This is a genomic window from Actinomyces sp. HMT897 (assembly GCF_016626125.1).
In the GTDB taxonomy this organism is placed as follows: domain Bacteria; phylum Actinomycetota; class Actinomycetes; order Actinomycetales; family Actinomycetaceae; genus Actinomyces.
Map to the genome: position 1 here is coordinate 1,494,250 of NZ_CP067336.1, position 461,373 is coordinate 1,955,622.

The 461,373-nt window shown below is 70.9% G+C and carries 310 protein-coding genes, 8 tRNA genes, 3 rRNA genes, 5 pseudogenes and 3 CRISPR repeat arrays (2 of these 329 cut by a window edge); of the genes and pseudogenes, 177 read left to right on the forward strand and 149 right to left on the reverse strand.

The features are described 5' to 3' along the window. Positions 1-130: the beginning of a purine-nucleoside phosphorylase gene (locus JJJ15_RS06005; protein ID WP_200511781.1), read on the reverse strand. 740 nt of this gene lie to the left of the window's left edge; the window shows 130 of its 870 coding nt (coding positions 1-130); its start codon is at positions 128-130; its stop codon lies off the left edge, out of view. Positions 131-609: 479 nt separating this feature from the next. Between JJJ15_RS06005 and JJJ15_RS06010 the strand changes: the two genes are divergently transcribed. Further along, complete coding sequence (locus tag JJJ15_RS06010) at positions 610-975, forward strand: hypothetical protein (RefSeq protein ID WP_106109893.1); 366 nt, start codon at positions 610-612, stop codon at positions 973-975. Positions 976-1,239: 264 nt separating this feature from the next. Here JJJ15_RS06010 and JJJ15_RS06015 read toward each other — a convergent pair whose 3' ends face one another. Continuing rightward, positions 1,240-1,791, reverse strand: coding sequence for a hypothetical protein (locus tag JJJ15_RS06015; RefSeq protein ID WP_200511782.1), 552 nt, complete (start codon positions 1,789-1,791; stop codon positions 1,240-1,242). A 194-nt stretch (positions 1,792-1,985) separates the two neighbouring features. On the opposite strand from JJJ15_RS06015, the gene JJJ15_RS06020 reads away from it, so the two are divergent. From JJJ15_RS06020 to JJJ15_RS06030, 3 genes are all read left to right on the forward strand, one after another. Next, entirely contained in the window at positions 1,986-2,738 is a 753-nt protein-coding gene (locus JJJ15_RS06020) for an FHA domain-containing protein (protein ID WP_200511783.1), read from the forward strand. Positions 2,739-2,986: 248 nt separating this feature from the next. Next, the gene (locus JJJ15_RS06025; RefSeq protein WP_246742187.1) at positions 2,987-4,225 is read left to right on the forward strand and encodes an FHA domain-containing protein; all 1,239 of its coding nucleotides are present in this window, start codon (positions 2,987-2,989) and stop codon (positions 4,223-4,225) included. After that, positions 4,222-5,676: a serine/threonine-protein kinase gene (locus JJJ15_RS06030; RefSeq protein ID WP_106109895.1), complete on the forward strand. Its 1,455-nt coding sequence runs from the start codon at positions 4,222-4,224 to the stop codon at positions 5,674-5,676. Before JJJ15_RS06025 ends, JJJ15_RS06030 begins: the two co-directional genes overlap by 4 nt. Here JJJ15_RS06030 and JJJ15_RS13435 read toward each other — a convergent pair. From JJJ15_RS13435 to JJJ15_RS06065, 7 genes are all read right to left on the reverse strand, one after another. After that, on the reverse strand, positions 5,641-7,536 hold the full coding sequence (locus tag JJJ15_RS13435; RefSeq protein ID WP_200511784.1) for an RDD family protein: 1,896 nt from the start codon (positions 7,534-7,536) through the stop codon (positions 5,641-5,643). The genes JJJ15_RS06030 and JJJ15_RS13435 overlap by 36 nt on opposite strands. 14 nt (positions 7,537-7,550) lie before the next feature. After that, positions 7,551-9,815 (reverse strand): transglutaminase-like domain-containing protein, encoded by a 2,265-nt coding sequence (locus JJJ15_RS13440; RefSeq protein ID WP_200511785.1) that lies wholly within the window; start codon positions 9,813-9,815, stop codon positions 7,551-7,553. Continuing rightward, positions 9,812-11,071, reverse strand: a complete 1,260-nt coding sequence (locus JJJ15_RS06045; RefSeq protein WP_246742188.1) for a DUF58 domain-containing protein — start codon at positions 11,069-11,071, stop codon at positions 9,812-9,814. The genes JJJ15_RS13440 and JJJ15_RS06045 overlap by 4 nt, the downstream gene beginning before the upstream one ends. Before the next feature lie 81 nt (positions 11,072-11,152). Further along, the gene (locus tag JJJ15_RS06050; protein WP_106109649.1) at positions 11,153-12,115 is read right to left on the reverse strand and encodes a MoxR family ATPase; all 963 of its coding nucleotides are present in this window, start codon (positions 12,113-12,115) and stop codon (positions 11,153-11,155) included. A gap of 82 nt (positions 12,116-12,197) precedes the next feature. Beyond that, complete coding sequence (locus JJJ15_RS06055) at positions 12,198-18,209, reverse strand: Ig-like domain-containing protein (RefSeq protein WP_200511786.1); 6,012 nt, start codon at positions 18,207-18,209, stop codon at positions 12,198-12,200. Continuing rightward, a complete protein-coding gene (locus JJJ15_RS06060; RefSeq protein ID WP_106109900.1) occupies positions 18,206-18,661 on the reverse strand; it encodes an adenylyltransferase/cytidyltransferase family protein in 456 nt (151 codons plus the stop codon). The genes JJJ15_RS06055 and JJJ15_RS06060 overlap by 4 nt, the downstream gene beginning before the upstream one ends. After that, positions 18,661-20,151 (reverse strand): sugar transferase, encoded by a 1,491-nt coding sequence (locus JJJ15_RS06065; protein ID WP_281433036.1) that lies wholly within the window; start codon positions 20,149-20,151, stop codon positions 18,661-18,663. Before JJJ15_RS06065 ends, JJJ15_RS06060 begins: the two co-directional genes overlap by 1 nt. A gap of 467 nt (positions 20,152-20,618) precedes the next feature. On the opposite strand from JJJ15_RS06065, the gene JJJ15_RS06070 reads away from it, so the two are divergent. The 3 genes from JJJ15_RS06070 to JJJ15_RS06080 are packed head-to-tail and all read left to right on the forward strand — an operon-like array spanning position 20,619 to position 23,629. After that, the gene (locus JJJ15_RS06070; RefSeq protein ID WP_246742189.1) at positions 20,619-21,974 is read left to right on the forward strand and encodes an oligosaccharide flippase family protein; all 1,356 of its coding nucleotides are present in this window, start codon (positions 20,619-20,621) and stop codon (positions 21,972-21,974) included. Further along, the gene (locus tag JJJ15_RS06075) at positions 21,971-22,690 is read left to right on the forward strand and encodes a CDP-alcohol phosphatidyltransferase family protein (protein ID WP_106109902.1); all 720 of its coding nucleotides are present in this window, start codon (positions 21,971-21,973) and stop codon (positions 22,688-22,690) included. Before JJJ15_RS06070 ends, JJJ15_RS06075 begins: the two co-directional genes overlap by 4 nt. A gap of 54 nt (positions 22,691-22,744) precedes the next feature. After that, on the forward strand, positions 22,745-23,629 hold the full coding sequence (locus JJJ15_RS06080) for a hypothetical protein (RefSeq protein WP_200511788.1): 885 nt from the start codon (positions 22,745-22,747) through the stop codon (positions 23,627-23,629). 127 nt (positions 23,630-23,756) lie between these two features. Here the strand turns inward: JJJ15_RS06080 and JJJ15_RS06085 are convergent, their stop codons facing one another. After that, positions 23,757-24,884: a glycosyltransferase family 4 protein gene (locus tag JJJ15_RS06085; RefSeq protein WP_246742244.1), complete on the reverse strand. Its 1,128-nt coding sequence runs from the start codon at positions 24,882-24,884 to the stop codon at positions 23,757-23,759. 179 nt (positions 24,885-25,063) lie between these two features. Further along, positions 25,064-26,236, reverse strand: coding sequence for a glycosyltransferase (locus tag JJJ15_RS06090; protein ID WP_246742190.1), 1,173 nt, complete (start codon positions 26,234-26,236; stop codon positions 25,064-25,066). A gap of 169 nt (positions 26,237-26,405) precedes the next feature. On the opposite strand from JJJ15_RS06090, the gene JJJ15_RS06095 reads away from it, so the two are divergent. Then, a complete protein-coding gene (locus tag JJJ15_RS06095) occupies positions 26,406-27,050 on the forward strand; it encodes a hypothetical protein (protein ID WP_200511790.1) in 645 nt (214 codons plus the stop codon). Between the two features lie 536 nt (positions 27,051-27,586). Beyond that, positions 27,587-30,511, forward strand: a complete 2,925-nt coding sequence (locus tag JJJ15_RS06100) for a LamG domain-containing protein (protein WP_348641497.1) — start codon at positions 27,587-27,589, stop codon at positions 30,509-30,511. Here the strand turns inward: JJJ15_RS06100 and JJJ15_RS06105 are convergent. Then, positions 30,495-31,505: a glycosyltransferase family 2 protein gene (locus tag JJJ15_RS06105; RefSeq protein ID WP_106109907.1), complete on the reverse strand. Its 1,011-nt coding sequence runs from the start codon at positions 31,503-31,505 to the stop codon at positions 30,495-30,497. The genes JJJ15_RS06100 and JJJ15_RS06105 overlap by 17 nt on opposite strands. Before the next feature lie 104 nt (positions 31,506-31,609). Between JJJ15_RS06105 and JJJ15_RS13590 the strand changes: the two genes are divergently transcribed. Next, entirely contained in the window at positions 31,610-33,739 is a 2,130-nt protein-coding gene (locus JJJ15_RS13590) for a glycosyltransferase (protein WP_348641498.1), read from the forward strand. A 1,253-nt stretch (positions 33,740-34,992) separates the two neighbouring features. On the opposite strand, the gene JJJ15_RS06120 is transcribed toward JJJ15_RS13590, so the two are convergent. From JJJ15_RS06120 to JJJ15_RS06130, 3 genes are read right to left on the reverse strand one after another with little or no spacing between them, the layout of a single operon-like run. Next, positions 34,993-35,628, reverse strand: coding sequence for a Wzz/FepE/Etk N-terminal domain-containing protein (locus JJJ15_RS06120; protein WP_200511792.1), 636 nt, complete (start codon positions 35,626-35,628; stop codon positions 34,993-34,995). 20 nt (positions 35,629-35,648) lie between these two features. Further along, on the reverse strand, positions 35,649-36,137 hold the full coding sequence (locus JJJ15_RS06125; protein WP_106109910.1) for a hypothetical protein: 489 nt from the start codon (positions 36,135-36,137) through the stop codon (positions 35,649-35,651). Between the two features lie 30 nt (positions 36,138-36,167). Next, positions 36,168-37,559, reverse strand: a complete 1,392-nt coding sequence (locus JJJ15_RS06130; RefSeq protein ID WP_106109911.1) for a glycerophosphodiester phosphodiesterase family protein — start codon at positions 37,557-37,559, stop codon at positions 36,168-36,170. A 108-nt stretch (positions 37,560-37,667) separates the two neighbouring features. Between JJJ15_RS06130 and JJJ15_RS06135 the strand changes: the two genes are divergently transcribed. Next, positions 37,668-38,825 (forward strand): glycosyltransferase, encoded by a 1,158-nt coding sequence (locus tag JJJ15_RS06135; protein WP_200511793.1) that lies wholly within the window; start codon positions 37,668-37,670, stop codon positions 38,823-38,825. Positions 38,826-38,832: 7 nt separating this feature from the next. Here JJJ15_RS06135 and JJJ15_RS06140 read toward each other — a convergent pair whose 3' ends face one another. Beyond that, positions 38,833-39,552 (reverse strand): TetR/AcrR family transcriptional regulator, encoded by a 720-nt coding sequence (locus tag JJJ15_RS06140; protein WP_106109913.1) that lies wholly within the window; start codon positions 39,550-39,552, stop codon positions 38,833-38,835. Between the two features lie 561 nt (positions 39,553-40,113). On the opposite strand from JJJ15_RS06140, the gene JJJ15_RS06145 reads away from it, so the two are divergent. From JJJ15_RS06145 to JJJ15_RS06170, 6 genes are all read left to right on the forward strand, one after another. Beyond that, on the forward strand, positions 40,114-41,598 hold the full coding sequence (locus JJJ15_RS06145) for a MalY/PatB family protein (RefSeq protein ID WP_200511794.1): 1,485 nt from the start codon (positions 40,114-40,116) through the stop codon (positions 41,596-41,598). 479 nt (positions 41,599-42,077) lie between these two features. Beyond that, the gene (locus JJJ15_RS06150; RefSeq protein WP_200511795.1) at positions 42,078-43,331 is read left to right on the forward strand and encodes a PLP-dependent transferase; all 1,254 of its coding nucleotides are present in this window, start codon (positions 42,078-42,080) and stop codon (positions 43,329-43,331) included. Between the two features lie 586 nt (positions 43,332-43,917). Next, positions 43,918-44,325 carry a hypothetical protein gene (locus tag JJJ15_RS06155; protein ID WP_106109915.1) on the forward strand — a complete coding sequence of 136 codons (408 nt, stop codon included), beginning with the start codon at positions 43,918-43,920 and terminating at the stop codon, positions 44,323-44,325. 396 nt (positions 44,326-44,721) lie between these two features. Next, the gene (locus JJJ15_RS06160; RefSeq protein ID WP_200511796.1) at positions 44,722-46,194 is read left to right on the forward strand and encodes an Eco57I restriction-modification methylase domain-containing protein; all 1,473 of its coding nucleotides are present in this window, start codon (positions 44,722-44,724) and stop codon (positions 46,192-46,194) included. Between the two features lie 492 nt (positions 46,195-46,686). Beyond that, positions 46,687-47,466 carry a GAD-like domain-containing protein gene (locus tag JJJ15_RS06165; protein WP_200511797.1) on the forward strand — a complete coding sequence of 260 codons (780 nt, stop codon included), beginning with the start codon at positions 46,687-46,689 and terminating at the stop codon, positions 47,464-47,466. An 873-nt stretch (positions 47,467-48,339) separates the two neighbouring features. Beyond that, positions 48,340-48,513 carry a hypothetical protein gene (locus JJJ15_RS06170; RefSeq protein ID WP_200511798.1) on the forward strand — a complete coding sequence of 58 codons (174 nt, stop codon included), beginning with the start codon at positions 48,340-48,342 and terminating at the stop codon, positions 48,511-48,513. Between the two features lie 370 nt (positions 48,514-48,883). Here JJJ15_RS06170 and JJJ15_RS06175 read toward each other — a convergent pair whose 3' ends face one another. From JJJ15_RS06175 to JJJ15_RS06205, 7 genes are all read right to left on the reverse strand, one after another. Then, positions 48,884-49,867, reverse strand: a complete 984-nt coding sequence (locus JJJ15_RS06175) for a ribose-phosphate diphosphokinase (RefSeq protein ID WP_200511799.1) — start codon at positions 49,865-49,867, stop codon at positions 48,884-48,886. Positions 49,868-49,930: 63 nt separating this feature from the next. Then, entirely contained in the window at positions 49,931-50,914 is a 984-nt protein-coding gene (locus JJJ15_RS06180; RefSeq protein ID WP_246742192.1) for an NTP transferase domain-containing protein, read from the reverse strand. A 90-nt stretch (positions 50,915-51,004) separates the two neighbouring features. After that, a tRNA-Gln gene (locus JJJ15_RS06185) sits at positions 51,005-51,076 on the reverse strand. A gap of 223 nt (positions 51,077-51,299) precedes the next feature. Beyond that, positions 51,300-51,980, reverse strand: a complete 681-nt coding sequence (locus JJJ15_RS06190; RefSeq protein ID WP_200511801.1) for an HAD family phosphatase — start codon at positions 51,978-51,980, stop codon at positions 51,300-51,302. 3 nt (positions 51,981-51,983) lie between these two features. Then, positions 51,984-52,754, reverse strand: coding sequence for an HAD family hydrolase (locus JJJ15_RS06195; protein WP_200511802.1), 771 nt, complete (start codon positions 52,752-52,754; stop codon positions 51,984-51,986). Positions 52,755-53,004: 250 nt separating this feature from the next. Beyond that, positions 53,005-53,823 (reverse strand): HAD family hydrolase, encoded by an 819-nt coding sequence (locus JJJ15_RS06200; protein ID WP_200511803.1) that lies wholly within the window; start codon positions 53,821-53,823, stop codon positions 53,005-53,007. Between the two features lie 31 nt (positions 53,824-53,854). After that, a complete protein-coding gene (locus JJJ15_RS06205; RefSeq protein WP_246742193.1) occupies positions 53,855-56,317 on the reverse strand; it encodes an NAD(+) synthase in 2,463 nt (820 codons plus the stop codon). Between the two features lie 909 nt (positions 56,318-57,226). Between JJJ15_RS06205 and JJJ15_RS06210 the strand changes: the two genes are divergently transcribed. Further along, on the forward strand, positions 57,227-58,090 hold the full coding sequence (locus tag JJJ15_RS06210; protein ID WP_246742245.1) for a glycerophosphodiester phosphodiesterase family protein: 864 nt from the start codon (positions 57,227-57,229) through the stop codon (positions 58,088-58,090). Between the two features lie 62 nt (positions 58,091-58,152). On the opposite strand, the gene JJJ15_RS06215 is transcribed toward JJJ15_RS06210, so the two are convergent. From JJJ15_RS06215 to serS, 8 genes are all read right to left on the reverse strand, one after another. After that, positions 58,153-58,225: transfer RNA gene (locus JJJ15_RS06215), tRNA-Arg, on the reverse strand. A gap of 223 nt (positions 58,226-58,448) precedes the next feature. Beyond that, on the reverse strand, positions 58,449-61,934 hold the full coding sequence (locus JJJ15_RS06220) for a S8 family serine peptidase (protein WP_246742194.1): 3,486 nt from the start codon (positions 61,932-61,934) through the stop codon (positions 58,449-58,451). A gap of 337 nt (positions 61,935-62,271) precedes the next feature. Continuing rightward, positions 62,272-62,362 (reverse strand) — tRNA-Ser (locus JJJ15_RS06225). 66 nt (positions 62,363-62,428) lie between these two features. Beyond that, positions 62,429-62,514, reverse strand: a tRNA-Ser gene (locus JJJ15_RS06230). Positions 62,515-62,603: 89 nt separating this feature from the next. After that, entirely contained in the window at positions 62,604-63,947 is a 1,344-nt protein-coding gene (locus tag JJJ15_RS06235; protein ID WP_200511806.1) for an AGE family epimerase/isomerase, read from the reverse strand. A gap of 275 nt (positions 63,948-64,222) precedes the next feature. Next, positions 64,223-65,794: an ABC transporter substrate-binding protein gene (locus JJJ15_RS06240; protein ID WP_200511807.1), complete on the reverse strand. Its 1,572-nt coding sequence runs from the start codon at positions 65,792-65,794 to the stop codon at positions 64,223-64,225. After that, a complete protein-coding gene (locus tag JJJ15_RS06245) occupies positions 65,794-67,059 on the reverse strand; it encodes an HAD family hydrolase (protein WP_200511808.1) in 1,266 nt (421 codons plus the stop codon). Before JJJ15_RS06245 ends, JJJ15_RS06240 begins: the two co-directional genes overlap by 1 nt. Positions 67,060-67,064: 5 nt before the next feature. Next, positions 67,065-68,330, reverse strand: a complete 1,266-nt coding sequence (gene serS / locus JJJ15_RS06250; protein WP_200511809.1) for a serine--tRNA ligase — start codon at positions 68,328-68,330, stop codon at positions 67,065-67,067. 114 nt (positions 68,331-68,444) lie between these two features. Here serS and JJJ15_RS06255 point away from each other — a divergent pair, with 114 nt between their 5' ends. Together JJJ15_RS06255 and JJJ15_RS06260 are read left to right on the forward strand one after the other, a co-directional pair. Further along, positions 68,445-68,639, forward strand: coding sequence for a hypothetical protein (locus tag JJJ15_RS06255; RefSeq protein WP_200511810.1), 195 nt, complete (start codon positions 68,445-68,447; stop codon positions 68,637-68,639). 613 nt (positions 68,640-69,252) lie between these two features. After that, complete coding sequence (locus tag JJJ15_RS06260) at positions 69,253-70,239, forward strand: hydrogen peroxide-inducible genes activator (RefSeq protein WP_200511811.1); 987 nt, start codon at positions 69,253-69,255, stop codon at positions 70,237-70,239. Between the two features lie 110 nt (positions 70,240-70,349). Here the strand turns inward: JJJ15_RS06260 and JJJ15_RS06265 are convergent, their stop codons facing one another. After that, on the reverse strand, positions 70,350-71,684 hold the full coding sequence (locus JJJ15_RS06265; protein WP_200511812.1) for an AAA family ATPase: 1,335 nt from the start codon (positions 71,682-71,684) through the stop codon (positions 70,350-70,352). 320 nt (positions 71,685-72,004) lie between these two features. On the opposite strand from JJJ15_RS06265, the gene cas3u reads away from it, so the two are divergent. From cas3u to JJJ15_RS06290, 5 genes are all read left to right on the forward strand, one after another. Beyond that, on the forward strand, positions 72,005-74,725 hold the full coding sequence (gene cas3u / locus JJJ15_RS06270) for a type I-U CRISPR-associated helicase/endonuclease Cas3 (RefSeq protein ID WP_246742195.1): 2,721 nt from the start codon (positions 72,005-72,007) through the stop codon (positions 74,723-74,725). Continuing rightward, entirely contained in the window at positions 74,715-75,668 is a 954-nt protein-coding gene (locus JJJ15_RS06275; protein ID WP_200511814.1) for a hypothetical protein, read from the forward strand. The genes cas3u and JJJ15_RS06275 overlap by 11 nt, the downstream gene beginning before the upstream one ends. Continuing rightward, positions 75,665-76,867, forward strand: coding sequence for a type I-U CRISPR-associated RAMP protein Csb1/Cas7u (gene cas7u, locus JJJ15_RS06280; protein ID WP_200511815.1), 1,203 nt, complete (start codon positions 75,665-75,667; stop codon positions 76,865-76,867). The genes JJJ15_RS06275 and cas7u overlap by 4 nt, the downstream gene beginning before the upstream one ends. After that, positions 76,867-78,354: a type I-U CRISPR-associated protein Csb2 gene (csb2, locus tag JJJ15_RS06285; protein ID WP_200511816.1), complete on the forward strand. Its 1,488-nt coding sequence runs from the start codon at positions 76,867-76,869 to the stop codon at positions 78,352-78,354. Before cas7u ends, csb2 begins: the two co-directional genes overlap by 1 nt. A gap of 189 nt (positions 78,355-78,543) precedes the next feature. After that, the gene (locus JJJ15_RS06290; RefSeq protein WP_200511817.1) at positions 78,544-79,119 is read left to right on the forward strand and encodes a type I-E CRISPR-associated protein Cas6/Cse3/CasE; all 576 of its coding nucleotides are present in this window, start codon (positions 78,544-78,546) and stop codon (positions 79,117-79,119) included. A 146-nt stretch (positions 79,120-79,265) separates the two neighbouring features. Continuing rightward, positions 79,266-80,940: a CRISPR direct-repeat array (repeat unit 28 nt; unit sequence GACAGCTCCGCGCATACGGAGATTAAGG). Positions 80,941-81,543: 603 nt separating this feature from the next. On the opposite strand, the gene pheA is transcribed toward JJJ15_RS06290, so the two are convergent. Then, on the reverse strand, positions 81,544-82,497 hold the full coding sequence (gene pheA, locus JJJ15_RS06295) for a prephenate dehydratase (RefSeq protein WP_200511818.1): 954 nt from the start codon (positions 82,495-82,497) through the stop codon (positions 81,544-81,546). A 403-nt stretch (positions 82,498-82,900) separates the two neighbouring features. On the opposite strand from pheA, the gene JJJ15_RS06300 reads away from it, so the two are divergent. Then, positions 82,901-85,603, forward strand: coding sequence for a hypothetical protein (locus JJJ15_RS06300; protein WP_200511819.1), 2,703 nt, complete (start codon positions 82,901-82,903; stop codon positions 85,601-85,603). Positions 85,604-85,859: 256 nt separating this feature from the next. Here JJJ15_RS06300 and JJJ15_RS06305 read toward each other — a convergent pair whose 3' ends face one another. Further along, a complete protein-coding gene (locus JJJ15_RS06305; RefSeq protein ID WP_200511968.1) occupies positions 85,860-86,633 on the reverse strand; it encodes a glycosyltransferase in 774 nt (257 codons plus the stop codon). Between the two features lie 488 nt (positions 86,634-87,121). Next, positions 87,122-88,489 (reverse strand): heparan-alpha-glucosaminide N-acetyltransferase domain-containing protein, encoded by a 1,368-nt coding sequence (locus JJJ15_RS06310; protein WP_200511820.1) that lies wholly within the window; start codon positions 88,487-88,489, stop codon positions 87,122-87,124. Positions 88,490-88,595: 106 nt separating this feature from the next. Between JJJ15_RS06310 and nrdF the strand changes: the two genes are divergently transcribed. Further along, a complete protein-coding gene (nrdF, locus tag JJJ15_RS06315; protein WP_200511821.1) occupies positions 88,596-89,570 on the forward strand; it encodes a class 1b ribonucleoside-diphosphate reductase subunit beta in 975 nt (324 codons plus the stop codon). Positions 89,571-89,652: 82 nt separating this feature from the next. On the opposite strand, the gene JJJ15_RS06320 is transcribed toward nrdF, so the two are convergent. From JJJ15_RS06320 to murQ, 3 genes are read right to left on the reverse strand one after another with little or no spacing between them, the layout of a single operon-like run. After that, complete coding sequence (locus tag JJJ15_RS06320) at positions 89,653-90,678, reverse strand: MupG family TIM beta-alpha barrel fold protein (protein ID WP_200511822.1); 1,026 nt, start codon at positions 90,676-90,678, stop codon at positions 89,653-89,655. Positions 90,679-90,683: 5 nt separating this feature from the next. Beyond that, complete coding sequence (locus JJJ15_RS06325) at positions 90,684-92,171, reverse strand: PTS transporter subunit EIIC (RefSeq protein WP_200511823.1); 1,488 nt, start codon at positions 92,169-92,171, stop codon at positions 90,684-90,686. Positions 92,172-92,175: 4 nt separating this feature from the next. Next, positions 92,176-93,108, reverse strand: a complete 933-nt coding sequence (gene murQ / locus JJJ15_RS06330) for an N-acetylmuramic acid 6-phosphate etherase (RefSeq protein ID WP_200511824.1) — start codon at positions 93,106-93,108, stop codon at positions 92,176-92,178. A 72-nt stretch (positions 93,109-93,180) separates the two neighbouring features. On the opposite strand from murQ, the gene JJJ15_RS06335 reads away from it, so the two are divergent. Then, complete coding sequence (locus JJJ15_RS06335; protein ID WP_200511825.1) at positions 93,181-94,209, forward strand: MurR/RpiR family transcriptional regulator; 1,029 nt, start codon at positions 93,181-93,183, stop codon at positions 94,207-94,209. Between the two features lie 89 nt (positions 94,210-94,298). On the opposite strand, the gene JJJ15_RS06340 is transcribed toward JJJ15_RS06335, so the two are convergent. Further along, entirely contained in the window at positions 94,299-95,324 is a 1,026-nt protein-coding gene (locus JJJ15_RS06340) for a LacI family DNA-binding transcriptional regulator (protein WP_165271616.1), read from the reverse strand. A 222-nt stretch (positions 95,325-95,546) separates the two neighbouring features. Here JJJ15_RS06340 and JJJ15_RS06345 point away from each other — a divergent pair, with 222 nt between their 5' ends. The 5 genes from JJJ15_RS06345 (at position 95,547) to JJJ15_RS06365 (ending at position 103,735) form a co-directional block, all read left to right on the forward strand. Further along, positions 95,547-98,735: a glycoside hydrolase family 2 TIM barrel-domain containing protein gene (locus tag JJJ15_RS06345; RefSeq protein ID WP_200511826.1), complete on the forward strand. Its 3,189-nt coding sequence runs from the start codon at positions 95,547-95,549 to the stop codon at positions 98,733-98,735. Next, the gene (locus JJJ15_RS06350; RefSeq protein WP_200511827.1) at positions 98,732-100,351 is read left to right on the forward strand and encodes an MFS transporter; all 1,620 of its coding nucleotides are present in this window, start codon (positions 98,732-98,734) and stop codon (positions 100,349-100,351) included. The genes JJJ15_RS06345 and JJJ15_RS06350 overlap by 4 nt, the downstream gene beginning before the upstream one ends. Positions 100,352-100,556: 205 nt before the next feature. Then, a complete protein-coding gene (locus JJJ15_RS06355) occupies positions 100,557-100,751 on the forward strand; it encodes a hypothetical protein (RefSeq protein ID WP_174714768.1) in 195 nt (64 codons plus the stop codon). A 108-nt stretch (positions 100,752-100,859) separates the two neighbouring features. Then, positions 100,860-102,245, forward strand: coding sequence for an LssY C-terminal domain-containing protein (locus JJJ15_RS06360; RefSeq protein ID WP_106109946.1), 1,386 nt, complete (start codon positions 100,860-100,862; stop codon positions 102,243-102,245). A 299-nt stretch (positions 102,246-102,544) separates the two neighbouring features. Beyond that, a complete protein-coding gene (locus JJJ15_RS06365) occupies positions 102,545-103,735 on the forward strand; it encodes a Fic/DOC family N-terminal domain-containing protein (RefSeq protein WP_246742246.1) in 1,191 nt (396 codons plus the stop codon). 181 nt (positions 103,736-103,916) lie between these two features. On the opposite strand, the gene JJJ15_RS06370 is transcribed toward JJJ15_RS06365, so the two are convergent. From JJJ15_RS06370 to JJJ15_RS06380, 3 genes are all read right to left on the reverse strand, one after another. Then, positions 103,917-104,975, reverse strand: a complete 1,059-nt coding sequence (locus JJJ15_RS06370; RefSeq protein ID WP_246742196.1) for a bile acid:sodium symporter family protein — start codon at positions 104,973-104,975, stop codon at positions 103,917-103,919. Between the two features lie 705 nt (positions 104,976-105,680). Beyond that, entirely contained in the window at positions 105,681-106,271 is a 591-nt protein-coding gene (locus JJJ15_RS06375) for a PIN domain-containing protein (protein ID WP_200511828.1), read from the reverse strand. Positions 106,272-106,276: 5 nt separating this feature from the next. After that, positions 106,277-106,765 (reverse strand): helix-turn-helix domain-containing protein, encoded by a 489-nt coding sequence (locus JJJ15_RS06380; protein ID WP_106109949.1) that lies wholly within the window; start codon positions 106,763-106,765, stop codon positions 106,277-106,279. 320 nt (positions 106,766-107,085) lie between these two features. Between JJJ15_RS06380 and JJJ15_RS06385 the strand changes: the two genes are divergently transcribed. Then, positions 107,086-107,811 carry a hypothetical protein gene (locus JJJ15_RS06385; protein ID WP_246742197.1) on the forward strand — a complete coding sequence of 242 codons (726 nt, stop codon included), beginning with the start codon at positions 107,086-107,088 and terminating at the stop codon, positions 107,809-107,811. Positions 107,812-108,031: 220 nt separating this feature from the next. Here the strand turns inward: JJJ15_RS06385 and JJJ15_RS06390 are convergent, their stop codons facing one another. The 3 genes from JJJ15_RS06390 to JJJ15_RS06400 form a co-directional block, all read right to left on the reverse strand. Continuing rightward, positions 108,032-108,901: a DUF5926 family protein gene (locus JJJ15_RS06390; protein ID WP_200511829.1), complete on the reverse strand. Its 870-nt coding sequence runs from the start codon at positions 108,899-108,901 to the stop codon at positions 108,032-108,034. Positions 108,902-109,217: 316 nt separating this feature from the next. After that, positions 109,218-109,688: a response regulator gene (locus JJJ15_RS06395; RefSeq protein ID WP_106109954.1), complete on the reverse strand. Its 471-nt coding sequence runs from the start codon at positions 109,686-109,688 to the stop codon at positions 109,218-109,220. After that, positions 109,685-111,619 carry an ATP-binding protein gene (locus tag JJJ15_RS06400; protein ID WP_200511830.1) on the reverse strand — a complete coding sequence of 645 codons (1,935 nt, stop codon included), beginning with the start codon at positions 111,617-111,619 and terminating at the stop codon, positions 109,685-109,687. The genes JJJ15_RS06395 and JJJ15_RS06400 overlap by 4 nt, the downstream gene beginning before the upstream one ends. On the opposite strand from JJJ15_RS06400, the gene JJJ15_RS06405 reads away from it, so the two are divergent. Further along, positions 111,605-111,952, forward strand: a complete 348-nt coding sequence (locus tag JJJ15_RS06405; RefSeq protein ID WP_200511831.1) for a hypothetical protein — start codon at positions 111,605-111,607, stop codon at positions 111,950-111,952. The two genes, JJJ15_RS06400 and JJJ15_RS06405, sit on opposite strands and share 15 nt — an antisense overlap. Positions 111,953-111,999: 47 nt before the next feature. Here the strand turns inward: JJJ15_RS06405 and JJJ15_RS06410 are convergent, their stop codons facing one another. The 3 genes from JJJ15_RS06410 to JJJ15_RS06425 form a co-directional block, all read right to left on the reverse strand. Continuing rightward, entirely contained in the window at positions 112,000-113,442 is a 1,443-nt protein-coding gene (locus JJJ15_RS06410) for a DASS family sodium-coupled anion symporter (protein ID WP_200511832.1), read from the reverse strand. Positions 113,443-113,733: 291 nt separating this feature from the next. After that, positions 113,734-114,966, reverse strand: a complete 1,233-nt coding sequence (locus JJJ15_RS13445; protein ID WP_281433037.1) for an alpha/beta fold hydrolase — start codon at positions 114,964-114,966, stop codon at positions 113,734-113,736. Positions 114,967-116,254: 1,288 nt separating this feature from the next. Next, positions 116,255-116,428 carry a hypothetical protein gene (locus JJJ15_RS06425; protein WP_200511833.1) on the reverse strand — a complete coding sequence of 58 codons (174 nt, stop codon included), beginning with the start codon at positions 116,426-116,428 and terminating at the stop codon, positions 116,255-116,257. A 560-nt stretch (positions 116,429-116,988) separates the two neighbouring features. Here JJJ15_RS06425 and JJJ15_RS06430 point away from each other — a divergent pair. The 13 genes from JJJ15_RS06430 to mtnN all read left to right on the forward strand — a co-directional run bounded on the left by JJJ15_RS06430 (position 116,989) and on the right by mtnN (position 129,170). Beyond that, positions 116,989-117,894 (forward strand): ATP-binding protein, encoded by a 906-nt coding sequence (locus JJJ15_RS06430; protein ID WP_200511834.1) that lies wholly within the window; start codon positions 116,989-116,991, stop codon positions 117,892-117,894. A 65-nt stretch (positions 117,895-117,959) separates the two neighbouring features. After that, positions 117,960-118,181, forward strand: a complete 222-nt coding sequence (locus JJJ15_RS06435) for an antitoxin MazE-like protein (RefSeq protein ID WP_200511835.1) — start codon at positions 117,960-117,962, stop codon at positions 118,179-118,181. 212 nt (positions 118,182-118,393) lie between these two features. Further along, positions 118,394-119,434 (forward strand): iron-siderophore ABC transporter substrate-binding protein, encoded by a 1,041-nt coding sequence (locus JJJ15_RS06440; RefSeq protein ID WP_200511836.1) that lies wholly within the window; start codon positions 118,394-118,396, stop codon positions 119,432-119,434. 7 nt (positions 119,435-119,441) lie between these two features. Next, positions 119,442-120,665 carry an iron ABC transporter permease gene (locus JJJ15_RS06445; RefSeq protein WP_246742198.1) on the forward strand — a complete coding sequence of 408 codons (1,224 nt, stop codon included), beginning with the start codon at positions 119,442-119,444 and terminating at the stop codon, positions 120,663-120,665. Further along, a complete protein-coding gene (locus JJJ15_RS06450) occupies positions 120,662-121,816 on the forward strand; it encodes an iron ABC transporter permease (protein WP_165271619.1) in 1,155 nt (384 codons plus the stop codon). Before JJJ15_RS06445 ends, JJJ15_RS06450 begins: the two co-directional genes overlap by 4 nt. Further along, positions 121,813-122,628: an ABC transporter ATP-binding protein gene (locus JJJ15_RS06455; protein WP_200511837.1), complete on the forward strand. Its 816-nt coding sequence runs from the start codon at positions 121,813-121,815 to the stop codon at positions 122,626-122,628. The genes JJJ15_RS06450 and JJJ15_RS06455 overlap by 4 nt, the downstream gene beginning before the upstream one ends. Positions 122,629-122,667: 39 nt before the next feature. Beyond that, positions 122,668-123,591 carry a siderophore-interacting protein gene (locus JJJ15_RS06460; RefSeq protein WP_106109961.1) on the forward strand — a complete coding sequence of 308 codons (924 nt, stop codon included), beginning with the start codon at positions 122,668-122,670 and terminating at the stop codon, positions 123,589-123,591. Between the two features lie 110 nt (positions 123,592-123,701). After that, a complete protein-coding gene (locus tag JJJ15_RS06465) occupies positions 123,702-124,196 on the forward strand; it encodes an S-ribosylhomocysteine lyase (protein WP_246742199.1) in 495 nt (164 codons plus the stop codon). A gap of 291 nt (positions 124,197-124,487) precedes the next feature. Continuing rightward, entirely contained in the window at positions 124,488-125,090 is a 603-nt protein-coding gene (locus JJJ15_RS06470) for a hypothetical protein (RefSeq protein ID WP_200511838.1), read from the forward strand. Positions 125,091-125,104: 14 nt separating this feature from the next. Continuing rightward, positions 125,105-125,839, forward strand: a complete 735-nt coding sequence (locus tag JJJ15_RS06475; protein WP_200511839.1) for a response regulator transcription factor — start codon at positions 125,105-125,107, stop codon at positions 125,837-125,839. Further along, a complete protein-coding gene (locus JJJ15_RS06480) occupies positions 125,836-126,798 on the forward strand; it encodes a HAMP domain-containing sensor histidine kinase (protein WP_246742200.1) in 963 nt (320 codons plus the stop codon). The genes JJJ15_RS06475 and JJJ15_RS06480 overlap by 4 nt, the downstream gene beginning before the upstream one ends. Before the next feature lie 37 nt (positions 126,799-126,835). Beyond that, positions 126,836-128,044, forward strand: a complete 1,209-nt coding sequence (locus JJJ15_RS06485; protein WP_200511840.1) for an OmpA family protein — start codon at positions 126,836-126,838, stop codon at positions 128,042-128,044. A gap of 361 nt (positions 128,045-128,405) precedes the next feature. Beyond that, positions 128,406-129,170, forward strand: a complete 765-nt coding sequence (gene mtnN, locus JJJ15_RS06490; protein ID WP_246742201.1) for a 5'-methylthioadenosine/S-adenosylhomocysteine nucleosidase — start codon at positions 128,406-128,408, stop codon at positions 129,168-129,170. An 811-nt stretch (positions 129,171-129,981) separates the two neighbouring features. Here mtnN and JJJ15_RS06495 read toward each other — a convergent pair. From JJJ15_RS06495 to JJJ15_RS06505, 3 genes are all read right to left on the reverse strand, one after another. Beyond that, positions 129,982-130,401 carry a dihydroxyacetone kinase gene (locus JJJ15_RS06495; protein ID WP_106109966.1) on the reverse strand — a complete coding sequence of 140 codons (420 nt, stop codon included), beginning with the start codon at positions 130,399-130,401 and terminating at the stop codon, positions 129,982-129,984. After that, complete coding sequence (dhaL, locus tag JJJ15_RS06500) at positions 130,398-131,090, reverse strand: dihydroxyacetone kinase subunit DhaL (RefSeq protein ID WP_200511841.1); 693 nt, start codon at positions 131,088-131,090, stop codon at positions 130,398-130,400. The genes JJJ15_RS06495 and dhaL overlap by 4 nt, the downstream gene beginning before the upstream one ends. 76 nt (positions 131,091-131,166) lie before the next feature. Further along, positions 131,167-136,878 carry an acyl-CoA dehydratase activase-related protein gene (locus JJJ15_RS06505; RefSeq protein WP_246742202.1) on the reverse strand — a complete coding sequence of 1,904 codons (5,712 nt, stop codon included), beginning with the start codon at positions 136,876-136,878 and terminating at the stop codon, positions 131,167-131,169. Between the two features lie 231 nt (positions 136,879-137,109). Here JJJ15_RS06505 and JJJ15_RS06515 point away from each other — a divergent pair, with 231 nt between their 5' ends. The 5 genes and pseudogenes from JJJ15_RS06515 to JJJ15_RS06535 all read left to right on the forward strand — a co-directional run. Continuing rightward, positions 137,110-137,862, forward strand: a complete 753-nt coding sequence (locus JJJ15_RS06515) for a TetR family transcriptional regulator (RefSeq protein WP_106109967.1) — start codon at positions 137,110-137,112, stop codon at positions 137,860-137,862. A gap of 827 nt (positions 137,863-138,689) precedes the next feature. Continuing rightward, positions 138,690-139,490: a hypothetical protein gene (locus JJJ15_RS06520; RefSeq protein ID WP_200511842.1), complete on the forward strand. Its 801-nt coding sequence runs from the start codon at positions 138,690-138,692 to the stop codon at positions 139,488-139,490. 80 nt (positions 139,491-139,570) lie between these two features. After that, positions 139,571-140,428, forward strand: coding sequence for a hypothetical protein (locus tag JJJ15_RS06525; protein WP_200511843.1), 858 nt, complete (start codon positions 139,571-139,573; stop codon positions 140,426-140,428). A gap of 14 nt (positions 140,429-140,442) precedes the next feature. Further along, positions 140,443-141,099 carry a hypothetical protein gene (locus JJJ15_RS06530; protein WP_200511844.1) on the forward strand — a complete coding sequence of 219 codons (657 nt, stop codon included), beginning with the start codon at positions 140,443-140,445 and terminating at the stop codon, positions 141,097-141,099. A 165-nt stretch (positions 141,100-141,264) separates the two neighbouring features. Beyond that, a pseudogene (locus JJJ15_RS06535) lies at positions 141,265-141,558 on the forward strand (type II toxin-antitoxin system VapB family antitoxin); the annotation flags it as partial. A gap of 195 nt (positions 141,559-141,753) precedes the next feature. Here JJJ15_RS06535 and JJJ15_RS06540 read toward each other — a convergent pair. Further along, positions 141,754-142,713: a hypothetical protein gene (locus tag JJJ15_RS06540; protein ID WP_200511845.1), complete on the reverse strand. Its 960-nt coding sequence runs from the start codon at positions 142,711-142,713 to the stop codon at positions 141,754-141,756. Next, entirely contained in the window at positions 142,710-143,102 is a 393-nt protein-coding gene (locus tag JJJ15_RS06545) for a hypothetical protein (RefSeq protein ID WP_106110776.1), read from the reverse strand. Before JJJ15_RS06545 ends, JJJ15_RS06540 begins: the two co-directional genes overlap by 4 nt. A gap of 842 nt (positions 143,103-143,944) precedes the next feature. Here JJJ15_RS06545 and JJJ15_RS13450 point away from each other — a divergent pair. From JJJ15_RS13450 to JJJ15_RS06575, 7 genes are all read left to right on the forward strand, one after another. Further along, a complete protein-coding gene (locus JJJ15_RS13450; protein ID WP_200511846.1) occupies positions 143,945-146,098 on the forward strand; it encodes a hypothetical protein in 2,154 nt (717 codons plus the stop codon). A 3-nt stretch (positions 146,099-146,101) separates the two neighbouring features. Next, positions 146,102-146,230, forward strand: a complete 129-nt coding sequence (locus tag JJJ15_RS13455) for a hypothetical protein (protein ID WP_281433038.1) — start codon at positions 146,102-146,104, stop codon at positions 146,228-146,230. Further along, positions 146,220-146,627 (forward strand): hypothetical protein, encoded by a 408-nt coding sequence (locus JJJ15_RS06555; protein WP_165271620.1) that lies wholly within the window; start codon positions 146,220-146,222, stop codon positions 146,625-146,627. The genes JJJ15_RS13455 and JJJ15_RS06555 overlap by 11 nt, the downstream gene beginning before the upstream one ends. Next, the gene (locus JJJ15_RS06560) at positions 146,624-147,937 is read left to right on the forward strand and encodes an EsaB/YukD family protein (RefSeq protein WP_200510214.1); all 1,314 of its coding nucleotides are present in this window, start codon (positions 146,624-146,626) and stop codon (positions 147,935-147,937) included. The genes JJJ15_RS06555 and JJJ15_RS06560 overlap by 4 nt, the downstream gene beginning before the upstream one ends. Further along, the gene (locus JJJ15_RS06565) at positions 147,934-148,917 is read left to right on the forward strand and encodes a hypothetical protein (protein WP_200510215.1); all 984 of its coding nucleotides are present in this window, start codon (positions 147,934-147,936) and stop codon (positions 148,915-148,917) included. Before JJJ15_RS06560 ends, JJJ15_RS06565 begins: the two co-directional genes overlap by 4 nt. Next, positions 148,914-153,026, forward strand: coding sequence for a type VII secretion protein EccCa (gene eccCa / locus JJJ15_RS06570; protein ID WP_246741941.1), 4,113 nt, complete (start codon positions 148,914-148,916; stop codon positions 153,024-153,026). Before JJJ15_RS06565 ends, eccCa begins: the two co-directional genes overlap by 4 nt. A 236-nt stretch (positions 153,027-153,262) precedes the next feature. Then, a complete protein-coding gene (locus JJJ15_RS06575; RefSeq protein WP_246741942.1) occupies positions 153,263-153,871 on the forward strand; it encodes a LytR C-terminal domain-containing protein in 609 nt (202 codons plus the stop codon). A gap of 923 nt (positions 153,872-154,794) precedes the next feature. Here the strand turns inward: JJJ15_RS06575 and JJJ15_RS06580 are convergent. Then, on the reverse strand, positions 154,795-155,466 hold the full coding sequence (locus tag JJJ15_RS06580) for a hypothetical protein (RefSeq protein WP_106109976.1): 672 nt from the start codon (positions 155,464-155,466) through the stop codon (positions 154,795-154,797). 549 nt (positions 155,467-156,015) lie between these two features. Between JJJ15_RS06580 and JJJ15_RS06585 the strand changes: the two genes are divergently transcribed. Continuing rightward, positions 156,016-157,263, forward strand: coding sequence for an ATP-binding protein (locus JJJ15_RS06585; RefSeq protein ID WP_106109977.1), 1,248 nt, complete (start codon positions 156,016-156,018; stop codon positions 157,261-157,263). Between the two features lie 70 nt (positions 157,264-157,333). On the opposite strand, the gene nrdE is transcribed toward JJJ15_RS06585, so the two are convergent. Genes nrdE through nrdH form a run of 3 tightly spaced genes read right to left on the reverse strand, consistent with a single transcriptional unit; the run spans position 157,334 to position 160,155 of the window. Continuing rightward, the gene (gene nrdE / locus JJJ15_RS06590; RefSeq protein WP_200510216.1) at positions 157,334-159,490 is read right to left on the reverse strand and encodes a class 1b ribonucleoside-diphosphate reductase subunit alpha; all 2,157 of its coding nucleotides are present in this window, start codon (positions 159,488-159,490) and stop codon (positions 157,334-157,336) included. Continuing rightward, a complete protein-coding gene (nrdI, locus tag JJJ15_RS06595) occupies positions 159,475-159,894 on the reverse strand; it encodes a class Ib ribonucleoside-diphosphate reductase assembly flavoprotein NrdI (RefSeq protein WP_200510217.1) in 420 nt (139 codons plus the stop codon). Before nrdI ends, nrdE begins: the two co-directional genes overlap by 16 nt. Before the next feature lie 9 nt (positions 159,895-159,903). After that, complete coding sequence (gene nrdH, locus JJJ15_RS06600; RefSeq protein WP_106109979.1) at positions 159,904-160,155, reverse strand: glutaredoxin-like protein NrdH; 252 nt, start codon at positions 160,153-160,155, stop codon at positions 159,904-159,906. A 560-nt stretch (positions 160,156-160,715) separates the two neighbouring features. Here nrdH and JJJ15_RS06605 point away from each other — a divergent pair. Beyond that, positions 160,716-161,225, forward strand: coding sequence for a transcription repressor NadR (locus JJJ15_RS06605; RefSeq protein ID WP_106109980.1), 510 nt, complete (start codon positions 160,716-160,718; stop codon positions 161,223-161,225). A gap of 186 nt (positions 161,226-161,411) precedes the next feature. Next, complete coding sequence (locus tag JJJ15_RS06610; RefSeq protein WP_200510218.1) at positions 161,412-162,629, forward strand: PTS sugar transporter subunit IIC; 1,218 nt, start codon at positions 161,412-161,414, stop codon at positions 162,627-162,629. Positions 162,630-163,002: 373 nt separating this feature from the next. Here the strand turns inward: JJJ15_RS06610 and JJJ15_RS06615 are convergent, their stop codons facing one another. Further along, on the reverse strand, positions 163,003-164,577 hold the full coding sequence (locus JJJ15_RS06615) for a DUF5129 domain-containing protein (RefSeq protein ID WP_200510219.1): 1,575 nt from the start codon (positions 164,575-164,577) through the stop codon (positions 163,003-163,005). Between the two features lie 160 nt (positions 164,578-164,737). Next, positions 164,738-165,157: a RidA family protein gene (locus JJJ15_RS06620; protein WP_246741943.1), complete on the reverse strand. Its 420-nt coding sequence runs from the start codon at positions 165,155-165,157 to the stop codon at positions 164,738-164,740. A 110-nt stretch (positions 165,158-165,267) separates the two neighbouring features. Between JJJ15_RS06620 and JJJ15_RS06625 the strand changes: the two genes are divergently transcribed. The 3 genes from JJJ15_RS06625 to pgm all read left to right on the forward strand — a co-directional run bounded on the left by JJJ15_RS06625 (position 165,268) and on the right by pgm (position 169,510). Beyond that, a complete protein-coding gene (locus JJJ15_RS06625) occupies positions 165,268-166,287 on the forward strand; it encodes a hypothetical protein (RefSeq protein ID WP_246741944.1) in 1,020 nt (339 codons plus the stop codon). Between the two features lie 239 nt (positions 166,288-166,526). After that, positions 166,527-167,657 carry a hypothetical protein gene (locus JJJ15_RS06630; protein ID WP_200510220.1) on the forward strand — a complete coding sequence of 377 codons (1,131 nt, stop codon included), beginning with the start codon at positions 166,527-166,529 and terminating at the stop codon, positions 167,655-167,657. Positions 167,658-167,827: 170 nt separating this feature from the next. Next, positions 167,828-169,510 carry a phosphoglucomutase (alpha-D-glucose-1,6-bisphosphate-dependent) gene (gene pgm / locus JJJ15_RS06635; RefSeq protein WP_200510221.1) on the forward strand — a complete coding sequence of 561 codons (1,683 nt, stop codon included), beginning with the start codon at positions 167,828-167,830 and terminating at the stop codon, positions 169,508-169,510. Between the two features lie 206 nt (positions 169,511-169,716). Here pgm and JJJ15_RS06640 read toward each other — a convergent pair whose 3' ends face one another. After that, positions 169,717-170,460 (reverse strand): ABC transporter permease, encoded by a 744-nt coding sequence (locus JJJ15_RS06640; RefSeq protein WP_200510222.1) that lies wholly within the window; start codon positions 170,458-170,460, stop codon positions 169,717-169,719. Next, the gene (locus tag JJJ15_RS06645; protein ID WP_200510223.1) at positions 170,457-171,455 is read right to left on the reverse strand and encodes an ABC transporter ATP-binding protein; all 999 of its coding nucleotides are present in this window, start codon (positions 171,453-171,455) and stop codon (positions 170,457-170,459) included. Before JJJ15_RS06645 ends, JJJ15_RS06640 begins: the two co-directional genes overlap by 4 nt. Positions 171,456-172,021: 566 nt before the next feature. Here JJJ15_RS06645 and JJJ15_RS06650 point away from each other — a divergent pair. The 3 genes from JJJ15_RS06650 (at position 172,022) to JJJ15_RS06660 (ending at position 174,710) form a co-directional block, all read left to right on the forward strand. Continuing rightward, on the forward strand, positions 172,022-172,912 hold the full coding sequence (locus JJJ15_RS06650; RefSeq protein WP_200510224.1) for a hypothetical protein: 891 nt from the start codon (positions 172,022-172,024) through the stop codon (positions 172,910-172,912). Continuing rightward, positions 172,912-173,589, forward strand: coding sequence for a response regulator transcription factor (locus JJJ15_RS06655; RefSeq protein WP_200510225.1), 678 nt, complete (start codon positions 172,912-172,914; stop codon positions 173,587-173,589). The genes JJJ15_RS06650 and JJJ15_RS06655 overlap by 1 nt, the downstream gene beginning before the upstream one ends. 413 nt (positions 173,590-174,002) lie before the next feature. After that, positions 174,003-174,710, forward strand: a complete 708-nt coding sequence (locus tag JJJ15_RS06660) for a histidine kinase (RefSeq protein WP_210338788.1) — start codon at positions 174,003-174,005, stop codon at positions 174,708-174,710. Positions 174,711-175,008: 298 nt separating this feature from the next. Here JJJ15_RS06660 and JJJ15_RS12775 read toward each other — a convergent pair whose 3' ends face one another. The 9 genes from JJJ15_RS12775 to JJJ15_RS06700 all read right to left on the reverse strand — a co-directional run bounded on the left by JJJ15_RS12775 (position 175,009) and on the right by JJJ15_RS06700 (position 188,047). Next, positions 175,009-175,356 (reverse strand): hypothetical protein, encoded by a 348-nt coding sequence (locus JJJ15_RS12775; protein ID WP_210338789.1) that lies wholly within the window; start codon positions 175,354-175,356, stop codon positions 175,009-175,011. A gap of 304 nt (positions 175,357-175,660) precedes the next feature. Continuing rightward, positions 175,661-176,938, reverse strand: a complete 1,278-nt coding sequence (locus tag JJJ15_RS06665) for a YcaO-like family protein (protein ID WP_200510227.1) — start codon at positions 176,936-176,938, stop codon at positions 175,661-175,663. A 579-nt stretch (positions 176,939-177,517) separates the two neighbouring features. After that, positions 177,518-177,730: a thiazolylpeptide-type bacteriocin gene (locus tag JJJ15_RS06670; protein ID WP_106109993.1), complete on the reverse strand. Its 213-nt coding sequence runs from the start codon at positions 177,728-177,730 to the stop codon at positions 177,518-177,520. A 109-nt stretch (positions 177,731-177,839) separates the two neighbouring features. Then, positions 177,840-178,955 carry a hypothetical protein gene (locus JJJ15_RS06675; protein ID WP_106109994.1) on the reverse strand — a complete coding sequence of 372 codons (1,116 nt, stop codon included), beginning with the start codon at positions 178,953-178,955 and terminating at the stop codon, positions 177,840-177,842. Continuing rightward, positions 178,952-180,010 (reverse strand): lantibiotic dehydratase C-terminal domain-containing protein, encoded by a 1,059-nt coding sequence (locus JJJ15_RS06680; RefSeq protein WP_200510228.1) that lies wholly within the window; start codon positions 180,008-180,010, stop codon positions 178,952-178,954. The genes JJJ15_RS06675 and JJJ15_RS06680 overlap by 4 nt, the downstream gene beginning before the upstream one ends. Beyond that, complete coding sequence (locus JJJ15_RS06685) at positions 180,007-182,625, reverse strand: lantibiotic dehydratase (RefSeq protein ID WP_106109996.1); 2,619 nt, start codon at positions 182,623-182,625, stop codon at positions 180,007-180,009. Before JJJ15_RS06685 ends, JJJ15_RS06680 begins: the two co-directional genes overlap by 4 nt. Next, positions 182,622-184,217, reverse strand: coding sequence for a nitroreductase family protein (locus JJJ15_RS06690; RefSeq protein WP_106109997.1), 1,596 nt, complete (start codon positions 184,215-184,217; stop codon positions 182,622-182,624). The genes JJJ15_RS06685 and JJJ15_RS06690 overlap by 4 nt, the downstream gene beginning before the upstream one ends. A gap of 12 nt (positions 184,218-184,229) precedes the next feature. Then, entirely contained in the window at positions 184,230-185,984 is a 1,755-nt protein-coding gene (locus JJJ15_RS06695; RefSeq protein WP_106109998.1) for a YcaO-like family protein, read from the reverse strand. Further along, on the reverse strand, positions 185,984-188,047 hold the full coding sequence (locus JJJ15_RS06700; RefSeq protein ID WP_200510229.1) for a hypothetical protein: 2,064 nt from the start codon (positions 188,045-188,047) through the stop codon (positions 185,984-185,986). Before JJJ15_RS06700 ends, JJJ15_RS06695 begins: the two co-directional genes overlap by 1 nt. Positions 188,048-188,602: 555 nt before the next feature. Here JJJ15_RS06700 and JJJ15_RS06705 point away from each other — a divergent pair. Then, positions 188,603-189,721, forward strand: coding sequence for a YwiC-like family protein (locus JJJ15_RS06705; protein ID WP_200510230.1), 1,119 nt, complete (start codon positions 188,603-188,605; stop codon positions 189,719-189,721). 142 nt (positions 189,722-189,863) lie between these two features. On the opposite strand, the gene hisC is transcribed toward JJJ15_RS06705, so the two are convergent. From hisC to JJJ15_RS06725, 4 genes are all read right to left on the reverse strand, one after another. After that, positions 189,864-191,009, reverse strand: coding sequence for a histidinol-phosphate transaminase (gene hisC / locus JJJ15_RS06710; RefSeq protein ID WP_200510231.1), 1,146 nt, complete (start codon positions 191,007-191,009; stop codon positions 189,864-189,866). A gap of 342 nt (positions 191,010-191,351) precedes the next feature. Continuing rightward, on the reverse strand, positions 191,352-193,457 hold the full coding sequence (locus JJJ15_RS06715; RefSeq protein ID WP_200510232.1) for a hypothetical protein: 2,106 nt from the start codon (positions 193,455-193,457) through the stop codon (positions 191,352-191,354). Further along, complete coding sequence (locus JJJ15_RS06720; protein WP_106110003.1) at positions 193,454-193,660, reverse strand: hypothetical protein; 207 nt, start codon at positions 193,658-193,660, stop codon at positions 193,454-193,456. The genes JJJ15_RS06715 and JJJ15_RS06720 overlap by 4 nt, the downstream gene beginning before the upstream one ends. 155 nt (positions 193,661-193,815) lie before the next feature. After that, positions 193,816-195,141 carry a hypothetical protein gene (locus JJJ15_RS06725; RefSeq protein ID WP_200510233.1) on the reverse strand — a complete coding sequence of 442 codons (1,326 nt, stop codon included), beginning with the start codon at positions 195,139-195,141 and terminating at the stop codon, positions 193,816-193,818. Between the two features lie 53 nt (positions 195,142-195,194). Here JJJ15_RS06725 and JJJ15_RS06730 point away from each other — a divergent pair, with 53 nt between their 5' ends. Continuing rightward, the gene (locus JJJ15_RS06730; protein WP_200510234.1) at positions 195,195-196,559 is read left to right on the forward strand and encodes a C1 family peptidase; all 1,365 of its coding nucleotides are present in this window, start codon (positions 195,195-195,197) and stop codon (positions 196,557-196,559) included. Between the two features lie 452 nt (positions 196,560-197,011). Here JJJ15_RS06730 and JJJ15_RS06735 read toward each other — a convergent pair whose 3' ends face one another. From JJJ15_RS06735 to JJJ15_RS06760, 6 genes are all read right to left on the reverse strand, one after another. Further along, on the reverse strand, positions 197,012-197,293 hold the full coding sequence (locus JJJ15_RS06735) for a transcriptional regulator (RefSeq protein ID WP_200510235.1): 282 nt from the start codon (positions 197,291-197,293) through the stop codon (positions 197,012-197,014). After that, a complete protein-coding gene (locus tag JJJ15_RS06740; protein ID WP_106110007.1) occupies positions 197,293-197,934 on the reverse strand; it encodes a hypothetical protein in 642 nt (213 codons plus the stop codon). Before JJJ15_RS06740 ends, JJJ15_RS06735 begins: the two co-directional genes overlap by 1 nt. Before the next feature lie 294 nt (positions 197,935-198,228). Next, entirely contained in the window at positions 198,229-199,050 is an 822-nt protein-coding gene (locus JJJ15_RS06745; protein WP_200510236.1) for a carbohydrate ABC transporter permease, read from the reverse strand. After that, positions 199,047-199,949, reverse strand: coding sequence for a sugar ABC transporter permease (locus JJJ15_RS06750; protein ID WP_200510237.1), 903 nt, complete (start codon positions 199,947-199,949; stop codon positions 199,047-199,049). Before JJJ15_RS06750 ends, JJJ15_RS06745 begins: the two co-directional genes overlap by 4 nt. A 2-nt stretch (positions 199,950-199,951) precedes the next feature. After that, a complete protein-coding gene (locus JJJ15_RS06755) occupies positions 199,952-201,301 on the reverse strand; it encodes an ABC transporter substrate-binding protein (protein WP_200510238.1) in 1,350 nt (449 codons plus the stop codon). A gap of 116 nt (positions 201,302-201,417) precedes the next feature. Continuing rightward, positions 201,418-202,704 carry a glycoside hydrolase family 36 protein gene (locus JJJ15_RS06760; protein WP_200510239.1) on the reverse strand — a complete coding sequence of 429 codons (1,287 nt, stop codon included), beginning with the start codon at positions 202,702-202,704 and terminating at the stop codon, positions 201,418-201,420. A 444-nt stretch (positions 202,705-203,148) separates the two neighbouring features. Between JJJ15_RS06760 and JJJ15_RS06765 the strand changes: the two genes are divergently transcribed. The 3 genes from JJJ15_RS06765 (at position 203,149) to JJJ15_RS06775 (ending at position 205,878) form a co-directional block, all read left to right on the forward strand. Then, on the forward strand, positions 203,149-204,708 hold the full coding sequence (locus JJJ15_RS06765; RefSeq protein ID WP_200510240.1) for a hypothetical protein: 1,560 nt from the start codon (positions 203,149-203,151) through the stop codon (positions 204,706-204,708). A gap of 190 nt (positions 204,709-204,898) precedes the next feature. Beyond that, positions 204,899-205,402: a LacI family DNA-binding transcriptional regulator gene (locus JJJ15_RS06770; RefSeq protein WP_200510241.1), complete on the forward strand. Its 504-nt coding sequence runs from the start codon at positions 204,899-204,901 to the stop codon at positions 205,400-205,402. Further along, entirely contained in the window at positions 205,399-205,878 is a 480-nt protein-coding gene (locus JJJ15_RS06775) for a substrate-binding domain-containing protein (RefSeq protein WP_200510242.1), read from the forward strand. Before JJJ15_RS06770 ends, JJJ15_RS06775 begins: the two co-directional genes overlap by 4 nt. 117 nt (positions 205,879-205,995) lie before the next feature. Here the strand turns inward: JJJ15_RS06775 and purB are convergent, their stop codons facing one another. The 3 genes from purB to JJJ15_RS06795 form a co-directional block, all read right to left on the reverse strand. Then, positions 205,996-207,594: an adenylosuccinate lyase gene (gene purB / locus JJJ15_RS06780; protein ID WP_246741945.1), complete on the reverse strand. Its 1,599-nt coding sequence runs from the start codon at positions 207,592-207,594 to the stop codon at positions 205,996-205,998. 212 nt (positions 207,595-207,806) lie between these two features. Further along, a complete protein-coding gene (locus tag JJJ15_RS06790) occupies positions 207,807-208,214 on the reverse strand; it encodes a phage holin family protein (RefSeq protein ID WP_200510243.1) in 408 nt (135 codons plus the stop codon). 294 nt (positions 208,215-208,508) lie between these two features. Next, on the reverse strand, positions 208,509-209,384 hold the full coding sequence (locus JJJ15_RS06795; protein ID WP_200510244.1) for a hypothetical protein: 876 nt from the start codon (positions 209,382-209,384) through the stop codon (positions 208,509-208,511). A 438-nt stretch (positions 209,385-209,822) separates the two neighbouring features. Between JJJ15_RS06795 and JJJ15_RS06800 the strand changes: the two genes are divergently transcribed. The 4 genes from JJJ15_RS06800 to JJJ15_RS06815 all read left to right on the forward strand — a co-directional run bounded on the left by JJJ15_RS06800 (position 209,823) and on the right by JJJ15_RS06815 (position 217,825). Further along, positions 209,823-210,104 carry a metal-sensitive transcriptional regulator gene (locus JJJ15_RS06800; protein WP_200510245.1) on the forward strand — a complete coding sequence of 94 codons (282 nt, stop codon included), beginning with the start codon at positions 209,823-209,825 and terminating at the stop codon, positions 210,102-210,104. 116 nt (positions 210,105-210,220) lie between these two features. Beyond that, a complete protein-coding gene (locus tag JJJ15_RS06805) occupies positions 210,221-210,490 on the forward strand; it encodes a heavy-metal-associated domain-containing protein (protein ID WP_200510246.1) in 270 nt (89 codons plus the stop codon). Between the two features lie 1,186 nt (positions 210,491-211,676). Then, complete coding sequence (locus JJJ15_RS06810; RefSeq protein WP_200510247.1) at positions 211,677-214,934, forward strand: heavy metal translocating P-type ATPase; 3,258 nt, start codon at positions 211,677-211,679, stop codon at positions 214,932-214,934. A 431-nt stretch (positions 214,935-215,365) separates the two neighbouring features. Next, a complete protein-coding gene (locus tag JJJ15_RS06815) occupies positions 215,366-217,825 on the forward strand; it encodes a DUF4143 domain-containing protein (protein ID WP_200510248.1) in 2,460 nt (819 codons plus the stop codon). A 109-nt stretch (positions 217,826-217,934) separates the two neighbouring features. Here JJJ15_RS06815 and JJJ15_RS06820 read toward each other — a convergent pair whose 3' ends face one another. The 4 genes from JJJ15_RS06820 to serC all read right to left on the reverse strand — a co-directional run bounded on the left by JJJ15_RS06820 (position 217,935) and on the right by serC (position 223,320). After that, the gene (locus JJJ15_RS06820) at positions 217,935-219,170 is read right to left on the reverse strand and encodes an ATP-binding protein (protein ID WP_246741946.1); all 1,236 of its coding nucleotides are present in this window, start codon (positions 219,168-219,170) and stop codon (positions 217,935-217,937) included. A gap of 16 nt (positions 219,171-219,186) precedes the next feature. After that, complete coding sequence (locus tag JJJ15_RS06825) at positions 219,187-220,668, reverse strand: MFS transporter (protein WP_246741947.1); 1,482 nt, start codon at positions 220,666-220,668, stop codon at positions 219,187-219,189. A 169-nt stretch (positions 220,669-220,837) separates the two neighbouring features. Next, positions 220,838-222,016: a phosphoglycerate dehydrogenase gene (locus JJJ15_RS06830; RefSeq protein WP_200510249.1), complete on the reverse strand. Its 1,179-nt coding sequence runs from the start codon at positions 222,014-222,016 to the stop codon at positions 220,838-220,840. A 221-nt stretch (positions 222,017-222,237) separates the two neighbouring features. Continuing rightward, positions 222,238-223,320, reverse strand: a complete 1,083-nt coding sequence (gene serC / locus JJJ15_RS06835) for a 3-phosphoserine/phosphohydroxythreonine transaminase (protein ID WP_200510250.1) — start codon at positions 223,318-223,320, stop codon at positions 222,238-222,240. Positions 223,321-223,858: 538 nt separating this feature from the next. On the opposite strand from serC, the gene JJJ15_RS06840 reads away from it, so the two are divergent. Both JJJ15_RS06840 and JJJ15_RS06845 read left to right on the forward strand, forming a co-directional pair. Beyond that, positions 223,859-224,512, forward strand: a complete 654-nt coding sequence (locus JJJ15_RS06840) for a DUF6318 family protein (RefSeq protein ID WP_200510251.1) — start codon at positions 223,859-223,861, stop codon at positions 224,510-224,512. Between the two features lie 299 nt (positions 224,513-224,811). Next, entirely contained in the window at positions 224,812-225,363 is a 552-nt protein-coding gene (locus JJJ15_RS06845) for a zinc transporter (RefSeq protein WP_200510252.1), read from the forward strand. 202 nt (positions 225,364-225,565) lie between these two features. On the opposite strand, the gene JJJ15_RS06850 is transcribed toward JJJ15_RS06845, so the two are convergent. Further along, entirely contained in the window at positions 225,566-227,065 is a 1,500-nt protein-coding gene (locus JJJ15_RS06850) for a CCA tRNA nucleotidyltransferase (protein ID WP_200510253.1), read from the reverse strand. 367 nt (positions 227,066-227,432) lie between these two features. On the opposite strand from JJJ15_RS06850, the gene JJJ15_RS06855 reads away from it, so the two are divergent. From JJJ15_RS06855 to JJJ15_RS06915, 12 genes are all read left to right on the forward strand, one after another. Continuing rightward, on the forward strand, positions 227,433-227,954 hold the full coding sequence (locus tag JJJ15_RS06855) for an NUDIX hydrolase (protein ID WP_106110024.1): 522 nt from the start codon (positions 227,433-227,435) through the stop codon (positions 227,952-227,954). Continuing rightward, positions 227,951-230,326 (forward strand): DUF6049 family protein, encoded by a 2,376-nt coding sequence (locus tag JJJ15_RS06860; RefSeq protein WP_200510254.1) that lies wholly within the window; start codon positions 227,951-227,953, stop codon positions 230,324-230,326. The genes JJJ15_RS06855 and JJJ15_RS06860 overlap by 4 nt, the downstream gene beginning before the upstream one ends. 9 nt (positions 230,327-230,335) lie before the next feature. Beyond that, a complete protein-coding gene (locus tag JJJ15_RS06865; protein WP_348641468.1) occupies positions 230,336-234,436 on the forward strand; it encodes a lipid II flippase MurJ in 4,101 nt (1,366 codons plus the stop codon). A 105-nt stretch (positions 234,437-234,541) separates the two neighbouring features. Then, entirely contained in the window at positions 234,542-235,465 is a 924-nt protein-coding gene (trxB, locus tag JJJ15_RS06870) for a thioredoxin-disulfide reductase (RefSeq protein WP_106110025.1), read from the forward strand. Between the two features lie 97 nt (positions 235,466-235,562). Further along, complete coding sequence (locus tag JJJ15_RS06875) at positions 235,563-236,795, forward strand: carboxylate--amine ligase (RefSeq protein ID WP_200510255.1); 1,233 nt, start codon at positions 235,563-235,565, stop codon at positions 236,793-236,795. Between the two features lie 136 nt (positions 236,796-236,931). Next, entirely contained in the window at positions 236,932-237,900 is a 969-nt protein-coding gene (locus tag JJJ15_RS06880; RefSeq protein ID WP_315133217.1) for a GNAT family N-acetyltransferase, read from the forward strand. Positions 237,901-238,294: 394 nt separating this feature from the next. Next, positions 238,295-238,630 (forward strand): thioredoxin, encoded by a 336-nt coding sequence (gene trxA / locus JJJ15_RS06885; RefSeq protein ID WP_200510257.1) that lies wholly within the window; start codon positions 238,295-238,297, stop codon positions 238,628-238,630. A 158-nt stretch (positions 238,631-238,788) separates the two neighbouring features. After that, the gene (locus tag JJJ15_RS06890; protein WP_200510258.1) at positions 238,789-239,256 is read left to right on the forward strand and encodes a hypothetical protein; all 468 of its coding nucleotides are present in this window, start codon (positions 238,789-238,791) and stop codon (positions 239,254-239,256) included. Between the two features lie 300 nt (positions 239,257-239,556). Beyond that, positions 239,557-241,056: a threonine synthase gene (thrC, locus tag JJJ15_RS06895; RefSeq protein ID WP_200510259.1), complete on the forward strand. Its 1,500-nt coding sequence runs from the start codon at positions 239,557-239,559 to the stop codon at positions 241,054-241,056. 1,925 nt (positions 241,057-242,981) lie between these two features. Further along, positions 242,982-243,926, forward strand: coding sequence for an NADP-dependent oxidoreductase (locus JJJ15_RS06905; protein WP_200510261.1), 945 nt, complete (start codon positions 242,982-242,984; stop codon positions 243,924-243,926). A 779-nt stretch (positions 243,927-244,705) separates the two neighbouring features. After that, on the forward strand, positions 244,706-245,872 hold the full coding sequence (locus tag JJJ15_RS06910; protein ID WP_246742248.1) for a PLP-dependent aminotransferase family protein: 1,167 nt from the start codon (positions 244,706-244,708) through the stop codon (positions 245,870-245,872). Between the two features lie 14 nt (positions 245,873-245,886). Next, a complete protein-coding gene (locus JJJ15_RS06915; RefSeq protein ID WP_200510263.1) occupies positions 245,887-246,825 on the forward strand; it encodes an ATP-grasp domain-containing protein in 939 nt (312 codons plus the stop codon). Positions 246,826-250,670: 3,845 nt separating this feature from the next. Here the strand turns inward: JJJ15_RS06915 and JJJ15_RS13055 are convergent. The 8 genes from JJJ15_RS13055 to rpmH all read right to left on the reverse strand — a co-directional run bounded on the left by JJJ15_RS13055 (position 250,671) and on the right by rpmH (position 257,069). Next, positions 250,671-252,125, reverse strand: a complete 1,455-nt coding sequence (locus JJJ15_RS13055; protein WP_348641501.1) for a ParB/RepB/Spo0J family partition protein — start codon at positions 252,123-252,125, stop codon at positions 250,671-250,673. 224 nt (positions 252,126-252,349) lie between these two features. Further along, positions 252,350-253,249 (reverse strand): ParA family protein, encoded by a 900-nt coding sequence (locus tag JJJ15_RS06925; RefSeq protein ID WP_106110035.1) that lies wholly within the window; start codon positions 253,247-253,249, stop codon positions 252,350-252,352. A gap of 145 nt (positions 253,250-253,394) precedes the next feature. After that, on the reverse strand, positions 253,395-254,030 hold the full coding sequence (rsmG, locus tag JJJ15_RS06930) for a 16S rRNA (guanine(527)-N(7))-methyltransferase RsmG (protein WP_106110786.1): 636 nt from the start codon (positions 254,028-254,030) through the stop codon (positions 253,395-253,397). Between the two features lie 440 nt (positions 254,031-254,470). Continuing rightward, entirely contained in the window at positions 254,471-255,049 is a 579-nt protein-coding gene (locus JJJ15_RS06935) for a R3H domain-containing nucleic acid-binding protein (RefSeq protein WP_200510264.1), read from the reverse strand. Positions 255,050-255,087: 38 nt separating this feature from the next. After that, a complete protein-coding gene (yidC, locus tag JJJ15_RS06940; RefSeq protein WP_106110037.1) occupies positions 255,088-256,224 on the reverse strand; it encodes a membrane protein insertase YidC in 1,137 nt (378 codons plus the stop codon). After that, positions 256,224-256,565 (reverse strand): membrane protein insertion efficiency factor YidD, encoded by a 342-nt coding sequence (gene yidD, locus JJJ15_RS06945; RefSeq protein WP_106110038.1) that lies wholly within the window; start codon positions 256,563-256,565, stop codon positions 256,224-256,226. The genes yidC and yidD overlap by 1 nt, the downstream gene beginning before the upstream one ends. Continuing rightward, the gene (gene rnpA, locus JJJ15_RS06950) at positions 256,562-256,909 is read right to left on the reverse strand and encodes a ribonuclease P protein component (protein ID WP_106110039.1); all 348 of its coding nucleotides are present in this window, start codon (positions 256,907-256,909) and stop codon (positions 256,562-256,564) included. The genes yidD and rnpA overlap by 4 nt, the downstream gene beginning before the upstream one ends. A gap of 22 nt (positions 256,910-256,931) precedes the next feature. Continuing rightward, the gene (gene rpmH, locus JJJ15_RS06955; RefSeq protein WP_106110040.1) at positions 256,932-257,069 is read right to left on the reverse strand and encodes a 50S ribosomal protein L34; all 138 of its coding nucleotides are present in this window, start codon (positions 257,067-257,069) and stop codon (positions 256,932-256,934) included. Between the two features lie 989 nt (positions 257,070-258,058). On the opposite strand from rpmH, the gene dnaA reads away from it, so the two are divergent. The 13 genes from dnaA (at position 258,059) to JJJ15_RS07020 (ending at position 272,197) form a co-directional block, all read left to right on the forward strand. Then, positions 258,059-259,726, forward strand: coding sequence for a chromosomal replication initiator protein DnaA (gene dnaA / locus JJJ15_RS06960; RefSeq protein WP_200510265.1), 1,668 nt, complete (start codon positions 258,059-258,061; stop codon positions 259,724-259,726). A 769-nt stretch (positions 259,727-260,495) separates the two neighbouring features. Continuing rightward, positions 260,496-261,629 (forward strand): DNA polymerase III subunit beta, encoded by a 1,134-nt coding sequence (gene dnaN / locus JJJ15_RS06965; RefSeq protein WP_200510266.1) that lies wholly within the window; start codon positions 260,496-260,498, stop codon positions 261,627-261,629. Between the two features lie 18 nt (positions 261,630-261,647). Then, positions 261,648-262,874: a DNA replication/repair protein RecF gene (recF, locus tag JJJ15_RS06970; RefSeq protein WP_200510267.1), complete on the forward strand. Its 1,227-nt coding sequence runs from the start codon at positions 261,648-261,650 to the stop codon at positions 262,872-262,874. A gap of 88 nt (positions 262,875-262,962) precedes the next feature. After that, positions 262,963-263,712: a DciA family protein gene (locus JJJ15_RS06975; protein ID WP_246741949.1), complete on the forward strand. Its 750-nt coding sequence runs from the start codon at positions 262,963-262,965 to the stop codon at positions 263,710-263,712. A gap of 102 nt (positions 263,713-263,814) precedes the next feature. After that, a complete protein-coding gene (locus tag JJJ15_RS06980) occupies positions 263,815-264,798 on the forward strand; it encodes an ABC transporter ATP-binding protein (RefSeq protein ID WP_200510268.1) in 984 nt (327 codons plus the stop codon). Next, a complete protein-coding gene (locus JJJ15_RS06985; RefSeq protein ID WP_246741950.1) occupies positions 264,795-265,547 on the forward strand; it encodes an ABC transporter permease in 753 nt (250 codons plus the stop codon). The genes JJJ15_RS06980 and JJJ15_RS06985 overlap by 4 nt, the downstream gene beginning before the upstream one ends. Beyond that, on the forward strand, positions 265,548-266,306 hold the full coding sequence (locus JJJ15_RS06990; protein ID WP_200510269.1) for an ABC transporter permease: 759 nt from the start codon (positions 265,548-265,550) through the stop codon (positions 266,304-266,306). Positions 266,307-266,540: 234 nt separating this feature from the next. Beyond that, a complete protein-coding gene (gene gyrB, locus JJJ15_RS06995; RefSeq protein ID WP_246741951.1) occupies positions 266,541-268,571 on the forward strand; it encodes a DNA topoisomerase (ATP-hydrolyzing) subunit B in 2,031 nt (676 codons plus the stop codon). Between the two features lie 53 nt (positions 268,572-268,624). Then, complete coding sequence (gyrA, locus tag JJJ15_RS07000) at positions 268,625-271,369, forward strand: DNA gyrase subunit A (RefSeq protein WP_246741952.1); 2,745 nt, start codon at positions 268,625-268,627, stop codon at positions 271,367-271,369. 40 nt (positions 271,370-271,409) lie between these two features. Beyond that, positions 271,410-271,814: a DUF3566 domain-containing protein gene (locus tag JJJ15_RS07005; RefSeq protein ID WP_106110050.1), complete on the forward strand. Its 405-nt coding sequence runs from the start codon at positions 271,410-271,412 to the stop codon at positions 271,812-271,814. A gap of 49 nt (positions 271,815-271,863) precedes the next feature. Then, a tRNA-Ile gene (locus JJJ15_RS07010) sits at positions 271,864-271,937 on the forward strand. 31 nt (positions 271,938-271,968) lie between these two features. After that, a complete protein-coding gene (locus JJJ15_RS07015; RefSeq protein WP_165271629.1) occupies positions 271,969-272,112 on the forward strand; it encodes a DLW-39 family protein in 144 nt (47 codons plus the stop codon). A gap of 12 nt (positions 272,113-272,124) precedes the next feature. Next, positions 272,125-272,197: transfer RNA gene (locus JJJ15_RS07020), tRNA-Ala, on the forward strand. 84 nt (positions 272,198-272,281) lie between these two features. Here the strand turns inward: JJJ15_RS07020 and JJJ15_RS07025 are convergent. From JJJ15_RS07025 to JJJ15_RS07040, 4 genes are all read right to left on the reverse strand, one after another. Beyond that, a complete protein-coding gene (locus tag JJJ15_RS07025) occupies positions 272,282-273,547 on the reverse strand; it encodes a hypothetical protein (RefSeq protein ID WP_200510270.1) in 1,266 nt (421 codons plus the stop codon). An 813-nt stretch (positions 273,548-274,360) separates the two neighbouring features. Further along, complete coding sequence (locus JJJ15_RS07030) at positions 274,361-276,250, reverse strand: hypothetical protein (protein ID WP_200510271.1); 1,890 nt, start codon at positions 276,248-276,250, stop codon at positions 274,361-274,363. Positions 276,251-278,078: 1,828 nt separating this feature from the next. Beyond that, a CRISPR array of direct repeats spans positions 278,079-278,335; the repeat unit is 37 nt; unit sequence GTCTCAATGCACCTAGCGGTGCGGGGTGCTCCCTGAC. A gap of 675 nt (positions 278,336-279,010) precedes the next feature. Continuing rightward, positions 279,011-280,267 carry a hypothetical protein gene (locus JJJ15_RS07035; protein WP_200510272.1) on the reverse strand — a complete coding sequence of 419 codons (1,257 nt, stop codon included), beginning with the start codon at positions 280,265-280,267 and terminating at the stop codon, positions 279,011-279,013. A 960-nt stretch (positions 280,268-281,227) separates the two neighbouring features. Beyond that, positions 281,228-281,596 carry a hypothetical protein gene (locus JJJ15_RS07040; protein ID WP_200510273.1) on the reverse strand — a complete coding sequence of 123 codons (369 nt, stop codon included), beginning with the start codon at positions 281,594-281,596 and terminating at the stop codon, positions 281,228-281,230. Between the two features lie 1,344 nt (positions 281,597-282,940). Between JJJ15_RS07040 and JJJ15_RS07045 the strand changes: the two are divergent. The 4 genes and pseudogenes from JJJ15_RS07045 to JJJ15_RS07060 form a co-directional block, all read left to right on the forward strand. After that, positions 282,941-283,501, forward strand: a pseudogene (locus JJJ15_RS07045) (DUF4956 domain-containing protein); the annotation flags it as partial. Positions 283,502-283,808: 307 nt separating this feature from the next. Further along, positions 283,809-284,804, forward strand: a complete 996-nt coding sequence (locus tag JJJ15_RS07050; protein WP_200510275.1) for a polyphosphate polymerase domain-containing protein — start codon at positions 283,809-283,811, stop codon at positions 284,802-284,804. 28 nt (positions 284,805-284,832) lie between these two features. Next, positions 284,833-286,677: a carbohydrate-binding domain-containing protein gene (locus JJJ15_RS07055; protein ID WP_200510276.1), complete on the forward strand. Its 1,845-nt coding sequence runs from the start codon at positions 284,833-284,835 to the stop codon at positions 286,675-286,677. A 268-nt stretch (positions 286,678-286,945) separates the two neighbouring features. Further along, positions 286,946-287,407 (forward strand): hypothetical protein, encoded by a 462-nt coding sequence (locus tag JJJ15_RS07060; protein WP_129591549.1) that lies wholly within the window; start codon positions 286,946-286,948, stop codon positions 287,405-287,407. On the opposite strand, the gene JJJ15_RS07065 is transcribed toward JJJ15_RS07060, so the two are convergent. The 3 genes from JJJ15_RS07065 to JJJ15_RS07075 all read right to left on the reverse strand — a co-directional run bounded on the left by JJJ15_RS07065 (position 287,404) and on the right by JJJ15_RS07075 (position 291,931). Then, positions 287,404-288,639, reverse strand: coding sequence for a HipA domain-containing protein (locus tag JJJ15_RS07065; RefSeq protein ID WP_200510277.1), 1,236 nt, complete (start codon positions 288,637-288,639; stop codon positions 287,404-287,406). The genes JJJ15_RS07060 and JJJ15_RS07065 overlap by 4 nt on opposite strands. Then, a complete protein-coding gene (locus JJJ15_RS07070) occupies positions 288,636-290,285 on the reverse strand; it encodes a DUF262 domain-containing protein (protein ID WP_200510278.1) in 1,650 nt (549 codons plus the stop codon). Before JJJ15_RS07070 ends, JJJ15_RS07065 begins: the two co-directional genes overlap by 4 nt. A 107-nt stretch (positions 290,286-290,392) precedes the next feature. Next, on the reverse strand, positions 290,393-291,931 hold the full coding sequence (locus JJJ15_RS07075) for an L-serine ammonia-lyase (RefSeq protein WP_200510279.1): 1,539 nt from the start codon (positions 291,929-291,931) through the stop codon (positions 290,393-290,395). Positions 291,932-292,332: 401 nt separating this feature from the next. On the opposite strand from JJJ15_RS07075, the gene JJJ15_RS07080 reads away from it, so the two are divergent. Further along, entirely contained in the window at positions 292,333-293,154 is an 822-nt protein-coding gene (locus JJJ15_RS07080) for a PfkB family carbohydrate kinase (protein WP_200510280.1), read from the forward strand. Between the two features lie 153 nt (positions 293,155-293,307). On the opposite strand, the gene JJJ15_RS07085 is transcribed toward JJJ15_RS07080, so the two are convergent. Continuing rightward, a tRNA-Leu gene (locus JJJ15_RS07085) sits at positions 293,308-293,391 on the reverse strand. A 214-nt stretch (positions 293,392-293,605) separates the two neighbouring features. On the opposite strand from JJJ15_RS07085, the gene JJJ15_RS07090 reads away from it, so the two are divergent. From JJJ15_RS07090 to pknB, 7 genes are read left to right on the forward strand one after another with little or no spacing between them, the layout of a single operon-like run. Continuing rightward, positions 293,606-294,316: a DUF3662 and FHA domain-containing protein gene (locus JJJ15_RS07090; RefSeq protein WP_106110063.1), complete on the forward strand. Its 711-nt coding sequence runs from the start codon at positions 293,606-293,608 to the stop codon at positions 294,314-294,316. Further along, positions 294,313-294,789, forward strand: a complete 477-nt coding sequence (locus JJJ15_RS07095; RefSeq protein ID WP_200510281.1) for an FHA domain-containing protein — start codon at positions 294,313-294,315, stop codon at positions 294,787-294,789. Before JJJ15_RS07090 ends, JJJ15_RS07095 begins: the two co-directional genes overlap by 4 nt. Beyond that, a complete protein-coding gene (locus JJJ15_RS07100) occupies positions 294,786-296,219 on the forward strand; it encodes a PP2C family serine/threonine-protein phosphatase (protein ID WP_200510282.1) in 1,434 nt (477 codons plus the stop codon). Before JJJ15_RS07095 ends, JJJ15_RS07100 begins: the two co-directional genes overlap by 4 nt. Positions 296,220-296,221: 2 nt before the next feature. Next, on the forward strand, positions 296,222-297,703 hold the full coding sequence (locus tag JJJ15_RS07105; RefSeq protein WP_106110066.1) for an FtsW/RodA/SpoVE family cell cycle protein: 1,482 nt from the start codon (positions 296,222-296,224) through the stop codon (positions 297,701-297,703). Further along, complete coding sequence (locus JJJ15_RS07110) at positions 297,700-299,190, forward strand: penicillin-binding protein 2 (protein ID WP_200510283.1); 1,491 nt, start codon at positions 297,700-297,702, stop codon at positions 299,188-299,190. Before JJJ15_RS07105 ends, JJJ15_RS07110 begins: the two co-directional genes overlap by 4 nt. Next, positions 299,187-300,404, forward strand: a complete 1,218-nt coding sequence (locus JJJ15_RS07115; RefSeq protein ID WP_246741953.1) for a serine/threonine-protein kinase — start codon at positions 299,187-299,189, stop codon at positions 300,402-300,404. The genes JJJ15_RS07110 and JJJ15_RS07115 overlap by 4 nt, the downstream gene beginning before the upstream one ends. Beyond that, positions 300,401-302,260, forward strand: a complete 1,860-nt coding sequence (pknB, locus tag JJJ15_RS07120) for a Stk1 family PASTA domain-containing Ser/Thr kinase (RefSeq protein ID WP_200510284.1) — start codon at positions 300,401-300,403, stop codon at positions 302,258-302,260. The genes JJJ15_RS07115 and pknB overlap by 4 nt, the downstream gene beginning before the upstream one ends. Positions 302,261-302,507: 247 nt before the next feature. Here the strand turns inward: pknB and JJJ15_RS07125 are convergent, their stop codons facing one another. From JJJ15_RS07125 to JJJ15_RS07135, 3 genes are all read right to left on the reverse strand, one after another. Continuing rightward, the gene (locus tag JJJ15_RS07125) at positions 302,508-302,897 is read right to left on the reverse strand and encodes a CrcB family protein (RefSeq protein WP_200510285.1); all 390 of its coding nucleotides are present in this window, start codon (positions 302,895-302,897) and stop codon (positions 302,508-302,510) included. Beyond that, positions 302,894-303,226, reverse strand: a complete 333-nt coding sequence (locus tag JJJ15_RS13065; protein WP_281433041.1) for a CrcB family protein — start codon at positions 303,224-303,226, stop codon at positions 302,894-302,896. The genes JJJ15_RS07125 and JJJ15_RS13065 overlap by 4 nt, the downstream gene beginning before the upstream one ends. Before the next feature lie 100 nt (positions 303,227-303,326). Next, positions 303,327-304,898, reverse strand: a complete 1,572-nt coding sequence (locus JJJ15_RS07135) for a DUF2079 domain-containing protein (RefSeq protein ID WP_200510287.1) — start codon at positions 304,896-304,898, stop codon at positions 303,327-303,329. A gap of 1,158 nt (positions 304,899-306,056) precedes the next feature. On the opposite strand from JJJ15_RS07135, the gene JJJ15_RS07140 reads away from it, so the two are divergent. Next, entirely contained in the window at positions 306,057-306,635 is a 579-nt protein-coding gene (locus JJJ15_RS07140; RefSeq protein ID WP_348641469.1) for a thioredoxin domain-containing protein, read from the forward strand. A 437-nt stretch (positions 306,636-307,072) separates the two neighbouring features. Continuing rightward, positions 307,073-308,017, forward strand: a complete 945-nt coding sequence (locus JJJ15_RS07145) for an ROK family protein (protein ID WP_106110073.1) — start codon at positions 307,073-307,075, stop codon at positions 308,015-308,017. A gap of 1,369 nt (positions 308,018-309,386) precedes the next feature. On the opposite strand, the gene JJJ15_RS07150 is transcribed toward JJJ15_RS07145, so the two are convergent. Beyond that, the gene (locus tag JJJ15_RS07150) at positions 309,387-310,106 is read right to left on the reverse strand and encodes a hypothetical protein (RefSeq protein WP_200510288.1); all 720 of its coding nucleotides are present in this window, start codon (positions 310,104-310,106) and stop codon (positions 309,387-309,389) included. Between the two features lie 333 nt (positions 310,107-310,439). Beyond that, complete coding sequence (locus tag JJJ15_RS07155; protein ID WP_106110075.1) at positions 310,440-310,784, reverse strand: hypothetical protein; 345 nt, start codon at positions 310,782-310,784, stop codon at positions 310,440-310,442. 330 nt (positions 310,785-311,114) lie between these two features. Here JJJ15_RS07155 and JJJ15_RS07160 point away from each other — a divergent pair, with 330 nt between their 5' ends. The 3 genes from JJJ15_RS07160 (at position 311,115) to JJJ15_RS07175 (ending at position 315,204) form a co-directional block, all read left to right on the forward strand. Continuing rightward, positions 311,115-312,296, forward strand: a complete 1,182-nt coding sequence (locus JJJ15_RS07160; protein WP_106110076.1) for a histidine kinase — start codon at positions 311,115-311,117, stop codon at positions 312,294-312,296. Beyond that, complete coding sequence (locus JJJ15_RS13070; protein WP_246741955.1) at positions 312,293-313,126, forward strand: response regulator; 834 nt, start codon at positions 312,293-312,295, stop codon at positions 313,124-313,126. The genes JJJ15_RS07160 and JJJ15_RS13070 overlap by 4 nt, the downstream gene beginning before the upstream one ends. A 554-nt stretch (positions 313,127-313,680) precedes the next feature. Continuing rightward, positions 313,681-315,204: a class I SAM-dependent methyltransferase gene (locus JJJ15_RS07175; RefSeq protein WP_200510289.1), complete on the forward strand. Its 1,524-nt coding sequence runs from the start codon at positions 313,681-313,683 to the stop codon at positions 315,202-315,204. Positions 315,205-317,500: 2,296 nt separating this feature from the next. Here JJJ15_RS07175 and JJJ15_RS07180 read toward each other — a convergent pair. Together JJJ15_RS07180 and JJJ15_RS07185 are read right to left on the reverse strand one after the other, a co-directional pair. Continuing rightward, positions 317,501-318,373: a rhomboid family intramembrane serine protease gene (locus JJJ15_RS07180; protein ID WP_200510290.1), complete on the reverse strand. Its 873-nt coding sequence runs from the start codon at positions 318,371-318,373 to the stop codon at positions 317,501-317,503. Positions 318,374-318,785: 412 nt separating this feature from the next. Beyond that, a complete protein-coding gene (locus JJJ15_RS07185) occupies positions 318,786-319,307 on the reverse strand; it encodes a peptidylprolyl isomerase (protein WP_106110080.1) in 522 nt (173 codons plus the stop codon). A 216-nt stretch (positions 319,308-319,523) separates the two neighbouring features. Here JJJ15_RS07185 and JJJ15_RS07190 point away from each other — a divergent pair, with 216 nt between their 5' ends. Continuing rightward, the gene (locus JJJ15_RS07190; RefSeq protein WP_165271552.1) at positions 319,524-319,700 is read left to right on the forward strand and encodes a hypothetical protein; all 177 of its coding nucleotides are present in this window, start codon (positions 319,524-319,526) and stop codon (positions 319,698-319,700) included. A 127-nt stretch (positions 319,701-319,827) separates the two neighbouring features. Here JJJ15_RS07190 and JJJ15_RS07195 read toward each other — a convergent pair whose 3' ends face one another. Then, a complete protein-coding gene (locus tag JJJ15_RS07195) occupies positions 319,828-320,523 on the reverse strand; it encodes a cell division protein CrgA (protein WP_200510291.1) in 696 nt (231 codons plus the stop codon). Between the two features lie 143 nt (positions 320,524-320,666). Between JJJ15_RS07195 and JJJ15_RS07200 the strand changes: the two genes are divergently transcribed. Beyond that, the gene (locus JJJ15_RS07200; protein WP_200510292.1) at positions 320,667-321,425 is read left to right on the forward strand and encodes a class E sortase; all 759 of its coding nucleotides are present in this window, start codon (positions 320,667-320,669) and stop codon (positions 321,423-321,425) included. 1 nt (position 321,426) lies between these two features. Beyond that, entirely contained in the window at positions 321,427-321,585 is a 159-nt protein-coding gene (locus JJJ15_RS07205) for a hypothetical protein (protein WP_165271630.1), read from the forward strand. A 138-nt stretch (positions 321,586-321,723) separates the two neighbouring features. Here JJJ15_RS07205 and JJJ15_RS07210 read toward each other — a convergent pair whose 3' ends face one another. From JJJ15_RS07210 to JJJ15_RS07225, 4 genes are all read right to left on the reverse strand, one after another. After that, positions 321,724-322,917 (reverse strand): glycine C-acetyltransferase, encoded by a 1,194-nt coding sequence (locus JJJ15_RS07210; RefSeq protein WP_200510293.1) that lies wholly within the window; start codon positions 322,915-322,917, stop codon positions 321,724-321,726. A gap of 14 nt (positions 322,918-322,931) precedes the next feature. After that, a complete protein-coding gene (gene tdh, locus JJJ15_RS07215) occupies positions 322,932-324,005 on the reverse strand; it encodes an L-threonine 3-dehydrogenase (RefSeq protein ID WP_200510294.1) in 1,074 nt (357 codons plus the stop codon). A 193-nt stretch (positions 324,006-324,198) separates the two neighbouring features. Further along, entirely contained in the window at positions 324,199-326,001 is a 1,803-nt protein-coding gene (locus JJJ15_RS07220) for an RNA-binding domain-containing protein (RefSeq protein WP_200510295.1), read from the reverse strand. A gap of 195 nt (positions 326,002-326,196) precedes the next feature. After that, on the reverse strand, positions 326,197-328,944 hold the full coding sequence (locus tag JJJ15_RS07225; protein WP_200510296.1) for a lysylphosphatidylglycerol synthase transmembrane domain-containing protein: 2,748 nt from the start codon (positions 328,942-328,944) through the stop codon (positions 326,197-326,199). 566 nt (positions 328,945-329,510) lie between these two features. Here JJJ15_RS07225 and JJJ15_RS07230 point away from each other — a divergent pair. After that, the gene (locus JJJ15_RS07230; RefSeq protein WP_200510297.1) at positions 329,511-331,319 is read left to right on the forward strand and encodes a sialate O-acetylesterase; all 1,809 of its coding nucleotides are present in this window, start codon (positions 329,511-329,513) and stop codon (positions 331,317-331,319) included. 767 nt (positions 331,320-332,086) lie between these two features. Here JJJ15_RS07230 and JJJ15_RS07235 read toward each other — a convergent pair. From JJJ15_RS07235 to JJJ15_RS07245, 3 genes are all read right to left on the reverse strand, one after another. Beyond that, entirely contained in the window at positions 332,087-334,972 is a 2,886-nt protein-coding gene (locus JJJ15_RS07235; protein ID WP_200510298.1) for a cation-translocating P-type ATPase, read from the reverse strand. Between the two features lie 212 nt (positions 334,973-335,184). Then, positions 335,185-338,766, reverse strand: coding sequence for a hypothetical protein (locus JJJ15_RS07240; RefSeq protein ID WP_246741956.1), 3,582 nt, complete (start codon positions 338,764-338,766; stop codon positions 335,185-335,187). Positions 338,767-339,033: 267 nt separating this feature from the next. Then, entirely contained in the window at positions 339,034-340,113 is a 1,080-nt protein-coding gene (locus JJJ15_RS07245) for an inositol-3-phosphate synthase (RefSeq protein ID WP_106110089.1), read from the reverse strand. A gap of 481 nt (positions 340,114-340,594) precedes the next feature. Here JJJ15_RS07245 and JJJ15_RS07250 point away from each other — a divergent pair, with 481 nt between their 5' ends. The 5 genes from JJJ15_RS07250 to rplI all read left to right on the forward strand — a co-directional run bounded on the left by JJJ15_RS07250 (position 340,595) and on the right by rplI (position 345,081). Further along, on the forward strand, positions 340,595-342,835 hold the full coding sequence (locus tag JJJ15_RS07250; protein WP_246742252.1) for a transglycosylase domain-containing protein: 2,241 nt from the start codon (positions 340,595-340,597) through the stop codon (positions 342,833-342,835). Positions 342,836-343,230: 395 nt separating this feature from the next. After that, complete coding sequence (gene rpsF / locus JJJ15_RS07255) at positions 343,231-343,518, forward strand: 30S ribosomal protein S6 (protein ID WP_106110091.1); 288 nt, start codon at positions 343,231-343,233, stop codon at positions 343,516-343,518. Between the two features lie 24 nt (positions 343,519-343,542). Continuing rightward, a complete protein-coding gene (locus JJJ15_RS07260) occupies positions 343,543-344,169 on the forward strand; it encodes a single-stranded DNA-binding protein (RefSeq protein ID WP_106110092.1) in 627 nt (208 codons plus the stop codon). A 207-nt stretch (positions 344,170-344,376) separates the two neighbouring features. Further along, positions 344,377-344,613 (forward strand): 30S ribosomal protein S18, encoded by a 237-nt coding sequence (rpsR, locus tag JJJ15_RS07265; protein ID WP_106110093.1) that lies wholly within the window; start codon positions 344,377-344,379, stop codon positions 344,611-344,613. A 12-nt stretch (positions 344,614-344,625) separates the two neighbouring features. Beyond that, positions 344,626-345,081, forward strand: a complete 456-nt coding sequence (gene rplI, locus JJJ15_RS07270; RefSeq protein ID WP_200510299.1) for a 50S ribosomal protein L9 — start codon at positions 344,626-344,628, stop codon at positions 345,079-345,081. Positions 345,082-345,584: 503 nt separating this feature from the next. Here the strand turns inward: rplI and JJJ15_RS07275 are convergent. From JJJ15_RS07275 to JJJ15_RS07285, 3 genes are all read right to left on the reverse strand, one after another. After that, positions 345,585-346,232, reverse strand: coding sequence for an NAD(P)-binding oxidoreductase (locus JJJ15_RS07275; protein ID WP_200510300.1), 648 nt, complete (start codon positions 346,230-346,232; stop codon positions 345,585-345,587). 363 nt (positions 346,233-346,595) lie between these two features. Further along, complete coding sequence (locus tag JJJ15_RS07280) at positions 346,596-347,168, reverse strand: TetR/AcrR family transcriptional regulator (protein ID WP_106110097.1); 573 nt, start codon at positions 347,166-347,168, stop codon at positions 346,596-346,598. Between the two features lie 156 nt (positions 347,169-347,324). Next, complete coding sequence (locus tag JJJ15_RS07285; RefSeq protein ID WP_246742253.1) at positions 347,325-348,734, reverse strand: MATE family efflux transporter; 1,410 nt, start codon at positions 348,732-348,734, stop codon at positions 347,325-347,327. Positions 348,735-349,620: 886 nt separating this feature from the next. On the opposite strand from JJJ15_RS07285, the gene dnaB reads away from it, so the two are divergent. After that, positions 349,621-351,054: a replicative DNA helicase gene (gene dnaB / locus JJJ15_RS07290; protein WP_106110099.1), complete on the forward strand. Its 1,434-nt coding sequence runs from the start codon at positions 349,621-349,623 to the stop codon at positions 351,052-351,054. Positions 351,055-352,851: 1,797 nt separating this feature from the next. Here the strand turns inward: dnaB and JJJ15_RS07295 are convergent. Both JJJ15_RS07295 and JJJ15_RS07300 read right to left on the reverse strand, forming a co-directional pair. Next, positions 352,852-354,177, reverse strand: coding sequence for a bifunctional glycosyltransferase family 2/GtrA family protein (locus JJJ15_RS07295; RefSeq protein ID WP_246741957.1), 1,326 nt, complete (start codon positions 354,175-354,177; stop codon positions 352,852-352,854). A 1-nt stretch (position 354,178) separates the two neighbouring features. After that, on the reverse strand, positions 354,179-355,396 hold the full coding sequence (locus tag JJJ15_RS07300; RefSeq protein ID WP_200510301.1) for a phosphodiester glycosidase family protein: 1,218 nt from the start codon (positions 355,394-355,396) through the stop codon (positions 354,179-354,181). 831 nt (positions 355,397-356,227) lie between these two features. Between JJJ15_RS07300 and JJJ15_RS07305 the strand changes: the two genes are divergently transcribed. From JJJ15_RS07305 to JJJ15_RS07310, 3 genes are all read left to right on the forward strand, one after another. Then, on the forward strand, positions 356,228-358,516 hold the full coding sequence (locus JJJ15_RS07305) for a hypothetical protein (protein ID WP_200510302.1): 2,289 nt from the start codon (positions 356,228-356,230) through the stop codon (positions 358,514-358,516). A 303-nt stretch (positions 358,517-358,819) separates the two neighbouring features. Continuing rightward, on the forward strand, positions 358,820-358,954 hold the full coding sequence (locus JJJ15_RS13460) for a hypothetical protein (RefSeq protein ID WP_281433013.1): 135 nt from the start codon (positions 358,820-358,822) through the stop codon (positions 358,952-358,954). After that, complete coding sequence (locus JJJ15_RS07310) at positions 358,948-361,050, forward strand: DUF6571 family protein (RefSeq protein ID WP_200510303.1); 2,103 nt, start codon at positions 358,948-358,950, stop codon at positions 361,048-361,050. Before JJJ15_RS13460 ends, JJJ15_RS07310 begins: the two co-directional genes overlap by 7 nt. Positions 361,051-361,148: 98 nt before the next feature. Here the strand turns inward: JJJ15_RS07310 and JJJ15_RS07315 are convergent, their stop codons facing one another. Further along, a complete protein-coding gene (locus JJJ15_RS07315) occupies positions 361,149-364,844 on the reverse strand; it encodes a DEAD/DEAH box helicase (RefSeq protein ID WP_200510304.1) in 3,696 nt (1,231 codons plus the stop codon). A gap of 94 nt (positions 364,845-364,938) precedes the next feature. Next, positions 364,939-366,519 (reverse strand): cation:proton antiporter, encoded by a 1,581-nt coding sequence (locus JJJ15_RS07320; protein ID WP_200510305.1) that lies wholly within the window; start codon positions 366,517-366,519, stop codon positions 364,939-364,941. A gap of 686 nt (positions 366,520-367,205) precedes the next feature. On the opposite strand from JJJ15_RS07320, the gene JJJ15_RS07325 reads away from it, so the two are divergent. From JJJ15_RS07325 to JJJ15_RS07385, 12 genes are all read left to right on the forward strand, one after another. Then, on the forward strand, positions 367,206-367,400 hold the full coding sequence (locus JJJ15_RS07325) for a DUF4244 domain-containing protein (RefSeq protein WP_200511983.1): 195 nt from the start codon (positions 367,206-367,208) through the stop codon (positions 367,398-367,400). A gap of 241 nt (positions 367,401-367,641) precedes the next feature. After that, positions 367,642-367,959 carry a TadE family type IV pilus minor pilin gene (locus tag JJJ15_RS07330; protein WP_106110105.1) on the forward strand — a complete coding sequence of 106 codons (318 nt, stop codon included), beginning with the start codon at positions 367,642-367,644 and terminating at the stop codon, positions 367,957-367,959. Beyond that, positions 367,956-368,375 (forward strand): Rv3654c family TadE-like protein, encoded by a 420-nt coding sequence (locus JJJ15_RS07335; RefSeq protein WP_246741958.1) that lies wholly within the window; start codon positions 367,956-367,958, stop codon positions 368,373-368,375. Before JJJ15_RS07330 ends, JJJ15_RS07335 begins: the two co-directional genes overlap by 4 nt. A gap of 582 nt (positions 368,376-368,957) precedes the next feature. Then, positions 368,958-371,003 (forward strand): ribonucleoside triphosphate reductase, encoded by a 2,046-nt coding sequence (locus JJJ15_RS07340; protein WP_200510306.1) that lies wholly within the window; start codon positions 368,958-368,960, stop codon positions 371,001-371,003. 6 nt (positions 371,004-371,009) lie between these two features. Continuing rightward, positions 371,010-371,945, forward strand: a complete 936-nt coding sequence (locus JJJ15_RS13075; protein ID WP_246741959.1) for an anaerobic ribonucleoside-triphosphate reductase activating protein — start codon at positions 371,010-371,012, stop codon at positions 371,943-371,945. Between the two features lie 323 nt (positions 371,946-372,268). Next, entirely contained in the window at positions 372,269-372,616 is a 348-nt protein-coding gene (locus JJJ15_RS07355; RefSeq protein WP_200510307.1) for a type II toxin-antitoxin system prevent-host-death family antitoxin, read from the forward strand. Continuing rightward, on the forward strand, positions 372,603-373,004 hold the full coding sequence (locus JJJ15_RS07360) for a type II toxin-antitoxin system VapC family toxin (RefSeq protein ID WP_200510308.1): 402 nt from the start codon (positions 372,603-372,605) through the stop codon (positions 373,002-373,004). The genes JJJ15_RS07355 and JJJ15_RS07360 overlap by 14 nt, the downstream gene beginning before the upstream one ends. Before the next feature lie 26 nt (positions 373,005-373,030). Next, complete coding sequence (locus JJJ15_RS07365) at positions 373,031-375,004, forward strand: methyltransferase (RefSeq protein ID WP_200510309.1); 1,974 nt, start codon at positions 373,031-373,033, stop codon at positions 375,002-375,004. Positions 375,005-375,596: 592 nt separating this feature from the next. Next, positions 375,597-377,141, forward strand: a 16S ribosomal RNA gene (locus JJJ15_RS07370). A 460-nt stretch (positions 377,142-377,601) separates the two neighbouring features. Further along, positions 377,602-380,784 (forward strand): 23S ribosomal RNA (locus JJJ15_RS07375). 244 nt (positions 380,785-381,028) lie between these two features. Then, positions 381,029-381,145: ribosomal RNA gene (gene rrf / locus JJJ15_RS07380) — 5S ribosomal RNA — on the forward strand. The 16S, 23S and 5S rRNA genes sit together here, the layout of an rRNA operon. Before the next feature lie 209 nt (positions 381,146-381,354). Next, positions 381,355-382,215, forward strand: coding sequence for a glutathione transferase (locus tag JJJ15_RS07385; protein WP_106110110.1), 861 nt, complete (start codon positions 381,355-381,357; stop codon positions 382,213-382,215). A gap of 256 nt (positions 382,216-382,471) precedes the next feature. Here the strand turns inward: JJJ15_RS07385 and JJJ15_RS07390 are convergent, their stop codons facing one another. Next, positions 382,472-384,205, reverse strand: coding sequence for a DUF885 domain-containing protein (locus JJJ15_RS07390; RefSeq protein WP_106110111.1), 1,734 nt, complete (start codon positions 384,203-384,205; stop codon positions 382,472-382,474). Positions 384,206-384,808: 603 nt separating this feature from the next. On the opposite strand from JJJ15_RS07390, the gene JJJ15_RS07395 reads away from it, so the two are divergent. After that, entirely contained in the window at positions 384,809-385,420 is a 612-nt protein-coding gene (locus tag JJJ15_RS07395; RefSeq protein WP_246741960.1) for a low molecular weight protein-tyrosine-phosphatase, read from the forward strand. A gap of 45 nt (positions 385,421-385,465) precedes the next feature. Here the strand turns inward: JJJ15_RS07395 and JJJ15_RS07400 are convergent, their stop codons facing one another. Next, the gene (locus JJJ15_RS07400; RefSeq protein WP_200510310.1) at positions 385,466-386,701 is read right to left on the reverse strand and encodes an alpha/beta hydrolase; all 1,236 of its coding nucleotides are present in this window, start codon (positions 386,699-386,701) and stop codon (positions 385,466-385,468) included. 810 nt (positions 386,702-387,511) lie between these two features. Here JJJ15_RS07400 and JJJ15_RS07405 point away from each other — a divergent pair. The 6 genes from JJJ15_RS07405 to JJJ15_RS07430 all read left to right on the forward strand — a co-directional run bounded on the left by JJJ15_RS07405 (position 387,512) and on the right by JJJ15_RS07430 (position 392,594). Beyond that, entirely contained in the window at positions 387,512-388,780 is a 1,269-nt protein-coding gene (locus tag JJJ15_RS07405; protein WP_200510311.1) for a site-specific integrase, read from the forward strand. Further along, positions 388,777-389,730, forward strand: a complete 954-nt coding sequence (locus JJJ15_RS07410) for a hypothetical protein (RefSeq protein WP_200510312.1) — start codon at positions 388,777-388,779, stop codon at positions 389,728-389,730. Before JJJ15_RS07405 ends, JJJ15_RS07410 begins: the two co-directional genes overlap by 4 nt. Before the next feature lie 167 nt (positions 389,731-389,897). Beyond that, positions 389,898-390,116, forward strand: coding sequence for a helix-turn-helix domain-containing protein (locus JJJ15_RS07415; protein WP_200510313.1), 219 nt, complete (start codon positions 389,898-389,900; stop codon positions 390,114-390,116). Beyond that, positions 390,113-390,769 (forward strand): hypothetical protein, encoded by a 657-nt coding sequence (locus JJJ15_RS07420; protein ID WP_200510314.1) that lies wholly within the window; start codon positions 390,113-390,115, stop codon positions 390,767-390,769. Before JJJ15_RS07415 ends, JJJ15_RS07420 begins: the two co-directional genes overlap by 4 nt. Next, positions 390,766-392,370 carry a DUF3631 domain-containing protein gene (locus tag JJJ15_RS07425; RefSeq protein WP_200510315.1) on the forward strand — a complete coding sequence of 535 codons (1,605 nt, stop codon included), beginning with the start codon at positions 390,766-390,768 and terminating at the stop codon, positions 392,368-392,370. Before JJJ15_RS07420 ends, JJJ15_RS07425 begins: the two co-directional genes overlap by 4 nt. Further along, on the forward strand, positions 392,367-392,594 hold the full coding sequence (locus JJJ15_RS07430; protein ID WP_200510316.1) for a hypothetical protein: 228 nt from the start codon (positions 392,367-392,369) through the stop codon (positions 392,592-392,594). Before JJJ15_RS07425 ends, JJJ15_RS07430 begins: the two co-directional genes overlap by 4 nt. A 2,434-nt stretch (positions 392,595-395,028) precedes the next feature. On the opposite strand, the gene JJJ15_RS07435 is transcribed toward JJJ15_RS07430, so the two are convergent. The 4 genes from JJJ15_RS07435 to JJJ15_RS13465 all read right to left on the reverse strand — a co-directional run bounded on the left by JJJ15_RS07435 (position 395,029) and on the right by JJJ15_RS13465 (position 398,371). Continuing rightward, a tRNA-Ser gene (locus JJJ15_RS07435) sits at positions 395,029-395,117 on the reverse strand. A gap of 62 nt (positions 395,118-395,179) precedes the next feature. Further along, positions 395,180-395,635 carry a tRNA adenosine(34) deaminase TadA gene (gene tadA, locus JJJ15_RS07440; protein ID WP_200511986.1) on the reverse strand — a complete coding sequence of 152 codons (456 nt, stop codon included), beginning with the start codon at positions 395,633-395,635 and terminating at the stop codon, positions 395,180-395,182. Between the two features lie 85 nt (positions 395,636-395,720). Beyond that, on the reverse strand, positions 395,721-397,127 hold the full coding sequence (locus JJJ15_RS07445) for an FtsX-like permease family protein (protein ID WP_200510317.1): 1,407 nt from the start codon (positions 397,125-397,127) through the stop codon (positions 395,721-395,723). Continuing rightward, entirely contained in the window at positions 397,124-398,371 is a 1,248-nt protein-coding gene (locus JJJ15_RS13465) for an ABC transporter ATP-binding protein (protein WP_281433014.1), read from the reverse strand. Before JJJ15_RS13465 ends, JJJ15_RS07445 begins: the two co-directional genes overlap by 4 nt. A 529-nt stretch (positions 398,372-398,900) precedes the next feature. Between JJJ15_RS13465 and JJJ15_RS07455 the strand changes: the two genes are divergently transcribed. The 3 genes and pseudogenes from JJJ15_RS07455 to JJJ15_RS13600 form a co-directional block, all read left to right on the forward strand. Continuing rightward, on the forward strand, positions 398,901-400,343 hold the full coding sequence (locus tag JJJ15_RS07455; protein WP_246741961.1) for a histidine kinase: 1,443 nt from the start codon (positions 398,901-398,903) through the stop codon (positions 400,341-400,343). A 303-nt stretch (positions 400,344-400,646) separates the two neighbouring features. Further along, positions 400,647-400,973, forward strand: a pseudogene (locus tag JJJ15_RS13595) (response regulator transcription factor); the annotation flags it as partial. A gap of 513 nt (positions 400,974-401,486) precedes the next feature. Next, a pseudogene (locus tag JJJ15_RS13600) lies at positions 401,487-401,684 on the forward strand (helix-turn-helix transcriptional regulator); the annotation flags it as partial. Between the two features lie 93 nt (positions 401,685-401,777). On the opposite strand, the gene JJJ15_RS07470 reads toward JJJ15_RS13600, so the two are convergent. Both JJJ15_RS07470 and JJJ15_RS07475 read right to left on the reverse strand, forming a co-directional pair. Then, positions 401,778-403,190 carry an ABC transporter permease gene (locus JJJ15_RS07470; protein ID WP_200510318.1) on the reverse strand — a complete coding sequence of 471 codons (1,413 nt, stop codon included), beginning with the start codon at positions 403,188-403,190 and terminating at the stop codon, positions 401,778-401,780. A gap of 21 nt (positions 403,191-403,211) precedes the next feature. After that, complete coding sequence (locus JJJ15_RS07475) at positions 403,212-403,973, reverse strand: ABC transporter ATP-binding protein (RefSeq protein WP_246741963.1); 762 nt, start codon at positions 403,971-403,973, stop codon at positions 403,212-403,214. A 462-nt stretch (positions 403,974-404,435) separates the two neighbouring features. Between JJJ15_RS07475 and upp the strand changes: the two genes are divergently transcribed. Further along, entirely contained in the window at positions 404,436-405,074 is a 639-nt protein-coding gene (gene upp, locus JJJ15_RS07480; RefSeq protein ID WP_106110114.1) for a uracil phosphoribosyltransferase, read from the forward strand. Positions 405,075-405,303: 229 nt separating this feature from the next. Here upp and JJJ15_RS13090 read toward each other — a convergent pair whose 3' ends face one another. Beyond that, entirely contained in the window at positions 405,304-408,684 is a 3,381-nt protein-coding gene (locus tag JJJ15_RS13090) for an ATP-dependent helicase C-terminal domain-containing protein (RefSeq protein ID WP_281433015.1), read from the reverse strand. A 309-nt stretch (positions 408,685-408,993) separates the two neighbouring features. Between JJJ15_RS13090 and JJJ15_RS07495 the strand changes: the two genes are divergently transcribed. Both JJJ15_RS07495 and pulA read left to right on the forward strand, forming a co-directional pair. Then, the gene (locus JJJ15_RS07495) at positions 408,994-409,743 is read left to right on the forward strand and encodes a TetR/AcrR family transcriptional regulator (protein ID WP_200510319.1); all 750 of its coding nucleotides are present in this window, start codon (positions 408,994-408,996) and stop codon (positions 409,741-409,743) included. Between the two features lie 279 nt (positions 409,744-410,022). Next, positions 410,023-413,220 carry a pullulanase-type alpha-1,6-glucosidase gene (pulA, locus tag JJJ15_RS07500; protein WP_200510320.1) on the forward strand — a complete coding sequence of 1,066 codons (3,198 nt, stop codon included), beginning with the start codon at positions 410,023-410,025 and terminating at the stop codon, positions 413,218-413,220. A 955-nt stretch (positions 413,221-414,175) separates the two neighbouring features. Here pulA and JJJ15_RS07505 read toward each other — a convergent pair. Beyond that, a complete protein-coding gene (locus JJJ15_RS07505) occupies positions 414,176-414,637 on the reverse strand; it encodes a very short patch repair endonuclease (protein ID WP_200510321.1) in 462 nt (153 codons plus the stop codon). Between the two features lie 441 nt (positions 414,638-415,078). Between JJJ15_RS07505 and JJJ15_RS07510 the strand changes: the two genes are divergently transcribed. Then, a complete protein-coding gene (locus tag JJJ15_RS07510; protein ID WP_200510322.1) occupies positions 415,079-415,810 on the forward strand; it encodes a glutamine amidotransferase in 732 nt (243 codons plus the stop codon). Positions 415,811-416,146: 336 nt separating this feature from the next. On the opposite strand, the gene JJJ15_RS07515 is transcribed toward JJJ15_RS07510, so the two are convergent. The 4 genes from JJJ15_RS07515 to JJJ15_RS07530 form a co-directional block, all read right to left on the reverse strand. Beyond that, entirely contained in the window at positions 416,147-416,437 is a 291-nt protein-coding gene (locus tag JJJ15_RS07515; protein WP_200510323.1) for a hypothetical protein, read from the reverse strand. Between the two features lie 174 nt (positions 416,438-416,611). Next, positions 416,612-417,403, reverse strand: coding sequence for an ATP-binding protein (locus tag JJJ15_RS07520; RefSeq protein WP_200510324.1), 792 nt, complete (start codon positions 417,401-417,403; stop codon positions 416,612-416,614). A 302-nt stretch (positions 417,404-417,705) separates the two neighbouring features. Next, on the reverse strand, positions 417,706-418,989 hold the full coding sequence (locus JJJ15_RS07525; protein ID WP_200510325.1) for an FRG domain-containing protein: 1,284 nt from the start codon (positions 418,987-418,989) through the stop codon (positions 417,706-417,708). A 76-nt stretch (positions 418,990-419,065) separates the two neighbouring features. Beyond that, a complete protein-coding gene (locus JJJ15_RS07530; protein ID WP_200510326.1) occupies positions 419,066-420,160 on the reverse strand; it encodes a DNA cytosine methyltransferase in 1,095 nt (364 codons plus the stop codon). Positions 420,161-420,599: 439 nt separating this feature from the next. Here JJJ15_RS07530 and JJJ15_RS07535 point away from each other — a divergent pair, with 439 nt between their 5' ends. From JJJ15_RS07535 to JJJ15_RS07585, 9 genes and pseudogenes are all read left to right on the forward strand, one after another. After that, positions 420,600-423,425: a DUF1156 domain-containing protein gene (locus JJJ15_RS07535; RefSeq protein WP_200510327.1), complete on the forward strand. Its 2,826-nt coding sequence runs from the start codon at positions 420,600-420,602 to the stop codon at positions 423,423-423,425. A 1-nt stretch (position 423,426) separates the two neighbouring features. After that, positions 423,427-426,816, forward strand: coding sequence for a DUF499 domain-containing protein (locus tag JJJ15_RS13470; protein WP_200510328.1), 3,390 nt, complete (start codon positions 423,427-423,429; stop codon positions 426,814-426,816). A gap of 29 nt (positions 426,817-426,845) precedes the next feature. Further along, entirely contained in the window at positions 426,846-427,073 is a 228-nt protein-coding gene (locus JJJ15_RS07545) for a hypothetical protein (RefSeq protein ID WP_200510329.1), read from the forward strand. Further along, positions 427,070-427,435, forward strand: a complete 366-nt coding sequence (locus JJJ15_RS07550; protein ID WP_200510330.1) for a hypothetical protein — start codon at positions 427,070-427,072, stop codon at positions 427,433-427,435. Before JJJ15_RS07545 ends, JJJ15_RS07550 begins: the two co-directional genes overlap by 4 nt. 283 nt (positions 427,436-427,718) lie before the next feature. After that, a complete protein-coding gene (locus tag JJJ15_RS07555) occupies positions 427,719-428,471 on the forward strand; it encodes a M50 family metallopeptidase (RefSeq protein WP_246741965.1) in 753 nt (250 codons plus the stop codon). Between the two features lie 761 nt (positions 428,472-429,232). Next, a complete protein-coding gene (locus JJJ15_RS07560) occupies positions 429,233-430,225 on the forward strand; it encodes an SPFH domain-containing protein (RefSeq protein ID WP_200510331.1) in 993 nt (330 codons plus the stop codon). 9 nt (positions 430,226-430,234) lie between these two features. Next, positions 430,235-430,429: pseudogene (locus JJJ15_RS13605) on the forward strand (hypothetical protein); the annotation flags it as partial. A 380-nt stretch (positions 430,430-430,809) separates the two neighbouring features. Further along, the gene (locus JJJ15_RS13105) at positions 430,810-437,487 is read left to right on the forward strand and encodes a DEAD/DEAH box helicase (protein WP_246741967.1); all 6,678 of its coding nucleotides are present in this window, start codon (positions 430,810-430,812) and stop codon (positions 437,485-437,487) included. A gap of 753 nt (positions 437,488-438,240) precedes the next feature. Next, positions 438,241-438,563: a CRISPR direct-repeat array (repeat unit 37 nt; unit sequence GTCAGGGAGCACCCCGCACCGCTAGGTGCATTAAGAC). A gap of 465 nt (positions 438,564-439,028) precedes the next feature. Beyond that, positions 439,029-439,793: an SUMF1/EgtB/PvdO family nonheme iron enzyme gene (locus JJJ15_RS07585; protein ID WP_246741968.1), complete on the forward strand. Its 765-nt coding sequence runs from the start codon at positions 439,029-439,031 to the stop codon at positions 439,791-439,793. A gap of 157 nt (positions 439,794-439,950) precedes the next feature. On the opposite strand, the gene JJJ15_RS07590 is transcribed toward JJJ15_RS07585, so the two are convergent. Both JJJ15_RS07590 and JJJ15_RS07595 read right to left on the reverse strand, forming a co-directional pair. Then, complete coding sequence (locus JJJ15_RS07590; RefSeq protein WP_200510332.1) at positions 439,951-440,466, reverse strand: hypothetical protein; 516 nt, start codon at positions 440,464-440,466, stop codon at positions 439,951-439,953. Between the two features lie 276 nt (positions 440,467-440,742). Further along, entirely contained in the window at positions 440,743-441,303 is a 561-nt protein-coding gene (locus JJJ15_RS07595; RefSeq protein WP_200510333.1) for a TetR/AcrR family transcriptional regulator, read from the reverse strand. A gap of 54 nt (positions 441,304-441,357) precedes the next feature. Here JJJ15_RS07595 and JJJ15_RS07600 point away from each other — a divergent pair, with 54 nt between their 5' ends. Continuing rightward, positions 441,358-442,803 carry an MFS transporter gene (locus JJJ15_RS07600; protein ID WP_200510334.1) on the forward strand — a complete coding sequence of 482 codons (1,446 nt, stop codon included), beginning with the start codon at positions 441,358-441,360 and terminating at the stop codon, positions 442,801-442,803. Positions 442,804-443,113: 310 nt separating this feature from the next. On the opposite strand, the gene JJJ15_RS07605 is transcribed toward JJJ15_RS07600, so the two are convergent. From JJJ15_RS07605 to JJJ15_RS07630, 6 genes are all read right to left on the reverse strand, one after another. Next, the gene (locus tag JJJ15_RS07605; RefSeq protein WP_200510335.1) at positions 443,114-446,149 is read right to left on the reverse strand and encodes an alpha-1,6-glucosidase domain-containing protein; all 3,036 of its coding nucleotides are present in this window, start codon (positions 446,147-446,149) and stop codon (positions 443,114-443,116) included. A gap of 271 nt (positions 446,150-446,420) precedes the next feature. After that, positions 446,421-447,107, reverse strand: a complete 687-nt coding sequence (locus JJJ15_RS07610) for an SDR family oxidoreductase (RefSeq protein ID WP_200510336.1) — start codon at positions 447,105-447,107, stop codon at positions 446,421-446,423. Positions 447,108-447,177: 70 nt separating this feature from the next. Next, positions 447,178-448,614, reverse strand: a complete 1,437-nt coding sequence (locus JJJ15_RS07615) for a DUF4921 family protein (protein ID WP_200510337.1) — start codon at positions 448,612-448,614, stop codon at positions 447,178-447,180. Positions 448,615-448,896: 282 nt separating this feature from the next. Next, entirely contained in the window at positions 448,897-452,436 is a 3,540-nt protein-coding gene (locus JJJ15_RS07620; protein ID WP_200510338.1) for an AAA family ATPase, read from the reverse strand. Positions 452,437-452,807: 371 nt separating this feature from the next. Beyond that, on the reverse strand, positions 452,808-453,281 hold the full coding sequence (locus JJJ15_RS07625; protein ID WP_106110128.1) for a VanZ family protein: 474 nt from the start codon (positions 453,279-453,281) through the stop codon (positions 452,808-452,810). 67 nt (positions 453,282-453,348) lie between these two features. Further along, a complete protein-coding gene (locus tag JJJ15_RS07630) occupies positions 453,349-453,927 on the reverse strand; it encodes a phosphoribosyltransferase (RefSeq protein ID WP_106110129.1) in 579 nt (192 codons plus the stop codon). Positions 453,928-454,079: 152 nt separating this feature from the next. Here JJJ15_RS07630 and JJJ15_RS07635 point away from each other — a divergent pair, with 152 nt between their 5' ends. Further along, the gene (locus JJJ15_RS07635) at positions 454,080-455,222 is read left to right on the forward strand and encodes an AAA family ATPase (RefSeq protein ID WP_200510339.1); all 1,143 of its coding nucleotides are present in this window, start codon (positions 454,080-454,082) and stop codon (positions 455,220-455,222) included. Beyond that, on the forward strand, positions 455,219-455,863 hold the full coding sequence (locus JJJ15_RS07640; protein WP_200510340.1) for a DUF4276 family protein: 645 nt from the start codon (positions 455,219-455,221) through the stop codon (positions 455,861-455,863). Before JJJ15_RS07635 ends, JJJ15_RS07640 begins: the two co-directional genes overlap by 4 nt. A 637-nt stretch (positions 455,864-456,500) precedes the next feature. Here the strand turns inward: JJJ15_RS07640 and JJJ15_RS07645 are convergent. Continuing rightward, positions 456,501-458,087 carry a TrkA C-terminal domain-containing protein gene (locus tag JJJ15_RS07645; RefSeq protein WP_246742256.1) on the reverse strand — a complete coding sequence of 529 codons (1,587 nt, stop codon included), beginning with the start codon at positions 458,085-458,087 and terminating at the stop codon, positions 456,501-456,503. A gap of 319 nt (positions 458,088-458,406) precedes the next feature. Here JJJ15_RS07645 and JJJ15_RS07650 point away from each other — a divergent pair, with 319 nt between their 5' ends. The 4 genes from JJJ15_RS07650 to JJJ15_RS07665 all read left to right on the forward strand — a co-directional run. Then, positions 458,407-458,967, forward strand: a complete 561-nt coding sequence (locus JJJ15_RS07650; RefSeq protein WP_200511992.1) for a sigma-70 family RNA polymerase sigma factor — start codon at positions 458,407-458,409, stop codon at positions 458,965-458,967. Then, positions 458,960-459,763: a hypothetical protein gene (locus JJJ15_RS07655; RefSeq protein ID WP_200510342.1), complete on the forward strand. Its 804-nt coding sequence runs from the start codon at positions 458,960-458,962 to the stop codon at positions 459,761-459,763. The genes JJJ15_RS07650 and JJJ15_RS07655 overlap by 8 nt, the downstream gene beginning before the upstream one ends. A gap of 275 nt (positions 459,764-460,038) precedes the next feature. Beyond that, positions 460,039-460,662, forward strand: a complete 624-nt coding sequence (locus JJJ15_RS07660) for a hypothetical protein (protein WP_200510343.1) — start codon at positions 460,039-460,041, stop codon at positions 460,660-460,662. Continuing rightward, positions 460,659-461,373: the 5' portion of a murein hydrolase transporter LrgB gene (locus JJJ15_RS07665; protein ID WP_129591556.1), read on the forward strand. 65 nt of this gene lie beyond the right edge of the window; 715 of the gene's 780 nt are visible here — the first part of the coding sequence; it begins with the start codon at positions 460,659-460,661; its stop codon lies off the right edge, out of view. The genes JJJ15_RS07660 and JJJ15_RS07665 overlap by 4 nt, the downstream gene beginning before the upstream one ends.

Sequence of the window (461,373 nt, forward strand, 5' to 3'; positions counted from 1 at the left end):
CGAGCTCGGTGAGGAGGCCGGGGTCGGCGACCACCAGGAGGTCGTGCCGGGGGCGGCCGGTAGCCACCAGGATCGAGGCCGCCGCAGGGTCCTCCTCCCAGGTTCCTGGTGCAGGGGGCTGCTGGGCCACGGCTCCTCCTTCGTCTGCCGGCGTCTGTGACCGAGGGTACCGGCCCGGGCAGAACCCTTCCAGTGCCGCGAAAACCCGGTTTCCTACGTAGAGGGGCCCGTCTCGACGGCGACGGGGTGGTGGGGCCGTCGGGGCCTGGAGGCGTCGTGGAACTGTTCCACGTGAAACTCAATCGGCAGGACTCGCACGTACAGGGCCTGGGGGCGCCGAGCTGCGCCGGGGCAGGCGGAAGAGCGGCAGGACTCGCGCGCAGCGGGTGGACGGTGAGGCCGGGGCCCGTGACAGCGCGCCTGCGGCAGGACTCGCGCACGGTGGGCCTAGACTATTCGCCTCCCGTCACCAGGCCCGTAGCCAATCCGCTCGGCGCTGGCAGCGGGTGGGCATATGAGACCGTCGGCGCGCGTGGTGAAACCCAAGCCCCCTGGCGCCGGTGGCAGGGGGGCGCAGCCACGCACCGGGAGTCGCGTAGGATGCGCCCCATGGCTGAGAAGACCTTTATTATCGCTGCGCCCGTGGACCAGGCCCGTTCCCTCGTCGGCTCCGTCTTCACCCAGGGCGGGTGGACGGTCGAGCTCTCCCCCACCGGAGGCCTCGTCCTGACCCGCGGCAAGAAGGGGCTGACCATCGCCTTCGGCGCCTTTATGGGCAGCAGCTTCTACCTGGTCCAGAGCGTGGAGTTCGGCACCGGCCCCCAGGGGACCGCCGCGACCTACCGCTCCTCCTCCACGTCCGCCCTGATCGGCGGCGCCCTGGGCGTACGCAAGTCCAATAAGACCCACGCCGAGTACGTGGAGAAGCTCACCCAGGCCCTCCAGGCAGCAGGCGTGCTCGTCGGCGTCCAGTAGGGCCGCCAGCCCCTTCGGCCCTCAACCGCTGGCCCCCTCGGCGGCCAGCTCCCCCGGCCCGCGGCCCCCGGCGCTCGGCCCGCGGCCGCCAACCCCTGGCCCGCAGCCGCCAGCGAGGGCCCGACCAACGACGTCCTCAAGGAACAGCTGGCCCCCTCAGCTCTTGGCCGCCAGCCCCCGCAACCGCCAGCCCCTGCGGCTCCCCCGGCCCGCGGCCGCAGCTTCCTCGGCGGCCAGCTCCCCCGACGCTCGGCCCGCGGCCCCTCAGCCCTCGGCAGGCACCACCCGGGCGGCCAGCCCCACAATGACGGTGAGGTAGGGGCGTATGGCCTTGGCCGAGGCCCCCCACAACCGCATGACCAGGTCGACCGGCACCGTGGGCAGACCCGCCAGGCGGAGCACCACGACCCCCTGGACCGCCTCCTCGGGATCGGTCGCGAACCCGCAGAACCCCGCCATGGTGGGGCCGGGCCGCTGGCGCTCGGGCACGGCACCGGGGACGAACCTCTCCACCAGGGCCTTCTGGGTGGCGTGGCGCCCCGCCTTGGTGCCGTCGTCACCGGCCCGCACCAGACTGAGATCCACCACAAAGGGGGTGCCGGAGGCGTCGTCGATGTGGAGCAGGCGGGCCAGGCTCTCGCGCCGCTCCACCACCAGCAGGTCGGCCAGGAGGGCCTCGAGCTCCGCCCGCCAGCGGGGCCCCGTGACGCCCAGGGCGATACTGCGGCGCCGCGCCTCGTCACGGATCCAGCCGGGCGGGGGGAAGGCGGGGACAATGACCCACTGGGAGGGGTCGGGGTTCACGGCGATCTTCATGCGCACTGGCTCCTCGGGACGGGTTGCTCCCACCATCCTCCCACCACTCCGGCACCCGCCGCCGGGGCCGCCGCCCAGAGGGCGCCGGCGCGCGGCCCGAGAGACGCCGGCGCGCGGCCCGGCCACCACCCACCCGGGTCCCGCGAGCGCCCGCGAACGCACCCACCGGCCCGCCCCTTGGCTATCGTGACCCTGTGACCACCAACGAGCACGCCTCCGCCCCCCTCCCCGTCACCTCGGCACGGCGAGTGCTCATGAGTATGACCAACGTCACCATTATGGTGCTTATCGCTGTAACAGCCTACGTGGTCTGCGACGTCCGGGCCCCGGGGGCCGTCGCCCTGGTCGTCCTGGCGACCTACCTGGTGGACACGGTCGTCCTGGCCGCCACCGGGGCAACGCCGGGCCTGCTGGTCTTCTCCGCGCGGCTGCGGCGCGCCACGTCCCCCTACGCCCCCCCGGGGTGGGCCGGGGCACACCGCAACCTCCTGGTCCTAATCTCGGCGCTGGCGACCGCCGGCGTCGGCCCCCTGGTTATCTACCTTACGGCCCTGGTCCGGCACGAGAAACGCAACTGGTTCGACCGGCTGTCGGGCACGGTCCTGCTGCGCAGCAGCCCCACCACCCACGGCACGGCCAGCATCCTGTGCGACGGCGACCTCATCGCCGTCTTCGGGCCCACCGTCGTGGGCCGCCAGCCCGCTCCCCCCTCCCGCGTCCCCCACGCCCGCCTGGTGGCGGTGACCACCCCCGACCCCTCGATCTCCAAGACCCACGTCTTGATCCTGCCCGACCCGGCCGGCGTTATGCTCACGGACCTGGACTCCACCAACGGCACCCACGTGGAGACCGAGACCGGGACGCACCGCCTGCGCCCGGGCCGCACCGAGCTGGTCCGCCGGGGCTACCGCTTCTACCTGGGGGACACCATCTGCACTGTGCAGTGAGCCACGTCGGACTGCCCGGGGACGCCGTCGGGCCCCGCCGGGCAGGAGGCCGGGGAAACCGCGTCATGCCGGGCACACCCGCACCTGGCGCCACCCGCGCCCCACCCGCGTGCGCCGCGCCACGTCCACCGTCGCCGGCCGGGCCCGTGGTACCCCGACCATGTCACCACCGGTTCATCTGTGAGAGAATCAGGCGCAGCGAGGTGGCACGACACCACACCCCCAACACCCCTCTCAAAGGAGATCCCATGGCCATCGATGAGATCACAATGTCCTCAGCTCGGTGGTCCGAGGGCACCTGGTCCGCCGCCATCACCCCCCGGGGGGTGATGTTCCTGCCCGACCGCGTCCCCTCCGAGCTGGTCGAGCGGATCTGGGAGTGCCTGCGCTCCCCGGAGGGCTCCCTGACCACCGTCCTGGACGAGTTCGTCATGGGCATGGGCGGGCGCCTGGGCGGGATCCCGGAGTTCGTGCTGGTCATGCCGGTCTCCTCCCAGGAGATCCGGATCGCGGTACGCGGGCGCGTGGTCCTGGAGGTCAACGGCACCCCGGTGCGCGCCCAGGAGGTCGCCACCTGGTTCGAGACGGCCGCCCCCGCCAGCAGCCACATCGTCCTGTCCCCGCCGTCGCAGGCCGACGACACCCCGGTGCTGCGCCCCGCCGCTGACGCCGTCGTGCCCGCGGGCAGGGTCGTCATCGGCGAGGGGCCCTCCCGCCCCGCCCCGGTGCCCGCGCCCCGCCACGAGACCGCCTCCACCCCCGAGGTGTCCGCGCCCTTCGACCTCGAGGAGCCTACCACCTACCCGGTGGTCCCCTTCCACGGCGACGAGTCCTCCCCGACGGCGGAGATCACGGCCATTGACGACGAGTACCTGGCGAGCCTGGAGGGTGAGGACGAGGACGAGGAGCGTCCCGGGGACCACGACGGGCGGACCGTGGCCGAGCTGCCCGAGGACCTGGTCGCCGAGCTGCTCCCGGCGGTCTCGGCCTCCTCCCCGGCCCGTCACGCCGAGACCGCGCCCGAGCAGCGCGTCCTGTCCTCGGTCTGCGCCAACGGGCACGCCAACCCGACCAGCTACACCACCTGCCGCCAGTGCGGCCTGCCGCTCAACACGCCTGCCCGCTACCGTCCGCGCCCCTCCCTGGGGTGGGCGGTCTCCTCCTCCGGGCAGCGCGTGGAGCTGGTGCGCCCGGTCCTCATCGGGCGCCTGCCCTCCCCGGAGAACGTCACGACCATGACCGGCCTGACCGCCCAGCCCCTGACCGTGGACAGCCCCGAGCTGCTCATCTCACGCAACCACCTGCTCCTGGACGTGGACGAGTGGAGCGTGCTCGCCCAGGACCTGTCCCACTCCAACGGCACGATCCTGCACCGTGAGGGCTCCTCCCCCCTGCGCCTGTCGGCCGGCCAGTCCGTGGTGCTGCGCAGCAACGACCTGCTGGACCTCGGTGACGGGCAGACCGTCCGGCTCCAGGACCTGCCGTGACGCAGGGGCGTCAGGGGGAACCCAACACGCCACCGACCATCCCCGGATTCACCTACCTGCGCTTCCTGGGCAGGGGCGGGTACTCCACCGTCTACCTCTACGAGCAGCACATGCCGCGGCGCGAGGTCGCGGTCAAGGTCATGAACTCGGACATGGGCGACGACGTCGCCGCACGCTTCGAGTCCGAGGCCAACCTCATGGCCAAGGTCTCCACCCACCCGGCGATCCTGTCGGTCTACGGGGCGGGGGTCTCCGACGAGGGCAGCCCCTTCATCGTCATGGAGTACTGCCCCCCGCCCTCCCTGGGGACGATCCTCCAGCGCGAGCCCCTGGGGGTGTCCCAGGCGCTGAGCACCGCGGTCCAGATCGCCGGGGCCGTGGAGACCGCCCACCGCGCCGGGATCATCCACCGCGACATCAAGCCGGCGAACATCCTGTTCACCCACTACCGCCGCCCGGTGCTCTCCGACTTCGGGATCTCGGCCATGAGCGGGCCCAAGCAGGACGGGGAGCTGCGGGGCATGAGCGTGCCCTGGGCGCCCCCCGAGCAGCTCGTGGGCACCGACGAGGCCCGTCCCCTGTCCGACATCTACTCCCTGGGCGCCACCACCTACGCGATGCTCAGCGGGCGCAGCCCCTTCGACCCCGACGGCACCTGCAAGGACGTCTACTCCCTGTCACGCCGGATCATTACCGACCCGGTGCCCCGCCTGCCCCGCAAGGACGCCCCGCCGTCCCTGTACAACGTCCTGGCCACGGCCATGGAGAAGCGCCCCGAGAACCGCTACCCCACCGCCCTGGCCTTCGCCCGCGCCCTCCAGCAGGTCGAGAGCGAGCTGGGGCTGCCGTGCACCACCGTGGACCTCCTCCAGGAGCCCGGGGAGAGCCTGGGGCGCCCCGTCGCGGCCGAGGGCGAGGCCACCCGGCTGGGGGTGTTCAGCAAGGTCCCCGACGCCGTCGTGCTGCCTGAGGCCAAGGACGCCACCGAGCAGCAGGCCACCCAGGAGCCGGACCGGCAGGCGCCGGGACGCTCCCCCCTGCTGCGCCGCGCCCTGGTCCTGGTGCTGACCACGGTGGTGGCCGCGGGGGCGGTGCTGGGCACCATCCTGCTGTCCCGGCAGACCGACGGGCCCCGGCCCCACGCCACCTTCGCCACCATCGCCCCGGGCAAGGAGAAGTCCCTGGAGGAGCTGCCGCCGCCGCGCAACCTCACCGGGGTCCTCACCGAGGACGGGAAGGTGACCTTTACCTGGGAGCCGCCCACACAGGACTGGGCCGACCAGTACCTCTACCAGGAGGGCAGCAGCCCGGGCGCGTCGGCGACGACCAGCTCCACCTCCAGGACCACGGTGACCGTGTCCGCGCGCACCGGACGCACCTGCCTGCAGGTCTCCAGCCTGCGCAAGGGGCGTACCTCAAGCCCGACGACGGCCTGCGTCGAGACGCCCTGAGCGGGAGTCGGAGCGGATCCTGTAGCCCGCTATCCCGAAGTACACCGTGGCCCCCAGGGGGGCGGGCACGGCGTCGCCCGCCACCAGGCGGGTGGTCCGCCCCTCGCTCTTGACCCGGGTGCCGTTGGTGGAGTGCAGGTCGGTGACCCACAGGCCGTCCACCATGGGGACCAGGGCCGCGTGGGTCTTGGAGATGGAGCGCCCGGAGTCGGTGACCCGGATCTTACGGGCCTCGGGGTAGGGGGAGATATTGTCCGGGTCCCGTCCCAGCACGGCGGGCTCCGTCAGGTGGATGGGCTCCCCGCCGTCCAGGGGGATCAGCCTGACCCGCGGGCGGGAGGCCGCACGCCCTGAGCGGGTGGCGGCCGGGGCCGAGGGGGCCAGGACGGGGGTGGAGACCTTCGGGGCGTCCGGCGGCAGCGCCACCTCCTCGCGGCGCGCACTGGCACGGGCCCGGCGGCTGCCCGGGGCCGGGTCGTGGGCGGTGGGGGCGCTGGTGGCGCTCTGGGGGGTCATGGGGATGGCCCGGGTGGTGGGGCTCTGGGGGGTGCTGGCGTGGGCGGCCCTCCTGGTAGGGGGGGCGCTGAGTATCTCGGCGCTAATGGGGCGCATGCCCACCCGGGTCTCCTCCCCGGGCCTGGTACCGGCGGGCCTGGGCGCGCCCGCGGCGCCCTGGGCGGCAGCGCGGGCAGCGGCCCGGGCGGCCGCCCTCGTTCCCGGGGCAGGGGTAGCAGCAGTGCCTGGACCAGTTCTCATACCCTCAGTACCACTCGACAGTATCGTGGTACCCACGGCGGACGCACGGACCTGGGGGTCCGACCCGGGCTCGGCACCGACGGGCACCCGGGTGGGTGCCGAGGCGGGACTCGGGGCATGACCGTGAGTACCTGAAGCGGAAGGCATCATACCATAAGCACCATTGAGAGCGCTGGCACCGGGGGGGGACGGCGCGGAGCCAGCACCGGCCTCGGGCAGGTCCCCGTACGCGCCCGCCCCGGCTGGGCGAGGCGGCGCAGGTGCCTCCCCGGCCGGGGCGTTCTGGCCGGGGAGCCCGACGGCGTCCGGCCCCTCCTGGTCCTCCTGCGGTTCCGAGGGCCCCGTCTCCTGGCCCTCCCGCTCCTCGCCCTCCCGGGACCCGCCGGCCGCCTGGGCCCGGAGCTCAGCGGCCTCCTGCTGGGACAGGACGGCGTGGGAGTCCTCCGTGGCCTCGTCCAGGACCATGGGGACGCTGGCCCAGGGGACCGAGTCGATAATCGCCTGGCTGGCCTCGGGGCTGTCCAGGGGCACCTGGGCCACGTCCAGGGTGTTACGGCCCTGGCCGCTGAAGGAGAAGGCGTCCGTGGGGAAGACGTCGTCCCCGCCCTGCGCCTGCGCGCCCTCGGGGTCCGCGGCAGGCTCCGCCCCGGCTGTGGCGTCCACCACCTTGATCCCGGAGAAGTGGTCGTGCCAGGCCCGCCCCTGGGGGTCGGAGGAGGCTGAGCGCATGAGGGCGACCGCCCCCAGCCCCAGGGTGGGGACCACGGAGACCAGGGTGAGGTCGGCGTGCAGGAACACCCCCAGGGCCGAGGGCCGCCCGGTACGCGCGTCCACCAGGCGTATCCGGGCCACCCCCGCGCCCGGGGTCCAGCCCGTGAGGGCGAGCACCAGCTGACGCAGCAGGCCCAGGCCCAGGCCCGCACCGACCGTCCCCACCAGGACAGGCCGCCCGACCGCCATGAGACCCAGGGCCGTCCCCCCCACCAGGACGGCGGCCAGGACGGTGTCCAGGACGGCGGCCAGCACACGGGAGCGCACGGAGGCAGGACGGAGCACCGCGGGGGCGCCGGGACGACGTCGCGAGTGGCGAGTGCCGGATGACATGGGCAAGAGCCTCCCTAGTGGGGACGCCGCGGCCGGTGGGGCCGTGACGCAGGGCGTAGCAGCGAGCGGACGGAGAAGCGCGCGAGGAGACGACGTCCTCGAGAATACCCCGCGCCCATGGCGGCGATCACGGCGTCCGCCGAGTCCCACAGGGCGGCACGCACCTTGGCAGAGGGCTCCCCCCCGGCGAAGACCTGGGCGTCCACGGCCCGGGCCAGGCGCGACAGGTCGGCGGAGGGGAAGCGCCCGCCCAGCCGGGCTGCCGTCTCCCGCCGGGTCGCCCCGGGCACGACGGCCACCGCCAGGTCGCGGGCGCGGTCCAGGATCTCGTCCCAGGCCCCGGTGACGGCGTCCAGGCCCGGTGACCGCCGCCGTCGCAGCCGACGCCGGGACTTCAGGAGCGCAATGAGCACCAGGACCAGCACCACCGCCCCCAGGGCGCCCCCCGCGACCAGGAGGGACACCGGCAGGGAGCGGGGCGGGGCCTGGTCGTCCTGGTGCGGGTCGTCCTGGTAGGCCGGGGGGAGCTCAGCCGGGTCCTGACGGGGCAGCGGGGGCTGAAGCACCTGCGGCTCGGGGTTGGAGACCTTCTGGGCGCTCTGCTGCTGGGGGATCTGGTCGCGGTCAGGGGTGACGTCAAAGGGGACCCACCCCCGTCCCTCGAAGGGGATCTCCACCCAGGCGGCCACGTCCTCGCCGGTGACGACCCCGGTATTGCCGTCGGTCTCGGAGCGGAAGCCCAGGGCCACGCGCGCGGGGATACCCAGCGAGCGGCACATGAGCATCATGAGCACCGAGTACTGCTCGTCGTCGCCCACCATTGTCTGGGCGCGCACCATGGAGGCCAGGCGCGCGGCCCCGTGCCCCGGCTCCGAGGGCGTCCTGGTGCCGTCGGAGTAGTAGGAGGCGCGCAGCGCCTGCTGGAGGGCGCGGACCTGGTCCAGGGGGGCGGACTGCGACCCCACGATCTGGGCCGCCCGGGCGGCCACGGAGGCGGGGACCCCCGAGACCGGCCCCAGGGCGACCTGCGCCACGCTCAGGGAGCGCAGCGTGGTGTCGCTGGGGACCGAGACCACCGCCGCCTGCTGGTCCAGGACGTCGCCCTCCTCCAGGCCGGCGGTGACCACCGCCGTGGCCGAGGCCGGGTCGTTGTACAGGTTCTCACCCAGCGCCGTGGCCCGGTCCCCCCGCATCTGCATGGTCACCGTGTCCGCCACCATGGGGACCCAGGGGTAGGAGTAGCCGGTCACCGTCAGGGTCACCGGGCCCGCCCCGTCGGCCTCGGCCTGCGACAGGCGGGTGGTGGTACCCACGTGCTGGAAGCGCGCCTCCCCGGTGGTGCGCTCCCCGATACTGGCCCGCACGCCGTCGTAGGAGTCCAGGGTGGCCAGGCGGATCCGGGCCTCAGCGGGCAGGCCGGAGGCGGTCAGCAGGGACTCGTGGGACAGGTCGGTCTCCAGGGTCCGCACCAGGGACAGGGGCGTGGCGTACTGGGTCAGGTCCAGGGGCGGCTCCAGGTGGTCACGCAGCACCACCCGCGCCCCGGGCGGGGTGGGGGCCACCACGACGGCCAGCGCGACACCGGCCGCCACGAGGGCCACCGCCTGAGTACCGCTGCGCCAGCTGGCCCGGCGCAGCCCGGAGTCCTCCTCCCCCATGGCCGCGGCCACCCGGTCCTGGCGACCGCGCAGGGAGGCCACCGCCCACAGCACCAGGACCAGGGCCACCAGGCCCGGGCCCAGCACGGTGGGGGCCACCACGGTGCGCCCGCCCCAGGTAATGGCCACCACCGGCACCAGCAGGGCCGCCAGCCCCCCGAGACGCTCACGCCCGGCCAGCACCAGGCGGGTGGACAGCGTGCCCACGGCCAGGCCCGTCACCCAGGGCAGGACCGTCATGGCCCTGAAGGCGCTCAGGGGCAGGGGCAGGGTCAGGGCGTCACGCCACACCGTGACCAGGCTGGACCACACCGTCAGCACCGCCTGCCAGCCCGAGCCGACGTCGGGCAGGACCCAGGGGGCCACCGCCATGTGCACCACCGCCGCCAGGGCCAGGGTGGTCAGCGCCGTCAGCCGCGTCCGGGCGCAGACCACACCCAGGACAAGGCCCAGGGCACCGGCCCCGGCGGCGGCCAGCGCGCCCGCCGCCACGTCGAACAGGGGCAGGAAGGCCGCCGACCCCAGGACCAGGATCCCCAGGAGCAGGACCACCTCACCGACCGCCACGGCCCCGGTGGGCGGGGTGGGGGGCACCCGCCCCCACAGACGCACGACCCTCATACCAGCCTCCTCATGGCCCGGGGCAGGTCCTCGAGCCGGTCCAGGTCCAGCACGTCCATGGCGCCCACCCGACGGCGCCTGAACGGCTCCTGCCCGCAGCGCACCGCCAGGGCCATCATGGACACCGGGACCACCCCGCGCAGCCGGGCCAGGTCGCCCACGGGCAGGCACTGGCCGGTGACCAGGACCAGCACCGAGGCGTCAGGGTGGTCGGCGCAGGCCCGGCGGGCCAGGGACACGTCATCGCGCGCGGCCTCCAGGACCAGGGAGCAGGAGGCGTCCAGCAGACGCAGGGGCGTGGTGGTGGGCAGGGACGCCCCGGGGGTGAGCAGGCGGACCTGCCTGCCCTGGAGCATGGCGTCCAGGGCCAGGGAGCAGGCCACGCTCACCGCCGTCTCGAAGTGCTCCGGGTCGTCGTAGTCCTCCTCCGCCGTGGACAGGACCACCATGAGGCTGGAGCGGCGGGTCTCCTCGAACTGGCGGACCATGAGGCGCCCGACGCGGGCGGTGGTGCGCCAGTGCACATTGCGTCGGTCGTCCCCGGGCACGTAGTCGCGCAGGGCGTGGAAGGACACGTCCGAGCTGGACAGGTCCTGGGTGACCGCGCCCTCGACGTCCCGCAGCACGCCCTGGAGGACCGCCCCCATGAGGACCGTGCGCGGGTGGACGTGGATCCTCTGGGCGCGGGTGCGCTCGCGCTCGCGGCGCAGCAGGCCGACGGGGTCGCGGGCCACGCACAGCACCGGTCCCACGGTGACCACGCCCCGGTGGTCGGTGGGCAGCACGAAGCCCCGCTCGAAGCTGGCCCGCGGGGCCAGGGTGGGGACCGCGAACACGGCGGTGCCCCCGCCGATGGGCAGCTCCATGCGGGTGGGCAGCAGGGAGCGGGTCAGGGGGTTGGTGACCTCCACGTGCACCAGGGCGTGGTCCCCGACCGTCACCTTGCTGTTCAGCGGGGAGTGGCTGACCTGGTGCCCGCCGGAGGGCAGCAGCCACAGCCAGGCGGTGCACACCACGACGGCGAGGACCACCGCCGCGCTCCAGGCCTCCTGCCAGCCCAGGACCCAGCCGGCCGCCACGCAGGCCGCCAGCAGCACCCCGGCGGCGACGCCGGTGGGGGTGACCACCCGCCACGGCGCCGTGAGCACCGAGGCGGCCCGGGCGTGCGGGAGGAGGCGAGCGAGGCGGCCCAGGGGGCGCAGGACGGGTGCGGCGAGGCGGCCCAGGGGGCGCAGGGCCCGGACGAGCCCGCGCACGGGGGCCAGGAGCCGACGACGGCCAGCTGACTGGGACCGGGAGGGTCGCGGGGAGGAAGGGACCGGGGCGGGAGACACGTCTTACCTGTGGGTGGGTGCGGGTACGGTGGTCAGGGCGTGGTCGATGACCTGCTCGGGACTGGCCCCGGCGAACTCCGCGTCAGGATCCATCACCACACGGTGCGCCCACACACTACGAGCCAGATCCTTGACGTCATCAGGCACCACGTACGCCCGACCCTGGGCAGCCGCCCACACCCGCGCCACCCGCACCATCGCGATCGCCCCACGAGTCGACACCCCCAACCTCACCGAGGCATCCCCCCGCGTCGCCTCCACCAGAGCCCCCACATAGTCCAGCACCGAGTCCTCCACATGGTTACCCGCCGCCAGATCCGCCATCGAGGCCACCGCCGAGGACGCGATCACCGCCCCCAGCGACCGAGACCGGTCCGGACGAGCCGACCCCGCCAGCACCCGACGCAGAGCCACCCGGTCCGGGTACCCCACCGACGTCTTGACCAGGAACCGGTCCAACTGAGCCTCAGGCAGACGATACGTCCCCGCCTGCTCAATCGGGTTCTGCGTCGCGATCACCATGAACGGACGACCCGCCGCATGAGCCACCCCGTCCACCGTCACCTGCGACTCCTCCATCACCTCCAACAGGGCCGACTGCGTCTTCGGACTCGCCCGGTTGATCTCGTCCGCCAGCACCACCGACGCGAACACCGGACCCGCGTGGAACTCCCACTCCCCACTCCCCTGATCAAACACCGTCACCCCCGTGATATCACTAGGCAGCAGATCCGGCGTGAACTGGATCCGCGAGTGCGTCCCCTGCACCGTCGCCGCCACCGCCCGAGCCAGAGCCGTCTTCCCCGTCCCCGGCGCGTCCTCCAGCAACAAGTGCCCCTCAGCCAGCATCGTCACCAGAGCCAACCTCACCACCTCCTCCTTACCCAACAGAGCCAGACCCACATTACCCACCATCCGCGCAAACGTCTCCGCAAACCAAGCCGCATTCTCCTGAGTCATAGCCATAGGGCAATGATCCTATACACGGCACGGTGCCACAGTGTGAGACCGAGCGTGCCAGGTCTCAATATGGTCACTGCCCGGGGGCCTACTTCTGGGTGCAGGTCACCTCGGCGTCGCGTGTGTTGGCACGGTGGGGGAAGACCTGGTGGGCCTCCCCGTTGGGATCCAGGCTGACGGCCCCGTGGTAGGTGAAGAAGCCGTTCTGCCCCCTCTCCCGGTAGGGGTAGGAGCACTCCACGACGCTGCTGGGCCTCATGCCGCGGATGTCCACGACGATCTTCCAGCAGCTGTCCTGGGAGAACCCGCTCTCCTTGAGGTCCTGGGCGCTGCACTTAGCGTCGGGGGAGTCCGGTGAGATGGCAAAGGTGCGCTTCTCCCCCGGGCTGGGCGGGTTCGGGGCCACCGAGCCCCGAATGAAGCAGCCCCAGTCGGAGGTCCCGGCGTCGCTGGTAGCGCGCACGCACCAGGTGAAGGCGGAGCCGGAGCTGTAGGGGAAGGTCTTGGTCTCGCCCACGGTCAGGGGGGTGCCGTCGGTGGCGGAGCCCGAGTGGGACCACTGGTAGGTGTTGGCCCTGCCCCCGGTGGCCCCCGGGGTCCAGGTGCACGACCACTGGCTGCCGCTGACCGTGCAGGAGGCGGTGGGGCTGGACGGTGGCCCGTAGGGGGTGACCGAGGCGGCCTGGACCGGCTCGGAGTACAGGGTGCTGCCGTCGCTGGTGGTGCCCGAGGCCCGGGCCCGCAGGATCACCGGGGCGCCGTCGGTCAGGCCGTCGAAGGTGGTGCCGGACTGCCAGGTGGAGCCGTCCAGGGAGTACTGGATACTCAACTCGCCCTGGCTCCAGCCGTTGCCCGCCCGGGGGTAGGCCGGGGTGGCCACGCTGACCTGGCCGTTGACCCCGGTGGCCTGCGCGACCGGGGCGCTGGGGGCCAGCGGGGCGGTCTGCAGGACGTAGCTGGTGGGGTCGGAGGTGGCCGACCCGGCGCGGTTGGTGGCGGTCACGGTGAAGGTGTAGGAGCCCGGGTCCAGGGGGATGCTGAGCCTGGTGGCCCCGCCCGCGCTGGGTGAGGTGGTGGTGGCCCCGGTGACGTTGACGGTGTAGGTCACGGGCGCGCCGTTGGCGGGGGCGGCCCCCCAGCTGACGGTCACCCCCTCGGAGGAGGGGGTCACGGTGGGCGCGGAGGGCTTGCCCGGGGCCCCGTAGGGGGCGGCCGGGGCGGAGGGCGCGGAGTAGGCCGAGGGGGTGCCGGCGCTGGGCACGGCCCGCACCGACATGGTGTAGGTGGTGCCCACGCTCACCTCGGGGGCCTGGACCTCCACGGAGGTGCCCGAGACGGTCTTGGTCACCGTGCTGCCCCCGCCCCTGGGCTGGAGGCGCACCTCGTAGGTGATGGTCACGCCCTCAATGTCGGGCACCGCGTTCCACCGGGCGCTCAGGGCGCCCTCGCCGCCGGTCAGCTGGACGCCGGTGGGCACCTGGGGGGTGACCGACAGGACCACCGGGGTGGAGGTGGCCGACGCCGGGGAGTCCCCGGCGGAGTTGTGGGCCACCACGTAGAAGGAGTAGGTGCCGCCCACCGGCAGGCCGGTGGCCACGCAGGGCGGGGCGGTGCACGACCACTGCCCGGCACCACCGGCCTCCGTGACGGTGTAGCCGGTGATGGGCGCGCCGTGGTCCGGTCCCGGGGTCCAGGTCACGGTCATGCCGGTGGCCCCCCGGGGGGTGGCGCGCACACCGGTGGGGGCCCCGGGGGCGGAGACCACCGTGACCGTCACGGAGCCGGTCACCGAGCGCGACTCCAGGCCCGAGGCGTCCATGACCCGGTACTGCACGAGCACCCGGCCGTAGAAGCCAGCCTCGGGGGAGATGGTGATGACGGTCCCGGAGGTGGTCACCGCGGCCCGGCCCGCGGTGACCACCGGGGTGCTGGGCAGGGTGATGGGCTTGTCGGGGAAGGGGTTGGTGACCAGGGTGGCCACGTCCACGCTCACCGGGGACCCGTCGGAGGTGCGGGTCGCCGGGACCGTGGTCATCATGGGGCGGGTGGAGGCGGCCACCTTGACCGGGACACTGGCCGCCACGGGGTCGTTGACGCCGTCGCTGAGCGTGACCGGCACGGAGAGGCTGGTGCCCGGCTGGGCGTCGAGGGTGGCCGAGACGCTCAGGGTGGAGTCGGACAGGGTGGCGCTCAGGCCCGCGGGCACGGTCCCCAGGGAGAAGGTCAGGGCGTCGCCGTCCGTGTCGCGGGCCATGGCGCCCAGGCTGACGCCCACCGGCGGCTCACCGGGGGCCACCGTGACCTCGGTGGGGGTGAAGGTCGGGGGCGTGTTGGTGGTGGAGGTCACCAGGACGGGCAGGGTCACGGTGGCCGCCAGGGCGTCCGACCCGGTGCCGTCGCGCACCTCGAAGGTCACCGAGGTCTGCCCGGCGAAGCCCTTCTGGGGCGTCAGGCGCAGGGTGCCCGGCCCCTGCAGGGTGGCCGACTCCACGCCGGTGCCCCCGTGGATGGTGCTCTCGTCGGTAATGACCGGGCTGGTGCCGGCACGGGTCTGGATGTGGGCGGACAGGGGGATGTCGGTGCTGGTGTCCGCCGGGACGCTCACCGGGACGGTGCTGGCGTCCACGCGCGGGCGCAGCTCGCGCAGCGCAGGGACCACCACGACGGCGTGGCCGGTCAGCCCGTCGGCGTCGGTGACGGTGTACAGGACCGTACGCGGCTCCTGGGACACCGACAGGCGCAGGCTCTTGTCCACCACCTGCACGTCGGGCTCCTCGGTGCTCAGCGTCAGGCTCCAGGGGGACCCGTCCTTGTCCCGGTCGTTGTCCAGGACGGGGACGGTGACCTGGCCGGAGGCGTCCACCTGGTCCACGGTGACGTAGTCGTCCACCCCCACCGGGTGGGCCCGGGGGGCGTCGGAGCTGACCTGGAGGGTGACGGTGCCCACGGCGGTGCCCCCGCGGGAGTCGGAGACCGTGTAGCGCAGGGAGTAGACGCCCTCGGAGGAGGGCAGGGTCACCAGGACCTGGTTGGCCCTGGAGGAGACCTCCAGGGCGGGGTCCTCCGCCACGGGGGCGCCCTGGAGGGACAGGCGGTCGCCGTCGGCGTCCAGGTCGTTGGCCAGGACGTCCACGGCCACGGTCCGCCCCGGCTGGGCCACCACCAGGTCGTCCACGGCCACCGGCGGGGTGTTGACGGCCGAGGAGCTGGCCACGCCCACCCGCACCGTGCCCGTGGCCTGGGCCCCCAGGCGGTCCTCCACCACGTAGGTGAAGGTGTCGGTGCCGCTGGCGCCGCTGGAGGGCGTGTAGGTCAGCCAGGTGGAGCTGACGGTGACGGTGCCCATAGTGGGGGCCTGGCCCAGGCCCACCAGGCTCACGGAGTCCCCGTCGGCGTCAATGCCCTCCAGGGGCACGGTGACGTTGACCGGGGATCCCCCCACGGTGCGCGCCTCCAGGCCCCGGGGCACGGGGGCGGAGTTGTTGGCGTCGTCGCGCGCCCACACGTCCACGGTCAGGGTGCCCGAGGCGGTCTGCTGGCTGGTGTCCAGGGCCGAGTAGGTCAGGGTGGTGCGCCCGGGGACCTGGCCAGCCTTGAAGCGCACGGTGTTCTCGCTGACCCAGGCCGTCCCCAGGGGCTGGTCGAGGAACTCCAGGTCGGGGGCCACTGACAGGCTCAGCCCGGAGGGGGAGGAGTCGTTGGCCAGCACCGAGACCGTCACCACGTCCCCGGCGCGCACCACGGCGGTGTCGTTGCCCACCACCGGGACCTGGAGCTCGGTGGTGGCCACCGGGACCACCGAGACGGTGCCGGTGGCCGAGGCGGTGCCGTTGGACACCACGTAGCGGATCTCCGTGCCCTCGGGGACGGGGCCCGCGGCGGAGACCTGGAGCAGGGAGTGGTCCACCAAGGTCACGCTCACGCCGACGTCCTGGGGGGCCTGGACGGACTGGAGCACCAGGATGCCGCCAGCGGGGTCGAAGTCGTTGCTCAGGGGGGCGACGGTGGTGCTCCCGCCGTCGCGCAGCAGCACCGTGTCCTGCTCCACCTGGGGCGGGACGGAGGGGGCGGAGGGGGCTACCACGTCAATACGCACAATGCCCTTGGCGGTGCCCGAGCCGGCGGCCACGTCGTAGGTCAGGTAGAGGGTCTGGGGGCTGTCGGCGGTCAGGGAGAAGACCCCGGCCTGCTGGTCCACGGTGACCGTGACCCCCACCGGCGGGTCGCTGACGGCGGCCAGGCGCAGGGGGTCGCCCGTGGGCGAGACGTCGTTGTCCAGGGGCGCCACCACGGCGGTGGTCCCGGCCACCACCCGCACGTGGTCGGCGTTGGCCTGGGGCAGGGCCGACTCGGCGCCGACCACCTTGACCTTGACGGTGCCGGTGGCCGACTCCCGCCCGTCGGAGACCGTCACGCTCAGCTCGTGCTCCCCCACGCCGGCGCCGGTGTCGCGCACCACCACGGTGCCCTCGTTGGAGGTCATGACGTCCATCCCCTGGCCCTGGGCCGAGGACAGGTAGACGCTGTCGCCGTCGGGGTCGCGCCAGTAGCCCAGGACGCCCAGGGAGCCCGAGGCGCCCTCCACGATCGTCAGGGAGGGCACGGAGGTCTCCGTGGGCGCCTCGTTGCGGGCCCACTCGTGGATCTCCACCTCGGCGACGGCGGAGTCGCTCAGGCCGCGCCCGTCGTCGGCGGTGTAGGGCACGGTCACGCTGCCGGTGGCGTCTGCGGGCACGTCCAGGCGCAGGGCCAGGCCGCCCTGGGCCTGGGTGACGGTGGCCGAGCTGCCCGCGTCACCGGGCACGGCGGTGAGCACGTCGCCGTCGGGGTCGGAGTCGTTGGCCAGGACCGGCAGGACCGTGGAGCGTCCCGGGCGCGCCCCGAAGTGGTCGTCCACGGCGACCGGGGGGTGGTTCTCCTCGGTGCGCTCGGGCTGGGACTGGTTCTCCGAGGCGTCGGCGGAGTCGTCCTGCTGGTCGGCGTCCCGGTCGTTCTGGGCGGTGGTCTCGGTCCAGTCGTCCAGGAGGACGAGGTCCTCGTCGGGCAGCCACACCCGGCCCGCCGCAATGTCGTTGAGCACGATGGCGTCGCGGTTGACCCGGAACACGGGGCTGGTGGAGGCCGCCAGGGTGTCGTCGTGCCGGATCTCGGGGGTGGTGCCGCAGCCGCGCAGGAACTGCCCCGAGCCGGACCAGGCGGCGTAGACGCAGTCCTTGAGGCGTACCGGTGCGGCGGGCACGCCGGGGGCCTCGGCGTCCTTGCCCCCGTTGGTACTGGCCTGCCGGGTGGGGGCCGAGCCGTCCAGGGGCACGGTGTACAGGGCGGTGCGGGAGGCCACCAGGACCGAGCCGGCGGCCGGCCCGGGCTGCTGGAGGACCAGCCCGCCCTCCCCCAGGTCGGTGGTGCCTCCCCCGGGCAGGTGGAGGACCCCGGTGGTGCGCTCCAGGACGACGGCGTCGGTGCCCACGGCGGTGACGGCCACCTCCCCGCCCTGGGGCAGGGTCATGGAGGTGGTCCGCGGCTCGCCCCAGCCGGTGCCCGAGACGGGGACGGTGGTCAGGGTGCCCGCGGAGACCGAGACCGCGTGCAGGGAGCCGTCCGTACCCGCGGCCGCCACCAGGCCCGGCTGGCCCTCCACCAGCGGCCGGGCGGAGGTCAGGGAGGACAGGGCGCTGACGGTGGTGCCCCGCACGGTGCCCTCGGTGCGGTCCACGCCCAGGACCCGGTTGGCCCCCTGGAGCACGGTGACGTCCTGGGAGACGCTGGTGGAGCCGGAGAGCTCGACCAGGGAGGGGTCCACCAGGGACACGCTGCCCTGCCCCTGGTCGGGCACGAGCACGTCGGTGCCGTCCTGGGTGACGTCGAAGGACGCCGAGGCGGTGCGGATGGAGCCGTCCACCTGGCGGGAGGGGTAGTTGAGGCGGGCCACCAGGTGGGAGGAGGTGCTGGTCACCCACACCCCGCCGTCGTTGAGATCCAGGTCGGCCTGGGGGACGCCGTCGTGGAGCCAGGCCGCACCGGCCAGGACCAGGGCCGTGAGAGCAGCGGTCGCGGCGGACAGACGCCGACGACGTGTGGCGCGCGCGACTGTTGTGCTCATAGCTGGGTAGGACCTCCGGGACGAGGGCTGGTGCGCGACGAGATCTGCTGGGACAGGGCCCGGCGCAGCATGGTTGAGGACGTGGTGGGAGTATAGGGGAGGTAGACCACCCGGGCCCCCACCTCGGCCATCTGGGCCTCCAGGCGCTCGCCCTTGGGGGTGTCCTTCCAGTCGGTGCCCTTGAAGAGCAGGTCGAAGGGGTGGGCCCGCCAGGCCAGGCGCTTGTCCTGGTCGTGGTCGGGGACCACCTCGTCAACCACCCGCAGGGCCGCCACCAGCGCCATGCGCTCGACCAGGGGGACGACGGGAGGGGCCCCCTTCATGCGCACCAGGGACTCGTCGGTGGCCACCCCCACCACCAGGTGGTCGCAGTGCCGGGAGGCGGTGGTCAGGATATTGAGGTGGCCCACGTGGAGCATGTCGAAGCCGCCGGGGACGTAGCCTACCTGCATCAGTAGGCCCCCCGGCCGCCCAGGACGGCCTGGACGGTGCGCGCCAGGATCCTCACGTCCATGCCCCCGCCCTGGTTCTCCACGTAGTGGCGGTCCAGGGCCACGGTGGACTCCCAGGACAGGTCCGAGCGCCCCGAGACCTGCCACAGGCCGGTCAGGCCGGGCTTGACCAGGAGGCGCCGGCGGGCCTCGGTCTCGTAGGCGGCGACCTCCTCGGGCAGGGCCGGACGGGGCCCCACCAGGCTCATCTCACCGGTGACCACGTTGATCAGCTGGGGCAGCTCGTCAATGGACAGACGCCGGATCCAGTGCCCCACGCGGGTGATGCGGGGGTCGGCGCGGTCCTTGAAGAGGACCTCGTTGCCGGCGTCGCCCCCCACGCTGACCAGGGCGGCCCGGCGCGCGTCGGCGTCCACGTACATGGAGCGCAGCTTCCACAGGGTGAAGGGCTCGCCCCCGCGTCCGACACGCACCTGGCGGTAGAAGGCCGGGCCCGGGGAGTCCAGGCGCACGGCCAGGGCGGCCAGGCCGATGACCGGGGCGGCCAGGACGGTCAGGAGCGTGCCGGCGACCCGGTCGAACACGGCCTTGCCCAGGGCGCGGGTGCGCCGGGTGCGCACCGCGACCACCCCGGTCCAGCCGTGGGTGACGGGCACGCTCTCCATGCGCTCGGGCTCGACGTCCTGCAGGCCCGGGGCCACCAGGAGGCGTACCGGGGTGCCCTCCAGGCCGCGCATAATGTTGAGCAGGTCACCGGGGGTGACGCTGCCCACCGTCATGACGACGTCAATGCGCTCGTCGGCCACCAGGGAGGCCACGTGCTGGGCGCTGCGCACCGGGTCGGCGGGGCGGTCGTAGGAGTCGCCCACCCCGGAGGACAGGTAGCCCACCACCAGCAGGCCGTCCCCGGGGAAGCGGCGCAGCTGGTACATCATGGGCTCCGCCCCCGGGCCCATGACCACCAGGGTGCGGCGCAGGGCGTGCCCCTCCAGACGACGCCGGTAGAGCCAGGACCCCTCCAGGACGCGCCCGGCGAGCACCAGGAGGGCCTGGAGCGCCAGCAGGAGCAGGCAGGCCCGGCGGGGGGCCCCGAGCGTCTGCGCCGCCAGGAGGGACACCGGGCAGGTCAGGAGGGCGCACAGGGCCAGGCGCCCGGAGGGCACGCGCCCGTGGTCCACCGCCCCCGGCCCCAGCCCGCCCATGGACCACACCAGGACGACCTGGCCCCCGCCCGCCACGCCGACGGCCAGCGCCGTGTCCGCCCGGCCCAGGAGCAGGAGCGCCCACACGGGGACCAGGACGGCGGCCAGGTCGCCCAGGACGATCCACAGGCGCAGGTCGGCGCGCACCTGCGGCCAGGGCGCGGGGACGTTGAGGTGCGGGTGGGGCCTGGAGGAGGGCGCACGGCGCACGAGGGTGTCACCGCTGGGCTCGCCGGAGGGAAGCTGGCTGGGCTGAGCGGGAGGGAGGACGAGCGGCTTAAGGGACAAGGCAACTCCAGGGGGCACTGCGCGCCCATGGAGGCGCGCCTGAGCGGCATCGACATCATGAGGCCCTATGAGCATAGCGCCCGAAACCGATATATGGCCTGCACGTGAGTGGGCTCACTGTGCGTCTACTGTGAGGTCGCAGGTAGGCGGCGGGGTGCACCGGTGTCACGGCGTGTCGGGTCGGGTGCGTCAGGACGTCACGGGGACGGTTGGCACCCGTCCGGGAGGGCGGGTGACGGAACGGTAGAATAATATCCTGCCCGGTTCGCCGGGGCACCCGGGGCGCGTCGGCGCTCCCTGCCGCAGCCGCCCCTTTCCGCGGCGCCGCGCCCCGGACGCGCCCCCCACCTGCACGCTTGCCGCCCCGACGCCGGGGCGCCACCGGACGACGGACCGTCCCGGATGCTACGGTGGCGCCCACCCGCCCCACCCAGGCGGCAGGCAGGGGACCTACGAGGAGCAGCCGGATGCCACGAGCCAGTACGACCACCGGGGCGTGGGGCTCAGTGGGCCGCACCGCCCTGGCCAAGGTCCTGGTCATGGGGGTCACGGGGGCGTTCGGCCTGGTCAACACCCGTCTCATTATTAGCCACTTCGGCACCGACGCCTACGCGCAGTACGGGCTGCTGGCCACCTTCCCCACCCTCATGCCCTTCACCGACCTGGGGATCGGCGCCGTCATCCTCAACGCCGTGGCCGGCTCGGCCGACCCCGCCCACGACTCCACGGTGCGCCGCACCGTCACCACGGCCATCCGGGTCCTGCTGGCCTCGGCACTGGTCATCTGCACCGTCGGCGTGGTCATCGGCCTGCTGGGGCTGTGGCCGGCCCTGCTGGGGGCCAAGCTCATGGACGGGGGCGGGACCACGGCCACGCTCTGCCTGGTCATCTACGGCCTGGCCCTGCCCCTGTCCATCGGCCAGCGCATTGTCATCGGCCTGGGGCGCTCAGCCACCCAGGTCATTAGCCAGGGCATTGTCTCCCCGGCCATGAGCTGCCTGCTGCTGGCGGTCATCGCGGCCCGCCTCCAGGCCGGCAACGCGGTGTCGGTGCTGTCCTACCTGGCCAACACCCTGGTCTCGGTCGTCTGCGTGGTCATGGCCTGGTACACCACCCGCCCGCTGCTGCGCCAGGCGGTGCGTGACGTCCCCCGCCTGCGCAGCGCGCGCGGGGTGCGCATCCGGGGCACCGCCGGCCCCCAGCTGGTCCAGTCCCTGGTCATCCCCATCGCCTTCCAGACCGACCGCCTGCTCCTGTCCCACCTGGGGGCCTCGGACGCGCTGGCGCAGTACAACCTGGCCTCCACCCTGTTCAACCTGCTCACCCAGACCGTCATGGTGGCCGGGGTGGCCATGTGGCCGCTGTTCGCCCGGGCGCGGGCCCGCGGCAGGGTGGAGAGCCCCCTGGGCCCGGCCCTCTTCTTCGGCGCCGGGGGGCTGGTCTCCGGCCTGGGACTGGCCGCGCTCACCCCCTGGGCGGCGTCGGTCATCTCCGACGGCCGCATCCACCTGCCCGTGACCCTTATCGCCGCCTACCTGGTCTACGTGGTCATTGAGGCCGCCAAGCAGCCCCTGGGCATGTACATGACCGACCCGCGGGGCCTGAGGTTCCAGGTGGTGCCGGTCCTGGTGCTGGTGCCGGTGAACTTCGCCCTGTCGTGGTGGCTCACCGCGCCCCTGGGCGCCGCCGGGCCCATCCTGGGCTCGGCGGTCTCGGTGCTGGCCTGCCAGCTCGTCCCCTACACCTGGTGGGTGCGCCGTGACGTGGCCCGACGCCGGGCCCTCGACCACCCGTCCCCAAGCCATCTCGAGGAGAGTCTGTGACGACGACCGTTTCCGAGAACATCCGGGCACTGTCCCGGGCCCAGAAGTCCAGGGCGGGAGCGCCCCTGTACTCCCGGGTCGTCAACCGCCCCGTCGGCCGCGTGCTGGCCGCCGTCGCCCACCGCCTGGGGGCCAGCCCGGACCAGGTCACCGTGCTGTCGGCCCTGTGCACCTACACCGGTATCGCCCTGATCGCCCTGGTGCGGCCCACGCCGGTGGGCGCCGTGGCCACCGCGCTCCTCCTCATGCTCGGCTACGCCCTGGACGCCGCCGACGGCCAGCTGGCCCGGCTGCGCGGCGGCGGCTCGAAGGCCGGGGAGTGGCTGGACCACGTGGCCGACGTCATTAAGCTCTCCACCATCCACGGCGCTATCGCTATCTCCCTGTTCCGCTTCACCGACCTGCCCCCGGCCGCCCTCCTGGTCCCCCTGGCCTTCGGGGCGGTGCAGAACATCCACTTCTTCAGCTACATCCTCACCTACCAGCTGCGCTACCAGGGCGGCACCCCCCTGGCCAGGGACGAGTCCCGCCCCGGGATCCTCAAGTCGGTCCTGTCGGTCCCCACTGACTACGGGCTCATGTGCCTGGTGCTCATGACCCGCTTCGCGCCCACCGTCTTCCTGTGGGTCTACGGGCTCATGCTCGTGGGCTACGCGGGCTACGTGGTCCTGGCCCTGCCCAAGTGGTACCGCGACCTGCGCCGCGACGCCCGCTGACCCCCGCCCCGCAGGGACCCGCCCTGGGCGACCCCCCAGACTCCTAGGAGCACCATGGCACTGCTGACCGGCCGCAAGGCCCTCCTGATCCACACCGGCCGCCGCGACGGCCTGGGCAACCGGGTACGGGCCCTGCTGTCCGCCCAGGCCCTGGCCGAGGTGGAGGACCGGGACCTGTACTACGTGTGGAGCACCGACCGGTACTTCGGCCCGCGCATGGACCAGCTGTGGCACTTCGAGGCCGGCCGCCGGGTGGAGCGCCTGACCTCCCGGCTGCTGGTACCCGTGGCCCGCTACCGGCGCCCGGACGGGGTGCGGGTCACCGACTCCCTGCGCCGGACCCACCTGTGGCAGATCCACTCCCACGGCCTGTACCTCACCTGGAGCGACCCCGCCTGGGGCGAGGACGAGCGGCCCCGGCCCTGGGACGCTATGCTGCGCGACCTGGTCCCCGTGGACGAGGTCGCCCAGCGCGTGCGCCGGGTCTACGACACCCACCTGCGGGGGCGCCCCTACGTGGGGGTGCAGGTGCGCACCCACGCCGTCTCCCACGCCAAGACCATCGAGTCCTCCCCGGTGGAGTGGTTCGCGACCCGGATGCGCCAGATCCGCGCCGAGCACCCCGGGGTCCCCTTCTTCCTGTCCTGCGACACCCAGGCGGCCCAGGCCCGTCTCACGGAGGAGTTCGACGGCTGCGTGGCCCTGGAGGACAAGGGCGGCTACAACACCGTCCAGGGGGTGCGCTCGGCCCTGACCGACCTCTACCTGCTGGCCAGCGCCCAGCACCTCATTGGCGCCTCCTACTCCAGCTTCGTGGAGATGGCGGTCTTCCTGTGCGACGCCCGCGTCCCCTTCGAGCGGCCCGACCAGCCCCTTGAGGGCGATCTGGACCTCTCCCTGGGCCTGGCCGACGACCCCCTGCGCCCCGCCCGGCGCTAGCACCCGGGGCCGGGGCGTGGGGGCACGGTCCCACGCCCCACAGGGACTGGGCCAGCCCACGCCCTGAGGATACGGGCTCAGGGGCCCGGCGCAGGGGCGCCCCGGACCCGCGCCGGGACCTGAGGGGCTAGGGGCCCAGGAGCCCGGTGACGACGTCGACCATGGTGGCGCGGTAGCCGGCCACGCTGAAGCGCTCGGCCGCCCGCTCGGCCGCGTTGGCGGCCAGGTCGGCGGCCCAGGCGGGACGGTCGGCCAGCTCGGCCAGGGCCCCGGCCAGCGCCACCGGGTCCTCGGGGGCCACCAGCAGCCCGGTGGCCCGGTCGGTGACCACCTCCTCCAGGCCCTGGACCCGGGAGGCCACCAGGGGGCGCGCGGCGTGCATGGCCTCCACGGCCGTGTTCCCGAAGGGCTCGACGCGCGAGGGGACCATGACGACGTCGGCCTCCTCCAGCACCGGCCAGGTAGGGTGGACGTATCCCAGGAAGGTGACCGCGCCGGCCAGGTCGGGGCGCGCGGCGCGCTGGCGCAGCTCGGCCTCGTACCACTCGTAGCCGGGGAAGACCGAGCCCGCCACCGCCAGCGTCGCCTGGTAGCCGAGCCCCCGCAGCCGGGCCAGGGCCTCCAGGGCCACGTCGGTGCCCTTGCGCGGGGAGAGCCGCCCCACCAGCGCCAGGCGCAGCGGGTCGCCCGGCGCCCGGCGCCGCAGCGGCGCCAGGGGGGCGTCGGGGGCGGGGACGCCGTTGTGGACCACCTGGGTCCGCCCGGCCAGGAGCGGCTGGGCGGCCAGGAGCGCCCGACGCGAGGCGTAGGAGTTGGTCACCACCCGCGTGGCCGCCAGGAGCGGGGCGTTCAGGCCCGCCCGCAGGACCAGGGCCTGGGTGTCCTCCGCCTCGTGGACGTGGACCAGGACCGGCACCCGGCCGGCCCGGCCCGCCAGCGGCCACCACGGCATGGTCACCGTGTTGACCAGGACCAGGTCGGCGCCGCTGGCACCCACCACGGCGTGGAGCCGACGCAGCTCACCGGCCGCCCCGCCGGCCAGGCGGGTCAGGCCGGAGGGGGAGAGCAGGACCTTGCGCAGCACCGTGAAGGGCAGGACCGCCACCCGCGCCCCCGTCTCCTCCAGCAGAGGGCGCAGGAGCCCGTCCTGGGGCAGGGCCACCCTGACGTCCAGGCCGGTGGTGCGCAGGGCCACAATGGTCTCCACCAGCTGGCGGTCCGAGCCGTAGAGGTCCGGGTAGGGGTGGGCCACCAGGACCGTGCGGCCCCTCCCGCGGGTGACCGGGTCCCGGTGGGGGGCCCGACCCTGGTCGGCCGTGGCGCCCTGGCCGCACCCTGCCTGTCCGGTCACGTCCTGACCGGGCATGTCCTGTCCGGGCCCAGCCTGACCGGGCCCGGGGCGCCCGCGCCGTCCGGGCCGGCGGCCGCCGGGCCTCACTCCTCGCTCCCTTCCGCCCGCCGCCCGCTGGGGCGGTGCTGGAGAGGGCCCTGGGCGGCCAGGCGCAGGCACAGCGCCTCGTAGCGCCTGGCCACGTCGTCCCAGTCGTAGAGCCGGGCGCGCTCGCGCGACAGCAGGCCCCGGGCCCGGCAGGCCGCGGGGTAGGCCTCGGCGGACTCGACCAGGTCGCGCACGGCGTCGCTGGTGGTCCAGTAGCGCCCCGCCTTGCCCACGACCTCCCGGTTGAAGGTGACGTCGTAGGCGTCCACGGGCGCACCGGCCCCGATGGCGCGCAGGAGGGAGGGGTTGGTGCCCCCCACCGAGTGGCCGTGGTAGTAGGTGCGGGTCCCGGCGTAGAGCTGGTCGAGCAGCTCCTGGTCCCACAGGCCCCCCAGGAAGCGCACCCGCCCGTCGGCCAGGGCGTGGATCCTCTGGGTGTAGGCGGTGGCGTAGGGGGCCGAGCCGACCACCACCAGGGGCAGGCGCGCGTTGGAGCGGGCGTAGCCCTCCACCACCACGTCCACGTGGTTCTCCACCTCGAAGCGGGCCACGAGCAGGTAGTACCCGTCGGGACGCAGGTCCAGCTCGCCCAGGCGCCCCGAGCCGGGCGCCACCAGGGGCGCGCCGTAGGCGATGAGCTCGGTGGGGGCCCCGAAGACCCGGTCGTAGTACTCGGCGATCCCCTCGGCGTCGGCGATGAGGGCGTCCGAGCCGCGCACCGCCAGGGACTCCGCGAGCCGGTAGTAGCGCCGCCCGGCCGGGCCCCACTTGCCGCGCCTCCACTCCAGGCCGTCCACGTGGGTGGCCACCGGGATGCGCGCCGCCCGCAGTACGGGCAGGTAGGGGGCGTTGGCCGCGTTGAAGACCAGGGCCACGTCCGGGTGGGTGCGCCGCACCAGGTGCTGCACGCTCAGTCCCGTGTGGGACAGGGTCTCCAGGCTCCGACGCCGCAGCGCCGGGAGCTCGATCAGGCGCATACCCAGGTAGTTGGCGGGCAGCGGGGTGGCCGGGTCGGGGTTGCGGCAGTAGACCAGGACACGGTGGCCCATGTCGACCAGGCGCCTGCCGACCTCCTCGATGGCGGTCTCGAAACCACCGTAGTGGGCTGGCACGCCGCGCGTACCGATCATTGCGATGCGGAGGGACTTGAGATGCTTGATATCAACCATATGAGTAACCGCCATTGGACGTCAGCGGGCCCCCAGGATAACGTCTAGATCACGGCGCGGTGACCTCAGGCCCTTTCCGGGGTGTCGTAGCGGTGGTCTCGGGCCCTTTCCGGGGTCTCGTACCAGCACGGCCGTCGCCTCGGACGATCCCGTGACGTACAGTTCGCTCATGACCCTCTCCCGTCCCTGCCTGGCTGGCCTCGGTGTGCTCAGTGCCCTGGCGCTCGTCCTGAGCGCCTGCGGCTCCTCCGACTCCCCCACCTCCTCGTCGTCTGACGAGCCGACACTGCCTGTCGGCACTGCCGACCCCACGACGGTCCCCACCGAGGTGGTCACCCCCGCCGCACCCGAGCCTACCAGCGCATCCCCCACCCCGGAGGGCGAGGACGAGGAGGACCAGGACGGCCCCGTCGAGCCCCAGGCCCCCGCGGAGCTGGAGGCGGTGTCCATGGGCCAGGCGGTGCAGACGACCCAGGCGGTCCTGTCCGTGGGCGCCCCCCGCGTCAGCGACCTCGTGCCCCTGCCCGGGGAGAGGGGCGGGGAGGGGCTGATCATCCCCGTCACGGTGGCCAACAGCTCGGCCGAGGACCTCTCCCTGGAGGGCCTGGTGGTCTCCGTCTCCTGGGGCGCCGACCGCACCCCGGCCCCCCAGGTCACCGGGTCCTCCGACGAGGTCCCCGCCTCCGTGGCCCCCGGCCAGGCCGTGGTCATTGAGTTCGCCTTCCTGGTGCCCTCCGAGGGCCGCTCCGACCTGCGGGTCAATGTGGGCCTGGGCAACGAGAGCGCGGCCGCGGTCTTCACCGGCTCGTCCTGAGCCGACCCCCGGCGCCTCCCGGGCTGAGCCGGTCCCCGGCGCCTCCCGGGAGCGGCCTGCCACCGATCACCGGGCCCGCGAGCGCGGAGGCACACCTGGGCGCCGTAATAGAATGCGCACAGACTTACCTGACAGGCACCTGGTACTTACCTGGCGCCCATCTGGAACTCGCCTGACAGGCGCTCGGCACTCGCCCGGCAGGCACCCAGGTCCTGCCCGGGCCCTGCCTAAGGATCCGCTCAGGCCCTGCTTACAGGCGGCTCTGCCCCGCTGGGTGCGCAGCCGCCGTACTCCCTCGTCATCTGGCGCTGACCACCTGTTATATAGGGAGTACACTTGAACGCATTGTGCGAAGAGCACCGCCCTCTCCGCCACTCCCACCTGTCCCTCATCCACCCATGAGCACCGGAGCGACCGTGAGCCCTCATCCCCGCCGCCGACTTTCCTTGACCGCCCTGTGCGCAGGGCTGGTGTCCCTTCTCACGCTGACGGGGGTCCTGGCCGTGTCTCCCCCGCCGGCGCGGGCGGAGACGGAGGTGGCCGGCCAGGCAGCCGACCAGACCGTCTCCGCCGACTCCCTGCCGACCCCGCAGATCAACGGCGTCGTGTGGGACCAGGAGGTCGTGGGCAACACGGTCTACGCCGTCGGGGACTTCTCCAAGGCCCGTCCCGCCGGTGCCGCCCCCGGCACCAGCGAGGTGCCCCGCGCGGGCGCCCTGGCCTACGACATCACCACCGGCAAGCTCCTGGACTGGGCCCCTAAGGCCAACGGCACCGTCAGCGCCATCAAGGCGTCCAAGGACGGCTCCGTGCTGTACATCGGGGGCACCTTCACCAAGGTCAACGGCGCCAACGCCTACCGTCTGGCCGCCATCCGGGCCTCCGACGGCACCCGCACCCCCCTGCGGGCGGGCACCAACGCCGCGGTCATGGACCTGGACCTGTCCCCTGACGGCTCCACCCTCTACCTGGCGGGCTCCTTCACCGAGGTCAACGGCACCCGGCGCCAGCGCGTGGCCGCCGTCAACCTGGCCACCCACAAGGTGACCTCCTTCTCGGCCCGTATCCCCGACCACTTCGTACGGGCCCTGGCGGTGGACCAGGCCTCGGGGGCGGTGGCCATCGGCGGCAACTTCACCTCGGTCAACGGCTCGACCAACCCCGGCTTCGGCCTGGCCATCCTGGAGCCCAACGGCTCCCTGCGCAAGAACAACGTCAACAAGTACGTCCGCAACGCCGGGCGCCAGGCGGGCATTATGTCGCTGGTGGCCGACTCCAAGGGCCTGTACGGGGGCGCCTACTGGTACAAGGAGAACCAGGGGACCTACGAGGGCGTGTTCCGGGCCAGCTGGACCTCCGGCGACGCGGACTACCTGGCCGACTGCCACGGCGACTCCTACGACATGTTCCCCACCGCCGACGTCGTCTACATCTCCAGCCACGCCCACGACTGCTCCAACATCGGGGGCTTCCCGGACAAGACCGGCCTGCGCCACGGCACCGCCATCACCAACGCCGCCACCGGCAAGGTCAAGACCAACACGGCCAAGACCTACGTGGACTTCGGCGGGCACCCGGCCCCCACGGTGCTCAACTTCTACCCCGAGTTCACCGTGGGCACCTACACCTCCGCCGCACAGGCCACCTGGACGGTGGAGGGCAACCAGGACTACGTGGTCTACGGCGGGGAGTTCGTGGCCGTCAACCGCAAGCCCCAGCAGGGCCTGGCCCGCTTCGCCCGACGTGACATCGCCCCCAACCAGGAGGGCCCCATGGACAAGGGCGGGGCCTACAAGGTCTCGGCCTCCTCCCCGCGCGCCGGCGTGGTGACCCTGTCCTTCTCCACCAACTGGGACCGCGACGACGAGTACCTGACCTACGAGGTCTACCGCGACTCCCTGGACGGCACCCCGGTGTCCTCCCAGACCGTCTCCTCCCTGCCCTGGGCCCGCACCCAGCTCTCCGCGATCGACACGGTCGACCCCGGCTCCACCCACCGCTACGTGGTGGTGGTCAAGGACCAGTGGGGGGCCAGTACCCGCTCGGACTGGGTCAAGGTGACCGCCACCAACGGCCAGGCCCTGTCGGAGTACGGCGCCCAGGTGGTACGGGACGGGGCGGTGAACTACTGGCCCCTGGACGACTCCAAGGCCGCCTCCGAGGACCTGGTGGGCAGCAGCCCCATGAACCTGTCCTCCAAGGGCGTCCAGCGCGGCGCCGCCTCCCTGCTGCCCTCGGGCAAGGCCGTGTCCTTCCGCTCGACGTGGTTCTCCGACGGCCACGCCAGCACCTCCAAGGCGGCACCGGCGCCCACCACCTTCTCCACCGAGCTGTGGTTCAAGACGGAGACCACCTCCGGGGGACCCCTCCTGGGCTACGGCTCCTCCGCCTCCGGCGCCTCCAAGAACAGGGACCGCGTCATCTACATGCGTAACAACGGCACCCTGAGCTTTATGACCTACCCCGGCAAGGTCACCACCCTGACCACGGACAAGTCCTACAACGACGGGCGCTGGCACCACGTGGTGGCCACGCTGAGCCCCACGGCGGGCAGCGTGCTCTACGTGGACGGCAAGGTCGCGGCCCAGGACGCCACCATGACCACCGCGCAGTCCTTCAGCGGCTACTGGCGCCTGGCCGGGGACAGCGCCTCGGGCCTGGCGGGCAAGCCCTCCAACGACTACTTCACCGGCACCGTGGACGAGGTGGCCGTGTACGGCTCCGCCCTGAGCGCCGACGCCGTGGCCGCCCACTACGCCCTGGGCACCGGCGCCGAGGCGCCCAAGCCGGACAAGCCCGGTAAGCCCAACCCCGAGCCGCCCGAGCCGGGCGTGCTGCTCAAGGACACCTTCTCCCGCACCACCGAGCGCGGCTGGGGCAGCACCGAGTACGGCGGGGACTGGACGGTGGACTGGTCCGCCACCAGCTTCTCGACGGACTCCTCCCACGGCGTCATCAATATGCCCGCCCCCAAGGCCTCCACCTCCATCCACAGCCCTGTGGTGGACTCCACCTCGACCGACGCCACCGTGGACCTGTCCCTGGACGCCGTCCCCGGCGGTAACGGCGCCTACGTCACCTACGCGGGACGCCAGACCGCCGCCGGGCGCTACCAGGCCTCCGTCCGGTTCTCCAAGGACGGCACCCAGCTGACGGTCTCCAAGGTGATCAAGGGCAAGGAGACGGTCCTGGGGACGGCGTCCCTGGAGGGCGCCTACACCCCCGGTGACACCCTCCACCTGCGCCTGGTCCTGGACGGGGCCGAGACCACCACGGTGCGGGCCAAGCTGTGGACCGGCGCCACCGAGCCCGAGGCCTGGGGCGTGGACACCACGGACGGCGAGGCCAGCCTGAACAAGCCCGGGACGGTCGGCCTGAGCACCTACCTGTCGGCCTCGGCGGGGGCCGCCGAGAAGGCCAAGGTCCTGGTGGACTCGATCGTGGTCAGGAAGGGCTCTTGACCACCTGAGCCCCCTTGCGCGGCAGGGGCGCGTCGGGATCCGGAAGGGTCCCGGCGCGCCCCTTGCGCAGCAGGCGGTAGCCGTCCCAGGTGGCCTTGAGGGCCGTCAGCAGGGGGCGGGGGGTAATGAGGAGCTGGCGGGCGCCCCCGCGCATGACGATCTCCCAGCCGGCACCCAGTGCGGTGCGCAGCCACCGGTTCTGGGTCTGGCGGTCCAGGTTCAGGGCGGCGTAGAGCAGGCGGTTGCGCACGTTGTAGTAGTAGTAGGTGTCCGACTTGGCCCGCATACCCTGGTCGGGGGTGGCGTGGGTGGCGCCCTCGTCGTGGGTGGCCAGGGAGTCGCGCACCACCCTCAGCTCCCCGCCGACCTCCAGGACGCGGGTGCACAGGTCCACGTCCTCCCAGTACAGGAAGTAGCGCTCGTCAAAGCCGCCCACCAGGTCCAGCAGCTCGGTGCTCAGGACCAGGCAGGCGCCCGAGATCCAGTAGGAGGTCCCGCCCGGGGGGATCGGCCGCTTGGAGCGGCGCGAGCGCATGGTGCCGTCGCCCAGGCACAGGGTCGTGCCGTCGGCGACCACCGTGCCGTAGGTGTTGGTCATGAGCGGGGAGACCATGGTCATGGGGGACTCCGCCACCACAATGAGCAGGTTGCCCAGATCCTGGCGCGAGATGGTGGCGTCGGGGTTGAGCAGCACCAGGATCGTGGCCCCCTTGGCGCGGGCGTACTCCATGCCCCGGTTCATCCCGCCGCCGAAGCCGACGTTGCTGAGCGGCGCCACCAGGTCCCAGCCGCGGGAGCGGGTCAGGTTGCGCATACGCCTCTGCTCCAGCTCGTCGGTAGAGTTGTCCACCACGACCACCAGCGACTCAGGGGCCTGGGTGGAGACGGCACCCAGGTTGCGTGACAGGAGATCGGAGGAGTTGTAGGCCACCACGATAATGGCAGAGCGCCTCAGTGCAGCGCGCTGCCGGGCGCGAACCTCCATCTCGTCCATGTGCGGGCGCTCCTTCTATCCTTGGTTGCTATAGACGTGGGCCCTCCCGCCGTGGCACTTGACACCGTGTGGTGCCGTGGGGCCGGGCCCGGGAGGGAGGGACCGTGGAGACCCAGCATGCCACCATCGCGATGCTCACCTACCAGCGCAACACCCTACTAGCGGCGGTGCTGCCGGCGCTCCTGGACCAGGCGGGCCGCTCACCGGTCCCCACGCGGGTCCTGGTGGTGGACAACGACCCCTCGGGCCAGGCGGCCCCGGTGGTGCGGGCCGCGCAGGAACGGGCCCGGGAGCAGGGCGTCGTGCTGCGCTACGTCCACGAGCCCGTCCCCGGGATCGTGGCCGGACGCAACCGCGCCCTGGAGGAGTCCGAGGACTGTGACCTGCTGGTCTTTATCGACGACGACGAGGAGCCCGGGCCCGGCTGGCTGGAGGCCCTGCTGGACGCCCACGAGCGCCTGGGCTGCGAGGCGGTGACCGGCCCGACGCCACCGCGCTTCACCCGCCCGGCCAGCGCGTGGGTGAGGCACAGCGGCGCCTTCGACTCCTGGCAGGCGCCCGACGGCGGCGTCGTGACCAGCGCGGACACCGGCAACCTGCTGCTGGACCTGGGCGCGGTACGCCGGATGGGCCTGCGTTTCGACCCCCGGTACGGGCTCAGCGGCGGGGAGGACTCCCTGTTCACCCGCCAGCTGAGTCAGGCCGGCGGCACCATCCGCTTCGCCGCCGACGCCGTGGTGACCAAGATCGTGCCCGAGGGGCGGGCCCGGCGCCCCTGGGTGCTGCGACGCTCGCTGCGCTCGGGCTCGTCCTGGGTGAGCGTGCGGCTGGACACGGCCTCGGGCTCGCGTGCGCGGCTGCGCGCCCTCTACGCCCTCAAGGGGGTGGGCCGGGTGGGGCGGGACTGGCCTCGCGCCCTGGTGGGGCGGGCCCGCGGGGACGTGGCGGCCTGGGCCCGCCACGAGGTCTCCGCCTGGGGCGGGGTCGGCATGGTGGTGGGGGCCCTGGGCGGGCGCGTGCACGAGTACGGGCGATCCCCCCACGCCTTTCGCGTGAGGGATCTCATGAGCGGCAAGGCCCGTCGGCGCCCCGCGGGCACCGGCTCCGGACCCCGCACCCAGTCCCCTGCCCGGCCCGCTTCCTCGGCCCCGCACGCCGGTCCCGACACCCCGGCCCCGCACGCCGCCGCTGGCCCGACCCGGCCTGGCACCCGGCCCGGCCCGGCCGCCAGCCCGGCTCCTCCCGGCTCCTTCCGGCCCGGTCACGCCCCGCTCCCCCCTGGCGGCACCCCGTCCCCGCGCGCCGCCGCCGGCCCCTCCGCCCACGGCCCCGTACGGGTCCTGGTGGCCGTGCCCACCTACCGGCGTCCGACGGACCTGGCGCGGGCCCTGCGCGGCGTGCTCGGCCAGATCCCCGACCTGCGGGGCGTGGCCGACGTCGAGGTCCTGGTGGTGGACAACGACCCCGCCGCCAGCGCCCGCACCCAGGCCACCGGTGGACCGGTGCGCTACGTGGTGGAGCAGGTCCCGGGGGTGGCGGCGGTGCGCAACCGGGCGCTGGACGAGGCCCGCGCCCACGACCTGCTGGTCTTTATCGACGACGACGAGGAGCCCGAGCCCGGCTGGCTGGCGGCCCTGGTGGGGCTGCGTGCGCGCACGGGCTGCCAGGCGGTGGCGGGCCTGGTGGTGCCGGACTACGAGGTCGAGCCCGATAAGTGGGTGCGCCAGGGGGGGTTCTTCGTGCGCCGGACCTGGCCCACGGGCACCCGCCGGCCGGTGGCCGCCTCCAACTGCCTGCTGCTGGACCTGGGCTTCGTGCGCGAGCACGGGCTGCGCTTTGACGCGGACTTCGGTACCACCGGCGGGGAGGACACCCTCTTCACCCGCCAGCTCACGGCGGCAGGGGGCACCATCCTGTGGTGCGACGAGGCGCGGGTGCGCGACCACGTCCCGGCCTCACGCCTGGACCACGCCTGGATCCTGCGTCGGCAGCGCTCCCACGCGGCCACCGCGGTGCGCGTGGAGCTGGCCCTGGGCGGCTCTCCGGCACGGGTCCGGGTCCGGGCCGCCCTAGGCGGCGGGGCCCGGATCCTGGTGGGCGGCGCGGCGGCGGCGGGCGGGCTCGGGGGCGGGCTGCGTCGTCGGGCCCGGGGCGCCCGCCTCCTGGCCCGGGGACGGGGCATGCTCGACGCGGCGCTCGACCGCCCGGGACACCGCGAGTATGGACAGCGCTGAGGTGAGCAGGTAGCGCGGGCGCAGCGGCGGTATGGCGGGCACGAAGGCCGCCCCCAGGGTCAGGGCCAGGTAGGGGCCCAGGACCACCCAGGGGCCGACGGCGGCGTTCATAATCACCATGAGCACGGCGTAGACCAGCCAGGGGTGGACCCGGGCCGAGCCCAGGTCACGCAGGAGGACCCCCAGGGACATGATGACGAGCACGACAACCAGCAGCGCCCCGGGCAGGGAGCAGGCGGTCCACATGTCCGCGATGCCCGAGTGCAGCTCGAAGCCGTGCCCGAACATGTAGTGCAGGACGTAGTTGTTCTCCGGGTCGTACCCCAGGGAGGCCATGCCCTCCATGGCCACCCGCACGTCCTTGTAGCGGGGCCCCACCCCGGCGCCGTAGCCCCAGGGACGGTGCAGGAACAGGTTCCAGGAGGCGCCCAGCTCGGGGCGGGCGGCCAGCAGGACGCCGGTGGTCTCCGAGGACTGGGCCACGGTCCGCTTCTGGGCCTCCTCCCCCAGGACCCCGGCGGAGGAGGCCAGGATGACCCCGTAGGCGGCCAGGGCCAGGGTGACGACCACCGCGACCAGGCGCAGGGCCATCTGCCGGTGGGGGTGCCTGCTGGGGGCCTGGACCCGCTCGGGGCCCCCGTGCCACAGGACCACCAGCAGCACAATGAGCAGGAACCCGGAGGCCGCCCGGGCGTCGTTGAGCACGAAGAGCAGCCCCAGCACCACCGGTGCCACGGCCTGGACGGCACGCCCCCGGTTGGCCACCAGCGCCAGGACCAGGGCCGTGACGGCGGGCACCACCCCCACCTTCCAGGCACCGGGGTTGCCGAGCTGCGGCAGGACGTCCAGGAGCATGCTGGTGCCAATGGCCACGGCGACGGCGTTCAGGCCGATCCGGCGCGCCCCCCAGGCCACCGCGGCGGCCACGCAGGGCAGGGCGATGACCCCCAGGAGCACCGAGCGCCGCTGGGCGGGGAAGACCCGGAAGCTGGTGTCGACGAGCACGGACATGACCATGCCGGTGGCCGCGGCCGTGACGCACAGGAGGGTCAGGCGGGTGAAGACCCGCGAGTGCCTGATCGCCGACCAGGTCAGGGGCAGGATCGCGATGGCCAGGCAGTCTCCCAGGCGCAGGCCCCCGGGCAGGCCGACCAGGGAGCGTGTCCCGACCACGACCATGAGGACGAAGACCGCGACCTTCTGCTCGCGGCTGGTGACCCGCTCCGAGCTGGCGACCGCTACAGCGGCTGAGGTCATGACCGCCCTGGGGCGGACAGGGAGGCGACGGCCCGCCGGGTGGCGCGCGCGTCCAGCCCGACGGCGAACCCGGCACCAATGAGCAGCCCCGCGGCCAGTCCCAGGAAGGCGGTGGTCAGGCGGGAGGTGCCTCCCGAGCGGGTGGGCACGGTGGGGTCGTCCACCGAGGTCAGGGCCAGGGGGGAGTTGTCCTCCCCCGCCTTGAGGGACATCTTGCCCACGCGCTTGCCGAGCGCGTCGACCTCCGCGGCCGCCAGGTCGTGGGCCAGGTCGGCGGCGGTGGCGGTGGCCCGTATCTCAATGAGGAGGGTGCCGACCGGGTTGGTCAGGGAGATGGCCCCTGCCACCCGGCCCGGGTCCGCCCCGGTGCTGCGGGCCACCTCCGCGACGACGCTGCGGGAGTTACCCAGCTCAATGAGGGTCGGCATAATCGTGCTGGTCAGCGCCGCGGAGCCGGTCAGGCCCTGGGAGCCGTCGTTCTGCGAGGTGTAGACCAGGACACTGGTGGTGGAGGTGTACTGCCTGGGCAGGAAGGAGCCCAGGCCGAACCCCAGCAGGGCTCCCATGAGCGCGTGGGCGGTGACGAGGATAATGTGCTTACGGAGAGCCGCAAGAATGCGGTCTGGTTCCATGGGTGGTGGTTTTCCGGGGATCAGCTGACGGTGACGGACAGGCCGGCGTCCTGCTCACTGAGCAGGGGGACGTCGGGGATGAGGCCCCAGCCAGGTAGCAGCACCTGGACGGGGTCGTTTCCCTCCAGGGCGGCGAAGACGACGAAGGCCTCCGTCATGTCCTGGGGGGCCGAGCCCTGCGCCCGGGTCGCGGTGCGGTCCTGGGGGGCCAGGGCGGCCCCGCGGCTGACCGACACCAGGCGGACGCCGTCGGCCTTGAGGGAGGAGCCGTCGGTCTTGAAGGCGCCGCCGCTGGTCAGCAGGGAGGCCTGCGCGGTGGGGGCGGCCACCCGCACCACGATGAGGTCCTCGTGGCGCACGACCGGCCCCACCTCGACGGGTACCGTGTCCGGGGAGTCGGCACCGACCGCTGCGGGCAGTGCGGCGGGCTCCTGCGCCGCCGCGGTCCCGGCCAGGGCCAGGGCGGGCAGGCTCGCGCTGACGGCGAGGAAGGTGCGTCTACTCAGCATGGGGGATCCTTCTGTGTGGGTGCGGGGACGTCATGGCCGGACCAGGCCGTCCACGGCCGAGCACATGGCGCCCACGGCGCCGTGCCCGATGCAGGCGTCCAGGGCCGCCTGGCTGGGGCAGATGTGGCCCAGGATCGGCTTGCCGTAGGTCGCGGCCTTGGCCCAGGTGCTCTCGGGAGCGTCCCAGGGTACCCCAATCAGGTCCCAGTGTCGTGCCCAGGCCTCGGCCCGGCCGTCGTCGATGGAGTCGGCGTACATGTAGCCCCAGGTGGTGAAGCCCTGGCGCCTCCAGATGTCGGCCAGCCAGGCGGCGTCCCCGGAGAACTTCAGGATCGTGCGCTCGGGGTCCAGCCACGGAAGGTAGGTGGCGTGCTGGGCGGCGCTGTACTTGGGGTCGATGAACAGCACGTGGTCCTGGCCGAAGGCGGCCTGGAGGTCCTGGAGGCAGATAATGGGCTCGCCCACGGTGTGGTACTGGCGCACCTGCTCCCAGGTCATGGAGCCCACCGGGGTGTCGGGGGCGGTGGGGTCCACCCGCTGCAGGGTCTGGTCGTGCAGGGCGGCGGCGACGCCGTCGGAGGTCAGGGTGAAGGAGAGCTCCAGGGCCTCCACGCCGCGCGACACGCTCTCGGTGTAGGCCTTCAGGCTCATCTCGGGCCAGTTGGCGCTGCCGCCCCGGTGGGCCACCAGCCAGGGGGTGGAGCGGGTCAGCAGGCCCGAGACGGTGGCCGGGGCGGAGGGGGAGACGTTCTGGGGGGTGGCGGGGGTGCGCTGGCCGTCGGAGCCGACGACGACCACCGAGGTGGTCTTCTGCTGCCCGGCGGCCTGGGTCTCCGGGGCGGGCTGGAGGGCGATGGAGGTCCAGGCGCAGGTGGAGCCCTCGGTGCCGGGGGTGAGCGTGCCGCCCTTGGTGGTCAGCAGGGCGCGCAGCGTGGACCAGGATGACAGGTTGCTGGCCACCCCGGGGTGGACCACCTTGGCCCCGTCAATGGTGAAGGCGTTGACGGGGGCCCACTGGGTGCCGTGCTCCTGGGCGACCACCAGGCCCGTGGTGGGCGGTGTGTCGGGGTCCGCCTGCCAGCCCGCGCACTGGGGGGTGCTGTCGGGCAGGACGCCGGAGACGGCCAGCAGCAGGGCCCGCTGGCGGGAGGTGTTGTCGGGGCTGGTGCTCCACCACTGCAGGTTGGTGGCGTCGTCAGGGCCGGTGGCCCAGCTCCAGGCGACCAGGCCGGAGCGGTTGCGGCTGGTGGAGCCGTCGGAGTAGACCGAGGTCCAGCCTGAGGGGACGCCGTCGCGTCCGACGTGGCCGAACTGGGAGCAGGTAATCAGGACGAGGAGGTCACCGGTCCGGGCCGACACACTCAACGGCGTGCCCTGTCCGGTGGTGGCCTCACCGTAGGCGGCCTGGCGGATAGTGATCACGAGACAATCTCCTTGAGTGGTTTCAAGCCATCTCATCCTAGCAACCAGGCAGTCCTCACGACAGGGTTACGGCTCGGTCACGACAAGGTCACAGTCTAGGCTGGTGCCATGCGTGAGTACCCTTCCGACCCGCCCCCTCTGACCAGGGTCGTCTTCCTCATAGACGACCTGCACCGGCCCAACGGGATCGTCTCGGCCACGGACCTGCTGGCCACCGAGATGAGACGGCGGGGGCTGGACGTGGATCTGTGGTGCTTCGGCCCCTGCGACGACGACCTGCGGGACCGCCACCACGTCGTGAACCCCTTCCCCGGTCGGCGCCTGACCAGCAGGATGGCGGGGTTCGAGCGCTCCCGGCAGGGGCTGCGGCCGGTGCGCCGCGTGGTGGGCGCGCTGTGGTGGCCGCTGGTCCGGGTGTGGATGCACTGCCTGGCCAGCTCCTGGGACGAGGGCACGATGGTGATAGGGGCCGGCCTGGAGTCCACGCTCCTTCTGGCCCAGGCGGGGGTGAGGCCCAGGATCCTGGTCTCCCAGGTCCACGAGGACATGTCCAGCCTCACGCCCAGGCAGTGTGACCTGGTCCGTCAGGCCGCCCAGGTGTCCCGGGTGGTCTCGGTGCTCACCCCGTCGGGGATCGGCGCGCTGGCGGGCTGGGGCCTGGAGGCGGTGTGCCTCGTGGACCCGGCGCCCCCGCTGCTGGGCCGGGCGGACCCCGCCACCTCCCAGACGGTGGTCTACCTGGGCAGGCTGGCCCGCGCCAAGCAGGTGGACCACCTGATCGAGGCCTTCGCTGCCGTCGCCCCGGCGGGGTGGAAGCTGCGGATCTACGGGGACGGGCCGGCCAGGGAGTCCCTGGAGGCGCAGGCCGAGGCCAGCGGGGCCGACATCGCCCTGTGCGGGACGGTCCAGGACATTGGGAAGGTGCTGCGCGGGGCCGCCATCCACGCCCTGCCCTCACGCGCCGAGGGCCTGGGCATGTCGGTCCTGGAGGCGAACATGGTGGGGCTGCCCACGGTGGCCTACGACTGCACGGCGGGGATCCGTATGTCCGCCGGGCCTGACGCGTTCCTCGTGCCCAACGGGGACCGCCAGGCGTTCCAGGAGACGCTGGGGGCGCTCATGTCCGACGCCGAGGCGCGGGCACGGGCGGGAGAGCTGGCCTTTGAGTACGGCCAGAGCTTCGCGGCCCCGGTGGTGGTGAACCGCTGGTTCGCCCTGTGGGGGATGCTGAACCGCCCCCAGGGCCTAGGGCGGGAGCAGGGGTAGGCGGGCCTCAGGCCCGCAGGCTCCACTGGTCGCGGACGGTGTCCACGTACAGGCGGATCTCCTCCACCATCCCGGTGGCGACCTCCGCACCGGCGGCCGTGTCCGGCGTGGTGGCGCACAGCCACTGGATCTGGAGGCCGTCGCTCAGGGCGGTCAGGGTGCGGGCCACCATCCGGGAGGGCATCTCGGCGCGCACCAGCCCCTTCCTCTTGCCCCGCTCGAAGCTCTGCTCAATGAGGCGGATGGTTTCGGCCAGGTGGCCCGCCATCCAGGCGTGCCCCGGGTGGGTGGCGTCCAGGACGGTGGGGGTCATGGCCGTGTAGACGGCCACGAACTCACGGTGGCGCACGTTGCGCTCCATAATGTCCAGCCACTGGTCCAGGAAGATCCAGGGATCCTCCCCCTCGGTGGCCAGGAAGGCGATGACGTCCTCGGCGTCGCGGCGCTGGAGGACCTCGGCGAAGAGGGCGTCCTTGCTCGGGAAGTGGTGCAGGAGGCCGGCCTTGGAGATCTCCGCGGCCCGGGCGACCTGGGCCAGCGTGGTGCCCCAGTAGCCGTGCGTCCCGAAGATCGTGACGGCCTCAGCGAGGATGCGCTCGCGCTTGTCCTCGCTGCCCGTGCGGGGGCGGCCCGGTCCCCTGCCGGGCCCTCCCCTGCGCCGGTAGTGCGCGCGAGGAAGGGTCCTGCGAGGTCCAGACGATGCCGGTCTGCCGGATATGCTGGTCATGCCTGTATTGTTGCACGTCAAGCATACTTTGAGGTAAAAATCCCGGATCCGCAGGCCACAGGTTGGCCGTGAGACGAACCTCAGCGCGCCACCGAGCGCACCCCGGTGGGCAGGGAGTATGGTGATGGCATGGCTGCTTCGACCCTTCTGACCTGCGCTTTGACGGTGCGCACCCCGGTCGTGGGTCGAATGCGCATGCGCTGACAGCGCCAGCCGTCGCTGTAGCCCCAATACGGTCAGAGTCCGAGCCGCGTGTGCTGCTCGTCGCACTCCGCGGGGGCCTGTGCCCGCCCCCGTGTTCATCCGCCCCCCAGACACCTTGACGGCGCCCTACCTCAGCCCCGCCGACCGCGCCGGTCCCGGGCTGGCTCCGGCCGACGTCGGGTCGGCTCCGGTCCACGTCCCGGGCTGGCCTTGGTCCACGCCCCGGAAGTTGGAGCTGGCCGCCCGGAGCTGGCCCGGCTCCGGTCGGAGCGAGGACCAGAGCGAGCTGGCCGCCCGGAGCGAGTCGACCCGGACGCATGAGGTAGCCGTCGCGCCACCGTCCCCAGGAGCCCCGCCATGACCACGACCGCACCCGCCCCCCTGACCACCGCGCCCACCCTCCCGGACGGCGGCCTCAGCAATACCTCGCCCACCCTCCCGGGTACCACCGCCCCGGGCACCGCTACCCTCCCGGGTAGCGCCGCCTCCCCGAGCACCCCGGGCACCGCACCCGCCGCCCTGGGAGGCGCCGACTTCCCCGGCGCCTCTCTTTCCGGCGCCACGGCCTTCCCCGGCACCTTCCTTCCCGACGCCCCCAGCCAGTTCGACCTTGTTGCCGACCGCCGTGGCACGGGGAGCCTGAAGTGGGACTTCGCCGCCCGGCGACGTCGGCCCCAGGACGCCCTGCCGTTGTGGGTGGCGGACATGGACCACGCCACCGCCCCCTGCGTGACCAACGCCCTGCTGTGGCGGGTGCGCCACGCGATCTTCGGCTACTCCGAGCCCGACGCCGCCTACGACCGGGCCCTGCGCAACTGGTTCTCCCGCCGCTACGACTGGCAGGTGGACCCGGAGTGGAACGTGGTGACCCCCGGCGTCGTGCCCGCCCTGGCCCTGGCGGTACGTGCCTGCACCGGTCCCGGGGAGGGCGTGGTCATTGAGGAGCCCGTCTACTACCCGTTCCGCCAGGTCGTGGAGGGTGCCGGGCGGCGCGTGGTGTCCGTGCCGCTGGTGCGAGGGGCTGACGGCGCCTACCGCCGCGACCTGGGGGCCCTGGAGCAGGCCCTCCAGGCCAGCGGGGCCCGCCTGCTCATCCTGTGCAACCCGCACAACCCGGTGGGTCGGGTGTGGTCACGCGATGAGCTGGCCGACCTGGCCGAGGTCACCGGCCGCCACAGGGTGACGGTGGTGGCCGACGAGATCCACGCCGACCTGGCCCTGCCCGGCTACCGGACCACCCCGTTCGCCTCCCTGGGGCGTCAGGTGGCGGCCCGGACCATTAGCTGCACCTCGCCGTCGAAGTCCTTCAACCTGGCCGGCCTCCAGGTGGCCAATATCCTCATTGCCGACCCCGGCCTGCGCGCCGCCTTCCGCACCGAGCTGGACGCCGTGGGCTACTCCCAGCCCGGCGTCCTGGGGCTGGTGGCCTGCCGCGCCGCCTACGAGGGCGGGGACGAGTGGCTGGACGCCCTGCGCGAGCACATTGCCCGCGCCCACGCCCACGTGGCCCGGCGCCTGGAGCGGATCCCGGGTATCACGGCCACCCCCTGCGAGGGCACCTACCTGCTGTGGCTGGACTGCACCGGCCTGCTGGCGGACACCGGCCTGGAGGCGGGTGAGCTGGACGCCTTCATGCTGGATCAGGCGGGCCTGTGGCTCGACGACGGCGCCGTCTTCGGGACCGGGGGCGAGGGCTTCACCCGCATGAACGTGGCCTGCCCCCGGGCCACCCTGGACGCGGCCCTGGACCGCCTGGAGCGCGCGGTCCAGACCCTGCACCACCACCCCCGCCCCCGTCCTCGCCCCCGTCCCCTCCGCGAGAACGGTACTTATTCGTCGTGAGAACGGTACTTATTGCTCGCGAGAACGGTACTTGTTCGTCGCGAGAACGGTACTTGTTTGCCGTGAGAACGGAAGGCGGTCCAGCTCTCAGGACCGCCCTGACCTCGGAGGCCAGCTGGCCCACGCAGACGGGGCACAGCGCTTCACCACCAGGGCCAGAGCCATCCCAGCTGGTCCACGCAGACAGGGCACGGCGAACTCGACGCCACACAGACCGGCCTCGGTCAAGCTGCTCCACGCAGCACACGCATCACGCACCGCCGCCCACGCAGACGGGCCCCACGGCCCAGCCCACCCCGGCCTCTCCCCCGGAAGCCAGCTGTCTGCGCAGGTCAGGAGCCTGGCCGTACGCGGCGCAGGGAACCGCCCTCACTAAAGTGACAGAACCAGCCACGGTACGACCAACAGTAAGCAGACCCCGGGAGCACCGGTCGGCAGGACCGGTACCAGCACCTCAACCACACGGAACGGGAACCACAATGACCACCACCCCCTCACCACGCCCCCACAGTGCCACCACCCACCCCGGCGAGGCCCCGGACCAGCCCGGCGCCCCCGCAGCGCCGCACCACGCCGCACGCCACGCACCCGTCCACCACCACGCCAGCTGGCAGGGGGACACCTCCGGGGCGCAGTACGCCATAGAGACCGTCCTGGCGCAGGCGGGCACCGGCACCGACCCCGCCACCGGCGCCATCACCACCCCCATCCACCTGTCCACCGCCTACGGGCACCCGGGCCTGCGCCAGTCCACCGGCTACGACTACACGCGCACCGCCAGCCCCACCCGCGACGTGCTCCAGGACGCCCTGGCGCTCCTGGACGGCGGGAGCGCCTCCTTCGCGCTGTCCTCGGGGATGGCGGCCGTCGAGCTCGCGGTACGCACGCTGGCCCCGCACAGGAGCCGGATCGTGGCCCTGGAGGACCTCTACGGCGGCACCTACCGCTTCCTGGAGGTCCTGGTCGAGGAGGGCGCCTACCAGGTGGACTTCGTCAGGGGCGAGGAGGGGCTGCGCCGGGCCCTGGCCGACCCCGCCAGCCTGGTCGTGATCGAGACCCCCACCAACCCCATGATGACCCAGTTCGACGTCGCCACCGTGTCCACCCTGGCGCACGACGCCGGGGCTCTGCTGGTGGTGGACAACACCTTCCTCACCCCCTACCTGCTGCGTCCCCTGGAGCTAGGGGCCGACGCCGTGGTGTACTCGGCCACCAAGTACCTGGGCGGGCACAACGACGTCATGGCGGGCGTGGTCACGGTGGCCGACGCCGAGCTGGGCGAGCGCCTCCAGTACCGTCTTAACACCACCGGCGCCACGCTGGGGCCCCTTGACTCCTTCCTGCTGCTGCGGGGCCTGAAGACCCTGGCGGTACGTATGGACCGGCACGAGGCCAACGCCCGGGCCGTCGTGGAGTACCTGGAGGGCAGCGACGCCGTCACCAGGGTCCTCTACCCGGGACGCAGCGGCATGGTCTCCTTCGACCTGGCGCCGCAAGTGGACGTCGCCGCCTTCCTGGGGGCGGTGCGGGTCTTCACCTTCGCCGAGTCCCTGGGCGGGGTGGAGTCCCTGGTGACCTGTCCCGCCGTGCAGACCCACGCCGACGTCCCGCTGGCCACGCGGGCTGCCTACGGGCTGAGCGACCGGCTCCTACGCCTGAGCGTGGGGATTGAGAACGCCCATGACCTGGTGGCGGACCTGGACCAGGCCCTGGCGGCGGCCACCCGTAGCTGAGGCACTGGGCCACCGCCCTGGGGCACGAGGTGGCGCCCGAGTTCGAGGGCGCGCACGACACCGCCGCGGTCCGCCGCCCCGGGGCACGGGGTGGCGCCCGCCACGACGGCCCCCTGGACCCGGGCCAGTGCCCTGGGGCACCGCCGTCGTCGGCGACCTCGTGGGGAACCCCGGCCGCCCCGGGGTACAGGGTAGCGCTCTCCGACGGGAGGTGAGGGAGCCCAGTTATATGCCCCTCACAGGAACCGGGCGGTTGATTTACAGGTCACATCGGGCCATCCGTTATCTGATCGTAATAATCCCAAGGCATTTATATGACCCTCTTTCATCATCAACAGCGCATTGCCCTTCAGGTGGCTAACCCGCAGCTCACGCTCCCTGCGGAGCGTGCAGCGCATACAGGTTCTGGTACCCACCCCCCTCAGCGGTTGACAGTCGCCCCGGCCGACCAGAGAATCTGATCCGTCCGCAGGACAGGTAATCTCCGGCTCGGGAGACCCGCGGTCGCAGTATCGTGGTCGCGGCGTCCCGGCCCGACCGCACCAGGGGCCGCACTCGTGCGCGCACCGCTAGGGGAGGAACGCTCATGGCAAAGCAGCACAAGTACCACAACTCGCGCATTGAGGCGCTGACCACGCTGCCGGTGGATACCGTGCTCAATCTCGTGGCGCAGGTCGCCGAGCGCCAGCGCACCATTAGGATGGTGGGGCGGGACGGGACCTCGGCCCGTCTCAACGTCAAGAACCTGATGGGTGGCACGATCATCGAGTTCGTGGTCGCGACGTCGTCGGACGGGTACCGCACCCGCGTCACCTGCAGGATGGAGAACTACTCGACCAGCAGGATGACGTACTTCTACGTCATCCCGGTCTCTCCCAGGTACATTGACGGCTACGGCGTGTACCGGCGCTTTATGCGCTCCCTCCAGGAGGCCATTACGGCCGCCGACCCCTCAAGCCGCTCCAGCATTATCGAGAAGGACAACGCCATGTGAGGGACACTCACTGGCGCAGCAGCCTGACGGACTCCGGCCAACCAGCTCCCGGACCGTGGGGTATAGACACCTGGCGCTCCCGACCCGCGCCCGGGCGGGACCAGTGTTCCCAGGCTGCGGAGATGTCCCGCCACGGGTCCACAAGCTCCGCAGCAATACTCCCGGGCCACGGGGAGGTCTACACCCCGTGGCGTTAAGGAGCCCGGTGCCCCCGGCCACGGGGAGCCGAGCGCCGAGGCCCTGAGCAACCCACACACCCGCCAGTGCCCCCGGCCACGGGAGACGTCCGGGCCGGGTGCTGTCCTCGTTGAGACGGCAATGCCCTCGGGGCCCGGGGAGGGCAGGGGACGCCCACGGCCACCAGACGCCGCAGGACAGACCCGGTAGCCTAGGGCCGTGGATCTGCTCTCACTGGCTGCCGGGCGACGCGACGCCGGACTGGCCGCGCTCGACGACGGCGCTCGGGCGGATCTGGGCCAGTTCCTCACCCCGATCGAGGTCGCGCGGCTCATGGCAGCCCTGCCCCGCCTACCGCGTCAGGGAGTCCTGCGCGTACTTGACCCGGGTGCCGGCTCGGGCGTGCTGTCCGCTGCCGTCGTGGACCGGGTACGCCGCGAGGCCCCGGATCTCCGGCTGGAGGTCACCGCCGTCGAGGTCGACGAGCGCCTGCACGGCGTCCTGGCCCAGACTCTTGGAAGCCTAGAGGACGTCGGCGTACGGACCACTCTCGTACGGGACGACTTCGTGAACTGGGCCCTGGGAACCGACGAACGGTTCGACCTGGTGATCCAGAACCCGCCGTACCGTAAGATCAGGTCAGGTTCGACGCTCGACAGGGACCTTCGTAGCGCAGGAATCATAGTACCCAATATTTACGCAGGTTTTATGGCGCTGGGATCCCTGCTCCTGGCCGATCTCGGCCAGCAGGTGTCGATCACACCTCGCTCGTGGATGAACGGCACCTACTTCTCAGAGTTCCGACGCACCCTGTTGACACACCTTAGAATCGACTGCATCCATACGTTCCAGTCACGTTCCCAGGTATTCGGTGACCTGGGGGTCCTTCAGGAGACAATCATTGTGGCGACGACGCGGGGTGCCATCCCTCAGGAGGTCCGGTTGTCCTCATCGTTGGACCATCGGGACACCCCGGCAAGTCGGTCGGTCCCGTACTCTCAGGTGGTGACGGACGACTTCATCTTTGTTCCGGCGTCGGACGAGGACGGCGCTGCGGTGTCGTGGATGGAACGTGTCCGGCACACCCTGGCGGACCTCGGGCTGACAGTCTCCACAGGAAAGGTCGTGGGATTCCGTTCCCGTGACCTTCTGACGGACAGAAGCGGTCGGCACAACGCCCCTATGGTCTACCCGGCCAACCTGGTGAACGCTCAGGTGGTTCACCCTCGCAGCACGGTCCGAAAGCCTCAGTGGCTCAGGACCGCTCCTGCGCATGCGTCCGGACTTCTGGTACCTGCTGGCTCCTATGTCCTGGTCAAGCGTTTCTCGACCAAGGAGGAAAGACGGAGGATCGTTGCCTCCCTCTGGTCAGACGACCGCGCTCCCGCTTTTGACAACAAGCTTAACTATATCCATCAGCAGGGGCACGGCATAGATCCGCGGACCGCGGCCGGACTGGTTGTGTGGCTCAACTCAAAACATGTCGACGACTACTTCCGCGTATTCTCCGGACATACGCAGGTCAACGCCGGGGACCTGAGACGAATGAAGTTCCCCACCTTAAGCCAGCTGAGGATGCTGGGAGAGTCCGCGCTCAGCCCGGACGACGCCGTGGAACAGATAATGGGCGATTCTGAGAGGTATAGCGTACTCCGCTCCTCCCCACGAGGATCCTCCTCTCCCCGCCGGTGACGACAACCCGGCCAGCAATCTCCTCTAACCCACGGACGTAAAACAGCACACCGGGTCTTCTCACGACAACACCACAGAGGGCACCCTGCCCCTCATGATTAGGCCTTGCCCTATCGCTGTGCTGAGGAGTCCGATATCGTGGTCCGCTGTTGCGCGCGTCCCGTACGGGAGAGGTAGGGGCGAACGGTGCGGCGCCCGCGTCCGACGACGGGTGCCTGTACCGGGAGATACCCCTATTGGAGCACCTGGTTCTGTCGCAATCTGAGGATCAGAGCAGGCCCCACCCCGTTCTCATCTTTGTACACCTAATATCCACGCAGGTCAGGGGCTCGAGCCTTGACATGGTTGAGGGTGGTCCTCGTTCTGATCCTCAGATTGCGACACACGCACGGATTCTGGTCGTCAGACAGGTGCCAGGCCGTCGTTCAGAGGGCTGCGTAGAGCTATCCGAAATCCGTGCCGTGAGAAACGAGGCGGTGTAGTGTGGGGTGTATGGTTAGTGGTCTGCCGTGGGGTGATGAATGGGTGGAGCAGAAGATCCGTGAGGGTCTGCTGGAGGAGGGGTTGTGGGCGCCGGTGGGTGTGGGGCGTCCGGTGCCTGAGGAGTACTTTGAGCGGTTTGGTGGTGTGCTGCCGTCGTCGGTGTTGTACGTGTGGAGGCGTCTGGGGTTCGTGGGTCTGGGTGGTGGGCGGTTCTGGGTGACGGACCCGTTGGAGTGGGCTCCTGCGGTGGAGGCGTGGTTGGAGGGGGTGGTGCTGCCGTTCCCTGATCAGGTGTGGTGGTGCCTGGGGCGTACGGCCCTGGGGCAGATGTGCCTGTGGGGGGAGGTCTCGGGCCCGGCCCTGAGGGTCGACCCCCTGGACGGCACCCTCAACCCCAACGCCGACAACGCCGGGAAGATGGCCGACCCGGTGATGCGTGAGCGTATGGGCTGTCTGCTGTTCACCAGCCCGTGGGAGGACTTCGACGTGGACGAGGTGTCGGGTCGGCCGTTGGTGGATGTGGCCCTGGGGCGTCTGGGGCCCCTGGAGGCCGACCAGGTGCTGGGGTTCGTGCCGCCCCTGGCGGTGACGGGCCGCCAGGAGGCTGGTCTGCTGGGTGTGCAGGAGGCCGTGCCCTACCTGGTGGTGCTGGCCCAGACGGTCGAGCGTCGTCTGGGGGTGGACTACAGCGCCCAGATCGGGGCGGTGATCGAGCGCTTCGACCTGGGCAGGCCCCTCACCCCCGACGACGAGGGCGCCGAGCCCGACGGCGAGGGCGCCGGGTGGTGAGCCCAGCGCGCCGGGCGCGCCCGGCGGGTGGTGCGCGTGCTGGCGGGGCCCATCCTGGCGCCACCGCCGGTGGCGGGGCTGGTGGTGGTGTCGCTACGGGGCCGTGGGCAGCGCGCGCCTCGGCCCGGGAGACGTCCCGGGGCGGGGCCGCTCGTACGGGGGCCGGTGCTGGTGGTGGTCTGGTGGCGTCCAACGGGTTCACCCCGGGGGTAGCGGAGGGGCCGGGTCGAGGACAATCGCCCGCCCACCACGCGCACCCGCAGACCCGGCAGGCAGCGCTGGGACTCGTGCTGGCGCTGGCGGCGGGGCCAGTGGTGGTGTCGCTCGTACGGGGGCCCGTGGGCAGCGGGCGGCGCGCGTCCTGCGGGTGCTGGTGGCGGGGCCCGTGCTGGTGCCAGCAGCACCACCGGCGGCGCGAATAGGAGCCCCAGCTTCTTGCAAACAGGTTCTACCCTGTCCGCGCTATAACCCGCCACACTGGAACCCGCCACGCTGGCGCAGGTAGTCGAAGCGCCATTACCTCGCGTGTTGCACATTATATAAACTAAGGGGTGGCCACCCTTGTACACGACCGCGGACAGTTCCTCCGGAATATCGCACGCTGGCGGCCCAAGTAGCCACCACACCCGCTCCGAGCTGCGTAGATACCTGGACCTGGCGATATCTCGAACAACCTACCCAGAAGGAGACAGCCCATGATGTCGATCGACGACCCCGTGGCCCTGGCCGTCATGGAGTGGCTCTCACCCCAGGCCGGAGGGAGGGCGCAACGGTCCGCCGTCGTGGCCCTACGCCGCGACCTGCGACTTCCTTGAGGAGGATATGCGCCATCACCCCGGACGCAGCGAGAGCCCAGGGTACACCATGTCCATTGTGCTGGAGCCGACCGAGCTCGTCTCGGTCACCGTCTGGAAGGTCAAGATAGACTTTCTGGTAAGGGAGCTCGTCCTGCCTTGCCTGTGGCCGGGAAGATACATAATCATCCGAGAGGGCGGCCGTGTCGCCGCCGTCGCCATGATCACCGACGTCCTCGTCGAGCTCACGTAGGCGACATATCCCCGCATACCGGACCACCGGTCGCGACAACACCCTCCTGCACACTGTCACAACCCGTCCTCGCACGTCAGACCCACACCGGTCAGCCTTTAGGCGGGTACGGGCAGCCTCACGAGGAGACATTTTGTGCACAGGGGAACCGATTGCGCAGAAAGTAACCAATCGAGGTTACCTTCTGCGCAGAACGTCACCCTGTGCACAAAATGTCCCGCCCCGCGCAAAACGTCCCCGTACACCGGCCCGACGTCGCCGCCGTGGACGTACCTTAGCCACGGGGAACGTACCCTAGACGACCTCTAGGGTACGTCCACAATGACGAAGGTACGTCTCCGACGGCTAAGGTACGTCCGCCTAGATGCCCTCAGCCCTTGCTCGGCTCAAAGAGGCTGGTGACGCTCTTGTCGTCGAAGACCGCCTTAATGGCGCGGGCCAGGAGCGGGGCGATGGGCAGGATGGTGAGGCGCTCAAAGCGCTTGGCCGCCGGGATCGGCAGGGTGTCGGTGACCACGACCTCCCGGGCCCCGCAGGTGGACAGGCGCTCGACGGCGGGCCCGGAGAGGACCCCGTGGGTGGCCAGGACGATGACGTCCCTGGCCCCGGAGTCCAGGAGGACCTTGACGGCCTTGGCAATGGTGCCGCCGGTGTCGATCATGTCGTCCACCAGCACGCAGGAGCGCCCGGCCACGTCGCCCACCACCCGGTTGGCCACGGACTCGTTGGGGCGGGTGACGTCACGGGTCTTGTGGACGAACGCCAGGGGGGTGCCACCCAGGGCGTTGGCCCAGCGCTCGGCCACGCGGATGCGCCCGGCGTCGGGAGAGACCACGGTGGCGGTCGAGGGGTCCACGCGGGTGCGCACGTAGTCCACGAGCACGGGCTGGGCCCACAGGTGGTCCCAGGGGCCGTCGAAGAAGCCCTGCTCCTGGGCGGTGTGCAGGTCCACGCTCATGAGGCGGTCGGCACCGGCGGTCCTGTACAGGTCGGCCACCAGGCGGGCGCTAATGGGCTCGCGCCCCAGGTGCTTCTTGTCCTGGCGGGCGTAGGGGAAGAAGGGGGCGACCACGGTAATGCGCTTGGCGGAGGCGCGCTTGAGGGCGTCCACCATAATCAGCTGCTCCATGAGCCAGTCGTTGACGCGGTCGCCGTGGGACTGGATGACGAACACGTCACAGCCGCGTACGGACTCGTTAAAACGGACGTAGATCTCACCGTTGGCGAAGTCGTAGGAGGTGGAGGAGAGCACCTGGGTGCCCAGCTCCCGGGCGACGTCGCCGGCGAGCTCGGGGTGGGCGCGTCCGGAGACGACGACGAGTCGCTTCTCGCCGCTGGTGATGATACCCGTCATGGGGCTTGGTTCCTCTCTGCGTGGCGTCAGGCCGGTTTCGGTTGTCGGGGAGGCGGGGAGGGCTCAGGAGGAGGCGTCAAGCTCCGTGAGGGGCGGGACGACGGCGCCCGCCGGGACGTGGGCGTCGGTCAGGACCGTGTAGGCGCCCACGCGGGTGCCCTCACCGACGGTGGTGGTGCCGCGCACCAGGACGCCGGGCTCGAGCTCGACGTCCCGGGCCAGGGTGGCAGTGACGTCCACCCAGGTGCTGGCGGGGTCGACCACGCCCACGCCGGCGGCCATCCAGCGGGCCAGGACGCGGCGGTTGAGCTCGGCGCCGAGGCTGGCGAGCTGGGCGCGGTCGTTGCAGCCCTCCACCAGCCAGTGGTCGGTCACGACCAGGGCGGAGGTGGGGCGTCCGGCGTCGTGGGCGCGGGCGACGACGTCGGTGAGGTAGACCTCACCCTGGTCGTTGTCGGTTCCCAGGGTGGTCAGGGACTCACGCAGGAAGGCGGCGTCGAAGACGTAGATCCCGGCGTTGACCTCGCGGACGGCGCGCTGGGCCGGGGTGGCGTCGCGCTGCTCGACCACGGCCGAGACGGTGCCGTCGGCCTGGCGGATGACGCGCCCGTAGCCGGTGGGGTCGGTCAGCTCGGTGGTCAGCAGGGTGACGGCGTCGCCGCGTTCGGTGTGCTGGTCCAGCAGGGCGGTCAGGGTGGCGGTGTCCAGCAGGGGGACGTCGCCGCTGGTGACCACCACCGGGCCGGTCAGGTCGGCCGGGAGGGATGCCAGGCCGCAGGCCACGGCTCGCCCGGTGCCGGGGATCTCGTCCTGGTCGGCGGGCACGGCGTCAGGAGCCACCTGGGCCAGGTGTGCCACGACGGCGTCACGCTCGTGACGCACCACGACGACCAGGTGCGCGGGATCCAGGCCCCGGGCGGCGGTGAGCGCGTGGTCCAGCAGGCTGCGCCCGCCAATGCGGTGCAGGACCTTGGGTGTGGCGGACTTCATACGAGTTCCCTTGCCGGCAGCCATGACGATGACGGCGGCGGGGGCGGTAGAGACCACGGGTCCTCTTCTCATGGTGCGCGGTGACAGGCACCGCTGCGGTCAGGGTCGGTAGCAGGACGGACGCATTGTACGTCCCCTGCCACCACGCTCCGCCCCCAGGGTTCGAACCCGGGCCTCAAGGCTCCAAAGGCCTGCGTGCTGCCGCTACACCAGGGCGGAAGGCCGGGCCCGCCAGGGCCTGACGCCAGGACCAGTGTCTCACGTCCGCGCGGGGAAGCTTATCCGCGGTCGGCCTAACCGTGTCTCCCATGACGCACTGGCCCCGGGTCGGGTGCGCACCGGGCCCAGCGGCCACCAGCGGGCGCGCCACCACCCTCCGCTCACCCCACCGCCCCGCGGGGGCGGGCGTCGTCAGGCTCACGCTCCGCCGCGGCCTGGAGGCTCACCCCACCGCCCCGCGGGGAGCGGACCCCGGGGACAGGTACGGGACGACGGCCGTCAGGTCCCCCACCACGGTGATACCGGGGTCGGCGGGGAACACCTTGGCCCCGCCGACCTGGATGACGCGGAGGTCGTTGGAGCGGGCCGAGGCCACGCCGGCGGCCGAGTCCTCCACCACCACGCACTCCCGGGGGCCCAGCCCCAGCCGCTGGACGGCGGCGGCGTAGGGCGCCGGGCTGGGCTTGCCCGAGGCCACGTCGTCCCCGGTGACCAGCGCGGCGAACACGTCATCCAGGGCGCGGGCCACCGCCTCGACTATGCCGCGCGGCGACTGGGTGACGATCACCTGGACGAGCCCGGCGTCGGCCGCGGCCGAGGTGGCCTCCCGGGCCCCGGGCAGCAGGGGCGGGTCGGCCCTGACCGCGGCCCCGACATCGGCGACCATGGCGGCGAAGACCTGCGCGGTGGCCGGGTCCTCAGGGCCGGACGTGGCGCCGGTGGCGGCAATGAGCTCGTGGACACGCCGGATCGAGACCCCCCTGATGGCGGCCACCGCCTCCGGCGTGGGCCTGCCGCCCAGGGCCCGGCAGCGGCTCCGGAAGGCCTCGTCCCAGAGGGGCTGGGAGTCTATGAGCGTGCCGTCCAGGTCCCACAGGACGGCACGGAGACGGTCCGCGGCCACGGCTCAGCCCTCCAGGAGCGAGTCGATCAGCGCGGCCACCGAGGGGACCACCCGCTCGCAGGCCGCGACGACCTGGGGAGGGGACCAGGGCAGGGCGATACCGTGGTCGGCCACCGCGTGCATGCTCAGGTCGTTCCAGGAGTCCCCGACGCTCCAGGTCTCCACCTCCTGGCCCGCCAGGGGACCGGCCAGGAGGTCGGTCAGGCCCTGGCCCTTGGAGCAGCCCGCGGGCACGACGTCGAGGAAGTCCTGGTTGCGGTACAGCTCGATGCCCGAGCCACAGCACTCCGTAATGACCTGCGCCACACGGTCGTTCTCGGCGTCGTCCGCCACACGCACCGGCACCCCGATAAACCGGTGGTCAACCACCTCCGTGAGGGCCAGGGGGGAGAACACGCGCAGGATGGAGGAGACGTCCTCCAGGGTGTTGAGCAGGACGTAGTCGGTCTCCAGGGTGGTGGCGAACACCGTGATCCCGGAAATACCGGTGAGATGTGACACAATCTCCTGGACAACCCCGTCAGGCAGGTAGCGGGCGGACAGGAGCCGGTAGTCGCCGTCGGTCAGGACGGCGCCGGTAAAGGCCACGGCGTAGTCGAAGCTGACGCCGCAGGGTCCCAGGGCGTCCTTGGTGGCGAAGACGGACTTGCCGGTGTCCACCACCAGGAGGTGGCCTGCGCGGCGCCAGCGCTCCATGGCGGCCAGGTCCTCGGGGCTGACCTGCCGGTCGAACAGGATGGTGCCGTCCAGGTCGGTGGCTATGAGCTTGCGCACGGGTACGTTCTCCTACGGTGCGGGTAAAGGGCCCGGGCGGCCAACCGGCAACCCTGAGTTGACCTATATCACATAGTAGCCTCTTGTGCCCCGGGGTGCCAGGGCGCCCGGCTGGGGGCTGACCCGGACACTGACCGTGCCCTCTTGCGCGCCGGGGTGCCAGGGGCCGCCGTGTCGCGCTGTCCCCACCACCGGCTCCACACCGGCCGGTCCTGCTCAGCGCGCGGGCGGGACGGCTAGCTAGCCCTGCTCAGCGCGTAGGCGGGGCGGTCGGCCGGCCCCCGAGCCCCTCCAGGGCCTGGGCCACCGAGGCAGCCACGTCGGTAGCGCCCTGGCGCACCTGCCGGGGGGCGTGGGCCATGGCGAAGGAGCGGTCACAGGCCTCGAAGAGGGGCAGGTCGTTCCAGGAGTCCCCCAGGGCGATCGTCTCACTGACCGGGGTCCCCCGCCCGGACAGGTGCTCAATCAGGCGGCGCAGCCCGACCGCCTTGGACTCCCCGGGCGCGACGACGTCAATGAAGTTGGTGGAGCGGGGGGCGGCGAGCCCCAGCTCGGCCTCAATGCGGGCGGCCAGGGCGTCGGCGAGGTCCGGGTCGGGCACGTAGACGGGCAGGGCCACCACCGACGCCTCCAGGGCCACCGCCAGGGTGGCGGCGCTGAAGTGGTCGGCGTAGACGCGCGGGTCGTCCCCGAAGCCCGTGGGGTCGTGGAGCACCAGGTCCCTGTCCAGGGTCGAGGCGAACAGGGCCGTGTCACCGCGCCCCATGACCAGCTCGGCCACGGCCGCCACCTGCCCGGGCTCCAGGGCGCGGGTGCGCAGGACCCGCCCGGCGCCGTCGAGCACCGTGGTCCCCGAGGCGCAGACGACGTAGTCGTAGCCCAGGGTGACACCGGTTGATGCCGTGACGGCGTCGACGGCGCGGCGCACCAGGCCCACCGAGCGCCCCGTGGCCAGGGCCAACAGGTCCCCGCCCGCGCGCCAGGTGGCCAGGGCACGGGCGTCGTCCCGGTCGGCCCCGTGGCGGAAGACGAGGGTGCCGTCCAGGTCGGTGGCAAGCAGGCGGGGCATGGCTCTCCTCCGTGGTCGTAGCGCGTGGGGCTCAGGAGCGGGGCACGTTGCGCTCCAGCTCCGCCAGCCACGCCGTGGCCGCGGCGTCGGAGGGCATGCGCCAGTCCCCGCGCGGGGACAGGGAGCCGCCGGCCACCACCTTGGGCCCATTGGGCAGGGTGGAGCGCTTGAACTGGTTGGCGAAGAAGCGGCGGTGGAACAGCTTCAGCCAGCGGCGGATCTCCGGCAGCTGGTAGGCGACCTTCTCGGCCTCGGGCAGGCCCGGGGGCCAGTCGCCCGCACCCGCGTCCGACCAGGCCCTCTCGGCCAGGAAGGCGATGCGGCTGGGGCGGCTCCCGCGGCGCAGCACGTGCCACAGGGTGAAGTCCTGCAGGGCGTAGGGGCCGATCCTGGCCTGCGTGGACTGGATGACGCCGTCGGCCCCCGCGGGGACGAGCTCAGGACTGATCTCGGTGTCCAGGATGGCCAGCAGGGTGCGCCCGACGGCGTCGTCGAACAGCTCCTCGGCCACCACCCAGCGGATGAGGTGCTGGATGAGGGTCTTGGGGACGCCCGCGTTGACGCCGTAGTGGGCCATCTGGTCGCCCACGCCGAAGGTGCACCAGCCCAGGGCCAGCTCGGACAGGTCCCCCGTGCCCAGCACAATGCCGCCGCGGTGGCCCGCGATGCGGAAGAGGAAGTCGGTGCGCAGGCCGGCCTGGACGTTCTCGAAGGTGACGTCGTAGAGGTCGCGCTCACTCATCCCCTCGGGCAGGGAGCCGGTGGCGGCGAAGGCGCCGTAGGGGTGGCCCATCTCGGCCAGCATCCGGGTGGCCGTGGGGCGGATGTCCAGCTCCTCGAAGCCGCAGCCCAGGCCGCGGGCCAGGTCCTCGGCGTTACGGCGCGTGCCGGGGCTGGTGGCGAACCCGGGCATGGTGATCGCCTGGATGTCGGAGCGGGGGCGGCCCAGGCGGTCCATGGCGCGGGCGGCCACAATGAGGGCGTGGGTGGAGTCCAGCCCGCCGCTGACCCCGATGACCACCTTGGGGTCGCCGATGGCGCCCAGGCGCTGGACCAGGGCGGCCACCTGGATGTTGTAGGCCTCGTAGCAGTCCTGGGCCAGGCGGGCCGGGTCGTCGGGGACGAAGGGGAAGCGGTCCACGCGCCTGCGCAGGCCGATGTCCGTGCGCGGGACGGTGAGGCCGTCACGGGGGATGACGACGTGGTTGAAGCCGCCGGGGTCGGTGAAGGTGGTGGGGGCCACGGCGCCCGGGCCCTGGCGGCCGGACAGGGCGAAGGTGGCGGCGTTGTCGGTGAAGGTGCCCTGGCGCAGGCGCTCGGCGCGCAGGCCCTCGACGTCCACGTCCACCACGGTGGCTCGCGGCCCGTCGGGGAAGCGCTCGGTGGCCCCCAGCAGGACGCCGTTCTCGTAGACGAAGGTCTGGCCGTCCCAGGCCAGGTCCGTGGAGGACTCCCCCTGACCGGCGGCGGCGTAGACGTAGGCGGCCAGGCCGCGGGCCGAGGAGGAGCGGGCCAGCAGCTCACGGTCCTCGGCCCGCCCCACGGTAATGGGCGAGCCGGAGACGTTGACCAGGACGCTCGCCCCGGCCAGGGCGGCCAGGGCCGAAGGGGGCACCGGGACCCACATGTCCTCGCAGACCTCCACGTGGAAGGTCAGGCCGGGCACGTCCTCGACCTCGAACAGGAGGTTGGGGCCGAAGGGGGCCCGGGCCGCGCCCGCGGGGAAGACGGCGTCGGGGTCGCCCACGCCGGGCAGCTCGATCACCACCGCCCCGCCGGCAATGGTGTCGCCGGGGGCGAAGTGCCGCCTCTCGTAGAACTCGCGGTAGGTGGGCAGGTAGGACTTGGGGGCGACGCCGCGCACCACCCCGCCCTGGATGACGAGCGCGCAGTTGTAGAGGCGGTCGGCCAGACGCAGGGGGGCGCCCACGACGAGGGCGGGCAGGAGGTCGGCGCTGGCGGCACGGAGGGTCTCGACGGCGGCCAGCACCTGGTCCAGCAGGACGTCGGAGAGCAGGAGGTCGTCAATGGCGTAGCCGGTCAGGCACAGCTCGGGGAAGGCGGCCAGGCAGACGCCGTCGTCGGACAGGGCCCGGGCCTGGGCGAGGACGGCGGCGGCGTTGGCGGCCGGGTCGGCCGGGACCACCGGGAGGGTGACTGCAGCCACACGCGCGAAGCCCTGGGCGTAGGCCGAGCGGAACTCCGTACGGGGGCCGGCGTCGGGCGCCTCGGGAGCCGAGGGCGTGGAGGCCGGGCTGTCGGGTGTCATGGCGGTGGGGCCCGTCGTCCCGGGCGCGTCGGAGGCCGCTGGCCCGCTCGTAGCGGGAGCGGCCTGTGCCGCAGGCGACGACGTCGGAGCAGACGCGGCACCGGGGCGGGACGGGGCGGGCGAGGTGGCGCCGAGCGGGGCGGCCTCAGACGCCGCCGGGGCTGCGTGGGAGGTGGGGCGCGTCATCGCGGCGGGGCCATTACGGTGGGCGGTGTCCGGTGCCATAGCCCCATCCTCCCACGGCCCACCACGCCCGTGTCCGCGCCGCTCCCCTGCACGCCCGCTTCACCGACCGACCCCGCAGGCCCACGCCCGCGCCGCTCCCCCGCACGCCTGTGCCCGCCCAGCGCCGTCGCCAAGCAAGCCACCCACGCAGGTCCGGCGCCGTCTGCAGTCCCCTCAGCGACCAGCCGCACCAGGACCGCGTACCTCCGCCCCTGTGCCGCCCCGCGCCATGCGATCTATTCAGGGTCCGGGCGGGGCTGACACCCGGTTTTGGCGCAATCTGAGGATCAGAACCGACCCCACCCCGCACCGGCCTCTGTACACCTAATGTCCACGCAGGTCAGGAGCTCAAGCCTCGACAGGGCCAAGGGTGCCCCTCGTTCTGATCCTCAGATTGCGACACGGGGAGGAGCTGGAGCAGCATATGATCGATAAATTATTCAGATAATCATATTATCTATTGGCATTCTGGGGCGACGGGCGCCCTGACCAACGTCTCAGCCCCGGCTGTGTCATGAGCAGCGCCTACTTTGTGTCTGCGCGGCTCGAACCGGTTAGGCCAACGGGGCGGGCCACGCCCTCCAGGTCCAGAATCGTCCCATGACCACCTCCACCGACCCCGCTGACCGGCCAGCCACCGGCGCGTCCCCGGCCACACCGGCCGCCTCAGCCACCTCGGCCGCCTCGGCCGCCCGCACCGTCCTGGCGCCCCCGGCCACCCCGGCTGCCCCGACCGGCCCGGCGTTTCCGGCCCGCCCCTCAGGCACCAGCCAGCAGCCCCCGGCAGGCCTGCCGCCCGCCCGACCTCCCCACGGCCCCGCCCGACCTCCCCGCTCCACCGCCGGGAGTCCTGCGGCCTTCGCGCCCACGGGTCCCCCGGTCCCGGTCCCCCCGGGTACCCGCACCGTCCTGGCGCACCGCGGCGCCAGCGCCCTGGCCCCGGAGAACACGCTGGCGGCCTACCGCCTGGCCGCCGACCACGGAGCGCGCTGGGTGGAGCTGGACGTGGACGTCATTAGCGACGGCACCATTATCGTCATCCACGACTCCCGGCTGGACCGCACGACCAACCGCACGGGCCCGTACTACGGCCTCACGGCGGCCGACCTCCCCACCATTGACGCCGGGTCGTGGTTCCACGCTCCGGCGGCGTCCACCCTCACCGGGCGGACAGCCGAGGGCCAGGCCCCGCCCGCCCCGGTGCCGCCCCGGGTCCCGAACTCACCCACCCCGGTACCGCTCACCCCGGTACCAGCCTCCCCCAGCCCCTTCGCGGGCGAGCCCCTGCCCACGCTCGCCCAGGCCCTGGAGCTCCTGGGGGCACGGGGGGTGGGCGTCAATGTCGAGCTCAAGTCCTGCCAGGCCGGGGCGACGGCCTGCCGGTGGCTGGTCGACGGCGTCGCGGAGCTCCTGGACGCGCACGCCCAGGCCTTCCCCGGCTGCGAGGTCCTGGTCTCCTCCTTCAACCCCGTCCTCCTGGACCGCATGGGTGCCCGGCGCCCGCTCACGCGCCGGGCCCTGCTGGTCGAGCGGGGGCTGCTCCTGGACGACTGGCGCTCCTACGCGGAGATACTCGGCGTGGAGGCCGTCAACCCGGCCGACGCGGGTCTGGAGCGCGGGAGGGTGGAGGAGATCCGCTCCCTGGGGTACGGGGTCAACGTGTGGACCGTGAACTCGCGTCGGCGCGCGGAGGAACTGTTTGAATGGGGAGTCACCGGAGTATTTACCGACCGTGTCCACGAACTGGGGGACCTGGAGCGGGGAGCCTGCTGAGGCTGAGCAGGTATGGCAAGCGCCCCGTGGCCGGGGTGGTGGGAGCCGGGCACGGGGCGCGGTGCGCCAGAAGGGACTCGAACCCCCAACCTTCTGATCCGTAGTCAGATGCTCTATCCATTGAGCTACTGGCGCGGTGTCGTTTCCGACAGGCAGTTACTTTAGTGTCCCGCCCCGGATGCGACAAATCCGGAGAACGTGAATCTCGGCACAAGGGGCTCGTGCTGGTCAGGGCGCTGAGCGCGGGCCGCCGGTCGGCCCGGGCGCCGCCCCGCCTGGGACCCAGGACCCGCGAAAGGGTCCCAGGCCCCAGGCGGGGCGGGCGGCCTCAGGCACCCAGGCCTCAGGCACCCCGGCCTCAGGCGCGGCGGCGGCTACGCACCAGGAGCACCCCACCGGCGACCAGCGCGACCGCGAGGACGCCGATCCCCAGTGAGACACCCGTCAGCGGCAGGCTGCCGCCTCCGCTACCACCCGCGGCACCTGGGCTGGCAGCACCACCAGCACCACTGTTCCCGCCGTCGCCCGGCCCGTCAGTGGGGTCCGCCGGGGCGTGGGTGGGCGGCGGGGTCTCGCCCGGGGCCAGGGTGCCCGCCACCCGCAGCTCGGCCACGGACAGGGCGGTGGCACCGTCCTGCTCGTTGACCAGGTCGAACCGCACGTACCGGGCCCGGGTCACCTGGTCCAGGGTCAGGATCGTCGGGTCGAGGTTGGTCGTGGTGGTGCCGTCCTCCTTCTTGTCCACGTTGATACCGGTGGCGCTGCCCACCTGGGTCCAGCTCTGGCCGTCCTCGGAGACGAAGGCGGTCAGCGAGGTCGCCTGGGTCTGCGCAGAGGACTGGTCCGGCGTGTACTGGAGCTTGCTGACGTCGTGCAGGGCCCCCAGGTCCACCGTGTAGGACGAGGTCGTGGAGCTCGCCGCGGCGGAGGTGAACACGTCGTCGTCACTGGCGGCCGCCTGGGTCCCCTCGGGGGTGGTCACGGTGAGCTGGCCCTGGGGCAGGTAGCCGTCGGTCTTCCAGTCGATCGACACCGTCTGGGAGGTCCAGGTCGCCCAGTCGTCAAGCTGGTTGCCGTCCTCGCCCACGGGCAGGACGAAGAGCTTGAGCTGGTAGGAGCCGGTGGGGGCCTGGGCCTTCTTCAGGGAGCTGTTGACGTAGGAGCCGTCCCAGGCGATGTAGGTCAGGTCACCGCGGCCGACGTCCTCGGTCTTGACGGTCGAGATCTGCGGCACGGTGGCACCGTTCCCGTTGCCGCCCGCGCCGCTGAGCAGGTCCGCCATGGTGTAGCCCAGCGGCTCTCCCAGGGTGCCGTCGGCCTTGACCGGGGTGACCTCCAGGACCGCCTTGTAGACGGGGATGTCCACCTTGTAGACCACGAAGGCGGGATCCTCGTACATGCCCTCGTCGTCGATCGCGGAGTTGCCGAAGACGTAGGAGGCGTCCACCGCCTGGGCCGTCCGGTTGGACACGTAGGGGCTCATGCCCGAGCTGCCGCCGAGCACGTCGGCGGAGCCGAGGTTGCCGCCCACGCCCTGGAAGGGGATGCGCGCGACCTTGCCGTCGGCCTGGGTCAGGGTGATCCAGCCGCCGTAGAAGTCCCCGTCGGTAATGCCCTCGGGGGCCGTGACGGTGACGTCGATACTGGCCGTGCCGCCCGCGGGGACGGTCACCTTGCTGCCGTCGGTGGAGACCGTGGCGGGGCTGGTGGTGCCCCGCGTCGGCGTGGCGGAGGGGCCGGTCACGGTCACGGCGTCCACGTGGGACAGGTCGTAGGCCACCTGGTCGCTACCGTGGTTGCGCAGGGTGAGCGTGGTGGTCACCGGCCCGTCCGCGGACTGGCCCAGGTTCATGACCGAGGGGGTGGTCTCCATGGTGGCCAGGATGGCCCTGTCGATATTGAGCCGGCCGGCGCCCTGGCGGGCCAGGGGCTCCAGCAGGCTGTTGTCCCCACCGGCCTGGGACCACACCAGCGGCGTGGCGGTGGAGTGGAGGCGCCAGGCCACGGCGGTGGTGGCCTCGGCGCTGCCGATCGCCTTGATCTCCGGGTGGGCCTGAAGCAGCAGGGCGACGGCGCCCGCGGTGTGCGGGGAGGCCATGGAGGTGCCGTCAAGGGTCTTGTAGGGGCCGCCGTGGTCCAGCGGCCAGGTGGACCAGATGCGCCCGCCGGGGGCGACGACGTCGGGCTTCATGGCCAGCTGGTCGTTCAGGCCCCAGGAGGAGAAGTCCGAGATCCGGCCGGCGGTGGCCAGGGGGAAGTCGGTGGAGTCCTGGGAGAAGGTCAGCGTGGAGCTGGCCGCCAGGGCGGCGCGGATGGCCTCACCGTCGGCCTTGGTGATAGTGGCCACGGGGATGGTGATCTTTGTGTCACCGGCCACGTTGGCGTTGACCGTGCCGTCGGTGTTGTTCTCCAGGAGCACCGCCGAGGCGCCGGCGTCCTGGGCGTTGCGGACCTTGGTGTGGAAGTTGCAGTCACCCCGGCGGACGATCACGGCCTTGCCCGTGAAGGTGCCCGAGGCCACGGGCTGGCACATCAGGGCCTCGGCGGAGTCCACCGCGCCGGCGGCCACCAGCGGGTAGGAGGTGTTGTCGTCGCGCACCACCGGGGAGGTGGTACCGGAGGACGGGGAGTAGGCGAAGTGCTGGCCCGCGTTGGTGGAGACCGTCAGGTAGTAGTTGTGCTCGGTGACGTTGTCAATGGAGCCGACCGCGATGACGTTCCTGGCGGAGGCGGGCGCCCCCATGGACCAGCGGCCCGCGGTGCCGGCGTTGCCCTGGGAGACGACGGTAATGACGCCCTTGGCGGCCAGCGCGTCGGCGGACACGGCGGTCGGGTAGCTGGCGAAGACCATGAAGTCCGCGCCGATGGACATATTGACCACGTCCATGCCGTCGCTGGCGGCGCGCGCCATGGCGGCGGCCAGGACCTCCGAGCTGGTGGAGCCCGTGCAGCCGAAGACACGGTAGGCGGAGATGGTCGCGTCGGGGGCGACGCCGACGATCTGGCCCGCGGCCGGGTCGCCCTTGGCGGCGGCGATACCGGCCACGTGCGTGCCGTGGCCGTTGCAGTCGTCGGGGTAGTCGTCCGGATGGGTGGCGAAGCGCTGGTCGGCGGGCAGGCTGCGGTCACCGAAGGCGTTGCCCACGAAGTCGTAGCCGCCGGTCACCTTGGCGTTGGGGAAGCTGGTGGAGCCGTCGCCACCGGGCGCCTCGGTGCCGGGGGTGCCGCTGCCGCCGAACTCGACGTGGTCGTAGTCCACACCGGTGTCGATAATGCCGATCTTGACGTCCTTGCCGGTGAAGCCCAGCTGGGACTGGGCGACGTCCGCGCCGGTCAGGGACTTGGCGTGGAGCATCTGGGGGGAGGTGACCCCCTCGTCACGCTCGGCCTGGGTCAGGGCCGAGTCCGCGTCGGTGTCCTGGGGCGCGGGGACCACGGCGACCGGTGAGACCGACACCACCTGGTCCAGGGCTGCCAGCTTCTCCACCTTGGAGTCCTCGACGCTCACGGCCACGCCGTTCCACAGCTCGCCGTACCTGGTGGTGACCGAGGCGTCGATGTCGGCGTCGTCCATGGCCTTGACCAGGGCGTCCTGCTCGGCGGAGATGGTGGCGGAGCTGCCGCCCGCCGCCTGGGAGGGCGAGGCGAGCTCGACGAACCAGCGGTCGGGGACGTTCTCGGCGGTGGACCCGTCAGGCAGGGTCAGGGTCCAGGTGATCTTGCTGGAGGGATCCGGGGCCTGCTGCGGGGTGGCGGCCACGGTAGGGGCCGCGAGGGCTCCTAGGGTCAGTACCGCTACGCTCAGTGCGAGCGCGCGGCGTGTTCTTGGGCGGCTGATACTCACGTGGTACTTCTTCCTCAAGGGGGCGGTCCGCGCCGCTGGGAACGACGCAGACCCGGAACAGTGGACGGAACGCCCATCCCAGAGCCTAACCAGACCCTTGCAGGAACGCTGCGGTGTTCTTATGGTAGACACCATAGATGTGATTTTTCGCATAATGCTGGTGAGTACGCCCAGGTGTGCGGAGGTGTACTCCGGGCACACCGGTGTGAGGCAGCCGCAATGGCGTGTACGGGCTAACCAGGCCCGGTAGCAGCGGCACCAGGAGCGGGTGCCGTACCCGCCCGTACGTGCTGCACGCGGCCCTCTTACCAGGATCTCTGGATCGGACCGCGCGGACTGGCGGAGATGGGGAGATTCGAACTCCCGAGGGGCTTACCACCCCAACCTTCTTAGCAGGAAGGCGCACTAGGCCACTATGCGACATCTCCTCACCCGCACACCGGGCGCTGGCGGGCAGGGGCAGCCTACCGTCCGCGGACGGTAAAGGCAAGCCGCGGAGAGGAAGGGATTCGAACCCCCGGTACGTCAGACGTACAGCGGTTTTCAAGACCGCCACATTCGGCCACTCTGTCACCTCTCCATGCCTGGGCGGAGCCCGTCAGGGCCTACCGGCAGGCGGCCCCCACCCTACACGACGCCGGGCCGGCTCGCGCCACCGGCCCCCGGTCCTTAACGGAACAGGCCGCGGCGTCGGGCCCGCTGGGCGGTGACGGGGATCGGCGAGACCGGGTCGTCCAGGCGCCCCTCGGCAATGGCCTGCCCGGCGGCCGGCCACACCGGCAGGCGGGGGACGAGGGTGGCCTGGAGGGCGTGGTAGACGTCCGGGTGACCGGCCCAGGTCCGGGTGGAGGGGCGGTTGGCCTGGTCGAGCTCGTGGGTCCACACGCCCGGGGCGCTTATGAGGTACTCCTCGGCGTAGTCGATCCAGGAGCGGTAGCAGTGCTCGTAGTGCTCCACCTCGATCTCGCCGTGCCCGTCGTCCAGGAGGGCCCGGCGCAGGGCGGCGGCGGCGCAGACGCCCTCGCAGACCACCCAGTGCATGCGCTCGTGGACGACCGGGGTGCCCTCGAAGTCCGTGGTGTAGACGAAGCCGGGGCCGCCGTCGACCCGCCAGGCGTCGGTACGGGCCCGCTCGAAGAGCTCCTCGGCGGCGGGCAGCATCCAGTCCGGGGCGCTCATGCCGCGCCCGATGAGGCCGGCACGGGCCTGGACGGTCAGGCGCGCCCACTCCAGGCCGTGGCCGGGGGTGGCGCCGTAGGGGCGGAACGGGTGGGCGGGGGCGTCCTCGTTGTAGTCCAGGCGGGGCCGCCAGGCGGGGGTGTAGTGCTCGGGCAGGCGCCAGTCGTGGGCCCGGGCCTGGCGGTTGACGGCGAAGTCGACCATGCGCAGGGCGCGCCTCAGCCACAGGGTGTCCCCGGTGACGTCGGCCACGGCCAGGTAGGCCTCCACGGTGTGCATGGCGGCGTTGATACCGCGGTAGTCCTCGGGGTCGGTGAAGTCGGCCGCGTAGGACTCCACGGGCATGCCGTGGGCCTCGTCCCACCAGTACCGGTTGACGACCTCAATGACGTCGCCCAGCAGCTCGGTGGCCCCGGGGCGGTCCGCGGCGGCGGCGGTGGCGGCGGCCAGCATGACGAAGGCGTGCTGGTAGCACTCCTTGCGGGCCAGGGGATCCACCGGGGTGGCGCGCCCGGAGGCGTCCACCTGGTGGCCCACGGCGGAGTACCAGCCCCCGTGGTCGGTGTCCCGCATGGCCGTACGCAGGGCGCGCACGCCGTGGTCGGCGTAGCGGCGGCAGCCGGGGATCCCCAGGAGGGCGCCCAGGGAGAAGGCGAAGGTCATGCGCCCGGTGATCCACAGCTCCACCGGGTGGTCACGGTCCACCACCCCGTCCTGGCCGATCCAGCCGAAGCCTGAGGGCACCCGTGCCGCCCGCGCGTAGGCCAGGAGCGCGTGCGTCTCGGCCGCCAGCCAACGGGTGTGCTCGGGGGCGCCGAACCATCCCAGTCCCATGGAGTCCTCCTCGACCAGTGTGCCAGCCCGGCCCGTTGGTGTAGCCGGGATCACGAATCAGCCTACCCCTTGCGAACACCCCTGACCAGGGGCGTGTACCGGCCGCGACCAGGGGCCACGGGAGCGCCACTGGCGCCCCGCCCGCGGACACCTGCCCGCCGGCCAGCGGCCCCGGGCAGGACCGGGGCGCACCCGGGCGGCCGCTGGCAGGGCCCGGGAGCGCCCCACGGTCCGTGCCGGAGCTGCGTGAGGGGACGCCGGTGGCCCGGCGGCCGTTAGTGGGGGGACGGCCAGGCCTCCTCGGCCTGCGTCAGGGCCTCCTTGGAGCTCGTCTCACCGGTGGTCCACTGGGTCATGGCCGACCACAGGGCCTCCTCGCCGACCTCGGGGGGCATGGTGTCGGAGGCGTCCAGGCGGATGACCGACTCACGGGACTGCAGGATCTGGGAGGCCCTGCGCGCCACGTCCGACTTCACCGAGGAGACGTCCACGTTCTTGTTGGCGGTGGCCATCCCCCCCAGGGCCACGCGCTCCTGGGCCCAGGAGGTGGTGGTGAGGTAGTCCATGAGCATCTCCTTGACCTTGGGGTCGGCGGGGGAGCCGACAAAGGACACCAGGGAGTCCGAGCCCACGATCGTGGCCCCGGAGTGCTCGTCGTCGGGCAGGAGGAAGGCGGAGACCTGGTTGTTCGTGTCCACCAGGGCCGGGGCGCTGGCCGACGGCGTCGCCCTGGTAGCCGACCCCGTCGAGGTGGCGGTCGCGGTCACCACGGTGCCGTTGCGCCCCTCGACGTCGGTCACCACGGTCCCCTCCGGGAGGTAGTTCTCCAGGGAGGAGGATCCCAGCATCATGAGGCACCTGCCGTCCACCAGGTCCTTGAGGGCCTTGTCCACCGTGGTGACCCGGGTTGCCTGGCGCCCGCCGGCCACCCGGCCGTCAGCCAGGACCAGGTCCCCGACCAGGTCCAGGGCGGCCACGGCGTCGGCGTTGTCCAGGGGCACCTCGTGGGTGGCCCAGGCGTCGTAGGCCCCCGTGCCCCGGGTCATGAGCAGGGCGGACTCCAGCCAGTCGGTGGCGGGCCAGCCGGTGGCCTTGCCGTCGGCGATCCCCAGGCACCAGGGGGTCACCCCGCTGCCCCGGGCACCCTGCGTCCCGTCCTGGGGCGCCTCGGTACCGGGCGCGGGCTGGGGCGAGGCGCTGGGCGTGGCACTGGACGAAGCGCCGGGCGTGGCACCGGCGGCGGAGTGGTCGGTGGCGATCCTCTGGGTCAGGGCGACCAGCTCCTTCCAGGTACCCGGCACCTTGTAGCCGGCCCTGCTGAAGGCCGCGGGGGAGAACCACACAAAGGACTTCACCGAGGCCATGATCGGGGCCGCGTAGTTGACGCCCCCCTGGCTGCCCGCCTGCACCCAGGAACGGTCCCAGCCGAGCTCGATATTGGCGTTGACGGAGTCGGGCAGGGCCTCCAGCGCCCCGGAGGCGGCCAGCGACCTCACCAGGCCGGTCTGAGGCACAATGGCCAGGTCCGGCCTGGAGCCCGTCATGAGATCCGACTCCAGGGAGGGCGAGGAGGAGTGGACCACGTCGATCCCGGTGCAGGCCTCGAAGTTGGCCAGGGACGCCTCCAGGCGCGCGGCCTCGTCCCCCTGCAGGGAGGAGGCGATGGTCACGGCGGGCACGCCGCCGGAGGCGGAGGTCGTGGAGGCCGCCGTGTAGGCCTTGAAGTCCGCGCAGGCGTCCGAGTCGGGTGAGCCGGGGGAGCAGGCGCTCACCCCCAGGCCGACCAGGGCCAGGACCAGGGCGGAGACGACGGCCCGGACGGACCGGGCAGGGGTGTGCGTGCTCATCACTGCTTCCTCACTCGCTCGACGACGGCGTCCAGGACGGCCGCGGCACCGTCGCGCCACACGGGCTCGGTGGTGACGTCGGCCAGGTCACGGACCCACTGGGGGGCACTTCCCATGGCGACCCCCACCCCGGCCCAGACCAGCATCTCTGTGTCGTTGCTACCGTCCCCCACCGCGATCGCCCGCTGCGGGCCGGTACCCAGGCGCACGGCGAGGTCGTCCAGGGCCGAGGCCTTGGTGACCCCCGGCGGCGCCACGTCCAGCCAGGCGGTCCACCCGATGGCGTACTCCACGGAGTGCAGCCCGCACTCCCGCACCAGGGCGGTGAAACGGTCCAGGGGCATGCCCGGGGCGCGCAGCACCACGCGGGTGACCTCCTGGGAGCGCAGCTCCTCCACGGGCACGACCCGGTAGTCCTCAATGAGCTCCCCGGGAGGGAAGGGGGAGGAGACGCAGAAGGCGCCGTCCGCCCTCTCCACGGCGACGATCCCGTCGGGCACGGCGCCGAGGAGGGCGTCAATGGCGTGGGCGGGGTCAAAGGTACGCACCGTGACGACCTCGTAGCCGCGCGGCGCCTCCGGGTCCAGGCGCAGGGTCAGCGCCCCGTTGGCGCACACCATCCACCCCGTGGTCAGCCCCACGTGGCGGGCCACCGGCAGGGCCGCCTCCACGCTGCGCCCGGTGGCGATCACGATCTGGGCGCCGTAGGAGCGCAGCCGGGCCACCGAGGCCATGACCCGCTCCGAGACCCGTCCGTCCATGGACAGGATGGTGCCGTCCACGTCCAGGGCCACCAGCAGGCCCTCGTCAGGGGCCAGGGGGTCCGCGGACGGCGGGGCCGGGGCGGTGGCGCGGGACGCCAGGACGGCCTCGAGGTCGGCCATCCGGTCCTGGACGACGGCGTGGTAGGCCTCGTGACCCAGCGGGCGCAGGGGGGAGGGCCGCGCCGGGCTCCCGCCCTCCGGCCTGCTGCCCGGCGCGCCCCCGGTCTCAGGGGCCACCACGGGCGCCACCGCGCCGCTGCCCGGTGCCGTGGCGGGCACGCCCACGGGCAGGGCCGCCGGGTCAGGGGCGGTAGGGCCCTCGTCGGGTGCGTGAGGGCGCACCCCGGCAGGGGCCTCGGCACCCGACCCGCCGCGGGGGCCCCCGGAGTCGGGGCCCGCGCCCGGGGCGGGGGAGCTCGGGTCAGGGGAGCCGGCGGTGGGGCCGGGCGCGTCGGCGACGTCGCCGGCGTCGGGACCTGGGGAGAGCGTGGGGGGGACCATGGGGATCAGGCGGTAATGACCTCAAGGCCACCGAGGTAGGGGCGCAGGCCCGGCGGCACGGTGACCGAGCCGTCCGGGTTCTGGTTGTTCTCCAGGACGGCGACGATCCACCGGGTGGTGGCCAGGGTCCCGTTGAGGGTGGCCACGGGGCTGGTGCCGTTCTCCCGGCGCTCGCGGATACCCAGGCGACGGGCCTGGTAGGTGGTGCAGTTGGAGGTGGAGGTGACCTCCATCCAGCGCTCCTGGGTGGGCAGCCAGGCCTCGCAGTCGAACTTGCGGGCGGCCGAGGAGCCCAGGTCCCCGGCGGCGGTGTCGATAACGCGGTAGGGCAGGCCCACCAGGGCCAGCATCTCCTCCTCCAGGGCCAGGAGGTAGGCGTGCTCCTCGGCGGCGTCCTCGGGACGGCAGTAGGAGAACATCTCCGCCTTGTTGAACTGGTGGACGCGGATAATGCCGCGGGTGTCCCTGCCGGCGGCGCCCGCCTCGCGCCGGTAGCAGGTGGACCAGCCCAGGTAGCGACGCGGACCGGCGGACAGGTCGAGGATCTCGTCGGCGTGGTAGCCGGCCAGGGCCACCTCGGAGGTGCCGGTGAGGTAGAGGTCGTCGGTGGGCAGGTAGTAGATCTCGTCGCTGTGGGCGCCTAGGAACCCGGTGCCGTCCATGACCTGCGGGGTCACCAGGGTGGGGGTGGTCATGGGGGTGAAGCCGTGGGCCACCGCCGCCTCCAGGGCCGCCGTCATGAGGGCGAGCTCCAGGCGCATGCCCCAGCCCTTGAGGTAGTAGAAGCGGGCCCCGGAGACCTTGGCGCCGCGACGGGTGTCGATAATGTCCAGGTTCTCGCCCAGGGCCAGGTGGTCGGCCGGGGTGAAGCCCTCGGCGGTGAAGTCGCGGGGCGCGGGGCCCTCGTGGCGCAGGACGACGTAGTCCTCCTCGCCGCCGGCAGGGGCCCCCTCGATGAGGTTGGCGAACCGGCGGGCGTACTCGTCCAGGGCGGCGGCGGCGACGTCGGCCTGGATCTGCGCCTCCTTGACCGTGGTCGCGAGCTCCTTGGCCCGGGCCAGGATGGCGGGGCGCTCCTCGGGCGAGGCCTTGCCCACTGAGCGGGAGACCGCCTTCTGCTCGGCACGCAGGGTCTCAAAGGCGGCCAGGCGTGCACGGCGCGTCTCATCGGCCTCAAGAAGACGGTCCACCAGGGAGACGTCGGCTCCGCGGGCCCGCTGGCTGGCGCGGTAGAGCTCGGGGTTCTCGCGCAGTGCGCGCAGGTCGATCATGCCTCCACTCTACCGAGCCGACGCCGCTCCCCGGGGAGGCGACGGACCCCGGCGGGCCGCCAGGGCCTGGGACGAGAGGCCGTGGGCGAGCCCGGGTCCGCCCCGAGGACGCCGGTGGCAGCCCCCGACCTGCCCGCCCTGGACCCGGCCGACGACGTCCGCTCCGGGGACGCCGGTGGCAGCCGGGCCCCGACCCTGCCCCAGGACCCGCACGACATCGACGTAGTCAGGTGGCAGCCGGGTCCGGGAAGGCCGGGCGCCGCCGTGGCGGTCCTCCCCCGTCACCCGGCGTCACCGGACCCGTGGTGACGGACTCGCTGGCGACGGTCGGCCCTCCCCCGTCACCCGGCGTCACCTGGCACTCGCTCGGCTACATCTCATCCGCCGGCGGCCCTCCCCGTCACCCGGCGTCACCCGGACCCGGGCGCTGCGCACAGGGGCCTGGGACGAGAACACTACGTTCGTACATCTAATGCGCTCAATCGATACTGAACCCACGCACCAGGCGCGTCGCCCAGGTGCTCGGTATCCTCCCGACTCCCGCCGCCGGGCCCCGGCCGCACCCGCGCGTCCCACCGCCGTCCCACCGCCGCCTTGCCTGTCCCCACCGCCACCCCGGGGCGGGCAGCGAGCCCCGAGCGGCCCAGCCGCACCCGGGCGCGTCCGGCCACTCGGCCCCGGGCTGGGCCTACCGGTGCCCAGGAGCGGCCGCCCGTCCGTCCACGGGCCCCGGCAGGCCCTCACCCCGGACCTCTGGCCCTTTCCTCCTCGTCCCAGGTGGTGTGACGTGACTGTGACATTGACCGGAATCGCGACCCGGTCACCCGCCTCCCCCTCTGTGTCATTCGAGTGACCTATAGTCAAAACCATCCCACAGCGCCGCCGGGCGCGACACCCCACCCTTAATGACAGGACCACGCCTATGGCCGCGACCCCACTGCCCTCCTTCTCGCAGCTGCGCGCCTTCGTGGCACTGTGCGACAATCAGCACTTCGGTGAGGCCGCGGCGAGCCTGGGCGTCAGCCAGCCCAGCCTCTCCCAGGCGATCCACACCCTGGAGAGGCGCGTGGGCGGTGAGCTCGTGGAACGCACCACCCGCAAGGTCCTGGTCACCCCCCTGGGGGAGTCCCTCCTGCCGTTCGCGCGCGAGGCCGTCCTGGCGGCCGAGAGCTTCAGCCAGGCTGCCGCCAACGAGGGCGCCTCCCTGGTCGGCACCATACGCCTGGGCATGATCCCCACCCTGGCCCCCTACCTGGCCCCGGTGGTCCTCGACGGCCTGTCCGAGCTGCTGCCCGAGCTGCGGGTCGAGCTGCGGGAGATGACCACCGGAGACATCCTGACCCTCCTGGAGCAGGGGCGCCTGGACGCCGCCGTCCTGGCCATTGACGTGGACATGCAGCGGGCCGCCGCCGTCCCCATGTTCGACGAGCCGCTGGTGGTCCTCGTGCCCGCGGACCACCCCTGGGCGGGGCGCACCGACCTGCGCACCAACGAGCTCGACGCCCAGAATCTCCTGCTCCTGGACGAGTCCAACTGCCTGCGCCAGGAGACCCTGGCCATCTGCCAGCACTACGGCTCCCACCCGCCGGTGGCCGTGGCGGCCACCCTGGCCACCGTGGTGCAGATGGTGGCCCACGGATCCGGGGTGACCGTGGTGCCCGAGGGCGCCCTGAGGATGCTGGGGGACTCCGCGACCTACGCCGTCGCCCGGTTCCGTCAGGAGGGCGGCACCGCACCCAGCCGCCGTATCGGCCTCGTCCACCGGATCTCCACCTCCCGGGCCGAGGAGTTCGAGGCCCTGGCCCGGGTCCTGACCGACCTGGTGCGCGAGGCCGGCCTGCCGCTGCGCGAGGTACCCGGCTCCGGGCACCAGGACGCAGGCCCGGGGCGCGAGGACCGGGCGGACTGACCCCAGCCGGTCTTCCCGGGCCGCGGGGCGCGGGGAAAGCCGTTGCCCTCAGCGCGCTGCTCGCGGCCGTCGGAGCGCCGGGCCCGGGCCGCGGGGAAGGCCGAGACCCCTCACGGCCCCAGGAGGGCCGCCGGGACCACCACGACGCCGTCCCGGTCGCGGTAGGCGGCACGTCCGGTGGTCACCAGCACCGCCTCGCTCAGGCGTGCACCCAACCGGTCGCGCAGCCACAGCAGGTGGCGGGTGTCCCCCGGTCGGGGCGACGGGTGGGCCTTGACCTCGATCGCCACCACGCACCGGTCACGCCCCTCGACAATGAGGTCCACCTCGTGCGCGCCGCCCTTGGTCCGCAGGTGGTGGACCCGCGCTCCGAGCAGGGAGGCGTAGACCTGGACGCTCTGGGTGACCAGGGACTCGAACAGGGGGCCCAGCATCCGGGGCCGACGCCGCTGCCCGGGAGGGGTCACCACGCGCGCTCCCCTCACGCCCAGGATCTCCGCGGGCCCCTGTCCCAGGAGGCGGGCCGCGAGCGCGGGGTCGACGAGCTGGTGCTTGCCCTGGAGGTTCGCGCGGGAGAACTCGTTCTCGCTGGCGCTCCACCCCGGCACCAGGTCCAGGATCCACATGCCGGCCAGGTGGTCGCGGTAGGCCCGGGCGGTGTCGGCCGCCAGCGGCCTGCCCAGGGGCCTGCTGGCCAGCTGGCTGATATCGGCGAACGTGGTGGTGGTGGCGACGGCGCTGGCGTAGGCCGTCATCCACTCCCGGACCGACCGCGGCCGCCGGCTCAGGCCCCCGGCGTCACGCAGGTCACGGGTGACGGTCTGCTCGATGTAGCCTTCCAGGAGCTCCTCGCGCGCGTAGGCGTCCTGCTCCCGGATGGCGGGGAAGCCGGAACGGCAGATCTCGTCCACGTACTGGTCGATGGTGACCGTGGTACGGCCTGAGACCGGTGGCAGCGCAGCTGCCGGGGTCGTCGGATCCTCCTGGCGCGCCTGCCCGGCGTCGGAGGCCAGGAGCCCGGCCAGGGAGACGGTGGGAGCAGTCTCCAGGCCACGCTCGACCAGGGAGAAGGGGCGCATCCGCAGGGTGACGATCCGTCCTGCACCGGTGTGGGTGGGGGCCTGGGAGGGGGTGGAGGAGCCGGTCAGGAGGAAGCGGCCGGGGGTGTAGTCCTGGTCCACGGCGCGGCGTACCCGGTCCCAGAGCCTGGGCATGCGCTGCCACTCGTCCAGGACGACGGGGGTCGGGACGCCGGAGAAGTGGCGGTCCAGGGCCTCGACCTGGTCCCAGTCCGTCGGGTCGTCCAGGGGGAAGAAGCTGCCCGCGACGGCCTGGGCGGTGCGGGTCTTGCCCACGGCGCGGGCCCCGTTGACGCTCACTGCCGGCACCGAGGCCAGCAGCCGCCTCAGCTGCTGATCGACCAGACGGGTCCGGTACTCCCTCACGTACGCCATGGTACGACCCCGGGGCCTGGGTCCTCTGTTTGGTCACCTCCCCACTAGCCTTTTAGTCGCCTCTCCATCCTCTGTTTGGTCCAGTCCTCAGTCTCTGACTCGTTGGCGACACCCCCTCCTTCTCATGACTCAAGTCACTTAACAGAGGAAGGTGCGGAGAGGGGCGTGGCGTGTAGTATGTGAGCTGCTCCGCGGTACCGTGGAGATCGCGGCTTTCCGTGTGCCGTAACCTCGTCAGGGTTGCGTCAGCCCCGAGGGATCGGGGATCGTAACTTTCAATGTGCAGTGTACTTCTGCCTTGGAGGCTGATTGTGCGCCCGTCCTTCGACACCGTCTTCCGGGAGCTCACCGGTCACGCGCCCCGGGAGTACCAGGTCCGGCTCGCCCGGCGCCTGCTTGAGGGCCGCCCTCCGACCGTGATCGAGGTCCCCACCGGCATGGGGAAGACCCTGGCGGTCATGACCGCCTGGCTCTACGCCCTGGCCGCGGATCTGGAGCAGGTCCGGGAGCAGGGGGGCACCCGCCGGATCTGGCTGAGGCTGCACCTGGTGGTGGACCGCCGCGCCGTCGTCGATACCGCCTTCACCGCTGCCGGGCACCTGCGTGACGGCCTCGCCAGCCCTACCTCCCCGGCGGTCTCCTGGCTGGCCGGGGCGCTGCGCACCGGGGTGGGGCCTTCCCGGAGCCCGCTGGAGGTCCTGCGGCTCCGTGGCGGCCTGGAGGACCGCCCGGAGCACACCCGCTTCCCGGCGTGCCCCACCATTGTCCTGGGCACCCTGGACATGACCGTCTCCCGGCTCCTGTTCCGCGGCTACCAGCTCTCCGCACGCCGACGGAGCATTGACGCCGCCCTGACCGGGACCGACTCCCTGTGGGTCCTGGACGAGGCGCACCTGTCCACCCAGGCGTACACCACCCTGCGCCTGATGGAGTCGCACGTGGCTGGGCTCGAGGACCGGTTCGACGGTGCCGTGCCCCCGCTGAGCGTCATCGCCATGAGCGCGACGGGCGCCCCCCGCCTCCCTGGCGCCCCCCGGCCACCGTCCGGCGACGAGGTGCTCACCATCGACTGGGAGCGGGAGGAGGCCCGCGACCCCGGCCTGGCCCGGCGCCGTCGGGCCCGGGCCGGCACGCCGGTGCACGTGCACGACGCCGTGGGCGGGTCCGCCGTCACCATGGCGGACCTCGCCGCACGGCGGGCGCGGACACTGGGGGCCGGGCAGTCCCTGGTCGTCTTCTGCAACACGATCAGGACCGTGCAGGTGGTCGCCCGTAAGGTCACCAGGGTCTGCGGCACCACGGGCTCTCCCGCCCTCAAGGTCCTCGTAGGAGGCATGCCCACACGCCACACCGACGCACTCATGGACGCGCTCGCCCCCTACCGCACCGGCTCCCCGCAGCGGTCGGAGGCCGCCCCCGTCGTGGTCGTGGCCACCTCCACCCTGGAGGTCGGTGCGGACCTGGACTTCACCTTCCTCATGACCGAGACCTGCCAGGCGCCCTCCCTCGTCCAGCGCCTGGGACGGGTCAACCGGGTAGGAGACCGGACGGACGGAGGAGTGGATGTGATCTGTACTACTCAAGTAGACCCGATCCACGGGGAGGCGGCAGCGGCGGTGGGGACGGCCGTCCGAGGGGCCACCACGCTGTCGGGGCTGCTGGGAGGCCTGGAACGGGGCGGAGCGGAGCTCACCGTCCCCGAGCAGGTGCCCGTCCTGCTGCCCCCAGCGAGCCTGCGCGCCTACCTGCGCACCCTCGGCTCGCGCAACGACCAGCCGGTCTCCCCCTGGATCCGCCCCCTGCAGGACCAGCGCGGGGACGTGACCCTGGTGTTCCGGGACAGCCTGGGACTGCTCCGGTGGGGCGTGCGCCCGGAGGTGGTCCTGGACGACCTGAGGCAGTGGCCACCGGACCTCCGGGCCGAGGGCTGGACCATGTCCGTAGACCAGGCGCACACCCTGGTGGACGAGTCCCTACGCCGGCAGGGCGGGGAGCCCGTCGGCCTCGTCGTCATGGACCCCACCGCCGCCGAGCCGGTCAGCCACCACACCGCCGTCCCCGACCTGCGCCCCGGCCAGGTCCTGGTCCTGGACCCGGGGTACGCCGGACCCCTCCTGGGGGCGCTCCACGCCGCCACCGACCTCTCAGGGCAGGTGGTCCCGCTCAAGGCGGAGGACCGGGGCCTGCGCGCCGCCCAGGAGCGGCTCACGGCGATGGCCGCCGGCCAGGACCCGGCTACCTCGGTGCTCACCGACCTGGGTACCGGCGCCAGGCGGTCCCAGGACCCCTACGGTGAGCTCCTGGAGGCCAGCGCGGAGCTGGTCGCCCCTGCCGGGACGGTCCTGGGCAGAGAGGTCCTGGGGGAGGAGACACCTACGCCGTGGCTCCGCCTGACCCTGACGCCTGCCACCGCGGGGCCCGTCCCGGGCCGGAGCCGCAACCTGCGCGAGCACGGGGCTGCCGTCGGGGCCCGTGCGGGGGCCTGGGCCCGGGCCATGGGCCTGCCCCCGGCGGTGGTCGCGGACCTGGTCCTGGCCGGGACCTGGCACGACGAGGGCAAGCGCGACCCGCGCACGCAAGCCGCCTTGACCATGGGTCTAGACGCGCAGGGCTACCTGGTGCCGCCGGACCGGCCTCCCTCGGAGCCCGTGGCCAGGTCCGGGCTGCCCTACCGGTACTGGCGCCGCTCACGCGACCTGGCCGGGGTCCCGCCCAGGTGGCGCCACGAGGCGCTCTCCGCCGAGCTCCTGGGGGTGGCGCTGGAGCAGGGCCGGGCCCGGGCCCACGACGTCGACCTCGTCCTGCATCTGGTCCTCAGCCACCACGGCTACTTCCGCGGCCCGGGACCGCTCACCCCGCCCGGGGTCGGGCCACGTCACCAGGACCCCGCCGACCCGCTGTGGGCCGAGGCGACCCGGCGCTTCCACCGTCTCAACGACCGCTACGGGCCCTACACCCTGGCCCTGGCCGAGACCGTGCTGCGGCTGGCGGACTGGGACGTCTCCCGGGAGGAGCAGGACCATGGGCGCTGAGACCACCTACCCCCTGCGGGCGCTGTCAGGGCGCCGGGCCGCGCACGTGCTGGCGGTGTGGGGGCTCGTGGACCTGTTGCCCGGCGCCCGGCTGTCCTTCACCGACCAGGACGTGCCCGTGCTGTGGTGGGACGGGGCGGACCTGGCGGGGACCGCCGCCGCGGGGCTGGTGGGACGCACCTGGGACCTGGACCACGGCCCCCTGCGGGGGGTCAGTACGACGACGCCCGCCCGCAGCGTCGTCAACCCCCTGACCGAGCAGGCCTGGGAGCAGGTACCGGCCACCGGCCTGTACGGCCACCGGGACCCGTTGGCCGTCCTCGACGTCTCCCGTGCCGCCAAGCGGCCCGGTACGGTGGTGGACCTCCAGGTGGGCGCCTCGACCCTGACCCTGCTCAGCGGCCGCAGCCACGCCCCCGGCACCGTCAGGGCCACCTGGACCTGCCTGGAGGCTAAGGACGAGCAGACCGCCTACCGAAAGGCCCGACGCAGCCTGGAGCACCTGCGCTACGGCGTCCTGGACGTGGCCCTGGCCAAGCCCGGGCTGCGTTTCTCCGCCACGCTCGCCCGGCCCCGGGGGGTCAGTGGCTCGGAACGCTGTGCCGTCCACCCGCTCATTGACCTCCTGGCCTGGGTGGGGCAGACCCTGCTCCTGCCCCGCCAGCGCTCCGTCCCGGCCCCGGGGCGACCCGGCGTCAGCGCCCTGAGCTGGGTCCTCAACCCCGTGCCGCTGCCCCTGGAGGTCCTGCTGGACCTGCACGAGTCCCCTCCCGCGGGCCTGCCCTGGCCCCGGTGGACCGCCCGTGTCCAGACCCTGGGGGGCAGCACGAGGGTGACCGCCCTGGGGACCGCCCACCCGGACACGCCGGGGGGCCCGGGCGGCCCGGTCCTGCCCAGCCGGTGGCGCCCACCGTCTCACACGTCAAATAAGGAGACCCTATGAACTTCCGCCCACTTATCGAGTCCCTCATTCACGACGAGGCGGTTGCGGGCATCACCCTGACCACCGTCTACGAGTCCCTCACCGGCGTCACCGTCACCCCGCCCGCCGGGACCATCCGCCAGGGCGGCGAGGTGGTCGGCCTCTTCACCACCGCCACGGGAGAGACGGCCGCGACCATCGACTCCTGGGGCTCCCAGGCCTCCCGCTGTGAGGCTCTCCTGGCAACCCGGTGCACGCCGTCGCACCATCTCCTGGCCGACGAGATCGGCTACCCGCTGGTGATCGTGACCGACGAGGAGGGCAGGACCCTGACCACCTCCGCCGAGCTCTCCCACCGCCAGGCGGACGCCACCTGGCGCCTGCTCAAGGGCGAGCTGGAGACCAAAGGGATCAACTTCAAGGGGATCCAGCAGGCCACGCGGGACAGTGCCGACGCTCTCCTGACCGGCTTCCCCACCGCGATCCCCTTCGGGTGGTGGCACTCACACACCAAGCGCTCTCGTTCTCAGAAGGCAGGCGACAACCCTGGGAAAAACAGCTCCGCCAAGAAGCCCGGGCGCACCAAGAAGGTCGACGACGACGCCATGGAGGCCATCTGTGACGACCTGGACTACTACGTCATGGACCCCTCCCAGTCCCGCTCCGCCCGTCTGTTCACCTCCGAGATCATGGCGCTGGGAGTCTCCGAACGGCGGCGCAGGGCGGGCCGGGTGGACCGGGTGTTCGGGGGCGCCGGGGGCGAGGTGGGTGGTAAGAGGCTCTCCGTCCTCGGCCTGGGATCGCTGCCGCCGACGGAGGATGAGGACAAGATGCCCTCGGACCTCACCTACCGCACCATCGAGGGCCACGCCTTCCTGTCCCTGACGGGCCTGCGGTCCTTCCAGTTCGAGCAGGTGGACGAGGTGCTCGCCCGCACACTCGTCGTCTGCCTGACCCTGCTCCTGTACACCACCCTGCAGCACCACCTGGACCTGCGGGCGGGCGCCGAGCTGCGCGTGGTCGAGCCGGGCACGCGCGCGCAGGTGGCCAGGCACGGCGCCGCCCCCGAGCCGCTGGAGCTGCCCGCCCCGGACGAGCTCAGGAAGCTGGTGCGTACGCTGGGCCGGGAGGCCGGGTGGCCGGGGAAGACGACGACGATCATTGTGTCCCCCACCTCACCTCTGGGCAAGCTCCTCAACCTCGTCGACGGCGGCAAGTGATGCCCGCCCTGACGGTCTCGGCGGTCTTCCCCACCGGCCAGTTCAACGCCCACGACGCCGACGGCCACGCCGAGTGGCCACCGGCCCCCGCCCGGGTGCTGGCCGCCCTCCTGGGGGCCGCGCACCGGCTCGGTGAGGGCGTGGCCGAGGTGGAGGCGCTGTTCAGCGCCCCCGCCCCGCTCATTACGGGGCCCGCCGTCGGGCTGCGGGACACGGGGTTCGGGCGGTGGGTGCCGGTGAACAACGAGCTACAGGTACGCGCGGACGGCACCGCCACGGGCATTGTCGACCGTGCCGACCGCTTTGGCGAGAGGCAGCAGAAGGCCCCTGAGCGCGGGGTCCTGGTGGGGACCGGCCCCCAGGACGTCGTGCGCTGGACGTGGGAGGTGCCCGACGGGGCCGCGCCGAGGGTCCTGCGCCGGGTGGCACGCTCCGTGGAGTACCTGGGGCGCCCCACCTCCCCGGTCCTGCTGGACGTGTCCACCGGCCCCCAGCCGGACCCAATCCCGGGGGCCGGCCCCCAGTCAGCCTCAGCCCCGGGAGCCGGCGCCCGGACCGGAACCATGAGGCCGGAGCACCAGGGGACCGAGGTGGCAGGCGCAGAAGCGGCGGAGCTGGCGTCCCCCGGGGCCGGGGACCCGGAGACCGGGCTCCCGGAGGCCGGGGGCCCGGCAGGGCACCTGCGCTGGGAACCTCACCCGGACGGTTGGCTCCACCTGCGCGTGGGCACGCCCGCGCTCCTGGAGGCCCTGGCCGCCCGGGAGGAGGAGCGCCGTCGGAGCCAGATGACAGGTGAGCACCCGGTCGTCACCACGTGCCCCACAGCACCCTACCTGCTCGTGGGGGCGGCCCGGGAGGGGGCGGGGGACGGGGCCGCGGTCCCGACGCTCCTGCGCTCCTGCGCGCTCTACCGGGTCGGGGGTGGCGGGAGCGGCAGGGACCAGCGGTTCCTGCACGCTGGGGACGTGGCCACGGTGGTCTCACAGGTCCGGGACGTCCTCGGACCCGGCGGCTGGATCCTGCCGCTGGTCGGCCCGGAGGGCAGACGTGGGCTGAGGGTCCTACGCGGCGTGGTGGTCTGCGAGGTCCGCGGCCCGGCCCGCCTGGAGCTGGCCACGCGCACGGGGGTGTGGCAGATGAGGCTGCACGAGGCCAGGTCCTTGCGCTCCCTGCCCAGGGTGCTGTGGGCGGCCACCCGGGCCGCGCGCACGTGGACATCCGTGGTACCGACCCCGGTCGACGACGCCACGCTGCTGGAGGCGTCCCGGTCACTGGCCCGCTCCCTGGGGGTCGTCCTGACCGGCGTCGAGGCCCATGAGACCTCCCGGTCCGAGGGGGCCGTGGACGTGGACGGCGACCACGGGCTGCGGCACGTCACCGTGCAGGTCGACGCCGCCGTCCCCGGACCGGTCAGCCTTGACGGGGCCCTGCTCGTACCAGCTGGCGCGAGCGGGCTGGCAGTGGCCCGGGGCAAGTACCGCACGTAGTACCGTCAGAGGCGCCCTCGTCAGGACAGGCCCAGGCTGTCCGCACCCGTGGGCAGCGCAGTACCTGGGCTGACACCGCCGTCGAGGCACCCGGTACCGGGTCCGGGCACAGGCGGTCAGTCTGCTCGCGGCCAGGACCGCGTCCTTCCCGCACCACTTACGTCCGCCCTCAACCTCTTAGGAGCCTTTGTGCAAGACCAGGTCCTCGCAATCCCTCTGACTGAGGCACTTGAGTACCTCAGTACCCCCGACGGCGTCCACCACCTGGCACTGAGAAACCTGCCCGACCTCCGGGGGGTCTCACGCACAGCCCGGGCTTCCCTGGGTGTCCTCTTCCGTCTGGCCCTGCCCACCGAGCTAGGCGGGCAGGCGGGACACGTCACCATTCGCTACCGCGGGGCGCCCCCGATCAAGGACGCGCAGAGTCTTGAGACCCCTGACGGACTGGTGGCCGGGCAGCGGCTGACTGTCCGCGCGGTTGCCGAGAAGCGACGCGAGGACGAGAGCGGACGCACCCGCATCCGGGCGGTTCGGGACGAGGAGGCGGAGGACTGGGCGCGCGCGCTCCTGGGACGCCACGGCCTTGAGGTATGCGACCTCAAGGTGAGTCCCCGCTGGTTCCTGGGAAGCCGGGGGCAACGCTCCTTCATGGTCCGTGACCTCACAGCTACCGTGACAGCAGTACGAGAGGAGGCAGTACGTGCCTACGTCAGCGGTATCGGCCGCGGAAAGGCCTTTGGGTATGGCATGCCCATTGTGCTGTGATATCAGCACGTTTAACGTCGCTAAGTGCACAAACTGAGGTGCGACGCAGACACGCCTCTGGTACCCTTGCGGGGTCCGCAGCAGCCAGCAGGTCGGCAGTAAATGCACGACGACCACCCGCCCAACAAACCTGCAGGTCAGCTAGCGACAGCTCCGCGCATACGGAGATTAAGGCAAGAGGAATCATTTCAGGCACCGTAGGCCAATGACAGCTCCGCGCATACGGAGATTAAGGGGCCGCAGAACCGACCTCAGACGCCCCAAAAAGACAGCTCCGCGCATACGGAGATTAAGGGGATATGGCCACGTAGAATATTGTCTCGCCGGGGACAGCTCCGCGCATACGGAGATTAAGGTGTGGCGTCCGCCATGCGGAAAGGAGTATCATGGACAGCTCCGCGCATACGGAGATTAAGGGGTCAGCCGGTGATTTGGGGGACTGAAGGTTTTGACAGCTCCGCGCATACGGAGATTAAGGCCGCCATACCGGACTTCTCTTCGTGGTCAACAGGACAGCTCCGCGCATACGGAGATTAAGGCCCCCACCCACAAGCCGCTCTAGACCCCTTACAGACAGCTCCGCGCATACGGAGATTAAGGCACCGGCTCGGGCTTGTTGGACTTGTTGTCCACGACAGCTCCGCGCATACGGAGATTAAGGGGCCGTCAAAGTCAACGCTCGCCCACGCGGCCAGACAGCTCCGCGCATACGGAGATTAAGGCATGGCCCTGAGGGCCGAGCGCGCCGACGCCTCGACAGCTCCGCGCATACGGAGATTAAGGCGAAAGATTATCGTCAACCTGAACTACGCCAACGACAGCTCCGCGCATACGGAGATTAAGGGAGCTCTCAGAGCATGTTTTGACCCTGACCCCAGACAGCTCCGCGCATACGGAGATTAAGGCATACGCTTGAACTCGGCCTCGCACACCGTGCTGACAGCTCCGCGCATACGGAGATTAAGGTTTTCGTTTACGATATTGGTGTGCCGGTACGAAGACAGCTCCGCGCATACGGAGATTAAGGCCGCTCCGGGAAGCACCCGGAGCGCAGCGAGACGACAGCTCCGCGCATACGGAGATTAAGGGTTTGACGACTTCAAAATTAACGGCAAGAAGTTGACAGCTCCGCGCATACGGAGATTAAGGTGTGCCGCCTTTGGTGCGTAGGGTCATCATGTAGACAGCTCCGCGCATACGGAGATTAAGGGTCCGCGCTGTAAGGAGCGGTGACGGAGATCATGACAGCTCCGCGTATACGGAGATTAAGGGCCGATGGAGAAGCGGTCGATCACGCCGTCGCGGACAGCTCCGCGTATACGGAGATTAAGGCGGCTCGGCATCGGCGCCTGAGGAGCGGGACGAGACAGCTCCGCGCATACGGAGATTAAGGCTCGCCCTCCTCGGCGGTGACGACCCTGGTCCAGACAGCTCCGCGCATACGGAGATTAAGGGATCCGCTCACGCCGGTGAGGGGCGCCGACGTCGACAGCTCCGCGCATACGGAGATTAAGGCCACGTGTGGCACTGCTCCCTGTCCCTGCGGCCGACAGCTCCGCGCATACGGAGATTAAGGGTCGCGGTGCCCGTAGAGAGGTAGGTCACCCCAGACAGCTCCGCGCATACGGAGATTAAGGCGCCTCCTTCATCGTCATGCGCTCGGACTCGTCGACAGCTCCGCGCATACGGAGATTAAGGGATCCGCTCACGCCGGTGAGGGGCGCCGACGTCGACAGCTCCGCGCATACGGAGATTAAGGCCCGTAGGACCAGCAGGCCAGCAGAACCGCGGGAGACAGCTCCGCGTATACGGAGAACTGAACACGTGCATGTCGTCAATTCGGCCTCGCCCGTCGTCCGCCCTGTACCATATACAACCCTCGGTCAGCCCGCCAGCCGACCGCCATCGCTTGACGCACCGCGCAGGGCACCCTGGGGCTCACGGAATCATACGGATATCTCAGAGTCGGTAGGAGGGGCGGCACAAAAACTCGTGCAGTTTGCGCGACCTAATGCATTCTGCAAGAACTCGTACGCTCAGCGCCCGCACCTGACGCCCGGTACCGGACCAGGCCCCGGCAGCCCCAGGGCACCGCGGACCACAAGCCGGGGAGCTGGCCAGAGCGGGGTCCCCGCTGCCAGGCGGAGGGTGCGCCACGGCGGGCGGCCCGGCGCCAGGCGGGCAGGCGGGGCACGTCAGGTGCACACCGTGCGGACCCCAGCCGCAGCCTGGTGGCGGCTAGGCGGGCAGATGGGACACGTCTGGGGAGGCCAGGGTGCGCCACAGCGGTCGGCCTGCTGGTGCCGGGCGGGCACGCGGGGCGTCAGGGTCGGGCCGGTGCCCGGGGCGCCCGGGCAGCCCGGTGCCGGGTGGGCACGCGACTCCGGCCCGCCACCCGGCCACCCGCGCTACCGGCCACCCGGCCTACAGGCTGCGCCCCTCCAGGACGTCCGCCACCCAGGCGCGCGCCACCTGGAAGTCCTTGTCGCTGGTGCCCGCGACCACCGTGACCGGGCGGGCGTCCAGGCGCGGGTAGGAGCCCAGGAAGCGCACCACCGGGCAGGTGCGGTGCAGGCCGATGACGGCCGCCTGGATGCGTTCCTCCCGGATGTGCCCCTCGACGTCAATGCTGAAGCGGTACCGCCCCAGGGCGTCACCCACCGGGCGGGACTCAATACGTGTCAGGTTCACGCCGCGGACGCTGAACTGCTCCAGCATGTCCAGCAGGGCGCCCGCCCGGTTGTGGGGCAGCTGGACCAGGAGCGTGGTCTTGTCCGCCCCTGTCACCTCCGGGACCCGTCCGGGTCGGGTGACCTTGACGAAGCGGGTTATGGCGTCCGACTTGTCGGCCACCCCCGCCGCCAGGACCTCCAGGCCGTAGTCCTGGGCCGCCAGCGGGTTGCACAGGACCGCCTGGAAGCCCACCTGCTCCAGGCTCCGGCCCGTCTCCGCGAGCGCCTGCGCTGGCGCGGAGGTCGAGGTGCCCGCCACGTAGACGGTCTCGGGCAGGTTGTGCCCCATCCAGCCGCGGCACTGCGCCCAGGCGTGGGGGTGGGTGGAGACGGCCCGCACGTCCTCCAGCCGCGTCCCGGGCCTGCCAGCCAGGACGAAGGTGATCGGCACGGCCACCTCGGCGGCAATGACCAGGGGGCTGGAGGCCACCAGGTGGTCCAGGGTGGCGTTGACCCCGCCCTCCACGGAGTTCTCTATGGGGACGACGGCGGCCTGCGCCCTGCGTGAGCGGACCTGGTCCAGGGCGGTGGGGATGTCCTGGCAGGGGGCCAGGACGACGTCGTCCGGCGCCACCTGCCGCAGGGCCATCTCCGAGAAGGTCCCCGTGGGGCCGAGGAAGGACCAGGTAGGTGGGACGCTCGTCATGGCCTCACAGTACCGGCTGACGGTGAGAACGACATGGTGTCAGGACGACGCGCGGCCCCGTACCGGCTCGGTGACCAGCCCGGCAGAGGCGGACGACGTCCGCGCGGACGCCCCGGTACAGGCACGCAGCCACCTGGCGAGTGCCTGGTGGGCGCCCTCCCACGGCCCGGACCGGGTGCGGGCGTCCGCCGGGGCAGGCGGTGAGCATGAAATCGCGATGTCCTGGCACGGACCGGGTGCGGGCGTCCGGCCCGGCAGTCGCAGACGGCGCGGATCCTCGGCGCTGGGCCCCAAGCCTGAGCCCTGGCGAGCACCGGCTCAGGGGCTACCGGAGGTCGATACGCCCTGCAGGCCTCCGGGCTGTTCCCGGTACGTCCACCGGGCAAGCCGCTACGCTGACCGGATGGGTCGACACGTACGCACCATGACGCTCCCCGTCCTGCTGGTCCTTGGCCTGGTGGGCGTCCTCGGGGTGCCGGTGGCGCACGCCGACGGCCCCGGCCCCCAGGACGCCCAGGCAGCGAGACGACCGGTCCTCCTGCTGGGCACCAGCAACCTGACCTGGCAGCACCTGGTGGCGGCCGCTGACGACCCTTCCAGAGCCGGTACCCTGGCCAGCAGGCTCGTGCTCCCGGCGTCACAGATGTCACCGGTCAACCTGGTCACCCGTACCGCCGGTGACCGCACCTGCACCGCCGACGGCTGGCTCAGCCTCGGGTCGGGGTCCCGGGCGAAGGCCACCACCGGCCCCTGCGTCGTCAGCGGCCGCCCCCAGTCCCCCACCTGGGACCAGGCCCGTACCGTCTCGGCGGACCTGACCCCCTCGGCCCGCCCGGGCTCACTGGCCGACGCCCTGGCCACGGCGGGGGTGAGCACCGCCGCCGTGGGGGACGGGGCCGTCCTGGCCCTGACGGCCTCCGACGGCACCGCCCCGCCCACCCTGCCCGGCCTGGAGGCCCTGGAGCAGTCCGGGAGGCTGCCCGACCTGACCATGGTGGACCTGGACTCCGGTCAGGAATCACCAAGGGACACCTACCAGCAGCTGAATGCGATCGACGACGTTCTTAGCTGGGCCGCGAAGGTCCCCGGGGGCGTGCGCGTCATTGTGGCCTCAGTCGCTGACGGGGAGGACCCGGGCCCGCAGCTGGGCATCCTCCCGACGGGCACCACCAGCCCCCAGGGCTCGGTCAAGCAGGGGTGGACCACCATAGTGACCGGTTCCGCGACCCACCGCCCCGGACTGGTCGAACTGCCTGAGATCACCACCGCGCTGGCCACCGCGCTCGGCGCCGCCCCGGACCGCTCCTGGTCGGGTAGCGCCCCCCTGGTCCTGCCCTCCCACGGCCTGGTGCTCGGGGACACCATGTCCGTCACCCCCCTGGAGTACCTGGCCGACGACGCCCTCCACGCCCGCGCCTCCGCCGCCGCGACCGTCCCGGCGGGGCTGCTCCTGGTCTGCGTCATGCTGGGGGTGGGGGCGACGGCGGCCCTCAGCCTGCGGCGTCGGCCCCACGACCTCCCGGGGAGCTGGCCGTACCGGCCTGGGGTGTCTGCTGAGCCGGGTAGTCGGCCCCACGACCTCCCGGGGCCCCACCCGGGCACTGCACCGCCCCAGCCGGGGACCACGCAGCCCGCCGGACCCACCGGGCGCTGGCACGGTACCGGCGGCGGAGGCCGTCCTGGCGCCGGTCAAGATGCCGGACCTGACGACGCGCCCCGTCTGCGGCGTCGGATCGCCTGCGCGGCCCTGGGCGCCGCCAGCCTTCCGCTGGTCCTGCTGGTGCTCAACGCGTTCCCGTGGTGGCGCATCGGGGCCGACGCGGGCCACCCGAGCGCCTGGACCGTGCTGGCGGTGCTGGGGACGGCCGCGGCCCTGGCGGCGGGGGTCGGCCTCCTGGCCGCCGTGGTCCTGTCCCCCACCGGGCGCGGACACCCCCCGGTACCCTCCCCCGACCAGCCGCCCCTCCCCTACGCCGACGTGTACGGCGTGGCCGGGAGGAGCACGGGCGTAGGCGAGGCCGTGGGGCCGCGGCCGACCGCGGTCACCGGCTGTGCCGACGACCGGGGCCCGGCGGTGCGCGCCGGTGCACGCCGCCGGGCCACCTCCTGCTGGGCCGTCCCTGTCCTGGCCCTGCTGACCTGTGCCGCGTGGTTGGTGGACGCAGCCCTGGGCGCCCACCTCGCCTTCAACGGCCCCCTGGGGATGAACGCGGTGGTCGCGGGACGCTTCTACGGGATCTCCAACACGGCCTTCGCCCTCGTGGCCGCCTCGCTCGTAGTGGGGATCGGGACGTCCTGGCGAGCTCTCACAGGACCCGACGGCGCCCCGGGCGCCCAGGCCGCCGCGCCCGCTGGCGGAAGGGCGGCGTCGCCCAGGTACCTGGGCAGACGGCAGGCCTCCTGGCTCCTGGTCGCCGTCCTGGGTGGTGCGGCCCTCCTGCTCGACGGCGCCCCGCAGGTGGGGGCGGACATGGGCGGGGCGATCACGCTGGTCCCCACGCTCGTGGTCCTGGGGGCGGGGCTGGCGGGTACCCGCCTGGCCTGGCCCCGGCTGCTGGCCACCGTGGCGCTGACGGTGGGCGTGGTCGGCGGCTTCGCGGCCTGGGACTACTCCCGCCCCTCCCCGGGGCGCACGCACCTGGGACGGTTCGTCCAGCAGGTGGTGGACGGCTCGGCCTGGCACACGCTCGCGCGCAAGGCCTGGGCGCTGGTCGCGCCTTTTGTCACCAGCGCCATGGCGCTGACCGCGCTGGTGGTAGGCCTGGCGGTCCTGGGCGGCGCGCTGTGGTGGGCGCGCCGGGAGCTGCGAGCCTGGCAGGAGGGCCGCAGCGCCTACGCCTGGCTGGCCGGGGAACAGCCGGGGGCTGCCGCACCACCTGACCCGGCCATGCCCGCCCCAAAGGCGTCCCTGCCGGTCGTGCTCCCGGTGGCCACCTGGCTGCGGGCGGTCCTGCGGGCCCTGGGCGTCCTGGTCGTGGTGTCCGTGCTGGTCAACGACTCAGGCGCCGCCATGGCCTGGTACTGCCTGGCCGTGGCCGTCCCCCTGGGCCTGGCCGCCCTCCTGACGGGGTGCCGCCCCGGGGGCCGGGCCCCTACCGCCTCCTAGCGGCCGTCGTCGGAGGGACGCCAGGTCACCACGACCTGGGGCCCGAGGCCACCCCAGTGCCCCGGTACGCGGACCGGGCAGGCTCGCCCTCCGCAGTCCCGGCGGCGCGGTACCCGGCGTAAGGAGCCGGTGCCAGGCGACGCAGACGTGCGCTCGCGGCCTGACCCGGTGCGCAAGGAGCCAGGCTGCTGGTACACAGAGCTCGACGGGCAACCCCTGTTGCCCGGACGCGAGGAGCCGGGGCGCCTACCGGGGGTCAGTACGCCCGGTAGGCGGTGAAGGGCTGCTGGTCGTGCAGGGACTGGGCGAACTGCCTGGGGCGCAGGCCCCGACGTCGGAGCCGACGCGAGGCGATGGCCAGCAGCACGTCCCGGTACTGCCCGGCGCGGTGCATCTGACCTGCCCGGTCGTTGCGGGTGACGCGGTGGGTAATGTCACAGGGGACCTCGATGACGGACAGCCCGGCAGCCAGGACGTCCACGGACAGGCCGACCTCCACGCCCCAGCCCTCGGCCAGCGGCGAGGCCTTCTCGTAGGCCTCCCGCGTCAGGCAGCGCTGCCCGGACAGGGGCGCGACGGGCGACCAGCCGGTCATGGAGGTGATGGCGTGCCGGGCGGCCCGTACCACGCGCCCTCGCCCGCCTGCCCCGGCCTGCTTGGGCGGGACGGCGATGGCCATGTCCGCGACCCCGTCAACCACCGGGGGGACGAGCTCGGCGCAGGACGCGGCCGAGTCCCCCAGGTCGGCGTCGATAAAGAGCAGGAGCCGGGCCGGGCCGTTCTCGTAGTCGCGCATGGCCACGACGCTGGCGCCGGTCTCCAGGGCGGAGGCCTTGCCCCGGCTCACCGAGTGGCGCACGGTCACCGCCCCGGCGCTGCGGGCGTGGTCCTGGGTGGCGTCGGTCGAGCCGTCGTCGACGACGACGACGAGGTCCACCCTGGGGACAGCACGGCAGGCGCGCACGGTGGCTGCGACGCGCTCAGCCTCATCCTTGGCGGGGATGACGACAGCGACATGGACAGTGGACATGCTCACCACGCCAGCCTAGCGACCCACTCCGACCCTCAGGTCATCCCACTTGCAAGGTCACAGGGAGCACGCCCTCAGGCCCGTCCGACAATAGTGATGAATATCACTATTTCTGAGGACCGAGAGGACCTCCGTCCTCTAAAACGGCGTGAAACCGTTACAGAAACGTGATCAACGCCCTCTCAGGCTCGTCACATGGGTCTCACAGTTTTTATTTTAGGAGGTTTTTATGCCACAGTTGACCCAGGGCCCGCCGAGGACGCCGGGTTCCTGTCCCCCTGCACGGCGAGGTCGACACCGCACCACCTCCACGCCTCGTTCCCGCAGGTGGGATGTGTGGGGTGCGTCCGACTCAGCGACGCACCCCACACTTGACTTCCCCGGGGCCAGGCGGCGGACGCCGGCCGCGGGCTCCGGGACCGCTCAAGAGGCCGTCCTGGACGCCAGCCGCGGGCCGCTCACCTCACCCGTCGCGGACCGCCCGCCCCTTAGGTCCGCGCCGCGGCCAGGGAGACCTTCCACATGACCCACTCCAGGGGCCCGCGCCGGGCCACCAGGCCCCACCCCAGCGTCCCGGCCATGGTGCCCAGGGCCAGCCACGCAAAGGGCGCCCAGTCCTGCGCCACGAGCCAGTCCTCGTTGAAGGCCACCACCACGAACTGGGCGCTGTAGGCCGTCAGGGCCATGGAGCCGACGGCGGCCACCGGGCGCAGCACGTGCCGCGCCCAGCCGCCGGCCAGCAGGCACAGGCCCAGCACCATGACGGCGCAGCCCCCGGAGCCGACGGTCTCCAGGACGGTGCCGGTGTGCGCACCGGCGTCGACCAGGTCCGCCAGCGCCGGGAGGGGGAGGGGGGTCCAGTGCAGGCCCTCCCCCATCGTCGGGCCGTTGGCGATGGTCACCTGGCGCCACGGCTCAATCCCCTCCTCCGTGGGCAAGCCGACCACCTGGGCCAGGCACCAGCTCGTGAGGTAGCCGAGCACCGCCAGGAGGCCCCCCACCCACACCAGCCTCACCTGGAGGCGGGTGCTCGTCACGTCCAGGCGGCCGATCCCCATGCCGGCCAGCACGAAGACCATGTACGAGGCCCCCGGGTAGGCGCCGGAGAAGAAGACCTCCACAATGAAGGAGTTGGCGTCCCCCGTCATCCACATGCCCAGGGAACCGGCGAGCCATATCACACCCACTGCCGTCAGCGGCCCCAGCACGGACAGCACCGCCGCCGCCCTCAGCAGGCGGGCCGCGGGCCAGCGCGCGAACGGCAGCGCCGCCACGAACCAGGCGGCGTAGAAGGCCAGGATGACGTTAATGGAGGTGCCCAGGCTCACCAGGAGTCCGGCAATGACCACCAGCATGGCCGACCGCCCCAGAATACGCAGTCGGGCGGTACGCATCTGCTCGCCCTCGTAGACCACGTTTCGCCCGGTGAGAATAGCCAGCGACACCCCCGCCAGCAGGGCGAAGAGGATGGAGGAGCGCCCGTCGCTGGCCGTGACCAGCAGCCTGAGCGCGGCGGGGTCCCCGGGGTCACGGGGTGCCACGTGGGCGCAGAACATGCCCAGCACCGCCAGGCCCCGGGCGACGTCGATCCCGGCGACCCGGCCCCGGTAGCGGCGGACCACGGCACCCGGGTCCGGGGAGCCCGGTGCCTCGGCGCCCGGGGCACCCGACGCACCAGGAGCGGTGTCGGGGTCTGAGGTCCCGTCCGGGTCCCCGGGGGGCGGGTCGCCCGGGTCCGGGGACGCGGGCGCCGGACGGCGGTCAGGCGCGGCACCACCAGCAGGTTCCCGTGACCCGCGCGGGGTACCCGCCGCCGGTCGGGCTGGGCGGTGTCGGGCCGCCGTCGTGTCACTCATCATCATCTCCCGAGGGCAGGGGCTACCGCGAGGATAGCCAACTCCGCCGCCGCCGTCGGTAGCATGTGAGACGTCAGCCAGGCATCAGCCCACCGGGGAGGAACCCATGCCCGAGCCCATCAAGCTCATCGACCGCGTCCAGGCCATCAACTGGAACCGCCTCATCGATGACAAGGACCTGGAGGTCTGGGACCGCCTGACCGGTAACTTCTGGCTGCCCGAGAAGGTGCCGCTGTCCAACGACGTCCAGTCCTGGGCGACCCTGACCGAGCCCGAGAAGAACATGACCACCCGCGTGTTCACCGGCCTGACCCTGCTGGACACCATCCAGGGCACGGTGGGCGCCGTCTCGCTCATCCCCGACGCCCGCACCCCCCACGAGGAGGCGGTCTACACCAATATCGCCTTTATGGAGTCGGTGCACGCCCGCTCCTACTCCTCGATCTTCTCCACCCTCATCTCCACCGCCGAGATCGACGAGGCCTTCCGCTGGAGCGAGGAGAACGAGAACCTCCAGCGCAAGGCCCGCATTATCCTGGACTACTACCGCGGCGACGACGCGGAGAAGCGCAAGGTGGCCTCCACCATGCTGGAGTCCTTCCTGTTCTACTCCGGCTTCTACGCCCCCATGTACTGGTCCAGCCACGCCAAGCTGACCAACACCGCCGACCTCATCCGCCTCATTATCCGCGACGAGGCCGTGCACGGCTACTACATCGGCTACAAGTACCAGCTGGCGGTGCGCGAGTCCTCCCCGGGGCGCCAGGCCGAGCTCAAGGACTACACCTTCGACCTGCTCATGGAGCTGTACGACAACGAGGAGCAGTACACCGAGGACCTCTACGACGAGCTGGGACTGACCGAGGACGTCAAGAAGTTCCTGCGCTACAACGCCAACAAGGCCCTCATGAACCTGGGCTACGAGGCGCTCTTCCCGGCCGACGCCGTGGACGTCAACCCGGCGATCCTGGCCTCCCTGAGCCCCAACGCCGACGAGAACCACGACTTCTTCTCCGGCTCGGGCTCCTCCTACGTCATCGGCACCGCCGAGGCCACCCAGGACGAGGACTGGGACTTCTGAGGGCTCCAGGCGCGCGCCCCGCGTCCGCCGGTGCTCCCGCCGCAGGCTGGCCCGGGCGGGCTGCGCGGGGCCGGGGCCCGGATCAGCGGCCCGGCGCGGGCCGGTCGGCGCGCACCAGCCGCACCTGCTGGCCGCCGCGCAGCAGGCCGACCAGGCAGCGGTAGGGGGCGGCGACCTCGCCCAGGCGCACGTGCTCCCCGTCCAGCGGCGCCGTGGCGGTCATGAGGTGCACCTCCCCCCGGTAGCGGCCGAGGGTGTCCATCTGGAGGGAGCCGGTCTCCATGGCGTCGGCGTTGGCGCACGCCCCGGGCAGCGCCCGCCCGCGCGTGCCCTCCAGCCGGTGGGAGCGCCCCGTCTCCTCCACGCGCAGCCGCCAGTCCCCCTCCAGCCACGCGCACCCCGGGGCGAGGTTCACCGGCAGGGTGAGGACGCCGTCCTCCGCCCGCCGGATCCACTCCAGGTGGCGGGGCGCCACGACGCCCTCGGCGCACACCGCCTCGACGCCGTCGGCCAGCGCCCGCAGCCGCACCGCGCTGGTGTAGGCGTCGCGGTGGCGGTGCTCCTCGAGGGTCGGCAGGCCCCGGTACAGCGGGGCGCGCCGCGTCACCTCCCCGGGGACGAAGGCCAGCAGCCGCAGGCCCCGCGAGGTGAACAGCCGCGACTGGCGCGCGTAGTAGCCGCCGTCCAGGCCGGTGCCGGGCCGCGGGTAGAAGTTGTGCCAGCCGACCAGCCCCTCCACCCCCGCGAGCGCGTCGAGCGCGGCGGCGCCGACCGTCGAGGCGTTGAGGGCGATCGGCAGGCCGGTGGCCGCGGCGACGGCCCGCACGCCCTGGACGTCGTAGCCGTAGTCCAGGCGCAGCCCGACGACGCCGCAGCCCGCCAGGTCCACCGGGCCCAGGCGCGCCAGGCCCGCCGGGGAGACGTCGGCCCAGAAGCGGGCCCCGCGGGTGCGGTGGACGTGGCCCATCCACCGCACCCAGCCGGCCGGGTCCTGCGTCTCGGGCATGTGGAGGGAGGTGAACAGCTCGACGGCGCCCAGCGAGCAGGCCTGATCGACGACGGCGTCGCGCACCTCCTCGTCGTCCGTGGCGTAGACCGACCAGAGCACGGCGCTCAGCGCCCGGGCGCGTCGAGGATGTCGGCAGCGGAGCCGTCGCCGTAGACGCGCTCGACGTCGGCCTCCCGGTAGCCGAAGAAGTAGGTCAGGAGCGCGCCGGCGACGACGGCCACCAGCCAGCCGGCCACGTACCACAGCCAGTGCCCGGCGGTAATGAGCGGGATCATGAGCAGCCCGGACAGCCCCAGGGACCCGGCGCCGAACATCTCCTGCTGCATGCCCAGGGCGACGACGGCGCCGCCGAAGCCCGCCCCCAGGCAGGCGGTGATGAAGGGGCGCACCAGCGGCAGGGAGACGCCGTAGATGAGGGGCTCGCCGATGCCGAGGACCCCGATGGGCAGGGCGGACTTGATAATGCCGCGCAGCGCCTCGTTGCGGGTGCGCACCCACACGGCCACCGCCATGCCGACCTGCCCGGCACCGGCCATGGCGAGGATGGGCAGGAGCTCGGTGAAGCCGTGGTCGGCGATGAGCTGGGCGTGCAGGGGGGTCAGGCCCTGGTGGATGCCGAGCATGACCATGGGCAGGAAGAGGCTGGACATAATGAAGCCGCCGACGACCCCGCCGGTCTTGAGGGCGACGTCCACCAGGAGCCAGGTCAGCCCCTTCATGAACAGGGCGGAGACGGGCATGATAATGAAGATGGCGAGCGCGGCCCCGGCCAGCAGCGTGATAACGGGGACGAGGAAGAGGTCGAGGGCGGCGGGGACCATCCTGCGGACCGCCCTCTCGACGACGGTGAAGGCCCAGGCGGTGACAATGACGCCGATGACGCCGCCCAGTCCGGGGGCGAGGTTGCCGAAGAGCGGGATGGTCAGGGGCTGGGCGGCGGTGGTCACGGCGCCGTCGGCCCCCTTGACGGCGGGGATGCCGGCCAGGGAGGCCATGTAGGGCAGGCCGCCGGCGACCAGGCCGAGGACGGGGGTGCCGCCGAGCTCCTTGGCGGTGTTGTGCCCGACGACAAGGTTCAGGGCCCCGCCGAGGATGCCGCCGATCCCCACCAGGACGCCGAACCAGGGGTGGGTCGTGACCGTGGGGTCGAGCATCTTCCACACGTTGGCGATCGCCGCCACGAGGCCGCAGGCGATAAAGCCGGGGATAATGGGGATGAAGATATTGCCCACGTGGCGGAAGAGGCGCTGGACGGGGCTGGTCTGGCGGGCCTTGACCCTGGCGCGGGCTGCGGCGGCCGGGTCGAGGTCGGGGTCGACGTTGACGTGGAGGGCGCCGGACCCGGTGCTGCCCGAGACGGCGTCGTAGGCGGCGCGCAGGCGCTCGGCGTGCCCGGGGCCGACGACGATCTGCATCTGCTCGCCCTCGACGACGCCGAGGACGCCATCCAGGGCCTTAATGGCCGCCACGTCCGCCTTGGACGGGTCGGCGAGGTCCAGACGCAGGCGCGTCATGCAGTTGGTGTGGGACACGACGTTGCCGGGCCCCCCGGCGAGCCGCTGGATATCACGGCTGAGGTCGTCGTAGTTCAATTCGCTACTCCTTCGCGGATGGGGACGGGATCGGGGCTGGGGGAGCGCCGACGGCGGCGCGCACGAAGCCGCCGGCCGCGGCCAGGCGTCGGCGGGCCGCGTCGGCGTCGATGTCGCAGGCGACCATGACGATGGCGGTCTTGGCGTGCCCGTCGGCGGCGGCCAGGGCGGCGGCGGCCCGCTCGTTGTCGCAGCCGGTGGCGGCGGACACGATCCGGCGGGCGCGGTCGATGAGCTTGGTGTTGGTGGGGGCGACGTCGACCATGAGGTTGCCGTAGACCTTGCCGAGCCGCACCATGGCGGCGGTGGAGATCATATTGAGGACGAGCTTCTGGGCGGTGCCGGCCTTGAGGCGGCTGGAGCCCGTGAGGACCTCGGGGCCGGGGACGACCTCGATGGCGACGTCGGCGTTCTGACACACGCTGGCCCGCGCGGTGCAGGCCAGGGCGATGGTGGCGGCGCCGCGCTCGCGGGCGCGGTCCAGGCCGCCGATGACGTAGGGGGTGCGCCCGGAGGCCGCGACGCCCACGACGGTGTCGTGCTCGCCGACGCCCAGGCCGTCGATGTCGGCGGCGCCCAGGCCGGCGTCGTCCTCGGCGTCCTCCACGGCGGTGAACACGGCCTCCCTGCCGCCGGCGATGAGGCCGACGACGAGGTCGGCAGGGGTGCGGAAGGTGGGGGGGCACTCGGCGGCGTCGAGGACGCCCAGGCGCCCGGAGGTGCCGGCGCCGATGTAGATGAGGCGTCCGCCGGCCCGCATGCCCGCTACGACGACGTCGACGGCACGGGCGATCTGCGGCAGGGCGGCTCCGACGGCGTTGGCGACCCGGTGGTCCTCCGTGTTCATGACGGAGACGATCTCGAGGCTGCTCATGGTGTCCAGGGAGGCCGAGGCCGGGTTGCGCTGCTCCGTGGTGGCCAGTGTGGACGGGGGCATAGTCACTCCTTGCTGGGGCGGCGGTGCCCCGTGGATGAAATGATACTACACCTTGGACCGTCTTGGAGGAACATGACTTCACCCAAGGCCCGGCCGGGCACGGGCAGTGCGACGGCGCCACGCCCCGCCGTCGGAAATCGTTCGCGAGCCGCGCTGATCGGGGACGATGAGGCCATGAGCGAGGCCATGAGCAACGAGGTCGGCGACACCGGCGTCGACCCGAGCGGCGTCGACCCGAGCGGGGTCGTGGAGCGCATTCGCCGATCCCGTGCGGGCTTCAGCCCCACGGAGGCGGCCATCGCCGAGACGGTGCTGGCCGACCCCCAGGCCGCCCTCATGGCGACCACGGGCTCCCTGGCCGAGGGCGCGGGGGTGTCGCAGGCGAGCGTAGTCCGCTTCTGCCGCGCGCTGGGGTACACGGGCCTGCCCGACCTGCGCCTGGCGCTCGCCCAGGAGCTGAGCCGGCGCGACCTGGAGCACGAGCGCTCCGGCGTCGCCCACGGGCGGATCGACGCCTCGGACTCGCTGGCCGACCTGGCCGCCAAGATCGCCTTCCACGAGGCCCGCTCGATCGAGCAGACGGCCCGGCAGCTCGACCTGGACGCCCTGGAGGAGACGGCCCGGGCCATTGCCGTCCCGCGGCCGGTCACCGTCTTCGGCGTCGGCGCCTCGGGGCTGGTGGCCGCCGACCTCACCCAGAAGCTCCAGCGGATCGGCCAGCCCTGCCAGTTCCACGCCGACACCCACGTCCAGCTCGTCCACGCGGCGCTGCTGGACGCGGACGACGTCGCCGTCGGGTTCTCCTTCTCGGGGCGAACCCGTGACGTCGGCGACTGCCTGCGCCTGGCGCGCGAGGGGGGCGCGCTCACGGTCGCCGTCACGGGGGACCCCCGCTCCCCCACGGCCCGCGGGGCCGCCCGCGTCCTGCTCACCGCCGCCCGCGAGGACGAGCTGCGGGCCGCGGCCCTGGCCAGCCGCATGGCCCAGCTCGCCGTCGTCGACATCCTGTTCGCGCGGGTGGCCCAGCTGCGCTTCGACGACCTCGACGCCGCCCTGGCCACGACGCGCGCCGCCGTGGACAGGCTGCGCCTGAGACCCTGACAAGGCGCAGCCCCACCCCGGGCCCCACCTGGTGCGGCCCGGGCCCCACCCTGGGCGGGCCTACGGGAGCACCGGCGGGCGCGGGGCCGCTACCTGCCCGCCGACGTCGTGCTGCCGCGCAGCACCAGCTCGGTGGGGATGACGACGCTGCGCGACCCGTCGGCCGGACCGGAGGCCACCTGCTCCAGCACCAGGGCCACCATCTCGCGGCCGTGGCGCCTGAAGTCCTGGCGCACGGTGGTCAGCGGCGGGAAGCTGAACTCGCCCAGGGCCAGGCCGTCGAAGCCCACCACGGAGACGTCGCCCGGTACGCTCCTGCCCCGCTCGTGCATGGCCCGGATGAGGCCGAGCGCCAGCTCGTCGTTGCCGCAGAACACGGCCGTCACCCCCGGGTCGTCGGCCAGGCGCAGGCCGGCCCGGTAGCCCGCGGCCGCGCTCCAGTCACCTGGTACCGGCTCGGGGACCGGGGCGCCGGCCTCCCTCAGGCACGCCGCCCACGTGGCCCTGCGGATGAGCGCCGACTGCGAGCCCTCGGGCCCGGTGACGTGGTGGACGGTGCGGTGCCCCAGGCCCAGGAGGTGGCCGACGGCGTCGCGCACCCCCTGCACCTGGTCGGCGCTGGCCGAGGGGTAGTAGCCCACGAGCGCGGAGTCCGAGACCGCCACCGGCAGGGTCGGCGGCAGGGAGAGGTGCTCGGGCCCGGCCCGGCCCGCCTGGACCACCACGAGACCGTCCACGGCCTGGTGGGAGAGGCGGTAGACGGCCTGGCGCAGGTCCTCGGACTCGGGGCGCTCCACCTGGACGAGGTTGACGGTGTAGTCGGCCCGCGTGGCGGCCTCCAGCACGCCCGCCGTGGTCAGCGCCTCCCCGGTGCGCTGGATCTGCTGGGTCAGCACGCCGATCGCCCTGAAGGAGCCGCGGCGCAGGGCCTGGGCCGCCCGGTTGGGGGAGTAGCCCAGCTGGTTCATTGCCTTGAGCACCTTCTCCCGGGTGGCCGGGCGGACGTTGCCGGCCCCCATTGAGACGCGCGAGACCGTCTGCGCGGAGACCCCGGCCAGGCGAGCCACGTCGCTCAACGACGGCGCCCCCTGGGTACCCCTGCGCTGACCGGCCATGGCGGGAGGCTATCAGGGGCCTGGGCAGGGCAGTGACAGGGGCCTTCCGGCATCCCTACTGATGACGTTATCATAACAGCTCCCAACTTTGACGATCGGTTCCAGGTAAGTGTTGGTAGTTAGTTGCCAGGGCGGGCGGCCACCACTATGATAACGTCAACATTGAGGGTGCCGCAGCGCCGCGGCGCCCCGGTGCCCCGCACACTTGAGAGAGCAGGAGCCATGATCGTCCCGAGACACTACGAGGACCTCGGCGTCCTCCACGAGAACACGCTGCCGCCCCGCGCCTACTACGTCCCCGCCTCCTCCCCCACCGACCCGGGCCCCGGGAGGCAGGACTCCGACCGCTTCCAGCTGCTGAGCGGCCAGTGGCTCATGAGGTACCTGCCCAGCGTCCACGACCTGACCGAGCCCTTCTGGGAGACGGGGACCCAGGGCGCGACCGGGTCGGCCCGCCCGGAGGGGTTCGCCCCGGTGCCCGTGCCCAGCACCTGGCAGCACCTGGGCTACGACCACCACCAGTACACCAACGTCCGCTACCCCATCCCCTTCGACCCGCCCCTCGTCCCCCAGGACAACCCATGCGCCGCCTACCTGAGGGACTTCGACCACGAGCCCGTCCCCGAGGCGCCCTGCACGCACCTGGTCTTCGAGGGCGTGGACTCCTGCTTCTACGTCTGGCTCAACGGCGCCTACGTCGGCTACAGCCAGGTCGCCCACGCCACCGCCGAGTTCGACGTCACCGAGCACATCCGCCCCGGCACCAACCGCCTGGCCGTCCTGGTGCTCAAGTGGTGCGACGGCACCTACCTGGAGGACCAGGACAAGTTCCGCACCAGCGGCATCTTCCGGGACGTCTACCTGCTCTCCCGGCCGCGCCAGACCCTCTTCGACTACGCCGTCACCACCTCCCTCGTCCCCGGCGGGGGCGCGCGCTCCGGCGCGGCTCCGGTGGTGCGCTCCGGCGCGGCTCCGGAGCGCGCCGTTATCGAGGTGCGAGGCGCCTTCCGCACAGGGCCCGTGCCCACCACGGTGAGGCTGGCGGACCGCCAGGGCGCGGTCGTGGCCACCGGGCAGCTGGAGCCCTTCACCCCCGGGGACGACGACCCCGGCATCGGCACCGGGTACACCCACCGGGTCCGCCTGGCCGTGGGCGACCCGCACCTGTGGAGCGCCGAGGACCCCTACCTCTACCACCTGACCATCACCACCCCGGGAGAGGTCATCACCGACCGGGTGGGGCTGCGCGAGGTGGAGGTCACCGGCGCCGTCGTGCGCCTCAACGGGCGGCCCCTCACGCTGCGGGGGGTCAACCGGCACGACTCCGACCCGGCCACCGGCCCCGCGATCGGCCTGGAGCACATGCGGCGCGACCTGAGGCTCATGAAGGAGCACAACATCAACGCCGTACGCAGCTCCCACTACCCCAACGACCCGCGCTTCTACCAGCTGTGCGACGAGTACGGCTTCTACGTCATGTCCGAGGCCGACAACGAGAGCCACGGCACCCAGACCCGCTTCCTGGCCGACGACTCCTGGGACAACCAGGTGGAGCACTGGAACGAGCCCATCGCCGACAACCCCGAGTGGACCGACGCCACCGTGGACCGCATGCAACTGTGCGTCCACCGGGAGAAGAACCGCCCCAGCGTCATCGCCTGGTCCGCGGGCAACGAGTGCTCCTACGGCTGCACCCTCGAGGCGGCCCTGAGGTGGGTCAAGGGCTTCGACCCCACGCGCCTGACCCACTACGAGAGCTCCTACTACCGGGACTCCAAGCGCCGCTACGACTACTCCTGCATCGACCTGTACAGCCGCATGTACCCCGGCATTGAGGAGATCCGCGACTACCTGGACTCCGACCCGGACAAGCCCCTCATCCTCGTGGAGTACAGCCACGCCATGGGCAACGGCCCGGGCGACCTGGAGGACTACTGGGAGATCATCCGGGCCGACGAGCGCATGTGCGGCGGCTTCGTGTGGGAGTGGTGCGACCACGCCGTGGCCGCAGGCACCAGCCCGGACGGGCGGCCCATCCACCTCTACGGCGGGGACCACGGCGAGGCCGTCCACGACGGCAACTTCTGCGTCGACGGCCTGGTCTCGCCCGACAGGGTCCCCCACCCCGGGCTGGCCGAGCTCAAGAACGTCCAGCGCCCCGCCCGCGTCGTCGACTACGACCAGGACGAGGGCCTGCTCACAATCCGCAACGACCTGGACCACACCGACCTGGCCCACTACGCCCGCATCTCCTACGAGGTGCTGCGCGACGGCGTCGTCGTGGCGCACGAGGAGCTCGACCTGGTGGAGCCCGTGCCGCCGCACACGAGCATTATGCTGCGCTGCGCACCGGACGTGCCCGCCACCGGACGCTGCCACCTGCTGGTCATCTACCGGCTCGCCCAGGACCAGCCGCTGCTGGCGGCCGACCACGTCCTCGGCTTCGACGAGGTCCCCCTGCGCAACGCCGACGGGCGCACCCGGCGGGTAGCGGCGCTCGCGGACCACCCGAGCCGTGCGGGGCGGGTGACGGTCCGCAGGGAGGGGACCCGGATCGACGTCGGCGCGGCAGGCCTGCGCTGCGTCCTCGATAAGCGCACCGGCCTGCCGGTCAGCCTGGTCGTGGACGGCCGCCAGCTCCTGGACCGCCCGGTGGAGCTCAACGTCTGGCGGGCGCCTACCGACAACGACCGCAATGTGCGCCTGGAGTGGGAGCGGGCCCGCTACCACCAGGCCGTGGCGCGCGCCTACGGCGTGGAGGTCGATGAGGCTCCCGGGTGGGTCGCCGTCCACGCCGACGTCGCTCTGGTGGCGCCCTCGGTCCAGCCCGCCCTGCGCGGGCAGCTGACCTGGGTCGTCACCGACGACGGCGTCCTGGGCCTGAGCCTGCGGATGCGCCGGACCCTGGGGTTCCCCAGCCTGCCGCGCCTGGGCCTGCGACTGTTCCTGCCCCGGTTTATGGACCGGGTCGACTACTACGGCCTGGGGCCGCAGGAGAGCTACGTGGACAAGCACCGCGCCAGCTACCACGGGGCATTCAGCGCCGATGTCGCCGACCTCCACGAGGACTACATCCGTCCCCAGGAGAACGGCAGCCACGCCGACTGCAACGAGGTGACCCTCTCCGGGGGCGGGCTGAGCCTGACGGCGGCCTCCCAGACCCCCTTCTCCTTCAACGCCTCGCGCTACACCCAGGAGGAGCTGACGGCCAGGCGCCGTAACACCGACCTGGTGCCCTGCGGGAGCACGGTCCTGTGCCTGGACGCCGCAATGGCCGGCATTGGCTCCAACAGCTGCGGGCCGGCCCTGCGGCCCCGCTACCGGGTGGACGGCCGGGAGCTGGGGATGGACCTCCACCTCCTGCTCAGCACTGTGAACAGCACCACTACCCACGACGAGGTGAAGCTATGAGCGCCAGCACGAGGGCGGTCCGCGGGGCCGGGAGGCCCGGAGGGGGCGCCCCCGAGGCGCCCGAGGAGCGCAGGTACCTGAGGTGGTACAACAAGGTGGGTTACGGCTCGGGGGACGTGGCCGGGAACGTGGTCTACGTGCTCCTGTCCGCCTTCCTCATGATCTACCTGACGGACACGGCGGGGCTCAACCCGGGGGTGATCGGCACCCTCATGATGGTCTCCCGGATCTTCGACGGGTTCTCCGACGTCGTCTTCGGGACCCTGCTGGACAGGACCAGTACCCGGATGGGCAAGGCGCGGCCGTGGATGCTGTGGGGGTTCGTGGGCTGCGCGGCCATGATTATCGCGATCTTCGCGATCCCGACGGGCATAGGGACGGTAGGCGGGTACATCTGGTTCTTCATCGCCTACACGCTGCTCAACTCCGTCTTCTACACGGCCAACAACATCGCCTACTCGGCCCTGACCGCGCTGGTCACCAGGAACAGCGCCGAGCGGGTGCAGATGGGCTCCATCCGCTTCATATTCGCCTTCGGGACCAACCTGCTCATCCAGAGCGTCACCATCCAGGGCGTGGAGACGTTCGGCGGCGGCGCCCAGGGGTGGCGGGCCATCGCCATTATCTACGCGCTCATCGGCCTGGCGGTCAACACCCTGGCGGTCTTCTCGGTCAGGGAGCTGCCGGAGGAGGAGCTGGAGGGCGACGGGCCCGACGCCGGGGCGGACAATAGCCCCAATGCCGGGGCGGGCCACCAAGAGGGGCAGGGCGCGGGCCGCCAGGAGGTCGAGAGCACCGCCGAGGAGAGACCGACAATGCGCGAGTCGGCCAGGATGCTGCTGTCCAACAGGTACTACCTCATTATCCTGGGGATCTTCCTCCTGACCCAGATCTTCACGGCCATGCTCAACATGGGCATCTTCTTTATGAAGTACATCCTGGGCGACGCCAAACTCCTGGGGGTCTTCGCCTGGGCCATTAACGTCCCCCTCATTGTGGGGCTGCTGGTGACGCCGGTGGTGGTAGACCGTTTCAAGGAGATGTACCGGGTCAACATCTGGGGGTACGCGATCGCCGTGGTCGGGCGCCTGGGGGTGCTGGTGGCCGCCTACATGGGCAGCGTGCCGCTCATGCTGGCGCTGTCCGCGCTGGCCTCCCTGGGCATGAGCCCGCTGCAGGGCACGCTCAACGCCATGATCGCCGAGATCTCGGAGTACACGTGGCTGCGCACCGGCAAGCGGATCGACGGGCTCATGTTCTCCTGCACCTCGCTGGGGGTGAAGGTGGGCGGCGGCGTCGGCACGGCCCTGGCCGGGTGGCTGCTGGCCGCCAGCGGGTACGTGCGCGATGCGCCGGTACAGCCGGACTCGACCGTCCAGATGCTCTACGTCATGTACGTGTGGCTGCCGCTGATCGCCAACGCGCTCATCCTGCTCCTGCTCACGCGCCTGGACGTGGAGCGGGTCAACACCCGGCTCAGGGCGGACGCCGCAGACAAGACGTCCGGTAACGGGGGAGCGTCTGAGGACGGGACCGCGCTCGGAGACGGAGGTGCCCCCGGGGACGGGGGCGCGGCCAGGGCGGACGGGGCTGAGGAGCCCGGTACCTCGGCCTGACCGGACCCGGGTCGGGTCCGGGTTCCACTGGTGTGGCGGGGAAGCGTCCGCGTGTGGCCCCGGGCCCGACACCCACCGGCTGGCCCTCGGCGTCCCACCCGGAAGCGTCCGCGTGTGGCCTCGGACCCGGGGTCCGGGGCCACCCGGGTCCCGGGCCCGGGTCCGGAGTGCCCGGGTCCCGAGCCACCCGGGCACCAGAGGCAGCGTGACACGCGACATCCGCGCCGTCGCCAGCTGCGACGGCCTGGGCTCCCTGGGGCTGTCCACCGGGAGCGTGTCCAGCCGCACCAGCGTGGCAACCTACGCCTGCACCGCCTCCGGGCTGGCCGTCACCCGGCAGTCCGACCGCAGGGCCGACCCCGTCCTGGCCCAGACGCTGCTCGACGCCGCCCGCAACTAGCAGGGAGCGTGCCGCCCCGAGGCGGGCTCCCCACGACGGCGCAGGCGGGCCCGGGCGTGCGGGTCGGAGCGTGCCGCCCCGAGGCGGGCTCCCCGCTACGGTGGCGACATGAGTGACCCTGTGGCGACCCGGCCGCGCCCCACCACGGCACCCACCTACCGCTCGCACGACGACAAGCTCTCCGAGGCGCGCGCCCGCTCCTGGGGCCTGGACGACGTCGTGGACGCCGTCTTCTTCGCCGTGGCCGCCCTGGCCACCGTGTGGCTGGCGTGGGCCGTCATCGGTGCGGGCTGGCACGTGTCCCCCTGGTCCGTCCTGGCACTCGTCCTGTTCTGGGTGCTCCTGGCCTACCTGGCCATCCCCCGCCTCCACCAGGTCCTCACCTGGCTGTACGTGCCCGACTACTTCATCGGCCGCACCCGCACCACCGACGGCGTCCTGGGGGACCCGGTCAACCTGGCCGTCCTGGGGGACGAGGACGACATCCACGAGGCCATGACGCGCGCCGGCTGGGCGCGCGCCGACCCCATCACGCCCGCCTCCTCCTGGAGGATCGTCGTCTCCTCCCTGACACGCCGCTCCTACCCGGCGGCCCCGGTCTCCACACTCACCCTGTTCGGGCGGGGTCAGGACTTCGCCTACCAGAAGGAGGTGGAGGGCAACCCCGCCCAGCGCCACCACGTGCGCTTCTGGCACACCCCTGCCGGGTGGGTCCTGCCCGGGGGCCGCGTCGTGGACTGGCTCGGGGGCGCCACCTACGACCGCTCTGTGGGCCTGAGCACCCTGACCGGCCAGGTCACCCACAAGATCGACGCGAACATCGACATTGAGCGCAACTACGTGGTCGACGACGTCATGTGGGCCAGCCAGGAGGCCTCCACCGAGGTGTGGCCGGACTTCTTCACCGCCTACCACGACAGGAACGGCGGGGGCGACCGTATTGAGACCGACGGCGACCTCTACGTGCTGAACCTGCACGACGTCGTCGTGGACGACGTCCGCTCCGTGGACCTGGCCCGCGCCCGCGCCCTGGACGCCCGGGCCAGCCGGCAGCGCCCCGGCGGGCTGCTGGTCGGCCTGGCCCTGGTGGGGCTGGCGGTGCTGGCTGACGCGGTGCGCCTGCTCAGCGACTCCACCATCCTCCTGACCGCGCAGGCCCTGCGTGACGAGGGCGTGGCCGACCCCGAGGCGGTCGCCTACTGGGTGGTCATAGGCCTGAGCAGCTTTATGACGACCCTCCTGGCCGTCCTGGCCTGGGCCTCCTGGGTCGGGCACCCCAGGTCCCGCACCGCGCTGCTGACGGTCCTGACCCTGTCGGCCCTGACCACGGCCGGGCACATCACCACCCTGGGGGTGCGTCACGCGACCCTGGTCTCCATCGCGGGCCTGGCGCTGGAGGTCCTGGCCCTGCTGGCGCTGACGGAACGCCCCGTCCAGCGCTGGCAGCGCCACCGCAAGGCCGAGCGGCGCAGGCACCGGGCCCAGCAGCGGTAAGCGGGGCGGGCCGGGCAGGGTCGGGGCCCACACGGGTGCCCTCACCCCGGCCAACCGCGCCGGGGCGCCCCGGGCGCGGGGTCAGGCAGCAGGGAGACCGCCCGCGAGCGCAGTCCCCAAGCGGGGCGGCCGGGCGGAGGGCCGAGCGCGGGACCACCAAGCAGGACGGCCCACCTCCCGCCTCATGGCACATGTGTGACATGCCCACCGACTACTTTTCACACAAGTGCCCGTTGTGTGAAAAGCTGATCTTACCCATGTCAGACAAGGGCCGTTAGTATGACATGGTGGATGTGAGCATGTTCAGGAACCCGGCTATGGGGGAGCTGGTCGAGATCACCGGGTCGGACCCGTACCTGGGCGACTGGCGCCACCACGCCTTCGTACCGGTCCCCCTGGGACCTGACGAGCCGGTGCTGGCGGGCTCTACCTACCGGGCCGTCGCGGCAGCCGGGCGGGCGCTGGCGGCCCTGGACGCCACGGCGCGGCGCCTGCCCAACCCCTACCTGCTGCGGACGCCCTCACTGCGTCGGGAGGCCCAGTCCACCTCCGCGCTGGAGGGGACCTACGCCCCGCTGGAGGAGGTGCTCACGGCCGACGCCGACGCCCCCACCTCCGCCCAGATGACTGAGATCCTCAACTACGTCAGCATGGCCCAGCTGGGCTTCGACTGGATAGGCGAGGGGCGCCCTCTGACCCTGGGACTCATTGAGGACCTCCAGGTCCGCCTCATGCGCGCCACGCCGCTGGAGGGGGAGTCCGGACGGCTGCGCCAGGGGCAGGTGGTCGTCGGCCGCCGCGACGTCGCCGGGCCCGAGGTCACACCGGTCGAGGCCAGCAGGTTCGTCCCGGTACCACCGGGGGACCAGCTGCGTGCCGGGGTGACGGCCCTCCTGGACTGGCTGGGGACGGACCACCACGGACGTATAGACCCCGTCGTCGTGGCCGGGATGGTGCACTACCAGTTCGAGACGCTCCACCCCTTCCGGGACGGCAACGGACGGCTCGGACGCTACCTCATTGTGCTCACGCTCATGCGCACCGGGCTGCTCTCCGAGCCCACCCTGACGGTCTCCCCCTGGTTCGAGGCCCGCCGCACCGAGTACTACGACGCGCTCCTGGGGGTGAGCACCGACGGTGACTGGGACTCCTTCCTGTCCTTCTTCGCACACGGCCTGGCCGACGCCGCCACCGCCACCAGGGAGCAGATGCTGGCACTGGTGGAGGTGCAGGGGGCCCTGCGGGACCGGGTCCGGGCCTCCTCGCTGCGCTCGGCACGCGCGCCAGACCTGGTGGACCTCGCCGTGGCCAACCCGTCCTTCACCGTGCGCCAGGTCCAGAGGGAGCTGGGCCTGTCCTACGGGCGCGCCAACAGCCTGGTGGGTCAGCTGGTCGACCTCGGCGTCCTGGAGACCGTCAACCCCGGCTCCCAGCCGCGCCGCTACTCGGCCCCGGAGGTGCTCCGGATCCTCCTGCGCGGTGGACGCTGAGCCGGGGCGGGTCGTGGTGGCAGGGCGGGAAGGTGGATCCGCAGGCGTTGCGGGCCTCCGCCCCAGGGCGGGACCGGTGGCGTACCGGCTGCACGCACCTAGCAGACCCGCCCCGGGGCGAGTGCCTCAAGGCCCCGCTACGCCACGGGCTGGCTCCTGACGACCGCCCCGGGGCGAGGCCTCAGGCCTCGGCGCCCGCGGGCTCCAGGGCGGCGTCGCGACCCTTCCGCTCCCACAGCCGGCGGACGGGGGCCTGCGAGTCCTCGCCCGCGGGGAAGCCGCGCAGACGCCAGTACATGGCCAGCAGGGAGCCGCTGATCGTGTGCCAGAAGGTAGCCACCGCACAGGGGGCGGCCACTGCCGCGCTGAGGTAGTGGGCGGCCAGGGTGGAGCCGAGCCCGGCGTTCTGGAGCCCCACCTCGATGGAGATGGTGCGCCGGTCGGCGCGTGAGACGCCGAGGGCCCGGGCGGCGGCGTAGCCGAGCGCGTACCCGACGGCGTTCTCCAGGGCGATGGCCGCGAACATGAGGAACCCAGCGGTGGCGATGAGCGCCTGGCTCTTGGCCGCCACGGCGGCGACCACCCCGGCGATCGCGACCACCGAGACCCACGGCATGGCGGGCTGGATGCGGGCGACCTGGCGGTGGAGGAACACGTTGCACGCCAGCCCGAAGCCGACCGGCAGGAGCACGATCTGGACAATGGACAGCGCCATCTGCCCGGCGGGCACCTCCATGTAGGTCCCTGCCAGCCACAGGGTCAGCGTCGGGGTGACAACCGGTGCGAGCATGGTGGAGAAGGCGGTCATGGACACGCTCAGGGCGGTGTTTCCTTTGGCCAGGAAGGTGCACACGTTCGACGTCGTCCCGCCGGGGACGCAGCCAATGAGGATAATGCCGACCTTGAGCTCGTCGGGCAGCGGCAGCAGACTCGCCACGCCCCAGCCCACCAGCGGCATAATGGCGTACTGGCTGCACACACCCAGCACGACCGGCCCGGGGTGGCGGGCGATCATGGTGAAGTCGGGGACGGACAGGGTCATGCCCATGCCCAGCATGGTGACGGCCAGCAGCGGCGTCATGTAGCCGGCCAGGGGCACGAAGGTGGCGGGCCAGAAGAACGCGGCGAGGAAGGCCGCGAGCATAATGAGCGGGAAGACCGTGACCGCGATGCGGGCGCTGCGCTCCTGTCGGGCGGCGTCCGGGTCGGTGGGCACGGCTGGTCGGGACGGGTGGGCCACTGGTGACTCCTGTGTTTCGGTGGTGCAGAGGCAACGAAAACGCCCCCCGAACCGGTGGTCCAGAGGGCGCGCGGGCAGTGCCGGGGCGACGGTCTACATCGCGCGCCGGCTGGTAATCAGGCCGCTGGTGCTGCTCACGGGCACGAGACTACACCACGTACCAGGACGGGACACACCAGCCACATACTGGACGCCTGGTAGGGGCCGCAGCGGGGCCGGGCGGGAAGGGCCTGGGCGGGGCCGGGTGAGCACTGGGGCAGGTAAGGGCCAGGCAGGACGGCGGGAGGGGCGGGTTAGGAGTCTGGAGTAGGTAGGGACCCCGAGCCGGGCGGGGCCTGAGATAGGCGGGGCCAGCATCGGCCTGTCTGCTAGCGCCGCCTACGGCAGGATCCGGGCCGGACCGGGGGCAGTCCAGGCCGAGCGCCCCTGCCCCTGGGGCAACAAGCAGGATGCCCCCACCTCCGTAGTCTTCTGGCAGCTTAACCAGCGGGCCCTGGACCGGGGCCCAGGTCGAGGCCGGAGGCGGGACAGCAGGGCGAGCATCCCGGACACGAGTTCTTGCAGACAGCACCACTTCTTGCAGGTTGCACGAGTTCTTGTAGGAGGCTGACACAGGGCCCACGGAATCATGCGGATATGTCCGGGTCAAGAGGAGGGCCGACGCAAGAACTACTGAGATCTGCAAGAACCCTTGCAGTCTGTGCGCTACCGATACACGCCTCTCTCGTACCTCACCATTGTGACGAACCCATGCAAGCCCTCGACTTCAAGCCTCTCAAGAAGATCGTCCACACTCCACCTGGGACCCTTCCGCCCCGTTCTTGCCACAATAGTGTCAAGGGCGTCGAGGACAAGACGCGGATACAGCCCGACAAGATCGATCAGGAAGTCGTCCGGAGATTGCGAGAAAAGAGCACCCGGAAGACGTTCATCCTCGAAATCCTTGAGATTGAAAGTAACAATCACGTCCGCACGCCCGACGAGGGCCGCTGCGACAACGTGACCATCATTTGCGTCACGCATTCGCGGGACAAACTGCAGAGCGCCCTCCCACCCTCGTACCCGCGCGTCAGGAAGTGCCTCGTTCATCTGACGTCGGAGCCGGGTGACATAACCGCGCGACTCCTCCTGATCGCGACCACGCTCATCACGCAGACGGAGGACCGCCCGCTCCATCTCCTCCTCAATCATCTCGCTCCACAACGGCCTGAAAGCCTGTGTGGTACCGATCTCGAGTAATACATCACGCAAGGTACTGGGTACCAGCACGCAGGCGTCAAGCATTACAGAGAACATTGTCGTCAGCCCTCTGAGCGCACAGCCGCAAGCACCTCACGCAGTCGTGCAGGATCGTCGTCATACCCTCCCATAGCCTGCGTATCCGCCACCATGTCACCCAGCGCCTCGTCCGCTGCACGCCGCTGGCGCCGCTGAAACTCAAGCACGTCAGACAGACAGAGCCGACGGTGCCGACGAACTCTCTCGAAGGGAATCTCCCCCGCCTCCAGCATCCTGACCAGGGTAGAGCGGGAGATGCCGAGCATGTCGGCCGCCTCCTGCGTCGTCAGCCGGGTGCCGTGCGGGGCGATCGTCACCGCGAGCCCCTGACGCATCGCCCGAGCGACCTGGACCAGAAGGTCTGCCATGGACTGGCTCAGCTCGATCGTCTCACCACCAGCCACCAGGTGCGCGGACGCCCCGTGCGAGGACAGCATCTCCACGATCTCACCGAACCGCCCAGCAACCTCCTCCTCGGGCAGGTAGGTCCTGCTCTCCGCCGCTGTAGTCATCAGACCTCCTGCCAACCGGTGGCGCACACGCTCTGCGCACTATGCTCATCTTGCGTGAATTGAGCGTATCTCCGCCTTCCTCATCCTGACAAGCTGGGCAGTCCCCCTGGTAGACCCCGGCAGCGAGGTCTCCCTCGGCCACCAGGAGCAGCTCCGTCCGCGCCCGGGCCGACCCCGCAGGCTCAACCCCACCGACCGGTCCGTGAGAGCAGCTCCGTCCGCGCCCGGGCCGACCACATCCGCTTCCGGCTGCTCCCACGCCCGTCGTCCCACCGCGCGCCCCCGGCCGCTGCCGGGGACCGCCCCGTAGGCTTGGCCCCATGACTGAGACCGTGCGCTTTGGCCTACCGTTCAACGGCGTCGTCCCCCTGTGGCACGAGGGCACCACGATCACCTGGCACCGGCCGGGCACGGATCTCACCGACGTCCTGGGCATGGGCCTCCTGCGCACCCAGGACGGCCCCGCGAGCTCAGGCCGCTGGCAGGAGAAGGTGGAGGTCGCCACCCTGGAGAACGACGGCTCCCTGCGCCTGCACGCCGCCACCCCCACCGGCAGGCGGGCGGTCAAGGACGCCGGGGCGGGCGCGCTCGTGCCCCTCTCGCGCTCCCTGACCGTGCAGGAGGTCATGGCCACCAGCCTCAACGAGCACGCCTTCGCGGTGTACCTGGGGCGCCTCATGCTGCGGGCCGCCCGCGACGGGGCGATCCTCCTGTTCACCCTGCGGGCCCCGGAGGATCCTGAGGCCCACCACCTCCTGAGCGTCCCCAGCGAGCTGGACGAGAACCAGGTCATGCACTTCCACCTGGGCACGCTCATGGAGATGAGGACGAGGACCTGGCGGAAGGCGGTACGCCGCGACGGGATGACGTTCCTGGACCTCGAGGTCCCCTACCAGCGCATCCTGGCCCCCGGCTCCCTGTCCGGCCCTGCTGACGAGATGCTCGACGGCATCGCCCTGGCCTCCATGGCCCGTCCCGTCACCCAGTGCGTCCTGCGCCCCGGGTTCCCCTTCGCCCTGGGAATGAGCGTCATGCTGCCCCGCTGAGGGCCAGGTCGCGCTTAGGCGGCCCGCGGTTGGCCGGCCTGCAGCTGGGCGGCCGGGCACCTCGCCCGGTCACGCGAGCAGCGAGCGCCAGACCACCCCCGCGAACAGCCCATCCGTTCTCACGAGCAATAAGTACCGTTCTCACGAGCAATAAGTACCGTTCTCACGGAGAGGGCGGAGAGGAGAGGGGACGAGGTGGGAACGAGGTAAGGAGGCTCCTCTAGAGGCTGACCTGCCTCGAGATAATTCCGGCCTTGGCGCGACGGGCGTGGGCGTCCAGCGGGCCGGTGACGGCCAGCGCCTCCTCCAGCCGCTCCCCCATGGCCTTCATGGGCTCGGTCAACTCCTCGGCCTCGGTGCCAGCCACCAGCTCCCACACGGGGACGGCCAGGCCGCAGGCACGGAAGGCGCCAATGAAGCGGGCCCCCTCCTCCAGGGCGGACCGGCGCGCGGCGTGCACCCGGGCCAGGGCGTTAAAGAAGTCGTCCTCGTCCTCCCCGCGCACCCAGCGCACGAACTCCTTGCCGTTCATACGGCACCAGTAGGCGTGCTCGACGCCGGGCACCGGGCGGGTGGGGGCCATCTCCTTCCTGGCGTTCTCCAGGGCCTCCAGGGCCTTGGGGTCGGCGGAGTCCTTCTCGGTCAGCCAGAAGTCAAAGGTCTCGCTCACACGGATCCGGGGCGTGACGGACAGGTCCAGGACGTCCTGGAGGCGCTCACCGGGCTCAGGCAGGCCCTTCATCCTCAGGGCCGCCCCGTTGCCCAGCTCCAGGGTGGCCAGCAGCGCGGCGGCGACGTCGCGGGAGGCGTCACCGGAGTGGATGGAGGTCTGGAGGGCCACCAGGACCTCGCCGTCCGTGCGCCTGAGCCCCTGGGCGAGCTCGGGCAGGACGGTGACGAGCGTGACCTCGCCCCCGCCGTGGGCCTCGTTGAGGCGCACGCCCATGGAGGCAGCCGGGATGATCTGCATCATCGCCACCAGGTCCTCCTCCGCGGGCAGGCCCTCGAAGGGACGGACGACGAACGGGATCCTCTGGGGCCTGGGGGCAGAGACGGTGGCCTTACGCGCCTGACGCTTCTTCTTCGACATGCGGTCAGACTACCGGCGACGCCGCCCCGTCCCCGGCGTCCTCGCCGCGACCCGCCGCACGGAGGGCCCGGGCACCCGGGCCCCGGCCACGGCGGTCCTACCGGTCCCCGCTCAGGGCCCTGGGACTCGCGTCTCCGGCGGCCCGTGCCACCGGCCCTGCGCCGAGTCCTGGAGACCCGGCCCGAGCACCACCAGTCACCGTCCCCGGCGTCCTCACCGACCCGCCGGGGCACCGCCAGGACCCGGAGCCCGCCAGGACCCAGAGGCCCTGCCAAGCGCCGGAAGCCCCACCAGGCGCCGCGCCGGCGGCCCAGAGTCAGCGCAGGGCCTCCAGGGCGCGGACGGCGTCCAGCGCGGGCAGGTGCGGGAGCGGGTCCAGCCCCTGGTCCAGGACGAATCCGGTGAGCTGGTCGCGCACGACCTCGCACAGCTCCTCCGCCCTCCACGGCTTGGCAATGTAGTGGTCCAGGCCCGCCTCGTTGACGGCCCGGATGGTGTCGGCCTGGTTGGCCTGGCCAGTGACCAGCACCTTGCGCGCGGCGGCGGTACGAGGATCCCCCATCATCTCCACGAGCATGTCCACGCCGCTGCGCCCGGGCAGGCGGTGGTCGGACAGGACCAGGGCGAGCTCGTCCCCGTCCTCCTCGACCTCCTCGACGACCGCCCAGGCGTCATCGACGTCCTGGGCCGCCTCCAGGCGCACCGTGGCGCCCAGGTGCTCCAGGTCCCCCAGCACCGCCTCACGGACCGGGGGCTCGTCCTCCACCACCAGCACGACCAGCTTCATGACTCCTCCTTGGGGTTGGCGGGAGCCGCTGCCAGCGCCCCCGGAATCTGAGGGGGCAGGGTGACGCTCACCCGCGTCCGCCCCGGGCGGGAGACCACCGTAATGGTGCCGCCGTGCGCGTCCACGACCGACTTGGCCAGGCCCATGCCCAGTCCCAGGCCGTAGCGCACCTGCCCGTGGTTGGTAGTGAAACGCGGCTCGAAGATCCGCTCCAGGTGCTCGCGGGCAATACCCGGCCCGTTGTCGACCACGTCAACGCGCACGCCCCCGTCCTGGGGCCGCACGGACAGGGTGAGGGTGGGTGGCCCCAGGGAGGCGTCGGGGGCGCTCCCCGCCACCGCAGGGGTACCCCCGGCCACCGCAGGGGCGCTCCCGGACAGGGCCGTCGCCCCCCGGGCCAGGGCGTCGGCCGCGTTGGAGATGAGGTTCGTCCACACCTGGACGAGCTCACCGGCCCGGGCAGGTACCAGCGGCACCTGGGAGTAGTCACGGACCACCTCCACGTGATCGAGCCGGTGGGCCACCAGCCGCAGGGCGTCCTCGACGCTCTCGCGCACGTCAACACGCTCCTGGACCCCGCCCTCGGGGCGCACGTAGGCGGACAGGGCGGCCACCAGGGAGCGGATGCGGGCGGTGGCCAGGACCGTGTTGCGCTCCCCGCGCCCCACCCCGGCCGCCGCCTCCACCAGGGCGAGATCCGCCGTCGAGCGTGCCAGACGAGCCGCCTCGCCGGGATCTTCCACACCGGCCGCCACCAGGCGCCGTGCGGTCTCCCGGTCCCTCACAGCCTTCTCCAGGCGACGGCGCAGGGCCCGCTCGTCCGCCGTGGAGCGGGCAGGCAGGTTCCGGGCCCGCTCCAGGGCGGCACGCGCGAGGTCCCCACGGGGGTGGGAGGCCAGGAGGGTGGCCACCGCCGCCCCCTCGTGCGCGCTCGCCCGCTCCAGGGCGGCCACCGGGTTGTTGAGCTCGTGGGCCACGCCCGCCGCCAGCTCGCCCAGCGTCGCGAACCGCTCCTGCGCCAGGAGCTCCAGGCGGGCCTGCTCCAGGGCGTCAAGGGCCTCGGCGAGCCGGGCCCGCTCCTTCTCCAGGCGTGAGCGCTCGGCGTCCAGGGCGGCGTGGAGCTCGATCTTCTCCACCTGGAGGATCTCGCTGCGCTCCAGGCGCCCCACCAGGGAGCGGATGAGCAGGGCCGCGAGCGCCTCCCCGGTCATGGGGTCCCCTCGCAGGGCCCGGTCGAGCTGCTCCACGGACAGCAGGATGAGCTCGACCTCGCTGGTGGTCGTGGCCGTCACGAAGGCGCTGCCCTGGGAGGCCAGGGAGAGGATGCCGATAATGCGGCCGGTCGTGGCGTGGTGGAGGGTGACCTTCCCGGCGCGGGTGACCCGGGTCAGGGCGACCGTCCCGTGCTCCAGGATGTAGACGGCGTCCACCGGCATGCCCTCGCGGGTGACGCGCACCCCCCTGGGCAGGTGGAGGCGGGGGCGGGGTCCCAGCACCCGCTCGCAGGCGGCCACGAGCTCGGCCACGAGCTCGTCGTCGTCCCCGGCGAACTTGGACAGGAGGCTGGCCTGAGGCAGGTCCGGGGGGGTGTCGGCGTCGAGGTGGGCCAGGCGGGGGTCGTCGGGGAGGGTCTCGCGCAGCCAGCGGGTGACGTGGGCGCCCGCCCGGTGCCCCAGGGCGCCGGGGGTCCAGGGAACGGAGACGACCTCGTGGACCCAGTCCTCGTCCAGGGCGCGTCCCAGGTGGGTGAGCTCGTCGCGCCTGGTGAGCAGCAGCAGCCGGGTGGTGCGCAGGGCGGGGCGGTCCTGGAGCTGGCCCGCCAGCACGTCGAGGCTGCCGACCTCGTCGCTGACCATCATGAGGGGGACGACGGCGTCGGGCCGGGTGGCCACGAAGGCCAGCATCTCCTCGACGCTGTGCTGGTGGGCCACCTCGCAGTAGTGGAGCTGGTGCCCGACCTCGTGGGCCGCCTGGGCGCCCGTGTCCGTCGGGGAGACGACGAGGACGAGGAGGGTCGGGGGCCCCGTCCCAGGGCGCGTCCCAGGCCCCGTCCCAGGGTGCGTCCCAGGGTGTGTCCCGGGGGACCCCGGGCCCGGGCCCTGGCTACCGTCCCGGCCTGGCCCCCGGCCACCGTCCCGGGTACCGGGGAAGAGCTCCTGTCTCCTGGGCTGGCCTCCGGTCTGGCCGTCGGTGCTGGTCTGGCCGTCGGCACGGCTCTCAGACGCCTCCGGGCCCGGCCCCCGGCCGCCGTCCCGGGGGACTGACGGTGCGTCACCGGGGTCGCCCACCGGCCGCCGTCCGGCCACCCGGCTCATCCCAACAGCCCCAGGGCGGACCACAGCGGGGGCATGAGGAGGACGAGGAGCACCGTGCCCACCACTCCGACGACCACCCCGACCCTGGCCATGTCCGGCGTGGTCACCGCCCCCGTGGCGTAGGCGATGGCATTGGGCGGCGTGGAGATGGGCAGGCTCATGCCCAGGGAGCAGGCCAGGGCCAGGACCACGGCGATGACCACGGGGTCCAGGCCGTCGATGCCCGTGGCCAGGCCCATGGCCAGGGGGATGAGGAGGTTGGAGGCGGCCGAGTGGCTGATGACGTTGCTCATGGTCAGCCCCAGCAGGCCCATGCACACGACCACGCCGGTGGCACTCATGGCGCCCCAGTCCACCAGCCCCAGGATCCAGGTGTCCAGGCCCGTGGTCCCTACGCCGTGCCCCAGGGCGATGCCCCCGGCCACGAGCCACAGCACCGGCCAGGACAGGGCGGCCAGATCCTTGCCGTCCATGACCTGGGTGACCATGAGGGCCACCACCGCCAGGAAGCCGACGACGTTGGCGTTGAGGCCGTGGAGCGCCTCGGTCATCCAGGCCAGGACGGTCAGGGCGGCGATGACGTAGAAGGTGACGGCCTGGCGGTCGGTGTGCCAGGTGGCCTCCATGTCGAGCTCCAGGCCCAGGCCCCGGGGCACGAACAAGGCCACCAGGAGCAGCCAGGCCCCCAGGAGGACGATAAGCATGAGCGGGACCGCCATGAGCATCCAGGTGCCGAAGGAGACGTAGTAGCCGGCGTCCTCCAGCGCCCCCAGGGCGATGGCGTTGGGTGGCGTGCCCACAGGCGTGCCGATGCCGCCGACGTTGGCCGCCACCGGGATGGCCAGGGCCAGGCCCGCGCGCGGCCGTCCCTCAGGCAGCGCCCCCAGGACGGGGACGATGACCGCGAACATGGTGGCGGTGGTGGCCGTGTTGGACATGAACATGCTCAGCAGGGCGGTAATGACCATGAGACCCAGGACGGTCCGGCGCGCCGACCCGGTGAAGGGCCTGATGAGGACGGCCGCGAGGTTCTTGTCCAGGTGGTACTTGGCGGCGCCGTCGGCAATGAGGAACCCGCCCAAGAACAGGATAATGACGGGGTTGGCCAGGGCCCCCAGGTACAGGGAGTAGGGGACGGCGTCCCCGGGCACGGGCAGGACGGCCTGGTTGGAGACCAGGAGGACCTCCAGGGCGATGACCAGGACGGCGGTGGCCATGAGGGGGATGGCCTCAAGGACCCAGAAGACGATGGCCAGGAGGAAGACCGAGAGCATGCGCTCGCCCTGCTCACCCAGGTCGGGCACGTCGACGACGAAGGGGACCAGGAAGGCCAGGACACCCAGGACCAGGCCGGTGACCTGCCTGCGGCCCAGGGTGGGGGGCCTGCGGGTGCGAGCGACAGGACGGCGGGTGCGGTGGGGCGTCGTGGCTGGGGTCATCGAGTGCTCCTGCGGTCGGGCCAGCGTCATCGCTGGGAGTGCTCTGGGGCACTCTATCTGACACGCTGCCACCTGGGTCGGCCTATGGTCCCCGGGCCCCCTGTCGGAAGACACGGCGGGTCTCCCGGACCCGCCCGTTCTCACGACCAACAAGTACCGTTCTCACGGCGAACAAGTACCGTTCTCGCGAGCAATAAGTACCGTTCTCGCGGAGGGGGTGTGGCTGGCGCTGACGCCGCACCGGTATCAGAGGCCGGGGCCCCGCCCAGCGCCTCCCGGGGAGGGACAAGCCTAACGGAGCCCGGCCAGCCAGGTGTCGACGGCGTCGTAGAAGGCCTGGGGGGCGTCACGGCGGATCTGGTGCCCGGCCCCGGGGACCAGGACGGTCCGCAGCCAGGGGCTGCCCAGGGCGTCGACGTCGGCGAGCCCCTGGGCCCCGACACGGGCCGAGCCCGGGCGGTCGCCGCTGAGCAGCAGCGTGGGCACGCGCAGGGCCGCGAGCGCCTCCAGCCACGGCACCTGGGGCGCGGTGACGCCTGTACGCAGCAGGGCGGGGTCGGTGCGCTGGTCCGCCCACACCCCGGGCAGGGCCTCGACGGCGGGGGTGGACGGGGTGTCCAGGGCGCGGGACACGGCCCCGGCCGGGTCGGCGCACACCCTCTCCCGGGCGCGCTCACGTCCGGCGCCCCGGCGCAGGAGCTCCGCGGGGCTGCGGGTGCCGTAGCGGGCGGGATCCTCCAGGACGACGCCGGCCACGAGGTCGGGGCGGCGTGCGGCGGCGACCATGGCCGTGGCCGCGCCCATGGAGTGGCCGACCACGACCGGGCGGGCCCCGTCCCGTCCCCCTCCGCGAGAACGGTACTTATTCGTCGCGAGAACGGTACTTGTTGCTCGCGAGAACGGTACTTGTTCGTCGTGAGAACGGGCTCTGTGCCGCCTGGCGACGCGGCCTGCGGACTCGGGGGTGTCCGGACCGCGCACGGCACCAGCGGCTTTGTGCACGACACCGGCCGCGTCGTGCACGAGGCCAGCGGCGTGGCACACGAAGTCGGCGGCCGCCGCGCCGCGCCGGGAGCGTCCGGTCGCGACACGACGCAGAATGTCAGCGGCGTTGTACATGGCACCGGTGGTGCCACGCACGGCACCAGCCATACTGCGGACGACGTCGGCGCGGGCCCGGCCGGCTGCACGGGGCCGGGCCCCGGGGCCGGCAGGGGCGGGAGGCAGGCGCCTACCAGCTGGCACGCCCCCGGCCCTGGGGCCATCGGAGCGGGGCCGGGCGGCCAGCTCCTCCAGGACGTCAATGAGGTCCTGGACCAGCACCTCACCGGCCTGCTCCAGCTCCTCAGGCTCCCAGCGCGGGGACAGCCCGTGCCCGCGGGCGTCCAGGGCCACCACGCGGTAGCCGCGCGCCGCCCAGTGGAGCACGGCGTCGGCCTGGGACAGGGCGCTGCCGCCGATGCCGTGGAGGAGGACCAGGGCGGGGGCGTCCTGCGGGCCGACGACGAGGCGGGCCAGGGGCATGGCGGGCGGGCGGGAGGCCGGGGTCGCGGACGGCTGGGAACCGGCTGGGGGCGTCGCCCTTCCCGCAGCCGGACCGGACGCAGCCAGCCCGTCCGCAGCCGGACCGGACGTCGGGGCGCCCGTAGGACCAACCACTGAACCGGTCGCAGGGCCAGCTGCGGGGGACGCGGCCGCGGCCTGGGTGGACGGGTCGTCCGTCTCCCGGCCTGCACGGGCCGGGGCGTCGGTGAGGCCATCCTCCCGGGCAACGCGGTCTGCCGTGCAGGCCGAGGTGCCAGCCTCCGCGGTGGAGCCGGCCCTGGCGGCAGGGTCGTCTACCTCCCAGAGGGCGGGCCTGGCCGCGCACGGGCCAGCCGCCGACGACGTCCCGCCCGAGCTTCCCACGTTCCCGGCGGGCCTGGCCGCGCACGGGCCGGTCCCTGAGGCAGGAGCCTCTGAGGCGGGGGCAGCGGCCTGCGCCCGTCGGTCTGCCGGGCGGTCGGGGAGGCTGGGTGCGGAGGTCACGTCCCTATCCTCGCCCACAGAGGCCGTACCGGGCGACGCCGCCCGGGCCTAGAGGACGGCACGGCACCCAACCACCAGAGTCTGGATGACGGCAGGGCACCCAGCCGCCCGTACTGACACGACGCCACCGGGCTGGCGGGCGGTCGCACCCGTGGTGGGCGCAGTAGGCGCAGCCGCCCGTACTGACACGACACCGCCACCTGAGTCCCACCCACGGAGCAGGCGTCGGACGGCAGGCGCCGGGTGGTGGCGCAGGTGCCAGGTGGCAGTGGCCCAGGCAGTGGGCGCCGGACGGCGGTAGCCCAGGCGGTGGCGCAGGTAGTGGCGCAGACCATGGCGGCCTGCGCCTGAACCGCTTGCAGGACGGGTGCGCAAAATACTTTGTGCGGGTCGTAACATTCTGCACGCGGAATAACGTTATAGACAACACTGTGTGTGCGGGGCAACCGTCTCAGGCCGCCGTGCACACACGGCGTTACCTCGTCCACAGAATATCCCTCGTACAGGACGGCCCGGGCTCCTCGTACCCGCGGGAACGGGTGGGTCTGCTGTTCTTGGGTGAGCATGTGGCGAACCAGGCCTCGTACCCGCAGGACGGGGAGCGGGGCCATGAGCCGGTAGAGCTGGCGGCACCGCCCCTCCTCGCCCCCGCACCTGCGGGAGCGGGCCCGACGTCGTGAGGCGCGCAGCACCCCACCCGCGGGGACGCGGCGCGGCGACCCGCCCGGCGGCGTCGGCGCCCCGGGACCGGAGCGCTGCCACCAGGCGGTACAGCCGTCAGCTCCTAGGCCGTGGAGGCCAGGACAGGGGCCGCGGTGCCCAGGACGATGACGGGCAGCGACCAGGCCGCGCTGGCGGCCAGAGCCCGACGCGAGCCCGACGAGGGCAGGGGCACCGGGGCGGAAGCGGCCGTCTGGGTGGTCCCCGCAGTGGGGGTGGATGTCATGATGGAAGGCACGGATGTCTCCAGGTAGGGAACGGACGGGTATTCAGGGCGGAGGCGACTTTAGCAGTGACAAGGCATTCTACCCAACAGGATCTACGGAACACGAGGAGGTAGACCAAAAGGGTTATCAAACTGTTATTCCTATTGTGTGCGGGGACACGAGGAGGAGCTGTCGCCGGGGCGTCACAGGGCGGTATAACCCTTAAATCCCACCGCCTCCCGCCCGCCGACGCCCGCCCTCGCTAAGGGAGAACAGGCGTCGCACGGTCCAGGGTGGCGGCCAGGCCACCTGCCCCACCGGAGGAGAACCGGCGGCCGAGGCGGAGGCCGCCGCCACACCGCCCACCCCACCGAGAAGGATGATGTCGGGGCCGCCCACCGTGGTAGCAGCCACGCACACCACCCACCCTGCCGGGGGAGAGCCAGCGGGCGACCCCGGGCCTATGCCGGCGATCAGCACCACCCACCCTGCCGGGGAAGAGTTGGAGCCCCTCCGCCACGGCGCAGCAGCCCGGGGCGAGCGGGGCGGTCGGGCACGTAATGGAGACGAGGGAGCGGGGGAGAATGGGCCCATGGACCCGCACAACCCCGACCTCGTCGCCGTCGTCGTCTCCCAGCAGGCGATGCTCCTCCTGGCCTACCTCGTGGGCCGGGTCACCCGGCGGCTCCTGGCTGGGCGCATTACGATCTCCACCTCCGCCGCCACGCTGACCACGCTCGTCGGCCTGTGGATCGGCCTGCTCATCGCGGGTTTCCTGTTCGACGACGACCGGCTGTGGACCGTGCGCTCCCTGTCCGCGGCCGCCCTGGTCGCGGCCCTCATCCTGACGGTCACGGCCCTGGTCCTGGCCCGCCTCCAGCGCGTGGTCCCCCTGGAGCCCATCGCCCAGGTGGCCAGGGCGGGTGAGAGCGAGAGCCTGGAGTTTAAGTCCTCGGCCCGCTGGAACATGCGCACCGGCAGGCGCGACGAGGCCATGGAGAACGTCGTGGTCAAGACTGTGGCCGCCTTCCTCAACTCCTTCGGCGGCACCCTCCTGCTCGGGGTGGACGACGCGGGCACCCTCATCGGTCTGGCCCCGGACTTCTCCACCCTCAAGCAGCCTGATGCCGACCGCTACGAGCTGTGGCTGCGCGACCTGTGGCGCACCCGCCTGGGCACGACCGCCGCCGCCCTGCCCGGCGTGGACTTCGCCCCGACCCCCGACGGAACCGCCCAGGTGTGCCGTGTGACGGTGCCGCCCTCCCCGCGCCCCGTCTACGCCTCGGCCAAGGGGCAGGGGACCGAGCTGTGGGTGCGGGTGGGCAACTCGACCCGCCGCCTGGAGGTGGACGACGCCGTTGCCTATGTCACGCACCGGTGGCCGGGAGTCGCCCGGGTGACGTGGCGCAACCGCCTGGGCGCCTACCTGCTCTACCGCAGCCGCCGGGCCGGGCAGGCGGCCCTGGCCCGGGTCACCGGCGCCGACGGCACCCGGTAGACCGCCCAGTAGGCAGGCACCAAGGCTCTAGGCCCCGAGCCCCCCGTTACATGTAGCATTTGGTCATGAGCGCAGCGACGGCACGGGCCCGTGCCGCCCGGTATCGTCAGTCCATGCGCGACCAGGGGTACCGGCTCATCCAGGCCTGGGTACCCGACATCCGTACCGACGCGTTCGCCGATGCCGCCCACGCCCAGTCGGCAGCCGTGGCCTCGTCCCCCTCGGCCCAGGAGGACCAGGACCTCATTGAAGCGGTCTCGGCACCCTGGGACTCCTGGGAGGAGTAGGCCGTGCACCGCGGGGAGCTGTGGACCGTGGCCGGAGGCGTGTACGCCACCAAGCCCCGGCCCGCGCCCGACAGACGGAAATGACACGGCGTCAACGTGGGGCACTGCACCGCACAGTCTATTGTTAGGGGAGCCTTTCCTCTACTAGCGTCTTCAGTGCTCACCCGGTCATTGACCAACCTCGTTTAGTGAACACCCAGAGAAGAGGCCCTGTGTCCGTCTCCCGCAAGTCCTTCCTCATCGGCACCGCGGCGCTGTCCACCACCGCCCTCCTGGCCGCCTGCGGCTCCTCCAAGAACTCCTCTAAGAGCTCCTCCGGCCAGGGTGACGGCAAGACCATCCAGGTCAAGCACGTCTTCGGCACCACCGACGTGCCCGAGGGCGTCACCAGGATCGCGACGATCGCCTGGGCCAACCAGGACGTCGTCCTGGCCCTGGGCATCATGCCCGTGGGCTTCTACAAGCAGACCTGGGGCGTCGAGGACGGCTCCGGCATGCTGCCCTGGACCAAGCAGAAGGTCGACGAGCTCGTGGCCAAGGGCGAGACCGCGCCCACCCTCTTCGACGACACCTCCGGCACCCCCTTCGAGGCCATTAACGCCACCAAGCCCGAGGTCATCCTGGCCGCCTACTCGGGCCTGGAGAAGGAGGACTACGAGAAGCTGAGCAAGATCGCCCCCACGGTGGCCTACCCGCAGATCCCCTGGGGCACGCCCTGGCGTGAGACGATCACCATTGACGCCACCGCCATCGGCAAGAAGGACGAGGGCGACAAGCTCGTGGCCGACCTGGAGAAGCAGGTCGCCGACACCGTGGCCGCCTACCCGCAGATCGCGGGCAAGGCCGCCGCGTTCTGCTACACGGCGGACGGGGACGCCTCCAAGTTCGGCTTCTACACCACCGCCGACCCGCGCACCGCCTTCCTGAGCGACCTGGGGATGAAGGTGCCCGCCTCCGTGGAGAAGGCCTCGAAGGAGAAGCCCGACGCCTTCAACGTGGACATTGCCTCGGAGAACGTGGACATGCTCTCCGACTTCGACCTCATTGTCATGTACGGCGAGGAGGGCGACCTGGCGGGCCTCCAGGCCAGCACCCTGCTCAGCCAGGTCCCCGCCATTAGCAAGGGCGCCATCGCCTTCGTCGGCAACAACAACGCCCAGGCCGCCTCCACCAACCCCGGCCCGCTGTCGATCCCGTGGGGCATTGCGAACTACGTCAAGCTCATTGCCGCGGCCGCCGACAAGGCCAAGTGAGCCGGGCGTGAGCGAGCAGACGGCACCCGGCGACGCCCCGGCGCCCGGCCTGCCGGACGCACCGTCACCGTCCGGGCCACCACCTGGACCAGCGGCGACCCCGGCACCGGCCGCCCCGGCGGGCTCGCAGGCCCCGGCGGACTCGGCACCGGCTGCCCCGGCGAACGCTGCCCCGGCTGGCTCGCAGGCCGCCCCGGCTGGCTCGCAGGCCCCGCGGACGCTGGGCGCCAGCAGCCAGCTGCGGCGCTGCCTGCTGGCCCTGGCGGTCCTGACGGCGCTGGTGGCCGTCGCCGCCGTCTGCTCCATCGCCTTCGGCTCGCGGACCGTGGGCCTCGGTGAGATCATCGGCGGCCTGACCGGCTCGCGCAGCGACATAGGCGCCCTGGCGGTCTCCGAGCGCGTGCCCCGCACCGCCGTGGCCCTGGCGGCGGGCGCGGCCCTCGGCGTCTCGGGCGCCCTCATGCAGGCCGTCACCCGCAACCCGATCGCCGACCCCGGCATCCTGGGCGTCAACACCGGCGCCTCGCTGGCGATCCTCGTCGGCGTCGCCTTCGTGGGCATTAGCTCGGCCGGGCAGTACCTGTGGTTCGCCCTGGCCGGGGCGGTGGTCACCGCGGTCTTCGTCTACGGCGTCGGGTCGCTGGGGCCGGGCGGGCCGACGCCGGTCAAGCTCGCCCTGGCGGGCGTGGCCACGAGCGCCGCCCTGTCCTGCGTCATAAGCGCCGTCATGCTGCCGCGCGCCCAGGGGCTGGACGACTACCGCTTCTGGCAGGTCGGCTCGCTGGGCCGGGGCACCTGGGACTCCCTGACCACGATCGCCCCCTTCCTCGTCGTGGCCGCCGTCCTGGCCGTCCTCGTGGCCAGCCCCCTGAACTCCCTGGCGCTGGGCGAGGAGATGGCGATCGGGCTGGGCGTCAACGTCACCCTCACGCGCGTGGCCGCGGCGGGCGCCGGCGTGCTCCTGTGCTCGGCGGTCACCGCCATCGCCGGGCCCATCGGCTTCGTGGGCCTCATGGTCCCCCACACCGTGCGCATGCTCTGCGGATCCGACCACCGCTGGCTGCTGCCGCTGTCCGCCCTGTGCGGCTCCGGCCTGCTGACCCTGTCCGACGTGCTGGGGCGGGTCGTCTCCCGGCCGTCGGCGGCCCTGCCGGTGGGCGTGGTCACGGCCTTCGTGGGCGCCCCCATCCTCATTATGATCGCCCGCGGCGCAAAGGTGCGTGAGCTGTGAGCAGTACCGTGAGCACCGGAAACAGCACCCCGGGCGCCCCGGGCGCCGCGAGCGCTGTGGGAGCCGTGGGCACCACCAGCACCGCGAGTGCTACCGGCACCATAGGCGCCTCCGGCCCGGAGCCCGGCTTTACCGTTCCCGGCCGCCGACGCCGCACCCTGCGGTTCTGGGCCGTCACGCTCGTCCTGGCCGCCCTGGCGGCGGCCCTGTGGTGGACCACGGTCATGACCGGCGGGACCCACCACACAGTGGAAGAGGTCCTGCGCGTGATCGCCGGTGAGACCGTCCCGGGCGCCTCCTTCGACGTCGGGGAGGTGCGCCTGCCCAAGGCGGTCATCGGGCTGCTGTCCGGGATGGCCTTCGGGATGGCCGGGACCACCTCCCAGACCATGCTGCGCAACCAGCTCGCCAGCCCCGACGTCATTGGCATTACCTCGGGGGCCTCGGCATCCGCGGTCTTCGCCATTATGGTGCTGGGCTGGTCGAGCTCCGGCGCGGGCGTCAATATCCTGGCCGTGGCCTGCGGCCTGGCCACGGCCCTGGTCATCTACCTGCTGTCGGGTTCGGGGCGCACGCAGGGCGGGCGGCTCATCCTCATTGGCATCGGCGTCTCGGCCATGTTCACCTCGGTCATCTCCTACCTGCAGCTGCAGGGCAACGTGTACAAGGCCGTGGACGCCATGCGCTGGCTGAGCGGCTCCCTGAACTCCGCCGACTGGCGCCAGGTGCCGGTCCTGGCCGGGGCGCTGGGCGTGTGCGGCATCCTGCTGCTCGTTGTCGGGCGGGACCTGGGGCCTCTGACCCTGGGTGAGGAGGCGGCCACCGGGCTCGGCGTCCCCGTGGAGCGCACCCGCCTGACGCTGGTGATCACAATGGTGGCCCTGTCCGCCTTCGCCACGGCCGCCACTGGCCCCATCGCCTTCGTCTCCTTCCTGGCCGGGCCGGTCGCGGCCCGCCTCATCGGGCAGACCGACCGCACCCTGCTGGTACCGGCCGCCCTGACCGGCGCGGTCATCGTGCTCGGCTGTGACCTGCTGGCCCAGCACGTCTTCCCCACCGTCCTGCCGGTGGGCGTGGTCACCGGGCTCATGGGTGCCCCCTACCTCATTGGCCAGCTCACCCGCGTCAACAGACAGGGCGCCTCCGCATGAACCCCACCCCCCAGCTCAGCACCAGGGCCCTGCGCTCCGGATACGGCAAGCGCGTCGTCGTTGACGGCGTGGACGTGACCATCCCCAGCGGGAGGATCACCGTGATCGTGGGCGCCAACGCCTGCGGGAAGTCCACGCTGCTGAAAACCATGGCCCGGATCCTGGCCCCGCAGTCCGGGCAGGTGCTGCTCGACGGGACCCCGGTGGGCTCGATCCCCACCAGGACCCTGGCCACCCGGCTGGGCCTGCTGCCCCAGCAGCCCATCGCCCCCGAGGGCATTGCCGTGGCGGACCTGGTGGGGCGCGGGCGCCACCCGCACCAGTCCGTGTTCCGCTCCACCGGCGCCCAGGACCGGCGCATTGTGGAGGAGTCCCTGCTGGCCACGCGCACCGCCGAGCTCGCCGACCGCAGCATTGACGAGCTCTCCGGCGGGCAGCGCCAGCGCGTGTGGATCGCCATGGCCCTGGCGCAGCGCACGGACGTGCTGCTGCTGGACGAGCCCACCACCTTCCTGGACCTGACCCACCAGGTGGAGGTGCTGGACCTGCTGACCGACCTCAACCGCGAGCGCGGCACCACCGTGGTCATGGTACTGCACGACGTCAACCTCTCGGCCCGCTACGCCGACCACATTATCGCCATGAAGCGGGGCAGGGTGGTGGCCGCCGGGGCACCGCGCGACGTGGTGGACGCGGACCTGGTGGCCAAGGTCTTTGACCTGGAGGCCGACGTCATTACCGACCCCGTCTCGGGCACACCGCTCATTGTCCCCAGGGGCCGCCACCACGTGCTCACCGACGCCGGGGCGTGAGAGGGGCGCCGGTCCCACGCCCGCAAGAAGGAAGACACCATGAACTCAGCCCCTGCGACGTCGTCCCCGTTCCGGTTCTTCCACGTGACGGTGGCATCGATCCGGGATATCACGCCGTCAATGCGGCGCTTCACCTTTACGGGCGGCGACCTGGACCGCTTCGGCGACCCGGGCTGGGACCAGCGCATTAAGCTGGTGCTGCCCGCGCCGTCGTCGGGCTACGAGCGCCTGCCCGTCGGGGAGGACTGGTACAGCCGGTGGCGCGGGCTGGGCGACGAGCACCGCCCGCCGATCCGCACCTACACCACGCGGGCGGTGCGCCGTGGGCGGGAGGGGACCGAGGTGGACGTGGACACGGTGGTCCACGAGCCCATCGGCCCGGCGTCGCGGTGGATCGCGGACGCCGTCGTGGGGACCGAGGCGGTCCTGCTGGGGCCGGACCGCGACTGGGCGGACGAGGCCGGGGGCGTGGACTTCGTGCCGCCGGCCGTCACCGGGTCCTACCTGCTGGGCGGGGACGAGACGGCCGCACCCGCGATCGCGCGGATCCTCCAGGACCTGCCCGCGGACGCCCGGGGCGTCGCCGTCGTCGAGATGCCGTGCAGCGCCGACGCCGCCTACCTGCCGGCCCACCCGGGCCTCGAGGTGCGGGTGACCGGCCGCGACGGGCGCGCGCACGGCCAGGCCCTGGTCGAGGGCGTGCGGGAGGCGGCGGCGCGGCTGTGCCCGGCGGGGGCGCCCCAGGAGGTCGAGGAGATCGACGTCGACCACGAGCTGCTGTGGGAGGTGCCGCGCACGGCCAGGGGCGGGGCGGCGCTCAGGCGCGCCACGCTGTACGCCTGGCTGGCCGGGGAGGCGGCCGCGGTGCGCGCCATGCGCCGCCACCTGGTGGGTGAGCGCGGCATCGACCGGCGCGCGGTGGCCTTCATGGGCTACTGGCGCCTGGGACGCGCCGAGTGCTGAGGGGCCCTGAAGGAGGGCCTGTGCTGCGGGAGCAGACCGTGCGGGGGTACGGGAGGGTGAGGGGCCGTGCAGGAGGGCCCGTGCCCCTGTCCTGACCCTAGGCTGAGGGCATGAGTGAGCAGAGCACGCCCCGGATGAACGTCGAGTCCTTCAACCTGGACCACACGCGGGTGGTGGCGCCCTTCGTGCGCGTGGCCGACCGCAAGACCCTGCCCGGCGGGGACACGCTCATCAAGTACGACGTGCGCTTCTGCCAGCCCAACCGCGAGCACCTGGAGATGAAGGCGGTGCACTCCATCGAGCACCTGACGGCCGAGCTCATGCGCAACCACACCGACCGCCTCATTGACTTCTCCCCCATGGGCTGCCAGACCGGCTTCTACGCCCTGACCCTGGGGGTGGAGCAGGAGGACTTCCTGAAGCTGCTGGAGGCCACCTTCCGTGACGTGCTGGAGGCGACCGAGGTCCCGGCGGCCAATGAGGTGCAGTGCGGCTGGGGCGCCAACCACTGCCTGCCCGCCGCCCAGGAGGCGGTGGGCGCGTTCCTGGCGGCCCGCAGCCAGTGGGAGCAGGTCATGCGCCAGGAGGCCGGGACCCGCCCCTGAGGACCCCCGGCGCCGGAGCCAGCTCGGCCCCTCAGCAGACCTGCGGCCCTCGGGGCCCCGGCGCCGAGCGGCAACGCCCCCTCCCCGGCGCCGAGCGGCAACGCCCCCTCCCCGGTGCCGAGCAGGCTGGACAGGACCGCTCCCGGCACCGAGCCAAGGCCGAGCCCGGCAAGGAGCCGGGTGCCGGACCGGGCCCAGGTCGCGAGACTGCGACAGGTGTGCCACCGTCCTGCCACACGTCCCCCGTTAGGCTGGTCCCATCACACGGAACGCAACTCATAGGAGATCCCCATGCGACCCGCCACCGCCCTGACCGTCTCGGCAGCCGCCCTGGCCCTGACCCTGAGCGGCTGCTCGATCAGCGTCGGCAGCTCCCCGGACCGCTCCTCGGCCTCCCCGGCGGTCCCGGCCCCCGCTCAGACGGCGCCCCAGGCCGCCACCTCCCAGGCCGCCCCCACCCCGGGCACCACCTCCCAGAGCCAGACGGCTCCCGCCCAGGGCGCCCCGGCCCCCGCCCAGGGCGGCGGGCAGGCGTCCCGGCAGCCCGACCCCGCCGAGGCCTCCGGCGTGACCAACCCCGACTGGCAGGCGATTATCTCAGGCGGCTCCCAGACCCGCCCGGACGCCAGCGGCAACCTGTCGGTTGACGACGCCGTGTCCACGGTCAACGTCACCGGCGACGTCAGGGCCCTCACCATCAGCGGCGCCATGTCCGACGTGGCGGCGCAGAAGGTCGAGAAGCTGGTGGTCACGGCCTCCACGGTCAACGTCTACGTCGAGAGCGTCAAGGAGGTCGAGATCCAGGGCGCCGACGTCAACGTCTACTGGGTCTCCGGCAACCCTACGGTCACCGGCGACGGCGCCAACCACAACGTCACCCAGATCACCAGGTAGGACCACCCCGGCCCATGCGAGCTGCACCCTCCCTGCCCTCCTCCAACCGCGCCACCGTCCTGCTCGTGGACGACGAGGCCCCCATCCGCCGCTCCCTGGGCCCCTACCTGGAGCGCAGCGGCTACCGGGTCCACCTGGCCTCCGACGGCGTCGAGGCCCTGGAGGTCCTGGGCAGGCACCGGATCGACATCGTCGTCACCGACGTCCTCATGCCCCGCCTGGACGGCCGGGAGCTGGTGCGCCGCGTGCGGTCCGGCGGCACCTGGACGCCCATTATCCTGCTGACCCAGGTGGACGCCCCCTACGAGCGGGTCTCCGCCCTGGACGACGGCGCGGACGACTACCTGTCCAAGCCCTTCGACCCCGCCGAGCTCGCCTCCCGGATCCGGGCGGTCCTGCGCCGCACCCAGGGCAGCACCCAGCCCCTGACGGCGGCCCCGCGCCTGGTGGCCGGCGACCTGGTCCTGGACCGGGCCGCCCGCCGGGTGGAGCACCGGGGGCGCGAGGTGGCCCTGACCCCCAAGGCCACCATGCTCCTGGAGTACCTCATGAGCCACCCCGGGGAGCTCTTCTCCCGCGAGTCGCTCCTGGCCTCCCTGTGGGGCATCGACTTCACCACCACCACCCGGGCTGTGGACCACCGGGTGCGTGAGATCCGCCAGGTCCTGGGGGAGGACGCCGCCAGGCCGCTCTACATCGAGACGGTCCCCTCCACGGGCTACCGCTTCCGTGCCGAGGTGCACGCGTGAGCCCCGGCCCCCGGGCCCCGCGTCCCTGGTGGCGCCGACCGCGCTGGTGGGACGCGGTCGGTGTCGTCGTGGTCCTGGCGGCCACCGCCCTGGCCTGGTCCCTGGCCCGCTCCACCACCGTCGCCCTAGTGACCACCGTGCCCGTGGTGGTGGGCGCCGGTGGCCTGGGCGTGCTGGGGGCGGCGGCCGGGTGGTCCCTGGTGCGGCGACGCCACCACCGCGCCCTGGACCGGGCCCGTCAGGAGGCCCAGGACCAGGCCCTGTGGCGCCACCAGCAGTTCCTGCGCCGACTGGACCACGAGCTCAAGAACCCCCTGACGGCGATCCGGGCGGCCGTGGCGGGTATGGAGCCCGCCACGGCGTCGGGCACGGAGCAGCGCTCCCGCCTGGACGTCATTGACGCCCAGGCCCGCCGCATGGGGCGCCTCCTGACGGACCTGCGCAAGCTCGCCCTCCTGGAGACCGCGCCCCTGAGCCTGGAGGAGGTCAATATCGCCGAGGCGGTCCGCGACGCCGTCGAGGCCGTCCTGGAGGAGGCCCCCGCGCGCCAGGGGGTGGCCCGGCTGCGGCTCGACCTGCCCCAGGTGCCCTGGCCGCTGCCGCCGGTGCGCGGCGACGGCGACCTGCTGTACTCGGCGGTCTACAACCTCGTCTCCAACGCCGCCAAGTACACCCCGTCCACCGGCAGCATCGAGGTGCGCGGCCGGGAGGAGGCCGGGGTGGTCACGGTGGAGGTCGCCGACACCGGCATCGGTATCCCCGACGCCGACCTTCCCGGCGTGTTCAACGAGCTGGCGCGCGCCTCCAACGCCCGTGGCCTGCCCGGCAGCGGCCTGGGCCTGGCCCTGGTGTCCACCATCGTGCGGCGGCACGAGGGCACCGTCCAGGTCACCTCCCGCGAGGGCGTGGGGACCCGGGCCTGGCTCTCGGTGCCTGTCGCAGGACCGCGACACGGCTGAGACGGCCCTGCGGCGGCGCCTGTGACACGGTATCCCCATGGCACGTAACCGCTACCTCCCCCGCCACCTGGTCACCGCCTGCGCGCTCATGACCACCCTGGCCGTCTCCGCCTGCGGCGGGGGCGACGCCGGGTCCGCCTCCACGCCGGCACCGGCCCCCGTCTCCTCCGCGGCCCCAGCACCGGCGGCATCCCAGGCCGCGGGCGGCGCCTCGGCGTCGGCGGGCGGCCCCTCGGCGACAGCCTCGACCAGCTCGGTGCCGACGGTCCCCGGGTACCAGCCCGGGGAGATCCCCCCGATCCCCCTGTTCACCGTCCCCGACCTCAGCCTGCTGACCGCCACCTCCGTCTTCACCCCCGACATGACCCGCTCCATCACCTCCGTGCCCGGCGTGACCGTCTCCCCAGCCCGCTGTGACGACGGGGGCACGCTCAACGGCGGCAACACTATTCTGTACGGGGACGGTTCAGGCACCCACAGCGATGGGAACAGCGTCGTCAATAACTACGGTGATGGCTCAGGCAGCTACAGTGACGACCGCGTCACCATCAATGTCTATGGTGACGGGTCCGGAAACTATATGGACGACCACCTGCTGGTCAATATCTACGATGACGGATCCGGCAGCTACACGAACTCCCTGACCAACGAGAACATTAACATCTACGCTGACGGGGCCGGAAACTACACCAGGGGCAATGTCACGGTCAACAACTACGGTGACGGGTCGGGGAACTACACGGACGGCAAGCTCACCATCAACAACTACGGTGACGGGACGGCGGACGTCAACGGCACCACCGTCAAGGCCGACCCGCTGCCCAAGGTCGGCACCCTGAGCCGGTTCCCCAGCCTGGAGACCCTCCCCTCCGCCACCTCCTGCGGCACGGTCATCACCCTGGAGGACAGCGTCCTGTTCGACTTCGGCTCCTCTGAGGTGCGGGCCGACGCCGCTGGCACCCTGAGGTCGCTGGCCACGGTCCTGACCAGCTCCGGGGCGCCCAGGCTCGTGGTCAACGGGCACACCGACTCCGTGTCCGACGACGCCTTCAACCAGACCCTGTCCGAGAAGCGCGCCCAGGCGGTGGTCCAGGCCCTGAGGGGCGACGGCGTCACCGCCTCCATGGAGGCCGTGGGCTACGGGGAGAGCCGGCCGGTGGCCCCCAACACCAACCCGGACGGGTCGGACAACCCCGCCGGGCGCCAGCTCAACCGCCGTGTGGAGATCTTTGTCCCCACCTTCTAGAGGCACCTCGCCGGGCCGGGGTGGCTGTACCGCCGACTAGGCAAGGACTTCGCCTCCAGGAGGCACCTCGCGGGCCGGGGTGGGCCGGGGTGGCCGTGCTGGCGGGCCGGGGTGGTGGGCTGGCGCGGCGCTGAGGGCCTGCCATCCACCGCCGGCGTGCCCCGGCGTGCTGGCGATCTTTGAAAGCCCTACGCCGCGAGTGCATGGCGGGCTGGTGGGCCGGGGTGGGCCGCGGTGGTGGACTGGGGTGGCTGGCAGGCCGGGGTGGGAGGGCGCGGCTGGTGGGCGCGGCGCGCCGTCGGGCACCAGGAGGGCTCCCCGGGACGGGCGGGCCCGCCCGCCGCCCGGCTAGGCTCAGGCCATGACGCCCTGGCCCGCCACCGTACCCACCCCCCGCCCCGTCGCCGCCGTGGTCCTAACCGCCATGGACGTGGAGGCCCAGCCCTTCCTGGACGCCCTGCCCCGCACCCGCGCCCCGCGCCCGGCCCCGGCCTCCGGCACGGCCGAGTCCTGGAGCCTGCGTCTTCCCGGGCCCTCCCGGCGCGAGCTGGTCCTGGTCCGCACCGGGATCGGGCTGGTCAACGCCGCCAGCGCCCTGGCCTCCGTCCTGGCCGAGGTCTGCCCCGACGTCGTCCTCTCCGCCGGCACCACCGGCGGGCTGGCCCGGGGCGTGGCCGTGGGGGACGTGGTGGCCTCCAGGACACTGGCCTACGCCGACGCCGACGCCACCGCGTTCGGCTACCTGCGCGGCCAGGTACCGGGCATGCCCGCGACCTACCAGGGGGACCCGGCCACACTCGCCCAGGTGGAGGCCGTGGCCGCCCGGACCCTGGCGGGCACGGGCGCGCGCCTGCACACCGGGCAGATGCTGGCGGGGAGCTCCTTCGTCACGGCCGACAACGTGGCGGGTGTCCGGGAGGCCTTCCCGGAGGCGGTGAGCACGGACATGGAGTCCACGGCCCTGGCCCAGGTGTGCGCCAGCCGCGGGCTGCCCTTCGTGTCCGTCCGGGGGGTGTCGGACCTGTGCGGGCCGCAGGCCGGGGAGGACTTCCACATTGGCGCCGACGTGGCCGCCGCCCGCAGCGCCGCCGTCGTCCTGGCGCTCCTGGACCAGGAAGGGATCTGACCCACCCCACCCCCCGCCTCTCCCCTCTCCCCTCTCCGTCTCTCCGCGAGAACGGTACTTATTGCTCGTGAGAACGGTACTTGTTCGTCGCGAGAACGGTACTTGTTCGTCGCGAGAACGGTACTTATTTGCTGCGGGGGGGGTGTGCTCGGGGTGTCTGCGGGTCTGGGTTGCTGGCGTGGTTGCCGGTGGAGTCTGGGTCGTCTGGCACCTGGGGCTGTCGGGGGCCTCTGGTCGTCTGCTGGCCTGGGTTCGTGTGCATGTCGTGATCTGAGACTCAGGTCGGTTGGCTCCCCCGGCTGCGCTGGGGCCCAGGTCGGGCTCGTCGACGGAAAGGGCTGAGTGGCCGGAGTTCCTGGCCGCGTCGGGAGCCAGGCCCCGACTCCCTGACCTGCGTGGACATTGAACGCACAAAAGTGCAGGTGGGATGGGCCCAGTCCTGGGTCCCAGACTGCTACAGAACCAGGCACCCGGCTCCACCAGGGCCATGTAAGCCTCCGGTCGCAGGGGCGGAGTGGCCTGATGCTGACTCAGCGCCGCACCACAAGGGCACAAGCCCCGGCCGCAGGGGCGGAGGCCCGCTCACGCATACCCCCACCCGGCCTGCCCGCACGCTCCCGCACCACACAGGCCAGAGACGGGCGCTCCGAGCACCTCTGCCGTTCTCACGACGAACAAGTACCGTTCTCACGGCAAACAAGTACCGTTCTCGCAACGAACAAGTACCGTTCTCGCGAGGAATAAGTACCGTTCTCGCGGAGAGGAGGAGAGGGGAGGGTGGATGAGGGGAGGGGGCGGACGCGGGGACGGCTCACGTAGCGTCGGCACGCAGGGTCTTGGCGGTCGCGGCCTGCTCGGCCTGGAGCGCCACGGCCTCCAGGTCGCCCCCGGTCCCGGCCACGGCGTAGGCGGCCACCAGCCCCTCGACCAGCGCGGCCGGCGACAACCGCACCCTCGCGGCCAGGCCGGGATCCAGCAGCTCCAGGGCCGTCTCGGCACTCATGACACCGCTGCCCAGGTCGGCCAGCACCAGGACCCCCTGGCCGTCGTCAGCCCGCTCAATCGCCCTGGTGATCTCAATGGCGTCAGTCCCCAGCCCCCACCCCCGCACCTCGGGGACCCCGGCGGCGACCTCCAGGGGCACGCTCAGACCCGGCACCAGGCCGACCACCAGGTCTACCGCCGCCCGGGCCAGGGGACGGGAGTGGGAGACGACGACAATACCGGTCACCTCACCGCCTGCCCCGGATCGCACCCGGGGTGCCCGTCGTGCACCGTCTGGGCCAGGGCCCTCAGGATGAGGGCGGTGGAGGCGGCGCCGGGATCCAGGTGCCCCACGGAGCGCTCACCCAGGTAGGAGGCACGGCCCTTGGTGGCCGTCATGCCCCTGGTGTCCTCCCGGCCCACGGCGGCGGCCTGCGCGGCGACGGCCGTGGCCTCCTCCAGGGAGCTGGGGTGCTCCCGCAGCGCGCTCAGCGCAGGGCACCAGGCGTCGAGCATGGTCTTCTCCCCGGTCTCCCCCCTGCCCCGGGCCTTGATCCCGTCGACGCCGGCCTCGACGGCGTCGGCCAGGGCGGCGGCGTCCAGCTCGGTGACGCCACCCACGGCGGTGGACATGCGTAGGAAGAAGGTGCCGTACAGCGGCCCGGAGGCCCCTCCGACCTGGGAGACCAACGTCATAGCGACCTTCTTCAGGACGGCGGCCGGGGTGTCCGGCTCGCCCTCGTCCAGGGCGGTGACGACGGCGGCCAGGCCTCGCCTCATATTGGTGCCGTGGTCGGCGTCGCCAATGGCGGCGTCGAGCTTGGTGAGCTCCTCGGTGTGGTCGGTGACGGCCTGGGCGGCTAAACGTATCCAGGAGCCTATGTCAGCGGCGGACAGGACGGTAAGCGGCGTGGTGGCCGAGAGCAAGTCGGTCATACCTCTTACATACCCCAGGTCGGCCCCGGCCGCTCACTGAGACGCCCGGGGCCGGGACCGCCCTCCGCGAACCGCGTCAGGGCCGTGCCAGGGTCCGGTCGGGCTCGACGGCGGCCACGTCCGGGGAGACCGGGGTGCCGTCGGGCGCCGGCCCCAGGCCGGCCACGAGCTCGCTCAGGCGCCGCCCGTCACCGTCCTGGGTCCGGCCAGCACCCCGACTGGCGGTCCTCGCGCCGCCACCCTGGCCGCTACTCCGGCCGCCACCCTGGCTGGTGCCACTCCGGCCAGCGGCTCTCGCACCAGCACCATGACTGGCGCCGCCCTGGTCGCTGCCACCCGGGCCAGCGGTCCTCGCGCCGCCACTCCGGCCGGTGCCACCCTGCCTGCCGACCCTGGCGTCCCGGACGGCCGCGCCCCTACCAGCCGCGCCGCCAGCACCCCCACTGACCGCGCCGCCAGAACCCCTGCCAGCACCCCCGTCAGCACCCTCACCAGCCCTGCCGGCGCCAGTCCCGCTGGCACCAGCCCCGTCGCCCTCAGCTCCCTGCATCATAAAGGCGGTGGAGATCATGAGCTTAATACGGTTGAGCTGGTTGACCTCGCTGGCGCCGGGGTCGTAGTCAATGGCCACAATATTGGCCTGCGGGAAGCGGCGGCGCACCTCCCGGAACATGCCCTTGCCGACCACGTGGTTGGGCAGGCAGGCAAAGGGCTGGCAGCACACGATATTAGGCACCCCGTGCTCAATGAGCTCGACCATCTCGGCGGTGAGCAGCCAGCCCTCACCGGCCTGGTTGCCCAGGGACAGGATCCGGGAGGCCTTGTCCGCCATGACCGCAATGGGGCTCTCGACGTCGAACTTCCCGCCGCAGGCGCGCAGGGCGGCGCGGGCGGGGGCCTGGACCTGCTCAATGAACCACACGGCGGCCTTCTGCCGGGTCACCGACTCCCGGCCGATGCCGTAGGTGTCCGCCTTCCACCCGGCGGTGACCAGCCCGTTGAGGAGGAACCCGAGCAGGCCCGGGACCACCGCCTCACAGCCCTCGGCCTCAATGACGTCCACGACGTGGTTATTGGCGTCGGGCTGGAACTTGACCAGGATCTCCCCGACCACGCCCACGCGGGGCCGGCGGGGCACGTCGGCCAGCGGCAGGGCGTCGAACTCCTTGACCATCTCCCGCAGGAGACGCCGGTAGCCCAGGCGCCCGCCCCAGGTGGGGCAGCATCCCCGGTGCTCGAAAAACTCCCCGACAATGGTGTTCCAGCGCTCCAGGAGCTCCTGGGCGGAGCCGGGGACCGCCTCGTAGGGGCGCACCCGCAGCAGGCAGGTGTTGAGGGTGTCGCCAATGACGACGCCGCGCAGCATGCTCATCCCCATGGTGGGGGTGAGCTCGAACCCGGGGTTGGACTCGATCCCCTGCAAGGAGACGGCCACTACCGGCACCTGCGGGTACCCGGCCTCGCGCAGGCCCTTGCGCAGCATGGCGGCGTAGTTGGTGGCCCGGCACATGCCGCCGGTCTGGGAGATGGCCACCACGCAGCGGTCGGGGTCGTGGGAGCCGTCGGTGAAGGCGCCAATGAGCTGGCCGATCACCATAATCGCCGGGAAGCAGGCGTCGTTGTTGACATAGCGCAGCCCCACCTCCAGGTCCGCCCTGGACGCGGACTCCAGGAGCTCGACCCGGTAGCCCAGGCGCCGCATGAGGGGTACCAGCGGCCGGAAGTGGACCGGGCTCATCTGCGGCATGAGGATGGTGTGGGTGGCACGCATCTCGCGCGTGAAGACGGGGGTGGTGGCCCCCGGCAGGCTGCGGGAGGCCCGTCCCCCGGCGGGCACGACGGCGGAGGTCAGTGCCTCGGGGGCACCGGCGCCGGTGGTGGGCGCCCCGGGGGTCGTGGTCGCCCCGGCGGCCCTGTCCCCGGCGGCAGCGACCTCAGCAGCAGCCCCGGCGTCGGCCCCGGGGACGGCCTCGGCCCCAACCCCGGGGGCGCGCGCGGCCCGACGCCCCCGGCGCGCCTCGGCGGCGGCCGCCAGGGAGCGCAGGCGGATGGTGGCAGCCCCCAGGTTGGAGACCTCGTCGATCTTCAGGGCGGTGTAGACGTCGCCAGCCGACTCCAGGATCTCCTGGACCTGGTCGGTGGTCACGGCGTCCACGCCGCAGCCGAAGGAGTTGAGCTGGACCAGCTCCAGGTCCTTAGAGCGGGTGACCAGCTCGGCGGCCCGGTAGAGGCGGGAGTGGTAGGCCCACTGGTCGCGCACCCGCAGGCGGGGGGCGACGTCGGCGGTCCTGACCGGGGTCAGCGGGCTGGGCAGGCCCTGGCTGGTGACGTCCGACCAGTCCGCGGGCGCCTGCGGGTCCTCACCCCGCCTGGTCAGGGGACCGACCAGGGCCCGGGCGCCGCGCCTGAGGTGCCCGACCGCGCGGGCCAGGGCGCCGGTGGCCACGGCCCTCTCGGCGCCGTCGTCCTGGCCCGCCTCGGGCTCGGGCAGGACGGAGTCCTCGGAGAGGACCACCATGCCCAGGGTGTTAATGACGTCGGGGACCCCGTGGTTGATCTCGGGGTCAACGTGGTAGGGGCGCCCGGCCAGGACGATGCCGGTGCGCCCGTGCTCGCGCATCCACGCCAGGGCCCGGCGCCCCTCGGCGCGCACGTCGGCCTTGAAGGCGGCGTCCTCGGCCAGGCCCGCGGCCACGGCCCGCCGGGCCTCGGGCAGGGTGACGTCCCAGTCGGCGAACACCTCCACGAGGCGCTCGGCGAGCTTGGCGGGGTCAGCCAGGTTGAGGAAGGGGGAGAGCAGGCGCACCCGCGGGGCGCCCTGCCCGTGGGCCTCCTCGCCCGGGCCGTCACCCGCGCCGGGCCCCGCGCCAGCGGAAGGGGCCCGGCCCGCCTCCCGTCCCGCCTCCCGTCCCGCGGCGCCGTCGGCCCCCTCGGGCGCCGTGCCCTGGAGGGCCTCCACATTGGTGCGGATGACCTCGGGGTAGGTGGCCACGATCGGGCAGTTGTAGTGGTTGTCCGCCCCCTCCACGAGGTCGCGCTCGTAGAAGACGCAGGGGAACCAGATGGTCTGCACCCCCTTGGAGATGAGCCACTCGACGTGCCCGTGGGCGAGCTTGGCGGGGTAGCAGACGTTCTCGCTGGGGATGGAGTCCATGCCCTTCTCGAACAGCTCGTGGTCCGAGCGCCCCGAGAGCAGGACGCGGAACCCCAGCGAGGTGAGCACCGTGAACCACAGGGGGTAGTTCTCGTACATGCCCAGCACCCGGGGCACGCCGATCTCCCCGCGCGTCTCCTGGCCCTTGCGCAGGCGCCGGTAGGCGAAGGTGCGCCTGAACTTGTAGTCGTAGAGGTTGGGCAGGTCGGACTTCTTGGCGCGGCGCTCCTGGGTGGCGCCCCGCTCGCAGCGGTTGCCCGAGACGTGGCGCGACCCGTCGGAGAAGGTGGTGATAGTGAGCTTGCAGTGGTTCTGGCACAGCCTGCAGGTGGCGGTCTCGGTGGTGAGGCTGAAACGGGAGAGCTCGGCCAGGGTCATGAGCCGCCCCGGGGTGCCGTCGTAGGTCTGGTGGGCGGTCAGGGCCGCACCGAGGGCGCCCATGAGACCGGCGACGTCGGGGCGCACCACCTCACGGCCGGTGAGGATCTCGAAGGCGCGCAGGACGGCGTCGTTGAGGAAGGTGCCGCCCTGGACGGAGACGCGCTCCCCCAGCTGGGAGGGGTCCTTGAGCTTAATGACCTTGTACAGGGCGTTGCGCACCACAGAGTAGGACAGCCCGGCGCTGATCTCCCCCACCGTGGCGGACTCCTTCTGGGCCTGCTTGACCGAGGAGTTCATGAACACGGTGCAGCGCGAGCCCAGGTCCACCGGGCGGGGGGCCGTCAGGGCGGTGTCGGCGAACTCCTGGACGCTCAGGCCCATGGACTGGGCGAAGGTCTGGAGGAAGGAGCCGCACCCGGCCGAGCAGGCCTCGTTGACGCTAATGGAGTCAATGGCCTCACCGCGGATACGCAGGTACTTCATGTCCTGCCCGCCAATGTCAATGACGCTGGTCACCCCGGGGTTGAGGTGGGCGGCGGCCCGGTAGTGGGCCATGGTCTCCACCACTCCCTCGTCCAGGTGGAGGGCGGCCTTGACCAGGGACTCGCCGTAGCCGGTGACGCAGGAGCGGGCAATGTGCACGCCCTCGGGCATCTCGACGTGAATGCGGCGCAGGATCTCGACGGCGGCGGTCACGGGGTCGCCCTCGTTACCGGCGTAGTGCTCCCAGACAATGCGGTCGGCCTCGTCCAGCACGACGGCCTTAATGGTGGTGGACCCGGCGTCAATACCCAGGAAGCAGTCGGCAGGGCGCGGGGCGTCCTGCGGCCCGCTACCGGCCTCGGCATCCCCAGCGGACCCGGTCTTCCCGCTACCGGTGAGCGGCTCCCCGGCGGGCCCGGCCTCCTCGGCGGACCCGATATCCGCCGCGCCAGGTGCGCTCCCAGTACCGGCGCCCCTAGTACCGGCGCCCGCGGTACCGCCGGGCGTGCCCCCGCCGTCCTCGACGGTCTCCGCCCTAGCGGCCGTGCCCTCAGCCTGGCTGCCAGCGGCACCGGCACCCGCGTCCTCGGCGGCCCGACCCGTCTCCGCCTCGCCCTCGGCGGAGGCAGCGGCGCTCGCGGCACCCTCAGCCTGGCTGCCAGCCTCGCCACCAGCGCCCCCGGCCCCCTCACCGCTACCGGGCCGCGGCCAGCTGGCGCGCTCCACGGTGGCCCGGGCGTGGCGACGCCGGAACACGGCCAGCTCCTCCTCGGAGGCGAACAGGGGCCGCATGCGGGAGGTGGCCAGGCTCAGGGCGCGCCGGGTGGCCAGGCGCGTGACGAGCTCCCCCAGGGTGGTGGGGACGCCGGTGGCGAGGTAGGCGGCGCCCAGGGCCACGTAGAGCTGGGCGTCGGGCGGGCAGCTGAAGGAGTCCACCTGCCCGGACAGGGTGCGCTCAAAGGCGGCGCGCAGCTGGGGCAGGAAGTGCAGGGGGCCGCCCAGGAACATGACCTCCCCCCGGATGGGGCGGCCGCAGGCCAGGCCGGCGATGGTCTGGGTGACCACGGCCGCCAGCACGGAGGCGGCCAGGTCCTCGCTGGCGGCCCCCTGGTTGATCAGGGGCTGGAGGTCGGACTTGGCGAACACCCCGCAGCGCGAGGCAATGGGGTACAGGGTGGTGTAGCGGCTGGCGAGCTCGTCCAGGCCGGGGGCGTCGGTGTGGAGCAGCTGGGCCATCTGGTCGATAAAGGCCCCGGTGCCTCCCGCGCAGGTACCGTTCATACGCTGCTCGGGGGTGGGGTGGAGGTAGGTGATCTTGGCGTCCTCGCCGCCGAGCTCGATAATGACGTCGGTCTGCGGGTCCCGACGGCGCACGGTCTCGGTCTCGGCAATGACCTCCTGGACGAAGGGCAGGCCCATGAGGGTGGCCAGGCTCAGCCCGGCGCTGCCGGTGACGGCGCCGCGCACCTGGGCGTCAGGGAACCGCTCGGCCGCCTCGCCCAGGAGGCGGGTGACCTCCCCGCGCACGTCGGCGTTGTGGCGGTGGTACTCGGCGAGGACGGGCTGGGCGGGGGCCTCGCCCTCACCGGTCCCGACGGCGCCCGGCAGCCCGAGACCACCTGGCAGCCCGGGGCCACCCGGCCCGACCGCCGTCTCCGGCAGGAGGACCAGCTTGACGGTGGTCGAGCCAATGTCAAGGCCCAGGCGCAGGGCGGGGCCGGGCGGGCGCGCGGGAGCGGGTACTGGTACTGGTGCCGGGACTGTGGTCATGTCGTCACCTCTTCAGGACGTGAGGCACCGTAACCAGGCCGCCGACCGTGATTCAACAGCGTTGAAATACTGTTCCCCTCCGCCCGGCCCCCGACGTGACCTTTTCGTTGCGATCACGCTGGTCGCCAGGACCCCGGCACGCTGCGAGCGCAATATCTACTCGACGGCGTTGAATATCGAACCATTATATTTTCGTAATATGAGGGCCCCGGATGACCTACCCTCAAGGACATGACCACCGACCAGGGCAGGGGTGTGCGCGGGACCGCGGACACGGGCGAGCAGGGGCGGCGTCGGCCCCGGCGGGGACGACGGGCGAGGCCCGAGGGCCCCTCCACCCGCGAGGCCATCCTGGCCGCGGCCCGCGAGTCCTTCCTCACCCGCGGCTACGCGGGCACCACCATCCGGGCCCTGGCCCGCACGGCCGGCGTCGACCCGGCACTCGTCTCCTACTACTTCGGCTCCAAGGGCGACCTCTTCGCCGCCGCCATGAACCTGCGGATCCGCGCCAGCGAGGAGATCGACGCCGTCCTGGCCGGTGACCTGCGCACCGCTGGCCCCCGCCTGGTGCGCCTGGCGCTGACCGCCTGGGACGACGAGGAGGGCGGGGTCACCTTCCGCGCCCTGCTGCGCTGGATCGCCACCGACGACGGCGCCCCGGAGGCGATCCAGGCCTACGCCACCGAGCAGATCGCCGTCCCGGTGGCGCAGGCGCTCGGGCGGGCGGGCGCGGCCCGCTCCGAGGCCCGCGAACGGGCCACGCTGGTCGGCAGCCAGGTGGTGGGGCTGGCCATGGCGCGCTACGTCCTGCGCCTCGAGCCGCTGGCGAGCGCGAGCATCGACAGGGTCGTGGAGCTCGTGGCGCCGACGCTCCAGCACTACCTCACGGGCCCCCTGACCACCCGCTCCTTCGCCGCGCCACCGGTCCCCGCCGCGGCCGGCACCACACCGACCCCGCCCAGGACACACGTCAGTATGAGGTAGAACACGCATCCCCCTCTCCCGCTCCACCGGCCTCAACCGATAGCGTTCACAGGGACCACGTTGCCAGGAGATCACAATGACCACACCGTCTCACGGCGCTCCTGGGCAGCAGCCCGGCGCCCCACCGAGGCCCGCACCGTCACGCCCCGGCGCCCGGCCGCTGGGGACACCGGCACGACGTCCTTGCCCACGTGGACCGTCCTGGTCGGCCAAGGACAGCGGTTCCCCCACCGCGTAGGATCGTCTAGCCTTCTGTCCGGGCGACGCCGCCACCCCCCCCGCGCCCCGCCGGGGAGGACGCGCGGCACGCCCACCTCAGTCCAGCCCCCGACCACGGCGCCTACCCAGCCCCTGGCCTGCGATGGCGCCACGTCCCTCACGGCGCGACAATAACGCCGCTAGTCAGTCTCATCCGATAGCCTGCGGAAGAGTCCTTCCCTGTCAGGAGACCGTTTATGACCACCTCACCGCCCTACGGATCCTCCGGGCAGCGGCCCGGTGCCGTACCCGGCCAGCCCGTGCCTCCCTACGGGGCCACACCGGGCGTCCCCACGAACCAGCCCGCGTACGGTGCCGGCACCCCGGCATACGCGGCAGGTGAAACCGAGTACAGCGACCAGGCGCCGACCATCCAGGTCCCCATCGGCCAGATGTCAGCCGGGCAGGTGCCCCCTGCGGCCCCGGGCCAGGTGCCGCCAGGTCAGTACCCGTCGGATCCGTACCAGTCGGGTCAGTACTCGTCCGGTCAGTACCAGTCGGGTCAGTACTCGTCGGGCCAGTATTCGCCGGGTCAGGTGCCGAACGGCTTCGCGCCCGGACAGGCGCCCATGGGACAGGTACCCGCCCCCGGTATGGCACCGGCCTACGCCAGTCCGCCCCCTGCCCGCAAGAGCGGCAGCAACGGGCCGGTCATCGCCGTCATCGCGGTGGTCATGGTGGCGGTCATCGGCGTCCTGGCCTTCTTCCTCATCCAGGGCAAGGACACCAAGCCCGTGGCGGACCCGACCACCGGCTCCCCCCAGGAGACCACGTCCACCCCCAACCAGGTGACCCCGTCCCCGGACACCAAGAGCCCCACCCCCACCCCGGGAGGCAACGGGACCGCGACCTCACTGAGCAGCGCCTCCAAGGGGGACTGCGTGAGCGGGCTCGTCGAGGGCACGAAGCTCTCGGACGTCAAGGTGACCGACTGCTCAAGCAGCTCGGCCACCCACAAGATCCTGGACAAGGTCTCCTCGGAGACCGCCTGCCTCACGGTAGCCGGCGCGGAGGCGGCCGTCCCCGTCAACCCGGTCGTCGCGGTCCAGTACCTGTGCATGGGCCCCAAGGACGTTGACCCGTCCCAGGGGGTCAATATCGCCAAGGTGGGCGACTGCCTCATAGACGACTCCTCCCCCAACCTGATCAACAAGGTCAAGAAGACGGAGTGCACCACCACCGGCTCCTACCCGATTCAGGTCGTGATAAAGGAGGGCGCCAACACGATCGACAGGGACAACGCCTACGACAAGTGCACTGCCGCGGGAGCCTCCAACCCGTACACGTTCTACCCGTGGTCCATGACCAGGTACGGAGACGGCAGCACGCTCCCCAACGACATCGTGTTCTGCCTGGGGAGCCCGAACTGAGAAGCGGGCCGCACCGCGCCACCTCGTCGGGTACCCAGCCGACATCCTGTGGAAGACACCTCACCAGTCAGGAGAACACAATGACCACCTCACCCTACGGCACCCCCGGGCAGCAGCCCGGTGCCGCACCCGGCCAGCAGCCCGGTGCCGCACCCGGCCAGCCCACACCCCCCTACGGGGTCGGTACACCGGGAGCCCCCACCAATCCGCCCCTGTTCAGCTCCAGCTCCCCGACCTACGGGACACCAGGCTCCGAGGCCGGGTACGGCAGCCCTGTGGGTGACCAGATCCCTGTCGCCGCAGCCGCCTACGGCACCCCGACCCCCACCACCAGGAAGCCCAGCACGATGAGGATCGTCCTGACGGCCGTGGTACTCGTCATCGCCCTGGGCGTGGGAGGCTTTGTCATCTTCCAGCAGTCCGGCTCCGCCCTGGGCCGCGCCTCGAAGGGGGACTGCGTGGCCGGGGTCGGGGAGGGCAAGGACCTCGACAACGCCAAGCGGGTGGACTGCTCGGACAGCTCGGCCACCTACCAGGTCCTGGACAAGGTATCCTCGGAGACCGACTGCCTCAAGGTAGCCGGCACGGAGGCCGCCGTCCCCACGACCAAGCGCTCCTCCGCAGACTACCTGTGCCTCATCACCAAGGGATCCGACCCGTCCCAGGGCGCCAACACCATTAAGGCAGGCGACTGCCTCAAGGAGGACTCCTCCGCCACGACCGGCGTGAGAAAGTCCGACTGCAGCTCCGGCTCCTACCCGGTCCAGGCCGTTATCACCGACCCCCGTGGCATTACGGAGGCCAACGCCTACGACAAGTGCACCGCTGCCGGTGCCTCCGACCCGGAGCAGTACTACGAGTGGGCCATGCTCAAGTACAGCAGCGTCAAGGTCGCGGCCACCGCTGACCTGGTGTTCTGCGTGGGTGCGAAGAACTGACGTTGGAGACCGTCATGACCACCGAACCGCCCGCCCAGCAGCCGGAGACGCCGGCGAGCCTGTCGACCCTCACGCGCAGCACACCACTCCTGGTCACCGTGGTGGTGCTGGTGGTGTCGGTCGTCGGTGCCCTGGCCTTCCTCGCGCTCCAGAGCCACCGGCCCGCCCTGGGCAGCGCCTCCGTAGGGGACTGCGTGGCCGGGGTGAGCGAGGGCAAGGCGCTCACGGAGGCCAGGAGGGCGGAGTGCTCGAACAGCTCGGCCATCTACAGGGTCCTGGACAAGGTCTCCTCGGAGACCGACTGCCTCAAGGTAGCCGGCACGGAGGCCACCGTCCCCACGGACGCAGACGGTGAGCAGTACCTGTGCCTCATGGCCAAGAACGCGGACGCCTCCCAGGGCGTCAACACCCTCAGGGCCGGGAGCTGTCTCATTGACGACGCCTCCGACCCGAGCGGTATCAGGAAGTCCGACTGCGTTCCCGGCTCCTACCCGGTCCAGGCCGTCCTGACCAGCAGCAAGGGTCTCACCAGCAGGAACACCCTCGACAAGTGCGCAGCCGCCGGGGCCTCCAGCCCGGAGAGGTTCTACGAGTGGTCCATGCTGCGCTACGGCGACTCCACCGTGTCCATTACCACCGACATGGTCCTGTGCCTGGGCGCGGTGAACTGACGCCCGCACACCCGTCCCCGCCGTCCCGCGCGACGGCGGGGACGCGCCGTCTTCTCACGGGGACGCGCCCCGCCTTTTTTTCAGGGGCAGGCGGCTCCTGTACCGCGTCTCGGCGCGTCCTGTGCGGTCCCCGGATGCGGGCCGCTCGCCCGATAGCATGACCCTGTGATTTTCAAGGCTGTGGGCGACTGCGCCCCCTACCCCAGCCACCAGGAGATGGAACAGCGTGACTGGTCCGCGATACCACCGCGGCAGGTCAGGCTGGACCAGCTCGTCACCACGCGCTCCACCCTGGACCTACGTGACCTCCTGGACGACGACTCCACCTTCTTCGGGGACCTGTTCGCGCACGTGGTCTCCTGGCGCGGCTCCCTCTACCTGGAGACAGGCCTGCACCGCGCCCTGCGCGCCGCCCTCCAGGGGCGCACCGCCATCCACGCCCGGGTACTGGACCTTGACGCCACGGGCCAGCAGACCTGCGCGCCGCCTCCACCCGCCCCGCCTGCTCCGACCGAGCCCACCCGCCCGGTCCGGGCACCCGGCAGGACGTCACGGGACAGCAGGGCACGGGACCGGGCGGCCGTCTTCCACAGGGTCCGGCGGCGCCGCTCCTCGGGGTCCGACGGCGTCGCGTAGGAAAGCCCGACGGCCGCCTCAGACAATGCGGGCGACGTCCTGCCCGGTCAGACGCAGGTAGGTGAACATGACCATGAGGATCTCCACGGGCACGAGGACGATCCACCCCAGGAGCGTCACAATACCCACCAGTATCATGAGGTAGCCCACAATCAGCACGGGTAGGACGGTCCCCACGTTCTCCGTGGCCAGCACGCAGGAGCGCGCAATGGCCTCGAGAGGGCCGACCTCCTCGCACAGGACGACCGGGACCGTGAAGCACAGGAAGTAGGCGATCACAAAGGACGTGATAAAGATGTAGGGGACCCGGTTGGCGATCTCCATTACCACGGTGCACACTATGACCGCCAGGACCGCGCGGGCCTGGCCGGGTACGAGGAAGAAGTCCCGGTAGCGCAGCACCCGCCCCGCAGCCAGGACACGTGCCGCGTTGGTCAGTCCTATTACCCCCAGGGAGACCATGAGGACCAGCTCACCGGCGCAGGCGTAGACGGCCACCTGCGAGCGCGTGACCGGCAGGTAGACCACTATCCAGGTCAGGACGCCCAGGGCGGCCAGGACCCAGGTCACCAGGCCGGCCATAACGACGGGAGAGGAGACGAGGGCGGCCCACCCCCACCGCCAGGCCTCACCCAGGCGGGGCTGCCGCGGGTAGCGGGGGGTGTACTGTCGGGCCCTTAGGGCGCCACGTGCCGGGTGGCGGGTGGCCGGTGACCTGGTGCCCGGACGGGAGGCGGGCTCGGCGGGGGCGCTGGGACAGGCCCGTAGCGCAGCCATATAGGGGTCGTCTCCCCCACCGGGGTCGTTCAGGAGGATCCCCGGCACCAGGTCGGGGTCCACGCCGGGGCCAGCGGTCCCATCGACCCCACCAGGGGCAGCAGCCCCCGGCCACCCAGGCCCTGCGGTCCCTGAGGAACCGGGCGCGTTGACGCCGTCGTCCTGGGAGACGGGCCGCCCGGAGGCCGGGGGCGTGCTCATGCGCTCATCCACTCAGGCGTGGCGCTGGGGTCGCGGGGGAAGAACTCCAGCTCGGTAGCGCAGTCCTTGTGCGTGACGGGGTCGGAGAACTGGGGGAAACGGTTGTAGTCGAAGTCGGAGACGAGACGGTAGTCGGGGGCGCTCATGCCCAGCCTCGCCCACGTCCAGGCCCCCCCGCCGGGGCGGGCCATGACGGCGCGCAGGTGGGCGGCCTCCTGGACCAGGGGGCCCGGGACGGTGTTCTCCTCGGTAGAGCCCCGCTCGCACTGAGCGTGGGAGCGGACGCTCGCCCGGCCTCCCAACGCCTCGACCTCGATGACGACCTCGGAGGCGTCCACCGAGCGCATCCACTGAGCCAGGCCGTTCTGAAGGCTGTCAACTGCCTGCATCTTCGCCTCAAAGGACCACTGGGCACTCATTGTGCTTCACTTCCTGTCTCCCAGAATCTCTGGGTGGGGTTGAGGATCAGTACGGCCATGCTACGAGGGCGACCGTGACAATTGCGAGATCTACGACGGCGGAGAGTCGCGGCGTGTTCCGGGCCAGGACGGACGCACAGGCGACCAGACGCGCACGTCAGAGGGGCTGCGCGGAGGTGGACGGGCACGAGGCCACCACGGTGTGCCTAAGATGACAGGTTGAGATCCTGCTCCTACGTGCCCTTTCCTGGAAGGAGCGGAAGAGGCCGGATCGACGGCATCCGGGTCTTAGGCCGTCTCTGAGCGAGAGGAGACACCTATTACTCCCAGGGTATTGCCAGGCTATTCCGACAAGTCCCCTGACGTACCAGGACGCTGTTCTTAGGGCTAGGGGAATGGTGGTGCCCGAGGTTCTTGCCGTCACCTACCTGGCGGCAGGGCGCGCAGCGGTCCACCGGGCGCGTCCCAGCCGCCTGCCCCCGGTCGGGCGGTCGGCCGCTGGCCCGGGTCGGTGCGGACCCGGCTGGGCCTGCCCCGGGTCGGGCGCGCTGGACGGCCGCCCGCTGCCCGGCACGCGGGTCGGAGGCGTCCTGCCCAGCGGGCACACAGGGCCGACAATGACGCTCCACACACTTATTTGTCACATGTTAAAAAACTGTAAACACAATATGTGATAATCAAAAATGAGGAAGAAGCCGGTGGTCCGAACGCCTTGTCGGTCTCCTTCCCGAGCTACACCTCCCGCACAGGGGCATCCTCCCGTTAGAGTGGAGTGACAAACATGCTGCACTGGCTACGGAGAGGAGGAGACGGTGAGCTCAGCAGCCGTCGGCGCCCAGACCCCCGTGCTCACGGTGTGCTCGCAGGCAGACCCCCGCCGGGTGGTCGCCAGTGTCGTCATCGACGTCGTCCTCCTGGCCGCTCCCGGCGTCCTGGCCTACGTCCTGCCCGGACCCGCCGTCGTGCGCCTGGCGCTGGTGCTCTGCACGGTGGTCACGGTCGTCATGACCGGCTACGCCCACATGCTGCACGGACGGGCGGCGGGAGGGGCGATCCTGGGACTGCGCACGGTGGACCGGTCGGCGGGCCTGCCGACCGGGACCTACGAGGCGCTCATCACCCCCCTGCGCGGCGGCCAGAGCGCCCACGCCATCACCCTGAGCACCCGCCCGGGGCCGGATCCGGTTCGCGGGACACTGGCGACGCTGGGCCACACGACCAGCCCGCAAGCGGTCTCCCAGCCCCCGGCCGCACCCACCCCCGAGGTAGCCTCCACCCCCCTGTCGGCGTCCTCCGCGCCGCTGCCCCCTGAGGCCCCCGCACCCTCCCCGGGTCCTGGCGCGCGCCTCTCCTCCGACACCGCCATCCGTCCCTTCTCGGGCCCCGCCACACGTCCCTCCTCCGACACCGCCATCCGCCCCTTCTCGGGCCCCGCCACACGTCCATCCTCCGACACCGCCATCCGCCCCTCCTCCGACTCCGACACCGCCGTGCGCCCCGGTGTCATAAGCCCGGCCCAGCCCGGCCACGCCCCCGCACCGCCTCCGAGCGAGCTGGCGGGCACCGGGGCAGGCCGTGCGCCCTCCCCGACGGCACCGGCCTCCCCGGCCTCGCCCACCGGCGCACCGGCGTCGGGGGACTCCCCGGCATCACCTGCTGGCTCCCCGGCCACGCCGACCACGACCACCCCGGCCGCACCGGCCAGCACCTCCTCGTCCCACCCCCCGGTGACCCTCGTCCGCGCCTCCGCCCCCACCCGGGTCTCGGTCATGCCCTCGGGCTCGGCGACCAAACGTCCCGGAGCACCTACGAGCCCCGCGACCATACCCACCCGGACCTCGGTCATGCCCGGCACGTCCCGGACCTCGGTCATGCCCAGCACGTCCCGGACGTCGGCGCCGCCAGCGGGCCCCACGGCACCCGCCCGCGGTGCCCCGCGGCCCGCCCCGGCACCTCCTCCGGCCCCGGTCCAGGTGACCATCACGTCCCTGCCCGTACCGGCCCCTGCCGACGACTCCGCCACCTCCCTGCCCCCCCTGGTGGTCACCGGGGCGGCCATCACGCCCTCGCCGGTGGCACCGCCCCCGCCGAGCTCGCCCCCGCCACCGGCCGCGTCGGCGCCGCCCAGCGCGGCCCCGGCGTCGCCCTCCTCCCCGGCGACGTCCTCGCCCTCCGTCCCCCGGCGCTCCACCCGCGCCCTCCTGTCCGAGGCCGGTCCGCGCGCACGTGCTACCGCGGACGTGGACACGCTGCGCCGCCCGCCCCGGGAGGACCCCGCCGCGACCTCCGTACGGATGGAGCCGCTGGCCCTGCCCACACCCACGTCGCCCTCCCCGCTCCCGGCGTCGCCCACGACCCGGACCCCCTCACCCACGATGTCACCGAACGCCCCAGCCCCCTCGCTGTCGTCACCGGCCACCCGCCGGGCGGGCCTGTCCCCCTCGACGGCCTCGCTGCCACGCCAGGACCCGCAGTCCACCCTGACGTCGCTACCCGCCCCGACGTCGCCCGCCGCCAACCGGCACGCCCAGCCACCCGCGTCGCGCTCGCGCTCGCGCGCCCAGTCGCCAGCCCGTCACGCCGCCACCCCCGAGCCCGCCGAGCCCGTCATGCCGCCAGCCCCCACGCCTGCCGAGTGGAGGATCCGCATGGTCGACGACAACGGCTGGCAGGCGGTCATCACGCGCCCCACGATCCTGGGCCGGGCGCTACGGCGACGCTCCGGGGGCGCGGACACCGCGCTGCTCACCGTGCCCGACACCAGCGAGTCGGCCTCCAAGGAGCACGCGATGCTCAATATCCACAACCACCTGCTCGTGGTCACCGACCTCGGCTCAGCCAAGGGCACCACCATCCGCATGCGCGACGGCAGGACCTACCCCTGCACCGCCCACCAGCCCGTAGCCACGCCCCTGCCCAGCGTCATCTCCCTGGGCGGCTACCAGCTCTCCCTGACCGAGGAGTGAGGCGTGCCCACCTACCCCCTGCGCCACGGGCGGGCCGACGGCGCCTGCCCTGCCGCCAGCACCCCGCGCGCCCTCACGGGCTCCCGGCGCCCCCGCCACGCCCCCGCACCGGGAGCCCGCCGTGCCGCATGAGAACGACTCCGCCGTCCTGGACTCCGCCCGTCTCCACACCAGGCGGCTCATGCAGGCGCTCCAGTACGGCCACCAGCCGGTACCGGTCAGGCGCTCCCTGCCGCTCCTGGTCGCCTCCCTGGTCGCCGCCGCCGGGCTGAGCGCGGCCTGCGTGGGCTACTCCTTCATGGCCGCGGACCTGGACCCGCCGCCCCAGCACCCGGGCACCGCCGAGACGGCCGCCGCGGAGGCGCCCGAGGCGGAGGCACCCGACGCCCCGGCCCAGCCCGCGGCGGAGGCACCCCCCACCGCGGCCGCCTCCGCCCTGCCCACGGCCCCAGGCACCGCCTCAGGCGCCCCTACGCCCCGCGCCTCCACCTCCCCGGCACCGGCCGCGGCCCCCAAGGAGAAGCGATGATCCACTACACGCGCGTGACCATGGTCACCCCCAGCTCCCGCGCCGAGGCCGTCCTGCCCTCCGACGAGGCCGTCGGCACCTTCCTCCCTGGGCTCCTGCACCTCCTGGGGGCGGACACCGAGCCGACCGGCGGCCCCCTGTCCCTGGTCCGCTGGGACGGGGACGTCATCGACCTGGAGCAGGACCTGGAGACCCAGGACGTCCTGGACGGCGAGGTGATCCGCGTGGTCGCCGACGACGACGTGCCCCCGCCCACCGAGGTGACGGACATCAGCAACGCCCTGGCCGACGCCTCGGAGTCCCACCCGGGGTGGCGCACTGAGGCCGACCGGATCACCTGCTACAGCCTGGTCACCGCCGTCCTGACCGCCGCCACGGCCTGGATGTGCGTCGAGCGACTGAGCGAGTCCTGGAGCACCCTGGTCCTGGTCCTGCCGGGCCTGGCGGCGGTGGCCCTGGGGGCCGGGGCCCACCGGGCGCTGGGACGGCGCGCCCAGGGGTTCGCCACCCTGCTGTCGTGGAGCGGCCTGGGGTGGCTGCTGCCCCTGGCCTGGAAGTGCGCCAGCCCGGGGGCCGAGCCCCGGGACGCCAGGACCGTGCTCGGGGCGCTCCTGGCCGCCGGGGCCGTCTACGCCCTCGGCCGCGGGCGTCCCGGGTGGGCCGCCGGGGGCGCGCTCGGGCTGGGCCTGGAGGTCCTGTGGATCGCGGCCTCCGCCCTGGCCCCCGGCAATATGCTGGCCCGCGGGGTGTTCGGGGTGACGGCGGCCGCCCTGCTCGGGGCGCTGCCCTGGATGGCCCTGCTCCTGTCGGGGCTGTCCCGCCTGGACCACGACGTCCTGGCGGGCACCCGGCCCCGGCGCGAACGGGTCCAGCGCAGCCTGGTGGCCGCCCACGACTCCATGATGGTCGCCTGCGTGCTCCTGACGGTCGCCATCGCCTGGGCCGCCTCCGACCTGGCCTGCCTGCCGAGCACCTGGGCCCGCGCCCTGGCGGGGACGCTGGCGGCCCTGCTGCTGCTGCGCAGCCGCGCCTTCCCCCTGCGCGTCGAGGTCGCCACCATGTGGATGTGCGCCATGGCGCCCCTCCTGCTGCTGCTCTCTGCCGTCCCCGCCCTGACCACCCGCGTGCTCGTGCTGGCGGGGCTCGTGGTGCTCCTGGCCCTCTCGGCCCTCTACCGGCCGACGGCGCGGGTACGGATCCGCCTGGGCCAGGGGTGCGACCTCCTGGAGTCCCTGACCATGGTGGCCACCGTCCCGCTGCTGTGCGGCCTGGCAGGGGTCTTCACCTACCTCCTGGGCCTGTTCTCATGAGCGGCCTCATTGCCACGTCCAAGGCCTCCGAGCACCCCAGCCTGGCCAGCATCCTGCTGACCGGTGCGGCCCGGGGACGGCGAGAGGCCCAGCAGGACGCCGTCGCACTACGCACCCCCCTGCCCCTGCCGTGCCGGGTCCTGGTGGCCCCCCTGGGGCGGGGCTGCGGGGCCACCACCCTGGCGCTCCAGCTGACGGCGATCATCTCACGTGCCCGGGGGCTGCCAGCGCTCCTGCTCTCAGGCTCCTCAGGGCCCCGCAGCGCCGCCGACCGGGTGAGGGGCTCGCGCACCTGGCCCCCGCCAGGCTCGGGAGCCGCCGGTACGCCCCGGGTGCCGGACCCGGACGACGACCCGCCCGGGGACCCGGACACCTGGCCCCAGGGCGTACCCCGCGTGAGCACCACCGCCCAGGCGCGCGAGCTGGCCGGCACCGGCCCCGACGGCCTCATGTCCTGCCTGCGCCTGCCGCCGCTGAACGGCACCGAGACCGCGACGGCGCAGTGGACCGGCGCCCGGCGCGCCCTGGCCCGCTTCTTCGACCTCGTCCTGACCGAGACCGACCCCCTCCCCCTGGCCACGCTAGGGGCCATGGCCCTGGTCCACGACGTCGTGGTGCTGGTCTGCCCCGCGCGCCGCGAGGACGTCGAGCGCGGGCGGCAGCGTGCCGACGGCCTGCGCTCCGGGCTGGCGGGCACCCCCTGCCCCGCCCACGTCCTCCACGTGGTGGTGGCCACCACCGCGAACCCGCTCGTCCCGCCGCTGGCGCCCGGGGAGCACATGATCGCCTTCGACAGGCGCCTGGAGGGCGCGGCCACGGGACGCACGACGCCCCCGGGGCTGGTGGGGCCGCGGGCGGCGCGCGACATGACCCACCTGGCCGCCGACGTCGTGGCCTCCTGCGCCCGCCGGGTCACCCACCGGGACCCGGCCGTCCCGGCACCGGGGAGCAGGACCACCCCGTACCGGGAGGCCCTATGATCCGCACCGTGACCCGCCCGGGCCGGACGACTCTCCCGGTGAGCGCGCCGCCGCCCCTGGAGATCCCGCCCCCTCCGCCCCTGAGGGAGACCGGCACCCGTCAGAGCGTCCCCTTCCAGATGCTCGTCCTCCTGGTGGGGGCCGCCAGCGCCCTGGTCATGATGACCGTGCTGCGTTCCAAGCCGGTGTTCGCGCTGCTGGGGGCCTTCGTCATGGCCCTGACGGTGCTGGGGGTGCTGGCCGCCCAGCTCTCCCGCCGGGCCGGGCAGGGCCAGGAGCGCCACAACCGCCGCGAACGCTACCTGGAGGCCCTCGACGAGATCGACCACCAGGCCAGCGAGGTCGGCCGGGAGCTGCGGCGCCAGGCCTTCGCGACTCACCCCGAGCCCACCGCCCTGGCCGTGTGGGCCACCTCCCGGGCCCGCCGCTGGGAGCGACGCCGCCACGACCCCGACTTCCTGCAGGTCCGCGTGGGTACCGCGGAGGCCGCCAACCCCCTGGTGTCCATGCCCCGGACCCTGCCCGCCGAGCTGGACCCCATGCTCGTCCTCGAGGCGCAGGTCCTGGCCGGCCGCCACGCCCTCCAGCCGGACCTGCCCGCCACCCTGGACCTCGACTGCGCCGGGGAGGTGGCGGTGGTGGGGCCGCGGGAGGCGACCACGGCACTAGCACGGGCCCTTGTCACCCAGGCGGCGGTCCTCCACGCCCCCGAGGATCTCCACCTGGCCCTGGTCTTCCCCCAGGAGCGGGAGCAGGCCTGGGACTGCGTGTCGCGCCTGCCCCACCTCAGGATGCGCACCGAGCTGGACGGCCCGGTCTTCCGACGCCGGGTGGCCCCCTCGGTGAGGGAGCTGGCCGGGCTGCTGGGCGCCGAGCTGCGGGAGGCGGCCGAGACCACCACGGTCTGCCGCACCCGGCTGCCCGGCCAGCCGGCCTTCCCCGGACCGCGCCTGGTAGTGGTCAGCGAGGACCACGGTGACGCCCTGCCCCTTCCCCTGCCCGAGGCCACGCTGACCCCGGCCGACGTGGGCGCCACCGTCATCCACCTGGTGACCGACCGGCGCCACGAGCCCCCGGGCCTGGGGGTGCGCCTGACGGTGCGCGCGGACGGCGACGTCCTCATTGAGGACCTGCGGCCCCGGGGCGGCGGCGGGCCGGGGCGGGCCTGCTGCCCCGTCAAGGCGCTGTGCCGTCCCGACCGGACGGGCCCCGCCCTGGCCGAGGGCGTGGCCCGGGCGCTCGCCCCCTTCTGGCTGGGTACCTCGGGGGACGGGCAGGGTCCGGGCGGGCAGGAGGCCGCCGTCGGCGACCTGCTGGAGGTCGGCGACCCCGGCGGCATTGACACCGCTACCAGCTGGGCGCCCCGCCCCCTGCGGGACTTCCTGCGGGTCCCCGTGGGCAGTGACGACTCCGGGGCCCCGGTCTACCTGGACCTCAAGGAGTCCGCGCAGCTGGGGGTGGGTCCCCACGGCCTGTGCGTGGGGGCCACCGGCTCGGGCAAGTCCGAGATGCTGCGTACCCTGGTGACGGCGCTGGCCGCCACCCACCCCCCGGAGGACCTGTCCATGGTCCTCATGGACTACAAGGGCGGGGCCACCTTCGCGCCCTTCGCCTCCCTGCCCCACGTGGCGGGGCTCATTGACAACCTGGGCAAGGACGCGGCCCTGGTGGAGCGGGCCCGGGCCGCGATCGTGGGGGAGGTGATCCGCCGTCAGGAGCAGCTGCGCGACGCCGGGAACTGCCCGGACATCACCCGCTACCGCAGGCTGAGGGCGGAGGAGGCGGGCATGCCCCCCATGCCCCACCTGCTGATCGTCATTGACGAGTTCAGCGACCTGGTGGCCGTCAACCCCGACTTCGTGGACCTCCTGCTGGCGATCGGGCGGATCGGCCGCTCCGTGGGGGTCCACCTGCTGCTGTCCTCCCAGAGGTTCGAGGCCGACCGGCTGCGGGGGCTGGAGGCCTACCTGTCCTACCGGATCTGCCTGCGGACCTTCACCGAGGCCGAGTCCCGCGCCGTCCTGGGCACGGACGACGCCTTCCACCTGCCCGCCGCCCCCGGGTTCGGCTACCTGAAGGTCGACACCTCGGTGTACACCCGGTTCCGCTCCGGCTACGTCTCGGGCCCCGTGGGGAACCTGGAGGAAGATCTGCCCCAGCCCGCGGAGGCCAGCCGCTGCGGGCCCGCGCTGCTGGGCGCCTACAACGGCCTGTCCGCCACGCCCGGGCCCATCGGCACCGCACCCGCCCGGCGGGGCCGGGGCGCCCGGGTGAGCGTGGTGGACACGGTGGTGCGCCGGCTGCGGGGACGGGGGACGGCGGTGGCGCCCGTGTGGCTGCCCCCGTTACCGCGCCGCCTGTGCCTGCCCCAGGTCTACGGCGCGCCGCTGGTGCGCTCCGACGGCGTCGTGCGGGCCCCGGAGACGGCGGGGGCCCCGTGGGCGGCGGGGTTGCGGCCTACCGTCCCCATTGGCCTGAGCGACGACCCCACCCGTCACCGTCAGGAGCCGTGGCTGCTGGACCTGGGCGTCGGGGGCGGGCACGTGGCGGTGGTGGGCGCCCCCCGCAGCGGGCGCACCACCCTGCTGTGGACGCTGGCGACCTCGGCGGCGCTGACCACCAGCCCCGCCCGCCTGGCCTTCTACGGCCTGGACGCCACCGGGGGGTCCCTGGCGCGCCTGAGCACCCTGCCCAACGTGGGCGGGGTGGCCACCCGGGGAGACCGCGGCCGGATGCGGCGGGTCATGGACGAGGTGGTGGGCACGCTCGATGCCCGTGAGCGCGCCTTCGCCCGCCACCACATTGACTCCCTGGAGATGCTGCGCTCCGAGCACGCCGCCGGGCGGATACCCGAGCTGGCCAGCGCCGACATTGTGCTCCTGGTCGACGGCGTCGGGCGGCTGAGGGCGGACTTCGAGGAGCTGGAGGGGCCGCTCGACGAGCTGCTGCGCCGGGGCGGGGGCCTGGGGGTCCACGTGGTGGCGACCATGACACGCAGCAACGAGCTGCGCGTCTCCCAGCACCCCCTGGTGGGGACGTGGCTGGAGCTGCGCCTGACCGACCCGGCCGACTCGGCGGTCTCCGGGAGGCTGTCGGCGACCCTGAGGGCGGGCACGCCGGGCCGGGCGCTGCTGCCCGACCAGCTGTTCGCCCAGGTGTCCCTGCCGGTGGAGTCCGTGGGGACCGGGGGCACGCGGGCCGACGCCGCGGGAGGCGGGCCCGGAGGCGCCAGCGGCGGGCCCGGTGTCGTTGGCGCTGCGGGCGGCGCGGGCGGCATTGGCGCCGCGGGCGGGGACGTGGGTGACGCCCTGGAGGCCCTCGCCTCGGAGATGGCCGCCTCCTGGAAGGGACCCCGCCCCGCCCCGGTGCGGGTCCTGCCCGACGTCATCGACCCCACGAGCCTGTCCGGCCCCCTTGCCCAGCCCGACCGCCTTCCCCTGGGCTTGTTCCAGGACACCCTGGAGGAGGTGCTCCTGGACCTGGGCCACCGCGACCCCCACCTGCTGGTGCTCGGGGACGCCGGGTGCGGGAAGTCCACGGTGCTGCGGGGCGTGGTCAGGGGGCTGGTGGAGCGCCGTCGGCCCGACGAGCTCGTCATCGCCCTCTATGACGTAAGCCATAGCGTAGTGTCCGCCTGCCCGGAGGAGTACCTGGGGGGGCACGCCACCTCCGAGACGACGGCGGTCGCGCTGTCCTCCTCGATCGCCTCCGAGCTGGAGCGGCGGGCTGGCGCCCTGGGGCAGGGGCGGCCGGTCGCCGGGCCGCAGATCGTGCTCGTGGTCGATGACTACGACGCCGTCGCCTCCGGGGGGCGCGGGCCCCTGGGACCGTTGGCAACCTACCTGCCCTCCTCGCGCGAGCTGCGGCTCAGCGTGGTGGTGAGCCGCCCGGCGGCGGGGACGCAGGCCGTCTACGACCAGGTCCTCCAGGCCCTGCGCGACGGCGGCGCCACCAGCTTCCTCATGGACGGGGAGCGCGGGGAGGGCAGCCTACCGGGGGTGCGCCCCGAGCGCCTGCGCCCCGGCCGGGGCTGGTGGGTGCAGCGAGGGAGCCGGCCCCGCCTGGCGCAGGCCGCCGCCTTCCCGCCTGCCGCCGGGAACGTACGCTAGCCATGGCCGCACCGGCTGCTCCCCGCGCCTCGGACGTACCTTAGTCATAGGAGACGTGCCCGAGTGACGGAAGACGTACCTTTACAGTACGTCTCCCGTAACGAAGGTACGTCGCCGACGGCGCACCCCCCGCTACCGGCATCCCCGTACCTGTGACGCGCGCCCTGTGCCCGACACCCGCCGCGTCCCGTCCCGAAAGTGTTTCAGACCGTAGGCCAAGACACTACTGTGGAGGTGTGAGCACCCCCGTGGACCCTCGAGTTGCCTACCGCCGTCGTATGCAGCGCCGCCAGACCATTGTCATCGGATCCCTCCTGGCTGGCATGGCCCTGGTGGCGGTCCTGGCCATGGGCATGTGGTCCGGCGTCGTCCCGGTCCTCTACGAGCCGGGCTTCTCCAGCGCCACGCCCAAGGACCCCGCGACGCCCCCGGTCTGCCCGCCCAGCGGCGCGGTGAGCGTGGAGCTCTCCAGCATTACCGCCAACGTCTACAACGGCAGCGAGACCGCCGGCCTGGCCGGTGACGTCGCCAAGACGCTCTCGTCCGCCGGGGTGACCGTGGCCAACACCACGAACTGGCCTCAGGGCTCCTACGACGGCGACATCCTCATTACCGCCTCCAACGCCGGGCTGGTCAACGCCTACACCATGGCCCGCGCCTTCACCGGCAATGTCACCGTCCAGATCGACGCGACGGCTGACCCCACTGACACGACGATCTCGGTGGTCCTGGGCAGTGAGTACAACTCGTCGATCCTGAGCGACGACGCCATGCGGGTCCTGGCGGCAGGCGAGTCCCTCATCGCCCCCAACGGCTGCGTGGCCTCCACCAAGTCCCCGTCCTAAAGAGGCCTTTGTCGGCAGTTGCTCTCACCTTCCCAGAAGACCTAGAAGGCGGCTGCGGGGGGTGCCTGGGCTGTTGGAGGTGTCTCGGGGCGGAGTGGAGCTGTCCTGGGTCGTGTGCCGGGAGCGGCCTAGGAGACCGGGGTCTGTCGGGGTGGGGTGTCCGGTGGGGCGTGCTGTGTGGGGTGGGCGCTTGGGTGTGGCTTCCGGGGTCGTCCGATGACGTGCTCGGCAGTCCGCGCTGTGCGGACCGCCAGGCGCACCCCGCACCGCCGGGCGCACCCCGCACAGGAACCCGACAACCACACCCAGACCACCCACCCCTGCCTGGGGTCGCTGGCCGCCGCCTGAGACCGCTGACCACCCCTGTAAAACGCCATCTCAGGGAGGTGAACGCCATCTTGGGCGAGTGAACGCTACTTTAGACAGGTGAACGCCATTTTGAGGAGATAAACGCACACCTAGGCGGCGTTCATATTCCCTAGATGGCGTTCACCTCTCCGATAGAGTGTTCACAGTTCCGAGACAGCGTCTATCTCCTCAAAACGGCGTTCACCTCCTTAAGGTAGCGTTCATTGATAGCCCAACGACAGGCCCTCGCAACCACCACCAGGCTGGCCTGCTCCGCGGAACCGGTGGGCGGGACCATAGGTCCTCCCCACGACCACCGGCAGGGTCTAGTGTGCGCGTTAAGGTATGTTTGAAGTGCCGAGTCCTCGCGACCACCGGTGAGGTATGGGATCTGGGCGGGGTAGCCGGGGCGCCAGGTCGGGTCCTCGCGACACCCTCACAACGGTGCGGTGAGGGACATCGGCAGCCCACGCCGGGAGCAGCGCGGAAGGCGGTGGCCACGGGCGAACGTGACGGGCACGTCGGCGGCCCACGCCGGGAGCAGCGCCTTGGGCGCCCTTACCCCGTGGGCGCCCTTACCCCTTCAGGCCAGCCGCGGCAGCCTTGAACTCGTCAGCGGACACGGGGGCGGCCTGGCCGCCGTCGCGGACCCTGGTGGTCCACATGAGGGCGGTCATGGTGCTGCCCTCGGTGGCGATCGCTATGCGTGCGCACACCGATTCCTTGTCCTTCGTCCCGCACGTGGTGAAGACATCGGCCTTGTGCCCGCCCAGGTCAACGGTGCCGTCGGCGGTGACGGCAGCGGGCGTTCCGCTCGAGTCGGAGACGTTGCTGGCGGTGGCCTGCTTGGCAATGTCCTCGGCCGTGGCGCCGCCGGGGGCCGTCGAGAAGCCGACCACAATGCGCTGGTTCCTGTCCGCGCTCAGGAACTCCAGGGAGTCCGAGTACTGGTTGTCGAGCGTGAACCCGGACGGGGCCGTGAACGTCAGCTTGCCCTCCAGCGTCCCGCTCGCGCTCCCTCCGGCGGAGGTGGGATCTGAGCTGGTGGCAGCCGATGCCCCGGTAGAGGCGGACGCATCGGCCGACGTCGTGGCATCCGCCTCGGCTGAGGCGGACGGGTCCGCAGTCGTGGACGCCGAGGAGCCGCTGGCTTCGGCGTCGGTGCCCTGGGAGCCACCGGAGCAGGCGGTCAGGGAGGCCACCAGCAGGACGGCGACGGGCAGGGCGGACAGGGAAGTAATACGCATGGGAGTCCTTTGGGCTGTAGGTCCTAGCCCGCTCACGGTAGCCTGGCTCGAACCGGTCGGCAAACGCTCACCGCGCGCAGGACCGTCGGTCGCGTCACCTCCATCACCACCCGCCGTGGCGCAAACGCTCACCGCGCGGGGCCGTCACCCTGCGTGGGCATACCCAGCAGGAGCCTGCCGCAAACGCTCACCGCGCGGGACCGTCAGGTACCCGGACGCTCCGGTTGACACCCGCAGGTACTCGCCGTACGCGGGGCAGCCCCGTACTCGGTCCTACGCCGGGCGGTCCCGCGTACGGTGCTGGTCGACGCCCACTGCGCACGCCCTCACGCCGCAGCCGTCAGCCTCACCGCACGCACTGCCTCACTGGCCGAGCCAGCCCGTCAGTGGGTGAGATCGCCTCCTCAGTGCACAAGACGACGACCTCACTCTATAGAACAGGCTCCTCACTCTACACAGTGAGGCTGTCACTGTATAAAGTGAGGGCCTCACTGTGTAGAGTGAGGCTGTCACGACATCCGCCTGTCGTCCTACGAGGTGTACGCGCTCATGAGCCGCCGGGTCGAGGACACCACGGACCGCGCCCCCGTCACAGGCGCCGCTCTTGAGGATCTTGACCCCCGGAGCGTGGACCGTCTCCTGGCCGAGCTGCGCACCAGCAGGTCGCACGTCCTCGACGGTATTGACGAGGGCAACCAGGTCGCAGCCCTTCAACGGCTCAATATCCTCACGCGCGACGGCGTCCCCACCTTCGCCGGATACGTGACCCTGGCAGCCTACCCGCAGCAGGAGTTCCCCCGTCTCGTCGTGGACGTGTGCGTGCACCCCGGCACCACCAAGTCCCAGGAGGACAGCGTGCGCTTTATCGACCGCCAGGCCTGTGACGGACCCGTGCCACTCATGGTGGACGACGCCGTCGCCGCGGTGGCCCGCAACCTGCGTCGGCGCCGAGTCGTCCGGGGGACACTGGCCGAGGACGTGCTGGAGGTACCTGAGGACGTCCTGCGGGAGGCTATTACCAATGCGGTCATGCACCGGGACTACTCCGCGCAGGCCGAGGGGCAGACGGTATCGGTGGACGTCTACCAGGACCGGGTCGAGGTAGGGAACCCGGGCGGGCTCTACGGGGGCAGGACCGTGGGCAACCTGGATGAGGGGGTTCCCGTCTCCCGCAACAAGGTCCTGGCGAACCTCCTGCGCAGCATCCCGCGTCCTCACGGCACGGGCATGGTCGCCGAGGCCGCCGGCACGGGTGTCCCGCGCATGATCAGCGCCATGCGCCAGCAGGGTCTTCCCGCACCTGACTACGAGGCGACGACGATTGACCGGGTGGTGGTCAGGCTGTCCCGCTTCGGCCTGCTTGACCCCCAGGTGCGAGCGTGGCTCGACTCCCTCCCCGGCGCGCCACGGGACGCACGGGCGGAGTCCGTCCTGGCGCTCGCCCGCCGTGACGGCAGGGTGCGGGTGGTAGACGTACGCCGCAACCTCGGCATGGACTCCGACGATATCCGCGACCTCCTGGGGAGGATCGTCGAGGAAGGCCTGCTGGTGGGCATGAACGACGGGCCCTACGTGCTGGCCAACCTGAAGCACCGCATTGCGAGCACCGGGGCCATGTGGGAGGTCCTGTCCGTCCTTGACTCCCGTGAGGCCGTCAGTATCCAGGTCATTGCCGAGCGGACCGGCAGGTCCCTCAGTGCCCTGCGGCCGCTCCTGCGTGAGCTGGTCGGTGAGGGCCTGGTCGTCGCCACGGCACCGCCCACCAGCCGCAACCGCGCCTACCTGCTGGCCGAGTGAGCGCCCGGGCGTACGGCTGGCCCGGGGAGGGCCTGCTGGCCACCGCCCCCGGGGTGCTGCCGGGACCGGCTCACAGCATGCAGCTCACGCAGCCCTGGACCTCGGTGCCGGTCAGGGCGGCCTGACGCAGGCGGATGTAGTACAGGGTCTTGATCCCCTTGCGCCAGGCGTAGATCTGGGCCCGGTTGACGTCCCGCGTGGTGGCGGTGTCCGGGAAGAAGAGCGTCAGGCTCAGCCCCTGGTCCACGTGCTGGGTGGCCGCGGCGTAGGTGTCGATAATCTTCTCGGGCCCGATCTCGTAGGCGTCCTGGTAGTACTCCAGGTTGTCGTTCGTCATGAAAGGCGCCGGGTAGTAGACGCGCCCGATCTTCCCCTCCTTGCGGATCTCGATCTTGGCCACGATCGGGTGGATGGAGGACGTCGAGTTGTTGATGTAGGAGATGGAACCGGTGGGTGGCACCGCCTGGAGGTTGCGGTTGTACAGGCCGCCCCGCCTGACCCGCTCGGCCAGCGCGGCCCAGTCCTCGCGGGTGGCCACGTGGACGGATGAGCGCTCAAAGAGCTCCTTGACCCTCTGCGTGACCGGCACGAAGTCCTGGGTCACGTACTTCTCAAAGAACTCGCCGCTGGCGTAGGCGGAGTCCTCAAATCCCACAAAGCTCTCCCCGCGCTCCGTAGCCAGCTCGTTGGAGGCGCTCAGTGCCGCGTACAGCACGGAGGCGAAGTAGACGTTGGTAAAGTCCAGGGCCTCGGCGCTGCCGTAGTGGATGCGCTCACGCGCTAGGAAGCCGTGCAGGTTCATCTGCCCCAGGCCGATCGCGTGGGACTCGCGGTTGCCGCGGTCGATGGAGGGGACGCTGGGCAGGTGCGTCTGGTCGCTCACCGCCGTCAGGCCGCGCACCGCGGTGCGCACCGTGCGGGCGAAGTCCGGGGAGTCAAATGCCTTGGCAATGTTGAGGCTCCCCAGGTTGCAGGCGATGTCCTTGCCCACGTGCTCAAAGGACAGGTCCTCTCTCAGCACGCTGGGCTCGGATACCTGCAGGATCTCCGAGCACAGGTTGGACATGACCACCTTGCCCGCGATCGGGTTGGCGCGGTTGACCGTGTCCTCGAACATGACGTAGGGGTATCCCGACTCGAACTGGATCTCGGCCAGGGTCTGGAAGAAGAGCCGGGCGTTGACCTTCTTCTTCTTGATCCGCCCGTCGTCGACCATCTCACGGTACTTCTCCGTGACGTTGACGTCGGCGAACGGGAGCCCGTAGACGCGCTCGACGTCGTAGGGGCTGAACAGGTACATGTCCTCGTTGTTGCGGGCCAGCTCGAAGGTGATGTCGGGGATGACCACGCCCAGGGAGAGCGTCTTAATGCGGATCTTCTCGTCGGCGTTCTCGCGCTTGGTGTCCAGGAACCGCATAATGTCGGGGTGGTGGGCGTGGAGGTACACGGCCCCCGCGCCCTGCCTGGCCCCCAGCTGGTTGGCGTAGGAGAAGGAGTCCTCCAGCAGCTTCATGACCGGGACGACGCCACTGGACTGGTTCTCGATGCGCTTAATGGGGGCGCCCATCTCACGCAGGTTGCTCAGCAGCAGGGCCACGCCGCCGCCGCGCTTGGACAGCTGGAGGGCGGAGTTAATGCCGCGGGCGATCGACTCCATATTGTCCTCGATACGCACCAGGAAGCAGGAGACGGGCTCCCCGCGCTGGGCCTTGCCCTCGTTGAGGAAGGTGGGCGTGGCTGGCTGGAATCGCCCGGTCATCATCTCCTCGACCAGGTCGAGTGCCAGCTGCTCGTCGCCGTCGGCCAGCGTGAGAGCCACCATGGCGACGCGGTCCTCGAACCGTTCCAGGTAGCGTTTGCCGTCAAATGTCTTGAGCGTGTAGGAGGTGTAGTACTTGAAGGCCCCCAGGAATGTCTCGAACCGGAACCTGTGGGCGTACGCCGCCTTGAACAGCCTCTTGACGAACTCCGGGTTGTACCGGTCCAGGACACGGGCCTCGTAGTACCCCTCCTCCACCAGGTACTCCAGCTTCTCCTCCAGGTCATGGAAGAAGACGGTGTTCTGGTTGACGTGCTGGAGGAAGTACTGGCGGGCGGCCTCGTGGTCGGCGTCGAACTGGATGAGCCCATTGGCGTCGTAGAGGTTCAGCCTGGCGTTGAGGGCGTGGTAGTCCAGCTCGGGGGAGGGCACCGGCTCCAGGCCGGTGTCCGTCAGAGTGTCTGCCAAAACTTGTCCAATCCTTGCTTGACGCGCTCGACGTCGGAGGGCGTCCCCAGCAGCTCGTAGCGGTACAGGAAGGGTACCCCCACCTTACTGGCGATAATGTCACCGGCAATACCGTAGGCCTTGCCGAAGTTAGTGTTTCCCGAGGCGATGACGCCCCGGCACAGCGACCGGTTGTGAGGGTCGTTGAGAAAGGTGATGACCTGCTTGGGCACGGCCCCCTTGACGGCGCCGCCACCGTAGGTGGGGACCACGAGCACGTACTCGCGGTCCACCCGCAGCGGCGCCTCGGTACGCCGCAGGGGGATGCGCGCCGTGGGGTAGCCGAGCCTGCCCACGAACCGGTGCGTGTTCTCCGAGGTGGAGGAGAAGTAGACCAGGAGCGGCTGGCTGACCGAGTCGTCCACCGCCGCCCCTCAGACGGCGACGGCCAGCTCCTGGGCGGCCAGGACGAGGCCCTTGATCTTGTCGGGGCGGTAACCGGACCAGTGCTCACCACCGGCCATGACCACCGGCGCCTGGACGTAGCCCAGGGCCTTGACCTGCTCCAGGGCCTCGACGTCGAGGGAGATGTCCACGGTCTGGTAGGACAGGCCAGCCTTGTCCAGAGCCCGGTAGGTAGCGTTGCACTGAACGCAGTTGGGCTTGGAGTAGACAGTGATCGCCATGCTGGACCCTTCCTGGGAGTCGTCGGTGCCGTCCGGCCCGTGCCCCGCCAGGGGGTCCACCGGGGGGTGCGGTACGGATGTGGTCGGCGGGAGGGCGGGCCTCCCGTACGGGACTAAACACTACCCCTAGTGGTGCGAGGCCGCCACCACCCCTAGATGATGTGTTAGGCCAAGCCCTGTGTACAGTAGCCCCCCTTCCTGTGGACACACTTGGAGAACCTGTGGAGAACCGGTGGACAACGCACCCGCACCGGCCTGCCGGCGGCCGGGCGGGCGCCTGGTGCGGATGATGAGGCTCCCGCGGAACGACGCTCCCCCCAAAGGGTCGGCACGAGCCGTCCGCCGTTAGCCACAGGCTCCGGCCCCGCCGTCGCCCCCATGAATCCACACCCTGGGGACACAGGTCGCAAAACCGCTCCCCGCGGCCGCCTCTCCCCGGCGTGTCGCCACCCGTGCTACGGTCGGCACCCAGCCCGCGGCGCGAGGGGATCCGCACTCCCCCGGCGCACGGCTGGCACCACCGCCCCGGTCCGCCCGCGAGGAGACGCCCAGGAGACAGTATGGACGCACCCACCCGCCGCCACCGCATTGTGGAACGCCTGAGCGGGACCACGACGCCGGTGTCCGCCACCACCCTGGGCGAGGAGCTGGGCGTCTCCCGCCAGGTCATTGTGGGCGACGTCGCCCTCCTGCGCTCCTCCGGCACCCCCGTCCTGGCCACCAGCCGCGGCTACCTCCTGGCCCGCCCGGCCACGCTGCCGCGTCGCACCGTGTTCGTCCAGCACACCCGCGCCCAGATCGAGGCGGAGGTCACCGCCGTTATCGGCGCCGGGGCCTGGCTGCTGGACACCTCCATCGAGCACCGCCTCTACGGGCAGATCACCGTGGACCTCCACCTGCGCACCCCTGAGGACGTCCGGGCCTTCCTGGGGCGCCTGCCCGTCTCCTCCACCCTGGCCGAGCTCACCAACGGCTGGCACACGCACACCCTGGAGGCCCCCAGCGAGGAGATCCTGGACGACGCCGTCGCCCGCCTGGAGGCCCTGGGCCTCACCCGGGAGCCGGAGTAGGGCCGGGCGCGCCCGAGATCCGCCCTGACCGGCGCGCCCCGGCAGGAGCGCGAGCACGCACAGGCTCGGCAGCGCACCCAATCCAGCCAGAAGCGTGAACACACTCACACCGGGGTGAGGACCAGAAGGTCGTAGACTCCTACTGTCTTGACATCTGTCATGACAGTAGAAGAGCAGGAGCCGCGTATGAGCACCCCTTCAGCACCCCTACCCACCGCCGACCCGGTCCCGGCCAAGACCTCAGCAGGTTCCGGCCACCCTGGCGCCGCCGACCCGCCCCAGGGGCCCACCCGTCCAACCCCACCACAGGGTGCCCACCCTGCTATCACCTACCTGCGCTCCTGGGCGCACCGCCTCTTTATCGAGGGCCTGACCGGCATGGCCCACGGCCTGTTCGGGACCCTCATTATCGGCACTATCCTCACGCAGGTCGGCGGTCTCCTGCCCGGGGCAGCAGGTACCAGCCTGACCCTCCTGGGGCGGGTGGCGACCTCGGTGACCGGTGCGGGCATCGGCCTGGGCACGGCCCGGCGCCTGGGGGCGGACACCTTTGTCGTCGTCTCCGCGGCCGTGGCCGGGCAGGTCGGGGCCCTGGCCTCCGGCCTCCTGACCGGGACCACGCTCGTGACCGACGGCGTCGGCACCGCCCTGGTCCTACGCGGCCCCGGTGAGCCGCTGGGGGCCTTCCTGGCCGCCTACACGGCGGTGGAGGTCGGACGCGCGGTCTCCGGACGCACCCCGGTGGACATCCTGGTCACGCCCCTGGCCTGCGTCGCCGTCGGCGGGGCAGTGGGCCTGCTGGTGGGGCCGCCCATTAGCGAGGGCATGATGGCGCTGGGCGACCTGGTCAACTGGGGCACCGAACGCCAGCCCCTGCTCATGGGGGTCATTGTCGCCGTTATCATGGGGATGGTCCTGACCCTGCCGATCTCCTCGGCCGCCCTGGGGGTGATCCTGGGCCTGTCCGGCGTGGCCGCAGGGGCGTCCACAATCGGCTGCACCACCCAGATGGTGGGTTTTGCGGTGGCCTCCTTCCGGGAGAACCGGTGGGGCGGACTACTGGCCCAGGGGCTGGGCACGTCCATGCTGCAGGTACCCAATATCGTGCGCCACCCGCTGATCTGGGTTCCACCGACCCTGGCCTCAGCGGTCCTGGGGCCCGTGGCCACGGTGGTGCTGCACCTGGAGAGCAACGCAATCGGCTCCGGTATGGGTTCAGCGGGCCTGGTGGGCCAGATTATGACCTGGCAGACCATGTCGTCGACGACATCACCCGGCAGTCTTCTAGGGGTCCTCCTGGTGTTCCACTTCCTGGCCCCGGCGCTGCTGACCCTGGTCATTAGCGAGTTCATGCGGGCCCAGGGCTGGATCCGTCCCGGCGACATGGCCCTGGCCAAGGCCTGAGGACACGTGCTCGGCACTGGCTCGGGCCTTGTCCTGGGGTCCCGGTGACGTAAGCCAGGGCCTGGCCGCGGAGAATCGTGTGCCTGAGGTGTCTCCTGGCGCAGGTCCGGGCATTTACCCGGTTTTCCGAGGGGTTTACCGCTCGTCTGCGGGCCCGGATCCTTACGCGTGTCGCAATCTGAGGATCAGAACGGTGGGCACTCCTGACCGCGCCGAGGCTCAAGCCCATGACCTGCGCAGACATTGGGTGCACAAAGTCGGGAGCGAGGTGGGGTCGGCTCTGATCCTCAGATTGCGACAAAACCGGGTGCGAAGCCGCGCACACCCCCGATCCCGGCCCCAGGATGAGGGCGTCTACCGGGAGTACGCCAGCTCAGAAGCTGGAGGAGGAGCCTGAGCCGGAGAAGCTCGACCCCGAGCTGAAGGAGCTTGAGCTGCCCGAGCCGTCAAAGGAGCTACCGGAGCTGGAGGCGGGGGTGTAGTCCGCGGCGTTGGAGTAGCCCACAATAAGATCTGACAGGGGTGCTGTGTTAAAGACCGATCCCAGGCTGGCCGAGTCAACCGCCTGCTGTCCCGGCGAGGACGGGTTGAGACGGATAGTGGAACACGGGTCGTAGGATCCCTGGATCCCGGCCAGGGACCAGTTGCCGTTGTAGGGCCTCTGCCTCACGAAGGACCGGCGGTCCTGGTACCGCCTGCGACGGGCCTCGGCGTACCGGGAGGTGTCCGCGTCCAGGGCGTCCTTCACAAGCCGCTCCGCGGTGGCCCGGATCCGGTCGGACATCCGGTCGAGCTCCCTGAGGGCCTGGGAGGGGGACATGGTCCGCTCCCTCAGGTCAATGGTTATCTGGGCGAGCCACCGGGACTGCTCACGCACCCAGGCCCGCACCGGTGTGACATCGAGGGCACCGGCCTCGGCGACCCTGTCGGTCAGGGTCAGCAGGGACGCCAGGTCCTCCCGGACCGGGCCGGTCTCGGTTCGCCAGGCCTCCTCCCACCTCGAGGACATGGTCAGGAGCGCGGAGGCGTTGGCTATGACGTCGTCGAGGGTGTCCAGGACGGCCGAGCGCCTGGCCAGTTTGGCGGTCAGGCGACCGACCCTGTCGCTGTACCACTGGGCGCCCCGGGGCTCGCCGAGCTCGGCAAAATCACGTGTCACCTTCTCGTACTCCCTGAGGAACCAGTTGTAGCGAGCCAGGACCTGGGCGCTATGAGGCTCCTCGGGGGGTAGCGTGCGGGCCATGAGCTCAGTGGCGTCGTAGTCGTGGGTGACCTCGCTGTAGGAGCGACGGGCACGGGCGTCGAGCTTTCGGTTCCGACGGCCGCGGTGCAGGAGGAATGCCAGCCACACGAGTCCCAGGACGCTCATTACAGCCGCCCCCATGGCGTAGCCGATCTGACGGCCGCTCCCCAGACGCTGCGCGGACTCCTGGGCCATGAGCGTAATACCTTTGTCCCAATCCTGGGAACGCAGCGCGTTCTTGGCGACGTTCTGGATCTCCGCCTGCTCCTGCAGACTGACCTTGACGTCCTCCCCGAAGTAGCATCCCACAAACCGCGCCTGTGGGGCGACGGCCAGTATGACCAGGCCGTTTGCCCAGTAGCGCGGGTTCTTTGGTGAGATCCACGGGACGTCAGTGCTGTTGCTGGCGCGGGCGTACTCGAGGACCTCGTCGTTGAGGTTCTTCACGTCCTTTCCGGGCAACGTGAGCACAGCGACGTGCACGTCCTTGGAGAAGGTGAGGCGTTCAATGCTCTGGGACAGGGAGTCCACCTGGAGCACATGTGCCTCGTCGTGGATCTCCACCGTGGGATGGGCTGCGATCATGGCCTCCACAATGAGGGTGACGGGCAGCATTAGGATAAATCCCAGAATAATGAGGAGCTCCACGGCGAGGGCAGATACAGCCCGGATACCGCCGAGCCTCACAATAAGTGGCTGATCCATGAGGACTCTTGAATAAGAGATGGGACGGGGCATTACGTCTGCAGCGGGATGCGGCTGCTCCGACACTGCTGCCGACGACGGGTCCGGGATCCGGGCGGGAGGGCGGTAGGCCCACGGTGCTGCGCACGGTGGACCAACCGCCCCCGGCGGCCCACCGCCCTCAGCGGCGCACGGCCACTGCCTCGATCTCCACCCTGGCCCCCAGCGGTAGGGCGGCGACGCCGAAGGCGGCGCGGGCGGGCAGGATCTCACCGGTGAAGAAACGCGCGTAGACCTCATTGACAGGAGCGAAGTCGTTAATATCAGCCAGAAGAACAGTGGTCTTGACGACGTCGTCATACCCCAGGCCCGCAGCCCCGAGGATGGCGCCGATATTGCGCAGTACCTGCTCAGCCTGCGCCTGGACGTCCCCGAGTACCAGGGCGCCGGTAGCCGGGTCGAGGGGCACCTGGCCGGAGACAAAGACGAGACTGCCAGCAGTCTCACCAGTAGCCACTGCCTGGGAGTAGGGGCCGACGGCGGCCGGGGCGTCGGGCGTGGAGACGGCGGTGAACGATGCGGTCGGGCGGGCGGCGGGCAATGGGGACTCCTCACGGTGTGCGCGGTGCGCCGGAGCGGATAGGATCGGTTCCATCCAGCCTATCGCCGGCCCCGCACCGCCGGCCCGTCGACCGAACGGAGACGACGATCATGGATGAGCGAGCACGTCAGGGCGCCGAGCGCCTCCGTCGCGCGGCGGCCCGCACCGGCGGAGCGCTCTCCCAGGCCGCCGGTCGGGCGGCGGAGCAGGCGGGCGCCTGGGGCCGGGCGGCGGAGCAGGCGGGGCAGGCGGCCAGTCAGGTGGCGGGGCAGGTGGTGGGGCAGGCCGCCCGGGCCGCCGACGCGGCGCGCTCCGCTCTGCCGGGCGGGATCCGATCCGGGCAGGAGTTCGAGGGCACGCTCTTCCAGCGCCGGCTGGCCACGGCCCTGGCGACCCGGCCGCATGCGCGCAGTCTGGGGACGAACATCCTCGGGGCGTCGTCCCTGCTGCGCACGGGCCTGTCCCTCGGCTGGCGCAGGAAGCGCACCCTGGAGCGTGAGGGCTTCGACACCACCGTTGCGCCGGGAGGGGTCCTCGATGCCGACGAGCTCATCCACGTCCACGGGCGCCGGCTGCCGAGCATCATGCGCAGTACGAATCTGGGTTTTCTGACGCGACGACGGCAGGACAAGGAGCTCCGGCCGATGGACGGCGGCTCCACCACCGGCTCCCTGAGCCGGGTGACCGTCCCCGAGGCCGACCGCCGGCGCGGCGCCGTGGACTGGGACCGCCTGTGCGTGGACACCAGCTCCGACAGGGCCGACGACGACCAGCACATCGACGTCCTCGTCGCGCCGATCGGGCGGGACGGGGCCGAGTACGCCGCCGACATGCGCCTCCTCCTGCCGGCGTGGCTCCCGCCCCGGGCCGCCCAGGCCCTCGTGGCGCGCCCGGACCGGCCCATCGTCCGCCTGCACCTGCTGGGCGAGGGCTGGGTCGGCGTCGACGACGGGGCCCGCTTCCGCCTGTACGAGGGCGTCCCCCACGCCATGCGCGGGTCCCTCGTGATGACGTCGGGCCGGGCGACACGGGCCGAGCTGTGGATCTCGGACCGCAAGAACATCGGACCCGACGTCATCGATTTCCTCGGCGAGGTCCTCGGCGATCTCATCGAACTGAGCGCGCTCTGAGTCGCCGACGGCGGAGGATCGGAGGGCGGGGCCGGGCCCAAGGGCTCCCCGTCCCGGACCACGACCCCGCCCCGGACCGCCCCAGAAGCCCCGCCGCACCCGGGGCCGGGCCGGACGGACGGCGGACAATGGGGACTCCTCACGGTGTGCGCGGTGCGCCGGAGCGGATAGGATCGGTTCCATCCAGCCTATCGCCGGCCCCGCACCGCCGGCCCGTCGACCGAACGGAGACGACGATCATGGATGAGCGAGCACGTCAGGGCGCCGAGCGCCTTCGTCACGCGCAGGTCGCCGGTCGGGCGACGGGGCAGGCGGGCGCCTGGAACCAGCCGACGGGGCAGGCGGGCGCCTGGAACCAGCCGACGGGGCAGGCGGGCGCCTGGAACCAGCCGACGGGGCAGGCGGGCGCCTGGAACCAGCCGACGGGGCAGGCGGGCGCCTGGAACCAGCCGACGGGGCAGGCGGGCGCCTGGGGCCGGGCGACGGGCCAGACCGCCAGTCAGGCGGCGGGGCAGGCCGCCCGGGCCGCCGACGCGGCGCGCTCCGCTCTGCCCGGCGGGATCCGATCCGGGCAGGGCTTCGAGGGCACGCTCTTCCAGCGCCGGCTGGCCACGGCCCTGGCAGCACAGCCGCATTCGCGCAGCCTGGGGACGTACGTCCTCGGGGCGTCCCTGCTGCGCACGGGCCTATCCTTCGGCTGGCGCAGGAAGCGCACCCTGGAGCGCGAGGGCTTCGACACCACCGTTGCGCCGGGAGGGGTCCTCGATGCCGACGAGCTCATCCACATCCACGGGCGCCGGCTGCCGCGCATCATGCGCCATGATACGGATCTGATACGACGACACCAGGATAAGGAGCTCCAGCCGACGGAATTCGGCCCCGCCACTGGCTCCCTGCGCCGGGTGACCGTCCCCGAGGCCGACCGCCGGCGCGGCGCCGTGGACTGGGACCGCCTGTGCGTGGACACCCACGCTGGCATAGGCAACCAGCACGTCGACGTCCTCGTCGCGCCGATCGGGCGGAACGGGGCCGAGTACGCCGCCGACATGCGCCTCCTCCTGCCGGAGTGGCTCCCGCCCCGGGCCGCCCAGGCCCTCGTGGCGCGCCCGGACCGGCCCATCGTCCGCCTGCACCTGCTGGGCGAGGGCCGGGTCGGCGTCGACGACGGGGCCCGCTTCCGCCTGTACGAGGGCGTCCCCCACGCCATGCGCGGGTCCCTCGTGATGACATCGGGCCGGGCGACCCGGGCCGAGCTGTGGATTTCGAACCGCGACAGTCTCGTGTCCAGCATCTTCAACACCCTCGATTGCCTCGGCAAGTTCCTCGGCTTCCTCGGCGAGATCGGCGAGGTCGTCGCCCCATTCTTCTGAGGCGCCGACGGCGGAGGATCGGCGGGCGGGGCCGGACGGGCGGCGGGCAACGGCGGAGCGCACCGCGGAACAGGCCCGGGCGCCGTCGTCAATGCGCGCTCCGGAACATATCCGTCCGCTGAGCGGGAACCCCGGGACAATCGCGAGTGGCTCGTGACACACTAGGGCCCATGCATCCACGAGCAGGACAGCCAGCACAGCCCGAAGACCTCGTCAACATCGATGAGGTCATCTCCGCCTACTACGACCTCGTCCCCGACCCCGCGGTCCCCGCTCAGAAGGTGGTCTTCGGCACCTCCGGCCACCGCGGCGCCTCCTTGGACACCGCCTTCAACGAGGCCCACATCGTGGCGATCACCGCCGCGATCGTGGAGTACCGACGCTCCCAGGGCACCGACGGCACCCTCTACATCGGCCGTGACACCCACGGCCTGTCCGAGCCCGCCTGGCGCACCGCCATCGAGGTGCTCTCGGCCGCCAAGGTCATGACCGCCATCGACGCCCGCGGCTCCTACACGCCCACCCCGGCCGTCTCGCACTCCATCCTGCGGGCCAACGGCGCCGGTACCGAGGCCGGCGTGCGCACCACCGGCCCGGGCCTGGCCGACGGCATCGTCATCACCCCCTCCCACAACCCGCCGCGCGACGGCGGCTTCAAGTACAACCCGCCGCACGGCGGCCCCGCCGGCTCGGACGCCACCGGGTGGATCGCGGACCGCGCCAACGAGCTGCTGGCCGGCGGCTGGCGCGAGGTGCCGCGCGTGCCCATCGCCGAGGCCCTGGACGGCCCCTACGTCACCAAGCACGACTTCCTGGAGACCTACGTCGCCGACCTGGAGAACGTCGTCGACATGGACGCCATCCGCGAGGCGGGCGTGCGCATCGGCGCGGACCCGCTGGGCGGCGCCTCCGTGGACTACTGGGGGGCCATCGGTGAGCGCTACGGGCTCAACCTCACCGTGGTCAACCCCGAGGTGGACCCGGCCTGGCACTTCATGACCCTGGACTGGGACGGCAAGATCCGCATGGACTGCTCCTCCCCCAACGCCATGGCCTCCCTGCGGGCCAAGATGAAGCCCGACGCCGCCGGCAAGACCCCCTACGACGTCGCCACCGGTAACGACGCCGACTCCGACCGCCACGGCATCGTCACCCCCGACGGCGGGCTGATGAACCCCAACCACTTCCTGGCCGTGGCCATCGAGTACCTGTTCACCCACCGTCCCGGCTGGCCCGAGGGCTGCGCGGTGGGCAAGACCCTGGTGTCCTCCTCCCTCATCGACCGGGTGGTGGCGGCCATGGGGCGCAAGCTCATCGAGGTGCCCGTGGGCTTCAAGCACTTCGTGCCCGGCCTCATCGACGGCTCGGTGGGCTTCGGCGGCGAGGAGAGCGCGGGGGCGTCCTTCCTGCGCAAGGACGGCACCGTGTGGACCACGGACAAGGACGGCCTCATCCTGGCGCTGCTGGCCAGCGAGATCATCGCGGTGACCGGCAAGACCCCCTCGCAGCTGCACGAGGAGCAGGTGGCCCGCTTCGGTGCCAGCGCCTACGCCCGCATCGACGCCCCCGCCACCAAGGCCCAGAAGGCTCGGCTCGCGGCCCTGTCCCCCGAGGACGTGACCGCCACCGAGCTGGCCGGGGAGCCGATCGTCGACCGCCTGGTGCGGGCGCCGGGCAACGACGCGCCCATCGGCGGCCTCAAGGTCACCACCAAGGACGCCTGGTTCGCGGCCCGCCCCTCGGGCACCGAGGACGTCTACAAGATCTACGCCGAGTCCTTCAAGGGGGCTGAGCACCTGGCCCAGGTCCAGGAGGAGGCCAAGGAGGTCGTCTCCGCCGCGCTGGGGGCCTGAGCACTCGCGCGCTGGCCTGCCGCCGGCGCCCCCGACGCCGTCGCAGCCGCCCGGCCTGCTCCTGCGAATGTCCCAGGAGCCCCGGCCGGGCGGCTGCGCGGCGTCCTTACCACCGCAATAACGCTGTGGCCCGCCCAGCGGGTACTGGGCGGGCCACGCCTTCCGGAGCCCTGGGCCAAGGAACACCCAGGGTATCGCTCCAGGGACTACCTCCAGCGCATCAGACGGACACTGGCGGCAAAGAGCACGACGCCGCTGACGGCCAGGACGCCCCAGCCGACAAGCGCGTCACTCAGGTCGACGACACCGGTCAGCGGCCAGCGCAGGCCGTTCAGGACGTAGGTCATGGGCAGGAAGTGCGAGAGTGTCTCCACCCAGCTCGGCAGCATCTCCAGAGGCATCATGGCGCCCGAGGCGAAGCACATGGGGAAGACAATGAGCATAATGACGAGCGGCACGGCCTGGAGACTGGGGACCACGAGTCCGACAAGAATACCGATAAGGTAGAACACCAGGGCCCCCAGGAATACCGGCACAACTGCGAGCAAGGCCCACGGTGACAAGGACATCCCGACCCAGGGCATAATCCCGACGACAATGATCAGGACAGCCTGGACGAACGCGGACACCAGTGCCACAGTAAAGGCGCTCATAAGGATCCGGGACACGCTCAGGGGCACGCAGCGCAGGACGCCGAGCATCTTGTTCTCACGCCACTCGGCAATGTTCATTCCACCCGCGAAGAGCCCGACGAAGGTGACGCCGATGCCTACGACGTTAGGGCCGATGGAGTCCACGACCGAGTGCCCGCGGACACCCGGGTAGGAGCCCATTGTCTGCGCCAGGATGACGAGCAGGGCAGAGGGGAAGACGTAGGAGAAGAAGAGGGTGGAGGGGTCGCGCAACGCCGTGCGCGCCAGGGAGGCGGTCAGTGCCTTGGAGGGGATCATCGCTGGATTTCCTTTCCGGTGAGCTGCACAAAAGCATCCTCGAGGCTGACCCCGCGGACCTGGGCTCCCGCTGTCGGTACGCCCGCGGCCGCGAGGACGGCGAACCCATCGCCCACGTCCTGCACGTGCACGACGACGCCGTCGGGCGTGACCTGGGCGTCCAGAACACCCTCCAGCCCAGTGATCGTGTCAAGCCACTGCGCGCCGCCGGGCAGCAGCACGGAGGAGCTGGCCTTGCAGCCAGCAATGAGGGCAGCCGGGGTGGCGGTGGTGACAATGTGGCCGGCGTCGAGCACGGAGACGACGTCACACAGGCGCTCGGCCTCCTCCAGGTAGTGCGTCGTGTAGATGACCGTCGTGCCCTCCTCGCGCACCTTGCGCAGCTGCTCCACGAGATCATGGCGGGAGGTGGGATCCAGGGCCGCCGTCGGCTCGTCCAGGAAGAGCACCTCGGGGTGGTGGACGATCGCCGAGGCGACGGCCAGGCGCTGGCGCTCACCGCCGGAGACCTTGGTGACCCTGGAGTTGCGCACCCGCTCCAGGCCCATGATCTCAATGAGCTCGTCGGCCCGGGCCTGGGAGGCGCCGAAGAGCGCGGCCATCGTGCCCAGGTGCTCGCGCACGGTGGCGCGGGAGAAGAAGGCCGTGGCCTGGGGCTGGATACCCAGGCGGGCGAGCAGGGCCGGGTCGCGCGGGAGAGGCGGGCGACCGAGCAGCTCAACCGTACCGGAGCTGGGTCTGCGGGCCCCGTGGACAATCTCCATGAGCGTGGTCTTGCCGGCGCCGTTGGAGCCGATGACCCCGTGGAAGGATCCACGCTCCACCACCAGGTCCACCCCGTGCAGCACCTCACGGTCCCCGTAGGAACGGCGGACGTCGCGCACGATGACGGGGGGCCCGTCCGGATCCGGGCGGTGAGCGGGCCCGACCTCCTGGTCAGGGGCCCTCTGCGTTGTCCCCTGGCTGGCGCCCGGGGTCTTGAGAAGGGTGGTCATAGTTCAGTCTCCTGGTTGGGCAGCCGCACGGGGCCGCTCGCAGTGTCTACCAACAACCTCAAGGATCCAGGGACGACGCCGTCAGCGGATCCTGCAAGGTGCCAGTTCGCACTCCAACTTTCGGAGGAGGGGAGGCCGTGCAGGGCTTATACGGTAAATATGTTAAAAACGTCAAAGACTATCAAAAACAGTAGAACACATACATTTCACTGCATCTGTGTTCGACGCCATACTTCTATGACCCTCGTCAAATCAGACGCATATCACCGAGCCGTACTAGACTACCTGAGGTGACCTTAGCAATCCCTACGTCATCAGGGGTGTTAGCGCACCTGCCCGCCCCTGGCCGCCTAGCCCGCCGCGCGGCACGCGCCTGCACGGCCCGTCGCGTGATCGCCTTGCTCCTGGCCGCGCTCGCCTGCACGGACCTGGCCCTCACCGGGGCAGATCCTCTCACCCTCAGCTCCCTGCCCAGCGCGGCCAGCGTCCTGCTCGTACGACGCCATCCCTGGGCGGCTGTAGCCCTTGTAGGCCTGCCCCTTCTGCCAGCGACAGCGATTGGCTTTGTGTCGACAGCATCCATTGGCGGCCTACTCGCCATCCCTCTTCTCATTATCGATGACCACAGGTGGCAGGCGCTAGCACTCATTCTATGTTTTATCGGAGGCGACACTATAGCCCTTCTGCGCAGCGAGCCCGTCGGCGGAAACGTCCTTATTTTCTGTATCATTGTCTTAGGAACCTCGGTCGGGACCGGTCTAGTAATTCGCGCCTCAAACCGCGGACTGCTCGCAGCAGAGACGGCCCGTGACGAGGCCCTGCGCACCCAGCGGCTCCTTATTGCCCAAGAGCTGCAGAGCATTCTCACCCAGGCCAATAAGCTCGTCTCCGAGGCCACCGTCAAGGCGCTCGCACTGGAGCCACGCAGCCCTGCCGTCGTCGAGGCCCTGGAGGACATTGCCACCACTACCCGCGACTCCGAGGGCGACCTGCGTGCCATGCTCCGCGTCCTGCGCCAGCAAGAGGCGTCAACCAGCTGGGACGCCCTCCCTGCCAACGACCTTCTCACGACCCTGGACTCCGCTCAAACGACCTTGACCCACTCAGGGCTGCGTGCTACCATCTCCCACGACGGTGATATCGCCGCACTACCCCAGGCATCTGCTACAGTAATCGTCCACGCCGTGAACGAGGCCGTTGCCAATATGACAAAGTATGCTGCTCATGACTTCCCGTGCACTATACAGATCGAGGTCTCCGCTGAGCGCGTTATTATGCTCGCCGTCAACTCTGTAGCCGAGCACCGTCGTCCCGCACCGCCCGCACTGACGAGCGGCTACGGGATCGCTGGCCTTAAGGAGCGCGCCCAGGCCCTGGGCGGGTCACTGCGCTGTACGCCCACCAACCACCGGTGGGTCCTCTCCCTATCCCTTCCCCTAGAAAACGGAGCCAAGTAATGACCACCGCCTCTGACGCCTCTGTTATTCGAATTATCATCGCCGATGACGACCCCATTGCACGGGCGGCCATTAAGTCAATGTTTGACGAGGAGGATGACATTGAGGTCGTCGCCGTCGCCGCGGACGGCGCAGAGGCTGTCGACCTCGTCCATACGCACATGGTCGACGTCGTGCTCATGGACGCCCACATGCCTGTACTCGACGGCATCGCCGCCACCCGGAGGCTCGAGCAGACGTCCTCGGGCACCCGGTCCCTTATTCTCACCAGCTTTGATGACGACACCTACCTTGACACCGGTATCGCCGCAGGAGCCTACGGCTTCCTCCTCAAGACGACACCGCCCTCCGAGGTCGTCGCCGCGGTCCGCACCGTCCACTCAGGTGGAAAGGTCCTCTCCCCCGGACCGGCTGGCCGCGTCCTGGACCGCTACGTCCACGGTCAGTTCCCCAGGACAGCGTCAGCCGCGGACCTGGACCTGTCTGAGCGCGAGCAGGAGGTGCTCCTCCTGCTGTGTGAGGCCATGTCCAACCAGCAGATCGCGACCCGCCTCATGATAGCGGAGACAACCGTCAAGACCCATATCGCCTCGATTATGCGCAAGATGCACGTCTCAAGCCGTCTCGAGGTCGTTGTCGAGGCGTACCACCAGGGACTTGCCACTGCTCGGTCATGAGACTCGGCCCGCCTACTGAGACACCTTGGCGCTGGCTCCAGTGGGCACTAACCACCACCGTCCTGCTCAGTCCCGTTCCCTCAATAGTCCAGAACGGGCCAAGCTGGTGGTCGCTCACCGCACTGCCAGCAGCCTTCCTGGTCCTGATCCTCAACCGCCTCCCACGCACTGGGGCCACAGGACTCGCCCTGGGCGTGCTCCTGGGATCCATGACCGACGAGTTCACAGCACCCGTTATCGCCGGAACTCTTTCTATGGCACTATTCCTGGCACGATCACGCCTCAGGTGTGCTGCGGTCATTACAGCAGGCTGCCTCGGAGAAATCATGCTTCGCCTTCCCAGAAGCAGTAGTGCCACCGAAAGATACTGGCTTCCCACCACAATCCTCCTTACTGCAGCAGCAACCCTGGGCATGATCTTGCAGTCCTCTTACCGGCGCACCCTCATGGTGCAGACTGCCCACGCAAAGGCACTGCGGACCCAGCGCTCCCTTATCGCCCGTGAGCTCCACGACACCCTGACCCGAGCCAATACCCGCGTGTACCTGCGTGCTCAGGGCGCGCTCTCCGCAAGCGCGGAGCAACCGGAGGTGGCCGCCCTCCTGGAGGAGATTGCCGAGACCAGTCGCAGCTCCGTCACGGAGCTGCGGACCATGCTGCGCGTCCTACGCGAGGACACGCCTGCACAACCTGATACCGCACCAGCTACTGACCTCGGTGCCGCGCTCAGCTCTGCCCGCTCCGCCCTCAGGCGTGCGGGCCTGCGCGTCACCACGACCCATAACGGCCGCCTCACAGGGCTGCCCGCGACTGTTGCCGCAACGCTTGTGATCGCTATTGACGAGGCTGTCACCTGCCTGAGGACCTGTGCCGCGACGGATACCCGGAGCCAGCTCGTTCTTGAGGTGGGACGCTCACGTGCTGACCTCCTTGCCATGTGCCGCATTGCGGACCGGTACAGCCCCCACGACCACGAGCTCACCGACCGTGCAGGGCTCCTCGGCCTGGGCGAGCGGGCACACGCCCTGGAGGGCACGTTCGACTGCGCCGTTGTAGGGCGTCAGTGGCTGCTCACGCTCTCGCTGCCACTCGCCGCGAAGGGGTCACCTTCTGCCACCTGAGGGACGACCGGACCGTGCCGCTCCGACTAAGGTAGGAGTCGGATTCGCCTCCACGCAGGATGACGAGGACGCGGGCTCGCGCCAGGATAGGGGTATCCGATCCGCCCCTGACCAATGGAGCTCATAATGTCCCGTACCCGCCCCCTTGCTGTCACCCTCCTGGCGCTCTCCCTTCTCTGTATGGGCGTTACCGCCCCTTCCGCCTCAGCGGACACCTCTATGGACATTACCTACTCTTCCGCATATCTCAACCTTGAGCGACTCGGCGGCCGGAACACGGAGGACAATCCGGCGTTTCTCATTCACCTGTGCAAGCTTTTTTACTCCTGCAACAGGTAATCCCACCTTTCTTTGAAACTATCGACAGACCGACATTCTCAGACAACACACTCTGACGCCCTACAGTAAGTGCGGCGAGGTAGATCAGGACCGCGGTCCCCATAACCCAGCCGCTGACTGCCCACCCCGTTCTCCACGAGGCTGAGACCAGGCCAGCAGCGCATACCACGACCGCCCCCCAGGCAAGTGGTACCGCAGCGACGTCGACCCAGCGGAACCACCAGACCAGGAAACCGGTGAGGTGGAGGGAGACCACGCCAAGAAGGAGAAGGAACCACCAGGGGCGCAGGCTGTCAATGAGCAGCATAGGCGCTCCCAGGGCCGGAGCCACGCCCTCAAGGGCTGAGGTGGTCCCGGCCCAGCGGAGCCCGGCCTCGGCTACAGGCCTGCCAGGGTGCCTGGAAGGTGCTGTCGGTTCAGGGAGCGTCCTCAGCCTCATGACAAGGCAGGCAACGAGAACGAGTACTGCCAGTCCGACGTGTGGTAGGAACACTGCGCCTGGTGCCACCATGACGAGGGCGCTGAGGCTGAGGACGTCGGCTGGTCGGGCGCCGGGGCGCGTGACACGAGCTGGCACTGAGGACGAGGATGTGGTCATAGCTTGCTCCTTACTAGGAAAAGGGGTGGGGGTGACGGCGCAGGGTGGCTGGCTCCGGCATCCCGAGGTTTCGGCAGAACTCAGAGGGGCGACGCATCTGCAGGACACGTTGGCGATGCCATCCAAAATCAAGGGGGGACAGGCCTGGCGTGAGGACGGAGCAGGTCTCCAGTCCGAGCACCCCCTCCAGGGGGGTCGTGGCCCGAACCACCAGGGGATCGACACCGATCCTTCCCAGCCGTGAGACAAGCTCGTTAAGCAGGCCAAGAGCGCCCAGTCCGGCAAGCGGAGCCTCAGGGAAGACCTCCTTGAGAGGAAGGACCGGACCGTCCCCGACATAGTCCTGGACCAGGGGCTTCGCCTCAGGGAAAATACACTGTAGGGGATGGTCGTCAATGCCTGTGACGAGCGTGGGATCCCTGAGCATGTCCAGACAGCGCTGGCGCTCACGGACAGTGCGCTCCTCGCGTTCGGGAAGATATGTCCAGGCCTCACTCAGGGCGCTGATAACGGCACGCTCCGGATCCGGGTGCGCCGCGGCCCCGAAGGCGGCCGCGCGGCTCCCCCGCGCAACAGCGGCAATAACCGGCACACCTGTGTCTGAGGGGATGGCCAGGACGTCGACACGATGCCCCAGGAGGGCCGCACGACTGAGGACCGTGCGCGTTCCGGGAACGCTTCGGGGGTCAATCCGCCGTCCTCCCACGCGCGCCACCCAGCAGTTAATAAATGCGTCGCGCTCAACGAGCTCAAGCAGACCGAAGAGACAGGCCTCCTCGACTGAGGATCCTGTAGCCAGGCCCGAGGTGCACACAAAGGACCAGCGCGGCGTCAAGAGCGGCTGCGCAAAGAAGGCGAGATCCCTGGGTACAAGGACCTCTCGGCCATCTTTGAGAGAGTTCGCAACGACCCACTCGTGAGGCATGTCGGGACTGAAGGGGACAATACCCTCGACATAGCCTCCGGGCCCATAGGCGCCGAAGTTATCCGGAACACGGTGCTCGCGAGTGAGATCCTCCTCGGCACTGATCACGACCTGACCGGTGCGCTGGCGGGCGCCAGCGAGCCTCTCAAGAGCCTCCAGGAGGGCGGCACGTCGGCTCCGTTCGAAGGTGGGCTCCTGACCGCTCCAGGTCAGTGGACGGATCCGCCTGCCGTCCCACAGAGGAGTCTGTCCTGCGACCGGAGCGGTTGTCTCCCAGTCAAGACGCTGTTCGACACCAAGACCCACGGCCCCGCAGACCGGGTTGACAAGACACTGCTCGCGCAGCTCAAGGGAGTCCGCGTCCACACGGCGCAGCGGATCCGAGTCATGTGCGTGGTACGCGGTAGTCCTGCCCTCACCGACAAGAAGATCCCCCTGACGCAGATGCGCAGTCACGGTATCGTACTCCCAGACCGGGATCCTTACTCCACCACCCATGCGGACCGGTGCGGGAGACAGAGAGTCCGCCAAGGCGGTGAGCACCTTCAGGAACCAGGGCCTGTGAGGAACCAGCTCGTCGTGTCCGTGAACGGGCTTCCCGGCGCTGCACTGGCTCTGCAGGATCGGGGATCGGGTGGAGCACCAGCGTGCCCTGAGCTCGGCGTAGGCACCTGGGATATCGCTGGCCCAGGACGGCCACACGAGGACCGTCCGGCGTGAGCGGAAGGCGCACGTCGTGGACGATGGCTCAGCAGAACCCACCAGGTCCCACGGGCGCTGCGTCTGCGGGAGAGCAGCAGCTGGTGCAGCAGAGGGAGTCATTGATGTTCCTAACTACCAGGTACAGAATGTTCCTGAGCCCCGGCCGCGTCCCGGCGGTCCTGGTCATGTCGGGTGACGTGACCAGGACCGCCGCTGCTCAGCGCCGGGTTCTCCTGGTGCGCGTCACGCGGTCGCGCAGGAGGAGGTCGAGGTGCAGGTCGAGGTGCAGGTGGAGGTACAGGTCGAGGAGCACGAGGAGGAGGAGGAGGACGAGCAGGTTGACCCAAAGACCATGTCCGAGTAGTCGACACAGTCCTTGACCTCGAAGGTCTCGACGTCGAGCTCACCGAGGTCGATAGCGATCCTGGCAACGGAGGAGGAGACGGAGTTACTCATGGTGGTTTCCTTTCAGAGATGACCTGTCACGGTGACCGGTCGTTCGGAGGTACGGGGCGGTGGTTACCGCCCGCTCTTGATCGGGAGGATCCCGACGCAAGTCATGGAGTCAGATCAGGGAGCTGATGAGGAGCCCGGACCAGGCTGCTACCACGAGGAAGGCGGTGAGCAGGACGACGGGGTAGCAGGTGATGGCCAGGCGTGTGAGTCGGGGCAGTCCCTGAGGTACAGGGGTCCCGCGCCGGGCCCGCAAGGCAGCGAGAGGGAGCTGCTTAACACCGACAAGCATCTCCAGGCCTCTGGTCATGTCCGTATTAGGGAATGGCGTCAGGCTGAGGATGACAATAGTGAGGTCAATGAGCAGGGACAGGGATCCCCAGGCAGCCACCCCGGTCCCGGCGGTCCCGAGAAGAGCGGCCCCTGCAGGCAGAGCGGCCATGGCGAGCGTGAAGAGAGGACCTGCCAGGACGATTGCGAGAGCCCGCTGGCGGCTGCGGATGAGCCCGAGTCCGTCAAGGCGGGTCGAGGGCATCGGCACCGGACCAAGGAAGGTGACTGAGAGGACTGGGAGCCGCCCTCCGGCGAGACGGACAAAAGCTATTCCGTGGGCGATCTCGTGCCCGCACTGCGATACCAGGTGCCAGATGACGGCGCCGGTGACACTCAGTATGACCCCAAGAGGCCCGAGACCTGTCAGCCCCTTGACGGAGGCCGTTATCTGCGACCAGCCGCTGACGACTCCTGCGGCCACCATGGCCCCTACCGCAATGCAGAGCAGGGCCAGGACGGGGGCGATACGGGTGCCCGCGACGCCCCAGGCGCAGGAGGTGATGACCTGAAGAGCCCTTGGCGGAGAGGCCGGGGAGGGATGCTGAGAGGAGGCCTGCTCCTGAGAGGCCGGATCGATATCCTGAGCCTCCTGAGGCACGGTCCCGGTGGGGCGCACAACGAGCCCGTGCACGAGGAAGATATTGATGATCCGCTCCACGGACCGCAGGCTGATCGCCAGGCCCGAGCTCTCCTTGACCCGGTCTGCGATCTCATCGACAGTACCGGGCTCACGTAGGGCTTCCAGGACCAGGGCCTCTGCGGCGCCGAGCGTGTAGATCCGTCCTCCACGGTGCGCTGCGGCCTCAACGACGAGGGATGTCCCGTTCCAGACGGCAGGACCGATCTGCACTCCCTCTGGGGCGACGGGGCGCCAGGCGGTTTCAACGGTGGTCATGCTGCCGTCTCCATCAGTCGGGGTGAGAGCGCCTGGAGGATCTCAAAGGCGAGATACGCCTCGTCCTCGATAGAGATCATGAGGCGGTTGCTGGTCATGTGGACGTAGGAGTGGCAGAGATTCCAGGCCGCCTCAGAAACGTTGTCAGGACGGTTCTCGGTCCCGTCCCTGTGACGGAAGACGAGGGCTCTCTCAGAGACCGCCTCCTCAATACGACGGCGGTAGGTGATACAGGTCCTCGCCCAGTCACCGAGAAATCCGGGCAGATCCTCGTGGGCCCCTGCCAGGACGGCGTCGATCATAGGGACCACCGAGCGCTGGAGCAGCGAGACGGTCTTGCGGAAGCGAGGCTGGTCAGTCTTCTGCGTGTAGGTCACGCTGCTCCCGTAGCTGCCGGCCCAGTGCGAGTGGTAGAACTGGAGGAAAGCAGCGAGAGCGGCGTGGTCACTGAGCAGTGCTGCTGCGGTCACCGCCATGATCTCTGCGCCCAGGCCGAGGAGGATCGTGCGCGTGCTCGTGTTCCCGAGATCGATGACGGTACCCGCCAGCTGGGTGGAGTCGGCAAAGAAGTCCTCGGAGATCACCATGCCGACCGGGCCGCCGTAGCGGTCCCACTCGGGCTCATACTCCCTGCGCACGACCGTGTTGTTCGACTGGAGGATCGCGGTGCCGTCCTCGCGGAAGTAGCGTCCACGCTCCTCCTCACCGTACTCAAGGTCGAACATCTTCCTGTAGTAGGAGCCCTGCTCAATACGGGCCATAGGGTGCATTGAGGGACGGCGGCGCAGGTAGTCGGTAACCGTTTCCGTCACCTCAGCGTCAATAGCGTCCTCCTCAGCCCTTGCGGCAGGGTCGAGGCGGAGCCTCACGTGCCCTCCCTCAAGCCAGTAGTTAATGTAGAAGCTGCGTCGGATGAGGCCGCGTTCATGCAGGTCCTGGGAGAGCGGCAGGAGGCAGTCTCGCAGCAGGACCGTGGGGGCGCTGCCGTAGAAGACGTGGTAGGCCATCCACCGGCGCGGCTCTGCGGAGCAGAGAATATCGGGGTTCGTGCTCATGAACGGATCTCCTCCTGGTCAGGTTGGGTGACGTCAAAACCGAGCACCAGCTCGTGGATACGGCGGTCACCGTCAGCTCGGTTAATGAGGGTCTGGTCAAGGCTCGGCAGGGACTCGGCGACGTGGAGGGCGCCCTCAGCACCTCGCCACTCATGACAGGCCGTCAGGAGGCTGATGACGCTGGTGACGTCGACGAAACGGGGCTTGCCGCCTCCCTGCGGGGAGTCGTCGGCGACGGTGACATAGCACTGTTCCGGAAGGTCCAGGGACCGCCACCACTCGACCCAGGCGAGATACCCCTCGGCGGTAACCGGGTCGGCGTCAGGCAGGAGGTCGTGTCCCACTTGGGTGGTGTGACGACGGAGCACCAGCGAGCCGAGCCGCAGCCTGGGAAGGACCCGGACGCCCTCGCCCTCAGGCAGCCTGGGGACAAGAGAGGTGCCGATGTTCCCGGGCGGGGCGAGGAGGGACACGAGCTGTGTGAGCCACGGCGTCGCCGCGAGGACGAGGTAGCCGAGGTAGGCTGGCTGAACCTCCCGGCCGTCCTGGTCAAGGAGCACCAGCCGTCCTTCCTCAGGACGGTCCTCGAGGGCGAGCTCCTCGAGCGCCAGCCTGCGTGCCGTCTGGGAGCCGCTGGGGTCGCCTGGCAGGACGATCTCCGTGTCGAGCAGGGGACCGTGGAGGTTGAGGTTCGTAAAGGTCGTGCCTCCGGAGATCTCGGCGAGTACGACGCCGTGCTCACGAGCTCGCGCCTCCTGGTCGCGAGCCACTCTGGCACCCTGCTCACCATGCAGGTAGGAGAAGCGCGAGAGACCGAACCCGGCCTGACCAAAGACACGGTTGACTACCATGGATCCCACGTCGCCCTCGGGGAGCAGCTGGGCAAAGAGGAAAAGGTGCTGGTAGCGCTGCCGAGGAAAGCGCAGGCCGTCAGTGACCGCGGAGCCCGGGCGGAGCAGCGGCAGGAGGTCGGTCTCCTTCTGGGCACCCTCCACGAGTGCAGAGAGCTCCTGACGGGCGGCGACCCAGCGCCACGCCTCGCCCCAGCGGAGCCAGGGGTCATTGGCGCCCTCAGCGGCTGCGGGGGTGTCCGGGTCGCCCGGCCTCGACTTGTAGGCGTCGTACAGGTCGGAGTTGAACGAGCGCAGGAACCCGGCGACGTCATCGCAGCGCCGTCCCTCACCGACTGTCTCGGTAAAGTAGCCACGCATGAGGGCCCGGTCTGTCTGGGCTGTGTCAAGGAGGCAGGCCAGACGCACCAACGCCCGGCACTCCTCCTCACTCCACCGCAGCGCGGGCCCGGTGTAGGGGCCGGCGTCGAGGGCGCAGTCCTCGTAGACGACCGTCCGCGGCAGGGAGGCCTCCAGGCTGGCGGTCCGATAGATCGCAGCGACCTTCGCGGGCAGCTCCTGGAGCCCCTGGAGGCGCGCGTCCCCCTCAAGGCCCGCGATACGGCGGGCAGCGCCCTCGTAGTCGTCGAGCATGGTCACCAGCTGGGACGCACGGGTGTCGTTCGTCCTGATAAGGACGTCGCGGGAGCGCCCGGCCCAGGCGGCGGTGTGCGGGTGCAGGTCAAGGCCGTCAACCTCGAGCACACCGAGCCTCACCAGCCCGAGGACGGCGTCCTCGGCCCGCTCCTCGGCCAGCGCGGTGGTCCCGGCGACCCCTTGGACGACCTCGGCGAAGGGACGTGGGCCGTCGACCAGAAGAGCCTCGACGGCCCTGACCAGCCCGACATGACGCAGACGGACGGTGGACTGCTCACAGGTCGCGTAGTCCTCGGCACGGTGGGAGTCCTTGAACTCGTAGACCGATCGGGCGACCAAGAGGGAGCCGTCCGGGAGCACCGCGATAGTGCGGGCGAGGCGCAGGGGAAGGTCATGCAGCCAGCTGCGATCCTCGGCGAGCGCACCCAGTGCCCGGGCGACGGGGTAGACGTTCCAGCGGGTCCGCCGCGTCGGGCGTACCGGCAGCAGGCTCCACGAGGGGCCGGTGCCCTTGAAGGTGGCCAGGGCCGTGGGGGTGAAGGTCGAGAAGGGTGAGGTCTTGGCAATGGCACGGCTCGCGTAGGACACGAGTGAGCGCTCCGCCTTACGCATGCTCTTGGACGGACGGGGACAGACCCCGTGCTGCGGGTAGCGCATGAGGTCACGCATTGCCATCGGGGCGGCTACTGCCAGACCGTCCTTAAAGTCCTGGTCGTCAAGGAGGCTGGCCAGGCCCTGGCGCTGGCTGACGAGCCAGCCGTCAAACTCCTGCCGACCGCGGTCAACCAGGGCCGTAAGACGCCCACCGGCCTGCTCAGCAGGCAGGACGGCCGCACGGGCCTCGGCCGCGAGCCCCGCAGGTAGGGCAGCGACACCTCGGGCGGTAGGACGTCCGTTGAAGACAGCACGACGGATCTGGACAAGCTCCTTGCGCCACTGACGTGACGCTCCCTCGATAAGGGAAGCAAGACGGTCTGAGGCCTCCCGACGACGCCGTGTGACCTCACGGCGTCCGTTCAGGACGAGGTCCGCCCACTCGAGGGCGGCCGGGGTGGACAGGGCCTGCTCGGTACCGACAGGCAGGCCCCCCACACGTAGCTGGACCAGGGCGTCAACGGTGACGTTCATGAGAGCTCCTTCAGGAGGTCGAGACGGCCGTTCCACGCACCTGAGCACTCAATGTCGTGACCAAGCAGCATCATGAGCACGGGCTTCTGCGGGGTGTCCTCCAGGCCGATACCAGTGGTGTGACGGGCCGCGTCAAAGCCGAGGGCGGTACCGAGCCCCATGCCCAGGCGCGCAGCCTCAAGGCTCATGACCTGGCAGACGGCCCCGACCGCGGCGTTGACGATCCGGTACCCACGGACCCCGAGGTCGCGGGAGAGGCCCAGGACGTCCGCGGCGAGGACGAGGGTCGTGGAGGAGCGCTGGCCGTCGTAGTTGTGCAGGAAGTACGTGGAGTCAAGGAAGGAGGCGTGGCTGCCCGGGCTGAGGCGGCGCAGCGTCCCGGAGCAGGTGTCGGCCTCGTAGAGACCGGCCTGAAGGCCGGTGACGTTCTCGACGAAGACGTAGGGTCGTACGCTGCTCGAGCAGGCCGCGCCGAGGTCGTGCTCGACGAGGCACGCGGCCTGCGCGCCCGTGCTGAGCAGGGTGAGGAGATCCTCGGCGGCGATCGGCGCCCCGTCAAAGCGTCCGAAGGAGGTCTCGCGACGTCGTACGGCACGGACACGGTCGGCCAGCGCCGGGTGGGTGGGAGCAGGCAGGGCCACGACGTCGTCGCCGGGGAGGGCGAGCGGGACGCCAGCCGTGGTGCGGGGGCGGGACGGGGTGCCTGCCATGTCGCGCTGCATGGCACGGGTCGTCGGGAAGCTCCTGACGTGGCGGGAGCGCTGGTGGTCGGCGACGACCGGGCTCCCGCCACGCACGGTGCCGCGGTGGGGCCGTCCCACAGGGAGGACGGCGTACACGCCCTCCTGCTCGCGGTCAGTACCGAGGATCCGGGAGAGCCGCTCCTCATTGACCCACATATCGGGTACGACCTGGTCCTCGTGCTCCCCCAGGAGGTAGCGCCAGGTCCCGAGGATCGTGCCGACGTCCATGGAGGTGGCCTGGTAGGCGAAGTCGTTGTACTTAAAGCCTGACTGCCAGTAGTCAATGGTGAGAAGGAGGTAGTCGTCGACGACGTCGCCGTATCCCTGGGCCTGGGCCACGGCTGCGGTGTGGTCACCGGAGACGAGCAGGTCCCAGGCGTGGTGAAGCGGTGAGTAGTGGTAGATCCCGGGGGCCAGATCCGTACTGGCTCCGACGACACGGTAGACAGAGACGGTGTAGCGCCCGCCGCCTGAGGAGGCGCCACGACCCCACCGGTACCGGCTCGCCTGGCACAGCATCTCCGGGCGGTCGCTGCAGTTGACCCGGCATCGCTGGGACAGGAGGCCGTAGGAGAGGAAGAGGATGTCGGCGAGCACCCGTCCGCGCTCCTGGCCGTGCAGGCCCTCACCAGCGGCGGCAAGCACACCGCGCCCCCAGGAGGGGGTAGGCAGGGGCACACGCTGGGCCAGGGGGTAGAGCTTCTGCTCGCTCGGACAGTCCGCCCAGTCCACGCTCCAGCTGTCGGTCGGCATGCCACGCTCGACGCGGTTGATAATGAGGTCCGCGTAGTTCTCGGCGGCGCTACCGAGCGGCATGGTGTTCCAGAAGGTGACGGCTTCATCGGTCATGACGTGCTCCTCTCAGGGGAAGGGGTGGGGGACGGGGGCAGCCGGCTTTGTGGTGCAGCGGTCTGCGTGGGCCCTGCGGTAGGCACCGGCGCGCTCAGCGGTACGGGGCATTGAGAGGGCCCGCTGCTGACGCCAGCCGAAGTCAATGGGGACGAGGCCGGGGACAATCACCTTGACGCTGCGCACCCCCAGGACCTTCTGCGCGGGCAGGGTCTGCTCGACGACCAGGACCTCGTAGTCAGGACGGAGCAGCTCAAGACTCAGACGCAGATCCGTCATGACGTCGCAGCCAGCTCCCGGGACACTGAGACTGGCGATATCCCTCTCCTCCCCACGCGGTGCGTCAAGGAGGAAGGAGGCGAGCGGACGGGCACCGGGATGCGTAAAGAGGTCCGCATGGTCCTCCATCACCCTCACCTGGTCAAAGTCCTCAAGCATCTGCTCAATGTGCTCACGACCGATTTCCAGGCGGGTCCGGGCGACGAGATAGTCGGAGGCGACCTCATTCAGCGCTGCCGCGAGCGCACGCTCCGCGTCAGGGTGGGCTCCCGCGCCAAAGCACAGGGATCCGGTCACGGAGCTCTCGGCGACGGCGACGACCGTGGGGACCCGGGTACCGACGGTGGCGTCAAAGAAACGGACCCGCTGGCCGAGGAGCCGCATGCGGTCGAGGAGCTGGCGGGAGGCCAGTGCGTTGACGGACCCTGACCGGATCTCGTCAAGCTCCAGGGCGCCGTACCAGCTGATCAGGAAGGCGTCACGTTCCACGGCCTCCAGGAGCCCGAAGAGGACGGCCTCGGCAAGGGTGCCACCGCAGGCGCAGCCGTTGGAGGAGTCCTGCACGATCCGACCCTCCTCCCCGTAGAAGGCGACGTCACGGGGGACGGCGACCACGGCGCCGTCGGAGAGCCGACGGGCGGTCGACCAGGCAATAGGGTGGGTGTCAAAGGCGGCGTCGATGCCGAAGACGGACGGCAGGTAGGCCTCAACCGGCAGCTCGGACGCGGTACCCCTCAGGACCCCGGGTGCGGTGACGGGCCCGGTCATACCGGCCCGGCGCTCAAGGGCCTCCAGCAGACCGATCGCGGCCGAGCGGGAGAAGCGCGGGGTGTGCCCGCCCCACGGGCCCGTCCAGCAGCCAGAGGGTGTGACGGCGACATAGGCCCCGGAGACCTTCGCCGTCGTCTCGATCTCGAGGTCGGTGACCGCCTCCAGCCCCAGGCTCGAGCAGAAGGGGTTGGCTGCGTCACCCACCTGGTGGGCGACCATGTCCAGGGAGAGCCTGCGGTAGGGCAGGGACAGACCGTCAGCAGGCCGTGCTGGGGGACGGACCAGCGGCTCAATGGGGGCACCGCCCTGGTCGTGCCTCAGGGAACAGGTCTCTGAGGGCAGTACCGGCACGAGCGAGACACTGAGGCTGTCACGGTCGATGACCCTTACCTGGCGGAAGGATCCGTCCTGGGCCAGTGGCAGGAGGGCCAGCTGCGTCGCCAGGGCGACCACCGGTCCCCACCCGTCCTCCTCGCCCCGGCCCAGTGCGTCCGCAGCGAGCCGACGCTGGCTGCGCGACCGGATGATGCCGTCGTAGAGGCAGCCCGGGCACGGGCCTGACGGGGTGCCGAGGGAGTCCAGGAGGAATGCGTGCCGACCGGCGAGGACGAGGAGGGGTGCCCCCTGCGGGCCGAGAGCCTCCCGCGCCCCCGCGCGGCACCAGGCACTGAGGTCGTCAAGCGTCCTCCAGGTGAGGGCGTGGTCGGTGGACGTCATCAGGCACCGGCTTCAGCGGCGGGGTCGCAGACGAGGACCTTGCAGGCGACCAGGCCGGCGCCGTCGACCTCTGGGCTGGTGACGTCGCAGACGAGGACCGCGCCGTAGCAGGGCTCCTTAGGGTCCGGGCCGTCGACGTCATCGTGCACGACAGCGACCACCTCAGGCGGGTAGGAGGGGTGTGCGAGCTGGGTCCAGGTCGTCATGTCACCGCGCTGGACGGCACCGAGGACGCCGACGAGGGCTTCGATGACGGCCTCCTCGAGCAGGGCCCCAGCCTGCACCTCCCACAGGGTCCTGCCGTTCAGCGAGGCGCGTACGGCGACGACGCGGCGGCCGAGCCAGGTCCCCAGGTCAATGACCTCGGGCTCCACCCCGACGTCCGTGGCGGTCCGGAGGAGGAAGGCGGTGCGCTCGTCACGTCCCCAGTCCGTCAGGAGGAGACCGGGGCGGTCGGTGGCAGCGGCACGTAGGGCCGTGCCGACGGCGGCCGAGCGCAGGGCGGACTCGACGGCGTCCTCGGTACCTGCCCCGATCCCGGTACCAGCGCACCCCCGCGCGAAGAGCCCGGCACCGTTGGCCGGGGAGAGGGTCGCGGTAGCCGCGGCAGGGACCGCGCGGGGAGCACCCGTGGCTACCTCCTGCGCCGGTACCAGGTCGGGGAGGGGACCAGGCGCCTTGCTGAGCTGGCCGCTCAGCGAGGTCACCTCCGGCCCCTGGGCGCGGGAGCGTCGTGCCGGGGCCCAGTGCTCAAGGTAGAGGGCCAGTGCCTGACGCACGGCCCGCTGGCGGGCTCCCGCGACGTTCCACAGGTCCGCTCCCCCGATGCTGAGGATCTCACCGGGCCCCTCAACGACCTCGGCAGTGCTCACCTTGAGCGGGAGCTGGTCAAGGTCCTCGTCAGTGAAGCGCCTGACGGGAAGGGTCCGGGATCCGACGAGCGCGTCGTAGACGGCCAGGTCGCTGGTGCTCGTGCGCTCCGGGGTCCTCATCGGGTGGTCGAGGAGGGCCTCAGCGGCTCGGCGCATGGCGCCCAGGCGTTCCGGGGTGTCGTCCATGAGGCGCAGGCAGCGGCTGGGAAGGACACGGTGGCGCCGGGTCTCCCCCGACAGGCAGTTGAGGACGAGGACGTGCGCCACCGTCTCGGGATCCATGGCGCCGGTGACCGCCTTGAACACCTCGAACGCGGCGATGACGCCGGCCATGCGCTCAAGGGCAGGGTTCCAGGTGCTCTCGGCGCCGGTCGGCAGGCCGGCCCAGGAGCGTGACCAGAACCGGGCCGCGGCACCGTCAGGGCAGTGGTCGGTGAACGACTGGACGGCGTCCGCCCAGCGCCTCGGGAGGGGCTCTGAGCCCGTCCAGCCAGCGGGACCGATGACGATCTCGTCACCGATCGCCCAGATCGGGAGCACCTTGCGGCCAGCGTCCTCGTCGACGCCGTGAAGCAGCAAGTCGGAGGATGCGCTGCAGGGGGTGAGGACGAGGACGTCCGTGCCGGTGAGGACCTCGTGGTCGGTGCGGGGGTCGGCGCGGACGACGACGGCCTCGTCGGGCACGTCACCCAGGACGGCGTCGTCAGAGGATCCGGGCGCAATGACCCGGATGACACCGGCACCGTTGTCCGCGAGGGCGCGGGCGAGGGCCACGGCGCAGGCTCCCTCACCCAGGACGGTAAGGCGGGCGTCGCGGAAGGCCACAAAGGCCCGGCGCGGTTCGTCCGTGTAGTGGGCGAGGAAGTTGATCTGGTCGGCAAAACGGGTCTCGACGCCGTCATCGAGGACAATGTCGTCACAGGGGTCGACGAGCCGGAGGTAACCGTGGGCCCTCAGGGGCTCGATAAAGACCTGCAGACGCCTCCAGGCCTCCTGACCGAGGATCTCACGCAGGCTCTCCTCGGTGTGCCCGCCCTCAAGGAGCGGGTAGACAGAGCGGAAGACCCGGTAGGCGTTTGCCCCACGGATCTCAAAGCCTGACGTCGAGTTTGAGAAGTAGATCCCACCCGCGGACTCGCTGAACATTGTGTCGCGGCGAAGCCGGTACTGGCGCTGCGTCCTTCCTGGCATTCTCTCCTCCGTCGTTGAGCAGCGGCCTGGCCGCCGGTTGCCTGAGTTGATGGGGAAAGCCTCGCTGCTCACGCCGCCTGGCGGATCCTGCGTGCTAGCGATTGAGGACCATGCCTTGGCTGAGACGGCAGTCCTCCGGAAGGACGGGGCCTGGGGTACGACGAGGGAGACGTCGGGACGCTAAGGACGACCTCGCCCCCGCTCCCTTCCCCTGCCAGTACGAGGCACCGGCCAGCCGCGGTCCTGGGTCTACTTCCCCCTGCCAGTGCGGGGTGCGCCCGGTAGACCTCCCCAGGCCGCCCCGACTCTGCTGGCACGAGGTACCGCGGCACCTGCTCGGCCGCGGCCGGATCCCAGGGCTCCCCGGTCACTGTGGCGGGAACACGGGTAGCTGGCGTCGAGGACGTACACGGGACCGGGCAGGCCGTTACCACGCTCATCTGGCCTGCACGGCTGACGGAAGGTCATACCGACGGCGGGCCTGTCCCGGTCGCAGCAAGACGTCGAGCAGGCAGACCCTATTGTTCCGGCGCCTTCCTTACGTAAGCTGGGGACGTGAGCCAGTCGCGTCCCACATCACCCTCCGACCACCACATCGAGCGCGTCCCCGCGAGCCCGGACGACTCCGGGCCCACCACGGCCGGAACCGGGCCAACCGGGGGCCCCGGGGCCGACCCCACCCAGGCCCCGGGGGCCGAGAGTGCGCCCCTGGTCGGCGCCCCCTCGCAGCAGTCCCGCCCCGGGCCCCAGGACGACATCCTCCTGGCCACCGGCGAGCCGCTGCGAGCCGCCCGCAGTCGCGGAGGCCGGCCCACCCCAGCGGGCGGCCCCGCAGCAGGCAGGCAGGAGCGGATCCGCCGTCAGCCCGGGCGACGCGCCTGGGTACCCAACCAGCACGGCGTGTGGGGCATGCTCCTGTTCCCGCCGCTCCTGGGCATCCTCCTGGGCGGCTGGTCCTGGGTCGACTCCGTCCTCCTGCCCGCCTGGTGGGGCGCCTACTTCGCCTACTGGGCCTGGTCCCAGTGGCTGCGCACGCGCTCGCCCCGACGTCGGGCCCTCCTCCTGCCGCCGCTGGGCGTCTACACGGCCTGGACGGCGGCGTGGGGCCTGGTCACCCTGGTCCTGGCCCCCTACCTGGTGCAGTGGGCGGTGCCCCTGGTGCCGCTGGCGGCCGTCGCCGGCTGGGAGGTATGGCAGGGCCGCGAGCGCTCGCTGGTCTCCGGGCTGTCCACGACGGCGATCGCGAGCCTGTTCACGGCCATCACCTTCCAGCTGGGGGTCGGCGGGGCGGGCGGGTTCCTGGGGACGGGCCCCACCGCCCAGTCCGTGGGCTGGCCGCACGCCTGGGTGGCCACCGCCCTCATGGCCGCCTACTTCTGCGGCACTGTGCCCTACGTCAAGACCATGATCCGTGAGCGCTTCAATACGGTGCTGCTGGTCGCCACCACGGCGGCCCACGTGCTGGTGGCGGGGGCGTCCTTCTGGCTGGCCTCTAACGGGGAGGTCTCCTGGACGGTGGCCGTGGTGTGGGTGGCGCTGGTGGTCAGGACCGTGGTGATGCCGCTGCGCCAGTGGCACCTGGCCCGGGTCATCCACCGGCCCATGCGCCCCAAGGTCGTCGGCCTGACCGAGCTCGTCTTCTGCGTGCTGGTCACGGTCTCTCTGGCCCTGTAGGCCGGGCGCCGGGGACGTACCCTAGCCGTGAGCAACGTACCCTAGCCGTGGCCGACGTACTTTAGTCACGGGCGACGTACCCTAGTCATACGTCGCCAATAACTAAGGTACGTCCGCGATAGCTAAGGTACGTCCGCGATAGCTAATCCGTCTCGTCAGCCTGGTCGGCAGGGGCAGGGGGGACGGGCGCCGGCAGGCACGGGCGGTCGGGGAAGGCGGCCAGGGCGGCCAGGGCGCGGTCGTTGTCCTCGGGCAGTCCCACGCTCACGCGCACCCCCTCCTCGATAAAGGGGCGCACCAGCACGCCGGCCTGCTCCATGTGGTCGGCCAGGGCCACCGCCTGCCCACCCACTCCCAGCCAGTAGAAGTTCCCCTGGGTGTCGGGGACCGTCCAGCCCTGCTCGCGCAGGACCGCCACCACACGGTCGCGCTCGGACGCCACCTGGGCGGCCCGGCTGGCGGTCTCCTCCAGGACGTGGGCCTCCAGGGACGCCAGGGCGGCCGCCTGGGCGGGCAGGCTCACGCCGAAGGGGGTGGCCACCCTGCGCACCGCGTCCATGAGCACCGCCTCCCCCACCAGGTAGCCGACCCGCAGCCCGGCCAGGGCGTGGGCCTTGGAGAAGGTGCGTGACACCACGAGGTTGGGGTACTCGTCAATGAGCTCCAGGGCGTCCCCCACATCGGGGTCGGTCACGAAGTCGAGGTAGGCCTCGTCCACGAGGACGGCGACGTCCTCCGGGACGCCGTCGAGGAGCGCCTGCAGCTCGACGGCGCTCAACGCGGCCCCGGTGGGGTTGTTGGGGGTGCAGGCCATGAGCAGGCGCGTGCGCGGGGTGACTGCCTCCAGCAGCGCCGGGACGTCGTGACGGCCGTCCACGGTCAGGGGGACGCACAGGGGCCTGGCCCCGGCGGCGGTGACGCAGATGGGGTAGGCCTCGAAGGAGCGCCACGGCATGACGACGTCGTCGCCCTCGTCACAGACCGTGCCCACCAGGTGGGATATGAGGGCCACCGAGCCTCCTCCCACCACAATGCGGGCGCTGTCGACACCGTGGCGCTCGGCAAGGGCGTCCACCAGGGTCTGCCCCGTCATCTCGGGGTAGCGGTTGGCCTGCGCGGCCGCTGCCGCCGCGGCCTGGACGACCTTCTCCTGGGGCGGGTAGGGCAGCTCGTTGCTGGAGAGCTTGACGACGTGGTCGCCGTCGGGGCGGGCACCGGGCACGTAGGCGGGCAGGGTGCGCACGGCGGCACGGACATGGACGGCAGGCGGGGCGGGGAACACGCTCATGCCCTCATGGTGTCACTGCGGGGCGCCCACCGGTGAGGAGGTTCCTCCCCGGGCCACCGGCCCCGGCCCCGTTACCGCCTGTCAGGCCGCGCACGCGCACGCCCGGGCCGCCCGTCCCCCGGCGTGTCGGCGGGCCTGCCACAGCGGCAGCCAGTCCCCGCTCACCGGCCGGGGCCGATTGCCCCACGCGCCACGTGAACGCCTGGTCGCGCCCGCGGCGGGCCTACACAGCCGGGGCTGAATGCCCCACGCGCCACGTGAACGCCTGAGACACCAGCCCCTACTCACCGGGGCCCAATGACCACTGCGGCTGCGTCGACGAGTCGCCCGTACAGCCCCTGCTCACCGCCGGGGCCCGATTTGGGTGAGCGGCAGCTTGCTGGAGACGTCGTGGATGGTCTCCTCGACATCCTCGACCACGTCGTCCACGTAGCCTTCAATGTCATTGACGTTGAACCCGTTGTCGGTAAGGCGCTCGACCTCGAAGACGTACTCCACGGAGGTCGCCCCCTCCACGTCCTGGCCCGTGTAGGTCGCGAATCGGTTGCTCCAGCCCACCAGGTCCGGGTCGTTGCCGTTCTCCATCCCCTCCACGGCGTCGGCGTAGACGTCCGAGCTGTGCGGGTACTGGGAGGCCTTCGTCCCGGTGTGCGTGTCGATACTGGCCACGATCCGCGTGGGGCTGGTGGGCGTGGGCGCGGCGCTCAGGGCGGGGACGGCGTCGCCGGTGTTCTCCAGGTGCAGGGCGTCCACGTCGGAGGACAGCTCCGCCCCGGCCGTGGGGCTGCCGGCGGTGAGCAGCGAGGTGATGGAGAAGTGCTCCTGGATGACGGGGTCGGCGGCCAGGTTGGAGACCACCGCCCCGCCCTGGGAGTGGCCGTAGATGGCCACGGGGTCCCCGGGCTGGACCCCGGCATGGCGCATGGCGCTGACTACGGCGGCGCTCATGTCCGTGGCCATTCCCCCCACCGCCTCCAGGTTGGTCTGCATGTCCTGGGGGTTGGAGCTGCCCGCCCCCCAGTTCGTCGTACCCGGGACGACGACGACCCACCGGTCGGGCTGGCCGGGGACGACGGTCCTAATGACGGAGATGACACCGGTCTTGGGGTCGTCGTCATTCTTCTTGAGGCCGTCGGAGTAGCGGATGAGCTCGGCGGCGGTACGCGGGGGGTGGTCCAGGACCCGCCCGCCCACGGGGGCCGGCGAGGAGATCCCCGGGATCCACGTCTCCTCCTGCGGGGTCATGTCGAACAGGGACATGATCCTGGAGCCCAGGCCGTAGGGGTCCTTGGCGGCAGCCGGCACGGTGAGGCTGACGCCGTCCAGGGTCAGGCGCACCCCGGTGGTCTCGCCGAACCGCTCGGCACCGTCCTTCTCGGACAGGATCGCCAGGTAGGCGGCGACGACCTGCATGTCCGTGAGGTCCTCACGGTCCACGTACCCGGCCCCGTGGCGTACCTGCTGGGGCAGGTGGGGGCGCAGCTGGGGCGCCAGGCGGGCGGCGGTCAGGCTCAGGTACCTCCTGACCTCGCTGGCCTCGGTGCCGTCCTCGGCCCCGGGCACGTTCTGGAGGATCCAGATCAGGTTCACTAGGTCGGTGCTGACCCAGTCCTCCAGCGTGTCGTCGTTGAGCAGGGTGGTGGCCATGGCAAACCAGTCGTCCGCATCGCCGTCCATGTCGGGGATGAGCCTGGGGGAGGGCAGGTTCACCAGGGCCAGGGGCAGGGACAGCAGCAGGGAGCCCACGAGATTGCCCGTGCCGCCCCAGGAGTGGAGGCCGCCGGACATGCTGGCCCCCAGCTCCGCGCCCGAGTAGGTGTCGGAGCAGGTCTTAATGTCACGGGCCAGGCCACGCAGCGTCGCGGCGACGGCGCCCAGGGAACCAGGTCCGTTCGCGGCCTTGTCGACCGTCCACCGGGCGATGGTCCGGTAGAGCTCAAAGCTGTGGTTGGAGGAGAACAGGATGCCCTTGGGGTTGGAGAGCGCGCCGCCCAGGGCCTGCTGGTTCGAGACCACGGAGCAGGAGTTTGCTGGTGACTCGGGGGTGGGCAGGGCCTCCAGGTCCGCGTACTCCTTGAGCAGGGAGGTCCTGGCGCTCTCCAGGTAGGTCGCGGTGCTCGTGACCGCCGCGTTGAGCAGGTCGAGGTCGGTGGTGCTGACGCTGGTGGACCCGCCGCTGACGAGCACCGGGACCGTCGGCCAGGACATGGTCCAGGAGTAGGGCGACGGGGGCGTGGAGGACGTGTCCTCAGGGGGCGCCGTCCCGCACCCCTGGGCCGAGGCGGGGTAGGGTCCAGCCGGGCACGAACCGGACGAGGGGCTGGAGCTGCCAAAGCTGGATGAGGACCCCGAGCCCTGGGAGGAGGCAGAGTAGTCGCCACCACCAGCCGACGAGGAGCCGGAACCCTGGGATCCCGAGCCCTGGGACGAGGCAGGGTAGTCGCTCATGACATCCACCTCACAGCGGTGCAGGCGGATCGGACCTCAGTGAGCTGGGACGTGAGAGCACTCACAAGGAGGCTGACCTGGTCCAGGCTCGTCTGGCAGGCCGTGGCGGCGGAGCCCGTCCAGGAGGCAGGAACAGTGGTGGGGAAGGAGGCGGTAGCGAAAGTGAGGTCGGTGTCAGCAGAGTCAAGATCAGCAAGAGACATGTAACAACGGTAAAGACCTAGCTACTCCGGTCGCACCCACCTCCGCGCCACCCTGTGGACAGCCTGCCCGGAAGCGCTGCCTGTGTGCTGAGTGAGACCGCGGTACCACGCGGTTCCGGTATGACGCACGATTGCCAGGCGACGGCGTCGGCACCTCACAGGATAATAATGTCGGCGCCCTTCTCCACGCGCTCCAGCAGGAGGGAGTCCAGGACGCGCAGCGCCTCGGGGCTGACCAGGCCGCGGATGTCGGGCAGGAGGTAGACGGCCACCTCGTGGGATAGCGCCCAGGTGAAGCCCACCAGGATCACCTCCTTCAGCCCCAGGGTCCGCACCGGCTGGTCCAGGCTCACACCGCTGTGGGCGAAGACCTCCAGGACCTTGGCGCGGGCCCGCGGGGAGGGCGCCAGGCCGCGGGCCTCGTCCATGGCCTCCAGGCAGACGGACACGGTGAAGGTGCTGGACAGGACGTGACGCAGTCCCTCGCTCCGCAGGCACCTCCACCCGCGGCGGATGAGGGCGCCGTCGCGCCGTACGGCCCTGCGCACGCTGGCCCACACCACCCGGCGCTCGGCCAGGCTCAGGTCACGGTCCAGCCCCAGGACCTCGGCCTGGGGCGTGAGCAGGTCACGGGCGACGTGCCGCCACAGCCAGATCGCCACCACACCGACGCAGGCCGACAGGACCTCCATGACGACCGTGGGCCAGGGGGACTCCATCTGCAGCGGCGTCACCCCGAACGCCAGGGGGGAGAACATGAGGAAGGCGGCCGTGGCGGAGGCCAGGCGCGCCGCCCTGACCGAGCGCAGCACCGCCCCGACGGCAAAGGCCAGGTACCCGGAGAAGGTACCGATCTCACTCGTGGCGCTACTGACCCACAGCCCGCCGCTCCACCCGTAGACCGCGTAGAACCTCACCGCTACGTGGTGGTGGAACCAGCGTGGTACCCGGACGTCGTGGACGGCGGTGAGGCCGTAGCGGTCGGCCAGCCAGCTGCCGACCACGACCCCCAGCAGCACGGAGAGCATGAGGAGGGCCTGGGCGACCTCCAGGCAGATGCCGGTGGTCAGGGCCGCCCCGGTCGGGCCGAGGCTGCCGGTGCGCACGGAGGTCCCCCGCGGGGTGGCAAGCTGGGCGCGCGTGTGCCGCAGGGTCAGGCCCACGCCCTGGAACAGGGCAATGCCCCCGGCCAGGGCGATAATCGCGAGGCGGGGCCGGGGCGTGAAGCAGGCGACCAGGGCCGCGACGAGGCTGAGCAGCCAGTACAGGGCGAGTCGGCGCCGCTCGGCGTACAGGACGGTGACCAGGTACCAGCTCAGGGTGACCACGCGGGTGAGCCACATGTCGGTCTCGGTGCTGACCCGGGGACGCTCGGAGGGGGTCCCACGGGGCGCTGGCGAGCCAGCGGCCTGCCCGGCCCCGTCCGGCGTCGTACCGTCCGGGTCCGGGCCGTCCGGGTCCGTACCGTCCGCGCTCACCATGGCACCAGGGTAGCCGCCACCGCCCGGACCACCACCGGGGCACAATGTCCCCCATGACCCAGAACCTGAGCACCCCCCTGAGCAGCCAGTGGGTGGCCGACGCCGCCGCATCCTTCCTGGCCGACCCCGCCGCCCGCCTGGCGGGCAACGCCGTGGCCACCACGGACGTGGAGACCGTCAGCCTGGACCGTGCGGTCCTGACCTCTATCGACTCCTCGGTCTCCGACCTCATCCCGGACGCGGCGATCACCGACCAGAAGCGCTCGGGCCGCTGCTGGGCCTTTGCCGGCCTGAACACCCTGCGGGCGGCCATGATCAAGGATCTGGGGCTGGAGGGCTTCTCCCTGAGCCAGAACTTCATCTACTTCCACGACAAGCTGGAGAAGGCCAACGCCTTCCTGAACCGCTTTACCGCGGACATGGTGGCCGGCCGGGACCTGGAGGACCGGGAGGTCGTCGCGGACCTGGCCTCCCCGGCCGGTGACGGCGGCTGGTGGCCGGAGTTCGCCCACCTGGTGGCCAAGTACGGCATGGTGCCCGCCTACGTCATGCCGGACACCCAGTCGGCCACGGACTCCCAGGCCATGAACGACCACCTGGACACCCTCCTGCGGCGTGCGGCCCTGCGGATCCGGGCCGTCGTCGAGCCCGCCGGGGACGATCCCGCCCAGGACGCCGCCGCCCGGGACACTGCCGTCAGGGAGCTGCGGGAGGCCGCCATGGCGGACGTCTACCGGCTCCTGGCGATCCACCTGGGGACCCCGCCGAGCCGGTTCGTGTGGCAGTACCGCAACAAGGACAAGCAGTTCACCCGGGTGGGAACGATGACGCCGCGCGAGTTCGCCCGCAGGTACGCCCCGGACGTGGACGAGTTCGTGGTGGTGGTCCACGACCCGCGTCCGCAGATCCGGCAGGACACCCTCTACGCCATCGACCGCTCGGAGACCATGGTGGGCCAGGGGCCCCAGACGCACGTGGCCGCGTCCCTGGAGGTCGTCAAGGCGGCCGCGGTGGCGGCCGTCCGGGACGGGGAGCCGGTGTGGTTCGCCTGCGACGTGGCCAAGCAGCGGGACAAGAAGGCCGGGGTGTGGGACGCCGCCCTGCACGACTACGAGGGCCTGTACGGCGTGGGGCTGTCCATGACCAAGGCCGAGCGGCTGGTGGCGCGCGAGTCCGCGCCCACGCACGCCATGTGCCTGACCGGCGTGGACCTGGTTGACGGCACCCCACGGCGCTGGCGGGTGGAGAACTCCTGGGGCGAGGAGACGGCGGAGAAGGGCTTCTGGACCATGAACGACTCCTGGTTCGACCAGTACGTCTACCAGGTGGTCGTGCGCGCCGACCGCCTGCCCCAGGCCACACGCTCCGCGCTGGAGGCCGAGCCGGTCCTGCTGCCCAGCTGGGACCCCATGGCCTGAGCCCGCCACCGCCCCGCCACCCCGCGAGAACGGTACTTGTTCCTCGCGAGAACGGATGTCGCGTACAGGATCGGGTACTGCGTGGCCCGCGGGTTGCACGACTTCCTGACAAGAGGCGCCCTGGGACCCTACGGGACCACGGGGGTAACTCAGGACCGGGAAGAGGGACGGAACAGGAACTGGTGCGACCTGCAAGAACTCGTGCAGTCTGAGCACCCACCCGGCAGGGCCGACGGCCTCGGCGGGCCACCTGCCCGACGCCGTCGGCGGGCCTCGGTAGCGCGCTCACCGCCAGGGTGGCCAGACCTGCCCGACGCCGTCGGCCTGCCCCTACCCGAGCACGACCCGGAAGCTGGGGCCGCCCAGCGCACCCAGGGCACCCCAGGCCACCCCTACCCGAGCACGACCCAGCCCCGTAGCGGGTGACCAGGCCTGCCTCGGCCAGGCCACCCCTACCCGAGCATGGCCCGGAGCTGGACGACGTAGTCCTCGAAGGCACGTCGCCCCTGGGTGGTCAGGCTGAGGTAGGTGGCGGGGGTCCGTCCCCTGAAGGTCTTGTTGATCCTGACGTACCCCGCCCCCTCCAGCTTGCTCAGGTGGGTGGAGAGGTTGCCGGCGGTCATGTCAAGGGTGGAGCGCAGGCGGGGGAAGGAGAGCTCGTCGCCCTTGGCGAGGGCCGCCAGGGTGGCCATAATCCGCAGCCTGGCCTGGGCGTGGATAACGGGGTCCAGCATTATCGCACCGCCTTGCGCATTGCGAGCTGGACCAGTCCCACCGCCAGCAGACCACCGCCGCCCAGGACGGCCATGACCCACCAGGCGGCGGGCGTGCCCACAATGGTGGCCAGGGCGGTCACCGCGAGGATCCAGGCGCCGGTCCAGGCCAGGGCGGTCTCCTCCCAGAGCATGGCGCTGGCCATGTAGATGGTTCCCACCACCAGGCAGGGGATGCCCGAGCTCAGGAGCCTCAGGAGCTCGTGGGCCTGCTCGGTGCCAATGTCGGACAGGACCGTCCCAGCCCGACCCAGCAGGACGGTGACCAGGCCCATGGCGGCGAGCCAGGTCGCCCCGTAGACGCTACCGGTTCGGGAGGTGGTGCCCCGGATCCCGCGCGCCCCCAGGGTGACGACGACGGCGGTCACGATGACGGCGGCCATCAGGCAGCCGCCCAGGACGGCCTGGCCCGCCCCCAGGGCCAGGCTGACGTAGCCCACGACCCAGGCCAGGCCCCAGGCGATGAGAATGAGGTCGCTGCGCACCACGACGGCCTGGCGCTGCGTCCTAATGGTGGCCAGGGCGGCGGCCGGGTCAAGGCCCCCGGTCTCAGGTGAGGACGCAGGCGAGGACGTACCGGCAGAGGCGCTTGCAGTGGTCATGGTCGGACTCCTTAGGTCTTGACTTCAGATCGATTTGTGTTGCAAACCTACTCCAGGGTACAGCCGGTCGGTTTGTTCTGCAAACCGACCGGGGCGCCCGCCGTCGGCTGGCCGCCGCGGACGTACCCCAGTCGCCGCGGACGTACCCTGACCGCCGGGAACGTACCTTAGCCCTCGATGACGTACCTTAGCCATCAGTGACGTACCCTAGACGTACGTCCCCAATGACTAAGGTACGTCTCCGGGGCAGGAACCTGTCCCTTGGGGGCCGACGGCGCCCACCCCCATCCACCTCTACTTCACGGCACCCGAGGTAATCCCTGAGATAATCTGCCTCTGGAACACCGTGAAGAGCAGCACCAGCGGAGCGCTCATGAGGAGGACGTAGGTGAAGATGAGGTGCCAGTTGTTCAGGTGCACCCCTGCGCTCGCCACCGCGAAGAGGTTGAGCGGCAGGGTGTCCAAGCGCCCGCCCACCACGAAGAAGGCGTAGAAGACGTCGTTCCACACGTACAGGCTGATGAGGATGGTGGCCGTGGCCAGGACCGGCCGCAGGAGCGGCAGGATAATGGTGAGGAAGACCCGCAGCGGCCCGGCGCGGTCGATCCGGGCCGCCTCCTCCAGGGACACCGGGACGGTGCGCACAAAGCCTGTGACAAAGAAGATGACCGTGGACAGGTACATGCCCACGTAGGCACAGATCATGCCCACCGCGGTCCCGGCCAGGCCCAGCTGCCGCAGCAGGAGCACCAGGGTCACCACGGCCAGCGGCAGGATGATCCCGCAGATGCCGACGGCATAGACCACGGCCGCCAGCCGTCCCGAGCGGCGCACCAGCACCCAGGACGCCATGGACCCCAGGACGAGCACGAGCGCCACGGAAGGCACCAGGAGCAGCAGGCTGCCGATAAAGGCCGCCCCGATGTGGGAACGGGAGACGACCTCGGCGACGTTGTCCCACAGCTGCCAGCCGGAGGGCAGGGAGAGGTCCGGACTGAGGGCCTCCGCCTGCGACTTGCCCGCGGTGACCAGGACCGTCCACAGCGGCACCCCCACCAGGACGGCCGCCAGGAGCACCGCGGCCACGGGCTGGATCCCACGCTTGAGGCGGTTCATGCCATGTTCCTCTCTCGACGACGGAGCATCCCGATGACGGGGAAGGCCAGGAGGACCACGGCTAGGAAGAGCACCAGGCTCATGGTCGTGGCCTGGGCGTACAGGCCCTGGCCAAAGGTGCGGAAGATGTACAGGTTGAGCAGCTCGGTGGAGCCGCCGGGCCCACCCCCGGTGGTGGCCTGGACGATGTCGAAGGAGTTCATGGAGCCCAGGAGCGCCGTGGCCACGTTGAAGGTGACGGCCGGGGCGATGAGCGGCATCCTGATGCGTACCAGCGTCTGCCAGCGCGAGGCCCCGTCAATGCGGGCCGCCTCGAGGACCTGGTGGTCAATGGTCTTGAGCCCCGCGAGGTAGGCGAGCATGGACATACCCATCCACTTCCAGGCGTGGATGAGGACGACCACCAGGAGCGTCCAGCGCGTGGAGCCCAGCCAGGCGATGCTCACCGGCTCCCCCGCCAGCGCCCCCAGGAGCTGGTTCACCCCGCCGTCGGGCTTGAGGAGGGCCTGGAAGACGTAGCCCACCGCGAGCGCGGACATGACCACCGGGATAAAGAAGACCACCCGGACCACCTTGTTGACCACCGTGTCCCGCTCCAGGAGGAGGGCCAGCCCCAGCCCGAAGAGGTTCTGGGCCACCGCCACCCCACCGGCGTACAGGAGGGTGATGACCAGTGCCCGCCGCAGGTCGCCGGAGGAGACCAGCTGGGCGAAGTTGCTCCATCCCGTGGGCCGGATCGAGGACTTGAAGCTGGACCAGTCCGTGAAGGCGTAGACGAAGTTGTACAGCGTGGGGGTCAGGAAGAACACCGCGAGCGCGACGAAGGCCGGGACCACGAAGGCCCAGGGGTGCGTGGAGCCTGAGGCGCGACGCCGTCGCCGCGGTTCTGCGGGCGTCATGCTCAGAAGCCCTTCGCGCCAATGGCCTTGGCGAGCTGGGCGAACTGGGTCTGCGTCTCCTGCCCCACCTGGGCGGCCGTCTTGGTGCCGGCGATCATGTCGCCGAGGTTCTTGGCCAGGTCCGGGTTGGCAATGGCCAGGGACTGCATGGAGCCCACGGAGGAGGCCAGGGTCCTGTTGGCCTCCACCAGGGCCGTGGGCACCGTGTCGGGGGTGTCCACGCCCGAGATAATGGAGACCGTGTTCTGCTCCTTGACGAAGCTGGCGTAGCCCTCGGAGAGCCAGTAGGTCAGGAGCTGGCGGGCGGCGGACTGCCGCCTCTCGTCCCCGGTGGCGAAGGCGACGACGGCGTTGGTCTGGTCGGGGATGGACGTGGCCAGGGCGCCCTTGGCGGAGACGGGGAAGAAGCCGATGGTGGCGTTCAGGGTGGCGGCGTCGGTCTGGGCGGCCATGTTGGACAGGAGGCTGGTGACCTGGATGGCCATGGCCGCCTTGCCGTCCAGGAGGGCCTTGGCCTGCTCGTCGAAGGTCCCGGTCTTCATGTCCTCGTTGAACAGGCCCTCGTCGATCATGGCGCTGTAGGTGTCGATGGCACCCTGGATGTCCTTGCCGGTGAAGGTGTCCTCGTTGGTGTTGACCCTCTCCCACAGGCCGTCCTTGGCGGCCTCGGCCAGCTGGACCTGGACGGCCCACTGGGAGGCCCACCACTCCCCGCCCATCTCGTAGAAGGGGGTGACGCCCTTGGCCTTGAGGGAGCGCGCCGTGGTGAGGAGCTCCTCGAAGCTCTTGGGGACCGTGACGCCGTTGGCCTCGAAGACCTTCTTGTTGTACCAGACGCCCATGACGGAGGGGGCGGAGACGAAGGCGGCGTAGCGCTTCCCCTCCAGGGTGCCTCCGGCGCCCAGGACGCTGGCGTCGGTGGCCGCCTCCCAGGGGGCGCCGTCCAGGGGCTGGAGACGCTCCTTGGCGCCCAGGCTCAGCAGCTGGGAGGTGGTGGGCTGCCACATGGCCAGGTCGGGCAGGTCCCCGGTGGCGACCTTGGTCTGGACGCCCTGCTCGTAGGGGTCGGGGATGGTGACGATCGAGACCTTCGCACCGGTGGCCTCCTGGAAGGCCTTGACCACGTTCTGGGGGATCTTGGCGGAGGACTGGGCGGCCCAGAAGGTGAGCTCGACGCCGTCGAGCTTGTCGGTGGCGGAGGGCCAGGAGGCCGGGCCGGACTGGGTCGTGGTCTCGCTGCCGGGGTCGGAGCAGGAGGCGAGGGCCAGGGCGCCCACGAGGGAGGTGGCCAGGGCCAGGGAGGTACGCCGGGTGACGGGGGTGGTCAGGGCGGTGAGAGGGGTGCGGTTCATGAGGTTTCTCCATTCATGCGGCGTCGTTGACGCAGTGGTGGGACCGGACCAGGTAGGCCCGGGCAGTGGGGTGGGTGGTGCCTGCGCCGGCCGGGACGGCGAGGCGTAGGCCGTCGTCACCGGGCTCGACGTGCAGGCCGGGGTCGGGGACGATGTCGCGGGGCGGGTAGACCTGCTCGACGTCGTACCCCGCCAGGGAGGGCAGGTGGAGCTCCGGGGTCCGGGGTCCCAGGCCGGGGCGGTGCCACACGAGGAGGAGCCCCTCGCGCCCGCCCGGGGAGGTGGCCCGGGCGGCCACCACCCAGGGGTCGTTCCAGCCGGCTACGTCCGCGGGCCACCAGGGGACGTCCTGGCACAGGTGGGTGCGCAGGTCCTTGGCCAGGTCGGTGGCGGCACGCACGAGGGCCGCCTGGTGGGCGCTCATGCGGTCCAGGTGCCCTGAGAGGTAGAGGGAGCCGGCCAGGGAGGTGACCAGGGTGTAGACGATCTCCTCGTCGCTCATCCCCGGCTGCGGGTAGCCCCAGCTGGCGGCCTGCTCGGGCAGCACGGTCAGGGGGGGCGTTGGCGGCCACGGGCGGGTAGCGCAGGGGGTCCTGGAGGTCGGAGGTGGACTGGAGGCGAGCGGAGGCCAGGAGGGCGTAGTCCGTGCTCATGCCGCCCGAGGCGCAGTTCTCCACCACCAGGTCCGGGTGGCGCCGCCCCAGGTCGGCCAGCCACCGCACCCAGGCCCGGGAGTGCTCCATGAGGGCGTCCCCGGTGGAGTCGGCCCCGGCGTCCGGGCCGGTGCCCACGGAGTAGTTGTCGTCCACCTTGAGGTAGCCGATGCCGTAGCCGACCATGCGGTCCACGACGGCGTCGAGGTGGTCCCGTGCGGCGGGGTGGCGCATGTCCAGGCGCAGGCGGCCCTGTTCCACGAGGAGCTGGCCGTCGCGGCGCATGAGGGCCTCCTCGGGGAGGCTTCTGGCCAGGGGGCTGCGCACCCCGACGGCGAGGGGCTCGATCCACAGGCCCGGCACCATGCCCTCAGCCCGGATGAGGTCCAGGGTGGCCCCCAGGCCGTGGGGGAAGCGCCGGGCGGAGGGCTCCCAGGCGCCGACGGCGTCCCACCAGGCCCCGTCCTCCTCGTCGGAGTGCCAGCCGTCGTCGATGCAGTAGACCTCCGCGCCAGCCCGGGCGGCGGCGGGCACCAGGGTGGCCAGGCGCTCCTCCGTGGGGTCGGCCATGAGGGTGTTCATGTAGTCGTTGAAGACGACGGGCGCGGGCGCGGTGGTCGGTGCCGTGCGCTCACGCAGGGCCCGGCGGTAGGCGGTGAGCCCGGCGACGGCGCCCTGCCAGCCGGCGTCGGACAGGACGAGGGCGGCGGTGGGGGTGACGACCTCCTCGCCGGGGCGGAGGGTACGCATCCAGCCGTGCTGGCAGCCGGCCAGGGCCCAGGGGCGGGTGGCAGGCGCCGGGGCGGGCGGGGCCGAGGCAGGTTCCACCGGGGCCGACGGCGCCGAGGACGTCGGCATTGGGGCGGACGCCGGGGCAGGCGCCACTGGGACCACCGGCGCCGGAGCGGGGGCCACCGAGGTAGGTACCACCGAGGCGTCCCCGCCGTCTGGGCGGGCAGGCGGTCCGGGCGTGGCGGACGCGGACGCAGTCATCGCAGTCATGGAGACCTCCAGGACGAGGTGACCCACACCGGCCCCCTCTTAAAACGGTGCCACCTACCGTAGATAGGGGCCGGACAGCCTGTCCACAACCTGTGAAACGCCTGTTTCACGCACTCTAGCGGCCCTCTTCCCCGCGCGTCCGACAGAGCCTAGTCTGCACCTACCACCGGCCCGTGCAAAGGAGCATGAACGATGACGCTGACCCGACGTAACGCCATCCTGTCCGCGGCGGCCCTGACCGGCCTGCCTCTTCTCCTGCCCTCCCAGGCCCGTGCGCAGGAGGTGGGGGCGGGGGCCACCGACGTCAACCTGGAGGAGTGGACCCTCATTGACTCCCTCAGCGACAACTTCGACACCCCCCTGGACCCCTCACGCTGGCACAAGGGGCTGTGGTACCCGGCCTCCGGCGTCGGGGCCTTCCGTGATGAGAACGCCGAGGCCTCCGACGGCGTCCTGCACCTGTGGGCCCGGGCCGAGCGCCACGAGGGCAGGGACCACACCTTCGGTGCCGTGGAGTCGGTCTTCGACACCCCCGGCGTGTGCAGCTACGTGGAGGTCCGCGCCAGGGCGCTGCCCTCGGCCGCCCACGTGCTCTCGGCGGTCTGGCTCCAGTCCTCCAACCTCGACGGCCAGAACGCGCTGGCAGCCGACCCGAACCCGGAGATCGACGTCCAGGAGACCTTCGACTTCCACGCCATGACCTCCGCCACGCATATCTGGCCGGGCAATACCGAGGCCGACCACAGGTCCTTCGGCGGGCACACCTACGCCAGCGCCGAGGACGTCTCCGCGGACTACCACCTCTACGGCGTCGAGCGTCGGGAGGGGGAGGTACTCCTCTACTGGGACCGCCACTTGGCCTGGCGCCTGCCCGCCCCCGACCCCTCCCTGTGGCGCATGTCCCGGCACGTGGTCCTCAGCCTGGAGGGGCACCTGGGCCGCGCCCACGACCCCGCCCTGCCGGCCTCCTTCGACATCGACTACGTCCACACCTACTACCGCACCCCCGCCCAGGTGCAGCCCGACGGCGACGTCCGCGTCCTCGACCCGCAGGGCCGGGCTCTGACCCTGGGGAGCGGGGGCGTCACGCTGAGCACCTCCACCGGCGAGGACACCCACTGGCACCTACGTCGCCAGGACGACCTCACCTACGTCCTCAGCTCGCCATCGGGGGCCGTGCTGGGGGCGGCCTCGGCGAACGGCTACGCGGGTGGGGGCCTGGTGGCCACCGCGGCAGCGGGCACCGGGACGGACATTGCGGGCAGCCGGTACCGGTGGCACGTCCTGTCGGTGGAGGGCGGGGTGCGTATGCGCTCCAAGCTCAGCGGCCTGGCCCTGTCCTCCGGGGACGGCCGGCCCGTCACCGGGGAGGAGGAGCAGGCGACGACGTGGAGGATCGAGGCCCTCAGCCCCCAGCAGGAGGAGCTCCCGTCGTTCGTGGCCGCCCAGAAGGACAACCCGCGGGCCACCATCCTGCGCGGCGACTGGGACGGGGACGGCACCGTGTCCTACGCGGTCCGGCTGGGGAGCCGCGTGGTCTTCTACAACGAGAACCGCACTCACGCCCCCGTGGTGGCCGCGGTGTCCCTGGGGAGGCCCAGCGACGCCGTCCACGTCGGCGACTGGGACGGGGACGGCCGCGACACCCTGGCCCTCCAGCGCGGGCAGCGTGTCCTGCTCCAGACAGACCTGTCCTCCTCGGCCACCACCGAGGGCAACCTCGCCGACCTCGACAAGGCGCGCAGGCAGTAGGGGCGCCGGGGCCGGGGCCAGCGGCACCGTTCCACGTGGAACAGCCAGAACAGCGGCCGCCTACGGGGCGGTGGGCGTGCCAGCCCCGTTCCACGTGAAACGGCCCCGGGCCAGCTCACGTACCCTGGGAGGGCGTCCGCAGTCAGGCGGGCACCCCCGGCCACGGGGACGACGTCAGGGGAGGTGCCACGTGAGCACGACCAGGCGCCCATGGTTCCCGCCCCGGCTCGCCGACGTCGCCGCCCGCGCCGGGACATCGAAGGCGACCGCCTCGCGGGCCCTGGGCCGGGGCCACCCGAACCCCTCCCCCACCCTCAGGCGGGTGCAGGAGGCCGCCCAGGACCTGGGCTACCGCCCTCCCACCGACCGGGCCCACCTCCTGGCCCTGTCCACGGACATTAGCCGGACCGGGTACTGGGCGACCGTCTCGGGGGTGGTGGCCGCCTCCGAGGAGCTTGGCGCGGACCTCTCCATCCACGTCCTGAGCGGCGGCTCACAACGACGGCGCGAGATCCTCTCCCGGGCCCTGGACGGGCGCGTGGACGGCGTCGTCCTCCTGGAGTTCGACTCCGTCAGCGTGGCGGCCCTGGAGGACCTGCCCGTGGACCTGCCGGTGGCGATCGCCGGGGCCGCCCGGGCGCCGGGCACGAGGAGCCGCCTCGGGCCTGGACGGACGACTATGCCGGGGCCATGACCGCGACCCACCACCTGTGCGACCTGGGGCACGAGCGCCTGGCCTACGTGGGCGTACCGAGCGCGGGGCACCCCGACCCCCGCCTGGCCGGATGGCGCAGGGTCCTGGCCCAGCGCCACCTGAGGGCCAGCGAGCCCGTGGCCATTGGCTGGTCCGTGGAGACGGGGCTGCGCTCCGCCGCAGCCGTACGGGCGTCGCGGGCCACAGGCGTCCTGTGCGGCAACGACGACCTGGCAATAGGCCTGGTCGCGGGGCTCGCCCGCGAGGGGGTCGAGGCACCGCGGGACGTGTCGGTGGTGGGCGTGGACGACCACCCCCACGCCGTCGGCATGGTCCCGGCCCTGACCACCGTGTGCCTGGACTTCGCCGGGGTGGGTGAGGCCGCCGCCCGCCTGGCGCTGGGGATCGAGGTCGGTCCCGTGGTGGAGGTCCCCTCACAGCTGGTGGTCCGGGGCTCCACGGCCCCTCCTGCGTAGGTCCGACGGCGTCGGCCGCGGTGGCCCCAGACGAGTAGTCGGTCAGCCTCGCGCCCCAGTCGCCCACAAACGGCAAGGCACCGCGCCCTACCCCTCCAACCAGCCGGGCCCCGCGCCTCAGTCCTCCAGGTGCGCGACCAGCTGCGCCGCCAGCCCCGTGTAGGTGGCGGGGGTCAGCGCCAGCAGGCGCGCCTCGACGTCGTCGGGCATACCCAGGCCGGAGATGAACGCGCGCATGGCCTCCGGCGTGACCTTCCGGCCACGGGTGAGCTCCTTGAGGCGCTCATAGGGGTCGGCCATGCCGGTGGCCCCGGCCACGGCGGCCGCCCGCATGGCCTGCTGGACCGGCTCGCCCAGGACCTCCCAGGTGGCCTCCAGGTCCTCAGTCAGGCGGGCGTGGTCCACGTCCAGCCCGGCCAGGCCGCGTCGGATATTGTCAATGGCCAGCAGGGAGTGGCCCAGGGCCACCCCGATATTGCGCTGGGTGGTGGAGTCGGTCAGGTCCCTCTGGAGCCGGGAGATGACCAGGGTGGCGGCCAGGGAGTCCAGCAGGGCGCAGGAGATCTCCAGGTTGGCCTCGCCGTTCTCAAAGCGGATCGGGTTGACCTTGTGCGGCATGGTGGAGGAGCCGGTGGAGCCCTGGGCGCTCAGGCGCTGGCGGAAGTAGCCCAGGGAGATGTAGGTCCACACGTCGGTGGCCAGGTTGTGGGCGACCCGGTTGAAGCGGGCGACGTCGGAGTACAGCTCGGCCTGCCAGTCGTGGGACTCGATCTGGGTGGTCAGCGGGTTCCAGGTCAGGCCCAGGTGCTCCACGAAGCCACGGGACACCGCCTCCCAGTCGGCCCCGGGTACGGCCACGACGTGAGCACCGTAGGTCCCGGTGGCACCGTTGACCTTGCCCAGGTACTGCGTGCCCTCCACGCGACGCACCTGGCGTCCCAGGCGGTGGGCCAGCACCGCCAGCTCCTTGCCCAGGGTGGTGGGGGTAGCGGCCTGGCCGTGGGTGCGGGCCAGCATGGGGACGGCGGCGTGCTCGCGGGCCATGGCACCCAGGTCGGCCACCAGGCCCCGGGCGGCGGGCAGCCAGATCTCCTGCACGGCGGCGCGCACGGTCAGGGCGTAGGCCAGGTTGTTGACGTCCTCACTGGTGCAGAAGATGTGGACGATCTCGTGGACGCCCGGCAGGACGGTGGGCCCGCCGTCGACGGCGGTCACGGCAGGGACCTGGGGGGTGCCGTCGGCAGTCTGCTGGGCGGCTGGTGCACCGTCCGGGGCCGGTGCGCCGGCGGCGGTCGGGGCCGGGAGGTGGGGGGCAGCCGGGCCGGCCGAGGGCGGCACGCTGGGAGCCGGGGCACCGTCACCGGGCACGCAGGCGGCGTCGAGGCGACGCTTGAGGAGGTACTCCACGGCCTTGACGTCGTGACGGGTCACGGCCTCGATACTGGCCAGCTCGGCGATCTCGACGGCGCCGAAGTTCTCGACGATCCCGCGCAGGTAGGCCTTCTCGGAGGCTGACAGGACAGGGGCACCAGGCAGGACGTGGTTGTCGGTGAGGTAGATGAGCCACTCGACCTCCACCTCCAGGCGGGCGCGGTTGAGGGCGGCCTCGGAGAGGTGGTTGACCAGGGGCGCGGTCACGCTGCGGTAGCGACCGTCCAGGGGACCCAGGGCGATAGGTGGCGTAATGTCGGCGAGGTCGGTGGTGCGAGGGCTCATGGCGGCATTGTCGCAGGTACGTGCCGGTGCGCCCACCTGCGGCCCTGGCCGGACCGGTCCCGGTGCTCGGCGGGCACGCGCAGACAGGCGCCCGGACACGGGGACAGCGGGCGGGCCGTAGGACGGGGTCGGCGGGCGTGGTCGGATCGGGCGGGCGGGTCTCCTGGACAGGCACCGAGTGCCGCCCGCCACGCAGGCCCTGACCGTCCTCCTCAGTCCTCGTCGGGCCCGAAGATGCCTACGATAATGGCGGAGACAATGGCGACGATAATCGCCGCCCCCACCGCGGTACCGAAGGTCGCCACGTGCAGGCCGAGCGCCACCCCGGACCCGGCCCCGAGCCAGGAGACCTTGTCCGTCAGCCAGGACGTCAGCATGAGCATGGCCCCGTTGACCACCAGTGCGAACAGGCCGAAGGTGAGGACGTAGATGGGCAGGGCGAGGGTCTTGACCACGGGCTTGACCAGCGAGTTCACCAGCGCCAGGATGAGGCCGACGACAATGAGGTTGACCCAGGTGTGGACGGCGGACTGGTCGCCGGGGACGGTCAGGCCGGACATGAACCGGGCAGCGAGCCAGAGGCCCGCCGCGTTACCAAGGGTACGGACAATGAGCTCCATGACCTTATGGTCTCAGCCGAACCTGGGTGCCACCTGTCTGGCTGTCATGGCCCAGGTCTGCGGTGAGACGACCCCACCGGCTGCGTGCCAGCACGCCTGAGCCGACTTCACTTCAGGGGCCCGGGTGCACCGCATGCGTGACCCGAACAGGTTCCTCCGGCGTCACCGCAGGGGTCCGGGGACCAGGGCACCCGGCCCGCAGTGTGCGCACGCCCGTATTACCCACTGTCAGGGGCGCAGGGGCCAGGGGCTCGCCACGCGGCGGGGGCAGGCGGCCATTGCCGTGCCCCCGTCTCAGCTCAGGAGGGCCCGCATTATGGCCAGGAAGACCAGGACGATAACGATCCACAGGCCCGTGTACCAGCTCCCGTGATCGGACGACGGCGTGATCCTGGGCGAGGCGTAGGGGCTGCCCGCCGTACCGGCCGCCCGGTTCGCGGGCTGCCAGGTGGCTGCCTGCCGGGTCTGCGGAGCAGGCGCCTGCCCGTACCGGGACCCCGGCACGCGGGACGGTCCTCGCCCGGAGCCCGGTCCCCGCCCGTAGCCGTAGGCGCCTGACGGGGCTCCGGGGGCAGACGGCTGGGGCGTGGCGGGGCGCTGGGCCGCCCGGGCGACCAGGCGGGGGTCGGTGCCGGGGGGTGCCCACGGACTACCGGACACGCCTGTCTGGCCCCAGGAGGCCGGGCCCGGGAGGCGTTGCGGACCTCCGGCCCCCGCCAGCCGTGGTCCTGGCGGCCGGGCGGGTGCCCTGCCCGGCGTACCCGGCACCGCGCCTCCCGGCGCCGTGCTCCTTTGGGCAGCCAGACGGGATGCGGTGCGGCGCGCCTGGGGCACGGTGGTCCGGCGGGAGGCCGTGGCCGGCGCCGCCGTCCGTCCTGCTGCGGTGCGCTGCGAGGTCCGAGCAGCGGCCGTGTGGGCGGCAGCCGTGGCCGGCGCCGCCGTCCTCCGGGAGGGCGGAGGCGGGGTGGGGTTCTGGTCGCCGGGCGCGGCGGGCTCGGTGGCGACGTCGTCCTCGGGCTGCCAGCCGGGAGTGGGGTCCAGGACGGAGACGTCATAGATCATCGACCCTGACAGGACGGAGCCGAAGGGGGAGTCGTCCAGTGCGCTCACGTCCTGGGGCTCCCACCCCGCGGGGGCCCAGTCGGTCTCATCAAGGTCCTGCACGCTCATGGTCCCAAGCATGGCACGACGTCGGTCCACGCGGGAGCTGTACCGCCGCGTGCCAGGGGTATAGCCGCCGGTCGGCTTCGTCCGCACCTGGTCCGGGAGTACCGCCCGTGTGCCAGGTATAGCCAGGCCGACCCCACGCGAGCAGGGATAGTCCACCCCACGCCGGGCGCGACGTCCTCCTCCGCTCTCCCAGGGCCGGGCGCAGCCCGGTGTCGGGTACCTGGCCAGGGCGGCGACCAGTCCCCTCCCCCGTCCCCGGGCACGACCGAGCTGATCGCCCCCGCACCGACCGACCCGGAGCACGACCCCTCGCACCGGAAGCTCCTGGGGGCAGGGACCGTCCCGTCGTGGGTGGGCGAGACATCCCGCACCGAAGCAACCCTCTTGACACCCCTACCCCCTAGGGGTATATTGTCTGCTGACGACCAGGGAGGACACATGGCTGGCTACACCGGAACCAAGGACGACCACCTCAAGCGCCTGCGGCGCGTGGAGGGCCAGATCCGTGGTATCTCGCGGATGGTCGAGCAGGACGTGTACTGCATTGACGTCCTGACCCAGATCGCCGCCGCCACCAAGGCCCTCCAGGCCGTGGGCCTGGGCCTGCTGGAGGACCACATGAGCCACTGCGTCATCCATGCCGCCCAGTCCTCCGAGGCGGAGGGCCAGGCCAAGATCCGCGAGGCCTCCGACGCCATAGCCCGTCTTGTACGGTCCTGAGCCCCCGACGCCGCACAGCCACCTGGGCGGCGCCACTGGCCGGGCCCGCCCCGGCCTACCCCCTACCCGTATGTCGGCCCCACCCGGGCCGCCCACCGCAACCACAGGAGCACACCATGACCGAGTTCACCGCCACCGGCGTCGACCGCACCACCACCCTCAAGGTCTCCGGACTCACCTGCGGGCACTGTGTCACCCACGTCACCGAGGAGCTCGAGGCGGTCGCCGGCGTCAAGAACGTCTCCGTCCTGCTCAACAAGGGCGGGCAGTCCACTGTCACAGTCGTCTCCGACACCGTGCTGTCCGACGCCGCCCTGGCTGAGGCCATTGACGAGGCCGGGGACTACACCCTCGACGCGGTCGAGCGCGACACGCCCGCCGCCTGAGGCTCCCGTCCACCCCTCCGCCCCCAGCCCGCGTGGGCCAAGGGGGCACCGGCAGACGCCAGCTGATCTCGACCGTCTCCGCTCCCTGCCTGCGTGGGCCAGGGCCGACGAGCTGCTGTTTACAAGACAGCGGCTCACTCCGCCCCCAGCCTGCGCGGGCAGGACGTCACCAGGCCGCACCACGCACGGCGCCTCCCGCCCGCGTGGTAGTGAGCGCGGGGATGGCGAGGAGGGACCTCCGCCTCTCCCATCCTGGCCCGCGCGGTAATGGGTGGGGACCGATCCTCGGCGTGGTGCGGACTCCCGCCCCAGCCTGCGCGGTAACAGGGCAGGTGCGACCCGCGTCCTCACCGAGCCCCGCACCGGCCCACGCGGCAGCAGGTGGCCGCAGCCAGGACAGGGCTCGGGGACGCGGCAGCGGAGGACGGCGGAACAGCACCGCCTTCGGTGACCTCGGTGCCCGCACCGGCCCACGCAGCAGCGGATCCTGGACGTGAGCTACGTGGTCCGCCGGACTCCGCCAGGCGAGGTTGGCGAGCGGCCCCCTTCACCTCGGCTCTGAGGTGAAGCCGGACCCCGCCAGGCAGTCCCGTGGCCGCACTCAGTCTCGCAGACCATCCGGGCCCGGATACTTCCCACCAGGTGGGACCGTGCCGGGCAGTGGTCCTGGCAGGTGTCTCCACACCGTACGGCCCCGTGGACCCGCCTCCGGCCCCCACCCTCGCGAGCGCCCGCTCGCCGGGGTGGCCCGGCATCGCGGCACCACCCCCACACCCGCCTGCGACGAGCAAGGTAGGGGTACCAGCGACCAGGACACGCTGTAACCACCCCGCGCCCCTGCGGCAGGGCACCCGCAGCAGGCCGCCCATCCGCACCCTCCTGCCGCCCTGGACGAAGTTGCACATTCATTACGGGGTCGGCAGTGGACGGGTGACGTATTTCCAACGTTTTGTCCCTCCGGGAGAGGACCGGGGACAGGATGAATGTGCAACGGCGCCTGCGTTGCACATTCATCCTGGTTCGCAGGCCCCGCACCGACCAGTCGATCCGCATGATTCCGCCATTGTTTGATCGACGATTGTAAAAGAATGTGCAACTCCGTCCGAGGCAGATCAGCTGCTCCGCACCGGTCGCACCTCTGATAGGTGTGACTTATCAGTTATACTCCAAAACCAAGAAGGCACTTATGAGTCCCGTACCCGCTTCCCACCCTGAGGCCTCAGGCCAGCGCGTTATCACCCTCGGCGTGGAGGGCATGACCTGCGCGTCGTGCGTGGCCCGCGTGGAGAAGAAGCTGTCCAAGCTCGACGGGGTGAGCGCCAGCGTCAACCTGGCCACCGAGACCGCCCGAGTGACCGCACCCGCCGGGATCTCGGACGACGACCTGCTGGCGGCGGTCGCCCGCGCCGGCTACACGGCCCGGCTCAAGGGCACCCGCACAAAGGGTCCCCTCGCCGACGCCGGACCCTCCGACCCCAGGACACCCGGCACCCTCCCCGAGACCGCCTCCACCAGAGCGGACAGCACCCGCAGCGGGGTCCTCACCAACGGTACCGGCACCACGTCCGGCACCTCCGCGGGACCAGCGCCACGAGGCCAGGACGCCCCGGCTACCCTCACCACCGCACCGCCTCCAGGGGGCAGTGCCCCCGCAGTCCCAGCACCCGCTAATACCGCCCGTATCACCGACACCCAAGACGCCACCGCACCCGCTGCACGCACCGTGCCAGCGGGCGGAGGGGCCGGGAGCGAGGGACCTGCCATCCCATCCGCCGACGTCGCCGCACGGTCAGACACCGCACCCACCGAGGACGCCGCACCAGCCCCCCAGGCCCCGCACCCCGACCAGGCCCCGCGCCTGGGCGCCTCCCAGGTCGCCCGGGCCGCTGACCTGCGCCTGCGCCTGGTCTACAGCCTCGTCCTGTCCGTACCCGTCATGGTGGTCTCCATGGTCCCGGCCCTCCAGCTGCCCGGCTGGCAGTGGACGGTCGCCCTCATGGCGCTGCCGGTGGCGACCTGGGGCGCCTGGCCCTTCCACCGGGCCGCCGCCCGCGCCCTGCGCCACGGCGCCTTCACCATGGACACGCTCGTGTCCCTGGGAGTGGTCGCCGCCACCGCCTGGAGCCTGTGGGCCCTCATCTGGGGCGGGGCTGGGGAGATCGGCACGCAGATGACCATGGAGCTCCTACCCCGCCACCAGGGGCACGCGGCCCACATGTACTTTGAGTCGGCAGCCTGGGTGACCACCTTCCTGCTGGCAGGCCGCTACGCCGAGGCGCGCGCCCGGTACCGCTCCGGCGACGCCCTGCGCGCCCTGCTGGAGCTCGGCGCCAAGGAGGTCACCCGGGTGCGCCTGACCTCGCCGTCGGGCTCCACCGACGCCGTCGACGTCCTGGACGAGGAGGGCGCTCCCCTGCCTGAGGCCACCCGCACCCAGGAGCGCGTGCCGGTGGACGAGCTGCGTGCCGGGGACCTGTTCTGCGTGCGCCCCGGGGAGAAGGTGGCCACCGACGGGGTCGTGGTCGAGGGACGCAGCGCCGTGGACGCCTCCCTGCTCACCGGCGAGTCCGTACCCGTGGACGTGGGGGTGGGTGACGTCGTCACCGGCGCCACCGTCAACACCTCCGGGGTGCTGCTGGTGCGGGCCACCGCCGTGGGCGAGGGCACCACGCTGGCTCGGATCGGAGCCATGGTCACGGCCGCGCAGGCGGGCAAGGCGCCCGTCCAGCGCCTGGCGGACCGGGTCTCGGGGGTGTTCGTACCGGTGGTGCTGGGACTGTCGGCCCTGACGCTGGCGGGGTGGCTGGTCACCGGGCACAACGCCCAGGCGTCCTTCACGGCGGCGGTGGCGGTCCTGGTCATCGCCTGCCCCTGCGCCCTGGGCCTGGCCACGCCCACCGCCCTGCTCGTGGGCACCGGCCGGGCCGCCCAGCTCGGCGTGGTCATTAAGGGGCCCGAGGTCCTGGAGTCCACGCGCTCCCTGGACACCATGGTCCTGGACAAGACCGGCACCGTCACCACCGGGCGCATGAGCCTGGACGCGGAGGCGTCGGCCAGTGTCCCCTCCGGGGCCGACGGCGCCGCCACCGGTGGGGCCGGGGCCGACGTGCGCACCGACGCCAGCGCCGGGAGCACCGGCAATAACATGAGCGAGGTCAGTGCCCCCACGGACAAGACCGACGCCAGCACCAGCATGCGGGTGGCAGGTACGGGCCCGCTGAGCGAGGCTGACCTGTACCTGGCCGGGGCCCTGGAGGCCGCTAGCGAGCACCCCGTGGCCGCCGCCATCGCCACGGCGGCCCGCGAGCGCCTGGCGGCCACCCCGGCGTCGGGCACCGGGACCCCTGGCGGCCCGCAGCACGCACAGCCCTCGGAGCCCGCCCCGGCAGCACGCTCCGAGGAAGCCGCCCCGGCAGCGGCCAGTACCGACGCAGCCACCCCGCCAGCGGCCAGCACCGGGACCCCCGGCGCCCGGGCCGCAGGAGCCCAGACCGGGGACACGGACACGACGAGCCTTTCCGCCCCCAGCGCCCGGGCCACCGCCCCCGTCCCGCCCCGGCTGGCCGTCGTCACCAACTTCACCAACCACGAGGGCCGGGGCGTGACCGGTGTGGTAGAGGGGCGCACGGTCGCCGTCGGGCGGGCGTCCTGGCTCACCGAGCAGGGCGTGGTGCTGGGTGAGGACCTGGCTGCGGCACTGGAGCGGGCCGAGGAGTCGGGGGCCACCGCCGTCGTCCTGGCCGTGGGCCCCGCCCCCGGGGCCGAGCCCACCCAGCCCGGCCAGAGCTCGGGGACCGTGGGAAGTCCCGGCACCCGTGTCACTCAGACGGGCCAGTGCACTCCGGGCACCCAGCCCGGCCACCAGGTCCTGGACGCCCGCGCCGTGCTGGCGGTGCGCGACACCGTGCGCCCGTCCTCACGCAAGGCCGTCACCGACCTGCGCGAGCTGGGTATCCGCCCCGTGCTCCTGACCGGGGACAACCCCCGGGCGGCGGCGCACGTGGCCGCCCAGGTCGGGATCGCGTCCGCCGACGTGCGCTCCGAGGTCCGCCCCGAGGACAAGCGCGACGTCGTCGCCGCCCTGCAGGCCGAGGGACGCAATGTGGGCGTGGTCGGGGACGGGGTGAACGACGCCGCGGCCCTGGCCCAGGCCAGTACGCAGGGCCTGGGCCTGGCCATGGGGTCGGGGGCGGACGTGGCCATTGAGGCCGCGGACGTCACCCTGGTGCGCACCGACCTGGAGGCGGCCGTGGCGGCGGTGCGGGTGAGCCGGGCGACCCTGCGGATTATCCGACAGAACCTGTTCTGGGCCTTTGCCTACAATGTGGCCGCCATCCCGCTGGCCATGGCCGGACTGCTCAGCCCCATGATCGCGGGAGCCGCCATGGCGTCCTCCAGCGTCATTGTGGTCACCAACTCCCTGCGCCTGCGCCGGGCCGGGTGAACGGTCCCCAGGGGCCCGCCGAAGCCGGTGGCCGCCACCTGCGCCGGGCCGGGTGAGCGGGGCGGAGGACGCGGACTGGCTGCCAGCCCCAGGCTGCGTCCTCACGATCGGCGACCACGCACAGGCGCAGCACCGTGCGTCAGCCCCGGACCGGCTGCGTCCCCGCCCCCGACCACACCAGCCCGCACCGGGCCGAGGGCGGCCAGCTGCCCTCAGGCCACACCACCTCGGCCACACCACCTCGGCCACACCACCTCGGCCACACCACCTCGGCCACACCACCTCGGCCACACCACCTCGGCCACACCACCTCGGCCACACCACCTCGGCCACACCACCTCCGGGAGCCGAATCGGAAAAAACCGACATTGGATGTAGGAAAATTCCTACATCCAATGTCGGTTTCCCAGGCCACGCGGTAGGCTGCCTCTGTGCCGTCACTGCCGTACCATCACCGGGCCCTCGAGCAGGTCTTCGCGGTGCGCGCCTCGCACCAGGTCGCGATTATGGAGGGGCGGCGCGCCGTCGGGAAGTCCAGCCTGGCACGCCACCTCACGGAGGCGGGCACCTACGCCTCGTACCAGTCGCTCACCGACCCGGCGGCGGCAGAACGAGCCCGTCAGGACGCGCTCAGGTGGGTGCGCTCGCTGCGACGCCCGGCCGTCATTGACGAGGCCCAGGTGGTGCCAGCCGTCAGCGTGGCGGTCAAGGAACTGGTTGACACCCTCCCCCAAGGCCACCACTTCCTGCTGACGGGTTCCGCCTCGGTCGGACGAGGCACTATGGAGAGCAGCGACCCCCTGGTCGGGCGGGCGAGCAGACTCACCCTGCACCCGTTCACGCGCCTGGAGCTGGACGGTCCGCCCGACTCCTCCGCCCCGAGCCTGGTAGACGTCCTCTTCGACTCACCCCTGGTACCCGTCCAGGTCCCCTCCGTCCAGGGCCCCGGGCTGCACAGGCTCCTGGAAGCCGGAGGCCTGCCCGCTTTCGCGCTCCCCCGTCTGCCGCGCTCACGTGCCGCCTGGCAGAACCAGGTGCAGACGGACACGCTCGCCATACTCGACGTCCAGGTGCTCCCCACCGAGCCCCTGGACGTCGGCACCGCGCGGGCGGTCCTCGACGCCGTCCTGCGCACGCCCGGAGGACAGATTAACCGTACCCGGATCGGACAGGAGCTTGACCTCGACGCTCGGACCGTGGGCCGCTACCTCGGTATCCTCCAGCGCAGGTTCCTCATGACCCTGCTGCCCAACCTGAAGGGCGGGGTGACCCGGGCAGCCCGGAGAGCACCCAAGGGGCATGCGGTTGACACCTCCAGTACCTGCGAGAGCCTGATCCGCGCAGGACATAATATTGCCAGCTCCTCCGAGCTCACAGGGCAGGTCCTGGAGACCTGGGTAGTAAACCAGCTCCTTGCCGCACAGGGCTGGGCGACGGCTGCTACTGACGCCTTCTACTGGCGGGACAACAGGACCGGGAAGGAGGTCGACCTGGTCCTGGTGGACGGTCGGGGACGCCGGGTAGGCGTCGAGGTGAAACTGGCCTCCAGCATTAGTCTCAAGGACCTGCAGGGGCTGAAGGCGATGCGTAAGGACGGTGGCCTGCACCGGGGTTTCGTCGTCTACACAGGAACCGAGTTCGAGGAGGTTGACGACAGCCTGTGGGCGCTCCCGCTGGCGTGCCTGACCTCCCGTCGGGAGCTGGGCAAGGCGTCTCCGGACCCCGTTCCCGCAAGGTCCCCGACACCGCCCACAGCACTGCTCACGCCAATTGACCACGAAAAGGAAAAAATGACATACGCCTCTTCCGCAGCACCTGTCCCGACGGTGTTCCTGAGCTACGTCCACGCCGACAACGACTACCTTGAAGGCGCACTGGTCAAGTTCGCCGAGGAGGTGGCCAGGACCTGCGACTTCAAAGGTACCCCTATTGATCTCCGTCGCGACGAGAAGTTCCTACAATGGGGTGACAGGTGGAGCGAGAGGCTGCAGGACGAGGTGGAACGCACCACCTTCCTGCTCGCCATGGTCACCACCCGCTACCTCACGTCCAAGGCGTGCCGCAAGGAGTTCCTCCAGTTCAGGGACAAGACCAGGAAAGCGGGATACAACGGTATTCTCACCCTGCTCGTCGACGAACCGGACTGGAACCTGCCCGCCCTGCGTGACGACCCGACGGCACAGGTTATCCACGCCGCTATTGACGAGCACCAGTGGCTTGAACCCAAGACCCCCCTCGAGGACCTGGAGCCTGACAGCCCCCAGTTCCGGAGGGCTGCCCGGGAAATCGGACGCGAGCTGGTCAAGCGCATTAAGGCGAGGAACGCAGAGGGCCCTACCACCTCAACGGACACCAACCCTGCGGAGCCGTCGAGTGCGGATGACGCGGACCCTGGTATCGTTGAGCTACTCGACACCATCCAGGAGAATCACCTGCCTCGTCTCCAGCACGAGACGGACACCCTGGACAAGGCCATGAGCACTTTCGGCTCGGCCATGCACAAGGAGTTCGCACTCGTCCCCCAGGGCTCATTACCCACCCCCACCCAGGTCAAGCGCATTGCCCGAGGACTGGAGCCGAGCCGACAGGCCCTGGAGACAGCGACGTCGTCATTCTCCGAGGCGTGGAGTGCCCTTGACAAGGACGTGAGCGACCTGATCCGTGTCACCGGCGCCGCCGGGGTCGACGAGCTCTCCGACGCGCTGAGGACCTCACTAACGGATCTGGCCGCGTCACTGGAGCTCCCAGGTACTGACGACATGGCCCTACAGCTGAGGGCCTTTGCCGAGTTATCCCGGGCGCTTCGTCCTGTCGCCGAGACAATGACCAGGACCTTGAACATCGTTAATTCGATTAAGCAGTCCGCCAGTATATGGGCCGAGACGCTGTAGCTCATCACCCATCCCAGCGGCCTCACCACCCGTACTACCCCAGGTTCAGTCGCCCTCAGGACCAGGAGCCGCCTCCGGCTGCTACCAGGAGCCCGCCAGCCTGCCTCTCTTACTCCTCTGCCGCGAGCAGCCACTCCACGAGGTTACGGTGCTCGACGCCGTCGCGACTGAGACTGAGGGGGTCGAGGCTGAGGACGAGCTTCGGGTGGTTGTCCGGTACGGCCAGGAGGGCGTCGAACTCACGGCGCCGCGTCCTCTCACTGGCCAGGAGGTAGCTGACCTGGACGTAGAGCACCTGCGTGTCGCGGTGGGCGACGAAGTCGATCTCCAGGTCGCCAGCGCGCCCGATACTGACTGACCACCCCCGGCTCGTGAGCTCGTTGTAGACGATATTCTCCAGGACGAGCTCGATCGCCGTCGAGCCGGACAGGCCCATGGCCTCGCGCAGGCCGTGGTCCACCACGTAGTACTTCTCCTCCACCGCGAGGACCCGCTTGGAGGTGAGGTCATAGCGCGGGACCCGGTTGAGGAGGAACGCCTCGGCGCAGTAGGTGAGGTAGTTGAGCACGGTGTCCACGCTGACACCCCGACGCTCACTGCGCAGGAACCGGCTGAGCGAGCTCGCCGAGAAGGTACGACCGATATTTGCCAGGCAGTAGGTCACGACACGGCGGAAAAGGTCCGCGTCCCTGATCTGGTGGTACTCGATCACGTCGCGGACGAGGGCCGAGTCGTAGACACTGCGTAGGTAGGCTAGTGACGCCTCACGCTCACCGCGGAAGTAGCGCAGGCCGGGGAACCCTCCCAGGGCAAGATAGTCCTGGAAGAGCTCCTGGTCCGACGGCGGCTCCTCTCCCGAGGCACTCAGGCCGAGAAGGCGCAGGGCCTTGTACTCGGCAAAGGCGAGAGGCTGGACACGGGTGGTCACGTACCGGCCAGCAAGGTGGGTGGCGAGGTCACCGGAGAGCATCCGCGAGTTAGAGCCGGTGAGGTAGATATCGCACTCCCAGTCCAGGCGCAGCGCGTTGACGACCCGCTCCCAGCCCGGGACCTGCTGGATCTCGTCGAGGAAGAGGTAGGTGCGTCGGGTGCGGTCGGGCGCTCGGGTGACGAGGTGGTCGAGCAGCTGCTCAGGGGACCGGATTCCCAGGCCGGCGGTGGACTCAAGGTTGAGGTGGACGACCTGGGCCCGGAGGTGGTCCTGGCGGATCTGCTGGGCGAGGAGGTCGAGGACGGTGGACTTCCCGCTGCGTCGCGCCCCGGTGATGACCTTAATGACGGGGACGTCAACGAATGGTGCGATACGGCTGGTGTAACGGGGACGGGGGACGATCTGGTCGGACACGACACCCTCCTGTCGACTACGGTCGATGGAGTCGGCTCAATCGCCGATAGCGTCGACTATAGTCGATGGCTTGGCCGTGCGGGCCCGTTGCCTGCACTCCGGCTCCGGCGTGGGCCCTGGCGTACCGCCACGGCGCCGTGCGGGCCCACCGCACGCCCCACCGGTAGGCCGGCGCCACCACCCACACCGCGACCACAAGGGCCGCCTGGACTCCACGCGACCAGCCGACGTCGGGCATGACAAGGACCGCCACCCCGGCGGCCAGGCACTCGGCGGCGTTGAACAGGACGTCGTAGAGGGAGAAGGCCCGGCCGCGGTAGTCGTCGGAGGTGTCCGTCTGGACGATCGTGTCCACGGCGATCTTGGCGCCCTGCACCCCGACCCCGAAGACGAACAGCCCGGCCACCATGCCCCCACGGGTGTGGCCGGCCACCAGGAGCACCTGCCCCAGGCTGCCTCCCAGCAGGCAGACCACCACCCAGGTGGGTGGGCTGACGCGCTCCTGGGCCAGCGGGGTGAGGACGACGGCCAGGCCGTGCCCGGCAAGCATCGCCCCCATGAGGGTGCCGAAGACGGCCAGGCCCGCGTCGGCGTCGGCGGGGTCGGCGAGGAGGTTGCGGGAGGCCAGGATAGTGGTCACGAGCTCCAGGCCGTAGACGAGCCGGTAGGCGCCCATGACCCCCAGGGCGAGCGCCGGGGTGCGTCGGGACAGCAGGTGCCGGACGGCGTCGGTCAGGTCGCGGACCGTACCCGTGGTACCGGTGCCTGTGGTGCCCGTAGTACCCGTGGTGCCGAGCCCCCGGGCGGCGCCCTCCGGCTCGCTCCGCCGCTCGGCCCCGGCGGTCCCGCCCCCGGTGGACCGCGCCCTGGTGAGCCAGTCGGGGCCCAGGTCGTCGCGGCCCAGGTGGCTCACGACCCCGGCGGAAGCAACGTAGAGCCCCGCGGCGGTCAGGAGGCTGGCGACGTCCTGGGCACCCGCTGGCAGCGTGAGCCGCAGGAGGAGGCCGGTGACCGCCCCGGCGGCCGTGGCCGCCCCACCGAGGGTCGGCACCAGGGAGTTCGCGGTCAGGAGCCGGTCGGCGTCCACCACGTGGGGCAGGCTCGCGGCGAGAGTGGCCAGGAGGAAGCGGTTGACCCCCAGGGCCGCGAGGACCAGGAGGTAGACCACCACCCCGGCGCCCGTGCCCCGTATGACCACGGCCGTGGCGAGAACGAGCCCGGCACGCACGAGGTTCATGGTCATGAGGGTGCTGCGTCGTCGGAAGCGGTCAATGAAGGGACCGGTGAAGGGGCCGACCACGCTGAAGGGCAGGAGCATGACGACCAGGGCGGCGGCGACGTCGCCCGTGCTCGTGGCGTTCTGGGGAGCGAAGAAGAAGAGGGTGACCAGGCCCACCTGGACCATGCCGTCACCGGTCTGGGAGATGAGGCGGGTGGCCAGGAGGATCCGCAGGCCGCGCGAGGCGGCCAGATCCCGCAGGTCGTCTCGCAGTCGCACGCCCCCAGGCTACGCGCCCAGGGCAGTCGTTCGCGGACGCTACTGGCGTAGCGGATACCTACCCCAGGCAGGCGCCCGGGGGCGGATTAGGCAGGACGGCGGGAGGTCCCTCCCAGACCAGGCGGGCAGGGCGCCTGTCTTCCAGGACCTGCTGGAGCAGGCGCCCCTCTCAGACCAGACGGGCGGACAGGACGCCGTTAATCCCGCACAGCTCGTCCAGGAGCCCGGAGGCCACCTCCCCCTCGACGTCCACCAGGGTGACCGCCAGCTCACCGCGGGACTTATTGAGCAGGTTGGCAATATTCTGCCCGTGCTGGGCCACAATGGTGGAGACCTGACCCACCATATTGGGTACGTTGCGGTTGACAATGACAATACGTCGGGTGCCGGGCTCGCGCGACATGACGGCCTCGGGGAAGTTGACCGAGTTGTGCACCTGCCCGTCCTCCAGGAAACCGCGCAGGGAGTCCACCGCCATCACGGCGCAGTTTCGCTCAGCCTCCTTGGTAGAGGCCCCCAGGTGCGGCAGGGAGATGCACCTGGGGTGCTTGTGGACGGCCGTGGAGGGGAAGTCGCACACGTACCCGCCCAGCGTCCCCTCGTCCAGAGCGGCCACGACGGCGGCGGTGTCCACGATCTCAGCACGGGCGAAGTTGAGCAGCACCGCGGTATCCTTCATGAGGGCGATCCGCTGGGTACTCACCAGGCCGCGGGTCGAGTCAATGAGGGGAACGTGCACGGTGAGGATATCGGCCTTGCGGAACACGTCCTCAATGGAGTTGGCGCGCTTGACGTCGGCGGACAGGTGCCAGGCGTGCTCCACGCTAATGGCAGGGTCGTATCCAATGACCTTCAGCCCCAGACCCAGGGAGGCATTAGCCACCTGGACGCCGATGGCCCCCAGACCAATGACCCCCAGGGTACGCCCGGGCAGCTCGAACCCGACGAACTTCTTCTTTCCGGCCTCCACGGCCCGGGCGATGGCGTCGTCGTCACCGGCGAGGGTGTGGGCGAAGCGGGCGGCAGGAATAAGGTGGCGCGAGGCAATGAACAGGCTGGCCAGGACCAGTTCCTTGACGGCATTGGCATTGGCGCCCGGGGTGTTGAACACCGGGATACCGCGCTCGGTCAGGGAGGTCACCGGAATATTATTGGTGCCGGCCCCGGCACGGGCCACCGCGAGCACGGATCCGGGGACCGCGGAGTCGTGGAGGAGGGCGGAGCGCAGCAGCAGGGCGTGCGGATCCTCCACCGATCCGCCGACCTCGTAGCGGTCGTCGGGGAAGCGTGCCAGCCCCTTGCCGGAGATGGCGTTGAGGGTGCGGACACGGAACTGCTTGGAGGTCATGGTAGGTCCTTCTCTTTGAAGACAGTGTTTGTTTGCGGGTAATGGTGAGGCGGACACCCCCTCGCCGGGGCGGCAGACGGGGCCGAGCAGGACGCAGGCAGGGGGTGTCGCATCGCACCCGGTGCCGCGACGGGGCGCCAGGTCCCGCGCGGCCGGGCACCGCAGTACCGGGCCCCATGCCGCCAGGTCCCACGCCGCCGCACCGCGCAGAGCCAGCCAGCTCAGCCGTGGGTGCGCTCGAACTCGGCCATGTAGTCAATAAGGGCCGTCACGCCCTCCATGGGCATGGCGTTGTAGATGGAGGCCCGCATACCTCCCACGGAGCGGTGGCCCTTGAGGTTGGTCAGCCCGGCTGCTAGCGCCCCGGCCAGGAACTCGGCGTCGAGGGCGGGGTCGGCCAGGGTGAAGGGGACGTTCGTCCAGGAGCGCGAGCGCTCCTCAACGGGGTTGGAGTAGAAACCGGAGGAGTCAATGGCCGCGTAGAGGGCGGCGGCCTTGGCCTGGTTGCGCTCCCCCATGGCGGTCAGCCCGCCGGTGTCCTCGATCCAGTGGGCGACGAGTCCCAGGAGGTAGACGGAGAAGGTGGGCGGCGTGTTGAGCATGGAGTTGGCGGCGGCCATCTTCGTGTAGTCCAGGACGCCAGGGGTAATGGTGCGGGCGCGGCCCAGCAGGTCCTCGCGGACAATGACCACGGTCAGCCCCGAGGGACCCATGTTCTTCTGGGCGCCAGCGTAGATGAGACCGAAGCGGCCCACGTCCAGGGGGCGGGAGAGGATCGTGGAGGAGAGGTCCCCCACGAGGGGCACGTCCCCGGCGTCGGGGACATTGGGGAACTCCACCCCGCCAATGGTCTCGTTAGGCGTGTAGTGCAGGTAGCGGGCGGTGGCGGGGACCTCGTAGGAGCCGGGGTCGGGCGTGGTGGTGTAGGAGGAGGCGGACTCGTCGGCGCTCACGACGACGTCGAGGTCGTAGGCACGGGCCTGCTTAATGGCCTTGGTGGACCACTGGCCGGTGTTGAGGTAGGCGACCGTGTCCCCCGCGGTAGTGAGGTTCATGGGGACGGCGGCGAACTGGGCGGTGGCCCCGCCCTGGAGGAACAGGACGCGATAGCTCTCGGGCACGGCGAGGAGTCGGCGCAGGGTGGCCTCGGCGTCGACGGCGCAGGCCACGAAGTCCTTCCCGCGGTGGGAGACCTCCAGGACGCTCATGCCCGAGCCGCCCCAGTCGGTCAGCTCGGAGGCGGCCCGCTCCAGGACGGGCAGGGGTAGCTGGGCGGGGCCTGCGGAGAAGTTGTAGACGCGCATACGGGCATCCTCACCCATTCTCACCTAGTGGGCAATTCAAGTTCAGAGAGCGGAACGGTCTGGCCGTGAGACGACGTCGAGGCGCCGGGCGCAGAAGACCCAGGCGACGGCGCCCGGCGCCAGCACCGATACCACGCCCGAGCAGGAGCACAGTTGAATGTCCGGGTGGGGTGTTGGTGTGCCCAGGTGGGCGCGTCCCGACGGGCTTGGCTGGGTTGCTGCCCGGGGTGTGGCTGGTGGTGGGCTGCTGCCCGGGGTCTGGTGGGGTGTCGGGTCTCTGGGTTGGTGTCGGGGTGGGTGCCGGGTTGGCGGGTCGGCTGGGTGGGGTGTGGGACGTGGGTCCTGGTTTGGGGGGTGTGGGTGTGGGGGTGTCTGGGGTTCTGGTGTGTGGTGGTTGTGGTGTGTGTGCGTGGGTTGGGTGGTGGTGTTATGGTGGTGTGTGTCGTCTGGTTGGCGGTGGGGTTGGTCGTGGTGGCGCTGGTGCCGCCGGGGCCGCCCCTCGTGTTCCTCGTGTTCCTGGGTGTGTGAGGGGGTCGTGATGGTGCGGGTCCGGTCGTGGACGACGCCTGTCCTGGTGGTGGTCATGGTGTCCGTCCTGGTGGGGTGCTCTGGCGGGGCTGGTGCGGGGGCGTCGCCGAGTGTGGATCCCTATGAGGTGGGGGCCAGCGCGATGGCGGCTGCGGCCTCTGCGTCGACCAGTGCGCGGGCCAGTCGTGACGCGGCCCTGGGGCCGGACCTGGCGGCCAGGCGTGAGGCGGCCCTGGCCACACCACCACCGGAGCGGCCCGAGCAGATCAGCGAGAACACCACCGAGGGAGCCGCGACCGCGGCGGCCTACTTCATTGACCTCTACCAGTACGCCTTCGTCACCGGCGACACCAAGGACTTCGCGGCCATGAGCGAGCAGCGGTGCGTCTTCTGCAACAGCGTCATCGACGACGCCAAGAAGATCCACGACAGCGGCGGGTGGGCCGACCCCTGGGACAGCACGGTCACGGCAGTCCGGGTCTACGAGCAGAACCCCGGCTACGACTACATCCATGTAGAGATCGACATGCAGTGGGCGGAGGGAACCTCGTACGACGGAGATGGGACACCGAAGACGACAGACTCCGGAGACTTCACCCTCATTATCGCAATGCGCTACGTAAACGGAAGCTGGGTAGTCGGGGAGTCCGAGGTAAAGAAATGATGGGCACTATCACCTACGCTGCCGTGATCGCGTTTACGCTCCCCGTCACCCTTCCCATGCCAGGCGGGGGAGGATCTGACAGTTCGCCAGCTACAGATATCGGGGGTAGAGCTCAGGGGCAGTCAATCACCTTGTACGGTGACCAGTACACCCGGGTGGATCCGCCCGCTGGGCCGTCCGGATCCGGCTCAGGCGGCTCGGGCTCTTCGGGCCCTGCCGGATCCGGCTCATCCGGGTCCGGTGGCGTGGTGGCGGCGTACTCCGACCCGAGCGGGGGGCGGTTTCCCTCGTGCGAGTTCGTGGGCACGTTCACCCGCTACAAGAGGGGCGGCTTCTTTAAGTGCCGCTTCGACCGCCCCTCCGAGCCCGAGGAGCCCGCGCCGGCAGTGGTGCCGGTGGTGGTCTCGGCCAGGGACGTGGCCTCCCTGATGGTGGACGGGTCGGGCATCACCCGCCAGCCCCCTGGTACCACGGCCCGGGTGGACATGGACCTCATCGCCTACACCGACCCCTCTACCCGCACCCTGTCCACCACCGTGGCCGGGGTGGCCGTGGAGGTGGAGGCCACCCCCACCTCCTACCACTGGGACTGGGGCGACGCCACCACCACGACCACCACCAGCCCCGGCGCCCCCTGGCCCCACCAGACCGTGACCCACCGCTACCACCACCCCCAGACCGGCGTCCACCTCACCCTGACCACCACCTGGACCGCCCGCTACCGCCCCCAGGACGGAACCTGGCACGACGTCCAAGGCACCGTCACAACCACCCAACAGTCTGACACCTTCAACCTAGTAGACACCACAACACACCTCACCGACCACGCAGAACACAAACAAGGACACTAAAACCCAACACCCACCACCACGCGCACCAAACACCGCCCGAGACAGGCGCCGAGCTGGACCCTCAGCGTGACGCACCACCCCCGCACACAATAAGTACCGTTCTCACGACGAACAAGTACCGTTCTCACGGGCAATAAGTACCGTTCTCACGAGAGGGTGCGAGGCAGCACACCAGCGGCCAACCCCACCCCACCGCCCGTACTCACCGACGCGCTGCCCACCAGGAGCGCAGAGCCTGACGAGCCGCCTCAGGACCCACCGGCCCCTTCTCCATACGCAGGTCCAGCAGGAAATGGTAGGCCTCCCCCACTACTGGGCCCGGCTCCAGACCCAGCTCGGCCATAATCTGACCGCCGTCGAGCTCGGGGCGGATGGCGTCAAGCTCCTCCTGCCTGGACAGGGCGGCAATGCGTGCCTCCAGGTCGTCGTAGGCGTGGGAGAGCATGGCGGCCTTGCGCCGGTTGCGGGTGGTCACGTCGGCACGGGTGAGACGGTGCAGACGCTCCAGCAGCGGCCCGGCGTCGGTGACGTAGCGACGCACCGCGGAGTCCGACCAGGCGGCGTCGGCGTAGCCGTGGAAGCGCAGGTGCAGCTCCACCAGGCGGGAGACGTCCTTGACGGTCTGCTTGTCAAAGCGCAGGGCCCGCAGGCGCCTGGCGGCCATGCGCGCCCCCACGTGGTCGTGGCCGTGGAAGGTGACGGTCCCGTCGGGCAGGAACCGGCGTGTGGCGGGCTTTCCGATGTCGTGCAGCAGAGCCGCCAGGCGCAGCACCAGGTCCGGGGCGGGCACGGGGCCCTCGGGCCCGGTCTCCAGGTCCATGGCCTGCTCCAGGACGGTCAGGGTGTGCTCGTAGACGTCCTTGTGACGCCGGTGCTCGTCCACGGTCTCACGCAGGGAGGCCACCTCCGGCAGGACGACGTCAGCCACACCGGTGTGCACCATGAGCTCCAGGCCCCGGCGCGGCCACCGGCTGGTCAGGAGCCGCTCCAGCTCGGCCCGGATCCGTTCGGCGGAGACAATGCCCAGGCGCGGGGCCATCTCCTCCATGGCGTCCATCACGTCCATCTCGACATCGAAGCCCAGCTGGGAGGCGAAGCGCGCGGCCCGCATGATGCGCAACGGGTCGTCGTCGAAGGACTGGACGGCACCCACCGGGGTGCGCAGGACGCCCGCCTCCAGGTCCGCCAGACCCTCGTGGGGGTCCACGAGCTCCAGGTCGGGCAGGCGCAGGGCCATGGCGTTGACGGTGAAGTCGCGGCGGCTCAGGTCCCCGGTCAGGGTGTCGCCGTAGGAGACGGTTGGCTTGCGCGAACCCACCTCGTAGGCCTCGGTGCGGTAGGTGGTCACCTCCACGACCGTCTCGCCCCGGCGTGCGCCAATGGTCCCGAAGTCCTTTCCGACATCCCAGGTGGTGTCGCCCCACTGGGTGAGGATCCTCTCCGTCTCCTCGGGTCGCGCGGAGGTGGTCAGGTCCAGGTCGTGGGGCGCCACCCCCAGGAAGGCGTCCCGGACCGGGCCCCCGACCAGTGCGATCTCGTGCCCGGCGCGCGTGAAGAGGTGCCCCAGGACCGCCAGGGCCACGGGCAGGTGCTCCAGGGCGGCGCGGGCGGTCGCGGTCAGGCCCCGGTCGTCCACCGGGGCGGAGGCAGCCACCCCGGGCTCGACGGCGTCGCGGGGGTTGTCATGCGTGGGCTCAGTCATCAGGGCAAGCCTGCCACGAACCGACCCGGGGGCGCCCCGGGCACGCCCGCGGGCACAGGAGCAGACGCACGCCAAGGCCCCCACAGAGACGCCCATAGCCGCAGCCCGCGGGCACAGGAGCAGACGACCCCCACCCGGGAGCGCGCCCGCGCAGGCGCGCCTGCCAGCCAGACCTACCGGGCACCCACCGGATACAGTGCACAAACGCGCACCTACCTGCTCCAACGACCAGCGGCACGACCCTCCCGCAGCCGGACGCACCCCCGCACCGGGACGGGCCGCATCCCGAGCCGCGCCCCGTCCCCGCAGGCACGTCTCACGGATCGGTCCAGCAGGCCCTTTCCGCCCGACCACCTAGACTGCCTCTATGCCCTCTCACCGCACTCGCTCACCCCGCGCCGCCATACCGGCGCGACACGGCGGTGCGCGAAACCTGCCGGTAGTGGACGAGACCAGTGCCGGCGGGCTCATTGTGGAGGTCCAGGGGGGCCGGGCGGCAGTCGCCGTCATCGCCCGGCGCAACCGGGGCGGACGCCTGGAGTGGTGCCTTCCCAAGGGCCACCTGGAGGGCAGTGAGACCCCCGAGCAGGCAGCGGTTCGCGAGATCGCCGAGGAGACGGGAATCACGGGTCGGGTCCTCAAGCACCTGGCTACTATCGACTACTGGTTCGCCAGCAGCGACCACCGCGTCCACAAGGTGGTCCACCACTTCCTCCTGGAGGCCACGGGTGGGACGCTGACCACCGAGAACGACCCCGACCACGAGGCCGAGGACGTCGCCTGGGTAGACATCGACCAGGTCGCCCGCCGTCTGGCCTACCCCAACGAGCGCCGGATCGTGGCAGCTGCGCGCTCGATCCTCGTCGGTGACAGGAGCACCTCCTCATGACACGGCAGTGGAGTATACGTCGCGCAGCCAGGTTCCTGTGCGGGATCACCGCGAGCCTGGCCCTGGCCCTGGCGCCCTCGGTCTGCTGCGCCGCCCAGCCCGGCCTACCGCCATCACAAGCCCCAGTGACCCAGCCTGGCCTACCGCCGTCGCAGGCCCTGGCCGCCCAGTCCGCCCCCGCCGCGGGCACGGCCCCCTCACAGGCCCCCCTGGTGGAGGGCGAGGTGACCCTCAGAGTGGACGCCCTGGCCCCCGAGGTCCTCACCAAGGGCCAGGACCTGACCGTCAGCGGCACCATTACCAACGGCACCCAGGAGACCCTGGACAGGGCCGCCCTGAGCGTCCAGGTGCAGGACCACACCGAGATCATCACCACCGACCTGGAGTCCTGGCTGGCGGACGAGCGGGAGAGCTCCCTGACCACCTCCCTGACCCAGGACCTGCACGCCCCCGTCCCACCGGGGGCCACCGGCACCTTCAGCGTCACCGTCCCCGCCGCCGACCTGCCCCTGTCCAGCACCCGGGAGTGGGGGCCCCGCGGCGTCCAGGTCAGCCTGGCCCAGGGCGCCACCACCGTGGCCAAGGACCGCAGCCTGCTCATCTGGTCCAGCGACGCCACCCCGAGCAGGGCCACGGGCGTGACCACCGTCATACCGGTCACCGCCTCGCCCTCCGAGCTCATCGCCCTGAGCACCGTCGCCCTGTCTCCCCCCGCCTCCACCGAGTTCAGCACCCAGCCCGCCGACTCGGCCACCGTCCTGCCCGCCCAGGATCCCGCCCCGGCGCCCTCAGGGGTGACGACCACCGTGGAGCGGCTGCGCCAGCGGGTGCTGGGGCTGCTGGCGCTGGCGGGCGACGGCGTCGTCCTGGCCGTGGACCCGGCGCTCCTGAAGGCCCTGGGTGTCCCGGCCACACCGCCCCCGGGAAGCGGGCAGGCCACGGCCTCACCCACCCCCGCGGAGACCCCCTCCGCCGAGCCCTCCCCCACGACGTCCGCATCCACGACGCCCTCCCCCAGCTCCACAGCCACCTCCACGGCCTCCCCCGGGGCCAAGTACGCCTTCCCCGCGACCGACCCCCTGACGGCGGCGCTGACCAAGGCCGTGTCCGCCGGGGAGGTGATCGCCCTGCCCTGGAACGACGCCGACGTCCCAGCCCTGGCGCACCTGGGGGAGACGGATCTCATTAGCTCGGCGTTGGAGCGCTCCGCCTCCTCCCAGACGGTCGCCGCCGGGGCGGCCACGGACACCGCCTGGGTGGAGGATCTGGACAGCCAGACCCTGAGCGCGCTGCCCGCCTCCACCACCACCCTCATCGCCCCGGCGTCGGCGGCCCCGGTGGCCGAGGACCTGACCTACACCCCGAGTGGGACGACCCTCATTGACGACCGCGTGGTCCTCCTGTCCGACCCCAGCCTGTCCCAGGCGCTGGCCTCCACCTTGAGCACCGGCAGCTCCCGGTCCCCGCTGTGCGAGCTGGACTCCCGCCAGCTCCTGCGCGGCCTGTCCGCCATTATCACCCGCCAGGCCCCGGCCCTGAACCGGAACCTGGTCGTCACCCTGGGTCGGGGGGCCGCCACGAACCCCCAGGCCCTGGGACGGCGCCTGGAGGCGCTCATGGGCAACAGCTGGTCCGAGCCCCGGACCCTGTCCAGGATCGTGTCCGACACCCGCGCCAGCCAGAACCTGGTGGAGCGTCAGGACCTGGCGCAGCAGTCCGTGTCCCAGACCGAGCTCAGCACCAGCGAGCTGGAGCAGGCACGTGATGTAGAGCATACGCTGGGCTCGATCGTGGGGGTGCTGGCCTCACCGACCACCCAGCTGGAGGGGGTCACCCAGGTCGTCTCGACCGTGACCTCCACGGTCTGGCGCGACGACCCCTCCGGACGCCAGAGGGCCCTGACCGCCGACCACCAGGTGGGCACGCGGATCACCCAGTCCCTGGGCGCGGCGCCGTCGAGCACCATTAACCTCATTGCCCAGAGCGCGGACGTGCCGGTGCGGATCACCTCGTCCCTCAACCAGGCGGCCACGGTCCAGGTGCGCATCTTCTCCTCCTCCACCAGGCTCCAGCCCCTCAAGCCGGTCACCATCACGGTCCCGGCCCGCGGCGGGGCGGTGGCCTCCCTGCCGGTGAGCGCCGTGGGCAGCGGTGACGTGAACCTGACCATCCACATCCTGGCCCCAGACGGTACCGTGGTGGGTACACCCGCCATCCTGCACATGCGGGTACGGGCGAACTGGGAGAGCAGAGGCGTGCGCGTGGGCGCCTCGGCCCTGGTTATCCTGCTCGTCGTCGGCGTCGTGCGGACCATCCGCAGCGGACGCCGTCAAGGGCCCCGGTCTGCCGCGGCCCCCCACCCGGCCACATGAGGAGGCAGCGTGAGCCGCACCCCCCAGAACTCACTCGCCCGGTCCAGCGCGGTCATGTTCGCGGGAACCCTGACCAGCCGGATCCTCGGGTTCGTGCGCAACGCGCTGCTGGCGGTGGCCCTGGGCGCCACCGCCTCCGGGGCGGCGGACGCCTTCAACACCGCCAACGCCCTGCCCACCCAGCTCTACAACCTGCTCATTGGCGGCATCCTCAACGCCGTCCTGGTGCCGCAGATCGTACGGGCCCTGCGGCAGAAGAACGGCGACGAGCTGGTCAACCGGCTCCTGACCGCCGCGGGGACCCTCATACTGGCCGTCACCGTCCTGCTGACCATAGCCGCCCCGCTGGTCATTATGGTCTACGCCTCGGGGCTGGAGGCCTGGCTGCCGGTGGCCTACGGGTTCGCCTTCTGGTGCATGCCCCAGATCTTCTTCTACGGCCTGTACGCCCTGTGGGGGCAGGTGCTCAACGCCCGCTCCAGCTTCGGGCCGTACATGTGGTCCCCGGTCCTGAACAACATTATCTCCATCGCCTCCCTGCTGGCCTACATGCAGATCTACCAGTCCTACCAGGGCAGCGAGACCCCGGCCGACTGGGGCGTGGCCAGGATCGCCCTGGTGGCGGGCACCGCCACCCTGGGGATCGTCATCCAGGCCGTGGTGCTCTACCTGCCCCTGCGCCGTATCGGCTTCAGGCCCCGGGTCGTCTTCGGGGTCAGGGGGATCGGCCTGGGGCAGACCTCCAAGGTGGCCTCCTGGGCGCTGCTGGGCGTGTTCATCGCCTCCCTGGGTGACTGGGCGACGACGAACCTCGGCTCCCTGGCCGTGACCGCCGCCAGGGAGCCCGCGTACGCCGGGGTGGTCGTGCCCTCCACCACCATGTACGCCAACGCCCTCCTGGTCTACATGCTCCCCCAGTCCCTGGTGACCACCTCCATTATCACCGCCCTGTTCACCCGCATGAGCGAGAAGGCCGCTGCCGGGGACGGGGAGGGGGTCCGTGACGACCTGTCCCTGGGGCTGCGCTCGGTGGCCGTGTTCACCATGCTGGCCAGCGCCGGGATCGTGGTGCTGTCCGCCCAGGCCCTGCAGGCCTTCGTGCCCTCGATCTCCACCGCCGAGGCCGTGGGCTCGGCACCGGTCCTCATCGCCCTGGCCCTGGGGATCGTGCCCCAGGGGGTGTGGTTCACGACCCAGCGGGTCATGCTCGCCTACGCCGACACCAAGCGGCTGCTCCTGGCCGACCTGGTGGCCGGCGTCACCCCGGTCGTGGCCTGCGTGGTGGCCTACTTCCTGGCCCCGGCCAACCTCTGGATGGTGGGGGCCGCCGTCGGCTCCTCCCTGGGGCTGGTCGCCGCCTCGGCCGCCATCGTCCCGCTCATGCGCCGCCACATCCCCTCCCTGGACGGCCGCCGGGTCCTGAGCACCTACCTGCGCCTGGGCATGGCCGCGCTGGGAGCGGCGGCGGCGGGCACGGGCGTGCGCCTGCTGCTGGGGCCGGCCGACGGCTCCATGACGGGCACCCGCGCCCTGGACGCCCTGGTGCAGATCGCCGTGGTCGCCACGGTCATGACCGTGGTGTACCTGGCGGTCGGCCGCGTCCTGCGGGTGAGTGAGCTCAGCCTCCTGTTCACGCGCCTGGCCCGGATCCTGGCGCTCCTGGGCCGCCTGCTGCCCGGCGCCCTGGGCGCCGCGGTGCTACGGGCCTCCCAGGCCCTGGATCCGACGACGTCGGCGCCCACTTCGCAGGGGCCGGTAGCCAGCGCGGACGGAGCAGCCGGGGTGACCGCGGCTGGCGTAGCCGCGGACGGGGCGAGGGCAGGCGGGACGGCCGCGCACGCCGGGGCCCTGCCCGGTGGGGCCCGGCAGGCCGCGGGTGGGGCGGCCACCGGTGTCCTGCAGGCCACCGGGGCCCCACAGGCCGCAGGGGTCCCACAGGGAGAGGCCTCGTTGCCGCCCCGCACGAGGTCGGCGGTAGCGCCGTCAGGAACCCGGAGGACCGGAGCGACCCGTACCACCGGGCACTCCGTCAGCGCCCCGACGGGCTCGCTGCCCCCCAGCATCCCGGTGCGCCCCGGCGCCCCCACGACCCCCGGGCCCTCCGAGGGTCACCCACCGGCACAGCCGGCTGTGGCGTCGCCCTATGCTGTCGGTAACACTGCGGTACGACGCCCCTCTGAGGTTACGATGGGATCACAGTCAGCGCGCCACCAAGCAAAGAGGAGGGCCCGCATGAGCACCATGACTCCACTGGGTTCCGGGCGCTACGCACTCGGGGAGGCTCTCCCCGCCACCTTGCCACGGATCGTGCGCCACCTGGGCGTGGACACGATCCTGGACCGCGACGTCATGATCCTGACGCTGACGGACGCCACCCCCCACCGGGCCGAGGTCCTGGAGGCGGCCGCCCGCGCGGTCCTCATCACCGACTCACGGGTCCAGCGCGTCTACGACGTGGAGGAGGGATCCGTCACCTTCATTGTCACCGAGCCGCCCGAGGGCGTCAGCCTGGCCGAGCTGGTGCGCCGGGGCGTCAACCCCGCCCAGGCCCGCACCATTATCGGGGAGGTCGCCAGCGCCCTGGAGTCGGCCTCCCGCCGCGGCCTGCACCACCTGGGTCTGGGCCCGGACTCGGTGCGTCTGCGCCGCCACGGCCAGGTCCAGGTCCTCGGGCTGGGGGTCGACGCCGCCGTCCTGGGCCGCGAGGGGGGCGTGAACTTCGACCCCCTGGCCGCCGACCGGACCGACGCCAAGGGCCTGGTCAGCCTCCTGTACTACCTGCTGACCAAGCGGTGGCCCGGAAAGCGCTCGGGGATCCCCTCGGTCCCCATGGGCGCGAGCGGACCGGTACCGCCCTCGCGCCTGGACCCTGACTGGGACCCGTCCGACCGTGACCTGGAGGCCCTTATCGCCCGGACCTGGGGCGGTCACCCGCCGCTGTCGGCAGCGGAGGTCGCCCGGTCCCTGGGGCGGTGGGACTCCCGTTCCCTGCTGCCGCTCCTGCCCGCCCCGGACCCGGAGCCGGCCGCCCCGCAGGACCGGCCGGCCGAGTCCTTCCTGGCCACCACCAAGGCCGTGGCCCTGGAGGCGGCCTCACGCTACGGCGACCCGGTCCCGGTCCCTCCGCGCCAGCCGGCCCCCGCCCAGGGCGACGCCCAGGCCCCCCAGGCCCCCCAGGGCGCGGGCACCCAGACCCAGGGCGCCGCCCCGCAGGCGCCCGCCACCGCGCCCCCGGAGCAGCTGCCGGCCCAGATCCCACCCCGGACCCGCCCGGCGGTGGAGACCCCGTACTCCAACCCGGTGCCGCCGTCGATCCCCCCGAGCGCGCCGCCGGCCCAGCCCGAGCCCGTCGCCGCCCCGCCCTCCCGGCCCGCCGACGGCAGGAACCCCACGCAGACGTGGTCGGCCTCCCAGGCCCGTGGGGCCGCCGTGGCCGCGACCCCGGAGCGGGTCGAGGACGACGAGGAGAGCTCCCGGTCGGTGAGCCGCACCTCCACGGTGGTCCTCGTCTCCCTGGTGGCGCTGGTCCTCGTGGGCGCGTTCTTCGCGGTGAGCAACCTCCTCCAGCTCGCCGGCGTGCGACTGACCGACGACGACGTCCCGGCGGCCAAGACCGTCCCCAGCACCTCGACGTCGAGCACGCAGGCGCCCGCCACCACCAGCAGCAGCGACGACAGCACCAAGCCGACGCCCTCCTCGGCGCCGGTCAAGGTCGCGGGGGCCAAGAGCCTGAGCGGGGACCACCCCGAGCTGGAGAGCCGCCTGACTGACGGCGACACCTCCAAGGAGTGGTTCTCCCAGTGGCACCGGGACCCGGGCATGGACGGGGGGACCAAGTCCCTGGCCGTGACCCTGGAGCAGAAGGCGACCGTCTCGGGCATCGACATCCAGGGCACCGGGGCGGGCGGCCACGTCCAGATCCGGGCCACCAGCCCCGACGACCCCGAGGGCGGCACCCTCCTGGCGGAGGGCGAGTTCACCCAGGGCACCACCACCTTCAACTTCCAGAAGCCCACCGAGACCACCACGGTGGTCCTGCTGGTCACCCGGCTGCCCAAGTCCTCCGACGGCGAGAACAAGCTCACTATTACGGAGATCACGCTCCGATAGGAGGATCCGTAGGAATCGCCGTCATCTGCCGGAGGTTGTGTCCATGTCCTGCCGGGCCCGCGAGGCCGGGCAGGCGGTCAGCACCTGCGCACCCTCAGGAGAGTCATGATCCACGACGTCGTCATCGTCGGCTCCGGCCCGGCTGGCTACACGGCCGCGATCTACGCCGCCCGCGCCGGGCTGGACCCCCTGGTGCTGGCCGGCTCGGTCACCGCCGGCGGCGCCCTCATGAGCACCACCGAGGTGGAGAACTACCCGGGGTTCGTCGAGGGGATCCAGGGCCCTGAGCTCATGGGCCGGATGCAGGAGCAGGCCGAGCGCCTGGGTGCCGAGATCCGCTACGAGGACGTCACCGGCCTGGAGCTGGTCGGTGAGGTCAAGCGCGTCACCACCGACGACGGCGTCCACGAGGCCCGCACCGTCATCGTCGCCACCGGCAGCGAGTACCGCAGGCTCGGCGTGGAGGGGGAGGACCGCCTCTCGGGGCACGGGGTGTCCTACTGCGCCACCTGTGACGGCTTCTTCTTCAGGGACCGGCCGATCGTGGTGGTGGGCGGCGGGGACGCGGCCATGGAGGAGGCCCTGTTCCTGGCCCGTTTCGGCTCCTCGGTCACGGTGGTGCACCGCCGCGACGCCCTGCGCGCCTCCGCCGCCATGGCCCGGCGCGCCCTGGACGACCCCCGGATCACCTTCGCCTGGAACTCCCGGGTGGTGGGCCTGGGCGGGCAGGAGGCCCTGGAGTCGGTCACCCTGGAGGACACGCTCACCGGGCAGCGCCGCCAGATCCCGGCCGCCGGCCTGTTCGTGGCCATCGGCCAGATCCCCCGCACCGAGCTTGTCAGGGACGTCCTGGAGCTGGACGACGCCGGCTACGTCCGCGTCGAGGCCCCCAGCCAGCGCACCAACGTCCCCGGGGTCTTCGCCTGCGGCGACGTGGCCGACCCCCACTACCAGCAGGCGATCACGGCAGCGGGATCCGGGTGCCGGGCCGCCCTGGACGCCGAACACTACCTGGCCGACCACGCCTGAGCCGTACCCCACCCGCACGTCGGGGGCCGTCTGATCTATCCTGGGCAGACGGCCCTCCCGTCTGCCCGGGAGGGTGCCGCACTAGCTTGGAGGCCACATGAGTCACGTTCGTCCGGTCGTCCTGGGGGGGGACATCGGCGTCTACGCCATCGCCCGCCAGCTCCACACCGCCACCACCAGTCGCGTGACGGTCCTGTCCCCCGCCCCGATCGAGGCGATCAGCCTGTCCTCCTACATCGACGTCGTCCCCCTGCCCGAGGAGCCCACCGAGGAGGACACCATCGCGGCCCTCCTGGAGGTCGCCGAGGACCTGGGCGAGGACGAGCGCGCGGTGGTCATGGCCAACACCGACCACCAGGCCGCCCTCCTGGCCCGCCACCGTCACCTGCTGGAGCCCGCCTACGCGGTCCCCTTCCCCCCCAGCGAGGTGATCGACGCCGTCTCGGACAAGACCTCCTTCTCCGCCCTGTGCGCCTCGGTGGGGGTGGACACCCCCCGCCAGGTCGTGGTGGACATGTCCGACTGCGACGATCCGGGCTGGGCCGCCCCGCAGATCGACATGCCCTTCCCGGTGGTGGCCAAGGCCGCCGTCGGGGAGGCCTACGACGCGGTCTCCTTCCCCGGCAAGCGCAAGATCTGGTTCATGGACGGCCCCCAGGAGCTGGAGTCCCTGTGGCAGGACCTGCGTCAGGCGGGCTTCCGCTCCACGTTCGTGGTCCAGGAGCTCATCCCCGGTGACAACACGGCCATGCGCTCGGTGACCACCTACGTGGACTCCGCCGGACGGGTGACGCTCATGGGCTCGGCCCGGGTGCTCCTGGAGGACCACGCGCCCACCATGATCGGCAACCCGGTGGCCATGGTCACCGAGCCCTTCCCCGAGATCTGGGAGGCCGCCGAGCGGATCCTCACGGCCGCCGGGTACCGGGGCTTCGCCAACTTCGACGTCAAGATCGACCCCCGCGACGGGCGCGCCCTGTTCTTCGAGGTCAACCCGCGTATCGGGCGCAACTCCTTCTATATGACGGCCGCCGGGGCCAACCCCATGGTCCCCATGATCGAGGACCTCATTGGGGGGCGTCGCCTGGTGCGCCGCAACGTGACCCGGGAGGTGCTCTACTCCCTGGTGCCCGGACGCCTGCTCATGCACTACCTGCGCGACCCCGAGCTGGCGCAGCGGGTGCGGGGCCTGCTGGGCGACGCCGTGGACCCCCTGCGGGACCCCAGCGAGCGCTCCCAGCGCCGCCGTCTGGTGGTGGAGGCCCAGCGCCTCAACCACTACCGCAAGTTCGCCCGCTACTACCCCGACCCCACCGACCAGTCCTACTGACCTCCCCACCTAAGCCCGACCCGTTAAGCCCGACCCGAGAGACAGAAGGTTCCACGTGTCCAGTGAGCGTCAAGAGACCCTCCGCCGGCTCCGCCCGCAGGAGGCGCACGAGCTGATCCGTCACCGCGAGATGCCCATGGAGCAGACCATTCCGTGGGAGGCCTTCGAGGCCGCCCGGGGCAACCAGGTCTGGGGCCGGTACGTCTACGAGGACGGCGGCGTCGTCGTTGCCTACGTCATGTTCCTGGTCTACGAGATCGTGGGACGGCGCTTCCTGTGGGCCAAGCACGGGCCGGTGTGGTTCAAGGAGCAGTCCCCCGAGCGTGAGGCGCACCTGCGTGAGCTCCTGCAGGCCGAGGTGCGACGGCGGGACAAGTCGGTGGTGTTCCTGCGCCTGGCCGCCGCCTTCAGCGCCCCGGACCTGCACCCGCTGCTGAACTCGATCACCTACGACCACACCTATATCGCCGACCTCAGCCCGCGTGACCCCGAGGCCATTGCCGCGGCCATGCCCAAGGACGGTCGCCGCGGGGTCCGTCGCGCCCAGCGCGTGGCCGCGGCGGCAGGGGCCACGTTCGCCGACGAGAGCGACCTGAGCCGCCACGAGTTCGAGAAGGTCTACCAGGTGCTGACGGAGACCGCCGAGCGGGACGGGTTCACCCCGCACCCCAGTGAGGTCTACTGGCAGATGCTGACCTTCCTAGGCCCCAAGCACGCGCGCCTGTTCGTCATGCGTGACGCCCAGGGCAAGCCCCAGGCCTGGAACCTCATTACGATCTACCAGCGGCACACCTGGGCCTACTACGGAGCCTCCTCCAACGAGTCCCGGGCCTACCGGGGCGCCGAGGCCCTGGACTGGTGGTGCATGCGGACCCTGGCTGACGAGGGCTGCGTGTCCTACGACCTCATGGGGGCCGGGTCCGTGCGGGTGCCCGAGCTCTACAGCGTGGGTCAGTACAAGAAGCGCTACGCCCAGCGCGTCACGGAGGTCGACGGCAGCTGGGACATGCCCCTGCGGTCCTCGGCCTTCCTGGCCCTGCGCAGCGCCAAGGAGGCCAAGGGCCACCTGCGCAGCCTAGCCGCCCGGGCACGCTCCTCAAGCTGACACCCGCCCCACCCGTCCTCCCCTCCCCTCTTCCGTGAGAACGGTACTTATTGCTCGCGAGAACGGTACTTGTTCGTCGCGAGAACGGTACTTATTGCTCGTGAGAACGGGGGGGTTCACAGGATGCTCACAGGTACGGTCTGTGGTACGCCCGCGGACCGCACTGGTTCCCATTAGGCCACGGCCTCCCGTAGAAGACACCTGCTGGCCCTGCGGGACACGGTCCGGCCGGTAGAGGGCTGGCGCGGAACCTGTGGGACATGACGGGAACCTGTGCGATATACAGGAACCCGTGCAGGCTGTGGGACACATAGCACCCGGTCCCGCGAGCAACCGCCGGTTACTACCGCTCGCGAGAACAGGTGCCGTCATAACAGGCTCGAAAGGAATACTTATGCCCTCCGCCCTTGCCGTCACCGACTCCTCCTACGACGTCGAGGTCGCCCGGTGCGACCTGCCGGTCGTCATAGACTTCTGGGCCCAGTGGTGCGGCCCCTGCCGCCAGATGTCCCCGGTGGTAGACGAGGTCGCGAGCGAGCTCGCCGGTCGGGTGAAACTCGTCATGGTCAATGTGGACGAGAACCCGGTCACGACCCGTCTGTTCGGTATCCGCTCCCTGCCGACCTTCGCCGTCGTACGCGCCGGTGAGGTGGTCACGCAGTTTCAGGGCAGCTACCCCCGGGCCAGCTTCAGGAAGAAGGTCGAACGGGCCCTGGGCCAAGACTCCTAGGAGCACCACACCACCTCGTCTCGGTGGCGGGGGCCGTCAAGGACGGCGACGACGGCGGTGAGCACCGCCCCCGCCTCGGTGGCAGGGCACGTCCCCGCTGCCGGTGTCCGGGACGTCTAGGCTGACACGCGGAACCGTCCCCGTCCTGGAGGTGTACCGTGCAGCAGACACGTAACCGGGCTAATGACGAGCTGGTGGTCGATCTAATCGCGCAGGTAGGTGAGCGGTACCGCACCTACTGGGGCCAGGAGCTGGTACCCGCGTCCACCGGCGAGGTGGAGACGGCGGTCACCTGGGTCAGGGAGGACCTGGGTGCTGAGGTACCGGCAGCACTGCTGGGGTTCTGGCAGCTGACGGACGGCTGCGGCATGAACGGCGCGAACCTGTACGGGCCGGCCGAGATGGTGGAAACCACCGGGCTGTACGTGGCGGACTACCCGCGCTACCTCATGGTGGGCGACTACGAGGACGGTCCGCTGTACGTCTACGACCTTGACGCCCGGGACTGGCAGACCCTGGAGCAGGGGGACCTCGACGCCGGACCACGGGCCACGCGGCCCCGGTTCAGGGACCTGGTAGCCGTACTGGTCCCGCTCATGCTCGGTGAGGCCGGGGAGGGGTGGTGACCACGCCCCACAGCCAGCCCGTCCCACCAGGCGCACCACAACCGACCCACAGCGGCAGGCGCGCCCCACCAGGCACGTACCACGGCCGTCCCACCGCGGCAGGCGCGCCGCAACCAGCCCGCCCCACCAGGCACGCGCCGGTTGCGGCCCAATGCACCGGCCCCTTAGGATGAGCGGGCTCGCACCCCGGGGCGGTGTCCGCCACGGCCTTCGGCCGGTCTGCGACGCAGCGTACCCGGGCAGCGCCCGAGGACGTCACCGCGGGCGCCGATCCTTGCACACCTTCCAGGAAGGCCCGGCATGCAGTTCGTCTCCACCCGCGGGGGCATGGACCCTGTCAGCTTCTGCGATGCCCTCCTCATGGGGCTGGCCCCTGACGGCGGCCTCACCGTCCCCGAGGCCCTGCCCCGGATTGACGCCGCGCAGCTGGAGGCCTGGCGTCCCCTGACCTACCCTGAGCTGGCCGCACAGGTCATCGGCCTGTTCGCCACGGACGTCCCCGGCGAGGACCTGGCCGCCCTGACCGCCGCCGCCTACGGCCCTGAGCGCTTCCCCTCCCCGGTGGTCCCCCTGCGCTCCCTGGAGGCGCTGCACCCGGGCCTGCTCGTGGCAGGCCTGTCCGAGGGCCCGACCATGGCCTTCAAGGATCTGGCCATGCAGTTTCTCGGCCAGGCTGTCCCCTACGTCCTGGCCCGCCGCGGTCAGGTCCTCACGATCCTGGGGGCCACCAGCGGTGACACGGGCTCGGCCGCCGAGGAAGCCTTCCGTAGCCAACAGGGGGTCAGCGTCGTCATGCTCTCCCCCGCCGGGCGCATGAGCGAGGTCCAGCGCGCCCAGATGTACTCCATTACGGACGACAATATCCATAACGTGGCCGTGCGCGGCGTCTTCGATGACTGCCAGAACCTCGTCAAGGCCCTCATGGGCGACGCCGACTTCAAGACCGCCCACCACCTCGGCGCGGTCAACTCCATTAATATCGGTCGTATTGCCGCCCAGGCCGTCTACTACGTGTGGACATGGCTGCGGGTCACCGACGCCGCACCCGAGGACGTCCGCGCGGGCCTCCGGGTCGACGTCGCGGTCCCCAGTGGAAACTTCGGTAATATCTACGCCGCCTTCCTGGCCCGTTCCATGGGGGTCCCGCTGCGCCGCCTGGTACTGGCGACCAATGAGAACAACGTCCTCGACGAGTTCTTCTCCACCGGCGTTTACCGCCCACGCGACGGTGCCGAGACCCTGGCCACTTCCAGCCCCTCCATGGACATTTCCAAGGCATCCAACCTGGAACGTTTCGTGGCCCAGGTCCTCGGGGAGGAGTTTATGCGGTACTGGACTCGCCTGGAGTCCGACGGCGTTCTGGACCTGTGTGACAGAATTGTCTCCCTGCGTCAGGAGCACGGGTTTATCTCGGGGACCTCTACCCACGCCGACCGGCTTGAGGCGATCCGCCAGGTCCACGCGGCCACAGGTGAGCTCATTGACCCGCACACTGCTGACGGCGTCACCGTGGCACTGCGCGTCCTTAAGGCCGACGCCACAGCACCTGGCGCGGACAACGCACCTGGGGATGACGGTCCCGACCAGGGCGGCCCCGCCCACGGGCGGCGCGTGCCCATGGTGGTCATGGAGACCGCCAAGGCCGCCAAGTTCAGGCACACGGTCACTGAGGCCCTGGGTGAGGAGGTGCCGGTGGCCGAGGCGGTCAGGGAACTGCTGGCCAGGCCGCAGCACGTCGTGGAGATCCCAGCTACCCAGGAGGAGCTCCGACCCCTGGTCGCCAGTTACGCCCAGCACTGACAGGTCTCAGGGCTGTAGCGCGAACAGGGCGGTATCTGTTGTTCTAGTCGTGCCGTGTGCTAGGGTAGCGGCCTCAGCCGGGCTGGCCTATCAGGCCGTCAACCGGCTCGGTTAGAGGGGTTGCACATTCTTTTTACAATCGGCGATCATAAAATGGCGGAATCGCGCGGATCCGCCTGGCAGCCCGTGGCCCGGAGAGCAGGATGAATGTGCAACGGCGCCCGCGTTGCACATTCATCCTGTCCCCCTCCACCTCCTATGACGGGAAATCGTTGAAATGACGCCACCGGCCCGACCAGGACCCCAGGATGAATGTGCAACACCACCACCCCGGGACACCGACGCCACTCCTGCTCCCCCGCCCCACCGGCACAGTTGGGCGATTCCCGCTCCGGTTCAAGAAGTTTGACGCCGCCCCTGACCTGCCGGCACGCTCCGACCACTCCCCAGGCCCTTGACCACGCCACCAGCAGACACTATTGAATAGTATATTGCATCCATCCCCGCCAGCCCTGACCTCCACGCCACCAGCGGACACCCTCCCGCACCAGGGCCGTCACAAAGACACGCCCCCGACCCCCACACCACCAGCAGGCACCTGCCTGACCCATTATTGACCTAGCGAAACGGGCGTCACGACCCCATCACCAATTGACTCGGCGAAGTAGTCTTATGACCCTCATACCACCAATTAACCCGACGGAACAAGCCCTCAAATCCCGCACAACCAATTAACCCGGCGAAGTAGCCCCCTCCCGACCCCACACCACCAATTGACCCGATGAAGTAGCCCCCCGACCCCCACGCCGCCGGCAGACACCCTGTCCCAACCAGCTCTCGTCCTGTCGCGCTATGAGTGTCCTCATTCGATTTGCCTGGACCTCAGCCCGGCACCCACCTCGGGCAGTCTTTCAGGACGAATGCATATTTATGCTGCTCCCGAATAGGCGGGGGCATGCGTCAGCACCTCTCATGCACCTCCTGGAACCCGGCGTAGAGGCACGGGACATTTAGGATAAAATGACAGGGGTACTGCGGGACGCACTATTGTGCGGGACACAGGGACGGCAATATGGTCATAAACTACCGGGGCGCCTCCGCCGACCGGTTTATTGAGGCGGAGGTATCGACGTGGGGAGACGTAGAGAACGCGACAGAGACCGTTCGACGCCTCCCTCACCCACGCGGCACCCCCGTTATCGAGCTCCTCCTGGGGGACATTAGCTGCGCACTCATACAGTTTCGAGGGAGGTGGGTGCACAGCTTCTATTGGCAACGACACGGAGATGTTCTGGCCAGCTGCGGTGGTCGACGGTGGCCAGGGGTTCCTCGAGTACGACTACCACGGCAGCTGGTCAGAGATCCCCAGAAGCGTGGAGGTGCCTCGCGAGCTGGCGATCAAGGCGTTCAGACACTTCTTCACCCACGGAGACATATCGGAGACTGTGTTGCCGCTAGTGCGCGAGTAGGACGAGCCGTGATCGACAGCCGTGGCAGACCGTAGGACACCGTAGGACAGGACCAGGACGAACCGACAGGACCAGGACGAGCCCGCCACCGCCGAGAACGAACCGCGCCTCGTCTCAGTTATGCGGCGTGGTCGAGGCCATCTGATGCCACCACCGAGGACGAACCATGCGCGCGGGCCATGCCCCGCCTACCGCCGTCCTCACTGCCGAGGACAGAATGCACCCTATTTCACAGCATACTTTCAGACTCGCCTCTGAGCTGCACGTATACGTTATATCCCAGCATATCTGCAGATGATTCTATATCCTTGGTAAATAACGTTTCCGACCATGCTCGCCACCACGCCTCAGGTACTGCTTACCCCCCTCAGCACGAGGTGCCCGCACCCCACAGGGCGTGTCCGGGCACCATTATCAGCGCAACCACATACAGGACCAGAGCCAGGAGGACACACTATGACCCGAGCGATCCAGTACCAGCACTTCGGCGGCCCGGAGGTCCTGGAGATAGCCGACGTCATTGACGCCGTCCCCGGACCCCACCAGGTCCGTGTGAGCACCAGGGCCGCAGGGCTCAACCCGGTGGACTGGAAGGTATTCAGCGGGATGATCGGCAAGGACGCCTCGCACCTGCCACAAGGTGTGGGGCACGACTTCTCGGGCGTCGTGAGCGCAATCGGCAGTGAGGTCAGCAACCTCGCCGTCGGCGACGCCGTCTTCGGGACCCTCTGGGCGGCCCCTGGTCAGAGTCAGGTCGTCGGGGCCCTGTCTGAGCAGGTCGTGGTCAGTGCGGACGAGGTCCTGCGCAAGCCGGAGGCCCTCGGGTTCACCGAGGCCGCCGCCCTGGGGATTGTCGCCCTGACCGCCAGCGGCGCACTGCGTACGCTGGCGCTGACCAGCGACGACGTCCTCGTGGTCAGCGCGGCGTCCGGCGGCGTAGGCTCCCTGGCCGTGCAGCTCACCACCCACCGAGGCGTACCGGTCATCGGTATCGCCAGTGAGCGCAACGCCGACTACCTGCGTTCCCTGGGGGCGGTCCCCGTGGCCTACGGCGAGGGCCTGGCCTCCCGGATCCGCTCGGTGGCGTCACGCCCGGTCACCAAGCTGCTGGACTGCCACGGTCCGGAGTACGTCGACCTGGCCCTGTCGCTGGGCCTGGCACCCGAGGCCATTGGCACCCTGGTCCCCTCACCGGAGGCTGTCGCCAAGGGCGTCCACGTGACCGGTATGCGACACGCTGGCCCTGCTGACCTCAAGGAGGTAGCTGACCTGGTGGCTGGCGGTGTCCTGAAGATCCAGGTGGCCCACGTCTACCCGTTCGACGTCGAGTCGGTGCGTAGCGCGTACACCACCCTGCGTGAGGGCCACGTCCGAGGCAAGCTCGTCGTCACCATCGCCTGACAGCAGAAACAGGGGACGCGACGGTCCAGTATGCCGACCTGGGGCGCCTCGCACCCCTGGCGTGACAGGGGCAGGGGGGTAAGGTGCTGCGGCGCTGATCCCTGTGCGCATCCGCCTTGCGTCCCCACTCGACAGGAGTGAGGCCGGGAGGGATGCTGCCGATCAACGTGCGCTCACGCCCCGCCTGACAGGAGTAGGAGCGAGCTGCACCTGCGGGTGGCGTTGTCCTGACCTCGTATCCCTGCCTGACAGGAGCAAGAGATCACCCTGTCGCGAAGGGTTAGTCCCGGCCGGGTAGGCACTGTCCGCGGTCGGATCATCCCTGCTCGCGCGAGGTTAACGAGGCCCTTGTGTCCCTGCCTGACAGGAGCGAGGGCCTGCGGGCAAGGAGAAGCTGGACCCTGCTGAGACGTGTCCCCCGACAGGAGCAGGGAGACAACTCCCCAGCGAATGGTCCTGGGGTCGTTGTTTCACGTGAAACAACGACCCCAGGACCAGCACATGGCTCCTGACCTCTATAACGCCGCGACCACTTCCTGAGTCGCCACCGTCACCAGCACCGTTCCTCCCCGCTCCCTGGCGCCAAGTGGCAGACTGGGGCCCATGGGGGGTGGTCCCCCGACCGGAAAGGATCAGACGTGAGCAACGACGTCAAGGGAAACCGTCTCGACCCCTGGTTGGATAACTACGCAGCACGAGCCCACGGCCTGCGTGCGTCAGAGACCAGGTCTCTCTTCGCCGTCGCATCCCGTCCTGAGGTGGTCTCCCTGGCTGGCGGCATGCCCAATCTCAAGGACCTCCCTCTTGACGAGCTGGCCCAGGCTACCTATGACATGATCCGCAAGGACGGAGGTAAGGCCCTCCAGTACGGCAACGGTCAGGGCCTGCCCTCCCTGCGCGAGAAGATCCCTGAGGTCATGGCGCTGGAGGGTATTGACGCCGACCCCGAGGACATTATTATCACCACCGGCTCCCAGCAGGCCGTCGATATTATTACCGAGCTGTTCATTGACCCCGGTGACGTCATTCTCGCCGAGGCGCCCACCTACGTCGGGTCACTCTCCATCTTCGCCACCTATCAGGCCGACGTCCAGCAGGTGCCGCTGGATGCTGGCGGCGTCATCCCGGAGGCCCTGGAGGAGACCATGCTCCGCCTGGAGCGCGAGGGGCGCCGCGTCAAGTTCTTCTACTGCCTCCCCAACTTCCACAATCCCGCTGGGGTCACTCTTTCTGAGGAGCGCCGCCCTCAGGTCATTGAGATCTGCCGACGCCACCACGTCCTCATTGTTGAGGACAACCCTTACGGTCTGCTTGGTTTTAAGGGGCAGACCTCCACCGCCCTCAAGACACTCGCTCCCGACGACGTCGTCTACCTCGGCTCCTTCTCCAAGATCTTCGCGCCCGGCTACCGAGTCGGCTGGGCTGTGGCGCCTCCTGCCGTCCGCGAGAAGATGAAGCTCGCCTCAGAGGCCGCTATCCTCTGCCCCTCCTCCATGGGCCAGTACTCCGTGGCCATGTACCTGGAAAACTTTGACTGGAAGCGGCAGATCGCGGAGTTCCGCAATATGTACTGTGAGCGCCGCGATGCCATGATCGCTGCCCTCCACGAGTTCCTTCCTATGTGCTCCTGGAATGTACCAGAAGGTGGCTTCTACACGTGGGTACGGCTACCCGAGGGCCTGGACGCCAAGAAGATGCTGCCTCGCGCCGTCACCAACCTCGTCGCCTACGTCTCCGGCACGGCCTTCTACGCAGGCGGACAGGCTGGTCGTGACCATATGCGGCTGTCCTTCTGCTACCCCGAGCCCGCAGATATCCGCCTGGGTGTCCAGCGTCTCTCCGAGGTCATTACCAGGGATCTGGAACTCGTCCGCATCTTTGGCCCTACCTCTTCCCGCAATGGCGACGCCGACGCCGTCGTCGGCCCCGCCCCCGACCAGATCTGAGGAAGTACACCACCATGTCTGACCCCCTACGTATTGCCATTATCGCTGGCGGACTGTCTCATGAGCGCGACATCTCCCTGCGCTCTGGTCACCGCGTGGCCCAGGTCCTACGTCACCTCGGCCACACCGTCCTCATTCTCGACGTCGACGCCCGCATGATCTCCTCCCTGCGCGCGTTCTCTCCTGATGTTGTCTGGCCGCTCGTCCACGGTGGTCCCGGCGAGGACGGGGGTCTTCAGAATATTCTTATTGCTTTGGATCTGCCGTACGTGGGAACCCATTCTGATGGTTGCCAGCGCGCCTCATTCAAGCCGACTGCCAAGGCCACAGTCCGCCGCGGCGGGGTCCTCACCCCCGACTCGGTGACTCTTCCCAAGGCCTACTTCAGTCAGCTTGGCGCCCAGGAGGTGCTCAGCGTCGTCGCCAGCCACCTCGGCCTTCCTGTGGTGGTCAAGCCCAACCAGGGAGGATCCGGTCTGGGTGTCTCGCTAGCCGCAGATGCCGACGAGCTGCGTAGCGCCATGGTCGCCTGCTTCGCCTATGACGAGCGGGCCCTCATTGAGCGTTACGTACCTGGCACGGAAGTGGCGGTGTCCGTAATAGACACAGGGGACGGTGCTCGTGCACTACCACCTGTCGAGATCTCCTTCCAGGGACGCTACGACTTTGACGCCCGCTACAATCCTGGTCGTTCAGAGTACTTTGTCCCCGCACGTCTGAGCTCAGAAGTCCTCGCGCGGGTCAAGGAGACCGCCCTGACCATCCACCGGACCCTTGGCCTCGGACACGTCTCTCGGACAGACCTCATTGTGGACCAGGAAGGCACTCCCTGGTTCATTGACGTCAATGTCGTTCCGGGAATGACCGAGACCTCATTGTTCCCCCTCGCTGTTAAGGCCGACGGCGATCTGCCAGGCGTCTACAACTCCCTGGCCCACGCTCCGCTTAGCTGAGCACCTTCTTCCGCTGGACTGAGATAAGCCAGTCCACTTCCTTCTCCTCGGTACACCTTGGCAGAACGTGACCGCTCCGCAGACAAGGAACGCACCTGAGGTGACAGTCTTAACCCGGCTTACGCAGACCGTGCTCTTGGGTACAAGACTGCCCTGGCAGACACCGCAGAGCGAGAGGACAGACTGCCGTGCCGAGGGGCACGGCAGTCACCTGTCTGGGACGGGACTTACCCGAACAGTACCTCGCAAAACAACTGTGAGACCGCCCTCCAGAGCGGGGCTGTCTGCTGCACCAGCCAGGACCAACCCTTACGAACCGCGCCACAACCAGCCTCAGGAGATCTACGCTACCGCGGTGTACGCCGTGCACAGCACACCGTATGCAGCACAGTATGCAGCACATCGGCCGCAGGACCGCTTCTACGGCAGGCCGCTCCCATGTTTCACGTGAAACATGGGAGTGTTCACCTCCTGGACTCCCATTCAGGACGAGCCTGATCGACCTCGATTGAGCTCTGACAGCTCCTAGAATCAACGAACCGACAGCCGAGGCCGCGGCAGTTGACCACCCGGGAGCACCCTGACAGAGAGAAACGGTGGGTGCCCACCAGGTCCGCGCCGCGCTCGATCTCTCCGAGACCGGACAAGTCCCCGCTCCCGACGGCGGTCTCACCTCCTTCGACCCATGAGCACACGGCACACACCCTGACCCTCTCGACCCCCTCTGATCCCCTTGGCGAGATCACCTAGGAAGAGAAGCTCGTAAACCTGCTTAGCCAGATTGGGCTGCGCATGGTGCAGCTGCCCCTCAGGGACGAAGTGTCGCCTACGTAGGATCAGAGCTGCTAGGTGGTACACCTACCCATCCTTGTGGGTTCGACGTGTTCGCAGCATACGCACGAACACGTCGATCAAACCCGCCCTTACGCGGGCTCGACTATGACGAGGCTCTGGTCGGCAAGTCGTAGAACCCAGCTGTCTTGCGGGCCTGCCTGCAGCTGGGCGGAGACGTCCATGACCGTGGAGGAGCAATCCTCCCTTGCGGGCCCACCAGTCCCCGGACCAGGAACACCCTGGTCCAGATAGAGCGCCACCCTTGCGAACTCGCCTCTCTGCTGCCGCCAAAGGCCACGCCGACGCAGGACCGTTCCCACTGCCGACGTCGACATGACAGGGTCCACCCCGCTGGCCGCTATCAGCTTCATGTTTCACGTGAAACAGCGGGGGTATACACCTGCGATCCGCCTACTTTTTCGCTGTGGTCTCTACCGCCTTCCATCTCCATGTGTTTCACGTGAAACATGCCTCGCTAGATATTCCCGACAACCTCAAGCAGTCCCCTTGTAAAATCCCTGCTGGGCCTCGCCTAGAGGGACAGGCAGAGGCGGCCCGTCCTAACGGTCAACACATCCTCCTCGGCCCACAGAGAGCTGACGATCAGGCAAGAACGCCGAGCCGCCCTGTACGTCTTCTTTGACGTACCAGGACAAGGGTGAGTTCATGCGGCAGGTTCCCGCACGGCTCACTCGTTAGCCCAGGGAGCCGGGATGCGCCTCGTCACCGACCTCTACGACAGCTCACTCTTTAGCCCAGGGAGCCAGTACCACAGAACCATTGTGACCTTCTAGAACAGGACCAACCGACTCGGAGTCTGAACGACACTCCCGCTCAGAGACCAGCCACCTCTCTGCCCCAAGACAAGTGCCATTCCCTGGATCCAGGAAGACAGTCCAGGAGGGGTAGGCCTGCTGGGGACGGCTACTCCTTAGATTCCAAGAGGCCACTTCCTGGAGATGCTCGACGATATCTCTGAGGCACCAACCGTCTCCTGGATCCCAGGCGAACAACAGCCACCGACAGGGTAGACGTCACCAATCCCAGCGCACGAGAGGCTGCTCTCATAATTCGGCCACAGGTGCGCTATGTCGGATACCAATCCCAACACACAAGAGACCGCTGGAATAGTGGCGTCCACGCCCGAGGCGGATCTGCACCAATCCCAGTACACGAGAAGCCGCACAAAGAGACCTGCTGGCACGGGCATAAGAAGAGTTGCCCAGACGTCACCGGGAGACAGTACCTGCACAGGTAAGAGACAAGCAGACTACTGGAGTCTCACCACCTGTAAGATCAAGGGTCTCTAGACTTCAGCCTCTTCGGCCAAGAACGGCACCAGACCGCTCCTGCGAGCAGGGACCTCTGTCTGTCCTCACCCTCACCAATAAGTCCGGTCATGGACCGTTCCTGTGAGCAGAGGATCTCTGAGCTACAAGTGCTCCATCTATAGCGCGAGCGGAGCGGAACCTGACTGTGAGGCTCGGGGCGCCTTGGCCGTGGAGAAGCAGGGGTTGAGGTACCTCCTGATGGTGGGGCCAGTGCCGCGTCGTCGTCGATCTCGCCTGCACCGAGGGTACCTCCTAGCCGGACCCGGCGGCCTGGGCGTTCTTGGTGAAAGCGTCCGGTACCTCCGGCGGCATGGGAGCCGGATGCGCCTCGGTCTCAATGTCAGGGTCCATGCCCAGGTGCCTCTGCTGCTATGGGGGCCGGATACCTGCTACTCGCGTGGGAAGTGGGGTCCGGGGCTGACGCCTCGGTGGTATCCGGATGTTTCACGTGAAACAATGACGTCTGCGACCTCTACATGGAGCGACTCGCCGCGCCCCTCGTTGGCTCCCGACGCCTTCCTGTCGTCAGGTGTTTCACGTGAAACACCTGACGGTATCGCCCCTCAATGCCCTCGTGGAACTGTCACCTCGTTCCTCACCGAGATACAAGGCAATCGAGGGGACAGTCTCTTGACGCAGGGGGACGTCGCCCATGGCATCACACAAGTGACCGCGGGTGAAGGACAGCCAGCCCCTTATGTAGGATGGGACCGGGCATGGTTCACACGACGTCCTGGGCCGCTGGCAGCCTCCTGACGCAGAGAGATATCGTCCACGGCGGCGTCACACAGATGGCTGCGGATGAAGGACGTCCTTATATAAAGGGAGACCAGGCCGGTGACGTCCTGAACCGCCGGAAGCCCTTGAGGTAGGGGGACGTCGCCCAGAGCATTACACAGGTGACTGCGGGCAGGGGACAGCCCCCTTAGGAGGGGAACGGTTAGCCGCGCTCGTGGCGTAAGAACGGCCCCTTACATAGGAGGAGACCGGCCGTCCCGCACCGACTCTGTCTTCGGCCGTGAGGACAGCCCCTATGTAGCGAGGAGACCGGTACCCTGACCGATGACACCATTAAATGCACCAACGGTAGCCTTGTAGGAGGTACCGTTTGTCCTGGACCGTCGAAGGCCCCTTGACGTAGGGGAAAACGCCACGCCGGTCTCCTCGGCGGACGGATACTGCTCCCAGGACAGTCCCTCAGCTGTAGAGCAGGACAAGAACTGTGACCCAACGTCAGTTCAGTGGCAACGTGGAGATAACTGAGCGCCCCTCTCCCCTAGGAGGCAGCAGGGGTCAGATACCTGAGAAGGACAAGGATCTCTCCAGTCCTAGCGCACAGCAACCAACCGCATCTTCGCTGGCGTGCGGGCCACGTAGAGTACTCGGAGCCCGCCATAAAGCACATCTCTGCTGGCGTGGTGCCACGCGCTTCGCCCCGCTTTATTGCGCGTTCGACACACGCATCTCCGCTGGCGTGCGGGACCGCGCGTTTACTCCAGTCCTGGCGCGCGGTAACCAACCCCGGAGCTGAGCCCAGGAAGAAGACGGCCACCACCGGCAGCTCCGGCCATACGGTAACCCGACCATACCCGGGCATCCCCTTTGGTACAGGAAGACGTGCCCTGCTCCTGCCACGCGCCTCCTACTAGGAAGAGCGCCTAGCAATGCGTGCCTGTACCCTCACTCCTGAAGCGACGTCCCTGGAGCCAGGGCCTCAATAATGCGAGCCAGGTCGTCCTTACCGGCAAACTCAATGGTGATCCGGCCCTTCTTCGCTCCCTGGACCACCTTGACCCGGGTGTCGAAGGTGTCAGAGAGGCGTGTGGCCAGAGCCGTCATTGCCACCGCACGAGCCCGGGAGGACTTCCTCTTCTTAGCTGGCTCGTCATGGAGAGCCACCGCCTCCTCCGTCGCGCGCACCGAGAGCCCCTCAGCCACAATACGCTGAGCAAGGCGCTCCATTGCAGCTGCGTCAGGCAGGCCAAGAAGTGCCCTGGCGTGACCGGCTGACAGGACTCCCGCAGCCACCCGACGCTGAACCAGCGGCGGCAGCTTCATTAGACGGAGCGTATTGGAGATCTGGGACCGCGAACGTGCGATCCGTCGTGACAGCTCCTCATGCGTGCACGAGAAGTCGTCGAGCAGCTGCTGGTAGGCTGCCGCCTCCTCCAGGGGGTTGAGCTGGACCCGGTGCAGGTTCTCAAGCAGGGCGTCCCGCAGGAGATCCTCGTCCTCAATGTAGCGGACAATCGCCGGAATCTTCTTGAAACCAGCTGCCTTGGCCGCCCTCAGACGCCGCTCGCCCATAATGAGCTCGTAGCGGGCATCGCCCTCATCCGAGCCTTCGTCAATACGTCGCACCACAATGGGCTGGAGCAGGCCGACTTCCTTCATCGACGCCACCAGCTCGGCGATCTCGTCCTCGTCAAAGACCTGACGCGGCTGACGCCGGTTCGGGACAATAGCATCCAGCGGCAGATCCGCGTAGGTGGCCCCCGGAACCGGGACCAGGCCGTCAGGATCGACCTCCCCGTCGGGACGCGACGTTTCACGTGAAACACGCTTCGCGCTACCTGCCGCCCCGGACTTGCTGCTCGCAGACTGCACCGTCGAGGAAGACGCCTTACTAACGACAGCGGGCGCCTCGCCAACCGAGGTGCCCGCCTCATTCCCTGCGGAACCTGTCTTCGCCACCAAGGCATCTGCCCCGTCCGGAGCATCTGCCCCACCACCGGAGCTATCTGCACCAGCATCCGACGCCCTGTCGACTGCGGCCTTGACCTCAGGAACAGAGGCCGTAACACTGCCAGCGTCTCTGCCGTCCTTGCCAGGTGCCCCGTCACCCAGAGCGGGCGCCGCGTCAGGTACAGCCCCCTCCCCCGTAGCCGATGACGTCTCGGCACTGGAGGGGGTCGAGGACTTTGTCGAGTTCGTCGTCGTGGGCCCCTCCACGCGAGACCCTGTTGGCCTTGCCTCAGACCGGCCCCGAGGCTCCTGGACAGCTCCGTCCGAACCCGCAGCGCCCTTCGGATCCTGTGAGTCCACCGGTGTTTCACGTGAAACATCGGCCGCCGCACCTGTGGCAGCAGCCTTGCGCCCTCCCCCACTGCGTCGTCGGGGCTTGGGAGCAAGCAACGCTGCCGTCACCTCTGTCACCTGACGATCCCCCAGTACCGAGGTGCGGTCAGGGGCAGTCCTGACGGGTTCCGCCGTCAGGGTGCCGCCCCCAAAGTGAGACCGGGGAGGTCGGTGCCCAGCCGGGAAGAAGACGTCCGAGGGCCTCTGGTTCGGGCTCTCCAGCTGCGTATCTGGAATGAGTGCCTGGAGTCCGCGCCCCAGACCGCGTCGTTTCTGTGCCATCAGGTCTCTCCCTCAGTCATCGTGTGAGCAACGCCGCGCATTGCGATTTCTTGAGCTAGCTTCGCATAAGCCACGGAACCAGTTGAACGGGGATCCCAGAAGACCACCGGCGACCCGTAGGAGGGCGCCTCCGCCACTCTCACCGACCGCGGTATCCGGGTCTCCATAGTGGCCTCCGGGAAGTAGTTGCGGACCTCTGCCTCCACGTCCCGCGACAGCATGGTGCGCTTGTCGAACATGGTCAGGGCGATCATGGAGACCCCGAGCACCGGGTTGTGTATCTCGGCGATCCTGTTAATGGAACGGGTGAGCAGGGCCAGGCCCTCCAGGGCGTAGTACTCGGCCTGCATGGGGATAAGGACCTCGCCAGCGGCGACAAAGGCGTTAATCGTCATAATGCCCAGGCTCGGCGGACAGTCGATAAGCACGTAGTCCAGCCGGGGCAGTCCCTGCTCCCGTCGTCCCAGCAGGTATTCACGCAGCGCCATGCGCATCCTGGACTCACGCCGCTCGGCGTCGATCAGCTCAATCTCGACGGCGGCCACGTCAATGGTGGCGGGTACGCACCACAGGTTCGGCGTGAACCGCGTCTGGACGGCCACGTCCCTAATAGGCGTGCCCTCCACCAGGACGTCGTAGATGGAGATCGTCCCGTCACGGTGCCCCACGCCCAGCGCCGTCGAGGCATTGCCCTGGGAGTCGGCGTCGATCACCAGGACCTCAAGTCCGCCCTGCGCCAGTACCGCGGCCACATTGACGGCGGTTGTGGTCTTCCCGACACCGCCCTTCTGGTTTGCGACAGCAATGACCCGGGTCTGCGTGGGGCGTGGGAAGTCACCCTCCGCCACCTCAGACAGGATCTTATGATCGGCCTGAAGCTGGTCAAAGATAGACGACACGTGGCTCTCCTGGGACGACGTTCCGAGCCGATGCGGCTGGCCACCTCAGTCTACGGCAGAGCGGCCTCGCTTCCTCCGCCGGACGCCCTTCCCGCGGAGAACCGTGTCTTCCCATGGCATAATATATGATTATTATCACATATATTCAGCGAGTCCGCCTCAACTCCACCACCTTGGTCAGCTCCTCCCCCGGCGCCACCACATCGTGCACCACCGCGGGCCTGAACCGCGCCTTCTTAATAACGTACCTGGCCTCCTCGACCTCGGCCTCCGCCCGGGAGCCCTTGAGCGCGAGGATCGCCCCGCCAGGACGCACCAGCCTCGCGGTCAGCCGGACCAGCTTGGACAGGTTGGCCAGCGCACGTGCCGTCACGACGTCGTACTGCTCCCCGACCTCCTCCGCCCGGGCCCGTCGGACGGTGACGTTATCCAGCCCAAGCTCCTCGACGACGACGTCGAGCCACTCCACGCGGCGCTCCATGGCCTCCATGAGCGTCACCTCCAGGTCCGGACGCAGCAGGGCGACCACCACACCCGGGAAGCCGGCCCCGGAACCGACGTCCACCACCGTCCCCCGCGAGGGCAGGAAGGGGACGACCGCCGCGGAGTTGACAATATGACGGCTCCACAGGCGTGGGAGCTCGCGCGGTCCGACCAGTCCGCGCAGCTGCCCCTCCTCGGCCAGCATCTGCGCAAAGTGCTCCGCCCCCGCGAAGGCCAGGCCAAAGAGGTCACGCACCTCCTGGGAGGGCTGCTCCAGGTCGGTCCCGGTGGCGTCCACGCCCCCGGTCGCGCCCGTGTCGTCGGTGCCTCGCACGGCCGCGACCTGCGCACCGGTCCTGTCGGGCGCCTGCGCGTCAGCCGTACCGGCCACCCCTGCGCCAGCGGCCGCGGCAGCAGCCTCCCTGGCCTCCTCGGCCTCGCGCCGGGCGCAGTCGGGCAGGGAGCAGTGGGAGCCCTGGACATGGTGGTGCCGGTGCGACGTCGCGGCATGCCCCGCAGGCCGGGCGGTGTCAGGCCGGTCAGAGTCAACCTCAGACCGATCCACGCCACCGGCCTGAGTCTGGCCCGCACCACTAGTCTCGGGCCGGTCAGAGTGACCGGCACCGGACTGGTGCGCGCCAGACTCCGGCCCCGAGCGCTCAGCCACCTCCGGGACATTTGCCTCCGAGATATTCACCTCTGGAACATTCGCCTCAGAGACATTCACCTTCTGCTCGCTCACGACCTACCGTCCTCAATAGTCTCGTCTTCCACGTCATCACCATTGACGTCGTTGCCCGTATCCTCCTCGTCCTCGACGGGCTGGACCACGACGTGACGGTGGGGCTCGGCGCCCTCGGACTCCGAGACCAGGCCCGCAGCAGCGACGACATCGTGACAGACCTTGCGCTCAAAGGGGTTCATGGGCTCCAGGGACACAGCCTGGCCGGTAGCCAGGACCTGCTCCACGGCGGCCTGGGCGATACCGGTCAGCTCCACCCGACGCCTGGCACGGTAGCCGTTAATGTCCAGCATGAGGCGGGAGCGGTTACCCGTGCGTGCCTGGACGGCCAGGCGGGTGAGCTCCTGGACGGCCTCGAGGACCTCGCCGTCGCGGCCCACGAGGTCGGCGAGGTCACGCTCGTCCCCCTCCTCGGAGGCGACAATGGCGACGGAGGCGCGGCCGTGATCGACGTCAATGTCAATGTCACCGCCGAGGTCAGCGATATCGAGGAGCTCCTCGAGGTAGTCGGCACCGACCTCGCCCTCCTCCTCCAGGCGCTTCATGGTGGCGGAGCCGGTGGTGTTCTCAGTCATGGGCAGTCCATTTCTTCTCAGGATGACGGGGTTGGAACTCAGCGCTTCTTCTTGTTCTTGTTCTTGCGCTGCTGACGCTGCCGGGCACGCCTCTCGTACCGGCGTCGGGCGATCTCCTCGCTGGTGAGCCCGAAGGCGTTGGTGCTCTCCGAGGCCGGATCCTTGGACCCGGCGTCCTCAGTCTGCGCCTCCGAGGTCACGGGCAGGGGACGGCTCTTCTTCTGGCGGTCCTTGCGCACCGGCTGGACCCGCTGGCCGCCCAGCTCAATGCCGTCGGCCAGGGCCTGGGCGGCCTCTTCCTCCTCCAGGGAGGGACGGCCCTTGCGGGCGCGCTTGGCGTTCTCACGCTCCCTCCAGGCCTTCTCCGCGGCGGACCCGGGGGCGGGCATCTTGCGGATGGTGAAGAACTGCTGGCCCATGGTCCACACGTTGGTGGTCACCCAGTACACCAGGACGCCGATCTGGAAGTTAATGCCGGTAAAGGCGAAGAAGATCGGCATGACCGTCATCATAATGCGCTGGGAACGCATCATGGGGTTGTCCTTGCCCTTCGCCGACTCGGGCATGTTCTTGGTGCTCAGCTGCGCCATGGTGTACCACTGGGTGATGGACATTATGACAATGAGCACCACGGTCACGATCTTGACGCTCGTCTGCGAGGAGTTCATGAAGGAGGACGACAGGCTGGCGCCGAACACCTTGGAGTTCTGGACCTGCTCGGCCAGCTCCGCGGTGAGGGGGCCGATGGAGTCGTGACCGGCGTAGGTGTGGCTGGCGACCGCCTGGAGGGAGGCCAGCACCCTGAAGAGCGCGAAGAACACCGGCATCTGCAGCAGGATCGGCCAGCAGGAGGACAGCGGGTTGGCCCCGTGCTTGCGGTAGAGCGCCATCATCTCCTCCTGCTGGCGCTGCCGGGAGGCCGGGTCCTTCTTTCCCTTGTACTTGGCCTGGAGCGCCTGGAGCTCGGGCTGCATGAGCTGCATACCCCTAGAGGCGCGGATCTGGCGCACGAACAGGGGCATAATGAGGATGCGCATAAAGATGGTCAGGCCGACGATGGAGAGCACCCACGCCACGCCGGCACCCTCGGGGAACCCGATAAGCACGAGGAAGTCATGGATACGCACCATGACCCAGGCGACGGCGACCTTGAGCGGCCACAGCATATTGTCCATCAACACTCCTTGGTGTGCTGGTCCCGCTCGCTGAGCACATGGTCCTCATGCGCGGTGAGCGCGAAGCGGGGAACGTCGTGGGGATAGTGGTAGCGCCACCGTCCCGGGTCCGGGACGTGGTCGACACCCCCGGGGGTGAGGGGGTTGCAGCGCGCCAGGCGCCAGAGGGCCAGCAGGCCTCCCTTGAGGGCCCCGTGCACCGCGAGGGCCTCAACGGCGTAGGCCGAGCAGGAGGGGTAGTAGCGGCACCGCGGGGGGAAGGCCGGGGAGATGGTGCGCTGGTACCAGCGCACGGCGGACACCAGGAGGCGCGCCGGGACGCCTCCCCCGGGCAGGCTCACCGCCGCCGTCCCTGGGCGCTCAGGTCCCGGCAGCGCGCCAGGAGGTGGTCGACGTCGGCCCCCAGCTGCCGGCTGGAGGCGCCGTCCGCACCCGCCAGGCCCCGCACGACGAGTCGGCTGCCCGGGGCCAGGGTGTCCACGCGCGCGCGCATGAGGGCACGCAGCCGACGCTTAATGCGGTTGCGGTGCGTGGCCCGGGCCACCTGCTTCTTGGGAACGACGACGCCGACGAGCGCCGGGGAGGTGTCCCCGGTCTCGCCGGCGCGGTAGTGGACCACGATCCTACGGTTGCCGCTGCGCACGCCGGACCTGACTGCGACAGCAAAGTCATCGCTGCGCAGCATCCGGTGCGCCGCGTCAAGCACCTCAGGCAGCGAGGCGCGCGCGGCCCTTGCGACGGCGCGCGGCCAGGATGGCGCGGCCGGCACGGGTGCTCATGCGCTTGCGGAAACCGTGCACCTTGGCGCGGTGACGGTTGTTGGGCTGGTATGTCCGCTTGGTCACGGGTGTACTCCTGGTCGGAAGATTCGGCAGCCGTGCGGCACGAGGCTTCGCGGCACGGTCGCTCCCGCGGCTGCCCCGTGGTGTGGGGCGTGACTCCGCGCGAACGTCCTCACTACAGTACGGGGAGCCCGCAGGGGTGGTCAAACGCCTCCTACGCGGCCTCGGTGAGAACCTGAACACGTGCGGTCGGGGGCCGGACGGTCCACCAGGGCGTACAGCCCGGGCGAGCCACCCGTACGGTCGCGAGCCACTCCGGGCTGCACATGCCCGGTGTCGCCGGTATCAACACCCGTCCACACGGTCGCGATCCGCCCGCCGCCTGACCGAGCTGGGCGCCGCCGCCCGTGGGCACCCGCCTCAGCCCACACGACCGCGAGACCGCTGCCGCGGGCTCGACCAGCCGCGGGCGAGCCACCCGTACGGTCGCGAGCCGCACTCGGTGGCCGCACTCTGCCCCAGCGTGAGCCACCGCCCCGGCGCGGTGCGGAACCAGGTCCGGCGGTCTGGAGGACGACACCGCGGCGCTCCGCACCGCCCCGGCGCGGTGCGGAACCGGCCCCGAGGTTATCCCCACTCTGTCCCCAGCTTTGTCCCCAGGCCCCCTCACCAACCCCTCCCCATGGTTGTCCACAGCCCCCTGTGGACAACCGGCCTTCCCGACCCTGGTTATCCACAGGGTTGGGCACACCCGGCAGATCCTGATCAACCGGCGGGATACCAGCCCCTACCGGCCCCCGGGGCCTGTGGAAAACCTGCTTTCCCACCCCTGTCACAGCCTGTGGTAAGGCGTGAACACACAAGCTGTGGACTTCCTCTCCCACAGCGGGACCGGACCTCGTCGTCCACAGCCCCGCTGCGGCGCGGCACCGCCCCTCGGCACCCCGCGCAGGAGGTTGTCCCCACATGTGGACAACTCTGTGGAAAAACAGCATGATGGGTTCCCACGGTGAGGCCCGCAGGCTCGCCACCAGCTCGACCAGGAGACAGAGGTGCCTGATACCGCAACCACCATGTGGCTCTCGGCCCTTGAGGCGCTTGCGTCCTCAGGGGAGCTCGGGCAGGGCAAGGTGTCCATTATCCGCATGACCCGTGTCATCGACGTCGACGGCACGCTCGTCCTGGTGGTCGGCTCCGGGTTCGCCAAGGACATTGTCGAGCAGTCACGCGGCCCCATCAGCCGGGCGCTGGCCAGCGTCGCCGGGACCGACGTCCCCTTCGAGGTCATTGTCGACACCAGCCTGGAGAACTCCGCCCCGGTCTTCCCTCGCGCACCCATCGTCCCCATCCCGCCGGCCGCACCGACCTTCGCCCCACGGGTGCTGCCCACCCCCCCGTCCGGCATGACACCGGTGCCGGGGGCGGCCTCCGCCTCGCCGTCGGCCTCCACCCCCCTGACCCCCACCCAGGAGCCGGGCGCCAGCCGTCAGCGCTGGTCCGGGGAGCCCCTGGCCCCCGCCCCGGAGCGGGCCGGCCGCCACGTCTACGTACCACCCACCACGCCGCAGGCCGGCACCCCGACCGTCGCCTTCCACCCCGGGCGCCCGCTCGTCGTCGCACCCACCGCACCCGCCGCACCCGGCGTCAGCCAGAGCACCCCCGGCAGCGACGGCACCCGCCTCAACCCGCGCTACACCTTTGACACCTACGTCACCGGCGCCTCCAACCGGTTCGCCCACGCCACCGCCATCGCCGTGGCGGAGGCGCCTGCCCGCGCCTACAACCCCCTGTTCATCTACGGGGGCTCCGGCCTGGGCAAGACCCACCTCCTGCACGCCATCGGCCACTACGCGCGCACCCTCAACCCCCAGGTCCGCGTCAAGTACGTCAACTCCGAGGAGTTCACCGCGGACTTCATCGCCTGCCTGCGTGACGGCAACCGCGACGACGGCCGCCTGGAGTCCTTCAAGCGCCGCTACCGGGACGTCGACATCCTCCTGGTGGACGACATCCAGTTCCTGGAGGGCAAGGAGTCCACCCTGGAGGAGTTCTTCCACACCTTCAACGCCCTGCACTCCTCGGGCAAGCAGGTGGTCCTCACCTCCGACCAGCCGCCCAAGGCGCTGGGGGGCCTGGACGAGCGCCTGCGCTCCCGCTTCGAGTGGGGCCTGCTGGCGGACGTGCAGCCCCCGGACCTGGAGACCCGCATCGCGATCCTCTCGCGCAAGGCCCGCGCCGAGGGCCTGGACCTGCCCCTGGACGTGCTGGAGTACATCGCCTCCCGCGTCACCACGAACATCCGCGAGCTGGAGGGCGCCCTCATCCGCGTGACGGCGTTCGCCTCCCTGAACAAGCAGCCCATCGACCAGACCCTGGCGGAGATGGTCCTCAAGGACATTATCTCCGACCCGGCCGGCCAGGAGATCACGACCACCCTCATTATGGGGCAGACCGCCGACTACTTCGGCATCACCCTGGACGACCTGTGCGGCGCCAACCGCTCCCGCCTCATCGTCAACGCCCGCCACATCGCCATGTACCTGTGCCGCGAGCTCACCGACCTGTCCCTGCCCAAGATCGGGCGCGAGTTCGGTGGCCGCGACCACACCACCGTCATGAGCGCGGACAAGAAGATCCGCACCCTCATGGCCGAGCGCCGCTCCACCTTCACCCAGGTCACGGAGCTGACCAGCCGCATTAAGCAGGCCGCCTCGAGCTGAGGGGAGCCACAGGCCCGGGTATCCACATGTCGATACCACTTATCCCCAGCCTGTGGAGAACACAGGGGGCCGACGGCGTCCCCCAGCCTGTGGACAAACCTGTGGGAAGACGGTGGACAACCCCGCCTCAGCATGTGGATCCCGGACCCCTCTTCTGGGGACAGCCAGTGGGAGCTGCTGTGCCGTCCACAGATCCGCTGCGGAACCCACCGAACTACACACCTGTTAGTCCACACCCCCCAGCGGCGTCATGACGCCGGAAAACCGGGTTTCCCCCAGGATCCACACTACCTACTACAACTACAACCTGTTCCCTACCACGAGATCGAACCAGGCTGCCAACGTAGGCGCCGCGGACACAGCATGCCCGGACGCAGAAGATGCCGTGACCCAGGACACATGGCGTTGGCCTCGCCTTGGTCCCGTCCCGGTACCACCACGCCACCGGCGGGAGAACCAGGAGCCCGGGAGAGCCCGGAGCCGGAGAGCCAGGGGCGAGGCGGCGCCCGTCCCCAAAGGCGGCGAGGCACGAGGACGCCGGTAACCAGGCAGACGTGCGCGGCGAGGGGAGACGCAAAGGGGCGTCGTACCAGGACGGACGCGCGCTGCCGGGGGCAGGGCGGGTCCCCACCGACACGCTGGCGTGGACGCGGACCGGCGGTGTGCGTCTAGAATCCATGTGGATCGCCCCGTCCGTGGTACCTACCCGTGGTACCTGCGGGGCTGGCTTGTCATCAGGGCTGTGGCCCACTGCTCAGGGAGGCACTTTATGAAGCTCCGGGTTGACCGCGACGTCCTGGCCGAGGCAGTGACCTGGACAGCGCGCTCCGTCCCGGCTCGTCCTCCCGTACCCGTCCTGGCCGGCGTGCGCCTGGAGGCCACCGAGACCTCCCTGGTCCTGGCCTCCTTCGACTACGAGGTCTCCGCCCACTGCGAGGTGCCCGCCGAGGTCGAGGAGGAGGGTGTGGTCCTGGTCTCCGGCCGTCTCCTGGCCGACATCGCCAAGGCCCTGCCCGCCAAGCCCGTGGACCTGGAGGTCGAGGGCACCAAGGTGACCGTCACCTGCGGCTCGGCCCGCTTCGCCCTGGCCGCCATGGCCGCGGACGACTACCCGGCCCTGCCCGCCATGCCGGCCAGGGCCGGCACCATTGACGCCCACGACCTGGCCCGCGCCGTCGCCCAGGTCTCCGTGGCCGCCTCGCGCGACGAGACCCTCCCCCTGCTCACCAGCATCCGCATGGAGGTCGAGGGCCAGGCCCTCACCCTCATGGCCACCGACCGCTACCGCCTGGCGGTGCGCACCCTGGGCTGGTCCCCCACCAACCAGGCCCTGTCCACCTCGGCGCTGCTCAAGGCCCGTACCCTGTCCGACGTCGCCAAGTCCCTGACCTCCTCGGGCGACGTCACGGTGGCCCTGACCGAGCCCGACTCCCCCACCAGCGCCCTCATCGGCTTCGAGGCCGGGGGACGGCGCACCACCTCCCTGCTGACCGACGGCGACTACCCGCCGGTCCTGCGCCTGTTCCCCCAGTCCACGGCCATCCACGCCACGGTCGGCCGGGAGGAGCTGATCGCCGCGGTGCGTCGCGTCGCCCTGGTCGCGGACCGCTCCACCCCGATCCACCTGGCCTTCACCGACGGGGAGCTGACCCTCAACGCCGGGCAGGGCGACGACGCCCAGGCCTCCGAGTCCCTGGTGGCGCACCTGGACGGCGAGGACATCTCCACGGCCTTCAACCCCGGCTACCTCCTGGACGGCCTGGGGGCGATCACCAGGCCCTGCGTCTGCTTCGACTTCACCCACCCTTCCAAGCCGGCCGTGCTCACCGGCGTGGAGTCCGTCGGTGGCGAGGTGGATCCGACCTTCCGGTACCTCCTGATGCCCATCCGCTTCGGGGCCTGACCCCGCGGGGACACGCGGGTGTACGTCTCTGACCTGGCGCTGGACGACTTCCGGTCCTACCACCACCTGGTCCTGAGCCTTAAGGCCGGGCCCACGGCCCTGATCGGGGCCAACGGCCAGGGCAAGACCAACCTGGTGGAGGCGGTCGGCTACCTCTCCACGCTCTCCAGCCACCGCGTCGGCGCCGAGACCGCCCTGGTCCGACGGGCCGGGCCCGGTGAGGAGCAGCCCGGCGGCGCCGTCGTGCGCGCCAAGGTGGTCCGTGGCCAGCGCCCCAGCGTCATTGAGATCGAGATCATCTCGGGCAAGGCCAACCGGGCCCGTCTCAACCGGGGGGCGTGCCGTCCGCGCGACCTGCTCGGGGTGCTGCGCACGGTCGTCTTCGCCCCCGAGGACCTGGTCCTCGTGGCCGGGGAACCGGGTGGGCGCCGTCGTCTCCTGGACGACCTCGCCGTGGCGCTGCGCCCCGCCCTGGCCGCCACGCGCACCGAGCACGAGAAGATCCTCGCCCAGCGCGCCAGCCTGCTGAAGTCCGCCCGCGCCCACGGCGCCTCGCGGGGCCCCACCGGCTCCGTGCTCACCACCCTGGAGGTCTGGGACGCCCAGCTCGCCGCCAGCGCCGCCCGCCTGATCGCCGCACGGGTCGACGTCGTCTCTCGCCTGCGCCCCTGGCTGGAGGGCGCCTACGCCGCCGTCAGCGAGGGGGCCGCCGACGCCTCCCGCCAGGCCGCGCTGGCCTACCGCTCCAGTCTCCTGGCCCACGAGGGCAGGCCCGATCCCGTCCCCGGGTCGCAGGCCTGGGTGCAGGACGAGGAGGGCCTGCGGGACGTGCCCGCCACCGCCGCGAGGCTGGAGACGGCCATGGCCGACCTGCGCCGTCGGGAGATCGAGCGCGGCGCGAACCTGGTGGGCGCCCACCGTGACGACCTCTCGCTGTTCCTGGGCTCCCTGCCCGCCAAGGGCTTTGCCTCCCACGGGGAGCAGTGGTCCCTGGCGCTGGCGCTGCGCCTGGCCTCCTACGAGATGCTCCGGGCCGACGTGGACGCCCTGGGGAGCGACGGCGAGCCGGTCCTCGTCCTCGACGACGTCTTCGCCTCCCTGGACGAGCGCCGACGCCGGGCCCTGGCCGGGCTCGTGGCCGGCGCCCAGCAGGTGCTGCTCACCGCGGCGGTCGACCAGGACGTGCCGGACGAGCTGGCCGGGGCCCGGTTCCGGGTGCACGACGGGGCGGTCACCCGTGTCTGAGCCGCCACCTGCCCGTAGGCGTGGGGTCAGCGGAGGGAGTGCGGCTGGTGGGACCCTTGGTGCTCCTGGTGCTGCCGGGGCCCCTGAGGTGGCTGTTCCCCCTGGTGCACCGGATGCTCCGCCGGGCGTCCCGGGTGGCGCCTCGCCGCGCAACCGCGCCGACGCCCCCAACGGCATTAAGTCGGGCGTCCCGGGTGGCGGGGCTCCTGGTGCCAGTGGGCCGCTGGGTACCGCCTCGCCGCGGCCCACGGCGCCGGACCGGGACTCCCTGGCACGTCGCCTCCTGGCCCGCTCACGCCGCCAGGCCTGGGAGGCCGGGGTGGCGCGCACCTCCCTGCGCACCGGCGCCAGCCTGGTGGGCGAGCAGGAGGGGGTCGCCCCCTGGGACCAGCGACGCCGTCGGCCCGCTCACGACGACCAGGCCGGCGACCGCGGCCCCGGCCTGTCCCCGGGGCGGGACCGTCCCGGGCCCACACGCTTTGACCCGCAGATCGGGGGCAGGGCGCTGCGCCGCTACGCCCGGGAGCACGGCTGGGCCGGGATGCTGGCCGTGGCCAGGATATCGGTGCGCTGGGAGCAGATCGTGGGCTCCCAGGTGGCCCAGCACGCCCGTGTGGAGCACTTCGCGCCCGGGCGGATCACCCTGCGGGCCAGCTCCTCGGCCTGGGCCCAGCAGCTGCGCCTCCTCATGCCCGGTATCGAGCGGGCCGTGGCCGGGGCGCTGGAGCCGGGGGCGGGGGCCGTCGAGATCCGCGTCCTGGGACCGGCCGGCCCCACCTGGCGCCGCGAGCGGGTGGCCGTGCGGGGCTCACGCGGGCCGAGGGACACGTACGGGTGACAGCGTCATGTTTCCATTTGGTTACATAAGCTTCAATATAATCTGTATTGATTCACGTGTTGAGCCGGTCAGAGGTTAGTCATCTTAGTCTGAAGGGGGTTTATGACTGAGGCAGTTCTTGAGGCTGAGCACCTCGCGCGCACGTTCGACAGGGGCCGGTTCCAGGCGGTGGCCGACGTCTCGTTGAGGGTCGGGGCCGGCCAGGTGCACGCCCTCCTGGGCCCCAACGGCGCGGGCAAGACGACGACGGTGCGCATGTGCGCCACGCTGCTGCTGCCCACCTCGGGCTCGGTGCGCGTCGACGGCGTGGACGCCGTGGCCCACCCGCGCCGGGCCAGACGCCGCCTGGGGCTGGTGCTGGGCGGTGACCTGGGCTTCTACCCGCGTGCCAGCGCCCGCCAGAACCTCCTCTTCTTCGCCGACCTGCAGGGTGTGGCCCGCGGGGAGCGCGCGAGCGCGGTGGACGGCGCCCTGGAGCGGGTCGGCCTGTCAGACGCCGCGGACCGCAGGGCCTCGGCCCTCTCCCGGGGCATGCGCCAGCGCCTGCACCTCGCCCGCGCCCTGCTGGGCAGGCCCCGCCTGCTCCTGCTCGACGAGCCGACCAACGGCCTGGACCCGGACATCTCCCTGCAGGTGCGCCAGACGGTCGCCGAGATCGCCGCCAGCGGGGTGGGCGTCCTGCTGACCTCGCACACGATGCCGGAGATCGAGGAGCTGGCGGACACCATCTCCGTCATTGGCGCGGGCCGTATCGAGGTACGCGGGACGGTGGCCGACGTGGCGCGCCACGCGGGCGTGCTGGCCGTGACCACGCTGACCCTGCCGGGGCGCGCCGCCGGCCTGGACGAGGAGCTGCGCGGCGTGCTGGGGCGCGGCGTCGTGGTCACCCAGCGCCCTAGCTCCTCGAACTGGGCACTGACCGTCTCCTGGCCCGTCGACGGCGGCCAGCAGGCCGTCGACGCCGGTAGGCGGGCCCTGAGCGCGCTGCTTGAGCGCCACGGCCTGGGTGAGCCCGACGACCTGCTCACGCGCCCGGCGAGCCTGGAGCAGGCCTACCTGGCACTGGCCAGGAGGCTGGACCGGTGAGGCGCCAGATTCGTATGACGGCGTTCCACGTGCGCCAGTTCGTGTCGGTCCCCTACTTCATCCAGGTCATGGTCGTCGCCACTCTCACCACGACGCTCGTGCAGTACCTGGCCTTCAACGCCTGGCACGGCGTCACCCCGACCGTGGTCTGGGTGCGCGGGGGCGTCATCGGCCTGTGGAGCACGGCGACGTGCGCGGCAGGCATTATCGGGTTCGAGCGTTACAAGGGCACCCTGGTCCACCTGGTGCTCGCCCCTGTGGGGGCACTGCGCTCACTGGCCGCCGTGGTCAGCGCGGCCGCCAGCTTCGGCGTGCTCGCCCTGCCCCTGTCCTGGGCGACCTGGTCGCTGCTGTCCTGGTCCGTCCACGCCCCCTCCTGGCGGCGCCTGGCCGGGGTGGCGGCCGGCACGCTCATGCTGTGGCTCGGCGCCGTGGCACTGAGCCTGGCCGTGGCCGCGCTGTTCGTCCTCACGCCCAACGCCATCAGCTACGAGGGCCTCCTGCTCGTGCCCGTCTTCCTGCTCTCCGGCCTGACCTTCCTCGGTTCGGGCGCGCCTGGCTGGCTCCAGCCCCTCAGCCGGCTCCTGCCGGTGGGCCTGCCCGTGCAGGTGCTGCTCGGCGGCCCCGTCAGCGTCGGCGCCCTGGCCGGCTGGACGTGCTCGACGCTCGCCTGGGCCGCCCTGGCGGGTCTGCTGGGACGGGCCGCCCTGGTCCGCGCCACCCGCACCGGGACCCTGGAGGTGGTGTGAGTGGCGTTCCTCACCCGTGTCGTCTCCGGTGCCCGGGTCTCCTGGGCCTCCTCCGTCACCTTCGCCACCGTCGGTACCGCCGTCACCACCCTGGCCCTGCTGCCCCTGCTCGACATCGCCTTTGACGTCCTCATGGGGGCCGACCTGGCCTCCGACGACCTCGTGCGCACCGGCTACGCCGCCTGCCTGGTCAGCCTCGCCGTCACCGTCGCCTCCGGGGTCGTCAGCGCCGTCGCCACCGACCGCAACCTCGGCGTCTTCCAGGAGGTGTGCACCCTGCGCCGCCTCGACCCCGCCTACTGGCTCGCCGTCAGCCTCGTGCCGCTGGCGCTGGCTACTGTGACCGGGGTCCTGTCTATCGGCGCGGTCTTCGTCCTCTCCCCGGGGCACGACGTCGCCCTGCTCGCCCGGGTGCTTCTGCTCAGCCTCGGCGCCCTGGCCTGCGGGGTGCTCCTGGGGGTGGGTGCCGCGGGCCTGGGCGTGAGCCTGCCCGACCCCTACCTCGGCGCCACCCTGCTCGCCAGCGCCCTGCCCGTGCTCGTCGGCGTCATCGTCCCCGTCTCCGCCTACCCCGCGTGGCTGCGTGTCGTGTCCCAGGTCACTCCGCTCAGCGGTGCCGTCAGCGCGCTCACCGCAGGCGGCCCCGCCCTGGTCCTGCGTGACCTGGCGTTGAGCGCCGCCTGGTGCGCCGCCGGCCTGGGCGTCAGCCAGGTCGCCGTCCACCGGCTGCGTCAGGGAGCACGCTATGACACCATCTGACGCCAGTGCACCCCGCGTCGGCGGGAGGTGACAGGCGGCACGTCCCGCGCCACGCCGTCGGCGGTCAGTGCCCAGGTCAGGCCGCGATAGAATGCGGTGAAACTGCCCATGGTGCGCCCAGGACCCGCCGCAGGTACCCACCTACGTGCGCGCGGCCCGAGGGCCAGGAACGCCCCGCAGCGTCCTGACGCGCCCGACGTGAGGAGCAACGAACACGTGGCTGAGGACACTGCTGTGACCCCTGACCCCACCAACGGGGCCGCTGGCTACGGTGCCAGCGACATCACCGTCCTCGAGGGGCTGGAGGCCGTCCGCAAGCGGCCCGGCATGTACATCGGCTCCACCGGGGAGCGCGGGCTGCACCACCTCGTCTACGAGGTCGTGGACAACTCCGTGGACGAGGCCCTCGCGGGCTTCTGCGACCACATCGAGGTCACCCTCCTGGCCGACGGCGGGGTGCGCGTGAGCGACAACGGCCGCGGCATCCCGGTGGACGAGCACCCCACGGAGCACAGGCCCACCGTCGAGGTGGTCATGACCATCCTCCACGCCGGCGGCAAGTTCGGCGGCGGCGGCTACGCCGTCTCCGGCGGCCTGCACGGTGTGGGCATCTCCGTGGTCAACGCCCTGTCCACCCGGGTGGACACCCTGGTGCGCCGCCAGGGCTACGCCTGGCGCATGTCGTTCGCCGACGGCGGCCGCCCCGTCACCGAGCTCGTCAGGGGCGAGGAGACCTCGTCCACCGGCACCACCCAGACCTTCTACCCCGACCCGGCTATCTTCGAGACCACGGTGTTCGACTTCGAGACCCTGCGCCGCCGGTTCCAGCAGATGGCCTTCCTCAACAAGGGCCTGCGCATCACCCTGACCGACGAGCGCCCCACCGCCGTGGACGCCGGCGACGAGATCACCGGTGACGAGGCCGGCCCCGCCGACGACCCGGTCCCCGGGCACCGGGAGGTCTCCTACCGCTACGACCACGGCCTGCGGGACTACGTGCACTTCCTCAACACCTCCAAGAAGGTGGAGCTCATCCACCCCGACATTATCGACTTCGAGGCCGAGCAGCAGCTGGACGAGAGACGCTCCATCAGCCTGGAGATCGCCATGCAGTGGACGAGCGCCTACTCCGAGTCGGTGCACACCTACGCCAACACCATTAACACCACCGAGGGCGGCAGCCACGAGGAGGGGTTCCGCACGGCCCTGACCACCCTGGTCAACAAGTACGCCCGGGAGAAGGGCCTGCTCAAGGACAAGGACGACAACCTCACCGGTGACGACATCCGTGAGGGACTGACCGCGGTCATATCCGTCAAGCTCTCCGAGCCCCAGTTCGAGGGGCAGACCAAGACCAAGCTCGGCAACACCGAGGCCCGCACATTCGTCCAGCAGACCGTCTACGCCCAGCTCGGCGACTGGCTCGACTCCCACCCGGCCGACGCCAAGGCCGTCATCGTCAAGGCCGGTCAGGCCGCCGCCGCCCGCCTGGCGGCCCGCAAGGCGCGCGAGGCCACCCGCCGCAAGGGCGTCCTGGAGTCCGCCTCCATGCCCGGCAAGCTGCGTGACTGCTCCAGCCGCGACGCCACCCGCAGCGAGATCTTTATCGTGGAGGGCGACTCCGCCGGCGGCTCCGCCGTGGGCGGTCGCGACCCGGAGTTCCAGGCCATTATGCCTATCCGCGGCAAGATCCTGAACGTGGAGAAGGCGCGCCTGGACCGCGCCCTGTCGTCGGAGACGATCCGCAACCTCATTACCGCCTTCGGTACCGGTATCGGCGAGGACTTCGACCTCTCCAGGCTGCGCTACCACAAGATCGTCATTATGGCCGACGCCGACGTCGACGGCCAGCACATTGCCACCCTCCTGCTGACCCTGCTCTTCCGCTACATGCGCCCCATTATCGAGCACGGCCACGCCTACATCGCCATGCCCCCGCTGTACCGCCTCAAGTGGACCGGCACCGACCACGAGTTCGCCTACTCCGACGCCGAGCGCGACCAGCTCCTGGAGGCGGGCCGGGCGGCCGGGCGGCGCCTGCCCAAGGACGGCGGTATCCAGCGCTACAAGGGGCTGGGGGAGATGAACGACCACGAGCTGTGGGAGACCACCATGGACCCGGCGCGCCGCATCCTCAAGAAGGTGACCCTGGACGAGGCCGCTGACGCTGACGAGACCTTCGCCGTCCTCATGGGCGACGACGTCGAGCAGCGCCGCTCCTTCATCCAGCGCAACGCCGCAGACGTCCGCTTCCTCGATATCTGACGCACCACGCCGGCACGCGCCCGACGTCGTCGGACCCGACCTGAAGGAAACCCGTGAGCGAAGAGACCGCCCCCACCACCAGCGCCCCCGCAGGCGTCCCCCACGACCGCGTCCAGCCGGTCGACCTCCAGACGGAGATGCAGCGCTCCTACCTCGACTACGCCATGAGCGTCATCGTGGGGCGCGCCCTGCCGGACGTGCGCGACGGCCTCAAGCCGGTCCACCGCCGCATCCTGTACGGGATGTTCGACGGCGGCTACCGCCCCACGGCGTCCTTCTCCAAGTGCTCACGCATTGTGGGCGACGTCATGGGCAAGTACCACCCCCACGGTGACGGCGCCATCTACGACGCCCTGGCCCGCCTGGTCCAGCCCTGGTCCCTGCGCTACCCGCTGGTGGCCGGGCAGGGCAACTTCGGCACCCCCGGCAACCTCGGCCCGGCCGCGCCCCGCTACACCGAGGCCAAGATGGCCCCCCTGGCCATGGAGATGGTGCGCGACATCGACGAGGAGACGGTGGACTTCGCGCCCAACTACGACGGGCGGGACATGGAGCCCGCCATCCTGCCGGCCCGCTTCCCCAACCTGCTGTGCAACGGCTCCGAGGGCATCGCGGTGGGTATGGCCACCCGTATCCCCCCGCACAACCTGCGGGAGGTGGCCAGCGGCGTCCAGTGGTTCCTGGAGCACCCCCAGGCGTCCCGCGAGGAGCTCCTGACGGCCCTCATCGCCCGCGTCCAGGGCCCGGACTTCCCCACCGGGGCCACCATCCTGGGGCGGCGCGGCATCGAGGACGCCTACCGCACCGGACGCGGCTCCATCACCCAGCGCGCGGTGGTGTCCATCGAGGAGATCCAGGGCCGCCAGTGCCTGGTGGTCACCGAGCTGCCCTACCAGGTCAACCCGGACAACCTGGCCGAGAAGATCGCCCAGCTGGTGCGTGACGGGCAGGTCACCGGCGTCGCCGACATCCGCGACGAGACCTCCGGGCGCGCCGGCCAGCGCCTGGTCATTGTCCTCAAGCGCGACGCCGTGGCCAAGGTGGTGCTCAACAACCTCTACAAGCGCACCCAGCTCCAGGACAACTTCCCCGCCAATATGCTGGCCCTGGTCGACGGCGTCCCGCGCACCCTGAGCCTGGACGGCTTCGTGCGCCACTGGGTAGACCACCAGATGGACGTCATTGTGCGGCGCAGCAGGTACCGCCTGCGCCGCGCCCTGGAGCGCCTGCACATCCTGGAGGGGCTGCTGGCGGCCATTGACGCCCTGGACGCCGTCATCGCCCTCATCCGCCGCTCCCCCACCACCGAGGAGGCGCGCAGCGGGCTCATGGGGCTGCTGGGCGTGGACGAGGTCCAGGCCGAGGCCATCCTCTCCCTCCAGCTGCGCCGCCTGGCCGCCCTGGAGCGGCTCAAGATCCAGACCGAGGCGGCCGAGCTGCGCGAGCGCGTGGCCGACCTGCGCGAGATCATCGCCTCACCGGAGCGCCAGCGCGGCATCGTCGCGGACGAGCTGGCCGAGATCGTGGAGAAGTACGGCGACGAGCGACGCACCCGGATCGTGCCCTTCGACGGGGAGATGAGCATGGAGGACCTCATCCCCGAGGAGGAGATCGTGGTCACCATCACCCGCTCGGGCTACGCCAAGCGCACCCGCACCGACGCCTACCGCTCCCAGCACCGGGGCGGTAAGGGGGTCAAGGGCGCGGCCCTGCGTGAGGACGACGTCGTCTCCCACTTCTTCACCACCACCACGCACCACTGGATGCTGTTCTTCACCAACCTGGGCCGGGTCTACCGGGCCAAGGCCTACGAGCTGCCCGAGGGAGGGCGCGACTCCAAGGGCCAGCACGTGGCCAACCTCCTGGCCTTCCAGCCCGGCGAGGAGATCGCCCAGGTCATGGAGCTGGCGGACTACTCCCAGGCGGACTACCTGGTCCTGGCCACCCGCCGGGGCCTGGTGAAGAAGACCCGCCTGAGCGAGTACGACTCCAACCGCTCCGGGGGCGTCATCGCCATTAACCTGCGTGAGAACGGCGACGGGGTCAGCGACGAGCTGGTCTCCGCCTCCCTGCTGTGCGCCGGCCAGGACCTGCTCCTGGTCTCCCGGCACGGCCAGTCCCTGCGCTTCCACGCCGACGACGAGACCCTGCGGCCCACCGGGCGCGCCACCAGCGGCGTGACCGGCATGCGCTTCCGGGACGGCGACAGCCTCCTGGCCATGGGCGTCATCGACCCCGGCTGGCAGGAGGCCGACCTGTTCGTGGTCACCGAGGGCGGCTACGCCAAGCGCACCTCGGTGGCGGAGTACCCCACCAAGGGGCGCGGCGGGCTGGGGGTCAAGGTCGCCAACCTCGTTCAGGAGCGCGGGGACCTGGTGGGGGCGCTGGTGACCGCCCCCAACGACGAGGTCCTGTGCATTATGGCCTCCGGCAAGGTGGTGCGCTCCGCCGTCGCGGAGGTCTCCCGCACCGGGCGCGCCACCCAGGGGGTCACCTTCGCCAAGCCCGACGACGGCGACCGCATCCTCGCGGTGGCCCGCAACGCCGAGCGCGACCTCGACGGTGAGGACGTCCCGGACGACGTCGCCGAGGCCGGCACGGCGGGTGCCGTGCGTGAGGCCGGTGTTGCTCCGGAGGCCGGTGCCGCTCCGGAGGCGGGTGCCGCTCCTGGTGGTGCCGCGCGTGAAGCTGCTCCTCGCGGCTCTGACGGCGCCGAGGCCGCGGGCGCGCCCGGCACGGACAGTGAGATCGTCGTCCCTGCCGACACCTCGGCGTCGAGCACGGATGAGACCGCCTGACTGCGGTAACGTTGAGTGAGAACGACAGTAAGGACCTGGCATGAGCTCCACCCCCCCGTCTGAGGCGACCGTCAGCGGCCCTCGGCGCGTCCACCTCTCCCTGACCCACATCGACCCCTGGTCCGTCATGAAGGTATCCTTCCTGCTCAGCGTGGCCATGGGCATCATGACCGTCGTGGCGGCCTCCTTCATATGGTTCCTCCTGGACTCCATGCAGGTCTTCGCCACGATCCAGGACCTTGTGAGTTCGGTCATGGACTCCAACTCCAACTCCTTCACCGCCCTGGTCCAGTACCTCCAGTTCTCCCGGACCTTCTCCATGTCGATCATCATCGCGGTGGTCAACATCATCCTGACTACCGCCCTGTCCACGATCGGGGCCTTCCTGTACAACATCACCGTCAGGCTCGTGGGAGGGATTCATCTCACACTGGCGGACGACTGATCCGGTTTGATCCGGGCGGGCCGGGTGGGTTAACCTTGCCCGGTCGCACGGGCCTATAGCTCAGTTGGTTAGAGCGCATCCCTGATAAGGATGAGGTCGCTGGTTCGAGTCCAGCTAGGCCCACCGTCCACCGCCCGCGGTACGAGGAGAGTTCATGACAGGCAGAACGCTTCTGAAGGCCGCGGTTTTCTCGTCCCTGGGGGCTGCCGCCTACGCGCTCTGGCTCCGCTACGAGGCGGCCCGTCAGGAGCGGGCGGCCTGGGCCGAGGTCACGGACCCGGTGGACGAGGAGCTCTGAGACGCTCAGTCAGGGGCTATGGCGCAATTGGTAGCGCACCTGCTTTGCAAGCAGGGGGTTACGGGTTCGAGTCCCGTTAGCTCCACTGTGCTCGGGCCCCGGCGAAAGGCTGGGGCCCGAGGCCGGCAGCGCGGTCCCTACCGCGTCTTCAAGGCGGCGGGCCGGTCCTCTACGCCGGTTGGTACGCGGTCATCTTCCCGACGTCGTCGTAGGTGACCAGCAGGTCGCCAGCGCTGTTGAGGAGGTACCCCGACTCCTTGCCTCCCAGGGGGACGGGATCCGGGGACGCGCCGGTGGTCATGTCTATAATGCGCAAGGAGAAGGTGTTGGTGCCGGCGTACATGTAGCGCGCGATAACAGGCCCTGATCCTGAGAGCACCAGGGCGTTGACGGAGGCTTCGGGGACGCACCTGCCGTCCTTGTCCTCCACGAGCTGGTTGTAGAGCCCGATGCGAACGTCCTTGCCGGCTACCGTAATGGACTGGCAGGTGGTGTCGGTGGTGGACGCGGAGAAGGTGCTCGGAGCCCAGGAGGTGTCCCCGTCCTTGAGCCAGGCCCGTGCCTGGTCGACGGTGAGGGGGACGGGCGACCAGGGGTAGGCGGCGTGCCCGGTGCTGAGCGGGAACGTCTCCTTGGGGGTGCCGTCGGGATCGTAGAGACTGATCGTGTCGTCGTTGTCGTTAGTAGCATCTCCTTCGTCGTGGACCAGCCACCCGTCCGACAGCTCCGTGGGAAAGTGCATGAGGCCGGACTGGTTAATGGGCTTGGACTCACCGGTGTCGGTATTGATGGCGTAGTAGGTGTCGTCCGTGTCGAACCCGCCGCCGATGACGTAGCTCCCCACGCGGCTCATCGGGGTTATGAAGGCCTGCTTGGCTACCTTCATGGTGGTCTCCCACTTCTTCTCGGTCAGGGAGGTCCACATCTCGCAGTGCGTGCCTGCGCAGGTGAAGATGCCACCTCCCCACCCCAAGATCGTGGACTGCGCGTCCCACGACGCCGTAGAGCGCCCGCGCGACTCAATGTCGATCACGGTGTTCCCGGTAACGATCTTGCCCTGCCAGACTATGGTGTTGGGACCCGTCTGGACCGTGTCCTCCCAGAGCTGCGCGGGTGTCCCCTGCCCCATGCGGAAGACGGTGACGGTCGTGAAGTCGTCGCCCTTCTTTACGAAGCGCACGAGCTTGTCGTCGTTAATACCTATTGTCACGTTCCTGCTGCCGCTGCTCGGGGCGTCCAGGGTCCACACCTGCTTGACGCCGTTCCCCCAGGTACTGGACCACCTGTTGCCGTCCTGCGCGGGGGCGGTCGGGGATTGGCTGGGGGCAGGGGAGCCGGAGGCGCCGTCGGCGCTCGTGGGCCCGTCCTTGTCGTCACTCAGGAGCAGGGTGGTGACGGTGGCGGTCCCGGCCACCAGGACGAGTGCGGCCACCACCAAGGTGACAATGAGGGCCGCCCGCTTCCTGCGTGTAGGAGCAGGCCCTGAGGCGTCGGACAGTGAGGGGCTTGCCTGTGGTGCTGCGTACTGTCCGGTGGCAGGTGGGTAGGGGCTGTACTGGCCGGTTGGCTGGGTGGGGTGGGCGTAGCGCCCGTCGTCGGCACGCGGCCCGCCACCGGGCGCGAGCCCGTACGGGCCGTACGGGGAGGCCGCGCCGAGACGCCCGTACGGTGTGCCAGCAGGTGCGCCCTGCCCGGTCGGAGGGGTCTGGGGCTGGTGGGCAGGGCGCGCGGCCTGCGGGACCCGTCCGTAGGCCCCGGTGGAGGGCGACGTCGGTGGGGCTAATGACGCTGGTGGCTCGTTCTGGCCTGGTTGGGTTGCGGGGGACTGATCAGGGTGCGGGGAGGATGGCTGGGGATGCAGGGGATTGGTCATAGAGTAGAGTATGGTACAGATCACGCATAAGCGCTTATCTTCTGAGTGGCGCGTCACGTAGCCAGCTGGCGTCCACCCGGTGCGCACGCGGGCCGGGTGGACGCTGCGCCGCAATGTCCTCCAGCAGCTCAGTCCACCCGATGCGCACGTGGGGCCGGGACCGCGACGAGCTGGCCACCTGGCTGGAGGGCGACCCGGCGCGCACGTGGGGTCGAGGGCTGGTACGCCAGCCCCGCTGGCAACCCGGGTGCCCTGTCCGGTACGCACGTGGGGCCGGGGGCTGCCCGGGAGCCGAAGGCGGACAGTGGGCTCCCGGGCCGGTGGGTAGTTCGCCCGGCCGGTGGGTAGCCCGCCGGTGACTTAAGCGGGCGGCGTCTACCTGGGACGGTAGGCGGTGAGCCTGCCTGAGTCGCTGTAGACGATCATGAGGTTGTTCTTGACGGTGTAGTTGTCGTCGCTACTCTTCAGGGTCATCGATTGCGAGGCCCCGGTGGTCATGTCAATGATGGTGAGGGTCGACGTGGTGTCGCCGTAGCTGTAGTAGCTGGAGACCTGGCCTCTCCCGGAGAGGTAGAAGACGTGGACCGGCGATCCTGCCTGACAGCCCTCGACATCCTTCTTGGAGAACGGGTTCCTCTTGCCGAGGTTAATGTCCCTGCCAGCTACCGTAATGGAATGGCAGGTGGTGTCGGTGGTGGACGCGGAGAAGGTGCTCTGCGCCCAGGAGGTGTCCCCGTCCTTGAGCCAGGCCCGTGCCTGGGCGACGGTGAGACGGTTAGGTGTCCAGGGGTAGACGGTAGACCGCCTGTCGTTGTCTGCTGTGAACCGCTCCTTAACGGTGCCGTCGGGTTCGTAGATGACGACGTGACCGTCGATGCCGTAGGTGACCCACCCGTCCTCCAGGGATTGAAGAATGGGGTCGAACGTGTTGTCCTCCAGCTTTCTTATCTTTCCGTTGTCGAGGTTGACGACGTAGTAGGTGTCGTCCCCTTCGTAATTAGCGGCGATCACGTAGCTGCCGACCCTCTCCTTGGTGTAGATAGTCGTCCGTCCCGACTGGGGGAGCCTGCTTTCCCACTTCTTGTCAGTCAGTGAGCTCCACAGGGAGCACGACGTGTCCGTGCAGACCGCGAGACCGTTCTCCTCGTTCCCGTTGGTGGTTACTTTCGCGTCCCACGGAGCAGTGGTGCGCTCGTGCGAGTCCAGGTCGATGACCGTGTTACCGATAATGAGCTTCCCCTTCCAGATGGAGCCACCGAAGGCCGAGGAGCGGACCGTCTCCTCCCAGAGCTGCTCGGGCGTCCCCTGCCCCAGACGGAACATAGTGGCCGTGGTCGTCCCGTCCTTCCGGGTAAGCCGTATGAAGCGGTGGTCGTCCAGAATATGCACGAATGTGTCGCTCGGTTTGTCGCCGGGGGCCTCCAGCGTCCAGGCCTGCTCGAATCCGTTCAGCCAGGCGGTGGACCACCTGGTGTTGTCGGTGGTGCTGCTCTTCCCGCCCAGGAGCAGGGTGACGGTGGCGGTCCCGGCCACCAGGACGAGTACAGTCACCACCAGGGTGATAATGAGGGCCGTCCGTCGCCTGCGTGCGGGGGCCGGTGGGGTGCCGGGAGCGGCCTGGGGGTAGCCGGCGGGGGCCGAGGCGCCCAAGGCGGGTGCCGGTGTCCCGTAGGGAGCGCCAGGGCCACCCGGTGAGTACGCGGCCCCGGCAGGGGTGCTCTGCGGGCTGTACGGGTTGTAGGGGGTGTCGGGCGCGTCCGGGCCGTACCGTGCCCTGGCGGCCTCCCGTGCATTCTGCGGGTTGTACGGGCTGTACGGCACCGAGCTGGCAGCGGCCGGTTCGGCGCTGGTAACCAGCCCGGGTGCCGTGCCGGTGGGGACGGACTGGGCGTGCGGGCCTCCGGCCTGGGTTCCTGGGGCGGTGCGTCCGTACTGGGGGGTGCGTCCGTACTCGGTGGCTGGTTCCCCGGCCTGGTCGGGGTGCTCGGCCTGGGTGGCGGCCTGAGCGGCGGCCTGGGTTCCTGGGGCGGTGCGTCCGTACTCGGTGGCGCCTCCGGGCTGGGCTGGCTGGGTAGCTGGTACGTGACCGTACTGCCCGGCCGGGGTTGACGGCGTCGGCTGGTCGGACTGGGGCTGCGGGGACAGGCCGTACTGGGAGGTGGCGGAACTGGTCGGTGCGGATCCTCCCTGGTCCGCTCCTTCCCGGTCCGCCCTGGGGTGCTGGGGCTGTCGGGGGCCCGGCTGGGGCTGCTCGGGACTGCTCATGCGGCAGAGCATGGCACAGGTCACGTCTAGGTGCACGCACCGTTTGATCGCTCTTCGCACCCCGGCCCGCGTGCCCGGCTACCTCGGCCGGCATCCCGTCATGTGCCCGCGCCCAGTCGTGAGAACGGTACTTATTGCTCGTGAGAACGGTACTTGTTTGTCGTGAGAACGGTACTTGTTCGTGGGGGTGGTGTTTGTGGTGTGGGTGGGGTGGGGGATCTGGTTGTGTATGAGTTCTGTGGGGTTGGTCTGAGGTTCCTGAGAGAGGTGTGGGTGGTGCGGGTTCTGTCTGTGGGGGTCGGGGTTCCTGGTTGTGTGGGTGGGAGTGGTGTGTGGGGACGTTTTGTGTACAGGATGACATTTTGTGCACAAGGTAACGTTTTGTGCGTAGGGTAACGTTTTGTGCAGAAAGTGACGAATCTAGGTCACTTTGTGCGCAATCGGTTACCCTCTGCACAAAATGTTCCGCTGTGTGCCGTACAGCGCGGGCGGGGCGGGGCCTGGTTGTGGTGGGCGGGGTGTCTGCTGGTGGTGCTGGGGCGGGGCCCTGCCGAGTACGACAGTGGCTGGCCAGAGCGGTGGCTGCTGGTGGTGTGCCTCGTCAGGGAGTGGGGTGGTGTTGCACATTCTTTCTGGGGTGCTGGCAGGGGTGGTGGCGTGGTTCCAACGGTTTCCCGCCCTCGGGGGACGTCCGGGAACAGGATGAATGTGCAACGACGTCCGCGTTGCACATTCATCCTGGTTCCCGGGCCCGGGCCGTCTGGCGGATCCGCGCGATTCTGCCATTTACTGATCGCGGTTTGTAGAAAGAATGTGCAACTCCGCCGTCCGGGCCAGCTGGTGATCTGTCCGCGGCCCCCGGTCCGGCCCTGCGGAGGTCGCCGGGTCAGCGGCCCCCGGCCTGTCACTGGGCTGGCGGGGGTGCCGGGCCTGCCCGGTGGGGGACGTCGGTCACCGTACCCCGGCGCGGCACAGACAAGACCGGCTGCGGGGCGGGTCCGTGACCGGGTCCTGCTCCGTCCGGGCTGTACGGCGGTTGCCCGTAGGCGGGGCGGGGGTCCCTCGTCTCCTGGTGCGGGTCTGGTGTAGGTGCCGGACGTGGCGACGGTGCCGACCTGCCTTTGTCTCTCCTGGCGTGGGTCCGGGTGGTGGGGTGTCTGCCGCGCTTGTCCGGGTGCGGGCCCGGTACGCTGGGGGTTCCTCGTCTCCTGGCGTGGGTCCGGGCGGGTCCGGGTGGTCTTATGCGGTGTGCCGGATAGGTTGCCGCCTGTCTGTCGTCCTGGTTCCGTGGGTGTGTCGCATTCTGAGGATCAGAACGAGGGCCACTTCCGGTCGCCTCGGGGCTCGGACTCCTGACCTGCGTGGACATTGAGCGCACAAAAGTAGGAACGGGGTGGACCCGGCTCTGATCCTCAGATTGCGACAGAACTGACCGTCCGCCCACCACCGCCAGGACCGCGCACAACCCACCCACCCCCACCTCAGGACAGGACCAGGAGCGAGGTGGCGCGGGGCATAGGGACCGTAGCCCGCCGGGCCCGAGGCGGTGACGGAGGCAGTGCGGGGCACAGGGATTATGGCGACGGCCCCGCCCAGACACCAGACCAGACAGCAAAACAGCCCACCACCCACCTTAAAGGGGTGTCCCGTCACGCCGGTACAGGCCTCCCCGGACCAGCAGCCCGAGGTAGGTGGACCCGGCCCCCTGGCCGCACCAACACGGATGCGGCTGACCCACAGGAACACAAGACACCTTGCACGCGGGAGAGGGTCCGGCACACAGCACGACCTATAGCGCGGACAGCACAAGCCCACAACCAGTCCCTGTCCTATTCGCGCTATAGCGGTGCGGGGTGCTCCCTGACAATCTCTGCCGATACTTCGGCGGGAAGGAGGTGGTCTCAATGCACCTAGCGGTGCGGGGTGCTCCCTGACGCGCGAGAGCGTAAGGATATCATCTCCTTCGATGATGTGTCTCAATGCACCTAGCGGTGCGGGGTACTCCCTGACAACGCGTTGACCCTGGACGACCTGAAGGTCGGTATGAAGTCTCAATGCACCTAGCGGTGCGGGGTGCTCCCTGACCCTGCTCCTGGGAGGCGCGTGGTTGCAACGTTTCCAGGGGCTGGATCGCCACCGGCCCTGCGGGGCCCTTCCGGCAGGTGGCCGGAGCACCCCATTTCTACCACCTTTCGTTGGTATGACGCCACTCGCCACCGACGGCCCCAGAGGCCGATCCGGCGCCGGCTTTGGACGAGACCATGCGGAAAAGTGGCGGTCGAGAGGGGTGTCCCGCACCACACTGATGGTGACCAAGACCACAAGCGCGGCTGGCCTCAACCCCGCGAGCACCCACACGTGCGCCCCCTCCCCTCACTAGGTCCACTCCGGCACGGGTCCATTGTCGAGCGCGGGCGCCGTGCCACACACCCCCACCTGTCCCGCACAGGACACACGCAACAGACAGAGGCAGACCGTGCCATTGGGGTCCATTGTAGCGCGAACGGAATGGAATCTAATCGTGGACCGATTTGTCTGGGGCAGGTCGTGTGGCAGAGGAGGACTCTCTTCTTCTGTCGTCTGCGTGCGGGCGCTGGGCGGGTCCGCGCTGTGGGCCTGGGCCTCGTGACCGTCCGTCACCTGCGTGCGGGCGTTGGCTGGGATGCCACTTGTCCCCGGGCCTGGGAAGAGGGGGGCTGGCGAGGCTGACGGCTGTCCCCGGCGCTGGTGATGACGGCTCCCTGAGCGGGGGCCGCCGTACTACCGCGGACGGTAGGCGGTAATCTTTCCCGACTCCTCGTAGGCAATGAGCAGGTTGTCCTTGACCACGTACTGCGTCTTGCGTCCGCCCAGGGTGAGGGGCTTTGACGACTCTCCCGTGGTCATGTCGATGAGGAGGAGGAACTTCTTGTCGCCCTCGTAGTTGAGGTAGCTTGAGATCTGCCCTTTTTCTGAGAGCTGGAAGGCGTGGGTGGCAAACTCTGCGGAGCACTTCCCGTCATCCTTCTTTGTTATCTTGTTGTCCTTGCCGAGGTTGATGTCCTTGCCGGCTACCGTGATGGACTGGCAGGTGGGGTCGGTTGTGGAAACGGAGTACGTGCCAGGGGCCCAGGAGGTGTCTCCGTTCTTGAGCCACGCCAGGGTCTGGTCGATGGTGAAGCGGTTGGGTGACCAGGGGTAGGTGGTGAAGTTCCTGGAGGTGTCCGTCGTGAACTTCTCCCTGGTCGTGCCGTCGGATTTGTAGATACTGATGTTCCCGTTCTTGTCATAGAGGACCCAGCCGTCTACCAGGGCGTGTGGGGAGTTCTGGGACTGGCTCCCTTCCATCTTCTTGACCTCGCCGGTGTCGATGTTCACGCTGAAGTTCGGATCCTTATCTGCGCGCCCGCCGGCCAGGACGTACCTCCCCACCCTGGAGCCGGTGTTGATGTAGGCTTGCTTGGACACGGGGATGGTGGCCTCCCACTTCTTCTCGGTCAGTGACGTCCACAGGGCGCACGACGTCCCTGAGCATGCCGTGACGCCGACGCCGGTCGCCGCGTAGGTGTCCGCCTCCGCGCCCCACAATGCTGTGCTGCGTTCGCGGGAATTGATGTCTATGACATTGTTCCCGATGATGATCTTCCCGTTCCAGATGGTCGTGCCGGGAGCGGTGGACGTGATCTTCTCCTCCCAGAGCTGCTCGGGCTTGCCCTGACCCAGCCTGAAGACGGTGACCAGAACTGAGCCCTTCTCCTTCTGCCTCGTGGTGCGGATGAGTTTGTCGTCCGTGAGCCTCACGATCGTGCTCGTGGTGCTGGTGCCCGGAGGCTCCAGGGTCCAAGCCTGTTCGGTGCCTTTTAGCCAGGCCTGCGACCACTGCTGCCTGTTCCCCGTGGGTGTGGGTGAGGGCTGGTCGGGAGTGGGTGAGCTGGCGGAGGTGGCGGTCGTGCCGCCGCCCAGGAGCATGGCGGTGACGGCGGCAGTCCCGGCCACCAGGACGAGCGCGGCCACGAGCAGGCTTACCACCAGGGTCATCCGTCCCCTGCGCGTGGGGACGGCAGTCCCGTCGAGGGGGCTGGCGGTCCCGGAGCGGGCGGTCCTAGAGCCAGTGGTTCCCGAGCCAGTGGTCCCGGAGCTGGCCCGCCGTCTCCTGCGCGTGGGGGCGGCTGTGACCACGGGGAGGATCTGGGTGGTGGCGGCTGGCTCCCTGCCGCCCGGCAGGGCGGGGCGTACCGGGCCGCTGGCGACGACGGGGAGGATCTGGGTGGTAGCGACTGGTTCCAGGTGCCGCCCGGTGGTCGTGGTGGGTTCGTGGCTGACGGTGTCACCGCTCGGGTGGCTCCCGCTGTCAGGCGATCCCTGGGAGGGGGGTGCATCCGGAGAGGAGGCTGCGCCCGGAGAAGGGGGTGCATCCGGAGAAGGTGGCGTGCCTGGAGAGGCTGCGCCCGGAGAAGGGGGTGCGCCCGGACTGGCCAGCTCGTGCGGGGGCGGGTTCTCCTGCTCCTCAGCAGGGGCCGCGCCGGGTCCGGGAGAAGGCTGGCGAGCCGCCGGGATCCCTTGTTCCTCGGTGGGGACGGCTCGCGCGTACTGCCGGGGCAATGGCGCTGGTGGTGGCTGGTCCAGGTGAGGAGCCGCTGGTAGCTGGTCCGGCTGAGGAGCTGGCGGTGGCTGAGCCGCTGGTAGCTGGTCCGGCTGAGGAGCTGGCGGTGGCTGAGCCGCTGGTAGCTGGTCCGGCTGAGGGGTCTGCACGTGCCTGCCCTGGGGTCCGGGCTCTGACTGAAGAGGATTGGTCATGCCGTTGAGTATGACATGCATCACGCATTATGTGCTCGTCATGCCGCTCACACGTGCCCGGGTGCGGCCCCGAGCCCTTGTCCTCACTGCGAGGTGGGTCGTGGCAGGGGTGGCCCGCCACGGCCTCGGCCACTGTGAAGACCTTTTCAAGGCTCGGCGTCGTCCCGAGGTAGACGAGCCGGTACAGGCCCGTGCCGATCATCATGTCCGCGCTCGTGACGGCGTCGGGCCCCACCAGACCCCGGTGCCGATTCTCAGCCACCTTCTCAGGTCCATCGGGCGCTTGTCGGTCCCCTGCCAGACCCCGGTGCCGGCCCGGGAGACGGCGTCGATTTCCCCGTTCCGCAGGGGCGCCACGACCTTCTCGCGGTAGACGCGCTCGGACTGGGGGCGGGCGAGGAGCTCCAGGGCCGGGTAGGGGACGGCGGAGCCCAGGGCCGGGTTAGCCAGGAGGGTGTGCATACGCACGACGAGCGCGCTCAGGTCGACCAGGGGGTCCGGGCTGGGCGGCAGGTCCTGCGGCCTCAGGATCGCGGACGGGGTCCCGACTTGGGCGGACGATCCAGGCACTTACCCACCAGGGCCGCGGACGGGCTGTGGATGTGGCGGCGGGTTTTGGGGCGGCCACCAGGGCCCTGTGGCCGTGGCGGACGGGTCCTCCTGGGCTGTCCGCAACCAGCTGGAGACCGGGACAGTTCCTTAAACGTGGACAGAAGGTCACGATGAGGTGGCTAGACGCCGGTGACATTGCTTGGAGCCGGTGCCTGGGTCTAGCTGTAGGCGGCCTTGGTGTGACCGAGGTCATGTCGTGTCGGGTTCGAGGGGTGCGGATCCGGCTTGAGAGGCGGCTGTCCACAGCATGAGGACGACGGCGGAGGCGGGGCTGTGGATTGTGTGGATTCAGTGCTGGGGAGAGGGATCCACAGCAGCCTGGCCCTTTTCTCCCCACCTGGGGACAGACCTGTGGAAAATTACACGGATGTGTTTCCACAGCCCTGTCCACAGGTGTGGGGGATGTGCGAGGGCGTGGGATGCCAAGGGGACGGGTCAGCGCGCCCCACTGAGCGGTCAGGGCCTTCCCGTGCTCCTGACACCTGTCCTATGAGGCCTGTGGGTACCCCCTGAAACCGTGGGGCCACAGGGGGTGGACAACTGCGGAGGGGAGGGTGTGGAGTCCGGGGACGGCCGCCCCGGTGGGGGAAAGACCGTTCTCCCGCCGTTTCTCCCCACCTGGGGACAAGCCTGTGGATAACTTTTCCCCAGCCTGTCCCCAGCTTTTGTCCACAGCTGTGGACAGAGGGGAGAGGGTGGCCCCTCGGTCTGCGAGGGAGCAGCGACGTGAAGGAGGTGTCGGGGCCTCGGCGCACAAGCAGAAAGTGATTGAAATCACTCTCAAGAACGGCGACAAAGGTTGACAATGCAAAATGCTGAGTAAATGGTAATGACAGTGTAGGGCCAGCTTTAACTATTAAAAACTATTGAAACACCACTACTTATATGTGAGAATGGTGACGGCTTAGCTAGAGGATGGTGGGCGTGGGTGAGGCCGTCAATCTCATAGCCATGGGGACCACGGGTGAGGAGGTGAGGGGCCCCACGTCGAGGCATCCCCGCTCACGCGGCTCGTAGGGAACGTGGCCACGCGGGAATTGCCGCCACCAAGAGGCATCCCCGCTCACGCGGCTCATAGCCACAAGGGCATGGGCGGGGGCCTGGAGGGAGGGCCAGCAGCGGCCTGACCTGCTCGTAGCCACGGGGACGCGGGCGCCGACTGCGCCGGGCCGGACCGGGGCCGCTGATCTCATACCCTGGGGACACGGGCCTCACAGGCTCCCCATAGACCTCCTGCGTTGACTTACGGCCAACCCCGACGACGCGACGGCGTCGCCCGCAGACCCGGAGCAGGAGGAGCTCATGACCGTGACGTCACTCACCTACATCCTTGCCGACCTGACCGCCCTGGCCGTCCTGGTCGGCGCCCTCTACGCCCGACGCCATGGACGCAAGGACCTCATAGCCGCCTACCTGGGCATTAACGTGGGCGTCCTGGCCGTCACCCTCCTCATGTCCACCGCCTCCATTGCGGCGGGCCTGGGACTGGGCCTGTTCGGCGTGCTGTCAATCATCCGCCTGCGCTCTGCCGAGATATCCCAGGGCGAGATCGCCTACTTCTTCGCCGCCCTCGCCCTGGGCCTCATGGGCGGCATCCAGACCGCCCCCCTGAGCCTCATCGCCCCGCTCATGGCCCTGGTGGTGGCCGCGCTGTGGGTCGGGGACCACCCCCGGCTGGCCCGGCGCAATCGTCGCCAGGTCATTGTGCTCGACCGCGCCGTCACCGACGAGACCGCGCTGACCGCCCACCTGGAGTCCCTCCTGGGTGGCCGGGTGCGCTCCGTCGAGGTCCAGCGCCTCGACCTGGTCAACGACACCACCCTCGTGGACGTCAGCTACCTGGTGCCGCGTACGTCTGCCGCCCGCACCGCCGGGGGACAGCGGCTCGGCGGGAGCGGAACGGACCCCGCCGCCCGCGCCACCGCCCTCACCGGCGCCACCCGCTGACCCAGGTTTTGCTCTGCCGGCCCAGGGCCGCCCCACTGGCTCCTACCAACCCAGGGTCACCCCACCAGCCCAGGGTCGCCCCGCTAGCCCCGGGCTAGCCCCCTGGCCCAGGGCCGCCCCACTGGCTCCCGCCAGCCCACGGTCACCCCGCAGGCCAGGGTCACCCCGCCACCCCACGGTCACCCCGCCGGCCCCCACCAGCCCCATAGGAGGCAGGACGCACATGACCACCATAAGCACTGACAGCCTGGCCGCCGTCACCCTGGCCGAGCTCAACGCCGCCGCCAGCCTCCTGACCCGGGTGGACCGCAAGTACCTCCTGCCTGTCCACGCGGCCCAGGACCTGGTCCACGCCCTGGGGGACGCCCAGGTCCTCCAGATCGGCCGGCGTCGTTCCTTCGCCTACGCCTCGACCTACTTCGACACCCCCGACCTGGACTCCTACTACCTCGCAGCCCGCGGGCGACGGCGTCGGTTCAAGGTACGCACCCGCTCCTACCTGGACTCCGACCTCACCTTCCTGGAGGTCAAGACCCGGGGCGGGCGACACACCACCTTGAAGTCGCGTACCGAGTACGACCGTACGGACCTCCTCACCGAGCCGGGGCGGCGCTTTGTCGCCGAGTGCCTGGCCACCTCGGGCGCCTGCCCGCAGGCCCGGGCCGACGAGGTCGCCGACACCCTCATGCCCGCGCTGTCTACCACCTACGAGCGCACCACCCTCCACCTGCCCGCCGACGGCGCCCGCGTCACCATTGACACCACCCTGACCTGGTCGCACCCCAGCGCCGCCACCGGTGAGGCGGGGGAGACCTACCAGGCGTGCGGCTACGCCGTCGTCGAGACGAAGAACCCCGTCACGCCCTCCCCCGCCGACCGGCTCCTGTGGGCGGCGGGGTACCGGCCGACCCGGGTCTCCAAGTACGCCACCGGTATGGCCCTGCTCCACCCCGGCCTGCCCGCCAACAAGTGGCACCGGGTCATGCACCGGGAGCTGGCAGGAGGAGAGCACCGGGAGCTGGCCCAGGCCGGGGCCCGCCCGCCTACGTCCGTCCCCGCGGTAGGGCTGTTGGAGCTGGTCGGGGCCCGCCGCCGGGCCGAGGCACCGGGTCGCCCACCGGGGGCACTGACGCGCCCCAGGTTCTCACGTGGACACAGTACCTGCATGAGAACTGCACCGGACGCTCCCACAGACTCACTCCACCCACATCCAGCCTAGTGCGCACGCAACAGATACCACACAGCCCATGAAGGGACCAGTCATGATCTCACCCACCCCCACGCGCCGCCTGATCAGGGCCGTGACCGTGAGCCTGGCGGCCGCCGCCCTCCTGGCAGGCTGCTCCGCGACAGCCAGCAGCACCTCTACCGGCTCCGGCGCGGGCGCTGCGTCCAAGGACGCCTGGACCACTATCTCGACCTCGGTGCGCACGGCCTCCACCGGGGCCAGCGTGACTGACGTCCTGGCCGCCAACGACGCCGTCGCCGCCGTCACCACACCGGCTGACGAGGCCGGCACCTACGACTCGGGGGCCACGACCATTGCGCTCTCGGGGGACTCCGCCACGGTCTCCGGCTCCGGCGCCACCGTGGACGGCAGTACCGTCACCATTACCTCCTCGGGCACCTACGTGGTCTCCGGCAGCCTGTCCGACGGCCAGATCGTGGTCAACGCGGACGACGCCGACGTCCGCCTCGTCCTGGACGGGGCCACCATTACCAACGCCGACGGCCCCGCCGTCAACGTGGTGGACGCCGGATCCGTGGTCGTGGTCCTGGCCGCGGGGTCAGCCAACTCCCTGTCCGACGGTGCCAGCTACGCCGACACCTCCGATAACGCCCCTACCGCCACCCTGTACTCCAGTGACGACCTCACCATTACCGGTACCGGCTCCCTGAGCGTGACCGGCCTGGCCAGGGACGGCATCTCCTCCAAGAACGGCGTGGTCATCTCCGGCAGCCCCACCGTCACCGTCAACGCCTTTGACGACGGCATCCGCGGCAAGGACTACGTGGCCGTCACCGGCGGCACCCTGAGCGTGACCGCGGGCGGGGACGGTATTAAGTCCTCCGAGGACTCCGACCAGACCCAGGGCTTCGTGGCCCTGGGCGCGGCGGCGGTCACCGTGACCGCGGGCGACGACGGCGTCTCGGCCACCACCGACGTGACCGTCAGCGGCACCACCCTGAGCGTGACCGCGGGCGGCGGTCAGGCCGCCGCGTCCCCCACCTCCGGCGGTCCCGGCCAGGAGGCCCAGCCTCCCTCCGGTGCCCGGGCCCAGCAGTCCGCTGCCGACCAGGGCACCGAGAAGCCCAAGGGGGTGAACGCCGGGGTGAGCTACACCCAGGACTCCGGCACCGTGGTGCTCGACGCCGCTGACGAGGGCCTTCAGTCCGCCTTTATCAATATCAGCGGCGGCGAGCTGACCGTCACCTCGGGTGACGACGGCGTGAACGCCACCAACGGCGACCACGTGATCGAGGGCTACGAGAACGCCGACTCCGAGTCCGACGACGGCGCGGTCCTGACGATCACCGGTGGCACCACCCAGATCTCCTACGCGGGGTCGGACGGGATCGACTCCAACGGCTCGGCCTTTATTACCGGCGGCACTGTCCTCATCTCCGGGACGGCCGGGTCCATGGACGGCTCCGTGGACGTCAACGGCGAGTCCACGACCGTCGGGGTCACCGACGCCCCGGGTGTGGCCGTCGGGGACACCGTCACCGTGACCGGGGGCTCCGGCTCCCAGACGCTGACCAGCACGATCTCCGCCTCCACCACCACCGTCCTGGGACTGGTCGAGGGTGAGAGCTACACCGTGTCCACGAGCTCGGGTGGCTCCCGCACGCTGACCGCCTCGGCGCTGGCTGCCGGTGGCCCTGGTGGGCCCGGTGGTGGCCCTGGTGGGCCCGGTGGATCCGGCGGACCCGGTGGATCCGGTGGATCCGGCGGGCCCGGCCAGGGAGGAGCGGGCCAGGGCGCGCCTGGCGGGTCCGGTCAGGGGCCGGGCCAGCCTCCGGCGCCCGGGCAGAACGGGGCCGGCGGCACCGGCGGCGGTCAGTCCGGCGAGGGGACTCAGACCCGGTAGGAGGCAGTAGCAGACGGTGGGGTACCTCGGTGTGGGGTACCCCACCGTTTCCTGTCGACATCATTCCGTGACTCAGGCACAATCGAGGCCATGGTCACATCTGGAGACGCAGACGACGCGCAGCCTGCTGGTGACGCACAGCCCGCCAGTGGCGTGCAGCCTGCTGGCGGCGCCCGGCCCGGCACCACCTCTGATGGGGGCTATAGCTGACAGTGTCATGATCTCCCCGTACTCGGACACAGATCTTTGCCACAATTATACGACGTGCTTGACGACGACCGTCACCCTCGCTGATCCTGCCAGTGGCGAGACCCGTAGCAGCCTTGACCACGTCTACAGGATCTACCCCAACGGCTGGGTGGAACGGGTCACCGGGGACTGGGCTGCCGACCTGAGACCATACAGCCAGCAGTGGTACGCCTCCTCCCGTGAGCTGGTAGACATGGCCTCAGGGGTGCGTGCTGATATCACGGGTTTCTCGCTCCAGGAGAAGGTAACACCCTCAGGTACTGCCTGGATACTCTGTGACGACACCTGGGTCGAGACCGAGGACCGAGGCGTCAAGAAACTTGACAGAAAACTGACGCGCACGTCCTGGCTGCCCGCATCGTCAGGCTATTTAGCGGGACAGCAGGTCAGCCTCCACAATGAGCCCCTGGATACTCTCTCCGTTGATTTTGACGACTATGTTCTCCGCGAGATCCTGCCGATGGGAGGTACTGCCGATTAGTCCTGCTCCAGTCTTCTCCGGGTGTCGTCCCGGTGACCCCCAACCCATTGCCTCACGTCGGGCGGCACCGGCGCGGTCAGGTCGGTGCCCCATACGTCGTAGAACCGTTCCACGGTCTCGTCAACCACGTGGAGGACGTCCTCGGGATCCACCTGTAGAGCCTGCTGGAGACGGGTAAAGTGACCGCGACCGACCTCGGCCAGAGTCCTGGCCCCGAAGAATGGCAGCCCGAGCTCGGCATGACCCGGGTAGACGGCAGTGCACACGAGGTCGTACGCGGGTGAGAGACGGGCGGTGCGCCGGTCGGGGTAGATGAGGGACCAGTTCTTCAGGTGGGCGTCCCCATTGCCGACCAGGAGGTTGAACACGGTACGCCGCACCATCTCGCGTAGGGAGTCAACGTCTTGCTCACGGTACGCGATGACAGCCACCTCCTCCACGGAGGAGTGGTACTTTCCGTCCCCAGCACCAAAGCGTCCCAGCACCTGGGCAAAGTCCTCACTGTGAATACGTCCCCGGTCAGAGCGGTCAAATCGGCGAACGGCGTAGGCCTGGGTCTCCTCCGAGGGCCAGGCACCGGGGCCGAGATCGTCAATAGAGGCGCGGTCCCACAGAGCCACCTCAGGCACGTCAATGCCGACCTGCCCGGCAAGCCTCATAACAGCGAGCTCATTGACCTGCAGCCCGGGAAAAGCGCGGTCCGGCGTCTTGAGGATCCAGTCACCGTCCTCCCCGTGGGCAGGGACGACGAGCCGGTCTCCGTGACGGCTCATAGAGAACTTCAGCGTCATGCCGGCCAGTGACGCGCGCCGGGGTCCGGTGTCAACAGGACGCGGGTCTCGGGGGCGTGCGCGGGGAGGGGTTCCTGAGGCCGTGTCCCCAAGGCCGTCAGCACCACCCTCCTTCCCTGCCCGGGTCACGGTGACAGCACCGGGCAGGTCGTCACCAATCCGGGCGAGCAGGTCGATCTCAGCAAAGGTGCTCACGCCCTGCTCGCGGGCGATAAGCTCTCTCAGGCGTCCCTCAGGCAGCAGGTTGGAGAACCAGGCGGGAACACGGTTGACGGCATGCGGCCGGTCGCGCCTGTGGTTCTCAAACCACAGGCCGAGGACGCTCCGTCTGGGACGCTGCCAGTAGCCGCGGTCCAGGACGAACTTCGTGAATTCATCCCTTCTCTGTATGGATCCGACGTGCTCCCCGTGAAGGGCGACGTCGTAGGTCTCCTCTCTCACGGTGCGCTCTTCTCTCCGGGGCTGGAGCTAACGGCGCGGAGAAGGTCCTCCAGCGGCGGGCTGTCCTCGAACTGGTAGGCGGTACGCACGGTGACGAAGTCGCGCAGGTAGGCGCCCAGGAGCTGCGCCCGGAGCGCAATGGCCCGTTCGTGCTCATTATTCTGCAGGCAGGCGACAATCTCCTCCGTAAGGAGCAGGGACCCTAGGTCCCTGACGCCGTTTGCCAGGTACTCCGTCACCGTCCTGCGGTCCAGTCCGGAGACTATACGGTTGGCGGCCGCGCGGGCACCCTCACCCAGTGCCGTGACGGGTACGAGATCAGAGAGGGCCGCACTCGGCGTGCTCTCACCTTCAAGAATATCCGCCAGCGCCTCCACGGTCATGGGCTCACCAGTCTGCAGGTCAACAGGCTCTCGGTTCCACATGGCTATGAGCACCACCTTGCCATCCGAGCGGGTCGCCCGGAACGTGCTGAGGTCCGGTGGCGTCGGGTCGCCACTCAGCCTGGCGGAGGCGAGCAGACGCTGCACGGAGGAGGACTCCTCTCCCACGACGACGCACTTGGCCATATCCCGTAGGTCGGTCTGCGAACCGCTGATCCCGAGCTCATCGGCCGCCACGCTCGTCCGCCAGAACCAGCGGGCCAGCAGGTCGAGATTACGGTCGTAAGGACTGGGGAAGAGCGCGAAGAACCGGGTGAGGACAAGGAGCTGAAAACGGAAAGGGAGAAATGTCCAGTGCGGTACGCCGACCTCCTCCTGAAGGAACCGCACCGCCTCCAGGAGCGCACGCTCCGTGGCCAGGTAGGCCTCCTCCCTGCTCTCGGACGGGAAGTCGCTCACCCGGCGTCGAGAATCCGAGAACTCGCCGTGGATATCCCGGGTAATATCCGTGTGCCGACGCACCAGGAGCGCCTGGACGACGACGACGTCGGGCAGCAGGCCGAAGCTCGTCTGAGAGGCGATAGAGGCTCGGATACCCTCGATTGTCAGTCCCTTACCGGGACCACCGTGGAGCGCGTCAAAGACCTCGGCGGCATTGAGTCTCCTGCCGCGGTTGTTAATGCGGTCAAAGATCTCACGCAGCACGGACTCGTCGGCGTCCTCCATGGTGGTGGCGGGGATCTCCGCGTTACTCAGCCGGGCGACGGCCTCCTGAAGTCGTGCCGCCTCCTTTCCCGCCTCCGGGTTCTCGTTCAGCCAGGCGAGTGCCTTCCCGAGGTCGAAGAGGCTCGGCAGCGGGACCACCAGGTCATCTGGGTCCCGCAGCGGGACCACCGTGCCCTCCGTGAGCGAGTACCCCAGCGCAAAACGCCGGTCCTTCACGCCCTTTGGATCCACGGCGTTCACCAGGCTCGTAATACGTTGCTGGCCGTCCACCACCCACAGGGCGTCAGGAACCTCCGGGGCCTCGACGTCGAGCACCCCGATTCGTAGGCGCCCGGCCGGTGCGGGCCGTTTCCACAGCAGGAGGCTGCCCACGGGGAAGCCCCGCAGGAGGGAGTCAAAGAGAGCGCGGACGTCCTTGGCCTCCCAGCGGAAGGAGCGCTGGAACTCCGGTAGTCGGATGCGCCCGGAGACCACCAGGGCGTGCAGCTCACGGATGGTGTAGTGCTCCGCCTTCGAGATCGCCTGCGCCTTGTCCATAGGCCGATTATGCCAGGCAGACTACGTCCTTTCGGGCGCGGGTTGCCCGCTACCCGGTCCTGCCGCCCGGGGCCGTCCGGCGGGGCGGGGTTCCGCCCGGGCCCGTCTCAGCACTCCACCACGTTGACGGCCAGGCCTCCCAGGGAGGTCTCCTTGTACTTGGCGAGCATGTCCTCACCGGTCTGGCGCATGGCCTCAATGACGGTGTCCAGGGACACCGCGTGCCGCCCCTCCCCCCACAGGGCCATGCGCGCCGCGTTAATGGCCTTGACGGCCGCCACCGCATTGCGCTCAATACAGGGGATCTGCACCAGGCCGCCCACTGGGTCGCAGGTCAGCCCCAGGTTGTGCTCCATCGCGATCTCGGCGGCGTTCTCCACCTGGGCAGGAGTTCCTCCCAGCGCCTCAGCCAGTCCGGCCGCCGCCATGGACGACGCCGACCCCACCTCCCCCTGGCAGCCCACCTCCGCCCCGGCAATCGAGGCATTGGTCTTGATGAGGCTGCCCACGGCGGTGGCGGCGAGCAGGAAGCGGCGCACGCCGTCGTCGTCGGCCCCGGGGATAAAACGCTGGTAGTAGGCCAGCACCGCGGGCACGATCCCGGCGGCCCCGTTGGTGGGGGCCGTGACCACCCGGCGCCCGGCGGCGTTCTCCTCGTTGACGGCCAGGGCGAACAGGTCAACCCAGTCCATGCCGCGCAGGGGGTCGGCCATGGTGAAGGCGGCGCCCGGCCCGGTGGACTGCGCCACCAGCCGCTCGTGGAGCGCCTTGGCCCGGCGTCGCACCCCCAGGCCCCCGGGCAGGGTGCCCTCAGCCTCCATGCCCGCGCGGATGCAGGCGGCCATGGTGTCGCGCAGGAGGTCCAGGTAGGCCTCTACCTCGGCGCGGGGGCGGGCGGAGACCTCGTTGGCCATGACCACGTCCGAGACCCGCAGCCCCTGGCGGGCGCAGATCTCCAGCATGGCGGCGGAGGTGGAGAAGGGGTAGGGGGCGGGCGTGGCGTGGGCCTGGGCGCTGGAGGCGGTGGCCAGGGCGCGGATCGACGGCGCCCCGGGCCTGCCGGTGTCCTCCATGACAAAGCCTCCACCCACCGAGTAGTAGGTGCGGCGCAGGATCTCGTTCCCGGCCGGGCAGTAGGCGGTCAGGGTCATGCCGTTGACGTGGTAGGGCAGGACCCGGCCGGGCAGGAAGTGGATGTCGGTGGCCGGGGCGAAGGGGACGGGGCCGACGCCGTCGACCGTGAGGCTCCCGGCGGCCTCGACCTCGTTCATGAGCCCCTCGCACACGGAGGACGGGACGGTCTCGGGGACGTAGCCGGCCAGGCCCATGACGGTGGCGCGGTCGGTGGCGTGGCCGCGGCCGGTGGCGCCGAGCGACCCGTAGAGCTCAATAGTGACGCGGGTTACGGGGGTGTCGTCGCCCTCGTCACGGCGGCGTGCGACCCGGGCTGACAGGGTGCGGGCGAAGGCCCGGCCAGCGCGCATGGGGCCTACGGTGTGGGAGGAGGAGGGGCCGACTCCAATGCGCATGAGGTCGAACACGCTCAGTGGGCGCGGGGCGGCCTCGACGGCGATCTCCCCGGCGAGGAGGGCCGCGGGGCTCGCGGTGTCCAGGGTCGTGGGGCGCAGGGTGGTGTCGGCGGACATGTCTTCAATTATGAGGATCCGCGCTCTTATAGCCCGCCTCTGTGCCTTGCAGGCCGGGACTCCCAGGGGCAGGCCGGGCCACCCGGTGGGGGAGACGTCCCCGAGGCGGCTCGGCCAGCTACCCCGCAATCACGGGCTGCCGCCCGGCGGGGGAGGCGTCCCCTGGCCTGCCTGGGCGCCGTGTCCGCGACTGCCCGTTCTCACGAGCAATAAGTACCGTTCTCACGAGCAATAAGTACCGTTCTCGCGAGGAATAAGTACCGTTCTCACGACGAACAAGTACCGTTCTCGCGGATCTGGGAGCCGGGGCCGGAGCTGGGGCTGGGGCCGGATGGCGGGATCAGGAGCCCCTGCTCCGCTCTCCGCTACCCCTGGGGCCGCCGGTGAGGCAGTCTTGTGCCATGACAGTCTCACCTCCACCTATCGCCCTGGCCATTGCCGGCTCGGAGGCCTCCGGCGGTGCCGGCGCCCAGACCGACCTCAAGACCTTCCACACCCTGGGCGTCTTCGGCGCCACGGCCCTGACCTGCATCGTCAGCTTTGACCCTCATCACTCCTGGGCCCACCGCTTCACCCCCGTCGCCCCCGTCGTCATCCACGACCAGATCGAGGCCGCCGTCGCCGTCCACGGCCGCATTGACGCCGTCAAGGTGGGCATGCTCGGCACCCCCGACACCATTGCCACCGTGGCCCAGGCCCTGCGTACCTACCGCTTCCCCCACGTCGTGGTGGACCCGGTCCTCATCTGCAAGGGCCAGGAGCCCGGGGCGGCCCTGGAGGTGGACAACGCCCTGCGCGAGAAGATCCTCCCCCTGGCGACCGTGACCACCCCCAACCTCTTTGAGACCCAGGTCCTGGCCGGTGTGGAGGAGATCCGCGACGTCGCCGCCCTCAAGGACGCCGCCAGGCGCATCCACGACGCCGGGGTGCCGGTGGTCCTGGCCAAGGCCGGCACCCTGCTGGGCACCGGCACCGCCCTGGACGTCTTCTACGACGGGCAGACCCTGGAGGTCCTGGAGGTCCCGGCCGTCGGGCGCGAGCGGGTCTCCGGCGCTGGGTGCACCCTGGCCGCCGCCCTCACGGCCGAGTTGGCCAAGGGCGCCACGCCCCTGGAGGCGGCCCGCACCGCCAAGCAGGTGGTGGTCTCCTCCATTGAGAACCGCATGCACGGCAACGCCCCCTTTGACTGCGTCTACCAGGGCCGGTACGTGCCCACTGCCTGAGCGGGCGCCGCGGCCGGGCCCGGGCGGGGTAGCTGGGCAGGCGGGGTGCGTACCCCGGGGGCAGGCGGGGCGCGCACCCCGGCACCTGGACCGCGGCGCCGCGGCCCGGGCCACGCCAAAAGGCCCGGAGGCTGAGAGCCTCCGGGCCTGCCGTGCGCGAGGGGGGACTCGAACCCCCATGATCGTTAGATCACACGGACCTGAACCGTGCGCGTCTACCAATTCCGCCACTCGCGCAGCGGGGTAGACAGTAGCGGGACCGGCTGCCCGCCGTCTAGCCGCGAGGCAGTGATACCTCTCACGGTCTCCCCCGCCGGGCAGGATCGCCGGACATGTGGGGCGCCTCTCTGGCCGTACCCGTTACGATGGGTCTGGCTGGTCTGTACGTGCGCGCGACGCAGTCCACCGCCAGGTGGTCGCCACGCGCACACTTTTTACGGGAGGTACGTCCATGGGGTTCCTGGACAAGTTCGAGAAGGGCGTCGAGAACGTCGCCCACCGTGCCATGTCCCTAGGCGGCTCCGGCACCGTCGAGCCGATCGAGATCGCCTCCAAGCTGCGTGAGACCATGGACAAGCGAGCAGCGTCCTTCGCCCGGGACCGCTCCGTGGTGCCCAACGTGTTCCATATCCGCCTGGCCCCGCCGGACATCGCCCAGATCAACACCTGGGGCGTGGACGAGATGGCCATGGAGCTGCAGAACATCGCCACCACGCACGCCGCCGAGCAGGGCTACTCCTTCGTGGGGCCGGTGGAGATCACCTTCGATGCCGACCACAGCCTGCCTCCCACCGCCATCGAGATCGACTCCGCCACCCGCCGCGGCCCGGCGGCCCCGGCCGCCGCCGCCCAGGCCACACCCAGCCACCCGATCCTGGACATAGACGGGCAGCGCTACCTGCTCACCGGCCCGGTCACCATTATCGGGCGCGGCAGTGAGGCAGACATCATTGTGGACGACTCCGGGGTCTCCCGACGCCACCTTGAGATTCGTCTCACCCAGGGGCACGCCATTGCCACGGACCTGGGCTCCACCAACGGGACCTTCGTCGAGGGCCACCGGATCGACGCCGCCACCCTGGTGGACGGCAACACCCTCACCATCGGCCGCACCCGGATCCTGTTCTGGGACGGCACTCCCACGGATGAGGCCGCCGCGTGAGCCAGTTCGCCTTCACCTCCCTGCGTCTGGGGTTCCTGGTCCTCCTGTGGATATTCGTGGCCCTGGTGGTACGGGCCCTGCGTCGGGACATGAACTCCACCATGACCCCCTCCAGCCCACCCCTGCTGCGCGGGCGCGGCAAGAAGACTCACGCGGGTCCGCCGCCCGCCCCCCGGAGGCGGGGCGCCACCCGCCTCGTCATCACCGAGGGCCCCCTGGCCGGATCCACTGTGCCACTGAGCCCCACCTCGATTATTATCGGCCGGTCCCCGGCATCCACCCTGGTCCTGGATGACACCTACGCCTCCTCCCGTCACGCCCGCGTCTTCCCCAAGGACGGGTCGTGGTGGCTGGAGGACCTGGGCTCTACCAACGGCACCCTGCTGGACGGTCGTCCCGTCCACGGCGCCGTCGAGCTGCCCACCGGTGTCCCCGTCAGGATCGGTCAGACCACCCTGGAGCTGCGTCCATGACAGTTACCCTGCGGTACTCCGCCCGCAGTGATATCGGACTCGTCCGCCAGACCAATCAGGACTCCGGCTACGCTGGCCCGCACCTGTGCGCCATGTGCGACGGTATGGGAGGCCCTGCCGGGGGTGACATCGCCTCGGCGATCGCCATCGAGCACCTGGCGCCCCTGGACGCGGACTCCCACCAGGCCAGCGAGATGCTGGGGCTGCTGCGGGAGGCCATCCAGTCCACCCACACCGACCTGGTGACCCTGTCCAACCAGGACCCCGACCTGGCCGGGCTGGGCACCACCTGCGTGGCCGTCATGCGCAGCGGCAACAAGCTCGCCATGGTCCACGTCGGGGACTCGCGCGCCTACCTCCTACGTGACGGCGGGCTCACCCAGGTCACCACGGACCACACCTTCGTGGAGTACCTGGTGGAGTCCGGCCGCCTCACCCGTGAGCAGGCCCGCCGCCACCCCCAGCGCTCGGTGCTCCTGCGGGTCCTGGGCGACGCCGAGGGCGAGGTCCAGCTCGACGAGTCCATCCGTGAGGCGGTCCCCGGGGACCGGTGGCTGCTGTGCTCCGACGGCCTGAGCGGCCCGGTGACGGCGGAGACCATTGCCGAGGTCCTGTCCACCGTCCCCGACCCGGGGCAGGCCGGCGACCAGCTCATTGACCTGGCCCTGCGCGCCGGGGGGCCGGACAATGTCACGGCCGTCATCTTCGACGTCGTGGAGGAGGCGGAGGCCGACACCACCCCCCAGCTCGTGGGCGCGGTGGCCAACCGGCGGGCCCGCCTGGCCGCCGCCGCGGGGGACTCCCCCGAGTCCCGGCCCAACCCCGAGGCCCCGACCGAGATCCTCCCTACCTCCCCGGGCCCTACCGCCGCCACCCCGGCAGCCAAGGCCGCTGCCCTGGTGGCGGGTCTGGAGGAGACCTCCGGCCCCCCTCGCACCGGCGAGGAGGAGGCGGTGGCCGCTGAGGCCGTGGCCCAGGGCAACTCCCGGCGACGCCGTCGCCGCCGCTCGATCCTGGCCACCCTCGTCCTCGTCCTTGCCCTGGTCGTGGCCGGGTTCCTGGGCTACCAGTGGACCCAGAGCCAGTACTACGTGACCATCGCCGACGGGAAGGTCGCCATCTTTCAGGGCATCCCCCAGGCTCTCGGGCCCCTTGAGCTCAGCCACCTGGTGGAGAGCTACTCCGAGCCGGACACCACCACCCTGGACGACCAGATGATCCGCCGCCTGAACGAGACCGTCTCCCAGCCCTCCCTGGAAGCCGCCCGGGAGTACATAAACGTCACCGTCATGCAGCACCGCACCGTCGTCGTCCTGCCCCAGGCCACCACCCCCGCCCCGTCCGCGACGCCGGCCCCCGCGCAGCCGGCGCCGACGGCGCCGTCGGCACAGCCTGAGCCGGGTGCGCAGACCACAGCGGAGGCGGCCTGAGCATGGCGTCGATCTTCAACTCGGCGACCAGCGGGACCCCACGCGGCTCCGGGCGCTGGATCGAGGCCCTCCTGCTCGTCTTCGCCATCGTGCTGGGCCTGGGAGGCTTTGTCCTGACGGCCGTCAACCGCACCGGGGACTCCCCGGGGCAGATCCTCCAGCTCGGTGGGGCGCTCGTCATTATCAGCCTCATTGTGCACATGTGGGTGCGCTGGACCGCCCCCTGGGCGGACCCGGTCCTCCTTCCCGCCGCGGTGGCCCTCAACGGGATCGGCCTGGCCATGATCCAGCGCCTGGACCTGGCCTACGCGCGCAGCGAGAGGACCGTCCAGTACGTCGTGGGCTTTAAGCAGGCCATGTGGACCGGGATCGGGGTCATCCTCTTCTGTGGCGTCCTCATGCTGCGCGACTACCGCCTGCTGCGCCGCTGGGACTGGGGGGCCATGGTCGCGGGCCTGGTCTTCCTCGTCCTGCCCTTCGTGCCGGGCCTGGGCACCGATATCAACGGCGCCCAGATCTGGATCCGCCTGGGCCCCATGTCCTTCCAGCCCGCCGAGCTGAGCAAGGTGTTCCTGGCGGTGTTCTTCGCCTCCTTCCTGGTGGCCAACCGGGACAACCTGGCCCTGGCGGGGCGGCGCGTGCTGCACATGAACCTGCCGCGCGCCCGCCACCTGCTGCCCCTGCTGGTGGTGTGGGGGGTGAGCCTGTGCGTGCTCGTCCTCCAGCGCGACCTGGGCACCTCGGTGCTCCTGTTCGGCCTGTTCGTGGTGACCCTGTACGTGGCCACGGACCGGCCCTCCTGGCTCCTCATCGGCGCCGGGCTGTTCCTGCCGGCGGCCTGGTTCGCGGCCACCCACCTCAACCACGTGGCCAACCGCATTAACGGCTGGCTCCACGCCATGGACACCGAGGTCTACAACGCCATCGGCGGCTCCTGGCAGCTGGTCACCGGGCTGTTCGGCATGGCCTCGGGCGGGATCCTGGGCTCGGGCTGGGGCAAGGGCGACCCCGATCAGGTGACCTTCGCCAACTCCGACTTCATTGTCGCCTCCCTGGGCGAGGAGCTGGGGCTGACCGGCCTGCTGGCCATCCTCATGCTCTACCTGGTCATTGTCGAGCGCGGCCTGCGCACCGCGGTGGCCCTCAAGGACGGGTTCGGCAAGCTCCTGGCCACCAGCCTGTCCTTCACCCTGGCCCTCCAGGTCTTCGTGGTGGTCGGCGGCGTCACCCGGCTCATCCCCCTGACGGGCCTGACCGCACCGTTCCTTGCTTACGGCGGCTCCTCGCTCGTGGCAAACTGGATCATCCTGGCCCTTCTCATACGCCTGTCCGACGCCGCCCGGCGTCCCGCCCCTGCCGCCCCCCGCATTATCGACACCGCTGAGCTGCCCAGCCGCCTGCGTGAGCAGGTCCTGACAGATGACACCCCCGCGTCGGCACCGCCCGTACGGCCGACCCAGGATCCCCGTGAGGAACACCCGTGAACCGTCAGATCCACCAGGTCACCGTCCTGGTCGTTGTCCTCTTCCTCGTCCTGGGCGTCTCTGTCACGAGCGTCCAGGGCTTTGCCCACCCGGCCCTGTGGGAGTTCTCCTCACCCCAAGGCAACCTCGTGACCGACGTCCGCAACTCCCGTACCGTCTACTCCGAGTTCGGCCGGGACCGCGGTGACATCACGGTGGCCAACGGCACCATCGCCACCTCCGAGGAGTCCGACGACGCCTACGGCTACCAGCGCGTGTACTCCGACGGCCCGCTCTACGCGCCCGTGACCGGCTACTTCTCCACGACCTTCGCCTCCATCACGGGTCTGGAGCGGGCGGAGAACTCGGTCCTCAACGGGGACGACCCCGCCCTGTTCTCCTCCCGTGTCCGTTCCCTGATCACCGGCGGCAGCCAGCAGGGAGGCAATGTGGAGCTGACCATTAACCCCGTGGTCCAGAAGGCCGCCTGGGACGCCCTGGGCGGTCGGCGCGGCTCGGTGGTCGCCCTGGATCCCAGTACCGGCCGCATCCTGGCCCTGGTCTCCTCCCCCTCCTACGACCCCAACCTCCTGGCCTCCCACGACTCCGGCACGGCCCAGGGCACCTGGGACTCCCTGACCGCCGACCCGGCCCGCCCGCTCATGAACCGGGCCATTGCCGGGGACCTGTACGCCCCCGGCTCGACCTTCAAGATCCTCACGGTCGCGGCCGCACTGCGCGCCGGCAAGACCACCCCCACCACCGAGGTGGCCGCCCCGGACCGCATCACCCTGCCGGGCACCAACCACACCCTGACCAACTACGAGGGGGAGTCCTGCGGCAACGGGAAGGTCACCCTGACCTACGCCTTCGCCGAGTCCTGCAACACGCCCTTCGCCAAGATGGCCATGGACCTGGGGGACACCGCCCTGGCCAACGAGGCCACCGCCTGGGGCTTCGGGGCGGACCTGTCCATCCCCCTGACGGTCACCCCCTCGACCTACCCCGCCAACGACTCGGCGGCCATGACCGCCATGGCCGGGATCGGCCAGGCCTCGGTCAAGGCCACCCCCCTCCAGATGGCCATGGTGGCGGCCACGGTCGCCAACAAGGGCAAGCAGATGCGCCCCTACCTGGTGGCCTCCACCATGGACGCCGACCTCAACACCATCTCCTCCACCACGCCCTCCGTGCTGCGCGAGCCCATTGACGAGGCCACCGCCGCCAGCCTGTCCACCATGATGCAGCAGGTCGTCTCCTCGGGGACGGCCACCTCCGCGCAGGTGGCCGGGGTGCAGGTGGCCGGCAAGACGGGCACCGCCGAGACCGGCTCGGACGAGGGCGGCCCCACCTCCTGGTTCATTGGCTTCGCGGGCACCGACCTGTCCAGGCCCACCATCGCCCTGGCCGTGGTCCTCGACGGCGGCCAGCAGACCACCGGCGGTACCGGCGGCTCCCTGGCCGGCCCGGTGGCGGCCTCCGTCATTGACGCGGCGGTGGACCAGTGACACCTGAGCCGGGGCTGGAGCTCCAGGGGCGCTACCAGCTCGTCGAGCGTATAGCGATCGGCGGCATGGGGGAGGTCTGGAAGGCCCGTGACCTGCGCAGCGGCCGTATGGTCGCGGCCAAGATCCTGCGCCCCGAGCTCACGGGCGACGAGATCTTCCTGTCGCGCCTGCGTGCCGAGGCCGCCAACTCCCGCGGCCTGCGCCACCCCAACCTCGCCGTCGTGCTCGACGCCGGGGAGCGTGACGGCTCAGGGTGGCTCATTATGGAGCTGGTCCAGGGCCGTCCCCTCTCCGACGTCCTGGCGGAGAAGGGCACCATGGCGCCCTCCGAGATCCTGCCGATCCTGGCCCAGGTGGCCCGTGCCCTCCAGGTGGTCCACGACGCCAACGTCGTGCACCGCGACGTCAAGCCCTCCAATATCCTCATTAACCAGGAGGGCCTGGCCAAGCTCACCGACTTCGGGATATCCACGGGTCGCAACCAACGTCCTATGACGGCCACCGGCATGGTCATGGGCACCGCCCAGTACCTGGCCCCCGAGCAGGCCATGGGGAACATGGCCACGCCCGCCGGGGACATCTACGCCCTGGGGATCATCGCCTACGAGGCCCTGATGGGGCAGCGTCCCTTCACCGGCTCCACCCAGGTGGACATCGCCTTCGCCCACGTCAACGAGCCGGTGCCGGAGCTACCGGAGTCGGTGCCTGCCGAGGTCAGGCAGATCATTATGGAGCTCCTGGCCAAGCGGCCTGGTGACCGGCCGGCCACGGCCCGGGAGCTGGCCCGGCGCCTGGACCGGATCGTGGTCAACCTGCCTCCGGACTCCTGGGACCCGCGTCGCAATGTCACCTGGCACACGACCGGGCGCCCGGTACAGCCTCTGTCCGCCCAGGAGGACGCGGTGGTAAAGGTCACCTCCCGACGGGATCTGCGTGCTCCACGCCGTCCCCGGCTGGGGGCCACGTTCTCGCGGCCCGTGACGCAGGCCATCCCGAGGGCGTCGGACGCGGGGGGCGGATCCCGTGGGCCGGGGCACCGTGACGACGACCGCTCCCCCCGGAGCGGTCCCGGCGGGCTGAGCCCGCGGACCTGGTACGCCATTGTGGTGGCCCTGGTGGTTATTGTTATCCTACTCACTCTTGCGAATGCTCTCGCCTCAGCGCAGGACACTGCCTCAGCCTCGTCCACCCTCTCGTCCAAGGAGGCACTGTGACCGTCCACCACCAGGTTCTCGCTGGCCGTTACGAGGTCCGCGAACTCATCGGCCGCGGCGGCATGGCCGAGGTCCACCTCGGGTACGACACCCGCCTCAACCGCGTCGTGGCCATCAAGCTGCTACGCAGCGACATCGCGGGGGACGCCACCTTCCAGGAGAGGTTCCGTCGGGAGGCGCAGAGCGCGGCCGCCCTCAACCACCCCTCCATCGTGGCGGTCTACGACTCCGGCGAGGAGGTCTTCACCCAGGCTGACGGCTCCATTAAACAGGTGCCCTACATTGTCATGGAGTACGTGGAGGGGCACACCGTGCGTGAGCTCCTGGGCGACGGCGAGGCCGTCCCCATCTCCGAGGCGGTGGAGATCGTCACCGGCGTCCTGGACGCGCTGGAGTACTCCCACCGGGCCGGGATCGTCCACCGTGACATTAAGCCCGGGAACATTATGCTCACCTCCACCGGCATGGTGAAGGTCATGGACTTCGGTATTGCGCGGGCCATGGAGGACTCCGCCGCCACCGTCACCCAGCAGCACGCCGTGGTGGGCACCGCCCAGTACCTCTCCCCCGAGCAGGCCCGCGGGGAGATCGTGGACACCCGTAGCGACCTGTACTCCACCGGCTGCCTCCTCTACGAGCTCCTCACCGGGCGCCCGCCCTTCACCGGCGACTCGGCGGTGGCTATCGCCTACCAGCACGTACGCGAGATCCCCAAGCCGCCGTCGGCGATAGCGGCCGACATCCCCGAGTCCCTGGACAGGGTGGTGCTCAAGGCCCTGGCCAAGAGCCGTGACGACCGCTACCAGGACGCCGCCCACATGCGCACCGAGCTGGCGGCGGCGGCCCGCGGCATGTCCGTGGCCGCCCCGGCGGTGGACAGCTGGCAGGAGGCCGACCCGACCACGGTCGTCCAGGACCGCAAGACCACCGCGACCCCGCCGACCCCCGGCCCTCCGGCGCCTCCGGTAGCCGCCCCGCACACACCCTCGCCCCAGGCACCCGACGAGCCGGAGCCCCGCCGCTACACCTGGGTGTGGGCGCTCCTCATTGTCCTGGCCGCCTCCACCGTGGTCGTGGGCGTGCTCATGGCTAACGGGGTGATCGGCGGTCCCGGCAAGCCCACCGTGGCCCCCTCCACCGGGCCGACGGCGGCCGCGGTGCCCGACGTCTCCGGCAAGAGCGAGGACGACGCCAGGAAGGCTATCGAGGCCCTGGGCCTGGCCTATGCCAAGGGCTCGGACGTGGCCAGCGACACCATTGACCCCGGTCTGGCCGTCTCCAGCGAGCCGGGTGCCGGCACGAGCCTGGTGGTGGGCAAGACCGTCACCGTCCACTTCTCCTCCGGCTCGGCCATGGTGGACGTCCCGGACGTGTCCGGCAAGTCCCAGGCCGACGCGCGTTCCATCCTGACCAAGGCCGGGCTGGTTGTGGGAGACGTCACCTCGGAGGACTCCCCGGGGGTCAAGAACGGTGACGTCATCCGCACCGACCCGGTCTCGGGGACCTCGGTCCAGCGCGGCTCCAGCGTCTCCCTGGTGGTGGCCTCCGGCCGGGTCACGGTCCCGGGGGTCAAGGGCATGAAGGAGGACGAGGCCAGCGACGCCCTCCGGCAGGCGGGCCTGACCGTCAAGATCGTCACCAAGGCCACCACCAACCAGGACGAGGACGGCAAGGTCATTGAGGTCTCGCCCGAGGACAAGACGGTGGACAGCGGCACCACGGTGACCATTACCATTGGGGCCTACCAGGCGCCTCCGTCGCCGTCGGCGCAGCCAGGGCCGTCGGGAGGACCATCGGGAGGGGCCCAGTCTCCCAAGCCGGGCGGGCAGCAGCAGACTCCTAAGCCCAATAACTAGCAGCAGGGTTGGGGCGGGTGCTGCCAAGGCGCCCGCCCCAACCTTTCCGCACCGGCGGTCCTCGACGTCCGGAAGGCCTCCCAGGCCGAGCCCGCCCGCGCAGGCGGCGCCCCGTACCTGCCCTGACGGTTGATGTACCGGTTCTCGTCCGGTGCGGATATGCTCTCGCACACCGCTCGGCGGGCATCACCGATGAGCCTCTGAAGCCTTGTCGTTCATGACCGAATCGGTGCCAGGTGGCCGAGAATCAGGCCGCCAGGGCGCCTAGGGCCAGGCCTGCGCAGGCCGCCAGCCAGCTGACCCCCACCATGAGCAGGGTGTGGGCGCACCCGGCCCGTGCCCGACCCGCCATGAACAGCCGGGCCCCCTCCACGCAGGCGGTGGAGAAGGTCGAGTAGCCGCCCAGGAAGCCGGTGGCCAGCACCCGGTAGGTCTCACCGGCCGTCAGTGCGGCCACCAGCCCAATGAGGAGGCAGGCACTCACATTGACCACCATGGTCCCCCAGGGGATCTCCAGGTGGGTGCGCCGGATGCGCCGGGCCCGTCGCGCCCCGGTCCACGCCCCCACGCGCTGGTCCACCAGGTAGCGGCTCACCGCGCCCGCCCCACCGGCCAGGGCTACCAGCACCCAGGTCATGCGGTCCTCCTGGCCACTGCGAGCCCGACCCCGGCCGCCACCAGCCCGGCCCCCAGGGACAGGGCCGCGTAGCCGACTCCGGCCCAGCCCATGCGGTCGACCTGGAGGACAAAGGTGGAGTAGGTGGTCAGGCCCCCCGTAAAGCCGGTCCCTGCCAACAGCCGGAGACGGCGTCGTCCAGGGGTCTGCTCCACCTGGGCCAGGTGCCCCAGCAGCAGGCCCAGCAGGAAGGCCCCCACCACGTTGACCAGCAGCGTGCGCGGCACGTCAACGGCGACCACCGCGCGCACCAGTGTCCCGGCGGCCCCGCCTAGGGCGACCCACCCCAGGGCACCGCACGCCCGTAAGCCCTGACCACGTGTCTCCGGTCTGCTCTGCCGGGCCCTGCCGGCGTCAGTCTGTCCGCTACCGCGGGTGCCTGCGGTCTCCTCAGCCATTGCGTCGCGCCACCTGGTAGCCGCCCTCGTTGAGGACCAGGGTGTAGCCCACCTTGGTCCGCTCACTGGCCCAGACCGCCGCGTCCGCAGGCGGCCGACCGCCCCAGGCCGGGGAGTAGCGGTCCACCACCACGTAGTCGGGAGCGCCCTGGCTCGTCCCTACCCAGGAGACTGTGGCGCGGGGCACAAGGTAGGCCAGTAGTCCCAGGTCGGTTTCTACCGTGGCGTCCTGGGGCACGGTGTCGAGCACCTTGTGGGCCGCCTGCGCGCGCAGGGGCTCCCGGCCGTAGTAGTCGCTGGTCAGGTCCCACAGGGGGAGCCTGGGCGCTATGACGAGCATGAGCACCACCGGCACCGCCGCGACCGCCCGCGCCGTCCAGCGTCGCCAGGCCGGCTGGACCCCCCACCGCGCCGCCACGTCCAGCAGGGCGGTCAGGGCAATGGGCATGAGCACCAGGTTGTAGTGCCAGAAGCGCCAGTCCCAGTAGAAGGCGATGCTCCCCAGGAAGCGCCAGGCCAGGGTCGGCAGGACCAGCGCCATCCACGGGGAGCCGAGCCCGGCCACGCCCGCGGTCAGGACGAGTATGAGGGTGGTCTGCGCCTTCACGAGGGTGCCGTCCGCCCCGCCCTGCGACGCCCCGCCCGACAGCGAGTAGGCCCAGGTGCCGTCAGGGTTGAGCGCGGGCAGGATGACCAGGGTGGTCAGGAGAAAGCCGGTCACCCCCGCCAGGGCCAGGCCCAGACCCAGGTTCAGCGGGTCGGAGTCGGCCTGCTCGTGCCAGGTGCGCGCCCTGGCCAGGCACCTGCCCAGGATCCGGGGCCTCGGGGTCGGGGTCGTCGGCGCCCCGGCCTGTGCGGCACCGTCGGCCGACGACCCGCCAGCCGGCTCCGGCAGGACGGGTTCCCGGGGGCTGCCAAGCTGGCGGCTGGCTCGACGTCGCTCACGCCAGCCACGCCAGGCCAGGGCCAGACCCGCCATAAAGACAGTGAGTCCTAGGTCCTCCTTGACAAGCATAAGTGGCATACACCACATAGCACAGGTCCACCAGCGCCGCTCCACAAAGGCCACACCCGCCCAGGCCAGCAGAGGCACGGCAAAGGCCACCTCGTGGAACTGCGACTGCACGCCCCCCTGTATCCCCCAGGACAGGACGTAGGCCAGGCCCAGCGCACCACCTACCCAGCGTCCCAGCAGCCGGGTGGCCAGGCGGGTCAGTGGCCAGGCGGACAGGGCCAGGAGCAGGTCCTGGACCACCAGGAGGCTGAGCGGGGAGGGGAAAAGACGCCATACCGGGCCCAGGAGCACGAGGATCGGGTGGAAGTGGTCGCCCAGGAGGTTGTAGCCGGGGCCCTTGATCTCCACGATCGGAGCCTGCAGGTGGGCGTAGGCCTTGGCCGCCTCGGAGAAGATCGCCAGGTCCCAGCTGGGCACCACCATGGCCCTCCACTGACCTACCGAGTAGGTAATGAGGACCACTGCCCCGGTCACCACGGCGACGACGGCGGGAAGGCGGTCAAGGAGCCAGGAGAGACGGGAGCGGACGGGTGCTGCGCAGGAAGACATCACTGTGAGCCTATCGGCTGACCGACTCCTCCGGTGGGGAGCATTGTGAGGACGTTTGCGTTACCCGCGCCCTCCCAGGCCCGGGAGCCTGGCGGCAGGGCGGGCCGCAAGGTGCCGGTCCCCTGGTGGATCCGGGGCCGGTGGTCATTGGTGGCGTGTCCCGCTTTGCCCGCGACCGGGCCCTGAGCTGGCCTCAGACCCGCACCTGGTCGCAGTGCGTGGATAGGAGCGGCGCGTGTCTGACAGACTGCGCCCATGACCACCACCCCAGACTCCCCGTCAGCCGAACCCGCAGTGCCCGCTGGGACGACCCCGGCAGGCAAACCGGCTGGTAAGACCCGTGAGACCAGGCAGGTCGCTGGACCAGCCGCCACGGATGCTGGGTCGGGTGCCGCGTCGGACGCTACGGATGCCGTGCTGACTACCGCGGATACTGCGGACTCCCAGGCTGCTCCGGCTGGGTCAGGTGCCGCGGACTCCCAGGGTGCCCCGGACGGCGCACCGGCTGTGCCGGGAGCCGGGTCGGCCGCGGGTGTCCCGGAGGCTCCGGCTGGTGTGGACGCGAGTACAGGTCCTGAGGCGCCAGATGCTGTGCCAGCTGCCGCGGACGCCGCGTCGGGCGCTGGGGATGCGGAGGGTGCTCCGTCTGCCGCAGACGCCCAGGGTGCTCCGGACGGCGCCCCGGCTGCCGCGTCGGACGCCTCGGGTACTCAGGGTGCCGCGCCCGGGCCCGCCGTCGCGACCGGGCCTGGGGCCGCTGGTCCGGCTGAGCCCGCTACCGGCCCCGTAGGGCCCACCGGGGCCGCCGCTGTGCCAGCCGGGACCGGGGCAGCCAGCTCTACCGGCAGCCCCACCGGGCCGGTCCAGTCCGCCGCCGGGCCCGCTGGTGCCTCAGCTGGTGCGGCCGTTATGCCCGGTTCCCAGCGCTCACCTCAGTCCAACGCAATTATTATTGCCCTTCTGGTTGTCATTGCAGTGCTCCTGACCATAGCGATCGCTGCGTTCCTGACTCGCCCCGCGGCAGCACCCGGCGCTGGCCCGACGGTGTCGGACCCCGTTCCCGCGAGCCCACCGGCCTCGACGGGCCAGGACACCTCACCGGCCCCGGCCACTCAGCAGACTCCGACTCCGAGCTCCCCGGAGACCGCGGCTCCCAGCGTGACCGACTCCCGGCTCCTGACGTTCATGCACCAGGAGGTGCACCGCGACGCCAATGACGGCCAGGCCCGCGGCGCCCAGAACGCCCCTGTGGTCATGGTCCTCTACTCGGACTTCGCCTGCCCCTTCTGCACCCTGCTGGCCCGGAGCGTCGAGCCGCAGCTGGCGGACCTGGTCAGCAACGGGACCCTGCGCATTGAGTGGCGTGACCTGGCCCAGATCACCCCGACCTCGCCCCTGGCCGCCCAGGCGGGCGTCGCCGCTGCCAAGCAGGGCCGCTTCTGGGAGTTCCACGACGCCGTCTACGCCGCCGCGGACCCCGCTGGCCACCCGACGTACACCGAGGACTCCCTGGTGGAGTTCGCCCGGACTGCGGGCGTGCCGGATCTGGACCGCTTCCGTACCGACATGACCAGCCAGGAGACCGTCACGGCGGTGACGCAGGCCAAGCAGCACGCCCACCAGGCGGGCATCCAGGGAACGCCGTTCATGATTATTAACGACACCTACATTAGCGGTTACCGGGACGCGGACTTTGTGCGGGCCACGGTGCTCGACCAGGCGGCCAAGGTCGGCTAGCGCCCACCCAGATCCCGCCCAGGACCCTGCTGGCCTGCCAGCTGAGCTGGCCGCACCCGAGACGCTGGAGCCCGGCCGCCGGGAGCCCCGGAGACCGCCCGGGAGTCCTCGTGCTCCGACGCAACCGCTGTATTGCCGCCCGGGGACCTCGGAGGCCACTGAGAGCCCTGGAGGCCACCTCTGCTGTCCCCGCCCTCGCCAGCCCGGGTCGTCTGGCCGCGCGGGAGCCCCGGAGCAGAGGCTGTCGGCGCCCACCGTCCGGGCCGCTGGAGCCCGGGCCCCCAGCCTTGACAGTGAGATAAATCATATCGCACGAGGCGGCCTGTCCCGGCCCGGCTCCGCACTGGTCTGCCCAAGTCTAGGAAATGGGTCACATTTCCTGCGAGAATGCTGTCACCCTACTTCCTGGGCCTGGACCCGTCTCAAAGGAGAAGAACATGTCACTGTCGATCGGCGTGGACGTTGGCGGCACCAAGATCGCTGCCGGCGTGGTTGACGAGGAGGGCAACGTCCTGGAGGCCCTCCGCCGCAGCTCGCCAGCCAAGGAGCGTGCGGCCATTATCGACACGATCGTGGCGGTGACCGCTGAGCTGGCGGCCCGTCACAAGACCGCCAGCGTCGGCATTGGCGCGGCCGGCTTCGTGTCCTCGGACCGCTCGACGATCGCCCACGGTACGAACCTGGACTGGACAGGCCTCAACCTGGGCCAGGCCGTCTCCGGCCGCGTCGATCTCCCGGTGGTGGTGGAGAACGACGCCAACGCCTTCGGCTGGGCCGAGGCCCGCTTCGGCGCGGCCCGCGGCAAGAAGAACGCCCTCATTGTGGCCATTGGCACCGGCGTGGGCGGGGCGCTCGTGGTGGACGGGCGCCTGGTGCGCGGGGCCGCGGGCTTCGCCGCCGAGGTCGGGCACATCACCTCGGTGCCGGGCGGTCGGCCCTGCGGCTGCGGGCGTCGCGGCTGCCTGGAGCGGTACGCCTCGGGCACGGCCCTGGGGGTCAACGGCTGGGAGCTGGCGCAGTTCCGACCCGCTTACGCCGCCCGCATCATTGAACTCTCAGGTGGTGATTCTTCACACATTAAGGGCGAGGCCATTACCGCCGCCGCCCGCGAGGGGGACCCGGCCGCCCTGCAGTGCTACGACGACCTCGCCGGGCACCTGGGGCGCGGTCTGGCGGATCTCTGCGCAGTTCTGGACCCCGAGGTCATTGTCATCGCCGGTGGCCTGGCGGAGGCGGGGGACATTCTCCTGGCGCCAACACGTGAGGTCTTCCACACTGAGATCACCGCCCGACGTGCTCGTCCGGAGATTCCTGTCGTCTTGGCCGAGGGGGGACAGTATGCTGGCCTCGTGGGGGCCGCTGACCTGGCTCGGCAGGTTTAGAGGCGCGGCCCCCACGCCTACCCCTGGGGCCCGACGGCGTGCTGGCACGTCCCTCCACGCGAGCAGGTAGTGAACCAGGGAGGGCCGGGGGAGCCGGTCCGCGCGGGTACGCCCTTATAGAGCAGGTGCGTCCCGGTCCGTAGAGAGTCCTGACTCCCAGGCCCTGGCGGGCTTGCGGGTGATGAGGTGCCACCGGCCGGGGGGCGCGCACCTTGCTCCCAGGCCCTGGCGGGTCTGCACGACGCCGCCGGGTGCGTCCCCGGTCCGTAGGGTCTTGCTGGCCTCGCCCTGTGCGGTATCGCCGTACCGCCCCTGGATTAAGCGCGTCCCGGCCCCTGCGCGCAGGGACGGGCTGGGCCTGGTCGGGCCTGTGGCCTCATTCCAACGACCGGCCCCTGCGTGAGTGGGAACAGCGGGTATACGCGGCCTCGGTAGTGGCGGGCGGACGACCGGCCCTCTCGCGTGCGGGGGCGGCGGAATACCGGGGTCCCGTACGGGCGCGGACGGCCCGGAGCCTTCGCGTGTGGGAACGGCGAGGAGGCGGGGCTGGCCGGTTCACGGGGTGGCGGCCCGGTTGCCGCCGGACTAGCCGATTGGACCATCCGCTGATCGACCCAGTCGTGTGGCTGAGCCGTCTGTCGGTCCGGGGCCGGGAGGTATCGGCCAGACGGGTGACGTCGGCCGTGGCAGCCTCGGCCCGGGACCGCTGGCGACGTCGTCCCAGCTGGCTGGTCGCGCGTCCTGAGCTAGCCCAGGAACCTCGAAGCCAATTTTTGGTGTGAGATTAATCACTAATAGGGTGTGCGGGAGGGGCGCGCCACCTGGGGTGAAGAGAGTGATATTCCTCATATTCGGGTCGGTTCCGCTGGCCCCAGGGCACTGGCGCGCCTGCACGGGTTTTCCGCCTGCCGGGGTGGGCCCAGGGCAGCGCCTCGGCCCGCCCCAGCGTGACGGGTGGTTTCCCGCCTGCCGGGGTGGGTCGGCAGGGCTGTGCTTGCAGCCAGAGCGTATGGGTTCCATGGCGGCGCCGCTCTGGTTCTTACTGTCCGGCCCGGTGCCGACTGCTCCTGCCCCACCTGCCGGGTGCGGTGCCAGCCCGGGTCGGGCGCCACCCCGGCGGGTCGCCGACCAGCACGTGCCGCACCGTCGGGCCGCAGACCCAGGAGAGCCCGACGGCACGGCACCTGCTGGTCGACGCCACCCGGCCCGCCCTGTCAGGGTGCCGCCCGGACCGCCCGGTTATGGCGCCGTCAAGTCTGCAAGACCGCCACGACAGCGCCTGCGGTAATGGCGGGAACCGCGCTGGCTGCCCGCCAGCGAACCGTCGCAGGAGCAGCGGAGCTCAGCCACCTGCCAGGCAGGGCTCCGCCTACCGCACGTAGGTATAGCTGTCGCTGGTCAGGCCGACGCGGTAGCCCGAGCCGTAGTACCCCGAGCCGGGGTGGCCCAGGCCGTAGAACCCCGGGGTGTAGGCGTAGCGCGGGGCCATGTCGGCCGCGCTCGGCCGCCCCCGGCCGATCTCGTAGTCGACGTGGGGCGTGGGCGACCCGGATCGGAGGTCGGAGAGCAGCTGGAGCTCCAGCTCCGTCAGGTACTGCTGCGGGTCCCGGTCCGGGACCGCGTTCTGGTCGGCACCCCGGCCGATCGGTTCCTGACCGGTCGACTCCTGGCCCTTGGCGCCGCGGGTGCCCCCAGCGCCTCCGACGTCCTGGCTGCCACGCGCTCCCGGGCCTCGGCCGCCAGCGTCCTGACCCCGGGAGCCCTGGCCTGCCCGACCTTGGCCTGCCCGGTCCCGGGGGGCCTGACCTGCCTGGTCCCGGCTAGTCAGGCCAAGTAGGCCCTTGGCACCCAGACCGGGCAGATCCAGGCCGGGCAGGCCCTTGGGGCCCTGACCTGCTCGGACCTGGCCGTCAGCGTCGTGGATCGCCGGAGCTCGGCCACCCTCCTGGCCGTCCCGGCCCTGGTCGGCCCCGGCGTCCCTGGTGCCCTCGAGGCACGGCCCGGGGGACAGCAGGAGCATCGCGGCCAGCTGTGCCAGGCCGCGCCCCCGGTGGCGGCAATAGAGGTGTTCTGTGCTGGGTGAACCCATGAGACCACACGGATGGTACATAGGAGACTCCATTCGCGGTGATTAAAAAAGGATATGAATGGTGACAGGTCCGTGAGGTCGCCGGGGCGGCTGCTGGCCAGCTCGGCCGCTGGCTGGCTGTCGGCCCAGCTGCGGCCGCCAGCTGGCATCCAGGCCTGGCTGGCATCCCGGTCTGGCTGGGGACGCCCCGGTGGGGTGCGGTGAGCCTGCCAAGACGCCTGCGAGCTACGCCCCTGGTCAGCCGGGTTCCCGAGCGTGCCCAGCATCCCGGGTCTGGCTGGCGGCCAGCATCTGGGCCACCCCAGCGTCTGGCAGGCCCGGGCTGCCAGGTTCTCAGGCCTGGCTGGGCTGCAGGTCGGGGCGCTCGGCGAGAACAAGGTCGGGGCCTTCCTGGTGGGCTGCGTCGAGGTGCCTGGCGTGGGCTCCCAGCAGCACCAGGAGCAGCCAGCCCAGACTCCCCAGGGCGGTGGCCGTCACAATGAACATGGACCCGGTACCCTCCCGGGCGATCTGAAGCAGGCTGAGCGTCAGCACGCCCACGGCCAGCCCGAGCGAGGCGCTGTAGTACCTCACCGCGCGCTCGCGGCCCCATGCCGTGAACACGACGAGCAGGCAGATCGAGACCAGGAACTCAATCAGGAGCAGGGACACAGGGCCCCAGGTGATCCACGGGTTCATTAGCACCTCCAGGGTCCCGCCCTGGGAAGCAGGCGGGTGCGCGAGTGACGAGGCGAGCCCTCGTCGTTCCGTCAGAAAGCGTCTCAGAGGGAGGCGGGTGTGAACATCGGCTGGTTAGGGCATACAGTTGGCTGCCGGAACCAGCCGATCAGCCTATACAGTTGGCCCGTCCGATCGGATGATCTCCCCCCAACCGCTCCCCCAGGACTGTCATCCACTCGGATGTTCTTGGTAAAGTAGCCAGCACGTGTGTGGCAAAAAGGGGATCCAATGCGAAACACATCATCCACCCGTCTCGCCCGACTCCGGTCGATGTGGGACCTGCGACCGATGCTTGAGCCTGATGACAGGCTCCGGCAGCATCTCTACACGGCTGCGGGAGCCGGTGCGGGCATCGTCAACATCGTCGTCAACATCGTCGCTGCGGGGACACCACGTCTCGCGGACCTGGCGGTCATGCTCCTGGGGATGGTCCTGCTGACCTGCATCCCCCTGCGGCCGCTGCCTGTCATCCTGGGCTACCTGGCCTGCTGGAGTGTGGTGGTCCTCGCCCCGGGCGTCTACGCCGGGGACATGATCATCACCGACCTGGGTTTCTTCGTCTTCCTGGGACGGTTCCTGCGGCCGCTGCCCGCCTTCACCCTCTTCCTGGCTACCGTCGGCGTGCCCATCGTGGCCATACTGACCCAGCCGCCCATGTACCTGGTTAACAGCGTTGAGGCCTCGGCCTTCCTCTTCCTCTTCGGGCTGCTCATGGTCCCCATGGGCATCCTGCTGAGGGCCACCGAGCGGGCGCGCTACATGGAGTCCAAGCTGGCCAAGGCCCGCCTGGACGCCATGCGCCTGGAGATCGCCCGGGAGATGCACGACCTCGTGGCCTACTCCATGTCCCAGACGGCCCTGCGCGCCCAGCGGGCCGCCGCCAACTCCGCCTTCTCCGCCGCGGCCCGTCAGGAGTTCACCGCCTTGGAGTGCACCGCCGCCGACGCCCTTCACGAGCTCCGCCTCCTCCTGCGCACCCTGCGCGAGGACCCCGGCCCCAACAAGCAGGAGGACCCGGACCAGACCGTCACCAACCTGGGGCACCTGGTCACCGACCTGAGCACCGCCGTCCAGGCCGTGGGCGACGACGTCGCCGCCGCAGGCTTTGACGTCACCTACCAGCGGATAGGCACCCTGGTGCCCACCCGGGCCCAGGCCGTCACCCTGTCCCGTGTGGCCCGTGAGATGGGCGCCAACATCATCCGTCACGGCGACATCGACCATCACGTCACCCTGACCCTCACTCTGGGCCCTGAGTTCATCCGCCTGGTAGCCACCAACAAGATCAACCAGGGCGCCCCCCGCCTGCCCCACTCCGGCTCAGGAGTCCTGGGCATGCGCGAGAGGCTCAACGCGATCGGCGGCACCCTGTCCACCCTCTCGGAGGACGGGACCTGGATGGTCGTCGCCACCGTTCTCTGCCCCAGTACCACCCCATCAAACCCTCAGCCCCTGGAGAAGACCTCATGATTCACGTCGGTCTCGCTGACGACGACGCCCTGGTCCGTCAGACCCTCAACGACCTGCTCAACGACACCGAGGACATCCGCGCCCTCTGGGTGGCCCGGGACGGCGAGGAGGTCCTGGACATCCTGCACTCGGGCGACTACCCGCTGGTCGACGTGCTCCTCCTGGACGTCCAGATGCCCCGCATGGACGGCATCGCCGTCACGGAGCTCCTGCACAACGAGATGCCCAACCTCAACATCCTCATCCTGACCACCTTCATGGCCGACCCCGTCATGGAGCGTGCCATGGCGGCCGGGGCCAAGGGCTTCGTAGCCAAGGAGGATCCGGTCACCGCCCTGGCGGCGACCATCCGCCACGTCGTGGAGGGCAACATGGTCCTCTCCCCCGCCTCCCTGAACGTCATTAAGAACCGCCCTGACGGCTCCAACCCCGTCATCCCTGGCCCTGCGGTCTCCGGTCCCACCGCCAGTCCTGAGATCCCTGCTCTCATGATGCCCACTCTCAGGAAGTCCCCGAAGGCCTCCGCCCCGGCACGGGTCCCGGCTGCTGCTGGCTCCGTCCCGGCCAGCCCTGCCCCGGCTGCCGGTCCCCTGGTGGCCGGCCCCGCCCCGACCGCTGTCAGGAGCACGCCCACGGGCGTCGCCCTCTCGCCGCGCGAGACGGAGGTGCTGGCCCTCATGGTCGAGGCCTACTCCAACAAGCAGATCGCCCGGCGCCTGGGGCTGAGCGAGGCAACGATCAAGACCCACGTCTCCACGGTCATTGCCAAGATGGGCGTCCAGGACCGGGTGGGCGCCGTCGTCCAGGCCCTGCGCAACGGGCTCGTCTGAGGCTAGCCTTCCCCCGTCATCTCGGCCGATCGGTTGAACCGGTCGGCCGATGACGTGCTGCCCGCGGTGGGGCACCATGGTGGTGCCCGGGCCTGTCCGCTCGGGCGCGTACTGGTCTCCATGAAAGGTGTTGCTTATGCTCTTCCCTCCTGCGCCCCACGAAAACACCATTAGCTGGTATGGCTTCTTTTGGGGGCCGGTCTCCATTTGGCCTAGGATCAAGTGACCCTGTCTGTCTCCTATAGGTCATGCTAATGCTATTCCGTGCCTCCTACGGTTGCCGCTCATTTGGGTATGACCCACCTGAGCTATAATCCGTCTCCCTGGCTTGGCAATGACCTGTAGCTACCACGTAGGCGGGGGAGGGATAACCTCCCCCGCCCGCGTCGTGCTCTTTTAACAGGGCTTCAGCGGTATTGCTGCTGACGCCCTTGTCGGCGCGTTTTCTTGGGGCCTCTTACGGCCCCGCCGCCACTGGTCCTCGTGCCGCCCAGGATTGGTGGCCCTTGTCTACTTGTCGGTCTTTTGTTGGCCCCTACCGTCCGGACTGCACCATGAGCACTATGAACTGTGACGCCCTGCCTCAGCCTCTTCACCGGGGCACCGGGGCCCGACGTCATCACCTCCTGTCACTGCGTGACCGCACCGAGGTGAGCACCGTCCTGGACCTCCTGGACTCCCTGGGCGCCGACCCCCTGGGTGTCTCCGACCTGGCCGAGCGCCGGGTCCTGGAGCTGGCCTGCGGCTCGGGGCGCCTGACCCTGCCCATTGCCTCCGCCGGCCACCGCGTGCTGGCCACCGACGTCGAGCCCGAGGTCCTGGCCTACCTGGGATCCCAGCTGGGCCTAGGGCCGGAGCGCTCGACGTCGAGCTCCAGGAAGCGCCCAATGGGCCTGAGAAGGTGGTTGAGATCACAGACCCTGGGGTCAGGGGCGGTTGAGGGGCTTGTGCCGGACCTGGAGGCCCTTCCCCTCCCGACCCCGGACTCGCGTATGAGCCGCCGGGCCAGCTCGGCGGTGTACGAGTCCTCGGTCCCTGATGTGGCCGCCTCGTACGCCAGCCTGGCCTCGAGGCCCAGGGCGGGCCAGTACCTCCGTCCCGACCACAGGCTGGACCCCCTGTCCCCGGAGCCGGGTGCGGGGCTGGGGACGGAGCCGGGGTCTGGCACCGGGCGGCAGGCCTCCTGGAACCTGACCCCGTCTGCGTGGGGTGCGGGGGCGCCGGGCGGAGCGCCTGGCTCTTCGTCTGCGGGGCCAGCTCCGGAGCCGGGTTGGCTGGGCGCGCTCGGCTCTTCGTCTGCGGGCTCGGGTGCGGATCGGCCGTCCCAGTTCGTGGCGTCGGATTGGGAGGCTGGCTGGCCGGCTGGGCCGGGCTCCTCCTGGTCCGCGGGCTCAGCGGGGTCGCCGGGCAGCCCGTCTGGTTCTCCGTCTGCGGGGCTGGCTCCGGAGCCGGGCCGACACATGAGGCGGGGCAGGCACGTGGCACCTGACCCGGACCCGCTTAGTGCCCACTCTCAGGCTGGCGCGCCGTCGAGCTGGGGCGAGAGCGTGGACGTCTCTGGTTCTACCCCTCAGGGTGGGGCGCATCTCCCCCTGCCGTCGGCAGGGCTGGGGCGGACGCGGCCGGGGGCCCTGGACCGGATTGGGCTGGGTCTGGCCGACATGACCGCCTTCTGCCTCACCGAGCGCTTTAAGGCGGTCTGCCTGCCCAATAGCTCGGTCACCCTCCTGTCGCCTGTGACACGTCGGCACACCCTGAGGCTGGCCGCCTCCCACCTGGCGCCGGGCGGGATCCTCATTGTGTGCACCGAGTACGTCCTTGAGGACGCTCCTTCCTCGCTCTCGCTGTCTTTTGGCCAGGACGTGAAGCTGGAGGAGCAGACCGATGGCAGGCGCCGTCGGCTCTGGCTGAGCTGGGGTCCGGAGCGCTACGCCTCCGACCTCTTTGTGGTGCCGCCAGCATGGGTCGTGGAGTCCCTGACCGGGCTCGGGCTGACGGTGATCTACCAGCACTCCCGCCCCGACTCCGCGGTCCCGGGGCGTGCCAACGCCGTCATAGCCGCCGTCAAGCGCTCCTGACCGCGCTTCCTGACTGCGCCCCTCCGCTCGCCCCCTCGTCCGTCCCCGCCCTCCTTCGCGAGAACGGTACTTATTGCCCGTGAGAACGGTACTTGTTGCTCGCGGCCGTGCCTCCGCGACCTCGGGCACGTCGTCCTCTAGGTGCCGGAGGTCCACTCGAGGCCTCTGTGTACGGGGTGGCGCCTCGATGACTGACGCGGAGAGCCAGCACGCCCAGCGGAGGTCCCTGCGTATAAGGCGACGCCGGACAGCTCGCGCAGGCTGGCGCGAGCCGCTGCGGGAAGGCCTCGCGTACGGGTGATGCTGCTGCCGTGGAGCACAGCCCGACCGGTGCCATGAGGAGCGTTCTATGAGAAAAATAACATTGTAGATACATCTGGTTTCGCTTCTTGCGAACACTGTTCGTGCAGGAGCTCGTGCCACTCCTCCTGGTGGGGCTGGGGTGGGCGAGCGCGGATGTGGGGGCAGGTAGGGCTGGGGCACTGGCCAGCTCCTGGAGGAGAGGATGGGCAGCGGCGGGCTGGCTGGCACGGGCCGTCCTGCCCGACCGGCCAGCTCCTGGAGGACGGGCAGCGGGCCTGCGCTCCTCCTGGTGGGGCTGGGACCTGGCCGCTCCCGCCCCGTGGCGCCCTGACGACGTACTCCTGATGGGGCGACGGCCAGCTGGTGCGGCCCGGCGGCGGAGTTGCACATTCTTTTTACAAACCACGATCATAGAATGGCGGAATCACGCGGATCCGTGAGGTGGCTCGGGACCCGGGAAGCAGGATGAATGTGCAACGGCGCCCGCGTTGCACATTCATCCTGTTCCCGATCGCCTTCTGGACCGGGAAATCGTTGGAACGACGCCACTGGCCCGAACAGGACCCCGGGATGAATGTGCAACACCACCTCCTAGGTCCCGACGGGACGCGCCCTTGGCCCGCTGGCACGGTCCGACCACCACCCGGGTGCCCGGGACACACGACCCGCAGGCACCCCACCCCCCACAACTGGGCCTTGGTGAGACCTCCACCTCATTTTTAGTGATATTTATCATATCAGCTCTTGGTCTGTTTGTACCCCGATGCTCCACTGCGCGAGCCCCGTCGCGCGGGGGCGGACGTCACCGACCTGGGGTGCCGGTGCTGGTAGTCGCGTGAGCCCTGTGACGCGGTGAGGTCGTGCCGCCCAGGCGGCGTGCTGACATGCGCCAGGCCTCGTAACGTGGAGCGGACGCCGTCGGTTGGCCCGGCTGGGGGAGTTGCACAGTTGAGGGAGTCGCACAGCACGAACCCGTGGCGCGAGACGGACAGGCTGCCCGACTTTGGCTCGGGAGCGCTCCCTGGTTGGGCGGGGCCGTCTTCCGCGAGTGGACTCGAGCCACCGGCTGGGTGCGCCCCAATGAGAGACGGGGTCACCTGGGCGGATACTGTGGCCCGTCCCCGGCTCATGGGAAGCTCCGGCCGTGGCGTCGCCCTGACTTCCCTGTCGGGGCCTGCTCCCGGCCTTGCGCTGCCCTGCCCTGGCGGCCTTCCGGGCAACCGGGGCCGTTGGAGTCTGAGGTTGGTCGAGTGCGGGACCGCAGGGGCAAGGCGAGGGCCTCACAGCTCGGTGGTGCTGGATCCCGTTCCCATAACCCATACCGGGATATGAGATGGATACCGATCTGGAGGCCCTCGAGAGGACACTCTACGCTATCGCCAGCCGATCCGCTAGTGACTTACCTCAAGATGGGACCCACACGTTCGGCGTGATACCGCGGGTTCGAGGTATATGTGAGGATTATCACTCCGATGTCCTGCCGAGCTGTGCGAGCAGGGTCCGATGGGTGGGGCGTGCCAGCCTGCGTGCCGGGTCCCAGCGGAGGGCGGGCCGGGGTCGCCCGAGACGCCACGGCTCTACGTGATGGTGCGCTGGGGGCCATGTGCTGAGGGCCGCGCGCAGGCGTGCTGGGCGCGGGTGCGACGCCTGCCGAGGCCGTGTAGCCGAGGCTGTGTCGGTCCTGCCCTGCTGGGCGCAGGTGCGGCGTAGGAGGCAAGTGCGTACGGGAGGGGTGGTGGCGAGGTGTCTGCGAGGTGGGCGTGCCTGGCATCCTGCTCGACGTCGTCGGCTCTGTTGGGGCGCGCAGACTGCAAGAACTCGTGCGATCGTCGGGCAAACCGGGCCCGGGGATGGCTGTCAGGGCACCCCGGTGCACGCGGGTGCCTGTGCACCGGGGACTGCACCGGCAGGATCCCGCGCCCTCAGACCAGCGCCGCGCGCAGGCCCCGGCTCAGACCAGCGCCACGCCCTCAGACCGGTGCCAGGCCCAGGCTCAGACCAGCGCCATGCGCAGGATAATGAGCCCCACCAGTGTCGCGGTGACGCCGATAATCCCCATAATGCCCGCAGTCGTACGCTGGCAACGAAGATCCAGGCTGTAGACCGCTGCCACGGCGGCGCCGGTCAGCAGCCCGCCCAGGTGCCCCTGCCAGGAGATGCCGCTGCCCAGGAAGGATATGACCACGTTCACCGCCAGCAGGGCCACAATCCCCGAGGTGTCCCGCCCCAGGTGCCGCTGGATGACGAACAGGGCCGCGAACAGCCCGAAGATCGCCCCCGAGGCGCCCACGGTCTGGCTGAACCACGCCGACAGCACCTGCGGGGAGGCCAGCCAGTAGATAGCCGTCGAGCCGCCCAGGGCGGAGAGCACGTACAGGGCCGTGAACCGGCAGCGTCCCAGCAGCGGCTCCAGGATCCCGCCCAGCACCCACAGGGCGTACATATTGAACGCCAGGTGCATGAACCCGCCGTGGAGGAACGCCGTGGTCAGGAACCGCCAGGGCTCCTGCGCGGCGAGGGCGGGCACGAAGTCCCCCCAGGCCGTCACCGGGTTCATGAGGTGGGACCGCAGGGGAAGGCTCTGAAGGATCCAGACGACGATGCACACCGCCATGAGCAAGGTGGTGACGCGCACGTCACTGATCGGCTGGCCCCCCAGGACGGTCCGGGTCCCGCGACCACCCGTCTGGTGGGTGCAGTCCACGCAGCGCACCCCCACCGGGCTGGGGACCTGGCACTCGGGGCACACCGGGCGGTTGCAGCGCTGGCACCGCACGTAGGAGACACGCTGGGGGTGGCGGGGGCAGACCGGCGGGTCGGCCTGGTGGTCCGCCCCCGAGGAGCTGGAGGGGTACTGCTGGGTCATGGCTCAGCCTTGTCGCTGGAGGTCGCTGTGAACAGGGATCGGGGGCTGTGGGTCGGGGCCTTTCGGGCCAGCCGGCAGCGGTGGCGTCCGGCCGGGGGAGCCTGCTGGGCCCTGTCTGACGAGCCGGGTCCGGTGGCTCGCTGGGTGGTGCCTGGTGGGACGGTGCCTGGTAGAGCTGACAGGCCCGGTGGGACGGTGGCTCGCTGGGCTGGCGAACCTGGCAGGCCCGGCGGGACGGTGGCTCGCTGGGTGGTATCCGGTGGGACGGTACCCGGTAGCTCGCGGGAGGGTGGACCGTAAGGCTCGCAGGGCCAGTGGGACGGTGCCCGCCAGGCCCGGCGGGACGCGGACGGCGTCGCTGAGCACTCGCGGGTGCCCGACGACGCCGTCTGGTCTCATACCCGAGGCGGTCTCACTCGGTGACCGTCACGGAGTTAATGACGACGTCCTCCAGGGGGCGGTCACGCGGGTCGGTGGCCACCGCCGAGATCGCGTCCACGACCTGCTTGGAGGCGTCGTCGGCCACGGCCCCGAAGATGGTGTGCTTGCCCTGGAGCCACTCGGTGCGGGCCGTGGTGATAAAGAACTGGGAGCCGTTGGTGCCCTTGCCCAGGCGCCGGCCGGCGTTGGCCATGGCCAGGACGTAGGGCGCGGAGAAGGTCAGGGAGTCGTCGATCTCGTCGTCGAAGACGTAGCCGGGGCCGCCGGTACCGGTGCCTAGGGGGTCGCCGCCCTGGATCATGAAGTTGGGGATAACCCTGTGGAAGATGACACCGTCGTACAGCGGGGCCTTGGTCTCCTCGCCTGTACGGGGGTCCGTCCAGGTGGTCTTACCGGTGGCCAGGCCGGTGAAGTTCGCGACTGTCTGGGGCGCCTGCTCGGGAAAGAGCGTGAGGCGGATGTCGCCGAGGGTCGTGTGAAGTGTCGCTTCCATGCTGTCATCGTCGCATGGGCGGGACACCGCGGACCGGGACTGCGGTAGGTGCCACCGCACTGTTCACCCCAGGCAAAACGCCGACGACAAGGTTGGTCCGCCGTTGCACGTCGGTGGGAGGATAGGGACAGGTCGCACGGATGCGTACGCACCGTTCGAGTCGCCATCGGCCCCGGTCCCCGCACCGGGTGCCGCGAAGAATCTCTAGGAGGACCCATGAAGAAGTGCACCCTGGGCAGGACCCTCGGCTGGCTGACCGTCGCCACCGTCGCGGCCGGCGCCGCCTACGTCGTCTGGAAGCGTTCGCAGCCGGTGGAGGACCCGTGGGCCGAGGAGTACTGGGCCGACTCCGAGGAAGAGGAGGAGGCCGAGCCCGCTCCCGCTGAGGCCTGAGCCCTGGCCGGGCGTTGGCGGGGTCCCGCACCGGGGCCCCGCCGCGTCATCCGGCTGGCGCACCTGTGCCCGCGTACCCGGGCGGTGGGCCGACGCCGCGCCGCTGGACACCCCTGGGCGGTGCCCGTCACTTCCAGTTCAGCAGGCCCAGGAAGCCGGCCATCATAATGACGAAGCCGACGTACAGGTTGCCGTTGACCAGCCAGTCAGTCTGGTGGTGCGCCACGAAGTAGGGGATCGGGTACTGGCCCTTGAACAGGTAGGTGACCACGACCCACAGCAGGCCCGTGATCAGCAGGGTCACCATGGCCGGCGCGTACCAGCGGGGGCTGCCCACGTCCTTGATCTTCCGGGGCGTGCGGGACACCCGGTTGGCCGCCGCCCGTGACTCCTCCTCCAGCGCCGCCGCCACCTTGGCGGGGTTCCCGGAGCGCTTGAGCCGGGCCAGGCGCTTCCTGTCCTCTTCCTTGGCCCGCTTGCCGAAACGCACCAGGCGGCTGGAGCCGGAGGCCGAGCCCTTCTCCTTCTTGGAGTCCTTGGACTTGGAGTCCTTGGACTCCTTCCCGGAGCCGGACTCCTTCTCGGAGCTCGTGGGCTCCGAGGCCTTGGAGGCCTTCTTGGACGACACCTCGTCCTGGGGGTCCTCAGTGGCAGGCTCCTTACCATCCTTACCCTTACCCTGAGATCCCTTACCCCCACCCTCGGAACCCTGTGCGGGGTCCTCGTCCTGGGCCCCGGAGCCCTCACCCGTGGAGGTGGGCTCCTCGGAGTCGGGGGCCTGGTTGGTGTCCGGCCTCGGGCTGGTCTTCTTCCGCAGGGCCATGTGGTCCTCCTCGCTTGGGATGTTCCCGACAGGGGAAGTCGGTTGACTGGCGCTAGCGCCTAGCCTAGGGCATCGTCACCGGGTTCCTGCCACGCCTACAAGCTCATAGACTGCACAAGACACTCGCAACACCAGGAGACTAGATGGCACACCCCCGCCACCAGCGGCGTCCGCACCGTCCTGGACCGCTCAGCATGGTCCTGGGTGGTATCGGAGAGCTCCTTATTACCTCCGGCCTGGTGATCGCCCTGTTCCTGGTGTGGCAGCTGTGGTGGACCGGTATCGCCGCCCACGAGAAGGCGCAGGCCGTCAAGGAGCAGTTCACCCAGACCCAGGTCGACTCCCCCAAGGTCGCCGGGACCAAGCACACCGACGCCCCCCCGGCCTTCACCCAGGTCGACTACGGCCAGGCCATCGGGATGCTCATTGTGCCCAAGTGGTACGGCGTGACGAACAACAATATGCCGGTTATCGAGGGGACCGGTGAGGACGTCCTGGACCAGGCGGCAGCCGGGCACTACACCGACACCCAGCAGGTAGGGGAGGTCGGCAACTTCGCCATTGCCGCGCACCGCCGCACCAACGGCAACTCCTTCCGCCGGATCGACCTGCTCGAGCCCGGCGACGAGGTCGTCGTGGCCACCCAGGACACGTGGTACGTCTACACCGTGGAGAACTACGAGATCGTCGAACCCCACCAGGTCGAGGTCCTCTCCCCGGTCCCGGACGACCCCGATGCCCAGCCCACCGAGCGCTACCTGACCATGACCACCTGCCACTCCCTGAGCATGGGCGAGTGGGGTAACGACCACCGGTGGATCGTCCACGCCAAGTTCTCCTACTGGATGCCGCGCTCCGAGGGCCGGCCCGACTCCGTCCTCAACGACCCGGAGGTCAACTGACATGTACGGATGGATCTGGAGGCACCTGCCCGGCCCCGTCTGGTTCAGGACCATTGAGGCCCTCGTCCTGACCGCTGCCGTGGTGCTCCTCCTCTTCGAGGTGGTCTTCCCCTGGGCCAATGACACCTGGCACCTCTCCGGTGAGGCCGACGTCGGCTGACCGCCCGCCACCCGCCCCCGTGGGAGCGGGTGGCAACGGCGCCCGGGTACGCGCGGGCGCCCTTCGGGCAGCCCCCGGTACGCGGGGCAGAGCTGGCGCCCGGGTACGCGGGCCCGGCCGGTGCCGCCCGGCTGCCGCTCAGCGGCCCAGCTCCTCGCGCGCCTGGACAAAGGCCGCCACGCAGGCGCGCACGTCCGCCTCGCTGTGCGCGGCGCTGAGCTGGACCCGGATCCGGGCCTTACCGCGCGGCACCACCGGGAAGGAGAAGGCCGTGACGTACACGCCCAGCTCCAGCATGCGCCTGGCCACCGCCACCGCCTGGCGGGCGCCGTCCTCCCCGGGGAACATGACCGCCACAATGGGGTGGCTGCCAGGCAGCAGGCTGAAGTCGGCCTGGTCCATGAGGTCGCGGAACAGGGCGGCGCGCTGGGCCAGGTCGGCGCGCGCCTGGTCGGCCTCCCGCGCGATCTCCAGGGCCCGCAGGGAGCCCCCCACCACGGCGGGTGCCACCGTGTTGGAGAACAGGTAGGGGCGGGCGCGCTGGCGCAGAAGGTCAACGATCTCCTGCGGGCCGGTGATGTAGCCGCCGCTCGCCCCGCCCAGGGCCTTGCCCAGGGTCCCGCTCAGGACGTCCACGCGCCCCTCCACCCCGAGCAGCTCGGGTGTACCGCGCCCGCCGGCCCCCACGAAGCCGGTGGCGTGGGAGTCGTCCACCATGACCAGCGCCCCGTAGGTCTCCGCCAGGTCGCAGATGTGCGGCAGGGGCGCGTAGGAGCCGTCCATGGAGAAGACCCCGTCGGTGACGATCATGACCCGTCGTGCCCCCCACTGGCGGGCAGCCGTCAGCTGGGCGCGCAGGTCGGAGACGTCGGCGTTGCGGTACCGGTAGCGCCGCGCCTTGCACAGGCGCACCCCGTCGATAATGGAGGCGTGGTTGAGCTCGTCGGAGATAATGGCGTCCTGGCTGGTCAGCAGCACGTCGAAGATGGCTCCGTTGGCGTCGAAGCAGGAAGAGAACAGGATGGTGTCCTGGTAGCCCAACCAGTTGGCGATCGCCCGCTCCAGGGTGCGGTGCGGGGACTGGGTGCCGCAGATAAAGCGCACCGAGCTCATACCGAACCCCCACTGGTCCAGTGCCTCCTTGGCCGCCGCCACCACGCGGGAGTCATTGGCCAGGCCCAGGTAGTTGTTGGCGCAGAAGTTGAGGGCAGGGCCGGTGGTGGTGGCAATGTGCCCGGACTGAGGGGTGGTCATGACCCGCTCGTCCTTGTACAGGCCGTCGGCGCGAATGCCCTCCAGCTCCTGGGCCAGCTCGTTCCTCATGGTGTACACGGTGAATCTCCTTGTCAGACGGTCCAGTCCAGGACGACCTTGCCGCACCGCCCGCTGCGGGCGGCCTCAAAGCCCTGCTCCCACTGGTCTGCCGGGAAGCGGTGGGTAATGACGCCGCGTACGGCGTCACGCAGGGTGGGGGAGGACTCCAGCATGAAGGAGGCCTTGTACCAGGTGTCGAACATCTCCCGGCCGTAGACGCCCTGGATGGTGAGCATGTGGGTGATGACCCAGCCCCAGTCGATCGCGTAGGAGGTCTTGGGCAGGCCCAACATGGCGATCCGGGCCCCGTGGGTGCACGCCCGCAGCATGCTCCGCACCGCCTCGGGCGCCCCGGAGATCTCCAGGCCGACGTCGAAGCCCTCCCGGATGCTCAGGTCGCCCTTGACCTCCTCCAGGCCCCGTTCGGTGGTGTTGACCGTGGTCAGGCGGGGTGTGCCCAGGGAGCTGGCCAGGGACAGGCGGTAGTCGGAGACGTCGGTGAGGACCACGTTGCGGGCCCCGGCGTGGCTGGCCAGGGCCGCGCACATAATGCCGATGGGGCCGGCGCCGGTGACCAGTACGTCCTCCCCGGCCAGGGGGAACTGGAGGGTGGTGTGGACGGCGTTGCCGAAGGGGTCGAACAGGGCGCCCAGGTCCGGGTCGATCTCCGCTCCCTGCAGCCACACGTTCCCGGCGGGCACCACCACGTAGTCGGCGAAGGCGCCGTCGCGGTTGACGCCGATGGAGCTGACGGCCTGGCACATCTGACGTCGTCCCGCCCGGCAGTTGCGGCAGCGCCCGCAGGTGACGTGCCCCTCCACGCTCACCCGCTGGCCCACGGACAGGGTGCCTGAGGTGGCGCCGTCCAGGGAGCTGCCCACCCCGGGGCCGAGCTCGACGATCTCGCCGTAGAACTCGTGGCCCAGGGTCTGGGGCGGATGGAGCTCGGCGGCCGCGAAGTCGTCCCAGCCGGCCAGGTGCAGGTCGGTACCGCACAGGCCGGTGCGCATGACCCGGATCTTGACCTCCCCGAAGCCGGGCGTGGGCTCGGGGACGTCCTGGAGCTCCAGGCCGGGGCCGGGCGCGGGCTTGCGTAGTGCACGCATTATGTCTCCGTTGACGTCAGGAAGGGCTGGGCACCGGTCCGCGGGGCCCACCTGCGCATATGGTAGCCCGGGCGGCCGGTGGTGACGCTCAGGTCACCGGCGGGTCAGGCCGCGTGGTCAGGTCAGGCTGGGGGGCCGCCCCGGTCAGGCAGACGGGCCGCCCCGGTCAGGCCGCTCTGGTCAGGCCGCGCGGTCAGGCTAGGGCCGCGCGGTCGAGGTCGCGTGGCTGGTCGGGGCTGGCGTCAGCTGCCGCGTCGTGGCGGGCGAAGCTGGTGGTACGTGAGCCCGGTCTGCCGTTGACGACCACCAGCCCGGCGTCCCGCAGTGCCTTGAGTGCGTAGGACACCTGGCGTGCGCTCAGGCCGGTGGCGGCCACCACCTGGGATGTGCTGGCGGGGCCGTCCGCCAGCACATCCCAGATGGCCGGGGCGTTCCTGCTCAGCCTGCGCAGGGCCTCCGGCGTCGTCTTGGCGGGAACCCCCTCCTGGGCCGGGCTGCCGACGGCCGGGCCAGTGGGCTGGTCCGGGCCAGGGGACTGGGCCGCGAGGGAGTAGGCCGTGGAGCCTCGGCTCCCTGTCTGCACGGCGTAGCCACGGGAGACGAGCGTGTGGAGATCCTGCCGGGCCCGCACGGTGTCCACACCAAAGCGCTGCCGGTAGCCGGCGTTCGTCCAGGTGGTCCCGTGCCGCATGTCCACCAGGGCGTGGCGCTGGGGGACGGTGAGGTCCTGGGCACCCAGCTCGCCCAGCCACTCCAGATCCTGGGGGAGCAGGAGGGCCGCGCGTGGCACGTTCGCGGTGAACCGCACACCGGTGTCCTGGAACCTGACAGGCTCCATGTCGGCGGCGGCCAGCGCCTGCTGGGCGGCACGGATTCCTGAGCCGAGGCCCTCGATGACGCGATGGCCGTCAGGGGCTGAGACAAAGGTGCAGATCTGGTAGAGGTACTCGTTGACCGCGGACTTGCCGTCACGGGTGCCGAGCTGGTCCACGCTCAGGCCGTACAGGCCTCCAGGGCTGCCAATGACCAGCTTGTCACGCAGCAGGCGGATCTCAACCCTCTTGGTCAGGGCGGGCTCGGAGATGTCGCGGTGGACCAAGGCGTTGGCCACCAGCTCGCGGACGACCAGGGAGGGGTACTCCGCCTGGTCGTAGCCGTGACCGTGACGGAACCTGATGGTGCGGTCGGCCACGCGGTCCACCCAGCTGACGGCCGCGTCCAGCATGGCGGGCACCGGGCCGGTGATGTCCAGGCGGTCGGTGGCGCGGACGCCGTCGACCTCCTCAGGGCCGGGTAGGTACGCCGCCGTAATGGACAGCGCCGGCAGGAAACGCTGCGGGTAGGTGCCGAGCGCGTACAGGCCCGCGCGGGTGAGGGTGCCGTCCTTGGTGACGACGTTGAGGTTGAGGAGGATGTCCTCCTCGGTCGCGTTGGCCAGGGCGGTGCTGCCCCGGCGGACGTTGCCCACGAAGGTGGCGACCAGCCCCGCGTCGAGGTCCTCCTTCCCGGTCGCGGCGACGCTGTGGGAGTCCTCGCGCGGACGGGTGTGGCGTAGCAGGAGCTGCTGCTGCTCCTGGGAGGACATGCGGTAGTCGCCGTCGTACTGACGCAGGTAGGCGTACTTGGTCTCACGCCAGCGGCAGGGCTTGTCCCTGTCAGAGGACTCACGGACGTTGACCGCCAGCACCGTCAGGGACCCGAGCCTGATTGTGCGGACGTCTACGCCTATGGGGGAGGAGAAGCCGTTGCGTGCCAGGTTGCTCACACGCTTGGCGAGTTCGTGTGGGTGGCTGACCCCGACGACGTTCAGCGGCTTCTCCGTGACACCCAGGAGGATCGTGCCGCCCCCGGGCAGGTTGGCGAAGGCGCTCAGCGTGGGGGCGATGGAGGACGAGGAGTACTCGGAGAAGGTCTTGGCCTCCAGGTGGAGGTTGTCCCCACCCTCCTGGTCGAGCTGAGCAAGGGCCTCGGTGAGGTCGTTGGTGTCAAGGACCATGCCAAGAAGTGTCGAGGAGGGCGGCAGAAGTGTCAAGGAGGCCAGGAAAAGTGTCTAGCTGGGCACAGATTGTGTCGAGGAGGGCTCCAGAAGTGTTGAGGAGGCCAGTGAGAGTGTCAAGGAGGGGAGCAAAAGTGTCTAGCTGGGTGGTGGGAGTGTTGAGGAGGGCGCTTGTGACTCCGGTCAGGCCCCGCCCTACAGGTCCCCGGCCTTCTGGAGGCGCTGGAGGCTCAGCCACCCCGCCGGGATGGGGATCCAGAAGGTGACCACCCGGTAGACGATCGCCGTAGACAGCGCCACACCCGAGGGGATGCCCGCGGCCACCAGGCCCGCCGTCAGCGCCACCTCGACCGGGCCGATGCCGCCGGGGGAGGGCACCACCGAGCCCACCGTGTTGGAGGCCAGGTAGGTGATAGCCAGGACGGAAAACGGCAGGGTGTAGCCGAAGGCCCACAGGCTCGCCGCGAAGGACAGGATGTAGAAGGCGGTCAGCAGCATGGTGCCGCCGATCCCCACGACCAGCCGGGCCGGGTTGGTCAGCACCCACACCAGACGCGGCCAGACCTGGCGGTAGGTCGGCTCCAGCTTGGACCACACCCAGGAACGCAGCCGTGGCACCAGGCCCACGACCCCCGCCACCGCCACCAGGACGACGGCGGACACCATGATCCAGCCCGAGGGCAGTGACAGGGTGGCCGACTGCCCGGTGGCCGCCGCCACCACGACCAGCAGGATCGCGGTCACCGCGAACTGGACCACCTGCACCAGGGCGACGGTGGCCACGCCAATGGCCGTGCTCACGCCCTGCCGGTTGAGGTAGCGCAGGTTGACGGCCGCACCGCCCATGCCCGCCGGGGCCACCAGGCTCACCACCGAGGAGGCCAGGTGCACCTCGGTGCAGCGCCACACGCTCAGACGCAACGGGGAGAAGGCCACCAGGGCCAGGCCCGCCCCCAGGTAGGTGGTCAGGGAGAAGACCAGCGCCCCCAGGATCCACCACAGGTTCGCGTCCTGCACGGCGGCGCTGACCTGCTCGAAGTTCATCTGGGCCAGCAGCGTCCAGATCGCCACCATGCCAATGACCGCCATAATGACCGTGCGCGGGCTGAAGCGCTGGACCTTGGCGGGCTCGGCGTGCGCCGTCGGGGTCAGGGTCACCAGGGCGTCACGCAGCTCCTGGAGGAGCGTGCCGCGTCGTCCCATGGCCTCGCGCGTGGAACGGGGCAGCACCACCGCCTGGAGCATGGGGGCGATGGAGGCGACCTGCGCCGTCGTCAGCGCCCGGGAGGCCGAGGCGATCGCCTCCTCCACGCCCGCCACGGAGGCCGTCAGCGCCAGGGTCTGGGCCAGGTCCATGCGCCGGGAGAGCTCACTGGAGATGGTCTCCCCGTCCTCCCAGTCCAGGAGCCAGACGCGGCCGGAGACGTCCACCACCGTGGAGGTGGCGTCAATGGCCCGGTGCGCCAGCCCGGCGGCGTGGGCGCGGCGCACCTGCTCCCACAGGTCGTCCAGGAGGCCCGAGGTGGGCGTGACCTCGCCCAGGGGGCGGGCGCCCACGATGTGGTCGCTGACCATGAGCATGGACTCCCCGGACTCGGCCATTCCCGTCAGGCCGGGGACGCGGACGTTGGCGCGTCGGGCCGACAGGGTCATGAGGGCGGTGTGCTCGGCCGCCGAGCGCACCGACATGTCCCGGCTGCTGGGGGCCAGGCCGCGGATACGCATACGGTCCCACAGGGTGGACACGAACCCGGCCACCTGCCGGTCGGCGTCCAGGACGGTGACGTCGCGGCGGATGCCGCTGGTGTCCCACACGGCGTAGAGGCGGTGGTCGGACAGGGCCTCCTGGGACAGCGCGGTGGAGGAGGCCTCGGTCAGGACGGCGTCCAGGTCCACCTGCGGGTCGGGAACGATGGTCTCCGCGGGCTCCGTGGACTCCGTGTCCCCGGCGGCGTCCTGGCCGTCCTCGTCCGGGCGGGGGGAGTCGTCCTGCGCCCCCGGGCCCAGGGGCTCCTCCGGCGTGGCCCGGGGGATGATCAGGGGCGCCTCCCGGACCTGCTCGGTGTAGCCCAGGGGGCTCTGGGTGGTGACCCTCCAGGCCCGGACGTCGGGGGCGACGTCGAGGCGTACCACCCGGGCGGCGTCGATCCCGGCCCGGCGCAGGGCCCGGATGAAGGCGATCCCGAAGGCCCGCTCGTCGCGTACCCCGAAGACGTAGCGCAGGGCCAGGCCGATCCCCCGCCCCAGGAGCACGGAGATGAGGACCCCGGCCAGCGGTATGGCGCCCCGCAGGACCGACAGGGTGGTGATCGTCCACAGGGCCACCCAGGAGTAGCGCACCACCGGTGAGCTGCGCCGTTCCCCGGCCATGGTCAGCAGGGCGGCCAGCCCGGAGAAGATCACCGAGATACCGACCCGGCTGTGGCCGCTGACGGCGACCGTCAGCCCGCGCACCAGGGAGTCCGGCCCCCAGGTGTTGATCATCCGCAGGACCAGGTTGCCCGAGGCGAAGCCGATGGCGGCGGCGGCGGCCGACTCCCCGGCGCTGCGCCAGGAGCGCCTCAGGAGGCACTCGATGAGTACCGCCATAGGCACGACGAAGGTCACCAGGCCCTCAATGGTCTGGATGGGCAGGACCAGGATCCTGCCGAGCACGCCGGTCAGGACGTTCTGGACGTCGTTGGTCACCGCCCTGGTGGTGGAGCTGGCGTAGATCGACAGGACCACCAGGGACGCGATCCCCAGGACCGCCAGGCCCAGGTCCAGGAGATCCTCGGCACGGTGGGTGCGCCGTGGGGCCGCGTCCACCAGGAGCGTGCTGGAGCGCGGGGCGGGCTGCCTGGGCTCGGGGGTGGTCGTGGGCGTCACCCCGATCCGGGGGATTCCCACCGGGGAGGTGGGCGGCGTGGGCGCCGCCTCGGGTGCTGGTGCCGTGTCGGTCATGCTACGAGCCTACGGGAGACGGGGTGGGGGTGCGGGGTGGATGGTGGCATGAGGCCCCACCCCTCCTTAAGGTCCCTGTGGGTGCTGAGCGGCGCGGCTGGCACGGGCCCGGATGGCGTCCTGGCGGCCGTGGTCCCTGGATACCTGCACGGACCGTTCCCGACCTCGCTGGTATTCACGGCCGCGGTGGAGGTGGCACCCGGTTCTGTCGCAATCTGAGGATCAGAACGGAGGGCACCCTTGACCACGCCGAGGTCCAGGCCTCTGACCTGCGTGGACATTGGGTGTACAAAGGTGGGAGCGGGGTGGGGTCGCCTCTGATCCTCAGATTGCGACACGTGCGGGGATCTGGGGCGGCGGACGGTCGAGGAATTACTTGCGATATCGCATAGGCAACCTAGATCTGCGTCGGGATACACGACAGGCGGCCCGTCCTTCACCCCTCGCGACCAGGTCCTGTCGTGTCCGCACGCACTCCGCAGGCACGACGGCGCGGGTCCCCCTCTTGAGGTGTGACGACGCTAACCTGGGGATCCGACCCGCCGAGCTCGATCACAGGAGCCTGTATGACCAGCGCCCTGACCCTTGCCACCCCCTTCACCGACCACCTGGTCCTCCAGCAGGGCAGGCCGGTCCGGGTCTGGGGGCGTGCCTCACCCGGGGCCGACATCGAGGTGAGCCTGCTGGCCGGCCAGGACGCCACGGAGCAGGTGCTGGCCGGCGCCGTCGGGAGGAGCGACGCGGCAGGACGCTGGGAGACCGTGCTGGAGCCCCAGGAGGCGGCACGCAGGCTGCGGCTGTGGGTGTCGGACGGGGAGATGAGCGTCTTGTGCGAGGACGTGGCCGTGGGGGAGGTCTGGGTCGCGGGCGGGCAGTCCAATATGGAGTACCTCCTGGGCTTTGACGCGGAGTACGAGGCCCTGAGCGCCCTGGCACCCGACCCTGACGTGCGTTTCCTGGACGTGGCCAAGACCTGCTACCTGGGCCAGCTGGAGGAGCACGACTACTCCGCCTTCAGCCACTGGCGCACCGCCACCTACGAGGACCTCCCCTGGTTCTCCGCCGTCCCCTACTTCCTGGCCACAGGGCTGTCGCGGCGCCTGGGGGTGCCGGTCGGCGTCATCGGCTGCACCTGGGGCGGGACCCCCGGCACCACCTGGTGCCCCGCGCAGAGCCTGCGGGGCACAGGTGCGCAGGTGTGGCTCACCGAGTACGAGCAGGCCGCCGCGCGCACCACGCCGCACGCCCACCTGGCCGCCGCGCGCCGCTCGCGGATGATCGACCTGTCCCGGCCCTTCGCGGACCCCCGGTTCGTCAGGATGATGTACCCGGGCTACTCGCGCCTGGCCCAGCGCCTCATCACCCCCACCTTCCGGTACCTCACGCCCCTGCCGCTGGGTCCCGCCCACCCCGGCCGCCCCGGGGGCCTGTTCGAGACCATGGTCAGCCAGGTCGCCGGGTACACCGCCCGCGGCCTGCTGTGGTACCAGGGGGAGTCCGACTGGCCGCACCCCCAGGCCTACGCCGACGTCATGGGTGCCGTCGTCTCCTCCTGGCGCCAGGCCTGGGGGGAGGACCTGCCCTTCCTGGCCGTCGAGCTGGCGCCCCTCCAGGAGTGGCTGGGCACCTCGGGCGACGCCTTCCCCCTCATCCGGGCGGCCCAGGCGCAGGTGGCCGACACCGTCCCGGGCGTGTGGCTGGCCACCAACGGCGACGGCGGCATGCGCTGGGACATCCACCCCAAGCGCAAGCGGCCCGTGGCCGAGCGGCTCACCCTCCTGGCGCTGCGGCACGTCTACGACCAGGACGTGGACGCCGACGCCCCGGTGGCGCGGCGGGCCGTGCGCCGCGGCAGGCAGGTGGTTATTGAGGTCGACCACGGCCAGGGGCTGGTGGTCGATGCTGGTCGTGGTGGTCAGGGGCCGGTGGTTGGACCTGATCGTGGTGGGTCGGGGTGGGTGGCTGATGCTGGTCGTGGTGGGCGGGAGATGGTGTTTGACCATGGTCGTGGTCAGGGGCCGGTGGCCGATGCCGATCGGGTCGGCGGCCTGGGCCGCCAGGTGGCTGGCGTCCTGGCTGGGTGCTGGCCTGCTGCGGGGAGTCGGGCTGCTGCCGGACGCTGGGCTGCTGCCGGGCGTCGGGACTCTTCGTGGGTGGATGGGGGCCCCGGCGTCGTGGAGCTCACCGTCTACCCGCCGTCGGGGGTGCCCAGGCTGCGCGCTCGCGGCCACGTGGAGGGTGACCGCCTGGTCGTCCGGGCCCCGGTGCCGGTGGGCAGCCAGATTCGTTACGCCTGGTCAGGCTGGTTCACCACGGTGGTGCGCAATGGCGCCGGGATCCCCATGCGCCCCTTCTGCCTGGTCGTGCAGGAGTAAGGCGGCCCGCTCACCCCGCCCCCGCCCCCGCGGCGCGCGAGCCCCCGCGAGAACGGTACTTATTCGTCGCGAGAACGGTACTTATTGCTCGTGAGAACGGTACTTATTGCTCGTGAGAACGGTACTTATTGCTCGTGAGAACGGTACTTGTTCGTCGTGAGAACGGTACTTGTTTGCCGTGAGAACGGGCGCTGTTCGTGACTGTGGGGTGACTGGTGTCTGGGTCTGCCGCGGTCTAGGGCCTTGGGACAGGGGCTGCCCTGCTCCGGGTTCCGGTGGCTCGCTGTCAGCGTAGGTCAGGGGACGACTCCCCGGTTCCCGTACACCGCTCTGTACCCGGGTCACTGTACGGGTGGGGGCTCACTACCCGGGGCGGGCTGGTGCGCTGTGTCACCGACATGACGACGTCGGCCATCGCCCGGGGCGGGTACGGCGCGGACTGTGTGCCGCCGTGCGGGTAGAGGGCGCCAGTGCTCTGGGCGCCGCCGTGTGCGTAGGGATCGCCACCGAGCGGCGACTGACCACCAGTATCCGCAGCCGCCGTGCGGGTTAGGCGCCGCCAGCGGTCCTCTCCGGGGGCGGTGTACCCGAAGAGGACCGGGAGCGGCGGCCACGGTCACGAACAGCACCCGTTCTCACGAGCAATAAGTACCGTTCTCACAGCGAACAAGTACCGTTCTCGCGGCGAACAAGTACCGTTCTCGCGAGGAATAAGTACCGTTCTCGCGGAGAGAGGCGGGGAGGAGAAGGGGGGAGAGAGGGCGGGGCTAGCGGCGTCGGGCGCGGTGGACGAGCTTGCGCGCCTCGTCGACCCACAGCACCAGGGAGGCCATGGCCACGCAGACCACCCAGTGGGTCAGGTCCAGCGACGTCGTGGAGAAGGCCGCCTGGAGGAGGGGTACCTCCACCACCGCCACCTGTAGCACCACACCCAGGGCGATCGACCCCCACAGCCACCTGTTGACGAACAGGTTCCTGAAGGCGCTGACGCTCTCCGAGCGGGAGTTGACCGTGTTGAACAGCTGGGCCAGGACCAGGGTGGTGAAGCCCGCCGTGCGCGCCGTTATCAGGGAGTCGTTGGACAGAGACGTCTCAATGAGCCCGCCGGGCAGGAACAGGTCAATGGTGGCCAGCACCGCCGCGCCCATGACCAGGCCGATCAGCAGGATGCCGCCCCACATGGAGCCGTCCACCACGCGGTCGGTGGGGCGGCGCGGCGGGCGCGCCATGACGTCCTCCACGCTGGGGTCCACGCCCATGGCCAGGGCCGGGGCGGAGTCGGTGACCAGGTTGATCCACAGGATCTGGGTGGCCACCAGGGGCAGGACGACGCCGGAGCCGCTGGCGTGCTCCGACAGGCCGATGACCCCGGCCAGGACCACCCCGCCGAAGACGGTCATGACCTCGCCCATGTTGGACGACAGCAGGTAGCGCAGGAACTTCTTAATGTTGTCGAAGATCCGGCGCCCCTCGCGGATCGCCGCCACAATGGTGGCGAAGTTGTCGTCCGCCAGGACCATGGTGGCGGCCTCCTTGGTCACCTGGGTGCCGGTGACGCCCATGGCCACGCCGATGTCGGCGGCGCGCAGGGCGGGGGCGTCGTTGACGCCGTCGCCCGTCATGGACACGGTGTGCCCCTGGGCCTGGAGGGCTGAGACGATCCGCATCTTGTGCTCGGGGGCCACGCGCGCGTACACGCTCACCTCGCGCACGGCGGCGCGCAGGGCGGGGGCGTCCATGCTGGAGAGCTCACGGCCGGTGAGCACCCGGGCGCCCGGCCCCACGATCCCCAGGTCGGTGGCGATGCGCCCGGCCGTGGCGGGGTGGTCGCCGGTGATCATGAGCACGCGCACGCCCGCCCGGTGGGCCTCGGCGACGGCGTCGGCCGCCTCCGGGCGCGGGGGGTCGATAATGCCGACCACACCGGCCAGGGTCAGCCCCTTCTCCACCTGGTCGAACCGGTCCTCGTCCCCCTCGCCCCCGGCCCGGGCGGCCGCCACCTCGTCGTCCGACAGGTCCCGGTAGGCCACCGCCAGGGTGCGCAGGGCCCGCGAGGACATGCCCGTGATCTCGGCCGTGAAGTGCTCACGCAGGCCCGGGGTCAGCTCCTGGGCGACGCCGTCCACGCGCACGTGGGTGCAGCGCTCCAGGAGCACGTCCGGGGCGCCCTTGGAGAGCATGACGGTGGTGTCGTGGGCGGCGTCGGCGTAGACCACGCTCATGAGCTTGCGCTCGGAGGTGAAGGGCACCTCACCGATCCGGGTGAAGCGGCCCTGGCGGGAGCCCTCGGTCCCCAGCTTGCGCTCGGCCACCAGGAAGGCGCCCTCGGTGGGGTCGCCCAGCACCCGCCACACCCCGTCCTCCTGGGACAGCTGGGCGTCCGAGGCCATGGCGCCCCCGGAGAGGACCACGGTCACCTCGTCACGCAGGGCGTCGGACAGGGGCTCGACGTCGGGGCGGCCGTCCCGGTCCGCGTCGGGGGCCACGTCCCCCTCGGGGGCGTAGCCGATACCGGTGACCACCATGGAGCCCGAGGCGGTGACGACCTCCTGGATGGTCATCTCCGACTTGGTCAGGGTCCCGGTCTTGTCCGAGCAGATGACCGACGCCGACCCCAGGGTCTCCACGCTGGTGAGCTTCTTGACCACGGCCTGGTGCAGGGCCATGCGCTGCACGCCCAGGGCCAGGACCACCGACAGGATCGCGGGCAGCCCCTCGGGCACGGCCGCCACCGCCAGGGAGACCCCCAGCAGGAGGGCGTCGATAATGGTGTCGGCCTCGTGGGTGGGGCTCAGGGCCAGCAGGGTGCCCACCACGACCACCGCGATGACCACCACGACCACCCCCAGCATCTTGGAGATCTGGGCGATCTCCCGGCTCAGCGGGGTGGGGGTGTCCGGGGCGGCGTCGAGCATGGCGGCAATGGCCCCCATCTCGGTGTCGGCGCCCGTGGCGGTGACCACGGCGCGGCCGGTGCCCTGGGCCACGGAGGTGCCGCGGTAGACGTTGCCGGTGCGCTCGGCCAGGACCGCGTCGGGGGCGACGGCGGCCGAGGACTTGCTTACGGCGTCGGCCTCACCGGTCAGGGAGGACTCAATGACGCGCAGGGAGGCGGCGCTCACCAGGCGGGCGTCGGCCCCCACCTGGTCGCCCTCGCCTAGGAGCAGGACGTCGCCCACCACCAGGTCGGCGCTGGGGACCTCCACGCGGGCGCCGTCACGCAGGACCGTGGATGTGGCGCGGGTCATGGCGCTCAGGGCGGCGACGGCGTCGGCCGCCCGGCTCTCCTGGACGAACCCCAGGACCGCGTTGAGGACCACGACGGCGGCCACCACGACGGCGTCCACGGGCACCCCGTGCGCCCCCTCCAGGATCCAGGCGATCACGGAGATGACGATGGCGGCCAGGAGGAGGTAGACCAGGGGGTCGGCGAACTGCTCCAGGAAGCGGCGCCAGGCGGGGGGCGGCGGGGAGGAGGGCAGCTCGTTGGGGCCGTCGGCCTCCAGGCGGCGGGCGGCCTCGGGGCCGCTCAGGCCCCGGTCGGGGTCGGTGCCGAGCTCACGGGCGATGGCGGCGGCGTCCCGGTGGTAGGAGTCGGCCACGAAGGCGTGGTAGGAGCCCGTGGGTGGGGCTGTCTGTCTGGTTGCAGGCATACCTGCTATCCCACCAGAGGCTGCGACGACGTGCGCAGTGAGGTGACACACCCCATGGGTCTGTCCGGGAGCCGGCGGGCCCGGGGTGCGCTAAGGGCGCGGGGATGCGCCCCGCCGGGCCGGCTGCGCCTCAGTACGCGAGCGGCGAGCCGCCGGGCCCGGGTGCACCAGGGGCGTGGGTCCCCTCAGCGCACCTGGGCCCGGCGTCGGTCTCAGCGCAGCTCCACCAGGCTGGGCTGGAGGCCCAGGGTGCCCACCAGCTGCTCCCGGTAGGCCGGTGAGGTGACCTCGTCGCGCCAGGCGCGCGCCCGGGCCAGGCGTCCCTCAATGTCCAGCCGGGCAATGACCTCCTCGTTGCCCTGCGCCGTCGAGAAGCGGGTGAGGTCGGCAATGGCCAGGTCGGCCTGGGCCAGGTCCCGGGCGACCTTGGCGTCCAGCCGCTGGGCGTACCAGGACGAGGACAGGATGTTCTCCCGCTCGAACAGGGCGCGGAACTCCGGGCTGGTCAGGGTCCAGCCCTCCCGGGAGCGGCCCTCGGCCATAATCTCCAGCAGGGCGCGCACCGGCGGGGCCGCCCACTCGATGGAGCCGTCCGCCATGTACTTGCGGGCCACCACCTCGTGGGTGGTGACAATGACGTCCACGGAGTCGGCGAACACCTGCGGGTCCTGCAGCTCGGGGCGCAGCATCTCCTCGGTGAACAGCACGTCCGGGTGCAGGAAGATACGACCGAAGTACGTGGAGGCAAAGGCCTCGTTCATACGGTAGCCCAGACGGGAGGCCTGGACGGTGCGGCCCTGGTACTCAAAGTCCTCGATCCGCTCCAGGAAGCCGTCCCGGATCAGGGTGGCGGCGTCGCGCTCCTGGGGCGTCATACGCGAGAAGACCTCCGGCACGAGCAGGGAGATGTCGTGGGCCACCTTGACCTTGGGGCCGATGTAGCCCGCCGAGGACAGCCACCCGTCGTAGCCGCCCAGGGCGTAGGACAGCAGCGCGGCGTTGAGGTCGAAGACGGCCGGCAGGGCGTTGAAGGGCGCCTTGGTCAGGGCCCCCTCGCTGCCGGCCCCCGTGGTGGAGGGGGACTTGCCGGTCATGGAGGAGATGAACTCCATGAACAGCTCGGGCAGCTCCATGTAGTGCAGCGGGTTGTAGGCGCACAGGGCCGGCACGCCCTCCTCGGGCGGGTTGTTGCGACGTCCTGCGGCCACCACGTCCACGGTGCGGGCCAGGGGCCGGTCCAGGGGGAGGTCGTGGTACAGGTGGCTGGAGATGTCGGCGAGCTCGGCCTCGCGCGGGTCGGCGACGTCGGGCCGCAGCTGGAGGTAGCGCGGGTTCTTGGAGGGGACGCCGTTGACCAGGCGCGGGTTGGCGCTGGAGACCCAGTAGGTCTCCCGGGAGGGGTCGACGGCGTCGGGCAGGGCGGCGGCCTGGCGCACCAGGTCGGCCATGGGCTCGGTGAACCGGGACAGGCCGGGGGCGTCGTCCACCATGGCGCGGGCGTCGGCGGGGGTCAGCGGCTGGAAGTTGGAGATAAAGGTGCCGGGGCGCGACATGTCCGCCTCGGTCTGCTTGTCGTAGCCGCGCACGATGGCGTCGTCGGGGCGCTGGAAGAGCAGGCGCTCGCAGTTGGCCACCACCTTGCGCGACAGGGGCGTCGCGACGGCAGAGGTGCCGGCGCTGGCGCTGCCGACGGGAGCGCTGGCGCTGGTGCTGGCGGGGGCGCCAGCGGTAAGGGCGCCGGCCCCGTCCGCGGGCACTGCGTCACCGGTCTGGTCGGCCAGGGCCGCCCCGGGCACCACGACGGAGGCCGTAATGTCGTCCTCCGTCTGCACCTTGGCGGCCGGGGAGAAGTCCGGGCGCAGGGTCAGCAGGCGCCAGGCGCCGTCGTCCTCAAAGCCCACGCGCAGCATATTGACCTTGAGGACCTCCCCGTCCAGGCGCAGCGCGTTGCCCTTGCGGCCGTTAATGACCGACACCGAGAAGTGGGAGCGCCAGTCCTGCCCCCAGCTGGGCTGCCAGTAGCGCTTGACCCAGAACAGGAGCTCCTTGACGTGGGCGGGAATGGCCTCCAGGAAGGCGTTGTACTCCTGCGTGTACCTCTCCGAGGGCGTCAGGAGCTTAATGACGCTGCCCAGGCTCCGCTCCTGGGACAGGACCGGGCGGTGGTCGGTGCCGCGCCGGGCCGGGTCGGCGAAGCGCTGGGAGTAGTCGCGCTCCAGCAGGGCGGCCACGGCGTCGAGGTCGGCGTCCACGTCCGCGACGTAGGCCTCCCCGAACACGAAGGCGTCCAGGAGCGACTTGGAGATCTCCGACTTGCCGCCGCCGGAGACCGTGGCGGGCTTGTGCGCCTGGGTGACGCGCTGGGAGGTGCCCACCAGGTGCCACTGGGTGGCGTCGCCCTCGCGGTGCTTGGCGTGGATGCGGTAGCCCGACGGCGTCACGTAGGTGGTGTCCACGTGCAGCGGGATGGACACGCTCCGGGTCCCCTCCCCCTGGGCCAGCTCCCAGCTGACCGTCTGGGTGCGCATGGAGTACCTGGCGCCCGCCGGCACCATGACGATGCTCGGGTCGGCGGCGCACACGGCCGAGCCGTCGCCCGCGGGGGTGAACACGCCCGGGTTGAGCGCCAGGACGTGCTCCACGCTGGCCCAGTCGGGGGAGTGGGTGTCCACGTACTCCTGGCCCAGGTTGTAGCGGGGGAAGGCCTGGGCCCCGCCGGAGTGCTCCTCCTCCACGCAGCCGAAGAGGTTGGCCGAGTACCCGATCTGGGTCTTGACCTCCTTCTTGCAGTAGCCGAAGTAGTTGTCGGCGATGACGGTGACGATGACGCCCCGCTCGTCACGGGCGCAGACCTTGAAGGCCTTGCCGTTGTTGTACAGCTCGGCCTCGTCCTTGAAGCACTGCCCGTCGCGGCGCTCCCGCTCGCTGGCGTCCTCCCAGGACGGCAGGCCCAGCTCCTTCTTGGTCAGGCGGGTCAGGTGGGGGGCCAGGATGACGCAGCCGGTGTGCCCGGTCCAGGACTCCGGGGCCAGGGAGGCGTCGTTCTCCGGCAGGTAGGGGTCGCCGCCGTTGCCGAAGATCCCCTCGACGAAGTCCAGGTTGGCCACCAGGCCGCCAGGGGCGATGAACCGGATCTCCATGGAGCGCTCACCGCAGAACCCGGGCACGGCCGGGACGACGACGGGGCGCAGCAGCAGGGAGACGAAACAGTGGGCCGGGGTGGGGGCGGTAGCCGTCCAGGGCAGGGTCAGCAGGTCCTGCGGGGGGCGGAGGGCGGCGTCAAGCAGGCGGGCGAACACGTCCTTGCGCACGGCGATCTTGTCGTCCGGGATAGGCAGGCCCCCGGTGGCCACGTGGAAGACCCCGGCGGTGGTACGGCGGTCGTTGCGCGGGTTGTGCAGGACGCCGTTGAGGACCGTGAAGGACTCCACGTACTCGCTGCGGAAGCTGGTGGCGTCGGCGGGCAGCGCCAGGGCGCGCGCCAGGCCGCTCTGGTCCAGCACGAAGGTGGAGCGCGGCAGGCTGGGGCGCACCGGCGCGTCCTCCAGGTAGGAGTCCAGGAAGCGCTGGACACGGTGGTCGGCGGCGCAGGGGCGGTGGGCCAGGCGGCGGGAGAGCTCGCGCTGGCGGGCGAGGATCGGGCCCACGAGGCTGTCGGTCTCGGCGTCACCGGTGCCCTGGGGGGCCGGCAGGCCCAGGAGGCGCAGGCGCAGGGCGATCGCGGCGGCGGTGTACTCGGGGGAGCTGACCGCGTTCTGCGAGGTGGTCTCGTTGGCAGCAGAAGTGGCTTCCATGGGACTCACAGTAGTCGCGTCCGCGCTGGCGGGCCCGGGCAGGTGCGTGGCAGGACGTGTGAGCCCGGGCTCTCAGGGGCGCGGGGCCGGGCGGGAGCGGCCCCAGGGCAGGGCCAGCCCCGGGGCGGGGTCAGCCCGGGGAGCGGCCCCGGGGCGGGGCCGATCGGGGCCAGCCTCGGGGCGGGGCCGACAGGGAGCCGGGCCGGGCGCGAGGCCGGGGTTGGCTCCTGGACCACTGGGCCGGCTGCCCCGCCGCGGTCCGGGCCTTCAGCGCTCGCGGGTCCCGGCGATGAACTCCTCCACGCTGCGGCGCGCCTCCTCGTCGGGGCGCTGCTCCATGGGCGACTTCATAAAGTAGGAGGCGGCGCTCAGCAGCTCCCCGCCAATGCCCCGGTCCAGGGCGATCTTGGCGGCGCGCACGGCGTCGATGACGATGCCCGCGGAGTTGGGCGAGTCCCACACCTCCAGCTTGTACTCCACGGAGATGGGGGCGTCGCCGAAGTTGCGGCCCTCCAGGCGCACGTAGGCCCACTTGCGGTCGTCGAGCCAGGCCACGTGGTCCGAGGGGCCGATGTGCACGTCGCGGTCGTCCAGGCGCTGGGCCAGGTTGGACTGCACGGCGTTGGTCTTGGAGATCTTCTTGGACTCCAGGCGGCTCCTCTGGAGCATGTTCTTGAAGTCCATGTTGCCGCCCACATTGAGCTGGTAGGTGCGGTCCAGCACGCAGCCGCGCTCCTCGAACAGGCGTGCGAGCACCCGGTGGGTGATGGTGGCGCCGAGCTGGCTCTTGATGTCGTCACCCACGATCGGCACCCCGGCGGCGGCGAACTTCTCGCTCCACTCCCGGGTGGAGCCGATGAACACCGGCATGCAGTTAATGAAGGCGCAGTGGGCGTCGATGGCGCACTGGGCGTAGAAGCGGGCGGCCTCCTCGCTGCCCACCGGCAGGTAGGACACGAGCACGTCCACCTTCGCCTGCCTCAGGGCGGCCACGACGTCGACCGGCTCGGCGTCGGACTCGGTGATGGTGGCCCGGTAGTAGTCCCCCAGGCCGTCCAGGGTCACCCCGCGCTGGACGACCACCCCGGTGGGGGCGACGTCGGCGATGTGGATGGTGTTGTTCTGTGAGGCGTTGATGGCATCGGCCAGGTCGAGGCCCACCTTGGCGGCGTCGACGTCGAAGGCCGCCACGAAGTCCAGGTCGCGCACGTGGTAGCCGCCGAAGTCCACGTGCATGAGGCCCGGGACGGTGTCGGTGGCCTTGGCGTCACGGTAGTAGGTGACGCCCTGGACGAGGGAGGAGGCGCAGTTTCCGACGCCGACGATCCCGACACGGATGGTGCTCATGGTGCTCCTTGTAGGTGGGTATGATCCTGGGAAGGGGTGGATGCCGGACAAGACTAGATCGATCTAGTGCCGTTGGGAGCCATCCGGCGTGCAGTGTGACGCGACTCTCGGCGCCTGGGGGGCTGTGACGTGTCCGCTACCGGTCCCGGTGGTTCCTATGGTGATACTGGTGGTGGAAACGGGGGTGGGCGGCCCTCGCCCCGCAGCCCCAATCGACGGAAACGAGGACCACGTGGCTGGAAGCAATGCGCCTGGATCCCGGCGCCCGGGCAAGCTGGCCCAGGCGGCGGCGGTCGAGCCCGCTGTCAGGAAGACCAAGAAGAAGCCCGGGGCCTCCGGGCGACCACCCCGGGGCGGCAAGGACGCCAAGGGGCCCGGCGCCGGACGGCGGCGTCGCTTCTTCAACTACCCGCGGGCGGGCAAGGGGCCGATCCGGCGCTGGGTGCCCAGCTGGCGGTTCGTGCTGGGCTCCTTCCTGCTCATGATCGCCCTGCTCTTCGGCGGCTTCATTACCGCCTACACGGTGATCGAGATCCCCAACGTCTCCCAGTTCGCCCTGGCCACCACCTCGGTCGTGTACTACAACGACGGCACCACGGAGATGGGCAGGTTCGCCGAGGTGAACCGCAACATTATCGACACCTCCGCCCTGCCGGACTACGTGGGCAACGCCGTCGTGGCCAGTGAGGACCGCACCTTCTACAGCAACAAGGGCATTGACCCCAAGGGTATTGTCAGGGCGCTGTGGAACAACCTCTCCGGCGGCTCCCAGCAGGGTGCCTCGACACTTACCCAGCAGTACGTCAAGAACTACTACGTGGATACCACGGGATCCTATGCGGGTAAGTTCGAGCAGGCCATTATGGCGATCAAGATCGACCACTCCAAGACCAAGAAGGAGATTCTCGACTCCTACCTCAACACGGTGTACTTCGGGCGCGGGGCCTACGGTATCGACGCGGCCGCCCAGGCGTTCTTCGGGAAGGGTGCGGCGAGCCTGACCATCTCCGAGTCCGCCCTCCTGGCCGGGATCCTGCCCGCCCCCAGCGCCTACGACCCCGCCGTCAGCCCGCAGACGGCTAAGGACCGCTGGGCGCGGGTGCTGCAGTTCATGGCCGAGGACGGCTACATTACCGAGCAGGAGCGCTCCGCCGCCGTCTTCCCCACCACGGTCGAGGACACCCAGACCGAGACCTACGGCGGCTCCAACGGCTACCTGCTGCAGATGGTGCGCGCCGAGCTCAGGGACAGCGCCAAGCTGACCGACGACCAGATCGACGCCGGCGGCTACCAGATCGTCACCACGATCAGCAAGGAGGACCAGGACGCGGCGGTCGCCGCCGTCAAGGCCCTGCCGTCGGGCTACTCGAGCAACCTCAAGGTGGCGCTGGTGTCCATGGACGCCACGAACGGCGGCATACTGGCCCTCTACGGCGGGTCGGACTTCCTGACCAACCAGGTCAACTCCGCCACCTCCGCCATCGCCCAGGCAGGATCCACCTACAAGCCCTTTGCCCTGGTGGCGGCCCTGGAGAACGGGGCCACCCTGGCCAACACGTTTGACGGCAGCTCGCCGCAGACCATTGACGGCACGCAGTTCCAGAACTTCCAGAACGTCTCCTACGGAATGGTCAACCTGGTCAGGGCCACCCAGGACTCGATCAACACCGCGTACCTCCACCTCAATGACGCCGTCGGCCCGGAGAAGACCAATGACGTCGCCGTCCGGGCGGGGTACCCCCAGGACACCCAGGGGATGAACACCTACCTCCAGAACGTGCTGGGATCCGCGTCCCCGCACACGCTGGACATTGCCACGGCGTACACCACATTCGCCTCACAGGGGACGCGCTACACGCCGCACATTATCTCCAAGACAACGAACAAGTCCGGGGACGTGGTCTACAGCGGACCGACGAGCGGTGAGAAGGTGTTCGACGACGACGTCATGGCGGATGCCACCTACGCCATGCAGCAGGTGGTCAAGAACGGGTCGGGTAAGACCGCCCAGGAGCTGGGACGGCCGGTGGCGGCCAAGACGGGCTCCTCCTCGGACAACAAGTCCGCGCAGTTCGCGGGCTTCACCCCCCAGATCGCGACCGCGGTCACGCTCTACCAGAGCGGCCCCAATGGTGAGGAGGAATCCATTACGCCGTGGGGTGACTATGACGAGATCACAGGCTCGACCTACCCGGCGGACATCTTCACCACGTACATGAAGACCGCCCTGAAGGACCTGGAGGTCAAGGACTTCCCGGACCGCAGCTCGGGCTCCTCCCAGCCGGGCAAGCTCGGTGGGGGCGGTGCGCTTGCCCCCCAGCAGGAGAGCACCGCGACCGCCCAGCCGCAGGAGCCCGTCGAGCCCGGCAACCAGTCCACCGGCGCCCCGGAGCCCGGTAACGGCAGGCTCCAGAACCCGGAGCCCGGTGGCACCGGCCGTCAGAACCCCGGTGGCGACAACGGTGATGACAACGGCGGCGGGGGCGGCAACGGCCAGAACCCCGGCGGTGGCAATGGCCAGAACCCCGGCGGCGAGAACGGCGGCGGGGGCGGCAACGGCCAGAACCCCGGCGGCGAGAACGGCGGCGGCCAGAACCCCGGCGGCGGTGGCAATGGTGGTGCCGAGAACCCCGGCGGCGGTGGCAATGGTGGTGCCGAGAACCCCAATCCTCCCGGTGGCGGGGACGGCGGCAACCACGGAGGCGGCGGGGTCAATAACTAGCAGCCACTCCCCCCTTACGCGAGAACGGTACTTGTTCGTCGTGAGAACGGTACTTGTTCGCCGTGAGAACGGGTCCTAGGTCGTTTCCCTGGTAGCCACCTGGTCCACCGGCTGGGCTCGAGCCGGTCGTGGGGCGACGCCGCATCCGGGGCCGGGCACCATGGTGCCCGGCCCCGGATCGTCCTTCCGCGCGGGATCCTCCTGGGACGCGCAGGGGAGAGCGGGGTCACGTCTGGGGTGGCCGCCGGGTCTGGCCAACCAGGTCCCGGCTCCGGTAGGCTGACGGCTTGGCTGCGCCGTCGGGCAACCCTGCGCCGTCGGAAGCGCCACTACGCATCACCCTCCTGTCACGGAAAGACCGTGACCGCCTAGACCAGAGGAGGTGGGTACCAAGCATGCGTCACTACGAGATCATGATCATCCTCGAGCCCGAGACCGATGAGCGCACCATCGCTCAGACGCTGGAGAAGCTGCTGCAGGTCGTCCCCAGCAACGGGGGTACGGTGGACAAGATCGACATCTGGGGCAAGCGTCGCCTGGCCTACGACATTAAGAAGAAGTCTGAGGGCCTCTACGTCGTCGTGGACATGACCACGACCCCTGCCAACGCCCAGGAGCTCGACCGCCAGCTGGGCCTCAACGAGACGGTTCTGCGCACCAAGCTGCTGCGCCCCGAGGCCTGAGCCCGCAGGAACGGACGACACATTATGGCCGGAGAAACCATTATCACCCTTATTGGGAACCTCACCGCGGATCCTGAGATGCGCTTCACCCCCTCGGGTGCGGCCGTGGCCTCGTTCACCGTCGCCAGCACCCCGCGGACCTACGACCGTCAGAACGGGGAGTGGAAGGACGGGGAGACCCTGTTCATGCGCTGCTCCATCTGGCGCGACGCCGCTGAGAACGTGGTCGAGTCCCTCACCAAGGGCACCCGCGTCATTGTCTCCGGGCGCCTGAACCAGCGCTCCTACACCACCCGCGAGGGTGCCGAGCGCACCGTGGTGGAGATGCAGGTCGACGAGATCGGCCCCTCCCTGCGCTACGCCAAGGCCCAGGTCACCCGCAACCCCCGTGGCGGTGGCCAGGGCGGCTTCAGTGGTGGTCAGGGCGGCTTCAGCGGCAACGCCGGGAACCAGGGCGGCTACGCAGGTGGCGCCTCAGGCCAGGGGCAGTCCCAGCAGGGCGGCTCCGGGAGCTACAACAACTCAGGCCAGCAGGGCGGTGGCTACAACGCCCCCAGCCAGCCCCGCTACAACGCCCCCTCCGGTGGCGCGGCGGACGACCCCTGGGCCACCGGCGGCACCACGTCCTTCGGGGACGAGCCCCCCTTCTAGGGGTCGGACCGCCCCCTGGGGGCTGGGACCGCCCCCTAGGGGCCGACCGCCCAGCCAGGGTCTGCCAGCGGCGACCCGGCACCGGTGAGCACCACACCCACGGTGAGGTGCGGGCCGTGCGAGACACGTCGTCGGACCCGCTTCCACCCATATTCAATCTCGTGTGAGCGCCGCTCATACCCGGCGCTCGAAGCAAGGAGTACCACCATGGCGAAGCCTCAGCTTCGTAAGCCAAAGAAGAAGGTCGGCCCGGTCAAGGCTATTAAGGTCGGCAAGATCGACTACAAGGACACCGCTACGCTGCGCAAGTTCATCTCCGACCGCGGCAAGATCCGTGCCCGTCGCGTCACCGGCGTCTCCGTGCAGGAGCAGCGCAAGATCGCCAAGGCCGTGAAGAACGCCCGCGAGATGGCCCTGCTGCCCTACACGAGCTCCGCTCGCTGAGAAGGAGGAAGCATGACCACCAAGCTCATCCTCACCCACGACGTCGACCACCTCGGCGAGGCCGGTGAGGTCGTCGAGGTCAAGGACGGTTACGCCCGTAACTACCTGCTGCCCCGCAAGCTCGCCACGCCGTGGACCAAGGGCGCCCAGCGGCAGATCGACCAGATGACCGAGGCCCGTCGCAGGCGCACCATCGCCTCCCTGGAGCAGGCGCAGGCCGCCCGCGCCTGGCTGGTGGACAACGTGATCACCGTGACCGCCACCGCTGGCGCCAACGGCCGCCTCTTTGGCGCGGTCACCACCGCCGAGCTGGCCCAGGCCATTAAGGACGCCGGTGGCCCCGCCATTGACCGCCGCAAGATCCAGGCCGTCCCCCCGGTCAAGTCCGTTGGTCGCCACACCGTCTCCGTGCGCCTGCACACCGACGTCGTGGCCCCCATCGAGGTCAATGTGGTCGCTGCTCGCTAAGAGGCGGCAGCTCTGGGCGCCACGTGCCCCGTTGCCGAGCTGCCGGGGGGGCCGCGATGGCTCGGGGGACATGCAGCTGAGCCGCCCCGCGCCCGCCGCCGGGGTGCCGTGAGACGTAAGCCCCGGGCGGCGCAGCCAGCCTCTGTTGGCCTGCGGCCGGAGCCGTGAGGCCGGGCCGTGGACGCGGTCGTCAGGGAGTGGGCCCACTTTCTGACACCGGTGGCTGAGGCATGACGGTCGCCGTCACACCTGCGAGGTGTGACGGCGACCGCGCATTGTGGGGGCGCGGGCACGGGGCAATGTCCGGGTCCGGGCGGGCCAGCGTCCGGGTCCGGGGGAAGACCCACCTCGCCGGGGCAGCCGCGCCTGTGGGCGCTTCTGAGCGCCGCCCCGACGCCTGCGCCCCGGCCTTATGAGCAGGGCGCTGGCACATTGACCGCGCCCTGCCGTGCGGCAGGAGGCAGCCCGTGGACGGGGCCCTGATGCCCGACGTCGTCGCCCGGTCAGGCGCGACGGAACCCCTTGGCGGTGGTCACAATGATCTGGCTGCCCTGGGTGTCCGGATCCTCGGCGGCCGCCAGGATAGCGGCCGCGGCGTCGTCGAATGCCAGGATCGGTAGCCCGGGCACTTTGGTGACCTGGTCCAGGCGCAGGCTGACGGCGGTACCCGTGGCGACACTGTTCTTGAGGTTGACCGGGTAGATAATGGTCCAGGGTATTCCCGAGGCCATGAGGAGATTGTCGGACGCGGTCTTGTCGTGCATAATCCGGCCCAGGACGTAACGGTAGACCAGACGCATGTACCAGGGGGCCTTGTCGATGGTGTCACCGGCACCGAACGCGGAGACCAGTACCAGGTGCGGTGAGCCCGCCCTCTTCAGTCCCCGGATAATGCTGGGTAGGCGCGCCTGCATGAGCGTCCCGTCCCTGGTCTTGCCGGTCAGGCTGACGACGACCACGTCCGCCCCCCTGGCGGCGTGGGCGACGGCGCCCGGGTCGGAGGTGGAGCCCCGTACGACCTTCAGGCGCTTCCTGCGACGGACCGTCTCGGGGTGGGGGGTAATGGTGGTGACAGCGTGTCCGGTCGCCAGGGCCTGGGTCATGACACGGGAGCCGACGTGTCCGGTGGCGCCGATAATGACGAGCTTCATGGGGTTCTCCTTGGAGGGCGGTGGTGTCCCGACGGCGTCGGGTCAGGGAGGGGCGGCACCAGGACCGTGGGCGAGGTCGAGCTGGTGGTGGGGTGGGACCGGTGCCTCCCGCCTGGTGGCGACGCGCTGGCTGGGCAGGTCGGTGAGGGGTCGGGGTGGCACGTGATGAGCCGAGGCTGGTGGGCCGAACCGGACGGGCGGGGCGGCTTGGGCGAGGCTGACGCGCCGGGCCGTGCGGGCCCGTCGGGCAGGGAGGCGGTGCTGCGGCTGGGTGGCGCAGCACCGGTGCTGGTGAGGGCTGGCGCTGTGGGGACGGGGCCGGACCCGCCCTGGTCGGGCTGGCTCGGCTCCGTGCGCCAGTACTTAGAACGGGTGTCCCACAATAGTGGCTAGGACGTCAAGGCTCAGCACGGCGACGTCGTCCTGCTCCTGGGTACCGACGTCTACCGTGTCCTGGGCCAGGGCGGCGATGAAGATGAGCCAGGCGCGCAGGTTGCGGTGCATGGCGGGGGTGTCCTCGGCGCCGGTCAGCGCCAGGATCCGTTCAATGTGCATGGCGTGGCTGCGCTCGACCAGGGCGCCGGCCTCGGTGGCGTCACTGGATGAGTACAGCTCGCTCAGGCTGGTGGTGGAGGTGCGGAAGTGTTTTATGTAGGCGCGCAGCGCCTTCTCGACGTTCTCCTGGGGCGTCAGCGAGGCGTCCGGGGCGGTCTCCGCCAGGAGCCCCGCGGCCTCCGCCGCCAGGACCGCGCCGAGTAATTCCTCCTTACCAGGGAAGTAGTGGTAGATGAGGGTCCGCGCCACGCCAGCGTCCTTGGCGACAGCGCTCATGGAGGTGCCGACGACACCGTCGCGGGCGAAGTGCTGGGCGGCGACGGCAATGATCTGGGCGCGGCGCTCCTCGGGGCTGAGCCGGGAGCCGGTCGTATTGATCATGTGTCTAAGATAGGTTGCGGTGGGGCAGATATCAAATGTGACATCCCGGTGCTCCGTCCTCACCCTGTGCTCCGTCCTCACCCCGGTGCCCGATCCGCTCAGTGCCGCCAGGCGGAGCCGTCGCCCGGGGCGTGGGTACCGTGTCAGGGAACCGGCTCAGTGCCGCCAGGCGGTGCTTCGGGCGCGCAGGCCGTTGAGCAGCGCCCGCGCCCCCATGAGGACCCAGGCGAACGACAGCCACAGCCACACCAGGCCGGTGCTCCCCTCCGGGGTCCCGGCCCCGCCCAGGAGCCCGGTGCCGCCCAGGAGCCCGGTGCCGACGGCGGCGGCCAGGGGCAGGTAGGGGACCAGGGTCCCCAAGCCCGCCCAGGCCAGGTAGCGCCCGTCACCCGCCCCCATGAGGACCCCGTCGAGCAGGTAGACGACCCCGGCCAGGGGCAGGGCGCTGGCCGCAATGAGCAGCGGCGGGACGCAGGCGCCCAGGACCGCCGGGTCGGAGGTGAACAGGTGGGGCAGCCAGGGGGAGCCCACGGCCAGCAGGAGGCCGAGGAGGGCGCCCGCCCCCGCGCCCCAGGCCGTGGTACGTCGCAGCAGGGTGCTCACGCCCGCGTCCTGGTGGGCCTGGTCGGCTGTCTGGGCAAATGTCGGAAGTTCCTTATGAGAACCCGCGTCCTGGTGGGCCTGGTCGGCTGAGGCCCGGCCCAGTGCCGTCCCAATGAGCGCCTGGGCGGCAATGGCCAGGGCGTCCAGGGCGAAGGCGACGAAGTTCCACAGCGAGCTCACCACCTGGTGCGCCGCCAGGGCGGTGGTCCCCAGGGCGGTCGCCGCCCACACGGTCGCCAGGATCGCCGCACGCAGGCAGAGCGTACGCACCAGGAGCGGGGTCCCGGTCCCCAGGGAGGCGGTCAGCCCCTGTCGGTGCGGTCCCCAGGTGACGCCGTCGCGCCTGGCCGCGCCCAGGACCGGCGCCGCCAGGGCCAGGGCCATGACCGTCTGGGCCGCCGCCGTGCCCAGGCCGGATCCCGCGATCCCCATGCCGACGCCGTAGAGCAGCACGGCGTTGACCGCCACATTGAGCACGGCCCCGGCAGTGGCCACTACGAAGGGCGTCCGGGTGTCCAGCAGGCCGCGCAGGGTCCCGGTGGCCGCGTAGACCACGAGCATGCCGGGGATGCCGGGGGCGGAGGCGCGCAGGTAGGCGGTCGCGGCCTCGGCCACCTGCCCGTCCGCGTCCAGGGCGGCCACGACCCAGGGGGCTGCCAGGGCCAGGAGCGTGCCCGCCACGACGCCAATGAGCCCGGCCAGCCACATGCCGTCGACCCCGGCCCGCAGGGCGGCCGAACGCCGTCCCGCCCCGAACAGCCGGGCGGTGGTGGCCGTGGTTGCGTAGGCCAGGAAGACGAACAGGCCCACGACGGTGGTCAGGACCGTCGAGGCCAGGGACAGGCCCGCCAGCGAGGTGGGGCCCAGGTGGCCCACCATGGCCGAGTCAATGAGGACGAAGAGCGGCTCGGCCACCAGCGCGCCCAGTGCGGGCAGGGCCAGGGAGAGGATCTGCCGGTTCAGGCTAGCTGTGCGGGGCGGCGTGGTCGGGGGCGCTGTGGTTCCGTGGGGCGCCGGGGTCCTGTGGGGCGCCGAGGGTGTCGGGGTCTCGTGGGGCGCCGGGGACGGCGAGGGTGCTGTGGTCCCGTGGGACGGCGAGGGTGCGTGGGGCTCGGCGGGAACGGGCGACGGGCTGGACGTATTAGGCACAGGACCTCCGGAGACGACGCCCCAGTCTCTCACGCCCGCCCTCCTCTCACGCCCGCCCTCCTGCCCGGTGGCGGCACCCCACCGCTCCTGGGCGGAGGGGCACTGCCCCTCGTTCCTGTCAGCCTTGGTGACCGGCGCTCCACCGCTCCTGGGTGGAAGCGGCGGGTGCCGTCTCATGCTGGTCCCCGGGCGGCACCCCACCGCTCCTGGGTGGAGGGGCGCCTCGTTCCCACTGCTGGCGGCGCCCCAGCACCACCGTCTGCCGGTGAGCCGCTTCCACGTGCTCGTTCCCACCGCTGGCGGCGCCCCAGACGGGTCGGGCGGCGGCCGACCTGAAGGACAGGATGAGGTTCATCCACAGACTTGTCCACTTATCCACAGATTTTGTACACACTCTGTACCACGACGGGCGGGTTGGTCGTGACAGTGAGAAAACGTTGGAACTAAGCCGATATCCGCTGGTGGCGTAGCAGCTTTTCCACAGTTCTACCCCGTCTGTCCCCATGTCCGACGGCGCGTCCTCCACAGGCTCTGCCCACATATCCACAGGCGTCCCCCGCTCCTCCACACCCTGCCGGTCCTGAGCGTTTGCGCCCCGGCGCCTGCGTGGCTATCGTGCACGCGCACGCGAGACGGGGCACCTCCGGGAAGGGCTCGTGGGCCAGGGGGCCTGTTTGCGCGCACGCGAGAAGGAGGCGTTATGACCGAGGTGAGCTCCGCCGTCGGGCCCGCGGGGGACGGCGACCAGGCCATCCGCTACGACGGCGCCTTCGACCGCCTCCCGCCCCAGGATCTTGAGGCCGAGATGGCCACGCTCGGCGGCATGCTCCTGAGCAAGGAGGCCATTACCGACGTCATCGAGGTCCTGCGCGGCACCGAGTTCTACAAGCCCGCTCACGAGTCGATCTTCGACGCCATTGTGGAGGTCTACAACCGCTCCGAGCCTGCCGACCCCCTCATTGTCGCCGACGAGCTGGCCAAGCGCGGCGAGCTGGAGCGCGTGGGCGGGGCACCCTACCTCGCCAGCCTCATGGCCACCGTCCCCACCGCCGCCAACGCTGGCTACTACGCGCGGATCGTCAAGGAGAAGTCCCTCATGCGCGGCCTGGTCCAGGCGGGGACCCGCATTACCCAGCTCGGTTACTCAACCGACGCCGGGGATATTGACGACCTCGTCACCCTGGCTGAGGCGGAGGTCTACTCCGTGGCCCACCGCGACGGTGACAAGCAGGACTACGCCGTGGTCGGTGATCTCCTTAACGAGGCGAACCTGAAGATCGAGGCGGGCCAGTCCCGGGAGTCCGGCGTCATGACCGGGGTCCCCACGGGCTTTGTCGAGCTCGACGAGCTCACCGGGGGCCTGCACGGCGGGCAGATGATTATCGTCGCCGCCCGACCCGCCATGGGCAAGTCCACCCTCGCCGTCGACTTCTGTCGCAGCGCCTCCATCCACGCGAGCATTGACGGCAAGCACATCCCCTCCTGCTACTTCTCCCTGGAGATGGGGCGCATGGAGATTATGATGCGTATCCTGGCCGCCGAGTCCGGGGTGGACATGACTAAGCTACGTGGAGGACGCCGTATGGATGAGCGGGACTGGGAGGACGTGGCCCGTGCCTACAACCCCGTCTCCGAGGCGCCCCTCTATATTGACGACTCTCCCCACCTCACCATGCCGGAGATCCGCTCCAAGGCCCTGCGTCTTAAGCAGCACGGGGACCTGGGTCTCATGGTCGTCGACTACCTCCAGCTCATGACCTCGGGCAAACGTGTGGAGTCCCGTCAGCAGGAGGTCTCGGAGTTCTCCCGCTCCCTCAAGCTGCTGGCCAAGGAACTGGACATCCCCGTGGTGGCGGTGGCTCAGCTCAACCGTGGTCCTGAGCAGCGTACCGGGAACAAGCCGCAGATGAGTGACCTGCGAGAGTCCGGCTCCCTGGAGCAGGACGCCGACATTATTATGCTTCTACACCGTCCCGAGTACTACAACAGCGACGAGCGCGCCGGTGAGGCCGACATTATTGTGGCCAAGCACCGCAATGGTCAGACCAGGACCATCCCGGTCATATTCCAGGGGCACCTGTCGCGCTTTGCCAATATGGCCCAGGGCGTGGGCGCCGAGCCCGCCTACGACTAGCCGGCCACTGCCCCGCCTGCGGTGGCCCCGTCCACGTGGGCGCCGATGACGTGAATAGTCTCTATCCGGCGATGATGCGGCGGCCCCATCTACGTGGGCGCCGAGCCCGCCTATAGCTGCAAGCCCCGCGTCGGGACGGCGCGCCCTCCCCGCCCCACCCGCTCACCGTGAGAACGGTACTTATTCTTCGTGAGAACGGTACTTATTGGCAGTGAGAACGGGGGTCGTCCGAGACGCCGGTCGGCGCTGGGCCCAGGTGCGGGTCCTCGACGGCGGAGCGGTCCGTGCCAGCATCCGGTCCTCCCTGGGGTGCGGTCGGGAGCTCGTCAGGGCGCCTACCCAACGAGCCCTGGACACCGGCATCCTCCCTGACCGCGGTCGGAGCTCGTCACCCTCCTGCTGGCTGCTCGCGGGCAACCCGGCGCCATGCCCGTCCTGTGCCCACCGGCTGAGCGGGGCCGTCTGACACCTTGGGTACGGGCCGTAGGTGCGGTAGTCTGGTACTCGTTCCCCTGCTTCCTCCCTGGCGTCCAGGGGACGGGTTAGTTGGCTTCGCTTGAAAGGTCTTGACGGATGACCGTCTCCTTTGAAGGGTCCCTCGTCGTTCTGGCGAAGACCAGGTTCCCGCCCAGTCCGTTGATGACGACGACATCATTATTCTGTCCCAGATAACTTCCTTCGAGGACGTGCTTAAGTGTGTCGCGGTGGAGAACACGTTCACGATCGACTTCGAGGAGGCCAGGCTTGCATCTCGACGGAATTGACTACCTGATTGCCCAGAAAACAAATGGCTGGAGGTTCAAGAACTCCGCCTGGATCCTGGTTGTGGTCCTGGGGATGGGCATTTTCTCATTTATTGGATGGCTGTGGGCGGAGGGAATAACGAAATCGAGGTCGGTGAAGAGGGCTGCCACGTTCTGGTGCGTCCTTACCGTTCTCTTGTATGTTTCGGCCGCTGCTTCGAGTGGCGTCTCGGGGCGCATGGACACTGACTCTGTGCCGTATCGTGTTACTGCCATCCTCCTGGCGCTGTGCTGGATCGGCAGCTCGATCCACGCTGCGCTCGTGAGGCGGGCCGTGCTCCGGGCGGTTATCCAGTGCGATGACGAGATGGCGAGTCTCGCAGCCTACTACCCTTACCCGTACCCTTACTCGTATCCGTATCCGTACCTGGTCCAGGTGCCTGTGACGGGCTGGGATCGTGGCCCGGCGCCTCAGTCCGCACCTTCCTTCGGGTGGGGTGCACCGATTCCCTCTGCCCAGGATGGCTACCTGCCACCAGGGGCTGGTGCCGATAAGCCGACGGCGCCGTTCTCGGTACCCGCTGCGCAGGCAGGTCCCGTCGGCACGTCATCGCCCGCTCAGGAGGGTCCCGTGGACCCGCCGTCGCAGGTTCAGTCGGCCGACGTCGTCGATATCAATACGGCTACGATTGCCGATATCCGGGAGATAGGTGCTCTTGACAACGCGCCCATTGGCAGAATCCTTATTGCGCGTTCCCAGCGGGGCGGATTCACGGACCTTGACGACCTCGCGGAAGCGGCCTCGCTCCAGGCCGGCCAGGTGCTCGCACTCTGGGGGCGGGTGGTTTTTAGCCCCTTTCCTGCCACCCCGCCGGGGACGTACCTTGGTCGTCGAGGACGTGCCCTAGGGGGCCTCTAGGGTACGCCCCCGACGACCAAGGTACGTCGCCGAGGAACAAGTACCGTTCTCACGGCAAACAAGTACCGTTCTCGCGACGAATAAGTACCGTTCTCGCGGGTGGCGAGGCGGGCAGGCGGGCAGGCGCGGGCGGGGTTAGCCGCTGTGTCCTCGGCGGAAGACCAGGTGCCGCTGGGCCAGGTAGCTGATGACGTAGACAGTGCCGTCGCCCACGACCTTGGCGGTCCCCACCCCCAGGCCGAGCCCGGTCAGCACCCTGAGCATGAGGTAGCTGGCCGCCAGGAGCACCAGGGCCAGCCCCAGGTAGCGTACGGCGGTGCGCCCCACCGTCCCGGCCTGTGCCCGGAACACCCGACGGTTGAGGAAGAAGTTCGCGGTACCACTGATAATGCGCGCCACCACCACGGAGGTCAGCAGGTTGCCGCTCAGCGCCATGAGCACCACCACTCCCACCCAGTCAATGACGAAACTTGCCAGGGAGGCGCCAATAAACCGCAGGAGCGGGGCGTAGATACGGGCGGAGTCCTGGACGGGACGGAAGTGGCTGGAGGTGTTGCCCGGCTCGTAGACCGTGGCGATCTCCACCTCCTCCACCGCCAGGCCGCGCTCATGAGCCTCCAGGAGCTGGGAGAGCTCGTACTCGTAGCGGTCGCCGGGCACCGTCTGGAGCCACGCCAGCTCCCCGGCGGGGAAGCCCCGCAGACCCGTCTGGGTGTCGCGCAGGCGCCAGCCGGTCGCCCCGGCAAAGAGCAGGGCCGTGGCGGTGTTACCCACCCTGGAGCGCAGCGGCACCCTCCCGGTGAAACGGCGTACCCCCAGGGTCATGTGCCCGGTGGTACGGACCCTGGTGGCGACGGCCCGGATGTCGGCGGGCGTGTGCTGGCCGTCGGCGTCGGCGCACACCACGTCCGCGCCCGGCCAGGTGGTGGCGGCCCGGGCCAGGCCGGTGCGCAGCGCCTGGCCCTTGCCGCTGTTGACCTGGTGCGTGACCACGACGGCGCCCTGGGCGCGGGCCTGGGCGAAGACAGCGACGTAGTCAGGGCCGCTGCCGTCGTCCACCACGAGGACCCGGCAGCCGGGAAGAGCCTCGTGCAGGTCGTCGACGAGCCCCACCAGGCGGGCGTCCGGCTGGTAGGCGGGGACGACCACCGCCAGGCGCGGGGTGCCGGAGGCCTCCAGGACCGCTGCCCGGGCCGCCGTCCGGGACGCAGGGGCCCGGAGTGCCCGGGCTGCATGGCCCAGGGCCGACATTGACGCGGGCCCCGGTTCGGCGAGTGCGGGCCCCGGCTCAGTGGGCAGGGGCCCTGGGGTCGACGTCGCGTCCTGGGCCGATCGGGCCCCGGCGTGGGAGGTGCTGGCCTTCTCCTGGGCGGCCAGGGGAGCCTGCGGCTCCTCCAGGGCGGGGCGGGACGAGGGGCGGGTCAGCGGGTAGGAGCCGGTGGACCAGGTTGCCGGGTTCATCTCAGGCCCCCTGCGCAATGTAGAGGATGTCGGAGGTGCCGCGCTCGCCGCCGTTGGAGGGCCGGTTAATGACCTGCCCGTTGAAGTACATGGTCGAGGAGCCGCCGCCGTCGAGGTTGTAGGCCACCTGGCACCCCAGGTCCACCATGATCTGGGCCAACTCGGTCATGGTCACGCCGCGGGAGTAGCCCTCCTCGCGCCCGTCCACCACGACGAACACGTAGTGCCCCTGCCCGAGCGCCCCCACGGCGGTGCGCGGCTGACGTCCCTGGATGGAGTGGTTGCCGAAGTTCGTGTCCACCTCCACGGCGTCGATCCCCTCCCGGACCGAGCCGTCCTGCACCAGGGCGGGCCCGAAGCTCAGCGTGTTCCAGGCTCCTGCGTCCAGGAGGGCCTGGGCGCTGGTGGTGGTCTCGTCGTAGACCTCCATGCGGCCGTCGGTGTAGAGGACCAGGCCCTGGCGGGTCGGGGAGTCGCGGTAGACCACCCCGTTGCGGATGAGGATACCGGTGTCGCGGAAGCCGTAGTAGTCGCCGTTGACGGCCAGGAAGGCGTCGTGGGAGGAGGCGATCTGACTGGGTCGGGCCGTGATATTGGTGCCGTACTCGTTGTGGGCGAAGGCGCTGCGCACCACGGTGGCGTCGGAGACCGTGATGTCCGCCGTGTAGTAGGTGACCGTCTCGCGGCCCGAGCCGGTGGTGACGGTGCTAATGCGCACGGTCGTCGACGACGAGGTGTAGCCGTCCTGGGTCAGGGTGGCGTTTGCGGCAGTGGGTGCGGCCGTCCTGGTCACCGAGGAGTTCTGGGCCTCGTAGGCCTCGACGTCGGTGATCTCGACGTGGTCGATGACGTAGCGGTTGAGGGCCCAGGCGCCTGTCCCGACCAGGCCGATACCCAGTGCGGCGCCGCTGCCCAGGAGGAAGTTGCGTCGGGTGTGGCGCCTGGGGGTACGGGCGGTGGCCGTTGCGCTGCCAGCGGCTGACGGTTTCGCGTCCGCGCCCTGTTTCGCGGCCGGGGACGGGGCCGTACCGTGTCCTACGGCCGGGGACGCTACGGCCGGTGCCGGTGCCGGTGCCGCCGTCAGGGGACCTGAGGCCACCGGCTCCGTGGCGGAGGCGGGAGCGTGCGTGGTGGTATCCCGGGAGGTGGCCCCGGGGGCGCGGCCGGTGGTGGCCGAGCGGCGGAGTACAGGACGACGCGGGACTGTGCTGTGTGACATGCCTTCACGCTGCCGGGCAGGCGTGTGGCTGGCGTCAGCCCCGGTTGTGTGTTCCCTGTGAAGGGACGGCGTGGTGTGCGGCTGCCGGTCGGGCCGGGGGTGAGGCCAGGGAGCGAGGCCGGGGATGAGACGACGTCAGGGCGGTAGTGGCCCAGGCTCCGTCCGCGTGTGCGAGGTTAGCCCGGCCGGGTAGCCGGCCACCCACAGCGGGTAGGCCCTGTCCGCGTGTGCGAGGTTAGCGCTGGGCTGGCGTCAGGGCCGGTGGCCGGACTGGCCCTGACGCCGTGTGCGCGAGGTCAGCGCGGCGGTGTTGTCCGAGGGTGGGGTCGTCTGGCGAGCACTTCCCAGACCGTTCCTGTGATATGGGCCATGGTTGAGTTGCTGCTCTGGACAGATGGGGCGTCGCTCACATACTGTGTGTGGTGCGAGTCGCAGTCTTCTTCCTCTCCTGCGAGGTTCAGGGGTCTTGCCCTGTCTTTGCTGGGTGGGGTGTGTGCTTACTGCTTTGTTGGCCGTCCCTGAGCTCCCTGGTGATTGGAGGTGGCGGGCCGTGTTCCTGCAGGCTGACCTGGGTGTGCTGGCGGCCTTGTGCAATACGCTGACTGGCAACATGGTCCTGGCGGACGGGGTCCGGAAGGACGCGGACCGTGATCTGACGGTGGTGTGGGGGAGCCCCAGTGCCAGGGGATTCCGGGGGCCTGGTAAGTGATGCCGTGCCCGCTGCTTAAATGTGCGGTAATTCTGCTCTGCCTTCACCTCCCTAGTTTTTTGACGACTACATGGGTCGTGGATGCGCAGGTCATGGACCCAAGCTCTGCGTCTACTGTGGCCGTGATTCCCGCTGGCGCTGCCGTTGATGGCGTGGACAGCTCATTAGGTACTGTCAACCCCGTCCACCAGGATGCCGCGAGTGACGTTGACGCTGCTCATGAGGACGCCGTCGTGCTGGCCGGGGCGCTGGAGGGAAGGGACTACGCGTCCCTGGTGCGGGTGGTTGGTGAGCGTGTGGCGTCGCGCGTGGGTGGGGGTGCTTATGCGACTGCCCTGGTCGACGCCCTGGGGGCCAGGGGCCTGCTACGAGTAGCAGCGCACCTGCCCACTGGGGGCGGCATGCTCCCGGCGGGCTCTGACGCGGGTGGTTCTGAGGGTGCCAGGGGGTGCCGGGTGAGTGGTGCAGACAGTGCCGGGGCGGCCGGTGTTGGGCTGGCGTGCACGTGGACGTCCCTGCTGGCCACGGCTACCGCCTCGCCCTTGTGGGACGAGGGGCGCCGTGAGGCCCTGGCCCGGGATCTGGCGTCCCTGGTCACCACCACGGGCGACCTGACCGAGCCCGACACGCTCCTGCTCCCACTGGGGTTCAGGCGCCTGCTGACCGCCGACCAGGACCCCCTGACCGCTGTTGCTGCTGGCGCCCGGGCCCCGGGTGCTGCGACCGGCCAGGTTCCGGGTGCTGGTGACGGTCGGGCTCCCGGGGCCGGGGGCGGGCAGCTGGGTTCCCGGGGTTCCCGGGATCCTCTGGCCCTGGATCCTAAGTTCCTGGCGTCCCTGGTTCGTGGGCTGATGGCTGGTGAGACCGGTGCGACGACTGGGGGCTTGCGGGTGGGGTGGGTGGAGTACGCGCGCCTGACCACCACGGCAGGCGGCGGGTACGTGAACTTCCCCGAGGGAACACCCCAGGACTTGACCACTCACCGGGCCTCCTACGACCCCCTGACCGCCGTAACCCGCACCCCTGCCACGGTCCTGGACGTCCTGGCCCCGTCCCTGCCGGGGGCTGATCCCAGCACCCTGGGACCCAGCGGGAAGGGCCGGGGGCCTCATGGCGTAGACGCATACAGGGGCGCCGCCCTGGGGCCCAGTGGGAGGAGCTACGGGGACCGGGAACAGTTTCCCTGGGTGGACGGATCCCTGTGGGCGTGGGTGGCCGCCCGCGCCCAGGGGTCGGGCCCCGCCTGCCTGGAGGCCCTGACCGCGGCCGTGGCCTCGGCCTCCACCCTGCGCTACCGGTCCGCCGCGCCCACCCTCCAGCCCAACCCCTACGAGGCCCGGGCCGCCTGGCTCACCGAGCAGGCAGTAGCCACCCTGGCGGGCGTGGACACCACCGCCTGGACGCCCACAGCCAGACGCGCCACCGCCGTCATGCTCGCCAACTCCATAGGCGATATCGATGACACAGCTAGCGGTACCGCGTACAAGGACCGTTACACCAGTTTCGATGAGCTCCTGCCGGTAGCCTGGCATGACCGCCGCGGCAGGGAGCTAGGCGCCCTGCTCCAGGACGTCCTGACCGACGATGTCGCCCTGACCACTGTATCCAGGGCCGCCGGGGTGCTCACCACCCGTCGCCTGGTTGTCACCGCGAGAAAGACTGATCCGGGGACTGATCTGAGGGAAGCCTACGGCGCGCTCCTGGGTGGTACGAGGTCGAGTGCCAGACTATATGGCTACATTTACGCGACCTGTGCGGCGGCCAGGCAGGCAGGAGTCGACGAGGCGGGTCCTGCGGCTGGGATAATGCTGGCGGCCCTGGAACAGGGTATGGATTCCGCCACGGATCCGCCCTTCAGCTGGCAGCCCCCGTCCGGTCTTGCGGACTTCTCCCAGAAGAGCCCTGTCGGTCTCGTCTCGGACTTGAACGGCCTCACGCAGAAGGTCGCGGTCAGACTGACTCTGGAGGTAATAGGTGCTCTGGACTCCTCCCACCTCATTCCCCAGGACGCCTACACCCTGGGCGACGGGCGACCTGTCTATGACTGGATCACCAAGGACGGCAGCAATGTGTGGCGTCTGGACCGTCAAGAAGCCGTGGCAGACCCTCGGGGCTTGAGCGTCTGGTTTCAAGGCATCTGCGACCCCCAGCGTATCTACCCAGTTATCCGTGAATTCATCGTCAACAACTTCAAGGACGACGTCCTCAAGGTCCAGGACCCTGCGCCCGCAACCGCCCCCCGGAGTCCCGCCAGGCACGCCGTCCTGGTAGCGGTGCTGACCGCTGCCACCACCCTCCTGGTCTACAGCCTCTCCCACACCCACCAACGTCGCAGGGAGAGACTGCGCCCGATCCGCAAGGAGAGACTACGCAGGTGGCGGGAACGACACAAGAGCTGGTACGAGGAGTAATACCAGACGACAGGCACGTGAACTGAAGACTACGTAGACGACTACTTTCATCCCCTTTGAGTAATGAGGAGCTGATTCGTGTGAGGTCTGCTGGTCGTGTTGGGTGGGGTGTGGTGTTTCGTGGTCTGGGTGTGGTGGTGTGTGTGGTCCTGTTCGTGGCGGCGGTGCTGGCGGGTTCGGGGGAGGGGGGTGGTCTGGGTCCGTTGCCGGACCGGTCCGGTACGCCCCTGGCTACCGGGACCGCTGGTGCGGGTGGCCTGGGTGGGGACCCGGTGACGGCCCCTGGTACGGACGGTAGGGGCGGTGCTACCGGTTCCCCGGCTCCGGGTGGCCTGGGTGGTGGGGTCTGTGACCGGCCTGGTGGCCTGGGTGGTGGTCCTGCTGCTGGTACGGATGCTGACGCTGCCGACGCCGCCCGTGGGGACGCCGTCGTGCTGACCAGGGCCCTGGACGAGGGCGACGACACGGCCCTGACGCAGGCGGTTGGTGAGCGTGTGGCGCCGCGTGTGGGTGGGGGTGCTTATGCGACTGCCCTGGTTGACGCCCTGGGGGCCAGGGGCCTGGTGCGGGTGGCGGCGCACCTGCCCGCGGGAGGCGGTGGTGTCACGGGTCGGGCGGGCTCTGGTGGGAGCGGTACCGGTAGCACGGATCCGGGCGTGCCGTTGGCGTGCACGTGGACGTCCCTGCTGGCCACGGCCACCAGCTCGCCCTTGTGGGACGAGGGGCGTCGTGAGGCCCTGGCCCGGGACCTGACGTCCATGGTCACGGTGACCGGCGACCTGACCGAGCCCGACACGCTCCTGCTCCCACTAGGCTTCAGACGCCTGCTCACCGCCGACCAGGACCCCCTGACCACCGCCATCGTCGGCACCCAGGCCCCGGGTGCTGGTGACAACCAGGCCCTGGACAGTGAGGGCGGCCGGGATCCTCTGGTCCTGGAGCCTAAGTTCCTGGCGTCCCTGGTTCGTGGTGTCATGGCCGGTGAGACCGGTGCGACGACTGGGGGTTTGCGGGTGGGGTGGGTTGAGTATGCGCGTCTGACCACCACGGCAGGTGGTGGGTACTCGAACTTCCCCGAGGATGCGCCCCGGGAGGTCAGGGCCCGTTACCTCCTCTACGACCCCCTGGCCGCGGTCCTGACCGCCGCAGCCCGCACCCCTGCCACGGTCCTGGACGTCCTGGCGCCGCCCGTGTCGGGACCGGATCCCAGGACCCTGGGGCCCAGCAGGAGGGACACGGTCAGGCGGGTCCTGGCCACCAGGGTGGACGGATCCCTGTGGGCGTGGGTGGCCGCCCGCGCCCAGAAAGCGGGCCCCGCCTGCCTGGAGGCCCTGGCCGCGGCTGTGGCGTCGGCATCCACCCTGCGCTACCGGCCCACCGCGCCCCGGACCAACCTCTACGAGGAGCAGGCCGCCTGGCTCACCGAGCAGGCAGTAGTCACCCTGGCAGGGGTGGACGCCACCGCCTGGACGCCCCCGGCCCGGCGCGCCGCCGCCGTCGTGCTGGCCAACTCCGTGGGCGACCTGTGGGACGTGGCCACCGGCGGTGTCTACGCCAGGGGCTACCAGCCCTTCTACCGGTCCCTGCCCGTGGCCTGGAGCGGGCGCCACGACGTCGAGGTGACCGTCCTGCTGCGCGAGGTCCTGACCGACGACACCGCCCTGGCCGTCCTGTCACGGGCCGTGGGGGTCCTGTCCGCCCGTCACCTGCTGTCCGCCGCGCTCACCGCCCGGGCGCCGGGCTCCTGGGCCCAGGCCGAGGACACCCCCTGGAAGGCGGCGCACGCCTGGCTCCTGGTCGTCGCCGGGAGGGGGGCGACCCTGGAGGGGTACCTGTACGCGGCGTGTGCCACGGGCAGGGGCGTGGGCGAGGACGAGGAGAGCCCCGCGGCCGGGGTGGCGCTGACGGCCCTGGACCAGGGCCTGGACCTCCACGGCCTGGACCCGCACGCCCCCTGGCGGCCCCCGGCCGCCCCCGCCCGGGCCGCCCGGGCCGTGACCGGTGGCCCCTCCCTGACCAGCCAGGACCTGGGGGACAGCGTCGCCTACGACCTGTACCACACGCTCCTGCTCGTCATGGACCGCACGCGGCTCCTGCCTGACGAGGCCTACCTCGAGCCACCCGACCCCTTCGAGGACGAGACGGACGACCAGCCGCCGCGGCCCTGGAACGCGGACTGGATGTACCAGGACGACCAGGACCACTGGCACCTGGACCCCGACAGGGCCGACAACGACCCCGACGGGTTCCGCACCTGGACCACGACGCACCCGGTCATGGCCGCCACGACATCCGGCAGGTACTCCATCGGCACACGCTACGACCAGGGCGTCAGCACCCAGGGGCGCCCCCCGGCACGCCACGGCCCCGGGATCCCTCCCGGACAGGCCGCCCTGGCGCTGCTGCTCACCGCCGCCACCGCCCGCCTGGTCTACGGCTACTCCCACACCTACCAGCGCCGCGCCCAACGACACTGGCAGCACCGACGCGCAAGACAACGCAGACGCCAGGAACGACACCGACACCAGCACTAGGAAACAACACCGGGCAAGTGAACCAGGGCCGCGCGGACGGTTGTTCCTACGACTACCGTCCCCAGGCCACACGCCAGATGGACGCATCCCGGTCCCGCTCAGCCCTCCATGAGCTCACGGATGTCCCGGACGGTCAGGCGGGCACGGCCACCCGCCTCGGCCGCCAAGGCCTCGTCGGCACCGCCCTCCACGACCTCGGTGAACAGCTCGGCCTTTCTGGCCTTGAGCTCCATGACCTTCTCCTCAATGGTCCCCGTCGCCACCAGGCGGTACACCATGACCGGCTTGTCCTGGCCGATCCGGTGGGCCCGGTCCACCGCCTGCGCCTCGGCCTGCGGGTTCCACCACGGGTCCAGGAGGAAGACGTAGTCGACCTCCGTGAGGGTCAGGCCAAAGCCCCCGGCCTTGAGGGAGATAAGGAAGACGTCCGCCTGGCCGGAACGGAAGGAGTCAATGACCTCCTGGCGGTTCGTCGTCGTACCGTCCAGGTAGGCGGTACGCAGCCCCGCACACCGCAGGTCCTCCTCCACACTGCGCAGGTATCTCGTGAACTGGCTGAACACGAGCGCCTTGTGCCCCTCGGCCACGACCGGCTCAAGCTGCTCCAGGAGGACGTCCGCCTTGACCGACCGGGTGCGCTGGCCCAGGCGTCCGGCCCGGTTCCGCTGCCTGGCCATCCCGGCCTGGCTCCGCTTGATAGTGGCCGGGTCGGCGTCGGGCTCCTGGGCGTCGGCGACGTACACGAGGAAGGGGTCCAGCGCCATGAGCCGCAGGGTGGTCAGCGACTTCAGGGCGCTGAAGCGTGCCTGGGCGGAGTCCTCCCCCAGCAGGCCCATGACCCGCTGGCGCTCCCGGGCCAGGCGGACGTCGTAGGCCCGGCGGTGGCTGCTGCTCAGCTCCACGCTGAGCACCTGCTCGGTCTTCTCCGGCAGGTCAGCGGCCACCTGCTCCTTAGTGCGGCGCAGCACAAAGGGCCGCACCCGCGTCCTCAGGCTCTCCAGCCTCTCAGTACTGCCCCGATCAATAGGACGCCGGTAGAGGGCCGCAAAGCGCTCCGGTCCCGGCAGCAGCCCCGGCGCCGTCGCGGACAGCAGGGACCACAGGTCCGTGAGGGAGTTCTCCAGGGGCGTGCCCGTGATCCCCACCGTCGAGGGTGCTCTCAGACGCCGCACCGTCTTGTAGGTGGCCGAGGTGTGGTTCTTGACGAACTGCGCCTCGTCCAGGACCACCCAGGACCAGGGCTGGGCGGCGAAGCTCTTCTCCTCCATCCGCACGATCGTGTAGCTCGTGACCACCACGTCCGCCCCGGCCGCCACCTCGCTGACGGCGACGCCCCGCCTGGCCGACGTCCGCCTCGCCGCCACCACGCGCAGACCCGGGCAGAAGCGGGCCGCCTGCTCCAGCCAGGAGCCGACCACGCTGGTGGGGGCCACCACCAGCACCGGGGCGTGCTCGTCCCGGCCCGGGCTGGCTGTGGCGTCCCGGCTGGCCTGACGCTCCTCGACCATGCGCTGGACGGCGGCCAGGACCTGGACGGTCTTGCCCAGGCCCATGTCGTCGGCCAGGATCCCGCCCAGGCCGTGGGAGCGCAGGAGGTTCAGCCAGCGGTATCCCTCGACCTGGTAGGGGCGCAGCGTCGCCACCAGGCCCGACGGCAAGGGCACGTCAATGAGATCCCCGCCTCCAGCCCCCTCCCGCCTCCCGGCGTCCTGCTCCTGCTCGGCCCCCTCCTGGCTGTCCCCTTCCCGGTCGGCCCCGGCCACGGCCAGGAGACGTCCCACCGCCTCCTGCCAGCGCCCAGCGGCCTGACCGACCACCCCCAGGGACACCAGCGCCTGGTAGTAACCGGCCTGGAACGGGCAGACGCGCATGGTCCCGTCCTTGGCGTGCGGGTCCTCCAGGTGGCGCCCCTCCTCCATGAGACGGGCCAGCTGGCGGATCTCGGGGCGGTCGATGCTCACCCAGGCCCCGGAGCCCAGGAGGATCTCCGACTGGCCGCTGGCCACGGCGGCCATGAGCTGTGTGATGGGTATCTCCTCGGAGCCGACCCTCACGCGCACCCGCAGGGAGAACCAGTCAGGGCGGTCGGCCTCCTCGGTGACGTCGGTGGTGATCAACGGGGGCTCGTCCGCCTGACGGTACTCAGGCACCTCGCCCACCACCTCCACCTCCAGGCAGGGCCGGCCAGCGTCGGCCAGGACGGTGCCCATCTCGCGCAGCACCGGCAGCGTCCGGGACACCAGGACCGCCGTGGCCATCCCGGTGAGCTCGCGCTCCTCCCACAGGGGCCCGTGCTCGGCGGCCAGGGGCAGGAGGAGGGTGACGAGCTGGTTAGACAGGCGCAGCTCGGCGCCGCGGTCCCGGATGGTCCCGGCGTCGTCCCGGACGGTCCCGGGACCGTCCAGGGCCCTGCCCCCCTCCTGACCGGCGCCCGGGTCGGAGGGGTGGGTCAGGCCGCCGACCTCCACCTCCTGCCTGACCCCGGAGCCTGTGGAATAGCGCATGAGCCAGGTCAGGTGGGAGCGGTGCGTGGCGCCCTCGACCCGAATGCGCAGGACCGCCCGCAGGGTGACCGGCTCAGGCAGGTCCACGGCCCGGTCCACCCGTAGGCCAGGCACCGCGCGTCGCAGGGGGTCCAGGTACCGCTCCTGGAAGTGGGGGACGTCCTCGGCCGGGATCACGACCCCACCGGGCCGGTTGACCAGCAGCCGGGAGACGACGCTGCTCGGCGGCGGGTCCAGCGGGAGGATGAGGAGCTCACCGCCCAGGCCACGGGCTGTCAGCGCGTGGACCGGGGAGCCCACGGGCCTCAGGGGCAGGCCGCCGGTGCTGGTCAGCCGACGGGCCCGGGCGCGGCCGGTGGGCTCCTCACCCCAGGCTGTCCTGCGGGGAGGCACCTCGTCCTCGCCCGCCTCCTGGGCGAGGTCGGCCAGGACGTCCTCGGCCGCCCCCAGGTCCACCCCGGACAGGTCCACGTACGGGGCGAGCCTATAGGCGCCGTCGGCCCCCTGGGACAGGTCCAGGTTCAGCACGGTCCCCGGCCGGATCCTCACCGGGCTCCCACCGTGCTGCGCGGTGGTCAGGGTCAGCCCCAGCGCGGCCCCGCGGGCGAGCACCTCCCAGATACGGTCGGGCGCCTGGTGGAGGGGGATCCGGGAGTCCTGGGAGGAGAGGTCCGTGGGCACCATGGTGGCGATCTCGCAGAGGATCCCCAGCTGGGCGCTGACGGCCCGTCCCTCCAGCTTGCCGCCCACCACCTGGGCCCAGGAGGCCCCCCGCCTCAGCCAGCCGTTCCTGCCCTGGATGAGGGGGCGCACGGACAGGTCCCGGGTGGGTGACCAGGTCGGCGTGCCCGCCTCGGAGAACTCCAGGGCCAGGGGGGCATCGCCGCTCCGGGGGACGGTCAGGAGCGCCTCCAGGTCCCGTTCCCACAGCGGCTCCGCCCCGGCACCGTGTGGGGACCCGGCCCGGGTACGGGCCTCCATGAGGAGGGCGGCGGAGTGCTTGCAGTTGGACCCGACCGGGCAGGAGCAGCTGCCCTCCCAAAGCACGGCCGGGGCGCCGTCGCGGGGGATCTCGTCGGTGACGTGCATGGCGACGGCCTCGTAGACGCCGCCCGCGCCACGCACCTGGCCCGAGATAATCCCCCCGTCGTCGCTGGTTGACAGGGTCAGCACCCGGCCCTCGGCGAGGTAGCGCCGGGCCCGCTCAAAGGACCTGGTGCCGACGACGTCGATGACGTCCTCGTCGGTGACACGTGCGGGCCAGTCGTTCAGCGTGCTCCTGACAGGCATGCGCCCAGGCTACGGCAGGGATTGACCCGGGCCCGGCCGCGTCCCCGACCACGTGGCCGGGGACGCGGCCGTCTGCCTCGCTCGTCCCCGGCGCCTACCGGCGCTGGCGGCTGCGGGGGCGGTCAGGACGCTGCGGGCGGGGGCGAGGGCGGCGCAGCCGGTCACGCAGGCCCCGGCCCAGGGCCCGGGCCCGCCCCAGGCCCCGGCGTCGTCCGGCCTCCTGGCGGGCCGCCTCGCGCTGGGCCAGCCTCTGGCGGTGGGCGGCGGCGTCGTGCTGGACCCGCACCTGCGCCTGGATCTGCTCCCGCACGCTCTGACGCCACCGCGCCCGCTCGGCCTCTATCTGGGCCACGCGCTCAGCCAGGTGCTGCGCCTCCAGAGGGGTCAGGCCGTGGCGGGTGGCGGCCGCCTCGATCCGTCCGGCGCGCCCGTCGTGGGGGTGCGGCGCGGGACCCTGCACCACGCCCAGGGCCTCGTTGGCGGGCACCTTGTCCTTCTGGCTGCCCAGGGCCAGCCCCAGGGTCGGCATGACCAGGACCGAGACCACCCCTGCCAGCACCAGGGTGGAGGCGAAGGACCGGCTCATTGCCCCCGCGTTGACGGCCACCTGGGTGACGGCCACGATAATGGGTAGCGCCGTGGTGGAGTACACGGCGATCTGCAGGGACTGGCGCAGGTCGTAGGCGCGCGAACCGTCCCGACGCCGCTCCAGGAACGCCCCCGCCCACACCGGCAGGCCCCGCACCAGGACCAGCAGCAGGAGGAAGGCCCCCAGACCCTTGAGCGAGCTGGCTGACATGCTCACCGTGATCCCCATACCCGAGACCACGAAGAAGATCGGCACGAAGAACCCGTAGGCCAGGCCGTCAAGCTTCTGCTCGAACTCCTGGTTCCCGTCCGGCAGGGCGTAGCGCAGGATGAACCCGGCCGCGAAGGCCCCCAGCACCACGTCGAGGTTGAACGCCTCTGCGAGCGCGCACAGCCCCACCAGCAGCAGCACGGTGACGCGGATGGTGGTCTGCGCCGTCGTGGACCCGCCGATCTGGATCGCGCGGACGAGGCGGCGCCCCACCCGCTGGACCTGGGCGGTGAAACGCAGGATGAGCAGGGTGATGACGCCGAACAGGAGGAGGATCGCCAGGCTGGCCCAGGTGGAGCGGGATCCCAGCAGGAGGGCCATGAGGACGACCGGGCCCACCTCCCCGACCGCCCCGTGGTTGAGGATGGAGGTGCCCACCGCCGTGGACAGGAGCCCGCGCTCACGCAGGATCGGCAGGATCGTGCCGATCGCCGTGGAGGTCATGGCGATGGCGATGGCGATGCCGTTGGCGGACAGGACCCCGCCGCTGACCCCGATGAGGGCCACCGCCGCGAAGGCCAGGGTCAGGGAGCCCAGCCAGGCCACCACCGCGTGCCGTCCCCCGGAGCCGCGCAGCTCGTTGACGTCGATCTCGTAGCCGGCCATGAGGAACAGGAAGGCCACGCCCAGCTCCTTGAGGAACTCGATCGGGGTCAGGGCGGCGGCTGCCCCCAGCCCGGAGGGGCCGATGAGTACGCCGCCGATAATGAGCAGGACGGTCTCGGGCACGATCCGGTGGGGTACGGACAGGGAGACCAGGGGCGCGAGGAAGGCGACCACCGTGATAGAGAACAGGGAGAGGAAGACCGGTCCCACGACCTACTCCTTTCTGGGCGGGTGCCCTGGTTCCCGGGTGCCCGTCCGGCTGGGGGCCGTCGGGCGGGGCCGGTGGCGGGGCACCAGCGGGTCGGGCTGCGGTGGCCCTGTCGAAGACGGCGTCGGGCCGGTTCAGCAGGAGGGGCGCAGGTCCCAGGGTGCTTTGCAGGCTACCTGCCACCGGGCGGGAGGGGGTGCAGGGACGCACGACGGGCGCGGCGGGCAGGCCGGTGGACGGCGTCGTCCCAGGGGGGCGCCCAGCGCACAGGGGGCAGGTGCCCAGACGTCCCACAGACTAAGGAGTCTGGGCCGATCGCTTAGGGCAGGCCGTTGCAAGATCGTACGCAACACGGACGCCCCGGTCGCTCAGCACACAGGGGAGCAGGTTCCACGCCCCGGAACACGAACCTCTGCCCCTCGCCGGTCGCTCAGCACACAGGGGGCGGGTGCGGGCAGTTTGTCCACAGGACAAACGGGGGACAAAACGGCCAGGGGACGCGCTCCTCCACGCTGGTGGGGCGGGAACCTCCCGCACGGGCCGACGGCGTGCCGGGCCGGCGCCAGCCCGGCGCCCGGGCCCCCCACAGTGAAGGAGCACCACAATGATCACTCTCAGGCACACTGCGACCACCGTGCGGTCCGCCCTGGCCCTGGCCCACCCCGCCGGCCGTACGTCCCCCGCCTCTATGACCCCCGCCTCGCGGACCGGTCCGGACGAGAGCCCGGACCCCGGTGGTGAGGCGGGTATGGCGACGGCGGAGTACGCCATCGGGACCCTTGCCGCCGCCGCGTTCGCCGGCCTCCTCCTGGCGATTATGCGCTCGGGGGGCCTGCGCGCCACCCTCCAGTCCATTATCGAGTCCGCGCTCTCCGTGGGCTGAGGTGGTCCTGGTGTGGGTGGTGAGGCACTGGCTCGTGGGCCCCCGGTACGGTCCTGGGCGGTGCGCGCGCCGGGGGGCTGGCCCGGGTCCTGGCCCAGGGACCGACCCGAGGCCTGGCCCGGGGACCGGCCCGGGGGCCGGCGGACCGGCTGGCTCCCGGCGCGTCGCGCGCCGGTGGCGGGGCGGGCGGAGTGCGCCGGGTGCGTCCGCACGCTCCCGCCGTGGCCGGGGTGAGGCCGGTATGGCGACGGCGGAGCTGGCCCTGGCCATGCCAGCCGTGGTCCTGGTCCTCCTGCTCGTCCTGGCGGCCGTGAGCGCCGGGGTCACCCAGCTGCGGGTCACCCAGGCCGCCCGGGCGGCGGCCCGGCAGGCCGCGCTGGGGTCGCAGGACGTCACCGCCGCGGCGGTCGCGGCCGCCGGGGAGGTCAGTGTCAGCGTGGAGCGCGGCGAGCTGACCTGCGTGAACGTGTCGCGCCGGGTGCCCGGGCCCCTGGGCGGCCTGGGGCTCACGGCGCGCTCGCGGGCCTGCACCTACGCCGAGCCCGAGGAGTCGTCATGAGCAGCCTGCTCAGGTGCGGGCAGGCCCCGCTCATGGTGCGTGCCGTCCAGGACGAGCACGGGTCGGGCACCGTCCTGGCCCTGGGCGTCATTGCCGTCGCCCTCGTCCTGTGCCTGGGAGCCAGTGCGCTCATGAGGTCCCAGAGTGCCTCCGGGCGGGCGCAGGCGGCGGCCGACCTGGCCGCGATCTCCGGGGCCACCGCCCTGACCTCCGTCTACCACCCTGAGGATCCCTGCCAGGTGGCGACGAGGGTCGCCCGCGCCAACGGGGCGGAGCTGACTGGCTGCCAGGTCGACGGCGAGGACGTGACGGTGGACGTGGTCGTGCGGATCCGGATCCTGGGGGTACCCCGCACGGCCGGGGCGAGGGCGAGGGCCGGTCCTGTGGAGGTCGACCCCCTGTCCCGGAGTGGGTAGGGCGGGCCTGAACATGGCGGACAGGCCCGCGCCGAGGGTGACCCTGTCCCGGACCGGGTAGGGCCGCCGACCGGTGGCTCGCGTTCACGAGAGCACACGAGCCCTGTCCCGGAAGCGGGTAGGGCCGCCGGGCCTGCCGGAGGCCTACCGCGGCGTCAGGGTGCCGCCTCCACGCCCCTCAGGGCCCGCCGCGTGCTGACGGGGCGCGGGTCGCCGTGGGAGTGCCGTCTCCAGGCTCCGCAGGGCTCGCCCGAGAACGGCCGCCGCCACTGGGCGGCCACCGCGCCGCCTCCGCGCCCTCAGGGCCCGCCCGGCCTCAGGGCGCCGACACGCCGGGCGGGTGGTCCGGGCCGGTCCCACGGCACCGCGTGCCACTAGGACCAAGGTCTGCGCCAGCGCGGAACGCCGGGGGAAAGTACCGGTTATCGATGCGATATGTCTCGATGGGACCACAACATGTTGTGGTCCATCATGTGGACTCCCCCTATATGCTGTGGTGAAGCGGCCTCATATGGGGTATGGTCGCTCCCGTCGCCCCCCGGGTCCCGGGGGCTTCCGCGAGACGTCGTGAACAACCGCCGAGTGATGGAGAGTCCAGTGTCCGTTCCCGTCAGCACCAGCCCTGCCGCCCCCGACGCCGCCCAGGCGCAGGCTGCCGTACCTGACACCGGCGTGCCCGCTCCCGTGGCCGGCCCGGCCGCTGACGGACCCGCGCCCGGCGCCCCTGCCGCCCCCGCCTCGGCGGCCTGCGCCGTCGCCCAGGGCGAGCGCCCCACCATTGACCCCGGTGCCACCATCACCGAGTACCTGGACCGCTCCGACTGGCGCGTCAACGCCAACGCCAACCAGGGCTACTCCCTGGGCGGGATGATGCTCAACACCTCCGGCAAGGTGGTGGCCAACTACTGGCTGAGCCACGTCTACCCCGCCGTCGCCGGGCAGGCCCACCGCAATGGCGACCTGCACATCCACGACCTGGACATGTTCGCCGGGTACTGCGCCGGCTGGTCGCTGAAGAACCTGCTCCAGCAGGGCTTCAACGGCGTTCCCGGCGCCATTGCCGCCGGGCCCGCCAGGCACTTCTCCTCCGCCGTCGGACAGATCGTCAACTTCCTGGGCACCCTGCAGAACGAGTGGGCCGGGGCGCAGGCGTTCTCCTCCTTCGACACCTACATGGCGCCCTTCGTCCGCCTGGACTCCATGACCTACGAGCAGGTCAAGCAGTGCATGCAGGAGCTCATCTTCAACCTCAACGTGCCCTCCCGCTGGGGAACCCAGACGCCCTTCACCAACCTCACCTTTGACTGGACCTGCCCGGACGACCTCGCCGACGAGCACCCCCTTATTGGCGACGAGCTCTGCGACTTCACCTACGGCGACCTCGCCCCGGAGATGGCCGTTATCAACCGCGCCTTTATGGAGGTCATGACCGCGGGCGACGCCGACGGGCGCGTCTTCACCTTCCCCATCCCCACCTACAACATTACCAAGGACTTCGACTGGGACACCCCCAACGCCGACCTCCTGTTCACCATGACCGCGAAGTACGGCCTGCCCTACTTCCAGAACTTCATTAACTCGGAGCTGGACCCCGGGATGATCCGCTCCATGTGCTGCCGGCTCCAGCTGGACCTGCGTGAGCTGCTCAAGCGCGGGAACGGGCTGTTCGGCTCCGCCGAGCAGACCGGCAGCGTGGGCGTGGTCACCGTGAACATGGCCCGCCTGGGCTACCTGTACGCGCAGGACGAGGCCGCCCTGACCGCCCGCCTGGACGAGCTCATGGAGATCGGCCGCGACACCCTGGAGCTCAAGCGCGACGTCATCCAGCACCACATTGACGCCGGGCTGTTCCCCTTCACCAAGCGCTACCTGGGGACCCTGGACAACCACTTCTCCACCATCGGCGTCAACGGCATGAACGAGATGGTCCGTAACTTCACGCGCCACGAGCCCGACGGCGGCTACGACATTACCGACCCGCGCGGCCACGCCATGTGCGTGCGCCTCCTGGACCACGTGCGCGGCAAGATGGTGGAGTTCCAGGAGGCCACCGGGCACCTGTACAACCTGGAGGCCACTCCCGCCGAGGGCACCACCTACCGGTTCGCCAAGGAGGACCGCAAGCGCTACCCCGGTATCCTCCAGGCGGGCACCGAGACCAACCCCTACTACACGAACTCCTCCCAGCTGCCGGTGGCCTACACCGACGACCCCTTTGAGGCCCAGGAGATGCAGGAGGAGCTCCAGACCAAGTACACCGGCGGCACGGTCCTGCACCTGTACATGAACGAGCGCCTCTCCTCGGCCAGGGCCTGCAAGGAGATCGTCCGCCGTTCCCTGACCGCCTTCCGCACCCCCTACATCACCATTACGCCCACCTTCTCCATCTGCCCCGTCCACGGCTACCTGGCCGGGGAGCACAAGACCTGCGAGAAGTGCGCGGCGCTGCACCCGGGCGCCGAGCCGGTCGAGTGCGAGGTGTGGACGCGCGTCATGGGCTACTTCCGCCCCGTGCGCTCCTTCAATATCGGCAAGAAGGGCGAGTACGCCGAGCGGCAGATGTTCACCGAGGACGCCGCCGGCTCCCACGGCCCCGCCGTCTCGCGCCTGAGTGCCGTGAGCGCGTGAGACCGCATGCTGGTCTCGCGGGCGCCCGCTCGCCAGCGGCCGCGTGCGGCCGACGACCTGGTGATCGCCGGGCTGGTACCCATGTCCACCGTGGACTGGCCCGACCACCTCACCGCCACCGTGTTCCTCCAGGGCTGCCCCTGGAACTGCTTCTACTGCCACAACCAGGCGCTCATCCCGGTGCGGGTGCCGGGGCTGGTGGCGTGGCAGGAGGTGCGTGACCTGCTGGCCAGGCGTCGGCGGCTGCTCGACGGCGTCGTCTTCACCGGGGGGGAGGCGCTGCGCCAGGACGCCCTGGCCGACGCCGCCGCCGAGGTGCGCCGGGCGGGCTTCGCCGTCGGGCTGCACACGGCCGGGGTCTACCCGCGCAGGCTGGCGGACGTCCTGGCGGCCGGGCTCGTGGACTGGGTGGGCCTGGACGTCAAGGCCCTGCCCGACAGCTACCCGCAGGTGGTGGGGCGCCAGCGCGCCGGTGAGCGGGCCTGGGAGTGCCTGAGGATCCTCATTGACGCGCAGGCCGGCGCCTCCGCTCGCCCCGGGACCGCAGGGGGTGGCCCCCCCGGGTCCCAGGGAGCTCCGCGGGACGTCGCACCCGGGCCCGCGGGGGGTGGCCGCGACGATCAGCTGCCCGGGCTGCGTGTACCGCCCGGGCCCGCGGGTGGCGCGTCGGAGCCGTCCGGAGCGGGCGCGACGCCGTCGGACCTCACCTTCGAGGTGCGCACCACCGTGGTCCCCGGGGACGTCACGGCGCGCGACGCCTACGAGGTGGCCTGCCGGGTCCACGACGCCGGGGCGCGCGTCTACGCCCTCCAGCAGGCGCGCGGCCAGGGTACGACCGGCGACTTCGCGGTCACGGCCGCGGGCTGGGACGCCGCCTGTGAGCGCCTGGCCGGACGCATTGAGGCCCTGGGCTGGGAGCGGTTCACCTACCGGCCCGCCTGAGGTGCACCGCCAGTACCCGGTGACCGGCTGCTCCTCGCCGTCCAGTCCACGAGCCCTGCCCGGGGCCCGGCCACGTGCCCGGGTGCCGGGCAGGGTACCGGGGGCGTGTGACTGCAGGCTGCCCACAGCCCCGGCACCCGGGCAGGCGCGCGGCCCAGGAGCCTGCCGTCGGCTACGCCCTGGCCTGCCCGCACCCGGGCAAGCAGGCGGGCAGCACGTACACCACCGGGGCCGGGGCCGCTGGCCCACCCGCACCCGGGCAGACAGGTGCACGACAGCCTTAACCAACCCTCTTAGCCGAGCACCTGGCATAGAATAGGCTCATGAGTGCTGAGACCGTATCCAGACCGGTGGCGGGGGAGCCGTCTGCGCCCTCCTCGCAGACCGTCAGTATTCGCGAGGCCGACCAACGGGCCGAGGAGATCTACCGGCAGGTCGAGGCGACCGGCGTGCCCGTGACGGTGACCGACCAGGGCCACCCCATTGCCCAGATCATTCCGATCAGTACCAGCGAGACCCCTTACGAGCGCCTGCTGCGTGAGGGGGAGGTGCGTCCAGCGAGAAGAAGCGGACACGTCCGGTGGAGGGCCTGGGATCTTCCTGAGGGTGTGACGCTTCAGCAGCTCCTTGATGAGGACCGTGAGGAGATCGATCTCAGTGTTCTATCTTGATACGTCCTTCGTCGCACTGTCTCTCCTGGACCAGGAGGGCGCTGACCAGGCGCACAGGATCCTTGAGGACGCGAGCAACCGCTCAAAGGTCGCCTCGTCCGTGCTCCTGAGGATCGAGCTCGTACGCATGGCGCGGAGAACCAGGACCGCTCTGAGCCGCGTCTACGAGATCCTGGACGAGATCCACCTTATCGGTATCAGCCGTGAGGTCGTGGAGGGCGCCTGTGACCTGACCGGGGAGCTGAAGTCCCTTGACGCCATCCACCTGGCCACCGCGCTGCTTCTTGACGACCCGCGCGACCCGGTCACCGTGCTCACCCATGACGCCCGGCTCCTTGACGCCGCCCGCGGGCGCGGCCTGACCGTCATCGACCCTCTGGAGCCCTGAGGTAGGGGCGGCGGTAGCGTCAGGGTATGACGCGCTCCTCCCGCTCCCCGTCGGCCCCGTCGACCTGCACCAGCCCGCCGCCTCCCACCCTGACCTGCGCACAGGCCGCCGCCCTGCGTGCCGACCTTGAGGACAGCGGCTGGGGCGTGGAGGCGGTGGCGGCGCTCCTGGGGCCGGTGGCCGAGGCCGCCCTGGACCGTGAGGTCCGCCTGCCCGCCCTGCGGGTCCTGCGCCGCACGCTCAAGGAGCTCGGCCTGGCCGGGGCGCCGGCCACAGGCAGGCCCCCGCGCCCGGCCCGTCGTGAACCACGTGCGGCCGGGGCGCCGGACGAGGTCCCCCAGGACGCCCTGCCGGGCACCGGTGCGTCGGCGCCGGAGGGCAGTCGCGGTGGCCCCGCGCCCCGGGCCCGGATGGCACCGGGCGGTCGGGCGACCTCTGGGGGCAGGGCGCCGGACGAGGTACCAGGTGGCAGCGGGGCGCCGGGGGATGCGCCCGGCGCGCAGGCCCGTCCCGCTCCCGCGGCCGCGCCGACAGCGGTCCTCACCGCCCTGTTCATGCTCGGTGAGCCGGTACCCGCCGCCGCCCTCGACGTCGCCCTGCCCCGTACCGGTGCGACGGGCGCCCGCGCGACGGGCCTGGTGGACGCCCCTGACGCCCAGGGCCTGGTGCGCCCCCTGGTGGACCTGCGCCCCCACGAGGCGGTCGACGACGTCGGCGAGGTTCGCTGGTGGGTGGCCTCCGACGTCGGCGAGCTCGTCACCGGGCGGGAGCTGGCCCCCGACCACGTCCTGGGGATCGGCAGGGCGGGGCTGACCCTGGCCAGCCTGACGCCCCGGCGGCCTGTAGGGCGGGCCCTGGACCTGGGCTGCGGCTGCGGCATCCAGACCCTCTACCTGCTGCGTCACTGCGAGCAGGTGGTGGCCACCGACGTCTCGGCGCGCGCCCTGGCCTTTACCTCGTTCAACACCGCCCTGGCCGGGGTGGGACCTGAGCGGCTCGACCTGCGTCAGGGCTCCTTCCTGGAGCCCCTGGCGGGGGAGCGCTTTGACCTCATTGCCACCAACCCGCCCTTTGTCATCACCCCACCCGCTGTGCGCCAGGCCGGCCTGCCCCTCATGGAGTACCGCGACGCCGGCGCCCCGGTGCTGCCGGTGCTCGTGCCGGGCCTGGCCGGGCTCCTGCGCGAGGGCGGCACCCTGGTCATGCTCGGCAACTGGGAGCACCACGCCGGGCATGACTGGCGTGAGCGCGTGAGCACCTGGCTGCCGCAGGACGTGGACGCCTGGGTCGTCCAGCGCGACCTCCAGGACCCGGTCCAGTACGCCACCACGTGGCTGCGTGACGGCGGGATGACGCCGGAGCGCGACCTGACGGGGTTCGAGGCCGCCCTGGGCGCCTGGGTGGAGGACTTCGAGGCCCGCGGGGTCAGGGGTGTGGGCCTGGGATACCTGGTCCTGCACCGCCCGGCACCACCCGGCCGGGCAGGGGCGCCCGGTGCCGCCGCAGCCCCGGTGCCGCCCGGCCTCAGCGGGTCGGCGGCCGCGGGGGCGGCGGGGAGCGCGCTGGCGTCTAAGCCCCCGGGCGGGCGCCGCCCGTGGCGGGTGCTGGAGGAGGTGGGCACCAGGGGCAGCGGGGCCCTGGGGAGCCACGTGGCCGAGGTGATCGAGGTCCGGGACCGCCTGGCGTCCATGGACGACGCCGAGGTCGCCCGCCTGCGCCCGCTGACCGCCCCGGACGTCACCGAGGAGCGCTACCTGACGCCGGGGGAGACCGAGCCCCGTCTCATCCTCCTGCGCCAGGGGGGCGGCCTGGGGCGCGTGGTGCAGGCGGGGACGACCATGGCGGCCCTTGCCGGGGTGGCTGACGGGGAGCTGGGCGTGGGGCAGGTCGCCGAGGCGGTCGCGGCCCTGACCGGGGCGGATCCCCAGGAGGTGCGGGCCCGGATGGTGGCTGACGCCCGGGAGCTGCTGGGCTACGGCATGCTCCGCCTGCCCTCGTGAGACCGGTGGTCCCGCCCGGGCTGGCGTGCTCCCGGTCCCGCCTTGTGGCACCTGCTGCCCACGATCGGGCCGGTCTGAGCCACACGTCCCAGACCGGCCCGATCGCAGACGTCAGCCCTCTCTGCGGGACGGGGACCTTAGGCCCTCGACGTCGGCACCTCCCGTGTGGGAGGTCACGTCGCCTCAGGTTGACCCCGTCGGTGGATGCTGGTTAAGTACTCGTCTGTCGCCACGAGCCGTGAGGCCTGTGGGGACCGAGGAACTCGACGGTGCGAATGAGGTGCCCCAAGAGGCTGGGATCACAACTCCCGGGTTTGACGGCGGCGAATTCGCCTGCTAAGTTCTTCGAGCGCCGCACGGCGACGACAGAGGATTCGTTCCTCCGGTAGTCGGGGTGCTGGGTGTGTTGTTTGAGATCTCGATAGTGTGTCTTGTTTTTGTGTTTTTGTTTGTCTGGTTTTTTGCTGGGTGTGTTCTGGGGCCTGGTGCTTGGGTTCTGGGGTGTGCTTGGCTTGTTTTGTTTGTCTGGGTGGTGCTGGTTCCTGGGGGGCTTGTGTTTCCTGGGTTCGTGGTGTCTCCTGGGTGATTGGTTTTTTTGGAGAGTTTGATCCTGGCTCAGGACGAACGCTGGCGGCGTGCTTAACACATGCAAGTCGAACGGGCCTGCTCCTTGTGGGTGGGTTAGTGGCGAACGGGTGAGTATCACGTGAGTAACCTGCCCCCTGCTCCTGGATAACGCTCTGAAAGGGGTGCTAATACGGGGTGTGCTGGTGCTGCCGCATGGTGGTGCCGGGATAGGTTCCCCTTTTTTTGGGGTTCTGGTGGGGGATGGGCTCGCGGCCTATCAGCTTGTTGGTGGGGTGATGGCCTACCAAGGCGGTGACGGGTAGCCGGCCTGAGAGGGTGGACGGCCACACTGGGACTGAGACACGGCCCAGACTCCTGCGGGAGGCAGCAGTGGGGGGTATTGCGCAATGGGCGGAAGCCTGACGCAGCGACGCCGCGTGAGGGACGGAGGCCTTCGGGTTGTGAACCTCTTTCGCCGGTGGAGAAGGCGCCCCCGTGTGGGGTGCTGACTGTAGCCGGGTTAAGAAGCGCCGGCTAACTACGTGCCAGCAGCCGCGGTAATACGTAGGGCGCGAGCGTTGTCCGGAGTTACTGGGCGTAAAGGGCTTGTAGGCGGCTGGTCGCGTCCGCCGTGAAATCCCCTGGCTCAACCGGGGGCGTGCGGTGGGTACGGGCCGGCTTGAGTGCGGTAGGGGAGGCTGGAACTCCTGGTGTAGCGGTGGAATGCGCAGATATCAGGAAGAACACCGGTGGCGAAGGCGGGTCTCTGGGCCGTTACTGACGCTGAGGAGCGAGAGCGTGGGGAGCGAACAGGATTAGATACCCTGGTAGTCCACGCCGTAAACGTTGGGCACTAGGTGTGGGGGGCCTCTTCCGGGTCGTCCGCGCCGTAGCTAACGCATTAAGTGCCCCGCCTGGGGAGTACGGCCGCAAGGCTAAAACTCAAAGGAATTGACGGGGGCCCGCACAAGCGGCGGAGCATGCGGATTAATTCGATGCGACGCGAAGAACCTTACCAGGGCTTGACATGGGCCGGTCGTCCGCGGAGACGCGGGCTCCCCTTGCGGGGCCGGTCCGCAGGTGGTGCATGGTTGTCGTCAGCTCGTGTCGTGAGATGTTGGGTTAAGTCCCGCAACGAGCGCAACCCCTGTCCCGTGTTGCCAGCACGTCGTGGTGGGGACTCGCGGGAGACTGCCGGGGTCAACTCGGAGGAGGGTGGGGACGACGTCAAATCATCATGCCCCTTATGTCCTGGGCTTCACGCATGCTACAATGGCCGGTACAGAGGGTTGCGATGCCGTGAGGCGGGGCGAATCCCTTAAAGCCGGTCTCAGTTCGGATCGGTGTCTGCAACTCGACACCGTGAAGCTGGAGTCGCTAGTAATCGCGGATCAGCAACGCCGCGGTGAATACGTTCTCGGGCCTTGTACACACCGCCCGTCACGTCATGAAAGCCGGTGACGCCCGAAGCCCGTGGCCCCACGGGGAGCGGTCGAAGGCGGGGCTGGTGATTGGGACGAAGTCGTAACAAGGTAGCCGTACCGGAAGGTGCGGCTGGATCACCTCCTTTCTAGGGATCTAGGGGCCTGCGAGGGGGCGGGGGGCGCGCACGGGCGCGTCCCCGGGTCCCCTCGTGGCCCGTCGGGAGGGGCCGGACGGACGGATGCACGGGAGCACGCTCCCCTCTCACCCTGCGTTCTGCTGGGTGGGTGGGGGGTGCCCGCCCTCTTTCTGCTGCTTCCTGCGCGTGTGCGTGGGGTGTGGTGGTGGGGGGTGGGGGCATGCTGTCGGGGTCTGGGGCTGCGTGCCCTTTTGTGTCCTGCTTCTGCTTCTCTCCTGGTTGTTTGCTGCTGCTTGTTTGGTGGTGGTGTGGGGGGTTGTGGGGGTGTGGGTGGGTTGGTTGTGAACTGTATAGTGGACGCGAGTATCTTTGTTCTCTGTGGTGTGTTTTTGTTGTGTGCCTCGCGCCCGGGTCCTGCTGCGCTGTTCGTGGTGTGGTGGGTTCTGGGGCGTGGTTTCTGCCTGTGTTGTGTGTTGTTTTTATGGGCGTTCGGTGGATGCCTTGGCACCAGGGGCCGATGAAGGACGTGGTGGACTGCGATAAGCCTCGGGGAGCCGTCTTGCGGGCCTTGATCCGAGGGTTTCCGAATGGGGGGACCCGGCGCCCGTCACGGGGCGTCACCCGCGTCTGAATGTATAGGGCGTGTGGGGGTTACGCGGGGAAGTGAAACATCTCAGTACCCGTAGGAGAGGATATTCCGTGAGTAGTGGCGAGCGGAAGCGGATGATGGCTGAAACCGTCGTGGTGCTGGTTACCCGGCAGGGTCTGCCGCGGCGGGGTTGTGGGGTCGTGCCGTCCTGTTCCTGCCGGGGCGGGGGCGTGGTGAGAAACCGTGGTGGTAGCCGAACCCCCTGGGACGGGGGGCCGTGGAGGGTGAGAGCCCCGTAGGCGGAACTGCCTCGGCCGCGCTGGCACGGTGCCCGAGTAGCACGGGGCACGTGGAATCCTGTGTGAATCTGCTGGGACCACCCGGCTGCCTGAATACCTCCTGGTGACCGATAGCGGAGTAGTACCGTGAGGGAACGGTGAAAAGTACCCCGGGAGGGGAGTGAAAGAGTACCTGAAACCGGGCGCCTACGAGCCGTCAGGGCCCTTGCGCCCCCCCGTTTTTCGTGGGGGGTGGGGGGTGGTGGCGTGCCTATTGAAGAATGAGCCTGCGAGTCAGTGGCGTGTCGCGAGGTTAACCCGTTGTGGGGTAGCCGTAGCGAGGGCGAGTCCGAAGAGGGCGTCTAGTGGCGCGTCCTGGACCCGAAGCGGGGTGATCTACCCATGGCCAGGCTGAGGCACGTGTAAGAGCGTGTGGAGGGCCGGACCCGCCTGGGTTGAAAACCGGGGGGATGAGCTGTGGGTAGGGGTGAAAGGCCAATCAGACTCCGTGATAGCTGGTTCTCCCCGAAATGCATTTGGGTGCAGCGTCGCGTGGTCCCCGGCGGAGGTAGAGCTACTGGTTGGCTGATGGGCCCCACAGGGTTACTGGGGTCAGCCAAACTCCGAATGCCGTCGGGTGCGAGCGCGGCAGTGAGACCGCGGGGGATAAGCTCCGTGGTCGAGAGGGGAACAGCCCGGACCGCCGGCTAAGGCCCCTAAGCGCGCGCTAAGTGGGAAAGGATGTGCGGCCGCGGTGACAACCAGGAGGTTGGCTCAGAAGCAGCCACCCTTGAAAGAGTGCGTAACAGCTCACTGGTCAAGTGGTCGTGCGCCGACAATGTAGCGGGGCTCAAGCGCGCCGCCGAAGCCGCGGACCCTCCTTGGCCCCTCCTCGTGGGGGGTGGGGGGTGGTAGGGGAGCGTCCTGTGCTGGGTGAAGCCGGTGGGGTGACCCCTGGTGGACGGTGCGGGAGCGAGGATGCAGGCATGAGTAGCGAGACCGGGGTGGGAGTCCCCGGCGCCGTGTGACCAAGGGTTCCAGGGGAAGGTTCGTCCGCCCTGGGTGAGTCGGGGCCTAAGGCGAGGCCGACAGGCGTAGTCGATGGGTGACGGGTTGATATTCCCGTACCGGTGGGGCACCGCCCGTGCTGACTGGTGGGTGCTAACCCACGCCGGGTGCCGCCTTCTTCCCCTGCCGCGGGTTTCGGCCCGGGTGGGGGTGGTGGCGTCCTGGTCTGGGGGTCCTCCGCCTTGGTAGGCAAGCGTGTTAACAGGGGTGACGCACAGTGGTAGCCTCCGCGGGCCTGATGGCTTGGCCCGTCCAACCGTGTGGCCCGTCCCCCAGGTAAATCCGGGGGGCTGTCTTTGGTGACGAGGGTGAGGCGGGACGGTGACCTGCCCCGTGGGGCGGGGAAGCAGGGTGATCCTGTGGTGCCTAGAAAAGCCTCGACGCGATGGTGTGAGCCGCCCGTACCCTATACCGACACAGGTGGTCCGGCAGAGTATGCCGAGGCGGGCGGGTGAACCGTGGTGAAGGAACTCGGCAAGATGCCCCCGTAACTTTGGGAGAAGGGGGGCCCTGTCCCCTGAGGCCCCGTGCGGGCTGGGGGGGCGGGCCGCAGAGACCAGGGGGGAGCGACTGTTTACTAAAAACACAGGTCCGTGCGAAGCCGTAAGGCGATGTATACGGACTGACGCCTGCCCGGTGCTGGAAGGTCAAGAGGATCCGTCAGCCCCCCGCGGGGGGTGAAGCGGTGAGTTCAAGCCCCAGTAAACGGCGGTGGTAACTATAACCATCCTAAGGTAGCGAAATTCCTTGTCGGGTAAGTTCCGACCTGCACGAATGGCGTAACGACTCCCCCGCTGTCTCCACCACGGGCCCGGTGAAATTGCACTACGAGTAAAGATGCTCGTTACGCGCAGAAGGACGGAAAGACCCCGGGACCTTTACTGCAGCTTGGTATTGGCGTCCGCCGTGTCCTGTGCAGGATAGGTGGGAGGCGTGGATCCCGGCGCGCCAGCGTCGTGGGGAGCCGTTGTTGGGATACCACTCTGGGTGCGGCGTGCGCCTGAACCTCGGCCCGTGACCCGGGTCAGGGACAGTGCCTGGTGGGTAGTTTAACTGGGGCGGTTGCCTCCTAAAGGGTAACGGAGGCGCTCAAGGGTCCCCTCAGCCTGGTCGGTAACCAGGTGTCGAGTGCAAGCGCACAAGGGGGCTTGACTGCGAGACCGACGGGTCGGGCAGGTGCGAAAGCAGGAGCTAGTGATCCGGCGGCCCCGTGTGGGTGGGCCGTCGCTCAACGGATAAAAGGTACCCCGGGGATAACAGGCTGATCCTGCCCAAGAGTCCATATCGACGGCATGGTTTGGCACCTCGATGTCGGCTCGTCGCATCCTGGGGCTGGAGCAGGTCCCAAGGGTTGGGCTGTTCGCCCATTAAAGCGGTACGCGAGCTGGGTTTAGAACGTCGTGAGACAGTTCGGTCCCTATCCTCTGCGCGCGTTGGAGGCCTGAGGGGGCCTGTCCCTAGTACGAGAGGACCGGGACGGACGGACCTCTGGTGTGCCAGTTGTCCCGCCAGGGGCACGGCTGGTTGGCTACGTCCGGGAGGGGTAACCGCTGAAGGCATCTAAGCGGGAAACCATCCCCGAGACCAGGCCTCCGCACGACCACCCCTGCTGGGGTGGTGTGGTAGGCCCCCGGTAGACGACCGGGTTGATAGGCCGGGCGTGGAAGCGGGGTGACCCGTGGAGCTGACCGGTACTAACAGGCCGACACAACACACAAACACACGCGAACGAGCACGCGTCAGGCACACGGAGCGTGCCACGGACCACCCCCCAGGCGGGGGTGGGCGTCCACTATACGGTCCACGACCAACCCCCACCACACACGCTGGTCCGCACCACACCGGTGCACGAGCGGGCGTGGGACACACGAGAACAGAACACGGGGCACGCACACCACCGGGACACCACCCCCCACACCCGGGGGGCCACAGTAGCCCGTGGGAGCCCCTACCAGGCCCGTCCTGGTGGTCATAGCGGGGGAGCCACGCCCGGCCCCATACCGAACCCGGAAGCTAAGACCCCCAGCGCCGATGGTACTGCACCCGCCAGGGTACGGAAGAGCAGGACACCACCAGGACAACCACCTGAGGCTGAGCCCTCGGTGCCACCACGAATGTGGTGCCACCGAGGGCTCCCTCCTCTTCCTCCACGGAGACGGTCACGGGGTCCCGGCGGCGTCGGGACCCGTGGACGGCTCCGCGACGGTTCGCCTGCGGTGAATGACCGTGCGAGCTACCTCGCAAGGGCTCAGGATGGAGATAACGCCCCACGAGCCCGGGAGGACCTATGCCCATCTCACCCTCGCACCGTTTCACAGAGGGCGACCTCGCCGTCGAGCCAGGCCGCTACCAGCTGGTAGCCTCCAGTTCCTGCCCATGGTGTCGACGTGTGCTCATTGCCCGGCGGATTCTAGGACTGACGGAGGCCCTGCCCGTCTCATGGTCCTACGGCCGGGGTGAGGACGGCTACTGGGAGCTCACCGGATCCGACGGTGCCCCTGGGATCGACCCCGCCCTGGAGGCCCGGTCCCTGGCTGAGGTCTATGCCAGCACCCCCGGCTACACCCCACCCCCCACCCTCCCGGCCCTGGTAGACCTCAACGACGGCCACGTCGTCATGGCCGACTCGGGGGCGCTCCTCTTTGACCTGGCTACTGCCTGGTCCCCCTTCCACCGGTCCAACGCCCCCCAGCTCTACCCGCTGGACCGCCGCCTGTCCACCGACGCCTGGGACGAGTGGCTGACCGCGGAGGTCAACGCCCCCCACGGGGTGGTCACCCACTCCAAGGACCCGGAGGAGATCGAGGAGGCCTCCAACTGCGTCCTGACCGCCTTCGACGTCGTCGACACCCTCCTGGCCCGGGCGACCGGCATGGAGGCCAGCCACGAGGACGCCCTGACCTTCTCCGACGGGCCCGGCCTGGCCGCCGTCATCTCCGTCGAGCAGTACCTGTGCGGCTCCTACCCCATGGGCAGCGACATCCGCCTGTTCACCACCATCCAGTCCTACGAGTACGGCGGTCGGCAGGCCTACCCCGAGACCGGCCCCTCCATCTCCTTCTGGCCGGCGCTGGCACGCTGGTTCCGGGCCCTGGAGGTGCGCACCGACTGGGTCGGTTTCGAGGAGCGTGCCGCCCTGGGCCTGTGATCCCCGATCCTACCGCCCCGGGCCGGTAAGCCCGGGTGCACCACTGGGCAGGTCCTCGCTCGTGAGCGGCTGACGGCCTCGCCCGCAGCCCCCGCCACGTGGTAGGTCCTCGGTCGTAAGCGGTAGGGGGCAGGATCCTGATCCCGCCGCTCCTGCCCCAGGTGCCCCCACGACCACCTGCCCGGGCCCGCCTGCGGCGCGCGGCCGCGCACCACCGCACCCACAGCGACCTGCCAGCTACCTGCCCGGGCCCGCCTCAGGCCAGGGCCTGACGCAGGACGTCCAGGCCCACGCTGCCCAGGGCCAGGGCCCGGGTGTGGAAGCCCCGCAGGCTCGCCTCGCCCCCGACCACCCGCTGGGTCGCCAGGGCGGCGTCGCGCGTCTCCTCCCACAGCCGCTGACCCACCGCGTAGGAGGGCGCCTGCCCCGGCCAGCCCAGGTAGCGGTCGAGCTCAAAGCGCAGGAAGGACTCGCCCATGGCTACGTTGTGGCGCAGGAAGGCCCAGGCGGAGGGCGCGTCCCACCTGCCCGGTCCCACGCCGGGCAGGTCGGCCAGCTCGGTGGGCCGCTTCTTGCCCAGGTGCACGCCAATGTCCAGGACCACGCGCGCGGCGCGCAGGCGCTGGGAGTCCAGCATGCCCATACGGTCACCGGGGTCGTCCTGGAACCCCAGGTCGGCCATGAGGCGCTCGGCGTACAGGGCCCAGCCCTCGCCGTGACCGCTCACCCAGCAGCACAGGCGCCGCCAGGAGTTGAGGGTGTCACGCAGGTAGGTCTGCGTCCCCACCTGGAGGTGGTGGCCCGGCACGCCCTCGTGGAAGACGGTGGTGCGTTCCTGCCAGGTGGAGAAGTCCGTGGTGCCCGCGGGGACCGACCACCACATGCGTCCCGGGCGTGAGAAGTCGTCGCTGGGGCCCGTGTAGTAGATGCCGCCCGTGGCCGACGGGGCGATCCGGCACTCCAGGGTCCGCAGCGGCTCGGGGATGTCGAAGTGGACACCGTCGAGGGCCTCGATGGCGGCGTCGGAGGTCTCCTGCATCCAGGCCTGGAGGGCGTCGGTGCCGTGGACCCGCCGGGCGGGGTCGGCGTCCAGGCGCCGCAGGGCCTCACGCACGCTCGTGCCCGGCCCGTAGAGGCGCTCGGCGATCGTCCGCTGCTCGGCGTCAATGGCCGCCAGCCGCGTCCGCCCCCACTCGTAGGTCTCGTCCAGGTCCACCCGCGCACCCAGGAAGCTGCGGCTGAACAGCTCGTAGCGCTCTCGTCCGACGGCGTCGTCCTCACTGGCCAGCGGCAGGATCTTGCGTTCCAGGAAGGAGGCGAGGCCGTCGTAGGCCGCCCGGGCCCTGGCGGCGGAGCGGGAGAGCTCACGGGCCAGGGGCTCGGGCACCGCCGTGGCCTGCTCGCCCTGGCCGACCTGCGCGTTGGCCAGCAGCGTCTCGAAGGAGGACTGCTCACCGGCCTGGGTGCGGGCCTGCCCCATGACGGCCTCGACCTGCCGACGGGAGGCCACCTGGCCGCGGGAGGCCGCCAGGAGCAGGGAGTCCTGGTAGCCCGACAGGGCCCGGGGCACGTCACCCAGGGCGGAGGCCAGGTTCCCCCAGTCCTCGGTGGTGGCCGTGGGCAGCAGGTCGAAGACGTCGCGCAGGCCCTGGGCGGGTGAGGCGATGACGTTGAGGGACCGCAGGTCCTCGCCCGCGGCCGCCATCTCCGCCTCCACCCCCAGGCGCTCACGCATGGCCGCCAGGGTCACCTGGTCCACGTCGTCGGTAGGGGCGGTGGCCTCGATCTCGCGCAGGACACGGTCCCGTAGGGCCGCACCGGCCTCCAGTCCCTCGGGGGAGTAGTCGTCCAGGCGGCCGCGCACGCCCGGCAGGCCGCAGACGACGGCGAACTCCGGGGAGAGGACGGCCAGGTCGGCGACGTAGCGCTCCGCGACGGCGTCGAGCGTGCTGGGGGTTCGGCGGGCTGTGGAGGGCACGGGCTGATTCATAACGCTGAGACTACGGGAGACCCCGGCCGACGTCAGCGCCGACGTCAGCACTGGTGCCGGACCCGGGCGCCGCGTGTGGTGGATCCCGGTGCGGGTGCCTGGGGCCGCGGTCTTACGTGTGGTGCCGTTCCGCGGTCGGCTGCGCCCTGGCCGGCGTCGAGCGGAGTGGCGTGCCATGGTCTAGATCACTCTGCTGGGTGCGATGCGGTGTGGGTCTTGCGGCGTGCGATGCGGTGCGGATCTCGGGCGTGATCTGCGGTGTGGGTCCCGTGTCGGTCCTGGGCGTGGTGGCCGGCGTGGGTGCCTGGGGCGGTGGGTTCCGGGTGTGGGCGTCTGGGGGCGGTGGTTGAAGCTTCCGACGACGATTACGAGCGTACCTGCCGTGGCCTTGCACGCTGGGACTGCGGGAGGACGGAGCTGGCACCACCGTCCGGGGCGTGCTGTGGCCTCACGCGCTGGGGCCGCGGCGTGCTCCCTCAGAGGCAGAGGAGGCCCTCGAACTGTGGCCTCACGCGCTGGGGCCGCGGTCTTAGTGGGGCCGTTGCGCGGTCGGCCTGATCGCCGTGATCCTGCCGCGGAAGGGCGGTGTGAGAGCCTTGGGTCATGAACCTGCCGCCAGCTCGTCACCCCGACGGCCCCTACCGGGTCGTCATGGTCTGTACCGGCAATATCTGCTGGTCCCCCATGGCCGAGGCGGTCCTGCGTGACCACCTCCAGGCTGCCGGGATGCTGTCTCCGGACCGGGCCGGGGTGGGTCCATCGCGTCTGGACCGGGTCGGGGCGCCCGGCGTGGAGGTCACCAGCGCGGGGGTCTCCGGCGAGGAGTACGGCAACCCCATGGATCCCTGTGCCCTGCGGATCCTGCGTGAGGCCGGCTACGGCGTCGGGCCTGGGGCCGATGACGCCGCGGGCCGGACAATGCGCACCCACCGGGCGCACCGCATGAGCGACGCCGAGCTCACCTCCGCCGACCTCGTGCTGGCCATGACCCGTAGGCAGGTGAAGGCGCTCCGACGCCGGGCCGGTCCCCTGCGTGCCGGCCAGAAGCGGATCCAGCTCTACCGGGCGTACGACCCGCTTGCGGTCGGGCTGGCCACGGTGGACCTGGACGTCCCCGACCCCTGGTACGGGGACCACGCGGACTTCGTGGGCACCCTGGCGGTGGTGGAGAGGGTCAGCCAGGCCCTGGTCGAGGCCCTGGCCGGGGCCCGGTGAGAGTAGGGACGAGAGGCAGGTGCCAGCGGCGTCGGGCAGGCGCTGTCAGGGCAGGCGCTCGGCGAGCCAGGTGGTGACCGTGCGCAGGTACTCGCTGCGGGCGGGCTCAGGGGACAGGGCCAGGTCGTGGACGCCGCCCTCGATCTGGATGACGGTGACGTCCTGGCCCAGGAAGGGGGCGCGGGCCATAATCCGCTCCACGGAGAGCACCGCGTCGGCGCGCAGGGCGTCCTGGATGGGGTCCCCCGGGTGCCAGGACGCCGTCGAGCAGGTCACCAGCACCGGCACCCTGATCCCCAGGCCGTGGTGCACGTCCCGCTGGAGCCGCCGGATGCCGGCGATAAAGCCCGCCGTGACCGGGAACCCGGGGGAGGGCTTGAGCCGCAGGTCCCAGTTCCACTCCCCGCCCCACCGGGCGTGCAGGGCACGGTTGTAGGGGTCGGCCAGGCGCGGGTCGGCGTCGGCGCCCGCCGCGGACTCCGCCGGGTTGGAGAGCCTGTGCCCAGGATCCACCTTGGCCAGCAGCTCGACGGCGGCCGAGCCGTAGGAGCGCATAAAGGCGGAGGCGTTGAAGTCCAGCCACGGGGAGTTCAGGACGACGGCGTCCACACGGCTGGTGCTGGGCGGTACCTCGTCCTTGTGGTCGCCCGCCCAGATGGCCGCCTGGAGGCCGCCGGTGGAGTGGGCGTTGAGGACGACCACGGAGTGCCGGTGCTCGGTGCGGATAATGCGCAGGGCCTCGTTGATCTCCTCGTAGTGGACCCGCAGGTCGAGCACGTCGTGGGGGGAGGGGCCAGGGGCGGTGGGCGGCCCGGCGGGCTCTCTCGGGATGGCGGGGTCTCTTGGGGTGGTTGGCCCGCTCTGGTCCGGGGTGCTCCGGTCTGGGGCGTTCTGGCCTGGCCCGCTCTGGCCCGAGGTGCTCTGGCCTGGCCCGCTCTGGCCCGCCGGGGCGGGGGTGGCGGGGTCGGCCTGGGGGGCCGTGAGCCCCACCTGGGCGGACCGGCCGCAGGCACGCAGGTCCAGGGCGTAGAACTCGTAGCCCGCGTCCAGGAACGCCTGGGCCAGGTGGGTCTGGAAGAAGTAGTCGTTGCGCCCGTGGAGGTAGAGGACGGCACGGGGGTGGCGAGGGGCCGCGCCGGGTGCGGGCACCGCCTGACGCTGGTGGACCAGGACCGCGTGGTCGGCGCCGGGTGCGGCTGCGGCGTCGGTCACCGGGATACGACGGGCTACCCAGGGCTCGCCGAGAATGTCTGGGGTCGGGGTCGGTGCTGCGGCGTCCATGGACAAAGTCTTCCACACACGGCGGCCTGGTTGGGTGCGGCCTGGTCGGGTAAGGTCCGCCTCTGCTGGCGGGCCCCGCCCCTGAGCGCGACCGTGCTCCCAGCCGGATAGCGGACCCGGCTGCAGTCTTCAACGCGCTCTTCGGTAGGCGGACGCGCTCTTCGTTAGGTAGGCGTCTTCTCCGGTAGGTGAACGCTCTTTAGGGCATATGGACGCCTCCTGGACTAGCGTTCATCTGCCCGTGAGCGCGTTCACCCGCACGAAATGGCGTTCACCTGCACGAAATAGCGTTTGCGGGCGCTGGCTCTCATTAAGGTCATGGGGTGTGTGGTGCCGGAGTGCGTGTCTTGAGGTCGACGACGGCTTGCGTGGGGTGTGGCTGGGGGTGCGCGGCCCCGGCGTCGTGGGCGGGGATGGGCCGGTGGTGCTGAGGGCGTTCTCCTCCGGGCCGGTAAGCGGCCCCCTGGTCCGGGCGCGGGCCCACCTGTCCCGACCCACCAGGGCCCGTCTCCGTGTTCCCACTGGGACCCCATCGCTACGTGCGTCGGTCCCCGGTACCCGACTTTTCGTTGGGATACCGGGGACCGTGGTGGCGGTAGCGCTGGGATTCGAATCAGGCGATACGGGTTCCGGGGTGTGCCGGGGGATCGGCGTCAGTTCGCGGTTTCCGTTGCGGTTCCAACGGATGGTCCCGGTAGGGGGAGACCACGGTGACCCACTGAGACCCACCAGAACCCACCGAAAGTGATACCGTTGTTCCACGTGCGTTCCACGCTCACACAGGGACGAACCCCAGTCAGGAGAACAGTCATGGCGCGTCGGCAGGCGTTCGGGAACATCTCACGACTCCCCTCCGGCAACTACCGCGCCCGCTACAAGGACCCCAGGGTGGTCCCGCCCCTGCGTGGGTCATGGGTCAACGCGCCCCGGACGTTCGCCACGAAGCGGGCCGCGGAGGCGTGGCTGTCGTCCGTGCGCACCACCGTCGAACAGGGCACGTGGAAGCACCCCGACCAGGTGGCCGCGGAGGAGGCCGCCAGGCTCCGGCCCTTCGGGCAGTACGCGACCGACTGGCTGGCCACACGCCCCCTGACCCGCGCCACGCGGGACAGCTACCGGTCCCTCTACACCACGCACCTGGCCCCCCGCTGGGCGGCGGTACCGCTGAGGCAGGTCACCACCGCGGACGTGCGCTCGTGGGTCGCCACCGACCTCGCACCGGGCCGGCCGGGCGCCCGCAAGCACGCCTACGACCTGTTCCGCACGATCATGGCCACCGCCGTCGAGGACGACCTGCTCGACACCAGCCCCTGCAAGCGGGGCATGCTGGGCAGCGGCAAGGCCGGCCCGGGCACCAGCAGCCGCCACGCGCCCCGCGCCCTGACCCCGGCCGAGGTGGTCGCGCTCGCGGACGAGGTACCCGCCTACATGCGGGTCCTGGTGCTGCTGCTGTGCACCACGGGGATGCGCAGCGGCGAGCTGCGGGAGCTGCGGGTCAGGGACCTGGACCTCAGGGGCAGGAGCATCACGGTCACCAGGGCGGTCACCGGGTCGGGCAGGACGCTGACGGTAGGGACCCCGAAGACCACGGCCGGGGTCCGCACGGTACACCTGGACGCGGCCACGGCACGCCTGCTGGCCGACCACCTCGCGGCCCGCGGCGTGAGAGGGCGTGACGCCCTGGTGTTCCCCTCGTCCCGGGACGCGGGCACCCACATGCCCCAGCGGACGATGCAGATCAACATCGCACGGGCCTGCCGGCGCCTGGGCATAGAGCACACCTCCCCCCACGACTTCCGTAACACGGCGGCCTCCCTGGCCGGCCGGACCCCGGGGGTCAGCCCCCGGGACGTGCAGGAGATGCTCGGGCAGGCCACACCGGGCATGGCCCTGCGCTACATGCGCTCCGACGAGGACCACCAGAGACGCATCAGCGCCGCCGTGGCCGGCGAGGTGCTGGGGGCCGCGAGCGCGGGCGTGACACGTATCAGCACGACGAGAAGGGAGACAGGCGTGAGGGACCACGAGGGCGCCACCGGTGCGGTGGCGGACGGGACCACGGGAAGGAGGAGCGCGTGAGCAGCCCGGGAGAACAGGTGCGGGTCGTGTGCGCCCGGGGAGAGTGGCACAAGGCGGGTAGGCCGCGGGTGCTGGCGACCTTCGTCCGTGACGACGACCCGGTGACGGCCGACTACCGGGATCCTGGCACCGGGCGCGGGTGGCGTGCGCTGAGGGACGGCGGCACGGACCCCTACCAGTGGGCGGCCCCCATGGGGGAGCGCGTGCGCGCCTACCGTGACGCGCCACCGGTGACGTTCGACGTGGAGCGGAGCCACCTCGACTGCCAGCGGTGCGCCTACCTCCTGTCAGAGAGCCTCCCCCTCCTTCCGGGCGGGCTCGGGGACCCGCGTGCCGGGCACCTGGAGGACTGCGCCCGCTGGTCGGCGGTGTGCCCGTGCGGGTGGCCCACGTGGAACGTGCCCGTGCGGCTCATGGCCCCGCTCCTGGAGGAGGCCGCCGGTAAGGGCAGGGACGTGGGTGCCGAGGATGTCGAGGCCGTGTCCTGGGGCTGGCCGGGGACGACGTGGAACGACGACAGGAAGCCGCACGGCGGGCAGGACGCCCCCGACGACAAGGAGATCCGGGCCCACCTCAGGGCCGCGGGCAGGGGGACGCCGCCCGGGGGCCTGGCCCCCGGCACGCGCGGCCTCGTCCCCGTGGGCGTCGTCGCCGTGATGGAGCGGCCCCAGGCCGACTACCCCGCGGCCGCCGTGCGGGCCGTGACCGTCGCCTACGACCCGGACGACGTCTACCGCCCTGGTGACGGGGTCCGCCTGCCGGGCGGGTGGAAGGCCGTCGAGGGCGTCGGACGCGGGGAGGACGGCCGCCTCCGTCTCGAGGCCGACGACCGCGTGCAGTTCCGGGCCGGGCAGCTGGTGGAGGTGTGCGAGGGACTGCGCGCGCGGGGCGTCCGTACCGTCCACCTCGGGGACCTGGCCCCCGACGTGCTACGGGCGCCAGGGACCTGACAGTACGGACTGGGCGACACGGCGACCGTGGTGTACGCTGGGGCCATCCGATGGCCGCAGACCGGCACTGAGGGCTTACGACCTCCTTGGTAGGGGTACGAGGCAGCGCCCGGGGTAGGAGTGTACCTACTCCAGGGCCTGCCCCTCCTAAAGGAAGGAGCTTCGCGATGGCGAAGCCCAAGCCCGCCCCCGACGCCCTGACTCTCGCCCTCACCGTCAAGCGGTTCGCCCGCTGCGTGGACATGAGCGAGAACGGCGTCCTCAACCTCATCGCCCGCGGGGAGCTCAAGGCGATCCGCCTCGGCAGGGCCGTCCGCGTCCCCCTCAGCGAGTTCGACCGCCTCGGCCTGCCCCGCCCCACCTTCGGGGAGGGCGACGCGCGGTGACCGGACACAGTAGCGCCCCCCACCCGCGCACCACGCAGGAGGGGGGCACCACACCCAGCACCCCCGATACTACCAGGCCGACGGCAGGAAGCCACCTGACCACCGAGGACCGCGTCGTCCTCGACCAGGGCCGGCACAGGTATCTCGCGGACCCGGTACCGACCAGGTTCCAGAACCTCCTTGACGCGGCCCACGAGCACAACCAGGAGGAGCACAGAACGTTCCTGAGGGCCTGGGCGGACGCGGTTGACGCCCAGGTGCAGGCCGAGGCCACAGCCGCTCTCAAGGCCTCTCAGAGGACCAGGGAGGCAACCCACGGGGCCTGGCAGGAGCGCGTGGCCACCATGAGCCCGTCAGCGCTCGCGGAGCTGGAGTCCGCCGTCCGCTTCGGCGAGTCCCTCGCGTACCCCGAGGCCTACGAGCAGGGCCTGCGTGACGGCTTCCGGCTCGGTGAGCGGGCCGGTCAGGCCCGGGGCCGCTACCTCGAGGCCGCCGCCGCCGACGACGCCGACAGGCGCTGGCGGGCACAGGTCGGGCGCGACGTGGCCGCGAGCGCCGCCCGGCCCTCCTACGCGGAGCTGTGCGAGCGGCGCGGCGAGCCCGAGCGGGCCGAGCGCGCCCGCCGCCTCCTGGCCGAGAGGGGGATCGCGTGAGCGGGACCCACACCGGCCAGGACCTCGACGCCTTCGGCTACGACGCCCCCGCCCCCGGCGACGCCACCCACCGCGCCGTCACCCACCTGAGGAGCACGTGGCAGCACCAGGACGGGGCCGCCCTGCTCGACGACGTGGAGGCCTTCTACAACCGTTTCGTGGTCTACCCCGGTGAGCACGAGAGGGTCGCGCACGTCCTGTGGACGGCCCACGCCCACCGCATGGACCTGTGGGACTCCACCCCTCGCCTGGCGTTCATGTCCCCCGAGCCCGGCTCCGGCAAGAGCAGGGCCCTGGAGGTCACCGCCGCCCTCGTGCCCAGGCCCCTGCACGCCGTGAACGCGACCGTGCCCTACCTCATCCGCAAGATCGCCGACCCCGACGGTACACCCACCCTCCTGTACGACGAGATCGATACCGTGTTCGGCCCCAAGGCCAGGGACGCCAGCGAGGACCTGCGCGGCGTGCTCAACGCCGGCCACCGCCGGGGCGCGGTGAGCGGACGGTGCAGGATCGTCGGCAAGACCGTGGAGCCCGAGGAGCTGCCCGCCTACTGCGCGGTCGCGCTCGCGGGCCTGCACGACCTGCCCGACACGATCCGCACCCGCTCCGTCGTGGTCAGGATGCGCCGCCGCCGCCCCGACGAGAGGGCCGAGCCGTGGAGGGCCCGCGACGGGGAGGCCGCCGCCGCCCCGCTGCGCACCAGGCTGGAGGCGTGGGCGGCCACGCTGCCGGAGAGGATCACACGGTGGCCGACCATGCCGGACGGCGTGGAGGACCGTGACGCCGACGTGTGGGAGGCCCTGCTCACGGTGGCCGACCACGCCGGCGGGAACTGGCCCCACCGCGCCCGACAGGCCGCCACGGCCCTCGTGGCCGCCTCCAGGACGGTGGCAGTGACCAGTGGCGTACGCCTCCTGGCCGACCTGCGTGACCTGTTCACCCAGGGCGGCCACGACAAGCTGCTCACCACCGACGTCACCGACCACCTCAACGCCCTGGAGGAGGCGCCGTGGTCGGCCTACAGCAACGGGAAGGGCGTCGGCCCACGTGACCTGGCCCGCCTCCTGGCACCCTACGGCGTGTCCTCCCGCAGCGTGCGTGACGGGGAGCGGACGGGTAAGGGCTACCGGGCTACCGACCTGGCCGACCCCTGGGCCCGCTACCTGCCCGAGGACGGACGTCCCCCGGCCCGTGAGACCGGTGCGGCGGACCCTGTGGGCCCGGGATCCTCCGTCACAAGGGTCACAACGTCACAACCGCGTGTTCGCGCCGGTCTCGTCGTCGTCACCGGGGAGGGTGTGACGGCACAAGGGTCACACCGCCACAACCGCCACGGGCGCGGCCCCGGGGACGCCCCCGCCCCTACCACCACCCACGACGGGCCCGCCGTCCCGGTCTGCCGCGTCTGCCACGGGCCCCGCACCCCCTACCCCGGTGACGGCGGCACGCACCCCACCTGCCGTCCCGTGGCCCCGCACCCCGCACCCGGCCACCACCACCCACCGACGGGCGTCGAACACGTGTTCGAGTCCGCTGCCCCGGCGCTCGCGGCCCCGGCGGCTACCCTGGTGGCAGACACCGAGCAGGAGGGGCGATGACCGAGGACGAGGAGCGCAGGCTCCTGGAGGCCGTCAGGCGGGCCAGCGAGGCCAGCAGGAGCGAGACCGAGCGGGCACGGCGGATCATGGCCGACGCCGCCGCGGCCCGTGCGCTGGCCGTGCAGGCGGCCCTGGACGCGGGGATCCCACGGCAGCGGATCGCCGAGGCCGCGGGGACGGACCGGAACAACCTCTACAGGATCGTCGGCCGCAAGCCGCGTTAGCGGTCCGTAGTGATTGCGTCCCTGGGGGCGAGGGGCTACAGTTACTCGTGCGGTCCAAGGAGACCGCACACGTGACGAAGAGTGACCCCGTGCTCGCTATCGACTTGGCGGAAGAGCGCGAGCACGGGGCGGTCCCCCCTGGAGGAGGAGTCCTCATGCTACCCCGCACGCCCGCGAGCGCGCACCCCGCCCCCACGACGCCCGTGGCACCGACGCCACGCGCCCCTGCCCCCACGACGCCCCCGGCACGGTAGCTGACACCCGCTCCTGAGGCCGCCAGGACCCCTTTCCCGGCGCCCTCAGGGGCCCGTGCGGGTCACCGTGCACCCGGCGCGTTCCAGACCCCCTAGCGCTTCTCAGTGGGGCCGAGGCATACCCCTACCGAACCGGTCGAGCCTCCGGCCGGAGCCGGCGTCTCGCGAACGCCGACCAGGTCCACAGGGCAGCTCACCCCCGGAACAGGGGTGGGCTAGCCGTCGTGGGTGAATGTCGCAGAACGGGGGCGGGGGCAGGCGGGCCGCTCTGGGGGTAGGGGACGCTCCGGGAGAGCCAGCCCCCGCAGGGGTCCGCCCGCAACCACCCACCCACCCGCACCCGACCACGACACGACCACGAGCCCGACCACCCACGGACGTGACCGTGACGGATGTGCCGTCACACCCTCCCCGGCGACGACGACGAGACCGGCGCGAACACGCGGTTGTGACCCTGTGACGGATGTGACGGCACACCACGGGACGTCCGGTCCTCCCTGCGAGAGGGTGTCGGAAGTGTCGAGAGTGTCGAGTCCGTGGGCGTCCGCGAGCGCGGTGGTGGTCTCGTACACGTGTTCGGTACCCCGGCGGGCGGAAGGCCTCACCACGCACTGGTCCTGGGAGTGCGTCTCGTCAGTGCATAAGCTCTGGGCACCGAGGAGCAGTTGGGCCGGGTAGCGCGGTGCCGTCACGACGTCGTGGCAGTGCACCGGCTGTGGTGGCAGGGTACGGCGGTCGGCGTCGTCGCGCAAGCTGGCTGCGGCGTCGCGGCGGAGCCGCTGACGCGGAGGTGACGTGCAGGAGAGACCGGTTCGCCAATGGTCTTCGCGTCCGGTCGCGGCGGCCCCGCCGCAGCGACAAGACCTTCGTCCCAGGCCGGCTCGTCGCCCTGCGGGCGCCGTCCGCCGCTGTGCCGCGCGGTTCAATAACGGTTCCTACTAACGGTTCTATCCTTTATATAGGGGGGTGCACCCATGCACCCCCCCCTGCACCCATGCACCCCCCCCTGCACCCATGCACCCCCCCCTGCACCCATGCACCCCCTGTGGATAACTTCTGGGACCGACGTCCTACACGCTGCGAGGCCCGTGCGACCGCCCCGCACCCACCCAGGACGTGCCCAACACCACACCACAGCTGAGACAGAACTCACGCCCAGGACGCCGGGAAATCCCACCATCCGGACACCACCACACGTGCCGGCACAAGGGTCACACCCACCCACCCATACACCCCACCGCATAAACCCCCACCCAGGGAGAGGGCGCCGAACCTGCGACGACAACGGACCCCGTGGGCCCGGGATCCTCCGTCACAAGGGTCACAACGTCACAACCGCGGGATACCGCCACCCACGCCCACGACCCCCACGACCACGTGCCGGCACAAGGGTCACACGGTCACGCCCGTGGCGGTGTGACCCTTGTGCCGTCACACCCTCCCCGGCGACGACGACGAGACCGGCGCGAACACGCGGTTGTGACCCTGTGACGGATGTGACGGCACACCACGGGACGCCGAGGACGCGACCCCCACGACGACGGGACCACCCGGGAACCCACGCCCCCTGGTACAAAGCGCGTACAAAACCTGCACTGCCCCTCAGCGCCTATTACGCGTAGCGGTCCCGAACCGGCCTGGGAGGGGCTATATCCCCCCTCTCTCTCGTCGTCAAACGGTGTCGTGTGCTCGGTCTGCGTGTCGGTCGCTGGTTGTGTGTGCTCTGTCGTCTCGTGTTCTACTGCTCGCGTGCGTGCTCGTGTAGCTGGTGTCGTGTTGCTGTGGCTGCTTGTGTGTGCTCTTCTGGGCGCGTGCCGACCTCTTGGTCGGGTGGTGTGGTGCTGGGCTGGCCCACGTCGCTCTCGGCGCGTCCTGAGGGCGTCTCGTGCCGGGGCCGGCTGCCCGTGCGCTCGCGGATTCGACGCCCTCTCCCTGTGAGGGGGTGTCGAAAGTGTCGAATGTGTCGAATCCGGTGGGGCCGCGAGCGCCGGGGCAGCGGCCTCGAACGCCTGTTCGGTACCCGCCGGTGCGTGGGTGGTGGTGGCCGGCTACAGGGGACCCCGCCCGGGCTCGCCCGTCCTGACCCACCAGGGCCCGTCCCGGTGTACCGCGTACGTACCGCGCGCTACGTGCGTCGGCCCCCGGTACCCGACTTTTCGTTGGGATACCGGGGACCGTGGTGGCGGTAGCGCTGGGATTCGAACCCAGGGTGGCTATGAACCACACAGACTTTCGAGATCTGCACCTTCGGCCGCTCGGACACGCTACCTCGACGGCCCAGGGTACACGTCCTGTCCCGGACCGCCCAAACCCAGGGACCTGCGACCTCAGTCACTCTGCGGGGGCCGGGGTGTCGAGGCGCCGGGCGGTGAAGAAGTCCTGCAGCAGGGCGGTGGACTGCCTGGCCCGCAGGCCTGCGACCACCTCCACCTGGTGGTTGGTGCGGGGGTCGCGCAGCACGTCCCGTACGCTCCCGGCCGCCCCCGTCCTGGGCTCCCAGGCTCCCAGGACCACGCGCTCCAGGCGGGCCAGCAGGATGGCGCCCGCGCACATGGTGCACGGCTCCAGGGTCACCACCAGCGTGCATCCCTCCAGGTGGGAGTCCCCCAGGGCCGCCCCGGCCGCGCGCAGGGCCAGGATCTCGGCGTGGGCCGTGGGGTCGTGCTCGGCCTGGCAGGCGTTGGCGCCCTGCGCGAGGACCTTCCCGCCGGGTCCCAGGACCACCGCCCCCACCGGGACCTCTCCGCGCTGGGCCGCCTGTGCCGCCAGGGCCAGGGCCTGGTCCATGGCTGCGCCGTAGCGTCTCTCGACCACGTTCACGCCCCTAGCCTGTCACGTCAGGCGGACGTGCACCTTCATTCTGAAAGCGGCTCTAGTCCCGTGAGCGCAGCTCGGCCGCCAGGCTGAGGGCGTGCCCCGCCTGGACCCCCGCCAGGACCACCGCCGTGCAGGTCGTCACCAGGCTCGCCAGGGCGACCACCCCTACCTCCAGCCACGGCCCCCGGTCCAGGACCTCACCCAGGGGCAGGGACATGCTCCGCCCCAGGAGCAGCAGGGAGAGCCCCGTGACCACCAGCCCCAGGAGCGTGGCGGTCACCGCGTGGACCGCCCCCTCCAGCACCTGGGCGGCACGGACCTGGGCCACCCTCGCGCCCGCCGCCTCCAGGAGCGCGGCGTCGCGACGCCGTCGGCTGGCCCCCAGGGCGATGACCGCCACGCCCCCGGTCCAGGCGGTGAGCAGGGCCGGGCCGAACATGGAGCCCATGCCCTTTGCCGTCACCCCCGAGGCGCCGCCCGCCTTGAAGCCGTAGAGGAGCCCTACCAGGCCGATCGCCACCAGGAAGGGCATGACCGTGGTGCTGGAGCGTCGTGCCTCGTGGGCGGCGCTGCGGCGGGCCAGGAACCAGGCGGTAGGGTCGGCCAGGCCCGTGGCCGCCAGGGGCCGCAGGACCACGAGCTCGACGGCACCCGTCCAGACGTTCTCCAGGAACGGGGTCACCCAGGGCACCAGCAGCACGACGAGGGTGAAGATGGCGAAGGAGCCTCCGACCGTGGCGGCGATCGCGTTCTCCGAGCCCGGCTCGGCCCGGCCGCCCGCCACCCAGGCGGCCACGACCCCGGCCGCCACGGAGCCCAGGAGCACCAGCCGCGTCGTGGCCCCCAGGAGCCGACGCCACCAGGGTCGTGGCTCCCCGGCGCCGTCGCGCAGCAGGGCCAGGACCTCGGTGCGGGCGGAGCGGTGCACCGCCCTCAGCCCGCCCAGGACGGCCGTCCCCGCCGTCACCGCGACCAGGATGAGCAGGTCCCGGGGCGCGGCCGCCGGCGTGGCCGAGGGCAGGATGACGCGCTCACTGACCAGCATGGAGTGCAGCGGGCGGACGAGGAGCAGGCCCAGAGGTGTCCCCAGGAGCCCCGCGAGCGCCCCCAGGACCGCCAGCTGCCCCAGGAGCACCGCCTCCAGGATGCCGGGACGCATCCCCAGGGCACGCCACAGGCCGTGGTCGTACCGGTGCTGCTCCACCGCCAGGCGGGTGGTGGACGTCAGGACGCTCGCCCCCGCCAGGGCCGTGGTGCTGATCGTCCACGCCACCAGCGTCTGGGCCGAGGTGCGCATGGTGGCGGCCTGGGGCGCGTCTCCCAGGGCGGTCGCGGCGGCCAGGGCACCGCGCTGGATGACCAGGACCGCGGTGGCGCAGGCGGAGACGACGGCGCACACCACCGCGGTCCACACCCAGGTCCCGGCGTGGCGGCGCAGGTCGGCCAGCAGGAGGCGGGTCATGAGTCGGCCCTCCCGGTGGTGAGGGCGTCCGGGGACTCCCCCCGCGGGGCGACGGCGCTGCCGGTCCCCTCGGCGGTGAGGGCGTCCCCGGGCTCGGGGCCCCTGGGTGCCGCGCCCGGCGCCACTGCGTCAGGGCCCGACTCCGAGGTGGGTTCGGGGTTCCCGGGGGCCGGGGCGGCCGGGGCGGACGCCGGGGAGGCCGGGGCGGACGCGGGGGCGGGGGTGGTGCCGGCTCCCGGGGCGGCTGCGTCGACCGGCTTCCGGCCCTGGGCGCGCAGGACCGCCGCGGAGACCGCCGTCGGGTCCCCGCCCGCCAGCTCCTCGACCACCCGGCCCGCCGCCATGACCAGGACCCGGTCGGCGCGGGCCGCGGCGGCGGGGTCGTGGGTGACCATGAGGAGCGTGGCCCCCTCGGCGGCGATCTGGTCGAACCACTCCAGGACGTCCTGGGAGGCGGCCAGGTCCAGGGCGGCCGTGGGCTCGTCGGCCAGGACGATCTGGGGGCGGGCCGCCAGGACCCGGGCGATAGCGACCCGCTGGCGCTCACCGCCGCTCATCTGGGAGGGCATGTGGCGGGCCTGACCGGCCAGCCCCACCCGGGCCAGGGCGGCGTCCACCTGCCCCCGGCGCAGCCGCCGGCCCCGCAGGCGGCCGGGCAGGGCCACGTTGTCGCGGGCGTTCAGGCAGGTGACCAGGTTGTCCTCCTGGAAGACCATGCCCACGTGCGCGGCCCGGAAGGAGGCCAGGGCGCCCGGCCGCAGGGCCGTCGTCTCCCGGCCCAGCAGACGGACCGAGCCCGAGGTCGGGTGGTCCAGGCCCGCCACGCAGGTCAGCAGGGTCGACTTGCCGCAGCCCGAGGCCCCGACCACCGCCGTGAAGGAGCCGGGTGCCAGGTCCAGGTCCACGCCCGCCAGCGCCACCACGCGCTCGTGCCGACCCGGCACCGGGAAGGAGCGCGTCAGGGCGCGCACGCTCACGCTCACGGCCCCGCTGGCCGCGCTGGCCGCGCCGGCTGTGCCCGGGGTGGGGGCGCCCGGTGCCGGAGCTGAGCCGCCCGGTGCCGGGACGGTCCTGCTGGCGGGCTCCCCGGCCGGGGGCGTGTCCGCGTGGGACCCTGCGTAGGGCGTGTCCACGTAGGGCGTGTCCGGGGCGGGAGGGGGCCAGGCGGCCCCTGACCGGTGTCGTGGTCGGGGCTCGGTCGAGGGCGGGACCCAGGACGAGAGGGACTGTGCTGAGAGAACCATGAGTCCAGTACATGCCGCCGTCGCGCGGTCGTCACTGGTCCTGGCTCCCCAGCTGGGGTCGGGTGGGGTGGTGCTGGGATCCACCTCCTGGCTGGAGGACCGTGGGGCGCTCGTGGAGCCAGGTGGAGTGACGTCGCCCTGCGGAGCCGTTAGCGTCATTGGCGTGTCCGCACCGAACTCGTCAGCTACCGCACCTCCTGCAGCCCCTGGGCCGAGCACGCCCTCGGCAGCTCCGATGTCCGCCAACGTCCGGGAAGGCGACGGCGTCGACGCCAGACCAGTTGAGGCACCTCATGCCCCCACGGGTAGTGGGTCAATGGCCTTGTCCCCGGCCACCGGGCCGGCCTCCCCGGAGCCAGCTGACCCGCCCGCCACCGGGCCGGCCGATGGTGGTGGTGTACTCCAGGGGAACGTCCCGGCCTCCCCGCCAGTCACTGGGCCAGTCTCCTCGGAGCCGAGCGACCCGGCCGTACCAGCTGACCCGGGTGCTGACGGTCCTGACAGGCCGCCCGGGATCTGCACGGCCCAGGTGCGTTCGGCGTCGCGTACCAGGATCGTCCTCAATGAGCTCCTCAACGCCGTGGTCTGGATGCCGCTGCTCATGGTCATGACCCTCGGCGTGTTCCTGGTCCACCTCACCGTCCCCGCCCTGGCCCAGGCGGAGCGCTGGCGGGCCCGGCGGCTGGGCGCCCCCGCCACCAGCGGCCGGGCGGCGGGTGAGCGCCTGGCCCCCTGGATGGCCGCCCGGGTGACCACCCCCGGCTTCTGGCGCTCGGACCTGCCGGTCGCGGTGGCCGGGTTCCTGCTGAGCACGGTCAGCTTCGCCGCGGCCTTTGCCGGCGGGATCATAGCCGTGGTGCTCGTGCTCATGCCCTTTGTCGTCTCCCGCAGGTCCCCCGCGGTCATAGGGAGGGCCACCGTCACCTCCGGGCTCGAGGTGTGGTGGACCCCCCTGGTGGGGGTGCTGGTCCTGGTGCTGGTCCTGGTCGTACTCCTGGGGGTCGGGGTACTGCGGCTGCGTGTGGTCACCGTGCTGAGCCGGGACCGGGAGCGGGAGCGGGCCGAGGCGCTCGCGGCCGAGGTCGGCAGCCTCCAGCGAGGACGGGCCACGCTCGTGGACGCCTTCGAGGCCGAGCGGGCCCGTATTGAACGCGACCTCCACGACGGTGCCCAGCAGCGCCTCACCGCCCTGACCATGGGCCTGGGGGCCGCCCAGCTCACGGTATCCCGGCTCGAGACCGGCCTGGCCGGGGGTGAGGGGGCCAGCGGGGCAGAGTCCACCGGGGCCAGCTGGTCGTCCGGTGGACCGGCCGGGACCGGTGGACTAGCCGGGGGCGCGTCCGTTACCGGTCACCTTGACGGGGCTGCTGGCGCCCGCGCCGGGGAGAGGCCGGGGGCGCGGCCCACGACCGGCGTCCGTGCCGGCGACGGTGCCGGGGACGCGGCCCACGACCTGACGCCGCTGGTCAGGCAGCTCAGTGCCCAGCTGGAGGCCGTCCAGGGGCAGGCCGAGGCCGCCCTGGCCGACCTGCGCGCCACCGTCCGCTCCGTGCGACCCGTCGTCCTGACCGAGCGGGGCCTGGTCGCCGCCGTCCGTGAGCTCGCCGCCACCAGCGGCCTGGAGGTGGAGGTGGACTGCCAGGGGGAGGACTCCGCCATCTCCTCACCGGTGGCGACCGCCGTCTACTTCGCCCTCGCCCAGGCCCTGGCCAATGTGGCCGCCCACGCCGGGACCCGGCAGGCACGGCTCTCACTGGTCTGCTCACCCACCGGGGTCAGGGCGGTGGTGGCCGACGACGGCGTCGGCGGCGCGGTCCCGGGCCAGGCCCGGTCGGGCGCCGGTGGCACCGGCCTGGCCGGGATGGTCCAGCGCCTGGCCACGGTCGGCGGCAGCCTGGAGGTGGACTCACCGCCCGGGGGCGGGACGCGCCTGGTGCTGGAGGCCCCGGCCCTGCCCCCGTGGGCAGAGTGATCCGGCCTCGGTACCGGGGCGGCATCGTCGGCCTGCCCCCGTGGGCAGGGTGAGCCCGGGCGTGCAGCGGCGACGTACCCTGGTTATCAACAACGTACCTTAGTCATTGGGGACGTACTTCTAGGGTACGTCCCCAATGACGATGGTACGTCGCCGGTGACTAAGGTACGTCCCCGGTGGTCGGGGCCTAGGGCAGGGTGGCGTGCCCGCGTCCGGCCCGGGGGCGTGGGAGCAGGAGCAGTGAGGCTGCACCGACGAGAGGGCGTGCCCGCGTCCGGCCCGGGGGCGTGGGAGGATGCGGGCATGAGGATCGTGCTCGCTGACGACGCCGCCCTCCTGCGTGAGGGGCTGGCCGGGCTCATGACCGCAGCCGGGCACGAGGTGGTCGCCCAGGCCTGTGACGCCCCGGAGCTGGTGGAGACGGTCACCGCCCTCGGTGGGAGCGGCGAGCTGCCCGACGTCGTCGTCACCGACGTGCGCATGCCCCCCACCCGTACCGACGACGGCCTACGTGCCGCCCTGGACCTGCGCTCCCGCTTCCCCGGCCTGCCTGTGGTGGTCCTCTCCGCCTACATTGCGGGCGCCTACGTCCGTGACCTCCTGGCCGACGACGCCGGGGGCGTGGGCTACCTCCTCAAGGAGCGGGTGGGGCGGGTGGCCGACTTCATGCGCTCCCTGGAGGTCGTGCGCTCGGGGGGAGTGGTCGTGGACCCCGAGGTGGTCAGCCGCCTGCTCGGCCCGCTCCGCCCGCGTCATGACGGGGGTCCGGGGGCCGAGGGCGTGGAGGCCGATGCTGGCGGTGTGGGGGCTGGCACCAGCGGTGCGGGGGCTGGCGGTGTGGTGACCGACGCCGGGGAGCCGGGAGCTGGCACCAGCGGTGCGGGGGCTGGCCTCGGGGGGCCAGAGGCCGGCGGCCGTGGCGCGAGGGGGCCTCGGGGGTCCGGGGGCCTGAGAGGAGCCGGGGATACGGCAGGAACCGGAGGGGCGGCAGGAGCCGGGCCGGGTGGTGGTGCAGGCGGTGGTGCGAGGGCCAGTGCGGGCGGTGGCACCCGGGCGCGGCGACTTGGCCCCCGGCCAGCGAGCCCCCCGCCTCAGGGAGCCGTGGACCAGGAGGCCGCGGCGGCGTCGGTCCTCACCAAGCGGCTCACAGCCCGTGAGCGGCAGGTCCTGGCCCTCATGGCCGAGGGCGCCTCCAACCCCCAGGTCGCCGCCCGGCTCTACGTCTCCGAGGGGGCGGTGGCCAAGCACGTGGCAAGCATCTTCCTCAAGCTCGACCTGCCGCCGGGGGAGGAGAACCGGCGCGTGCGAGCCGTCCTGACCTGGCTGCGGGCCAGCACCTGAGGGGCTGGCAGGCGCCGCAGACGTTGGGACCGTCGGCAGCATTGCGGGCTACCTCCTGAGGCCTGGGACGGCGTAACCAGGCCCGCGCAGGCCTCACACGGGCTGGCGGAGCCGGTCCATGACGGGGCGGCGGTCGAGCTGGGCGGGCAGCCAGGTGGTGGCCACGGCGAGCACGAGCACCACTCCGATCACCGGTGTGAGCGTGTCCAGCGGCAGCACGGCGAGGAAGGTGCTCACCCCGCCCCCGGAGAGCAGGGCGGTGCCGGCGGCGCTCAGGACGGTGGCGGCCAGTCCGAACAGGATGCCGGTGACGGCGTAGATACTGCCCTCCAGGATCGTGGTGGTCGTGAGCGTGGAGCGCCTGGCCCCGATGACACCCAGCAGGGCGCCCTCCTGGCGCCTCGTGGAGCCGACCATGGCGATATTGGCCACGCCCCCCACCCCCGAGATCGCGAAGATCGGCACGGCAATGGCCAGGAACCCGCTGACGCCCTCAGTGGAGCCAGCGGTCCGGAAAGCCCCGACGACGGTGTAGACGACCCCGGTCATCCCCACGGCGATGCCGAAGGGGACGACCGTCGTCAGGCTCATGGTGGAGCGGTGGCGCGCGTTGGCCCGCGCGGTGAACCAGGCCGGGCTGCGTCCGGGGACCAGGGCGGTCCAGCCCGTCAGCAGGGGCCGGATGGTCCAGTTGGGGACGCACAGGGCAGCGACCATGACGAGCAGCACAATGCTGCCGCCAAGAGCCTGTGTGAACCCCTTAATGCTGCCCATCTCCTCGAAGGCGGCAGCCGCCTCAGGCTCAACCCCCTTGACGAGGCCAGCGAGCTCTGTCGGGCCGACCAGCGCGATCACCAGGGCGAACGCGGCCCCCACCACGAGGGTGCCCGCGACGACCCACTGCCAGGCACGGGTGCGGGCCACAGGGGTGGCGGCCTCGCGCAGGGCCTGCATCTCAGGGGTGGAGGCGGCGCGACGGGCCGCGCCCAGGCCACCCAGGAGGCTGAAGGCGGTGGTGGCCCCGACGGCCAGGGGCACGGCGAAGAAGGGCACGACCACGGGCATGTCGGTGGGGTAGATGTGGAGGTCGCGCCAGGTGAGCAGGTACCAGCCGGTGGCCGGCAGGGCGAGGAGGGAGCCGAGCAGGCCGCCGAGGAGGCCGACCGCGCCGACCTGGGTCAGGATAATGCTGCGGACACGCTGGCTCGGGACGCCGACAATCTTCCACAGGGCGTGGGAGCGGGCCTGTGCGGTCACGGTCAGCGCGAGGGTCGTGGAGACGATGAGGGCGACGGACAGGCCCGCGTAGCCGAGCAGGCTCGAGCCCACGACGTGCGTGGCCGTGACGTACTCCGAGGCGTCGGCCTGGGCGGTGGACCACTGCAGAGCGCTCCACCAGGAGGTGATAATGACGCCGATGAAGACGCCGCCGGTGGTGGACACCAGGAGCGACCACAGCCACTGACGGGCGTGGTGGCGCAGGTCCTTCCAGATGAGTGCGGTCATTGGGAGTCAGCCTCTTTCCTCTCAGCGGCCGGGGGCCTGAGCGGGCGGGCGTGCGGGCACGCGGGTGGAGTGGACCAGCTCGGCGATACGGGCGGCGTCGTGGCTGTCGGACCAGGCGAGCAGGTGACCCCCGCCCATGACCGCCACGGCGTCGGCCCGGGCGGCGGCCTCGACGTCGTGGGTGACCATGACGACGGTCGTCCCGCGCTCGGCCAGGCGACGCAGCCAGTCCAGGACCACCTGCCCGGCGTTCAGGTCCAGGGCGCCGGTGGGCTCGTCGGCGAAGACGATCCTGGGCCGGGTGGCCATCACCCTGGCGATCGCCACCCTCTGGCGCTCGCCGCCGGAGAGCTGGTGGGGCCTGAGGTCGGCGCGGCCGGCCAGCCCCACGGCCTCCAGGGCGGCCACCGCCTGGCCCCCGCCCAGGGGGTGGCCGGCCAGGCGGGAGGGCATGGAGACGTTCTCGGCGGCGGTCAGGGAGGCAATGAGGTTGTAGTCCTGGAAGACGAAGCCCACGTTGCGGCAGCGGAAGGCGGCGCGCCTGGCCGGGGCCAGGGAGGTGATCTCCGTACCCAGGAGACTGACCCGCCCGCCGGTGGGCTCATCCAGCCCCGCCATGGTGTGCAGCAGGGTCGACTTACCCGACCCCGAGGCGCCCACCACGGCGGTGAAGCTGCCCGTGGGCAGGTCGAGGTCCACCCCGTCCAGGGCGGTCACCCACACGTCCCGCCGCCCGGGGACCTCGTAGACGCGGGTCAGGCCCCGCGCCGAGACCGCGCTCACCGGGACACCCCCGTCAGGGGGCGCGAGCTCGTGCTCCGGGATCGGGACGACCCGGTCTCGCGCGGCTGTGTACAGTGGGCTGGGGGCGAGGGTCGGAGGCTCAGGGTTCTCATGTGCCAACCGTTCCACCACCGGTGCACCCACCTCGATCCTGCTGGCAGGACAACCGGGGTGGGGCTGTCCCCACCCCCGGTGGTACTTCCCGCGGTGGTCGTAATCGGCCGAGCCCAGGGACGGTGAGGGCACCCCCACGTACTTATGCGTTCGGGCAGCCGGTCAGGAGCCGAGCCGGGGGCCGCGGGGGCGCCCGTAGCGGTCCGGCACGGCGTCGTGCGCCCGGGGCCGGTGCCGGTGCGGGAAGGAGGCAGGGGGCGCCAGCGCTACCTGCTGGCACCCGGTTAAAAGGCCCTGACCAGGGCAACAGCCCGTGGGGGCCGGTTGCGGCCGGGTAGGCTTGTCCTTATGCGTCTTCACGTTGCCGACCACCCCCTCATTAACCACAAGCTCTCCGTCCTGCGCGACGCGGCCACCCCCTCAGCGGTCTTCCGTCAGCTCGTCGACGAGCTTGTCACCCTCCTGGCATACGAGGCCACCCGTGAGGTCCGCACCGAGGACGTCGCCATCACCACCCCGGTGGCGGTGGCGCAGTGCCGCCGTATCGCCCATCCCCACCCCATTGTGGTGCCCATCCTCCGCGCCGGTCTGGGCATGCTGGAGGGCATGACCCGGATGCTGCCCACCGCCGAGGTCGGCTTCCTGGGGATGAGGCGCAATGAGGACACCCTGGAGGTGGAGACCTACGCCAACCGCCTGCCCGACGACCTCTCCGGCCGCCAGTGCTTCGTGGTGGACCCCATGCTCGCCACCGGACACACCCTGGTGGCTGCTATCGACTACCTCCTGGAGCGCGGCGCCCGCGACGTCACCGCCGTCTGCCTCATCTCCGCCCCCGAGGGCCTGAGGACCGTGGAGGCCGCGGTCGGCGGGCGCGCCAATGTCACCGTGGTGACCGCCGCCGTGGACGAGTGCCTCAACGAGCACGCCTACATTGTCCCCGGGCTGGGCGACGCCGGGGACCGCCTCTACGGCATTGTGGACTGAGGAGGGGCCGCGCGGCCTCATAGGTCCCCGCGGCCGGGGGCACCGTCTCCACGAGGTTGGTGCACCGGTGCCCACATAGGTCCCCGCGGCCGGGGAGGCGCCTGGCCACCGTGGCCACCGGGCAGGGCATGGACCGTAGGTTCCCGCGGCCGGGGGGCGCAGTCTGGCGGCGGCCTGGCGGGTGGGGATGGTGCGCGTAGGTGCCCGCAGCCGGGGGGCGCAGGCCTCCTCAGGAGGCCCGACGTCGCCCGGTCCCCCGGGTGGCGGGCGCCGTCCAGGGATCCTGCGGCCAGGCGTGCCGCGGATAGCGCCCCCGCAGCTCGGCGCGCACCTGGGCGTACCCTTGCGCCCAGAAGGAGGCCAGGTCGTCGGTGACCGCCACCGGCCTGCGCGCCGGGGAGAGCAGGTGGATGAGCACCGCGACCCGGCCCCCGACCACCCGCGGGGTGGCGTCCCACCCGAAGCACTCCTGGACCCGCACCGCCAGCACCGGCCGCTCCAGGGGCGTGCCCGCCCCGCCGTCGTCCTGCGCGTACGACAGGGGCACCTGCGAGCCGGAGGGCACCTGAAGGCGCTCGGGCGCGAGCTCGTCCAGGCGTGAGGCCTCGGGCCAGGGCAGGAGCGTGCGCAGGGCCGCGGTCACGTCCAGGCGCGACAGGTCCGGGCGCCTGGCGCTCGCGGCCAGGGAGGTGACGGCCGGGGCGAGCCACTGCCCGGCCTGCTCGGTCAGGGCCTCCGGGGAGACGTCGGGCCAGGGGGCTCCGAGCGTGCGGTGCAGCAGGTCCAGGCGTCCGCGCAGCTGGCGCGCCCGGGCGCTCCACGGCAGGATCCCCAGCCCCTGCTCCGCCACCGCCCGGGTGACGGCTGCCGCGGCCTCACGGGGGGAGGGGCTGGGGCCCGGGGTGGTCGTCAGGGTGATGGCGCCCAGGCGACGCAGCCGCTCGCTGCGCAGCCGTCCCGACTCCCAGCGGGTGCGTGTGTCCTCAACCAGCCAGGCCCCGGCCACCTCCAGCGCCAGCGCCTCGTCGACCGGGACGGCTGCGCGCACCAGCGCCTCGGCGCGGCCCGGGGCGCGGTCCACGTCCGCCACTGCCAGCCACTGGCAGGAGGCCAGCGCCGAGGTGGCCGGCAGACGCAGGCCGACGCCGCCCACGCTCGCGTAGACGGCCTCGGTGCCGGGGGAGGGGGCGGGGCCACGACGCCGTGCCAGCCACTCCGGGTGTGCCAGGGCCACCACCAGGCCAATGGCGTCGTCGCCGGTCAGGGGGTCGGTGCTGGCTGGGGGGTTGGCGCTGGCTGGGTGGTGAGTGGGCGGAGTCCCTGATTTGGCTGGGCTGCTACTGGTTAGGCTGCTACTGGCTGGGCCGGCGCTGGCTGATCTGCTGTTGGCTGGGCTGGTGCTGGTTGGAGCCGCCGAATTAGCGGGGCGTGTACTGACTATGTCCTGGGTGCTATCCGGGCGTTGAGTGTCTGAGAGGTGGGTACCAGCTGGGGGGTTGGTGGGTAGAGTCCCTGATTTGGCTGGGTTGGCGCTGGCTGGGTTAACGCTGGTTGGACTGCTACTGGCTGAGCGGCTGCTGGTTGGACTCTCACTGGCTGGGGTCGCCGAGCTGGCCGATGGCCTGGGACCCGGTGGGCTGCCCTCCTGCCCGGGGTCCTGGGGCAGGGCGAGCGGGACCTCGCGCAGGGCGCGACGGGCGGCCTGCTCCAGGCGCCTGGCCTCCTGCCGCCAGGCGCTGGCCTGGGAGGCGTCCTCTGCGCCCCGGGTGCCTGACCCGCTCGCTTCGCCCTGGGGAGCGCGCCTTTCGCCACCACCTGGGGGCCTGCCGCCCCGGTCACCACCTGGCCCACCAGCGCCCGACCCACTGGCGTCCGCCCCCGTCCGACCCGCCCACCTGCTGGCACGCAGCCCCCTGGCCAGGGCCGCCAGGTCCCCGCCCCGGGCCCGCAGCCCGGTGGTGAGCAGGGCCGTCACCTCCGCGGCCCGTCGCACCCCCAGCCGGGGCGAGGCCATCAACAGGGCCCGGGCCTCACGCACTGGGGCCGGGAGCAGGGCCACCGCCCGCCCCAGCGGCGTCAGGGTGGCGTCGGCCCCCGTCAGCCCCAGGTCGCGCAGGACGGTTCGGGCGGCCGCGAGCGCGGCGGGTGGTGGGGCGTCCAGCCAGGACAGGCCCTCGCCGTCGGGCACGCCCCAGACCGTGAGTTCCAGGACCGTGCGGGTCAGGTCGGCGGTGAGGATCTCCGGGGTGGGGGCCAGGGGGGCGCGGGCCCAGTCGGTCGGGGTGCAGCAGCGGTAGACGGCCCCCGGCCCCTCCCTCCCGGCGCGGCCCGCCCGCTGGGTGCTAGAGGAGCGCGAGGCCCCTACCGTGACCAGCCCGCTCATGCCCCGGGCCACGTCCAGGCGCGGTTCGCGCGACAGCGTGGAGTCCACCACGACCCGCATCCCCGGCACCGTCAGGGAGGACTCGGCCACGTTGGTGGACACCACCACCCGGCGGCGTCCGGGGGCCGACGGCGTGAGCGCGGCGTCCTGCGCGGCGGCGGGCAGACGGCCGTGCAGCGGCAGGACGTCCACCTCCCCCAGGCCGTCGGCCGGGTCGCGGGCGGACAGCAGACGGCGCAGGCGGGCCACGACGTCGTCCACCTCCCGGGCGCCGGGGGCGAAGACGAGGACGTCGCCGGGGTCCTCATGCAGCGCCGTGAGCGTCGTGGCCGCGACGTGCGCCAGGAACTCGCGGGGCACGCCGCGCGGCCCCAGGCGCCCGGTGGTCCCGGGCGGCGGGGCCCAGTGCTCGGTGACCGGGTGGAGGACGCCGGGCACCTCCACCAGCGGGGCGGGAGAGCCCGGGCCGCCCAGCAGCCTGCGCAGGCGTACCGGGTCCAGGGTCGCGGACATGGCCACCAGGACGAGGTCCTCGCGCAGGGCGCGGGCGTCCAGCAGGAGGGTGAGCAGGAGGTCGGCCTCCAGGCTGCGCTCGTGGACCTCGTCCAGGACGACGGCGGCGGTCCCGGGAAGCTCGGGGTCGGCCTGGAGGCGGCGCAGGAGCAGCCCGGCGGTGACCACCTCGATACGGGTGGTGGGGCGGGAGACGTGCTCACCGCGCACCGCGTAGCCCACGTCCTGGCCCACCTCCTGGCCCAGGAGGCTGGCCAGACGGCGGGCGGCGGCCCGGGTGGCCAGGCGCCGGGGCTGGGTGACAATAACGCGGCCAGTGGCGGGACCGGGGCCGGTGGGGCCGGGGCTGGTAGGGCCAGTGGGCCCGGGGCCACCGCGTAGCGGGCCTGGTGCCGACTGGCGAGGGCTCCCAGGGCTGGCGGGGTCGGTGGGGCCGGGGTTGCTGGCGGGCCCGGTAAGGCCGCCGGTGGGCCCGCGGCCGGTTGAATCGATGGGATTGCGGCCGCCAGCCTGACTGGCGCGGTCGGCCAGGCTGACGGCCACCAGCGGCGGTACCAACGTGGTCTTACCGGTTCCCGGGGGCGCGGTGACCACCACCGGCCCGGGTGCGTCGGCCAGGACGGCGCGCAGGCGGTCCAGGGCGGCGACGACCGGCAGATCCGGTGGTGAGGCCAGCAGGGCAGCCAGGGGGTCGGGTAGGCGGTCCGGGCTCATGGTCTTATCCTCTCCGGATCCCTGCCGGACGCTGGCCGAGGGCTCACGAGTCGTTTCCGCGCACTCAAGTACCAGTCCGCGCACTTTAAGTACCAGCCAGTGGACGCGCCCCGGCCGCGGGCCGCGACAGTCCGTTTGGGGTGTCTGCCACAGGCACTGCCTCGGCGTCCGGGTCCCCGGTCGCGGCCCGCCGTCGGCTTCACGCCTGGGTCCCGCACTCGGGCCCATCTCGCCCAGAACCCCCTGGACCAGGGCAAACACCTCTTCCGGGTCCTGCGAAAAGGGCTCTGAGGCCGATAGGCTGATGCCATGAAGTCTCTCGCCACAGGGCCGCAGGTCTCAGCGCGTCGTGCCGCCGTCTACCGGCTGGTGGGGACCACTCCCAGCGAGAAGCGTGCCCACACCCAGGAGCTGCTCCTGGCTGCCGGGCGTGAGCTGGTGGTGGACAAGGGTATTGGTGCCGTCTCCGTGGGGGACGTCTGTACCCGGGCCGGGTTCACCCGCGGCGCCTTCTACTCCAACTTCACCGACATGGACCACTTCATTCACCGCCTGGTGGAGAACGAGTGGGAGGCCATGACGGCTTTTGTCGACGCCGCGGTGAGTGCGGGCCCCCAGGGGGGCTCCGGCGTCGACCGGACGCCCCGGGCCGACGCCGACCTCCAGGCTGGCGCCGACCCCCGGGCTGGCGCCGACCTCCCCCAGGCCCTGGTTGACCTCGCCGGGCGGCTCATGGAGGTCGTCCCGGTGTCCCGCGAGTTCTACTTCCTCCAGAGCGAGTTCATGGCCTACCTGGTGCGCGACCCCGAGCGCCGCTCGGCCCTGGGCGACGGCTACAAGGTCTTTAAACGGCGTCTCGGCACGGTCCTGGAGACGGAGCTCGCCGCCGTGGGGCGCGAGTGCATCCTGTCGGTCACGGACACCACCGAGCTGTTCCTGGCTGACGTGGAGCGCTCCATGCGCCTGGGGCTCATCCACGACGACTCCACCCTGGCGGCCTATGTCGACCGCACCCTGGCGGTCATCCTCCTGCGCCTGAGCCAGCCGCTGAGGCAGTGAGGCGGCGGGGATCCGGGGCCGCCCCGAGGGCCGCCCGGAGACCGTCGCGGCAAGGCGAAGGGCCGGGGGATCTGGGGCCGCCCGGGTGTGGCAGCAGGGTGTCGGGCCGTGGTACCGGGTAGAAAGGTCCTGGGCCGGGAGTGGTGCCGATGGCGGCCGGTCGCCTACCCGCCAGCCCCGTCCCGTGGCCCCGCCGGACCGACCCGGGCGGCAGCCGAACGTTTCCTCCAGACCCCGATGACGTGCAAGAGTGCAGGGATAGCTGAAGAAAGGTAGCCAATGAGCCTACACGCAGGAGACCCGTCGTCCCCCCAACCCCCGACCGGGCCAGGTAACCAGCGTGCGTTCTGGCTTCGTCCGGGGCTCCTGGCCCTTCCGCGGCCTATGCTCTCCCACGGCACGTACCCGGTCCTGCACGCATGGTCCGACGGCGACCAGGGCGGCACCGAGGGTGGTGCCGGTCAGGGTGACGGCCCCGTCGTGCAGCGGATTCCGCTGGTCCCTGCTGGCGAGCTCACCCCGGACGTGGTCGTCGGCTACCCGCAGCTGCGCGGCTACTGTGCGCTGACGGCGGACATCTCCCGGCACCAGGCGGCCCGGATGCTCCGGGGCAGGCTCGTTGTCGAGCTCGGTCAGGCCGACCCCGAGGCTGTCGGGGGCACTGGCCGCCTGCGCCGTCAGGACGTCGTGCCTCAGGCCGGGCGGGCCGGTTCCGACGCCAGCCGACCCGGCGCGGCCACCGATCAACCCGGCCCAGATGCCGGTTTGGCCACCAGTCAACCCGGTCTGGCCACTGGCCCTGACGTCGGCCCAAACGCCGAGCGGAGCGCGGCTACCTCGCAGGCGTCCCCGGCGGCCTCGGTACCCCCGGCGTTCCCGGCGGCCTCGGGGGCTCCAGCGGCCTCGGCCGCGGCCTCAGCGGCTCCGGGGGCGGCCCCGGTACCGGACCCCACCCCCTGGCGTACGGCGTCGAGGGTGACCGGGGTCCAGATCTGGCCCCTGCTGGACCACCTCTACCCGGCCGCCGCCCGGCGTGACGGCCTGGCCCCCCTGGGCCCGACCTGGGCCGGTGCCCCGGACCCGGCGGCCAGCCCCTCCCTGGCCCTGTGGGCCCCTACCGCCCAGGAGGTCACCCTGCTGTCGTGGGAGACCGGCGACCCCACCGGCTCGGTCCCCCTGGTGGAGGGCGAGCCCCGGCGGACCCGCGCCGAGTCCCGCCCGGACGGGCGCTGGGAGGTGGGGTGCGGCGCCGTCGGGGCAGGGGCGCAGTACCTGTGGGAGGTACGGGTCTACGTACCCGCCACCGGGCGGGTGGAGACCAACGTGGTCACCGACCCCTACGCGCCCGCCCTGACCGTTGACTCCCGGCGCGCCGTCGCCGTCGACCTGCGCCTGGACGCCCTGGCCCCCCGCCAGTGGGCCACCACCCCGAGCCCCCGCGTGACCAGTGACGCCGCCCGGGCCATCTACGAGCTCCACGTGCGCGACTTCTCGGCGGCGGACCCCACGGTGCCTGAGGGGCTGCGCGGCACCTACGCCGCCTTCACCGTGGACAGCCAGGGCACCCGCCACCTGCGGGACCTGGCCGAGGCGGGCATGGACACCCTCCACCTCATGCCCACCTTCGACATCGCCACCATCCCCGAGGAGCGCTCGCGCCAGAAGGTCCCGGCGGTCCCCGCCTCCTGGGGCCCCGCGTCGGTGGTGCCCCAGCAGGCGGTGGCCGCCGTGGCCGACGAGGACGCCTACAACTGGGGCTACGACCCCTACCACTGGCTCGCCCCCGAGGGCTCCTACGCCACCGAGGGGCACCAGGACGGCGGGGCGCGGGTGGCCGAGCACCGTGCCATGGTCGGAGCCCTGCACGCCATGGGCCTGCAGGTGGTGCTGGACCAGGTCTTCAGCCACACCGCCGCCTGCGGGCAGGAGGGTCGCAGCGTCCTGGACCGGGTGGTGCCGGGCTACTACCACCGCCTTGACGAGTGCGGCCGCGTCCAGGGCTCCTCCTGCTCCAACAACGTCGCCACCGAGCGGGCCATGGCCCGACGGCTCATGATCGACGCCTGCGTCACCTGGCGCGTGGCCTACGGGGTGGACGGGTTCCGCTTCGACCTCATGGGCCACCACTCGCGCGCCACCATGGAGGCGGTGCGCGACGCCCTGGCCCGGGCCGACGCCGTCGCCGTCGCCCAGGCGCAGGCCGGTGACGGCGGGGCCGACGCCGCACGCGCACGCGGGCAGGGCGCACGCGGGCAGGGCGCACGCACCCGCCCCGCCCCGCCCGGGACCGACGCCGTCGCCGCGACCCTGGGGCCCGCGTCCCGTCCCCGGCAGCGCGCCTTCCTGTACGGGGAGGGCTGGAACTTCGGGGAGGTCAAGGACAACGCGCTGTTCATCCAGGCCACCCAGGGCCAGCTCGCCGGGACCGGGATCGGCACCTTCAACGACAGGGTGCGTGACGCCCTGCGCGGCGGGGGCGTGGCCGACCTGGATCCCCGGGCGCACCAGGGGCTGGGCACCGGGGAGTACCTGGAGCCCAACCGGTACGAGGCCCTGGACGTGGTCCGCCAGCAGGAGGACCTGGCCTGGCGTACGGACATTGTGCGCCTGGCCCTGGGCGGCAACCTGCGCGACCTCGTCCTGCCCGAGGAGGACGGGGTGTGGCGGCGCGGTGACGAGATCGTCTACGGCCAGGTCCCGGCCGCCTACGGCGTCGAGCCCGTGGAGAGCGTCAACTACGTGGAGTCCCACGACAACGAGACCCTCTACGACGTCCTGGCGGCCAAGCTGCCCGAGGGAGTCAGTCTGGCCGACCGGGCGCGCATGAGCACCCTGTGCCTGGCCGCCGTGACCCTGGGGCAGTCGCCCGTGCTGTGGCTGGCGGGGACCGAGCTCCTGCGCTCCAAGTCCATGGACCGCAACTCCTACGACTCCGGGGACCACTTCAACGCCATTGACTGGTCGGGCCGGGACAACGGCTGGGGTCGGGGTCTGCCGCCCGCGGCCTGCAACCGGGACTTGTGGATGGTGCAGTCCGGCCTGCTCATACGCGAGGACCTACGGCCCGGGCCCGAGCACATTACCCTGGCCCGGAAGATGGCCCTGGACCTGCTGAGGATCCGCCGCTCGACGCCGCTGCTCACCCTGGGGTCGGCCGACCTCATTAAGGAGCGGGTCTCCTTCCCCGCCCGCACGGGAGGGCAGCCAGGCTGCCCGCCCGGGGTCATTGTCATGCTCGTGGACGACGGGGCGGGCTCGGGGGACATCGACCCGCGGCTCGACGGGGTCCTGGTGGTCTTCAACCCGACGCCGCGCATGGTGGAGGTCGGTGCGGAGGCCCTGGTGGGGCGCAGCTTCCGCCTGCACCCGGTCCAGGCGGCCGGGGCCGACCCCCTGGTGCGGGCCACCGCCTTCGACATGGGGACAGGCTCGGTGAGGGTGCCCGGCCGGACCGCAGCCGTCCTGGTCGAGTCCTGAGTGTCGGGCCCTGTCGCCCGTCTCCTGTAGCCCGTCTCCTCCGCGAGAACGGTACTTGTTCGTCGCGAGAACGGTACTTGTTTGCCGCGGACGGGATTCCCTGTCCTGATGGCCTTCTGGCGCCTGCAGGTTCTGAGGGCGGACCGCTTCTGCGGGCCCTGGCCCTCCGGTCGGGCCGGAGGTTGCTGACCGTGGGTGATGGGGCCTCTTGCGGGGTACGGTCCAGGGGTTGCTGGTCGTAAGGCCAGAGGATAATCAGGATGCGCGAGGTCTTTTGGCGCAATTATGGGCGATTATGTGGTGTTATATGTAATCTATCGCGCGTCTGCTGTCCTGTGCGCTGTGCGTGTCGCAATCTGAGGATCAGGGTGGAGGGCATCCTTGGCCGTACCAGAGCCCAGGCCTCTGACCTGCGTGGACATTGAGTGTACAAAGGTGGGGGCGGGGTGGGGCCGGCTCTGATCCTCAGATTGCGACAGAACGGTTGCCTGGTGCTACGCAGGCTTGTGTATAAACCTCCGAGTACCTGTTCCTCACGGGAACGGCAGTGTGTGCGGTCGTCTCCTAAGGGGGTGGTCGCGCTGCGACCAGGGCCGATTACCTGGGGTGGCGGCCGGGACCGGTCGTCTGGGGTGGCCGGCCTTGCCTCCGTTGCTGTGCTGACACGGATACCAGATTGCGTAGAGTCACCCGGGAGGGGCCCGTCCACTTCGTGCGGTGCCGGGTGTTGGGCGCGTCTCTTCCGCTCCGCCGTTGACCGCGGCACCGGTTGGGTCTGGCACCGGGTGCACGGGGCGCGCAGACTGGGATGGTGCCTATAGGGAGGCGGCGTGGTGCCGGGCGCCGCCAGCGGACTGCGTCTGCGCTTAGACGTACGGGGGAGGGTGGCCCTGCCTGAGCTGCTGGTGCTTACCGTCGGCCGTACCTGGACGTGCGAGGGAGGCGGCGTGGTCGCTCAGGAAGCGGCCCCGCGGCGTCGGCTGAGCTCAGCCAGGACCCGGGCGGCGGCGTCGGCGGGATCCTCGTGCTCCCAGACGCGCACGACGCTCCAGCCCAGCTCGGCCAGGCGCGCGTCGGTGTCGGCGTCGCGGGCCCGGTTGCGCTCGATCTTCCAGCGCCACCACTCGCCGTTGCGGTTGGGGAGGCTACCGTGCTGCGGGCAGCCGTGCCAGAAGCAGCCGTCGACCTCCACCGCCACCCTCCAGCGCGTGAAGGCGATGTCAACCCGACGCCGCGGCAGCCCGGGGACCTTGTACTGCACCCGGTAGCGCAGCCCCGCCGCGAACAGGCGGCGCCGCAGGGCCACCTCCGGGCCCGTGTCCTGGCGTGGCAGGCGCGCGTAGCGCTGGCTCACCGCCGCGTCCGACGGCGCCACCCGCTCGGGCTCGGGGGCCTGCCCTGCGCTGCTGGTACCCATACCGGGAATGGTACGCAGACCCGTGGTGCGGTCCCGTGGGCGGGGGCAGTAGCTCGGTGGATGCTGCCACCGGCGGATTGGTACAGTCCGTGGCGCGCGCCGCCCGCTGGCGGTCCTGCCCGAGTGTGGTCCCGTGGGCGGAGCGCGGCAGGCGGTGCGGTAGCCCGTGCCGCGGGTGCCCCTTGAGTGCGGCGGCATACCGTCACCGCTGGCCTGCTCGGTGCCCCGGGCGCGGGGATGCTGTTGCACCCCTCCCGTCCCGCGGCCACCGTATGTGCTCGGTGCCCCGGACGCGGGGCGTTCTTGAGTGTGGGGCGCGTCGCCCACCTGGTAGCACCGGGCCGTGCCCGCCTGAACGCCCTGCGGAGTGCCAGTCGAATGTCCTGGACCGCACTCCCTGGTCCGCACCGCCAGCGGGGCCGATCCTCTAGGCTCGCGCTTGTGAGACCCTTCCTGCTCCTGGCCACCCGTGCTGACGACGGACCCGCCGACGCCGAGTACGAGTCCTTCCTCACCTGTACCGGCCTGGCCGAGCGCGAGCTCGTCCGCCACCGTCTCGAGGCGGAGCCCCTGCCCGAGATCCGCCTCGAGGACTGGTCCGGGATTATGGTGGGTGGCTCCCCGTTCAACATGATCACGCCCGAGCACGCCAAGTCGGCGGTCCAGCACCGCGTCGAGGCCGAGGTCCGCGCCCTGCTCGACCGCCTGGTGGAGGCCGACTTCCCCTTCATGGGCGCCTGCTACGGGGTGGGCGCGCTCGGCCACCACCAGGGCGCGGTCATTGACGCCCGCTACGCCGAGCCGGTCAGCGCCCCGGAGATCACCCTGACCGACGCGGGCCGGTCCGACCCCGTGTGCGCCGGGATGGCCAACCCCTTCCGCGCCTTCGTGGCGCACAAGGAGGCGATGAGCGTCGTCCCGGACGGCGTCGTCGTCCTGGCCACGAGCAGCAGCTGCCCGGTGCAGATGCTGCGCGTGCGCACCAACCTGTACGCCACCCAGTTCCATCCTGAGCTCGACGGCGCCTCCCTGGGGCACCGCCTGAGCTTCTACACCGGGCACGGCTACTTCGCCGACGACGAGCTGGCGCGCCTCCAGGCCTGGGCGCTGACCCAGGACGTGAGCTCCTCCTGGGCGGTCCTGCGCAACTTCGTGGCCGTCCACGCCCGCTAGAGCGGCGGTGAGACCGGGGTGACGTCAGGGTGACGTCGGGGTGAGGCCCGGGTGAGGCCGGGCTGCCCGTCCTCAGGACGTTACGAGTGCAGTACCCGTATCCCTTGAGAGGCGAGGGCCAGACATTTCTCGAGTCCTGTCGTCCACTGCCTTAAGGTAGTGCAGCGCTGCCCCAGTAGTGCAGGGTGCGCGGGCACATACCCTGGGACGGGTGCGGGGGATTATGCATGGTCCTGGCGGTAGTGGGTGGTCGGTTCTGTCGCAGTCTGAGGATCAGAACTGTCCCCGCCTCGCCCTTTACTTAAGGTCGGTCGTCGTTCCGTCTTCTACTAACGACTAGCTACGCTCAGGAGGATTGATAGCCAGCAAGTATGAGATGCCACCCTGGTTCATGCAGTCCTGGGCGAGGTCGTGGATGTCCCAGTGGAAGTCGATGTTGGGCTCTGCGGCGTTAACGGTCACCTCGACAGGGGTGAAACGATGCAGTGGTGTTGAGAATCCGTCATAGTCGACACCATTATACTCAGTAAAGATTTTGAGTGGTTGCTGGCCGGTCCACTCAATGCCAACGCGCACATCGTACTCGTCGTTACCTGTCGCCTCGGCAGTAGCGCGGACAAGAGCCATGACATCAGCGATGCTAACTTCGATCGCTGACGACTTGATCTCCCAGCCCTTGTAGTCGTTGCGGCCACTCGGAAGACCTCCGACTACGGTTGCGAGAGTTGCTGAACCATTGTGGTGGATACTGAATTGTGATGTCCCTTGAAAGGATCCTGCGGTTGCGTCCGTGACAATCCATCACCGAAGACCAGGCCGCGGATTATAGTGGATAACAGCATCCAACGGGTGAATAAAGTGAGCGAATGGGTTATTAGCCTCGGTGTATTTTGTGTAGCTTGTTGCCAACTTTACAGTATTCGTGAGGATAACGCGTGCCTGGTCAAGGGTCAATCGACCGCGGAAGCTTGGAACGCGAGGGCGGGCGACTGCGATCAACCATGCGCGCTCACTGCAGTCACGCCCCGCAGCAACCTCACTGAATAGATTGCCCAGCGCCTCGGTCGCGTGACGTTGTTCGTTGAATCGAGCCCGATACATTGCCTCGATCTGACGTTCCTTCATCCACACGGTATCGGAGCCGTTGCGCATGGGCGCGCCAAAATAGTGGTTCCTGTAGATCAGATGCGGTCCGTCGAGACTTGCTGGTACCTCTACTACTATGGCAAGCTTGTCTCCAGATCCTAGCTGGTGCACAGTCAGGCCGAACACTGGCGGGGAGATGGCCGTGATCGCCGCGCTGAGTAGCGACCGCTCGTATCCTTCGTTGAACTCGCCAGCGTTGACCCTTTCAACCGCGGCCTTCTGTGATTCGCGCACACCGAAGATGATCACACCGCCACCGCTGTTTGCCATCGCGGCGACGTCCTTGGGAAAGTCCGACTGCGACAAGTCTTTGGCCTTAGGCAGCGCGGACTTCCAGTCGAGATCGCTCGTCTCAGTTACCCCGTTAGCCACGGCCTCGTCGAGTAGCTCATCTGTTAAGGGTGCTGGGCCAAGTCCGAGGGCGCGGTGCAGTGCGGTGAACGTCATGTCTCAAGTATAGCACATATATGACAAGACCTTACCTACTGTGAGTGGAGTTGCGCTGCTGTTCTGTCCATGGGAGCTGGAAGACTCGTTCGGGCTGCTAGGTGATGAAGAAAGGTCTTGACGAGATAGAGGAAGAGGTGCGTCTTAGTTCTCTCGTAAGAGGCCGGAGATGTTCAAGTTACAAGCGGAACAACGGTTGACTCACGCGTGTGAACCAAATATGTTTTGACGTTTCGACATTAATCCGGGCAAATATGTAGCGACAACATCTGTTTTATGTACACTAGAATCGTGTCGAAATACTACTCTTGTGATTCAATATCGTTCAGACTAGGTAGTGGCAGATGTCGTGTGTATTGAGCAAATGCCGACATGTCAGGGTAGATGTAAGATCGAGTGTATCCAAATCGCGATTCAAGAAAGTCGTGGATTTCTTTCTTGGCGTCAGCCTTGATCAGAAAAGTGAATGTGGGTGCAAGATTGGCTTTGGTGGCTCGTGGAGGTGTTGTTATGCTCACGATTTTGGAGAGGATGGAGCTGGATGCCAAGACATCTACTCGCGTCCATATCTTGTCAGTCCTTGGGCGGTTCAAGCTGCGCCTGACTCTGTTAGTAGTTATCGGTACTCCGTCCACCAGGAATGCTGCATTCTGGGTGGAAATCCTAGCGTGGTAAGCTGGAGGTGTCCATATGCGTCGATTGCCGCCTGTTCCCCAGTCCATATTCTGGCGTGACGTATTATCGTTCCAATTGTGCCATAGCGGCTGATAGGATCGCCAGAGCTCGTCTAGCACGATGCCTTCTTCAACGTCACTGCCTGCGATCTTGTTGGAGTCGAGGTGTCTTATGCTGGTCCTAGCAAATGCAATGAGGCGCCCATCTGCTTCATCTTGACCTGACTCAACGGCGAACCAGGCTGCTATATATGGATTTTTTGTCACGTCAAGAAGGCGGGTCAGGCCGCCTTCGTGCTGAATTCGAGCAAATGTTTCGAGAGCAGGCTGCCCGTCGAGTCTCCAGTCAGTGCGCGCTGCCTTGAGGATCTCCTTCTCGGCTGCGATCACTTGCTCCTCGGTAGGGAAAGGTTGGTCGCCTCTCGCTTTGCGTGGATTTATTTCCACCTTGTTTACTTCCATTAAGGCTCGGTAGAGTCCGCTGTGAATACCCCATTCAGAGTTAGAGTGTCCACGCCAAACTAGTTGCAACATGCCGACGTTTGAGATCAGTTGTGCGATCGCCGAGTTTAGGTCCTCGAAAGACCTGATTATCTTCTCGTGTTTTTTAAAATAATCGCCTGGAGAGGTGAAGGTGGGTGAGTACGGAGATCTCGGAGTGTCTAGATGCAGATAGTCTTTTTTGTCTGTTCGTGACGTGTACCTCATGATCGAAGCAAGTCGTGACATGGCTTCAATTATACTCTTTTGCGCTTCGTCTGTAAGCCGCACGTTATTTGCGATTGCTGCAATCGTTTGCCGCATGCTATCTGATGAATCTATAACCGATTTTAGTTCTGATGATGCTATTTGTGACATCTGGGCATAGCTCAGATTTACGTCTCTGAGGAAATGGGTATCATTATCTGACATAAGTGACTTCCTGTTGATTATCGACATGAAGGTTGATTCGGGTTATCGTGAGTGCAATACGCGTTTGTCACCACCGTCAGAAAGCTGTCAGTAGCTGCTTGGCGACTGCTCTGGCCAGTGGGATGGGGACGGCGTTGCCGATCTGCCTGGCAATCGCGGTACGGGAGCCGACGAAGCGGTGGTCCTCGGAGAAGCCCTGGAGCAGGGCGGCCTCGTAGTGGGTGATGGCCCGATTCTCGCTCGGGTGCAGGTAGCGGCCCTTCTCCGGCTTGAAGAACTCGGTGCGGATGGTCACGGACGGGCGGTCCCAGTAAAGACGCCCCATGACGTCCATGGATCCGGTCGTGTGTTTGAGCCAGCAGGGCGCCTTGAGGTTGTCGGGAAGATTGGTTCGGTTGCCGCCCGCGGGGATATTCTTGAAGCGCTCCACTGATATCCTTCTGTAGTTTCTACTCCAGTGGAGCTCCCGGATGCAGAAGGCGCCCGGCACCGCACGGTTCCCGACCAGCGTGCGGACCTCGTTAAAGCGTTCGTCCATGTCGGGCTTGAGAGGGACGCCCAGCAGCGCCTCGCGGACGGTCCTGTACGGGAGCAGGCTGCCGGACTCCTCCGGCCCGTGCGTCACCTCGGGAAAGCCTGGAGCCTCTAGGTCCCGGTGGTGCCCGATAATGACGGTGCGCTTGCGCGCCTGGGCCGCCCCGTAGTCCGCAGAATTGAGGACCTTGTACGTGAAAGTGTATTCCTGGAGGAATCCTTTTGGCAAGGTCGCCGCAAAGAAGGCCTCATATTGCTGGGACCTGACGAACGCGGGGACGTTCTCGACCACAAAGTACCTGGGTTGAACCCGTCTGAGCACCTCGGCGTACTGTCTCCACAGGAGATTGCGTTTATCCTCCGCGTCGCGCTTGCCCAGGTTGCTGAAGCCCTGGCACGGCGGCCCGCCGACGACAATATCGATGTCGGTGGGCATCTCCGCACACTCGATCCACTCCTGGATGGGACCCGCAAAGACGTCCGCCTCCGCGAAGGTCTCGGCGTAGGAGGCGGCGGCCTGGGGGTCTATCTCGACCGCGGCGACGCTGCGGAAGCGGTCGGACGCCTGGTGAAAGCCCGCAGTCAGCCCACCGGCCCCAGCGAAGAGGTCGAGGACGCGGATGGGCTGGCTACTCATGCCCCTAGATTAGCTGGCACCGCCGACAGGAGACAGGATCCGGTGGGGAGAAGAGTCTCCCGGGCGGCAGCTCCCCGGGCGGAGGGTGCACAGCTACAGGCCATGGACGCCGCGGGGCGCGAGGAGGGAGGTGGCTCCCCGGACGGAAGGTGGTGGGGACGGCGGGGACGGTGCACAGGGACGGTGGCCCCTGGCGGCTCCCCTGGTGGAGGGCATGTGGTCGCCACGTGGTGGCGTGGGTTGACGAGCCGGGCAGCTCCCCGGGCGGAGGGCATGTGGGGACCGCGGCCGGGACCGAGCCGGGGGTGCCGTGGGAGCTGAGCGGGGGTGCGCCAGGCGGCGGAGCTCGTGCGTCGGGCACGCAGCGGTGAGTAGACTGCCGACCACGACGGCGCCGACGCCCGGCCCGCCAGCTCGCACCCTGCTCGGAAGGACGCCCGTGTCGAAGAGGAAGCTCATTGAGGTCGCGCTCCCCCTCGACGCCATTAATGCGCAGTCCGCCCGCGAGAAGTCGATCCGCAAGGGCCACCCGTCAACACTCCACCTGTGGTGGGCGAGGCGACCCCTGGCCACGGCGCGGGCGGTCCTCTTCTCCCAGCTGGTGGACGACCCCTCGGAGCGCTACGAGGAGTTCCGCGAGGCGGCGGCCGCCCGCGGCGAGGCCGACCCGGACGCGGCGGCCCGGAGCACGGTGCTCTCCGAGCGGCAGCGGCTGTTCACCCTCATCACCCGCCTGGTGGACTGGGACAGCATCGGGGACGAGCACCTGCTGCGGGAGGCCCGGGAGGAGATCCTCCGTTCGACGGACGGCGAGCCCCCGGCGATCCTCGACCCCTTCGCGGGAGGCGGATCGATCCCCCTGGAGGCGCAGCGCCTCGGCCTCGAGGCCCGGGCCTCTGACCTCAACCCCGTGGCCGTCCTCATTAACAAGGCGCTCATTGAGATCCCGCCGCGCTTCGCCGGGCGCCCGCCCGTGTTCCCCGGCGCCGACGACGGCACCCGTCCCTGGCCGGGCGCCCACGGCCTGGCCGAGGACGTGCGCCGCTACGGGGAGTGGATGCGCCAGGAGGCCCACCGCCGCATTGGCCACCTCTACCCCAGGGCCCAGCTTCCCGACGGCAGCGAGGCGACCGTTATCGCGTGGATCTGGGCCCGGACGGTGACCTGCCCGAACCCGGCCTGCGCTATTGAGATGCCGCTCGTGCGCTCCTGGTGGCTGGGGAAGAAGAAGGGCAAGGAGGCCTACATTGTCCCGACGGTCGTGGGCGACCACATTGAGTACTCCATAGGGCACGACCCCAAGGAGGCGCCGACGTCACAGACTGATGGGACGGTCAACCGGAACGGCGCAAAGTGCCTTGCCTGCGGTACGGCTATCGGTTTCGCGCACATACGTTCCGAGGGACGTAACAGAAGAATTGGCGCGCAGCTTATTGCGGTGGTAGCTGAGGGCAGCCGGGGCCGCACATATCTGTCGCCGAGCGCGGATCAGCTGAATCCGGTTCGATCACTGTCGCCTATTGATGGTCCAATCGGAAGCCTTCCCGAGGCTGCTCTTGGATTCCGAGTGCAGGCCTACGGCATGTCTGACTACGCAAATCTTTATACGACTCGTCAACTGACCGCATTGACCACCTTCTCCGACCTGGTGGGGGAGGCGCGTGAGCGGGTGCTGCGCGATGCGCTCTCGACGGGCGCGGCCGAGGGGGAGCGGCTCGAGGAGGGTGGCTCCGGGGCGTCGGCGTACGCCGACGCCGTCGCCACTCTCTTATCATTCTCGGTTAGCAGAATGACTAATAAAATGTCGTCGATCTGTTCATGGGATTGCAGCAGCAAGATGGAGGCGATTCGCAGCGTATTTGCAAGACAGGCACTGCCTATGGCATGGGATTTCGCCGAATCTAACCCTTTTGCTGGTTCAAGTGGGGATTTTTTGAAGGAGATCGGACGCATTGCCGACACGACGCACTCACTGCCTGCTAAAGGATGTGGAAGTGCCATTCAAGTTGATGCCGCGTCGCGCACATACAGCGGTTTCACGATCTCGACTGATCCCCCCTACTACGACAATATTGGTTACTCGGACCTGTCCGACTTCTTCTACGTGTGGCTCCGCCGCTCCCTGCGCAATATCCACCCGCACCTGCTCTCCACGGTGCTCGTGCCCAAGGAGGAGGAGCTCGTCGCCAACCCCTACCGCCACGGCGGCAAGGAGGGCGCCCGCGAGTTCTTCGAGCACGGCTTCGAGGACGTCTTCGCCCGCGCGCGCCAGGGCGCGAACCCGGACTACCCCGTCACCGTCTACTACGCCTTCAAGCAGTCCGAGACCTCGAAGGCGGGCCGCACCTCCACCGGCTGGGCCACCATCCTCGGCGCCATTATCCGCTCCGGGTGGACCATTACCGCCACCTGGCCCATGCGCTCCGAGCGCGGCGGGCGCATGACGAGCGTGGGCACCAACGCCCTGGCCTCCTCCATAGTCCTCGTCCTGCGGCCCCGCCCCGAGGACGCCCCGGCCACCGACCGGCGCGCCCTGGTGCGCGAGCTGCGCTCCACCCTCCCCGAGGCCGTGGAGACGCTGCGCTCCGGGGGCGTCGCCCCCGTGGACCTCGCCCAGGCGGCCATCGGCCCCGGCATGAGGGTCTTCTCCGGGTACACGCGCGTCATTAGCCCGGACGGGACCGACATGAGCGTCGACGACGCCCTCGCCCAGATCAACGCCGTCCTCGACGAGGTCCTTACCGACCAGGACGACGACCTCGACCCCGACACCCGCTGGTGCCTCGCCTGGTACGAGGACCACGGCTTCGACGCGGGCCCCTACGGAGAGGCCGAGACCCTCGCCTCGGCGCGCAACGCCTCCATCGACGCCCTGCGCCGCGCTGGCGTCCTCACCGCGGGCGGCGGCCGCGTCCACCTCATCGGCCCCCAGTCCCTCCCCACGGACTACGACCCCCGGACCGACGACCGCGTCTCCTGCTGGGAGGTCGTCCTCCACCTCGCCCGGGCCCTGGAGGCCACCGGCCTCGACGGGGCCGGGCGGCTGCTCGCGGCGGCCCGCGAGCGCGGCCTCGACGGCGAGGTGCTGCGCTCACTGGCCTACCGCCTCTACTCCCTGGCGGAGCAGGGAGGCAGGACGGAGTCCGGCGTCCTGTTCAACGCGCTCGGCAGCTCCTGGCCGGAGATCGAGGCGGCCGCCCGCCCCACCACGACAGCCCACGGCGGCCAGACCGCCATCGACCTCGGCGCCCTCGAGGAGTACTGACATGCCCGCGCCCTCCAACCACGCCCGCGTCGGCGAGGCCATTGTGATCCTGGCCAAGGTGCTCGGCCCCTGGATCACCCAGGTCCTCCAGGGCCGGATCCCGGCGAACACGACGTGGCCCGAGCTCCTGGAGGCCAAGGACGGCTACCCCTCCGGCAGGCGGTACAGCGCGGGCGACCTGCAGTGCCAGCTGCGGATCATTACCGAGCGCGTCGGCGGCCTCGGCTTCCTCTTCAGCGGGATCCTCTCCCGCGGCGAGCAGAACCTGGCCGGGGAGCTGCGCGAGGTCCGCAACACCTGGGCGCACTCCACCCAGTTCAGCGCCGACGACGCCTACCGCGCCCTGGACACCGCCGAGCGGCTCCTCAAGGCCGTCAGCGCCCCGCAGGCCGCCGCCCGCGTCCGCCAACTGCGCCTCGACGTCCAGCGCAGCACCTACGAGGCGGCCGCGCGTCGTGACACGCGCGCCGCCGCCGTCGCCATGCCCGGCCTCGGGGAGGACGGGCTCGCCCCCTGGCGCGAGGTGGTCCGCCCCCACAGCGACATCGTGTCCGGGGACTTCGGGCAGGCCGAGTTCGCCGCCGACCTCCACCAGGTCGCCCAGGGCGAGGGCGCTGAGGAGTACGTGTCCCCGACCCGCTTCTACGAGCGCACCTACCTCACCGAGGGCCTCAAGACCCTCCTGCGGATGAGCGCCAGGCGTCTGGGCGGGGACCGCAACGCCCAGGCGGTCATTAACCTGCAGACGACCTTCGGGGGCGGCAAGACCCACTCCATGCTCGCCGCCTGGCACCTGGCGGGCGGCACACCGCTGAGGGAGCTCCCCCAGGAGGTGCAGGACCTCCTTAAGGACCACCCGCTGCCCGACCACGTCAACCGGGTCGCCGTGGTCGGCAGCGAGATCTCCCCCGGCCAGCCCTCCACCAAGCCCGACGGGACGGTCGTCAGTACCCTGTGGGGCGAGCTCGCCTGGCAGCTCGGCGGCGCCGAGGCGTACGAGACCCTCGCCCAGGCCGACCGCACCGGCACCAACCCGGGTCGCGCCCTGCGGACCCTCCTGGCCCGCTACGCCCCCGTCCTCGTCCTCATTGACGAGTGGGTCGCCTACGCGCGGGGCCTGTACCGGCGTGACGACCTCGTCGGGGGGAGCTTCGACACCCAGTTCACCTTCGCCCAGGAGCTCACCGCCGCCGTCCAGGGGACGCCCGGGGCCCTCCTGCTGGTGTCCATACCCGCCTCCGACGTCCGCGACGGCACCATGACCCGGGCCTCCGAGCTGGAGATCGGCGGGGAGGGCGGGCGCGAGGCGCTCCAGCGCCTCCAGCACGTCGTCGCCCGTGTTGCCCACAACTGGAGCCCGGCCACCTCCGGGGAGAGCTTCGAGATCGTCCGCCGCCGGCTCTTCGCGGACCTCGACGCCGAGGCCACCCGCAGGCGCGACGCCACCGTCAAGCACTTTATGACCTACTACAGGCACCAGCGCGGCGAGCTGCCCCGGGAGACCTTCGAGGTCGACTACGAGAGGCGCCTGCGTGCCGCCTACCCGATCCACCCCGAGCTCTTCGACAGGCTCTACGGGGACTGGTCCTCCCTGGAGCGTTTCCAGCGCACCCGCGGCGTCCTGCGCCTCATGAGCGCCGTCGTCCACTCCCTGGTCCGGTCCGGCGACGACTCCCCGCTCATTATGCCCGGCTCCGTGCCCCTCGACGACGCCGCGGTCCGCGACGAGATCGCCAGCTACCTGGACGACGCCTGGCGCACCATTATCGAGAAGGACGTCGACGGGGAGAGGGCCACGCCGCTGCAGATCGACCGCGACCGCCCGCTCTTCGGCAGGCGGGCCCTGACCCGCCGTATCGCCCGGGCGCTGTTCCTCGGCTCGGCGGCCACGCTCGACTCCGCCCACAAGGGGATCGAGCGGGAGCAGCTCTTCCTCGGCGTGGCCATGCCGGGTGACACGCTGGGGAACTTCGGCTCCTCGCTCCAGCTCCTCACCGACCGGGCGACCTACGTCTACACCGAGGGGAGCCGCAGCTGGTACGACCGGCAGCCGTCGATCAACCGCATGGTCATTGACCGCGCCGACGCCCTCGAGGCGGAGGACGTCGCCCAGGCCGGGGTCGAGGTGCTCCGGGGCCTGGCCGGGACCGCCCCGGAGTTCAGCGCCGTGGACGTCGCCCCCGCCTCCACCGGGGACGTGCCCGACTCGCCCAGCACCAGGCTCGTCCTCCTCCACCCGCGGCACACGGTCGGCGGGAGGGCGACCGCCCTGACCGGCCCCGGCACGGAGTTCGCCCGCGAGCTCCTCAGCCGGCGGGCCTCAGCCCCCAGGGTGAACACGAACGCCCTCGTCCTGCTCGCCCCGGACAAGGAGCGATGGAACGACGCCGACCACGCCCTGCGCCTCTACCTGGCGTGGTCGGAGATGGCCGGCCCCGACTCCGTGCGCGCGCACGACCTCACCCAGAGCCAGGCGGCGCAGGCCCGCGGCAAGGCAGACGAGGCGCGTGCCGCCGCGGAGCGGGCCGTCTCCGCCGCGTGGCTCTGGGCCCTCTACCCCGTCCAGCCCGACGGCTCCCGCCCCTTCACCATTGAGGGGACGCGCGTGGACGGCTCCGAGCCGCGTGCGGCCGTGCGCGCCGGGACCAGGCTCGGCAAGGAGGACGTCGTCCTCACCTCGGCCACAGCCACGACCATCGCCCTCCAGCTCAACGGCCCCAACCTGCGGGCGAGGTGGAACGAGGGGAGGATCACCGCCGCCGAGCTGTGGGGTATCTTCACCCGCTACCCCTACATGCCCCGCCTGCGTGACGAGAGGGTCTTCCTCGCCGCGGTGTCGAGCGTCATGGACGACATAGGCTGGGAGACCACCGGGCTCGGGTTCGCCCTGGCTGGCGGGTACGACCCTGAGCGCGGCGACTTCACGGACCTGCGCATCCCCCTGGAGGACGAGACCCCGCAGGTCACCGGGCAGACGGTCCTGGTCTCCCCCGCCCTGGCCCGCGCCCAGCGCAGGCGGGAGGAGGCCGAGCGGGCGCGCCCCCAGGAGCAGACCGGCCGGGACCCGGCGTGCGCTGACGCGGAGGGGCCCCGCACCCCGCGCCCCGGTCCCGGGGGCCGGTCCGCCCGCCCGGGACCGGGGCGGGCTGGCGCGGACGGCACCCGGTTCAGGGGCGCCGCCGAGCTGGACCCGACCGGCGACGTCGCCGCCCAGCTCACCACCCTGGCCGAGGAGATCCTCGTGCACCTCCAGCGCGGGGCGGACAGCCTCGAGATCGCCGTGAGCATCGACGCGACCCGCCGCGGGGGGTTCGACCGGGACACCGTCCGCACCGTCACCGAGAACGCGCGCGTGCTCGGCCTCAAGCCGGGACGGTTCACGGAGGGCTGATGGACCCCATTGCCGGCAGGAGGGGCGCGATGCTGCTGACGTTCGCCGCGGACACGAGGCCGGGGCAGGAGCGCTCGCCCGGGCTCCTGCCCGGCTCAATGCCCGCCGCCGATACCGCCACCATCTTCTCGCTCGCCCTCCCCTACGGGGCCGCGCCGAAGGGTCGTATCGTCTTCTCGGTGAGGCGTCCCGACAAGCGTGACGAGCCCGTCGTCGACGTCGTGTCCATTCCTGAGCCTGAGCGGAGGAAGTCGTGATTACGCGCGAGGAGGCCATGAGGATCGTGGCCGGGCGCTTCGTGCCGAGAGGCATGGTGCTCGACGACGAGGTCCTGGAGGACGATGACTGGTACGGGATCTCCTGGTTCGAGGCCGACCCGTGGGAGCGGGAGACCACCCCGGACGGCGTCTACCACCCGGAGAGGGTCGTGGACGGCGTGCCGGGTTCCGTGCTCGTGAGCAAGCACGACGGCTCGGTCAGAGTGGTCTACCCGTCCTTCTTCGAGGAGGAGCTCACGATCTTCTACACGATGTACAACGCCGCCCACCCTGAGGAGCGCGAGGACCACACCGACCCCCTCCCCGACGACGCCCCACCACCCATCCGCCCCATGGGCTGACCTACCACCGCCCACCCCCAGGCCCCCGCCATCGTCATAGTGCCGGGGCCTCGGTCCCAGGGAGCACGTCTTTACCGGTGCACCAGGGCGCGCTGGCCCCGCCACTGCCACCAGTGCCAGCATGAGGCAGGCCCCATGGGCTGACCGGGGAGGGCCGGCCTGTACTCTGCGGCGACCGGGAAGGCAGAGGGCGCCCCGTGGGTAATCAGGGAGGCCCATGTCATCTGCGGCCTGAGCGGCCCGGTTCCAGCGCCCCCACAGGCTCCCCTGGCAGACTCGGCGTATGACGATGCCTGCCGCAACGCTTCCCGTAGCGCTCCCCGCCAGCCCCGACTGGTCCCACCTGTGGGACGAGGCGGTGGCCCGCCTCGCCCCGGCCTCCCCCGACCCCCACGGCCTGTGGCCCGCCCTGGTGGTCCTGGCCGCCGTCCTGGCCCTGCCGACCCTGCGCCGCTGGGGTCGCACCCTGACCACGATCGTTCACGAGGCCGGGCACGCGGGCGTCGGCATCCTCGTGGGCCGGCGCTTCCACGGCTTCGTGGTGGGGCGCGACCTGGGTGGACACGCCGTGACCAGCGGCAAGCCCACCGGCCCGGGCCGGGCCCTGACCTCCTGGGCCGGCTACCCCGCCCCCGCCCTGCTGGGCCTGGGCCTGGTCGCGGCCGCCCTGGCCGGCTGGGGCGGTGCGGTGCTCGGCGTGGCTATCGTGGTCCTGCTCGGCCTGCTGGTCATGTCCCGCTCGCTGCTCACCGGCGTCCTGGTGATCCTCTCCGGCCTGGCCGCGCTCGCCCTGTGGTGGTGGGGCGCCACCTGGCGCGACGCCGCCGTGGCCGGGCTCGGCCTGGTCCTGCTGCTGGGTGCCTGGGACTCCCTGCGCGACGTCGCCGCCTCCGGGGACCCGAACCAGGACCACGGGACCCTGGCCTCCCTGACCCCACTGCCCGCGGGCTTCTGGCTGTTCACCTGGTTCCTGGCCGACGCCGCCGCGACCGCGGGCGCCGCCTGGCTGGTCTGGCAGGCCCTGGCTCAGGCGTGATAGCCGCACCGAGACACCCCGCACCCCAAAACCCCTCAGGCGGGGTCTTGGGCCGGGCAGGATGGCCCGGGTGTGGCGGCCTGGGCACGGCGTCGGGCCAGCGGTTGGAGGCCAGGCGCCCTGGGCCGGGTGAGGCCTCACGAGTCCGTGGGGCGCTGGATCTTCACCGGGCTCCGTTGGTGGCCATGAGAAGGGTCGTCCGCCCTGCGCTGGTTGTCCCACCCCGCGGGATAGCCCCGCGTGCCGTGCGAATAGGGATCTATGCGCGGCCTGCGTGGTGTGGGGCGACCGTTCTGTCGCAATCTGAGGATCAGAGCCGACCCCACCCCGCCCCCGCCTTTGTACGCTCAATGTCCACGCAGGTCAGGAGCCTGGGCTCTGGTACGTCCAGGAGTGCCCTCCGCCCTGATCCTCAGATTGCGACACGCACGGTAAGCAGCACGGCAGACGTGCGGGAATCTAGAGGCAAGACCGCATAACTAATCTGATTTGTGGTCGGAGACCGTCCCGAGCGGCTCCCGAGCGGCCCCGCATCGCAGCCGCCGGGCACCCGGGTCGCCCGTCCTCCCGTGGCGGGGGCCTCGGGTACCTGGAGCCCACGCCGCCACGCGCCCCACCCGTCCTCCCGTGGCGAGGGATCCCCGGACGCCTCCGTCCCCGCGACACCGGCCCGTCCGCTGTCGCCCCATAGGCGGGGCCGTGTCGTAGGGGTTGCGCCGGGCTAAAAAATAGATATCATTTTGTTAGCCAAGGAGGTTCTCATGTCCACTGCTCCCACCACCCCTGCCGCTCCCACCGGCCCTGAGGCCCCGGGGCGGGCGCCCGACGCCCTCGCGCACCTCTCCGGCCGCGTCGACATCGCGGAGCGTCCTGCCCGCACCGCCGGCCCCGCGGCCGCCTTCATCACCCTCGTCCTCCTGCTGGCGCTCATGGCGGGGGCGGTCGTCCTGTTCATCAGCGGCGCCGTCGCCGCCGACGCGGGCAGGCCCGTGGGGGTGCCCCTGATTATCGGCGGGTCCGTGGGGTTCGTGCTCACGACCCTGCTGCTGGTCACCTCCCTCGTCATCGTCGTCCCCGGCCAGACCAGCGTCCGCCAGTTCTTCGGCCAGTACATCGGCACCGTGCGCCGCACCGGGCTCGTGCTCGTCCCGCCGCTGACCACCGGCAAGAAGGTCTCGGTCAAGGTCCACAACTTCGAGACCAGCGAGCTCAAGGTCAACGACCTGGACGGCAACCCCGTCAATATCGCCGCCATCGTCGTGTGGCAGGTGGCCGACACCGCCCGCGCCGTCTTCGCCGTCGAGGCCTACGAGGAGTTCATTAAGGCGCAGGCCGAGTCCGCGCTGCGCCACGTGGCCACCACCCACCCCTACGACGAGCCCGGTCCCGGCGAGACCTCCCTGCGCGGTGGCACCGACGTCGTCTCCGCCGAGCTGGCCACCGAGGTCGCCGCCCGGGTCGCGCTGGCCGGCCTGGAGATCGTCGAGGTCCGTATCTCCTCGCTCGCCTACGCCCCCGAGATCGCCCAGGCCATGCTCCAGCGCCAGCAGGCCGGCGCCGTCATCGCCGCCCGCGAGCAGATCGTCGAGGGCGCCGTCACCATGGTCGACCAGGCCCTCAAGCGCCTGGAGGACGGCGACGTCGTCACCATGGACGACGAGCGCCGGGCCCAGATGGTCTCCAACCTGCTGGTCGTGCTGTGCTCCGACCAGCGCACCCAGCCCGTGGTCAACACCGGCTCCCTCTACGCCTGAGACGGACCCGTGGCGGCAAGGGAACGCAAGCAGGTCCTGCTCAGGCTGGACCCCGCCGTCCACGCGGCCGTGGCCAAGTGGGCGGCGGACGAGCTGCGCTCGGTCAACGCCCAGATCGAGGTCATTCTGCGCCGCGCGCTCACCGACGCCGGCCGGGGCGTGCGCGCGGCGCCCATGCGTGGGCGGGGGCGACCGCGCAAGGAGGCGTCGGGGCGCGACGGCGAGGGCGTCAGGGAAGCTGGCAGGGCGGCTGTGGATGGTGGAAGAGCTGGAAAGACAATTGAGAATGGCGGAAAGACCGATGAGAGGACTGAGATCAAGAAAAGAGTGAATAAGATAACTGATGACAGTGAGTAAGCTGGAAAAATAGTCTAAGACGAGGTAGCCGGGAGGACGACTAAGGGTGTATGGGAGAGCCGGGAAGGTGGTCGAGAATGGCGGCTCCCGGGGCGGGTGAGCCAGGTGGGTAGGCCTCAGGTGCGGGAAAGAGGCGTGCCAGCCCCGTGCTAGCCCCGCTGCGCCAGGTGGCGGGCCAGGTAGCGGCCGGTCACCGAGCCCGGCGCCGCGCGTCCATACTTGGGGTCGTGCCACTGAACGACTTCGCCCCCGCGACCCGGGCCTGGTTCGCCTCCGCCTTCCCCGGCGGCCCGACGCCGGTCCAGCAGCGCGCCTGGGCGGCGATCCGCCGCGGCGAGAACGCGCTCGTCGTCGCCCCCACCGGGTCGGGCAAGACGCTGGCCGCCTTCCTCGCCGCCATCAACCGGCTCGTCCAGGACGCCGCCTCGGAGCGCGACGCACCTCGGGACGGTCACGGCCCCACAGGCCGCCCGACCAGGACCGCGAGCGTCGGCAAGGCGCGTTCGCGGAGCGCGCGGGCGTCCCGGCGCGGCGTGCGCGTCCTGTACGTCTCCCCGCTCAAGGCGCTGGGGGTCGACGTCGAGCGCAACCTGCGCCGCCCCCTGGCCGGCATTACCGCGGCCGCCGCGGAGCTCGGGAGCCCGGCCGTCCCGGTGAGCGTGGGCGTGCGCTCCGGGGACACCCCCGCCGCCGAGCGCCGCCGCCTGGCCACCCGCCCGCCGGACATCCTCATTACGACGCCGGAGTCCCTCTACCTCATGCTCACCAGCGCCGTGCGCGCCACGCTGCGCACCGTGGAGACCGTCATCGTCGACGAGATCCACTCCTTCGCCGGCGCCAAGCGCGGCACCCACCTGGCCCTGTCCCTGGAGCGCCTCGATAACCTCCTGAAGCGCCCCGCCCAGCGCATCGGGCTGTCCGCGACCGTCGCCCCCCGCGCCGAGATCGCCCGCTTCCTCGGCGGTGCCCGGCCCGTCACCGTCATTGCCGACGACGAGCCCGCGACGCCGGAGGTGAGCGTGGTCGTGCCCGTGGCGGACATGACCCGTGTGCCCGCCACCGCCGACCGGCGCTCCCGCATGGACCGTGCCCTGGCCAGCCCCCTCGGTCGGGGTGGTCGGGGCGGCTGGGGAGATCGGGGGCGCGTCGGCCAGGGAGGTTGGGGGCGCGCCGGCCGCCCTGGGCGGGGCGACGACGCGCAGGCCTGGCGCTCGGACCGCGCCCTGCGACGGGCAATGGCCGCTGGGGCAGCTGGTCCTATTGATTTGGCTGGTTCTGCTGGTCTGGCTGGTTCTGCTCATCCGGCTGGCCCCGTTAATCCGGCTGGTCCTGCCGGTCTGGCTGGCCCGGTCGGCTCCTCAGGCGGCGGGGTTGATCCTGCTGGTCTGGCTGGCCCGGCCAGCCCCTCGGGCGGGGGCGACCCATCCGGTCCTGGCGACCCGGCCGGACCGGGCGGGACTACCGCCTCTCGCGGCAACGGCGGGACCGCCGGTCAGACGACCGCGTCCATCTGGCCCCACATTGAGGAGGCGATCCTGGACCAGGTGCTCGCCCACCGCACCACCCTCGTCTTCGTCAACTCCCGCGGCGCCTGCGAGCGCCTGACCGCCCACCTCAACGAGGCCTGGGCCATGCGCGTAGCCGCCGGGGAGGGCCTTGGCAGGAGCGGCGGAGCCAGCAGGGAGGATGAGGCCATCGGGGCGGTCGGCGGAGCTGGCGAGAGCGGAGCCAGCAGGGAGGAGCCATTGGCTGGCCCGCCCGCTGGCGGCGCACCCACGCCCGCCGACATCACCGTCGAGCCGACTGCGCTCACGGGCGCGCCCTCCGGCTCTGCCCGTGCCGCGGCAGTCGACGCCGATTCCGGGCGTGCCGATTCCGTCGAGCCCGCCTGTGCCCCGTCAGCTGCGCCGGCCGAGCCAGCCCGCCACCACGAGTCCTGGGAGATGGCACGCGCCTGCGGGTCTCCTGCGCCGGCCGAGCCCGTCCTCCACCACGAGTCCTGGGAGATGGGGGAGACCAGGCGTTCCCAGGCCCTGCCCGAGGGCGTCCCGGTCATTGCCCGGGCCCACCACGGCTCGGTCTCCAAGGAGCAGCGCCTCGCCGTCGAGCGCGCCCTCAAGGCGGGTGAGCTGCGCTGCGTGGTCGCCACCGCCTCACTCGAGCTCGGTATTGACGTGGGCTCCATTGACATTGTCCTCCAGGTCGCGCCCCCGCCCTCGGTCGCCAGCGGTCTGCAGCGCGTGGGCCGCGCCGACCACCGCGTCGGCGGGCGGCCCCGTGGCACCATCTACCCGATCGAGCGCACCCAGCTCATCGACGCCGTCGTCGCCGCCGAGGGCATGCGCGCTGGCGCCATTGAGCGCACCGTGCTGGTGACCAATGCCCTGGACGTCCTCGCCCAGCAGACCGTTGCGGCCGCGAGCATCGAGGACCTTAACGCCGACGCCTGGTACGCCACCGTCCGCCGCGCCGCCCCCTACGCCGAGCTGCCGCGGGCCGCCTTCGACTCCGTCCTGGAGCTGCTCAGCGGCGGCTTCGCCTCCGCGGACCTGGCCGACCTCGCCCCGCGCCTGACATGGGACCGCGACTCCGGCACGCTCACCGCCCGGCCCGGCGCCCAGCGGGCCGCCGTCACCGCCTCCGGCACTATCCCCGACCGCGGCGCCTTCCCCGTCGTCCTGCCCGAGGGCGCCCAGGACGGCGGGCGGCGCCGCGTGGGCGAGCTCGACGAGGAGATGGTCAACGAGACCGCCGTCGGCGACATTATTACGCTGGGCACCACCAGCTGGCGGGTGCGCGAGATCGGGGCCGACCGTGTCGTCGTCGACCCCGCCCCCGGCCGCAGCGCCCGCCTGCCCTTCTGGAGGGGCGAGGGGCCCGGCCGCCCCGCCGCCACCGGGGCCGCCAAGGGCGCCTTCCTGCGCGAGGCCGCCGGGCTGGTCGAGGGCGCGGGGGCCGGTACCGCCAGCGCCGTTGTCACCGGACCCCTCGCACAGCCCGACGGACCCGCCGTGCAGCCCGCCAATTCTGGCGCGTCGCCTGACGCTGGTGCCGGACCCCTCGCACAGCTCGCCGGACCCGCCGTGCAGCCCGCCAATCCTGGCGCGGCGTCCGCCGGGCCCCTCGCGCGGCCCGACGCCGGTGCCGGGCCCGCCGCGGTGCCCGCCCTCGTGAGCCGCCTGGCCGCCGCCGGCCTGGACGCCAGCGCCCGGTCCAACCTCATCGCCCTGCTGCGCGAGCAACGAGCGGCCACCGGCGTCGTCCCCAGCGACACCGCCCTGGTGCTGGAGCGCTGCGAGGACGACAGCGGCAGCCTGCGCCTCATCCTCCACAGCCCCTTCGGGCGGCGCGTCCACGAGCCCTGGGCCATGGGCGTCCGCGAGCGCGTGCGGCGCGGCCTCGGCATTGAGCCGCAGGTCGTCGCCGCCGACGACGGGATCGTCCTCCAGCTGCCCGCGACCACCGCCGCCCCGGGCGCCGAGCTCGTCACCTTCGACGCCGACGAGCTGACCCGGCTCGTGCGCTCGCGGATCGAGGAGACCGCCCTGTTCGCCGCCCGCTTCCGCGAGTGCGCCGCCCGCGCCCTGCTCATGCCGGGGGCCGCGCCGGGGCGCCGCGCGCCCCTGTGGCTCCAGCGCGTCAAGGCCGGGCAGCTCCTGGAGGCCTCCCGACAGTTCCGCGACTTCCCCGTCGCCCTGGAGGCGGCGCGCGAGTGCCTCCAGGACGTCTACGACCTGCCCGCCCTGGCCTGCCTCATGGAGCGGATCGCCGCGGGGGCGGTGCGCGTGGTCGAGGTGACGACCCGGACGCCCTCGCCCTTCGCCCACCCGCTCCTGTTCGGGTACACGGCCGCCCTGCTCTACCAGGAGGACCTGCCGCACGCCGAGCGCCGCGCCCGCCTGCTGTCCCTGGACCCGGACACGATTGCCGCTCTCGTGGGCGACGCCGGGGTCGCCGGGCTTCTCGACGCCGGTGTCCTGGCCCAGGTCGAGGCCGAGCTCCAGCGGCTCGCCCCGGGGCGGCGGGCTCGCCCCGACGCCGAGGGCGTTGCCGACCTGCTGCGCGAGCTCGGGCCGCTGACGGCCGCGGAGGTGGCCCAGCGGCTGGCGTGGCCCGACGACGGGGGCGGTAGCCCGGACCCGGCCGGCAGCGAGGCCGCGGTTGGGGCTGCCGGGGCCACCGACGCCGGGGCCGTCGTCGGCGGGACAGGGGCTGTTAAGGCTGCTGGCCCGGCCAGCACTGCCGACGCCGGGACCGGGGCTGGCTGCGAGGCTGTTGTGGCTGGGGCCGCCGACGCCGGGGCCGTTGGGGCTGCTGAGATGAGCTTGGGCGGACGGGTTAATGCGGCCGGGGTCGTAGGTGACGAGGCTGCTGGCCCGGCTGGCGCCGAGACGGAGTCGGTCGGCGGCACTGCGGTCGCCTCCGGTGCCGTTGAGCCGGGCGCCGGGCAGGCGGGTGAACAGGCGGTCCGCATGGCGCAGGAGCTTCTCGACTCGCTCGCAGCTGCACGTCGGGCGGTGCCCTTGCGGATCGCGGGCCGTGAGCTGTGGGCGGGCGCGGCCGATGCCGTCTGCCTCCACCGCGTCCTCGGCGTCGAGATCCCGGACTGGGCTGGCGGCGGCGCGGGTGCCGGTGCGGCTCCGGGCGGTGGCGCGGGTACCGACGTTGCCTCGAGCGGTGGCGTGCCTCCCGGTGCCGGTGCTGACGGCAGCGTGGCCCCGGACGTCGGTGTGGCTCCGGGGGTCCGGCGCGCCGAGGGCGCTCGCGGCCCGCTGGCCGAGCTCGTCCTGCGCTGCGCGCGCTCGCGCACCACGGTCACCGCGGCGGGGCTCGCCGAGCGCTTCGGGGTGGGGGCGGGACTCGTGGAGGACGCGCTGGAGGAGCTGCGGGCGCAGGACGCGGTCCTGCGCGTCGGCGGTGTATCTGCGGCCCCGGCGGCCCCGGCGGCCCCGGCGGATCTGGCGGGCCTTGAGGGCCAGGTGGCCCCAGCGGCCTCTGAAGGCCAGGTGGCCCCGGCGGACCCGGCCCACGCCACCTGGATGGCGACGACCGTCTTCCGCCGTGTGCGCCGTCGTTCGCTCGACGCCGCCCGCCGGGCCGTCCGGCCGGTGCCCGGTGAGGCCCTTCAGCGCCTCGTGCTGGAGCGGGCGGGGCTGGCTGGCGCGCGGGCGGATCGTATTGAGGACCGGGATCCGCTCGACGTCCTGGCTGAGACCCTCGCCGCGCTGGAGGGTGTGCCCCTGCCGGCCGCCGCCTGGGAGGGGCACGTTCTGCCCGCCCGGGTTCCCGGGTACCGGCCGGGCATGCTCGACGAGCTCCTCGCCGACGGGGACGTCCTGTGGCGGATCGTGCCCGAGGAGGCCGGGGAGCGGGCTGGTTCCACTGACGCTGCGGGCGCTGGCAGCGGGGCAGCCGACGCCGCACGGGCCGGTGGCGCTGCGGCCCGCGGAGCCCCAGGCGGTGCTCCAGTTCACGGAGCCCCGGGTGGCGCTGCGGCCCGCGGAGCCCCGGGTGCCGGGCGCGCGTCCTCGCCGACGGCGGGCCCGGGGCGCACCGGGGCAGCGGTCGGCCTCATCGCCTTCTACCCCTCGGACTCGCCGCTGGCTCCCGTGATCGGCCCGCTCCTCACCGACGAGGACGCTGCGGGTGCCGGTGCCTGGGCCTCCGGTGCTGGAGGCGCTGGCAGCGTGAGTGCCAGCAGCGTAAATGCTGCCGGGGGCGCCGGTGCCAGTGCCGAGGGCACCAGTGCCGGTACCGGGAGCACCAGTGCCGGTGCCGGGGGCGCCGGAGTCACTGGCACCGGCCGGGGCCCCTTGCCTGAGGCGGTCCTGCGGGGTCTGGCCACCGCCCCGACCTTCGCGCCGGTGCGCGCGGCCCTTCAAGCCGGCGCGGCTCCCGCACGGCAGCGTCGGGTCTCCAGCAGGCGGAGGCGCGGACGCCTGACCGGACTGGCACGGGCCGCGTCGTCCTCGGGGATCGCGACGGGCCCGTGGGCTGCGACAACCCCAGGCACACCGGTCCCGGGCGCACCTGGCAGCGGGTGGTCGGGCGCCCTCGGTGTGCCCCGGACCGCCTGGTTCCGCCTCGACCCGCCCGAGGTCGGCGACGAGGAGCGGGCCCTGGCGGAGGTCGACTCCCTCCTGGACCGGTACGGCGTGCTGAGCCGCGACGTCGCCCTCGCCGCAGGGCTGCCTGGCGGGCTGACGCCGCTGGCGCCCGTGCTGCGGCGCATGGAGGACGTCGGGGCGCTGCTGCGCGGGCCCTTCGTCGAGGGCCTCGGCCCGGCCCAGCTCGCCGCCGCGGACGTCGTGGACCGACTGCGCGCTCTCGCCGCCCCTGCTGAGAGCCCCGATGCGTCAGGATCGGCACTCTCGGACGAGGTAGACGGTGACACCGCTCTTGTACGAACAAGACGTGCGGGCGCGGAGGCCGCACCGGGCTCCCCCGAGCAGGAGCGCGCAGTACGACGCGCGGAGGCCGACGCCGTCGTCCTCGATGCCAGGGATCCGGCCTGCCTTGCCGGGGGCCTCCTGCCCTGGCCCAAGGCCGCGCTTCCGCCCGGGCTGGCGGACGGGGTGCCCGGCAAGGTCGAGCGGCCTGCCCGACGGTCCGGGGCGAGCGTCGTCCTCATTGACGGGAGGCCTGTTCTCTACGCCGTCGAGAACTGGCGGACGCTGACCTCCTTCACGGCGGACGCCGACGAGCTGGAGCGAGCGGTTGCGGCGCTCGCCGGGGTCGAGCGTGCCGCCGCGGCGCGAACCGGGCGCATGCCGCGCCGCGTCGTCGAGCGTCTCAACGGGGTCCCCGCCCTGGAAGCGGGCGTGGGCGAGCTCCTGGGGCGCGCTGGCCTCGTGCTGGACCCGCGCGGTATGCGTCTGCGCCTTAACCCCTACGGGCGGGGCTGAGCGTCCCCGTCGACGTGGCCCCCACCCCCCGCTCGCGAGAACGGTACTTGTTTGTGCCGAGAACGGTACTTGTTCGCCGTGAGAACGGGCGTCCGTGGCTGGCCCTCGCAGAAGAGCACGATCGCGTACAGCGTGAACGGGACAAGATCTAATTGTGGGGAACTGTCCCTTGGTCGTGCTGGCGTGGACGGGGGTCGTGTGTTACGATTTTATTCGTGGGGGTGAGAGGGCTGAGGGCGGCACGGGGTAATGCTCAGGAGGCTGTTTTCGGGTCATGTGTGTGGAGGATATCTTTTCCTGCTGCCTGGCCTGCTCCGGACAAACCACTCGATCCTATTCTGTCCGCGCTGTAATGGAGTCCGACGACGTGGCCTGTCTTCTGCTTTGTACGTGTCCTGTACGGGATGGGTGGGGGCGGTGCTCGTGCTCGACGACTGGGCCTGTGCCGGAGGGGATCTGGTGAGGGGAGGGGGGCGCACGTGCGGATGCCCGCAGGGTTGAGGTCGACCGAGCTTGTGGTCTTGGTCACCATCACTGTGGCGCGGAACACCCCTCCCGACTGCCACTTTTCCGCATGGTCTCGTCCAAAGCCGGCGCCGGATCCGCTCCCGGGGCCGTCGGTGGCGAGTGGCGTCATACCAACGAAAGGTGGTAGAAATGAGGTGCTCCAGCCACCTGCCGGAAGGGCCCCGCAGGGCCGGTGGCGATCCAGCCCCTGGAAACGTTGCAACCACGCGCCTCCCAGGAGCAGGGGTCAGGGAGCACCCCGCACCGCTAGGTGCATTAAGACATGCACGTGGATCTTCATACCGACCTTCAGGTCGTGTCAGGGAGCACCCCGCACCGCTAGGTGCATTAAGACACTGTTTCTATCACACCAGAATATGCCTCTATCTGTCAGGGAGCACCCCGCACCGCTAGGTGCATTAAGACCGGTCACGCCACGTCTCACACAGGAGCCGCCCTGGTCAGGGAGCACCCCGCACCGCTAGGTGCATTAAGACGCGCCAGCGGCCATGAGCAGCCCACGGTAGTGGGTGTCAGGGACCACTCCGCACCGTTATAGTGTGAATAGAACAAACTCTAATTGTAGAGGATAGAGCATCCCTAGTTGGTGCCGCTGGTGGAAGTGGTGCTGGTGTGCTGCTGTTCTGCCTGTGGGAGTCAGGGGCTGTCGGCCGGGTCGCTGTTACCGATGAGGAGCGGAAGCTCCTCGTGGAGAACAAACGGAGCGTGCCGTGTGTTCTCATGAGGGTGAAGTCGAGGGCGGTGCTGCTCCTGGCCGGGAGGACGAGACCACACCCCGGCAGCGGGAGGAGATCCCAGGGGGCTATATTGGTTCCCCGGGCCAGGACAGCCGAGTTGGAGCCCCGCGGTCCTGAACCAGCCAGGACAGTACCACCATTATCGACGCCCTCGCAGGCCTGACCCTTGGGGGCACCGGGGGAGAGTGATGTAGATGAACAACCCCACAACCAGACCTTGTTCTGTATACGCAGAACTTAGGCCCCAGAGTTTGTCTCTCCAGGTAGGCTGAGATTATGTCCGCCTCAGCTCCCGTCATGATCGATGTACCAGCGGGCTCGATCGCTCTGCGTGACGCAAGGACCAAGACCTCGCGGACGGTGGATCTGCAACCTTTTCGTATCGCCCGCGCTCCGGTGACCTGGGAGCTGTACGCGAGTGTGTACATGATGTGCGTTCCGGATGGCCAAGGCGGCGCGACACCGGTTCACTCGGTGTCTTGGCTCGATGCCGTCGCTTGGTGCAACGAGTTGTCGAACCGATCAGCCCTGACTCCTGCGTATACCGTCAATGACGATAAGGTCGATTGGGACGTAACAGCAGACGGATTCCGTCTTCCGACCGAAGCGGAGTGGGAATGGGCATGCAGAGCGGGATCGACTGGCCCGCATTATGCTCCGCTCCCGGACGTCGCCTGGACCAGTGCCGACGACGTGACGGCGCCACAGGATGTAGAGCGCAAGCAGCCGAACGCGTTCGGCCTGTTCGACATGCTCGGCAATGTCTGGGAATGGTGCTGGGACTACGCTGATCCGGCCCGGTATGCTGACTACCGGGTGTTCCGCGGAGGCGGGTGGAGCGACAAGCACTGGGATGTTCGCGCCTCGGTACGTCGAGGCACCATGCCCGGTGCGAAGCTGGATGATGTTGGTTTCCGAGTTGCTCAGGGTGCTGTTGCTGAGGCTCCGGGTCAGGCGGCCCAGGGATGGTCCCATTGCGCGGATCAGGAACGGGCGAATCTCACAACCGTTCCTTTCGGCTGGACTCCCCTACGCAGGTAGCGGCTCCGAGCAGCGACGAACCCACCTATGAGGTGGGGCAGACGCTCAAACCCATTTCTTCCGCACGCCATGTAATTCATGATGGTATCCGGTGTGTTATGAAACTGTCTTCGTGGCACGGATACTTCGCCCCAGGAAGATATCTAGATGATTGATTTCAAAGAGGGTGCCTAGTGGTCGTAGAGGGTCGGTGAGCGCGAGCCTGGACCTGTTGAAAAGCCTCTGATCCCAGGCCGTATTCCTCGGCCTCGACCGGATCGATAAGGGTGATTCGGGAAAGTTGCTCGGCGAACATGGACTGATCGAACCCGACGTCGTGCTCAGCCCCCAGGGCCAGGAGGTCAGCGTCACTGTAGCGGCCAAAGATGCGGATCGAGTCCAGGTCCAGGAAGTCACGTACCTCACCGCGGGAGTACACGGCTGAGAGCTTTCTAGCCACGGCATCGCGCTCTGAGAGCACCAGCCCCAGGCTCATCCGCACGGGTGGATCTGCACGCCAGTTCACTGCGAAGTCCACCTCCAGCACCCAGATGCTACCTGGGTCGCGGACTCGCAGGCGGGAGAACGCACCTGTGTCCCGTAGCCGTGACACCTCGAATCCTGCTTGAGTCAGAGCGGCATCGGCGGTATCGACAGCGGTCCGGAAGTCCTCGCTACCGATCAGCGAGTCCACGAACAGGTCGATATCCTCTGGTCGATATCCTCTGTAGGTCTGTCCGTCAGGCCGTGGGCGCGAGAGGCGGGTCGGCGCGCAGGCCGGGACGGGAACCTGCGTGACCCTGCTGTGACCGGCAGGCCGGGACGGGTTGGCCCTTACGCGCCTCAGGCGACCTAGCCCGGGCGGGATCTGTCGTCGTGCGCTGCCAGTCGGGAGCTGTGGTGCTCGCGTGCTGTATCGGTCGGGCTGCTACCGGGCTACTGCCGGGCTACCGGTCGGGCTGCTGCCGGGCTACCCGGCCGGGCTCACGACCGCGGCCGTGAGGTCGCGCAGGAGCCGGGCGTAGGTGTCGCGCACCCGGGCGGGGTCCTCGGAGTCCAGCCAGTCGGCGAGCAGCTCGGTAATGCCCGCGGCGGCGAAGCGGGCGCGCAGCCGGGTCTGCGCCGCATGAGGTCCGGGCAGCCGGGCGAGGATCCGCTCCGCCAGCACGTCGACGGACGCATGGTGCGTGATCGCCGGGGCGGCGCCCGTGTTGCGCAGGGCGCGCACGAGGTTGCGGTCGCCCCAGATGCGGTCGAGGAACCGGCCGAGCGAGACCTGGAGGTCGGCGTCGGGGGCGTCGGCGTCAAGGGCGAGGGCCGCCTGCTGGTGCTCCCGCAGCCGTTCGGCGACGGCCCGGCCGACGAGGTCGTCCAGGGAGGCGTAGTGCTGGTAGAAGGTGGGCCTAGTCACATTGGCCCGTCTACACACCTCGGTAATGGTGATGCGCCCGGCCGGGCTGGTACGCAGCAGGTCGATGACGGCACTGGTCAGGGCCCGCCTGGATTGCGCGACGCGCTCGGTCGTGTCCACTGCCACAGACTGGCATGTTGATTTACGTTCGTCAAATACTTTACATTTGTAAACATGTTGTCGAGACAGATGGTCAAGGAGTCAGGACGAGGCACGCACGGGAGCGCGGGTGCGCCCCCGGGCCGTCACCCCGGGCGCGTCGTGGGGCTGGTGGCCGCCGGGGCCCTGGTCTCGGCGCTGGCCCAGTCGTTGTTCGTGCCCGTGCTGCCCACGCTCCCGGCCCTGCTGGGCACCAGTGCCAGTACGACGCAGTGGCTCGTCACCTCCACCGTGCTCGCCGGGGCCGTCGCCGTGCCGCTGTTCGGCCGGCTGGGGGACCTGTACGGCAAGCGGCGCATGCTGCTCGTGAGCCTGGCGACCATGGTGGTCGGCTCCCTCATTACCGCGATGAGCAGCAGCATCGGCTGGCTCATCGTCGGTCGGACCGTCCAGGGGCTGGCCGCGGGTACGGTGCCCCTGGGGATCTCGCTCGTCGCCGCCGTCGTCCCGGCCGAGCGGCAGGCCTCGGGTGTCGCGCTCATTAGCGGCATGCTCGGCGTCGGCGGGGCGCTGGGCCTGCCCATGGCCGGCGTCATCTGCCAGTACGTGGACTACCACGTGCTGTTCTGGATCACCTTCGTGGTGGCCCTGACGGCCTTCCTCGGCATCCTGGCCGGGGTCCGGGAGGCGCCGGCCCAGGCGTCCGGGCACCTGGACGTGCGCGGCGCGGTCCTGCTCTCCCTGACGCTCCTGGCCCTGCTCGTCCCGCTGTCGGAGGCCGGCGTGTGGGGGTGGAGCAGCCCGCTCACGCTGGGGCTCCTGGTACTGTCGGTCGTGCTGGGGGCCGCGTTCGGGTGGGCGCAGCTGCGCACCGACGAGCCGCTGGTGGACGTCACCACCCTGGTGCGCCGCCCGATCCTGCTGGCCGACCTGGCCTCCGTGCTCATCGGCTTCTCCATGTTCGGCTCGATCCTGGGCACGTCCTCCTACGTGCAGGCCCCTGCCGCCACGGGCTACGGGTTCGGGGGCTCGGTGGCCCTCGCCGGGCTGACCCTGCTCCCCGCCGGCCTGGCCATGCTGGTCTGCGCCCCCGTCGCGGCGCGGATGATCGCCCGTATCGGTGCCGGTGGCACGCTCGCCGTGGGCTCGCTGGTCACCGCCCTCGGCTGGGGGATGCGCATTGTGCTCACCTCAACGCTCGCCTGGGTCACGGCGGGCACGACCGTGGTGGGCGCCGGCGTCGGCCTGTGCTTCGCCGCCCTGCCGGCCGTGATCAACGCGAACGCGCCGCGCGAGCAGAACGCGGCGGCCAACGGCCTCAACGCCCTGGCCCGCTCCCTGGGGATCTCGGTGGTGACGGCGCTGTGCGGCTCGATCCTGGCCACGCTGGTGACCACGGTGGGCTCCGCGACCCTGCCCGCGCTCGCCGCCTACCGGTGGATCTTCGCGATCTGCGGTGGGGGCGCCCTGGTGGCCGCCGTCATGGCGCTCGGCACCAGGGGCGCCAAGAGGGCGGTCTGAGGGCCTCGACGCAGGCCCGCAGGGTCGCGCGGCGGCCGGGGCCGGGAAGTTGTGGCCGGGCCAGCCAGAGGGTCGCGCGACGGCCGAGGGGTCCCAGGGCGGCCGGGGAGTGGCGGGCCCGCCGGGCCCCGCGCCGTCTTCCGGCCGCTGCACCAGGGCGGACGGACACGGTCGCGGTGCGAGGGGTCCAGGGTCGCGGTGGAGGGGTCGCGGGGTCGCCGGGTGCGTAATGCCCGGCGTCTCCCCGGCCCCCGCCCTACCGGTCGCACCACCGGCGCCCCGCTGGGCCCCTGATTCCCCCGGCCCCGCCCTACTGGTCCTGGACCAGGACCGAGACCGTGCGCGCTGGCACGCTCACCGTCCCGGTGGACCGGTCGAAGCCGGTGCGGCGCACGACGTCGTCGGCCCCCTCTGCCTGGACGGGGGACAGGTGGAGGCCCCGGCCCACCAGCTCGCCCAGGGGCCAGGTGAGCGTGTGACCGGAGGCGTTGAAGACCACCAGCACGGCGTCGAGCCCCGGGTCCACGTCCCGCCCGACGGTGTCGTCAATGAGCATGGCGATGGCCCCCGGCGGCGCCCCGAATCCCGCGCCCGGGAAACGCAGCTTGTCCCGGATGAGGGCTGCGTCACCCAGGGCGAACAAGGGCGTGGAGGAGCGCAGCCGCAGCAGGTCCAGGGCCTGGGCGCGGGCCGCCGCGATCTGCTCGGACGTGGGCCGCAGCCAGGCGTCCGCCAGCAGCGGCCCCTGGATGGGCCAGGCGCCCTCGTTACGCGACGCCGGCGGCAGCCCCCGGCCGAACCCGTTGGACTGCCCCGAGAAGTCGATGGCGTTGAACCAGTCCCCGGAGTTGAAGGAGTCCCGGTCCAGGGACTTGCTGCGCAGCAGCTCGGTGCCCGCGCACCAGAAGGCCGGTGACTGCCCCAGCGCCACCGTGGCCAGGCACACGGTGTTCATCCGAACCCGCTCCGCCGGCGTCATACCCCGTGGCAGCTTGTAGGCCAGCAGGTCGTAGAGGGTCTCGTTGTCGTGGGCGTCCACGTAGTTGACGTTCTCCTGCGGGGCGGAGGCGTAGGCGGCCGGGGAGCCGTTGTGGAGGAGGTCCGCGCCCCGTCGCACCGAGCCGTCCGAGAGCGTCATGACGTAGTCCCTCAGGTTGCCCGCCAGCCCCAGCCTCACCAGGTCGGTGCGGTGGCCCAGGTCCGCGGCCTGATCGTTCCAGCCGCGCGGGTCGAGCCCGTTGGACTGGGTCAGCAGGCCCGTGCCGAAGCCCTGGTAGGTGCGGTGGTCGGGGTCGAAGGGGCTCCCGCCGTGGACGGCGTCGCGCAGGCGGTCGTTGAACGTGCCGATCCCGGTGCCGTCCAGCTGGCCCTGGGTGGCCTGGGTGAACAGGGCGTTGTTGGCCACCTCCCCGAAGTTCCAGCCCTCCCCGTACAGGTACAGCCCGGCCCCGTCCACGCCGTCGGCCTGTGGGGTGAGACGGTCCAGGGCGGCGCGCAGGCGCTCCATAGTGGCGCGCGGGTGGTGACCCATGAGGTCGAAGCGGAACCCGTCCACCCGGTACCACCGGGCCCAGCGCACCACCGAGTCGATCATGAGGCGCTCGCACATGGCGTTCTCGGTAGCGGTGTTGGCGCAGCAGGCCGAGGCCGTCACGGTCCCCACGGCGTCCAGGCGGTGGTAGTAGCCGGGTACCACCTTGTCCAGGACGCTGAACGGGTCCTGCCCGCAGGCCGCCATGTGGTTGTAGACCTGGTCGAGCACCACCTGGTAGCCCAGGGCGTGCAGGGCGCCGACCATCTGGCGGAACTCCACCACCCGCGCCCCGCCGTCCTGGTGGCCCTCGGTGGCGTAGGAGCCCTCCGGTACCCCCCAGTGGTAGGGGTCGTAGCCCCAGTTGTAGGCGTCGTTGTCCGCCACGGCTGCGATGGCCGCCTGCTGCTCGGTGGAGGCCGGGCCAGCGCCCGCGGGGATGCTGGGGGCCCGCTGGGCGGAGCGGTCCTCGGGGATGGTGGCGATGTCGAAGGTGGGCAGCAGGTGGACGGTGTTCATGCCGGCCTCGGCCAGGTCCGCCAGGTGACGGACCCCGGCCGAGTCCTCCACCGTGAAGGCCAGGTAGGTGCCGCGCAGGTCGGGCGGGACGGTGGGGTCGGCGGCGGAGAAGTCCCGCACGTGCAGCTCGTAGATGCTGCGGGCCGAGTCGTTGCGCAGCCTCGGGGCGGGGGTGGTGGCCCACTGGGGGGGCGCCAGGCGCCCGTCGGCCAGGTCCACGGCGACCGAGCGGGTGGAGTCCAGGGTCAGCGCCACCGAGTAGGGGTCGGTGACGAGGTTGGTCTCCACCGTCCGGGTGGAGGGCACGTAGACCTCCACCTCCCACAGGTACTGGCAGCCGACGCCAATGGCCCCCTCCGCGTTGGGCACGCACCAGCGCCCGTCCTCGCCGCGCACGGCGGGCGTGCGCACGGGCGGGCCGGGCACCTCGGGCACGGACCCCAGCGGGTCCCCGGTCTCCCAGGTCAGCAGGGTGACGGCCCGGGCGGTGGGTGCCCACAGGGCGAAGGAGGGGCGGGCGCCGGTACTGGTAGGAGCTGTGCCATTGGTGGCGGCCTCGTTGGCGGCGGGGTCGGTGGTGCCGGTGGTGCCGTCGGTGGTGGTCTCGCTGGTACCGATACCCGTGCTGGCGGTGGCAGGGGTGGTGGCACCGGTACCCGTACTGCCGGTGGCGGCTCCGTTGGTGGTGGTCCCGTCGGTGGTGCCGTTGGCGTCGCGGACGTGGTGGAAGACGACGCCCAGCTCGGCCTCGGCGGCGGACCGGGCGTAGAGGTGGTCCAGGACGATGGCGGTCTGCACCCCGGTGAAGGCGTCCAGGTTCCCCCCGGTGCCCTCGGCCTCGGTGTCCGTGTACTGGACAATGGTGACCTGGCCGGTCAGGGCCGCCTTGACAGCGTCGACGTCGAGCAGGGGGGTGCCGTCGGCGCCGGTGGCGCTCAGGGCGATGTACCCCTCCAGGTGGGGGTGGGCGGCCCGCACGTCCTGGGGCAGGTTGCCGACCACGCGCAGTGGCGTAATGGTGGGGGCGGGCAGGGAGTCGGCGCCCAGGATCCGGCCGTGGACGGCTGCGGCGCCGCCCCGGGGGGCGGTGACCAGGTGCAGGGACAGGCCGGTGCCAGCCACGGGCTCACCCGAGCCGGACACGACGCTCTCACGGTTCATCCCCTTGGGCAGCAGGGACAGCGGCCAGGCCAGCAGGGTGGGGGCCACCCAGTAGGCGCGCTGCTCCTGGCTGCCGACCACAGGCGGCAGGGCCATGGCGTCCAGGGTGTAGGTGGTGGTGTAGGTGAAGGTCATGGTGTGCTCCTCACGGACGAAGAGGCGGGGCCAGGGGTGCGCTGGGTGGCGTGGGTGCGCGGGGCAGCCGGACGGCGCGCTCCCGGCCGCGGTACCGTGCTCGGGTCGACGCCAGGGGTGTGCACGTGAGGGCGGGGCTGACGGCAGGCGGCTCCATTCACCCTAGTAGTCTGACCCGCCTTCCGGCCGCGTGCCAGCTGGGGAGGGGTGCCGTACCCGGTCTTGCCCGTCCCCCTCACCCGCCGCCCGTTCGTCCGCGGGCGGGCGGCGCTCAGGACAGGTCAGCGTAGGCCAGCGGCACGTCGGCGACCGCCTGGGCGATGGGGGTGTCGCCGTCGCGGAAGGGGATGACCCTGCCGATACTGGCGGGCTCGGCGAGCACGGCCGCGATGACACGGGCGACGTTGCCGCGGGAGGTCGGGGCCTCGGAGGTGGGTGCCCCGGCCTCGAGGCGTCCCACGGTAATGGCGCCGGTGGGCGCATCCAGCGTGAGCCGGCCGGGGCCCAGGATCGTCCAGTCCAGGCCGGTGGACTGCAGGTGGCGGTCCGCGGCGATCTTGGCGATGGCGTAGGCGCGCAGCGGGTGGTCGTCGGCCACCTCGCCGTAGGCGGTGAGGAAGGAGACCATGACGTAGCGGCGCACCCCGGCCGCGGCCGCCGCCTCCATGGAGCGGATCGCGGCCGCCCGGTCCACGGCGTCGGTGCGCTGCGGGCCGCCCTTGCCGCCAGCCCCGGCGGACCAGACGACGGCGTCGGCCCCGGCCAGGGCCCGGGCGAGCTCCCCCACGCCGGCGTCCTCCACGGACAGGACCAGGGGTGTGGCGCCGGTGGCGGCGACGTCGTCGGCCTGGGCGGGGTCGCGGATGACGGAGACGACGTCGTGGCCGGCAGCCACGAGCAACGGGGCGGTCAGGAGGGCGACCTTGCCGTGGCCGCCGATAATGACAGTACGTGACATGGGTGGACTCTACTACGTGGCTTCTGCCAGGTGCCCTGCCCTGGTGCGGGCTTGCGCCACTGGCACATCCTCACCGCCCCAGCACCGGGTTGTAGCGGAGGCGGTTGGGCGTCGTCGGGCACTCCTCACCCACGGCCATGGGCGCCACCAGCCGGTCTGCCCGCAGGTCCTCCAGCCGTCCCACCACCCGGTCACGCAGGACCCAGGGGTCGATCGTGTTGAGGTAGATCTTGGTGCCCCCCTCGAACCCGGCCAGGGTGGAGACCCTCCACTTGAGCGTCACGTGCCAGGGCATGGGCTGGTCCACGTCCAGGGGGCGGTGGTGCCACTCCTCGTTGCTGGGCACGTCCGCCCCCGTGGCCGCGTGCAGGGCGTGGATGAGGTCGGAGACGGCGTCGACCTCCTCACGGCCCATGAGCCAGGGCTCGGGCGTGGCCGAGGTGGAGTAGACCTCCAGCGTGGGGTAGCGGTGCCCGAACCCGGCGAAGGCCACCGCGTGCTCGTTGCTGGCCACCAGCAGCCCCTGGTAGGCGGCGTAGTCCACCCCCATCTCGTTGTACAGGTTGGGGTTGGCCCGCACCTTCTGCAGCTCCAGCTCACTGGTCACCCCGCGCTCGTCGATCCCCACCAGCTGTTTGTGCAGGTGGTCGAAGCTCGCCCCGGCGGGCCGCAGCCAGTTCTGGAAGACCGCCACGTAGCGCACCCACCGGTTCGCCTGGTAGAGGTCGTGCATGGAGGCCACGGCCAGGTGCGTGTACACCCGGTGCTCGGCCACGCTCAGGGTCCCCGACCCCGCCCGGCCCGAGGTGTCGGTGGCCGCGTCGGTGAAGTGCCGCCGGGCGACGATGACGTCGTGCCCGCCCGCGAAGAAGGGCGCCAGGTAGACGCGGCGCGCGGCGTCGTCCATGGCCTCCCAGCGGGCCGGGTCCTGCCCGCTGGCGCGCAGCTTGGCGCGGGCGACCGCCGCCACGTGCGCCGCCCCGGCCGGGTCGGCCAGGTAGGCCTCCATGCGCTCGCGGGCGGTGTCGGGCACCTCGTAGCCGTGGTTGGTGTGCCAGTAGTCGAAGGAGAGGATCTCAAAGAGGTTGGGGATGCGCCGGAACTCGGCCACCGTGTCGAACAAGGCCGAGGCGGGCAGGGCGTCAATGCGCTCAAAGGCGGGGGCGGCGTCACCTGCGGCACCACCTGTGCCGCTTCCTGCGGTGCCGCCCGTGGCGCTTCCCCCGGGCCCTTGCCTGGTGCCGCCTGGTCCCGCGCCGGGCGCCGTGCGCACAATGCGCGACTTCTCCGGGGGCGTCTCCAGGTAGCGTGCCGAGCAGAAGGCGCAGGCGTGGCTGCGGTCCTCGGCCGTAATGGGGCTGACCAGCGTGGGGGCGTGGGCGATGGGGCGGTTGCCGCGGCCGGGCACGGTCCACACCTCCGTGCCGGTGAAGGGGCTGATCTGTTTGACGGTGCCGTCGGCCAGTCGGGTCAGTGGCTCGGCGGTGGGGGCGTAGGGAAAGAGCATGACCCCATTGTCCCACGACCGGCGCCGTCAGGTGGGCCGACTGGCTGCCCGGTTGGTGTGCGTCCGGGACGTCCTGCCCGCCCCGCGCCCGGCGACCGGCTGCCTGGAAGGTGCCGGGGACGTACCTTAAAGATACGTCCCCCATGACTAAGGTACGTTTTCCATGACCAAGGTACGTCCCCGACGTCGTACGTGCCTTGACGCGCATACCTTGCCGGACCCGCCCTACCGGACCCCGCCGGACCCGCCCTACCGGATCCGCCCTGACCTGCCGGACCCGCCCTACCGGACCCGCCTGAGCGCCGCGGCAATGTCCCGGAAGTAGGGGTAGGTGCTCCAGCTCGCGTAGTCGCCGAACACGTAGATCCGACGTCGGGCGCGGCTGAGCACCGTGTTGGCCGCCTTGACGTCCCCCGACGCCCACGTCTTGGCGCCTGGGCGCAGGGGGTCCCCGCCCAGGACCAGCAGGACGACGTCGGCCCGTCCGCCCGGGGCGTCGTCAATGGTGCCGCCGCCCAGCCCCGGGTAGTCCCGCCCCAGGTCCGCCAGCACCTCGGCGACCTCCTGGAAGGGGGACAGCGCCATGACCTGGGTCATGGGCACGCCGCGCGCACCCAGGTAGTCCAGCACCTTGCGGGCGCGCACGACCTCGTCGGGCTGGACGTGGGTCCCCGCGGTGGTGGCGGGGGAGTCGGCCCAGAAGCTCTCCACCACCCTGGTCTCGGCGGAGGCGGGGAGTGAGAACACGTCGTGGGGGTCGGGAGGGTCCTGGCGCGCCCCCGGGACCATGAGGCCGTGGTAGGCGAGCTCGTTGGAGAGGCTGAGCATGGGCTCGTCACAGCGGTAGCGCACCCGCAGCGGCGTGCCGACCCACACGGGCTGGTCCTTGCGCCCCAGGCTCGTCCCCAGCTCGCAGACACGGTCGGCGAGGGTCTGGACCGAGGCCCGGGGCGGGATCCACGTCGCGGACACCTCGTAGCCGACGGCGATCCCCTCCGCGGCGGCGGGCGGCAGGGCCGGTGCGGGCCGGGTCTGGAAGGGGTCACCCAGGACGACGGCGCTGCGCGCGTGCCACAGCACCGGGACCGTCTGCTGGGGGGCGGCCCGCCCGGCGTCGTCCACGAGCAGCCAGCCCAGCCCCTCCCGGGGCAGTCCGCGGAGCATGCGGTCGGTGGCGGCGAAGGTGGTGCACACCAGGGGCACGACCAGGAACAGCGTCTGCCACGCGGCCTGCACGGTGCGAGGCTCCAGGTCCGAGGGGGCCTTGCCGGTCATGACGTCCATGGTGCCCCGCAGACTGCGGAGCATAATGGAGGCGGTGTTGGACAGGAAGGCCCGGTGCAGGTGCAGGGCGGCCAGGAAGAGCTCGGTGCGGGCCGTGTCCAGGGAGGGGGTGAGCCACGGGGTGCGTCTCTCGCGTGCCTCACGCCGGGAGGGGTCGTCGTCGGGGGGCGGGTAGCTCTCGCCCAGGGCCCCGGCGTCGCGGGCACGCAGCCTGCGCAGCGTGTGCTGCTCCGCCCCGGCCGCGCGCAGGGTCGAGGTGAGCTGGGAGAGGCGGTTCTGCGCGGAGGTCGCGGCGGCGGCGGCCTGGGTGTGGGCGACCTGGGCCTCGGCGTTGGCCTCGGTGGCCTGGGAGAGCCTCTGCTCCAGGTCGTACTCGCCCTCACGCCACGCCCGCAGCGCGGCGCTCCCCTTGAGCGCGGTCGCCAGGAAGCGGGGACGCCTCTCCAGGTACTCACGGTGCTCCGCGGCGACCTGGGCCAGGATGTCGGCGCGCACCTGGGCGACGCGCTCGGCCTGCGCCTCCCTCAGGCGCAGCGGGCGGATCTCCGCCTCCGCCTGCACGATCCGCTCCTGGAGCCGCTCCTCCTCAGCGGCCAGTGTCGCGGTGCGCTCCAGGCGCTCGGCCGCCTCCCGCCGCGCCTGGAGGAGGCGCTCGACCTGCTGGTAGGCCTGGTTGAACCTGGCGGTGGCCTGGCTCCAGGAGACGACCTTGGCCTCGCCGCTGGCCCACGCCCTCAGGGTCTCCTGCATCCCCGCCACCTGGGCGGCGGGCTCACCCTGGGCGCCCTGGGCGGGGGTATCCGTGGTGGGCTGGTCCGGGCCGTCCGTCCGGGCGGGCTGGCGGCCGGACCAGAAGGTCGAGCGGAAGGCGAGCCGGTGCTGGCGGCTGCCCAGGTGCGCCGCCGCCAGGACCCACGGCTCCCCCTGGGGGGGCGTGCCCGCCTGGGCGCCCTGGGGCACCTGCTGGCCGGGGGGCTTCGCCGCGCCCGGGGACGCGGCGGGGTCCTGGGCGCCGGGGGCGGAGACCTGGGTGCCGGGAGCGGGGGAGCTGGCGGTGCGGGCGGCCGCACTGAGCGCCCCGGCCAGCGGGGCGAAGTAGCCCGCCCGCCCCCTCCACCGGGCCGCCAGCCCCCGGCGGTCCGGGATGCCGGCGTTCAGGCGGTCGACGGTGTCCAGGTCGGCGGCGGCCAGGAGCATCTCGAAGCCGGTGACCTCGGGGATAAGCGGGTGGACCCGGCGCACGTTGACGCCGTCGGTGGTCCTCCAGGAGAGCACCGAGCCGTCAAAGGCGTCCCGGGGGCTGGCCAGCGTGGCCAGTCGGCGGGCGCGCTCCACCACGTTCGCCGCCAGGATGTCGCGCAGCACGGCGGTCCGCCCCGTCCCTGGCGGGGCGTTGACCGCCAGCAGCCCGGGGGCGTCGGCGAGCTGGGCGAGGGCGCGGTTGACGGCGAGCTGCTGGCCGCGGGCCAGGGGGCGCTCCGGGTCGGCGGGCCACCGGCCCGGTGGGACGTAGTGCGGGGCCACCCAGGAGGTGACGACCTCGGGGTGGGCGGCCAGGTCGCAGCGGCGGGTGGTGTCCAGGACGTCGTCGGGCGTGAGGTACAGGGCCAGGGCGGGGCCGACGTCGCCGCGCACGGTGCCCTGACGGACCCGTTCCAGACCGGTCAGGAACAGGCTGTTGAGGCGGTCCGAGCCAGCGACCTCCGTGGCGGTGGGTGGGGGCGGGGGCGCCAGCGCGGGGGAGGCCGAGGGCGTAGAGGCGGCGGACGTCGGCGGGTAGGCGGCCGGGAGCGGCCGGGCCTCCGGGGCCGGCCGGGTCGCGACCGACCGGATCAGGACGTCGTTGGTGGCCAGGGCGGGCAGGCCGGTGACCCCGACGTGGGTGTGCGCCGCCCGCAGGAGGTCGGCCAGGGCGTACTCGTCCACCGGCAGGGGGGCGGGGGCGCTGGCCGGGTCCCTGCGCCCCAGGGCGAGGGAGGCGACGGTCTCGACGAACTCGCTGCACGCCTCACGGAACGCCGACGCCCAGCGGCTGGTGTCGGGGCCGTCGTGGCGTATGCGGCCCACGCCCCACAGGGCGGAGGAGAGGACCGCCGTGTTCACCTCGAGGTGGCCGGAGCCGTCAACGCGCACAAAGGCGCAGGCGCTGGAGCGGCGGGGGCCCTCGGAGTACGCCCGGGGGTCGGTACCGAAGGCGTGGCTGATCCAGTCGTAGGTGTGCCGCAGCTGGTAGACGCCCAGGTAGACCTCGTGGCGCCAGATCACCGGAGCGTCCGGCGCGCCCGGCCCACCGGGGGGCGGCCCGCCCGGGGAGGGGGCGCTGGGCGCAGGGGCGTCGTGGTCCCGGGGCCCGCCCGGGAGCCGGTCCTGGGGCGTCTGCGTCCATGGCAGGGGGTCGCCCGGCCGCCACAGGATGGTCCTCTCCCCGCTGCCGGGCTCCGGCGTCAGGGCTGGTATCTGCTGCGGGTTGAACAGCTCGACGGTCCACCAGAACCTCAGCAGGCGGTCGGCGGCGTCGGGGTCGTGGACTCCTCTCACGACGACGGCCGGTTCCGGGTCGGCGGCTCGGTGGGGGCGCAGGCAGGGCGGACGGGGAGGGGCATGGACTCATTCTTGCGCGGGCGGCGCCGTCTGACAGGGTAACGGTGGTATAAAGCACTGGCATTGTGGCGCGAGCAACGGCAACCGCGGGTCCGCCGGGTGGTACGGGCCCTCCCCCACCGGCGAACCGGCCTCCGGCGGGAGGTCCTCTTGTCCCTGCTTGCGGGCCTTTACGGCGGCGGCCTGCGCAGTCCAGGGCCGTTACTCGCGTGAGATCCTCACTGACCGCGGCCCGGGTGCCTGACGGGACTGCCCTCGCTCGCGTGAGATCCTCGGCAGAAGGCCCTGGGGCAGCCGACGTCGCGGCACTACCCCTGCTCGCGCGGGGCCTCCTGCCGACGCGCGGCACGGCGCAGGGCGAACCGGGCGGCCACGTAGCCGCAGGCTGCCCCGACCCAGGCCCCGGTGCTGTTCTGGAGGATATTGGCGACCTTGGCGCGTCGGTGCAGCACGGGCAGGAGCGCCTGGGCGGTCTCGGAGGCCAGGCTGACCTCACAGCCCAGGACCGCCCAGACCCACCAGGGTGTTTGCGGCCAGCCGATCACGGCGCAGAACGTGAAGGGCGCCAGCATGACGAGGTTGAGGGCCACGTCCTTGCCCACGGCGCCCAGGAACCACGGGCCGATCGACTCCTTGACGTCGGCAATGTCGGAGCCCGAGGGCCACAGCACCGCCAGCGCGGTCAGGGCCAGGAAGAAGACGGCCGCCCCTCGCGCGCTCCGACGCAGGCGGGAGAGCGGCTCCGGGGCCTCGGGCCGCGTGGGTGACTGGTCAGGGCTCATGGGCGCACCCTAGTGATCCCAGGTGTGTGAATACGGTGAGGACCCTGGGGGCGTCGTACGCCCGGGCTCACAGGCCCAGGACCGCCAGGTTCTCCTGCGTAATGACCGGGGCGACCGACCAGGGGAAGTTGATCCACTTGTCCGTCTCGCGCCACACGTAGTCGGGGCGGTGGACGGAGCGGGGCTTGAGGTAGATGCAGGCGCTGCGGGCCTCCACGGGCACGGAGGCGCCGCCGAGCTGGAGGCCCTCGTGGCGCAGGAGCTCCATGACCATCCTGAGGGTCTTGCCGGAGTCGGCCACGTCGTCCACCACGAGGACCTTCTTGCCGGGCAGCTCCGAGGCGTCCATGAGCGGGGGCAGGACGACGGGCTCGGCCAGGGTCTCGCCGATCCCCGTGTAGAACTCCACGTTCATCGAGCCCATGGCCTTGACGCCAATGGCGTAGGAGATGGCCCCGGCGGGGATGAGGCCTCCGCGGGCGACGGCGATAATGAGGTCCGGGACCCAGCCCGAGGCCACGACCTGGGCGGAGAGCTCCCGGCTGGCGGTACCGAAGAGCTCCCAGGTCAGCTCCTCGCGGTCCGGGGATGTGGTGGCGTCGGTGCTGGTCGGCGTGCTGGCGGTGACGGTGCTGGTCTGGCTCACTGCGCGTCCTCACATGGCTTGCTGGTACGTGCTCCCATCGTAGTGCTCCTGATGACCTGGTGGCACATGGGGCGGGTGGGGCAGGTGGGACGGATGAGGCGCCCCGTCCCCGGCCCGGTGCGTCCGACGGCCCCGTTCGCTAGGCTCTGAGCATGACCGCCAGACTCGGACGCCTCGTCGTGGAGGGGCTCAGGTCGGTTCGACGTATTGAGCTGGACCTGACGACCGACGTCACCGTGCTTATTGGGGCCAACGGCTCGGGTAAGTCGAACCTCGTGGGTGCCCTGGAGCTGGTCTCGCGTATCTGGGACGGTTCTTTCCAGGACTACCTGCGTCGTCGCGGCGGGATGGCGGGCTCCCTGTTTTCTGGTGCGGAAGGGACTGCGCCCAGAGCGGTGATAGAGGTCAGTGCGCCGTTCCCGGACGGGCCCGACAGGACCGGGACCTACCGGGTCACCCTGGAGGCCACGGACGAGGACGACTGCATCATAAGAGAAGTTCTTTCTGTTCGTGTCGCGGACAGCCAGGACGAGGAGTTCTCCCTGGGCTCCCGGCCAGCAAGGAGGAGCTGGGTCAGGCAGGCCAGCGCGGACCCTGGGGAACCGTCGTACGAGTTCGTGAATTACTTTACTCCGCTTCTGGAGGGGTGCCGCGTCTTCCACTTTGACGACGTCTCCGAGAGGGCTCCTGTCAAGGGGTGGTCAACCGTCGGGGACGACGTCAGTTTGCGCTCTGATGCGGAGAATATTGCCGCCTACCTGCTGCGTCTTCGGGACGAGTGTCCCGGGTGCTATCGACGTATAGTCTCTGCTGTCCGTCACGTCACCCCCTTCTTTGACGACTTCGTCCTGGTTCCGAGTGCCGCTGGCAGGGTGCGGCTGCGCTGGAGGCAGCGTGGCATGGACCGTACCTTGATGGCCCGAGAGGCCAGCGACGGCACTCTACGTTTTATCTGCCTGGCCACGCTGCTTCTGGGGCCGGACCTGCCGGCTACTGTGGTCCTGGACGAGCCTGAGCTCGGGCTGCACCCGGCCGCTATCGCCCTGCTCGCGGAGATGACGCATATTGCCGGCAGGAACGGGCACCGGGTTATCGTGGCCACCCAGTCCGTGCCGCTGCTGTCCCACTACGGGCTTGACGAGGTCGTCGTCCTGGACCGCGTTGACGGCGCCACGCAGGCGAGCCGTCCCAGTGCAGAGAGCCTGGATGGGTTCCTGGAGGACCACTCCATCGGTACCCTGTGGGAGATGAACCTGCTGGGCGGGCGCCCCGTGCGCGAGGATGTCTGCGTATGAGACAAGTTGCCGTCCTCGTCGAGGGCCGGACGGAGGAGTGCCTTGTCGAGGATGTCCTGGGACCTGTCGCCGAAAAGCGGGGGCTCTACCTCGTGCCGATTGTAGTCACTACCTCGGCCACCCCCACCAGGGCATACCGTGGAGGTGGTCACTGGAAGCATTATGACAATAGCCTCCGCGGGTTCCTGGGACAGAGGCACTGGTATCGTGTGGCCCTGCTCGTTGACTACTACCAGTACCCTAAGAGTGCTCCCGGGCGGGACTGTGAGGGGCTGGGGGAGGCGCGTCAGCGGAAACTGGTGAGGGAACTGCGCAGAACATACCCTGACCCTCGTTTCCGTCCGTTTGTGGTCCTGCACGAGGTCGAGACCCTGGTCCTTGCTGCTATTGATGCCGGGCAGGGTGACGGGTGGATTCCGCGCAAGGGTCTGGCTGCCCTGCGTCGCGCCGTCAAGGAGGCGGGCGGGCCTGAGTGTGTCGACGACGGCCCCGCCACGAGCCCTTCCAAACGGCTGGAGAAGGCGGATCCGAACTATATGAAAACCGTCACCGGACCTTTGCTCATTGCCCAGGCCGGGCTTGGTGCCGTTCTTGAGCGTTGCCCCGTCTTTGCTGAGTGGTGGGAGGATCTGCTCGCGTGAGCTGGGTACCCGGTGTGTCCCCTCCTCTGGTGCCCCGGGTCCGCTTAGGTGGGAGTGCGGGCTCTAGCTGGACGCGGTGGTGGTGCCGGGCGAGTTTATTCACGGCGGGTGCCCGGGTTCGTGTCGCAATCTGAGGATCAGGGCCGGTCCCACGCCGTCTCGGGCTCGGATGGCCCGGTGTATGCGCAGGTCAGGGGCCTGGAGCCCGATGGGGCTGGGAGTGCCCTCCGTTCTGATCCTCGGATTGCGACAGAACCAGGTGCCGGGGGTGGCGAGCAGTGCGTAGTGGGCGAGAGTTCATGCGATGAACCGCATAGACCGCATGGATTCTCCCGGTACCTTCGGTCAAAGTGACCAGCCGGATCGGCGGGGCGGCCCCCAGGGGGGATTCTCCCGGCACCTTGGGGGCGGGGCCTGTTCGGGGCTGGTGCGGGTTAGGTCGGCCCTGAGGCCCTCCCGGCACCTTCGCGAGGCCGCCCCGCTCAGCGTCCTGCTCTTCCTCGCCAGGGATCCTCCCGGTACCAGCGGATACGATGGACGCCCTGGGTGCTGCCCGTTCTCGCGAGCAATAAGTACCGTTCTCGCGGCGAATAAGTACCGTTCTCGCGGGCAGGGGGTGTGTGGGGCGGTTACCGGCCTACACTGCCACGAGCACCTGCACCATAATGATCTTGACCACGATCGCCAGGGCGAAGAGGGTGGCGTACCCGGCCTCCACCCGCTCGTCGTCGCACCTGGACAGGGCGAAGGCCAGGATGGCGGGCTGCCCCACGAGCCCGGCCAGGCCCCCGGCGGCCCGGGGCGCGCTCACCCCGGCCCAGCGTGCCCCTGTCAGCAGGACCACCGCGTTGACCCCCACGATGAGGGCCGCCAGCGCACCCACCGCCACCCCGGTGAGGGAGAAGGCCGACGCCGCGAAGTCCGGCCCGCTGGCCAGGCCGATGGCGGCCAGGAAGAACAGCAGCCCCAGCTGCCGGATGGTGGTGTTGGCCGCGTGGGGCAGCCCCCACACGAAGGGCCCGGTGCGCCCCACCCGTCCCAGGACCATGCCCACCACCAGCGGGCCGGCAGCCACTCCCAGCCGTAGCGTGATCCCGCCGGGCAGGGGGACGGGCACCAGCCCCGCCAGGACCCCCAGGGCCATCCCCACGCCCACGCTGAAGGCGTCGATCTGGGCGATGGAGCGCTCCGAGTCACCGAAGTAGTCGGCGGCCTCCTCCAGCCTGTCCGAGGGGACCACCGCCAGGACCCGGTCGCCCAGCTCCAGGACCAGGTCCTCACGGGCCAGCAGGTCCAGGTCACCACGGCGCACGCGCGTGGCGACCCCCTGGAAGCGTCCGGGCATGTCCACCTCGCCCACGGTCCGCCCCGCCACACGCAGGCTGGAGACGGTCAGGCGACGGTAGTCCACCTGCGTGCGGTCCTTGGCCAGGCAGGAGTCCAGCCCCGAGCCCAGCTCCTGGACGGCGTCGGCCACGGCCTGCGGCGCCCCCACCACCACGACCTTGTCCCCGGGCAGCAGCTCCTCACCGGGGTGGGCCACCCGGGTGACGCCGTCGCGCTCCAGGTAGGAGATGCGGATACGTGCCCGCTGGAAGGCCTCCATCTGGTCGAGCCTGACCCGGGTCAGCAGCAGCACGCTCGTGGCGGTGATGCCGTCGGCACTGGCCGGGCGCGGGTCGCGGCGCGCCGGCCAGGAGCGCCCCACCACCACGGCCACCACCAGGATCGCCACCGCCACCCCCACCGGGTAGGCCAGGGCGTAGCCGACGGCGGGCTCCTGGTTGCCGGCCGCCTCAATGGCCGCGTCCAGGACCGGGGAGGTCAGGGCCCCGGCGTAGGCGCCCGCGTCGGTGGCCGGGGTCAGGCCGGTCAGGCGGGAGAAGCCAGCCCCGGCCAGGCCCGCGGCCACCAGCGCCACCACGCACAGGCTCATGAGGGGCAGCTGGCGGCGCAGGTCGCGGAAGAAGGTATTGCCTGCCCCGACACCCACCGTGTAGCAGAACAGCCCCAGCCCCAGACTGCGCAGGAGCCCCAGGTTCGCGCCGAGCCGGGGGTCCAGGGCGCCGACGGCCAGGCCCACGAACAGCGCCCCGGCCGCACCGAAGCGGATGGGGCCGAAGGGTATCTGGCCCAGCGCGGTACCCAGCCCGATGACCAGGAAGACGGTCAGGACGGGCGCCTGGACCAGGACGTCGACGACAGGTGTCAGGAGCTCGGGCACGTCACCAGGGTAGCCGCCTCCCTCCCCGGGGCGCAGGGAGCTCGTCACCGCGGATGAGGTCATCACCTGCTCCAGGGCGCAGGTGGTGCCAGCTCTGCGGCGCCAGGTGGACGTGTACGATCCCGGCCTGGGCGCTCAGGTCCCCGGCGCCTGCCGGACTGTGGGCGCGCCCATACCCTGGAGCGGCCCGCCCGTGAACCGCTGGGTCCTGGGCGGCTACGAACCGGGTAAGCAGGACGTGCCTGCAGACGGCGGCCACCGCCGTCGCCTAGAAACGGCCACCGCCGTTGCCCGCAAATAGGGAAGGAGCCGCGTCTTGGTGAGCCCCGAGGTGGAGACCATGCCTGACGCCGCGCTCCTGGCGGCCGTCGGTCAGGGCGACGAGTGCGCCCTGGCCGAGCTGCACCGGCGCTACGCGGCGACCGTCCTCGCCTTCGTGACCACCCGGGTCACGGACCGGGGGACGGCCGAGGAGGTCAGCGCCGACGTGTGGCTCGGCTGCTGGAGGTCGGCCCGTGCCTTCCGGGGGGATAGCCGGGTCCTGACCTGGCTGCTGGGGATCGCCAAGCGCCAGGCCTGGTCGCGGGGCCGTCGCCGGGTACTGCCCGCCGTGCCGCTGGACACCCAGGTCGAGGGCCTCGTGGACGATACCGTCGGCCCGGACGACCAGGTCCTGGAGACGGCCGGTGTCGAGGAGCTCCTGGAGGCGCTCAGGTCCCTGCCCCCGGACCTGGTCGAGGTGGTCAGCCTGGCCTGGCTGCACGAGCTGCCCTACAGCGAGATCGCCCAGGCCCTGGGGGTCCCGGTGGGGACCGTCAAGAGCCGGGTGTCGCGGGCACGACGGCTGCTCAAGGACGTACTGAGGAGGGACAGTGCCTGACAACGGTATGGACCGGGGCGTGGGGCGCCCCGGGAACGAGGCCCTGCGGGAGGCCCTGCTCCGGTGGGAGAACGAGCTCGGCGGCCAGGGGCCGGACCTTGAGACGGTGCGCCGTCGGCTGACCGCCGCACCCACCCTGGACGCCCGCCGCTGGACGGCTCGACGCAGCCTTACTCTGGCCTGGGCCCTGGCACGGGCCCAGCTCAGGGTCGTCCCCTGGCTGGTGGTGCCGCTGGCGCTCCTGACGGCGTCGGCGGCAGCGCTCCTGGCGCGCCTGTGCGCCGTGGGCGTGGGGGCCGACGTCGCGGTGGCGGGGTTCTCCACCCTCATGCTCCACGGGGTCACCCTGACGGTGACGACGGCGCTGTCACGGGTGCGTGAGGACGCCGTGTGCCTGGCCACCCCCCTGGGGCCGCAGGCCGTGGTGCTCGCCCGGGTGGCGGCGGTGCTCGCCCTCGACGCGGCCACCGGGGTGGTGGCCAGCGCGGTGGTGTCCGTGTGGGCACCGGTCGGACCGGTGGGCGCACTGCTCACGGGTTGGCTGGTCCCCATGACGTGCGTGGCCGGGGTGGTGGCCTTCCTGGCCATCTGGACGGCCCCCTGGGTGGGGGTGGTGGTGGGGCTGGTCCTGGCCCCCATCGCCGGGCCGGTGGTCTCAGTGGTACGGCTGGGGGCCCTCGCCGAGGTCCTGCACCATGTCCTCACTCTGTCGGGGGCTCCGGTCCTGGGCCTGGGCCTGGTCCTGGCCGTCTCCCTCTCGGCGCGCCACGCGCTCACCGCCCGCGCGCCCCGGTGAGCCGCTCACTGAGCCGCACTGAGCTGCGCCCTGGTGAGCCGCCGCGCCGCACTGAGCCGCGCCACGCTCCGGTGAACCGCGCACCCGTGCTGCGTGCCTGCCAGCAGCCGTAGGCACGACCTGCGTCGGGCGTCCCCAGGAGCACTCCGGGCGCGCCCAGGTCCGTGGACGCGGTTACCGAGCACGCTGGAAGTGGCCTTCGCCACAGTAGCTGTGTGAACCGGAGAGGGCCCACCGGCTACCTACAGGGTGACACCAACCCATCAGGAGGCACCGTGACGCTCCCGCTCATAATGGCGCAGCTGCGCCAGACCGGCGTAGCCCTGGTCGTCCCGCTCACAGCGGGCGCCGTCGGGGCGGCCTCAGGCAGGTGGGCGGCGGCCGCCTGGTCACCCAGCCAGGCCGTGCTCCTGGTCATGGGCCTGGAGCAGGTCCTCGTGCTGTGCTCGGGCGCCGCGCTGGCGGCCGCGCTCACTGGCGACCCGCTGGTGGAGCTGCACGAGTCGACGCCGACGACGTTCCGCCTGGTCCAGGTGGTCCGTGCCGCCCTGGTCACCACCTCCGGAGCGGTTGGCGCCCTGGTCATGTTCGCGCCCCTGCACCTGGCCGGGATCTGGCTCCATGACGAGGGGTGGGTCACCCTGGTCGTCCCGGTCGGTGCGGTGCTCGTCCTGGCTTCCGTGGCCCTCGCCGCGGCGGCTGGCGGCACGGCGTCGTCCACTGTGATTACAGTCATAAGCGCGTGGCTCCTGGTCCTGGTGTGGGACTCCTACGTCCAGCCGCTGCCCATGCGACGCGGGCTGCCGCTGGTGGGCGCAGTGGCGCTCGCGGTGGTCGCCTGGCGACGGCTCGGCGACGCCGGGCACAGCATCGGGGCCGCCGAGGCGGGGGCGTCATGAGCGTGAGGTACTCAGGGGCCGTGCGGTTCGGGGAGCTCGTGCGCGTCCACGCCCGGACCGCCCGTCGGCAGAGGTCGCTGTGGTACGCCACCGTGCCCCTGACCCTGCTCGCCGTCCTGCTGAGCGTGGACGCGCCCGCCGCGCCGGGCACCGGGGGCATAGATGACCTGGTCTTTGTGGCGCGAGTCATGGGAACCCTCATCGGTATTGCCTACGCGGCGGCCTTCACCGGGCTCCTGGTGGCACCCGCCCGCCTGGGGGTGGACGAGCTGGAGCTCTCCACCCCGGTGGGGACCACGACGCTGGGGGCGGCGCGGGTGCTGGGGACCTTTGCCGTGGTCATGGTCCCGCCCCTGGTGGTCCTGGTGGGCGTGGGGCTGGTGCAGACGGTCGGCGGCAGCTGGACGGGCCTGCCGGCCGCCCTCCTGGTGGCGGTGGCCATGGAGGTGCCGACGGTGCTGTGCGCCCTGGCGGTCTCCGCCCTGGCTGGCTCCGTGCTGCCGCAGGCGCTCGCCCGGGTGGTCGCCGTCCTGACCTGGCTCTACCTGACCATGACGACCCCGACCATACCGGTTCCCGGCGTCACGGGCACCGTCCTGGGGGTCGTCGGAGAGGGCTTCGCCTCCCTGGTCTCACCCCGCTTCTTCTGGGTTAACGGGCCGCTGGCCACCGCCCCGGGGCCGGTCGTGGCCGCCGTGTCCCTGCTGTGGC

Bases quoted from the DNA above. Each gene is read 5' to 3' on its own strand.
- JJJ15_RS07520 (WP_200510324.1), bottom strand. From the start codon at position 417,403: ATGACGTTCACCGCACTGCACCGCGCCCTCGGACTTGGCCCAGCACCC.
- JJJ15_RS07080 (WP_200510280.1), top strand. From the start codon at position 292,333: ATGACAGTCTCACCTCCACCTATCGCCCTGGCCATTGCCGGCTCGGAG.
- cas7u (WP_200511815.1), top strand. From the start codon at position 75,665: ATGAACTTCCGCCCACTTATCGAGTCCCTCATTCACGACGAGGCGGTT.
- JJJ15_RS07600 (WP_200510334.1), top strand. From the start codon at position 441,358: ATGTTGTCGAGACAGATGGTCAAGGAGTCAGGACGAGGCACGCACGGG.
- JJJ15_RS06060 (WP_106109900.1), bottom strand. From the start codon at position 18,661: ATGCAGGTAGGCTACGTCCCCGGCGGCTTCGACATGCTCCACGTGGGC.
- JJJ15_RS06880 (WP_315133217.1), top strand. From the start codon at position 236,932: ATGGAGCAGACCATTCCGTGGGAGGCCTTCGAGGCCGCCCGGGGCAAC.
- JJJ15_RS07070 (WP_200510278.1), bottom strand. From the start codon at position 290,285: ATGGACAAGGCGCAGGCGATCTCGAAGGCGGAGCACTACACCATCCGT.
- JJJ15_RS07220 (WP_200510295.1), bottom strand. From the start codon at position 326,001: ATGGTCCTTGACACCAACGACCTCACCGAGGCCCTTGCTCAGCTCGAC.
- JJJ15_RS07615 (WP_200510337.1), bottom strand. From the start codon at position 448,614: ATGCTCTTTCCCTACGCCCCCACCGCCGAGCCACTGACCCGACTGGCC.
- upp (WP_106110114.1), top strand. From the start codon at position 404,436: ATGCGTCTTCACGTTGCCGACCACCCCCTCATTAACCACAAGCTCTCC.
- JJJ15_RS06605 (WP_106109980.1), top strand. From the start codon at position 160,716: ATGGACGCACCCACCCGCCGCCACCGCATTGTGGAACGCCTGAGCGGG.
- rplI (WP_200510299.1), top strand. From the start codon at position 344,626: ATGACCACCAAGCTCATCCTCACCCACGACGTCGACCACCTCGGCGAG.
- JJJ15_RS07330 (WP_106110105.1), top strand. From the start codon at position 367,642: ATGGCGACGGCGGAGCTGGCCCTGGCCATGCCAGCCGTGGTCCTGGTC.
- serS (WP_200511809.1), bottom strand. From the start codon at position 68,330: ATGATCGACCTGCGCGCACTGCGCGAGAACCCCGAGCTCTACCGCGCC.
- JJJ15_RS06795 (WP_200510244.1), bottom strand. From the start codon at position 209,384: ATGAGCGTGCAGGACCTTGATGAGACCGACTGGGCCCCCGCGGGGTGG.
- JJJ15_RS06515 (WP_106109967.1), top strand. From the start codon at position 137,110: ATGACCACCGACCAGGGCAGGGGTGTGCGCGGGACCGCGGACACGGGC.
- JJJ15_RS06050 (WP_106109649.1), bottom strand. From the start codon at position 12,115: ATGGCTATGACTCAGGAGAATGCGGCTTGGTTTGCGGAGACGTTTGCG.
- JJJ15_RS06175 (WP_200511799.1), bottom strand. From the start codon at position 49,867: ATGACGGGTATCATCACCAGCGGCGAGAAGCGACTCGTCGTCGTCTCC.
- JJJ15_RS06735 (WP_200510235.1), bottom strand. From the start codon at position 197,293: ATGCTGGACCCCGTTATCCACGCCCAGGCCAGGCTGCGGATTATGGCC.
- JJJ15_RS06305 (WP_200511968.1), bottom strand. From the start codon at position 86,633: ATGTCCACTGTCCATGTCGCTGTCGTCATCCCCGCCAAGGATGAGGCT.
- JJJ15_RS06545 (WP_106110776.1), bottom strand. From the start codon at position 143,102: ATGCAGGCAGTTGACAGCCTTCAGAACGGCCTGGCTCAGTGGATGCGC.
- JJJ15_RS06675 (WP_106109994.1), bottom strand. From the start codon at position 178,955: ATGACCACCGTTGAAACCGCCTGGCGCCCCGTCGCCCCAGAGGGAGTG.
- JJJ15_RS06015 (WP_200511782.1), bottom strand. From the start codon at position 1,791: ATGAAGATCGCCGTGAACCCCGACCCCTCCCAGTGGGTCATTGTCCCC.
- JJJ15_RS06010 (WP_106109893.1), top strand. From the start codon at position 610: ATGGCTGAGAAGACCTTTATTATCGCTGCGCCCGTGGACCAGGCCCGT.
- JJJ15_RS06790 (WP_200510243.1), bottom strand. From the start codon at position 208,214: ATGGAGCTCATTGTCCGTACCCTTGGTAACGCGGCGGGCCTCTGGCTC.
- JJJ15_RS07315 (WP_200510304.1), bottom strand. From the start codon at position 364,844: ATGCCTGTCAGGAGCACGCTGAACGACTGGCCCGCACGTGTCACCGAC.
- JJJ15_RS07415 (WP_200510313.1), top strand. From the start codon at position 389,898: ATGGCGAAGCCCAAGCCCGCCCCCGACGCCCTGACTCTCGCCCTCACC.
- JJJ15_RS07250 (WP_246742252.1), top strand. From the start codon at position 340,595: ATGATCGCCCTGCTCTTCGGCGGCTTCATTACCGCCTACACGGTGATC.
- JJJ15_RS07185 (WP_106110080.1), bottom strand. From the start codon at position 319,307: ATGGAAGCGACACTTCACACGACCCTCGGCGACATCCGCCTCACGCTC.
- JJJ15_RS06310 (WP_200511820.1), bottom strand. From the start codon at position 88,489: ATGAGTGACACGACGGCGGCCCGACACCGCCCAGCCCGACCGGCGGCG.
- JJJ15_RS13445 (WP_281433037.1), bottom strand. From the start codon at position 114,966: ATGCCCCTGGCCCGCCTCGTCGTCGGCCCGCAGGACGCCCCCGCCCTG.
- JJJ15_RS13090 (WP_281433015.1), bottom strand. From the start codon at position 408,684: ATGAGCCCGGACCGCCTACCCGACCCCCTGGCTGCCCTGCTGGCCTCA.
- JJJ15_RS06145 (WP_200511794.1), top strand. From the start codon at position 40,114: ATGACCACGACCGCACCCGCCCCCCTGACCACCGCGCCCACCCTCCCG.
- JJJ15_RS06375 (WP_200511828.1), bottom strand. From the start codon at position 106,271: ATGTTCTCTGTAATGCTTGACGCCTGCGTGCTGGTACCCAGTACCTTG.
- JJJ15_RS06695 (WP_106109998.1), bottom strand. From the start codon at position 185,984: ATGACGTCCACCGACCACGCCCTCACCTGGAGGACGCTTGACGACCTC.
- JJJ15_RS07105 (WP_106110066.1), top strand. From the start codon at position 296,222: ATGGCGTCGATCTTCAACTCGGCGACCAGCGGGACCCCACGCGGCTCC.
- JJJ15_RS06150 (WP_200511795.1), top strand. From the start codon at position 42,078: ATGACCACCACCCCCTCACCACGCCCCCACAGTGCCACCACCCACCCC.
- rnpA (WP_106110039.1), bottom strand. From the start codon at position 256,909: ATGCTGCGCAGCGATGACTTTGCTGTCGCAGTCAGGTCCGGCGTGCGC.
- JJJ15_RS07145 (WP_106110073.1), top strand. From the start codon at position 307,073: ATGTCACTGTCGATCGGCGTGGACGTTGGCGGCACCAAGATCGCTGCC.
- JJJ15_RS06360 (WP_106109946.1), top strand. From the start codon at position 100,860: ATGAGTGACCCTGTGGCGACCCGGCCGCGCCCCACCACGGCACCCACC.
- JJJ15_RS06745 (WP_200510236.1), bottom strand. From the start codon at position 199,050: ATGAACCGCCTCAAGCGTGGGATCCAGCCCGTGGCCGCGGTGCTCCTG.
- JJJ15_RS07225 (WP_200510296.1), bottom strand. From the start codon at position 328,944: ATGACCGACACGGCACCAGCACCCGAGGCGGCGCCCACGCCGCCCACC.
- JJJ15_RS07180 (WP_200510290.1), bottom strand. From the start codon at position 318,373: ATGACCCAGCAGTACCCCTCCAGCTCCTCGGGGGCGGACCACCAGGCC.
- JJJ15_RS07545 (WP_200510329.1), top strand. From the start codon at position 426,846: ATGCTGCTGACGTTCGCCGCGGACACGAGGCCGGGGCAGGAGCGCTCG.
- JJJ15_RS06910 (WP_246742248.1), top strand. From the start codon at position 244,706: ATGCCCAATCTCAAGGACCTCCCTCTTGACGAGCTGGCCCAGGCTACC.
- JJJ15_RS06585 (WP_106109977.1), top strand. From the start codon at position 156,016: ATGAGCCGCCGGGTCGAGGACACCACGGACCGCGCCCCCGTCACAGGC.
- JJJ15_RS06465 (WP_246742199.1), top strand. From the start codon at position 123,702: ATGAGTGAGCAGAGCACGCCCCGGATGAACGTCGAGTCCTTCAACCTG.
- JJJ15_RS06775 (WP_200510242.1), top strand. From the start codon at position 205,399: ATGACCGCGACCCACCACCTGTGCGACCTGGGGCACGAGCGCCTGGCC.
- rpsR (WP_106110093.1), top strand. From the start codon at position 344,377: ATGGCGAAGCCTCAGCTTCGTAAGCCAAAGAAGAAGGTCGGCCCGGTC.
- JJJ15_RS12775 (WP_210338789.1), bottom strand. From the start codon at position 175,356: ATGCTGCTCATTGACAGCCTGCGCCCCTGGTGGTTCCTTCTCCTTCTT.
- JJJ15_RS07515 (WP_200510323.1), bottom strand. From the start codon at position 416,437: ATGGCTCTTGTCCGCGCTACTGCCGAGGCGACAGGTAACGACGAGTAC.
- JJJ15_RS06850 (WP_200510253.1), bottom strand. From the start codon at position 227,065: ATGACTGAGCCCACGCATGACAACCCCCGCGACGCCGTCGAGCCCGGG.
- thrC (WP_200510259.1), top strand. From the start codon at position 239,557: ATGCAGTTCGTCTCCACCCGCGGGGGCATGGACCCTGTCAGCTTCTGC.
- JJJ15_RS07560 (WP_200510331.1), top strand. From the start codon at position 429,233: ATGTCCACTGCTCCCACCACCCCTGCCGCTCCCACCGGCCCTGAGGCC.
- JJJ15_RS06205 (WP_246742193.1), bottom strand. From the start codon at position 56,317: ATGGCACCGGACACCGCCCACCGTAATGGCCCCGCCGCGATGACGCGC.
- JJJ15_RS06640 (WP_200510222.1), bottom strand. From the start codon at position 170,460: ATGATCCCCTCCAAGGCACTGACCGCCTCCCTGGCGCGCACGGCGTTG.
- JJJ15_RS07405 (WP_200510311.1), top strand. From the start codon at position 387,512: ATGGCGCGTCGGCAGGCGTTCGGGAACATCTCACGACTCCCCTCCGGC.
- JJJ15_RS07325 (WP_200511983.1), top strand. From the start codon at position 367,206: ATGACCCCCGCCTCGCGGACCGGTCCGGACGAGAGCCCGGACCCCGGT.
- nrdH (WP_106109979.1), bottom strand. From the start codon at position 160,155: ATGGCGATCACTGTCTACTCCAAGCCCAACTGCGTTCAGTGCAACGCT.
- JJJ15_RS06520 (WP_200511842.1), top strand. From the start codon at position 138,690: ATGGGACAGGTACCCGCCCCCGGTATGGCACCGGCCTACGCCAGTCCG.
- tdh (WP_200510294.1), bottom strand. From the start codon at position 324,005: ATGCGTGCACTACGCAAGCCCGCGCCCGGCCCCGGCCTGGAGCTCCAG.
- JJJ15_RS06655 (WP_200510225.1), top strand. From the start codon at position 172,912: ATGACCACCGCCTCTGACGCCTCTGTTATTCGAATTATCATCGCCGAT.
- JJJ15_RS07035 (WP_200510272.1), bottom strand. From the start codon at position 280,267: ATGACCCTGGTGGTAAGCCTGCTCGTGGCCGCGCTCGTCCTGGTGGCC.
- JJJ15_RS06670 (WP_106109993.1), bottom strand. From the start codon at position 177,730: ATGAGTAACTCCGTCTCCTCCTCCGTTGCCAGGATCGCTATCGACCTC.
- JJJ15_RS07395 (WP_246741960.1), top strand. From the start codon at position 384,809: ATGAACCTGCCGCCAGCTCGTCACCCCGACGGCCCCTACCGGGTCGTC.
- JJJ15_RS06435 (WP_200511835.1), top strand. From the start codon at position 117,960: ATGAGCGCAGCGACGGCACGGGCCCGTGCCGCCCGGTATCGTCAGTCC.
- JJJ15_RS06095 (WP_200511790.1), top strand. From the start codon at position 26,406: ATGACCCTCTCCCGTCCCTGCCTGGCTGGCCTCGGTGTGCTCAGTGCC.
- JJJ15_RS06685 (WP_106109996.1), bottom strand. From the start codon at position 182,625: ATGAACGTCACCGTTGACGCCCTGGTCCAGCTACGTGTGGGGGGCCTG.
- rpsF (WP_106110091.1), top strand. From the start codon at position 343,231: ATGCGTCACTACGAGATCATGATCATCCTCGAGCCCGAGACCGATGAG.
- trxB (WP_106110025.1), top strand. From the start codon at position 234,542: ATGATCCACGACGTCGTCATCGTCGGCTCCGGCCCGGCTGGCTACACG.
- JJJ15_RS06750 (WP_200510237.1), bottom strand. From the start codon at position 199,949: ATGACGCCCGCAGAACCGCGGCGACGGCGTCGCGCCTCAGGCTCCACG.
- JJJ15_RS07390 (WP_106110111.1), bottom strand. From the start codon at position 384,205: ATGAATCAGCCCGTGCCCTCCACAGCCCGCCGAACCCCCAGCACGCTC.
- JJJ15_RS07585 (WP_246741968.1), top strand. From the start codon at position 439,029: ATGTCCGCCTCAGCTCCCGTCATGATCGATGTACCAGCGGGCTCGATC.
- JJJ15_RS07260 (WP_106110092.1), top strand. From the start codon at position 343,543: ATGGCCGGAGAAACCATTATCACCCTTATTGGGAACCTCACCGCGGAT.
- JJJ15_RS06525 (WP_200511843.1), top strand. From the start codon at position 139,571: ATGACCACCTCACCCTACGGCACCCCCGGGCAGCAGCCCGGTGCCGCA.
- JJJ15_RS07555 (WP_246741965.1), top strand. From the start codon at position 427,719: ATGACGATGCCTGCCGCAACGCTTCCCGTAGCGCTCCCCGCCAGCCCC.
- JJJ15_RS06455 (WP_200511837.1), top strand. From the start codon at position 121,813: ATGAACCCCACCCCCCAGCTCAGCACCAGGGCCCTGCGCTCCGGATAC.
- JJJ15_RS06715 (WP_200510232.1), bottom strand. From the start codon at position 193,457: ATGAGCGACTACCCTGCCTCGTCCCAGGGCTCGGGATCCCAGGGTTCC.
- JJJ15_RS07190 (WP_165271552.1), top strand. From the start codon at position 319,524: ATGAAGAAGTGCACCCTGGGCAGGACCCTCGGCTGGCTGACCGTCGCC.
- JJJ15_RS06725 (WP_200510233.1), bottom strand. From the start codon at position 195,141: ATGGTGAGCGCGGACGGTACGGACCCGGACGGCCCGGACCCGGACGGT.
- JJJ15_RS06730 (WP_200510234.1), top strand. From the start codon at position 195,195: ATGACCCAGAACCTGAGCACCCCCCTGAGCAGCCAGTGGGTGGCCGAC.
- JJJ15_RS06560 (WP_200510214.1), top strand. From the start codon at position 146,624: ATGATCCACTACACGCGCGTGACCATGGTCACCCCCAGCTCCCGCGCC.
- csb2 (WP_200511816.1), top strand. From the start codon at position 76,867: ATGCCCGCCCTGACGGTCTCGGCGGTCTTCCCCACCGGCCAGTTCAAC.
- JJJ15_RS06070 (WP_246742189.1), top strand. From the start codon at position 20,619: ATGCCACGAGCCAGTACGACCACCGGGGCGTGGGGCTCAGTGGGCCGC.
- JJJ15_RS07090 (WP_106110063.1), top strand. From the start codon at position 293,606: ATGGGGTTCCTGGACAAGTTCGAGAAGGGCGTCGAGAACGTCGCCCAC.
- JJJ15_RS07175 (WP_200510289.1), top strand. From the start codon at position 313,681: ATGAGCACTATGAACTGTGACGCCCTGCCTCAGCCTCTTCACCGGGGC.
- JJJ15_RS06335 (WP_200511825.1), top strand. From the start codon at position 93,181: ATGACTTCACCCAAGGCCCGGCCGGGCACGGGCAGTGCGACGGCGCCA.
- JJJ15_RS06260 (WP_200511811.1), top strand. From the start codon at position 69,253: ATGGCCGCGACCCCACTGCCCTCCTTCTCGCAGCTGCGCGCCTTCGTG.
- JJJ15_RS06380 (WP_106109949.1), bottom strand. From the start codon at position 106,765: ATGACTACAGCGGCGGAGAGCAGGACCTACCTGCCCGAGGAGGAGGTT.
- JJJ15_RS06765 (WP_200510240.1), top strand. From the start codon at position 203,149: ATGACGCTGACCCGACGTAACGCCATCCTGTCCGCGGCGGCCCTGACC.
- JJJ15_RS06625 (WP_246741944.1), top strand. From the start codon at position 165,268: ATGGATGAGCGAGCACGTCAGGGCGCCGAGCGCCTCCGTCGCGCGGCG.
- JJJ15_RS07295 (WP_246741957.1), bottom strand. From the start codon at position 354,177: ATGAACCCGGCAACCTGGTCCACCGGCTCCTACCCGCTGACCCGCCCC.
- JJJ15_RS06460 (WP_106109961.1), top strand. From the start codon at position 122,668: ATGAACTCAGCCCCTGCGACGTCGTCCCCGTTCCGGTTCTTCCACGTG.
- JJJ15_RS06485 (WP_200511840.1), top strand. From the start codon at position 126,836: ATGGCACGTAACCGCTACCTCCCCCGCCACCTGGTCACCGCCTGCGCG.
- JJJ15_RS07200 (WP_200510292.1), top strand. From the start codon at position 320,667: ATGGCACACCCCCGCCACCAGCGGCGTCCGCACCGTCCTGGACCGCTC.
- JJJ15_RS06530 (WP_200511844.1), top strand. From the start codon at position 140,443: ATGACCACCGAACCGCCCGCCCAGCAGCCGGAGACGCCGGCGAGCCTG.
- JJJ15_RS06720 (WP_106110003.1), bottom strand. From the start codon at position 193,660: ATGTCTCTTGCTGATCTTGACTCTGCTGACACCGACCTCACTTTCGCT.
- dnaB (WP_106110099.1), top strand. From the start codon at position 349,621: ATGACCGAGGTGAGCTCCGCCGTCGGGCCCGCGGGGGACGGCGACCAG.
- JJJ15_RS06905 (WP_200510261.1), top strand. From the start codon at position 242,982: ATGACCCGAGCGATCCAGTACCAGCACTTCGGCGGCCCGGAGGTCCTG.
- JJJ15_RS06390 (WP_200511829.1), bottom strand. From the start codon at position 108,901: ATGTCGAAGAAGAAGCGTCAGGCGCGTAAGGCCACCGTCTCTGCCCCC.
- yidC (WP_106110037.1), bottom strand. From the start codon at position 256,224: ATGGACAATATGCTGTGGCCGCTCAAGGTCGCCGTCGCCTGGGTCATG.
- JJJ15_RS13435 (WP_200511784.1), bottom strand. From the start codon at position 7,536: ATGTCATCCGGCACTCGCCACTCGCGACGTCGTCCCGGCGCCCCCGCG.
- JJJ15_RS06505 (WP_246742202.1), bottom strand. From the start codon at position 136,878: ATGACCACAGTCCCGGCACCAGTACCAGTACCCGCTCCCGCGCGCCCG.
- JJJ15_RS06580 (WP_106109976.1), bottom strand. From the start codon at position 155,466: ATGCGTATTACTTCCCTGTCCGCCCTGCCCGTCGCCGTCCTGCTGGTG.
- JJJ15_RS06830 (WP_200510249.1), bottom strand. From the start codon at position 222,016: ATGACCTCCAAGCAGTTCCGTGTCCGCACCCTCAACGCCATCTCCGGC.
- JJJ15_RS07280 (WP_106110097.1), bottom strand. From the start codon at position 347,168: ATGATCAATACGACCGGCTCCCGGCTCAGCCCCGAGGAGCGCCGCGCC.
- JJJ15_RS06090 (WP_246742190.1), bottom strand. From the start codon at position 26,236: ATGGTTGATATCAAGCATCTCAAGTCCCTCCGCATCGCAATGATCGGT.
- JJJ15_RS07030 (WP_200510271.1), bottom strand. From the start codon at position 276,250: ATGAGCAGTCCCGAGCAGCCCCAGCCGGGCCCCCGACAGCCCCAGCAC.
- JJJ15_RS06915 (WP_200510263.1), top strand. From the start codon at position 245,887: ATGTCTGACCCCCTACGTATTGCCATTATCGCTGGCGGACTGTCTCAT.
- JJJ15_RS06565 (WP_200510215.1), top strand. From the start codon at position 147,934: ATGAGCGGCCTCATTGCCACGTCCAAGGCCTCCGAGCACCCCAGCCTG.
- JJJ15_RS06680 (WP_200510228.1), bottom strand. From the start codon at position 180,010: ATGAGCACGAACCCCGATATTCTCTGCTCCGCAGAGCCGCGCCGGTGG.
- JJJ15_RS07240 (WP_246741956.1), bottom strand. From the start codon at position 338,766: ATGGAAGCCACTTCTGCTGCCAACGAGACCACCTCGCAGAACGCGGTC.
- murQ (WP_200511824.1), bottom strand. From the start codon at position 93,108: ATGCCCCCGTCCACACTGGCCACCACGGAGCAGCGCAACCCGGCCTCG.
- JJJ15_RS06935 (WP_200510264.1), bottom strand. From the start codon at position 255,049: ATGACTGAGAACACCACCGGCTCCGCCACCATGAAGCGCCTGGAGGAG.
- JJJ15_RS06800 (WP_200510245.1), top strand. From the start codon at position 209,823: ATGGCTGGCTACACCGGAACCAAGGACGACCACCTCAAGCGCCTGCGG.
- JJJ15_RS06855 (WP_106110024.1), top strand. From the start codon at position 227,433: ATGCCCTCTCACCGCACTCGCTCACCCCGCGCCGCCATACCGGCGCGA.
- JJJ15_RS06140 (WP_106109913.1), bottom strand. From the start codon at position 39,552: ATGACCAGCATATCCGGCAGACCGGCATCGTCTGGACCTCGCAGGACC.
- JJJ15_RS07055 (WP_200510276.1), top strand. From the start codon at position 284,833: ATGAAGGGACCAGTCATGATCTCACCCACCCCCACGCGCCGCCTGATC.
- JJJ15_RS06395 (WP_106109954.1), bottom strand. From the start codon at position 109,688: ATGAAGCTGGTCGTGCTGGTGGTGGAGGACGAGCCCCCGGTCCGTGAG.
- JJJ15_RS07230 (WP_200510297.1), top strand. From the start codon at position 329,511: ATGACCAGCGCCCTGACCCTTGCCACCCCCTTCACCGACCACCTGGTC.
- JJJ15_RS06135 (WP_200511793.1), top strand. From the start codon at position 37,668: ATGCGTGAGTACCCTTCCGACCCGCCCCCTCTGACCAGGGTCGTCTTC.
- JJJ15_RS07505 (WP_200510321.1), bottom strand. From the start codon at position 414,637: ATGGGTACCAGCAGCGCAGGGCAGGCCCCCGAGCCCGAGCGGGTGGCG.
- pulA (WP_200510320.1), top strand. From the start codon at position 410,023: ATGAGCCTACACGCAGGAGACCCGTCGTCCCCCCAACCCCCGACCGGG.
- JJJ15_RS06300 (WP_200511819.1), top strand. From the start codon at position 82,901: ATGGGTCGACACGTACGCACCATGACGCTCCCCGTCCTGCTGGTCCTT.
- JJJ15_RS06540 (WP_200511845.1), bottom strand. From the start codon at position 142,713: ATGAGCACGCCCCCGGCCTCCGGGCGGCCCGTCTCCCAGGACGACGGC.
- JJJ15_RS06610 (WP_200510218.1), top strand. From the start codon at position 161,412: ATGAGCACCCCTTCAGCACCCCTACCCACCGCCGACCCGGTCCCGGCC.
- JJJ15_RS06805 (WP_200510246.1), top strand. From the start codon at position 210,221: ATGACCGAGTTCACCGCCACCGGCGTCGACCGCACCACCACCCTCAAG.
- JJJ15_RS06385 (WP_246742197.1), top strand. From the start codon at position 107,086: ATGACTGAGACCGTGCGCTTTGGCCTACCGTTCAACGGCGTCGTCCCC.
- JJJ15_RS06055 (WP_200511786.1), bottom strand. From the start codon at position 18,209: ATGAGCACAACAGTCGCGCGCGCCACACGTCGTCGGCGTCTGTCCGCC.
- JJJ15_RS06760 (WP_200510239.1), bottom strand. From the start codon at position 202,704: ATGCGTACCCTCCGCCCCGGCGAGGAGGTCGTCACCCCCACCGCCGCC.
- JJJ15_RS06430 (WP_200511834.1), top strand. From the start codon at position 116,989: ATGGACCCGCACAACCCCGACCTCGTCGCCGTCGTCGTCTCCCAGCAG.
- JJJ15_RS07050 (WP_200510275.1), top strand. From the start codon at position 283,809: ATGACCACCATAAGCACTGACAGCCTGGCCGCCGTCACCCTGGCCGAG.
- JJJ15_RS07075 (WP_200510279.1), bottom strand. From the start codon at position 291,931: ATGTCCGCCGACACCACCCTGCGCCCCACGACCCTGGACACCGCGAGC.
- JJJ15_RS07155 (WP_106110075.1), bottom strand. From the start codon at position 310,784: ATGAACCCGTGGATCACCTGGGGCCCTGTGTCCCTGCTCCTGATTGAG.
- JJJ15_RS06105 (WP_106109907.1), bottom strand. From the start codon at position 31,505: ATGGACGAGATGGAGGTTCGCGCCCGGCAGCGCGCTGCACTGAGGCGC.
- nrdF (WP_200511821.1), top strand. From the start codon at position 88,596: ATGCCCGAGCCCATCAAGCTCATCGACCGCGTCCAGGCCATCAACTGG.
- JJJ15_RS07530 (WP_200510326.1), bottom strand. From the start codon at position 420,160: ATGAGTAGCCAGCCCATCCGCGTCCTCGACCTCTTCGCTGGGGCCGGT.
- JJJ15_RS07245 (WP_106110089.1), bottom strand. From the start codon at position 340,113: ATGAGCACCATCCGTGTCGGGATCGTCGGCGTCGGAAACTGCGCCTCC.
- JJJ15_RS07445 (WP_200510317.1), bottom strand. From the start codon at position 397,127: ATGACCCGCCTCCTGCTGGCCGACCTGCGCCGCCACGCCGGGACCTGG.
- JJJ15_RS07635 (WP_200510339.1), top strand. From the start codon at position 454,080: ATGACCGCCAGACTCGGACGCCTCGTCGTGGAGGGGCTCAGGTCGGTT.
- JJJ15_RS13440 (WP_200511785.1), bottom strand. From the start codon at position 9,815: ATGAGGGTCGTGCGTCTGTGGGGGCGGGTGCCCCCCACCCCGCCCACC.
- JJJ15_RS13075 (WP_246741959.1), top strand. From the start codon at position 371,010: ATGCTGGTCTCGCGGGCGCCCGCTCGCCAGCGGCCGCGTGCGGCCGAC.
- JJJ15_RS06080 (WP_200511788.1), top strand. From the start codon at position 22,745: ATGGCACTGCTGACCGGCCGCAAGGCCCTCCTGATCCACACCGGCCGC.
- JJJ15_RS07150 (WP_200510288.1), bottom strand. From the start codon at position 310,106: ATGGGTTCACCCAGCACAGAACACCTCTATTGCCGCCACCGGGGGCGC.
- JJJ15_RS06165 (WP_200511797.1), top strand. From the start codon at position 46,687: ATGGTTAGTGGTCTGCCGTGGGGTGATGAATGGGTGGAGCAGAAGATC.
- JJJ15_RS07205 (WP_165271630.1), top strand. From the start codon at position 321,427: ATGTACGGATGGATCTGGAGGCACCTGCCCGGCCCCGTCTGGTTCAGG.
- eccCa (WP_246741941.1), top strand. From the start codon at position 148,914: ATGATCCGCACCGTGACCCGCCCGGGCCGGACGACTCTCCCGGTGAGC.
- JJJ15_RS06235 (WP_200511806.1), bottom strand. From the start codon at position 63,947: ATGGGACTGGGATGGTTCGGCGCCCCCGAGCACACCCGTTGGCTGGCG.
- JJJ15_RS07525 (WP_200510325.1), bottom strand. From the start codon at position 418,989: ATGTCAGATAATGATACCCATTTCCTCAGAGACGTAAATCTGAGCTAT.
- JJJ15_RS06690 (WP_106109997.1), bottom strand. From the start codon at position 184,217: ATGACCGATGAAGCCGTCACCTTCTGGAACACCATGCCGCTCGGTAGC.
- JJJ15_RS06470 (WP_200511838.1), top strand. From the start codon at position 124,488: ATGCGACCCGCCACCGCCCTGACCGTCTCGGCAGCCGCCCTGGCCCTG.
- JJJ15_RS06980 (WP_200510268.1), top strand. From the start codon at position 263,815: ATGACTGAGGCAGTTCTTGAGGCTGAGCACCTCGCGCGCACGTTCGAC.
- JJJ15_RS13070 (WP_246741955.1), top strand. From the start codon at position 312,293: ATGATTCACGTCGGTCTCGCTGACGACGACGCCCTGGTCCGTCAGACC.
- JJJ15_RS07160 (WP_106110076.1), top strand. From the start codon at position 311,115: ATGCTTGAGCCTGATGACAGGCTCCGGCAGCATCTCTACACGGCTGCG.
- JJJ15_RS06245 (WP_200511808.1), bottom strand. From the start codon at position 67,059: ATGGTCCCCCCCACGCTCTCCCCAGGTCCCGACGCCGGCGACGTCGCC.
- JJJ15_RS06155 (WP_106109915.1), top strand. From the start codon at position 43,918: ATGGCAAAGCAGCACAAGTACCACAACTCGCGCATTGAGGCGCTGACC.
- serC (WP_200510250.1), bottom strand. From the start codon at position 223,320: ATGCGCGTCTACAACTTCTCCGCAGGCCCCGCCCAGCTACCCCTGCCC.
- JJJ15_RS06125 (WP_106109910.1), bottom strand. From the start codon at position 36,137: ATGCTGAGTAGACGCACCTTCCTCGCCGTCAGCGCGAGCCTGCCCGCC.
- JJJ15_RS06630 (WP_200510220.1), top strand. From the start codon at position 166,527: ATGGATGAGCGAGCACGTCAGGGCGCCGAGCGCCTTCGTCACGCGCAG.
- JJJ15_RS06840 (WP_200510251.1), top strand. From the start codon at position 223,859: ATGGTGCGGGTCCGGTCGTGGACGACGCCTGTCCTGGTGGTGGTCATG.
- JJJ15_RS06475 (WP_200511839.1), top strand. From the start codon at position 125,105: ATGCGAGCTGCACCCTCCCTGCCCTCCTCCAACCGCGCCACCGTCCTG.
- JJJ15_RS13465 (WP_281433014.1), bottom strand. From the start codon at position 398,371: ATGGTTCTCTCAGCACAGTCCCTCTCGTCCTGGGTCCCGCCCTCGACC.
- JJJ15_RS06240 (WP_200511807.1), bottom strand. From the start codon at position 65,794: ATGAGCACGCACACCCCTGCCCGGTCCGTCCGGGCCGTCGTCTCCGCC.
- JJJ15_RS07125 (WP_200510285.1), bottom strand. From the start codon at position 302,897: ATGACCTGGGTGCTGGTAGCCCTGGCCGGTGGGGCGGGCGCGGTGAGC.
- tadA (WP_200511986.1), bottom strand. From the start codon at position 395,635: ATGGACCAGGCCCTGGCCCTGGCGGCACAGGCGGCCCAGCGCGGAGAG.
- JJJ15_RS06275 (WP_200511814.1), top strand. From the start codon at position 74,715: ATGGGCGCTGAGACCACCTACCCCCTGCGGGCGCTGTCAGGGCGCCGG.
- JJJ15_RS07610 (WP_200510336.1), bottom strand. From the start codon at position 447,107: ATGTCACGTACTGTCATTATCGGCGGCCACGGCAAGGTCGCCCTCCTG.
- JJJ15_RS06410 (WP_200511832.1), bottom strand. From the start codon at position 113,442: ATGACCCCAGCCACGACGCCCCACCGCACCCGCCGTCCTGTCGCTCGC.
- JJJ15_RS07300 (WP_200510301.1), bottom strand. From the start codon at position 355,396: ATGTCACACAGCACAGTCCCGCGTCGTCCTGTACTCCGCCGCTCGGCC.
- JJJ15_RS07365 (WP_200510309.1), top strand. From the start codon at position 373,031: ATGACGCGCTCCTCCCGCTCCCCGTCGGCCCCGTCGACCTGCACCAGC.
- dhaL (WP_200511841.1), bottom strand. From the start codon at position 131,090: ATGACCGACTTGCTCTCGGCCACCACGCCGCTTACCGTCCTGTCCGCC.
- JJJ15_RS07275 (WP_200510300.1), bottom strand. From the start codon at position 346,232: ATGAAGCTCGTCATTATCGGCGCCACCGGACACGTCGGCTCCCGTGTC.
- JJJ15_RS07335 (WP_246741958.1), top strand. From the start codon at position 367,956: ATGAGCAGCCTGCTCAGGTGCGGGCAGGCCCCGCTCATGGTGCGTGCC.
- purB (WP_246741945.1), bottom strand. From the start codon at position 207,594: ATGAGCCCTCGCACCACCGACCTCGCCGACATTACGCCACCTATCGCC.
- JJJ15_RS07470 (WP_200510318.1), bottom strand. From the start codon at position 403,190: ATGACCGCACTCATCTGGAAGGACCTGCGCCACCACGCCCGTCAGTGG.
- JJJ15_RS07385 (WP_106110110.1), top strand. From the start codon at position 381,355: ATGCCCATCTCACCCTCGCACCGTTTCACAGAGGGCGACCTCGCCGTC.
- JJJ15_RS06200 (WP_200511803.1), bottom strand. From the start codon at position 53,823: ATGCCCCGCCTGCTTGCCACCGACCTGGACGGCACCCTCGTCTTCCGC.
- pheA (WP_200511818.1), bottom strand. From the start codon at position 82,497: ATGACGAGCGTCCCACCTACCTGGTCCTTCCTCGGCCCCACGGGGACC.
- JJJ15_RS07235 (WP_200510298.1), bottom strand. From the start codon at position 334,972: ATGCCTGCAACCAGACAGACAGCCCCACCCACGGGCTCCTACCACGCC.
- JJJ15_RS06025 (WP_246742187.1), top strand. From the start codon at position 2,987: ATGGCCATCGATGAGATCACAATGTCCTCAGCTCGGTGGTCCGAGGGC.
- JJJ15_RS06660 (WP_210338788.1), top strand. From the start codon at position 174,003: ATGATCTTGCAGTCCTCTTACCGGCGCACCCTCATGGTGCAGACTGCC.
- JJJ15_RS06345 (WP_200511826.1), top strand. From the start codon at position 95,547: ATGATCGTCCCGAGACACTACGAGGACCTCGGCGTCCTCCACGAGAAC.
- JJJ15_RS07005 (WP_106110050.1), top strand. From the start codon at position 271,410: ATGAGCTCCACCCCCCCGTCTGAGGCGACCGTCAGCGGCCCTCGGCGC.
- JJJ15_RS06860 (WP_200510254.1), top strand. From the start codon at position 227,951: ATGACACGGCAGTGGAGTATACGTCGCGCAGCCAGGTTCCTGTGCGGG.
- JJJ15_RS07015 (WP_165271629.1), top strand. From the start codon at position 271,969: ATGACAGGCAGAACGCTTCTGAAGGCCGCGGTTTTCTCGTCCCTGGGG.
- JJJ15_RS06615 (WP_200510219.1), bottom strand. From the start codon at position 164,577: ATGGATCAGCCACTTATTGTGAGGCTCGGCGGTATCCGGGCTGTATCT.
- JJJ15_RS07135 (WP_200510287.1), bottom strand. From the start codon at position 304,898: ATGTCTTCCTGCGCAGCACCCGTCCGCTCCCGTCTCTCCTGGCTCCTT.
- JJJ15_RS06340 (WP_165271616.1), bottom strand. From the start codon at position 95,324: ATGGCCGGTCAGCGCAGGGGTACCCAGGGGGCGCCGTCGTTGAGCGAC.
- JJJ15_RS07605 (WP_200510335.1), bottom strand. From the start codon at position 446,149: ATGACCTTCACCTACACCACCACCTACACCCTGGACGCCATGGCCCTG.
- dnaN (WP_200510266.1), top strand. From the start codon at position 260,496: ATGAAGCTCCGGGTTGACCGCGACGTCCTGGCCGAGGCAGTGACCTGG.
- JJJ15_RS06740 (WP_106110007.1), bottom strand. From the start codon at position 197,934: ATGACCACTGCAAGCGCCTCTGCCGGTACGTCCTCGCCTGCGTCCTCA.
- mtnN (WP_246742201.1), top strand. From the start codon at position 128,406: ATGACGCCCTGGCCCGCCACCGTACCCACCCCCCGCCCCGTCGCCGCC.
- trxA (WP_200510257.1), top strand. From the start codon at position 238,295: ATGCCCTCCGCCCTTGCCGTCACCGACTCCTCCTACGACGTCGAGGTC.
- JJJ15_RS06810 (WP_200510247.1), top strand. From the start codon at position 211,677: ATGAGTCCCGTACCCGCTTCCCACCCTGAGGCCTCAGGCCAGCGCGTT.
- JJJ15_RS07400 (WP_200510310.1), bottom strand. From the start codon at position 386,701: ATGGACGCCGCAGCACCGACCCCGACCCCAGACATTCTCGGCGAGCCC.
- JJJ15_RS07100 (WP_200510282.1), top strand. From the start codon at position 294,786: ATGACAGTTACCCTGCGGTACTCCGCCCGCAGTGATATCGGACTCGTC.
- JJJ15_RS07625 (WP_106110128.1), bottom strand. From the start codon at position 453,281: ATGAGCCCTGACCAGTCACCCACGCGGCCCGAGGCCCCGGAGCCGCTC.
- JJJ15_RS06875 (WP_200510255.1), top strand. From the start codon at position 235,563: ATGAGTCACGTTCGTCCGGTCGTCCTGGGGGGGGACATCGGCGTCTAC.
- JJJ15_RS07640 (WP_200510340.1), top strand. From the start codon at position 455,219: ATGAGACAAGTTGCCGTCCTCGTCGAGGGCCGGACGGAGGAGTGCCTT.
- hisC (WP_200510231.1), bottom strand. From the start codon at position 191,009: ATGAGCGTGTTCCCCGCCCCGCCTGCCGTCCATGTCCGTGCCGCCGTG.
- JJJ15_RS06365 (WP_246742246.1), top strand. From the start codon at position 102,545: ATGTTCAGGAACCCGGCTATGGGGGAGCTGGTCGAGATCACCGGGTCG.
- JJJ15_RS07355 (WP_200510307.1), top strand. From the start codon at position 372,269: ATGAGTGCTGAGACCGTATCCAGACCGGTGGCGGGGGAGCCGTCTGCG.
- JJJ15_RS07495 (WP_200510319.1), top strand. From the start codon at position 408,994: ATGAAGTCTCTCGCCACAGGGCCGCAGGTCTCAGCGCGTCGTGCCGCC.
- JJJ15_RS06755 (WP_200510238.1), bottom strand. From the start codon at position 201,301: ATGAACCGCACCCCTCTCACCGCCCTGACCACCCCCGTCACCCGGCGT.
- JJJ15_RS06350 (WP_200511827.1), top strand. From the start codon at position 98,732: ATGAGCGCCAGCACGAGGGCGGTCCGCGGGGCCGGGAGGCCCGGAGGG.
- JJJ15_RS06700 (WP_200510229.1), bottom strand. From the start codon at position 188,047: ATGCCAGGAAGGACGCAGCGCCAGTACCGGCTTCGCCGCGACACAATG.
- JJJ15_RS06120 (WP_200511792.1), bottom strand. From the start codon at position 35,628: ATGGAACCAGACCGCATTCTTGCGGCTCTCCGTAAGCACATTATCCTC.
- JJJ15_RS07430 (WP_200510316.1), top strand. From the start codon at position 392,367: ATGACCGAGGACGAGGAGCGCAGGCTCCTGGAGGCCGTCAGGCGGGCC.
- JJJ15_RS06645 (WP_200510223.1), bottom strand. From the start codon at position 171,455: ATGACCACCCTTCTCAAGACCCCGGGCGCCAGCCAGGGGACAACGCAG.
- JJJ15_RS07195 (WP_200510291.1), bottom strand. From the start codon at position 320,523: ATGGCCCTGCGGAAGAAGACCAGCCCGAGGCCGGACACCAACCAGGCC.
- pgm (WP_200510221.1), top strand. From the start codon at position 167,828: ATGCATCCACGAGCAGGACAGCCAGCACAGCCCGAAGACCTCGTCAAC.
- JJJ15_RS13470 (WP_200510328.1), top strand. From the start codon at position 423,427: ATGCCCGCGCCCTCCAACCACGCCCGCGTCGGCGAGGCCATTGTGATC.